Source organism: Burkholderia sp. BCC0322, assembly GCF_902833045.1.
Lineage (GTDB): Bacteria > Pseudomonadota > Gammaproteobacteria > Burkholderiales > Burkholderiaceae > Burkholderia.
Window position 1 is genome coordinate 114,733 of the sequence record NZ_CADFDU010000003.1, and the last position, 455,733, is coordinate 570,465.

Annotated in this window: 403 protein-coding genes, 1 tRNA gene and 4 pseudogenes (1 of these 408 only partly in view); 217 read left to right on the forward strand and 191 right to left on the reverse strand. The window is 67.7% G+C overall.

Translation table 11 applies throughout. The features are described 5' to 3' along the window. Positions 1–860, forward strand: the 3' portion of a protein-coding gene (locus HWX39_RS10890) for a flippase (RefSeq protein ID WP_175967889.1). 607 nt of this gene lie to the left of the window's left edge; 860 of the gene's 1,467 nt are visible here — the last part of the coding sequence; its start codon lies off the left edge, out of view; it ends in the stop codon at positions 858–860. Beyond that, positions 857–3,319 (forward strand): glycosyltransferase family 4 protein, encoded by a 2,463-nt coding sequence (locus HWX39_RS10895; RefSeq protein ID WP_175967891.1) that lies wholly within the window; start codon positions 857–859, stop codon positions 3,317–3,319. Before HWX39_RS10890 ends, HWX39_RS10895 begins: the two co-directional genes overlap by 4 nt. A 349-nt stretch (positions 3,320–3,668) precedes the next feature. Here the strand turns inward: HWX39_RS10895 and HWX39_RS10900 are convergent, their stop codons facing one another. Then, positions 3,669–4,850 (reverse strand): acyltransferase, encoded by a 1,182-nt coding sequence (locus HWX39_RS10900; RefSeq protein WP_175967893.1) that lies wholly within the window; start codon positions 4,848–4,850, stop codon positions 3,669–3,671. Positions 4,851–5,067: 217 nt separating this feature from the next. Here HWX39_RS10900 and HWX39_RS10905 point away from each other — a divergent pair, with 217 nt between their 5' ends. Together HWX39_RS10905 and galU are read left to right on the forward strand one after the other, a co-directional pair. Then, entirely contained in the window at positions 5,068–5,211 is a 144-nt protein-coding gene (locus HWX39_RS10905) for a hypothetical protein (protein ID WP_175967895.1), read from the forward strand. 230 nt (positions 5,212–5,441) lie between these two features. Next, positions 5,442–6,329 (forward strand): UTP--glucose-1-phosphate uridylyltransferase GalU, encoded by an 888-nt coding sequence (galU, locus tag HWX39_RS10910; protein ID WP_175967897.1) that lies wholly within the window; start codon positions 5,442–5,444, stop codon positions 6,327–6,329. A 402-nt stretch (positions 6,330–6,731) separates the two neighbouring features. On the opposite strand, the gene HWX39_RS10915 is transcribed toward galU, so the two are convergent. Further along, positions 6,732–7,850 carry an acyltransferase gene (locus HWX39_RS10915; protein ID WP_175967900.1) on the reverse strand — a complete coding sequence of 373 codons (1,119 nt, stop codon included), beginning with the start codon at positions 7,848–7,850 and terminating at the stop codon, positions 6,732–6,734. 257 nt (positions 7,851–8,107) lie between these two features. Between HWX39_RS10915 and HWX39_RS10920 the strand changes: the two genes are divergently transcribed. After that, complete coding sequence (locus HWX39_RS10920) at positions 8,108–8,557, forward strand: HU family DNA-binding protein (protein WP_011355701.1); 450 nt, start codon at positions 8,108–8,110, stop codon at positions 8,555–8,557. A gap of 270 nt (positions 8,558–8,827) precedes the next feature. On the opposite strand, the gene HWX39_RS36195 is transcribed toward HWX39_RS10920, so the two are convergent. Beyond that, positions 8,828–9,001 (reverse strand): hypothetical protein, encoded by a 174-nt coding sequence (locus tag HWX39_RS36195; RefSeq protein WP_244134965.1) that lies wholly within the window; start codon positions 8,999–9,001, stop codon positions 8,828–8,830. A 31-nt stretch (positions 9,002–9,032) separates the two neighbouring features. Between HWX39_RS36195 and HWX39_RS36200 the strand changes: the two genes are divergently transcribed. After that, positions 9,033–9,179: a hypothetical protein gene (locus tag HWX39_RS36200; protein WP_244134966.1), complete on the forward strand. Its 147-nt coding sequence runs from the start codon at positions 9,033–9,035 to the stop codon at positions 9,177–9,179. A 91-nt stretch (positions 9,180–9,270) separates the two neighbouring features. Here HWX39_RS36200 and HWX39_RS10930 read toward each other — a convergent pair whose 3' ends face one another. The 3 genes from HWX39_RS10930 to HWX39_RS10940 all read right to left on the reverse strand — a co-directional run bounded on the left by HWX39_RS10930 (position 9,271) and on the right by HWX39_RS10940 (position 12,646). Next, complete coding sequence (locus tag HWX39_RS10930; RefSeq protein ID WP_175967902.1) at positions 9,271–9,744, reverse strand: VOC family protein; 474 nt, start codon at positions 9,742–9,744, stop codon at positions 9,271–9,273. 390 nt (positions 9,745–10,134) lie between these two features. After that, complete coding sequence (locus HWX39_RS10935) at positions 10,135–11,295, reverse strand: porin (protein ID WP_175967905.1); 1,161 nt, start codon at positions 11,293–11,295, stop codon at positions 10,135–10,137. A 430-nt stretch (positions 11,296–11,725) separates the two neighbouring features. Beyond that, complete coding sequence (locus HWX39_RS10940) at positions 11,726–12,646, reverse strand: YihY/virulence factor BrkB family protein (RefSeq protein WP_175967907.1); 921 nt, start codon at positions 12,644–12,646, stop codon at positions 11,726–11,728. A 143-nt stretch (positions 12,647–12,789) separates the two neighbouring features. Between HWX39_RS10940 and fdnG the strand changes: the two genes are divergently transcribed. From fdnG to HWX39_RS10975, 7 genes are all read left to right on the forward strand, one after another. Continuing rightward, positions 12,790–15,861: a formate dehydrogenase-N subunit alpha gene (gene fdnG / locus HWX39_RS10945; protein WP_175967909.1), complete on the forward strand. Its 3,072-nt coding sequence runs from the start codon at positions 12,790–12,792 to the stop codon at positions 15,859–15,861. Positions 15,862–15,871: 10 nt separating this feature from the next. Next, positions 15,872–16,786 (forward strand): formate dehydrogenase subunit beta, encoded by a 915-nt coding sequence (gene fdxH, locus HWX39_RS10950; RefSeq protein WP_043177545.1) that lies wholly within the window; start codon positions 15,872–15,874, stop codon positions 16,784–16,786. Then, positions 16,783–17,409, forward strand: a complete 627-nt coding sequence (locus tag HWX39_RS10955) for a formate dehydrogenase subunit gamma (protein ID WP_175967912.1) — start codon at positions 16,783–16,785, stop codon at positions 17,407–17,409. The genes fdxH and HWX39_RS10955 overlap by 4 nt, the downstream gene beginning before the upstream one ends. 108 nt (positions 17,410–17,517) lie before the next feature. Continuing rightward, positions 17,518–18,453: a formate dehydrogenase accessory protein FdhE gene (gene fdhE / locus HWX39_RS10960; protein ID WP_175967914.1), complete on the forward strand. Its 936-nt coding sequence runs from the start codon at positions 17,518–17,520 to the stop codon at positions 18,451–18,453. 72 nt (positions 18,454–18,525) lie between these two features. Beyond that, complete coding sequence (gene selA / locus HWX39_RS10965) at positions 18,526–19,965, forward strand: L-seryl-tRNA(Sec) selenium transferase (protein ID WP_175967916.1); 1,440 nt, start codon at positions 18,526–18,528, stop codon at positions 19,963–19,965. After that, a complete protein-coding gene (selB, locus tag HWX39_RS10970; protein WP_175967918.1) occupies positions 19,962–21,887 on the forward strand; it encodes a selenocysteine-specific translation elongation factor in 1,926 nt (641 codons plus the stop codon). The genes selA and selB overlap by 4 nt, the downstream gene beginning before the upstream one ends. Before the next feature lie 32 nt (positions 21,888–21,919). Continuing rightward, positions 21,920–22,015, forward strand: a tRNA-Sec gene (locus tag HWX39_RS10975). Positions 22,016–22,491: 476 nt separating this feature from the next. Here HWX39_RS10975 and HWX39_RS10980 read toward each other — a convergent pair. The 9 genes from HWX39_RS10980 to HWX39_RS11020 all read right to left on the reverse strand — a co-directional run bounded on the left by HWX39_RS10980 (position 22,492) and on the right by HWX39_RS11020 (position 32,189). Next, on the reverse strand, positions 22,492–23,901 hold the full coding sequence (locus tag HWX39_RS10980) for a 3-deoxy-7-phosphoheptulonate synthase class II (RefSeq protein WP_175967921.1): 1,410 nt from the start codon (positions 23,899–23,901) through the stop codon (positions 22,492–22,494). A 78-nt stretch (positions 23,902–23,979) separates the two neighbouring features. Next, positions 23,980–25,023, reverse strand: a complete 1,044-nt coding sequence (locus HWX39_RS10985; protein WP_175967923.1) for an NADP-dependent oxidoreductase — start codon at positions 25,021–25,023, stop codon at positions 23,980–23,982. Then, positions 25,020–25,913: an SAM-dependent methyltransferase gene (locus HWX39_RS10990; RefSeq protein ID WP_244134967.1), complete on the reverse strand. Its 894-nt coding sequence runs from the start codon at positions 25,911–25,913 to the stop codon at positions 25,020–25,022. The genes HWX39_RS10985 and HWX39_RS10990 overlap by 4 nt, the downstream gene beginning before the upstream one ends. After that, positions 25,886–26,596: a phenazine biosynthesis FMN-dependent oxidase PhzG gene (gene phzG / locus HWX39_RS10995; protein ID WP_244134968.1), complete on the reverse strand. Its 711-nt coding sequence runs from the start codon at positions 26,594–26,596 to the stop codon at positions 25,886–25,888. Before phzG ends, HWX39_RS10990 begins: the two co-directional genes overlap by 28 nt. Further along, positions 26,562–27,770 (reverse strand): PhzF family phenazine biosynthesis protein, encoded by a 1,209-nt coding sequence (locus tag HWX39_RS11000; protein WP_175967925.1) that lies wholly within the window; start codon positions 27,768–27,770, stop codon positions 26,562–26,564. The genes phzG and HWX39_RS11000 overlap by 35 nt, the downstream gene beginning before the upstream one ends. Before the next feature lie 44 nt (positions 27,771–27,814). Continuing rightward, positions 27,815–29,746, reverse strand: coding sequence for an anthranilate synthase family protein (locus HWX39_RS11005; protein ID WP_175967927.1), 1,932 nt, complete (start codon positions 29,744–29,746; stop codon positions 27,815–27,817). Then, a complete protein-coding gene (locus HWX39_RS11010; protein WP_279613075.1) occupies positions 29,743–30,336 on the reverse strand; it encodes an isochorismatase family protein in 594 nt (197 codons plus the stop codon). The genes HWX39_RS11005 and HWX39_RS11010 overlap by 4 nt, the downstream gene beginning before the upstream one ends. Before the next feature lie 53 nt (positions 30,337–30,389). Continuing rightward, complete coding sequence (locus HWX39_RS11015; protein ID WP_175967931.1) at positions 30,390–30,887, reverse strand: PhzA/PhzB family protein; 498 nt, start codon at positions 30,885–30,887, stop codon at positions 30,390–30,392. Between the two features lie 57 nt (positions 30,888–30,944). Next, positions 30,945–32,189, reverse strand: a complete 1,245-nt coding sequence (locus HWX39_RS11020; RefSeq protein ID WP_244134969.1) for an acyl-CoA dehydrogenase family protein — start codon at positions 32,187–32,189, stop codon at positions 30,945–30,947. Between the two features lie 675 nt (positions 32,190–32,864). Between HWX39_RS11020 and HWX39_RS11025 the strand changes: the two genes are divergently transcribed. Next, on the forward strand, positions 32,865–33,812 hold the full coding sequence (locus tag HWX39_RS11025) for a hypothetical protein (protein ID WP_175967935.1): 948 nt from the start codon (positions 32,865–32,867) through the stop codon (positions 33,810–33,812). Positions 33,813–34,281: 469 nt separating this feature from the next. Further along, positions 34,282–34,494, forward strand: coding sequence for a hypothetical protein (locus tag HWX39_RS11030; RefSeq protein ID WP_175967938.1), 213 nt, complete (start codon positions 34,282–34,284; stop codon positions 34,492–34,494). 76 nt (positions 34,495–34,570) lie between these two features. Here the strand turns inward: HWX39_RS11030 and HWX39_RS11035 are convergent, their stop codons facing one another. The 3 genes from HWX39_RS11035 to HWX39_RS11045 form a co-directional block, all read right to left on the reverse strand. After that, entirely contained in the window at positions 34,571–34,996 is a 426-nt protein-coding gene (locus HWX39_RS11035) for an NUDIX hydrolase (protein ID WP_175967940.1), read from the reverse strand. A gap of 279 nt (positions 34,997–35,275) precedes the next feature. After that, positions 35,276–36,664 (reverse strand): nucleobase:cation symporter-2 family protein, encoded by a 1,389-nt coding sequence (locus tag HWX39_RS11040; RefSeq protein WP_175967942.1) that lies wholly within the window; start codon positions 36,662–36,664, stop codon positions 35,276–35,278. 142 nt (positions 36,665–36,806) lie between these two features. Continuing rightward, on the reverse strand, positions 36,807–37,787 hold the full coding sequence (locus tag HWX39_RS11045) for a LysR family transcriptional regulator (protein WP_244134970.1): 981 nt from the start codon (positions 37,785–37,787) through the stop codon (positions 36,807–36,809). A gap of 103 nt (positions 37,788–37,890) precedes the next feature. On the opposite strand from HWX39_RS11045, the gene HWX39_RS11050 reads away from it, so the two are divergent. Further along, complete coding sequence (locus HWX39_RS11050) at positions 37,891–38,628, forward strand: SDR family oxidoreductase (RefSeq protein WP_175967944.1); 738 nt, start codon at positions 37,891–37,893, stop codon at positions 38,626–38,628. A gap of 8 nt (positions 38,629–38,636) precedes the next feature. Here HWX39_RS11050 and HWX39_RS11055 read toward each other — a convergent pair whose 3' ends face one another. Continuing rightward, entirely contained in the window at positions 38,637–39,614 is a 978-nt protein-coding gene (locus tag HWX39_RS11055; RefSeq protein ID WP_175968515.1) for a LysR family transcriptional regulator, read from the reverse strand. A gap of 133 nt (positions 39,615–39,747) precedes the next feature. On the opposite strand from HWX39_RS11055, the gene HWX39_RS11060 reads away from it, so the two are divergent. From HWX39_RS11060 to HWX39_RS11070, 3 genes are all read left to right on the forward strand, one after another. Beyond that, positions 39,748–40,449 (forward strand): SDR family oxidoreductase, encoded by a 702-nt coding sequence (locus HWX39_RS11060; RefSeq protein WP_175967946.1) that lies wholly within the window; start codon positions 39,748–39,750, stop codon positions 40,447–40,449. Between the two features lie 207 nt (positions 40,450–40,656). Further along, positions 40,657–40,992 carry a putative quinol monooxygenase gene (locus tag HWX39_RS11065; RefSeq protein WP_175967948.1) on the forward strand — a complete coding sequence of 112 codons (336 nt, stop codon included), beginning with the start codon at positions 40,657–40,659 and terminating at the stop codon, positions 40,990–40,992. After that, positions 40,989–42,146: an iron-containing alcohol dehydrogenase gene (locus HWX39_RS11070; protein WP_175967950.1), complete on the forward strand. Its 1,158-nt coding sequence runs from the start codon at positions 40,989–40,991 to the stop codon at positions 42,144–42,146. The genes HWX39_RS11065 and HWX39_RS11070 overlap by 4 nt, the downstream gene beginning before the upstream one ends. A 118-nt stretch (positions 42,147–42,264) precedes the next feature. Here the strand turns inward: HWX39_RS11070 and HWX39_RS11075 are convergent, their stop codons facing one another. Then, positions 42,265–44,445: an ornithine decarboxylase gene (locus HWX39_RS11075; protein WP_175967952.1), complete on the reverse strand. Its 2,181-nt coding sequence runs from the start codon at positions 44,443–44,445 to the stop codon at positions 42,265–42,267. A gap of 509 nt (positions 44,446–44,954) precedes the next feature. Between HWX39_RS11075 and HWX39_RS11080 the strand changes: the two genes are divergently transcribed. Both HWX39_RS11080 and potE read left to right on the forward strand, forming a co-directional pair. After that, positions 44,955–47,255: an Orn/Lys/Arg decarboxylase N-terminal domain-containing protein gene (locus HWX39_RS11080; RefSeq protein ID WP_175967954.1), complete on the forward strand. Its 2,301-nt coding sequence runs from the start codon at positions 44,955–44,957 to the stop codon at positions 47,253–47,255. 46 nt (positions 47,256–47,301) lie between these two features. Continuing rightward, positions 47,302–48,687 carry a putrescine-ornithine antiporter gene (potE, locus tag HWX39_RS11085; RefSeq protein ID WP_175967956.1) on the forward strand — a complete coding sequence of 462 codons (1,386 nt, stop codon included), beginning with the start codon at positions 47,302–47,304 and terminating at the stop codon, positions 48,685–48,687. Between the two features lie 20 nt (positions 48,688–48,707). On the opposite strand, the gene HWX39_RS11090 is transcribed toward potE, so the two are convergent. After that, on the reverse strand, positions 48,708–49,616 hold the full coding sequence (locus HWX39_RS11090; protein WP_175967958.1) for a LysR family transcriptional regulator: 909 nt from the start codon (positions 49,614–49,616) through the stop codon (positions 48,708–48,710). A gap of 174 nt (positions 49,617–49,790) precedes the next feature. On the opposite strand from HWX39_RS11090, the gene HWX39_RS11095 reads away from it, so the two are divergent. Beyond that, on the forward strand, positions 49,791–50,375 hold the full coding sequence (locus tag HWX39_RS11095; protein WP_175967960.1) for a putative glycolipid-binding domain-containing protein: 585 nt from the start codon (positions 49,791–49,793) through the stop codon (positions 50,373–50,375). A gap of 39 nt (positions 50,376–50,414) precedes the next feature. On the opposite strand, the gene HWX39_RS11100 is transcribed toward HWX39_RS11095, so the two are convergent. Continuing rightward, on the reverse strand, positions 50,415–51,407 hold the full coding sequence (locus HWX39_RS11100; protein ID WP_175967963.1) for a sulfonate ABC transporter substrate-binding protein: 993 nt from the start codon (positions 51,405–51,407) through the stop codon (positions 50,415–50,417). A 265-nt stretch (positions 51,408–51,672) separates the two neighbouring features. Further along, positions 51,673–52,080 (reverse strand): DUF427 domain-containing protein, encoded by a 408-nt coding sequence (locus HWX39_RS11105; protein ID WP_175967965.1) that lies wholly within the window; start codon positions 52,078–52,080, stop codon positions 51,673–51,675. Positions 52,081–52,369: 289 nt separating this feature from the next. Here HWX39_RS11105 and HWX39_RS11110 point away from each other — a divergent pair, with 289 nt between their 5' ends. After that, positions 52,370–54,031 (forward strand): ABC transporter substrate-binding protein, encoded by a 1,662-nt coding sequence (locus HWX39_RS11110; protein ID WP_175967967.1) that lies wholly within the window; start codon positions 52,370–52,372, stop codon positions 54,029–54,031. A gap of 95 nt (positions 54,032–54,126) precedes the next feature. Here the strand turns inward: HWX39_RS11110 and HWX39_RS11115 are convergent, their stop codons facing one another. The 6 genes from HWX39_RS11115 to HWX39_RS11140 form a co-directional block, all read right to left on the reverse strand. Beyond that, positions 54,127–55,074, reverse strand: coding sequence for a TauD/TfdA family dioxygenase (locus HWX39_RS11115; RefSeq protein ID WP_175967978.1), 948 nt, complete (start codon positions 55,072–55,074; stop codon positions 54,127–54,129). A 159-nt stretch (positions 55,075–55,233) separates the two neighbouring features. Beyond that, a complete protein-coding gene (locus HWX39_RS11120) occupies positions 55,234–56,187 on the reverse strand; it encodes a TauD/TfdA family dioxygenase (protein ID WP_175967981.1) in 954 nt (317 codons plus the stop codon). Positions 56,188–56,335: 148 nt separating this feature from the next. Continuing rightward, the gene (locus HWX39_RS11125) at positions 56,336–57,181 is read right to left on the reverse strand and encodes an ABC transporter ATP-binding protein (protein WP_175967997.1); all 846 of its coding nucleotides are present in this window, start codon (positions 57,179–57,181) and stop codon (positions 56,336–56,338) included. 37 nt (positions 57,182–57,218) lie between these two features. Then, positions 57,219–58,037 carry an ABC transporter permease gene (locus tag HWX39_RS11130; protein WP_175967999.1) on the reverse strand — a complete coding sequence of 273 codons (819 nt, stop codon included), beginning with the start codon at positions 58,035–58,037 and terminating at the stop codon, positions 57,219–57,221. A gap of 39 nt (positions 58,038–58,076) precedes the next feature. Further along, positions 58,077–58,919 carry an ABC transporter permease gene (locus HWX39_RS11135; protein WP_175968001.1) on the reverse strand — a complete coding sequence of 281 codons (843 nt, stop codon included), beginning with the start codon at positions 58,917–58,919 and terminating at the stop codon, positions 58,077–58,079. Between the two features lie 15 nt (positions 58,920–58,934). Further along, complete coding sequence (locus HWX39_RS11140) at positions 58,935–60,002, reverse strand: ABC transporter substrate-binding protein (RefSeq protein ID WP_175968003.1); 1,068 nt, start codon at positions 60,000–60,002, stop codon at positions 58,935–58,937. A gap of 100 nt (positions 60,003–60,102) precedes the next feature. On the opposite strand from HWX39_RS11140, the gene HWX39_RS11145 reads away from it, so the two are divergent. The 13 genes and pseudogenes from HWX39_RS11145 to HWX39_RS36205 all read left to right on the forward strand — a co-directional run. After that, positions 60,103–60,513, forward strand: a complete 411-nt coding sequence (locus HWX39_RS11145) for a hypothetical protein (protein WP_175968005.1) — start codon at positions 60,103–60,105, stop codon at positions 60,511–60,513. Positions 60,514–60,866: 353 nt separating this feature from the next. Further along, positions 60,867–61,049 carry a Flp family type IVb pilin gene (locus tag HWX39_RS11150; protein ID WP_175968007.1) on the forward strand — a complete coding sequence of 61 codons (183 nt, stop codon included), beginning with the start codon at positions 60,867–60,869 and terminating at the stop codon, positions 61,047–61,049. An 88-nt stretch (positions 61,050–61,137) separates the two neighbouring features. After that, positions 61,138–61,608, forward strand: coding sequence for a prepilin peptidase (locus HWX39_RS11155; RefSeq protein WP_175968009.1), 471 nt, complete (start codon positions 61,138–61,140; stop codon positions 61,606–61,608). 19 nt (positions 61,609–61,627) lie between these two features. Then, positions 61,628–62,656, forward strand: coding sequence for a Flp pilus assembly protein CpaB (gene cpaB / locus HWX39_RS11160; RefSeq protein ID WP_175968012.1), 1,029 nt, complete (start codon positions 61,628–61,630; stop codon positions 62,654–62,656). 54 nt (positions 62,657–62,710) lie between these two features. Beyond that, complete coding sequence (locus HWX39_RS11165; protein WP_175968014.1) at positions 62,711–64,093, forward strand: type II and III secretion system protein family protein; 1,383 nt, start codon at positions 62,711–62,713, stop codon at positions 64,091–64,093. A 15-nt stretch (positions 64,094–64,108) separates the two neighbouring features. Then, positions 64,109–64,489: a CpaD family pilus assembly lipoprotein gene (locus tag HWX39_RS11170; RefSeq protein WP_175968016.1), complete on the forward strand. Its 381-nt coding sequence runs from the start codon at positions 64,109–64,111 to the stop codon at positions 64,487–64,489. A gap of 21 nt (positions 64,490–64,510) precedes the next feature. Continuing rightward, complete coding sequence (locus HWX39_RS11175; protein ID WP_175968018.1) at positions 64,511–65,734, forward strand: AAA family ATPase; 1,224 nt, start codon at positions 64,511–64,513, stop codon at positions 65,732–65,734. Then, on the forward strand, positions 65,731–67,179 hold the full coding sequence (locus tag HWX39_RS11180) for a CpaF family protein (RefSeq protein ID WP_175968020.1): 1,449 nt from the start codon (positions 65,731–65,733) through the stop codon (positions 67,177–67,179). The genes HWX39_RS11175 and HWX39_RS11180 overlap by 4 nt, the downstream gene beginning before the upstream one ends. After that, a complete protein-coding gene (locus HWX39_RS11185) occupies positions 67,176–68,153 on the forward strand; it encodes a type II secretion system F family protein (protein WP_175968030.1) in 978 nt (325 codons plus the stop codon). The genes HWX39_RS11180 and HWX39_RS11185 overlap by 4 nt, the downstream gene beginning before the upstream one ends. Continuing rightward, complete coding sequence (locus HWX39_RS11190) at positions 68,150–69,094, forward strand: type II secretion system F family protein (RefSeq protein WP_175968032.1); 945 nt, start codon at positions 68,150–68,152, stop codon at positions 69,092–69,094. The genes HWX39_RS11185 and HWX39_RS11190 overlap by 4 nt, the downstream gene beginning before the upstream one ends. Then, on the forward strand, positions 69,091–69,957 hold the full coding sequence (locus HWX39_RS11195; RefSeq protein ID WP_175968034.1) for a tetratricopeptide repeat protein: 867 nt from the start codon (positions 69,091–69,093) through the stop codon (positions 69,955–69,957). The genes HWX39_RS11190 and HWX39_RS11195 overlap by 4 nt, the downstream gene beginning before the upstream one ends. Beyond that, entirely contained in the window at positions 69,954–70,382 is a 429-nt protein-coding gene (locus HWX39_RS11200; protein WP_175968036.1) for a TadE/TadG family type IV pilus assembly protein, read from the forward strand. The genes HWX39_RS11195 and HWX39_RS11200 overlap by 4 nt, the downstream gene beginning before the upstream one ends. Then, positions 70,375–70,554 (forward strand): annotated as a pseudogene (locus HWX39_RS36205) (pilus assembly protein TadG-related protein); the annotation flags it as partial. The gene HWX39_RS11200 and the pseudogene HWX39_RS36205, both read left to right, overlap by 8 nt. 110 nt (positions 70,555–70,664) lie before the next feature. Here HWX39_RS36205 and HWX39_RS11210 read toward each other — a convergent pair. Together HWX39_RS11210 and HWX39_RS11215 are read right to left on the reverse strand one after the other, a co-directional pair. Beyond that, a complete protein-coding gene (locus HWX39_RS11210; RefSeq protein ID WP_175968038.1) occupies positions 70,665–71,927 on the reverse strand; it encodes a glycosyltransferase family 87 protein in 1,263 nt (420 codons plus the stop codon). Positions 71,928–71,942: 15 nt separating this feature from the next. Continuing rightward, a complete protein-coding gene (locus tag HWX39_RS11215) occupies positions 71,943–73,022 on the reverse strand; it encodes a glycosyltransferase family 2 protein (RefSeq protein ID WP_175968040.1) in 1,080 nt (359 codons plus the stop codon). Here HWX39_RS11215 and HWX39_RS36800 point away from each other — a divergent pair. After that, a pseudogene (locus HWX39_RS36800) lies at positions 73,011–73,373 on the forward strand (hypothetical protein). The gene HWX39_RS11215 and the pseudogene HWX39_RS36800 sit on opposite strands and share 12 nt — an antisense overlap. 22 nt (positions 73,374–73,395) lie before the next feature. Here HWX39_RS36800 and HWX39_RS11225 read toward each other — a convergent pair. After that, positions 73,396–74,382, reverse strand: a complete 987-nt coding sequence (locus HWX39_RS11225; protein WP_175968042.1) for an ABC transporter substrate-binding protein — start codon at positions 74,380–74,382, stop codon at positions 73,396–73,398. 148 nt (positions 74,383–74,530) lie between these two features. Next, positions 74,531–75,421 (reverse strand): LysR family transcriptional regulator, encoded by an 891-nt coding sequence (locus HWX39_RS11230; protein ID WP_175968044.1) that lies wholly within the window; start codon positions 75,419–75,421, stop codon positions 74,531–74,533. Positions 75,422–75,521: 100 nt separating this feature from the next. Here HWX39_RS11230 and HWX39_RS11235 point away from each other — a divergent pair, with 100 nt between their 5' ends. Continuing rightward, positions 75,522–77,090, forward strand: a complete 1,569-nt coding sequence (locus HWX39_RS11235; RefSeq protein WP_175968047.1) for an MFS transporter — start codon at positions 75,522–75,524, stop codon at positions 77,088–77,090. Between the two features lie 19 nt (positions 77,091–77,109). On the opposite strand, the gene HWX39_RS11240 is transcribed toward HWX39_RS11235, so the two are convergent. The 3 genes from HWX39_RS11240 to HWX39_RS11250 form a co-directional block, all read right to left on the reverse strand. After that, entirely contained in the window at positions 77,110–77,547 is a 438-nt protein-coding gene (locus HWX39_RS11240) for a DUF1090 family protein (RefSeq protein WP_244134971.1), read from the reverse strand. Between the two features lie 103 nt (positions 77,548–77,650). Then, positions 77,651–78,808, reverse strand: a complete 1,158-nt coding sequence (locus HWX39_RS11245) for a LysR family transcriptional regulator (RefSeq protein WP_175968049.1) — start codon at positions 78,806–78,808, stop codon at positions 77,651–77,653. Between the two features lie 61 nt (positions 78,809–78,869). Next, on the reverse strand, positions 78,870–79,061 hold the full coding sequence (locus HWX39_RS11250; protein ID WP_175967685.1) for a hypothetical protein: 192 nt from the start codon (positions 79,059–79,061) through the stop codon (positions 78,870–78,872). Positions 79,062–79,296: 235 nt separating this feature from the next. On the opposite strand from HWX39_RS11250, the gene HWX39_RS11255 reads away from it, so the two are divergent. Together HWX39_RS11255 and HWX39_RS11260 are read left to right on the forward strand one after the other, a co-directional pair. Continuing rightward, positions 79,297–79,548 (forward strand): hypothetical protein, encoded by a 252-nt coding sequence (locus HWX39_RS11255; protein ID WP_175968051.1) that lies wholly within the window; start codon positions 79,297–79,299, stop codon positions 79,546–79,548. 222 nt (positions 79,549–79,770) lie between these two features. Further along, positions 79,771–80,289, forward strand: a complete 519-nt coding sequence (locus HWX39_RS11260) for a DUF3005 domain-containing protein (RefSeq protein WP_175968053.1) — start codon at positions 79,771–79,773, stop codon at positions 80,287–80,289. A gap of 64 nt (positions 80,290–80,353) precedes the next feature. Here HWX39_RS11260 and HWX39_RS11265 read toward each other — a convergent pair whose 3' ends face one another. Together HWX39_RS11265 and HWX39_RS11270 are read right to left on the reverse strand one after the other, a co-directional pair. After that, complete coding sequence (locus HWX39_RS11265; protein ID WP_175968055.1) at positions 80,354–81,118, reverse strand: DUF4397 domain-containing protein; 765 nt, start codon at positions 81,116–81,118, stop codon at positions 80,354–80,356. 294 nt (positions 81,119–81,412) lie between these two features. Continuing rightward, positions 81,413–82,720 (reverse strand): MFS transporter, encoded by a 1,308-nt coding sequence (locus HWX39_RS11270; RefSeq protein ID WP_175968057.1) that lies wholly within the window; start codon positions 82,718–82,720, stop codon positions 81,413–81,415. Between the two features lie 251 nt (positions 82,721–82,971). Here HWX39_RS11270 and HWX39_RS11275 point away from each other — a divergent pair, with 251 nt between their 5' ends. Both HWX39_RS11275 and HWX39_RS11280 read left to right on the forward strand, forming a co-directional pair. Then, a complete protein-coding gene (locus HWX39_RS11275) occupies positions 82,972–83,169 on the forward strand; it encodes a hypothetical protein (RefSeq protein ID WP_175968059.1) in 198 nt (65 codons plus the stop codon). Between the two features lie 85 nt (positions 83,170–83,254). Further along, positions 83,255–83,701 carry a MarR family winged helix-turn-helix transcriptional regulator gene (locus tag HWX39_RS11280; RefSeq protein WP_085043161.1) on the forward strand — a complete coding sequence of 149 codons (447 nt, stop codon included), beginning with the start codon at positions 83,255–83,257 and terminating at the stop codon, positions 83,699–83,701. An 87-nt stretch (positions 83,702–83,788) separates the two neighbouring features. Here HWX39_RS11280 and HWX39_RS11285 read toward each other — a convergent pair whose 3' ends face one another. The 5 genes from HWX39_RS11285 to HWX39_RS11305 form a co-directional block, all read right to left on the reverse strand. After that, positions 83,789–86,074 (reverse strand): molybdopterin cofactor-binding domain-containing protein, encoded by a 2,286-nt coding sequence (locus HWX39_RS11285; RefSeq protein ID WP_175968061.1) that lies wholly within the window; start codon positions 86,072–86,074, stop codon positions 83,789–83,791. Positions 86,075–86,296: 222 nt separating this feature from the next. Then, positions 86,297–86,950, reverse strand: coding sequence for an isochorismatase family protein (locus HWX39_RS11290; protein ID WP_175968063.1), 654 nt, complete (start codon positions 86,948–86,950; stop codon positions 86,297–86,299). 19 nt (positions 86,951–86,969) lie between these two features. Further along, complete coding sequence (locus HWX39_RS11295) at positions 86,970–88,010, reverse strand: 2,5-dihydroxypyridine 5,6-dioxygenase (RefSeq protein WP_175968065.1); 1,041 nt, start codon at positions 88,008–88,010, stop codon at positions 86,970–86,972. 47 nt (positions 88,011–88,057) lie between these two features. Further along, positions 88,058–88,888 carry an alpha/beta hydrolase gene (locus HWX39_RS11300; protein WP_175968067.1) on the reverse strand — a complete coding sequence of 277 codons (831 nt, stop codon included), beginning with the start codon at positions 88,886–88,888 and terminating at the stop codon, positions 88,058–88,060. A gap of 25 nt (positions 88,889–88,913) precedes the next feature. Continuing rightward, positions 88,914–89,666 carry an Asp/Glu racemase gene (locus HWX39_RS11305; RefSeq protein ID WP_060212471.1) on the reverse strand — a complete coding sequence of 251 codons (753 nt, stop codon included), beginning with the start codon at positions 89,664–89,666 and terminating at the stop codon, positions 88,914–88,916. Positions 89,667–89,965: 299 nt separating this feature from the next. On the opposite strand from HWX39_RS11305, the gene HWX39_RS11310 reads away from it, so the two are divergent. From HWX39_RS11310 to HWX39_RS11325, 4 genes are all read left to right on the forward strand, one after another. Next, positions 89,966–91,123 carry an FAD-dependent monooxygenase gene (locus HWX39_RS11310; RefSeq protein ID WP_175968069.1) on the forward strand — a complete coding sequence of 386 codons (1,158 nt, stop codon included), beginning with the start codon at positions 89,966–89,968 and terminating at the stop codon, positions 91,121–91,123. A gap of 169 nt (positions 91,124–91,292) precedes the next feature. Continuing rightward, on the forward strand, positions 91,293–91,796 hold the full coding sequence (locus HWX39_RS11315) for a (2Fe-2S)-binding protein (RefSeq protein WP_175968071.1): 504 nt from the start codon (positions 91,293–91,295) through the stop codon (positions 91,794–91,796). Continuing rightward, complete coding sequence (locus HWX39_RS11320) at positions 91,786–94,200, forward strand: c-type cytochrome (protein ID WP_175968073.1); 2,415 nt, start codon at positions 91,786–91,788, stop codon at positions 94,198–94,200. Before HWX39_RS11315 ends, HWX39_RS11320 begins: the two co-directional genes overlap by 11 nt. A 219-nt stretch (positions 94,201–94,419) precedes the next feature. Continuing rightward, positions 94,420–94,752, forward strand: coding sequence for a hypothetical protein (locus HWX39_RS11325; RefSeq protein WP_175968075.1), 333 nt, complete (start codon positions 94,420–94,422; stop codon positions 94,750–94,752). A 113-nt stretch (positions 94,753–94,865) separates the two neighbouring features. On the opposite strand, the gene mmsB is transcribed toward HWX39_RS11325, so the two are convergent. The 3 genes from mmsB to HWX39_RS11340 all read right to left on the reverse strand — a co-directional run bounded on the left by mmsB (position 94,866) and on the right by HWX39_RS11340 (position 98,783). Further along, complete coding sequence (mmsB, locus tag HWX39_RS11330; RefSeq protein WP_175968077.1) at positions 94,866–95,756, reverse strand: 3-hydroxyisobutyrate dehydrogenase; 891 nt, start codon at positions 95,754–95,756, stop codon at positions 94,866–94,868. Positions 95,757–95,820: 64 nt separating this feature from the next. Next, complete coding sequence (locus tag HWX39_RS11335) at positions 95,821–97,347, reverse strand: CoA-acylating methylmalonate-semialdehyde dehydrogenase (RefSeq protein WP_175968079.1); 1,527 nt, start codon at positions 97,345–97,347, stop codon at positions 95,821–95,823. Positions 97,348–97,463: 116 nt separating this feature from the next. Next, positions 97,464–98,783 carry an MFS transporter gene (locus HWX39_RS11340; protein WP_175968082.1) on the reverse strand — a complete coding sequence of 440 codons (1,320 nt, stop codon included), beginning with the start codon at positions 98,781–98,783 and terminating at the stop codon, positions 97,464–97,466. A gap of 153 nt (positions 98,784–98,936) precedes the next feature. Between HWX39_RS11340 and HWX39_RS11345 the strand changes: the two genes are divergently transcribed. Next, entirely contained in the window at positions 98,937–99,896 is a 960-nt protein-coding gene (locus tag HWX39_RS11345; RefSeq protein WP_175968084.1) for a LysR family transcriptional regulator, read from the forward strand. Between the two features lie 109 nt (positions 99,897–100,005). Continuing rightward, the gene (locus tag HWX39_RS11350) at positions 100,006–100,503 is read left to right on the forward strand and encodes a hypothetical protein (protein ID WP_175968086.1); all 498 of its coding nucleotides are present in this window, start codon (positions 100,006–100,008) and stop codon (positions 100,501–100,503) included. 64 nt (positions 100,504–100,567) lie between these two features. Here the strand turns inward: HWX39_RS11350 and HWX39_RS11355 are convergent, their stop codons facing one another. After that, entirely contained in the window at positions 100,568–101,290 is a 723-nt protein-coding gene (locus HWX39_RS11355; protein ID WP_175968098.1) for a haloacid dehalogenase type II, read from the reverse strand. Between the two features lie 562 nt (positions 101,291–101,852). On the opposite strand from HWX39_RS11355, the gene HWX39_RS11360 reads away from it, so the two are divergent. Beyond that, the gene (locus tag HWX39_RS11360; RefSeq protein ID WP_175968100.1) at positions 101,853–104,102 is read left to right on the forward strand and encodes an EAL domain-containing protein; all 2,250 of its coding nucleotides are present in this window, start codon (positions 101,853–101,855) and stop codon (positions 104,100–104,102) included. Between the two features lie 20 nt (positions 104,103–104,122). Here the strand turns inward: HWX39_RS11360 and HWX39_RS11365 are convergent, their stop codons facing one another. Continuing rightward, the gene (locus HWX39_RS11365; protein ID WP_175968112.1) at positions 104,123–105,190 is read right to left on the reverse strand and encodes a diguanylate cyclase; all 1,068 of its coding nucleotides are present in this window, start codon (positions 105,188–105,190) and stop codon (positions 104,123–104,125) included. A 76-nt stretch (positions 105,191–105,266) separates the two neighbouring features. Continuing rightward, entirely contained in the window at positions 105,267–106,271 is a 1,005-nt protein-coding gene (locus tag HWX39_RS11370) for a chemotaxis response regulator protein-glutamate methylesterase (RefSeq protein WP_175968114.1), read from the reverse strand. A gap of 467 nt (positions 106,272–106,738) precedes the next feature. Between HWX39_RS11370 and HWX39_RS11375 the strand changes: the two genes are divergently transcribed. Then, positions 106,739–107,167: a hypothetical protein gene (locus tag HWX39_RS11375; protein WP_175968116.1), complete on the forward strand. Its 429-nt coding sequence runs from the start codon at positions 106,739–106,741 to the stop codon at positions 107,165–107,167. 46 nt (positions 107,168–107,213) lie between these two features. Here HWX39_RS11375 and HWX39_RS11380 read toward each other — a convergent pair whose 3' ends face one another. After that, positions 107,214–107,438, reverse strand: coding sequence for a hypothetical protein (locus HWX39_RS11380; RefSeq protein WP_175968119.1), 225 nt, complete (start codon positions 107,436–107,438; stop codon positions 107,214–107,216). A gap of 336 nt (positions 107,439–107,774) precedes the next feature. Here HWX39_RS11380 and HWX39_RS11385 point away from each other — a divergent pair, with 336 nt between their 5' ends. From HWX39_RS11385 to HWX39_RS11400, 4 genes are all read left to right on the forward strand, one after another. Further along, entirely contained in the window at positions 107,775–108,464 is a 690-nt protein-coding gene (locus HWX39_RS11385; RefSeq protein WP_175968121.1) for a DUF969 domain-containing protein, read from the forward strand. Continuing rightward, the gene (locus HWX39_RS11390) at positions 108,461–109,411 is read left to right on the forward strand and encodes a DUF979 domain-containing protein (RefSeq protein WP_175968123.1); all 951 of its coding nucleotides are present in this window, start codon (positions 108,461–108,463) and stop codon (positions 109,409–109,411) included. Before HWX39_RS11385 ends, HWX39_RS11390 begins: the two co-directional genes overlap by 4 nt. A gap of 19 nt (positions 109,412–109,430) precedes the next feature. Next, positions 109,431–110,453 carry a DUF2891 domain-containing protein gene (locus HWX39_RS11395; protein WP_175968126.1) on the forward strand — a complete coding sequence of 341 codons (1,023 nt, stop codon included), beginning with the start codon at positions 109,431–109,433 and terminating at the stop codon, positions 110,451–110,453. Positions 110,454–110,568: 115 nt separating this feature from the next. Continuing rightward, a complete protein-coding gene (locus tag HWX39_RS11400) occupies positions 110,569–110,892 on the forward strand; it encodes a hypothetical protein (RefSeq protein ID WP_175968128.1) in 324 nt (107 codons plus the stop codon). Positions 110,893–110,915: 23 nt separating this feature from the next. Here HWX39_RS11400 and HWX39_RS11405 read toward each other — a convergent pair. After that, a pseudogene (locus HWX39_RS11405) lies at positions 110,916–111,140 on the reverse strand (IclR family transcriptional regulator); the annotation flags it as partial. On the opposite strand from HWX39_RS11405, the gene HWX39_RS11410 reads away from it, so the two are divergent. Continuing rightward, positions 111,120–111,314, forward strand: coding sequence for a hypothetical protein (locus tag HWX39_RS11410; protein ID WP_175967687.1), 195 nt, complete (start codon positions 111,120–111,122; stop codon positions 111,312–111,314). The pseudogene HWX39_RS11405 and the gene HWX39_RS11410 overlap by 21 nt on opposite strands. Here the strand turns inward: HWX39_RS11410 and HWX39_RS11415 are convergent. Further along, on the reverse strand, positions 111,308–113,548 hold the full coding sequence (locus HWX39_RS11415) for a TonB-dependent receptor (RefSeq protein ID WP_175968130.1): 2,241 nt from the start codon (positions 113,546–113,548) through the stop codon (positions 111,308–111,310). The two genes, HWX39_RS11410 and HWX39_RS11415, sit on opposite strands and share 7 nt — an antisense overlap. Before the next feature lie 323 nt (positions 113,549–113,871). On the opposite strand from HWX39_RS11415, the gene HWX39_RS11420 reads away from it, so the two are divergent. Further along, positions 113,872–114,936: an asparaginase gene (locus HWX39_RS11420; protein ID WP_175968132.1), complete on the forward strand. Its 1,065-nt coding sequence runs from the start codon at positions 113,872–113,874 to the stop codon at positions 114,934–114,936. A 66-nt stretch (positions 114,937–115,002) separates the two neighbouring features. Here the strand turns inward: HWX39_RS11420 and HWX39_RS11425 are convergent, their stop codons facing one another. Then, positions 115,003–115,977 carry a LysR family transcriptional regulator gene (locus HWX39_RS11425; RefSeq protein WP_175968134.1) on the reverse strand — a complete coding sequence of 325 codons (975 nt, stop codon included), beginning with the start codon at positions 115,975–115,977 and terminating at the stop codon, positions 115,003–115,005. Positions 115,978–116,118: 141 nt separating this feature from the next. On the opposite strand from HWX39_RS11425, the gene HWX39_RS11430 reads away from it, so the two are divergent. Then, positions 116,119–117,525, forward strand: coding sequence for an aspartate ammonia-lyase (locus HWX39_RS11430; protein WP_175968136.1), 1,407 nt, complete (start codon positions 116,119–116,121; stop codon positions 117,523–117,525). Between the two features lie 107 nt (positions 117,526–117,632). Further along, positions 117,633–119,144: an amino acid permease gene (locus tag HWX39_RS11435; protein WP_175968138.1), complete on the forward strand. Its 1,512-nt coding sequence runs from the start codon at positions 117,633–117,635 to the stop codon at positions 119,142–119,144. A 62-nt stretch (positions 119,145–119,206) separates the two neighbouring features. Here the strand turns inward: HWX39_RS11435 and HWX39_RS11440 are convergent, their stop codons facing one another. Next, positions 119,207–119,890, reverse strand: coding sequence for a phospholipase (locus tag HWX39_RS11440; protein WP_175968140.1), 684 nt, complete (start codon positions 119,888–119,890; stop codon positions 119,207–119,209). Between the two features lie 446 nt (positions 119,891–120,336). On the opposite strand from HWX39_RS11440, the gene HWX39_RS11445 reads away from it, so the two are divergent. Together HWX39_RS11445 and HWX39_RS11450 are read left to right on the forward strand one after the other, a co-directional pair. Continuing rightward, a complete protein-coding gene (locus HWX39_RS11445) occupies positions 120,337–120,645 on the forward strand; it encodes a DUF485 domain-containing protein (RefSeq protein ID WP_175968142.1) in 309 nt (102 codons plus the stop codon). Then, a complete protein-coding gene (locus HWX39_RS11450) occupies positions 120,642–122,372 on the forward strand; it encodes a cation acetate symporter (RefSeq protein ID WP_175968144.1) in 1,731 nt (576 codons plus the stop codon). Before HWX39_RS11445 ends, HWX39_RS11450 begins: the two co-directional genes overlap by 4 nt. Before the next feature lie 86 nt (positions 122,373–122,458). On the opposite strand, the gene HWX39_RS11455 is transcribed toward HWX39_RS11450, so the two are convergent. Then, positions 122,459–122,737 carry a hypothetical protein gene (locus HWX39_RS11455; protein WP_175968146.1) on the reverse strand — a complete coding sequence of 93 codons (279 nt, stop codon included), beginning with the start codon at positions 122,735–122,737 and terminating at the stop codon, positions 122,459–122,461. Positions 122,738–122,833: 96 nt separating this feature from the next. Here HWX39_RS11455 and HWX39_RS11460 point away from each other — a divergent pair, with 96 nt between their 5' ends. The 5 genes from HWX39_RS11460 to HWX39_RS11480 are packed head-to-tail and all read left to right on the forward strand — an operon-like array spanning position 122,834 to position 127,954. Beyond that, the gene (locus HWX39_RS11460) at positions 122,834–125,227 is read left to right on the forward strand and encodes an MCP four helix bundle domain-containing protein (RefSeq protein ID WP_175968148.1); all 2,394 of its coding nucleotides are present in this window, start codon (positions 122,834–122,836) and stop codon (positions 125,225–125,227) included. Positions 125,228–125,249: 22 nt separating this feature from the next. Continuing rightward, positions 125,250–125,978, forward strand: coding sequence for a methyl-accepting chemotaxis protein (locus tag HWX39_RS11465; protein WP_175968518.1), 729 nt, complete (start codon positions 125,250–125,252; stop codon positions 125,976–125,978). Next, positions 125,975–126,556: a hypothetical protein gene (locus HWX39_RS11470; RefSeq protein WP_175968149.1), complete on the forward strand. Its 582-nt coding sequence runs from the start codon at positions 125,975–125,977 to the stop codon at positions 126,554–126,556. Before HWX39_RS11465 ends, HWX39_RS11470 begins: the two co-directional genes overlap by 4 nt. Positions 126,557–126,588: 32 nt before the next feature. Next, positions 126,589–127,548 carry a chemotaxis protein CheX gene (locus HWX39_RS11475; RefSeq protein WP_175968151.1) on the forward strand — a complete coding sequence of 320 codons (960 nt, stop codon included), beginning with the start codon at positions 126,589–126,591 and terminating at the stop codon, positions 127,546–127,548. Between the two features lie 40 nt (positions 127,549–127,588). Then, positions 127,589–127,954, forward strand: a complete 366-nt coding sequence (locus tag HWX39_RS11480) for a response regulator (protein WP_089432500.1) — start codon at positions 127,589–127,591, stop codon at positions 127,952–127,954. 40 nt (positions 127,955–127,994) lie between these two features. Here the strand turns inward: HWX39_RS11480 and HWX39_RS11485 are convergent, their stop codons facing one another. Next, positions 127,995–128,294 carry a hypothetical protein gene (locus HWX39_RS11485; protein WP_175968153.1) on the reverse strand — a complete coding sequence of 100 codons (300 nt, stop codon included), beginning with the start codon at positions 128,292–128,294 and terminating at the stop codon, positions 127,995–127,997. A 39-nt stretch (positions 128,295–128,333) separates the two neighbouring features. Here HWX39_RS11485 and HWX39_RS11490 point away from each other — a divergent pair, with 39 nt between their 5' ends. The 3 genes from HWX39_RS11490 (at position 128,334) to HWX39_RS11500 (ending at position 130,422) form a co-directional block, all read left to right on the forward strand. Then, positions 128,334–128,921 (forward strand): hypothetical protein, encoded by a 588-nt coding sequence (locus HWX39_RS11490; RefSeq protein WP_175968163.1) that lies wholly within the window; start codon positions 128,334–128,336, stop codon positions 128,919–128,921. Positions 128,922–128,931: 10 nt separating this feature from the next. Further along, positions 128,932–129,384, forward strand: a complete 453-nt coding sequence (locus HWX39_RS11495) for a DUF3592 domain-containing protein (RefSeq protein ID WP_175968165.1) — start codon at positions 128,932–128,934, stop codon at positions 129,382–129,384. A gap of 243 nt (positions 129,385–129,627) precedes the next feature. Further along, on the forward strand, positions 129,628–130,422 hold the full coding sequence (locus tag HWX39_RS11500) for an enoyl-CoA hydratase (RefSeq protein ID WP_175968168.1): 795 nt from the start codon (positions 129,628–129,630) through the stop codon (positions 130,420–130,422). A gap of 148 nt (positions 130,423–130,570) precedes the next feature. Here HWX39_RS11500 and alr read toward each other — a convergent pair whose 3' ends face one another. Beyond that, the gene (alr, locus tag HWX39_RS11505) at positions 130,571–131,692 is read right to left on the reverse strand and encodes an alanine racemase (protein ID WP_175968170.1); all 1,122 of its coding nucleotides are present in this window, start codon (positions 131,690–131,692) and stop codon (positions 130,571–130,573) included. A 287-nt stretch (positions 131,693–131,979) separates the two neighbouring features. On the opposite strand from alr, the gene HWX39_RS11510 reads away from it, so the two are divergent. Further along, complete coding sequence (locus HWX39_RS11510) at positions 131,980–132,351, forward strand: MAPEG family protein (RefSeq protein ID WP_175968172.1); 372 nt, start codon at positions 131,980–131,982, stop codon at positions 132,349–132,351. A gap of 27 nt (positions 132,352–132,378) precedes the next feature. Here HWX39_RS11510 and HWX39_RS11515 read toward each other — a convergent pair whose 3' ends face one another. Next, complete coding sequence (locus HWX39_RS11515) at positions 132,379–133,335, reverse strand: LysR family transcriptional regulator (protein WP_175968174.1); 957 nt, start codon at positions 133,333–133,335, stop codon at positions 132,379–132,381. Between the two features lie 119 nt (positions 133,336–133,454). Between HWX39_RS11515 and HWX39_RS11520 the strand changes: the two genes are divergently transcribed. The 8 genes from HWX39_RS11520 to HWX39_RS11555 all read left to right on the forward strand — a co-directional run bounded on the left by HWX39_RS11520 (position 133,455) and on the right by HWX39_RS11555 (position 143,652). Continuing rightward, positions 133,455–136,994: an ABC transporter ATP-binding protein gene (locus tag HWX39_RS11520; RefSeq protein WP_175968176.1), complete on the forward strand. Its 3,540-nt coding sequence runs from the start codon at positions 133,455–133,457 to the stop codon at positions 136,992–136,994. 557 nt (positions 136,995–137,551) lie between these two features. Then, positions 137,552–138,304, forward strand: coding sequence for a glutamine ABC transporter substrate-binding protein GlnH (glnH, locus tag HWX39_RS11525; RefSeq protein WP_175968178.1), 753 nt, complete (start codon positions 137,552–137,554; stop codon positions 138,302–138,304). 66 nt (positions 138,305–138,370) lie between these two features. Next, complete coding sequence (glnP, locus tag HWX39_RS11530) at positions 138,371–139,027, forward strand: glutamine ABC transporter permease GlnP (protein WP_175968180.1); 657 nt, start codon at positions 138,371–138,373, stop codon at positions 139,025–139,027. Further along, on the forward strand, positions 139,024–139,752 hold the full coding sequence (gene glnQ, locus HWX39_RS11535; protein WP_059237091.1) for a glutamine ABC transporter ATP-binding protein GlnQ: 729 nt from the start codon (positions 139,024–139,026) through the stop codon (positions 139,750–139,752). Before glnP ends, glnQ begins: the two co-directional genes overlap by 4 nt. A 19-nt stretch (positions 139,753–139,771) precedes the next feature. Next, the gene (locus HWX39_RS11540) at positions 139,772–140,821 is read left to right on the forward strand and encodes a C45 family peptidase (protein WP_175968182.1); all 1,050 of its coding nucleotides are present in this window, start codon (positions 139,772–139,774) and stop codon (positions 140,819–140,821) included. Positions 140,822–140,836: 15 nt separating this feature from the next. Continuing rightward, complete coding sequence (locus tag HWX39_RS11545; protein ID WP_175968184.1) at positions 140,837–142,171, forward strand: aspartate aminotransferase family protein; 1,335 nt, start codon at positions 140,837–140,839, stop codon at positions 142,169–142,171. 32 nt (positions 142,172–142,203) lie between these two features. Continuing rightward, the gene (locus tag HWX39_RS11550) at positions 142,204–142,758 is read left to right on the forward strand and encodes a carboxymuconolactone decarboxylase family protein (protein WP_175968186.1); all 555 of its coding nucleotides are present in this window, start codon (positions 142,204–142,206) and stop codon (positions 142,756–142,758) included. Between the two features lie 159 nt (positions 142,759–142,917). After that, a complete protein-coding gene (locus HWX39_RS11555) occupies positions 142,918–143,652 on the forward strand; it encodes an extensin (RefSeq protein WP_175968188.1) in 735 nt (244 codons plus the stop codon). A gap of 95 nt (positions 143,653–143,747) precedes the next feature. Here the strand turns inward: HWX39_RS11555 and ahpF are convergent, their stop codons facing one another. The 5 genes from ahpF to HWX39_RS11580 form a co-directional block, all read right to left on the reverse strand. Then, positions 143,748–145,346, reverse strand: a complete 1,599-nt coding sequence (gene ahpF, locus HWX39_RS11560; RefSeq protein ID WP_175968190.1) for an alkyl hydroperoxide reductase subunit F — start codon at positions 145,344–145,346, stop codon at positions 143,748–143,750. 128 nt (positions 145,347–145,474) lie between these two features. Then, positions 145,475–146,038 (reverse strand): alkyl hydroperoxide reductase subunit C, encoded by a 564-nt coding sequence (gene ahpC / locus HWX39_RS11565; RefSeq protein ID WP_175968192.1) that lies wholly within the window; start codon positions 146,036–146,038, stop codon positions 145,475–145,477. A gap of 387 nt (positions 146,039–146,425) precedes the next feature. After that, positions 146,426–146,791, reverse strand: coding sequence for a type II toxin-antitoxin system VapC family toxin (locus tag HWX39_RS11570; protein ID WP_175968194.1), 366 nt, complete (start codon positions 146,789–146,791; stop codon positions 146,426–146,428). Further along, on the reverse strand, positions 146,785–147,003 hold the full coding sequence (locus tag HWX39_RS11575) for a ribbon-helix-helix protein, CopG family (RefSeq protein ID WP_175968196.1): 219 nt from the start codon (positions 147,001–147,003) through the stop codon (positions 146,785–146,787). The genes HWX39_RS11570 and HWX39_RS11575 overlap by 7 nt, the downstream gene beginning before the upstream one ends. Positions 147,004–147,120: 117 nt before the next feature. Next, complete coding sequence (locus HWX39_RS11580) at positions 147,121–148,017, reverse strand: LysR substrate-binding domain-containing protein (protein ID WP_175968198.1); 897 nt, start codon at positions 148,015–148,017, stop codon at positions 147,121–147,123. 178 nt (positions 148,018–148,195) lie between these two features. On the opposite strand from HWX39_RS11580, the gene HWX39_RS11585 reads away from it, so the two are divergent. The 3 genes from HWX39_RS11585 to HWX39_RS11595 are packed head-to-tail and all read left to right on the forward strand — an operon-like array spanning position 148,196 to position 151,196. After that, complete coding sequence (locus tag HWX39_RS11585; protein ID WP_175968200.1) at positions 148,196–149,362, forward strand: branched-chain amino acid ABC transporter substrate-binding protein; 1,167 nt, start codon at positions 148,196–148,198, stop codon at positions 149,360–149,362. 54 nt (positions 149,363–149,416) lie between these two features. Then, on the forward strand, positions 149,417–149,938 hold the full coding sequence (locus tag HWX39_RS11590) for an L-2-amino-thiazoline-4-carboxylic acid hydrolase (RefSeq protein ID WP_175968202.1): 522 nt from the start codon (positions 149,417–149,419) through the stop codon (positions 149,936–149,938). Beyond that, positions 149,931–151,196, forward strand: coding sequence for a Zn-dependent hydrolase (locus HWX39_RS11595; protein ID WP_175968204.1), 1,266 nt, complete (start codon positions 149,931–149,933; stop codon positions 151,194–151,196). Before HWX39_RS11590 ends, HWX39_RS11595 begins: the two co-directional genes overlap by 8 nt. Before the next feature lie 91 nt (positions 151,197–151,287). Here HWX39_RS11595 and HWX39_RS11600 read toward each other — a convergent pair whose 3' ends face one another. From HWX39_RS11600 to HWX39_RS11610, 3 genes are all read right to left on the reverse strand, one after another. Continuing rightward, positions 151,288–151,767: a GNAT family N-acetyltransferase gene (locus tag HWX39_RS11600; RefSeq protein WP_175968206.1), complete on the reverse strand. Its 480-nt coding sequence runs from the start codon at positions 151,765–151,767 to the stop codon at positions 151,288–151,290. A 34-nt stretch (positions 151,768–151,801) separates the two neighbouring features. Next, positions 151,802–152,638, reverse strand: coding sequence for a cytochrome c (locus HWX39_RS11605; protein ID WP_175968208.1), 837 nt, complete (start codon positions 152,636–152,638; stop codon positions 151,802–151,804). Between the two features lie 531 nt (positions 152,639–153,169). Beyond that, positions 153,170–154,168, reverse strand: coding sequence for a LysR substrate-binding domain-containing protein (locus HWX39_RS11610; RefSeq protein ID WP_175968210.1), 999 nt, complete (start codon positions 154,166–154,168; stop codon positions 153,170–153,172). A gap of 600 nt (positions 154,169–154,768) precedes the next feature. On the opposite strand from HWX39_RS11610, the gene HWX39_RS11615 reads away from it, so the two are divergent. The 7 genes from HWX39_RS11615 (at position 154,769) to HWX39_RS11645 (ending at position 165,992) form a co-directional block, all read left to right on the forward strand. Beyond that, positions 154,769–156,184 carry a circularly permuted type 2 ATP-grasp protein gene (locus HWX39_RS11615; protein ID WP_175968212.1) on the forward strand — a complete coding sequence of 472 codons (1,416 nt, stop codon included), beginning with the start codon at positions 154,769–154,771 and terminating at the stop codon, positions 156,182–156,184. A gap of 64 nt (positions 156,185–156,248) precedes the next feature. Further along, on the forward strand, positions 156,249–157,190 hold the full coding sequence (locus HWX39_RS11620) for an alpha-E domain-containing protein (protein ID WP_175950574.1): 942 nt from the start codon (positions 156,249–156,251) through the stop codon (positions 157,188–157,190). Positions 157,191–157,198: 8 nt separating this feature from the next. Further along, positions 157,199–158,176: a transglutaminase family protein gene (locus HWX39_RS11625; protein ID WP_175968214.1), complete on the forward strand. Its 978-nt coding sequence runs from the start codon at positions 157,199–157,201 to the stop codon at positions 158,174–158,176. A 96-nt stretch (positions 158,177–158,272) separates the two neighbouring features. Then, entirely contained in the window at positions 158,273–161,704 is a 3,432-nt protein-coding gene (locus HWX39_RS11630; RefSeq protein WP_175968216.1) for a transglutaminase family protein, read from the forward strand. A 211-nt stretch (positions 161,705–161,915) separates the two neighbouring features. Further along, a complete protein-coding gene (locus tag HWX39_RS11635; protein ID WP_175968227.1) occupies positions 161,916–164,522 on the forward strand; it encodes a circularly permuted type 2 ATP-grasp protein in 2,607 nt (868 codons plus the stop codon). Further along, positions 164,516–165,541 (forward strand): transglutaminase family protein, encoded by a 1,026-nt coding sequence (locus tag HWX39_RS11640; RefSeq protein ID WP_175968229.1) that lies wholly within the window; start codon positions 164,516–164,518, stop codon positions 165,539–165,541. Before HWX39_RS11635 ends, HWX39_RS11640 begins: the two co-directional genes overlap by 7 nt. A 178-nt stretch (positions 165,542–165,719) precedes the next feature. After that, complete coding sequence (locus HWX39_RS11645; RefSeq protein WP_069259665.1) at positions 165,720–165,992, forward strand: hypothetical protein; 273 nt, start codon at positions 165,720–165,722, stop codon at positions 165,990–165,992. Between the two features lie 72 nt (positions 165,993–166,064). On the opposite strand, the gene pip is transcribed toward HWX39_RS11645, so the two are convergent. Then, positions 166,065–166,997 carry a prolyl aminopeptidase gene (pip, locus tag HWX39_RS11650; RefSeq protein ID WP_175968230.1) on the reverse strand — a complete coding sequence of 311 codons (933 nt, stop codon included), beginning with the start codon at positions 166,995–166,997 and terminating at the stop codon, positions 166,065–166,067. 317 nt (positions 166,998–167,314) lie between these two features. On the opposite strand from pip, the gene HWX39_RS11655 reads away from it, so the two are divergent. Next, positions 167,315–168,466 (forward strand): acyltransferase, encoded by a 1,152-nt coding sequence (locus HWX39_RS11655; RefSeq protein WP_175968231.1) that lies wholly within the window; start codon positions 167,315–167,317, stop codon positions 168,464–168,466. Positions 168,467–168,507: 41 nt separating this feature from the next. Here HWX39_RS11655 and HWX39_RS11660 read toward each other — a convergent pair whose 3' ends face one another. Continuing rightward, the gene (locus HWX39_RS11660; RefSeq protein ID WP_175968519.1) at positions 168,508–169,332 is read right to left on the reverse strand and encodes a multidrug ABC transporter ATPase; all 825 of its coding nucleotides are present in this window, start codon (positions 169,330–169,332) and stop codon (positions 168,508–168,510) included. Positions 169,333–169,592: 260 nt separating this feature from the next. Then, positions 169,593–170,861, reverse strand: coding sequence for a beta-ketoacyl-ACP synthase II (gene fabF / locus HWX39_RS11665; RefSeq protein ID WP_175968232.1), 1,269 nt, complete (start codon positions 170,859–170,861; stop codon positions 169,593–169,595). Between the two features lie 179 nt (positions 170,862–171,040). On the opposite strand from fabF, the gene HWX39_RS11670 reads away from it, so the two are divergent. Further along, positions 171,041–172,072 (forward strand): AraC family transcriptional regulator, encoded by a 1,032-nt coding sequence (locus HWX39_RS11670; RefSeq protein WP_175968233.1) that lies wholly within the window; start codon positions 171,041–171,043, stop codon positions 172,070–172,072. Positions 172,073–172,222: 150 nt separating this feature from the next. Here the strand turns inward: HWX39_RS11670 and HWX39_RS11675 are convergent, their stop codons facing one another. The 7 genes from HWX39_RS11675 to HWX39_RS11705 are packed head-to-tail and all read right to left on the reverse strand — an operon-like array spanning position 172,223 to position 179,435. Then, positions 172,223–173,287: a 2-aminoethylphosphonate aminotransferase gene (locus HWX39_RS11675; protein ID WP_175968234.1), complete on the reverse strand. Its 1,065-nt coding sequence runs from the start codon at positions 173,285–173,287 to the stop codon at positions 172,223–172,225. Beyond that, positions 173,287–174,468: a phosphonopyruvate decarboxylase gene (aepY, locus tag HWX39_RS11680; RefSeq protein ID WP_175968235.1), complete on the reverse strand. Its 1,182-nt coding sequence runs from the start codon at positions 174,466–174,468 to the stop codon at positions 173,287–173,289. The genes HWX39_RS11675 and aepY overlap by 1 nt, the downstream gene beginning before the upstream one ends. Continuing rightward, the gene (gene aepX, locus HWX39_RS11685; protein WP_175968236.1) at positions 174,465–176,153 is read right to left on the reverse strand and encodes a phosphoenolpyruvate mutase; all 1,689 of its coding nucleotides are present in this window, start codon (positions 176,151–176,153) and stop codon (positions 174,465–174,467) included. The genes aepY and aepX overlap by 4 nt, the downstream gene beginning before the upstream one ends. Then, positions 176,150–176,917: a phosphocholine cytidylyltransferase family protein gene (locus HWX39_RS11690; RefSeq protein ID WP_175968237.1), complete on the reverse strand. Its 768-nt coding sequence runs from the start codon at positions 176,915–176,917 to the stop codon at positions 176,150–176,152. The genes aepX and HWX39_RS11690 overlap by 4 nt, the downstream gene beginning before the upstream one ends. A 36-nt stretch (positions 176,918–176,953) precedes the next feature. Beyond that, positions 176,954–177,955, reverse strand: coding sequence for an HpnL family protein (locus HWX39_RS11695; protein ID WP_175968238.1), 1,002 nt, complete (start codon positions 177,953–177,955; stop codon positions 176,954–176,956). Next, positions 177,952–178,758, reverse strand: a complete 807-nt coding sequence (locus HWX39_RS11700) for a 2OG-Fe(II) oxygenase (RefSeq protein WP_175968239.1) — start codon at positions 178,756–178,758, stop codon at positions 177,952–177,954. The genes HWX39_RS11695 and HWX39_RS11700 overlap by 4 nt, the downstream gene beginning before the upstream one ends. Continuing rightward, positions 178,755–179,435, reverse strand: coding sequence for a CDP-alcohol phosphatidyltransferase family protein (locus HWX39_RS11705; protein WP_174910694.1), 681 nt, complete (start codon positions 179,433–179,435; stop codon positions 178,755–178,757). Before HWX39_RS11705 ends, HWX39_RS11700 begins: the two co-directional genes overlap by 4 nt. 653 nt (positions 179,436–180,088) lie before the next feature. Here HWX39_RS11705 and HWX39_RS11710 point away from each other — a divergent pair. Further along, positions 180,089–181,603, forward strand: coding sequence for an acetyl-CoA hydrolase/transferase family protein (locus HWX39_RS11710; RefSeq protein WP_175968240.1), 1,515 nt, complete (start codon positions 180,089–180,091; stop codon positions 181,601–181,603). Positions 181,604–181,682: 79 nt separating this feature from the next. Here the strand turns inward: HWX39_RS11710 and HWX39_RS11715 are convergent, their stop codons facing one another. Further along, positions 181,683–183,212 carry a DHA2 family efflux MFS transporter permease subunit gene (locus HWX39_RS11715; protein WP_175968241.1) on the reverse strand — a complete coding sequence of 510 codons (1,530 nt, stop codon included), beginning with the start codon at positions 183,210–183,212 and terminating at the stop codon, positions 181,683–181,685. A 135-nt stretch (positions 183,213–183,347) separates the two neighbouring features. Between HWX39_RS11715 and HWX39_RS11720 the strand changes: the two genes are divergently transcribed. Further along, entirely contained in the window at positions 183,348–183,788 is a 441-nt protein-coding gene (locus HWX39_RS11720) for a MarR family transcriptional regulator (protein WP_069621794.1), read from the forward strand. Between the two features lie 99 nt (positions 183,789–183,887). Beyond that, positions 183,888–184,034, forward strand: a complete 147-nt coding sequence (locus tag HWX39_RS11725; RefSeq protein ID WP_175968242.1) for a hypothetical protein — start codon at positions 183,888–183,890, stop codon at positions 184,032–184,034. 13 nt (positions 184,035–184,047) lie between these two features. Here the strand turns inward: HWX39_RS11725 and HWX39_RS11730 are convergent, their stop codons facing one another. Continuing rightward, the gene (locus HWX39_RS11730) at positions 184,048–184,545 is read right to left on the reverse strand and encodes a DUF2938 domain-containing protein (RefSeq protein ID WP_175968243.1); all 498 of its coding nucleotides are present in this window, start codon (positions 184,543–184,545) and stop codon (positions 184,048–184,050) included. A gap of 140 nt (positions 184,546–184,685) precedes the next feature. On the opposite strand from HWX39_RS11730, the gene HWX39_RS11735 reads away from it, so the two are divergent. After that, positions 184,686–185,111, forward strand: a complete 426-nt coding sequence (locus HWX39_RS11735) for a helix-turn-helix domain-containing protein (RefSeq protein ID WP_175968244.1) — start codon at positions 184,686–184,688, stop codon at positions 185,109–185,111. Positions 185,112–185,299: 188 nt separating this feature from the next. Next, complete coding sequence (locus HWX39_RS11740) at positions 185,300–186,004, forward strand: hypothetical protein (protein ID WP_175968245.1); 705 nt, start codon at positions 185,300–185,302, stop codon at positions 186,002–186,004. A 1-nt stretch (position 186,005) separates the two neighbouring features. On the opposite strand, the gene HWX39_RS11745 is transcribed toward HWX39_RS11740, so the two are convergent. Together HWX39_RS11745 and HWX39_RS11750 are read right to left on the reverse strand one after the other, a co-directional pair. Then, entirely contained in the window at positions 186,006–186,908 is a 903-nt protein-coding gene (locus HWX39_RS11745) for a helix-hairpin-helix domain-containing protein (protein ID WP_175968246.1), read from the reverse strand. A gap of 181 nt (positions 186,909–187,089) precedes the next feature. Next, positions 187,090–188,625: a sigma-70 family RNA polymerase sigma factor gene (locus HWX39_RS11750; RefSeq protein ID WP_175968247.1), complete on the reverse strand. Its 1,536-nt coding sequence runs from the start codon at positions 188,623–188,625 to the stop codon at positions 187,090–187,092. Between the two features lie 297 nt (positions 188,626–188,922). On the opposite strand from HWX39_RS11750, the gene HWX39_RS11755 reads away from it, so the two are divergent. After that, positions 188,923–189,360: a hypothetical protein gene (locus HWX39_RS11755; RefSeq protein ID WP_175968248.1), complete on the forward strand. Its 438-nt coding sequence runs from the start codon at positions 188,923–188,925 to the stop codon at positions 189,358–189,360. Positions 189,361–189,399: 39 nt separating this feature from the next. Continuing rightward, complete coding sequence (locus HWX39_RS11760; RefSeq protein WP_175968520.1) at positions 189,400–190,182, forward strand: SH3 domain-containing protein; 783 nt, start codon at positions 189,400–189,402, stop codon at positions 190,180–190,182. A 138-nt stretch (positions 190,183–190,320) separates the two neighbouring features. Here HWX39_RS11760 and ilvD read toward each other — a convergent pair whose 3' ends face one another. The 5 genes from ilvD to HWX39_RS11785 all read right to left on the reverse strand — a co-directional run bounded on the left by ilvD (position 190,321) and on the right by HWX39_RS11785 (position 197,926). Next, complete coding sequence (gene ilvD, locus HWX39_RS11765) at positions 190,321–192,180, reverse strand: dihydroxy-acid dehydratase (RefSeq protein WP_175968249.1); 1,860 nt, start codon at positions 192,178–192,180, stop codon at positions 190,321–190,323. 284 nt (positions 192,181–192,464) lie between these two features. Continuing rightward, a complete protein-coding gene (locus HWX39_RS11770; RefSeq protein ID WP_175968250.1) occupies positions 192,465–193,487 on the reverse strand; it encodes an Ldh family oxidoreductase in 1,023 nt (340 codons plus the stop codon). After that, positions 193,480–195,072, reverse strand: a complete 1,593-nt coding sequence (locus HWX39_RS11775) for an aldehyde dehydrogenase (NADP(+)) (protein ID WP_175968251.1) — start codon at positions 195,070–195,072, stop codon at positions 193,480–193,482. The genes HWX39_RS11770 and HWX39_RS11775 overlap by 8 nt, the downstream gene beginning before the upstream one ends. Before the next feature lie 74 nt (positions 195,073–195,146). Further along, complete coding sequence (locus HWX39_RS11780) at positions 195,147–196,772, reverse strand: APC family permease (protein ID WP_175968252.1); 1,626 nt, start codon at positions 196,770–196,772, stop codon at positions 195,147–195,149. Positions 196,773–197,005: 233 nt separating this feature from the next. Beyond that, complete coding sequence (locus HWX39_RS11785) at positions 197,006–197,926, reverse strand: dihydrodipicolinate synthase family protein (RefSeq protein WP_105798217.1); 921 nt, start codon at positions 197,924–197,926, stop codon at positions 197,006–197,008. A 251-nt stretch (positions 197,927–198,177) separates the two neighbouring features. Here HWX39_RS11785 and HWX39_RS11790 point away from each other — a divergent pair, with 251 nt between their 5' ends. From HWX39_RS11790 to HWX39_RS11805, 4 genes are read left to right on the forward strand one after another with little or no spacing between them, the layout of a single operon-like run. Next, entirely contained in the window at positions 198,178–199,110 is a 933-nt protein-coding gene (locus HWX39_RS11790) for a 4-hydroxyproline epimerase (protein WP_175968521.1), read from the forward strand. Then, positions 199,107–200,234 carry an FAD-dependent oxidoreductase gene (locus tag HWX39_RS11795; protein ID WP_175968253.1) on the forward strand — a complete coding sequence of 376 codons (1,128 nt, stop codon included), beginning with the start codon at positions 199,107–199,109 and terminating at the stop codon, positions 200,232–200,234. Before HWX39_RS11790 ends, HWX39_RS11795 begins: the two co-directional genes overlap by 4 nt. After that, positions 200,231–200,464: a 2Fe-2S iron-sulfur cluster-binding protein gene (locus HWX39_RS11800; RefSeq protein ID WP_011355492.1), complete on the forward strand. Its 234-nt coding sequence runs from the start codon at positions 200,231–200,233 to the stop codon at positions 200,462–200,464. Before HWX39_RS11795 ends, HWX39_RS11800 begins: the two co-directional genes overlap by 4 nt. After that, entirely contained in the window at positions 200,461–201,729 is a 1,269-nt protein-coding gene (locus tag HWX39_RS11805; protein ID WP_175968254.1) for an FAD/NAD(P)-binding oxidoreductase, read from the forward strand. The genes HWX39_RS11800 and HWX39_RS11805 overlap by 4 nt, the downstream gene beginning before the upstream one ends. A 66-nt stretch (positions 201,730–201,795) precedes the next feature. On the opposite strand, the gene HWX39_RS11810 is transcribed toward HWX39_RS11805, so the two are convergent. Continuing rightward, a complete protein-coding gene (locus HWX39_RS11810; protein ID WP_175968255.1) occupies positions 201,796–202,740 on the reverse strand; it encodes a LysR substrate-binding domain-containing protein in 945 nt (314 codons plus the stop codon). A gap of 168 nt (positions 202,741–202,908) precedes the next feature. Between HWX39_RS11810 and gtdA the strand changes: the two genes are divergently transcribed. The 8 genes from gtdA (at position 202,909) to HWX39_RS11850 (ending at position 209,373) form a co-directional block, all read left to right on the forward strand. Next, positions 202,909–203,955, forward strand: coding sequence for a gentisate 1,2-dioxygenase (gtdA, locus tag HWX39_RS11815; RefSeq protein WP_175968256.1), 1,047 nt, complete (start codon positions 202,909–202,911; stop codon positions 203,953–203,955). An 88-nt stretch (positions 203,956–204,043) separates the two neighbouring features. Next, positions 204,044–204,742 carry a fumarylacetoacetate hydrolase family protein gene (locus HWX39_RS11820; RefSeq protein WP_175968257.1) on the forward strand — a complete coding sequence of 233 codons (699 nt, stop codon included), beginning with the start codon at positions 204,044–204,046 and terminating at the stop codon, positions 204,740–204,742. Positions 204,743–204,767: 25 nt separating this feature from the next. Continuing rightward, positions 204,768–205,409, forward strand: coding sequence for a maleylacetoacetate isomerase (maiA, locus tag HWX39_RS11825; RefSeq protein WP_175968258.1), 642 nt, complete (start codon positions 204,768–204,770; stop codon positions 205,407–205,409). A 19-nt stretch (positions 205,410–205,428) separates the two neighbouring features. Beyond that, entirely contained in the window at positions 205,429–206,637 is a 1,209-nt protein-coding gene (locus tag HWX39_RS11830; RefSeq protein WP_175968259.1) for a 3-hydroxybenzoate 6-monooxygenase, read from the forward strand. Between the two features lie 79 nt (positions 206,638–206,716). Further along, positions 206,717–208,078 carry an aromatic acid/H+ symport family MFS transporter gene (locus HWX39_RS11835; protein WP_175968260.1) on the forward strand — a complete coding sequence of 454 codons (1,362 nt, stop codon included), beginning with the start codon at positions 206,717–206,719 and terminating at the stop codon, positions 208,076–208,078. Between the two features lie 96 nt (positions 208,079–208,174). Next, positions 208,175–208,525 (forward strand): metalloregulator ArsR/SmtB family transcription factor, encoded by a 351-nt coding sequence (locus HWX39_RS11840; RefSeq protein WP_175968261.1) that lies wholly within the window; start codon positions 208,175–208,177, stop codon positions 208,523–208,525. Then, the gene (locus tag HWX39_RS11845; protein ID WP_175968262.1) at positions 208,515–208,949 is read left to right on the forward strand and encodes a YeeE/YedE family protein; all 435 of its coding nucleotides are present in this window, start codon (positions 208,515–208,517) and stop codon (positions 208,947–208,949) included. The genes HWX39_RS11840 and HWX39_RS11845 overlap by 11 nt, the downstream gene beginning before the upstream one ends. Position 208,950: 1 nt before the next feature. After that, positions 208,951–209,373 carry a DUF6691 family protein gene (locus tag HWX39_RS11850; RefSeq protein ID WP_175968263.1) on the forward strand — a complete coding sequence of 141 codons (423 nt, stop codon included), beginning with the start codon at positions 208,951–208,953 and terminating at the stop codon, positions 209,371–209,373. Between the two features lie 150 nt (positions 209,374–209,523). On the opposite strand, the gene HWX39_RS11855 is transcribed toward HWX39_RS11850, so the two are convergent. Further along, on the reverse strand, positions 209,524–209,874 hold the full coding sequence (locus HWX39_RS11855; protein ID WP_175968264.1) for a hypothetical protein: 351 nt from the start codon (positions 209,872–209,874) through the stop codon (positions 209,524–209,526). A gap of 203 nt (positions 209,875–210,077) precedes the next feature. Between HWX39_RS11855 and HWX39_RS11860 the strand changes: the two genes are divergently transcribed. Beyond that, positions 210,078–211,562 (forward strand): PLP-dependent aminotransferase family protein, encoded by a 1,485-nt coding sequence (locus tag HWX39_RS11860; protein ID WP_175968265.1) that lies wholly within the window; start codon positions 210,078–210,080, stop codon positions 211,560–211,562. An 81-nt stretch (positions 211,563–211,643) separates the two neighbouring features. Here the strand turns inward: HWX39_RS11860 and HWX39_RS11865 are convergent, their stop codons facing one another. The 4 genes from HWX39_RS11865 to HWX39_RS11880 all read right to left on the reverse strand — a co-directional run bounded on the left by HWX39_RS11865 (position 211,644) and on the right by HWX39_RS11880 (position 217,045). Next, complete coding sequence (locus HWX39_RS11865) at positions 211,644–211,919, reverse strand: hypothetical protein (protein WP_175968266.1); 276 nt, start codon at positions 211,917–211,919, stop codon at positions 211,644–211,646. A 97-nt stretch (positions 211,920–212,016) separates the two neighbouring features. Next, complete coding sequence (locus HWX39_RS11870) at positions 212,017–213,360, reverse strand: cytochrome c peroxidase (protein WP_244134983.1); 1,344 nt, start codon at positions 213,358–213,360, stop codon at positions 212,017–212,019. A gap of 47 nt (positions 213,361–213,407) precedes the next feature. Further along, positions 213,408–214,871 (reverse strand): metallophosphoesterase, encoded by a 1,464-nt coding sequence (locus HWX39_RS11875; protein WP_175968268.1) that lies wholly within the window; start codon positions 214,869–214,871, stop codon positions 213,408–213,410. Positions 214,872–214,978: 107 nt separating this feature from the next. Further along, on the reverse strand, positions 214,979–217,045 hold the full coding sequence (locus tag HWX39_RS11880) for a lipoxygenase family protein (RefSeq protein ID WP_175968269.1): 2,067 nt from the start codon (positions 217,043–217,045) through the stop codon (positions 214,979–214,981). Positions 217,046–217,510: 465 nt separating this feature from the next. On the opposite strand from HWX39_RS11880, the gene HWX39_RS11885 reads away from it, so the two are divergent. Continuing rightward, a complete protein-coding gene (locus HWX39_RS11885) occupies positions 217,511–218,362 on the forward strand; it encodes a class I SAM-dependent methyltransferase (RefSeq protein WP_175968270.1) in 852 nt (283 codons plus the stop codon). A gap of 109 nt (positions 218,363–218,471) precedes the next feature. On the opposite strand, the gene HWX39_RS11890 is transcribed toward HWX39_RS11885, so the two are convergent. The 5 genes from HWX39_RS11890 to HWX39_RS11910 all read right to left on the reverse strand — a co-directional run bounded on the left by HWX39_RS11890 (position 218,472) and on the right by HWX39_RS11910 (position 226,203). Further along, positions 218,472–218,783: a hypothetical protein gene (locus HWX39_RS11890; RefSeq protein WP_175968271.1), complete on the reverse strand. Its 312-nt coding sequence runs from the start codon at positions 218,781–218,783 to the stop codon at positions 218,472–218,474. A gap of 61 nt (positions 218,784–218,844) precedes the next feature. Continuing rightward, on the reverse strand, positions 218,845–220,866 hold the full coding sequence (locus tag HWX39_RS11895; RefSeq protein ID WP_175968272.1) for a BCCT family transporter: 2,022 nt from the start codon (positions 220,864–220,866) through the stop codon (positions 218,845–218,847). A gap of 317 nt (positions 220,867–221,183) precedes the next feature. Continuing rightward, positions 221,184–222,371 carry a porin gene (locus HWX39_RS11900; protein WP_175968273.1) on the reverse strand — a complete coding sequence of 396 codons (1,188 nt, stop codon included), beginning with the start codon at positions 222,369–222,371 and terminating at the stop codon, positions 221,184–221,186. A 103-nt stretch (positions 222,372–222,474) separates the two neighbouring features. Continuing rightward, positions 222,475–224,904 (reverse strand): glycoside hydrolase family 31 protein, encoded by a 2,430-nt coding sequence (locus tag HWX39_RS11905; RefSeq protein ID WP_175968274.1) that lies wholly within the window; start codon positions 224,902–224,904, stop codon positions 222,475–222,477. Positions 224,905–224,931: 27 nt separating this feature from the next. Next, on the reverse strand, positions 224,932–226,203 hold the full coding sequence (locus HWX39_RS11910; protein WP_175968275.1) for an MFS transporter: 1,272 nt from the start codon (positions 226,201–226,203) through the stop codon (positions 224,932–224,934). Between the two features lie 213 nt (positions 226,204–226,416). Between HWX39_RS11910 and HWX39_RS11915 the strand changes: the two genes are divergently transcribed. The 9 genes from HWX39_RS11915 to HWX39_RS11955 all read left to right on the forward strand — a co-directional run bounded on the left by HWX39_RS11915 (position 226,417) and on the right by HWX39_RS11955 (position 236,004). Beyond that, positions 226,417–226,632, forward strand: a complete 216-nt coding sequence (locus HWX39_RS11915) for a hypothetical protein (RefSeq protein WP_175968276.1) — start codon at positions 226,417–226,419, stop codon at positions 226,630–226,632. A gap of 42 nt (positions 226,633–226,674) precedes the next feature. Next, entirely contained in the window at positions 226,675–227,619 is a 945-nt protein-coding gene (locus tag HWX39_RS11920; protein WP_175968277.1) for a MurR/RpiR family transcriptional regulator, read from the forward strand. Beyond that, positions 227,616–228,611, forward strand: a complete 996-nt coding sequence (locus HWX39_RS11925; protein WP_175968278.1) for an isoaspartyl peptidase/L-asparaginase — start codon at positions 227,616–227,618, stop codon at positions 228,609–228,611. The genes HWX39_RS11920 and HWX39_RS11925 overlap by 4 nt, the downstream gene beginning before the upstream one ends. Positions 228,612–228,640: 29 nt before the next feature. Beyond that, positions 228,641–230,548: a dipeptide ABC transporter ATP-binding protein gene (locus HWX39_RS11930; protein WP_175968279.1), complete on the forward strand. Its 1,908-nt coding sequence runs from the start codon at positions 228,641–228,643 to the stop codon at positions 230,546–230,548. Positions 230,549–230,643: 95 nt separating this feature from the next. Then, entirely contained in the window at positions 230,644–232,206 is a 1,563-nt protein-coding gene (gene gsiB, locus HWX39_RS11935) for a glutathione ABC transporter substrate-binding protein GsiB (protein ID WP_175968280.1), read from the forward strand. Positions 232,207–232,285: 79 nt separating this feature from the next. Further along, positions 232,286–233,206, forward strand: coding sequence for a glutathione ABC transporter permease GsiC (gene gsiC, locus HWX39_RS11940; protein WP_175968281.1), 921 nt, complete (start codon positions 232,286–232,288; stop codon positions 233,204–233,206). Between the two features lie 7 nt (positions 233,207–233,213). Then, positions 233,214–234,107 carry a glutathione ABC transporter permease GsiD gene (gene gsiD / locus HWX39_RS11945; protein WP_175968282.1) on the forward strand — a complete coding sequence of 298 codons (894 nt, stop codon included), beginning with the start codon at positions 233,214–233,216 and terminating at the stop codon, positions 234,105–234,107. After that, a complete protein-coding gene (locus HWX39_RS11950; protein WP_175968283.1) occupies positions 234,107–235,180 on the forward strand; it encodes a P1 family peptidase in 1,074 nt (357 codons plus the stop codon). Before gsiD ends, HWX39_RS11950 begins: the two co-directional genes overlap by 1 nt. Beyond that, positions 235,177–236,004: a M55 family metallopeptidase gene (locus tag HWX39_RS11955; RefSeq protein ID WP_175968284.1), complete on the forward strand. Its 828-nt coding sequence runs from the start codon at positions 235,177–235,179 to the stop codon at positions 236,002–236,004. The genes HWX39_RS11950 and HWX39_RS11955 overlap by 4 nt, the downstream gene beginning before the upstream one ends. A gap of 38 nt (positions 236,005–236,042) precedes the next feature. On the opposite strand, the gene HWX39_RS11960 is transcribed toward HWX39_RS11955, so the two are convergent. Further along, positions 236,043–236,822, reverse strand: coding sequence for an alpha/beta hydrolase (locus HWX39_RS11960; RefSeq protein ID WP_175968285.1), 780 nt, complete (start codon positions 236,820–236,822; stop codon positions 236,043–236,045). A gap of 139 nt (positions 236,823–236,961) precedes the next feature. On the opposite strand from HWX39_RS11960, the gene HWX39_RS11965 reads away from it, so the two are divergent. Next, on the forward strand, positions 236,962–237,741 hold the full coding sequence (locus HWX39_RS11965; protein WP_175968286.1) for a helix-turn-helix transcriptional regulator: 780 nt from the start codon (positions 236,962–236,964) through the stop codon (positions 237,739–237,741). Between the two features lie 451 nt (positions 237,742–238,192). Here the strand turns inward: HWX39_RS11965 and pcaG are convergent, their stop codons facing one another. The 3 genes from pcaG to HWX39_RS11980 form a co-directional block, all read right to left on the reverse strand. After that, positions 238,193–238,786, reverse strand: a complete 594-nt coding sequence (gene pcaG, locus HWX39_RS11970; RefSeq protein ID WP_085037803.1) for a protocatechuate 3,4-dioxygenase subunit alpha — start codon at positions 238,784–238,786, stop codon at positions 238,193–238,195. Positions 238,787–238,789: 3 nt separating this feature from the next. After that, positions 238,790–239,497, reverse strand: a complete 708-nt coding sequence (gene pcaH, locus HWX39_RS11975; RefSeq protein WP_175968287.1) for a protocatechuate 3,4-dioxygenase subunit beta — start codon at positions 239,495–239,497, stop codon at positions 238,790–238,792. Positions 239,498–239,770: 273 nt separating this feature from the next. Continuing rightward, positions 239,771–240,337, reverse strand: coding sequence for a YiiX/YebB-like N1pC/P60 family cysteine hydrolase (locus HWX39_RS11980; RefSeq protein ID WP_175968288.1), 567 nt, complete (start codon positions 240,335–240,337; stop codon positions 239,771–239,773). A 120-nt stretch (positions 240,338–240,457) separates the two neighbouring features. Here HWX39_RS11980 and HWX39_RS11985 point away from each other — a divergent pair, with 120 nt between their 5' ends. The 4 genes from HWX39_RS11985 (at position 240,458) to HWX39_RS12000 (ending at position 243,115) form a co-directional block, all read left to right on the forward strand. Beyond that, positions 240,458–241,195 carry a helix-turn-helix transcriptional regulator gene (locus HWX39_RS11985; protein WP_175968289.1) on the forward strand — a complete coding sequence of 246 codons (738 nt, stop codon included), beginning with the start codon at positions 240,458–240,460 and terminating at the stop codon, positions 241,193–241,195. Between the two features lie 77 nt (positions 241,196–241,272). Beyond that, positions 241,273–242,259: a pca operon transcription factor PcaQ gene (gene pcaQ, locus HWX39_RS11990; protein ID WP_175968290.1), complete on the forward strand. Its 987-nt coding sequence runs from the start codon at positions 241,273–241,275 to the stop codon at positions 242,257–242,259. A 127-nt stretch (positions 242,260–242,386) separates the two neighbouring features. Beyond that, positions 242,387–242,746 (forward strand): type II toxin-antitoxin system RelE/ParE family toxin, encoded by a 360-nt coding sequence (locus HWX39_RS11995; RefSeq protein WP_175968291.1) that lies wholly within the window; start codon positions 242,387–242,389, stop codon positions 242,744–242,746. A gap of 72 nt (positions 242,747–242,818) precedes the next feature. Beyond that, positions 242,819–243,115, forward strand: coding sequence for an XRE family transcriptional regulator (locus HWX39_RS12000; RefSeq protein ID WP_011658604.1), 297 nt, complete (start codon positions 242,819–242,821; stop codon positions 243,113–243,115). Between the two features lie 162 nt (positions 243,116–243,277). On the opposite strand, the gene HWX39_RS12005 is transcribed toward HWX39_RS12000, so the two are convergent. From HWX39_RS12005 to HWX39_RS12015, 3 genes are all read right to left on the reverse strand, one after another. Beyond that, positions 243,278–244,552, reverse strand: a complete 1,275-nt coding sequence (locus tag HWX39_RS12005; RefSeq protein WP_175968292.1) for an amino acid permease — start codon at positions 244,550–244,552, stop codon at positions 243,278–243,280. A 135-nt stretch (positions 244,553–244,687) separates the two neighbouring features. Continuing rightward, complete coding sequence (locus HWX39_RS12010) at positions 244,688–249,211, reverse strand: DEAD/DEAH box helicase (protein ID WP_175968293.1); 4,524 nt, start codon at positions 249,209–249,211, stop codon at positions 244,688–244,690. Between the two features lie 212 nt (positions 249,212–249,423). After that, positions 249,424–249,948, reverse strand: coding sequence for a metal-dependent hydrolase (locus HWX39_RS12015; RefSeq protein WP_175968294.1), 525 nt, complete (start codon positions 249,946–249,948; stop codon positions 249,424–249,426). A 396-nt stretch (positions 249,949–250,344) separates the two neighbouring features. Here HWX39_RS12015 and ggt point away from each other — a divergent pair, with 396 nt between their 5' ends. After that, positions 250,345–252,066 carry a gamma-glutamyltransferase gene (gene ggt, locus HWX39_RS12020; RefSeq protein WP_175968295.1) on the forward strand — a complete coding sequence of 574 codons (1,722 nt, stop codon included), beginning with the start codon at positions 250,345–250,347 and terminating at the stop codon, positions 252,064–252,066. An 86-nt stretch (positions 252,067–252,152) separates the two neighbouring features. Here the strand turns inward: ggt and HWX39_RS12025 are convergent, their stop codons facing one another. Further along, positions 252,153–253,076 carry an alpha/beta fold hydrolase gene (locus tag HWX39_RS12025; protein WP_175968296.1) on the reverse strand — a complete coding sequence of 308 codons (924 nt, stop codon included), beginning with the start codon at positions 253,074–253,076 and terminating at the stop codon, positions 252,153–252,155. Between the two features lie 353 nt (positions 253,077–253,429). On the opposite strand from HWX39_RS12025, the gene HWX39_RS12030 reads away from it, so the two are divergent. Further along, complete coding sequence (locus HWX39_RS12030) at positions 253,430–253,879, forward strand: helix-turn-helix domain-containing protein (RefSeq protein WP_069251376.1); 450 nt, start codon at positions 253,430–253,432, stop codon at positions 253,877–253,879. 21 nt (positions 253,880–253,900) lie between these two features. Here HWX39_RS12030 and HWX39_RS36640 read toward each other — a convergent pair whose 3' ends face one another. Further along, a complete protein-coding gene (locus tag HWX39_RS36640) occupies positions 253,901–254,011 on the reverse strand; it encodes an ANTAR domain-containing protein (RefSeq protein WP_279613082.1) in 111 nt (36 codons plus the stop codon). A 72-nt stretch (positions 254,012–254,083) separates the two neighbouring features. After that, complete coding sequence (locus HWX39_RS12040) at positions 254,084–255,499, reverse strand: TolC family protein (RefSeq protein ID WP_175968297.1); 1,416 nt, start codon at positions 255,497–255,499, stop codon at positions 254,084–254,086. A 278-nt stretch (positions 255,500–255,777) separates the two neighbouring features. Between HWX39_RS12040 and HWX39_RS12045 the strand changes: the two genes are divergently transcribed. The 7 genes from HWX39_RS12045 (at position 255,778) to ppk2 (ending at position 263,384) form a co-directional block, all read left to right on the forward strand. After that, on the forward strand, positions 255,778–255,954 hold the full coding sequence (locus HWX39_RS12045; protein WP_006479216.1) for a hypothetical protein: 177 nt from the start codon (positions 255,778–255,780) through the stop codon (positions 255,952–255,954). 233 nt (positions 255,955–256,187) lie between these two features. Continuing rightward, on the forward strand, positions 256,188–256,373 hold the full coding sequence (locus tag HWX39_RS12050; protein WP_027791386.1) for a hypothetical protein: 186 nt from the start codon (positions 256,188–256,190) through the stop codon (positions 256,371–256,373). 145 nt (positions 256,374–256,518) lie between these two features. Further along, positions 256,519–258,639, forward strand: a complete 2,121-nt coding sequence (locus HWX39_RS12055) for a peptidase domain-containing ABC transporter (RefSeq protein ID WP_175968298.1) — start codon at positions 256,519–256,521, stop codon at positions 258,637–258,639. Further along, a complete protein-coding gene (locus HWX39_RS12060) occupies positions 258,636–259,640 on the forward strand; it encodes a hypothetical protein (protein ID WP_175968299.1) in 1,005 nt (334 codons plus the stop codon). The genes HWX39_RS12055 and HWX39_RS12060 overlap by 4 nt, the downstream gene beginning before the upstream one ends. A gap of 12 nt (positions 259,641–259,652) precedes the next feature. After that, complete coding sequence (locus tag HWX39_RS12065) at positions 259,653–260,948, forward strand: HlyD family efflux transporter periplasmic adaptor subunit (RefSeq protein ID WP_175968300.1); 1,296 nt, start codon at positions 259,653–259,655, stop codon at positions 260,946–260,948. A gap of 4 nt (positions 260,949–260,952) precedes the next feature. Beyond that, positions 260,953–262,344: an OmpW family protein gene (locus HWX39_RS12070; RefSeq protein ID WP_175968301.1), complete on the forward strand. Its 1,392-nt coding sequence runs from the start codon at positions 260,953–260,955 to the stop codon at positions 262,342–262,344. 89 nt (positions 262,345–262,433) lie between these two features. Then, positions 262,434–263,384, forward strand: a complete 951-nt coding sequence (gene ppk2 / locus HWX39_RS12075) for a polyphosphate kinase 2 (RefSeq protein WP_175968302.1) — start codon at positions 262,434–262,436, stop codon at positions 263,382–263,384. A gap of 55 nt (positions 263,385–263,439) precedes the next feature. On the opposite strand, the gene HWX39_RS12080 is transcribed toward ppk2, so the two are convergent. From HWX39_RS12080 to HWX39_RS12095, 4 genes are all read right to left on the reverse strand, one after another. Beyond that, the gene (locus tag HWX39_RS12080) at positions 263,440–263,730 is read right to left on the reverse strand and encodes an H-NS histone family protein (protein ID WP_175968303.1); all 291 of its coding nucleotides are present in this window, start codon (positions 263,728–263,730) and stop codon (positions 263,440–263,442) included. 260 nt (positions 263,731–263,990) lie between these two features. Then, a complete protein-coding gene (locus tag HWX39_RS12085) occupies positions 263,991–264,578 on the reverse strand; it encodes a YigZ family protein (RefSeq protein WP_175968304.1) in 588 nt (195 codons plus the stop codon). Positions 264,579–264,940: 362 nt separating this feature from the next. Beyond that, entirely contained in the window at positions 264,941–267,142 is a 2,202-nt protein-coding gene (locus tag HWX39_RS12090) for a glycoside hydrolase family 3 C-terminal domain-containing protein (RefSeq protein WP_175968305.1), read from the reverse strand. Between the two features lie 484 nt (positions 267,143–267,626). Beyond that, positions 267,627–268,805, reverse strand: coding sequence for a polysaccharide biosynthesis/export family protein (locus tag HWX39_RS12095; protein WP_175968306.1), 1,179 nt, complete (start codon positions 268,803–268,805; stop codon positions 267,627–267,629). A gap of 653 nt (positions 268,806–269,458) precedes the next feature. Here HWX39_RS12095 and HWX39_RS12100 point away from each other — a divergent pair. The 13 genes from HWX39_RS12100 (at position 269,459) to HWX39_RS12160 (ending at position 286,073) form a co-directional block, all read left to right on the forward strand. After that, positions 269,459–270,505 (forward strand): dehydrogenase, encoded by a 1,047-nt coding sequence (locus HWX39_RS12100; protein ID WP_175968307.1) that lies wholly within the window; start codon positions 269,459–269,461, stop codon positions 270,503–270,505. After that, positions 270,502–271,083, forward strand: coding sequence for a D-sedoheptulose 7-phosphate isomerase (locus HWX39_RS12105; RefSeq protein WP_175968308.1), 582 nt, complete (start codon positions 270,502–270,504; stop codon positions 271,081–271,083). Before HWX39_RS12100 ends, HWX39_RS12105 begins: the two co-directional genes overlap by 4 nt. Next, entirely contained in the window at positions 271,080–271,811 is a 732-nt protein-coding gene (locus HWX39_RS12110) for a nucleotidyltransferase family protein (protein WP_244134973.1), read from the forward strand. The genes HWX39_RS12105 and HWX39_RS12110 overlap by 4 nt, the downstream gene beginning before the upstream one ends. Then, positions 271,801–272,373, forward strand: coding sequence for a D-glycero-beta-D-manno-heptose 1,7-bisphosphate 7-phosphatase (gene gmhB / locus HWX39_RS12115; RefSeq protein WP_175968310.1), 573 nt, complete (start codon positions 271,801–271,803; stop codon positions 272,371–272,373). Before HWX39_RS12110 ends, gmhB begins: the two co-directional genes overlap by 11 nt. 235 nt (positions 272,374–272,608) lie before the next feature. Continuing rightward, on the forward strand, positions 272,609–274,831 hold the full coding sequence (locus HWX39_RS12120; protein WP_175968311.1) for a GNVR domain-containing protein: 2,223 nt from the start codon (positions 272,609–272,611) through the stop codon (positions 274,829–274,831). Positions 274,832–274,855: 24 nt separating this feature from the next. After that, positions 274,856–276,037, forward strand: a complete 1,182-nt coding sequence (locus HWX39_RS12125; RefSeq protein WP_175968312.1) for a glycosyltransferase — start codon at positions 274,856–274,858, stop codon at positions 276,035–276,037. A gap of 11 nt (positions 276,038–276,048) precedes the next feature. Then, positions 276,049–277,482 (forward strand): DUF6418 domain-containing protein, encoded by a 1,434-nt coding sequence (locus HWX39_RS12130; RefSeq protein WP_175968313.1) that lies wholly within the window; start codon positions 276,049–276,051, stop codon positions 277,480–277,482. After that, on the forward strand, positions 277,479–278,717 hold the full coding sequence (locus HWX39_RS12135; RefSeq protein WP_175968314.1) for a hypothetical protein: 1,239 nt from the start codon (positions 277,479–277,481) through the stop codon (positions 278,715–278,717). Before HWX39_RS12130 ends, HWX39_RS12135 begins: the two co-directional genes overlap by 4 nt. Positions 278,718–278,835: 118 nt before the next feature. Then, positions 278,836–280,044, forward strand: coding sequence for a glycosyltransferase (locus HWX39_RS12140; RefSeq protein ID WP_175968315.1), 1,209 nt, complete (start codon positions 278,836–278,838; stop codon positions 280,042–280,044). Positions 280,045–280,283: 239 nt separating this feature from the next. Beyond that, positions 280,284–282,074 (forward strand): alpha/beta fold hydrolase, encoded by a 1,791-nt coding sequence (locus tag HWX39_RS12145; RefSeq protein ID WP_175968316.1) that lies wholly within the window; start codon positions 280,284–280,286, stop codon positions 282,072–282,074. A gap of 170 nt (positions 282,075–282,244) precedes the next feature. Then, the gene (locus tag HWX39_RS12150) at positions 282,245–283,411 is read left to right on the forward strand and encodes an acyltransferase (protein ID WP_175968522.1); all 1,167 of its coding nucleotides are present in this window, start codon (positions 282,245–282,247) and stop codon (positions 283,409–283,411) included. A 150-nt stretch (positions 283,412–283,561) separates the two neighbouring features. Beyond that, positions 283,562–284,776 carry a glycosyltransferase gene (locus tag HWX39_RS12155; RefSeq protein WP_175968317.1) on the forward strand — a complete coding sequence of 405 codons (1,215 nt, stop codon included), beginning with the start codon at positions 283,562–283,564 and terminating at the stop codon, positions 284,774–284,776. A 13-nt stretch (positions 284,777–284,789) separates the two neighbouring features. Then, positions 284,790–286,073 (forward strand): hypothetical protein, encoded by a 1,284-nt coding sequence (locus HWX39_RS12160; RefSeq protein WP_175968318.1) that lies wholly within the window; start codon positions 284,790–284,792, stop codon positions 286,071–286,073. Positions 286,074–286,097: 24 nt separating this feature from the next. Here HWX39_RS12160 and HWX39_RS12165 read toward each other — a convergent pair whose 3' ends face one another. Together HWX39_RS12165 and HWX39_RS12170 are read right to left on the reverse strand one after the other, a co-directional pair. Then, the gene (locus tag HWX39_RS12165; protein ID WP_244134975.1) at positions 286,098–287,654 is read right to left on the reverse strand and encodes a mannose-1-phosphate guanylyltransferase/mannose-6-phosphate isomerase; all 1,557 of its coding nucleotides are present in this window, start codon (positions 287,652–287,654) and stop codon (positions 286,098–286,100) included. Continuing rightward, on the reverse strand, positions 287,651–288,235 hold the full coding sequence (locus tag HWX39_RS12170; protein WP_244134976.1) for a drug:proton antiporter: 585 nt from the start codon (positions 288,233–288,235) through the stop codon (positions 287,651–287,653). Before HWX39_RS12170 ends, HWX39_RS12165 begins: the two co-directional genes overlap by 4 nt. Before the next feature lie 1,428 nt (positions 288,236–289,663). On the opposite strand from HWX39_RS12170, the gene HWX39_RS12175 reads away from it, so the two are divergent. Further along, positions 289,664–291,055: a sigma-54 dependent transcriptional regulator gene (locus tag HWX39_RS12175; protein ID WP_175968319.1), complete on the forward strand. Its 1,392-nt coding sequence runs from the start codon at positions 289,664–289,666 to the stop codon at positions 291,053–291,055. A gap of 46 nt (positions 291,056–291,101) precedes the next feature. On the opposite strand, the gene HWX39_RS12180 is transcribed toward HWX39_RS12175, so the two are convergent. From HWX39_RS12180 to HWX39_RS12205, 6 genes are all read right to left on the reverse strand, one after another. Further along, positions 291,102–293,579, reverse strand: coding sequence for a glycoside hydrolase family 2 protein (locus tag HWX39_RS12180; RefSeq protein WP_175968320.1), 2,478 nt, complete (start codon positions 293,577–293,579; stop codon positions 291,102–291,104). Then, positions 293,576–294,634 carry a DUF1839 family protein gene (locus HWX39_RS12185; protein ID WP_175968321.1) on the reverse strand — a complete coding sequence of 353 codons (1,059 nt, stop codon included), beginning with the start codon at positions 294,632–294,634 and terminating at the stop codon, positions 293,576–293,578. The genes HWX39_RS12180 and HWX39_RS12185 overlap by 4 nt, the downstream gene beginning before the upstream one ends. Continuing rightward, positions 294,631–295,605 carry an amino acid--[acyl-carrier-protein] ligase gene (locus HWX39_RS12190; RefSeq protein WP_175968322.1) on the reverse strand — a complete coding sequence of 325 codons (975 nt, stop codon included), beginning with the start codon at positions 295,603–295,605 and terminating at the stop codon, positions 294,631–294,633. The genes HWX39_RS12185 and HWX39_RS12190 overlap by 4 nt, the downstream gene beginning before the upstream one ends. After that, positions 295,602–296,798, reverse strand: a complete 1,197-nt coding sequence (locus HWX39_RS12195) for an acyl-CoA dehydrogenase family protein (RefSeq protein ID WP_175968323.1) — start codon at positions 296,796–296,798, stop codon at positions 295,602–295,604. Before HWX39_RS12195 ends, HWX39_RS12190 begins: the two co-directional genes overlap by 4 nt. Beyond that, positions 296,795–297,046, reverse strand: coding sequence for an acyl carrier protein (locus tag HWX39_RS12200; RefSeq protein ID WP_006490451.1), 252 nt, complete (start codon positions 297,044–297,046; stop codon positions 296,795–296,797). Before HWX39_RS12200 ends, HWX39_RS12195 begins: the two co-directional genes overlap by 4 nt. Before the next feature lie 180 nt (positions 297,047–297,226). Further along, positions 297,227–298,009, reverse strand: coding sequence for a Crp/Fnr family transcriptional regulator (locus tag HWX39_RS12205; protein ID WP_175968324.1), 783 nt, complete (start codon positions 298,007–298,009; stop codon positions 297,227–297,229). A 922-nt stretch (positions 298,010–298,931) separates the two neighbouring features. On the opposite strand from HWX39_RS12205, the gene HWX39_RS12210 reads away from it, so the two are divergent. The 4 genes from HWX39_RS12210 to polX all read left to right on the forward strand — a co-directional run bounded on the left by HWX39_RS12210 (position 298,932) and on the right by polX (position 303,800). Beyond that, positions 298,932–299,714 (forward strand): Crp/Fnr family transcriptional regulator, encoded by a 783-nt coding sequence (locus tag HWX39_RS12210; protein WP_175968325.1) that lies wholly within the window; start codon positions 298,932–298,934, stop codon positions 299,712–299,714. Between the two features lie 2 nt (positions 299,715–299,716). Further along, a complete protein-coding gene (locus HWX39_RS12215; protein ID WP_244134977.1) occupies positions 299,717–301,132 on the forward strand; it encodes an undecaprenyl-phosphate glucose phosphotransferase in 1,416 nt (471 codons plus the stop codon). Positions 301,133–301,482: 350 nt separating this feature from the next. After that, positions 301,483–301,875, forward strand: coding sequence for a TraR/DksA family transcriptional regulator (locus HWX39_RS12220; protein ID WP_175968326.1), 393 nt, complete (start codon positions 301,483–301,485; stop codon positions 301,873–301,875). 155 nt (positions 301,876–302,030) lie between these two features. Then, complete coding sequence (gene polX / locus HWX39_RS12225) at positions 302,031–303,800, forward strand: DNA polymerase/3'-5' exonuclease PolX (protein WP_175968327.1); 1,770 nt, start codon at positions 302,031–302,033, stop codon at positions 303,798–303,800. A gap of 54 nt (positions 303,801–303,854) precedes the next feature. Here the strand turns inward: polX and ald are convergent, their stop codons facing one another. Next, on the reverse strand, positions 303,855–304,970 hold the full coding sequence (ald, locus tag HWX39_RS12230; RefSeq protein ID WP_175968328.1) for an alanine dehydrogenase: 1,116 nt from the start codon (positions 304,968–304,970) through the stop codon (positions 303,855–303,857). 338 nt (positions 304,971–305,308) lie between these two features. Between ald and HWX39_RS12235 the strand changes: the two genes are divergently transcribed. Beyond that, on the forward strand, positions 305,309–305,725 hold the full coding sequence (locus tag HWX39_RS12235) for a DUF3995 domain-containing protein (RefSeq protein WP_175968329.1): 417 nt from the start codon (positions 305,309–305,311) through the stop codon (positions 305,723–305,725). Positions 305,726–305,734: 9 nt separating this feature from the next. Here the strand turns inward: HWX39_RS12235 and HWX39_RS12240 are convergent, their stop codons facing one another. Then, complete coding sequence (locus tag HWX39_RS12240) at positions 305,735–306,319, reverse strand: RNA 2'-phosphotransferase (RefSeq protein WP_175968330.1); 585 nt, start codon at positions 306,317–306,319, stop codon at positions 305,735–305,737. Positions 306,320–306,919: 600 nt separating this feature from the next. Between HWX39_RS12240 and HWX39_RS12245 the strand changes: the two genes are divergently transcribed. The 4 genes from HWX39_RS12245 (at position 306,920) to HWX39_RS12260 (ending at position 312,773) form a co-directional block, all read left to right on the forward strand. Then, positions 306,920–307,657: a gluconate 2-dehydrogenase subunit 3 family protein gene (locus HWX39_RS12245; protein WP_175968331.1), complete on the forward strand. Its 738-nt coding sequence runs from the start codon at positions 306,920–306,922 to the stop codon at positions 307,655–307,657. Further along, positions 307,657–309,435 (forward strand): GMC family oxidoreductase, encoded by a 1,779-nt coding sequence (locus HWX39_RS12250; RefSeq protein ID WP_175968332.1) that lies wholly within the window; start codon positions 307,657–307,659, stop codon positions 309,433–309,435. Before HWX39_RS12245 ends, HWX39_RS12250 begins: the two co-directional genes overlap by 1 nt. Continuing rightward, positions 309,432–310,847: a cytochrome c gene (locus HWX39_RS12255; RefSeq protein ID WP_175968333.1), complete on the forward strand. Its 1,416-nt coding sequence runs from the start codon at positions 309,432–309,434 to the stop codon at positions 310,845–310,847. Before HWX39_RS12250 ends, HWX39_RS12255 begins: the two co-directional genes overlap by 4 nt. A gap of 207 nt (positions 310,848–311,054) precedes the next feature. Next, positions 311,055–312,773, forward strand: a complete 1,719-nt coding sequence (locus tag HWX39_RS12260) for a cation:proton antiporter (protein ID WP_175968334.1) — start codon at positions 311,055–311,057, stop codon at positions 312,771–312,773. Between the two features lie 78 nt (positions 312,774–312,851). On the opposite strand, the gene HWX39_RS12265 is transcribed toward HWX39_RS12260, so the two are convergent. The 4 genes from HWX39_RS12265 to HWX39_RS12280 form a co-directional block, all read right to left on the reverse strand. Continuing rightward, positions 312,852–313,616, reverse strand: a complete 765-nt coding sequence (locus tag HWX39_RS12265; RefSeq protein ID WP_175968335.1) for an SDR family oxidoreductase — start codon at positions 313,614–313,616, stop codon at positions 312,852–312,854. Between the two features lie 19 nt (positions 313,617–313,635). After that, a complete protein-coding gene (locus HWX39_RS12270) occupies positions 313,636–314,598 on the reverse strand; it encodes an arabinose ABC transporter substrate-binding protein (protein ID WP_244134984.1) in 963 nt (320 codons plus the stop codon). Between the two features lie 249 nt (positions 314,599–314,847). Continuing rightward, positions 314,848–316,707 carry a penicillin-binding protein 2 gene (locus HWX39_RS12275; protein ID WP_175968337.1) on the reverse strand — a complete coding sequence of 620 codons (1,860 nt, stop codon included), beginning with the start codon at positions 316,705–316,707 and terminating at the stop codon, positions 314,848–314,850. A gap of 421 nt (positions 316,708–317,128) precedes the next feature. After that, complete coding sequence (locus tag HWX39_RS12280) at positions 317,129–317,473, reverse strand: DUF3564 family protein (RefSeq protein ID WP_175968338.1); 345 nt, start codon at positions 317,471–317,473, stop codon at positions 317,129–317,131. Positions 317,474–318,113: 640 nt separating this feature from the next. Between HWX39_RS12280 and HWX39_RS12285 the strand changes: the two genes are divergently transcribed. Further along, positions 318,114–319,325, forward strand: a complete 1,212-nt coding sequence (locus HWX39_RS12285) for an SDR family oxidoreductase (RefSeq protein ID WP_175968339.1) — start codon at positions 318,114–318,116, stop codon at positions 319,323–319,325. A 55-nt stretch (positions 319,326–319,380) separates the two neighbouring features. On the opposite strand, the gene hpaR is transcribed toward HWX39_RS12285, so the two are convergent. Continuing rightward, positions 319,381–319,821 carry a homoprotocatechuate degradation operon regulator HpaR gene (gene hpaR / locus HWX39_RS12290; protein WP_175968340.1) on the reverse strand — a complete coding sequence of 147 codons (441 nt, stop codon included), beginning with the start codon at positions 319,819–319,821 and terminating at the stop codon, positions 319,381–319,383. 152 nt (positions 319,822–319,973) lie between these two features. Between hpaR and HWX39_RS12295 the strand changes: the two genes are divergently transcribed. Genes HWX39_RS12295 through hpaI form a run of 7 tightly spaced genes read left to right on the forward strand, consistent with a single transcriptional unit; the run spans position 319,974 to position 325,878 of the window. Then, on the forward strand, positions 319,974–320,663 hold the full coding sequence (locus HWX39_RS12295) for a fumarylacetoacetate hydrolase family protein (protein ID WP_175968341.1): 690 nt from the start codon (positions 319,974–319,976) through the stop codon (positions 320,661–320,663). After that, entirely contained in the window at positions 320,660–321,424 is a 765-nt protein-coding gene (locus tag HWX39_RS12300) for a fumarylacetoacetate hydrolase family protein (RefSeq protein ID WP_175968342.1), read from the forward strand. Before HWX39_RS12295 ends, HWX39_RS12300 begins: the two co-directional genes overlap by 4 nt. 22 nt (positions 321,425–321,446) lie before the next feature. Next, positions 321,447–322,910, forward strand: coding sequence for a 5-carboxymethyl-2-hydroxymuconate semialdehyde dehydrogenase (gene hpaE / locus HWX39_RS12305; RefSeq protein WP_175968343.1), 1,464 nt, complete (start codon positions 321,447–321,449; stop codon positions 322,908–322,910). A 50-nt stretch (positions 322,911–322,960) separates the two neighbouring features. Further along, the gene (gene hpaD, locus HWX39_RS12310) at positions 322,961–323,809 is read left to right on the forward strand and encodes a 3,4-dihydroxyphenylacetate 2,3-dioxygenase (protein ID WP_175968344.1); all 849 of its coding nucleotides are present in this window, start codon (positions 322,961–322,963) and stop codon (positions 323,807–323,809) included. A 33-nt stretch (positions 323,810–323,842) separates the two neighbouring features. Further along, positions 323,843–324,235, forward strand: a complete 393-nt coding sequence (locus HWX39_RS12315) for a 5-carboxymethyl-2-hydroxymuconate Delta-isomerase (protein ID WP_175968345.1) — start codon at positions 323,843–323,845, stop codon at positions 324,233–324,235. Positions 324,236–324,255: 20 nt separating this feature from the next. Beyond that, on the forward strand, positions 324,256–325,059 hold the full coding sequence (gene hpaH / locus HWX39_RS12320) for a 2-oxo-hept-4-ene-1,7-dioate hydratase (protein WP_175968346.1): 804 nt from the start codon (positions 324,256–324,258) through the stop codon (positions 325,057–325,059). 12 nt (positions 325,060–325,071) lie between these two features. Beyond that, positions 325,072–325,878, forward strand: a complete 807-nt coding sequence (gene hpaI, locus HWX39_RS12325) for a 4-hydroxy-2-oxoheptanedioate aldolase (protein WP_175968347.1) — start codon at positions 325,072–325,074, stop codon at positions 325,876–325,878. Between the two features lie 81 nt (positions 325,879–325,959). Here the strand turns inward: hpaI and HWX39_RS12330 are convergent, their stop codons facing one another. Next, positions 325,960–326,751, reverse strand: coding sequence for a helix-turn-helix transcriptional regulator (locus HWX39_RS12330; RefSeq protein WP_175968348.1), 792 nt, complete (start codon positions 326,749–326,751; stop codon positions 325,960–325,962). Positions 326,752–326,846: 95 nt separating this feature from the next. On the opposite strand from HWX39_RS12330, the gene HWX39_RS12335 reads away from it, so the two are divergent. Together HWX39_RS12335 and HWX39_RS12340 are read left to right on the forward strand one after the other, a co-directional pair. Then, the gene (locus HWX39_RS12335) at positions 326,847–327,098 is read left to right on the forward strand and encodes a hypothetical protein (protein WP_175950445.1); all 252 of its coding nucleotides are present in this window, start codon (positions 326,847–326,849) and stop codon (positions 327,096–327,098) included. A 46-nt stretch (positions 327,099–327,144) separates the two neighbouring features. Next, positions 327,145–328,110 carry a zinc-binding alcohol dehydrogenase family protein gene (locus tag HWX39_RS12340; protein ID WP_175968349.1) on the forward strand — a complete coding sequence of 322 codons (966 nt, stop codon included), beginning with the start codon at positions 327,145–327,147 and terminating at the stop codon, positions 328,108–328,110. A 175-nt stretch (positions 328,111–328,285) separates the two neighbouring features. Here the strand turns inward: HWX39_RS12340 and HWX39_RS12345 are convergent, their stop codons facing one another. The 5 genes from HWX39_RS12345 to HWX39_RS12365 all read right to left on the reverse strand — a co-directional run bounded on the left by HWX39_RS12345 (position 328,286) and on the right by HWX39_RS12365 (position 335,274). Further along, positions 328,286–329,377 carry a porin gene (locus tag HWX39_RS12345; protein ID WP_175968350.1) on the reverse strand — a complete coding sequence of 364 codons (1,092 nt, stop codon included), beginning with the start codon at positions 329,375–329,377 and terminating at the stop codon, positions 328,286–328,288. Positions 329,378–329,535: 158 nt separating this feature from the next. Next, the gene (locus HWX39_RS12350; protein ID WP_175968351.1) at positions 329,536–330,603 is read right to left on the reverse strand and encodes an ABC transporter ATP-binding protein; all 1,068 of its coding nucleotides are present in this window, start codon (positions 330,601–330,603) and stop codon (positions 329,536–329,538) included. Further along, positions 330,596–332,368: an iron ABC transporter permease gene (locus tag HWX39_RS12355; protein ID WP_175968352.1), complete on the reverse strand. Its 1,773-nt coding sequence runs from the start codon at positions 332,366–332,368 to the stop codon at positions 330,596–330,598. The genes HWX39_RS12350 and HWX39_RS12355 overlap by 8 nt, the downstream gene beginning before the upstream one ends. Positions 332,369–332,468: 100 nt before the next feature. Further along, positions 332,469–333,569 (reverse strand): ABC transporter substrate-binding protein, encoded by a 1,101-nt coding sequence (locus tag HWX39_RS12360; protein WP_175968353.1) that lies wholly within the window; start codon positions 333,567–333,569, stop codon positions 332,469–332,471. A 217-nt stretch (positions 333,570–333,786) separates the two neighbouring features. Beyond that, complete coding sequence (locus HWX39_RS12365) at positions 333,787–335,274, reverse strand: PLP-dependent aminotransferase family protein (RefSeq protein WP_175968354.1); 1,488 nt, start codon at positions 335,272–335,274, stop codon at positions 333,787–333,789. Positions 335,275–335,376: 102 nt separating this feature from the next. Here HWX39_RS12365 and HWX39_RS12370 point away from each other — a divergent pair, with 102 nt between their 5' ends. The 3 genes from HWX39_RS12370 to HWX39_RS12380 all read left to right on the forward strand — a co-directional run bounded on the left by HWX39_RS12370 (position 335,377) and on the right by HWX39_RS12380 (position 339,020). Further along, positions 335,377–336,615 carry a multidrug effflux MFS transporter gene (locus HWX39_RS12370; protein WP_175968355.1) on the forward strand — a complete coding sequence of 413 codons (1,239 nt, stop codon included), beginning with the start codon at positions 335,377–335,379 and terminating at the stop codon, positions 336,613–336,615. Positions 336,616–336,739: 124 nt separating this feature from the next. Next, positions 336,740–337,420: a response regulator gene (locus tag HWX39_RS12375; RefSeq protein WP_069251438.1), complete on the forward strand. Its 681-nt coding sequence runs from the start codon at positions 336,740–336,742 to the stop codon at positions 337,418–337,420. A 181-nt stretch (positions 337,421–337,601) separates the two neighbouring features. Continuing rightward, positions 337,602–339,020 (forward strand): sensor histidine kinase, encoded by a 1,419-nt coding sequence (locus tag HWX39_RS12380; protein ID WP_175968356.1) that lies wholly within the window; start codon positions 337,602–337,604, stop codon positions 339,018–339,020. A gap of 94 nt (positions 339,021–339,114) precedes the next feature. Here HWX39_RS12380 and HWX39_RS12385 read toward each other — a convergent pair whose 3' ends face one another. The 8 genes from HWX39_RS12385 to HWX39_RS12420 form a co-directional block, all read right to left on the reverse strand. Beyond that, on the reverse strand, positions 339,115–339,981 hold the full coding sequence (locus HWX39_RS12385; protein WP_175968357.1) for an MOSC N-terminal beta barrel domain-containing protein: 867 nt from the start codon (positions 339,979–339,981) through the stop codon (positions 339,115–339,117). 88 nt (positions 339,982–340,069) lie between these two features. Beyond that, complete coding sequence (locus tag HWX39_RS12390; RefSeq protein ID WP_175968358.1) at positions 340,070–341,023, reverse strand: ABC transporter substrate-binding protein; 954 nt, start codon at positions 341,021–341,023, stop codon at positions 340,070–340,072. A 37-nt stretch (positions 341,024–341,060) separates the two neighbouring features. Continuing rightward, positions 341,061–342,245 carry a cytochrome c gene (locus tag HWX39_RS12395; RefSeq protein WP_175968359.1) on the reverse strand — a complete coding sequence of 395 codons (1,185 nt, stop codon included), beginning with the start codon at positions 342,243–342,245 and terminating at the stop codon, positions 341,061–341,063. Positions 342,246–342,295: 50 nt separating this feature from the next. Beyond that, entirely contained in the window at positions 342,296–343,123 is an 828-nt protein-coding gene (locus HWX39_RS12400; protein WP_175968360.1) for an ABC transporter ATP-binding protein, read from the reverse strand. Next, the gene (locus HWX39_RS12405; protein ID WP_175968361.1) at positions 343,117–344,211 is read right to left on the reverse strand and encodes an ABC transporter permease subunit; all 1,095 of its coding nucleotides are present in this window, start codon (positions 344,209–344,211) and stop codon (positions 343,117–343,119) included. Before HWX39_RS12405 ends, HWX39_RS12400 begins: the two co-directional genes overlap by 7 nt. Before the next feature lie 4 nt (positions 344,212–344,215). After that, positions 344,216–345,256 (reverse strand): ABC transporter substrate-binding protein, encoded by a 1,041-nt coding sequence (locus HWX39_RS12410; protein ID WP_175968362.1) that lies wholly within the window; start codon positions 345,254–345,256, stop codon positions 344,216–344,218. A gap of 33 nt (positions 345,257–345,289) precedes the next feature. Beyond that, complete coding sequence (locus HWX39_RS12415; RefSeq protein ID WP_175968363.1) at positions 345,290–346,129, reverse strand: class II aldolase/adducin family protein; 840 nt, start codon at positions 346,127–346,129, stop codon at positions 345,290–345,292. Between the two features lie 23 nt (positions 346,130–346,152). Beyond that, complete coding sequence (locus tag HWX39_RS12420; protein WP_175968364.1) at positions 346,153–347,238, reverse strand: LLM class flavin-dependent oxidoreductase; 1,086 nt, start codon at positions 347,236–347,238, stop codon at positions 346,153–346,155. 294 nt (positions 347,239–347,532) lie between these two features. Between HWX39_RS12420 and HWX39_RS12425 the strand changes: the two genes are divergently transcribed. Next, positions 347,533–348,933 (forward strand): acyl-CoA dehydrogenase family protein, encoded by a 1,401-nt coding sequence (locus HWX39_RS12425; RefSeq protein WP_175968365.1) that lies wholly within the window; start codon positions 347,533–347,535, stop codon positions 348,931–348,933. Positions 348,934–348,994: 61 nt separating this feature from the next. On the opposite strand, the gene HWX39_RS12430 is transcribed toward HWX39_RS12425, so the two are convergent. After that, complete coding sequence (locus HWX39_RS12430) at positions 348,995–349,969, reverse strand: LysR family transcriptional regulator (protein WP_175968366.1); 975 nt, start codon at positions 349,967–349,969, stop codon at positions 348,995–348,997. 17 nt (positions 349,970–349,986) lie between these two features. On the opposite strand from HWX39_RS12430, the gene HWX39_RS12435 reads away from it, so the two are divergent. Continuing rightward, complete coding sequence (locus tag HWX39_RS12435) at positions 349,987–350,553, forward strand: cysteine dioxygenase (protein ID WP_175968367.1); 567 nt, start codon at positions 349,987–349,989, stop codon at positions 350,551–350,553. A gap of 90 nt (positions 350,554–350,643) precedes the next feature. After that, a complete protein-coding gene (locus tag HWX39_RS12440; protein WP_175968368.1) occupies positions 350,644–352,272 on the forward strand; it encodes a rhodanese-related sulfurtransferase in 1,629 nt (542 codons plus the stop codon). 95 nt (positions 352,273–352,367) lie between these two features. On the opposite strand, the gene HWX39_RS12445 is transcribed toward HWX39_RS12440, so the two are convergent. After that, positions 352,368–353,510, reverse strand: a complete 1,143-nt coding sequence (locus tag HWX39_RS12445) for a glycerophosphodiester phosphodiesterase (RefSeq protein ID WP_175968369.1) — start codon at positions 353,508–353,510, stop codon at positions 352,368–352,370. Positions 353,511–353,884: 374 nt separating this feature from the next. On the opposite strand from HWX39_RS12445, the gene HWX39_RS12450 reads away from it, so the two are divergent. Next, entirely contained in the window at positions 353,885–354,949 is a 1,065-nt protein-coding gene (locus tag HWX39_RS12450; RefSeq protein WP_175968370.1) for a phytoene/squalene synthase family protein, read from the forward strand. Positions 354,950–355,439: 490 nt separating this feature from the next. After that, positions 355,440–356,657: a porin gene (locus HWX39_RS12455; RefSeq protein WP_175968371.1), complete on the forward strand. Its 1,218-nt coding sequence runs from the start codon at positions 355,440–355,442 to the stop codon at positions 356,655–356,657. 238 nt (positions 356,658–356,895) lie between these two features. Here the strand turns inward: HWX39_RS12455 and HWX39_RS12460 are convergent, their stop codons facing one another. The 8 genes from HWX39_RS12460 to HWX39_RS12495 form a co-directional block, all read right to left on the reverse strand. Further along, on the reverse strand, positions 356,896–358,392 hold the full coding sequence (locus tag HWX39_RS12460; RefSeq protein ID WP_175968372.1) for an efflux transporter outer membrane subunit: 1,497 nt from the start codon (positions 358,390–358,392) through the stop codon (positions 356,896–356,898). Between the two features lie 10 nt (positions 358,393–358,402). Next, positions 358,403–359,557 (reverse strand): ABC transporter permease, encoded by a 1,155-nt coding sequence (locus HWX39_RS12465; RefSeq protein ID WP_175968373.1) that lies wholly within the window; start codon positions 359,555–359,557, stop codon positions 358,403–358,405. Next, positions 359,554–360,513, reverse strand: coding sequence for an ABC transporter ATP-binding protein (locus HWX39_RS12470; protein ID WP_175968374.1), 960 nt, complete (start codon positions 360,511–360,513; stop codon positions 359,554–359,556). Before HWX39_RS12470 ends, HWX39_RS12465 begins: the two co-directional genes overlap by 4 nt. Beyond that, positions 360,510–361,475 (reverse strand): HlyD family efflux transporter periplasmic adaptor subunit, encoded by a 966-nt coding sequence (locus HWX39_RS12475; RefSeq protein WP_175968375.1) that lies wholly within the window; start codon positions 361,473–361,475, stop codon positions 360,510–360,512. Before HWX39_RS12475 ends, HWX39_RS12470 begins: the two co-directional genes overlap by 4 nt. Continuing rightward, on the reverse strand, positions 361,472–362,170 hold the full coding sequence (locus HWX39_RS12480) for a TetR/AcrR family transcriptional regulator (protein ID WP_175968376.1): 699 nt from the start codon (positions 362,168–362,170) through the stop codon (positions 361,472–361,474). Before HWX39_RS12480 ends, HWX39_RS12475 begins: the two co-directional genes overlap by 4 nt. A 272-nt stretch (positions 362,171–362,442) precedes the next feature. Then, positions 362,443–362,868 (reverse strand): cupin domain-containing protein, encoded by a 426-nt coding sequence (locus HWX39_RS12485; RefSeq protein ID WP_175968377.1) that lies wholly within the window; start codon positions 362,866–362,868, stop codon positions 362,443–362,445. 10 nt (positions 362,869–362,878) lie between these two features. Continuing rightward, positions 362,879–363,316 (reverse strand): carboxymuconolactone decarboxylase family protein, encoded by a 438-nt coding sequence (locus HWX39_RS12490; RefSeq protein ID WP_175968378.1) that lies wholly within the window; start codon positions 363,314–363,316, stop codon positions 362,879–362,881. A 94-nt stretch (positions 363,317–363,410) separates the two neighbouring features. Next, positions 363,411–364,895, reverse strand: a complete 1,485-nt coding sequence (locus tag HWX39_RS12495) for a PLP-dependent aminotransferase family protein (protein WP_175968379.1) — start codon at positions 364,893–364,895, stop codon at positions 363,411–363,413. 232 nt (positions 364,896–365,127) lie between these two features. Between HWX39_RS12495 and HWX39_RS12500 the strand changes: the two genes are divergently transcribed. The 6 genes from HWX39_RS12500 to HWX39_RS12525 all read left to right on the forward strand — a co-directional run bounded on the left by HWX39_RS12500 (position 365,128) and on the right by HWX39_RS12525 (position 371,152). Next, positions 365,128–366,045: a LysR family transcriptional regulator gene (locus HWX39_RS12500; RefSeq protein WP_175968380.1), complete on the forward strand. Its 918-nt coding sequence runs from the start codon at positions 365,128–365,130 to the stop codon at positions 366,043–366,045. Positions 366,046–366,196: 151 nt separating this feature from the next. Further along, the gene (locus HWX39_RS12505) at positions 366,197–366,946 is read left to right on the forward strand and encodes an SDR family oxidoreductase (protein WP_175968381.1); all 750 of its coding nucleotides are present in this window, start codon (positions 366,197–366,199) and stop codon (positions 366,944–366,946) included. A 479-nt stretch (positions 366,947–367,425) separates the two neighbouring features. Beyond that, positions 367,426–368,112: a type 1 glutamine amidotransferase domain-containing protein gene (locus HWX39_RS12510; protein ID WP_175968382.1), complete on the forward strand. Its 687-nt coding sequence runs from the start codon at positions 367,426–367,428 to the stop codon at positions 368,110–368,112. A 141-nt stretch (positions 368,113–368,253) separates the two neighbouring features. After that, the gene (locus HWX39_RS12515; protein ID WP_175968383.1) at positions 368,254–369,363 is read left to right on the forward strand and encodes an NADH:flavin oxidoreductase/NADH oxidase; all 1,110 of its coding nucleotides are present in this window, start codon (positions 368,254–368,256) and stop codon (positions 369,361–369,363) included. A 129-nt stretch (positions 369,364–369,492) separates the two neighbouring features. Further along, positions 369,493–370,563: an AI-2E family transporter gene (locus HWX39_RS12520; RefSeq protein ID WP_175968384.1), complete on the forward strand. Its 1,071-nt coding sequence runs from the start codon at positions 369,493–369,495 to the stop codon at positions 370,561–370,563. A 214-nt stretch (positions 370,564–370,777) separates the two neighbouring features. Next, a complete protein-coding gene (locus tag HWX39_RS12525) occupies positions 370,778–371,152 on the forward strand; it encodes a hypothetical protein (RefSeq protein WP_175968385.1) in 375 nt (124 codons plus the stop codon). Positions 371,153–371,176: 24 nt separating this feature from the next. On the opposite strand, the gene HWX39_RS12530 is transcribed toward HWX39_RS12525, so the two are convergent. After that, positions 371,177–371,971, reverse strand: coding sequence for an SDR family NAD(P)-dependent oxidoreductase (locus tag HWX39_RS12530; protein ID WP_175968386.1), 795 nt, complete (start codon positions 371,969–371,971; stop codon positions 371,177–371,179). A gap of 169 nt (positions 371,972–372,140) precedes the next feature. On the opposite strand from HWX39_RS12530, the gene HWX39_RS12535 reads away from it, so the two are divergent. Further along, positions 372,141–372,986: an AraC family transcriptional regulator gene (locus HWX39_RS12535; protein ID WP_175968387.1), complete on the forward strand. Its 846-nt coding sequence runs from the start codon at positions 372,141–372,143 to the stop codon at positions 372,984–372,986. A 10-nt stretch (positions 372,987–372,996) separates the two neighbouring features. Here the strand turns inward: HWX39_RS12535 and HWX39_RS12540 are convergent, their stop codons facing one another. The 4 genes from HWX39_RS12540 to nthA form a co-directional block, all read right to left on the reverse strand. Then, positions 372,997–373,584 (reverse strand): LysE family translocator, encoded by a 588-nt coding sequence (locus HWX39_RS12540; protein ID WP_175968388.1) that lies wholly within the window; start codon positions 373,582–373,584, stop codon positions 372,997–372,999. 183 nt (positions 373,585–373,767) lie between these two features. Continuing rightward, on the reverse strand, positions 373,768–375,030 hold the full coding sequence (locus HWX39_RS12545; protein WP_175968389.1) for a GTP-binding protein: 1,263 nt from the start codon (positions 375,028–375,030) through the stop codon (positions 373,768–373,770). Further along, a complete protein-coding gene (gene nthB, locus HWX39_RS12550; protein WP_175968390.1) occupies positions 375,027–375,680 on the reverse strand; it encodes a nitrile hydratase subunit beta in 654 nt (217 codons plus the stop codon). The genes HWX39_RS12545 and nthB overlap by 4 nt, the downstream gene beginning before the upstream one ends. A 43-nt stretch (positions 375,681–375,723) precedes the next feature. After that, entirely contained in the window at positions 375,724–376,323 is a 600-nt protein-coding gene (gene nthA, locus HWX39_RS12555) for a nitrile hydratase subunit alpha (protein ID WP_175968391.1), read from the reverse strand. Positions 376,324–376,834: 511 nt separating this feature from the next. Here nthA and HWX39_RS12560 point away from each other — a divergent pair. From HWX39_RS12560 to HWX39_RS12575, 4 genes are all read left to right on the forward strand, one after another. Then, positions 376,835–377,731: a transporter gene (locus tag HWX39_RS12560; protein ID WP_175968392.1), complete on the forward strand. Its 897-nt coding sequence runs from the start codon at positions 376,835–376,837 to the stop codon at positions 377,729–377,731. 95 nt (positions 377,732–377,826) lie between these two features. Beyond that, positions 377,827–378,879: a phenylacetaldoxime dehydratase family protein gene (locus HWX39_RS12565; RefSeq protein WP_175968393.1), complete on the forward strand. Its 1,053-nt coding sequence runs from the start codon at positions 377,827–377,829 to the stop codon at positions 378,877–378,879. Positions 378,880–378,925: 46 nt separating this feature from the next. After that, positions 378,926–380,452 carry an amidase gene (locus HWX39_RS12570; protein ID WP_175968394.1) on the forward strand — a complete coding sequence of 509 codons (1,527 nt, stop codon included), beginning with the start codon at positions 378,926–378,928 and terminating at the stop codon, positions 380,450–380,452. 144 nt (positions 380,453–380,596) lie between these two features. Next, positions 380,597–381,637, forward strand: a complete 1,041-nt coding sequence (locus HWX39_RS12575) for a helix-turn-helix domain-containing protein (RefSeq protein ID WP_175968395.1) — start codon at positions 380,597–380,599, stop codon at positions 381,635–381,637. Between the two features lie 73 nt (positions 381,638–381,710). Here HWX39_RS12575 and HWX39_RS12580 read toward each other — a convergent pair whose 3' ends face one another. The 6 genes from HWX39_RS12580 to HWX39_RS12605 all read right to left on the reverse strand — a co-directional run bounded on the left by HWX39_RS12580 (position 381,711) and on the right by HWX39_RS12605 (position 390,814). Next, the gene (locus tag HWX39_RS12580) at positions 381,711–383,168 is read right to left on the reverse strand and encodes a heavy metal sensor histidine kinase (protein WP_175968396.1); all 1,458 of its coding nucleotides are present in this window, start codon (positions 383,166–383,168) and stop codon (positions 381,711–381,713) included. Then, positions 383,165–383,860, reverse strand: coding sequence for a heavy metal response regulator transcription factor (locus HWX39_RS12585; RefSeq protein ID WP_175968397.1), 696 nt, complete (start codon positions 383,858–383,860; stop codon positions 383,165–383,167). Before HWX39_RS12585 ends, HWX39_RS12580 begins: the two co-directional genes overlap by 4 nt. Positions 383,861–383,888: 28 nt before the next feature. After that, the gene (locus HWX39_RS12590) at positions 383,889–385,391 is read right to left on the reverse strand and encodes an efflux transporter outer membrane subunit (protein ID WP_175968398.1); all 1,503 of its coding nucleotides are present in this window, start codon (positions 385,389–385,391) and stop codon (positions 383,889–383,891) included. A gap of 5 nt (positions 385,392–385,396) precedes the next feature. Beyond that, the gene (locus HWX39_RS12595; RefSeq protein WP_175968399.1) at positions 385,397–386,626 is read right to left on the reverse strand and encodes an efflux RND transporter periplasmic adaptor subunit; all 1,230 of its coding nucleotides are present in this window, start codon (positions 386,624–386,626) and stop codon (positions 385,397–385,399) included. A gap of 36 nt (positions 386,627–386,662) precedes the next feature. Further along, positions 386,663–389,830, reverse strand: coding sequence for an efflux RND transporter permease subunit (locus tag HWX39_RS12600; RefSeq protein WP_175968400.1), 3,168 nt, complete (start codon positions 389,828–389,830; stop codon positions 386,663–386,665). Between the two features lie 228 nt (positions 389,831–390,058). Further along, complete coding sequence (locus HWX39_RS12605) at positions 390,059–390,814, reverse strand: Crp/Fnr family transcriptional regulator (RefSeq protein WP_175968401.1); 756 nt, start codon at positions 390,812–390,814, stop codon at positions 390,059–390,061. 168 nt (positions 390,815–390,982) lie between these two features. Here HWX39_RS12605 and HWX39_RS12610 point away from each other — a divergent pair, with 168 nt between their 5' ends. Then, positions 390,983–392,638: an acyl-CoA synthetase gene (locus tag HWX39_RS12610; protein WP_175968402.1), complete on the forward strand. Its 1,656-nt coding sequence runs from the start codon at positions 390,983–390,985 to the stop codon at positions 392,636–392,638. A 39-nt stretch (positions 392,639–392,677) separates the two neighbouring features. Here HWX39_RS12610 and HWX39_RS12615 read toward each other — a convergent pair whose 3' ends face one another. The 4 genes from HWX39_RS12615 to HWX39_RS12630 all read right to left on the reverse strand — a co-directional run bounded on the left by HWX39_RS12615 (position 392,678) and on the right by HWX39_RS12630 (position 397,249). After that, positions 392,678–394,660, reverse strand: coding sequence for a methyl-accepting chemotaxis protein (locus HWX39_RS12615; protein ID WP_175968403.1), 1,983 nt, complete (start codon positions 394,658–394,660; stop codon positions 392,678–392,680). A gap of 158 nt (positions 394,661–394,818) precedes the next feature. Then, positions 394,819–395,250: a YqaA family protein gene (locus tag HWX39_RS12620; RefSeq protein ID WP_175968404.1), complete on the reverse strand. Its 432-nt coding sequence runs from the start codon at positions 395,248–395,250 to the stop codon at positions 394,819–394,821. Positions 395,251–395,303: 53 nt separating this feature from the next. Beyond that, positions 395,304–396,479 carry a voltage-gated potassium channel protein gene (gene kch / locus HWX39_RS12625; protein WP_175968405.1) on the reverse strand — a complete coding sequence of 392 codons (1,176 nt, stop codon included), beginning with the start codon at positions 396,477–396,479 and terminating at the stop codon, positions 395,304–395,306. 122 nt (positions 396,480–396,601) lie between these two features. Then, entirely contained in the window at positions 396,602–397,249 is a 648-nt protein-coding gene (locus HWX39_RS12630) for a LysE family translocator (protein WP_175968406.1), read from the reverse strand. A gap of 285 nt (positions 397,250–397,534) precedes the next feature. Here HWX39_RS12630 and HWX39_RS12635 point away from each other — a divergent pair, with 285 nt between their 5' ends. Continuing rightward, entirely contained in the window at positions 397,535–398,020 is a 486-nt protein-coding gene (locus tag HWX39_RS12635) for an Lrp/AsnC family transcriptional regulator (RefSeq protein ID WP_175968407.1), read from the forward strand. 448 nt (positions 398,021–398,468) lie between these two features. Here the strand turns inward: HWX39_RS12635 and HWX39_RS12640 are convergent, their stop codons facing one another. Both HWX39_RS12640 and HWX39_RS12645 read right to left on the reverse strand, forming a co-directional pair. Continuing rightward, positions 398,469–398,612, reverse strand: a complete 144-nt coding sequence (locus tag HWX39_RS12640; RefSeq protein WP_244134979.1) for a hypothetical protein — start codon at positions 398,610–398,612, stop codon at positions 398,469–398,471. A gap of 243 nt (positions 398,613–398,855) precedes the next feature. Further along, on the reverse strand, positions 398,856–400,505 hold the full coding sequence (locus tag HWX39_RS12645) for an IclR family transcriptional regulator C-terminal domain-containing protein (protein ID WP_175968409.1): 1,650 nt from the start codon (positions 400,503–400,505) through the stop codon (positions 398,856–398,858). A 177-nt stretch (positions 400,506–400,682) separates the two neighbouring features. On the opposite strand from HWX39_RS12645, the gene HWX39_RS12650 reads away from it, so the two are divergent. From HWX39_RS12650 to HWX39_RS12660, 3 genes are all read left to right on the forward strand, one after another. Next, the gene (locus tag HWX39_RS12650) at positions 400,683–401,642 is read left to right on the forward strand and encodes an MBL fold metallo-hydrolase (RefSeq protein ID WP_175968410.1); all 960 of its coding nucleotides are present in this window, start codon (positions 400,683–400,685) and stop codon (positions 401,640–401,642) included. A gap of 179 nt (positions 401,643–401,821) precedes the next feature. Further along, the gene (locus HWX39_RS12655; RefSeq protein ID WP_175968411.1) at positions 401,822–403,165 is read left to right on the forward strand and encodes an MFS transporter; all 1,344 of its coding nucleotides are present in this window, start codon (positions 401,822–401,824) and stop codon (positions 403,163–403,165) included. 87 nt (positions 403,166–403,252) lie between these two features. After that, positions 403,253–404,593, forward strand: coding sequence for an MFS transporter (locus HWX39_RS12660; protein ID WP_175968412.1), 1,341 nt, complete (start codon positions 403,253–403,255; stop codon positions 404,591–404,593). 21 nt (positions 404,594–404,614) lie between these two features. Here the strand turns inward: HWX39_RS12660 and HWX39_RS12665 are convergent, their stop codons facing one another. The 3 genes from HWX39_RS12665 to HWX39_RS12675 all read right to left on the reverse strand — a co-directional run bounded on the left by HWX39_RS12665 (position 404,615) and on the right by HWX39_RS12675 (position 407,975). Then, entirely contained in the window at positions 404,615–404,911 is a 297-nt protein-coding gene (locus HWX39_RS12665; protein ID WP_175968413.1) for a hypothetical protein, read from the reverse strand. A gap of 115 nt (positions 404,912–405,026) precedes the next feature. Continuing rightward, positions 405,027–406,847 carry a sensor domain-containing diguanylate cyclase gene (locus HWX39_RS12670; RefSeq protein ID WP_244134980.1) on the reverse strand — a complete coding sequence of 607 codons (1,821 nt, stop codon included), beginning with the start codon at positions 406,845–406,847 and terminating at the stop codon, positions 405,027–405,029. Positions 406,848–407,174: 327 nt separating this feature from the next. Continuing rightward, positions 407,175–407,975, reverse strand: coding sequence for an SDR family oxidoreductase (locus HWX39_RS12675; protein ID WP_175968414.1), 801 nt, complete (start codon positions 407,973–407,975; stop codon positions 407,175–407,177). A 136-nt stretch (positions 407,976–408,111) separates the two neighbouring features. On the opposite strand from HWX39_RS12675, the gene HWX39_RS12680 reads away from it, so the two are divergent. Beyond that, on the forward strand, positions 408,112–409,071 hold the full coding sequence (locus HWX39_RS12680) for a GlxA family transcriptional regulator (protein WP_175968415.1): 960 nt from the start codon (positions 408,112–408,114) through the stop codon (positions 409,069–409,071). 76 nt (positions 409,072–409,147) lie between these two features. After that, positions 409,148–410,296 (forward strand): epoxide hydrolase family protein, encoded by a 1,149-nt coding sequence (locus HWX39_RS12685; RefSeq protein ID WP_175968416.1) that lies wholly within the window; start codon positions 409,148–409,150, stop codon positions 410,294–410,296. Positions 410,297–410,389: 93 nt separating this feature from the next. Here HWX39_RS12685 and HWX39_RS12690 read toward each other — a convergent pair whose 3' ends face one another. Then, complete coding sequence (locus HWX39_RS12690) at positions 410,390–410,881, reverse strand: 2,4'-dihydroxyacetophenone dioxygenase family protein (RefSeq protein ID WP_175968417.1); 492 nt, start codon at positions 410,879–410,881, stop codon at positions 410,390–410,392. Positions 410,882–411,049: 168 nt separating this feature from the next. On the opposite strand from HWX39_RS12690, the gene HWX39_RS12695 reads away from it, so the two are divergent. The 3 genes from HWX39_RS12695 to HWX39_RS12705 are packed head-to-tail and all read left to right on the forward strand — an operon-like array spanning position 411,050 to position 413,128. Then, positions 411,050–411,520, forward strand: coding sequence for a MarR family transcriptional regulator (locus tag HWX39_RS12695; protein ID WP_175968418.1), 471 nt, complete (start codon positions 411,050–411,052; stop codon positions 411,518–411,520). 37 nt (positions 411,521–411,557) lie between these two features. Further along, positions 411,558–411,893, forward strand: a complete 336-nt coding sequence (locus HWX39_RS12700) for a hypothetical protein (RefSeq protein WP_175968419.1) — start codon at positions 411,558–411,560, stop codon at positions 411,891–411,893. Next, complete coding sequence (locus HWX39_RS12705) at positions 411,890–413,128, forward strand: MFS transporter (RefSeq protein ID WP_175968420.1); 1,239 nt, start codon at positions 411,890–411,892, stop codon at positions 413,126–413,128. Before HWX39_RS12700 ends, HWX39_RS12705 begins: the two co-directional genes overlap by 4 nt. An 89-nt stretch (positions 413,129–413,217) precedes the next feature. On the opposite strand, the gene HWX39_RS12710 is transcribed toward HWX39_RS12705, so the two are convergent. Then, on the reverse strand, positions 413,218–414,168 hold the full coding sequence (locus HWX39_RS12710) for a LysR family transcriptional regulator (RefSeq protein WP_175968421.1): 951 nt from the start codon (positions 414,166–414,168) through the stop codon (positions 413,218–413,220). A 105-nt stretch (positions 414,169–414,273) separates the two neighbouring features. Here HWX39_RS12710 and HWX39_RS12715 point away from each other — a divergent pair, with 105 nt between their 5' ends. Next, complete coding sequence (locus HWX39_RS12715) at positions 414,274–415,629, forward strand: aspartate aminotransferase family protein (RefSeq protein WP_175968422.1); 1,356 nt, start codon at positions 414,274–414,276, stop codon at positions 415,627–415,629. Positions 415,630–415,678: 49 nt separating this feature from the next. Next, entirely contained in the window at positions 415,679–417,196 is a 1,518-nt protein-coding gene (locus tag HWX39_RS12720; RefSeq protein ID WP_175968423.1) for a CoA-acylating methylmalonate-semialdehyde dehydrogenase, read from the forward strand. A gap of 150 nt (positions 417,197–417,346) precedes the next feature. On the opposite strand, the gene HWX39_RS12725 is transcribed toward HWX39_RS12720, so the two are convergent. The 5 genes from HWX39_RS12725 to HWX39_RS12745 form a co-directional block, all read right to left on the reverse strand. Further along, positions 417,347–417,721, reverse strand: a complete 375-nt coding sequence (locus HWX39_RS12725) for a hypothetical protein (RefSeq protein ID WP_021159211.1) — start codon at positions 417,719–417,721, stop codon at positions 417,347–417,349. A 295-nt stretch (positions 417,722–418,016) separates the two neighbouring features. Beyond that, positions 418,017–418,952 carry a DMT family transporter gene (locus HWX39_RS12730; RefSeq protein WP_175968424.1) on the reverse strand — a complete coding sequence of 312 codons (936 nt, stop codon included), beginning with the start codon at positions 418,950–418,952 and terminating at the stop codon, positions 418,017–418,019. Positions 418,953–419,075: 123 nt separating this feature from the next. Further along, a complete protein-coding gene (locus HWX39_RS12735) occupies positions 419,076–420,008 on the reverse strand; it encodes an AEC family transporter (protein ID WP_175968425.1) in 933 nt (310 codons plus the stop codon). Positions 420,009–420,190: 182 nt separating this feature from the next. Then, a complete protein-coding gene (locus HWX39_RS12740; RefSeq protein WP_175968426.1) occupies positions 420,191–421,075 on the reverse strand; it encodes a LysR family transcriptional regulator in 885 nt (294 codons plus the stop codon). Positions 421,076–421,303: 228 nt separating this feature from the next. Then, positions 421,304–422,239: an AraC family transcriptional regulator gene (locus tag HWX39_RS12745; RefSeq protein ID WP_175968427.1), complete on the reverse strand. Its 936-nt coding sequence runs from the start codon at positions 422,237–422,239 to the stop codon at positions 421,304–421,306. Positions 422,240–422,326: 87 nt separating this feature from the next. On the opposite strand from HWX39_RS12745, the gene HWX39_RS12750 reads away from it, so the two are divergent. Next, a complete protein-coding gene (locus HWX39_RS12750) occupies positions 422,327–423,757 on the forward strand; it encodes a cytochrome P450 (RefSeq protein ID WP_175968428.1) in 1,431 nt (476 codons plus the stop codon). 230 nt (positions 423,758–423,987) lie between these two features. Further along, positions 423,988–424,293 carry a panthothenate synthetase gene (locus HWX39_RS12755; RefSeq protein ID WP_175968429.1) on the forward strand — a complete coding sequence of 102 codons (306 nt, stop codon included), beginning with the start codon at positions 423,988–423,990 and terminating at the stop codon, positions 424,291–424,293. 90 nt (positions 424,294–424,383) lie between these two features. Here the strand turns inward: HWX39_RS12755 and HWX39_RS12760 are convergent, their stop codons facing one another. After that, on the reverse strand, positions 424,384–424,767 hold the full coding sequence (locus HWX39_RS12760) for a hypothetical protein (RefSeq protein ID WP_175968430.1): 384 nt from the start codon (positions 424,765–424,767) through the stop codon (positions 424,384–424,386). A gap of 146 nt (positions 424,768–424,913) precedes the next feature. After that, positions 424,914–425,714 carry a LuxR C-terminal-related transcriptional regulator gene (locus HWX39_RS12765; RefSeq protein WP_175968431.1) on the reverse strand — a complete coding sequence of 267 codons (801 nt, stop codon included), beginning with the start codon at positions 425,712–425,714 and terminating at the stop codon, positions 424,914–424,916. Between the two features lie 132 nt (positions 425,715–425,846). On the opposite strand from HWX39_RS12765, the gene HWX39_RS12770 reads away from it, so the two are divergent. Together HWX39_RS12770 and HWX39_RS12775 are read left to right on the forward strand one after the other, a co-directional pair. Then, the gene (locus HWX39_RS12770; protein ID WP_175968432.1) at positions 425,847–427,253 is read left to right on the forward strand and encodes an APC family permease; all 1,407 of its coding nucleotides are present in this window, start codon (positions 425,847–425,849) and stop codon (positions 427,251–427,253) included. A gap of 60 nt (positions 427,254–427,313) precedes the next feature. Then, the gene (locus HWX39_RS12775; protein WP_175968433.1) at positions 427,314–428,423 is read left to right on the forward strand and encodes a P1 family peptidase; all 1,110 of its coding nucleotides are present in this window, start codon (positions 427,314–427,316) and stop codon (positions 428,421–428,423) included. Positions 428,424–428,515: 92 nt separating this feature from the next. Here HWX39_RS12775 and HWX39_RS12780 read toward each other — a convergent pair whose 3' ends face one another. Continuing rightward, positions 428,516–428,728, reverse strand: a complete 213-nt coding sequence (locus HWX39_RS12780) for a hypothetical protein (RefSeq protein WP_175968434.1) — start codon at positions 428,726–428,728, stop codon at positions 428,516–428,518. Between the two features lie 137 nt (positions 428,729–428,865). After that, entirely contained in the window at positions 428,866–431,049 is a 2,184-nt protein-coding gene (locus HWX39_RS12785; protein ID WP_175968435.1) for an FUSC family protein, read from the reverse strand. A gap of 200 nt (positions 431,050–431,249) precedes the next feature. Between HWX39_RS12785 and HWX39_RS12790 the strand changes: the two genes are divergently transcribed. After that, on the forward strand, positions 431,250–432,197 hold the full coding sequence (locus HWX39_RS12790; RefSeq protein WP_175968436.1) for a LysR family transcriptional regulator: 948 nt from the start codon (positions 431,250–431,252) through the stop codon (positions 432,195–432,197). 126 nt (positions 432,198–432,323) lie between these two features. Here HWX39_RS12790 and HWX39_RS12795 read toward each other — a convergent pair whose 3' ends face one another. Together HWX39_RS12795 and HWX39_RS12800 are read right to left on the reverse strand one after the other, a co-directional pair. Continuing rightward, positions 432,324–432,626, reverse strand: coding sequence for a DUF4148 domain-containing protein (locus tag HWX39_RS12795; protein WP_175968437.1), 303 nt, complete (start codon positions 432,624–432,626; stop codon positions 432,324–432,326). A 214-nt stretch (positions 432,627–432,840) separates the two neighbouring features. After that, the gene (locus HWX39_RS12800; RefSeq protein ID WP_175968438.1) at positions 432,841–433,983 is read right to left on the reverse strand and encodes a porin; all 1,143 of its coding nucleotides are present in this window, start codon (positions 433,981–433,983) and stop codon (positions 432,841–432,843) included. Between the two features lie 428 nt (positions 433,984–434,411). Here HWX39_RS12800 and codA point away from each other — a divergent pair, with 428 nt between their 5' ends. The 4 genes and pseudogenes from codA (at position 434,412) to HWX39_RS12820 (ending at position 438,169) form a co-directional block, all read left to right on the forward strand. After that, the gene (gene codA, locus HWX39_RS12805; RefSeq protein WP_175968439.1) at positions 434,412–435,653 is read left to right on the forward strand and encodes a cytosine deaminase; all 1,242 of its coding nucleotides are present in this window, start codon (positions 434,412–434,414) and stop codon (positions 435,651–435,653) included. Between the two features lie 164 nt (positions 435,654–435,817). Then, the gene (locus tag HWX39_RS12810) at positions 435,818–437,152 is read left to right on the forward strand and encodes a chloride channel protein (RefSeq protein WP_175968440.1); all 1,335 of its coding nucleotides are present in this window, start codon (positions 435,818–435,820) and stop codon (positions 437,150–437,152) included. Positions 437,153–437,226: 74 nt separating this feature from the next. Further along, positions 437,227–437,328 (forward strand): annotated as a pseudogene (locus HWX39_RS12815) (TIGR00366 family protein); the annotation flags it as partial. Between the two features lie 109 nt (positions 437,329–437,437). Then, the gene (locus HWX39_RS12820) at positions 437,438–438,169 is read left to right on the forward strand and encodes a class I SAM-dependent methyltransferase (protein ID WP_175968441.1); all 732 of its coding nucleotides are present in this window, start codon (positions 437,438–437,440) and stop codon (positions 438,167–438,169) included. Positions 438,170–438,197: 28 nt separating this feature from the next. Here the strand turns inward: HWX39_RS12820 and HWX39_RS12825 are convergent, their stop codons facing one another. Then, the gene (locus HWX39_RS12825) at positions 438,198–439,619 is read right to left on the reverse strand and encodes a cytochrome c peroxidase (RefSeq protein WP_175968442.1); all 1,422 of its coding nucleotides are present in this window, start codon (positions 439,617–439,619) and stop codon (positions 438,198–438,200) included. A gap of 94 nt (positions 439,620–439,713) precedes the next feature. Further along, positions 439,714–441,393, reverse strand: coding sequence for an alkaline phosphatase family protein (locus HWX39_RS12830; RefSeq protein ID WP_175968443.1), 1,680 nt, complete (start codon positions 441,391–441,393; stop codon positions 439,714–439,716). A 349-nt stretch (positions 441,394–441,742) separates the two neighbouring features. On the opposite strand from HWX39_RS12830, the gene HWX39_RS12835 reads away from it, so the two are divergent. Continuing rightward, the gene (locus HWX39_RS12835; protein ID WP_175968444.1) at positions 441,743–442,654 is read left to right on the forward strand and encodes an EamA family transporter; all 912 of its coding nucleotides are present in this window, start codon (positions 441,743–441,745) and stop codon (positions 442,652–442,654) included. Positions 442,655–442,843: 189 nt separating this feature from the next. Here HWX39_RS12835 and HWX39_RS12840 read toward each other — a convergent pair whose 3' ends face one another. From HWX39_RS12840 to HWX39_RS12850, 3 genes are read right to left on the reverse strand one after another with little or no spacing between them, the layout of a single operon-like run. Beyond that, positions 442,844–443,179 (reverse strand): hypothetical protein, encoded by a 336-nt coding sequence (locus HWX39_RS12840; RefSeq protein WP_175968445.1) that lies wholly within the window; start codon positions 443,177–443,179, stop codon positions 442,844–442,846. Continuing rightward, entirely contained in the window at positions 443,176–443,808 is a 633-nt protein-coding gene (locus HWX39_RS12845) for a type VI secretion system amidase effector protein Tae4 (protein ID WP_175968446.1), read from the reverse strand. Before HWX39_RS12845 ends, HWX39_RS12840 begins: the two co-directional genes overlap by 4 nt. 3 nt (positions 443,809–443,811) lie before the next feature. Further along, positions 443,812–444,324 (reverse strand): PAAR domain-containing protein, encoded by a 513-nt coding sequence (locus HWX39_RS12850; protein WP_175968447.1) that lies wholly within the window; start codon positions 444,322–444,324, stop codon positions 443,812–443,814. Positions 444,325–444,532: 208 nt separating this feature from the next. Here HWX39_RS12850 and HWX39_RS12855 point away from each other — a divergent pair, with 208 nt between their 5' ends. After that, a complete protein-coding gene (locus HWX39_RS12855) occupies positions 444,533–444,673 on the forward strand; it encodes a hypothetical protein (RefSeq protein ID WP_175968448.1) in 141 nt (46 codons plus the stop codon). An 18-nt stretch (positions 444,674–444,691) separates the two neighbouring features. On the opposite strand, the gene HWX39_RS12860 is transcribed toward HWX39_RS12855, so the two are convergent. Further along, the gene (locus HWX39_RS12860; RefSeq protein WP_039367332.1) at positions 444,692–445,165 is read right to left on the reverse strand and encodes an Lrp/AsnC family transcriptional regulator; all 474 of its coding nucleotides are present in this window, start codon (positions 445,163–445,165) and stop codon (positions 444,692–444,694) included. A 318-nt stretch (positions 445,166–445,483) separates the two neighbouring features. On the opposite strand from HWX39_RS12860, the gene HWX39_RS12865 reads away from it, so the two are divergent. The 6 genes from HWX39_RS12865 (at position 445,484) to HWX39_RS12890 (ending at position 449,892) form a co-directional block, all read left to right on the forward strand. Continuing rightward, positions 445,484–446,869 carry an amino acid permease gene (locus tag HWX39_RS12865; RefSeq protein WP_175968449.1) on the forward strand — a complete coding sequence of 462 codons (1,386 nt, stop codon included), beginning with the start codon at positions 445,484–445,486 and terminating at the stop codon, positions 446,867–446,869. A 46-nt stretch (positions 446,870–446,915) separates the two neighbouring features. Next, positions 446,916–448,118: an amino acid aminotransferase gene (locus HWX39_RS12870; protein WP_175968450.1), complete on the forward strand. Its 1,203-nt coding sequence runs from the start codon at positions 446,916–446,918 to the stop codon at positions 448,116–448,118. A gap of 163 nt (positions 448,119–448,281) precedes the next feature. Beyond that, complete coding sequence (locus HWX39_RS12875; RefSeq protein ID WP_175968451.1) at positions 448,282–448,680, forward strand: DUF488 family protein; 399 nt, start codon at positions 448,282–448,284, stop codon at positions 448,678–448,680. Between the two features lie 159 nt (positions 448,681–448,839). Next, positions 448,840–449,130 carry a DUF1488 domain-containing protein gene (locus tag HWX39_RS12880; protein WP_175968452.1) on the forward strand — a complete coding sequence of 97 codons (291 nt, stop codon included), beginning with the start codon at positions 448,840–448,842 and terminating at the stop codon, positions 449,128–449,130. 16 nt (positions 449,131–449,146) lie between these two features. Further along, positions 449,147–449,386 carry a UDP-glucose 4-epimerase gene (locus tag HWX39_RS12885; protein ID WP_089453021.1) on the forward strand — a complete coding sequence of 80 codons (240 nt, stop codon included), beginning with the start codon at positions 449,147–449,149 and terminating at the stop codon, positions 449,384–449,386. 155 nt (positions 449,387–449,541) lie between these two features. After that, entirely contained in the window at positions 449,542–449,892 is a 351-nt protein-coding gene (locus HWX39_RS12890; protein ID WP_175968453.1) for a metal ABC transporter ATPase, read from the forward strand. A gap of 54 nt (positions 449,893–449,946) precedes the next feature. Here HWX39_RS12890 and HWX39_RS12895 read toward each other — a convergent pair whose 3' ends face one another. The 3 genes from HWX39_RS12895 to lhpI form a co-directional block, all read right to left on the reverse strand. Beyond that, positions 449,947–450,726, reverse strand: coding sequence for a helix-turn-helix domain-containing protein (locus HWX39_RS12895; protein WP_175968454.1), 780 nt, complete (start codon positions 450,724–450,726; stop codon positions 449,947–449,949). A gap of 16 nt (positions 450,727–450,742) precedes the next feature. Then, on the reverse strand, positions 450,743–451,147 hold the full coding sequence (locus HWX39_RS12900) for a response regulator transcription factor (RefSeq protein WP_175968455.1): 405 nt from the start codon (positions 451,145–451,147) through the stop codon (positions 450,743–450,745). A gap of 161 nt (positions 451,148–451,308) precedes the next feature. Further along, positions 451,309–452,244, reverse strand: a complete 936-nt coding sequence (lhpI, locus tag HWX39_RS12905; protein ID WP_175968456.1) for a bifunctional Delta(1)-pyrroline-2-carboxylate/Delta(1)-piperideine-2-carboxylate reductase — start codon at positions 452,242–452,244, stop codon at positions 451,309–451,311. A gap of 263 nt (positions 452,245–452,507) precedes the next feature. Here lhpI and HWX39_RS12910 point away from each other — a divergent pair, with 263 nt between their 5' ends. The 3 genes from HWX39_RS12910 to lhpH all read left to right on the forward strand — a co-directional run bounded on the left by HWX39_RS12910 (position 452,508) and on the right by lhpH (position 455,560). Continuing rightward, on the forward strand, positions 452,508–453,245 hold the full coding sequence (locus HWX39_RS12910; RefSeq protein ID WP_175968457.1) for a GntR family transcriptional regulator: 738 nt from the start codon (positions 452,508–452,510) through the stop codon (positions 453,243–453,245). A gap of 120 nt (positions 453,246–453,365) precedes the next feature. Further along, entirely contained in the window at positions 453,366–454,487 is a 1,122-nt protein-coding gene (locus HWX39_RS12915) for a branched-chain amino acid ABC transporter substrate-binding protein (RefSeq protein ID WP_175968458.1), read from the forward strand. A 65-nt stretch (positions 454,488–454,552) separates the two neighbouring features. Next, positions 454,553–455,560, forward strand: a complete 1,008-nt coding sequence (gene lhpH, locus HWX39_RS12920) for a trans-3-hydroxy-L-proline dehydratase (RefSeq protein WP_175968459.1) — start codon at positions 454,553–454,555, stop codon at positions 455,558–455,560. Positions 455,561–455,733: the final 173 nt, after the last annotated feature.

Genomic DNA, 455,733 nt, shown 5'->3' on the forward strand with positions numbered 1-455,733 from the left:
CCAGCATCAAGGTGCTCGGCATCCGGCGCATCGATCCGCCGCAGTGGGGCACCGCGAAAGGGCTGTTCAACTTCGGCGGCTGGATGCTGATCGCGAGCACGACGAGCATGATCGCCGACACGCTCGACCGCGTGATGCTCGGTGCGGGGATGGGGGCAAAGTTCGTCACTTACTACACGGTGCCGCAGAACCTCGTCACGCGCCTGAACATGCTGCCCAACGCGCTCGTGCGCACGCTGTTCCCGCGCCTGTCGGCGGTGGGCCGCGACCATGCGGACACGCTCGCGCGCCAGTCGCTCGAATTCCTGAACGGCGTGTTCACGCCGGTCGGCATCGTCGCGATCTTCGCGCTCGCGCCGTTCCTCACGCTGTGGGTCGGCGCAGATCTCGCCGCGCATTCGGCGCCGGTCGGCCGCGTGCTGGTGATCAGCGTGTGGCTCGTCGGCCAGGCGAGCGTCACGCGAATCCTGATCCAGTCGCAGGTCAACCCGGCCCGCGCGGCGTTCGCCGGGCTCGTCGAGATGCCGTTCTTCGTCGGTGGCCTGTGGTTCGGCATTCATCACTTCGGGCTGATCGGTGCGGCGGTGGTGGTTGCCGCGCGTGCGCTCGTCGACTACGGCGTGCTGCTGTACCTGTCGGCGATCCGGATGCGCGCGATCGTGCTCGACATGCTCGCGCACCTGGCCTTCCTGCTCGCGAGCCTGTTTCTGGCGCAGGCGTGGCCGGGGCTCGTCGAGTCGATCGGCCTGTGCGCGGCCGTGCTGCTGCTGAATCTTGCGTGGTCGTTCACGATGACGCCGGGGTTGCGTGCGCTCGTGCGCGACCTGTTCGTCCGTCTCAATGCGAGGAGAACCGTATGAATCGCGATCTGGCGGAACACGCCGTGTTGAATCTCGCCACCGCCGATGCGGCCGTGGCCGAAGCGGGCGATGCCGCCGTGCTGCGCCGGTCCGCGCCGGCCGAACGCGCCGGCGCGCGCCATGCGTCGCGCGCGCTGCGCGTGGCGATTGTCCACGACTGGCTCGTCACCTATGCAGGCGCCGAGCGCGTGCTCGAGCAGATCGTCGCGTGTTTTCCGGACGCGGACCTGTTCAGCCTCGTCGACTTCCTCGACGATCGGGCGTTCGTGCGCGGCAAGCCGGTGACGACGACGTTCATCCAGAAGCTGCCGTTCGCGCGCACCAAGTACCGCAGCTACCTGCCGCTGATGCCGCTCGCGATCGAGCAGCTCGACGTGTCCGAGTACGACCTCGTGATTTCGAGCAGCCACGCGGTCGCGAAGGGCGTGCTGACGGGGCCGGACCAGGTGCACATCAGCTACGTGCATTCGCCGATCCGCTATGCGTGGGATCTGCAGCACCAGTACCTGGAACAGTCGAACCTCACGCACGGGCCGAAATCGCTGCTCGCACGGATGATCCTGCATTACATCCGCAACTGGGACACGCGCACCGCGAACGCGGTGGACGGCTTCGTCGCGAACTCCGCGTTCATCGCGCGGCGCATCAAGAAGGTCTACCACCGCGACGCGGCGGTGATCTTCCCGCCGGTCGATGTCGACGCGTTTTCGCTGAACGCGCAGAAGGAGGATTTCTACCTGACCGCGTCGCGGATGGTGCCGTACAAGAAGATCGACCTGATCGTCGACGCGTTCTCGCGGACGCCCGAGCGCAAGCTCGTCGTGATCGGCGACGGCCCCGAGATGCAGAAGATCCGGGCGAAGGCCGGCCCGAACGTCGAGATCATGGGCTACCAGCCGTTCGCGGTGCTGCACGACCGGATGCGCCGCGCGAAGGCGTTCGTGTTCGCTGCCGAGGAGGATTTCGGGATCTCGGTGGTCGAGGCGCAGGCGTGCGGCACGCCGGTGATCGCGTACGGCAAGGGCGGCGCGCTCGAAACCGTGCTCGACCCGCAATCGAGCCTGAATCCGACCGGGCTCTTTTTCGACGAACAGACGCCGCACGCGATCGTCGCGGCCGTCGACGATTTCGAGCGTGCGCCGCAGCGCTTCACGCCGGACGCCTGCCGCGCGAACGCGGAGCGATTCTCCGCCGATACGTTCCGGCGGCGCTTTCTCGACTATGTCGAAGCCGCGCTGCCTGGCTCGACCGCGCAGCGTGGTACGGCCATCGCGCCGATGCCGGCCCCGCGCGGCCCGGCGACGCTCGTGCTCGACCAGAGCGGCGTGCTGGGCGGCGCCGAGCTGTCGCTGCTCGAGATCATGAAGCACACGCGCGCGAACGCCGATGTCCTGCTGTTCGACGACGGCCCGTTCCGTGCGGCGCTCGACGAGATCGGCGCGCGCGTCGACGTGGTCGACCAGGGGGCGCTCGCGGGTGTGCGCAAGCAGGGCGGCGTGTCGGTCGGCGCGGTGAAACAGCTCGTGCGGCTGGTGCGCGACGTCGCGCGCCGCGCACGCCGTGCCGAGGTGATCTACGCGAACACGCAGCGCGCGATGGTGGTCGCCGCGCTGGCCGGGCGGCTTGCGCGCAAGCCGGTGGTGTGGCACCTGCGCGACATCGTCAGCACCGACCATTTCGGCAGCAAGCAACTGCTGGCGATCAAGTACTGCGCGCGGCTCGGCGTCACGCGCGTGATCGCGAATTCGGATGCGTCTGCGCAGGCGTTCCGTAAGCTGACGGGCTTCACGCCGCAGCACGTCGACGTCGTGTTCAACGGTATTTCGGCCGAGCCGTTCGATGCGCTGGAAGGCGTCAGCCAGGCCGCGCTGCGCGCGCGGCTGGGGTTGCCCGAGCACGCATGGCTCGTCGGCTCGTTCAGCCGCCTCGCGCACTGGAAGGGGCAGCACGTGCTGCTGGAGGCCGCTGCGCGGCATCCCGACATGCACGTGGTGCTGGTCGGCGCACCGCTGTTCGGCGAGGACGAATACGCCGCGCAGCTGCATGAATACGTTGCCCGGCACGGGATGGACGCGCGCGTGCATTTCCTCGGGTTCCAGCGCGACGTGGCCGCGTGCATGACGGCGGTCGATGTCGTTGCGCACACGTCGATCACGCCCGAGCCGTTCGGGCGCGTGATCGTCGAGGGGATGCTCGCGCGGCGGCCGGTCGTCGCGGCTCGCGCGGGCGGTGTCGTCGAGATCATCGAGGACGGCGACAACGGGCTGCTCTGCGCGCCGGGCGACGCGACCGCACTGGCCGATGCGCTGGATACGCTGAAGCGCGACGGTGCGCTGCGCGAGCGGCTCGTCGCGAGCGGGCGTGCGACGGCGGTGCGCCGGTTCGGCACCGAAACGTATGTGGAGCGGGTGGAGAAGATCCTCGCGGATACGGCGAAGGCCGCGAGGGCGAAGCAATAGTAATCGGCGCGAGCCGGCGGGAAACGAGCCCTCATGCGGCGGTGTGCTGCGTGGGGGCTTTGTTTGTCAGCGTCGGGGGCCTTTGCCGGGCGGGTTGTTATGCGCTGTGTACGGTGCGCGTTTGGCCGCTCGTCTATCGGGAGGGAGTGGTGGGTGACGCCAGAAGGCTGCGCCCAGACAGTCCCGGTGATGAAAGTCGGTCGAGGACGGCTCATGCGGGCCGTAGCGCGGCCCGACGCCGAGAGGCTGGCCCACCCTGCCAACGCGCCGTGCCAACCCGCTCAAGCCGTGAAAAAGCCCCCGCGCAGCGGGACGCCGCGCAGGGGCTCGGGAAAGCGGACCTTCCGGGTCAGACTGCTCGTTCGGGCGCCGGCGTGACGACCCGGGCGGGGCGGGCCGGCCTGAAGCTGGCCGACCACGTCATCGCGGGCCGTTCGAACGTCCGGTAGAACACGTACGCGACTGGGATCGCGGCAGCCATGAACGCGAACGACGGCCAGATCGACAACTGCAGCTCGGAATGGAACAGCACCGAGCCGAGGCAGACGAACAGCGGCAAGTGGATCAGGTACAGCGAGTAACTGAAGTCGCCGAACCAGCTCAGCACGCGCAGCGGCGGCGTCGGGTGCGGCGGGCGGGCGAGCGCACGGTACAGGAAGCATGCGAAGCCGGCCGACCACAGCTGGAACGCGCCGTACTGGCCGTAATGGAACGCGCCGCAGCCGGCGGCCAGCAGCACCGCTGCCGCGCCGTACCACGCACGCGACGGCACGGTGGCCGCGCCGCCGCCGCGCGCCTGCTGCGCACGCACGTCGGCGATCCACGCGCCGATCGTCCAGGACAGCCAGTACGACGTGAAGAACTGCAGATCGTGCCGTTCGAGCAACCACGCCGACGCGACGTTGACGAGCGCGACCGCGGCCACGACCGCTGGCATGCCGATGCGCCGGCGCAGCGCGAACAGCAGCGGGTAGATCGCGTAGAACTGCACTTCGAGCGACAGCGTCCACAGCGCGCCGTTCGACCCGTACGTGTAGCCGGCGACGCCCTGCACCGAGCACAGGTTCACGAGGAACGCGACGAGGCCGACGTCACGGATCTTGTGGCTGACAGGTTCGATCTGCAGGCTGAGCGAGTCGAGCGCGAGCGTGAACAGCAGCGCGGCGAGCAGCACCGGGTAGATGCGCGCGAACCGGCGCACCCAGAAGTTCGGCGCGTCGAGCCGGTACGCGGGATCGGCCGCGAGCTTGAGCGCCGCGTTGCGGTGGATGCAGTAGCCGCTGATCACGAAGAAGATCGGCACGCCGGCGGAGCCCCACGCGAACGGGAAGGTCAGGTAGCCGGCGATCGCGCTCGGGCTGAGCGCATGGCCGTAAGCGTGATGGAAGCTTTGCATGCCGACCCAGACGACCTGCCGGCAGTGGAAATAGGCGACGAGCAGCGCCGCGAAGCCGCGCATCGCGTCGATCACGTGTTCCTTGTGATCGGCGACGGGCGGCGCGGCCAGAGACGATCCGCTGAAAGCTTGCATGCGATTCGATTCCTTGCGACGGATGGACGGGAAGTTTCATCCAATCGTAATGCGCAAGAATTCGATCAATGAATAAAAAAATCTCGCCGGGAAATATCGGAATTCCACATCATGGTCTCATCGCGTTCGGAAAACGGTCCCACGAGGCAGGTCAATTATTTACCGATTTTTTTCTGATAATTTGAAGCTCCAGTTGATTGATGCAAGGAGCGGCAAGATGGACATGCATTGGATCGCAAGCGCTGCAGTACTGCTGGTCATGGCCATGCTGTCGGCGTACCGCGAGGCGCTGAAGAACGAGCCGATTCGCCCGGGGCTCGAACGGGGCGGCGTGCCCTATATCGAGGAATTCGAGTCGTAAGAATTTGTATCTGGAAAATCGGTAATTTGTTTCTGCTTCGGCACTCGGTTCGGCAATATCGACCGGGTTGAAAGGATTATATTTTTTCCGGAATCATTGGGCAATCAGTCCATATCGAAAATGAGCGGAGTCGAATTGGCAGTGCCGTCGATTGTCGATATGCCGTTCGGAACACAATCGCGCCGGGTCCCGGGTCGACGCGGCGCAGTCAACGCAATCAGGATGCGAACATGTTGAAAGTCACCAAGGCCGTGTTCCCCGTTGCCGGTCTCGGCACGCGGTTCCTCCCGGCAACGAAGGCGAGCCCGAAGGAAATGCTGCCCGTCGTCGACAAGCCGTTGATCCAGTACGCGGTCGAGGAAGCGATCAACGCAGGTATCACCGAGATGATCTTCGTCACCGGGCGCAGCAAGCGCGCGATCGAGGATCACTTCGACAAGTCGTACGAGATCGAGGCCGAGCTCGAGGCGCGCGGCAAGGAAAAGCTGCTCGAACTCGTGCGCGGCATCAAGCCGAGCCACGTCAACTGCTTCTACGTGCGCCAGCCGGAAGCGCTCGGTCTCGGCCATGCGGTGCTGTGCGCGGAAAAACTCGTGCACGGCGAGCCGTTCGCGGTGATCCTCGCCGACGACCTGCTGCACGGCGAGCAGCCGGTGCTCAAGCAGCTCGTCGACGTGTTCGACCACTATCACAGCTCGGTGATCGGGGTCGAGACGATCGCACGCGACGACAGCCGCTCGTACGGCGTCGTCGAAGGCCGCGAATGGGAAGAGGACATCATCAAGCTGTCGGGCATCATCGAGAAGCCGGCTCCCGAAGATGCGCCGTCGAATCTCGGCGTGGTCGGGCGCTACGTGTTCATGCCGACGATCTTCGATCACCTGCGCAAGCTCAAGCCGGGCGCAGGCGGCGAACTGCAACTGACCGATGCCGTGCAGACGCTGCTCGCGAACGAGCAGGTGCTCGCATATCGCTACTACGGCACGCGCTTCGACTGCGGCAGCAAGATCGGCTATCTCAAGGCAACCGTCGAGCTCGCGCTCCAGCATCCGGAAGTGAGCCGCGAATTCGAGGCGTACCTGCGTACCTGCTTGCCCGCGCTGGCTGCTGTCGCGTAAGCAGCCCCGCGCTCCGTTGTTTCAGGTGGTGGTTGTTCCGTTGGCCCCGGCCGCTCAGGCGCCGGGGCTTTTTTGCATGGACAGGCACGCGGTTGCGCGATCGTGGTGCGTGCCGTCGGCGTGTGTGTCGTGGCGGACCGGCTTCGAGAGTGGTGCCGCGTGCGGAGCGGGGCGCTTCGACACGAACGGGCGTCACGCTTGAAACCGGTGCCGCAGCGGGCGTCTGGGCGACCGGATCGGCGATTCGGTAGCGCGACGTACATCGACGTTTGTGACCGTACCGGTTCTGCCGGCGCCGGTCGCCGAAGCGACGCGGCGACGCCTCGCTCATCGAGTGTCAGCTCCCGGTTGTGGCCTGAATCGCGGCTTCTACGTTCGATCGTCGCCGCATCCGTACTGCGTTCAACGTGCCGACGTGCCCGGCCGCGCGACGAAATGCCGGGCCAGCATCACGGCGACCGGCTTCTTGAAATCGAGCAGCCGTTTTTCGAGATAGCGCCAGGACAGGTGCGCGAGCAGCACGGCGAGCGCGAACTGCAGCATCTCGGGTAGCGTGTCGCGGACGATTTCCGGTATGGCCACCTGCGCGACGTGCGCAGGCAGCACGCCGAAACGCGCCGGAATCAGGTTGTGGAACAGGTAGAAGCCGTAGCTGATCGTGCCGAGATAGGCGAGCGGCGCCCAGTCGAGCCGCGCCACGACCGGATGCTCGGGTTTGCTGACGATCCACAGCAGCAGCGCGCCGAGCGAGGCGGACAGGCCGAGATCCGCGAGCCCCGCGATCGCGCCGGGCAAGGTCGTGCAAGCCGGCAGCACGACGAAGAACAGGACGCCTGCGGCGCCGAGCCAGCCGGGCGCAACGCGGCGCACGGCGGCCGCACCGCGATCGGCGAGCACGATCGCGCCGACGCCGCCAAGCGCAATCAGCGCGAAATTCCACGGCGAAAATGCGTAGATCAGCACCGGCGACGCGTCGCACAGGTAGAGCGCGAGATGCGTGAGCGCGCACAGCACGACGGCCGCGATGCCGAGCGCGACGTGTCGCGCGGCCGGCACCGCGAGCAGCGCGAGCGGCGCAATCAGATAGAACTGCTGTTCAACTGCGAGGCTCCAGAAGTGCGACGTGGAGCCCGGCCAGCCGTCCTTGACGACGCCGATCCAGTAATTCGACAGGAACACCGCGTGCCACGCGAGTCCGAGATTGACGCCGCGCTGGTAGAACAGCGCGTGCGCGATCGCGAGCGCGGCGAGCAGCAGGTAATAGACGGGAAAGATCCGCAGCGCGCGTTTCGCGAGGAACAGCGCGAGCGCATGGCGGCGCGTCATGGCGCCGCGCTCGACCGCCTGGCGGTTGCGATGCAGCTCGCCGACGATCAGGAATCCGCTGATGAGGAAAAACGTCCACACGCCCAGCTTGCCGAGGTCGACGGCAAGGACGTGGCCCTTGTGGGACAGGAAAACGAGGATGACGGCGAGGGCTCGCAGGCCGTCGAGTCCTTTGACGTATCTGGCTTCGCGCATGGCGGCATCCGGGCATTGAGCGAGCCCAGTATAGGTGCGCAAATATCGAACGTAATTCGCGTTCGGCTGCCTACGTGAAGGCGTTTTTCGATGCTGGAGCGTCGATGCAATCGGCCGCATGCAAAAAAACCTGCGGGAAACCCCGCGAAAACGCATAAAAGTACTGCACGAAGCGTCAAGGCGCTTGTAGAATCCGGCGTTGAAGCGCGCGCGTTGCACGCTTCGTGTATCCAACGACCACACCTGGTAGGAGAAACATGGCGACTTCCGCTAAAAAGGTGGCCAAAAAGGCTGCCGCACCGGCCACCAAGAAAGTGGCTGCCAAAAAGGCTGCGCCCGCGAAGAAAGTAGTGGCCAAGAAGGTTGTCGCGAAGGCGGCACCGGCCGCTCCGACGCCGCTGAAGGACAAGTTCACGAAGGCATCGCTCGCAACGCACATCGCTGAGCGCGCAGCTGTCGAAGTGAAGGCGGTCAAGGCAGTGCTCGTCGCACTCGAGAACGTCGTGCTGGGCTCGGTCCACAAGAAGGGCGCGGGCGAGTTCACGCTGCCGGGTCTGCTGAAGATCACGGCACAAGTCGTGCCGGCGAAGAAGAAGCGCTTCGGCAAGGATCCGTTCACGGGCGAAGAGCGTTGGTTCCCGGCGAAGCCGGCCAGCGTGCGCGTGAAGGCACGTGCGCTGAAGAAGCTGAAGGACGCGGCGGCGTAATGCCGCGCGACGGCTGCCGAATGCATGTCGGCAGCCGTCGCGATGTCCGACGATCCCCGTACGCGAAAGCGTGCGGGGATTTTTATTGCGCTGCGCAAATCGCGCGGCAGCGAAGCAGCGATATGGCGGAAGGGCCGGCTCGACGCGTGACGTACTCCGGAAGACGCGCCGCGCACGCGCGATGACGAGCGGCAATCCGCTTGCGCGTTTGCAGCGGATCCGCCGCTGACCGTCGCGCTCGCTGCGCCGGTTGCGTGCGCAGCGCGAGGGTCACGCATCGCGACCGAAGCCATTCCCGACGAAATCGCAGCCCAGGTCCGCCGCGGCGTGCGACGCGATCGCGCGGCATCTCGGCGCGACGCTGAAGGCGATCCACCTGTTCGAATCGGCGCTCGACGGCGGGCTGAAACCGTGCAGCGCCGCGACCGGCAGGATCGCATCCAAGGACGTCGCCGCGACATGGATACTGGAACGCTTGCCGGAAACATATCGGCCGGTTGTCGCGGCGGTGCGCGCCGCTTGTCTCGGCGGCGAGGACGATGTGGCGATCCTGTCGGGTGACCCCCTTGCCGCATTCATCGGCTACACGCGGCGAACGGTCGAATCGATGCTGTCGCCGTAGCGGCAGATGCCGCGCACGCATGCGGTCGAGCCGGATGCCTGCCGGCGATCCGGCGCGTCATCGCGCACGCGCTGTGCGGCGGGCTGCTTCGTCAGCCCGCCGTGCCGGCATAGGCGGCTTTCAGCGCGGCGTCGTCGAGCTTGACCATCTGCATCATCGCGGCGGCCACGCGCGTGGCCTTGACGGTGTCCCGGTCGGACATCATCGGGATCAGCGCTTCCGGAACGATCTGCCACGAGACGCCGTAGCGGTCTCTCAGCCAGCCGCAGGCGTCGGCCGTGCCGCCGTTGTCGAGCAGGGCGTTCCAGTAGCGGTCGAGCTCCGCCTGGTCGGCGCAGCTGACCAGCAGCGAGATCGCATGGTTGAACGTGTCGGTGCGCGGGTGGCTCATCGCGAAGAACGGTTGCCCGAACAGCTCGAACTCGACCATCCGCGTGCCGTCGGTGCCGGGCACCGCGGTGACGCGCACGATGCGCGAATCCGGAAAGATGCCCGCATAGAAGGCTGCGGCTTCTTCGGCTTCCGCCGCGTACCAGAGGAAGGGCGTGATCTTCTGAATCGTCATGGCGTATCTCCTGTCTGCATTGGCCGGGGCGCAAATCGCGTGCCGACCTCGATACGACGGATGAAGACCGCCGAAATCGACACGCCGGGGCAAGCGGCCGTTGCACCGGATCCGTGGCGCCGATAGTGCGGATCGTCGTCGTCCGGCGTGCACACGGCGAGACGCTCTTGCGTCAGGAAATCGCGTTTCCGGCGTATTGCAGCCGCCAGGCGCCGCTGCCGGCCGGCTGAAGTGCCTCGGGGTGCCCGGGTATCGGCCGTCGGCGGGAGCGGGCCGTGCCGGGCCGCCGGCGACGGACGAAAAAAAGCCAGCCATGGCCGAAACCGATGACTGGCTTTCCAGTTCGGCGGCAAGGCGTCGGAGACGCCATGCACGCCGGGTACGTCGTTTTTAGAACTTGTGGCGCAGGCCGAGGGCGACCAGCTCTTGCGAGCTCTTGCCGGCGATACCGTACGAGCCGATCGATGCTTGCGCATCGCTGCCGTCCGCGTTCTTGCCGCTTGCGTGCTGGTACGCGCCAACCAGGTAGACGTCCGTGCGCTTCGACAGCGAGTAATCCGCGCCGAGCGAAACCTGATGGTACTTGGCGTTGTTGTCGCCGCTACCCTTCGTGTAGATGTAGCCGAGGCCCAGCAGCAGCGGTGCCGATGCCTGGTACGTGACGAATCCGCGACCCGTGTTGTACTTCTGGTTCGTGCCGAACGTCGACGCGCCGTCAGCCTTGTACTGGGCGTTGCTGTAGCCGGCACCGACCGTCACCGGGCCGAATGCGTACTGGGCGGCCACTTGCGCGATGCCGATCGACGTCGACGACGTGAACGCGTTGTTGATGAAGGTCGTGCCGGTGTCGCCGTCGAAGATTGCGTCCGACGTACCGGTCCAGCCGCCGCGCTTGCCAGCCGTGAGCGCCGATGCGTTGTTCGCGTGGAAGTAACCTGCAGCCACGCCGAGCGGGCCGTTGTTGTAGGCTGCTGCGGCGGCCCACGTCTGACCCTTGCCGGTCGAGCCGGCGACGCCGCCGAGAGCGTACATGCCTTCGAACTGGAGGCCGGCGAACACCGGCGACGTGTACTTGATTGCGTTGCTGACGCGCAGGCTGTTGTCGTTGTTGTCGACGTCGCCCGGCGTGGCGAACACGCTGCCGAAGTAGTTGTCAGCCGTGACTGCCTGAACCAGGTCGACGAGCGGGTCATACTGACGACCCAGCGTCAGCGTGCCGTACTGGCTGCTTTCCAGGCCGACGAATGCCTGGCGGCCGAACATGCGACCACCCTGACCCAGTGCGCCCGATGCCGAGTTGAAGCCGTTTTCCAACTGGAAGATCGCCTTCAGGCCACCACCGAGGTCTTCGGAACCCTTCAGGCCGAAACGGCTGCCTTGCAGGTTGCCGCTACCCATCGACCACGAATTGTTGCCTTGACCTGCGTTACCGTGAACATAGGTGATCGACGTGTCGATCACGCCGTACAGCGTCACGCTCGACTGTGCCTGAGCAGCGCCGGCGGCGCCCAGCAGGGCGAGCGAGAGGGTCGAGAGAGCAAGTTTCTTCATCGTTGAGTTTCTCCACGCAAGTGATTCATCGTTATTTGTTGCGGATTGGAGAATAGCTCAGTGCCATCGACGCAAGAAAGCTTAAAAAATAAAGTGTCTCGAAAAGGTAACAGCACCAAAAAGTCCATATATATCAAGCACATCAACAACTGTTCCTGTTTTTGAAATAGTTGACAATTGATACCGGGCGATTGTTTCAGTGTGTGATGCACACCGAGGTGGACGCCCCGTTTCGGCTGGTTGGAGCACCGAAATGAGCGCTTGCAAACGTTTGCCGTTGCAGCCGCGAACGTGCCGGCGTGCAACGGACGCGCCCGCGCCGCGCGAATGCGCGGCGGACAGCGGGGTTGCGGGAGTCGCGCGGGCGTGCAGGAGGCAATTTCGCTGCGCGCGAGGCGCTGCGCGCGCCGCATTTCGGAGACGTGGCGGATCAGTCGCCGCGCGCGCGTTCGGTTTGAGCGGATTCGGCCGATGCGATGCCGGCAAGCCGATGCGCGTCGCCGCGGGCTGCCGCGAATTCCGCGCCGAGCAGCAGCACGATCGCGGAGAAGTACAACCACATCAACAGGACCGCGAACGATCCGGCTGCGCCGAATGCACTGGCTGTGCCCGCATGCGCGAGGTACAGCGCGAACAGCTTCTTGCCGCCGGAGAACAGGATCGCGGACACGACGCCGCCGACCGCGGCGTCGCGCCACGCGACGCGCGCGTCGGGCAGGAACTTCATCAGCGCGGCGAATGCGGCCGCGAGCACCGCGATGCCGACGAAGAATTGCACGACGTTCGTGACGACGACATACGGCGAATCGCCCAGCAGCCAGGTGCCGACGAACGTGATCGCGGTGTCGAGCACGAGCGACACGATCAGGAGGAACGCGACGCCAAGCACGAGCCCGAACGAAATCAGCCGCACGCGCACCAGCCCAAGCATGCTCGACCAGCGGTTTTCGGTGGCCGGCCAGATCACGCTGAGCGCGGCGCTGAGCGACGCGAAGGTGGCCGACGCACCGATCGCGAGCGCGGCGAACGAGATCAGTGTCGCGAGGCCGCCGCGCTCGCCTGCGCGATGCGCGTTCTGCACGATCGTCTGGATGCTGGCCGCCGCGTCGTCCCCGATCAACTGGTGCGCCTGTTCGAATACCTGGCCGCGCGCGGCGTCGTCGCCGTAGAACCAGCCGGCGACCGCGATCACCATCACGAGCATCGGCGCAAGCGAGAATGCGGAGAAGAACGCGATGCCCGCGGCCATCGCGGAGCAGCGGTCGGACGAGAAGCGCTTGAACGCGGTGAGGGCCCAGTTGGCCTGCTGTTGGGCGAGACGGGTCGCCTCGGTGGTGAGCTGTCGTTTCATGAAATATCGGTCGAGATGCCGTGCGGCGGTCACCGTTGGTAATCGGACAATTCTGAATTGATCCGAAGAATCGAACATAGTTGCGTGGACTGTCTATAATTCCTTACAGTTTCCCCACCCCCACAATAACGCCGAGACCTGCCATGCTACAAATGTCCCGGCGCCAGTTCCTGAAGGTGACGGCTACGTCGCTTGCCGGATCGAGTCTAGCCCTGATGGGCTTCTCGCCGTCCGAAGCGCTCGCCGAAGTCCGACAGTACAAGCTGGCGCGCACAGTCGAAACACGCAATACCTGTCCTTACTGTTCAGTGGGTTGCGGCATCCTGATGTACAGCCTTGGAGACGGCGCGAAGAACGCCCGGCCGAGCATCATCCATATCGAAGGCGATCCCGACCATCCCGTCAATCGCGGCACGCTGTGCCCGAAGGGCGCGAGCCTGATCGACTTCATCCACAGCCCGAGCCGCCTGACGCACCCCGATTATCGTGCGCCCGGTTCGGACAAGTGGGAACCGATCTCGTGGAATGACGCGCTCGACCGCATCGCGAAGCTGATGAAGGCCGACCGCGACGCGAACTTCGTCGAGACGGCGGAAGACGGTGCGAAGGTCAACCGCTGGCTGACCACCGGCATGCTGGCCGCATCGGCCGGCAGCAACGAAGTCGGCTACCTGACGCACAAGACCATCCGTAGTCTCGGGATGCTCGCATTCGACAATCAGGCGCGTGTCTGACATGGCCCGACGGTGGCAGGTCTTGCCCCGACGTTTGGCCGTGGAGCGATGACGAACCATTGGGTCGACATCAAGAACGCGGACGTGATTCTCGTGATGGGCGGCAATGCAGCCGAGGCCCATCCGTGCGGTTTCAAGTGGGTAACGGAGGCGAAGGCGCACCGCAAGGCGCGGCTGATCGTCGTCGACCCGCGCTTCACGCGTACGGCCTCGGTGGCCGACTACTACGCGCCGATCCGCACCGGCACCGACATCGTCTTCCTGGGCGGCGTCATCAACTATCTGCTGACGAACGACAAGATCCAGCATGAGTACGTGAAGAACTACACGGACTTCTCGTTCATCGTGCGCGAGGATTTCGCGTTCAACGACGGCATCTATTCCGGCTACGACGCCCAGAAGCACGCGTACCCGGACAAATCGAGCTGGGACTACGAGCGCGGCGACGACGGCTTCGTGAAGGTCGACCCGACGCTGCAGCATCCGCGTTGCGTGTACAACCTGCTGAAGCAGCACTACGCGCGCTATACGCCGGACATGGTCCAGCAGGTCTGCGGCACGCCGAAGGAGAAGTTCCTGAAGGTGTGCGAGATGCTCGCGACCACCGCCGTTCCCGGCCGCGCCGGCACGGTGCTGTACGCGCTCGGCTGGACGCACCACTCGATCGGCGCGCAGATCATCCGCACCGGCGCGATGGTGCAGTTGCTGCTCGGCAACATCGGCATCGCCGGCGGCGGGATGAACGCGCTGCGCGGCCACTCGAACATCCAGGGGTTGACCGACCTCGGGCTGATGTCGAACCTGCTGCCGGGCTACATGACGCTGCCGATGCAGGCCGAGCAGGATTTCGACGGCTACATCAAGAAGCGCGTGCAGGAGCCGCTGCGGCCGAACCAGTTGAGCTACTGGAAGAACTACAAGGCGTTCCACGTCAGCTTCATGAAGTCGTGGTGGGGCGATGCCGCCACGGCCGAGAACAACTGGGCCTACGACTACCTGCCGAAGCTGGACAAGCAGTACGACCTGTTGCAGGCGATCGAGCTGATGAATGCCGGCAAGATGAACGGCTACATCTGCCAGGGCTTCAACCCGCTCGCGGCGGCGCCGTCGAAGGTGAAGACGGCCGCGGGGCTCGCGAAGCTCAAGTGGCTCGTGATCATGGATCCGCTCGCGACCGAAACCTCCGAGTTCTGGAAGCATCACGGCGATTACAACGACGTCGATGCGTCGAAGATCCAGACCGAGGTGTTCCGTCTGCCGACCACGTGCTTCGCGGAGGAAAACGGCTCGCTCGTGAGTTCGAGCCGCGTGCTGCAATGGCACTGGAAGGGCGCGGAGCCGCCGGGCGACGCGAAGAGCGACCTCGAGATCATGTCGGGGCTGTTCCTGCGCATGCGCAAGATGTACCAGGCGGACGGCGGCAAGTATCCGGACCCGATCGTCAACCTGACCTGGCCGTACGCGAACCCGGAAAGCCCGACACCCGAAGAGCTCGCGATGGAGTTCAACGGCCGTGCGCTCGCCGATCTGCCCGATCCGAAGGATCCGACGAAGACGCTCGTGAAGAAGGGCGAGCAGCTCGCCGGCTTCGCGCAACTGAAGGACGACGGCACGACCGCGAGCGGCTGCTGGATCTTCTGCGGTGCATGGACCCAGGCCGGCAACCAGATGGGGCGGCGCGACAACTCGGATCCGACCGGTCTCGGCCAGACGCTGAACTGGGCGTGGGCGTGGCCGGCGAACCGGCGGATCCTGTACAACCGCGCGTCGTGCGACGTGAACGGCAAGCCGTTCGACCCGACCCGCAAGCTGATCGGCTGGAACGGCAAGGCGTGGGCGGGCCCCGATATCCCCGACTTCAAGGCGGACGAACCGCCCGAAAACGGGATGGGGCCGTTCATCATGAACCCGGAGGGCGTCGCGCGCTTCTTCGCACGGGCGGGGATGAACGAAGGCCCGTTCCCCGAGCATTACGAGCCGTTCGAGACGCCGCTCGACGCGAACCCGCTGCACCCGAACAACCCGCAGGCGCTGAACAACCCGGCTGCCCGCGTGTTCCCGGACGACCGCGCGTCGTTCGGCAAGGTGGCGGACTTCCCGCACGTGGCGACGACGTACCGGCTGACCGAGCACTTCCACTACTGGACCAAGCATGCGCGGCTGAACTCGATCATCCAGCCCGAGCAATTCGTCGAGATCGGCGAAGACCTCGCGAAGGAAGTCGGCGTCGCGCATGGCGAGCGCGTGAAGGTGTCGTCCAAGCGCGGCTACATCATCGCGGTTGCCCTCGTCACGAAGCGGATCAAGCCGCTGACGGTCGACGGCAAGAAGGTCCAGACGGTCGGCGTCCCGTTGCACTGGGGCTTCAAGGGTCTGACGAAGCCTGGCTATCTCGCCAATACCCTGACTCCGTCCGTGGGTGACGGCAACTCCTATACACCGGAATTCAAGTCGTTCCTGGTGAAGGTCGAAAAGGCGTAAGGGGGAAGAGATGGCATTGCAATCGCTGGATATCAAGCGCGTCTCGGCCACCACGACGCCACCGCCCACGGTGCGCGAACCGGTGACCGGGAGTGTCGCGAAGCTGATCGACGTATCGAAGTGCATCGGCTGCAAGGCATGCCAGACCGCATGCATGGAGTGGAACGACCTGCGCGACGAAGTCGGCACCAACGTCGGCGTGTATGACAACCCGGCCGACCTGACCGAGCATTCGTGGACGGTCATGCGGTTCTCCGAATACGAGAACCCGGCGGGCGACCTCGAGTGGCTGATCCGCAAGGACGGCTGCATGCACTGCGAGGATCCGGGCTGCCTGAAGGCGTGTCCGTCGCCGGGCGCGATCGTGCAGTACAACAACGGGATCGTCGATTTCCACGAGGAGAACTGCATCGGTTGCGGCTATTGCGTGACCGGCTGCCCGTTCAACGTTCCGCGGATCTCGAAGAAGGATCATCGCGCATACAAGTGCACGCTCTGTTCCGACCGCGTCGCGGTCGGCCAGGAACCGGCCTGCGTGAAGACCTGCCCGACCGGCGCGATCGTGTTCGGCACCAAGGAGGACATGAAGCAGCACGCGGCCGAGCGGATCGAGGACCTGAAGGAGCGCGGCTTCGAGCATGCGGGGCTGTACGATCCGCAGGGCGTCGGCGGCACGCACGTGATGTACGTGCTGCACCATGCCGATAAACCGTCGCTGTACCACGGGCTGCCCGACAACCCGTCGATCAGCCCGATGGTGAAGCTGTGGAAGGGCATCGCGAAGCCGCTCGCGGTCGCGGGCATCGCGCTGACCGCGCTCGCCGGGTTCTTCCACTATGTCCGGGTCGGTCCGAACGAGGTGAGCGACGAAGAGGAATCGGCCGCGCGCGACGAGGCGCGACGCATCAAGGAGGACGCGAAATGAAGCACGACGACCCCAACCTGATCGTCCGCTACTCGGCGAACGAGCGCACGAACCACTGGATCACCGCGATCACGTTCGTGCTGCTCGCGTTGTCCGGGCTCGCGCTGTTCCATCCGTCGATGTTCTGGCTGACCGCGCTGTTCGGCGGCGGCCAGTGGACGCGGATCCTGCATCCGTTCGTCGGCCTCGTGATGTTCGTGTCGTTCGCGATCCTGGTGGTGCGCTTCTGGCACCATAACGCGCTCGACGCGGATGACCGGCAGTGGCTCAGGCAGATCGGCGACGTGCTGACCAACCAGGAAGACAAGCTGCCGCCTGTCGGGCGCTATAACGCCGGACAGAAGCTGCTATTCTTTACGCTGGTGGCGTGCCTGTTGCTGCTCCTGCTGTCGGGAGTCGTGATCTGGCGGCGCTACTTCTCGTTCTACTTCCCGATCGGGGTGATCCGCGCGGCCGCTGTCGTGCATGCCGTGGCGGCCTTCGTGCTGATCGCGAGCATCATCGTGCACATTTACGCGGCGTTGTGGGTGAAGGGCTCGATCGGTGCGATGGTGCGCGGCACCGTCACGCTGGGCTGGGCCCGCAAGCATCACCCGAAGTGGTTCCGTGAAAGCGTGAAATAACGCATCGGAGCGGGGCGGTTCGCCGGTCGCGGCGGGCCGTTCCGCCTGCTGCCGGAACTGCACCAAAGCGCCGATGCGTCGGCGCTTGTTTTTTTGGAAGAGACTTCTGTGACACAACGTATTCTCGAACCGACCGAGATTTCGGCACTCGATCATTCGGCCATTCCGCGTTTTCGCCTGCCGGAGCGCGCCACCGCGTTCTCGGCGCGTGCCGCGCGGCTGCGCAAGCTGGCCGACCTGAACCCGATCAGCGGCTACCTGCGGCTGATGGCCACCGTCGCCGACGCGCAGCACGCGACACTGCAAACGCTCGAGCTGCCGCTGCCGTCGAAGGAAGCGATCGCGCGTGCGCAGCAGCATTCGATGCCGCTCGTGCCGGCGCTCGACGGCGAGCGCGATCCGCGCTGGCGTGCCGTGCTGTACGAACTGCTCGACCGCGTCGAAGGCGCCGGGCTCGTCAATCCGCAGCTCGCGAAGCTGCTCGACCGGCTGCGCCTGATGGCGCCCGCCGAACTCGACGCGCAGGCCGACGCGATCCTCGCACTGCGCTTCGCCGAGGTCGACCCGGCCACCGCGCCGTTCCTGATGGCCGCGCTGCAGGTCGTGTGGACCGATCTCGCCAGCCGCGTGAGCCCGGCCGACGTCCCGTATCTCGACCAGCCGGGCCTGTGCCCCGTGTGCGGCACGCATCCGGTCGCGAGCGTCGTGCGGGTCGGCGGCCAGTTCCAGGGCTACCGTTTCCTGCAATGCGGGCTGTGCACGACCGAGTGGCACATGGTGCGCACGAAGTGCTCGCACTGCGATTCGACGAAGGGCATCGCGTATCACGGGATCGAGGGCGGCAGCGAAGCCGTCAAGGCCGAATCGTGCGACGAGTGCAAGACCTATCGCAAGATCGGCTATCAGGAGAAGGATTACGAGTTCGAGCCGCTGGCGGACGATCTCGCGAGTCTCACGCTCGACCTGCTGATGAACGAGGCCGGCTACCAGCGCAGTTCGCCGAACCCGCTGCTGTGGCCGGACGTCTCGCGGGACGCGAATTGACGGCCGGGCCGAGGCGGTGCGCGAACACCGGCGCCGGCCCACTGCGAAGCATGAGACTGGAGCCACAACGACGTGACCGAACCGGGTGTGAATGAACTGAATGCGGTGCTGGCGCGCGTGCCGTCTGTCGAGCGTGTGCTGTCGTCGGCGCCGCTGCAACCGCTCATCACGGACTACGGCCGCACGCGCGTGCTGAACGCCGTGCGTGCCGAACTCGAACGCTGGCGTACCGCCGCGCAGCACGATCCGGCGGCGGCCGAGCCGCTCGACGAGCCGCGCATCGCCGCGGCGGTCGAGCGCACGCTGGCCGCGCAGAGCGCGGGCGCGGTGCGTGCCGTGTTCAACCTGACCGGCACCGTGCTGCACACGAACCTCGGGCGCGCGCTGTTGCCCGACGACGCGGTGCGCGCGGTGGTCGACGTGCTGACGCGGCCGGTCAACCTCGAATTCGACCTCGCCACGGGCCGCCGCGGCGATCGCGACGACCTGATCGACGATCTGCTGTGCGAACTGACGGGCGCGGAAGCGGCGACCGTCGTCAACAACAACGCGGCGGCCGTGTTGCTTGCGCTGTCGGCGCTCGCGACGAAGCGCGAAGTCGTCGTGTCACGCGGCGAGCTGGTCGAGATCGGCGGCGCATTCCGCATTCCCGACATCATGAGCCGCGCGGGCGCCAAGCTGCGCGAAGTCGGCACGACCAACCGCACCCATCTGCACGACTACGCGGACGCAATCGGCCCGCGCACCGCGCTGCTGATGAAGGTGCACTGCAGCAACTACGCGATCAGCGGTTTCACGAAGGAAGCGACACTCGCCGAACTCGCGCCGCTCGCGCGCGAGCACGGGCTGCCGGTTGCCGTCGATCTCGGTAGCGGCACGCTCGCCGACCTGTCGCAATGGGGCCTGCCGCACGAGACGACCGTGCAGGAAACCGTCGCCGCCGGCGCAAACGTTGTCACGTTCAGCGGCGACAAGCTGCTCGGGGGGCCGCAGGCCGGCCTGATCGTCGGCGATCGCGCGTTGATCGCGAAGATCAAGAAACATCCGCTCAAGCGCGCGTTGCGCGTCGGCAAGCTGACGCTTGCGGCGCTCGAGCCCGTGCTGCGCCTCTACCAGTCACCCGAGTTCCTGCGTGACCGGCTCACGACGCTGCGGCTGCTGACGCGCCCGCAGCGCGAGATCGCCGAGGCTGCCGAACGTGTGCGTCCGGCGCTGCAGGCCGCGCTCGGCAGCGGTTTCGACGTGACGGTCGAACCGATGTTCAGCCAGATCGGCAGCGGCGCGCTGCCGGTCGACCAGCTACCGAGCGCTGGGCTCGTCGTACGCACGGCGGACGGCAAGCGCAGCGGCCGCGCGCTTGCTCAGCTCGAGAAACGGCTGCGCGAATGGCCGCGCCCGGTGATCGGCCGCGTCGCCGACCATGCACTGCGGCTCGACCTGCGCTGCCTCGAAGCCACCGACGAGGCGGCGTTCGTCGCGCAATGCGTGCGGCTCGCGGGGGCCGCTGCATGATCGTCGGTACCGCCGGACACATCGATCACGGCAAGACGACGCTGGCGCGCGCGCTGACGGGTGTCGACACCGATCGCCTGAAAGAAGAGAAGGCGCGTGGCATCTCGATCGAACTCGGTTATGCGTATACGCCGCTTGACAATGGCGACGTGCTCGGCCTGATCGATGTGCCGGGCCACGAGAAGCTGATTCATACGATGGCGGCCGGCGCCTGCGGGATCGACTTCGCGCTGCTCGTGATCGCCGCCGACGACGGCGTGATGCCGCAAACGCGTGAGCATCTCGCGATCCTGCAGCTGCTTGGCGTCACGCATGGTGCCGTCGCGCTGACGAAGTGCGATCGCGTCGACGCTGCGCGCGTGGCCGAAGTGCGCGACGAGATCGCCGCGTGGTTGAACGACTCGACGCTGGCCGGCGTGCCGATTTTCGAAACGCGTGCGACGGCTGTGGACGATCCGGGCGTCGCCGCGTTGAAGCGTTATCTGGCGGACGCGGCGATCGCGTGGCGCGCCCGACGCGACGACGGGCTGTTCCGGCTCGCGGTCGATCGCGTGTTTACGCTCGCGGGGCAGGGCACCGTCGTGACGGGCACGGCGTTCTCGGGCCGCGTCGTGACCGGCGACACGCTCGCGATCGTGCGAACGGGCGGCGCGGCGCGCGTGCGCAGCATCCACGCGCAGAACCGGCCGGTCGAGGCCGGCCGCGCGGGCGAGCGTTGCGCGCTGAATCTGGCCGGCGTCGACAAGGCCGATGTCGAGCGCGGCGATACCGTCGCCGATGCGCGGCTCGTCGCGACGTCGCCGCGCCTCGACGTCGACCTGACGCTGCTCGCGGATGCGGGGCTCACGCTGACGCATTGGGCGCCGCTGCACGTGCATCTCGGCACGCTGCATCGCGTCGCGCATGTCGCGCTGCTCGACGGCGATACGCTCGCGGCCGGCCAGCGGATGCGCGTGCAACTGGTATTCGACGAGCCGGTGTTTGCGCTGCCGGGCGACCGGTTCATCGTCCGCAATCCGCAGGCGACGCGCACGATCGGCGGCGGCCGCGTGCTCGACCCGTTCGGGCCGGCGCGCAAGCGTCGGACGCCTCAGCGCCGCGCGTGGCTCGACGCGCTGGCGGAATGGCTCGACGCAGGCTGTCTCGTTGCGCTGCTCGCGCAGGCGCCGCTCGGCATCCCGCGCGCGATGCTCACGCATCTCACGGGTTTCGCGCCGAATGCGCTGGCGCTGCCGGAAGACGCGCTGGCGATCGGGCAGCGCGATGCCGCGTCGAACGACGGCGCGGTGATTGCCCAGGCGCACTGGCGTGCGCTGCAGACGCGGGCGATCGATACGCTGCGTGTGTATCACGAGCGCATGCCCGACGAGCAGGGGCTCGACGCCGCACGCTTGCGGCGGATGGCCGCGCCGCTCGCCGGCGATGCGCTGTGGCGTGCGCTCGTCGAGGCGCTGGTGGCCGGCGGCGAAGTCGTGCGAAGCGGACCGTGGTTGCATCTGCCGTCGCATTCGGTGAGCCTCGATTCGCGCGAGGAAGCGCTGGCGCGGCAACTGCTGCCGCTGATCCACGCGGGGCGCTTCGACCCGCCGTGGGTGCGCGATCTGGCCCGCGACACGGGCGCGGCCGAGGACGCGGTGCGGACCTTGCTGCGCAAGCTCGCGCGGCGTGGCGACGTGCACCAGGTCGTGCGCGACCTGTTCTATCACGCGGACGTCGTGCGTGAGCTCGCGTATCTGGTCGCGCATCTCGCACCGTCGCGCGACGGCGGGCTCGATGCCGCGACGTTCCGCGACGCGACGGGGCTCGGCCGCAAGCGCGCGATCCAGATTCTCGAGTTCTTCGACCGGGTTGGGTATACTCGCTTCCACCGCGATCTTCACTTCCTGCGGCCTGACAGCGGTTGGGCGGGTATTCAGGCGTAGGCGCTCGCTGTTCTTTTGATTCTTTTCCCCACGGAAGGCATTCGTATCCGGTGGTACGGCCAGGCTTCAAACCTGGTTGGGGGTGTCAGACACTCCCGGGTAGGTTCGACTCCTGCTGCCTTCCGCCAAACGGGCCTTCCGGCCTGTTCCGATCTCTTCCGGTTGCGTCCTCTACATCGCTGATTTTAAAGCATTTTGTGGGTGGCGACGTGCTTGCGGTTACCGTTGACGCCCCGCACAATTTCCTCACGAAGTATGGGTAGCGATGTGGGTTTGTGGGTAGGGAGGGCGACATGGGTGGACGACAGTTGCATCGACTCAGCGCTCTGCGGGTCGCAAAAGAAGTGACGCCGGGTCATGACGCGGATGGGGCTGGTCTCGACATGCAGATCGCTGACAGCGGTGCGCACTCATGGGTGTTCCGGTTCAAACTGAGCGGCGCATGCGGGAGATGGGACTTGGTCCGCTCTCGCGAGTTTCTCTGGGCGAGGCGCGGAAACTGGCCGCCGGATACCGCGATAGGGTTGGGCATCTGATCGATCCCATCCTCGCACGGCGTGCAGCAGCGAAGAAAACTGCTCGCGAATTGCTGCACGCCGCCCTGCTATGCATACGCCGCATGCCGCTTTGCGCCGATTTCGGCAACCGGCGTCGTACCCAACTTGCGCACAATCAGCATCGCGATCTCCAGCGACTGCTCATAGTTCAACCTCGGATCGACCGTCGACTTGTAAGCGCGGGCCAAATCGGCCTCAGTCAGATTGCGCGCGCCGCCCAGGCATTCGGTTACGTCTTCTCCGGTCAGCTCCAGATGCACGCCGCCCAGATGCGTGCCGCAGGCGACATGAATATCGAAGGCAGACTCAAGCTCAGCGTGGATGTTCTCGAAGCGCCGTGTCTTCACGCCGCCCGGGGTCGTTTCGCCGTTGCCGTGCATCGGATCGCAGCACCACAAGACACGCCGGCCCTCGGCCTTGACGGCATGCAGATGTTTCGGCAACTCCGCTTCGATCTTCGCCGCGCCCATGCGCGTGATGAGCGTCAAGCGGCCGGCCTCGTTCGTGGCGTTCAGCGCGTCGATCGTGCGCAGCAACTGGTCGGTGCTCACCCCTGGCCCGACTTTCAGGCCGATCGGGTTGCGGATTCCGGAGCAGTATTCGATATGCGCACCGTCCAACTGCGCGGTGCGCATACCGATCCACGGAAAATGCGTCGACAGGTTGAACCAGCCCCAATGCTGCGGCACTTGCCGCGCCATTGCCTCTTCGTAGTTCAACAGCAGGGCCTCGTGCGACGTGTAGAAATCGATTCTCGCGTCGCTGCCGGAGGGCTCGCCCGCTAGCGCCTCCATGAAGCGCAGCGATTCGCCGATCGAGCGCGTCATCTTGCGATACTCGTCATAAAGCGGTGAATGCGAGGCCCAGGCCAGATCCCAATGTTCGGGGTGGTGCAGATCGGCGAAACCGGCGTCGCTCAGCGCGCGCACGAAATTCATCGTCAGCGCAGATTTGGAATGCGCCTCGAGCAGGCGCTGCGGGTCGGGCTCGCGCGCCTCTTTCGTAAAAGCGCTGGCGTTGACAATGTCGCCGCGGTAGCAAGGCAGCGTCACGCCGTCGCGCGTTTCGGTATCCGCCGAGCGCGGCTTGGCGTACTGGCCGGCAAAGCGGCCGACCCGAACTACCGGCAGCATCAAGCCATGCATGAGCACCAGGCTCATCTGCATCAGCACTTTGAGCCGATTGGCGATGATCGGCGCCGTGCAATCGGCGAAGCTTTCCGCGCAGTCGCCACCCTGCAGCAAGAAGCATCGTCCCGCCGCAGCGTCTGCGAGCTTGCGTTTGAGCGTCAGCACTTCCCCTGCGGCGACGAGTGGCGGCAGTGCTTGCAGCTGTGTCAGGGCGCGATCGAGCGCCGCAGCATCGCGATAAGCCGGTTGTTGCAGCGCCGGCTTCGTCTTCCAGGACGCGGGCGTCCAATTCCCGGCAACACGTGCCGAAGAGAGATTGCCTTCCACAGTTCCACTCCCGTACTGAAGTGCTTTCGATCGAACGGATGTCGCCTGGCACGCAGGCGACGCCCACGCTCCGCACCGCTACAGCTTGACGAGCACCGTGCCCAGATAACGTCCGCTGGACGTGTCGCACAACGCGCTCGGCGCGTCATCGAGGCCGTCGATCACCGTATGCGGGAACACGATCTCGCCGGCGCGCAGCCACTGCGCGAAACGCTCGAACCATTCGCCCTTCGCCTCCGGATTGTCGTCGGCGCTGTAGCCCCGCATCGTGATCCGCTTGAGGAGAAATTGAACGGTATCGATTTCGGCCGGCGCGGTCCGACCCGTTCCCACCGCGGCAAGCTGGCCCGACAGCGCGCCGAGGATCAGGAAGCGCGCCCCTTCGCGCGCGGCCGTGACGGCCGCCTGCAATTGCTCGCCGCCGACCGAATCGATCAGGACGTCGATGCCGCCCTGCGCCGCATCGAGCAATTGCTCCGCGAACGGCGTGCTGCTGCCACGCGTGACGGCAGCGTCATACCCAAGCTCGGAAACCAGGCGTCGTGCCTTGTCGCGCGAACTCGTGCTGCCGATCACGCGCCCAGCTCCCAGCCGCTGCGCGATCTGTCCGGCCATCGCGCCGATCGCGCCGGCCGCGCTCGTTACGAACACGGTGTCGCCCGAACGGATCGGCACGCCGCGCGTCAGCGCCGCGTAGGCGGTCCAGCCGTGCCCCAGGTAGCCGAGATAGCCGGCGGGCTCCGGCAGCGCCTCGCCGACGCGCTGACAGCCCCATGCGGGCACCACCGCGTAGTCGCGCCAGCCGTGGAAGTGCGTGACGATGTCGCCGGCCGACAAACCGCTGTCGGCCGGCGCTTTCACCACCTCGCCGAGCGCTTCGCCCATCAGCACGTCTCCCGCCGACAAACACGGAAACGGCACACCGGGCACGTCTTCCGCGCCTTCGCTGATCATCGCGCGCAAAGAAGCCGAGACCAGGAAATAGCGATTGCGTACCAGCACGTCTCGCGGGCCGGCCGCCGGCAAGACGGCGGTGACGATTTCGAAATCGTCCGGTGTCGGCAGGCCTTTGAGCCTCGCCTTCAAGCGCACCTCGCGCCGCATTGAAATCGACAGATTCATGATCCGCTCCCGCCGGGTGCAGTGCGCGTCGATGAGGCGAACCAGCCTGCCGGGATGCGCGCGACGCTGCGGCCGTAGGTAATCGCCGGATCGTCCGAGGCATGCACGGTCGCTGTCCAGCCATATCGGTCGAGCCAGTCGCGAACGTCGTCGCGGGACGAGAGCCAACGAGCGCCCTGCGATTCGACGCGCGCACGGGCCTCCTTGCCCTCGTCGCTCATCATGCGCGTGGCGAGATGCTCGAGCATGAGCGCGCTACCCGGCGCCGACAGGTCGGCCACCTGACGGATCAGCGCATCGCAGTCCGCATCGCGCAGATACATCAGAAGCCCCTCGATGAGCCAGATCGTGGGCTTGGCGGGATCGAAGCCGGCTACGCGCAACGGGCTCGCCCAATCCGACGTCAGATCGGCGACGAACGGCCGCCAATCGCACTGCAGCGGCAACTCGGACTGCTTCATGAGCTCGCGCTTGAAGGCGATGATGTCGTCGAGATCGAGCTCGAACCAGCGCGTGCCGAACGGACAGGCCAGACGCGCCACGCGGCCGTCCATGCCGGCGGCCAGCGTGACGACCTGCCGTATCCCGCGGCTCAGGTTCGCGAGAATGGCATCGTCGAAGTAGCGTGTGCGGACAACGAAATATTGCGGAAAGTTCGCGCGCCGCGCGACTTCGGTGACGTGCGCATGCGTCGGCGTGCCGGCCAGGTGCTCGATCAGCGCGGCGGCAAACGGATCGTGAAACAAGGCATCCGGACGCTGGCTTTCGGCGTGACGTTGCCAGGCAATGAACAGTGCGGTTTGGCCGACGCCAACCGGAATATCGAGAGTAGACACAGGCAGGTTCCTTATCCGCAAAAGAATCAAGGTTGGAGTTGCGTGGTTTTCCAAACGTCGCCATCGCGTTCGTACCTGAGGCGCCGGTGAAGCCGGTCGGAGCTGGCGGCCCAGAATTCCATCTCGTGAGGCTCGAGCCGATAGCCAACGAAGCGCGGCGGCCGCGGCAACGCGACGCCGAGCGCAAGCAGCTCGGCGGCGTGCGCGAGCAGCGCTTCGCGGTCGACGAGCTCGTCGCTCTGGTGCGAGGCGCTCGACATCGCGTGCATCGGCACCGAGCGCCCGAACCAGAGCTTGTCGTTCTCGCTTTCTTCGAGCGGAACCGCCTGGCCGGAAATCATGATCTGCTGCCCGGTTTCGCGCCAATACAGCAGGCCCGAGGCCCAGCCTGTCTCCGAGAGTTCGCGTCCTTTGCGGCTCGTCGAATGCGTGCAGAAGATCACGCCGCGGTCGTCGATCGAGGAGAACGCGATGATGCGCGAAGACATGCGTCCGTCGGACTTGGCGGTTGCGAGCGCGAGCGCCTTGGGCTCGCGGACGCGGGCGACATCGGCCGCCGCGAGCCAGCGTTTGAGCAGCGTGATCGGCTCGGACGGCGGGTCGTCATATTCGGGGAACAGGACGTCGACGCGTCCCGTGAGGCTTTCGAATCGACTGGTGTTCATGGCATTGTTTTCGTAAAGGCAAAAGACGGGTGCGGCGCTAGACGCCCAGGCGGCCGCGTGCGACGACGACACCGTGACCGCTGACCTTGACCGCCTCGATGCCGTGCTCCGAGCCGTCCACCAGCGCATGCATGTGCGAGGGACGCTTGATCTCGACGCCTTGGAGAATGTGCAGCGGCTCGCCCCACGGAATCAGTCCGTAGCGGGCAAGGTGAATGGCGATGGGGCCGGCGGCGGAGCCCGTCGCCGCATCCTCCACGACACCGTAGGCCGGCGAGAACATCCGGCAGCGCCAGTGGTCGCCCGCGGGGGCCAGGCACATGGCCGACATATCCTCGAACTCAGCCAACGCGCGATGGTCCGGATGCACGTCGGAAAGCGCGGAGGCGTCGGGCAACGTGACGAACACGTGGCGCGGGCCGTTTCGATAGGCATCCACGGGCAGCGCGGACGCTTCTACGCCGAGCGCGTCGAGCAGACGCTCGGCCCGATCAAAGCGCGCCCACGTCGGGATCGGCTGCTGCATGGTGACGTAAGCCTCGCCGGGCGCATCGGAGCGCACATCGAACGGCACGAGCCCCATGCCCGTCTCGAACACGAAGCGATCCTGCGCCTTGACGTGCCTGAGCGCCACGGCCGTTCCCAGCAACGGATGGCCCGCAAACGGCAGCTCGTTGACCGGCGTGAAGATGCGCACGCGCACGTCGCCGCCCTGCATCGGCGGCATCACGAACACCACTTCCGACAGATTCATTTCGCGGGCGATCCGCTGCATGCGCTCCGCCGGCAGCGGATCGTCGATCAGGAAGACGGCAACCGGATTACCTTCGAGCGGCGTGCGCGTGAAGGCGTCAACGACGATGTAGTCGATGGGATGCGAGGCATGGACCGGCGGCGCCGCGTGCGTATTCGCGTGCGATGCTGCCGGTTCGAGCGCGCGCATGCGCGCCGCGATTTCACCGCTCGCGGCGCTTGCCTTCACCGAGAAGCGCAGCCGCTCGGCAACCGGCAGGCCGATCAGCGTCTGCGCATCGTTCGGCGGCAGCAGATGTGCGGGCGGACGCTCGCCATCCCAGAGCATGATTGCGCCCCAGCGATTCTTGTCCTCGTCGGCAATCCAATGCTTCTCGCGCATGCCCGGCACGTTCGACCAGCGCGCGAGGGTGCTGTCGTCCACACGCGCCCTCAGCGATTCGATGCTTTGCTCGGAACCGTCGAGGTTCCACCAAACGATGTCGACAATCATGAAACGCGTGTCCTATAGGGTTCTATAAAAAGCATGAAGAGCCGTCAGGCCGTCAACGCGGTCGCGCGTTTTTCGCGGCGTATCGCGTGTGTGATGGCTTCGCCGAGAATGCGCGGCCCGTCGACGGTCAAGACCGATTCGGCGTGGAATTGCATCGAGCTGAACGTTGGACCGCGCAAGGCATGCACCTCGCCCGTGCGCGGATCGCGGCTGATGGCCAGCGCGCCGACGCCGTCGATTTCCATTTCGTCCCTGACGGTCCGCGCGACATACGTGTTGTAAAAGCCCACGCGCTCACGCCGGCCGAACAGATCGATCTCGACTTGGATGCCCTGATTGGGCACCTCGCGCCGCACGAGCGGAATGCCGAGGATGGCGTTCAGGACCTGATGGCTCAGGCAGACGGCCATGAACGGCTTGCCCTCGTCGATGAGATGCCGCAGCCACGCATAGAGGCGAGCGATGCGCGGATCGCCGGCGTCGCTCGGGTCTCCCGGGCCCGGCCCCATGACGACCACGTCGTAACGCGCAAGGTCCACCGCGTCGTGAACGCCGCGCACTTCCGTGGCGAGGCCGAGCGACGACAGTTGTTGGGCGATCATCGCCGTGAAGTGATCTTCGGCGTCGATGATGAGCGCGCGGCGGCCGCTTAACTCAGCCGACTCATCGGCCATCTCGCCTTGTCGCGCGCCATATGGCCGAAACCAGAAGTCCGCGATGCCTTTGTTGCGCTCGCGCAGCGCCGCCTGCACCGATGGATGCTGTCCGAGCATCGGGCCGGCTTCCGGCGGATCGAATGCGTTCGACAGCGCGGCCACCTTGGCATGTGTCTCCATGACTTCCGATGCCGCGTCCGAATGCCGGACGAGCGTCGAGCCGACACCGATGCGAACGTGTCCGGCGCGGTCGATCTCCGCGGTGCGGATCAGGATGGCGGAGTCGAGCGTGCGCTCGCCGCGCGCATCGCGGCCGATCAGCGCTGCAATGCCGCTGTAGTAGCCGCGGCCGGCCTGCTCGTGCCGCGCGATCACGCGGGTCGCGCTTTCGATCGGACTGCCGGTGACCGTCGGCGCAAACATCGTTTCGCGCAGCAAATCGCGGACATCGGCTTCGGTGTGCCCGACGATGAAATATTCGGTGTGGGCGAGCCGCGCCATCTCGCGCAAGTGCGGCCCCGTGACCTGCCCGCCGCCCGGGCAGATGCGCGCCATCATCTTGAGTTCTTCGTCGAGCACCATGTACAGCTCGTCGGATTCCTTGCGATCGCCGAGAAAAGCGTTGATCCCGTCGATCGTCGGCCCGCTCTGCGGATATCGATAAGTCCCGCTGATCGGGTTCATCGTCGCGCGGCCTTCATGCAGCGTCAGGTGGCGCTCTGGCGTGGCGCCGACGAACGTGCGCTCCCCGGCATGAATCACGAAGATCCAATACGCGCCGACTTCCCGGCGCATCAGACGCTTGAAGACCGCCAGCGCCTTGGCGGGCGAATAGTCGTCGAGATCGCCCTCGAGCGTGCGCTTGATGACGAAGTTCGAGCCCGCGCCGGTGCCGATCTCGTCGGTGATGACGCGCTCGACGATCTGGGCGTAGGTTTCGTCGTCGATATCGAAGTGACGCTCGCCGAGCGCGGTATCGGCATCGGGAATGGCAGCGAGCGCAAGCGGCACGGACACCGTTTCGTGCTCGTCACAGGTCATGGCGATGAGTGGGGCGCCGTCGTCGTGTGTTTTGAAGCCGCGCTCGTGCAGCTGCCGGTATGGCACGAGCACAAGCAGCTCCTGACGGTCCGCACCCGCCTTTGTCGGCGCGGCCAACGGAAGCTCGGCCAGGGAGGACGGATAGGAAACCGCGCCGGCGAAGACGTCGATAGTCGCGCGCTCCCCAGCGCTACCCGTCGAACGCGCGATCAATGCGAAGCACGGCGCTTGTCCATTCAGGACGCGATCGAAAAGGTTGTGGTTCGGAGCGGCGTTCATGCCAGCGCCTCCTCGGTGCTCACCACCTTGCCGCAGCGCTGGGCTACGTATTCCAGGGCCTGGTGATGATGGTCTTCGGAAAAGTCCGCCACGCCATCGGCGACGAAGAACGGCTGAATGTCGTTCGTGAACGCATCGACGGCCGACATCATTACGCCGATGTGCGCGTAGACGCCACACAGCATCAGCTGATCGCGACCGCTCTCCTGCATGCGCTCGCGCAGCCCGGTGCGGAAAAATGCGCTGTAGCGCCACTTCGTGAGCATCCAGTCCTCTGGGGACGGGCCGACTGCCTCGGCGACGTCCCGATCGGCCGGCTTCGTCTCCATGCCCGGCCCCCAGAAATCGCGCAACAAACCGCGTTCCTTCTCGGTCATGCGCCCGGGATGGGCCGTGTACGCGACGGGAATGCCGGCCTGCTTGCACCGTTTGCGCAGCGACGCGACGTTGGTCGTCAACGTCTCACGCAGCGTCGGCGGCAACGGAGAAAGGAAATAGTTCTGCATGTCATGAATGAGCAGCAACGCGCGCGATGGATCGACACGCCATGACACGACGTTCTCGGGCAGGCTGCTCGAATCGGGCAGCACGTACGGTTGAATCGAAGGAATACCAGCCATTCGTCTCCTCCATTGGGTATGCGTTAGCTCGGTAGACCATCCCGGCGCACTTCGGGAACTTCGATACCCAAGGAACGGAATTGCTCGCAAGGGTTCATGAATTCGCGCTGCTCCTTGATCAGTCCGTTTTCGAAGCGGAACGAGTGAAGGAAGTGATTGCGGTAATGGCCTTGGGGGTAGCCGGGGAAAATGATCGCGCCTTCGCCGCGGCACTCGACCCAGAACCAGTTCGGGTCTTGCGTCTCGAAGATATGGATGTCGGTCCAGACCCAGTCGGGGAAGCATTGCAGCGACCACACGGCGTGCTCGCTGAGCTTCTCGCGGCCGCGAATCACGATCGGCTGGCCGCTGTCGGTAGTCCACAGTCCGCCGACGCCATCTTCCGTGAACAGTAGATGGCGCTTGAGCCGCGCTTCGCCACGCGTGTGCATGTACTGCTCGACGATCTTGCGGTTGTGCTGCCGGACCGCGACGTGCGAGTGAGTTTCCGACTGGTTTTCGAGGGATTCGATGTCTGACATGCAAGCTCCTGAAGTAAAAGGGGGCCGCCCCGCGGGGAGCAGGGAAGCCGCGCGGGATTACACGAGGTAGCTGATTTCGCGCGGATCGAGGCCGACGAGCGCGCGGCCGTAGACGAGTTGCGGAATGCCCATCCCGAAGCCCGCGTGGCGGCTCGCCACGTTCAGATCGCGCCAGATCAACTGCAGCGGATTGGATTCCATGAAGGCGGCGCTGCCGTAGGCTGTCATGAGGCGATCGATGGCCTCGCGGCACAGGCGCGTGACGCGCGTCGATTCCATCCGAAAGCGCGAACGCGTCACTTCGTCGGGCAGGACGCCGGCCAGTGCATGGTGTTCGACCGTTTCGACGATGCGGCGGGCGTGCAGCCGCGCGCCGTCGATCATCATCGACGCTTCGGCGAGATCGGTCTGGAACGCGGGCGAAACAGCCTGGCTCTTGAACGTGGACGAGGCGACGCGGCGCTCGTGAGCCTGCTCGCGCACGAGTTGCAGCGCGGTTACGATCGCCCCGAGCTGCGGTCCGAGCAGACCGATCGACAGCAAGCCCGAGAACGCGCCGCTATATAGACGGTGCCGTTCCGACGGCAGGCGGGACCGGCCCTGCACGATCGGCGCGTAAGGCGTCACGCGATGGCGCGGAATGAACAGCCGGTTCGCCACGACGGTGTTGCTGCCGGTGCCGCGCATGCCCGTGATATGCCAGGAGTCTCGGACTTCGAGCTCGCTCATCGGCATGAGGACCAGGTTGATCGTCTCGTCGTCGGCATCGATGCCTTTCGGGATCAGCGCGCCGATCCATTCGGCGTGCAGGCTGCCGGATGCGTAAGCCCACTCTCCCGTCACCACGACACCGCCGTCGACGCGTTCGACCTGGGCGCGCGAAGGCGCAATGATGAGCGCGGTGCGCGTGTCGCGGTTGCCGCCCCACACGTCGTCCTGCGTGCTCTCGGGGAAGTGGGCGATCATGTAGTTGCCCATGTTGAGCACGCTCGTGACCCACGACGCCGAGCAGCAGCCGCGCCCCAGCTCGTAGCAGACGTCGAACAGCGTGGCGGGACCCGCTTCGTAGCCGCCGAGCCGGCGCGGCGTGAAGAGCCGCATCAGCCCAGCCTCGGTAATAGCGGCGACGGCGCGGTCGGTCAGGCGGCGCTCGGTGTCGGCAGCGCGCGATTCTTCCGCGAGCACGCCGGCGACTTCTGCCGCCTTCGCGACCAATTGCTCATGCTCGGCCACCGATTCGTCGAGCGCAATGGCGTCATGTCCGGCCGAATTTCCTTCCTGCAATGTGCGTTCATTTGTCATTTCACGAGTCATCCGCTGGGAGGTCAGTATCGTGCTCACGGCATCTCCGCAATAAATTTATAATCTTTATTGTTGAAAAATATAAAACAATAAGGGGTGCGAAAATTTAAATGTCAATTAACCTGGAAATCGAAGCAAATAAGATCCGGCACTTTTAGTGGGTGCGCGTGTTATTGGAAAATGCCGTGCGCCAGTAGCCATGAGGCCCGTATCCAGATTTTTATGACTAGTCAAAAATACGCATTTCTTTCATAAAATATAAATATTCCTTACAGTTTCTCTAATGTGAACAGGGGTGTCGATTTTTTGCAAACCACGCCGCCTCGTCGATTTCCAGTTAAAAGCCTGGGTGATTGAGTGGCGCGGTACCTATGGGCGCAACGGGATATAACCCCCACCCATTATTTTTTTCATTCCTATGCGCACACTATATGGCGCGGTTAACTGTAGGATGAACTTGGTAAATTTCCACCTGTTAAATTTGACGGGTGGTGTCCAGCTCAGCTGAATGAGGCAGTGAATGAAATAGATTTTGAGATTATTTAAAAATGACTTCGCGGTATGTCTGAAGCAGCTCCAGCTGTATTGTCAGGTTATTCGGTAGACAGACGAAAGAGGGCAGCATGAGCACGCAGCCTTGCCGAAATTCCGCCCGGCCTCACCGTCGGACAAGCGTTGATCGACGCGCTCTTCAAGCCGATCGTGGAAAAGCTCACGCAGTTCGTCCAGACATGCCTTGACAACTGGGCCGAGCTGGATCTCGGCGAAGATATCGACGCTGCCGGCGATGCCATTGCCGATGGCGCATCGGATGCAGCGGATGCCGTCGGGGAAGAAGCGGCGGAAATTGCCGTCGACGAGGTCGCGGCGGCAGCCTTCATCGATCTGGCGGCCGTCGCGCCGCCGCTTGCAGTGCTCGGCGCGCTCGTAGCGATTCCGTTCATCGTCGGCGCGCTGGAGAAAAAGTTCATTCTTCATTTCGAGGCCGACAACTTCACCGACTACGACCTCGAATGGAAGATCGAATACATGGACGAAGGGACGATGACGTCCCAGCCCCAAAGCGACACGGTGCCGAAGCTCGGCTACGCCACCGACATCCGGGGCGATCAGACGACGGTTCAGGTTGCATACCAGGCGAATGACTCGTCCATGAACACGAGCGGCTTCAGCGGCATCGGCCTCCTGCTGCATCTGACGCTCAAGGGGGCTCCCGCCGGTTCCGATGTTGCCGCAGTGATCTCGATCCCGTGGATCGCAGACAACGTTGTCTGGCTGGGCGACGTGCCGGGCAATCCGAACTGGGGCGCGATCTACGATCGGGCCAGCGGCGCATCGAGCCAGTTGGCTGTCGAACACGGCAACCTCAAGTTCTTCATCCGGCTTGCCAGCGGCCGGATCTACATCGAGGCGAAGAACAGCGGAAGTTGCTTCTTCGAGTCCTCGCGATTCAAGCTGAAAGTGACCGACAACTCGAACGGCGCGATCATCGGCACGGTTTCGTTCGTCGATTCGAGCGCGAACTGGACGGTGGCGAGCAACACCAATCCGGATGTCCTCAACGTGAACATCGACAATTCGGGCAGTCAAGCCACTATCACCGTGACCGTGGCCGCATCCTGAGCCGGACGGCAACGGGTGCGCCGGCCAGGCGCCCGTTGCCGTCGCCTTCGCCGTGCGTACGGCAAACAACGATCCTTGTCAGCGGAATCCTTATTGCCCGAATCGGTGCTGAAATATGCTCGGAGACCCTTTGCCGACAATGCCTCGGTCGGTATTTGATTGCCGATGGAGCATTGATGGGCAGGATCGTGGGCAGGAAGCCATCTGTGATCGAGGGAGTCTTACCTGGCGGACCAGTGCGAGCGGTGGTTGGCGTCTGCTGCCTTCCGCCACCCCGTCTTTTTTCGACCCGCCACGCTTCAATCGACGCGTAATTGCGGGACTGTGCCGACGATCGCGCTCGACAAAACTTGATCGGGAAAATTACCAAAGGTATGCGAATTATTTCCCGGCTATAGTGGAACGACTGAAGGTAGATGCGGCGTCTTCTGCCGATACCGTTCAGGTAACGACTGTAGACCGGTGCCGTATGAAAAAGAAAATCGAAAAGACCGCCCGACCGATCTGGGGCGTGGCTGCAGGATTGCTTCTTGCCGTCGCGGGATTGAGTCTCGGCATTTTCCCGAAGTCCCTGCAAAGCTCGGGAAGCGCGAACGAGTTCATGGCGTCCGGTGTTGCGATGCTGGGCATCTTCCTGGTCGTCTATTCCACGCACGAGTTGCGAAGAAGGCGCTCGCACTGAGCGCCCACGCGCCGCTGATTCACGCACGACGATCCGGGCCGAGCGCCGGCTCATCACTGCGTTCGTCAGTAATGCACTACGCCTTGCTGATTTCGTGTTGATAAACGAGTTCGACGATTCGCTTCGTCGGAATGCTGGCGCGCAACCCGTCGACGCTGTCGATCGGAAACCACTTGCATTTCGCGATCTCGTTGTTCGCTTGCGGCGTATGGTCCGGGCCGACTTCCGCGAAGAACACGTGATGGATCTTGGCGAGCCCGGTGAACTGCATCGCGTAGACGAGATGCTGGCCGGTCATGCCGGTTTCTTCGCGCAACTCGCGATGTGCGGCTTCGAGCGGTGTTTCCCCGCGCTTGATCGTGCCGCCGGGAAGGGCCCAACGCGATGCCGCGCGGGCGACGAGCAGGACCTGTTCGCCGCGGTGGCAGACGATGGTCGCGCGTTCCTTGACCGGAGCGGCGCTCGCTTCGGGGGCGTTGTTGGGTGCGGGGATCTGGGGCATGGTGTGATTCTACCCAGCACAAATTGATCGGCCAAGGCGGCCTGACCGGGTTTGACGTTTGATCTCAATCGACACGCGGCCGATGGTCCGGAGACACGTCGGAAGTGCAGGGTGGCGTGCGGGACACATGGCGTGTACCGGCCCGGCCGGGCGCCCTTGCGAAGGTAGGGGGGATGCAGCGCCGCGTTGCGGCGATGCGTTACGATCGCCGGACCGTCCGTACGCGCTTTCTCTGCGAGCAAGCGTCGCACGGAGCCCGACGTCGTGCGATTCGTCCGGTTACTTCTTCTCCGGCAGGAACCAGTTCATCACGAGCGCGCAGATGCCGCCCGTCGCGACTCCCGATTCCAGCACGTTCTTCAGCGCGTGCGGCAGGCTGTTGAGGATGTCCGGCACTTGCGATACGCCGAGGCCGAGCGCGAGCGACACCGCGATGATCAGCAGCGCGCGACGATCGAGATGGACGCCCGCAAGGATGTTGATGCCCGATGCGGCCACCGCGCCGAACATCACCATCGCCGCACCGCCGAGCACGGGCTCCGGCACGGCCTGCAGCACGCCGGCGACGACCGGGAACAGCCCGAGCACCACGAGCATCCCCGCGATCCAGATGCCCACGTAGCGGCTGGCGACGCCGGTGATCTGGATCACGCCGTTGTTCTGCGCGAACACCGAGCTCGGGAACGTGTTGAACACGCCGGCCAGCAGCGAGTTCGCACCGTTCACGAGCACGCCGCCCTTGATCCGTTGCATCCACACCGGGCCTTCGACCGGTTCGTTCGAGATCTTGCTGGTGGCCGTGACGTCGCCGATCGCTTCGAGCGACGTGACGAGGTAGATGATCAGCATCGGCACGAACAGCGACCACGAGAAACCGATGCCGAAGTGCAGCGGCGTCGGGACCTGGAACAGCGCGGCCTGGTGCATGCCGGTGAAGTCGAGGCGGCCCAGGAATGCGGCCGCGAGATAGCCGATGACGAGCGCGATGACGAGCGCGGTACTGCGCACCCACACGATCGGCACACGGTTCAGCAGGATGATCGTGCCGAGCACGAGGCCGGACAGCGTCAGGTTCTCCGCGCTCGCGAACGTGCCCTTGGCCATCGCGCCGTAGCCGCCGCCCATGCTGATGAGGCCGACCTTGATCAGCGTGAGGCCGATCAGCAGCACGACGATGCCGGTGACGAGCGGCGTGATCAGGCGCTTCACGAACGGCAGGATGCGCGATACGCCCATCTCGACGAACGACCCGGCAATCACGACGCCGAAGATCGCGGCCATCACGGTCTCGACCGGCGTGCCTTGCTTGACCATCAGGCTGCCGCCGGCGATCAGCGGGCCGACGAAGTTGAAGCTCGTGCCCTGGACGATCAGCAGGCCGGCGCCGAGCGGGCCGAAGCGCTTGCACTGGACGAAGGTGGCAAGGCCGGAAATCACGAGCGACATCGACACGATCAGGGTCGTATCGCGGCTGGACACGCCGAGCGCCTGGCAAATCAGCAGGCCGGGCGTGACGATCGGCACGATGATCGCCAGCAGGTGCTGCAGCGCGGCGACGAAGGCGACCATCGGCGCCGGCCGGTCGTTCGGGCCGTAGACGAGGTCGCGGGAGGCGTGTGCGTCGTCTGCGCCGTGCGCGGCGGACTGGGCGGGGGAGGCGGGATGCATGGCGAGCGGGCCGGACAAGGTGGAAAGTGCGGCATTTTAGCCGAACGGCCCGCCGGCGCCGCTGCAGTCGCGGGGATTCGGCGGATCGGGGAAACGGCGGCGGATCGGCGCCCGGGCCGGCCGTGGCCGCGGCGCCCGTCGGTCAGCGGGCCGGCCGCGAGGCGGGCGCCGTCGGGATGCCAGTCGGGATGGCGGTCGGGATGGCGGCCGGGGCGGTGGTCGCATGGAACCCGGGCAGCGCCGGAATCCGCCGCTCCATGAACTGCAGGAACGTGCGGGTCCGAAGCGGCAGATACCGGCGCGACGCGTACACGAGGTGCAGCGCGTGCGGCGGCACCATGTCCCACTTCGGCAGCAACCGGACGAGTTGGCCGCTGTCGATCAGGTCCTGAACGAGCCACGCGGGCCCGCTGCCCACCGCGTTGCCTGCCAGGAAGCATTCCCGCAGGGCCATCGAACTGTTCACGCGATACCGGCCACGCACCGGAACGACCGCTTGCTCGTCGCCGCGGGCGAAGGTCAGTGCGTTGCCGATGTCCGCGCGCGCGTAGCCGACATACTCGTGCTGCGCGAGGTCGTCCGGCCGGCGGAGCGTCGGTGCCTGCGACACGTACCCCGGCGTGGCGACCAGCAGGCGCGGCGATGACGCGATGTGGCGGGCCACGGCATCCGGCGGCAGCAGGTGGCCGAGGCGAATGGCGACATCGACGCCTTCTTCGACCAGGTCGATCACGCGGTCGGTCAATTGCAGTTCGACCTCGATCTCCGGCCACGCGGCGAGGAATTCGAGCACGAGCGCGTTCAGTCTCAGCTCGCCCAGCCCCAGCGGCGCATTGACGACCAGCTTGCCGACCGGCCGCACCGTTTGCCCGCGCACCTCGGCCACCGCGCTCGCGTATTCGTCGATCACGCGCTTGCAGCGATCGTAGAACCGGCGGCCTTCGTCGGTGGGCGCGAGGCTCGTGGTCGAGCGTTCGAGGAGACGAACGCCCAGTTCCTGTTCGAACGCGGCGACGATCTTGCTGATCGTCGGCTGGCCGGTGCCTTCCTCGCGCGCAACCGCCGAGAAATTGCCGAGCTCGATGGCGCGGACGAACACGCGCATGGATCGCAGGGAATCCATCTCATTCCTTTATGGCATGAACCTTATTCAAGTCTCCCATGTTCCCGCGCAATTGAGAATGACCTAACGTTCGCGAACCTTCAATCCCTGATGAGGAGTCGACATGAACGAGGCAACGCAATCTTCGGCACTGGACGGAGCGCACGTCGTGGTATTCGGCGGGAGCTCCGGAATCGGCCTCGAGGCCGCGGCCGCCGCGAAGGCGAAAGGCGCCAGCCTCACGCTGGTCGGCCGGACCCGCGCGAAGCTCGAGTCCGCCGCACAGGCGATCGGCGGCGCGCGCATCGCGGTGGCCGACATCGCCGACCGGCATGCGGTGCAGGCCGTCTTCGACGGGATCGCGCGCGTCGACCATCTGGTCGTCACGGCCGGCCGGTTCATTGCCGGCAAGCTGAGCGAGACTGATCCCGATCACCTGCTCGCCGCGCTGCAGGAGCGTATCGCCGGGCCGGTCTACGCGATCCGCGCGGCGTTGCCGCGGATGCCCGCGACCGGCTCGATCGTGCTGACCGGCGGGCAACTGTCGGATCGTCCGGCCGCGCAGGGCGTGTCCGTCATTGCCGCCGCCGTGCGTGGTGTCGAGGCGCTGGCGCAGTCGCTCGCGCTGGAATTGAAACCGATTCGCGTGAACGTCGTCGCCCCGGGCTTCGTCGAGACGCCGCTTTACGACGCGTTCGGCCCGGAAGCGCGCGACACGATCCTCGCGGGCGCCGCGGCGGCATTGCCCGGCGGCCGTGTCGGGCGCGCCGACGAAGTGGGGGAAGCGATCGCGTTCCTGCTGGGCAACGGCTTCATGAACGGCGAGATCCTGCACATCGACGGCGGCGGCCGGCTGGTCTGAGCCGCGTGTCAGCCCACCGCACGCGTGCCGGTGCGGCGGGCCGGCGGGCGCGGTGCGCGGGCCTCCGGATACGCGCGCTGGCAGACGGCGATGACCACCTCGCGCAGGCGGCGGTGCACGGGATCGCCGTGCATGCGCGGATGCCACAGCGCGGACACGAGGATCTCGGGCAGGCGCGCCGGGATCTCGAAGCTGCGCAGCCCGAGGGCCTCCGTGAGCCCCGGCGCGAACGCGTTGCCGAGGCTTGAGCGCGGCACGAGCGCGATCAGGTCGGTGCTGGCCGCGACCCGCATCGCATCGGGGTAGCCCGGTACGACGACGTGCACGGTGCGGTTCGGGCCGGCCTGGTCGGTCGAGTGGTCGGCCGGCCCGCCGAAATCGCCGAGCTGCGACGCGATTACGTGCTGGCAGGCCGCATAGCGCGCGGGCGTGATCCTGCCCGATGCGAACAGCGGGTGTCCGGCGCGTGCCACCGCGACGTGCCAGTCGTGAAACAGCATGCGGGTGTGCAACTCGGGCGCATCGTCGCCGCGCTTGCCGATTTCCAGGTCAACGGCGCCGTCGCGCAGGGCTTGCGGATCGCGGTCGGGCTTCGGGACGAAGCGGATGCGCACCTGCGGCGCGATTTCGCCGAGTGCGGCGACCACGGGGCCGGACAGCATTTCCATGAACGATGCGGACGTGCGGATCGTGAACGTGGAGGCGTGCGTCGCGATGTCCACGTCGGCCGTCGCCGGCCGCAGCACCGTGCGCGCATCGCTGGCGATCGCGTGCACGCGGTCGCGCAACGCCGCTGCGTGCGGCGTCGGCACGAGCTTGCGCCCCGCGCGCACGAGCAACGGATCGCCGATGGACAGCCGCAGACGCGTGAGCGTGCGGCTCATTGCGGACGTGCTCAGGCCAAGCCGGCGCGCGGCACCGGTCACGCTGCCTTCCGACAGCAGTACGTCGAGCGCGGTGACGAGGTTCAGGTCGATGTCTTCCATGGCGACAGGATACGCCTCCACGCGGTTTGGCATGGCGTTCGCTGCAACTATGAGTTGAATCGGGTGCGTCTGGCGCCTGCCGTGATGCGTACCTATAGTGGCGGCATGACGAAACCCGGCAAAGGCGGAAACCATGCAATCAACTGTATCTGAAGGGAAGGCGCCCGCGATCCTGCTCGTCGCGGCCTCGCGCGGCCTCGGGCTCGCGATGGCGGAGGCGTTCCTCGACAAAGGCTGGCGCGTGACGGGCACCGTGCGCGCCGGATCGGGGCGCACGAAGCTGCACGACCTCGCCGACCGGTTCGCCGGCCGGCTCGACATCTGCGAGCCGGTGCAACTGGCTGCGCTGCGCGAGCGGCTGTCGGGCCGGCGCTTCGACATGCTGTTCGTGAATGCGGGAACCACGAATGAACCAACCGAAACGATCGGCGAAGTGACGACCGACGAGTTCGTGCGCGTGATGATCACGAACGCGCTGGCGCCGATGCGCGTGATCGAGACGCTGCAGGATCTCGTGACCGCGGACGGCCTGATCGGTGCGATGTCATCGGGGCAGGGCAGCGTCGCGAACAACGTCAGCGGGATGCGCGAGGTCTATCGTGGCAGCAAGGCCGCGCTGAACCAGTTCATGCGCAGCTTCGCGGCGCGTCAGGCCGATACGCGGCGTGCGATGGTGCTGATGGCGCCCGGCTGGGTCCGCACGGAACTGGGTGGGCCGGATGCGCGCCTGACGATCGAGCAAAGCGTGCCGAGTCTCGTCGACGTGCTGATCGCAAAGCGTGCGCGCCCGGGGCTCGAATATCTCGACTACCTGGGGAGGACCGTGCCGTGGTAGCCGGCGCGTTGCGCGAGTAGCGGCCAGTTGCGATCCGCCCTGTTTTTCGTTGCGCGGTAGTGCCACTGCGAAGGCCGCGCCGATTCAATACAATGCGATGGCCAGCCAGTGTCACGGCGTTGCGCCGTCGCGTTCGAATCCTTCCGGTTCGCCGCGCATCGCGTGCGTCCGCGTCGTGACGGCCCCCAGTCGAACCCGGAGCGCACCATGAACGAACCTTACCTGCAGGTCATCGCGCATTTCTACGCAAAACCCGGCAACGGCGATCGCGTGATCGAATTGCTCGCGGAGCTCGCGCTGGCGACGCGCGCCGAGCCGAAGAACCTCGACTACGCGTATTTCCGGTCGCCTGAGAACCCCGACCACGTCGTGATCCTCGAACGCTATCGCGACGCGGATGGCCTCGAAGTGCATCGGGAAACGCCGCATTTCCAGCGGATCGGGTTCGGCGCGATCATTCCGTTGCTCGATCGCCGCGAAGTGACGCACTACATGGTGCAGCCGGACACCGGCACGGCGACGCCGCCGGGAGGCACCCGATGAACCCGTTTCAATTCCGTACCGTTGCGACGCAGGTCGTCGAATTCGGCGCCGCGCGCCGGCTCGGCGCGTTGTTGCGCGAACGCTTTCCGGCGCTCGTGCGGCTGTGTGTCGTCACCGACGCGTTCCTGCATCGCAGCGGCGTGCTCGCGCCCGCGCTGGAGAGCCTCGCCGCGCACGGCTGGCAGGTCACCGTGATCGACGACGTGATCGCCGATCCGCCCGAGCACGTCGTGCTGGAAGCGACCGAACGGGCCGTCGCGGCCGATGCCGAGATCGTGCTCGGCCTGGGCGGCGGATCGTCGATGGACGTCGCGAAGCTGATCGCGGTGCTCGCGCCGGGGCGGCAGGCGCTGGCCGACATGTACGGCGTCGACCAGGTCACGAGCGCGCGACTGCCGCTCGTGCAGATGCCGACGACGGCCGGCACCGGCTCCGAAGTGACGGCCGTGTCGATCGTCACGGTCGGCGAGGCGCGCAAGATGGGCGTCGTGTCGCCGCACCTGTTCGCGGATCTCGCGATCCTCGACGCCGAATTGACGCTCGGCCTGCCGCGTGCGGCGACGGCCGCGACGGGCATCGATGCGATGGTGCATGCGATCGAGGCCTACACGTCCGCGCGGCTCAAGAACCCGGTATCCGACATGCTGGCCGTGCACGCGCTGACGCTGCTGTCGCGCAACCTGCTCGCGGCGTGCGACGACGGCCGCAACCGCCACGCGCGCGAGGCGATGCTGGTCGGCGCGATGTTCGCGGGGCAGGCGTTCGCGAATGCGCCGGTCGCGGCCGTGCATGCGCTGGCCTATCCGGTCGGCGGAATCTTCCATGTGCCGCACGGGCTGTCGAATGCGCTCGTGCTGCCGCACGTGCTGCGTTTCAACGCGCCGGCCGCCGCGCCGCTGTATGCGGAACTCGCGGCGATCGTCGCGCCGTCGGCGACGGGCAGCGATGAAGCGCGCACGCACGCGCTGATCGCCGAGATCGACCGGCTGATCGTCGCGACGGGCATCCCGCGCACGCTGCGCGAGGTCGGCATCGGCGAAGGTGACCTGCCGAGGATGGCGTCGGATGCGATGCTGCAGACGCGCCTGCTCGTGAACAATCCGCGCGAGGTGACGGAGGCCGACGCGCTGGAGATCTACCGGCAGGCGTGGTGATGCGCCGGGCGGGCACGTCGCGCCGCGCCGCCCGTCACGCATTGACGATGCGCTCGCAGCCGGTCGCGCGGGCCACGTCGCGATGCCTGCGTACCCGAGCGCGCCAGGCCGAATTCGATTACGCGCGTGACGCGTCGGTGCCGGTTGCCACCACGTATGCCGAGGCCTGCTTCGTGCCGTCCGGCTGCGTTTGCAGATAGACGCCCTGGATTTCAGGCTCGAAACCCGGCAGCGCGTTGATTCCGGCTTCGAGCGCGCGGAAGTAGTCGAGCGCCGGGCCGCCCCATGCCTCGCCCGGCACCACGCAGAAGATGCCGGGCGGATAGGGCAGCGCGCCTTCCGCCGCGATGCGGCCTTCGATGCGATCGAGCGTGACGAGCTCGACGTTGTTGCGGATCAGCTCGACGTTCGCGGCCTGCGGCAGCATCGCCTGCTTCGGGAACTGCGCACGCCGGAACATCCGTTTCTGCAGATGCTTCATGTCGTGGCTGCGGTAGAAGTCGTGCATCCGCTGGCACAGCTGCCGCAGGCGCATGTTGCCGTACAGCTCCGGATACGCTTCGCACAGCGACGGAATTGCTTCGCGCAGCGGCGTGTCCTGGTCGAGATGACGTTCGAACTGCGCGAGATGCGCAACCAGATGCTGCAGCTTGCCGAAGCTCTCCGAAGGCGTGAGCAGGAACAGGATCGTATACAGGTCGGCCTTCTCGGGCACGACGCCGTGCTCGCGCAGGTAGCGCGCGAGGATCGGTGCCGGCGCGCCGAACGGCGCGTACTCGTGCGTGTCGCGATCGATGCCGGGCGTCGTCAGCAGCAGCTTGCACGGGTCGACGAAATACTGGTTGTCCGCATAGCCTTCGAAACCGTGCCACGTGTCGGCCGGGTGGAAGCGGAAGAAGCGCAGGTCGTCGACGATCTGCTCGGTCGGGTAGTCGGCCCACGGGCGGCCGTCGATGTTCTGGGGAACGAACGGACGGATCTGGCGGCAGGTCTTGAGCAGCAGCTTGCGCGCATCGACGCCGTGCGCCACGCAGTCGCGCCACAGGCGCTTGCCTGCCGGGCCGGCGTGCATCTGCGCGTTGACGTCGAGCGCCGCGAACATCGGGTAGAACGGGCTGGTCGACGCATGGATCATGTACGCGTTGTTGAAGCGCCGGTGATCGCAGAAGCGCTTCTGGCCTTCGATGTGGCTGTCCTTCTTGTGGATTTGCGACGTCTGCGAGAAGCCGGCCTGCTGCTTGTGGACCGACTGCGTGACGAAGATGCCGGGATCGTCGGGGCCGAGCGTCAGCATCAGCGGCGAGCAGTCCTGCATCATCGGGATGAACTGCTCGTAGCCGACCCACGCCGAGTCGAACAGGATGTAGTCGCACAGGTGCCCGATCCGGTCGACGATTTGCCGCGCGTTGTAGATCGTGCCGTCGTAGGTGCCGAGCTGGATCACCGCGAGCCGGAACGGGCGCGGCCGGTCGGCGCGTTCCGGCGCGACGTCGCGGATCGCGTCGCGAATGCGCGCTTCGTCGAGCGCGGCGCTGTCGACGCCGCCGATGAGGCCCCACGCGTTGCGCGCGGTTTCGAGGTAGACCGGCCGCGCACCCGAGAGCACGAGCGCGCCGAGGTGCACCGACTTGTGGTTGTTGCGGTCGAACAGCACGAGATCGTCAGGGGCGAGCAGCGCGCTCGTGACGACCTTGTTCGACGTGGACGTGCCGTTCAGCACGAACCAGGTCTTGTCCGCGTTGTAGATCCGCGCGGCATTGCGCTGCGCTTCCAGCGCGGGGCCTTCGTGGATCAGCAGGTCGCCGAGCCGGACGTCGGCATTGCAGAGGTCGGCGCGAAAGATCGTCTCGCCGAAGAAGTCGAAGAACATCCGGCCGAGCGGGTGGTTCGAGAAGAACTGGCCGCCCTGGTGGCCGGGGCAGTCGAACTCGACGTAGCCGCGCTGCACGTATTCACGCATCACCTTGAAGAACGGCGGCAGCAGGTTCTCGCTGTAGATGTCGGCGGCGGCGGAGACCTGCCGGCCGTAGTAGTGGCGCCCGCCGTGGCGGAGCTGGATCACGCCGCTCGCGCTCGGCAGGATCGACGGCGGCACTTCCTGGCCGGGTTCGACCGCGACGAAGAACGGAATCGCGAATCCGGTTCTTTCGACGGCTTCAAGCACCTGTTGCGCCAAATCGATTCCGACGACGATTGCCGCGATATTCGTGAAATCAGTCTGGAATACGTCAACCTGTTCGTGCGTGGTGAGAAAGGCATCAATCAGCGCCGGCTCGACTGCGATTTTTAACAGGCTCACGCGAACTCTCCCGTAAATGTGCGGAAACGGGAGCCGCATTCGCACGGGCGTGTAATTCGCATCATCCGACGCGCGCCGTAGCCGATTGAAACGCTCCCGCGAATGCTGAATGCCGAATGGTGCGCCGCACGAAGAAGCCCTGCGCGGCACGGCGCAGCCGCCATCGGTGAATGCATGGCGCAGCCGATCGTAGCAACAAAACCCGGCGAATTCAATCGAGCGGAATCGACAATCCCGGTGCGGAATGAGAACGACCAGATAATCGGGAATTGACACGCTGCAATGCACATCAAAATGAACCGATCGTGAAATTCCAATTGAAAATGGCCGACAGTTTCGCCGAATCGTCTGCTTTTCACCAAAAGGCATCTATGGCATAGTCGGCACCGAATTGGATGGCGAATCAAACCGGATTTGCGAGCGTCTCACGCCGCCGCCCGTGGCCTGCCGTCCGCGTGCTCGTGAGACGCATCACCCCAACAAAGCATCGGAACAACGAGGGCAACAACATGAATATGTCCGTCGGTGGCATTCGTCGTCTCGGCATGCGTGCGCTCCTGGTCGACGACGAGATTGCGCAGGAAACCGCAACCGGGCGCGCGGTCCGCACGCTGAGCGCGGAACTCGCGCAGCGCGACATCGACGTGATCACGGCTACCTCGGCCGACGATGCAATCATGCTGATCCGCTCCGATCCGTCGATCCAGTGCGTGCTGCTCGACTGGGATCTCGGCGTGGACGGTCACGGGCCGTCCGAGGCCGTGGTCGACGCGATCCGGCATCGCAACGGCAACGTGCCGATCTTCCTGCTGGCCGACCGCAGCGTCGCATCGACGGTGCCGTCCGCGGTGATGGGCCAGGTCGACGATTTCGTGTGGCTGCTCGAGGATACGGCCGACTTCATCGGCGGGCGCATCCACGCGGCAATCGAACGCTATCGCGCAACCGTGCTGCCGCCGATGTTCGGCGCGCTCGCGAAATTCTCGCGCGTCTACGAATACTCGTGGCACACGCCCGGTCACACGGGCGGCACGGGCTTCCTGAAATCGCCGGTCGGCCGCGCGTTCTTCGAATACTTCGGCGAAGCGCTGTTCCGTTCCGACCTGTCGATCTCGGTCGGCGAGCTCGGCTCGCTGCTCGACCACTCGGGCCCGATCGGCGAAAGCGAGCGCTACGCGGCGCGCGTGTTCGGCGCGCATCGCACGTATCACGTGACGAACGGCTCGTCGACGTCGAACCGCATCATCCTGATGGCGAGCGTGAGCCGCGACCAGATCGCGCTGTGCGACCGCAACTGCCACAAGTCGGCTGAGCATGCGATGACGATGTCGGGCGCGATTCCAACCTACCTCGTGCCGACGCGCAACCGCTACGGGATCATCGGGCCGATTGCGTCGGCGCGCCTCACGCAGGCGGCGGTCCGCGAGGCGATCACGTCGAACCCGCTCACGGCCGGGCTCGCCGATCGCCAGCCGAAGCATGCGATCGTCACCAACTCGACGTACGACGGCCTGTGCTACAACGTCGCGCGTGTCGAGGAGCTGCTCGGCGCGAGCGTCGACCGCCTGCATTTCGACGAAGCCTGGTACGGCTATGCACGTTTCAATCCGATCTACCGCGATCGCCATGCGATGCACGGCGACCCGCGCGACCATCATGTGGATCGCCCGACGGTGTTCGCGACGCAATCGACGCACAAGCTGCTGACCGCGCTGTCGCAGGCGTCGTACATCCACGTGCGCGACGGCCGCAACCCGATTCCGCATGGCCAGTTCAACGAAACATTCATGATGCACGCGTCGACGTCGCCGAACTACGCGATCATCGCGTCGAACGACGTCGCGGCCGCGATGATGGACGGCCCCGGCGGCGAAGCGCTCACGCACGAGTCGATCGAGGAGGCCGTCGCGTTCCGGCAGATGATCGCGCGGATGAACGGCGAGTTTGGCGCGAAAGGCGACTGGTTCTTCGAGTGCTGGCAGCCCGACACCGTGCTCGAGACGCGCACCGGCCGCACGCTGCCGTTCCACGACGCGCCGCCGGGGCTGCTGGCGAGCGACCCGTCATGCTGGGTGCTGCGCCCCGGCGCGCAATGGCACGGCTTCGGCAATATCGAGGACGGCTACTGCATGCTCGATCCGATCAAGGTGTCGATCGTCACGCCGGGCGTCGCGCCGGCCGGCGGGCTGATGCCGGTCGGCATTCCGGCGAGCGTCGTGACCGCGTATCTCGATGCACGCGGGATCGTCGTCGAGAAAACCACCGACTTCACGATCCTGTTCCTGTTCTCGATCGGTATCACGAAGGGCAAGTGGGGCTCGCTCGTCAGCGCGCTGTGCGACTTCAAGCGCGACTACGACGCGAACCTGCCGCTCGACATGGCGATTCCGTCACTGGTAAAGGCGCATGGCTCGCGCTATGCGGGCATGGGGCTGAAGGACCTGGCCGACACGATGTTCGCGGCGATGGAGCAGCTCGGCACGACGCGGTTGATGTCGGAGGCATTCTCGATCCTGCCGAAGCCGGAGATGAGCCCGGTGCGGGCGTACGAGCATCTGGTGCAGGGCCGCGTCGAGCAGGTCACGCTCGACGCGCTGGCCGGGCGCACGGTCGCCACCGGCGTCGTGCCGTATCCGCCGGGTATTCCGCTGCTGATGCCGGGCGAGAACGCGGGGCCGGCCGGCGGCGCGGTGCTCGGCTACCTGAAGGCGCTCGAAGCGTACGACCGACGCTTCCCGGGCTTCGCGCACGACACGCACGGCGTGGAAGTCGAGGACGGTACGTACCGCGTGACCTGTCTGACGGCCTGAACGAGCGACCGGCCGTCCAACGGCCTCACATCGAAGGATCGACATCATGGAAAACGCAGCGCGCCTATCCGACGCGGCCCCGGCGGCCGCGCCGAAGAACCGGATGAACGTCTGGCAGCTGACCATCCTCACGGCGGTCAACATGATGGGCTCCGGCATCATCCTGCTGCCGTCGAAGCTCGCGCAGGTCGGCACGATCTCGCTGCTGTCGTGGATCGTCACCGCCGGCGGCTCGCTCGCGCTGGCCTATGCATTCGCGCGCTGCGGGATGCTGAGCCGCAAGCCGGGCGGGATGGGCGGCTACGCGGAATACGCGTTCGGCAAGGCCGGCAACTACATGGCGAACTACACGTACGGGCTGTCGCTCGTGATCGCCAACGTAGCGATCGGCGTCACGGCCGTCGGCTACGGCACCGTGCTGTTCGATGCGACGCTGTCGCCGGTGCAGACCGGCCTCTGGACGATCTTCCTGCTCGTGCTGACGACGGTCGCGAACTTCGGCGGTTCGCGCATCACCGGGCGGATCGGCGCGGTGACGGTGTGGGGCGTGATCATTCCGGTCGTCGTCGTGTCGCTGATCGGCTGGTTCTGGTTCAGCGGCGCGACCTGGGGCGCCGCGTGGAATCCGAACAACATGCCGTTCGGGCCCGCCGTCGGCAGCTCGATCGCGGTGACGCTGTGGGCTTTCCTCGGGCTCGAATCGGCGTGCGCGAACTCGGACGCCGTCGAGAATCCGGAGCGCAACGTGCCGATCGCCGTGCTCGGCGGCACGATCGCGTCGGCGATCTTCTACATCGTGTCGACCAACGTGATCGCGGGGATCGTGCCCAACGCGATCCTCGCGAAGTCGAATGCGCCGTTCGGCATCGCGTTTGCGACGATGTTTACGCCGACCGTCGGCACGATCGTCACCGCGCTGATGGTGATCGCATGCATCGGCTCGCTGCTCGGCTGGCAGTTCACGGTCGCGCAGGTATTCAAGAGCTCGGCGGACGTCGGTTACTTCCTGCCGGTGTTCGCGCGTGCGACGCGCACCGGCACGCCGATCGTCGGAATGGTGATCCTGCTGGTCGCGCAGGTCGCGCTGGCGCTGATGACGATCAGCCCGGAGCTGAGCAGCCAGTTCCAGAAGATCGTCGATCTCGCGGTCGTCACGAACCTCGTGCCCTACGTGATGTCGATGGCCGCGCTGATCACGATCCAGAAGGTCGCGAAGGTGCCGCCGGCGAAGGCGCTGCTGACGAACGTGATTGCGATGGTGGCCACCGCATACAGCTTCTATGCGCTGTTCAGCTCGGGCGAGCAGGCGCTGATGCTCGGCGGCCTGTGCGTGTTCCTGGGCTGGACGCTGTTCGGCTTCGTCAGCGCGCGCTTCTACCAGATGGAAGTCGACGCCCATGTGAAGGAGCCGGGGAAGTCGCTGCAGGCGTGACGGGGCGGCGGTCGCCGCCGTTATCGGGCGGGGCGGGCCAGCAGCGGCGGGAGGTCCTGCTTCAGCAGGTCGACGACGGCCTGCACGCGCGGCGGCAGCGGCCGCTGCGCGTGCACGAGCACGTTGAGCGCGAAGTCGGGAATCACGTACCGCGGCAGCAGCTCGACGAGCGTGCCGGCCGCGAGCGCGTCGGCGCAGGCCGGCTGCTGGACCACGCCGATGCCGCCGCCGGCCATGATCGTGTCGAACATCGGGCGCCAGTGGCTCGTCGTCATGATCGTGCGGATGCGCGCGTAGTCGAGCGAGCCGCCGTCGCGCTGCAGCGGCAACCGTTCGCTGGCGAAGACGCCTTTCACGCGGATGAACGGATGGTTTGCGAGATCGGCCGCCGTGTCGATCGGGCCGTGCCGCTCGAGATACGACGGCGCGGCGACGAGCCGGCGGCCGACCGCGCCGACCGGATGCGCGACGAACCCGCCGTCGCCGAGCTGTCCGACGCGGATCGAGATGTCGACGCCTTCGGTGACCGGATCGACGAGGTCGTCGTTCAGGACCAGATCGACGTGCAGATTCGGATACGCGGTGCGGACATGCATCAGCACGCCCGGCAGCACGACCTCGCCGACGCATTGCGGCGCCGCGAGCCGGATCGTGCCGTCGAGCGCGTTTTCCGTCTTCGACACCGACGCGACCGCGTCGTCGGCTGCTTCGAGCAGCGCCTTGCTGCGTTCGTAGAAGATCCGGCCTTCTTCCGTGCATGCAAGGGTGCGCGCACTGCGCAACAGGAGCCGGGTGCCGAGATGCTTCTCGAGTCGCTCGATGCGCTCGCTGACGGCCGGCTGGCCGATGTCGAGATCCCGCGCCGCGCCGGACATCGTGCCGCGCTCGACCACCCTGACGTAGATGCGCATCGTCGCCAGCAAATCCATGAAGTCGCGCCCCTTGTCCGGTTCCGGTTGATGCCGATCGACGGATGGTACCAAAGCAGGGCGGCGCGAAGGTGCGCGGCGAACCGATACTGACCATCGGTTGCCGAAGCCGCGTGTGTTCGCCGGTGCGATGCGTGACAATGTGTTTCCGTGCGATCGACTGGAGAAGAAGACATGACGCAACAGGATGACGTGGTGCGCACGCGCTGCGTCGCATGGCAGACCGTGCGGACGTGGCAGGCGGCCGAATGGTGCCGGCTCGTCGAGTCGCGAACGGGAATCGACCTGTCGGGTTCGGTGTCGGGCGCGATCGACGGCACGCCGTTTCGCATCGAATATGCGATCGCATGTGGCGCCGACTGGCTCACGCGCTCGGCACGCATCACGCAGTGGGGCGGCATGCAGCCGCCGCGGCAGTGGGATATCGCGTGCGACGCGGGGCGATGGACGATCGATGGCGTCGACGTACCGGCGCTCGCGGGCGCGACCGACGTCGATCTCGGTTTCAGCCCGTCGACGAACACGCTGCCGATCCGGCGGCTCGGGCTGGCCGTCGGCGAGTCGGCCGTGATTCGTACCGCGTGGCTGCGCTTTCCGGATTTCGAGTTCGTGCGCGGCGAGCAGCGCTATACGCGTACGGCGGAGCACGTGTATCGCTACGAAAGCGGCACGTATGCGGCCGATGTCGCGGTCGACGAAGCAGGCCTCGTCACCGACTACGACGAATGGCGGCGCATCGGCGCGACGCCCGCATGCTGATGCACGCGTACCGCGCCGTGTGCCGGTAGCGGCGCCGCGTCAGCGTGCGCTCGCGACCGACAGCTTGCCCGGAATCAGTTTCAGTGCGCTGAAGGTATCGGCGATGGTCTGCTGATAGGCGAGCGTCGCGTCGCCGATCGGCTGCACGCCGTAGCCGGCGCGCTTGAGCGCGACTTCGAGCGTCGGCGCGTCGAGGCCGACGAGCGGCGACAGTAGCGTGGCGACTTCGGGCACATGGTCGCGCGCCCAGCGGTCGACCGCGTCGACTTCGTCGAGCAGCGCGCGCAGCACCTGCGGGTGCGTGGCCGCGTATTTGCGCGCGGCGAGGTAGTACTGCGTATTGCGCACGAGCCCTTCGCCGTTCGCGATCACGCGTGCGCCGATCTGCCGCTCGGCGGCGGCCAGGTACGGATCCCAGATCACCCATGCATCGACGCTGCGCTGCACGAACGCGGCGCGGGCGTCGGCGGGCGTCAGGTAGATCGGCTGGATGTCGGCATACGTCAGGCCTGCGCGTTCGAGCGCCTTCACGAGCAGGAAGTGGACGTTCGAACCCTTGTTGAACGCGACCTTCTTGCCGCGCAGCTGCGCGACGGTGCGGATCGTCGAATCGGGCAGCACGACGATCGCCTCGCCCTGCGGCGCGGGGGGCTCGTTGCCGATATAGACGAAATCGACGCCGCCCGCCTGCGCGAAGATCGGCGGCGTCTCGCCGACCGTGCCGACGTCGATCGCGCCGGCGTTCAGGCCCTCGAGCAATTGCGGGCCGGCCGGGAATTCAAGCCACTGCACGGTGACGCCCTGGCTCGCGAGCCGCTTCTCCAGCGTGCCGCGCGCCTTGAGTACGACGAAGTTGCCGTATTTCTGGAAACCGATGCGCAGCCGCGTGCCGCTGTCTTGCGCGTGCGCGGGCAGGCCCGCGAGCGGGCCGAGCGCGAGCCCGGCCAGCCCGGCGGCCGCGCCTTGCAGCCACTGGCGGCGATGCGGGTTCGCCGGTGTCGGTTCAACGTCTGCGTGCGGTGTGTCGTTCATCGAGGCGTCCTGCGTGCGAAGGAGCGGGCCGCGCGCGAAAGGCGCGCGGTTGGCGCAGGGCGGGGCCGGGTGCGGGCGCTGTACGCCACGGGCCGGCCCGCGCCGGACTCGTGACGATACGTCCATGCGCGCCGGCGGCCAACCAACGAATGCGCATATGCAAATCAGCGGCGGACTCGTTGAAGATGTGTCGAGCCGGTGATTCGCACAAGCGCCGTCGGCACGGCGGCCCGCGCCGACGCTCGATGAACGGCTGACGCGACCCTCAATCGGAGCCGGCCGGGCTTTCCTCGATCGAATCGACGCGATCCGGATAGAACGCGAGATGCCCGCGGATCGCATCGACGGCCGGATAGGGCGCCTCGTAGGTCCAGACGGCATTGACCGCGCGCTCGCCGCCGGCCGGAATCGAGTAGTAGGCGGCGTCGCCCTTGTACGGGCAGTACGTCGCGTGGTCGGTGCGTTGCAGCAGCGTCAGGTCGGCGTCCTCGCGCGGGATGTAGAACACGGCCGGGTAAGCGGCTTCGCGCAGCGCCAGCGCGCGGCGCGTATCCGCGACCACCTTGCCGGCCGCCTTGACCACGACGCGCCGCGGGTGCGGTTCGACCGTGATCGGGTGATCGGGGCCCGGCGTCTTCACCGGGCGAGCGGGCGTATCGGAGCTGACAGGCATCGTGGGTCCTCCTGGAATCGGCGGCGCGGCGCTACCGGGCGGATCCCGGCGCGTCCGTGCCGACGTTGGCCAGCCGATACGATGCGCCATTTCGGGCGAGTCTGCAGGGGGCCGGAAGACGGCGGGGCGAGACGGCCGCCCGGCGCTCGCGTGGACGTTTTCGTGCACGGGCAGCGGGATGCATCCACGACGATAAGCAACGCGAAATTAATTGGTAAGCGATCGGCGGGCGGCGCGCGAAGATCGGCCGTCGTCATTTGCATGACAGCCCTCTGCTGTCCCCGTCACCATGAAGAACGCTTTCGTTTCGTCAGCCGCGCGTCGTACGCGTGGCGCATTTCCTGCCGCGACGGCCCTGCGCTGCATCGCGGCGTCGCTGCTGCTTGCCGGCGCGGCCACGCAGGCGCTCGCCGCGCCGGCCGGCAAGACGCTCGTGTTTTGCACCGAAGGCAGCCCTGCCGGCTTCGATCCGGGCCAGCACACGACGAGCACCGATTTCGACGCGAGCACCTACCCGGTCTACAACGGGCTCGTGCAGTTCAAGCGCGGCACGCTCGATCTCGAACCCGCGCTCGCGACGAGCTGGGACGTGTCGCCCGACCAGCGCACGATCACGTTCCACTTGCGGCGCGGCGTGAAATTCCAGACCACCGCGTGGTTCAAGCCGACGCGGCCATTCCAGGCCGACGACGTCGTTTTCACGTTCCGCCGGATGCTCGATCCCGACGATCCGTTCCGCAAGGCCTACCCGGTCAGCTTCCCGTATTTCAGCGACCTCGGTTTCGACCGCAACGTCGAGCGCATCGAGAAGGTCGACGACGACACGGTGCGCTTCGTGCTCAAGACGCCCGACGTCGTTTTCGTGCGCAATCTCGCGATGGCGTTCGCGTCGATCCTGTCGGCCGAGTATGCGTCGCAGCTCGCGGCGCGCCACCGCGAGGCCGACATCAACCAGTTCCCGGTCGGTACCGGGCCGTTCCTGCTGCGCACGTACCAGAAGGACGCGCTGATCCGCTACGACGCGAATCCCGACTACTGGAAGCCGGATGACGTGAAGCTCGCGCGCCTCGTGTTCGCGATCACGCCCGATCCGGCCGCGCGCCTGCAGAAGCTGGTGGCCGGCGAGTGCCAGGTATCGGCATTCCCGCGGCCGGCCGATCTCGACACGGTGCGGCGCGACCCGAAACTGACGTTGTTCTCGGGGATGGGCTTCAACGTCGGCTTCGTCGCGTACAACACGCAGCATGCGCCGCTCGATCGCGTCGACGTGCGGCGTGCGCTCGACATCGCGATCGACAAGGCGGCGATCGTGAAGACCGTGTTCAACGGAGACGCGAAGATCGCGACGAACCCGATGCCGCCCGCGCAATGGTCGTACAACCCGCGCCTGAAGGATGCGCCGCGCGATCCGGCGGCCGCGAAGGCGCTGCTTGCGCAGGCCGGGTTCCCGAACGGCTTCGACCTGACGCTGTGGGCGATGCCCGTGCAGCGGCCGTACAACCCGAATGCGCAGTTGATGGCGCAGCTGATCCAGCAGGACTGGGCGAGGATCGGCGTGCGCGCGAGGATCGTCAGCTACGAATGGGGCGAATACAACCGCCGCGCGAAGCACGACGGGCAGCACGACGCGATCCTGTACGGCTGGTCGGGCGACAACGGAGACCCCGACAACTGGCTCGGGACGCTGCTCGGCTGCGACGCGGTGCATGGCAGCAATCTCGCGAAGTGGTGCAACCAGGATTTCGAGAAGCTGGTGGATGCGGCGCGCGCCAATGCGGACGTCGCGAAACGCACGGCGCTGTACGAACAGGCGCAGGTCGTGTTCAAGGACCAGGTGCCGTTCACGCCGATCGCGACGTCGATCGTGTCGCTGCCCGTGTCCAAGCGCGTACACGGGCTGACGTTCTCGCCGCTGGGTGGGCACCGCTTCGACGGGGTCTGGCTGGATTGACGGGGAGAGCCGCGCGGACGGTGCTTTCGTCCGCGGGCTGTGACGACGGGAACGGCCGGCGCGATGCAGTGCGCGCCGGCCACCGTCAAGCCGGTTCAGTCGAGCGCGACCGCCGCCGCGGCTTCGACCGGCGAGCCTTCGAGCGCGACCGACGGCCGGCCGTCGGGGCCGACCGGCACGTCGCCGGTGAGCGTCGTGCGATAGAGCTGGCGATCGAAGTCGAGATCGAAGATGTCGGCAGGCGCGAGGTGGGCGGTCGCGCGGTTGTCCCAGAACGCGATGCTGCGCGGTTCCCACTTTAAGCGGATCGTGAATTCCGGCCGCGTCACGTGTTCCCACAGCAGTTCGAGCAGCGCCTGGCTTTCGCGCGGCGTCAGCCCGACGACCGATTTCAGGAAGCTCGGGCTCACGTACAGCGCGCGTTCGCCTGTCTCCGGATGCACGCGCACGAGCGGATGCTCGGTCACGAGCGGGCGGCGCTCGACCGCCTCGTCGAACGCGCCGGTGGCGCGCGCGCCGGCCGGCGGCGTGAAGCGATGAATGCCGCGCAACCCGTCGACGAAGCCGCGCAGCGGCGCGGACAGCGTTTCGTACGCCCGCACGAGGTTGGTCCAGTGCGTGTCGCCGCCGTACGGCGGGATCGTCACGCCGCGCAGGATCGACGCCCACGGCGGGTTCACGGCGGCCGTCACGTCGGTGTGCCAACCGGTCCACGGCCGGCGCACCGGTTCTCCTTCGAAGCGCGTCGCCTTGCGGTGCTTCGCGATCGAGTAGACGGCAGGGTGCCCGTCGACGTGCCCGAACACCGGGTGGCCGACCGTCGGCTCGCCGAACTGCGCGGAGAACGCGACGTGCTGCTCGTGCGTGAGGAATTGCTCGCGGAAGAAGATGACGCGCCATTTCAGCAGCGCGGCGCGGATCGCCGAGATCTGCGGCGTGGTCAGCGGTTGCGTGAGGTCGACGCCGCGTATTTCCGCACCGATATGGGCGGACAGCGGGATCACGTCGACCGGCTGGGCGGCGGGTTCGAGTAGGGCGCTCATGCGACGCTCCTGGCGGAAGTGAACGGGGCGGATGGACGACATCGTTGCGGGTGCAAGCGTCGGTCCGGTGGCGGGAGGTTCATCGTGGTGTATCCGGTGGCGAATGGCGGGGAACACGCGACGGCGCGCATGGAACGGCACCGCCGCGAGACGCGGGGGTTATTGCAGCGTCGCGCCCGGCCCCTTCAGCACGACGCTCCGGCGGCCGTCGATGCCGACCGGCACGTCGCCGTGCACGGTCGCGCGGCGCACGACGCGGCGCGCATCGCCGTAGTCGTTGATCGCGTAGTGCTGCGTCGCGCGGTTGTCCCAGATCGCGACGTCGCCTTCCTGCCAGTTCCAGCGCACGGTGTTCTCGAGACGCGTCACGTGTTCGTGGAACACCTGCAGCAGGTGCGCGGAATCCTGCGCCGACAGGCCCTTGAGTCGCTGCACGAAATGCCCGAGCACGAGGGTGCGTTCGCCGGTTTCCGGATGGACGCGCACGACCGGGTGCTCGGTTTCGTAGACGGTCGACGTGAACACTTCGCGGTAGCGCTTCAGTTGCGTATCGTCGGCATGCACGTGCGTCGACGCGTAGTCGTACGCGTTGGTATGCAGCGCCCACAGCGTGTCGGCGAGCGCGCGCAGCGGGTCGGGAAGGTGCGCGTAGGCGGCGGCCGTGTTGGCCCACACGGTATCGCCGCCGAACGGCGGAATCACGACGGCGCGCAGGATCGAGATTTTCGGGTATGCATCGACGAAGGTCACGTCGGTATGCCACGAATTGGCGCGGGCGCCGTGCGCGGAATCGAGTTCGAGCAGGTGCGCGCTGCCGTCGACGGACGGCACGGTCGGGTGCGCGACGGTATGGCCGAAGCGGCGTGCGAATGCTTCCTGCGCGGTGTCGTCGAGATGGTGCTGGCCACGGAAGAACAGCACCTTGTGGCGCAGCAGTGCGGCCTGGATCGCGTCGAACGTCGCGTCGTCGAGCGTGCCCGACAGCCGCACGCCGGCGATCTCGGCGCCGATCCGGCCGGCGACCTGGCGAAGCTGGAGCGGGACAGCGGCCGTGCGCGGCGCGGCGTGCGAAGCATGCGAGGACGGGTGAGCGGCGTGCTGGACTTCGGACATCGGGAGTCTCCTGGAGTCGGGTCGGTCGAGTCCCCATTCAAGCAGGGACCGTGCGTAATCGGAACCGATGAATCGTCACAACCTTAGCGTGTGCGCGGCGATGATCGATATGCGTCGTCATGCTGAGCAATTCGGCGAGTCACGCGTGCTACCACGCCAGCCGCCATTCGCCGATCCGGTGCGGGCGCGGCGCGTCGATACGCTTGCCGCCCGGGCCGTCGTCGCCCGGTGGTTCGCGGTCGTCGAAATCGGCGAGCACGGTGTCGCGCAACCGCGCGAATGCCGGCGAATCGCGCCGGCGCGGGCGTGGCAACGCGACGTCGACGATGCGTTCGATGCGGCCCGGGCGCGGTGCCATCGTCACGACGCGGTCGCCGAGATATACGGCTTCGTCGACGTCGTGCGTGACGAGGATCATCGTGATCCGCTCCTGTTCCCAGATGCGCAGCAGCTCGTTCTGCATCCGCGCGCGTGTCTGCGCGTCGAGCGCGCCGAACGGCTCGTCGAGCAGCAGCACGCGCGGGCGGTTCACGAGGCCGCGCGCGATCGCGACGCGCTGCGCCATCCCGCCCGACAGCTGGTTCGGATACGCGTGCTCGAAACCGTTCAGCCCGACCAGCGCGATGTGGTCGGCGACCGCGCGGCGCTTCGCGGCTGCGTCGAGCGGGGCGTTGCGCAGCGCGGCCGCGATGTTCTGCGCGACGGTCAGCCACGGGAACAGCCGGTGATCCTGGAACACGATCCCGCGCTGCAGCGACGTGTCGCGCACGCGTTCGGCGCCGGCCCGGATCTCGCCCGTGTAGTCGGCGTCGAGCCCGGCGATCAGCCGCAGCAGCGTCGACTTGCCGCAGCCGCTCGCGCCGACGATCGTGACGAATTCACCGGCGCGCACGTGCAGCGACACGTCGTCGAGTACGGCGAGTGCGGCGCCGCGTTGCGCGTAGTGCTTGCTCACGTGGAGGATGTCGAGCGAATCGGAGGCGAGGGTCGTCATGGCGGTGCGAGGAAGGGGGCGGGGAAGGAAAGGGCGATCAGCGTGTCAGGTCGCCGCGCCGGGCCAGCACCTTGCGTTCGATCGCACGCGCGATCGCGTTTAGTGCCCAGCCGGTCACGCCGACGACGATGATCCCGAACAGCACGAGATCCATCCGGAATTGCTCGCTGCCGTCGATCAGCGTGTTGCCGATCCCGCTGCCGGCGACCAGCAGGTATTCGGCGCCGAGCGTCGCGAGCCACGAGTAGATCAGGCCGAGATACAGCCCGGTGAAGATCGACGGCAGCGCGGCCGGCAGGATCACGTAGCGCACGAGCTGGAGCCGCGAGTAGCGCAGCGCGCGGGCAACGTCGACATACGCGCGCGGCACCGCATGAATGCCGTCGCAGGTGTGCGCGGCAACGGGCAGCAGCGCGGCGAGCGACAGGAACACGACCTTGGCGACGTCGCCGAGTCCGAACCATACCGAAATCAGCGGAATCCATGCGAACAGCGAGACCTGCTTGAACGTGTCGAAGCTCGGGCCGACCATTCGCGCGGCGACGCGCGACAGCCCGAGCGCGGCACCGAGCAGCAGCCCGCCCGTCGCGCCGATCGCGAAGCCGCACGCTTCACGCGCGAGCGATGCGGACAGCGCGCGGCCGAGTGCGCCGCTCGCGGCTTGCGCCCATGCGGTGCGCAACACGTCGGCCGGGCCGACGAGCAGCCCGCTGTTCACGAGGTGCGCGGAAACGATCGCCCACCACAGCGCGAATGCGACGAGCGGCAGCACGAAGCCGCGCCAGTCGGGCGCGTGCAGGCGGCGGGCGGCCGTGGCGGGCGACGATGCAGCGTCGGGCGAGGCGGGGTGCGTCACGGGTGAATCTCCTTCGGTTACGCGGGCAGGGCGGGCGGTTCAGCCGCGGAACGCGGACGGCACGCCGCGGCGCAGGCGCGCTTCGAGTGCGTCGAGCAGCCGGTTGATCAGCAGGCCGATCGCCCCGACGACGATCACGGCCGCCATCACGAGATCGAGCTGGAACAGTTGCCGCCCGTACACGATCAGGTAGCCGAGCCCTTCGGACGATGCGACCAGCTCGACGACGACGAGCGCGAGCCACGACTTCGTGAACGCGAGCCGTACGCCGGTCGCGAGCGTCGGGATCGCGGCGGGCAGCACGACGTGCACGATGCGTTGCCGGCGCGTGTAACCGAATACGCGCGCGACTTCGTCGAGCGCGGGCGGCGTCTGGCGAAACCCTTGCAACGTGCTCAGCGTGACCGGCACGAGCGCCGCATGCGCGATCAGCAGGTACTTGAGCGGTTCGCCGACGCCGACGAGCAGCAGCAGGAACGGCAGCCAGCCGAGCACCGGAATCTGCACCAGCGCGTTGAAGCTCGGCAGCACGTACGCTTCCAGCGTGCGCGACAGGCCGAGCGCGACGCCGGTCGCGAAGCCGAGCAGCGTGCCGGCGGCGAACCCGACCAGCACGCGCTGCAGGCTGATCAGCGTGTGGCGCACGAGATCGCCGCTCGTGGCGAGATCCTCGAGCGCGTCGAACACGCGTTCGGGCGGCGGCAGGATCTGCGGCGCGATCCAGCCGCGCGCGCTGCCGACGCTCCACAGTGCGAACAGCAGCGCGGGCAGCAGCCACGGCGCGAGCCGCCACGACCACCGCTGCACGGCCGCCGCACGGTGCGTCGGCGCGGCCGGCGCGTGGCGCTCGGATGACGGGATGGAGAACGCGGTGTCGCTCATCGGGACGGGTCCGGGTCAGGAAAGGGGCTTGCCGGCCGCGTCGTAGCGTTGCCAGTAGCTTTCGAGCTTCAGCGTGCGCAGCGCATTGTCGAGATACTTCGGCTCGAACCAGCCATCGACGTCAACCGGCTGGCGGATCAGCTTCAGCGCCAGCGCATCCTGCGCGACGGACTTGTAGCGCGCGACGACGAACGGGTCGATCAGCGGCGACAGGCGATCTTTCAGCCGCTGGTTCGCATAGTCGGCCTGCCACGACGAAACGGGCACGCCGCTTTTCGCCCACAGCTTGAACAGCGCATCGCGGTTCGCTTCGTCGGACGACCATTGCGCGCCCTTCACGAGCGCGTTGACGACGCGCTGCACGATGTCCGGATGCGCGCGCTCGAAATCGTCGAGCACGAGCAGGTGGGTCTGGCGCGTGAACTGCGGGCCGTCGTTCTGCGATTCGTAGATGATCTTCGCGAGCCCCGCGTCGCGCAGCTTGTACAACTGGTAATCGCCCACCGACGCATCGATGCCTTTCGACGCGAGTGCGGCGAGCGAGCTCGCGGAATCGAGATTGATCACGCGCAGGTCGCGTTCGGCGAGGCCGTTTTTCGCGAGCGCATTGTCGGCGACGAGTTGCAGGTTCGTGCCGCGGAAGATCGACACGCGGCGGTCCTTCAAGTCCTTGATCGAGCGGATGGTGGAGTCGGGCGGCACCGCGATCTTCACGCCCGAACGCACGCTCGCGGCGAGCAGCAGGCGCGTCTTGATCCCGTTCGCACGCGCGAGCACGGCGGGCAGGTCGCCCTGGTACGCGAAGTCGAGCGCCTTGTTCGCGATCGCCTCGTTGACGGCCGGCCCGGCGCCCTTGAAGAACAGCCACTGCACCTTGATGCCGTCGGCCGCGAACTCCTTTTCGACCAGCTGCTGCAGCTGCGCGGTGGCGGCGCTCGATCCGCCGAACGTCGGCGGATCGCCGGCGCCTTGCTGGGCGACACCGATGCGGATGGTGGCGGGCTTGTCGGCGTGCGCGGCGGTGGCCGGCAACGCGATGAGGGACGCGATCAGCAGCGATCGAAGCAGGCGCAGTGGAAGCATGAACGGATGGATCCGGAACGTTGGGGGAGCGAGTCCGGGCCTCAGCCCGTCGGCGCATTCTCGATGACGGGCGGGGACCGGACAAGAAACGATTTGAACTATGCTTATCGCCGCCTGGCGGGTTGCCGCGCCGGGCGTTTCGTTTCATATGAACGTGAATTGCATTCACAAGCATCTGAAATTCATTCGGAATTCAAATCATGTCGATTGGGAAAGCAAGCCGAATCAGGAAATTGCCGATTTGAAAATCGCGATGACGACGAGCATGGATTCGGGTGGGGATCGCCTGTCGAATCAGCGCGGGAAAACAGGGACGGTTAATCGCGGAAATATGATGCGAGCACGTCATGTTTGCCGGAACGGCCAATCGGGCGGGGCGCGGCGGGTGGATGCGATGCGCCCCGGCAGGTCGGTATATCGAATGGAAACGGTTCTGTTTTCGGCCGGTAAATCATGCGCCGCAACAGTCGCCATGCCTGTTCCGATAAGCGAATCATTCGATTTGACTTGAAAAAATGACCGCAAACCAACGGAATCTCTTTCGTCATTGCAGGGTGAAATCCATAAATGCATTTCGACGCCAAATAATTTGAATTCGCCTGAAAAATTGTCTATACCCTAGACGAATCAGCGCGGTTGCCGTGTGCGGGAAAGACCGCACCATGGATGCAGGCACGCACGATCGAAGTCGTCGTTGCACGCCGCGTGTTGCAGTGATCGAGAGGATTCCGGGGGATGCGAACGACCTCGTGCCAGAGGCGTGCGCATGCGTCGCAATGGGCGAATGTCCTGCGCAACCGCCGGAACAACGGAGCGTCTTTGCGTTCAACGGTCGGTCACCGACCCCGTTACACGGAGGTTGCCATGCTGCAATACGTCAAGTCCCTGCTGCGCGACGAACGTGGCGTCAGCTCGCTCGAATACGCCGTGCTGGCCGGTATCGTCGTGGTCGCGCTGGCGGCGGTCGGCGTGATTCTCAGCAGCACCAGCGGCGGCTTGCCGAGCGTGTTCACGTCGCTGATCAACAAGGTGACGAGCCTGATCTGATCCCCTGAACCCGCGCGCCACCGACGAACACCGGGATCCGCTGCGGTAGAACGTATCCGGCCGGGGCGTGTCGACGGACGGCTCTCTCATGTTTACGTTCGTGCAGTCGGTGGCCACGGTCCTGCTGGCCTCGCTCGCCGCGCAGGATCTGCGTGACCGGCGCCTGTCCAATCGCGTCGTGCTCGCATTCGCGGCGCTGTATTTCGTCGCGGCGGCGCTCGCGCGCGACGGGTTCGCGCCGCTGGCCGGCCATGTCGCGACCGGTGCGGGGATGCTGCTGCTGTGCGGCGGCATGCGCCACGCGGGCTGGATCGGCGGAGGCGACGTCAAGCTGGCGGCGGTATTCCTGTGGGCCGGCCCGGCATGGGCGTTTCCGGTGCTGACGGGCGTCGGCGCGTGCGGTGCGGTTTGCGGCCTCGCGTTGCTGGCGTCACGGCGGCGGCACGCCGCGCAGGTTCGCGCGGTCGCCGCGCGCGGCGTGCCGTACGGCGTTGCACTCGCGCTCGGCGGCACGCTGGCCGTCTGGGCGTCGTTTCCACACACGGTTTCGCTTATCTAGCCGGGGGACGCACGCCGCCATGCCCAAACCGCTGAGACTGGCCGTGCTCGTCGTTGCCGCCGGCATCGGTGCGTTCATCCTGCGCGAACTGTACGTCGCCGCGTCCACGCCATCGGTGCCGGTCGAAACGGATCAGGCGCGCGTGCGGGTCGCTGCCGCCGATCTGCCGGAAGGGCTGCTGCTGCGCGACAACGATCTTGCGTGGAAACGCATGCCGCGCGCACAGGTGCCGGCCGGCGCGTTCGTCGAGTCGCAGCCGGGCGCGGACCTGAAGGGCGCGCTGCTGCGCAACCGCGTCGGCGCCGGCGCACCGATTCGCGCCGAGAACGTGATTCCGGCCGGTGCGCCGGATTTTCTCGCGGCCGCGCTGCAGCCCGGCATGCGCGCGATCTCGGTGCCGGTCGACGACGTGTCGGGCAATGCGGGGCTGATCCAGCCGGGCGACTTCGTCGACGTGCTGCTGACGCAGCAGATCGGCGGCTCGGCGACGTCGCCCGGCACGTTCGAAGCGGAGACGGTGGTGCGGCGCGCGCGCGTGCTGGCGGTCGGTTCCGAATTCCAGCGCGCGAAGGCGCCGGCGAGCGCGCCGGACGCGACAGCCCGCGCGCGCACGGTCACGCTTGAGGTCGCGCCGCGCACTGCGCAGGTCGTGCTGGTGGCGACACGCCTCGGCTCGTTGTCGCTCGCGCTGCGCAGTTTCGCGACGAGCGACCGGCAGCAGCCGGCAGGCGGCGGCGAACAGGAACCCGACACGCAGCCCGTATGGGCCGGCGACGTGTCGCGCGCGGCCCGCGAGACCGCACGCGAGCCGTCCGCCGGACCGGATACGGGCGCGCGGCCGGCGTGGCGGAGCAACGCGGTCGTGATCTATCGCGGTTCGTCGGTCGACGACGGATCGCGTGGCGGCGGTACCGGCACGCCGGGCCTGCCGCCGCTGCCGTCCGGGCTGCCGGCCTGGCCCGCGATGCCCGCGATGGCCACGACGACGGCCGGCGCCCATGTCGCGGCGGAGGCGACTGCGCAGCCACCGGCAGTGGCGGCGCAGTGACGGATTGACGATTCGGGCCGGCTGCCCGGCGGCCGGCATTTGACGGGAACACGCATGGTGCGCATGGTTCGTTGGATCGCTTCCTGGTGCCTGGCCTGCATCGTTGCGTCCGGGAGTGCGTTCGCGCAGGTCGCACGCGCACCGGACGCGGGCGCGGCGCTGTCGATCGCGACCGGCAAGGGCGAGCTGCTGTCGCTGCCCGAGCCCGCGACCGCGATGTTCGTCGCCGATCCGGCCATCGCGGACATCCAGGTGCCGTCGCCGCGCACCGTGTTCGTGTTCGGCAAGAAGGCGGGCACGACCACGCTGATCGCGCTCGGCGCGAACCATCGACCGATCCTGCGCAAGACGGTGATCGTGCAGGTCGACACGGCGTCGCTGCAGGGCGTGCTCGACAGCCGCTTTCCGCAGCTGAAGCTGGCGGTATCCGGTGCGCCGGGCTCGCTGATGGTGTCGGGCAAGGTGCCGAGCGCGGCCGACGCGGACGCGGTGATGCAGTCGCTCACGCCGTACCTGCACGACAAGGAAAAGATCGTGAACCGGCTCACGCTGTCGCGCCCGATCCAGGTGAACCTGCGCGTGCGGGTGACCGAGGTGAGCCGCAACCTCACGCAGCAGCTGGGCATCAACTGGAGCGCGCTGGGCGGCGCCGGCAACTTCGTCGGCGGGCTGTTCAACGGGCGCACGCTGTTCGATCCGACGAACGGCCTGTTCAACCTGTCGCCGACGGGCGCCTTCTCGGTGCTCGGCGGATTTCGCGCGGGGCGCTGGTCGATCGACGTGGTGCTCGACGCACTCGACCAGGAGGGCTTGATCACGATGCTCGCGGAACCGAACCTCACCGCGATGTCCGGCGAGACCGCGAGCTTCCTTGCAGGCGGCGAGATTCCGATCCCGGTGGCGCAGGCCGGTTCGTCGACCGGCGCGATCACGGTCGAGTTCAAGCCGTTCGGCGTGTCGCTCGATTTCACGCCGACCGTGCTCGCCGACAACCGGATCAGCCTGAAGGTGCGGCCGGAAGTGAGCGAGGTCGATCCGAACAACAGCGTGACGACCGGCGGCGTCAAGGTGCCGGGGCTCACGGTGCGGCGCGTCGAGACGACGGTCGAGCTGTCGAGCGGGCAGAGCTTCGCGATCGGCGGGCTGCTGCAGAGCCAGACGGCCGACACCGTGTCGCAGATTCCGGGGCTCGGCCGGCTGCCGATCATCGGCCGGCTGTTTTCGTCGAAGAACTTCCAGGACAACAAGACCGAGGTGGTCGTGATCGTCACGCCGTACATCGTGCAACCGACCGGGCCCGGCCAGCTCGAGCAGGCGATCGACACCGTCGCGCGGCCGAGCAGCGACCTGGAGTTCGCGGTGCAGCGCGACCTCGGGCTCGACCTGCTGTCGGGCGACACGCCGCGCCTCGTCGGCGCCGCGGGCTTCGTGTACTGAACCGGAGGAGCGCGCATGCGAACCCGATCGACCGTTGCCGCACTGCTGCCGCTGGTGTTGGCGGGCTGCCTGTCGGCGCCGCCGCCGGTCAACCTGCCCGATGCGCGGTCGATCGGCTTCGACGGCGCGCACGCGGTGGCGCCCGATTGCGCGAAGCTGATGCAGCCGTCGCATCTCGTCGACGCGGGGTTCGCGCGGCCGGGCGTGCCGTTTGGCTGCGCGACCTACTCGAACCTCGCGGCGATGCTCGCGCGGCCGGAGGATCTCGTCGCGCCCGTGCCGTACGGCGGCGCGGACGCGCAGACCGCGGCCGACGCGGTGCGCCGCTACGTCGAGGATCGCGTGAAGCAGCCGACGCCCGACAAGACGCTGACGACCGGCTCGCCGAGCCATTGAACCGACCCGGATGCCATCACGATGCCGCCCATGAACCTCCTCGACCGTCAGCACACCCGGCGCGCCGCGTCCGCGGGCGCGGCCGATCTCGTCGCGGTCGTCTCCGATGCGGGCAGCGAGGACGTGATACGGCGCGTCGCGCAGGAGCTGTCGATCGCGCGTAGCCATCTGCAACTGGGCGTCTGCGACGATGCGATCCGGCTGCTGCAGCAGTCCGAGCGTTCGCCGCGCCAGCTCGTCATCGACGTGTCGGATTCGGTGCTGCCGGTGTCGGACCTGATGCGGCTCGCCGACGTGTGCGATCCGTCGGTGCGGGTCATCGCGATCGGTACGCAGAACGACGTCGGGCTGTTTCGCAACCTGCTCGGCATCGGCGTGCAGGACTACATCGTCAAGCCGCTGACCGTCGAGCTGATGCGGCGTGCGCTGACGGCGACGGAGTCGGTCGTCCAGGCGCGCACCGGCAAGGTCGTCAGCTTCGTCGGCGCGCGCGGCGGCGTCGGCACGACCACGATCACGGTGAGCCTCGCGCGCTTCCTGGCGGGCGAGAAGCGCCGCCGCGTGGCCTATGTCGACCTGAACCTGCATGGCGGCGGTGCGAACTCGATGCTCGGGCTGTCCAGCAACAACGGGCTGATCGAATTGCTGAACATGGGGCAGCGCCCCGACGACGCGTTGTTCGAGCGCATGTTCGTGACGAAGGGCGACCGGTTGCACGTGCTGTCCGCCGAGCTGGCGTACGGCGCCGACGCGCCGGTGGGCGACGAGGCCATCGCACGCCTGGTCGACATGCTGAAGGACCGCTTCCACTACGTGCTGTTCGACGTCGGGAGCGGCGCCGGCAAGCTGCTCGAGGACGCGCTCGCGGCGTCCGATCTCGTCCATGTCGTGGTCGACCGCTCGGTGCACGCCGCGTATGAGGCTGCGCGGCTCGTGCGCTTCGTGCGGGAGCTGCCCGGCGAGCGGCTGCTGTCGCTGGTGCTGAACAATCCGCTCGCGCCGGTCGCGGGCCGCGTCGAGCCGGTCGATTTCGAGGACGCGTTCGGCGGCGCGACGCTGCATGAACTGCCGCACGAGCCGCAGACGCTCGCGGTTGCCGAGAACCTCGGCGAGCCGATCGAAGGCGCGAAGCGGCACGGCTTCGTGGACCAGATCCGGCAGCTCGTGAACGGCATCACCGGCGAACCGGTGGTCGTCGCCGAGCCGTGGTATGCGCGGCTCGTCAAGTGGAGGAAGGGATCGTGACGTTCGGTACCCGCAACCGGCCGCCGGCGGACCCCGTGCCGGCAGCGACACAGGCCGCTACACAGGCCGCGACGCCCGACGTGACGCGTGAGCCCGCACCGGCGCCGGTCCCGGCCGCGGCAGACGTGCCGGCTCCGGCACCGGCTCCGGCCCGCGCGCCCGTGGCCGCGGATACCCACGAAGCGCTGATCCGGTCGAGCAAGTTCGACGCGATCCGCACCGCGGTGTTCGCGTCGATGAACATGTCGGCGGCGCTGATGAAGACGCGCGACGAAGTGCGCGCAGGCATCGAGCAGGTGGCCGCGCACACGGTCGATCGCGAGCGCCTGAAGATCTCGGCCGGCGAGCAGGTGCTGATCGTCGATGCGATCCTGAACGACATGTTCGGGGTCGGGCCGATCGAGCCGCTGCTCGCCGACGACACCGTCACCGACATCCTCGTCAACGGGCCCGACCAGGTCTACGTCGAGCGCGCGGGCCGGCTCGAGCTCACGTCGCTGAAGTTCCGCGACGACGCGCACGTGGCGAGCGTCGCGCAGCGGATCGCGGCGGCGGTGGGGCGTCGCGTCGACGAGAGCAGCCCGATGGTCGATGCGCGGCTCGCCGACGGCAGCCGCGTGAACGTCGTGCTGCCGCCGATCGCGCTGCGCGGCCCGTCGATCTCGATCCGCAAGTTCGCGAAGCGCGACATCACGCTCGCGCGGATGGCGCAGCAGGGCAACATCTCGTCGCCGATGCTGCAGGTGCTGAAGGTCGCGTGCGCGTGCCGGCTGAACATCGTGATCTCGGGCGGCACCGGCTCGGGCAAGACGACGCTGCTCAATGCGCTGTCGCAGCACATCGAGCAGCACGAACGGATCGTGACGATCGAGGATGCGGCCGAGCTGCAATTGCTGCAGCCGCACGTCGTGAGCCTCGAGACGCGGCCGGAAAATACCGAGGGGCTCGGCGGGATCTCGCAGCGCGATCTCGTGCGCAACGCGCTGCGGATGCGGCCCGATCGCATCATCCTCGGCGAGATTCGCGGCCCCGAGGCGTTCGACGTGCTGCAGGCGATGAACACGGGCCATGACGGCTCGATGACGACGATTCACGCGAATTCGCCGCGCGATGCGATCAGCCGGCTCGAGAGCATGGTCATGATGGCGAATGCGAACCTGCAACTGCTGTCGATCCGCCGCCAGATCGCGAGCGCCGTGCACCTGTTCGTGCAGATCGAGCGGATGCGCGACGGCGTGCGGCGCGTCACGCGGATCACCGAGCTCGTCGGGATGGAAGGCGAGGTGGTCATCACGCAGGACCTGTTCGCGTTCCGCCAGGAAGGCGACACGACGCGCGATGCGGTGAAAGGCGTGTTCGAGGTGTCGCCGCTGCGGCCGGGATTCGCGGCGCGCGCCCAGTATTACGGCGTCGAGGATGCGCTTGCCGAGGTGTTCCGGACATGAGGGCCGCCGACCTGTTCGCGATGGGCATGTTCGTAACGATCCTGGCGATCGGGCTCGTGCTGTCGTCGCGGTTCGATCGCGCGAGCCGCACGCCGGCCCAGCGCATCCGCGCCCGGATGCGGCGGCTGTCGCCGTCGCTGGCCGGACACGACGGGCACGCGTCCGCCGCGCCCGGTGTCGCGCTGTTCAACCTCGAGCGCCGCCAGGGCCGCCTGCGCGCGTGGCTGCAGCGCCGCGTGACGCGCGTGCGCGCGGTCGGCGGCAAGGGCGGCGTGAGGATCGTCGTCGCGAGCACGATCGCGGGCGCGATCGCGGCGATCGTCGCGGTGAAGCTGATCGGGCCGCCGGGCTTCCTGCGTCCGCTGATCTACGCCGGGTTGCCGCTGGTCGCGATGCGCGCCGGCTACCGTGCGCTGGTCGAGCGCTTCCGGATCCGCTTTCTCGAAGCGTTCCCCGACGCGATCGACGTGATCGTGCGGGCCGTGCGCGCGGGCATTCCGGTCACGCAAGCGATCAGCATGGTCGGCGACAGCGCGGCCGAGCCGGTGCGCGCGACGTTCCGCTCGATGGGCGACAGCCTGCGGGTCGGCGCGGATCTCAAGGACGTGCTGACGCACGCGGCGGACCGGCTGATGATCGCGGACTTCTCGTTCTTCACCGTCTACCTGCTGCTGCAGCGCGAGACCGGCGGCAGCCTCGGCGAGACGCTCGACGAGCTGTCGAGCATCATCCGCACGCGCCGCGACATCCGCCTGAAGACCCGCGCGCTGACCGCCGAAGGACGCATCACGACGAACATCATTTCGGCGGTGCCGTTCGTGATGATCGGCGCGCTGTTCGTCGTGAACCGCGACTACGTGATGCTGCTGTTCACGACGCACCCGGGGCACACGATGCTGACGATCGCGGCCGGGTTGCTGACGGTCGGCCTACTGGTGATCCGCAAGATCTCGAAACTGGATACCGCGCGATGACGCTGTCGATACTGGCCGCCCGCGGCCTCGAGTTGCTGTTGTTGCTCGCCTGTGTCGCGGTGGCGCTCGGCACGCCCGGCGGCGGCACCCGCCAGCGGATCGCCATACGCGTGCGGCTGGCGGCCGGCCAGCACCCGCCGGCACCGGTAGCGGGGTGGCGGCAGCCGGGCGGCGTTCGCCTGGATCTCACGCGCCGGCTCGCGCAGCTCGGCGAACGGCTGCCGGTACTCGACCCGATGCAGCGCGTGAAGCTCGGCCTGCAGTTGACGCGCGCGGGCTTTCGCGAGCGCCGCGCGGTGTCGGTGATGATCGGGATCAAGCTGAGCTGCGGCGTGCTGTTCGCGTGCGGCGCGATCGTGTTCAGCCCGCTGATTCCGCGCTTCGGCGAATACTTCGTGATCCGTGCGCTGGCGATGATCGCCGCGTTCGTGATCGGCGTGATCGTGCCGGAATACGTGCTCGGCGCGATGATCCGGCGGCGGCGGCGGATCGTCGCCGCGTGCTTTCCCGATGCGCTCGACCTGCTGGTGATCTGCACGATGGCCGGCAACAGCCTCGCGTCGGGCATCCGGCGCGTCGCGCATGAACTGTCGCGCATCTGCCCGCCGCTCGCCGACGAGCTGACCGTGTGCGCGGACGAGCTGACGCTGAGCGGCGACGTAGCCGCGACGCTTGCGCATTTCGCGACGCGCGTCGACTTCACGTCGGCACGCTCGCTCGCGACGACGCTGACGCAGTCGCAGCGGTTCGGCACGCCGATCACGCAGGCGCTGCGCACGCTGTCGCGTACGGAGCGCACCGAACAGATCGTCGCGCTCGAGGAGCGGGCCGCGAAGCTCGCGCCGAAGATCACGCTGCCGATGATGCTGTTCATCCTGCCGACGGTCTGCCTGATCGCGGCGGGCCCGGCGGCGATCCGCCTGCTCGAGGTGTTCAGATGACACGATCCGTCGTACGCGCATTCGCGCTCGCGGCCGTGCTGCCGGTGCTGGCCGGCTGCGGCACGCCGGGCATCCAGACGCGGCCGGTGCTGTCGCACAAGCGCGACGACCCGCAGGCCGAATTGCGCATCGCGGACAGCGCGCTCTCCGGCGGCAACATCGATCTCGCGGCGACGCTGTACGAGAAGGTGCTCGCGAAGCATCCCGACTCGCTCGCGGCGCGGCTGGGGCTCGGCGACGTCAACTACCGCGCGGGCGACCTGGAGCGCGCGCGGATCCTCTACGACGAAGCGCAGCGGCAGGCGCCCGCGGAGCTTGGTCCGCGGCTCGGGCTCGCGCGCGTCGCGTTGCGGCAGCGGCGTCTCGACGAAGCCGCGCAGCGCTATCGCGACCTGCTGGCCGCGCAGCCGAACCATCCGCTCGCGGCGCAAGGGCTCGGCACCGTGCTCGACCTGCAGGGGCGTCATGCGGATGCGCAGGTCGTGTATCGCGACGCGTTGCGCGCGCATCCGGACGCGCAGGGGCTGCGCGTCGACCTCGGGTTGTCGCTCGTGCTGAGCAACCGGCCGCGCGAGGGCGTGAACGTGCTGCTCGACGTCGCCGGACTGCCGTCCGCGCCGTGGCAGGCGCGCCAGAATCTCGCGTTCGCGTACGGCGTGCTCGGCAATACCGATTCGGCGAAGAAGCTGCTGTCGGCTGAATTGCCCGCGTCGGCGGTGGCCGACAACCTGCGCTTCTACGAGGCGGTGCGCGCGCGGCTTGCGTCGCGCGGGGTGTCCGGAGGCGCCGGTAGCCCGCCGCCGCAGTCCGGCGCGGCGCTGGAGCCGGGCGTCGTGCCGCCGGGCGCGGGGGCCGCAAAATGACACGCGGGGCGGCGGGCACCCGCCATGCGCGCGGCGTCGTGTCCCTCGAGTTCGTGCTGATGCTGCCGTTCCTGCTGATGGTGCTGATCGGCATCATCGACACGAGCCTGATCCTGTGCGACAAGGCCGTCATCACGAACGCGAGCCGCGAGGCGGCGCGCGCCGGCGTCGTGCTGCGCGTGCCGATGCTGACCACGACGCAGATCGCCAACATCGCGCAGAACGCCATGCAGAACAGCCTGATCACCGGCGGCACCGCGACGACACCGGCGGTGACCGTGACGCAGGCGAACGGCACGACGTCGGGCACCGCGCTGACGGTGACCGTGACCTACACGTATTCGGGGCTCGTGCTGGGGTCCGCGTTCAGTGCGCTTACCGGCCCGGTGACGGTCTCGGCGACGTCGGTGATGCTCTATGAATGACGTGACTGCGACGCAGCCCGTCGGCCCCGTGCGGCAGCGCGGTTCGGTCGCGCTGTTCTTCCTGCTGTTCCTGATTCCGCTGCTGTCGTTCGGCGCGCTGGCGATCGACATCGCGTGGGTGGTCACGGTGAACAACCCGTTGCAGAACGCGGCCGACGCGGCCGCGCTCGCGGGGGCCGATGCGATGATGTCGCCGAGCGGCGGCGCGGTTAACGGGTCGCAGGCCGCACCGGCGGCGAACGGCGTGATCGCGCAGAACTCGGCGGCCGGCGTCGGGCCGTACTATGGCGCGTACGTGCCGCCGCGGCTCGCGCTTCGAGCCCCCGGGCCGGCGCGGCGCACCAGCACGAGGAGCGCGAACAGCGTCACGACCGGCCCGATCTGCGGCCATTGCAGCCACGGGTTCAGGTATTCGACGACTGGCAGCAGCCACATGAGCGCGATCGCGGTCTGCTCGCCGCGCAGCCAGCCGTCCTGCCATCCGGCCGCCAGCATGCACGCGATCGCGATGCCGAGCCAGGCGAGCTCGTAGTGCCACACGTACGGGTTCGCGACGAGCGTTGCGACCGCCAGCACCGCCGCGCGCAAGCGGATGTCGCGCGAGCGCGTCCACACGATGCAGGCGGCGGCGATCGCCAGCGCCGCGATGCACGCTTGCGCGACATACGCGATACCCGGCGGCAGGCCCGCGAGGCGGAACGCGGCGAACGGCGCCGGCGACACGAGCCAGAACATGATGCTGTGCTCGAGGAGGAGCGAGCGTGCGACCGCCGTGCCGGCGACGAACAGCCGTAGCGACTCGACGCCGCAGATCAGGACGCTCATCACGGCGAACGCGGTGGCGGCCAGTGCGGCCCACGCGATCGTGCGCCATGCGCGCGTGGCGACCAGCACGAACGGGAACAGCAATGCCATCTGCGGCTTGGCCGACAGCAGGCCGATGCAGAGGCCTGCCCACATCGGCCGACGGTCCGCCCAGCAGACGGCCAGCGCCGCGCACGACGCGGTCAGGAACGTGTTCTGCCCGAATATCCCGGTGACGAACACGCACGGGGCGGCGACCAGCGCGAACCCGCCGACGCGCGATGCGCCCGGGATCGCGCCGAGCCGCGATACGCGCGAGGCGGCGAATCCGAACACGCCGACGCCGAACGCGACGAACAGCGGATAGCCGATCGCAAAGGGCAGCAGCGCCAGCGGCGTCACGAGCAGCAGGTTGGTGGGCGGGTACAGCCACGCGACGAGGTTTCCCCGGCGGAACTGCGGGAACAGGTCGGCCGCCAGCCGCGAGAAGGTCGGCAGATCGTACGCTTGCCATGGCGAGCCATGCAGCATCACGTACGATGCCGACCAGAACACCGCGTAGTCGGGGCCCGGGCGCGTCAGCGCGGTGGCGGGCGCGTCACGGACGACGGCTGCCCAGGTGGCGAGCAGCAGTGCGTAGCACGCAAGCGCGACCGCGCTGTACGCAACGACGCGCCGGGGTGTCAGCCACGCGCGGACGGGATGATCCGCCGATCGTATCGATTGCCGGAGGAGATCCATGCGTCGTGTGCGCGGTTACTTGACGGACGCTTTCCGCGCCGCACCGTGGCCGGCGGCCGCAGGCTGCGTCGTGCGGCGGCGGGCCGCGTGCGTGCGCTTGAGCGGGAACTGCAGCAGCTTCGACACTGGATGCGCGACGGCGTCCCGCTGCACGTGATAGCGCCGCCGCACGAGATAGACCGGACGCTGCTTCGACTCGTGATAGATGCGGCCGAGGTATTCGCCGATCACGCCGATACCGATCAGCTGAATGCCGCCGACGAACAGCATCACGGAGATCAGCGACGAATAGCCGTGCACGGGATTGCCGAACAGGAGCGTGCGCACGACGATGAACGCACCGTAGACGAACGACAGCGCGGCGAACGCGAGACCGATGTAGGTCCATACGCGCAGCGGCACGGTACTGAAGCTCGTGATGCCTTCGAGCGCGAAGTTCCAGCGCCGCCATCCGGAGAATTTGGAGCGGCCGCCGCTGCGCGGCGCACGCGTGTATTCGATGATCTCGATGCGATAGCCGACCCACGCGAACAGGCCTTTCATGAAGCGCCGGCGCTCGGGTAGCGCGCGCAGCGCGTCGACGACCTGGCGGTCCATCAGGCGGAAATCGCCGACGTTCTCGGGCATCTCGACTTCGGAGAGGCGGTTGTGCACGCGGTAGTAGAGCGCGGCGGCCACGCGCTGCAGCAGCGGGTCGCACATGCGGTCGGTACGCTTCGCGGCGACGACCTCGGCGCCGGCGAGCCAGCGTTCGACCATCGCGGGGATCAGCGCGGGCGGGTCCTGCAGGTCGGCGTCGATCAGGATCACGGCGGCACCGGCGGCTTCGTCGATGCCGGCGGTAAGCGCGGCCTCCTTGCCGAAGCGCCGGGTGAGATCGACGATGCGCACGCGCGGGTCGCCGGCGGCGACGTCGATCAGCCTGCCGAGCGTATCGTCGCGGCTGCCGTCGTTGATGCAGACGATCTCGAAACGGGCCGACTCGACCGATTCGAGGATGGGCAGCGTGGTTGCAAAGAACGCGTCGATTGCTTCGTCCTCGTCGTGGAACGGCACGACGAGCGAGACCAGTGGCCTTCTGGCATGCGCGGACATACGTCCCCCGAGAGATCCGGCCTGCGCTGCACCGTATGGATCCGGTTGTCGTCCGCGGCAGGCCGGGCGACAGGTGTTCCGATCCATTGTAGGCAGGAATCGGGGATTCGTGACACGAATTGATGCGGGTGCGGCGGCCCGATCGCCGAGCGGCTGCCGTTCGCCGCATTCGAGCGCGACGGCGGACGCGGCGCGTGGCGGGCCGCGACGCATCGGGCCGCGTCCGCCGCGGGCGAGCGCTGCACGTTCAACCGGTCGGGGCCGACGCTGCCGGTCGCCGCGATGCGCACGCTCGTCGCCTCGACGTTCGGCGACGACCTGCCGCCCCTCGACATGGCGCGCCCACGCTGAACGCAGCCCTGCGCGGCCTCGCTCAGGCGGATACGTTGCGGATCGCGATCGATCCGACATCGACCCGCCGCGGCAGGATCGCGTCGGCCGCCGCGCGGTCGGCGACACGCTGCAGCACGTCGATATCGGCGCCGCTGAGGCTGCGCTGCGCGAGCGCGGCCCGGCGCGCGATGTCGGTGGCCGCATCGGTCGGCAGGCGCGTGAGCGACGCATAGACGCCCGCATAGTCGGCCGGATGCGCAAGCGCCCATTGCCCCGCGCGGGCGAGCCGCGCCAGTACGTCCGCGAGTGCCGCGCGCTTCGCGCGATCGTCGAGCGTTTCGACCGGCGACGTCAGGAACGCCAGCCCGGAATTGATGCCGCTGCCGTCGCGGACGATGCGCGCGCCGCGCCGTACCGCATGCCCGTAGTACGGGTCGAACGTTGCCCAGATGCCGATCCGTTGCGCCTCGAACGCGGCGAATGCATCGACGGGCAGCACGAAGCGCACGTCGACATCACGCGGCGTGAGGCCGTGTTCGCGCAGCGCGCCGTACAACTGGTACTGCGAGATGCTGCCGCGCGCGGACGACACGACGACGGTTTGCCCTTTCAGGTCGGCGACGGTGCGCACGGGCGAATCGGGCGGCACGACGATGCCGAGCGACGCCGGCGAACCGACGCGCGTCGCGACGATCCGCAACGACGGGTCGCCGAGCGCGGCCGTCAGCACGGGCAGGTCGCCGGCCGGCGCGAGATCGATCGCGCCCGCGCGCTGCGCCTCGAACAGCGGCGCGGCACCCTGGAAGTTGGCCCAGCGGAACCGGTAACGCGTACCGTCGAGCACGCGTGCGGCTTCCGCGAGTGCGCGCAGGCCGCCGGCCTGGTCGCCGAGCACGAGCGTGACGCCGGACAGATCGGTGCCGACTGCGTGGGCGGGCCGTGCGATGCCGCCGGCGAGCGGTGCGGCGGCGAGGGCGGCAAGGCGCTGCAGCACACGGCGGCGCGCCGGAGCAGAGGATGGATTCATCGGCGGGGTGTCCTCGGTGATCCGCGCGCGGGCGGCGCGGCTGCCGGGCAGGTTACGGAATCGGTTTGCCGCCGACAAACATCGAATCGTGCAATGCATATTCGTGCGGCGACGGCGGGCATCGCCGCCAGCGCCGCACGCGGGTGTTTCATGCGGGGCCGCGCGTGGCCGACGGAACCGTCCGCAGGAACGCGCGTACCGCCGGCGCCTTTTCGAAGCGCCGATGCGCGAGTGCCAGTTCCGACGTGATCGGCTTGCCGGCGATCGGCCGGTACACGACGCCCGGCAGCGACGCGCAACCGGCGAGCGCATCGGGAATCACGGCAACCCAGCCATTCACGGATACGCACGCGAGCACCGCGAGCAGGCCGCCCGGGCGTGCGGCGATCAGCGGTGCGAAGCGGCCGCGGCGCGCGACCTCGAGCGTGCCGCGCTCCTGTTCGGGTACCGCGAAGCGCGCGTCGGCGAGGTCGGTGGCGCGAAGGGCCGCCATCGACGCGTAGCGCGACCCGGCCGGCACGGCCGCGACGAACACGTCGCGCTGCAGCGTGACGACCCGCAGGGCGCCGGGCAGCGGCATCGGCGGGCGCACGTAGGCGAGGTCGAGCCGGCCCGTGTCGAGCTGGTTCGCGACGTCGTCCATCGGCACTTCACGCAGGTTCAGTTCGATGCGTGGATGCGCGTCACGAAACGCGCCGACGGTGCGCTGCAGCGTGCCCGAATAGACGGCCGACGACACGTAGCCGATCTCGATCCGGCCGATTTCGCCGCGCTCGGCCAATGTCGCGAGCTCGCGGCCGCGCTGCAGGTGCTCGACCGCGGCGCTCGCCTCGGCGAGATAGGCCTCGCCGGCCGCGCTCAGCGTGACCGCGCGGCGCGACCGGTGAAAGAGGCGCACGCCGAGCACGCGTTCGGCCTCCTGGATCTGCCGCGTGAGCGCGGGCGGCGCCATGTCGAGCGCTTCGGCCGCGCGGGCGAAGTGCAGATGCCGGGCGACGCTCAGGAACGCGCGCACGTGGCGGAATTCGAGCCGGTCCATGATTGCAATTTTCGTTAATAAAACAGCTTCGGAGTATCAATGACAGGCAATACGGAGCAAGCCTAGCATACGGCTCGTCGATCTCGTTCCGGAGCAGCCGATGTCCCAGTCTTCACCGGCGTCGCGCGCAGGCGCGGCGGCCGCCCCGCGCACCGGCGCCCGCATGCCCGCCGCCGCGACGCTCGCCGTCGCGTCCGCGACCTGCTCGCTGATCGTGCTCGACACGAACGTCGTCGCCGTGTCGCTGCCGAGCATCGCGCGCAGTTTCCACGCGAGCTTCGCCGATATCGAATGGGTCGTGAGCGCGTACATGACCGCGTTCGCCGCGTGCCTGCTGCCGGCCGGCGGGCTGGCCGACCGCTTCGGCCGCAAGCGGATGCTCTTCACGGGGCTCGCGCTGTTCTTTCTCGCGTCGCTCGGCTGCGGCGTCGCGCCGACGGCCGGCTGGCTGATCGCTGCGCGGGCGGTGAAGGGCGGCGGCGCCGCGCTGCTGCTGACGGCCGCGCTCGCCGTGATCGCCAACCGTTTTCCGGACGGGTGCGAACGGGCGCGCGCGTGGGCGATCTGGGGCATGTGCATGGGGATCGCGACGGCCATCGCGCCGCTCGTCGGCGGCGCGATCACGCAATGGATCGGCTGGCGCTGGGTGTTCCTGCTGAACCTGCCCGTCTGCCTGCTGCTCGCGGCCGGCGCGCGCGTTGCGATCGACGAGTCGCGCGATCCGCACGCGAAGCGCGTGGACGCGGCGGGCAGCCTGCTGTTCGGCGCGGCGCTCGCGTGTGCGATCGCGGCGCTGATCGGTGCACCGTCGCACGGCTGGCTGTCGGCCGCGACGCTCGGCCGGCTCGCGCTCGCCGCCGCGCTGTTCGCGGCGTTCGTCGGCGCGGAGCGCTGGCAGGCGCGGCCGATGATCGATCTCGCGCTGTTCCGCCAGCCGCGCTTCGTCGGCGCCGTGCTCGCGATGTTCGGCTATGCAGCGTGCGCGCAGGTGATGATGACGTTTCTGCCGCTGTACCTGCAGAACGCGTTCGGGATGTCGGCGATCGACGCGGGGCTCGGGATGCTGCCGTTCGCGTTCGCGATGATCGCCGGGCCGTCGCTTGGTGCGGCGCTGGCCACGCGCGTGGCGTCCGGCGGCGTGCTCGCGGGCGGGCTCGCGCTGATCGGCGCGGGCAATCTCGCGACCGCGGCGCTGACGGCCAGTGGCGACTACCGGCTCGTCGCGCTCGGCATGGTCGTGACGGGCTGCGGCGCGGGCATCATGAACGGCGACACGCAGAAGGCGATCATGGCGTGCGTGCCGCCGAATCGCACCGGCATGGCATCGGGCATCAGCACGACGACGCGCTTCTCGGCGATCGTGACGGCCGTCGGCGTGCTCGGCGCGGTGCTGGCGGCGAGCACGCATGCGCGGCTCGACCGGCTGCTGTCCGCCGCGCCCGGCCTGCGCGCGTTCGCCGATGCGCCATTCATGTCGAGTCTGCTCGCCGGCGATCTCGCGCAGGCGCTCGAGCGCGTGCCGCCGTCGGCCGCGGGTGCGCTCGCGCAGGCGGCGCCCGTCGCATTCGCAAGCGGGTTTGCCCGTGCGCTGACGGTGAGCGGCGTGCTTGCGCTGGTCGCGGCCGTCGTTGCCTACCAGTTGCTCGCGCAACCGATGCGTGACGCGTGACGGCACGCCGCGCGCGCTGTCAACTCTTCAATGCGTTGCGATCGGCTTCGGCTTCGTGCAGGTCGCGCGTCGCTTCGTGCAGCTTGTCCTGTTTGTCGGCGAGCTTGCGCCGGGCCTTCTCGACCTTGTGCGCGTCGTCGTGCGCCTGGGCTTCGCATACGCGCGCCTGCGCGTCCCGCACGTCGCCTCGAGCCTGTTCGATATCGCGCTGCTTGTCCTGCACCTTGCGTTCGGCACGGGAAAGCTGGCCGGCGTCCGTGCAGTTCTCCTGGATTTGCGCGAGCGCGATCTGCTGGCGCATCAGCTGTTGCGTATGACCGAACCGCTTCGCTTGATCGATCTGCGTCTGCAGCGCGCGGATGCGCGTCGCGCAATCCCGTGTGTCGGCGAACGCGGGGGAGTGGGCCAGCAGCACGAACGGTGCGGCCACGGCGATCAGGTAGGTTTTCATCGGCATGCCCTCGGATTCCGGATGACTCTCTCGAATGCCGTCATTGTGCATGGCGCGTCTGCCGCGGGTAAATAGGACGGGGCCTACCGCGGGCGCCGCCGCATCGCATTCAATGCGGCTTCGTTGTCGCGCGGTGCGCACGCGTCGCGCGTGCGATGGGTGTCCGGTGGGTGCGGCCGCAGTGCGTGGCACGACGTCGCACCGGCGAGCGCGGCGTATCGGGCGCAGGGGCGGCGCTCGCGTCGGCCGCCTGGACGGCCGAGACGGCCGCGACAGTCGGTAGCGCGGCCTCCGCGTCGAGCCACGCACGCGTCGCTTCCGCGATCAGCCCGCGCAACCAGCGCACGCCCTCGGCGCACGCACCCGATTCGTTCCAGGTCATCCGGTACACGATGTCCGGCGGTTCAGCGGGCAACGCAACGGCGGCGAGCGGCAGCAGCTTCGCATAGTGCCGCGCGAGCCGGTACGTGGTGGTCAGGAGCATGTCGGTGCGCACCAGCGCATGCGCGGCGAGTTCGAAATGCGGCAGCGTGACGACGATCCGCCGCTGCAGGCCCACGCGTTCAAGTTGCTGGTCGATCGCGCCGGACGCTTCGAGCCACGACGGTGTCGGGCACAGCTGCGGTGCTTCGGCAAAGTCGGCAGCCGTCATCGTGCCGCGTCGCGCGAGCGGATGCGTCGCGCGCATCAGGCACACGATGCGATCGTCGAACAGGTCGTCCTGCCGGAACCGCGACGCGCGTGCCGGACGATTGTCGATCACGATGTCGAGTTCGCCGTCGGCCAGCGCGCGCTCGTCGTCGAAGCCGTCGCCGAGCGGATGGAACACGAGTTGCGCGCTCGGTGCGCGTTCGCGGAACAGCGCGACGAGCTTCGGCACGAACAGCACGTTCAGGTAGTCGGGGCAGCCGATCCGGTAGGTGCGCACCGACGTGCGCGCGTCGAACGTCGGCTGCTGGATGCGGATGAAGTCGATCACGCGCAGCGCGTTGCGCAGCGGGTCGATCAGCCGTGCGCCGAACTCGGTCGGCACCATCCCGTAGCGGCTGCGCACCAGCAGCGGATCGCCGAGCAGCGTGCGCAGGCGCTTGAGCGCGGCGCTGGTGGCCGGCTGCGACATGTTCAGGCGCACGGCCGCACGCGACACGGTGCGCTCGGTCAGCAGCACGAGCAGGATGCGCATCAACCGTGCATCGAGCAGGTCGAGCGCACCCGCGGCGTCGGACGCGTCGCCGGGCGGGGCGTTCGGGTCTAGTGTGTCCCGCATGCCGATACGCCTCCCGGCGACCCGATGCCCGGGTGCGACGCAGCAGCGGGCCGGCGGCGCGTCATCGTGCGAAGGTGTCCGGCCAGCCGACGATCCGTTTCGGGCGCGCCGGCGCGAGGTCGGGATTGTGCAGCCGCTGGCTCGGCGCGGGGTCGCGCGCGGCCGAATCGGTTCGATGCGATGCGTCGTCCGCGCCGAGCGCGAGGCCGGGACGGTGGGTGGCTTCCAGTTGCACGCCGTTGTCTCCTTCCATGTGCGGGGCGCGAAACCGGCAGCGTGGGAACGCTGCGCCGGCTGGGCCACCGTGGACGTCATGTCTCGGATTTGTTCGCGAGTATGGAAGGCCGGCACGGTGATGGGAAATTAAATATTCGGTTGGGCGTCATTTGAAAAATGAATGCAATGCGGGCGGGCGTCGGCGAAGGCCGGTGCGGTACGGGAATTGCTCGCCAGCGGGCTCCATCCACATCGACATCAGCGGAGGTGTCATGCAGCGATATTCACTTCGTCATGTGTCGCGGGCCGTCTTCGCCGGCATCCTGATTGCGGGCCTGGCGGCAGGTGCGGGCTGCCAGAAGAAGAGCGACAGCAGCGGCGCGAGCTCCGACTCGAGCGCAACGGGCGGCATGTCGGCCGCGCCGTCGGGTACGCCGGGCAGCAGCGCGGCCGGCAGCAGCGGCGACAGCGGCGCGAGCATGCCGGGCGCGGCCTCCGCGCCGGGCGGCGCGAGCGGCGGCTGACCCGCGGTTGTTCCGTGGTTCTCCCGTGCGCCGGACGTTGCCCCGGCCGTGTGCGGGTGCGACGTCCGCTTGAGGCGACGCCGTGCCGGCTTGCCACGTGCGCCGGGTGGTGCACGTGCGCGCTGCTGCGCACATGAAAGATTTGCAAGGACCGTTGTAGCGATTCCCGGACCGGCGCCGGCGGCCTGATGCCGGCGCACGCCGGCCGGACGAGGAGGTGCGATGCAGAACGTGGAATCGAACCCCGCCCCGAAAGATCGGGGAGACGAGCCAGCGAAGGGCCCGGCGGCGCACCGCATACCCGATGCGGCGCGCGGGCGCCCGTTGACGCCCGAAATGATTGCCGCAAAGACGCCGACCGGCCTGCCGCCGATCGAGCGCGGCACGCATGCGCCCGACAGCGACGACCCCGTGCGGCGAGCGGCCGCCCGGATCGCGACGCTCGACAACGCGAGCATGGCGATGACCGACAACACGGTCGATGTCGACGGCAAGGGCATGGAGGCGGCCGTGGGCGCGTCGAAATGGCACGACAACGTGATTCATTCGAACGCGTCGCTCGACGAAGCGGTCGACACGCCCGACGAAGGGCTCGGCGGGATCGAGAGCCGTCCGTCCGGCAACCTGCCGCAGATCGCGACGCGGCCGGGCTGGCACGTGCGTCATGTCGGCGCTGTCGACGTCGAGCACGGCGACGGCGCGCGCCCCGAGCATGTGATCGTCCTGGAGCGGCACAACTGACCGCGCGGCGACAAGGTGCGGCAGGCGGCACGATCGCGCCGGCCGCCACGACCGTCAGCGATCCTTATTGCGGACCGAGTTCCTGCGCGGACGTATCGGCGTCGTTGCCCTGCGCAACCAGCACGTGGATATCGTTCGGCGTCACGTCGCCGACTCCGCCCGACGGGATCGTCAGCAGCAGCCAGTCGGCGTTGTTGTTGATGGTGACCGGCGCGGTCTTGAGGATCGGCGTCTTGCTGCCGGCCGTCGTGACGATCACCTGGTAGCTGCCGCCGTTCAGGTAGATCGAATCCTGCGCCGATGCCGGCACCGCGTTCTGGTAGGCCGCGCCCGCGAGCGTCGGGCTTTGCGTCGTGATGTCGGTGCCGGGCGGGACGATGTACATGTCGACGTTCTGCGCGTTCGGCGACGCGTTGAAGCTGCGCACGCGCGCCTTGTCCGACAGCAGGCCCTTGTCGTACGGATCGTCGATCACGGAAATCAGCGACGTCGTGCTCGGCAGTGCGATCGTCGTGTAGTGATGGCCGTTTGCCGCGCTGAACGATTGCGCGGCGATGGTCGTCGTCGTGCCCGAGACGTCATAGCTGGCGTTCTGCGTACCCGAGTCGACGTCGTGATAGCGCGTCACGCCCTTGTACGCGATACCGCCCTGGTCGAGCTTTGCGTTCAGGTAGTAATCGAGGTTCGGTCCGGCCGGCACCGCGTTGATGAAGCGCGCCTGCGGCTTCGAGATGCCGAGTTCGGTGCCGACGTCGTTGCCGTCGCCGCCACATGCCGCGAGCACGGAAACGACCGAGCACAGGGCGACCAGCGTTCGTATTGATTTCATGTTGTCCTCTCGTTCAGGGAACCTGCTTGCGATGCGGGATCGCCGCGCGAAGGGTCGCGCGGTGCGCAGCGCCGGTTGTGGGAAGGATGCTGCCCGCCGGATCGGCGGGCGCGTGGATGACGCAAGCGATGTGCCTGCGTGGCGAATGGCGGCGGGAGCGAGCCGGGAAGCGGCGGCGGGACGCGCGCACGCGCCGCAGGGGCAGCGTGCGCGGGGCGGGACAGGTCGTGTGGGGCGGGCCGCGCGATCGGCGCGGTTGTAAAAATGACCGCGTCGCGCGCGGGACGGGCTGTGTCAGCGGTTCACGAGCCGGGCCGGATAGGCGAGCGCGAAGGCGCAGCCGATCACCATGCACGCGGCGAAACCGTACAGCCCCGCGCTTTGCGAATGGAACGTGTCGCGCAGCCAACCGATGAAGTAGGTGCTGCCGAACCCGCCGAGGTTGGCGATCGAGCACGCGAACGCGATCCCGCCGGCGGCGGCCGGGCCCTTCAGGAAAGTCGACGGCAACGCCCAGACGACCGGCATCGCGGCGGCCGCTCCCGCGTTGATCAGCGAGAACAGCAGCACCGTCCCGAACGTGCCGTGCGACGACGATGCCGCAATTGCCAGCGCGACGGCCGACACCATGAACGGCACGACGATATGCCAGCGGCGTTCGCGCGCGCGGTCGGAACTTGCGCCGCAATACAGCGTGGCGAGCACGGCCGCGGCATTCGGGATCACCATCAGCCAGCCGATGTGATATGCATCCTTCACGCCCGTGTCGCGCAGGATCGTCGGCAGCCAGAAGCTCACCGCATAGAGGCCGAGCAGCACGCACAGGTCGATCAGGCCGAGCGCCCATACCTTCGGATCGGAGAACGCCTTGCCGAGCGCATGGCTCTTGTTGCCGGACGGATCGGCGTCGAGGTTCGCGCGCAACGCGTGCTTCTCGTCGGCAGTCAGCCACCGCGCGGATTCGATGTTGTTGGGCAGCCAGCGCAGCACGGCGAAGCCGAGCAGCACCGACGGCAGCGCTTCGAGCAGAAACAGCCACTGCCAGCCGCCGAGCCCGTGCGCGCCGTCGAACGCGCGCATGATCCAGCCGGAGATCGGGCTGCCGATCATGCTCGACAGCGGCAGTCCAACCATGAACAGCGCGACGATCCGCGCGCGACGCGCATCGGGATACCACTGCGTCAGGTACAGCAGCACGCCGGGCAGGAAGCCGGCCTCGGCCGCGCCGAGCAGGAAACGCACGATGTAGAACTGCATCGGCGTGTGCACGAACATCGTCGCCCCCGACAGCAGGCCCCACGTGATCATGATCCGCGCGATCCACAGCTTCGCGCCGACGCGTTGCAGCACCAGGTTGCTCGGGACTTCGAACAGGATGTAGCCGGCGAAGAACAGGCCGGCGCCGAGCCCGTACACGGTATCGCTGAACTTCAGCGCGTCGAGCATCTGGAGTTTCGCGAGCCCGATGTTGATGCGGTCGAGATAGGCCGCGAAGTAGCACAGGCAGAAGAGGGTAATCAGGCGCAGCGTGACCTTGCGGTAGAGATTGCCGTGCAGCGCGTCGTCGGGGGAAACGGCGGCGCTCGGGTGTGCGGTAGACATGGGATTGCCCCTGTTCGAAGGTGACGGATGAATGGGTGGCCGATCGACGCGAGCGGACGTTCCGCTGCGCACTGGAGTCTGTATATCACGGCAATTAAATAGCGTACACACTAGAAAATACCGAATCGAACAGGCACGGTTCCGGCCACATGAAGGTAAGCATTCGTGTGAGAAAACCCGTATGTTTGACGAGGTTTTTAATGGGGTTTCATGCATTTTGAAGGAGGGCGGCGGGATGAATCGGCATGCACATGATTCGTGCGCATGCACTTGAAAGTGAAGTGTGTGCACGAAAGTTTGCCGATACACGCAAGCACGTGCGCGGCAGCAGGTTCGAACGTGCATCGCTTGCCGTCTCGGCGACGTTCCCGGCGGACGAAGCGCAGTTGTCAGGCGATCGTCAGGCGCGCCGCGCGCCGGGTGCCGCGCATGCTGATGCACCGCAATGAAGCGGCAACCCGGCTCCGGGTCGAGCCGAATTGAGGGTGTACACTGCTTGTCTTTCACTGACTTGCGGCACGAGCCTTTACTTTCATGGCGTCTTCCAAGGATTCCTACGACTTTCACGACCAGGTCGGGCACCTGCTGCGCCGCGCGTATCAGCGGCACGTGTCGATCTTCCAGGAAGCGATTCCCGATTCGGATCTCACGGCCGCGCAGTTCGTCACGCTGTGTGCGGTCAAGGAGCGCCAGGCGTGCTCGCTGAACGACATCGTCAAGGCGACCGCGATCGACCAGGCGACGATCCGCGGCGTGGTCGATCGACTGAAGGCGCGCGCGCTGATCGAGGTGCTGCCCGATCCGAACGACGGCCGCAAGCTGATCGTGCGCGCCACCGCGACCGGCCTCGCGCTGATCGACCGCACGGTGCCGTTCGCGCGGCAGGTGACGGAGCGCACGTATGGCGCGCTCAATCCGGGCGAGCGGGTCGCGTTGCAGTTTCTGCTGCGCAAGATGATGGAAGAAGACGGCGACGCGTGATGCGCGCCGCTCGCGGGGCGGTAGTCGTGCCCGCCTGGTCAGCCCGTTTGTCGGCCGGCTTTGATCCCGCGATGAAGCTGGCAGCGCTCAAGCCGCGCCGGTTGCGCTCTGCTCACCGGCTGCGTCGACCGTCATCAACCGGCCTGCGTCGCGCAACGCGGCCCGGACCGTCTCCGGCGTAAACGGCGGCGCATAGAACCGCACGCCGGTCGCATCGAACAACGCGTTCGCGACGGCGGCAGGGCCCGGCACCGACGCCGACTCTCCCGCGCCGAGCGGCGGCTCGCCTTGCCTCGGCATCAGCACGACATCGATGTCCGGTACTTCCGCGAAGGTCAGGATCGGATAGCTCGCCCATTCGCGCGACGCGACCTTGCCGTCGGCGAAGCGCACGCGCTCCTTCAGCGTGCGGCTCAATACCTGGATCACGTTGCCGTGGATCTGGTGGCGCACGCCGTCGGGGTTGATCATCGTGCCCGTGTCCTGGCCGACCGTCACGCGTTCGATGCGGATCTCGCCCGACACGCGATCGACGCTCAGGTCGACGATCCACGCCGACCACGCCGCGCCGAAGCCGGGGAAGCGGCTGTGCACGTAGCGCGCATAGGCGATCCCGCGGCCGCGCACGAGCCGCGAGGGAGCGGGTTCATGCGGCGTGCGCCGCACGCGCGGCGTCCAGCCCGCGCGCTCGGCCACCGCCTGCAGCAGTTCGGACGCGCGCGTGTCCTGCAGATGGCGCAGCCGGAATGCAAGCGGGTCGACGCCGGTCAGCGCCGCGCATTCGTCGACGAACGCATCGTGCGCGAACGAGTTCGGCAACGCCGACACGCCGCGCAGCCACGACGCGCGCACGAGCGGTGCGAGATCCTCGCAGACGAAGCGGCGATGCGGGCTCGCGTAAGGCGACACGGCCGTGCGGTCGCCCATCTCGAACACGCGCGGCTCGGGCGCGATCGTGCCGGCCAGCAGCGCCGCGAGCAGCGGCGCGTCGTTCGACGGGTAGCGCGTCGAGAAATCGTAGCCGAGCAGGCGGCCGTCACGCGTGACGGTGCCGGTCACCTGCATCAGCTGGCCCGTGCCTTTCGGTTCCCACAGATGTTCGTCCGCGCGCGACAACTGCACGCGCACCGGGCGGCCGACCGCGCGCGACAGTAGCAGCGCGTCGCCGCACACGTCGTCCGCGCCGTTGCGGCCGTAGCAGCCGGCCGCTTCCATCCGCACCACGTCGAAATCGGCTTCGTCGCGCGCGACGAGCGTCGCGAGGTCGTAGCGCAGCGATACGGGATTCTGCGTGCCGGACCACACGGTGATGCGGCCGTCGCCCGGTTCGCGGTAGTCGGCGAGCGCGCATGACGGGCCGATCGAGCCGTGCATCTGGAACGGCCACGCATAGGTGCGCGACAGCGTGATCGTGTCGGGCTGCGTACGCGCGGCGTCGACATCGCCTTCGTCGAGCAGCACGCGGCGTTTGGCCGGCGCGGCGGCGATCGCGGCGGCCGGTTCGTCGAGCGACGGCAGTGCGGGGAGCGGCCGCCACGTCACGCGCAACTGGCGCGCCGCACGGATCGCGTGTTCCTCGCGTTCGGCCACCACACCGACGAAATCGCCGATCGCAACGACGGCCACGAGCCCCGGCACGTCGGCCACCGACGCGTGGTCGACGTCGACGAGCGAGGCGCCGACGAATGCGCCGCTGTCGTGACCTGCATACGGCGGTCGCACGACACGACCGTGCAGCATGCCGGGCACGCGCATGTCGTGCACGAACGTGAGCTGGCCGGTTGCCTTCGCGGGCAGGTCGACGCGCGGCGACGACCTGCCGACGATCCGGTATTGGGTGGGGTCCTTCGTGCGGGTGTTCAGGTCCAGCGTCAGCGCGATCCGGTGCGCGGCGACGAGCGTGGCGAACGTGGCCGTTTGTCCGTTCGCCGAGATCGTCGCATCGTCGATTTGCAGTTGCGCCGCGTCGACGTCGAACCGTTCGGCGGCAAGCGCCAGCAGCGCGTGGCGCGCCTGCGCGGCCGCACAGCGTAGCGGCGTCGCGGAAATCTGGATCGTCGCGCTCGCGATGGTCGGGCCCTGGTTCGGTGTCGCGGCCGTGTCGCCGAGCACCATCGTCACGCGCGCGGCCGGCACATCGAGTTCCTCGGCGACGATCTGCGCGAGCGACGTGCGGATGCCGGTACCGAGATCGACGTGGCCGTTGAACGCGAGGATGCGGCCGTCGTCGAGAATCGCGACGAACACTTCCGGCAGCGCCGGCACGTAGGACGACAGGCTGCCCGGCTGGCCGGGCGCCGGCTTGACGGGCGGCGCGGGCGGCCGGATCACGGTCAGGCAGCCGTTGCGCGCGAGCAGTTCGGAGCGGTTCACGGATGACGGGTCCTGTCGAGGGAGAGGCGGCGCGCGGCCGGATGCAGCGTATGCGGGGCGAGGCGGCCGGCGGCCCGGGCGTCCTGTTCGCGGGGTGTGTCGAGGGCAATGACGGTGACCGTCGCGAGCTCGCGCGTGCTCAACAATCTAGGCCGCCAAAAGCGCAGCGTCAATCGGGCGGGCGCCCGCCGGCCAGTCACGCCGCCGGCCTGCCGCGACGGTTCATCGTGTGCGCGCCTGCGCCGCATCGATCGCCGCGATCGCATCGTCGAGCGGCATGACCGCCGCGTATTTCTGTTGCATGTCGAACAGGTTCGCGTCGTGCGGCGCGATCGCGCGATCCCCGACGCAATCGGCGAGCACGAGCGGGCGGAACCCGTGCGACATCGCGTCGACCACGCTCGCGCGCACGCAGCCGCTCGTCACGGCGCCCGCGACGAGCAGCGTCTGCACCGCCCGTTGCGCGAGCCACGGCGCCAGTTGCGTGCCGAAGAATGCCGACGGCACGGTCTTGCGCACGACGAGTTCGCCTGGTGCGGGCGTGAGCTCCGGCACGATCGCGCTGTTCGGATGGTGTTCGGTCAGCGTCGCCATGCCGGGCACCTTCAGCGAGAACACGTTGTCGTCGCTGCCGTCGTCCGCATACACGATGCGGCTGTGCGCGACGGGCCAGCCGCGTTCGCGCGCGAGCGTGAGCGCACGCGTCGTGCGCGCGATCGCCGGTGCGATGTTGCCGCCGCCGAACGTGGCGGGATCGGCGAAGCCGACCACGAAGTCGACGATCAGCAGGCCGATGTTGCCGTGCGGCGGCAGCGGCGTGCCGAAACCCTGCTGGCGATAGATGTTCGCTTCGGCGTGGCGGGAAAGATCGTTCATGGTGTCGGGTGCTCGTGGGTCACGCGGGTTGATCGGTCACGCGGCCGTCGCGCACGACGGTTTCACCGTCGAGTTCGACCGTGCAGCGGCGCAGCGGGATGTCGATGTGGCAGGTGGTCGTGCGGTTGCCGCCGCCTTCGTTGTTCGGGCCGAGCGAGAACAGGAAGTTGCCCTCGAAGGCGCGTGCGTCCATCCCGATCGTCGCTTCCCGGTCGTACAGCCCGAGCGTCGACCAGCGCGCCCGCGGCTGCAGCCCCCAGCCGACATGCGAGATCGCATAGCCTTCGGGGTCGGCGAAGGTCTCCATGTAGTCGCGCAGCAGGTCGGCGTCGACGCCGCCTTCGATGCGCGTTGCATAGCCGCCTTCGACGGTCAGTACGATCGGTTCGCTCACGTAGCGCTTCTGCGGCAACAGGATGTCGCCGCGATCGATCACGATCGTGCCGCGCGCGGTGCGGTCGTTCGGGTAGGTCAGCGCGAAGCCGCTCGGCCAGTGGTCCCAGCGGCCCGGCGCGTCGACGAAGCCGTATTCGGCCGTCGGCGGGAACTCGCCGAGCGGACACACGAGCGCGGTGCCGGCCGCCGACGTCACGCGCATCTCGCGGGCGGCGGCGATCCGTTTCGCTGCGGCGAGCACGCGCGTGCGGTCGGCGAGCGTCGGCACCATCCGCACGAGCACTTCGGGCGGCTCGACCGCGAGCAGGATTTTCGTGCCGGACTTCAGGATGTCGTGCTGCTCGGGCGAGAACAGCAGCGTCATCAGGTCGAGCACGAGGTCGCTCTCGCGCAGCGCGGCGATCGCGGCCTTGTTGCCCGTCAGCGGCGTCGTGCCGAGATACGCAAGCGGGTCGCGGCTGAACGCCTTGTCGCCGTTCACGGGCGGCAGGTCGAGCCGGTTGACGATCGCGCCCATCGTTTGCGTCGCGATCAGTGCGCACGACAGTGTTTGCGGGTGAGTGGCCGCGCTCGTCAGGATCGTGACGGTCTGGCCCGGTTCGAGGCGTGACAGCGCGAGCACCTGCTTCCACGCGTCGATCAGTTGGGTATCGCTGACTGGCATCGTCGGCTCCGGTAAAGGCGTGAAGGAAAGGGGCGGGCGCCGCGCGATCAGGCCGCGAGCGGCGCGCCAAGGAAGTCGCCGAATGCCGCGTAGAAGCCCGGTGCGTTGTCCCAGGGAATCATGTGGCCGGCGTCGGGCACGCGCACGTGCCGCATCGACGGCGTCGCGCGCTGCAGTTCGGCGACGTCGTCGTCGCGCACCACGTCGCCGCGTTCGGCCGTGATCAGCAGCGACGGCACGGCCAGCTGTGCGGCGTCCGCGTGGAAATCGTCGGTATGAAAGCCTTCGTACGTCGCGCGCACCGCGCGCTCGTCGCAGGTATGCAGCCATTCGGCGCGCAGCTGCAGTTCGGCGTCGGTCCAGGTCGGGCAGAACGCGCGCATGCCTTCGGCGTCGGTGCCGGCGCGCGCGAGCGCCATCGAGTCGATGTACCACGGCAGCTTGCCCGGGTAGTCGCGACGGTTCGGGCCCGACACGGGCGGATCGACGAGCACGACCGATTCGAGCCCGCGGATAGCGCGCCGCGCCGCGCGCGCGGCGATCCGCGCGCCCATCGAATGGCCGACGAGGCTCGTGCGCGGCAGGCCGAGCGCGGCGACGAGTGCCGCGATGTCGTCGGCCTGCGCATCGAGGCTGTAGTCGAGCGATGGCGACGCGTCGGACAGCCCGCGGCCGCGCACGTCGACCACGTAGGTATCGAACGCCGCGCCGAATACCTCGCCGACGAAACCCCACGTGATCGCGGGGCTCGTGATGCCGGGAATCAGCACGATTGCCGGGCGCGACGCGCGCGCGCCGGTCGCGCCGCCGTAGCGCAGGTAGTGCTGGCGGATGCCGTTCGCGCGAACATTCGCGCCGTACAGGAAAGTCGAGGGCATGTGGGCTCCGTCGAAAGTGGGGCGCTCAGTACGCGCCGGACAGCAGTGCGCCCGCGCCGGGTACGATCGGTTCGAGGTCGAGTTCGCGCAGCATCGCGTAGGTCGTCGCGATCGCGGCCGTGATCACGGGCTTGCCCGTCATCGCCTCGACCTTCGCGACGGCCGGCAGCGACGGCATCTGCACGCAGGCGGACAGCACGATCGCATCGGCGTCCTGGTAAGGCAGCGTCTTCACGATATCGGGCAGGCGCGCCGGGTCGTGGCGGCCGACGTCGAGGTTGTCGGGGATTTCCAGTGCGCGGTACGCGAGCACGTCAAAGCCTTCGTTGCGGATGTAGTCGACCACGAGTTCGGTCAGCGGCAACATGTACGGCGCGACGACGACGATCCGCTTCGCGCCGATTACCTTCAGTGCGTCGACGAGCGCGCCTGCGCTCGTCAGCACCGGCGCCTGTGCGCCGTTGTCCGCCGTGTGCTTCGTCAGGCGCGCCTGCGACACGCGGTGGTAGCCGTGCCCCATCGCCATGATCGCGACGAGGCACGCGTAGCCGAGTACGTCGACGCGCGCATCGCTCAGTTCCACCGCGCAGCGGTCGGATTCGGCATCCATCGCCGCGAGTTCTTCCTTGACGACCTTCTTCATCCGCATTCGGCTCGAGTGATACGTGAAGCGCTCGGGGCGGATCGCTTCGCGCAGCCGCAGCATCGCGGGAATCTCGGTTTCCATCGTCGTGTTGGAACTCGGCACGATCTGGCCGATGCGGTAGGTCTTGCTCATGACGGGGAGGCTCCGTGTCGGTAAGGATGGGGCGGCACGCTGGCGCGGGATCGCCGGATGTCGAGCAAAGTCTAGTGTGTACATTTGAAAATCGCAATGGATAAAAATGGCGTCGATCTTGGGTTTATCGCTTTGCGTCGCGAATATTCGTGGAATTATTGGTGTTTTCCCGAATGTGTTTGCGACCGTCGACAATCCGCTTGTCCTGAGTAAATTGAGTGTGTACGCTTTATAAACGCCATTCAATCCGCCCGTCCTCGCGCCGTGTTCGGCGACGGGCCCACGATCAGGAGATCCGCATGAGCACACCCCGTATCGCAATCATCGGCGCCGGCCTCGGCGGCACGGCCGCCGCGGCGCTGCTTCAGCGCGGCGGCTACGACGTCGCGCTGTACGAGCAGGCGCCGGCGTTCTCGCGCCTCGGCGCGGGCATCCACCTCGGCCCGAACGTGATGAAGATCATGCGGCGCATCGGCTGCGAGGACGCGCTGGAGACGATGGGTTCGCATCCGGATTGCTGGTACAGCCGCGACTGGCAGACGGCCGACGTGCTCGCTCGGATCCCGCTCGGCGACTACGCGCGCAAGGCCTACGGCGCGAGCTACCTGACCGTGCATCGCGGCGATTTCCATGCATTGATGACGCAGGCGGTGACGCCCGGCACGATCCGCTTCGGCAAGCGGCTCGCGGCCGTGGACGACACCGGCGATGCGGTGCGCCTGACGTTCGCCGACGGCAGCGTCGAGACGGCCGACATCGTGATCGGCGCGGACGGTGTGAATTCGCGGATCCGCGAGCACCTGCTCGGCGCGGAGCCGCCGCGCTACACGGGCTATGTCGCGCACCGCGCGGTGTTCCCGGCGTCGCTGCTCGGCCACAAGCCGTACGACATGTGCGTGAAGTGGTGGTCCGAGGATCGCCACATGATGGTCTACTACGTGACCGAGAAGCGCGACGAGTATTACTACGTGACCGGCGTGCCGCAGGCCGAATGGCCCGAAGGCGTGTCGATGGTCGACAGCAGCCGCGACGAAATGCGCGAGGCGTTCGCCGGTTTCCACGCCGACATCCAGCACCTGATCGATGTGTCGCCGTCGATCACCAAGTGGCCGCTGCTCGAACGCGATCCGTTGCCGTTGTGGAGCCGCGGCCGCCTCGTGCTGCTCGGCGACGCGTGCCACCCGATGAAGCCGCACATGGCACAGGGCGCGGCGATGGCGATCGAGGATGCCGCGATGCTCGCGCGTTGTCTCGACGAAGTCGGCGTCGGCGACTACGCGGGTGCATTCGCGCTGTACGAGGCGAATCGTGCGGCGCGTGCGTCGAAGGTGCAGCTCGTATCGCACAACAACACGTGGCTGCGCACGAACGAGGATCCGTCGTGGGTGTTCGGCTACGACGTGTTCGACGTGCCGCTCGTCTCGCCGTCGCGCAACAGCGTCGCGGCCGTGGCCTGACGCGCACGCAGTGCCCGCGCCGGCCGGCGCTTCGCCGTCGCGAGTGCCGATGCGCCGGTACGTGTGTTTTTCGGCGTGTTATATGTCAGGCGCGCGCCGGCGGCAGTGCCCGCCGCCGGTCGCCCGCCGCCGGCCCCCTCGGCCCGCGCGCCGCATTCCGGATCCATTCATGTCCCATCCCGCTTCTCCGTCGCGGCCGCTGGCGTTTCGCGTGAACGGCGCGCCGCACACCTTCGACGATGCCGCACCCGATGCGCCGCTGCTGCTGATCCTGCGCAACGACTGCGCGCTCAACGGCCCGAAATACGGCTGCGGGCTCGGGCAGTGCGGCGCATGCACGGTGCTGGTCGACGGGCGGGCAACGCGTTCGTGCGTCGTGCCGGCCGCCGCCGCGAGCGGGCGCGACGTCACGACGCTGGAAGGACTCGGGTCGCGCGACGCGCCGCATCCGATCCAGCGCGCGTTCATCGACGAGCAGGCCGCGCAGTGCGGCTATTGCCTGAACGGGATGATCATGAGCACGAAGGCGCTGCTCGACCGCGATCCCGCGCCGGACGATGCGGCGATCCGCGATGCGTTGCGCTTCAATCTTTGCCGCTGCGGCACGCACCTGGAGATCATCCGGGCCGTGCATCGCGCGGCTCGCTATCTGCGAGGCGGCGATGAAGCCTGACGCAGGCCTGCCCGTCGCGCCGGCGCGCGTCACGTTACCCGAGCCGCGCGATGACGTCGGCGTCGATGCATTGTGCGCGCACCACGCGCGCTACACATGGCCGATCGGAGATGCGCATGCAGGCGCGCAGGTATCGCTCGACGTCGAAACGCGGACCGCGTCCGACGGACGGATGACGACCTGGCGCTATCGCGCGCGGGCGGCCACGGACGATCTTCACGCGCCGCATGATGCGAAGAACGAGCGCGCGGATACCGGCCCTGCCGCGCCGTTCGTCTACCGGCATGCGCAGACGTCGATCGAGCTTGCCGATGCCGGCCACGCGATTCCCGGCCACGCGCACGTGTTCGCGCGCGAATCCTTCGTCGACGAACTCGCGGACGCGTTGCGGCGCGACCCGGTCGCGTTGCGCCTGCAGCATCTCGATGCGGCGCGGGATGCGGGGCCGCGCGAGATTATCCGGATGGTCAGCGAGCGCGCCGCATGGGGCGCGCCGGCCGCGGTCGACCCGGGTGCCCATGCGCACCTGAGCGGGCGCGGCTTCGCTTTCGATGGCGCCGCGGCATCTTCCGGCGACACGCCGCCGGCAGCCGACGCGATACGCGACGGCGACGCGCGCTGGTCCGCATGGGTCGTCGATCTCGATGTCGACCGCGCGACGGGCGACGTCGCGGTGCGGCGCGTCGTGGCCGGGCAGGGGGCCGGCGAACCGGGCGGCGCGTCGATGGCCGGCTTGCCCGCCTGGCAGATCGAGGCGGCGATTTCGCGCGTGATGGGGGCGCGCTTGTCCGCGCGACCCGCGCATGACGAAACCGGCATGGGCGCGCGGCGGGATGCGATCGCTCACGAACTGATCGCGTTCGACGACACCGCGCATCGCGAGCACGGTGAACTGTCCGGGCACGATGCGCGCCGGATCGAGCAAGCGGCGGCGCCCGCGGCGGCGGCGATCGCGAACGCACTGTACGACGCGACGGGCGTGCGGTTTCGCGCACCGCCGTTCGACGCCGAGCACATTCGCGCGGCGCTTGCGCGACCGGTGCCGGCCGATTCCGGCGAAGCGGGGCGCAGCGACCCGCGTCGCGCATCGCGCTGGCGCCGCTGGCTGGCCGGCGGCGGCGTGGGCGGGGTGGTCGGCGGGCTGATCGGTCTGGCCTGCGCGATCCTGCCGGGCCCCGCGTCGATCGCACCCGTTGCGCCCGGCGGCGCGGATGGCGCGATGTGGAGTGCGGCGACGCTCGAACGCGGCCGCCTGGTCGCCCTCGCCGGCGATTGCGCGGTGTGCCACACCGCGCCAGGCGGCGCGACCAACGCGGGCGGGCTCGCGCTCGATACGCCGTTCGGCACGATCTACACGACGAACCTCACGCCGGATCCCGAAACCGGCATCGGCCGATGGTCGTATCCGGCATTCGCGCGCGCGATGCGCGAAGGCATCTCGCGCGACGGCACGCACTTGTACCCGGCGTTCCCGTACACGGCGTTCGCGAAGCTGAGCGAGCCCGACCTGCTCGCGCTCTATGCGTACCTGATGTCGCAGCCGCCGGTGAAGCATGTGCCGCCGACGACCAAACTGCCGTTCCCGCTCGACCAGCGGCGCCTCGTCGCCGGCTGGAACTGGCTGTTTCACGATGCGCGGCCGTTCGCGCCGGACCCGGCACGCTCCGCGATGTGGAATCGCGGCAAGTATCTGGTCGACGGCGCCGGGCACTGCGGCGCGTGCCATACGCCGCGCAACGCGCTGGGCGCGGAGAAGGGCGGTTGGGCGTACCTGTCGGGAGGCGAGGCCGAGGGGTGGGTCGCGCCGCCGCTCGTCGCGTCGCCGGCGACGCCGGTGCCATGGACCGAAGGCGCGCTGTTCGACTACCTGAGCACGGGCTTCTCCGCGCAGCATGGCGTCGCGGCGGGGCCGATGGCGCCGGTCGTCGCGGGGCTTGCGTCGCTGCCCGAGGCCGATGTCCGGTCGATCGCGCACTATCTCGCGTCGCTGTCGCCGCCCGTCGATACCGCGGCGGCGGCCGATGCGGCGGCCCGGCGCGCGCGCGGTGCGCAAGCCGTTGCGACGCTCGGCCTCGAGAACGGTCGCCGGGCGTTCGACGCCGCGTGTGCGGTCTGTCATGCGGAATCGGGCGGCGTCGGGCATTTCGGCGTACGCCCGCTGATGGGGCTCAACACGAGCGTCAGCCAGGCCGCACCGGACAACCTGCTGCGCGTGCTGCATCACGGGATCGACCAGCCGGCCACCGGCGAGCTCGGTTACATGCCGGGCTTCGGCGACGCATTCGACGATCGGCAGATGGCCGAGCTGGCCGCGTATATCAGGGCGCGCTACGCGCCGGGACAGCCGGCGTGGCGGAACCTGGCGGAAGCGTCGGCCAGGATCCGGCAGGAAGCCGCGCACTGATCGGCCGCCGCGCAACGCGCTGCGGCGGGCCGACCGGGCAAAATGACCGGTTCGCGCGATCTGGCCCGGAAACAGGGCGGAAATATTGCCCCATTTTCATCATCGTTTAACCATTCGAAACAATGTGTTCACCGAAAGGGGCATGATCTCCGGCGATCCAGCAGGCATACTGTCGCCTATGTTGTTCAATGCGCGTCGACCGGCGCGCGCTTGCCTCCCATGTCCACTCCAGTTTCCTTTCGAACCTTGCGATGGTTGACCGTCGCGGCTGCTGCATGCTTGCTCGCCGCGTGTTCGACCGCTTCCGACGTGACCGCGACGTCGAACCCGAACGTGTATACCGTGACGACGCGCACGGTCGGCGTGTCGACGACGTGGGCCGACGCCCACACGAAGGCCGTCGACGAAGCCACCAACTACTGCACGCAGCGCGGCATGCGCGCGAGCGTGAAGCAGGAATCGCTGACCGGCGGCAGCCGTGTCGGCGCGCGCTCCGAACTCGCGTTCGAGTGCCATCCGACCTTCGAGACGGCGTCGAACCCGCGCGGTTGAACGACCGGCGGCGGCGCCGCCGCCCGCGTTTTCCTTCCCCCGCAAGCAAGACGACCCGCGATGCCGTTCACGCACATCGCGGGTCGGCGCACGTCCGGTGCAGGCTTTAGCGGTTACGCCGGCTGCGCCTCGTACAGCTTCACGCACGCGGAAAAGTCGAGCGAGCCGAGCCCCTGCTGGCTCATCAACTGATAGAGCTGCTGCGCGAGCGCGCCCATCCACACCGGCTGGCGGGCGCTGCGCGCCGCTTCGGTCGCGAGCCCGAGATCCTTCAGCATCAGGTTCGCCGCGAACCCGCCCGCGTAGCCGCGCGCGGCCGGCGCGGTGTCGCTCACGCCCGGATACGGGTTGTAGGTGTCCGAGCTCCAGCAGCGGCCGGTCGACGTATTGATGATGCCGGCCAGCACGGCCGGATCGATCCCGAGCGCCGCGCCGAGCGCCATCGCTTCCGAGACGCCCATCATCGAGATCCCGAGCAGCAGGTTGTTGCAGATCTTCGCGATCTGCCCGGTGCCCGTGCCGCCGCAATGCACGACGTTCTTGCCCATGTCGAGCAGCACGGGGCGGAGGCGCTCGAACAGCGCGGCGTCCGCGCCGACCATGAAGGTCAGCGTGCCGGCCTGCGCGCCGCCGGTGCCGCCCGACACGGGCGCGTCGGCGAGCGGGAAGCCGCGCTGCGCGGCGGTGTCGGCCACGGCGCGCACGGTGCCGGGGTCGATCGTGCTGCAGTCGATCAGCGCGGCGCCGGCGCGCGCGCCGGCCAGCACGCCGTCATCGCCGAGGTAGACCGCGCGCACGTGCTGCGCGGCCGGCAGCATCGTGATCACGACCGCGCCGCGCGCGGCCGCTTCACGCGGCGAGCCGGCGGCCGCCGCGCCGGCGCGCACGGCGACGTCCACCGCGTGCGCGTCGAGGTCGAACACCGTCAGCGTGTGACCGGCCTTGAGCAGGTTGGCGGCCATGGGGCCGCCCATGTTGCCGAGTCCGATGAATGCGATTTCCATGTACAGGTCTCCGTATCGACCGGACCTGGCGCTTTAGCGCCTGGTCCGGTCCCATGCTTCGCACTCAGCGCAGTGCGATCGTCGTGTTCACGCCGCCGGCCGTCGCATCGTCGTCGAACCAGCGAGCGGTGACCGTCTTGGTCTGCGTGTAGAACTGGACGACCTGCTTGCCGTACGGGCCGAGATCGCCGAGCTTCGAGCCGCGCGAACCCGTGAAGCTGAAGTAGGGCACCGGCACCGGGATCGGGATGTTGATGCCGACCTGGCCGATGTCGATCTCGCTCTGGAACTTGCGCGCGGCCGCGCCGCTCTGCGTGAACAGGCCCACGCCGTTGCCCATCGGGTTGCGGTTGACGAGCGCGATCGCTTCGTCGAGCGTGTCGGCTTCGAGCACGACCACCACCGGCCCGAAGATTTCTTCCGTGTAGATCGACATGTCGGTCGTCACGCCCGAGAAGATCGTCGGGCCGACGAAATTGCCTTGCTCGTAGCCGGGCACCTTCACGTTGCGGCCGTCGAGTTCGAGCTTCGCGCCGGCCTTCACGCCTGCGTCGATCAGCGACAGGATGCGTTCCTTCGCCGCCTTCGATACGACGGGGCCGACGTCCGTGCCCGCTTCCGCGCCCGCGTTGACCTTCAACAGCTTCGCCTTTTCGACGAGCTCGGGCAGCCAGTCGCGCGCCTGGCCGACCAGCACGACGACCGACGTCGCCATGCAGCGCTGGCCGGCCGCGCCGAAGCCCGCGCCGACGAGCGCGTTGATCGTCTGCTCGCGATGCGCATCGGGCAGCACGACCGCGTGGTTCTTCGCGCCCATCATCGACTGCACGCGCTTGCCGTGCTGGCTGCCGAGGTTGTACACGTGCGTGCCGACGCGCGTCGAGCCGACGAACGAGATCGCCTTGATGTCCGGATGCGTGCAGAGACGGTCGACCACCGTCTTGCCGCCATGCACGACGTTCAGCACGCCCTGCGGCACGCCGGCCTCGATCGCGAGTTCGACGAGCTGCATCGTCGACAGCGGATCCTGCTCCGACGGCTTCAGCACGAACGTGTTGCCGCACACGATCGCCATCGGGAACATCCACAGCGGAATCATCCCGGGGAAGTTGAACGGCGTGATGCCCGCGCACACGCCGATCGGCTGGCGCAGCGTGTAGGTATCCACACCACCCGCGACGTTCTCCGCGAATTCGCCTTGCTGCAGCGTGCCGATCGAGCAGGCGTGCTCGACCACCTCGAGGCCGCGGAAGATGTCGCCCTGCGCGTCGGGCAGCGTCTTGCCTTGCTCGGCCGTCAGCGTGTGCGCGATCCGTTCGAGATTGCGGCGCACGAGATCCTGGAACTTCAGCATGATGCGCAGCCGCGCGCCGATCGGTGTCGTCTTCCACGTCTGGAATGCACGCTGCGCGGAGGCGATCGCGGCATCGACCTCGTCGAGCGTCGCAAACGGCACGCGGCCGATCGTTTCCTGCGTCGCGGGGTTGACGATGTCGCCCCATTCGGCGCTTTGCGATTCGACGAACGCGCCGTCGATCAGCAGCTTGGCGGTGGGCAGGGCGAGGGTGGTCTGGGGAACTGCGGCGTTCATGGAACTCTCCGGGATGGAAGCGGTGTTGCGATGAAAAAGCAGCCTGTTTCCGCCGCCCGTGCAGGCACGGCGGACAGCAGGACGAACTGGATTCGGACGGATGCCGGCTGGCGGGCTCAGGCGCGCGGAGGCCGCATCAGCGCGGTACACATGAGCGCGAACACGCCGAAGCCGACGAGGTACGCGATCACGTAGTGCGGCTGGCCGCCGCCGGCCTTGAGCAGCGACGTCGCGATCATCGGCGCGAAGCCGCCGCCGATCACGCCGGCCAGCTGCACCGACAGCGAGATGCCGCTGTAGCGGATTTCCGCGGGGAACTGCTGCGCGAACAGCAGCGATTCCGGCGCATAGAGGATCGGGAACACGACGCCCAGGCCGAGCACGATCGCCCACCATGCGTACGACACCTGCTGCGTGCCGAGCATCATGAAGAACGGCGCGGCGAACGCGCACATCAGCACGAGGCCGATCGCGAACATCCGGCGCTGGCCGATGCGGTCGCTCAGGTGGCCGCACAGCGGCATCGTGACGAGCGACAGCGCCGCGCCGGCCGTGATCGCGTGCAGCATTTCGGCTTTCGGCAGGTGCAGCTGCTGCGTCGCGTAAGCGAGCGCGAACGTGACGACCATGTAGAACCAGGTGTTCTCGGCGGCGCGCGCGCCGACGATCGTCAGCACCTCGCGAGGATGGCGGCGCAGCGCGGCCGTCACCGGCGACTTCTCGGCCTTGCCCTGGCGCTGCATCTTCTCGAAGTCGGGCGATTCGGGCACCTTTGCGCGGATGAACCAGCCGAGGCCGACGAGCGCGATGCTCGCGAGGAACGGCACGCGCCAGCCCCACGACAGCATGTCGGCTTCCGGCAGCGCGGCCACCGCGGCCATCGCGACCGACGACAGGATCAGGCCGAGGCCGACCCCCGTTTGCGGCAGGCTGCCGAACAGCCCCTTGCGGCCCTTCGGCGCGTGTTCGACGGCCATCAGCACCGCGCCGCCCCATTCGCCGCCGACGGCCATCCCCTGCAGGAAGCGCATCGCGATCAGCAGCGCGGCGGCCCAGTAGCCGATGCGGTCGTACGACGGGATCAGCCCGATGATCATGCTCGGCACGCCCATCAGCAGCAGCGTGATCATCAGCATCGACTTGCGGCCGATGCGGTCGCCGAAGTGGCCGAACACGATGCCGCCCATCGGCCGGCCGATGAAGCCGACCGCGAACGTGCCGAATGCGGCGAGCGTGCCGACGACCGGATCCAGCGACGGGAAGAAGATGCGGTTGAACACGAGCGCGGCGGCCGTGCCGTAGAGGAAGAAGTCGTACCACTCGATCGTGGTGCCGGCCATGCTGGCCCAGCCGGCCAGCAGGTAGTGCTTCGCGGTGCGGGCGGGGGCCGGCGCCGCGACTGTCGCATGCTCATCGAGGGTGGATCGGGTCTGCATGGTGTCTCCGTGGTGGTGCCGCGGCTCGTGGTCCGCAGGTCACGGTCGAGTATAGTTATGCGCAGATTCATCATGTACCGATAAAGAAACCGGTTGGATGTGCATTTATGCATATCGAAGACCGGCCTGGAGACGCCAGCTTTTTTCTCGCCGATGCGACATGCCACCGAGCCGGTTTCCGGCAACCTGAACTGGGACGACCTGCGCTTTTTCCTCGAAGTCGCGCGCACGCAGCGCGCGAGCGGCGCCGCGAAGCGGCTCGGGGTCGACTACACGACCGTCGCGCGGCGCATTCGGGCGCTCGAGGCCGCGATGGGTACGCTGCTGTTCGACAAGTCGCGCTCCGGCGGCTTCATGCTGACGGCCGAAGGGCAGCGGCTCGTCGCGTATGCGGACGCGATGGAGACGACCGTGCAGTCCGCGTGCGACCAGGTCGCGAACACCGGCGAGGCGTTGTCGGGCCACGTGCGGATCGGGTCGACCGAGGGGTTCGGCTGCTTTTTCCTCGCGCCGCAGCTCGCGCGGTTTCGCGCCGCGCACCCGCACGTGACGGTCGACCTGCTGCCGGTGCCGCATTTCGTCAACCTGCCCAAGCGCGAGGCGGACCTGGCGATCACGCTCGAGCGGCCCGAGCGCGGGCCTTACGTGGTCACCAAGCTGTGCGACTACCAGCTGCGGCTCTATGCGACGCGCGACTATCTCGCGAACCACGCGCCGATTACCTGCACGGACGATCTCGCGCAGCACGCGTTCATCAGCTACGTCGACGATCTCGCATTCAGCAACGAACTGCTGTATCTGGACCGCGCGGTGCCGGGCGCAACGGCCGGGCTGCGCACGACGAGCGTGATCGCGCAGTACTTCGCGGCGCTGCAGGGCGGCGGGCTCGCGATCCTGCCGTGCTTCATGGCGGGCACGCAGCCGGCGCTGGTGCCGGTGCTGCCGGACGACGTGGTCGTCACGCGGTGCTTCTGGCTGACGTGCCGCGAGGATCTGCGCAAGCTGCGGCGCGTGACCGCGCTGTGGGATTACCTGCGGGCGGCGGCGGACGCGAATCGCGCGCTGCTGTCGGGCGAATCGGGGACGATGAAATTCGTCGGCGACGCCGATTAGCCGGTGACGGAAGCGGCGGCGATCGCTGCAGCGGCGTGCCTGCAGCGCAACGCGGAGGCGAGGGCTATCATCGCGCCATGTCCGTACCGGCAGTTGCCAGGAGAGTGTCGTGGAAATTCATTCGCAGTGGACGTTCGATTGCCGGCCCGAGCATGTCTGGCCGCATTTCCTCCATGCCCGGATGGACGATACGCGGCCGTTGCTGTTCCGCCTCGGCGTGCCGAAGCCGGTCAGCTGCCGCGTGCTCGAAGGCGTGCCGGCCGTCGGCAACACGCGGCAGTGCACGACCGATCGCGGCACCATCGACCAGCGGATTCTCGTGCTCGACGAGCCGCGCCGGCTGCGTTACCGGATGGTGGCGTCGACGGTGTGGTGCCGCGACTGGGTCGGCCTGCTCGAGGACGAATTCACGCTGACGCCCGTGGAAGGCGGCCGGACACGCGTCGAACGGCGCACCGTGTTCAGTGCGCGCGGTCACTTCAGGCCGATCAGGCAGATCGGGTTGTGGGTCGCGTTGCAGCAGGCGCACCGGTATGCGGCCCGCAACTGGCGGCGTCTCGCGATGGCCGCGCAGGGGCAGGCGGCCGAGATGGCGTCGGCGCGCTAGGCCTTGGGAGCCGGCGCTCGACGAGCCGCCGGCCTCCCCGCGATCGCGCACCGGAACCCGGTTTTCAACGCGGGCACGCGAGCCGGTCCGCGAGTTCGTTCAGGTTCTTGACGTCGAAGTCCCACGCATCGTCGGCTTTCAGGTCGGTCGTCTGGCCGGGCCCGTGTTCGGTCGGCCGCAGCACGAACGCGGTCGACAGCCCCTGCCGGCGCGCGGCCGCGAGGTCGCCGTTGTGCGCGGCGACCAGGCACAGCTCGGCCGGCTCGACGCCGAGAATCTCGACCGTCTCGCTGTAGACCTGCGGCGACGGCTTGTACGCGCGGACGACTTCCGCGCCCAGAATCGCATCCCACGGCAGCCCCGCGCGTTTCGCGACGTCGACCATCAGCCGGATGTTGCCGTTCGACAGCGGCGCGATGATGAAGCGTCGCTTCAGCCGGTGCAGCGCCGTGACGGCGTCGGGCCACGGATCGAGGCTGTGCCACGCGAGGTTGAGCGCGTCGATGTCGGCGTCGGGCACGTCGACGATCCCGTAGCGGTCGAGCGTGCGGACGAGGTTCTCGCGATGCAGGACGTCGAGCCGCACGTAGCGGCGGCGCCCGCTGCGGATTTCCTCCATCGACGGCGAATATTCGGCCCGCCATGCATCGGCGAATTCGAGCGGGTCGAGCGCGGGGGCGTGGCGATCGAGGAACGCGGCGGCGCCGCGTGCGACGCCGCTTCTCCAGTCGACGATCGTTCCGAAGACATCGAAAACGAGCGCCTTGATTTCGGCAGGGTTCGTCATGGTGATCCCGTGAAGGTCGTTCGATGAGGACACACATCGCCGTGCCGCCGGAATGCGCGACGCCGGTTCGATCGTCATTGAATCACGGATACGAAAACGCGGCCCGGCCGGCCCGCGATGGCGTCCGCTGGTTGCCGCAACGGATGAAACGAAATGGCTGCGCGAGCGCGAGGCGTCGCTCGGCCATCCGCTGTTCAGGGGCATGGATCCAGGGCGGACGACTGGACGCGAACGCAGCCGGGGCGCCGCCACAATCTTACGAATCGTTTGCAAACGCGGCACACGCGGGCCGTTGCGTTGCCGAGGGCCGTCGCGCCGGGCGCAAGCCTTTCGGCAAGCTGACCGGCGGTCGCAAGCGGTGCCGTGACCGCGCGTAACCCCTGATGCGAGCGGATGCGCGGGGCGTCACGGATTGGTGTTAAATAGGTTTCGGCGCGCGATGGCACGGCGCGCAATACGGGGCGCACCGGGCATCGGCGTAAACCCGGGGCGAAAAACGGCACGAAGGATCGAAAACGAATCGGGCGCATCAGACCCGATCGGACAGACGGCAGGATTCATCTTGAATACCGAACCGCAAAGTTCTCGTTACAGTCTCGGGCTCGCGGCGGAAGTGCTCGCGTCCGAGCAAAGCGTGCTGAGGCTGATCACGCGCAACACACCGCTGCCGGACCTGTTGGTCGAAGTCTGCCGGCGTGCCGAGGCGTTGCTCGGCGACGGTGCGTCGTGCACGATCCTGCTGCTCGATACCGACGGCGTGCACGTGCACGTCGGCGCCGCGCCATCGCTGCCCGCGCAGTACAGCGCGGCGATCGAAGGGGCATCCATCGGGCCCGTGGCCGGCTCGTGCGGCACGGCGATGTACCTGCGCCGGATGGTCGCCGTCGAAGACATCGAAACCGATCCCCTGTGGGCCGACTACCGTGCCTTCGCATTGCCGCTGGGCTTGCGTGCGTGCTGGTCGGTGCCGTTCCTCGACGATAGCGGCGCCGTGCTCGGCGCGTTCGCCGTCTATCACCGCACGCCGCGCCGGCCGGGCGACGAGGAAACCGCACTGTTGCGCGATATCGGCAACAGCGTCGGCCTCGCGGTGCACCAGGACCGGATCGCGCGACAGCTCGCGCGCAGCGAGGAACATCACCGGCTCGTGGTCAACAGCCTGCAGGAAGGGATCCTCGTCGTGTCGCGCGACGGCGTCGTGGTCGCGAGCAACCCGAGTGCGAACCGGATGATGCGCGTGAAAGGCGACCTCGTCGGCCGCCGGCTGTCGACGGTGATCCTGCGCAAGCTGCACGAGGACGGCACGCCGATCGCGCCCGACGAATGGCCGAGCCGGCGCGCGCTCGAGACGGCCACGCCGCTGCTCGACTACACGGTCGGCTTCGGCCTCGCGGACGGTGACATCATCTGGGTGCGTGGCAACGCGGTGCCGATCGTGAGGCCGGGCGAGAAGCAGGCCGACTCGGTGCTCGTGTCGTTCAACGACATCGGCCCCGTGCGCGAAGCGCAGCAGCAGCTGCGCTACCTGGCGACGCGCGATGCGCTGACGGGCCTCTACAACCGCCGATGGCTCGGCGACCGCATGCGCGAGCTGTTCGGCGGGCGCGATGCGGCGGGCGGGCCCGCGCGCGTCGCGATCCTGTTCATCGATCTCGTCGGCTTCAAGAAGGTCAACGACACGGCCGGCCACGACGTGGGCGATGCGCTGCTGCGCGGCGTCGCCGCGCGGCTCGCGGCCTGCGGGGGCGGCCAGTACGCCCTCACGCGCGTCGGCGGCGACGAGTTCGTGATCCTCGTCGACGACTGCAGTGATCCCGACCAGCTCGCGGCGCTCGCACGCGAGGTGATCGACGCGATCGCGAAACCGTTCGCGATCGCGAACAACGAATACTGGCTCGGCGTGTCGATCGGCATCAGCGTCGCGCCGCGCGACGGCGACGATGCCGTCACGCTGATGCGCAACGCGGATTCGGCGATGTACGACGCGAAGCAGCGCGGCCGCAATCACTTCACGTTCTTCACCGCACAGCTCAACCTGCGGCTGCAGCGCCGCTTCGCGATCGAGCAGTCGCTGCGGCGCGCGCTGTCGTCGGACATGCTGCGGCTCGCGTATCAGCCGGTCGTCGATGCACGCAGCGGCCGCACCGTCGGCGCCGAGGCGCTGCTGCGCTGGACGAGCCCGGAGCTCGGGCCGATGTCGCCGGCGGAGTTCATCCCGGTCGCGGAAGATACGGGGCAGATCGTCGCGATAGGCCAGTGGGTGCTCGAAACCGCGTGCCGGCAGGCTGCCGAATGGCGCCGCACGATCGCGCCCGATCTGATGCTGGCCGTCAACCTGTCGCCGCGGCAGTTCCACGAAGGGCTCGTCGAGTCGGTCGATCGCTGCCTCGCGCAGGCGCGACTCGATCCTTCCGCGCTCGAACTCGAGATTACCGAAGGACTGCTGATGAACGACACGGACACCGTGCTGCCGATGCTCGAGGCGCTCACGGACATGAACGTGCGGATCTCGGTCGACGATTTCGGCACCGGCTACTCGTCGCTCGCTTACCTGAAGCGCTTTCCGCTGCACAACCTGAAGGTCGACCGCTCGTTCGTGTCGGGCGTGCCCGATCATCACGACTCGGTGGCGATTACGCAGGCCGTGGTCGCGATGGCGCATTCGCTCGGGATGAAGGTCACGGCCGAAGGCGTCGAGACGCAGGCGCAGTCACGGTTTTTGCAGCAGATCGGCTGCGACATGCAGCAGGGCTATCTGTTCAGCCGCCCGCTGGACCCGACCGACTACGCGCGCCGGCTCGGCGCCGTGTGAGCGCGGCACGCGTTCGGCGTTCAGTCGACGCGCGGCCCGCCGAAATCGCCGGGGACCGGCATCGTCGGCGTCGCATCGATCTCGACGCGGTTCTTGCCCTCATGCTTCGCGCGATAGAGCGCGCGGTCGGCGGCTTCGATCAGCACGGTCGTCGGCAGGCCGGGCATCGGCACGATGCTCGCGCCGCCGATGCTGATCGTCACGGTGTTGCCCGTCGACGAATGCGCGTGGCGCAGCCGCAGCGCCTCGATCGCGAGGCGGATCTTCTCGCCGAGCAGCCGCGCGGCGCCCGGCGACGTGGCCGGCATCACGACCGCGAATTCCTCGCCGCCGAAACGCGCGGCAAGATCGCCCGACTGGCCGAGACAGCGCTCGATGGTCGACGCGATCTGCTTGAGCACGCTGTCGCCCGACACGTGGCCGTACGTGTCGTTGTACAGCTTGAAGTTGTCGACATCGATCATCAGCAGCGACAGCTCGCTGCGCTCGCGCATACCTCGCCGCCATTCGGCGGCGAGGTATTCGTCGAGATAGCGCCGGTTCGACAACCCGGTCAGGCCGTCGGAATGCGTGAGACGCCGCAGCTCGAGATTGGCTTCGAGCAGTTGCTGCTGCGATTGCCGCAGCGCGCGATAGGCCTCGTCGCGCTGCAGCAGGTTCATGTACGAACGCGAGTGGTAGCGTACCCGCGCGACGAGCTCGATGCGGTCGGGCAGCTTCACGAGGTAGTCGTTCGCGCCGGCCGCGAACGCGGCGCTCTTGATCACGGGCTCTTCCTGCGTCGACAGCACGATGATCGGCACGTCGCGCGTCGCCGGATTCGTCCGGTACGCCCTCACGAGGCTCAGCCCGTCGGTGCCGGGCATCACGAGGTCCTGCAGGATCACGGTCGGCCGCGTCTCGATCGCGGTGGCCATCGCGTCGTCCGAACGCGGGCAGTAGTGGAAATCGATGCCTTCCTCGTCGACGAGCGCGCGCCGCACGGCTTCCGCGACGATCGTCTGGTCATCGACCAGCAGCACCATCGCCGGCACGTCGGCGGGCGGCGTATAGGGGCCGCCTGGCGGGCGAGTCAGGTCAATCGTCATGGTCGATGCGGGTTGTTGCGGTCGTTGCGGATGTTGCAGGGGCAGGCATGGGTGTTGCGCGTGTTCATCGTCGGGCTCAGATTCTCGCGAGCGCCGCCAGTTCGCCCGCGATGCGCCCGAGCGGCAGGATCGCGCGCGCCGCGCCGAGTGTCGCGGCCGCCTTCGGCATGCCGTACACGGCGCTCGTCGCCTCGTCCTGCGCGATCGTATGGTAGCCCTTCATCCGCAGCGCCTTCAGGCCGATCGCACCGTCGCGTCCCATCCCCGTGAGCAGCACCCCGATCACGCGGCCGGGCCAGTGCTCGGTCAGGCTGTTGAAGAACACGTCGACCGACGGGCGATACGGCGTGGCGGCCGGCTCGCGCGTGTATTCGAGCGTGCCGGCGCGCGTGATGCGCAGGTGGTCGTCGGTCGCGGCGAGCAGCGCGACGCCCGGCTGCGGGCGGTCGCCTTCGTGCGCGACGCGCACGGCGAGCGGCGTCTGCCCGTCGAGCCATTGCGCCATGCCTTCGGCGAACGCGCGGTCGACGTGCTGGACGATCACGATCGGCGCGTTGAAATCGGCCGGTAGCGCGCCGAGGATCGACGCAAGCGCGCCGGGGCCGCCGGCGGAAGCGCCGATCGCGATCAGCGGTCCGCCGCCGGCGCGGGAGGCCATGCCGGCGAGGCGCGTGCCGCCGGGAGCGTCGAGCAGGCGTCCGATCTGGTCGATCTTCGCGAGCAGCAGCCGGGTCGTGTCGCCGGCCGCGCCTTCGCCGAGCTGTGGCGTATCGACCGCGTCGAGCGCGCCGGCGCCCATCGCCTCGAACACGCGCCATGCGTTTGCGCCGATACAGCTCGTCACGATCAGGATCGCGCACGGTCGTTCGGATCGCATGATCCGCCGCGTCGCTTCGATCCCGTCGAATTTCGGCATGATCAGGTCCATCAGCACGACATCGGGCGGCTGCGTGGCGCACAGCTCGACGGCTTGCGCGCCGTCGGTCGCGACCCACAGCACGCGGTGCTCGGGCCGGCGCGCGATCGCGCGGCGCATCGCCTCGACGGCAAGCGGGAGGTCGTTGACGATGCCGATGTTCACAAGCGGAATTCTCCGGTCGGTTCGTAATGTTGGAGGTGGGCCGGGTTCATGGAAGGGGCTGCCTGCTCGGCGCCGCCGGGCGGCATCGGCGGCCGGACGGCACGGCATTCTTTTCGGTTGGCGACGCCCGAATGCTGTCATGCGGCGCGGGCGGCGGCAATCGAAAAATTCGCGCATTGTGCCGTTTCAGTGCGTTTCCTCTATGACGACGCGTGTCGGGATGCGGCCGCCGGCCGCCGGATGGCACGTGAAAGCCGGTCGCCGCTGGCGGGCGGACGGCACGCCATGCGATCATGACGCGCCAATCGCACCCTCTCGCCGTCCGTCGCGCGAAATCCGTCGAACCCCATGAACCAGACGCCTCGTTTTCAAATGACCGCGCGCGCCATCGCGGCGTGGCTGAGCGTCGGTGCGCTGTCTGCATGGCGGCGCGGCACCGGCGGGGAGCCGGCCGCGAGGCGTTCGCGATGACCGCGCCCGACACCCTGCTTGTCAGCCGCGACCCGTACGCGCCGATCGTGATCGATCACGATGGCCGGTTGCTGTACCGGATCTACATCGAGAGCGGGCACGCGTCGTTCTACCGCGATTTTCCGGTCGATCCGGACGCGGTGCGCGTGCTGCGCGACGACGCCGAGCGCTATTACTTCCTGTTCGCGGCGCTTCACCCTCCGTACCAGCTGAGCGCGACGAACCTGTCCGACGCGGAGCGGGAACGCTACTTTTGCACGATCCTGTTTGCCGGCCGCGACGAGGTCGAAGCGTTCATGACGGAACGCGACCGCGCCAGCAACGGCGCGGTCGCGAACCTGCTGAGGATCTTCACGCAGGCCGATTACCTGCAACTGCGTGCGGGCCGATGGTTCGACACGGGCGCCGGTACACCGGCCGCGTAGCGCCCGCGACAGCCTGCCATCCGCTTCAACGGGCGCGGCCGCGCCGTCAATGACTGCGCGCGTACCCCTGGATCAGCGCACGCATCATGCCTTCGACCGTCGCGTCGAGCAGGTCGGCTTCCCGCTCGGACTCCTCGACGAGCGCGGCATACGCGGTCGCGAGCGTCACGCGATCGACTTCCTGGCGTTGCTCCATCAGCGTCACCATCCCGTCCTTCGCCAGATGAGCGGAGAACGCGCGGCTGCCGATGGTCTGGAATACGTCAATCATGGCGGCTCTCCCGTCCGTTGCCGATGCTTTCCAGTTTAGTCGGCGTACCGGGGCTTCGCCACGCGCGGCGGCCCGTCGCACGCCGCCCCCGGCGCGGGACCGCGCGCGCCGGGGCGGGTGCGTCCGCGCCGGCCGTCCGTCCGTCGATTCCTCGGATGAAATACCGCCGACACATGGCCCGGGCACGGTGTTCGCACGTTTCAACGTTTACCCGGAGCAGTAAATTGTCGACTATTTATCGATAAAGTCTCGTGCTAGATTGCGCCGTCAGAGCCCGGTCCAAACCGGGCAGGCGGCGTATGCCAAGGCGCCGCGCGTCCGACACAAGGAGGAGCAATGCTGGTGCTGATTGGGGTGCCGATCGTCGTGATCGGTTTTGCGCTGCGCTTCAATGCGCTGCTGGTGGTCACGATCGCGGGGCTCGCGACGGGGCTGGCGGGCGGGCTGAATTTCGTCGACATCGTCAGCGCGTTCGGCAAGGCGTTCACCGAAAACCGCTACATGGGGCTCATCTGGCTGACGCTGCCGGTGATCGCGCTGCTCGAGCGCAACGGGCTCAAGGAGCAGGCGAAGCACATGATCTCGCGCGTGCAGGCGGCCACCACGGGCCGCGTGCTGATGCTGTATTTCGTGCTGCGCCAGGCAACGGCCGCGCTCGGCCTCACGTCGCTCGGCGGCCATGCGCAGATGGTGCGGCCGCTGATCGCGCCGATGGCCGAGGCCGCCGCGGTCAACCGGCACGGCGAGCTGCCCGAATCGGTGCGCCAGCAGATCCGCGCGCATGCGTCGGGCGTCGACAACATCGCCGTGTTCTTCGGCGAGGACATCTTCATCGCGATCCAGTCGATCCTGCTGATCAAGGGCTTTCTCGAACAGAACGGGATCTCCATCGAGCCGCTGCACCTGTCGGTGTGGGCGATCCCGACCGCGATCGCCGCGCTCCTGATCCACTGCACGCGCCTCGCGCTGCTCGACCGCCGTCTGGCGCGCGGCTTCGGCCTGCTGGCGCAGGAGGGCGCGCGATGATCGGCCTCGAATCGCTGTACACGCTCGCGGGGCTGATGTTCGCCGCGTTCGCATACTTCAACCTGACGGATCGCACGAACCCGCGCCGCATCGTCAATTTCGCGTTCTGGGCGATCTACGCAGTCACGTTCCTGTTCGGCGCGTGGCTGCCGCATTTCGTGACGGGCTGCCTCGCGATCGCGCTCGCGGTGATCGCCGGCTCGGGCAAGCTCGGGCGCGGCAAGTCCGATGAAGCCGGGGAAGCCGCGGCCGTGCGGCGCGAGACGCTCGCGCAGCGTTTCGGCAACAGGCTGTTCCTGCCCGCGCTGCTGATTCCGGTCGTCACGCTGATCGGCACGTTCGCGCTGAAGGGGGTGCCGTTCGTCGACCAGAAGAGCGTGACGCTGATCTCGCTCGTGCTCGGCACGCTCGTCGCGTTCGCCGTCGCGCTCGCGATGCTGCGCGATTCGCCCGTGCATGCCGTGAAGGAGGCGCGCCACACGATGGATGCGGTCGGCTGGGCCGCGATCCTGCCGCAGATGCTCGCGGCGCTCGGCGCGCTGTTCGCGGTCGCGGGCGTCGGCGGTGTGGTGTCGGGGCTCGTGAAGGAGTGGGTGCCGATCGATTCGCCGTTCGCGGTGGTCGCGGCCTACACGGTCGGCATGGCGCTGTTCACGATGATCATGGGCAACGGCTTCGCCGCGTTCCCCGTGATGACGGCGGGCATCGGCCTGCCGCTGATCGTCCACCAGTTCCACGGCAACCCGGCGATCGTCGGCGCGATCGGGATGCTGAGCGGCTTCTGCGGTACGCTGATGACGCCGATGGCCGCGAACTTCAACATCGTGCCGGCCGCGCTGCTCGAGCTGAAGGACAAGAACGGCGTGATCAAGGTGCAGTGGCCGACAGCCGTGCTGCTGCTCGCCGTGAACACGCTGCTGATGTATGCGTTCGTATTCCGTTTCTGACTCGATGGACGAGATGCCCATGACCGACCGACTCACGCCCGAACTTGCCTCGAAATTCGCGTCGCTCGCGCTCGCGCACCTGACCCGCGAATATCCGAACAAGCTCACGCATTCGCTCGCCGGCCCGCAGGACGTGCAGGGGCCGCGCGCACTTCACCCGATCTTCTACGGCAGCTACGACTGGCACTCGTGCGTGCACGGCTACTGGCTCGTGCTGCGCGTGCTCGAACGCTACCCGGCATTGCCGGAGGCTGAACGCATCGTCGCGATCGTCGATGCGCACTTCACCGATGCGAATGTCGCGGGCGAGCGGGTGTATCTCGCGTTACCGCACAACGCCGGCTTCGAGCGTCCGTACGGCTGGGCGTGGCTGCTCGCGCTGTCGGCGCAGTTAGAGCGGCTCGCGCTGAAGGGGGCGATGCCGCAGGCCGCGCGTTGGGCGAAGACGATGGCGCCGCTGACCGACCTGTTCGTGTCGCGCTTCGAGACCTTCCTGCCGAAAGCGACCTATCCGCTGCGTGTCGGCACACACTTCAACACCGCGTTCGCGCTGGCGCTCACGCTCGATTTCGCGCGCGATACGCAGCGCGACGGGCTCGCGGCGCTGATCGTCGATACCGCGAAGCGCTGGCACCTGAACGATGTCGCGTGCCAGGCGTGGGAGCCGTCGGGCGACGAATTCCTGTCGCCCGCGCTGATGGAGGCGGAGCTGATGCGGCGCGTCCTGCCAGGCGCCGAATTCGACGGCTGGTTCGCGCGCTTCCTGCCCGATCTCGCGCGCGGCGAGCCGGCGACGCTGTTCGAGCCGGCGACGGTCAGCGATCGCAGCGACGGGAAGATCGCGCACCTCGACGGGCTGAACCTGAGCCGCGCGTGGTGCCAGCGTGCGCTCGCAGGCTCGCTGCCGGAAGGCGATGCGCGGCGCGCGAAGCTGCTCGAGGCGGCCGACCGGCATCTGGCGAGCGCACTCGCGCACGTGGCCGGCGACTACATGGGCGAGCACTGGCTCGCGACGTTCGCACTGCTCGCGCTGGAGGCGTAGCGCGCGAAACCCCGCCGGCGGCAAGGTCTTCGGCGCGCGGCTATACTCGCCGCTCGGGTTGCCTCGCGCCATGCAGGGTGCGCGAGGCGGCCATCCCTCCGTTTGCCGCCTCGCCATGGACAAGCTCATTTCCTACGTCGCCGCGATCCACGGGCTCGCGGGCCCGGTGTCGATCGTGTCGCACACGACGTCGCACGATCGCTGGACCGACGACGACGTCGAAGTCACGCGCGACGAAACCGAATACCGCTTCGACAACGGTGCGATCGTGCGCCGCTCGGTCGAGCAGGACCGCGCGCCGTCGGACCTGCTGTGCGCGGAATGCTGGATCGACTACGACGTGCTCCGCCATCCCGATGCGCAATCGATCGGCCCGACGCGGATGACGTTCGACAACGCATGTCGCGAGACTTTCTGGTTGCGGTATCACCTTGCGTGATGGCATGAACGTGCGCGGCCGCATCAACCAGGCGGCGCGCCGTCGGCCGCGTGTGGCAGCGGCGCGAGCCGCGCGGCCGTTTCGCGTACCTTCGGCACGTTCTCCAGCAGGTCGCTGAGCATCGCGCATGCGGTCGGCGCATGCGCGGCGAACGCCGCGAGCACGCGGCCGCTCGCGGCATCCTTCACCGGCACCGCAACGGCCATCATCCCGCGCACGAATTCCGCGTGGTCGATCCCGACGCCGCGCTCGCGAAGGTCGACAAGCGCGGCGTGCCGGTGCGTTCGATCGGCATCGTCGCGGTGGTCGGGCACGGGTGGCTCGGCGTCACGTACACGCAGTCGCAGCGCGAGGGCGTATCGCCGGGCGAGCCGGGTACGATTCCGTGGCCGTCGACGCGTCGCCGCCGCCGGCGTTACTGATAGAAGTTGAGCGTGACCATCGCCGAACGGCCCGGCGCCCACGTCGCGTAGATCGGATACGCGCTCGCGTAATACTTCTTGTCGAACAGGTTCTGCACGTTGAGCTGCACGTCCATCGTCTTGTTCACGCGCCACGTTGCGGCCGCGTCGAAGCGCGCGTAACCGGGCGTCCATTTCTTCGTCGTCGCGGATACCGACGCGTAGGTCTGGCTCATCACCGTCGCACCGGCGCCGAGCGTGAGCTTCGGCATCACGTCGTAGCCCGTCCACAGCGTGAAGTTGTGCTTCGGCACCATCACCATCGGCAGGCCCGATGCGCCCGGGCTGCCGGGGCCCGCGTCGGTCGTGATCGCGTTCAGGTACGAGTAGCCGCCGAAGATGTGCCACTTCGGCGTCAGGTTGCCCGCGAAGCCGAGTTCGACGCCGCGCACGCGCTGCTTGCCAGCGTTGACCGTGTGACCGAGGCCGTCGCTGACGCGCGCGTTGGTCTTCTCCGTTTGGAACAGCGCCGACGTCAGCGACAGCTGATCCTGCAGCACGTCCCACTTCGCGCCGATCTCGATGTTGCGCGAGCGCTCCGGTGCGAGATCCTGGTTCGTCGCGGTGATCTGGTCGGTGCCGCCGCCGAGGCCGCCGTTCGAACCGGGCGGGTTCGACGACGTGCCGTACGACGCATACAGGCTCACGTTGCTCACCGGCTTGAACACGAGGCCGAACTGGTAGCTGAACAGGTTCGACGTGTTCGACAGGTCGGCCACGCCGGCCTGCTTGCCGGTCGTGTCGTAGCGGTCGAAGCGCAGCCCGGTGTTGAACTGCCAGCGCTCGGACAGCTTCACGGTATCGAAGAGGTACGCGGACACCGTGTCGGTGCGCGTGTTCGTCGTCGCGCCGGGGAAGCCCTTGTCGCCGTTCAGCACGATGTTGCCGGTCCACGGCATGTTCGGGTTCCAGCCGCCCGCGAGCGGCGTGCAGTTGCCGGCCACCGAGCACGGGCCGCCCGAGCGGATGTTGTTGCCGGCCGAATCCGACACGAGGTAACCCTCGTAGCGCGCCTGTTCGTGGCTGAACTCGACGCCGGCCGTCATCGTGTGCTTCATGCCGAACAGGCTCGCGCTGCCGGTCACTTCGGTCTGGTTCGAGAAGCCGTTGAGCGCGTACTTGCCGCTCTTCGCCTGCAGGCTCAGCAGGTTCGGGTTCGACGCGAGGATCTGCGGGTTGGTCGCGACGTAATCGAGCGTCGAGCGGCCGAACATCGTCGTGTTCTTCAGCTTCCAGTCGTCGTTGATCTTGTGCTCGACGCGCACTTCGGCGGTGTCGGTCTGCCCGTAGCGGTAGTCGCGCGTGTTCAGCCCGAAGAACTGCCCGCGATCGGTCGGCACCGGCGTGCCGCCCGACGCGCGGAACGGCACGCTGAAGTCCGGCATGTCGTACGCGTTCATGTGGTAGTAGCTGACCGTGACGGTGGTCGGCGTATTCAGCCCGAACACGATCGACGGCGCGACGCCCCAGCGCTTGTTGTACACGTCGTTGCGGCCGGCCTGGTTCGCGTCGTGACCCATCACGTTCAGGCGCACGGCGGTCGTGTCGTTGATCCGGTGGTTCGCGTCGACCGTCGCGCGCTTGTAGCCGTCGGTGCCGAAGCCGATGCTGCTGTTGATGAAGTCGTCGTTCTTCGGCGTCTTCGTGACGATGTCGATGCTGCCGCCCACCGAGCCGCGGCCCGCATAGACCGAATCGGGGCCCTTGATCACGCTGATCTGCTCGATCGCGAACGTTTCGCGGTTCTGCAGCCCCGAGTCGCGCATCCCGTCGACGAAGATCGAATTGCGCGATTCGAAGCCGCGGATCACCGGGCGATCGGCCGACGGGTTCGCGGCCGCATCGCCGCCGAGGAACGTGATGCCCGGCACCGAACGCAGCGCGTCGGCGAACGACGTGACGTTCTTTTCCTTGATCAGTTGCTCGGGGATCACCGTGACCGAGCGCGGCGTGTCGAGCAGCGGTGCGGTGAACTTGTACGACGGCGAACGCTTCACCTGCATGTCCGACGGCGCGCTCGACTGGACCGTGATCGTCGGCAGCGTCGCCTGCACGTCGGCGGACGGGGCAGGCTGGTCGGCGGACGATGCGGGAGCGGGGGCGGTTTCGGCGGAAGCGAGCAGCGGGGTCAGGAAAACGGAGCAGGTCAGCGCCGATACGAGGGCGCGAGGCCTCGTCTTGAACTGGGCGGGCATATCGGGAAGCAGCAGAAGATTCGGTGAGCGGGTGCGTCTTCTCGATGCCGGCCAGGCGGCGCGGGACATCGGAAAACGTCAATGCAAATGCGTATGATTCGCGTTTGCGATCGCAATTGTACGGATTGGTACTAATTCTGTAAACGATTGAATGGTTCTTGTACTCATTCGGTCAGGCTTTCGTGGGGGCGCGATTGCCTTTGCGTCGCGTGCAACACCGCTTTCCATCGCCCGGCCGGCGCGTGGCGGCGCCGACTCGCTACACTGCCGTACCGGTTGGACGGGCCCCGGCAAGCAGGCCCCGAGCATGGAGACAACACAAGATGGACACCCAACGCGCAGCAGTCGTCACCTACCGAGGCGATGCGATCGAGAACACGCACGTCGCCCATGTGGCGGTGGTTGATGCACGCGGCAGGCTGCTGGCCCGGTTCGGCGATCCGTTCCGGATGACGCTCGCCCGTTCGGCGGCCAAGCCGGCGCAGGCGCTGTCGGTGATCGAGACGGGCGCGCCCGAACGCTTCGGTTTCGACGATGCGGACATTGCGCTGATGTGCGCGTCGCACAGCAGCGAGGACCGGCACATCGAACGCACGCGCGCGATGCTCGCCAAGGTCGACTCGCACGAATCGGACTTGCGTTGCGGCGGCCATCCGCCGTTGTCGGATGCGGTGTACCGGTCGTGGATCAAGCGCGACTACACGCCGACCGGCGTATGCAGCAACTGTTCGGGCAAGCACGTGGGGATGCTGGCCGGCGCGCGGGCGATCGGCGCCGCGATCGCCGATTACCATCTGCCCGACCATCCGATGCAGGTGCGTGTGAAGCACGTGGTGGCCGAAGCGTGCGGGCTGCGCGACGACGAAGTGGGCTGGGCGATCGACGGGTGCAACCTGCCGACGCCGGCATTTTCGCTGGATCGGCTCGCGCGTCTGTACGCGTCGCTCGCCGACGGTGCGGATACGGTGGAGGCGGGCGGCGGCGAAATCAGCGAGCGCGTTCGCGCGCTGGCGCGGATCCATCGTGCGATGACCGCGTATCCGGAACTGGTTGCCGGCGACGGGCGCTATTGCACGGTGCTGATGAAGGCGTTCGACGGCCAGGTGGTCGGCAAGCTCGGCGCCGACGCGTGCTACGGAATCGGCGTGCGTGCGTCGGCGCGTACGCGGCAACTGGGCGCCGACGGTGCGCTCGGCATCTCGGTGAAGATCGAGGACGGCAACCTCGACGTGCTCTACATGGTCGTCAGCGAACTTCTCGAGCGGCTGCAGATCGGCACGGCCGAGCAGCGCGCGCAACTGGCCGGCTTCCATCGGCCCCGGATGCTCAACACGCAGGGTGTCGAAATCGGGCACGCCACGTTCCCGTTCGAGTTGCAGCCGGGCTGAACGGCATGGCTGCGTTGTGACGCCGCCGGCCCGCGACCCGGGCCGCGCGTAGCGGCGCGAGCGTGACTACGCGCTCGCGCCGCGAATCTTCGTCAGTTCCAGCTCCGACAGCTCGCCGATATGCGCGAGGTGTTCCGCGAGAAAGTCCTTCAGCACGCGCAGCTTCGCCGAGCTGCGCCGGTTCGCCAGATACGCGATGTAGATGTATTCGCCCGTCAGCCGGTTCTGCAGCCGGTAGCGCGGCAGCACGGCTTCGAGCCGGCCGCTCGCGAGCAGGTCGCGCACCAGCCAGATCTCGAATTCCGCGATGCCGAGCCCCGCGCAGGTCGCTTCGAGCAGCAGCTCCGAATGGTCGGTGACGAGGTTGCCGGCCGGCAGCACGCTGTGATGCGTGTCGCGGTTCACGAGCGCCCAGCGCGGATCGCCTTCCGGATGCACGTAGCGCAGGCAGTTGTGCTGCTTGAGGTCGTCCGGCGTGGACGGGCGCCCGCAGCGGTCGAGATAGCCGGGCGTCGCGCACAGGATGCTGTCGTTGCGCGACAGGCGGTGGACGACGAGGTTGTCCAGGTAGTTCTCGCCCTCGTGAATGTCGAGATCGAAGCCGCCGGCCACGAGGTCGTTGTGGTTGTCGGTGAGCCGCACGTCGAGCTGGATCGTCGGGTAGCGCGCGAGAAACGGCGCGACCAGCGGCGCGAGATGGCGGCGGCCGAATGCCACCGGCGCGGTGAGCTTCAGCGGGCCGCTCGGCTGCGCATTCAGCTCGGCGACGACGCGTAATGTGTCGTCGAGATCGGCGATCAGCGTGACGGCGCGCTCCAGGTAGATATGGCCGGCTTCGGTGAGCGTCACGCTGTGCGTCGAGCGGTGCAGCAGCGCGACGCCGAGTGCCTCCTCGATCGCCGTGATCTTGCGCGCGACCGTGGACGTCGACACGTGCATCTCCTTCGCGACCGCCGAAAAACTCCCCGTTTCGACCACCCTGACGAACGCGCGCATCGCGCCCATGTGATCGATGCCGGTGTCTCTCGCGCCTCTTTTCATTCGATTCTCGCTGTTGCATCCCACGCAAAACTGCTTTCGATAATACAGAAGCGAGCTTGTTTTTGCAAAGGCATAGAATGCGAACCCGTCGCGTCGGGAAGCGGCGAACGACAAGCGGCACGAGACACAGAGGAGGGCACGATGGCAGAAACCGGTTTCCGCGTCGAAGCGGATCTTTTAGGTAAACGAAGCATTCCGGACGAGGCCTACTACGGCGTCCATACGCTGCGCGCGAAGGAGAATTTCGACATTTCGGGCCGCACCATTGCGTCGCTGCCGTACTTCGTGATGGCGCTCGCCGCAGTGAAGGAGGCCGCGGCTGACGCGAACTGCGAGCTCGGGCTGCTGCCGCGCCCCTACCGCGATGCGATCGCCGCCGCGTGCGTCGAGATCCGCGAAGGGCGCCTGCACGACCAGTTCGTCGTCGACATCATCCAGGGCGGCGCCGGCACGTCGACCAACATGAACGCGAACGAGGTGATCTGCAACCGCGCGCTCGAAATCATGGGGCACGCGCGAGGGCAGTACGAATACCTGCACCCGAACGAGCACGTCAATCTCGCGCAGAGCACCAACGACGTCTATCCGACCGCGATCCGGGTCGCGACCTGCTTCGCGGTCGAGCACCTGCTCGAAGCGATGGCGCGCCTGCGCGATGCGTTCGCGGAGCGCGCCGACGCGTTCGCCGGCTTGCTGAAGCTCGGCCGCACGCAGTTGCAGGACGCGGTGCCGATGACGCTCGGCCAGGAGTTCTCGACCTACGCGGTGATGATGACGGAAGACATCGCGCGCCTGCAGGAAGCCGGCTGGCTGATTCGCGAGATCAACCTCGGCGCGACCGCGATCGGTACGGGGATCACCGCGCACCCGCAGTACGCGGAGAAGGCGCTCGCGGCGCTGCGGCGCATTACCGGGCTCGACCTGAGCACCGCGCCGAACCTGATCGAAGCGACCCAGGATTGCGGCGCGTTCGTGCAGGTGTCGGGCGTGCTCAAGCGGATCGCCGTGAAGCTGTCGAAGATCTGCAACGACCTGCGGCTGCTGTCGAGCGGCCCGCGCGCGGGGTTCGGCGAGATCAACCTGCCGCCCGTGCAGGCCGGCTCGTCGATCATGCCCGGCAAGGTGAATCCGGTGATCCCGGAAGTCGTCAACCAGGTTGCGTTCGAGGTGTTCGGCAACGACCTGACCGTGACTTTTGCCGCCGAGGCCGGACAGCTTCAGCTCAACGCGTTCGAGCCGGTGATCGCCAGCGCGCTGTTCCGCAGCTTCAGCCATCTGACCGCCGCCTGCACGACGCTCGCGCAGCGGTGCGTGAGCGGGATCACCGCGAATCCCGAGCGGTTGCGCGAAACGATGGAGCGCTCGGTCGCGCTCGCGACCGCGCTGAACCCGTATATCGGCTACAAGCGCGCGACCGCCGTGGCGGCCGAAGCGCACGCGACCGGCAAGTCGATTCGCGAGATCGTGCTGGAGCGCGAGTGGATGACCGATGCGCAGGTCGACGAGGCGCTGCAGCCCGAAGCACTGATCCGGCCGCGCGTGCTTTGACGCCGGCTGCGCGGCGCCGGCACATGCCGCCGGCGGCCCGCGCGCGACAGATCCAGAAGCGCTCCCGGCGCGGGGCGCGACACATCAAGAAACTACGGAGACTCACGATGAACCACAGCAGCGAGCGCCCGGCCGATCCGGCCGGCGGCGCGGATTCCCGCCATGCGGACCCCGATGCGATGTTCGCGTCGCACGAAGCCGGCTATGCGAAGCAGTTGAAGCCGCGGCACGTGCAGATGATCGCGATGGGCGGCGCGATCGGCACCGGCCTCTTTCTCGGCGCGGGCGGGCGCCTGCAGCACGCGGGGCCCGCGCTCGCGCTCGTGTATCTCGTCTGCGGCGTGTTCGCGTTCCTGATCATGCGCGCGCTCGGCGAGCTCGTGATGCACCGGCCGACCAGCGGCAGCTTCGTGTCGTACGCACGGGAGTTCATGGGCGAACGCGCATCGTTCGTCGCGGGCTGGATGTACTACCTGAACTGGGCAATGACCGGCATCGTCGACATCACCGCGGTCGCGATCTACATGAAGTACTGGGCCGTGTTCACGGACGTGCCGCAGTGGGTGTTCGCGCTCGGCGCGCTCGGGATCGTGTCGTTGATGAACATGATCGGCGTGAAGGTGTTCGGCGAGATGGAATTCTGGTTCTCGCTCGTCAAGGTGGGCACGCTCGCGGTGTTCCTCGCGGTCGGCGCCGTGTTTCTCGCGAGCGGCCATCCCGTCGGCGGCCAGATGCCGGGGTTTCACCTGGTCGCGGATCACGGCGGGATCTTTCCGCACGGCATCCTGCCGGCCGTGCTGATCGTACAGGGTGTCGTGTTCGCTTACGCGAGCATCGAGCTCGTCGGGGTCGCGGCGGGCGAGACCGCCGATGCGCGCAAGGTCTTGCCGAAAGCCATCAACAGCGTGATGTGGCGCATTGCGCTGTTCTACGTCGGCTCGGTCGTGCTGTTGACGATGCTGCTGCCGTGGACGGCGTACAGCGCGCACGAAAGCCCGTTCGTGACGTTCTTCAGCAAGCTCGGCGTGCCGTACGTCGGCACCGTGATGAACGTCGTGGTGCTGACCGCCGCGCTGTCGAGCCTGAACTCCGGCCTCTATTCGACCGGGCGCGTGCTGCGCTCGCTCGCGATGGGCGGATCGGCGCCGCGCTTCGTGTCGCGGATGAACGCGCGCGGCGTGCCGTATGGCGGGATCCTGATCACGGTCGCGATCAACGCGATCGGCGTGCCGCTGAACTACATCGTGCCGGCCCAGGCGTTCGAGATCGTGCTGAACATGGCGTCGCTCGGGATCATCACGACGTGGGGCTTCATCGTCATGTGCCAGATCCTGTACCGCCGCGCGGTCGATCGCGGCGAGCTGAAGGCCGTGTCGTTCCGGATGCCCGGCGCGCCGTTCACGTCGTGGCTCACGCTGGCCTTCCTCGTCGGTGTGCTGGTGCTGATGGCATTCGACTACCCGGGCGGCACATGGACCGTCGCGACGATTCCGGTCGTGGTGCTCGCGCTGGTGGTCGGCTGGAAGCTGGCGAAGCGCGGTACCGCGCGAGAGCAGGCGGCGGATGCGCGTGCGTCCGCGGCCGCGCGCGTCGTCGCCGATCCGGCGCGGGGTGCCTGAAGACGGTATGCGCCGGGGCGCTCCGGCCCGTTCGCGGCCGGCGCCCCGGCGCCCCGTGACAGTCAGTTCAACCCGGTGCGCTCGCCGACCCAGCGGGCGAAATCGCCGGCCATCTCCGCGGTCAGTTCGTGGCCGGCCGCGTACAGCCGCGTATCGTGCGCGACGCCAAGCGCCGTGAGTTTCGCGTCGGCGGTGTCGGCCCACGCGACGGGCAGCTTGTCGTCGGAGCGGCCGTGCACGATCAGCGCATGGAGCGGGCGAAGCGCATCGTGCGGTGCGATCAGCGGATCGATTTCGGGCAGGATGCGCCCGCACAACACCGCGAATGCGGTGACGTCCTGCGGCGACGTGAGCCCGACGCTCGCGCTCATGATGCCGCCCTGGCTGAAGCCGGCGATCACGGTCGGCAACGCGGCGCCCGCGTCACCGCCGGCGTGGAAGGCGCGCAGCAGCGTGATCAGCTTGATCCGGCTCGCGTTCGCGCGGGCCGCATCGATTTCGGGGCCGCTCGGGCCGAAGCGCACCGGAAACCATGCGTGCTGGCCGGGCCCGAACGCAAGCGGGCCGCGCAGGAATGCGATCTCGATACGCGGATCGATGACGTCGGCCAGGTTCAGCAGGTTGGTTTCGTTGCCGCCGACGCCATGCAGCAGCAACAGGCGGGCAGCGGGGCGGCCGGTGGCCGGACGCAGCAGGTACTGGAGGCCCGACTCGGGATCGGTGGTCAGCGGCAGGACGTCGGTCATTGCATGGGTCCAGAAAGGGAAGCGATGCGACAGTCTAGAACGTGCGGGCGGCGACGTGAATCGCCCGCGTGCGATTGATTGTTTCCGCTCGGGAATGAATGTCGTGGCGCAAGCCCGGCGCGCAATCGTCTGCTGAACCGCGGCCATGTCGTTGCACAAGATGCGTTGCCGTTTCGGTGCCGGGAGCGTGCGGCATCGTTGCGTCGGCTTCGTGGTTGCCGCACGGGTGCCGACTTCCGCGTACGCGCATCCCTCTGCACGGACACGATCGATGTGAGTGACTGGCGCCGCGCTGGGTCACGCACGCGCGTCAAGCGCTCCGTCCTGTCCCGCTAGGGAAAACCATAGTGCTCGGGATGCCTCTCGCGAAAGCTCGAGTAAGCGCGCAGTCAGCTTCGCTGTTCAGAATCGCCGCACTCATTCAAGAGCAAACCAGGAGACAGGCGATGCATGATGGGTTGGTGAAAAAAATCGAAGCGCATCCGAAGTATGCGCAGCTCAAGCGGCGACGCAATACGCTCGGTGTCTGTCTGACCGTGCTGATGCTGATCGTGTACTACGGCTACATCGCGCTGATCGCGTTCGACAAGTCGTTCCTCGCGCAGCCGGTGAGCACCGGCGTGACGAGCGTCGGCATACCGGTCGGCATGGCGGTGATCGTGTTCACCGTCGTCATCACCGGCATCTACGTGCGCCGCGCGAACAACGAATACGACCAACTGACGCAGGACATCCTGCAGGACGTCGCCCAATGAAGAAGACACTTTCGATGACGCTGGTCGCGCTGCTGGCCGCGGGCGCGTGCGGCGTGGCCGCCGCGGGCGGCGGCGATGTCGGGCAGACCGCCAGGCAGGCAACCAACACCACGGCCATCGTCCTGTTCGCGCTGTTCGTGGCGGGGACGTTGTGGATCACCAAGTGGGCGGCTTCGCGCACACGTTCCGCCGCGGATTTCTACACGGCCGGCGGCGGCATCACCGGGTTTCAGAACGGCCTGGCGATCTCGGGCGACTACATGTCGGCGGCATCCTTCCTCGGCATTTCCGCCGCGGTGATGACGTCGGGCTACGACGGCCTGATCTACTCGATCGGTTTTCTGGTCGGCTGGCCGGTCATCACGTTCCTGATGGCCGAGCGGCTGCGCAATCTCGGCAAGTTCACCTTCGCCGACGTCGCGGGCTACCGCTTCGAGCAGGGGCCGATCCGCAGTTTCGCCGCGGTCGGCACGCTGGTGGTGGTGGCGTTCTACCTGATCGCGCAGATGGTGGGCGCGGGGCAGCTCATCAAGCTGCTGTTCGGTCTCGACTACTGGGTGGCGGTCGTCATCGTCGGCGCGCTGATGATGGTCTACGTGCTGTTCGGCGGCATGACGGCCACCACATGGGTGCAGATCATCAAGGCGTGCATGTTGCTCGCGGGCGTGACCTTCATGGCGATCATGGTGCTCGCGCAGTACGGCTTCAGCCCGGAGGCGCTGTTCGCCCATGCCGTGGAAGTCAAGACCGCGATCGCCGCCAATGCCGGCAAATCGCCGGACGACGCGACCCGGATCGGGCTGTCGGTGATGTCGCCGGGCGGGTTCATCAAGGATCCGATCTCGGCCATCTCGTTCGGCATGGCGCTGATGTTCGGCACCGCCGGCCTGCCGCACATCCTGATGCGCTTCTTCACGGTGCCGGATGCGAAGGAAGCGCGTAAATCCGTGTTCTGGGCAACCACCTGGATCGGCTATTTCTACGTGCTGATCTTCATCATCGGCTTCGGTGCGATCACGCTGGTGCTGACCAATCCGGAGCTGGCCGACGTGGCCAAGGGCGTGATCAAGGGCGGCGCGGGCACGGCCAACATGGCCGCGGTGCTGGTGGCCAAGACGGTGGGGGGCGACGTGTTCTACGGCTTCATCTCGGCCGTGGCCTTCGCGACGATTCTGGCGGTGGTGGCCGGGCTCACGCTGTCGGGCGCGTCCGCGGTGTCGCACGACCTCTATGCCACCGTATTCAAGAACGGCAACGCGAACAGCGCCGACGAGTTGAAGGTGTCGCGCATCACGACGCTGGTGCTCGGCGTGATCGCCGTGCTGCTGGGCATCGCGTTCGAGAAGCAGAACGTCGCGTTCATGGTGTCGCTGGCGTTTGCCGTGGCGGCCTCGGCCAATTTCCCGGTGCTGTTCCTGTCGATGATGTGGAAGGGCTGCACCACGCGTGGTGCGGTCATCGGCGGGTTCCTGGGGCTGGTCTCGTCGGTGGGGCTGACGATCGTGTCGCCGTCGGTGTGGGAAGCGACGCTCGGTTATCCGAAGGGTTCGGCGTGGTTCCCGTATACGTCGCCTGCCTTGTTCTCGATGACGATCGGCTTCGCGGGCGTGTGGCTGTTCTCGGTACTCGACACGAGCCTGCGCGCGAAGGCCGAGAAGAGTGCGTTCGCCGCGCAGCAGGTGCGCTCGGAAACGGGGCTGGGGGCGACGCGCGCCAGCAGCCACTGACCGGGAGCCGGTCACGCCCGCCCCGGGGGCGACGATGTGATGCGCTTTATTGTCACTCGTCGGCCCCGGGGCGGGCGGCATCGTTTTCATCGGTTCGCCGCATCATTCGCCGGCAATAAAAAATCGCGAATTCGACCGGATTCGCCGATAATTCGCAAACGTTTTACGAAAGCCCGATTGCGGCTGATCCGCGGATTAACTAAATAAAAAAGCAAATATCCGCATCCCGGATTTTCCGGCCGCGCCGTGATGCCATGGGAAGCCTTGAAGCAGAAGGTTAACGGCAGATTTCGCCAATACTTTAGGGCTCTTTCGTCACAATTATTCATTTCATTCCTGTCAATGAACGATTGATTTTCGGTCATCGGAGCGTCATACACCATCCCCGATAATTCGGCGCTCACATTCTTTCAATAGACCAAACGGCGATCGAAGCCGGATCGCTGCGGGGAGCTGTACTCATGACCATCCGTCATCGCATTACGCTGCTAGTCGTCCTGACGTTCTTCGCGCTGTCCGCGATCGGCATCTATGCCGTGTACCAGACGCGCAAGAGCGCGGCCGAGGTACGCCAGGTCACCCAGGGAATCGTGCCGAGCGCGCTCGCGTCCGCCGATCTCGTCGCCGATGTGAAGAACATCCAGATCGCGACGATGACGCTCGTCTACGCGCCCGACGCGAACACCGCCGCGCAGGCGCGCGACGAGCTGAAGGCGAAGCAGGGCGCGCTGCGTGCCGCGCTCGACGTGCAGGCGAAGTCGGCGGTCGGCCAGGCGCAGGTCGGGCTCGTCTCGCAGGCGAAGGACAGCGCCGCGAACTATTTCGCGGCGATCGACGACACCGTGAAGATGAAGGCCGACGGCAAGCCCGAGATGGCGCAGGCGTACCTGTTCGCGAACGTCGCGCAGTATCGCGACGAACTCGAAAGCATCGTCGATACGCTGCGCGTCGAGAAGAACCGCCAGAAGGACGACGCGATCAGCGCGCTGAACGGGATGCTCGCGACGACGGCGACCGCGATCGGGGGCGTCGCCGGCACGGTGGTCGTGCTGCTGACCGCGCTCGGCCTGCTGCTGTATCGGCAGATCACGCGCCCGCTGATCGGGATGCAGAAGGCGATGAGCGAGATCGCGACGAGCCAGGATTTCACGCGCCGCGTGCCGGTGGGCCGGATGGACGAAATCGGCCACTCGATCGTCGCGTTCAACGGGATGATCGAGAAGATCCAGGAGAACTCGGCGCAGCTCAAGCAGAAGACGGCCGACATCCAGGCGATGCTGCAGAACATGCAGCAGGGGATCCTGACCGTCGTCGAAGGCGGCGTCGTGCATGCGGAGTATTCGGCGTACCTCGAAACCATCTTCGAGACGGGCGACATCGCCGGCCGCGACCTGATGGCGCTCGTGTTCGACGACTCGAACATCGGTTCCGACGCGCGCTCGCAGGTCGACGCGGCCGTACACGCGTGCCTCGGCGAGGACAGCATGAACTTCGAGTTCAACGAGCACCTGCTGGTGAACGAAGTCGCGAAGCGGATGCCGGACGGCCGCGAGAAGTGGCTCGACCTGAGCTGGTCGGCGATCACCGACGAGACCGACACGGTCGTGCGCCTGATGCTGTGCGTGCGCGACGTGACCGAGATCCGCGAGCTGACCGCGCAGGCCGGCGAGCAGCAGCGCCGCCTCGAGATGATCGGCGAGATCCTGTCGATCAGCCAGGACAAGTTCCACGACTTCGTGCACAGCGCGAAGGGCTTCCTCAGCGAGAACGAGCGGATGATCCGCCAGCACGAGCGCGCCGATCACTCGATCGTCGCGGCGCTGTTCCGCAACATGCACACGATCAAGGGCAATGCGCGCACGTACAGCCTCCAGCACCTGACGAACATCGTCCACGAAGCGGAGCAGGCGTACGACTCGCTGCGCCGCGCGGACGGCGGCCCCGAGTGGAACCGCGACGCGCTGATGGACGACCTGGCGCGCGTGCGCGAGGCGGTCGAGCACTACGCGACGATCAATGCGGTTACGCTCGGCCGCAGCGGCGAACCGGTGCAGGGCGCCGACTTCCTGATGGTCGAACGCGCACACATCAGCGAGAGCCTGCGCGTGCTCGACGGCGCCGATCCGGCCAACGCGTCCGACTGGCACGCGGCCCGCGACGCCGTGCGCCGCATGCTGAGCCAGCTCGGCACGCAAGGCATCGGCGAAGCGCTCGGCGGCGTGATCGAGTCGCTGCCGTCGCTCGCGGCCGAACTCGGCAAGCCGGCGCCCGTCGTGCATATCGACAGCCACGGCCACCGCGTGCGCAGCGAAATCGTCGCGACACTGAAGAACGTGTTCATGCACCTGCTGCGCAATTCGATGGACCACGGGATCGAATCGTCCGACGAGCGACGCGCGGCCGGCAAGGCGGCGTCCGGCACGATCGACATCGCGGTCGGCGTGGGCGGCGGCGAGCTGTGGTTCGTGCTGAGCGACGACGGTCGCGGCCTCGCGCTCGACCGGATTCGCGGCATCGCGCGCGAGCGCGGGTGGATCGACGCCGACCACGATGCGGCGCTGTCCGATGACGAGGTGGCCGAGCTGATCTTCCGGCCGGGCTTCTCGACGGCGAGCACGGTGACGGAAGTGTCGGGGCGCGGCGTCGGCATGGACGCGGTGCGCAACTTCCTGAAGCGCGACGGCGGGGATATCGCGCTGCGCTTCACCGACGATCGCGTCGGCGCGCCGTATCGCGCGTTCGAGACGATCGTGTCGTTGCCGGCCCGCTTCGCGGCGGACGGCGCCGCTCAGGGCGCCGCTCAGGGCGTCGCGCACGAGCGTGCGCGCAGCGCGGATATCGGCGCGGCGGAGTGACGACGTGATCGTGCAGGCGTGGATGTTCCAGATGGCCGCCGCACTGGCGGGCGGCGCCGTCGTCGCGATCGTTGCGGCGGTCGTGTTTCGCTTGACGCGCAAGCGACTCGTGACGGCGCTCGAACGCGACGTGGCGCAGTTGCGCGGCGCGCTCGACGCAGCCGATGCGCGCATCGCCGACGCCAGGTCGGCGCATGCGGAGGCGGTCGATGCATGGGCGCAGCGCGAGGCGCAGCTCGAGGATGCGCTCGCGCGCGAGACGTCCGCGGCCGGCACGCAGCGCGATGCCATGCAGGCACTGTCGGCGGATCGTGCCGCGCTGGCGCAGCACGCGATGAAGATCGCCGACGAAGCCGCGCGCCTGCGCGGGCTCGCCGGCACCTTCGAGCGCTGGCACGAGCAGATGATCTCGCTGACCACGCAGAACCAGGACATGCGCGCGAAGAACCAGGAGTTGTCGGCAATCGTCGCGCACGTGTCGATCGTGTCGCTGAACGCATCGATCGAGGCCGCGCGCGCCGGCACGGCCGGGCGTGGCTTCTCGATCGTCGCCAGCGAGGTGCGCGGGCTGGCCGCGCGCTCGCAGGAACTGTCGAACAGCTATCGCGACAGCCTGAACCGCAACGACCTCGTGACGGCCGCGACGTTCCAGGACATCCAGGCCGGCGGCAAGATGATCACGGCCGCGCTCGCGACCGTCGAGTCGCTGGCCGGGCAACTTCACGCGCGGATCGAAGGAGGCGTCGCGTGATCAGCGCGCAGGCGAAAGCCGGCTTCGAGCGGATCTTCTTCGACGCGGCGCGCACGCGGCTCGCATCCGGCGGTGCGTGCGACATCCGTCCGGCCGCGGGCCCCGCACACGACGCACACGATCATGCGCACGCGAGGTCGCGTGCGAAGCCGAAGGTGACCGAGCATGTCGCGGTGCTGACGATCTCGGCGCTGCATTTCCGCCTGCTGCTCGCACTGCGCTTTAGCGACGACGAGGCGACGCGCCGCCAATTCGCCGGCGCGACGGCGGGCACGAGCAGCCAGCGGCCGCTGCCCGAAGCGTTCATGGAAGTCGCGAACCTGTGCTGCGGGGCGATCAACCAGGCGCTGACCGCACCGTTTCCCGACCTCGGGATGTCGACGCCGTATCTGCTGAGCGGATCGAGCATCGACTACTTGCCGGCGCTGGCGCCCGATCACGTGGCCGCGTACGACCTGACGCTCGACGGCGACGTGCGGGTCGGCGCGACGTTATGCGTGTGCGCGAATGCGCCGGTCGATTTCCATGTGCCGGAAACGGCCACGGTGGATACCGGCGGCGAGCTCGAACTGTTCTGATCGATCCCGACCGACCATTAGGAATTCTTGAGATGACCCTGGACAAACCCGTCAGCAAGGTGCTCGTGCTCGACGACAGTCGCGCGCACGCCGACGCGATCAAGCGTTTCTGCGACGAGCACAACCTGATTGGCCTGACCGTGCGGCGCAACCGGCTGCTGAAGGTGCTGCGCTCGAACATCGATCTCGGCGCGATCCTGCTGGCCGAGGATTACGGCGGTTCGCCGGCCGAGAGCGCGATCATCGCGACGCAGATCGATGCGCTGCGCCCCGAGCTGCCGATCATCCTGCGCCGCGAATCGCTCGCGTCGCGCGACGGGCTGCCGGCGGCGCTCGCGCGCGTCGCATGCGCGGCCTACGTCGCGGACGACATGACGCCGCTCAAGCGCGCGATCGACGAATACCTGTTCGGCCGCGAATACCCGAACGCGCTCGTGCGCGGCATCTCGGAGATCACCGAGGCGCGCATCGACAGCCTGTTCCCGGGCATGACGATCGAGCACGAGACACCGTGCATCGTGCGCGACCAGATCATCTTCGGCGAAGTGTTCAGCCTGATCGCGCTCGAAAGCGCATGGTGCCGCGGCTACATGCTGCTGCAGACGAGCGAGCAGCCGCTGCTCGACATGCTCGGCGGCACGCGCGACGCCGGCCGCGCGCCGGATTTCCGCGACGTGAACAGCGTGCTCGGCGAGCTGACCAACCTCGTGTGGGGCGCGTTCAAGAACCGCTACCTCGGCGACGCCGAGGCGCTGGCGCGCCATCCCGTGCAGGTGCCGCTCGTCGTCAATCACAAGCAGAAGTTCATCTCGTTCGGCGGCGATTGCCCGCAGCTCTGCTTCAAGTACCGGATGACCGACCCGGCATCGGGGCGCTCCGTCTGCCTCGATCAGCGCTTCGTGTTCAGCCTGAGCTGGTCGCCGGAGGACTTCCGCGAATCGGTTCAGGACGTGGGGCCGATGGTCGAATCGGGTGAACTCGAACTGTTTTGACTATTGAAGTCAGCAACAAGGAAAGGAAGGGGAATAGGACATGGCAAAGATTCTGGTGGTCGACGATTCGGGCACGGTGCGCGACGAGGTCGCGGGCTTCCTGCGCAATCACGGGCTCGACGTCGCGACGGCCGTGGACGGCAAGGACGGCCTCGCGAAGCTCAAGGCGACGCCCGGCGTGCGCCTCGTGATCAGCGACGTGAACATGCCGAACATGGACGGCCTGACGATGGTCGAGAAGATCCGCGGCGAGCTGGCGAACTCGACGGTCAACGTCGTGATGCTGACGACCGAAAGCAGCCCGGCGATGAAGGAGCGCGGCAAGGCCGCCGGCGTGAAGGGCTGGATCGTGAAGCCGTTCAAGGGCGAAGCGGTGCTCGACGCGCTGAAGAAGCTCGCGGGCTGAGGCTCGTCGGGCGGTGGCGCGGCCGCTGCCGCCCGCGCATTCAATGCTGCGGTTCGGGTGGCGCGGCCGCCGCAACGCCGGTGGTGGCCGCCATGTGTGGCGCGGGCGTCTGCCGTGGCACGACGATCATCCCCGCGAAGATCCGCGCGACACCCGCGATGCGGCCGGGTGTCGCGAGCCGCTGCGCGAGCCCCATCAGCCCGTAGCGGTCGATCAGCAGCGTCGCGAGCGGCGAGTCGCCGCGCGGCGCGGCCGGCCGCGCGCGCAATTTACAGCGTGCCGCGATGTCCGTATCCTGCCGGATGCCGAGGGCGGCGTGCCTGCGCGACCTGCGCAGCACGCACGGCATCCACGACAATCAGGAACGGGACACCTTCCCATGAAAACCGGAATCGATCGGGCGGCGCTCGTGCACGGCGCATGCGTGGCGCTGATGGCCGCGCTGGCAGGCGGATGTGCAAACCCCACCGGGCAGCCGAATGCGCAACAAGCGTCCGTTAGCGGCGGTTCGTCGTACACGTGCAACCCCACGCAGGCCGATGGACTGGTGACGGCCGGGAGCGGCGTCAACGGGTGCTATTTCGTGCTGCACGATCCCGCGACGAAGCAGCCGCTGCCGTACACGCGTTATGCGTTCGCGCTTTACACGAGCGCGGCACAGGACAACCGGGAACTCGAAGTCGAAGGCACGACCGACGCGCAGGGGCGTACGGCCTACATGCGTTCCACCGCGCCGATCGATGCGGCGCGCATGGTGCTCGTCCGCACGGTCGGCGACGGCCCGACGGGGCGCATCCCCGTGCTGGTCCGGCCGCAGGACGGCAAGCGCATTCCGTTCGCGGAGTACCGGGTCACCGGCTGCAACGGCCCGTATGAAGGGGTGACCGACGAAACGGGGCGCGGCGTGATGTATCGCTGCAAGACGCAGTCGAAGATTGACGTGTCGTTCTATCGGTCACGCCCGTAAGGTGAGCGGGATGGCATCCGGATCCGGCCGCACCGCCGCGCAGCAGGCGGAGACGCTGATCGCGAAGGGCGTCGTGTTTACCGTCGCGGGCACGTGCCTGCTGATCGCCACCGCCCTGTACGCGCAGTCGACGCGCGAATTCCTGCGGACCTCGATCGTCGTGCCGGGGCGCGTCATCAAGCTGAACGCGGGCCCGCATCATCCGGAGATCGCGTTCACGACGCTCGCGGGCGAACGGGTCGAATACGCGCAGGGCGGCGAGGTCAGCGTGCAGGACGGCGCGACCGTCGAGGTGCGCTACACGCCCGACGAGCCCAGGATGAGCGCGCGGATGAATACGTTCGGGGCGATCTGGGGTGGCGTGCTGACCATCGGTGGGATGGGGGGCGTCTTCTTCCTGGGCGGCGTCAGTCAACTGCGGCTGGGCGTGCGCGCGTGGCGCAGCGGGCGCAAGCGCGCGTGAGCGCTTGCGACGCACTGAATTCCGTCGAATCGTGTAGAGCGGAACATCATGGAACCCGGACACGAGAATCCGGCCGCCGAGATCTCGCGCGAAGCGGGCCGGCGGGAAGCTGCGCGGGTGACGCCTGGCGGTGGCGCACGATTCCGGCGGCCGATCCCCGGCAGCGCGCAGGCCGCTCCCGGTGCCCGGATTGGACTATATTGAACCGCGAGCGTAGCGTTCCTGTTCTTTGGGTGAACCATCATGGATTCGAATGCCACATCATCGGAACCCGTTTTGAAGCGTGACGACCACGACGGCGTCGTCACGCTGCGGCTGAACCGGCCGCAGCAGTTCAACGTATTGTCAGAGGCGATGCTCGCGAGCCTGCACGATGCGTTTGCGTCGCTCGCGGCCGATCCGGGCGTGCGCTGCGTCGTGCTGGCCGCCGAAGGCAAGGCGTTCTGCGCGGGCCACGACCTGCGGCAGATGCGCAGCAAGCCCGGGCTCGACTACTACCGCACGCTGTTCGCGCAATGCAGCCGCGTGATGCTCGCGATGCGCGCGTTGCCGGTGCCGGTAATCGCACGCGTGCACGGCATTGCGACGGCGGCCGGCTGCCAGCTCGTCGCCGCGTGCGACCTGGCGATCGCGGCCGATACCGCGCGCTTCGCGGTATCGGGCATCAACGTTGGGCTGTTCTGTTCGACGCCGGCCGTTGCGTTGAGCCGCAACGTCACGGCGAAGCGTGCGTTCGACATGCTGATGACCGGGCGCTTCGTCGATGCGGCGACGGCCGCCGCGTGGGGGCTCGTCAACGAGGCCGTGCCCGAGGACGCGCTCGATGCGGCCGTCGCACGCAAGGTTGCGGAGATCGTCGCGAAGAGCCCGGCCGCGGTGCGTTACGGCAAGCAGATGTTCTATCGCCAGCGCGAGTTGCCGCTCGACGAAGCCTACGCGTATGCGGGCGACGTGATGGCGCGCAACATGATGGAAGAGGACGCGGGCGAAGGCATCGATGCGTTCCTCGAGAAGCGCAAGCCGACGTGGCGCGCGTAGTGCGTCGCCGGATGGGCGCGTCGAACGGAGCGCAAGGGCAGTCATCCACGCCTGTCCTGCACGCCGGAAAGCAAACGGGCCGCCCGAGGCGGCCCGCAAATCAGGCGGCAGGCGAGGCGGTGCAACAGCGCCGCCGCATCGACGCCGGTCAGCGCCCGTAGCTTCCGGTGCGCAGCGCGGGCTGTTCGCTCGACGCACCCGGCGGCACGATCACGACCGGCACACGCTGCGCGAGCGCGCACATCAGCTCGTAGCCGATCGTGCCGCTGGCTTGCGCCACGTCATCTACCTTGACCTGGTCGCCCCACAGCTCGACGCTCGACCCGATGCCCGCGTTCGGGCACGGCGTCAGGTCGACGGTCAGCATGTCCATCGACACGCGGCCGACGACGCGCGTCATCACGCCGTCCACCGCGATCGGCGTGCCGGTCGGGGCGTGGCGCGGATAGCCATCCGCATAGCCGCATGCGACGACGCCGATCCGCATCGGCCGGTCGGCCGTGAAGCGGCGGCCGTAGCCGACGGTTTCTTCCGGCGCGAGCGTTTGCACGCCGATGATCTTGCTGGTGAGCGTCATCGCGGCCATCAGCGGCGTGTCGGCGATATCCCGCGCCGCGCCGGTCGGCGACGCGCCGTACAGGATCGTGCCGGGCCGCACCCAGTCGCGGTGTGCGCGCGGATGCCACAGCACGGCGGCCGAATTCGACGTCGAGCGCTCGCCCGGAATCCCCGCCGTGGCCGCATCGAACTGGTCGAGCTGCCAGTCGACTTCGCCTTCGTCGGCGTTCGCGAAATGCATCATCAGCGTGATCTTGCCGATCGACGGCGCGTTGGCCGCACGTTCCCACGCGGCACGGAAAGCGGCAGGCCGGTAGCCGAGCCGGTTCATCCCGGAGTTCATCTTGAGCTGGATGTCGATCGGCTGCCGCGGCTTTGCCGCGATCAGCAGGTCGAGCTGTTCGTCGCAGTGCACGGCTACCGTCAGGCGGTGGCGATCGGCGAGGTCGACGTCGGCCGGCTCGAAGATCCCCTCGAGCAGCAGCACGGGCTTGTCCCAGCCGAGCTCGCGCACGCGCACGGCTTCGTCGAGATCGAGCAGCGCGATGCCGTCGGCGGCGGCGAGGCCCGGGTAGATCCGCTCGATGCCGTGGCCATATGCGTTGGCCTTGATCACGCCCCACACGCGCGATTGCGCGGCGGTGCGGCGGATGAAATCGAGGTTGTGGCGGACAGCGTCGGGGCGGATATGGGCGACGATGGGGCGGGGCATGGCGATGTCTCGGGTCGGATGTCGTTGGGTGCGCGCGGCGGCCTGGCGCGACAATGCGCCGGGCCAGTGTTGAACGCTATCTTATTGGTGTTCGACCAGTTTTAATTAACGTTTTTGTCGATGATTTGGTGGAAATTGTGGCGCCCGACCAGGCTGGCCGCGGCGGCCGGCGAGCGCTCCAGCCGAGTCTCCCGTCTAGAAAACCGGTGCGCGAACGGCACGGCGCAATGCTAAGCTCTCGGCGATCTTGTCATTGAACAATGTAATCATAAAGGAGGAGACTTTTGATGACGACGTCCCAGCTGTGCCTGTTCATCGTGGCGCTGTTGCCGTTCTCGATGACGTTTCTCGCGAAAGCCCGCAAGGGCTACGACAACCGCGCGCCGCGCGACTACCTGGCGAAGCTCGAAGGCTGGCGCGCCCGCGCGCAGGCCGCGCACCAGAACGCGTGGGAGGCGCTCGCGCTGTTCACGGCCGCGCTGGTGGTCGCGTGGCACAACGGCGCGAACCTGCATCGCGTCGACCAGCTTGCGATGGCATTCGTCGCGATTCGCATCGTCTATATGCTGATGTACCTGCTGAACTGGGCGTCGCTGCGTTCGCTCGTGTGGTTCGGCGGGATGGCGTGCGTGGTCGCGCTGTTCTTCGCTGCGCCGTAAGCGGCGCATGCGGGCGAGGCCCGCGCGTTACTTGCCGGTCGCGCCACCCGTGCCGCGCACGAGACTGTCGTTGGATGCGGGCGCAACGATCGGGCCCGCGACCGGTGCCGCTTCCGTTTCGCGGCGCAGGAACTCGATCAGCGGATCGAGCAACCGGTGCCGCGTCGACGGGTTGCGGCGCAGCACGAAGCGCCACGACGCAGTGCGTTCGATGCCCGGCTTCAACGGCACCAGGCGCCCGCTGCGCAGCTCCGGCTCGATCAGCGGCATGCGGCCGAGCGCGATGCCCGCGCCGCCGACCGCCGCGCCGATCACCTGGCTGAAACTGCTGTAACGGACGATCTTCGTCTCGAAGTCGCCCGGCAAGCCGAATTCGGATGCCCAGTTGCGCCAGTCGATCTCGGGGCTGTCCTCGTGCATCTCCTGCAGCAGCCGCGAGCGGCACACGTGCCCCGATGCGTACGGAAACAGCTCGGGGCTGCATACCGGGAACACGGTCTCCTGCATCAGCACGTCGTCGTCGGCCCGCAGCCGGTGCGCGGGCACGTGAACGATCGCCAGATCGACGCCGCTGCGCGCGTAATCCGGTTCGTCGTCGAGCACGACGGCATGCAGCGGCGTTTCGGGATGAAGCGACGAGAATTCCGCGAGGCGGCGCGCGAGCCACATCGCCGAAAACGGCGCGTTGGCGGAGACGGTGAGCCGTTGCGCGGTGCCGCGAATCTCGGCGCAGGCATCGGTCAGCCGCGACAGCGCATCGCTGACCGCCGGCAGCAGGCGTGCGCCGGCCGGCGTGAGGCTGATGCCGCCGAGCCCCGTGCTGCGTTCGAGCAACCGCGCGCCGAGCGATTCCTCGAGCGTGCGGATCTGGTGACTGACCGCGCTCGTCGACACGTTCAGCTCGACCGCCGCGCGCGCGAACCCGCCGAGGCGGACGGCCGCCTCGAAAGCCCGCAATGCGCCGAGGGGAGGGAGGTGCGACATGCGGGGTATTGTAGTTGACTCAACACCCGTTGAAAAATCATCTTTTGCCGCGCGCGGGCCGCGCGGGTAGCCTCGATCCGGTCAAGAAAAAACGTCATCAGACACGACAGGAGGGCTTCATGTATTTCGACCGACGACTATGGGCAATGATGGCGGGACTGCGCTGGCGGGTTGCCGCGGCCGTCGCGCTCGGCCTGCTCGCGATGGGTGTCGGGATCCTGCGCTTCGTCTTTCTAGGCCGCGTGCTGGCGCTGGTCTTTTCCGGCGCGCCGGCGCGCAGCATCGGCGAAGCCGTCGTTGCAACGGCGGCCTGCGTGCTGGTGCGTGCATGGCTCGACCATCGCCGCACGGTGCTCGCGCAGCACACGGCCGGGCGCGTGCAGGCCACGCTGCGCGCGCGGCTGTTCGACCGGATCGCGGCGCTCGGCCCCGCATGGTTCAGCGGTGAACGCACGGGCGGCGTGATGCTGGCCGTCGTCGATGGCGTCGAGCAGCTGCAGACCTTTTTCGGCACCTACCTGCAGCAGCTCGTGATCGCCGCCTGCGCGCCGGTGATGATCTTCGCGGTGCTCGCGTGGTGGGACGTACCGACGGCCGCGATCCTGCTGGCCGCGGCGCTCGTTACGCTCGCGCTGCCGCAGCTCGTGCATCGCGCCGACAAGCGCGCGGCGCTCGCGCGTTCGGCCGCGTTCAAGGCTTTCGGCGAGGAGTTTCTCGACGCGGTGCAAGGCCTGCCGACACTGAAGGCGTTCGGGCAAGGCACGGCATTCGGCGCGAAGCTGGCCGCGAAGGCGCGCGCGCTGTCCGACAGCACGTTCTGGGTGCTCGCACTCGGCCTGCTGACGCGGCTCTTTACCGATCTCGGCACCGGCCTCGGCGCGGCCGCCGCGATCGCGGTCGGCGCGTGGCGCGTGCGGCACGGCGACATGAGCCTCGAGGCGCTGCTGATCGTGCTGATGGCCGGCAGCGAAATCTTCCGGCCGCTGCGCGACCTGCGTGCCGTGCTGCACCAGGGGATGATCGGCCAGTCGGCGGCGAATGCGATCCACGCGCTGCTCGACGCCGGCAGCCATGCGCCGGCCGCCGATGCGCCGCGCGTGCCGGGCCTGCGGCCGGAGATCGGGTTCGACGCCGTCAGCTTCGCGTATCCGGGGCGCCGCGCCGGCGCGCATGCGGCGTTGAGCTTCTCGGTGCGCGAGGGCGAGACGGTGGCGATCGTCGGGCCGAGCGGCGCGGGCAAGTCGACCATCGTGCGCCTGTTGCTGCGCCAGCACGATGCGCAGGGCGGCGTGATCCGCATCGGCGGTCACGACGTGCGCACGCTCGATGCCGGCCAGGTGCGCGAGATGATCGCGGTCGTCGCGCAGGATGCGACGCTGTTCGACGGCAGCGTCGCCGACAACCTGCGGCTGGGCCGCCCCGATGCGAGCGACGCGGACATGATCGCCGCGGCGCGCGCCGCCAACGCGCACGATTTCATCTCGGCGCTGCCCGATGGCTATGCGACGCGCATCGGCGAACGCGGGCTCATGCTGTCGGGCGGCCAGCGCCAGCGCCTCGCGATTGCCCGCGCGCTGCTGCGCGATGCGCCGATCCTGCTGCTCGACGAGGCGCTGTCGTCGGTCGACGCGGAGAACGAAGCGCTGATCCAGCAGGCGCTCGACCGGCTCACCCGCGGGCGGACCACGCTCGTGCTCGCGCACCGGCTGTCCAGCGTGATCGGCGCCGACCGCATCCTGGTGCTCGACCAGGGGCAGGTGGTCGACGAAGGCACGCACGCGGCGCTGATCGCGCGTGACGGCCCGTATCGCCGGCTGATGGGGCCGCAACTGGAAGCGGTCGCCGAATCGGTCGGCGTGGCGACGACGGCCGGCGCGACCGCGCGCGCGTCGTCGGGGCCGCAGGTGAGGCCGCTGAACGACGATGCGGCGGAGATCGGCTGGCCGGAAACCCTGCGGACGCTGCTGCGCTTCGTGCGGCCGTGGCCGGGCAAGGTCGTGCTGACGGTGTTGTTCGGGATCGGCCGCGTGCTCGCGTTCATCGGCGTCGGCGTGATCGGCGCGCGGGTGGTCGGCGCGGTGCCGGGCGGCCACGTGAGCCCGACGCTCGTCACCGCGCTGCTCGTGATCGCGCCGGTGGCGGCCGTGCTGCACTGGCTCGAATCGTGGCTCGCGCACGACATGGCGTACCGGCTGCTCGCGGAAATGCGCATCGCGCTGTTCGGGACGCTCGAACGCCTCGCGCCGGCCGGGCTGCTGCGCCGCCGTTCCGGCGATCTCGTGTCGCTCGCGACGCAGGATGTCGAGACCGTCGAGTATTTCTATGCGCACACGCTGGCGCCCGCGTTCGTCGCGGTGCTCGTGCCGGCCGCCGTGCTGGTGCTGCTCGCGTCGGTGGCCTGGCCGCTCGCGCTCGTGTTGCTGCCGTTCCTGTCGTGGGCCGGGCTCGCGCCGGTGCTGGCGCGGCGCGATGTCGACCGGCTCGGCGCCGGCGCACGTGAAGCGCTTGGCCAGCTCGGCGCACACCTGACCGAAACGATCCAGGGGCTCGCGGAGCTGACCGCGTTCCAGGCCATCGCGCGCCGGCGCGCAGCGTTCGTGGCCGAAGTCGATGCGTACCGCAAGCAACGCGCGACGCTGCTCGACGACCTGTCGGCGCAGAGCGCCGCGCTGGAAATCGCGAGCGGGCTCGGCGGGCTGGTCGTCGCGGCGCTCGGCGCGCTGCTGTGCGCGCGCGGCTGGTTCCCGCGCGAATCGTTGCCGCTGCTGGTGCTGGTCGCGGTGGCCGCCTTCATGCCGGTGGCCGAAATCGGCCAGGTTGCGCGCCAGCTCGCCGACACGATCGCGTCGACGCGCCGCTTGCGCGCGCTGGAGAAGGAGCCGGTGCCGGTGACGGACGGCACGCTTGCGATGCCTGCCGATCCGGCGGTGCGTTTCGAGGCCGCGTCCTTCACGTACCCGGGCCGCAGCGTGCCCGCGATCAACCGCGTGAGCTTCGAGGTGCCGCCCGGCAGCACGATCGCGCTGGTCGGTGCGTCGGGTGCCGGCAAGTCGACGGTCGCGAGCCTGCTGCTGCGCTTCTGGGATCCGCAGCAGGGCCGCGTGACGCTCGGCGGCGTCGACCTGCGCGACTTGCGGCTCGACGACCTGCGGCAGCACATTGCGCTGGTTGCGCAGGATACCTACCTGTTCAACGACACGCTCGAAGCGAACATCCGGCTCGCCGCGAACGACGCGTCCGACGCGGACGTGCAGCGCGCGATCGACCATGCGGCGCTCGGCGAATTCGTCGCGAGGCTGCCGGACGGGCTCGCGACGCGCGTCGGCGAGCGTGGTGTGCAACTGTCGGGCGGCCAGCGCCAGCGTGTCGCGATTGCGCGCGCATTCCTGAAGGATGCGCCGGTGCTGATCCTCGACGAAGCGACGTCCCATCTGGACACGATCAGCGAACAGCAGATCCGTGCGGCGCTGGAAGACCTGATGACGCAGCGCACGTCGATCATCATCGCGCACCGGCTGTCGACCGTGCGCAACGCCGACCTGATCCTCGTGATGGAGCACGGCAGCGTGATCGAAGCCGGACGGCATGCCGATCTGATCGCGCGGCAGGGCGCGTATGCGCGGCTCGTGTCGCATCAGGCGAGCGGGGTAGCGGCGTAAGCGACGCTGCATCGGCGCGCGGCCGACCGGCTGGGTCGCGCGCATTCCGCAACATTCGTTGAGCCGCATCGGCGATGGGCGGCATCGCGGGGGGCGGCCGCCCCGGCACGGCGCCGCGCGTCGAAGTACCGACGATCCGCGCTGACAGACCGGCTGACAAGCGGGCTGAGAAGCGCGCGGGCGGCGGCGATCGGCGCCGCGCGGTTGCGCCGTCATCCTCGTCTCGCGCGTGATGCCCGGCGCGGCAAACCTGCCCGCCCGGGCCAGTCACCGCCAACTGTTCGTCAGACGCCGCCAACGGCCCGCGCGGCGCGATCCGGCCCGGCCGCCTTGCTCCCGGGCCGCATTTCCTTTCCTTCGATTTATCCGCCCCGCACGTCGCGGGTTTGTCTCGATGCATTTATCCGTTGCGGACTTTTTTGTTGTCGTAGTATCGCCGTTGACAACACATGTTGCACTAAGGTCTAATTAGACATCGAATGTTGCGGTGCGGCTTGATGTCGTCGTCCCGCCGGCCGCCCGGCCGGTCACATCGCTCAACCATGCGGAGAGAAACCATGAGTCGCCGTTCCTTCCTGAAAGCCGTCGCGGTCGTTGCCGCGCTCGGCGCAAGCCTCGCGCACGCGGATACCAGGACGCTCGTCGTCGGCACCGACACGTCGTTCATGCCGTTCGAGTTCAAGCAGGGCGACAAGTACGTCGGCTTCGATCTCGACCTTTGGGCGGAGATCGCGAAGGACCAGGGCTGGAAATACTCGATCCAGCCGATGGATTTCGCAGGCCTGATCCCGGCGCTGCAGACGCAGAACATCGACGTCGCGCTGTCGGGGATGACGATCAAGGAAGAGCGCAAGAAGGCGATCGACTTCTCCGCGCCGTACTACGACAGCGGTCTCGCGGCGATGGTCCAGACCGGCAACACGACGATCCGGTCGATCGACGACCTGAACGGCAAGGTGATCGCCGCGAAAACAGGCACGGCGACGATCGACTGGATCAAGGCGCACCTGAAACCGAAGGAGATCCGCCAGTTCCCGAACATCGACCAGGCGTACCTCGCGCTCGAAGCCGGCCGCGTCGACGCGGCGATGCACGACACGCCGAACATGCTGTTCTTCGTGAACAACGAAGGCAAGGGCAAGGTGAAGGTCGCGGGCCAGCCGGTCAGCGGCGACAAGTACGGGATGGGTTTTCCGAAGGGCAGCCCGCTCGTGCCGAAGGTCAACGCGTCGCTCGTGAAGATCAAGGCCGACGGTCGCTACGCACAGATCTACAAGAAGTGGTTCGGCGCCGAGCCGCCGAAGATGTGAGCGTGACGCCGCAACAGCGCGCGGCCGTGCGGCCGCGCCGGTCTTGAATCGAACGGGGAGCGACAAGTGAATTTCGATTGGTCGGCGATCTGGGCGGCGTTGCCGGACCTGATGGACGGGGTCCGGTTGACGGTGTTCATCGCATTTTTCGGGCTGGTGGGCGGTTTCATCGTCGGGATGGTCGCGGGGATGTTCCGCGCGTACGGACCGAGGGCGATGAACGTGCTCGCACAGGTCTACATTGAACTGATTCGCGGCACGCCGATCGTCGTGCAGGTGATGTTCCTGTATTTCGCGCTGCCGTTGCTCGCGCACATCCGCATCGACGGCCTGACGGCCGCGATCATCGCGATCACGGTGAATTCCGGCGCGTATCTCGCGGAAGTGGTGCGCGGCGCGCTGCTGTCGATCCCGAAGGGGCTGACGGAAGCGGGGCTCGCGATGGGCTTGTCGATGCCGCGCGTGCTGCTGAAGGTGGTCGGGCCGCTCGCGTTCCGGCGGCTGATCCCGCCGCTCGGCAACCAGTGCATCGTGAGCCTGAAGGACACGTCGCTGTTCATCGTGATCGGCGTCGGCGAACTGACGCGCAAGGGGCAGGAAATCATCGCGGGCAATTTCCAGGCGGTCGAGATCTGGACGGCGGTGGCCGTCATCTATCTGCTGCTGACCGGCGCCATGACGCTGACGCTGCGGCTCGTCGAAAAACGGATGAGGATCCTGTGAGCATGATCGAATTCCAGAACGTGTCGAAGAGCTTCGGCCACGTGCCGGTGCTGAAGCACATCGACCTGAAGATCGATGCGGGCGAGGTGGTCGTCGTGATCGGCCCGTCGGGCTCGGGCAAGTCGACGATGCTGCGTTGTATCAACGCGCTCGAGAAAATCACCGGCGGCGAATTGCTCGTCGACGGCCAGAGCGTGCGCGGCAACGCGACGACGATCCGCAACATCCGGCTCGAAGCCGGCATGGTGTTCCAGCAGTTCAACCTGTTTCCGCAGATGACCGCGCTCGAGAACGTGATGTTCGGGCCGATCCAGGTGCGCGGCGCATCGCGTGCCGACGCGCGCGACCAGGCGATGGCGCTGCTCGACAAGGTCGGCCTCGAATCGCGCGCGAATCATTACCCGTCGGAGCTGTCGGGCGGCCAGCAGCAGCGCGTCGCGATTGCGCGCGCGCTCGCGATCCGGCCGCGGCTGATGCTGTTCGACGAGCCGACCTCTGCGCTCGATCCGGAATTGCGCCACGAAGTGCTGAAAGTGATGCAGGATCTGGCTACCGAAGGGATGACGATGATCGTCGTCACGCACGAGATCGGCTTTGCGAAACGGGTCGGCACGCGCCTGCTGTTCATGGATCAGGGCGGGATTGCCGAGGACGGCCATCCGGTCGACCTGATCGACCGGCCGCCGACGCCGCGCCTGAAGGAATTCCTGAAACACGTGTCCTGAACGAAACCGAACCCTCGACATGCCGCTTTCCCTTTCTCCCGTCATCGCCGGCGCGCCGTTCGACATCGGCGTGCGCCTCGGCGAGCTCGCCCGTCCCGTGTTCGATGCGTACATGCAGCAGAGCAGCGCGTGGCAGGCCGTGCGCCGCTGGCGCGGCCATCCGTTCGTCGCTGCGCTTCGGCAGGCGGCGCTGGCCGCGTACCCCGCTCTCGTCGCCGAACTGGACGGGATCGCGGCAGGCATCGGCTGGCCGGCCGAGGACATCTTCCTCTGGAATTGCCGCGGCGAGCTGATCCACAACGCGCCGGACGGCTGCACGACGCTCGCCGCGCGCGGCGCTGACGGCACGCGCTGGATCGCGCACAACGAGGACGGCGATCCGTTCCTGCGCGAGCGCTGCCTGCTCGTCGACGTGCAGCCGGCGGGCAAGCCGGGCTACATCAGCTTCTACTACCCCGGCTCGCTGCCGGGCCATACTTTTGCGGCGAACCGGGCGGGCATCGCGCAGGCGATCAACAACCTGCGGATTCGCACACCGGCAGCGGGCGTGCCGCGCATGATTCTCGCGCGCGCGGTGCTCGATGCGACGTCGCTCGACGCGGCAGCCGACGTGTTGCGCGGTCATGCGCGTGCAAGCGGCTTTCATCACACGCTCGGCGCGACCGGCGATGCGCGGCTGCTGAGCATCGAAGCGAGCGCCGCGCGTTGTTCGGTGATCGATGTCGCACGGCTCGCGGGCCATGCGAACCATCTCGTGCATCCCGGCTGCGCAGCAGAGGCGCAGATCGTCACGCAATCGTCGGCCGACCGCCAGCGCCGCGTCGATGCGCTGACGCCCGGCATCGACGCGATCGACGAAGCCGCGTTGCTGCGCGTGCTCGGCGATCGCGCGCCGGAGGGGCTGCCGATCTACCGCGACGACCCGGCCGACCCCGACGACGAGAACACGCTGGCCACGGCCGTGTTCGCGATCGGCGCGGCATCGATCGATTTCACCATTCACCAACCCGGCACGCCGCGTTTCGCGACGCGCATCGTACCGTCCGGACGCGCGCACGACGCATCCTGATCCATGAGACAACGCATGACGACCGTTTTCCATCGCGCCCCGCGCGCCACCTTGCCCGTCGCCGTCGCAGGCGACGGCATCGAGATCATCGACTCGACCGGCAAACGCTATATCGACGCCTGCGGCGGCGCGGCCGTTTCGTGCCTCGGCCACAGCAACCAGCGCGTGATCGACGCGATCAAGCGACAGGCGCAGCAACTGCCGTACGCGCATACGTCGTTCTTCACGACCGACGTGGCCGAGGAACTCGCCGACCGGCTCGTCGACGGCGCGCCGGCCGGCCTCGAACACGTGTATTTCGTGTCGGGCGGCTCCGAGGCGGTCGAGGCCGCGCTGAAGCTCGCGCGCCAGTATTTCGTCGAGAAGGGCGAGCCGCAGCGCCGCCATTTCATCGCGCGACGCCAGAGCTATCACGGCAACACGCTCGGCGCGCTCGCGATCGGCGGCAACGCATGGCGGCGCGAGCCGTTCCTGCCGCTGCTGATCGAGGCGCATCACGTGAGCCCGTGTTATGCGTACCGCGACCAGCAGGCGGGCGAAACCGACGACGCGTATGCGCAGCGCCTGGCGGACGAACTCGAGCAGAAGATCGTCGAGCTCGGCGCGGACAACGTCGCGGCGTTCGTCGCGGAGACGGTGGTGGGCGCAACGGCCGGCGCGGTGCCGCCGGTGCGCACGTACCTGAAGAAGATTCGCGCGGTGTGCGACAAGTACGGCGTACTGCTGATCCTCGACGAGATCATGTCGGGGATGGGCCGCACGGGTTACCTGTACGCGTGCGATGAAGACGGCGTCGCGCCCGATCTGCTGACGATCGCGAAAGGGCTCGGCGCGGGCTACCAGCCGATCGGCGCGACGCTCGTCAGCGACCGGATCTACCGGACGATCGTCGACGGCTCGGGTTTCTTCCAGCATGGCCACACGTACCTCGGCCATGCGACCGCATGCGCGGCGGCGCTCGAAGTACAGCGCGTGATCGCCGAAGAGCAACTGCTCGACAACGTGAAGGCGCGCGGCGAACAGCTGCGCGCATCGCTGCGCGACCACTACGGCGCGCATCCGCATATCGGCGACGTGCGCGGCCGCGGGCTGTTCGTCGGCGTGGAAATCGTGCGCGATCGCGACAGCAAGGCGACGTTCGATCCTGCGCTGAAGCTGCACGCGGCGGTCAAGCGCGAAGCGATGCAGCGCGGCCTGATGGTGTATCCGATGGGCGGGACGATCGATGGCGTTCACGGCGATCACATCCTGGTCGCGCCGCCTTTCATCTGCACCGCGCAGCAGATCGATACGATCGTCGAGCGGCTGTCGGGCGCGATCGGTGCGGCGCTTGCGTCGGCCGGCGCGTGACCGCATTCATCGAACCTTGTCCGGACATCGCCATGACCAACAGATTGCCTCCGTTCGATCCCGCATCGGCCACCGATGAGCAGAAGGCCGTGCTGGCCGACATTCTCAGCGGCCCGCGCGGCAACCTGAACGGGCCGTTTCTCGGCTGGATCGCAAGCCCCGAGCTGGCGCAGCACGCGCAGAAGCTCGGCGCGTTCTGCCGCTACCGCACGGGCCTGCCGCTGCGCCTGTCGGAACTCGCGATTCTCGTGACGGCCGCGCGCTGGCGCTCGCAGGCCGAGTGGCACATCCACCATCCGATCGCGCTCGACGCTGGCGTGCCGGCCGCGACTGCAGAGGCGATTCGGTGCGGGATCGAACCTGCATTCGAGTCCGACGACGATGCGCTGATCCATGCATTCGCGAGCGAACTGTACGACACGCGGCGCGTGAGCGACGCGACATTCGCGCGCGCGCAAGCGCGCTTCGGCCACGAGACCGTCGTGAATCTCGTTGCGTTGCTCGGTTACTACGCGCTCGTCGCGATGACGCTGAACACGTTCGGCATGCGTGCGGAAGGGCAGACTGAATTGCCGTTTCCGGAGTAAAGGCGGCGCATCGAAGGCGCCGAAGCAGGGCGGCGATACGTCTGACGATCGCCGCGCCGACCTGTTCCGGCACAATGCAACCAAATGTATTCGTGCGGGATCGACGGCCGATCGCCGCGTATGATGGCTTGTTCACGTCGATATGAGCGGTGAGCAAGCATGACGAGTACCCGCAAGACCTTGATGATCGCCGGTGGGCTCCTGGTCGCCGCAGCCGGCACTGCCTACGTGATGCTCCTGCGCGCGGATCACCGCGCGATCGAAGAGGCCGGCATCGGCGATTCGGCCGCGCCGGTTGCCGCGGCAACCGCGAGCAACGATCACGCGGTGCAGGGCGCCATCGCGCCGCCAGCCCCGGCAGCCCCGGCAGCCCCGGCCGATACGGCATCGAAGCAGGCAGCCGTTCCGTTGCCGCCACCCGCACCCGTCCCGGTAGCACCCGCGCGTGTCAGCGCCGCACCGGCATCGGTCCCCGCCGTTCCCGTCGTCAGCGAGAAAGCGCAGCCGAGCGCCCCGCCGCCGAGGGTCAACGTCGTGACCGTCGATGCACAGGATTCGACCCCGCCGCCCGCACCCGCGCAGGTCACGCAGCGCGCGCCGCGCAAGCGTGACGGCCTCGAACGCCACGCGGCCGCGGCACCCTCCGCAACGAAAGCCGAAACGCCGGAGACGGCCGCCCTCGTCAGGGAATCGGCGAAGCTCGATCCGTCGTTGCCGTCGCCGCCGATGTCGTCGATGCCGTCGAGCAGCGGTGCGTACCGGCAAGGCCGTTCGTCGCCGGGTGCGAATCCGGTGGCCGCTGCGATGACCGAGCAACTGGTCAGGGAGTCGAGCAGTGTCAAGTCGCCACCGTCGCCGGCGCCGGCGAACGGCGGCCCGACCACCAGCCAGTAACCGCGAGCGCTTCCGGAATAAAAAGGGCCCCGCACGCCGACCAAAGCATGCGGGGCCAAGAGAGACAAACTGTTGTGCCGACGGGCTGACGCGCGTTACGCGGCGATCGCTTCTTCGGCCTGCGGTTGCGCGGCGGCAACCGGTTCAACGTCCTGCCGGATCAGGTGATCGAACGCGCCGAGCGATGCCTTCGCGCCTTCGCCCACGGCGATCACGATCTGCTTGAACGGCACCGTCGTCACGTCGCCGGCGGCGAACACGCCGGGCACCGATGTCGCGCCGCGCGCATCGACGACGATCTCGCCGTGCTTCGACAGTTCGACCGTGCCTTTCAGCCATTCGGTGTTCGGCACGAGGCCGATCTGCACGAACACGCCTTCGAGATCGATGCGCTGCGTTTCACCCGAGCGCAGATCCTTGTAGACGAGCCCGTTCAGCTTGCTGCCGTCGCCGGTCAACTCGGTCGTCTGCGCCTGCGTGACGATCGTCACGTTCGGCAGGCTGCGCAGCTTGCGCTGCAGCACTTCGTCCGCGCGCAGTTGCGCACCGTATTCGATCAGCGTGACTGCCTTCACGATGCCGGCGAGGTCGATCGCGGCCTCGACACCCGAGTTGCCGCCGCCCACCACCGCGACGCGCTTGCCCTTGAACAGCGGGCCGTCGCAGTGCGGGCAGTACGCGACGCCACGGTTGCGGTATTCGCGCTCGCCCGGCACGTTGATTTCGCGCCAGCGTGCGCCGGTTGCGAGGACGATCGTCTTCGCCTTCAGCACCGCGCCGTTCGCGAGACGGATCTGGTGCACGTCGCCCGGAATCAGCGCGTCGGCGCGCTGCACGTCCATGATGTCGACGTCGTACTGCTTCACGTGCTGCTCGAGCGCGGTCGCGAACTTCGGCCCTTCGGTTTCCTGCACCGACACGAAGTTCTCGATGGCCATCGTGTCGAGCACCTGGCCGCCGAAACGCTCGGCGACGACGCCCGTCGCAATGCCCTTGCGCGCCGAGTAGATCGCCGCCGCCGCGCCTGCCGGGCCGCCGCCGACGATCAGCGTATCGAACACCGGCTTGTTCTCGAGCGACTTCGCGGCACGTGCGCTCGCGCCCGTGTCGAGTTTCGCGAGGATTTCCTTCACGCTGCTGCGGCCCTGGCCGAACGATGCGCCGTTCAGGAACATCGTCGGCACGGCCATGATCTGGCGCGACTCGACTTCATCCTGGAACAGCGCGCCGTCGATCGCGACGTGACGGATGCGCGGGTTGATCAGCGACATCACGTTCAGCGCCTGCACGACTTCCGGGCAGTTCTGGCACGACAGCGAGAAATACGTTTCGAACGCGTAGTCGCCGTCGAGCGCGCGAATCTGTTCGATCACGTCGTCGTCGAGCTTGATCGGATGGCCGCCCGTCTGCAGCAGCGCGAGCACGAGCGACGTGAATTCATGGCCCATCGGGATGCCGGCGAAGCGGATGCCGGCCGGCTTGCCGGGCTCGCCGATCGAGAACGACGGCTTGCGCTCGGCGTCGTCGCGGCGTTCGGTCACGGTCACACGATCCGTCAGCGACGCAATCTCGTTCAGCAGCGCCAGCAGTTCCTGCGATTTCGCGCTGTCGTCGAGCGAGGCGACGAGTTCGATCGGGCGCGTGATCTTTTCGAGGTACGCTTTGAGTTGGTTCTTGAGATTGGCGTCGAGCATGGCGTTTCGGATTCCGTATTGATGATTCTGGTCGGGCACGTCGTGCCGGAGGAGGGCGCGGGCCGCATGCCGCAGCGGCCCGGAATCGGGCGTCTCGCGCGCCTCGTGCGAGGCGCGCGGAGCGATCGTCAGATCTTGCCGATCAGGTCGAGCGACGGAGTCAGCGTTTCCGCACCCGGCGTCCACTTGGCCGGGCAGACTTCACCCGGGTGCGCCGCGATGTATTGCGCAGCCTGCACCTTGCGCAGCAGTTCGCCGGCGTCGCGGCCGATGCCGTTGTCGTGGATTTCGCACAGCTTGATCTCGCCTTCCGGGTTGATCACGAACGTGCCGCGCAGCGCCATCCCTTCTTCCTCGATCAGCACGTCGAAGTTGCGCGACAGCGTGAGCGTCGGGTCGCCGATCATCGGGTACTTGATCTTGCCGATCGTGTCCGACGTGTCGTGCCATGCCTTGTGCGTGAAGTGCGTGTCGGTCGACACGCCGTAGATTTCGACACCCAGCTTCTGGAATTCCGCGTAACGGTCGGCGAGGTCGCCCAGCTCGGTCGGGCAGACGAACGTGAAGTCGGCCGGGTAGAACATGACGACGGACCACTTGCCCTTGAAGTTCTCTTCCGAGACGGGCACGAAATCGCCATTGTGGTAAGCGGTTGCCTTGAACGGCTTGATTTGGGTGTTGATGATCGGCATCTGGAGAATTCCTTTGCTTCAGTGGTGAGTGGAGTGTTGCCAGTATCCGGGTTCACCCTGACTTTGTGAAATTGCTTGTTTCAATCCGGGGCATCGGGAATTTCTATCTGCTTCCGGCCCTTGTTTGCGTGGGGGGGCGCGGACGGCGCTCGAGAAAGTGCGCGCGCGGGCGCCCGTTCGATGCAAGCGTGAGGGGAGAGGGTGCGCGGTCGCGAGGATCGATACCTTTTCGATCCCGATGCGAAGTGGCGTGACGCGCGATTCGGTTATGCCGTGTTCGGCGAGCGGGCCGATTTGCCGGCGAGGCACACGCGATATTTCTTGCAGGAGAGGTTTAGAGCAAATGCGTTGCACCGGCGCATTTGCATAGCCGCCGCGCACATCGGCTCAGAGCTGATAGGGCACGCGAACGCCGGGTTCCGCGGCGGGAAAGTCTTTCGTGTTGCGAGATACGAGCAGCAGCCCGTTCACTTGCGCCGACGCCCAGACGATCGCGTCGGGCAGGCGTATGCGGCGTTCCTTGCGAATGATCGCGGCGCGATTCGCCACCGTGCTGTCGAGCGCAATCACCTCGAATGACGAGAGCCATGCGCGGATCGGGGCTTCGTCGCGTGCGGACGTGCCGACCAGGACTTCCATCCACGAGATCGTGCTGATCGCACGATAGTCGTAGCGGCCCAGTTCCGCGCGGGCGGATTCCACGCCGCTCAGATAGTCGATCAGGATGTTGGTGTCGAAGAGCGCTTTTACCATTCCGAACGCATTTCCTCCTGATACGCGAGCCCGTCGACCGTGCGATCTTTCCAGAGACCGAATACGTCGTCGGCGAGCGGGCGCTTGTGCAGGGCAATGTAAGCATCGATCGCGTCGCGAATGATCGCGGCGCGGGGACGATGTTCAGTCTCGACGATGGCGGCCAGCTCGTCGAGCTGGCCATCCGACAGATCGATCAGAATCCGGCTCATGGCAGCCTCAGATATATGATATGCATATCATATATATTCGATCGAGCGCATGCAACACTCGGGCGGGCGCGGCGTCTGCGCGTAAGCCGCTGTCCGGCGATGCGGGAGGCGAGCCGCTCAGATCCCCGCCATCTTCCTCAACCACGCCGCCAGCCGCCTGGCCCCGTCCGGCATGTCCGCGTCGTCGCGCGTGCAGAGGTAGTAATCGCGCCCGTCGTCGAGCGCGTGATCGAACAGCTTCACGAGCTCGCCATTCGCCAGCTCGCGCTCGACCAGCGGCGCGCGCAGCAATGCCGCGCCGAGATCCGCGCGCGCGGCGCTCAGCGTGAGCTGGCCGTCCTCGAACATCGGCCCCACCGCGTGCGACACGTGCCGCACGCCGGCGCCTTGCAGCCAGTTGACCCACGTGCTGCGATCTTCGTCGTGCACGAGCGGTGCGCGCGCGAGATCGGCCGGCGTGCGAAACGGCCCGTGGCGTTTCAGGAACGACGGGCTGCACATCGGCACCATCGCGCCCGGCAGCAGCCGCTCGCAGCGGTAGCCGGGCCAGTCGCCGGTGCCGAAGCGGATCGACAGGTCCGATGCATCGCTGCGGTAGTTGCGGTGATGCGCGTACAGCACGGTCACGTCGACGTCCGTGTTGTCGGCCAGGAACGCGTGCAGCCGCGGAATGAACCAGCCGATGCCGAGCAGCGGAATCAGGCTGACGGTGATCTGCCGCAGCGACGAGCGGTCGCGCACGAAACGCGTCGCGCTGCGCAGTACCGAGAACGCGGCGCTGATCGAGCGGTAGTAGTCGCGGCCTTCGTCGGTGAGCGCGAGCAGCCGGCCCTCGCGCACCGTCAGCGGCGTCTGGATGAACGCCTCGAGCAGCTGCAGCTGATGGCTGACCGCCGACGGCGTGATGTCGAGCTCGCCCGCCGCCGCGGTGACCGACCCGAGACGCGCGAACGCTTCGAACGCACGCACCGCGCGCAGCGGCGGATCGTGCGGTAATTGTTCGATATTTTTCATGTGTCGAATTTTATCGAAAAGTCCGGGTAAGTGGAAAAATAAAAATATCCTGTATTTACAGTGAGATACATTAATGTGACGGGAATGGCATAAGCATCCAACAATTGGGTATTTGGGGTTTTGGTGCTGAATATTTAATATTTTTCATGTTTTTGATCCGATTCACCGATCCCCGCACATGAAAATCGCATTTCTCCACGCCAGCCTCGCTTTCTCGGCGGCCGCTCTGGTCGCCCCCGTTCCCGCGTTCGCGCAAGCCGCGCCGCAGACGATCCTGATCGGTCTTGCCGCGCCGCTCACCGGCCCGTCCGCGCGGATCGGCAAGGATCTGCAGAACGGCGCGCAACTCGCGATCGACGACGCGAACGCGAAGCATCCGACCATCGGCGGCAAGCCGGTGGTCTACAAGCTCGTCGCGGCCGATGACCAGTCCGATCCGCGCACGGCCGTCGCGGTCGCGCAGCAACTCGTCGACAAGCACGTGATCGGCGTCGTCGGCCACTGGAACACGGGCTGCAGCGTGCCGGCGTCGCGCGTCTACCGCGATGCGGGCATCCCGCAGATCGCGCCGGCGTCCACCGGCCATCAATACACGCAGCAGGGCTATGCGACGGCCTTCCGGATCATGGGTCACGACGATGCGGGCGGCCATTTCACCGGCGCGTACGCGGTGAAGACGCTGAAAGCGAAGCGCATCGCGGTGATCGACGATCGCACGTCGTTCGGCTCGGGCCTGGCCGACCAGTTCATCCAGGGCGTGCAGGCGAACGGCGGCGCGATCGTCGATCGCCAGTACGTGAACGACAAGACGACCGACTTCAGCGGGGTGCTGACCGCGATCAAGGGCAAGCGCGCGGATCTCGTGTTCTTCGGCGGTCTCGATGCGCAGGCTGCGCCGATCGCGCGCCGGATGCGCCAGCTCGGCGTGAACGCACCGCTGCTCGGCGCGGGCGGCTTCGTGAGCCAGACCTTCCTGTCGCTCGCGGGCAAGGACGGCGACGGCGTGACCGCGCTCGAACCGGGCCTGCCGCTCGACCGGATGCCGGGCGGCAAGGCGTTCGACACGCAATACCAGGCGCGCTTCCGCGCCCCGATCGAACTGCATGCGCCGTTCGCGTACGACGCGGCCGCTACGTTGATCGCGGCCGCACAGAAGGCCGGCACGACGCAACCGGCGAAGCTGGTCGCGGCAGTGCGTGCGATCGACCGGCCCGGCGTGACGGGGCGGATCGCGTTCGATGCCGAAGGCAACCTGAAGGATCCGGCCTTCACGATCTACCAGGTGCGCGGCGGCAAGTGGGCCGTCGTCGACGTGCTCGGCGGCTCGCGCACCGCGACCAAGTAAACGACCCGGCGCGACACAGCGCGACACAACGATAAAGCGACCAAGGCGATCCCCATGACCGACACCACCCATCCATCCGCCGCAGCCGAGGACACGCGCCTCGGGATCCTCGCGCGGCGCCGCATCGAAGCGGAAATCATCAAGCCCATCTACGAGATCATGAAGCGCGAGTTCGGCGCCGAGCGTGCGCAGGCCGTGATCGCGGAAGCCGTGCGCGGCGCGGCGGTCGATGCCGGCCGCACGTTCGCCGCGCAGGAGCCTGGCGGCACGAGCGTGAAGTCGTTCATCGCGCTGCAGGTGTTGTGGGAGAAGGACGATGCGCTCGACGTCGAGGTGCGGCGCGCGGACGACGCGCATTACGACTATGACGTGCATCGCTGCAGCTACGCGGAGATGTATCACGCGATGGGGCTCGGCGAGATCGGGCACCTGCTGAGCTGCGCGCGTGACAGTTATTTCATCCAGGGCTATGCGCCGGACATCGCGCTCACGCGCACGAGCACGATCATGCAGGGCGGCAAGCGCTGCGATTTCCGTTACGCGTTGCAATCCGCGCCGGAGAACGGCGATGCGTGACGACAACGCAATGGCCGAGCGCGTGAGCGCGCCGCGTGTCGACGGCGACCGCCTGTGGGCGTCGCTCGACCGGATGGCGCAGATCGGTGCGACGCCGAAGGGCGGCGTCTGCCGTCTTGCGCTGACCGATCTCGATCGCGAATCGCGCGACCTGTTCGTGCAATGGGCGCAAGACGCCGGCTGCACGGTGCGCGTGGACCGGATGGGCAACGTGTTCGCGCGCCGCGCGGGGCGCGATCCCGACGCCGCGCCGGTCATGACCGGCTCGCACGCCGATTCGCAGCCGACGGGCGGCCGCTACGACGGCATCTACGGCGTGCTCGGCGGGCTCGAGGTCGTGCGCGCGTTGAACGACGCGGGCATCGAGACCGAGCGCCCGATCGACGTCGTGATCTGGACCAACGAGGAAGGCTCGCGCTTCGCGCCGGCGATGGTGTCGGCCGGCGTGTTTTCGGGCGTCTATACGCTCGAATACGGGCTGTCGCGCACCGACGGCACGGGCCGGACGATCGGCGAGGAACTGGCGCGGATCGGCTATGCGGGTGCGGAGCCCGTCGGCGGCTATCCGGTGCATGCGGCGTACGAGTTGCATATCGAACAGGGCGCGATTCTCGAACGGGCGGGCAAGACGATCGGCGTCGTGACGGCCGGGCAGGGGCAGCGCTGGTACGAAGTGACGCTCACCGGTGTCGATGCGCATGCGGGCACGACGCCGATGGCGTTCCGCCGCGATGCGCTGGTGGGCGCCGCGCGGATGATCTCGTTCGTCGAGGTGCTCGGCCGCCGTTACGCGCCGGACGCGCGCGCGACGGTCGGGATGATCGAGGCGCGGCCGAACTCCCGCAATACCGTGCCGGGCGGCTGCTTCTTCACGGTCGAATTCCGTCATCCCGATGACGCGGTGCTCGACGAACTGGACGCGGCGCTGCGCGCGGAACTCGCGCGCGTGGCCGACGAAACGGGCCTCGGCGCGCAGATCGAGCAGATCTTCACGTATGCGCCGATTCCGTTCGCGCCGCGCTGCATCGACACCGTGCGCGATGCGGCACGGGCGCTCGGGCTGTCGCACATGGATATCGTGTCCGGCGCGGGTCATGACGCGTGCTATGTGGCGCGCGTCGCGCCGACGGGGATGATCTTCGTGCCGTGCGTCGACGGGCTGAGCCACAACGAGGCCGAGGCGATTACGCCCGAGTGGGCGGCGGCAGGCGCCGACGTGCTGTTGCACGCGGTGCTGCGAAGCGCGCAGGAAACCTGAGTCAGGGCGCGACGGCGGTGGTCCGGCGGAAGTGTGATCTCCTGTCGGGCCACGCCGGTTTCCGCCTGGCGACGCGAATGCGTGGTCCGAGTCACGCCCCGGGCGATTGCCGGTCGATATAACGCCGCATCACATGGAACGCCGTATCGGCGCGCCCCGGCATCGCCACCGTCGCGCCATCCGCAGCGAAGCCGAGCTTTTCATAGAAGCGGTACGCGGTTTCGCGTGCCGTGCACCACACGAGCGCGGCCCCGCGTGCTTGCGCGTGCCGCACGCAAACCTGCACCAGCACGCGCCCGAAGCCCATTCCGCGAACGGCAGGGTGGACGGCCATCCCGCGAAGCCGCCACGCCGGCCGCGCACGGTCGTCGTCGCGCAACTCCTCACAGAGCGACGCAACGGCGACGATCCCCGACGCGTCGCGTACGCCGACATGCAGTGTCGTCGGCGCATGGTCACCGGCCAGTTCGCACGCGCCCAGATCGCCATTCAGCAGGATCATTGCCCGGAGCGGGTGCGTCTGCGCGGCGTCGATCGGTGCGATGGTGAACAGCGTATCGCTTGACGTCATCAACGTTCCTTGAGTGATTCGATTTTGCCGCGCGTTACCGGCCGGCCTTGCGCCGCGCCATATACGCGAGATACGCGACGATCTGGTCGAGTTCGCGGTCGCTCAACTGGTCGGGCGGAAACGCCGGCATGCTGCGGCCCGGCCAGTCGCGCACCGATGCCGGGTTGCGGATATAGCGGCGCAGCGCGGCGGGCTGGAAGTAGTCGACAGGGTTCATCGGTGCATTCAGGTCGGGGCCGGCATGGCTGCTGCCCGCACCGTCGAGGCGGTGGCATGCGAGGCATTGCGTGACGAACAGGTGCTGGCCCGCGCGAGCCGGATCGTTCGCGGGCAATGCGGCATCGACGGCGAGCGATGGCCAGCGCGCGAGCGGCGACGACTCGATCGTGATGCGCACGATCTGGTACGGCCACTGCTCGCCGCGCACCGACGACGCGTCCGGCCCGAGCCAGACCAGATAGAACGGCCCGGCGCTGACCTGCTTGCCCGGCAGCTTCGGCCACGGATGCGCGGGATCCTCGATCGCGAGCCACGGGACGGCGCCGGCCGGCGTGCGCCGGCGCACGAGGTCCAGCGGCAGTTGCGCGGCGAAGCCGTCGGCCGCGCGGGTTTCGAGCACACCGTCGGCCGGCAGCGGCGTGTCGCCGAGCAGTGCGGCGAACGGCACCGCGCGGAACGTCATCGGCCGGCCGTACGCGATGTCGCGCGGCACCTGGATGTCGATGGCATCGAGGCGCGCGAGCAGCGTCTGCCGGGTGAGGGCGCGGGCCGTGCCGTCCGTCTCGAGTTCAAGCGCCGACTGGGCCGACGCGCGTTGTCCGATCAGGCATACCGTCAGCAGCAAAAGCGAAAACCACCGGCGCTTCAGCATTCGTTCTCCGGGAAAGGGCGTTCCGGCAGCGACAGGAGGCGCACGCCGCGGCCGATGGAAGGAATCGGGCGACAGTCTATCCGGTACGCGCGGCGCTGGCGACTGCGGCGCGCGAAGGGAACTGCCACGGCCGGGCAGATCGACGCACTGCATGCGTGGCGATCGGGGAGCAGGAGCGGGGGCTGGGACGCGAGTGTCTGGGCTATCGCATTCGTGCAGAGCACGAAGCGGGTGGCGCTCAGGAAGGGGCGAGCATGCTGTCGAAACGAGGAAGACATTGCGACCTCCCGTCCGGAAGCAATGACGAGCGCTTATTCGGAGTCAGCTTTGCCAGCGCACCTTTTGCGACGTGCCATTAACGATTACGGGTCTGGCGTGGTAATGATTCGGGCTACGGCGGGATCGCTGCTTGCTGCGGGGAGAGGGTCGCGTTCGCCGGGAAACGGCGCGACGCGGATGCATGCGCATACCGGATTGCCGCAATCCGTGCTCGCGTTCGCGTCGTCTGCGCGAACGACGCGAACGCGAAGATCAGCGACTGCCGCCCGCGCTGCGCCGCGCGATGCGCATCGCCGGTGCGGCCGCTGGTGCGGCCGCGTCAGCCGCACCTTCGACCGCCGCGCGCGGCCGGTTCATGATGTAGGTCCACAGTTGCTCGGCCGCGAGCCCGCGCTTGCGGGCCGACCGGTACAGGCGGATCTCGAGCTCGGTGATCCAGTCGCCGGAACCCGCGCACACGAGCGTGCCTTCCGCGAGTTCCTTCGCGACGCAGCTTTCCGGCAGCCAGCCGATCCCGTGCCCGGCCACGACCATGCCCTTCAGGGCCTCGGACATGTGCGTCTCGAAGCACCGGTGCAGCACATACGGCTCGGTGGCATTCAGCAGCAGCATCTCGACGATGTTGCCGAGAAACGCGCCCGACGAATACGCGAGCAGCGGCAGCGGTGCATCGGGGGTGCCCGGCAACTGGAACACAGGCTTGCCGCGCGCATCCGGAGTCGACACGGGCAGGATCCGTTCGACGCCGAGGCTGACGAACGGGAAGTGGTTCGGGTCGAGCACGATCGGCAACTGCGGATGGTGATAGCCGAGCAGCAGGTCGCATTCGCCTTCGACGAGTTGCTGCACGCCTTCCGGGACGTTGACCGCGTTGACGCGCGCGGTCACGTGGCCGACCTCGCCGTTGAGCTGCTTCAGCCATTCGGGAAACAGCGTGAAGACGAGCGTGTGGGCAACCGCGAAACGCACGACCTGATCGCTGGCCGCGAACTGGTCGTAGCCGTTCACGAGATTGCGCGCCGCATACATGCTGCGCAGGATGTCCGCGGCAAGCCCGCGGAACATCTGGCCGGCCGGCGTCAGCGTGATCGGGTTGATGCTCCGGTCGACCAGCTTTGCGTCCATCCAGGTTTCGAGTGCGGCAATTCGTCTGCTGAATGCCGACTGCGTGAGGTGCCGGTTACGCGCGGCCCGGGAAAAGCTCTTGGTATCCGCAAGGCTCAGGAAATCTTCCAGCCACTTTGCTTCCATTTCGATCTTCGCTTTTTATAGTCGGGCGCCTGAAAGGCGGCGGCACCGTTTGCTGCACGAACTTTCTAGCGTACCGCGCCTCGCGCCGGTCGACCCGATGTTTTTTTTCGATGGGTGTCAGTCGAAATATGCATGGGCGTTGTCGGCGGGATTACGGCTGCATAGCGTTGAGGTGCCGGACCCGGCTAACCGGACAGTTCATTGCGTCGAACTGCCGGTGCGGCCGCAGACGGTACTTCCCCCAGGGCCGGTTGCGCCGTGTGCGTGCCGGCCCGCCTTCCCATCCTTTCGTTCCGGTGGTCCGGCGCCCGGGCGGCCCGTTTTTTGTGCAGTGCAGATTGCACATTCGTGACACGCGGGGGAACTATGTTCGAAAGACGCGGCGCAGCATCGGCCGTGCGCGTTCGCGGCGCACCGCGGCCGCCCGTCGCGTCCGGGGTTGCACCGTTGTGGTGCGCAATGCCGCGCGGGCGTGCCTGACGCGGCGCAAAAACGGGGGGATATCGATGGGATCGCGCAAGGCACGTTCCTTGCAAAGCATTCATTACGCCGGTCCGGCATGCGCAATGCCGGGGAAAACGATCGATGGAGAAAAGATCGATGAAGCCATTCGATGAAATGCTGCAATCCGGCGACATGGTAAGGCCGCCCTACGCGCGCCTGAAGCAGTGGCTCGACACGCAGAATCCCGCGAGCCTCGCCCAGAAAGCCCACGACGCGGAAGGCGTGTTCCGCAAGACGGGCATCACGTTCGCCGTCTACGGCGACGCGGAGGCCGCCGAGCGGCTGATTCCGTTTGATATCGTCCCGCGCATCATTTCGGGTGCCGAATGGAGCCGGCTGTCACTCGGCATCGAGCAGCGCGTGATGGCGCTCAACGCGTTCCTCGACGACATCTACCATCGCCAGGAAATCGTGCGCGCGGGCATCGTGCCGAAGCACCTGATCGCGCACAACGAAGCGTTTATTCCGGAGATGATCGATTTCCGGCCGCCCGGCAACGTTTACACGCACATCATCGGCGTGGACATCGTGCGCACCGGCGAGAACGAGTTCTACGTGCTGGAGGACAACGCGCGTACGCCGTCCGGCGTGTCGTACATGCTGGAAAACCGCGAGACGATGATGCAGCTCTTCCCGGAGCTGTTCCAGCAGGTGAAGGTGCGCCCGGTCGAGACCTATCCGCAGATGCTGCGCCAGTCGCTCGCGGCCGTGTGCCCGCCGGGCGGCAACGCCGACAACCCGACCGTCGCAGTGCTCACGCCCGGCATCCACAATTCCGCGTACTACGAACATTCGTTCCTCGCCGACCAGATGGGCGTGCACCTCGTCGAGGGCAGCGACCTGCAGGTGATCGACGGCCGCGTCGCGATGCGCACGACCGAAGGCTTCCAGCCGATCGACGTGCTGTACCGCCGCGTCGACGACGCGTTCCTCGATCCGCTCACGTTCCGCCCCGATTCGGTGCTCGGCGTCGCGGGGATCATGGACGTGTACCGCGCGGGCAACATCACGATCGCGAACGCGCCCGGCACGGGCATCGCCGATGACAAGGCGATCTACTCGTACATGCCGGAGATCGTCGAGTTCTACACGGGCCGCAAGGCGCTGCTGGAGAACGTGCCGACCTGGCGCTGCGGCGAAGCCGACAGCCTGAAATACGTGCTCGACCATCTCGACGAACTGGTCGTGAAGGAAGTGCACGGCTCGGGCGGCTACGGGATGCTGGTCGGTCCGTGCGCGTCGAAGGCCGAGCTGGAAGCCTTTGCCGCGAAGCTGCGCGCGCGCCCCGCGAACTACATCGCGCAGCCGACGCTCGCGCTGTCCACGACGCCGATCCTGACCGAAGCCGGCCTCGCGCCGCGCCACGTCGACCTGCGACCGTTCGTGCTGGTGTCGGACCGGATCCGCATCACGCCGGGCGGGCTCACGCGCGTCGCGCTGAAGGAAGGATCGCTCGTCGTCAACTCGAGCCAGGGCGGCGGCACCAAGGACACCTGGGTGCTGGCCGACTGAGCCGGACGCGACCCCGTGCGCCGGAGCCGGCGCGCGAACCGAATGAAGACGGAGTGGACACGAGATGCTTCTGGGACGTACTGCAAGCGGTCTCTACTGGATGTACCGCTATATCGAGCGCGCGGAGAACATCGCGCGCATCGTCGATGCCGGGCTGCGGATGGCGCTCACGCGCACGTCCGACGCGCCGGCCGAATGGTCGTCGGTGCTCGTCAGCTCGGGCACGGACGACGGCTACCGGCAGAAATACGACGCGTATGCGGCCGATACCGTGACCGACTACCTGCTGCGCGACCGCGACAACCCGTCGAGCGTGCTGTCGTGCATCGAGGCCGCGCGCTCGAATGCGCGGATGGTGCGCACGGCGCTCACGCGCGAGGCGTGGGAGAGCGTGAACGGCGCGTGGCTCGCGCTGCGCCGCGCGCTCGCCCAGCCGGTGCCGGAAAGCGAGGTGCCGGCCGTGCTCGACCAGGTGAAGCGCGAAACCGCGCTGATCCTCGGCAGCTTCTACAGCACGATGCTGCGCAACGAGATCTTCGATTTCGCGCAGATCGGCGCGTTCGTCGAGCGCGCGGACAACACCGCGCGGATCATCGACGTCAAATACCACCTGCTGCTGCCGTCGGTGTCGCACGTCGGCACGATCCTCGACAACTACCAGTGGGAGACGATCCTGCGCTGCGTCGCCGCGCACCGTTCGTACCGCTGGGTGTACGACGTGCAGTACAAGCCGATGAACATCGCCGACTACCTGATCCTGAACGGCCGCATGCCGCGTTCGCTGCGCTATTGCTACGGGCGCGTCGTGTCGAGCCTGAACCTGCTCGCGAAGGATTACGGCGTGACACACCCGTGTCACGACACGGCCACGAAGATCCTGCAAATGCTGTCCGATACCTCGGTCGAGCGGATCTTCAAGAGCGGCCTGCACGAGTTCCTGACCGACTTCATCGGCCGTAACAACAGCCTCGGGCTCGAAATCGCCCAGGCCTACAACTTCGACTGAGACTTGCCATGCGACTCGCCATCCGACACATCTCGCGTTATCAGTTCGACGATCAAGCCACCCATGCGCTGCAACGGCTGCGGTTGCGCCCGCAGTCGGGCCCCGGGCAGACGGTGCGCGCGTGGCAGGTCACGATCGACGGCGTCGAGCCGACGCTGTCTTATGCCGACGGGCTCGGCAACCGGATCGACCTCGTGCGGCACGACCGCGACGCGAAGGCCGAGATCGTCGTCATCGCGGCCGGCGTCGTCGAGACGCAGGACCGCTCGGGCATTATCGGCAATCCTGAAGGCTATGCGCCGCCGTGGATCTTCGAGCGCGAGACCGCGCTCACGAAGGCGGGCGACACCGTGCGTGCGCTTACGCAGGCGCTGCCGATCGAGCCGCGCAGCCTCGACGCGCTGCACTGGCTGATGACGGAAGTGCACGACCGCATTGCGTATGCGCCGAACCTGGCCGCCGACGCGCCCGTCGATGCCGAAACGGCGCTGCAAAGCGGCGAGGGCACGAGCCGCGACCATGCGCACGCGTTCATCGCGGCCGCGCGCGTGCTGAAGATTCCCGCGCGCTATATCTCGGGCTACGTGCTGGCGGACAGCGCGATGCAGCGCATCGCCGACGCGAAGCAGAACGCGGGCGACGTCGAGGAGGAAGAGGCGCTCGCGCTGCAGAGCGGCGAGGGCATGCAGCAGGCGCTCGGCGCGTCGCATGCCGCGCAGTCGCAGGGGCTGCCGCAGCCGGCGCTTGGCGCGCAGCAGCAAACGGCCGGGCTGATGCAGCAACCGGCCGGCCATGCGTGGGCCGAGGCCTATGTCGAGGGGCTTGGCTGGGTCGGGTTCGATCCGTTCATGAATCGCTGCCCGGACGAGCGCTACGTGCGCATCGCGGTCGGCCTCGACTATCGCGACGCGCAACCTGTGACGGGGCTCGGCGCGACGGCCGTCGGCGTCGAGATCAGCGTCGTGCAGACGCCCGAGCTCGTCTGACCTCGCGCACGCTTTCGCCGAATCCGCCAGGCCGGGCCGCCGCGTCGCATCGAGCGCGACGCGGCGCGCGGCCGGCCCAACCCGAACCGAGCTCCCATGTCCATCCACGTCGCGCTGCATCACACCACCCGCTATCGCTACGACCGGCTCGTCAACCTCGGCCCGCAGGTCGTGCGTCTGCGTCCCGCGCCGCACTGCCGGACGCCGATCCTCGCGTATTCGATGACGGTCGAGCCCGCGCAGCACTTCATCAACTGGCAGCAGGACCCGTTCTCGAACTATCTCGCGCGGCTCGTGTTCCCGGAGCGCACCGAGCACTTCGAGATCACGATCGACCTCGTCGCCGAGATGTCGGTGTACAACCCGTTCGACTTCTTCCTCGAAGCCAGCGCGGAGCAGTACCCGTTCCGCTATGACGACGCGCTGAAGACCGAACTCGCGCCGTATCTCGCGTGCGATCCGCAGACGAGCGCGGCGCCGCTGTTTCGCGCGTACGTCGACGGCGTCGACCGTACGCCGGCCGGCACCGTGAACTTCCTCGTCGCGCTGAACCAGCAACTGCAGCGCGACATCGGTTATCTCGTGCGGATGGAGCCGGGCGTGCAGACGCCCGAGCAGACGCTCGAACTGGCCTCGGGCTCGTGCCGCGACAGCGCATGGCTGCTCGTGCAGCTGTGCCGCCATCTCGGCATCGCCGCGCGTTTCGTGTCGGGCTACCTGATCCAGCTCACGCCCGACGTGAAGTCGCTCGACGGCCCGAGCGGCACGTCGGTCGACTTCACCGACCTGCACGCGTGGTGCGAGGTGTACCTGCCCGGCGCCGGGTGGATCGGCTTCGACCCGACCTCGGGCCTGCTCGCCGGCGAAGGCCACATCCCGCTGGCCTGCACGCCGCAGCCGACGAGCGCCGCGCCGGTCGAGGGGCTGATCGACGAGTGCGAGGTGTCGTTCGAGCACGAGATGGCCGTGACGCGCGTGTACGAATCGCCGCGCGTGACGAAGCCGTACACGGAATCGCAATGGGATGGCGTGCTGGCGCTCGGCGCGCAGGTCGACGGCGCGCTCGCGGCCGGTGACGTGCGGCTCACGCAAGGCGGCGAGCCGACCTTCGTGTCGATCGACGATCGCGACGGCGCCGAGTGGAATACCGACGCGCTCGGCCCGACCAAGCGCGGCTATGCGACCGAGCTCGTGCAGCGGCTGCGCGCCGAATACGGCGACGGCGGCTTCCTGCATTTCGGGCAGGGCAAGTGGTATCCGGGCGAGCAACTGCCGCGCTGGGCGCTGTCGATCTACTGGCGTGCCGACGGCCAGCCGGTGTGGCACGATCCGTCGCTGTTCGCCGACGAGCGCGAGCCGTCCGCCTATACGACAGACGACGCGAAGCGCTTCATCGACGCGCTGGCCGCGCGGCTGAACCTGACCGGCGAATTCATCCTGCCCGGCTACGAGGACGTCTGGTACTACCTGTGGCGCGAGCGTCGGCTGCCGGTCAACGTCGACCCGTTCGACTCGCGTCTCGACGACGAGCTCGAACGCGCGCGGCTGCGCAAGGTGTTCGAGCAGCAGCTCGACAGCGTGGTCGGCTACGTGCTGCCGGTCAAGCGCACGGAAGACGCACAGGGCCGCCATCGGCCGGAACTTGACGGGCCGCGCTGGCAGACGGGGCCGTGGTTCTTCCGCGATGAGCGGATGTACCTCGTGCCCGGCGATTCGCCGATGGGCTATCGGCTGCCGCTCGATTCGCTGCCGTGGGCGAGCCGCGCCGACTATCCGTATCTGGTCGAGCGCGATCCGTTCGCGCCGCGCACCGCGCTGCCGGACGCCGCCGCGATCCGCGCGCGCTACGCCGGCCCCGCCGATGCGCCGCGCTACCTGTCCGGCGTGCATCGCGAGGCATCCGCGCAGACCGTGATGCAGTGGCGCGACGACGGCGCGGCCGGCGGGCGGCATGCCGCGCATGCGCACGACCCGCAGCGCCGGCCCGAGCGCTTCGAATCGGCCGCGTGGATCACGCGTACGGCGCTGTGCGTCGAAGTGCGCAACGGCATCCTGTACCTGTTCATGCCGCCGCTGGCCGCGCTGGAAGATTATCTCGACCTGCTCGGCGCGATCGAGCTGACCGCGCACGCGCTCGGCGTGAAGCTGGTGCTCGAAGGCTATCCGCCGCCGCGCGACGCGCGGCTGAAGCTGCTGCAGGTGACGCCCGATCCCGGCGTGATCGAGGTGAACATCCATCCGGCGACAAACTTCGACGAGCTCGTCGACCACACCGAATTCCTGTACGACGCCGCGTGGCAGTCGCGGCTGTGCAGCGAGAAGTTCATGGTCGACGGCCGCCACGTCGGCACCGGGGGCGGCAACCACTTCGTGCTTGGCGGCGCGACGCCAGCCGACAGCCCGTTCCTGCGCCGCCCGGACCTGTTGGCGAGCCTGATCGCGTACTGGCACAACCATCCGTCGCTGTCGTACCTGTTCTCCGGGCTGTTCATCGGGCCGACGAGCCAGGCGCCGCGCGTCGACGAGGCGCGCAACGACCAGCTCTACGAACTCGACATCGCGTTCGCGGAGATCCAGCGCAACAAGCTGCTGTTCGGGCAGGACATGCCGCCGTGGCTGGTCGACCGCGTGCTGCGCAACCTGCTGATCGACGTCACCGGCAACACGCACCGCAGCGAGTTCTGCATCGACAAGCTGTATTCGCCGGATGCGTCGACCGGCCGGCTCGGCCTGCTCGAGCTGCGCGCGTTCGAGATGCCGCCGCATGCGCGGATGAGCATCGTGCAGCAATTGCTGCTGCGCGCGCTGGTCGCACGTTTCTGGGCCGCGCCGTACACGACGCCGCTCACGCGCTGGGGCACCGCGCTGCACGACCGCTACATGCTGCCCGCGTTTCTTCAGATGGATTTCGACGACGTGCTGACCGAACTGCGTGACGCCGGCTTCGCGTTCGATCCGGCGTGGTTCGCGCCGCACTTCGAATTCCGCTTCCCGCTGTTCGGCCAGATCGCGGTGAACGGCATGCAGCTGTCGCTGCGCGGCGCGCTGGAGCCGTGGCACGTGATGGGCGAGGAGGGCGCGCCCGGCGGCACGGTGCGCTATGTCGATTCGTCGGTCGAACGGCTCGAAGTGCGCGTGACGGGGCTCAACGACAACCGGCACGTCGTGACGGTCAACGGCCGCGCGCTGCCGCTGCAGCCGACCGGCACCGTCGGCGAATACGTCGCGGGCGTGTGCTACAAGGCGTGGTCGCCGCCGTCCGCGCTGCATCCGACCATCGGCGTGCACGCGCCGCTCACGTTCGACATCGTCGATACGTGGCTGCAGCGCTCGCTCGGCGGCTGCCGCTATCACGTCGCGCATCCGGGCGGGCGCAACTACGCGACGTTCCCGGTCAATGCGTACGAAGCCGAAAGCCGCCGGCTGGCACGCTTTGTCGAGATGGGGCATACGCCGGGGCGGATGGATGTCGCGGCTGCCGCGCCGAGCCGCGAATTCCCGTTCACGCTCGACCTGCGGCGGCCGTGACCGGACGATGACAGGACGGACGACGATGCGCGGTTCGCGATACCCGGCGGCTCCGGTCGCTGGCGGCCCCGCCGGAATGCTAGGATGCGGGCAGATTGCGGCCGCGCGCCGCGGCCCGCCCCCCCGGGTGGCGGCGCGCGCGGCCGGGCCCTGACGACGGAACGACACCGTGCCGCCCATAGACACAGATCATCTCGCCGCCCCCGACGCGATGCCCACGCTTTTCGATACCGGCGCGCAGCCGGATGCCGCCGAACTGGCCGCCGCGCTCGCGGCGCCGGCCGCCGCCGGCCGCTACGACGAACTGCGCGGTAGTGCGGCGGGCCTGAACGCACCTGCGCTCGCGCCCGCGTGGCGCAGCTTCTTCACGTCGATCGGCAGCGACGGCGTGGCCGACCTCGATCGCCGTGCCGACGCGCTGCACCGGCGCATGCGCGAGAACGGCCTGTTCTATCAACTGCACGAGCAGCGCGCCGGCGACGGCGCGGCCGGCCCGTGGTCGCTCGACCTGCTGCCGCTGATCGTCACGCCCGAGGACTGGGTCGCGATCGAGCGCGGCGTGCTGCAGCGCGTGCGGTTGCTGAACGCGACGCTGGCCGACTTGTACGGCCCGCAGACGATCCTCGAACGCGGGCTGCTGCCGCCCGCGCTCGTCACCGGGCATCCGGGCTACCTGCGCGCGATGCGCGGCGCACGCGTGCCGGGCGATACCTGGCTGCACGTCGTCGCGTTCGATCTCGCGCGCGGCCCTGACGGGCAGTGGCGGATCGTCGCGCAGCATACGCAGGGCGCGGCCGGCCTCGGCTACCTTCTCGAAAACCGGCTGATCGTGTCGCGGCTCTTTCCGAGCGGGTTTCGCGGGTTGCGCGTGCAGCGGCTCGCGTCCGCGTACCGCGCGCTGCTGCAGAGCATGCAGGCGCTCAGCCCGGCCCGCAAGAATTCGCGGATCGTGCTGCTCACACCGGGGCCGCACAGCGCGACGTATTTCGAACACGCCTACCTTGCGCGCTACCTCGGCCTCACGCTCGTTGAGGGCGGCGACCTGACCGCGCGCGACAACCGCGTATTCCTGAAGACGCTGCGCGGGCTCGAACCGGTGCACGGCATCCTGCGGCGCGTCGACGACGCGTGGCTCGATCCGCTCGAACTGCGGCCCGATTCGATGCTCGGCGTGCCGGGGCTGCTGCAGGCCGTGCGCGCGGGTAACGTGCTGCTCGCGAATGCGCCGGGCTCGGGCTTCCTCGAATCGCCGGCGATGCTCGGCTTCATGCCGCGCCTGGCGGAAGGGCTGCTCGGCGAAACACTGACGCTGCCGGCCGTGCATTCGTGGTGGTGCGGTGAGGCGGCCGCGTGCGACGACGCACTCCCGCAGCTCGCGCGCGGTATCTTGAAGGCGTCCTATCCACCCGACGTGCAGGCCGGCGGCCCGTTCGAGCCGGTGATCTGCGCGCGGCTCACCCAGGCGCAACTGGCCGAGTGGCGCGCGCGGATTCTCGCGCGGCCCGAGCACTACACGGTGCAGGCCGACCTGCCGCTGTCGCAGGCGCCGACCTGGCCGGGCCCGGACGCGCCCGACGGCAACGGCGGCGCGCGCATCGTGCCGAAGCCGGTGCTGCTGCGCGTCTTCGCGCTCGCCGACGGCGCGAAGCGCTGGCGGCTCCTGCCGGGCGGGCTGTCGCGGGTCGGTACACGCGACACGCTGTTCAACGCGCCGATGCCGCGCGGCGGCAGTACCGTCGATACGTGGGTGATGACCGAAGGCATCGTCGATTCGACGACGCTGCTGCAGACGCACCTCGGCCCCGACGATCTCGTCGAACGCCCGCGCGCGATCGCGAGCCGCGCGGCCGAAAACCTGTTCTGGCTCGGCCGTTATACCGAGCGCGCAACCAACCTGATGCGCCTCGCGCGCGCCGCGCTCGAACGACTGCGAGGCGAGGACGACGTCGACAGCCCCGCGCACCTGGAGCTGCTCGACACGTTGTGCCGCGATACGGGCCTGATCGCGGCCGATGCGCCGAACGCCGTCGATGCGCCGCGTGCGTTCCAGCACACGCTCGCGACGTCGCTGACGCGCGGCACGGATCGCACGTCGGGCATTGCGTCCTGCCTGTTCGGGATGCGTGGCGCGGCCGCCGCGATCCGCGAACGGCTGTCGAGCGATCAGTGGCGCTTGATCGACGACGCGACCCAGCTGTTCGCGGACAGCGCGGGCCAGCCGGAAGCCGAGGAGCAGATCGGCAACGAGGCGCTGCAATTGCTGGAGCGTCTCGGGCTGCTGCTCGGCGCGATCACGGGCGCGCAGACCGACAACATGACGCGCGACGACGGCTGGCGGTTGCTGTCGATCGGCCGGCAGATCGACCGGCTGGACTTCCTGTGCAGCGTGCTGAAGGTGGCGTTCGACGAAGGCGCGGTGCACCGGCAGGACGGCTTCGAGCTCGTGCTGGAGCTGTTCGACAGCACGATCACGTTTCGTTCGCGGTTTCAGCGCGGCTTCGACGTTGCGCCGCTGTTGTCGCTCGTCGTGCTCGATACCGACAACCCGCGTTCGCTCGGCTGGGTCGTGCAGGCGCTGCGCGGCCGGCTGACGAAGGTCGAGCGAAGCGAAGGCTACGCGCTGTCCGAGCTGGCCGAGACGATTCCCGACGTCCCCGCGTGGTCGCTGCACGAGCTGTGCGAGACCGCCGAAGGCGGCCGGCACGACAAGCTCCTCGATGCACTCGACACGACGGTGAAGGCGGTCTGGGAATTGTCGAACCGGATCGGCGAGCGCTATTTCAGCCACGTGCGCGAAGCGGGCAGGACGTTATGGTGACGACGAAAGGCGCGGGTAAAGTGCCGCCAGGCTCCGGCAATGCACGACAGGCAACGTCACCGGCCGCCGTTGCTCCCGGCCGGTTGCTGCGCGTCACGCACGACACCGAATACCGTTACGCGGCGCGCGTCGAATCGGCGCAGCACCAGGCACGCCTGCAACCGCTCGTCACGCCGCGCCAGCAGGTGCTGTCGTTCGCGCTCGACATCGATCCCGCGCCGGAGTCGGTCGGGACCGAGATCGATGCATTCGGCAACGCGCGCGCGTCGTTTGCGTTGAACCAGCCGCACGACGCGCTGCTCGTGCGCAGCCGCAGCACGGTACGCGTGACGCCGCCCGTCTGGTCGCGCGGTGCGCGCGGCGAGCCGCCGCCCGCGATCGCGAATCCCGACGGGAAACAGACGATGGCGTGGGAGGCCGTGCGCGACCGCTTGCGATTTCGTGCAGGACAACCCTACGACGCGGCGAGCGAATTCGTGTTTACGTCGCCGCATGTCGCGTGCGATCCCGAACTCGCCGCGTATGCGGCTTCGAGCTTCACGCCGCACCGGCCGCTCGTGCAGGCCGCGTGGGAGCTGATGCGGCGTGTACATGCCGATTTTGCGTATACGCCGAACAGCACCGACATCACGACGTCGGCGCTCGATGCGCTGCGCTTGCGCAAGGGCGTGTGCCAGGATTTCGCGCACGTGATGATCGGCGCGCTGCGCTCGCTCGGGCTGGCCGCGCGTTACGTGAGCGGCTACCTGCTTACGCAGCCGCCGCCCGGGCAGCCGCGATTGATCGGCGCCGACGCGTCGCATGCATGGGTCGAGGTGTACGACCCGGCGTGGCCCGAGGACAATGGCTGGCTGCAGCTCGACCCGACCAACGATCGCGCGCCGGGCGACGACTACGTGATGCTGTCGATCGGCCGCGACTATGCGGACGTGACGCCGCTGCGCGGCGTGATTCGCGGCGGCGGCGCGGATCAGGAGCTGAAGGTCGGCGTGACGGTGGAGCCGCTCGACGCGCCGTGACGCATGCCGCGTACCTGCGCGCATGCCGTTTAAGTCTTCGTTAATACTGCACGCCTAGCATGGTCATGCCGGCGAACGGATCGGGCTCGATCCGGGGCGCCGGCGGCACGCGCGGGTGCGTCGACGTCACGGCGCCGCACCGTCGCGCGTCGCCATTCCCTTGCAACGGCGGCGGATCATGATCAAGACCTTCGACTACACGCTCGGCAGCGAGACGATTCCGCTCTGCGCGAGCTTCGGCGCGGGGCCGGCGTGGCGCCGTGTGCTCGTGAGCCGCGCGGATTCGATGGAGACGCTGGTGGTGCTCGACGCGCGCGGCCTGTCTGGCTTGCTGAAGGTGGCGACCGAAGCGCCGGAAGGGCTGCTCGACGATGCGATCCGCAAGGTCGGCGACGAGCAGCTCGTCGAGCGGGCGATCAGCGGCAAGGCGATCGTCGAAGCGGCACTTTGAGCGGGCGGTGCGTGTGCGTGCCGGCAGGCACGGCCGCACGCACCGCGTTGCATTGCGTTGCGTTGACTGCGCTTACGCGGCGAACCGGTCCGTCGCCGCGATCAGCGCTTCCAGGATCCCCGGCTCGTTGTACGCATGCCCCGCGCCCGGCACGATCTCGAACGTCGCATCCGGCCATGCCTTCGACAAATCCCATGCGGTACGCGCGGGTGTCGCGACGTCATAGCGACCCTGCACGATCACGCCCGGGATGCCGGCCAGGCGATGCGCGTCGCGCAGCAGCTGGCCTTCCTCGACGAAGCCGTGGTTTACGAAGTAGTGGTTTTCGATTCGCGCGAACGCGAGTGCGTAGTGGCCGTCCGCGAAGTGCGCGGCGAGTTTGGGGTCGGGCAGCAGCGTGATCGTGCGGCCTTCCCAGATGCTCCACGCGCGCGCGGCTTCGAGCTTCGCGGCTTCGTCGTTGCCGGTCAGCCGGCGATGGTAGGCGGCCATCAGGTCGCCGCGCTCGGCTTCCGGAATCGGTGCAACGAATTCTTCCCACAGATCGGGGAACAGCCACGATGCGCCTTCCTGGTAGTACCACAGCAATTCCGCGCGACGCATCGTGAAGATGCCGCGCACGACCAGCGCGCTCACGCGCTCGGGGTGCGTTTCCGCGTACGCGATCGACAGCGCGCTGCCCCACGATCCACCGAACACGAGCCACTTTTCGGCGCCGACCATCTCGCGCAGGCGCTCGATATCGGCGACCAGATGCCACGTCGTGTTGTTCTCGAGGCTGGCGTGCGGCGTCGAGCGCCCGCAGCCGCGCTGGTCGAACAGCAGGATGTCGTAGCGCTCCGGATCGAACAGGCGGCGATGGTCGGGGCTGCAGCCGGCGCCGGGGCCGCCATGCAGGAACACGGCGGGCTTGCCGGCCGGGTTGCCGCAGCGCTCCCAGTAGATGCGGTGGCCGTCGCCGGTGTCGAGATGGCCGTGGGCGTAGCGTTCGATCGGTGGGTACACAGGCAGGCTCCGGGTAAGGGTCGACAGGAGGAGGACGCGCGGGCCGGTGTTCGAACGGGGGACGACGGATATTGCGCCGCCGCAAAAAACGTTGTGTTGGCACCGGGCCGGCCGCCGCCGGACAAGGCTTGTCATTATGCCCATTCGCCGCCCGGGACGTCGGCTCGTTACGGCGTGCGCGGCCGCCGGTGCGGGCCCGGGGATTTTTGAATTAATTTCATTTCGATATTTTTCATACAAAATCCCGGCGGCATATCGGCGTGCCGAAGCGGGGCGCCGGTCTGCTGCCCATCCACCGTGCCAACGGAAACCAGCCGATGAACCATCGCGTCACGCAATTGACCGGGTTGCGCGCCGTCGCGGTCGCGATGGTCGTGGTCGGACACGCCGAGCACGTGCTGCCCGGCGGCTATACGGGTTGGTACGCGCCGTTGCGGCTGATCGCCGACGGCCGGCTCGGCGTGCTGATCTTCTTCGTCCTCAGCGGCTTCCTGATCACCAACGTGCTGCGCGCCGAGTTCGCGCGTACGGGCGGCATCGCGCTGACGTCGTTCTACGTGCGCCGTGCGCTGCGGATCTGGCCGGCCTGCTACGTGTATCTCGCGGCGGTCGCGATCGTGGCCTTCGCGGGCTGGTTCGACGTCGACCGCCGGCAGTGGCTGTATGCGGCGATGCATCTGTGGAATTACTCGGCGTGGTTCGGGCTGACGGCAGACAACACGCTGCATCCGGACGGTGCGTGGTATCTCGGCCATTTCTGGTCGCTCGCGCTCGAGGAACAGTTCTACTGGTTCTGGCCGCTGCTGTTCGTGTATGGGATGCGTCGCGGCGGGACGCGTTGGCTGGCCGCGTTGATTTTGATCGTGCCGCTGGTGCGCGCGGTCACGTATTTCGTTGCGCCCGCGCTGCGCGGGCAGCTCGCGATGATGCTTCACACGGGCGTCGATTCGATTCTGATCGGCTGCTATGCGTCGCTCAACCGCGAACGGCTCGAAGCGTGGATTCGTACCTGGCGTGGCGAGGCGCGCATCGCCACCGCGATCATCTTGATCGTGCTGGTCGGCATGCCGCTCGCCGAACATCGGCTCGGCGGGTTCTGGAATGCGACGTACGGCGTGACGCTCGAAGCCGCGCTGATCGCGATCGTGATCGTCGTGCTGAATTTCCGTAGCGAGTTCTGGTGCGCGCGATGGTTGCGTGCCCGGCCGGTCGTGTTCGTCGGCACGATCTCGTTCAGTCTTTATCTTTGGCAGCAGCCGTTTGCAAATCCGGATCTGCAGGTTCCCCATGCGTTTCCGCTCGGCATCGTGTGGGCGTTGCTGGCCGCAACGGCCAGCTATTTCCTCGTCGAGAAGCCGTTCCTGCGGTTGAAGGATCTCTATGCGGCGCGCGAGATGCGGCGTGTGCGTGACGACGCGCGGCGGATGCCGGCGTCGGGCGAGGCGATCGGAGCGAAGGTGGCGGAGTAGGCGGGCGGAGTAGGCGGGCGGGGCGATGACCCGCCTTGGCCTCACTTGAAGCGCTTCATCGCGGCAGGCGAATACCAGAAGTTTCGGAACATATCGATCCCATACGTCTTTCCGTCGTAGCGGACGATCGTGCGCGCGGTGCGCTTGCCTGTCTCCGAGTACTCTCGGTCCTTGCGTTGCGACTTCGTGATGTGCGCCGTGATCGACAGGTCGGCAAAGCCGTGGCTCGATGTTTTCTCGACGGCGATCGTCATGCGGGCATCTTCGCTGCTCGCGTCGCCGACGCCGGGGCCGCAGGCGTCACCTTCGACGGAGACCCACCCGTAGCGGTTGGTGCCGAACACCGGACGAATGCGGTTGCCTTCGCGCACCCACAGCGTGAGCTCCTCGCTCGCGTCGGCGTCGGGGCAGCTCGGCCCGCGTGCGCTGCTCGTGAACACGACGCCGAATGCGCGTACGTCGGGCGATAGCCGGTAGGGTGCGGTGTCGATTTGATAGCTGTTCTCGCCGATCTCCGTTGCCGCATCCTCCTGGACCACCGACTTTTCGGCCGCCGCGACCGTGCCGCCTTCGACGAGCGCGACGACCTGCAGCTTGGTGCTGTCGTCCGGGTTCTGGCTGTTGGGAAGCCAATCGAATGCGACGGCCGCGATCGTCGTGCCGGGCGCATTCGGCATGACCTTGCACGCCGATGCGACGACGAGCCGGTCCGCGTCGCGTGTGGCAAGGCGGGCACTTGCGATGCCGGCCCAGCGGGCGACGGCGGTGACGGTATCGTCGCCGCAAGGCTGATTGTCGGTGGCGTGAACGGCGGGGGCGGCGGCGAGCGCCAGCAGCGGGGCGAAGCGGAGGATTCTTGTGGTCACGATGGGAACAGGTTCTTCACGGGTTGTCGTGGATGTTGCTTGCCGACCCGAAGCGTACCTCAGCACGCGGAAAGATCGTCGCAGTGCGTGACCGCCTTTGTACCGCCACCGGCATCGGACCCGCTTCACGGGAGCGACGCGGCCCCGATTTCATTCGGCAAACGCCAACGGATGCGCGCCGAACCTGCAGCCCGTCGCGTCCGTCACAGATGATGGCGCCGGGGCCGGTGTTCGAGCGTTTCCTTCGGCTCGAAGCCGGATCAAAGTCGACGGAATACCAGGCTGGCGTTGACACCGCCGAAGCCAAAGCCGTTGGAGATCGCATATTCCGTCGATATTCTGCGGGCCGATCCGGTGACAATGTCGATGCCTTCCGCTGCCGGGTCCGGCTGGGTCAGGTTCAGCGTGGGAGGCGCGAGCTGGTCGCGTAGCGCAAGGATGGTGAAAATCGCTTCCACGCCGCCGGCAGCCCCGAGCAAATGTCCTGTCGACGCCTTGGTGGCGGATACGGCAGGACCGCGACCCGTTCCAAATACAGTCTTGATGGCCGCGAGTTCGCTGATGTCGCCGACGGGCGTGGACGTCGCATGGGCGTTCAAATGCCCGATCAGCCCAGGTTCGAGATTCGCCTGCCGGAGGGCGAGTTCCATCGCGCGTCGTCCCCCGGCACCGTCCTCGGGCGGCGACGTCATATGGTATGCATCGGCGCTCGTGCCATAACCGAGTACTTCGGCGATAGGGGTGGCGCCGCGCCGCAGCGCGTGTTCCAGCTCTTCTATGACGAGCATGCCGGCGCCTTCTCCCATGACGAAGCCGTCTCGCCCGGCATCGAACGGGCGGGATGCCTGCGCCGGATGATCGTTGAAGCCCGCGGACAGGGTTCTTGCCGCGGCGAATGACCCCAGGCTGACGCGATCGATGCAGGCCTCCGCGCCGCCGCACACGGCAATGTCGGCTTCGCCCGCCCGGATCAGGCGCGCTGCGTCGCCAATTGCCTGTGCGCTGGCGGCACAGGCCGTAACCGGTGCGCCCAGGGGGCCGCGAAGGCCGTGGCGGATGGAGATGTGGCCAGCGGCCATGTTGGCCAGGAAGCTGGGTACGGTGAAGGGAGAAAGCCGTCTTGGCCCGCGCTCGTCAGTGATCCTGACGGCCTCTGCAATGGCACCGAACCCGCCCACGCCGGACGCTACGATGGTTGCGGTTCTTTCGCGAGCGTTTTCGGTTTCAGGTTGCCACCCGGATTGGTGCAAGGCCTCTTGCGCGGCGCCCAGCGCAAACAGGCTGAACCGGTCCATCTTCTTCTGGTCCTTGGGTTCCGCCGCGAGGGCAGGATCGAATCCCCATGGGCAGTCGGGCGTCAGCATGGGCACGACGCCGCCGACCTTAGACGCAATGCCGTCCGTGACGTCGTCGGGCAAGCCGACCACGCCCGAATGACCCTTCAGGAGGCGGCTCCATACGGATTCGACTCCGCATCCCAATGGCGAAACCATACCCATGCCAGTCACGACAATGCGTCTCGTATTCAAACGGTGCTCCTCTTTTGACTGATGAAGACAGGCCGCCGGAAATTGGCGCAATGCGCCATCCGACACCTCTCACGAAGTTCAGAAATCACGAAGATAGCGCGTCAGTATAGGGAGGAGGCCGGTCAGGAATTCGCACATCGCGCCAATTAATATGCAAAGTGCGCCATAATGATTCAATCATGAATCTGTCTCGCCAACGTCCTCTCACAGTGTCGGCGCACTTCCTGCACGGGATGTTGCGTGCCGTTCGCACGCGTCACGGAGAAGACGCGGCGGCACAGGTCCTCGCGAGCGCTGCCATCCCGCTGTCTCTTCTCAATCAGCCCGATGCACGAATCACTCGGCAGCAGTACGTCGCGTTGTATCGGACGGTCGCGGCGTCGCTCGATGACGAGATGCTGGGGCTATGGTCCAGGCCGATCAGGGGCGGCACGTTGAAGTACCTGATGCTCAGCCTGCTGGACGCGCCAACGGTATTGGTCGCGTTCAATCGTTTTGTTCGTTTCTGGAATTTGCTGCTGGATGACTACCGGTTGCAGATCTCGACGAAAAACGAGCGGGTGCGGCTGGCGCTGGTGGAGCGCACGCCTGGCACGCAGGTTACGCCCCTCGGACATGAGTTGATGATGAAGCTGGCTCACGGCATAGCGTCCTGGCTTCTGGGCAGGGAGCTTGCGCTGCAACGGGTCGAGTTCAGCTTCGCCAGGCCCAGGTATGTTGAAGACTATGCATTCCTGTTTCCCGGGGCGGTGCAGTTCGATGCCGGGATGACGAGCATCCATTTCTCGTACCAGGATTGCGCCGAGCCGTTCAAACGCGAAAAGCACGAACTATGGGCTTTCCTTAACGCCGCTCCTGGAGCCTGGACCTTCAGCGTATTTCATCACGGTTCGATTGTTGCCAAAACACGCGAGCATCTTGAACGGAATATCGCGCAGCCGCTGACGATACAGGCGCTCGCGCAGGCGTTGCATACGTCAGTACGCACGCTCAATCGTAGATTTGCGGAAGAAGGCACCCATTTCCAGCAGGTGAAAGACGGACTGCGGCGGGATATCGCGGTCGATCGGCTGACAAACTCGAACACCAGTGTGGCAGTGCTGGCATTTGATCTTGGTTTTTCCGACGCCACCGGTTTTTGTCGCGCATTCAAACATTGGACCGGCAGCAGTCCTACGGATTATCGCAAGGATACGCGTCGAGACGAGTGACGAGCAGGCGTCGGGACTCGACAGCGCGTGTCGCATGGCCGGAGATGGCCGAGTGCCGGCAACCGGTGTACGTGTTTTCGGGAAATCCGCGAAGGATGAAGAAAGGCCCTTGCGGGCCTTTCTCCGACTACGGAAGGGACGGGCGAACGCTTACCGCGTCAGTGCCGTGAACTCCTCCAGCAACCGATCGACGTCAGCCGCCTGGATCGCGCCCATCGTCGAGATGCGGAACAGCTCCTTCGACAACCCGCCTTGCCCCGCGTAGATCACGAAGCCACGCGCCTTCAGCCCGTCGTGCAGCGTCTCGTACGTCACGCCTTGCGGCAACCGGTACGCACGCAGCACAACCGACGATTCACCCTCCGGCAGCACCAGCGGCATCCCGCGCGCAGCCAGCCCGGCTTGCGCCTGATCGGCCAGCGCCTTGTAATGCGCATGCCGCGCACGCCAGCCACCGGCCTCGTCAAACTCCCGCAGCGCCTCGACAAGCGCGTAATAGGCATGCACGGACGGCGTAAACGGCGTATTCCGCTGATCCTGCAGCTTCGCGAGACGGCCGAGGTCGAGGTAATACGTGCGACTTGCCGCTTTCGCGAGCGCGCTGCGACGCACGATCACGAACGCTGCACCCGGCACGCCGTGCAGGCACTTGTTCGCAGTCGCGGCAACGGCATCGATATCGCCACCGGCGAAATCGATCGCTTCCGCGCCGAAGCTGCTCACACCATCAACGAGCATTTTCACGCCGCGCGAGCGGCAGACTTCCGCGATCGCGCCGAGATCGTTCAAGCGACCCGTCGTCGTTTCATGATGAATCACCGCAACATGCGAGTACCCACCCGCATCGAGCCGTGCACCGATCTGCGCGAGATCGGGCGCCTGCATCCACTCATGCTTCAGCACGTCATGCGCGATGCCATATTGCGTCGCGATCTGCGTAATCCGCTCGCCATACACGCCGTTCTCGATCACGAGCAGCTTGCCGTCCTTCGGCACGAGCGCCGCGATCATGCTCTCGACGGCTGCCGTACCCGAACCGGTCATCAGCACCGCCGCCCACTCGGCCGGATCAAGCTCGTACGCGGCGACGAGACGCGCCCGCGCCTCGTCCTGCAGATCGAAGAATTCGCTTTCGCGATGGCACAGGTCGGGTTGCAGCAGGCTGCGGCGCACGCGTTCGGTGAGCGTGACCGGGCCGGGATTCAGCAGCAGCATCAATGGGCTCCTTCAACGTGGGCTTCGGTCTGCGCGGCGCCGATGTGCCGCATCAGACGAGTCTTGACCTCGACCGGCGTGACGGTCGGGCGGGGCAGGCCGTCGGGCACGCCGGTGCGGATCGCCAGGCGCACGAATTGCGTACCGTCGGCCGGCGCGGCCAGCGCCGTATCGAGCACGTCGAGCGTGTCGCCTTCGAATGCCGACGCATACCCGCACGCGGCAGCAACACCCGCGAACGAAACGTGTTGCGACACGGTGGCCTGGCCGCCCGTCGATTCGTGCGCGCCGTTGTCGAGCAGCACGTGCGTCAGGTTCGCCGGGCCGTAGGTGCCGAGCGTCGCGAACACGCCCATGCGCATCAGCGCGGCGCCGTCGCCGTCGATCGCGACGACACGCAGGTCGGGGCGCGCGAGCGCGAGGCCGAGCGCGAGCGGCGTCACGCAGCCCATCGAGCCGACCATGTACAGCTGGTTCGGGCGATCGTCGATCGCGTAGAGTTCGCGGCCGCAGAAACCGGTCGATGCGAGCACGACCGTCGAATCGACCGGCGTGTGCGCGATCACGCGCTGCAGCGCGTCCTGGCGGGTCGGCCAGGCGTCGGCCGACGCGGCGCGCGACGACGCTTGCGCCGCGACATGCGCGCGCGGCTTCGCCGCCGGGTTCGCTTTCAGTTCATACGGCGCGACGCTGCCTTTCTGCATCACGAGCGCGTACGGGCGGCCGGTCGCGTCCATGTGCGCGATCGCGCGGTCGAGTGCCGGGCCGACCTGTTCCGGGTCGGTCGGGAACGTCTCCCACGGGATCTCCATCGTGTCGAGCATCGCGGGCGTGATCGGGCCCATCAGCGCGTGCTGCGGCTCGTCGGCCACGCCCGGCTGGCCGCGCCACGTGACGATCAGCAACTGCGGCAGGCGGAACGTCCACGTGAGCGACGTGAGCGGGCTCACCGCGTTGCCGAGCCCCGAGTTCTGCATCATCGCGATGCCGCGCTTGCCGCCGAGCGTCGCGCCCGCGATCAGCGCGACCGCGTCGCCTTCGTTCGCGGCCGACACGTAATTCAGCGTCGGGTCCTGCAGCACGTAATTGATGAACGGCGTCAGGTACGAGCAGGGCACGCCCGCGTACCAGTCGAAACCGCGCGCGCGCGCGGCCTCGACGAACTGGGCCGCTTCGATCATTGCGCGCCCCCGTTGGCGGTGCCCGGTTCGGACAGCGGCGTCTGGCCGTGCGCGAAGTCGCCCGCGCGGCGGAAGTCTTCGAGATCGTTGACGCCGCGCCAGTGGCCATGCACGTACTGCACCTCGATCTTCTCGCCGGCGGCGATCAGTTCGTTGAGCAGCGTGGGGATGTCGAGCGTATCGAAATCGTCGCGCGCCTGCAGCGTCGCGAGCATCGCCTTCAGGCGGTCGACACCGGCGCCGCGCACGTTCAGCAGGCCGATCCAGCGGCCGTGCGGCGTGCCTGCGGCAACGTCGCTCGACACACGCTGCAGATACGTTTTCTGGCCGAACAGGCCGCGATCGTCCTCGGCCGTGCAGAGCGCGAAATCGCGCACGCTCTGGTTGGTCGGCTCGGTGAGCGACGAATCGACCACCACGCTGAATTCGGCCTCGCTCTCCGCGAGGTCGCGCAGGATGTAGCTGCGGAACAGCAGGTCGCCGTACGAGATCACGGTGTCGCCGGTCAGGCGTTCGGCCGCGCATGCGAGCGACGCGAGTTCGCCCGTCTGCGCGTGACGTTCGTTGACGACGAGCTTGATGCCCGACGTGTCGATCGCGTCGGCACGATAGCCGCCGACCACGGTGATGTCGTTCACGCCGTGCTTCTTGAAGCCGTCGACGAGCCAGCGCAGCAGCGGCTTGCCGGCGACCGGCAGCATGACCTTGGGTTTGTCTTCGGTGACGGCTTCGAGGCCCTTGCCGCGGCTCGCGGCGAGCACGATCGCCGCGTTCGACGCGCGCGACGACGACGACAGGTAGATGCGCTCGGCTGCCGAGTATTCGTCGGCGTCCTGCAGGCGGAAGATCTCGTTGACCGATGCGACGCGGTCCTCGACGTTGATCAGCGTTTCGTTCTCGTGGATCTCGCGTGCGGTCGCCTGCATCGCGGATGCCGATGCACGGATCAGGTGGTTCGCCCAGATCACGGTGCTGATGCCGGCCTGACGGAATACGTCGGTCGGCGTGCTGTAGTACTTGGTCGGCACGATCACGAGCGGCGCCTTGCCGCTCCATTCGCGTGCGAACTGCAGGATCTCGTCCGGGCGCGACAGCTTGCTGTGGATCAGGATCGCGTCGGCGCCGGCTTCCGCGTACGCGTTCGCGCGGCGCAGCGCCTCGTCCATCCCCCAGCCCGCGATCAGCGCTTCGACGCGCGCGACGATCGAGAAGTCGGGATCGGTCTGCGAATCCTTGCCGGCCTTGATCTTGCCGCAGAACTCGTCGATCTCGGCGAGCGGCTGGCGTTCGCCGTCGATGAAGCTGTTCGTCTTCGGGAACTGCTTGTCCTCGATGCAGACGCCCGCGATGCCGCGCTGCTCGAGTTTCTTCACGAGGCGGCGCACGTTGTTGAAGTTGCCGTAGCCGGTGTCGCCGTCGAGCAGGATCGGCAGATCGCTCGCGTCGGCCATGAATTCCAGCACGTCGACGACCTGGGTCCAGCTGGCTTCGTTGTTGTCGCGCACGCCGAATTGCGCGGAAATCGCGAGGCCCGACGCCCAGATGCCCTTGAAGCCGGCTTCGCGGACGATCCGCGCGGACAGGCCGTTGTGCGCTTCCATCAGGAATTCGAGGTCGCTGCTGACGAGCATGCGGCGCAGGCGCGCGCTGCGCGATTCGGTGAAATTGGGTTCGCGTGCGTTCATCGTGCGACTCCTGCGGTGGTGCGTTGAATCAGGGGGAGGATTTCTTGCGTGGCGCGAGCGACGTCGTTCGGGAAGTCGATCTCGATCCACGGTGAACCGGTGACGTCGGCGACGTCGAACGAATGACCGCCTTCGAGCAGCAGGTCGCGTACGGCTTCCTCGTGCGGCATGTTCGCGCGGCCGCTGTCGACGTAGCCCGCGACGATCGCCGCGAGGCGGCGCGCGGTGCCTTCGGTGAAGCGGAAGAAGCCGACCGATTCGCCGATCGTGTCGTAGTCGAGGTCGACCGCGAGCTGCTTGCGCAGTTCGACCGGCACGCCGTTCTTCAGGCACAGCTTGACGGGTTCGTCGCCGGCCTCGAAGTCGCGGTCGATCAGCAGGCGGTCGACCGCCTTGTCGGCATCGGCCACCAGCGCGTGCAGGATGTTCTCGTCATACAGCACGTCGGCGTCCATCAGCAGCACGTCGCCGTCGCGCGTCATCGCATCGGCGACGGTATGCACGGTCAGCACGCTGCCGAGGTCGTAGCGGTCGTTGATCACGATCTCGGCCTGGCGGCCGAGGCGCTTCAATTCCTGCTCGACCTTCCCGGACTGGAAGCCCAGCCCGAGCACGATCTCGTCGACGCCCGCGGCATCGAGCACGCGCAGATGGCGCTCGAGCAGCGAAACGTCGTCGAAGCGCAGCAGGCACTTCGGGAACTGCGCCTCGGGCGGTTGTTGCAGGCGCAAGCCGAGGCCTGCCGCAAGAATGATGGCTCGCATGGGTTCTCCAACCAAAAAGCCGGCGGATCTGAACGATCAGTCGGCGAGCGGCTGCGGCGCACGGCGCCGCTGCCAGTTTCTTTCACTGAAATGCAGATAGAGCAGGCCGGGCAGGCCGAGCGCGAGTTCGCGCGCGCGTTTCGCAAGCGACAGCGCGAGCGCCGCGTCGGGCGGCAGTCCGACCAGCGGCGCGAGGAGCAGGTAGCCGCCTTCCTGCGCGCCGAGCGAGCCCGGGATCGCGAAGGCCGCGCCACGAATGGCCTGGCCGACGCTCTCGAGCAGCAGTGCGTCGAGCCAGCTCACCGGGTGCCCGAGGAAGTGCAGCGCGAGCCACACTTCCGCGGTGCCGACGATCCAGCCGACGAGACTCAATGCGAACGTCTTCGCGACCTTCGCACGATCGCGGTACAGCGTGCCGACCGCATCGTCGATCGCGTCGGCGCGGGTGGCCAGCGACGACCAGTCGCGCGGGCCGAGCAGCTTCGACGCGAGGCGCAGGCCGCGGCCGAACAGCCCGCGCCGCTGCGCCACGTAGAACAGCGCGGCGAGGGTGCCGAGCACGCCGGTGGCGATCAATGCGGGCGTGCGCAGGTGCGCGACCGATTCGTGCGTCGCATACAGGCTGAACGCGGCGATGCCGATCAGCGCGAACGCCATCTGCGCGAGCGCCTGCATCGTCGTGCTGACGGTGACGGCCGCCGCCGCGTCGGCCATCCGCGTGCCGCGCTGCGCGAGGTGGCGCACCATCAGCACGGGGCCGCCGATCTGCCCGGCGGGCAGCAGGCTGTTCACCGATTCGCCGACCCAGCGCGCGCGCAGCGCGTTGCCGAGCTCGGCGCCCGGCTGGCCGGGGCGGAACATCACGGTGATCGCCATCGCGTCGATCACGAGCGGCACGACGTGGAACGCCGCGACGAGCGCGAGCCCCCAGCCGGCCGCGAGGAATGTGGACGCGACCGCGCCGACGCCCTGCCATGCAAGGAGTGCGACGAAGAGTGCGGTCCCGAGGGACAGCAGGATGAGGCCGGCGCGCGTCATGACCCGGTCGTGCGTCGCGTCGCCAGTTGCTTGAACACCTGGCGGAAACCGAAATACGCGATCGCGTCCTTCATGTTCGAGATGAAGCGCTTCCACGGCCGCATGCCGGGGTTCGTCACGTATTCGAAGGTGAGCGACACGCGCATCTCGTTCTGGCCGAGCGGCGTGATGCGGTGGCGCAGCTTGTCGCCGTCGAACAGCACGATGCCGCCGTCGGCGATCTGGACGGAGCCCGGTTCGTCGGCCACGTCCGGATTGCGCGTGTGCAGCTCGTAGTCGAGCCGGCACGACGATTCGTCGATCACGCCGATCAGCAGCGTGTAGCGGCGGCCGTCGTAGTACGACGTGTCGTAGTGCCAGCCGATGTGGTCGCCGGGCTTCGTGTAGTAATACAGTGCGTATGCGTGCGGATCGTCGTCCGGCGACAGCATCAGCTTGTCGCCCGTGACTTTCTCGAGGAAAGAGATGAGCGCCTTCGAGCGATACAGTTCGGCGATGTACGGCGCCTGCTCGTCGATCGTATGGCGGCTCACGCTGCCGCCCTGCTTGTGGCCGGGCAGGTAATTGCGGTTCAGGCCGGCCTGCATCGCGCGGGCGGCATCGGCCAGCTTCGCGTGCGCGTCGGCCGGCAGGAATGCGTCGAGGTACAGGAACGAGCCCTGGCGCGTGTAGTCGCCGCGCAGGCGCTCGAGGTCGAGGCGGCCGACGCAGTCGGCCACGGTGCGATCGGGATCGGCCACGGCCGCGCGCACGGGCGCGGGGCGTGCCGGGCTCAGCACGGAGTCGTCGCGCGTGCTAGTCATTTGGAAGCCTGGATTTCGGTTGGATTCTGAGCAACGTTGCCGCGCCGGACGATGCGCCACCAGTCGATCACGACCCAGGCGGCGAACAGCGGGGCGCCGATCGACGCCGCGAGCAGGAACGGCTCGACGCCGTCGAACAGCGTCACGAGCGGCAGCAGGTAAAGTACGTCTTCGGTTTCGAAGCCGCCGGCGAATGCCTGCTTGGTGCCGGCCTTGCCGGCGAACGATTCGATCCGCATGCGCAGGAAGAAGATCAGCGCGACGGCCGCGCCGGCCACCGCACCGAGCAGCACCGGCGACGCGGCCATCTGGCCGCCCTGGGCGACGATACCGACGCCCATGCTGACGAACAGCGCGACCGTGACGAGCGCGTCTGCCGCGAGGTCATAAAAATGACCGATCTTGCTCGACTTGCCGCTGATGCGTGCGAGCTCGCCATCGGTGTGGTCGACGAAGTTCGACAGCACGATCAGGAACGCGCCTGCGTTGCTCCAGCCGAAGCCGCCGTGCGCGAGGCACCAGGCGCCGGCGAGGCCGATCAGCAGACGGACGGTAGTGAGGTGATTCGGGGTGACGGGCGTGTCGACCAGCGGCCGGACAAGCGAGCGCGCGAGCCGCGCATCCCAGGTGCGTGGCAGGGGCGGTTCGGAACGTGTGGCGGTTTTTCTTTGGTCCATCGGCGAAATATATACGGAATTGTAATTTGTTGCTTTTTATTCGATCAATGTCCTGACATGAGGGAGTGTTACCGCGTCTTGCGGCGATAGGCCGGCCGAAAAACGCGTACGCGAAAGGGCGGCCGAACGGGGCTGCGGGTTCCGTATTCCAGTGTGGTTCGCGCCGCGCGGCTGTCAAGGACGGACGGGCCTCGCAGGCCGGTGCGGCGGTGCCTTTCGCGTTTCCCGATGCGCGTCGCGCGGCGCGTGCGAGCTTGACATGCGTCAGGCCGGGACAATCCGCATCGGGTGACAATTGGCCGCGCCGGACGGATGTCGGTCATTGCCGGTCGACGGGCGATAAATGGCAGTGGAAATCCGTCGATTAATGCACGCAGGTTGGCGATCGGCGGCCGGACATTCTGCCCGATGCTTTCGCGCACCTTTCGTGTGCATCCGGTTCAAACGGCGCGCCTGTCACAGAACGGTCGTTCGATACCCGGCAAATCCGGCAAGGATCTTTTTCATTTGGCGGACATTTCGCGGCGATCGCCTCTGCGATACTCCGATCGTGCCTGTGGTGCCGGCCGCCCCTCGCGGCCCCAAGGGCTTCATGTCGCTCAGGAGACACCCCCCGCGACGTCAACGACAGACCCAAGCGTCAGAAACCAGCCATGTCTTCATCACGCATCCTCGCTCCCGCCCTGCGTTCGCTCGTCCGCACCGCCGACGAAGCCGCCGCGCTGATCCGTCCCGGCATGACCGTCGCCATGAGCGGCTTCACGGGCTCGGGCTATCCGAAGGCCGTACCGGCCGCGCTTGCCGCCCACATCGACGCGGCGCACTCGCGCGGCGAGGACTTCCGGATCAACGTGCTGACGGGCGCGTCGACCGCGCCGGAACTCGACGGCGCACTCGCCCGGACCAACGGCATCTCGATGCGCCTGCCGTACCAGTCGGACCCGACGTTGCGCGACAAGATCAACGGCGGCGAAGTCGACTACCAGGACGTTCACCTGAGCCACGTCGCGCAGTACGCATGGTTCGGGCTGTACGGCGATCTCGATGTCGCGATCGTCGAAGTCGCGGGCATCCGCGAGGACGGGCTGCTGATTCCGTCCGCGTCGATCGGCAACAACAAGACCTGGCTCGAACGCGCGAAGCACGTGATCCTCGAGGTCAACGTGCGCCAGCCGCTCGGCCTCGACGGGATGCACGACGTCTATTACGGCACCGCGCTGCCGCCGCACCGCAAGCCGATTCCGCTGACGAAGAGCGACGACCGGATCGGCGAGCCGTACCTGCGTTGCCCGGCCGACAAGATCGTCGCGATCGTCGAGACCGACGCGCCGGATCGCAGCAATGCGTTTGCCGCGCCGGACGCGACGTCGAAGCAGATCGCGCTGCAGCTGATCGACTTCCTGCGCCATGAAGTGAAGCGCGGCCGCCTGCCGGAAAACCTGCTGCCGCTGCAGTCGGGCGTCGGCAACATCACGAACGCGGTGCTCGCGGAGCTCAGCTCGGCCGGGTTCTCGAACCTGACCGCGTACACCGAGGTGATCCAGGACGGCATGCTCGACCTGCTCCAGGACGGCACGTTGAGCTTCGCGTCGGCCACCGCGCTGTCGCTGAGCCCGGCCGCCGTGCAGCGCTTCGCCGACGAAATCGCGACGTTCCGCGAGAAGATCGTGCTGCGCCCGCAGGAGATCAGCAACCATCCGGAACTCGTGCGCCGCCTCGGCTGCATCGCGATGAACGGGATGATCGAGGCCGACATCTACGGCAACGTGAACTCGACGCACGTGATGGGCACGAAGATCCAGAACGGCATCGGCGGCTCGGGCGACTTCGCGCGCAACGGCTACCTGTCGTGCTTCATGTCGGCGAGTACCGCGAAGGGCGGGGCGATCTCGCGGATCGTGCCGATGGCGAGCCACGTCGACCATACCGAGCACGACGTCGCGGTGGTCGTCACCGAGCAGGGCCTCGCGGACCTGCGCGGCCTGTCGCCGAAGCAGCGTGCACGCAAGGTCATCGCGACCTGTGCGCATCCCGATTACCGGCCGATGCTCGAGGACTACTTCGAGCGTGCGTCGCGCGAGAGCTTCGGCAAGCACACGCCGCATTTGCTCGCCGAGGCGCTGTCGTGGCACGAGCGCTACGTGCGAACGGGCACGATGAAGGCCTGACGCACGCGCGGCGCTCCGCGTTCCGGATGCGGGGCGGGGAGCCGCCGGCCGAGCCGGAGGCGCCGCCCGCATCGGCGCGTCAATCCATCGCCGCGTGCGCGACATCCACGCTCGCCGCTTTCTGTGGCGGGCGGATCAGCAGCAACAGCGGGATCATCAGCAGCGTCGCGACGAACATCAGCTTGAAGTCGTTCAGGTAAGCGATCATCGACGCCTGCTGGTTGATCATACGGTCGAGCAGCGCGAGGTCGAGGCGGCTGCCGGTCATTGCCTGCACGGCCGGGTTGAACGGCGTGATGTGGGTCGCGAGGTCGGCATGCGCGACCTGCGTGTTGCGCGTCATCAGCGTCTGCACGATCGAGATGCCGATACTGCTGCCGATGTTGCGCATCAGGCTGTAGGTGGCCGTGCCGTCCGCGCGCAGCTCGGGCGGCAGCGTCGAGAACGACAGCGCGCTCAGCGGCACGAACACGAGCCCCAGCCCGAAGCCCTGCACCACGCCGGGCCACACGATGTCCGCTTCCGACAGCACGACCGTGTACTGCATCATCTGCCATAGCGCCAGCGCGGAAATCGACAGCCCCGCGAGCAGCAGCATGCGCGCATCCACGTATTTCAGCAGCCTTCCGACGAACAGCATCGCGATCATCGTGCCGGCGCCGCTTGGCGCGGTGACGAGGCCCGTTGTCGCGACCGGGTAGCCCATCAGGTTCTGCAGCATCGGCGGCAGCAGCGCGCGTGTCGCGTACAGCACCGCGCCGACCACGAAGATGAACAGCGTACCCGTCGCGAAGTTCGGGTCGCGCAGCAATTCCGACTTGAAGAACGACGCCTTGCCGACGGTTGCCGTATGCACGAGGAAGAACGCGAAGCCGAGTGCCGCGACGATCGCCTCGATGCGGATCTCGTACGAGCCGAACCAGTCGAGTTGTTCGCCGCGGTCGAGCATCGCCTGGAGCGCGCCGATCGCGAGCGCGAGCGTTGCGAAGCCGAACGCGTCGAACTTCACGTGCGGGCGCGGCGCGCGCGCGGGCAGGAAGGTCATTACGCCGGCGAGCGCGAACGCGCCGATCGGCACGTTGATGAAGAACACCCAGCGCCAGTTGTAGCTGTCGGTGAGCCAGCCGCCGAGCGTCGGGCCGAGGATCGGGCCGACCATCACGCCCATCCCCCAGATCGCCATTGCCTGGCCTTGTTTCTCGCGCGGATTGATGTCGAGCAGGATCGATTGCGACAACGGCACCAGCGCGGCGCCGAACACGCCCTGCAGCAGACGCGCGCCGACGATCTGCACGAGCGTCTCGGCTAGCCCGCACAACGCCGAAGCCACCGTGAAGCCCGCGATCGACACGATCAGCAGCCGTTTCACGCTGAGCCGGTCGGACAGCCAGCCGGTGAGCGGTGTCGCGATCGCCGCGGCGACGATATAGGAAGTCAGCACCCACGTGATCTCGTCCTGGGACGCGGACAGCGTGCCCTGCATGTGCGGCAGCGCGACGTTCGCGATCGTGCTGTCGAGCGTCTGGATCAGCGTGGCGAGCATGATCGACAGGGTCAGCATCGGCCGGTTCAGGGCGGGCGAGGCGGGAGCGTCGGCGGCGGGGTTCAAGCGGGTGTCTCCGTGGGGCGGTCGCCGTGGGCGGCGATCCGGTATCGCTGGAATGATAAGCACGCTTATTATATATCTCCTTATTGCCGGGCCGCGAGCCGCGGGCCGTTCCAGGCTTGACCCTATAATCGCCGCATGGACAAGACTTACGAGAACCGGATCGGCTATCTGATCGCCGACGTCGCCCGCCTGAACGGACGGCTGTTCGACCGGCGCGCGAAGCGCATCGGGCTGACGCGCGCGCAGAGCCGCGTGCTCGCGTACCTGACGTGGAAGGGCGAGATGAATCAGGCGCGGCTCGCCGAATGGCTCGAGATCACGCCGATCTCGCTCACGCGGTTGCTCGACCGGATGGAAGGCTATGGCTGGATCGAGCGCATCGCGAACGACGACGATCGTCGTGCATTCGTGATCCGGCTGACCGACAAGTCGCGCGAGATCTTTCCGCAGATGCTCGAAGTGGGTGACACCGTCGCCGACGACGGGCTGCGCGGCTTCACGCCCGACGAGCGCGATACGCTGGTGCGGCTGCTCGGGCGCGTGCGCCGCAACCTGATCGACTGCGGCGGAGAGTGATCCGTGGCGCCGTTCGGGCGGGCAGGATGAACGACTTGAACACGCCGGGCGGCAGTGCGCGAGCACGCCGCGTTTGCCCGCCTGCCGGCATGCGGCGTCATGATCCCCGTCGTGCCGGTGCGGATGGCCGGCGGGGCGTTCGTCCGGCTGGCACAGGACGAGGCGCCCGTCATGCTCGACGAAGTGTTTGCATGGGCGTCGACGCCGGCTCGATCGAGCCGACGCTATCTTTTACGGCTTTTTTGACGAAGCCGCGTGCTCAACGCAGCAGCGCCGCGAGTGTGAGCGCCGCCAGATAAAGCCCCACGCCGTAAGACAAATGCGTGATGAGACTGCGCCTGCGCGCAACGCCCGGGTGCGGCGTGCGTGACGCAGCGATGCCGAAGCCCAATGCGGGCTGCATCACGAAGAACGGTGCGACCACGCTGGCGAGGCCGGCGACGAGTGCGGGAAGCAGCGTCGGCGTGCCGATCCATTCCGTGCCGGCGATCGCGACGGGCAGCCCCGCGAACGCGATGCCGATCGCGTAATGCGCGATCCAGCCGAGCGTGCGTTCTCCCGGCACGGGCGCGGCGGCGCCGATCGACACATGCCGGAACCGGCCGTGCATCATGTGGCCGATCCAGCGGCCCACCAGCGCGTAGTCGAGCGACGGAATGCCGAATGCACGCCGCCGGAACAGCGTCCACAGATCCATCACGAACGTGGCGCCCGCGCCGATCGGCAACAGGTTGAGCAGGACGTCGGTCGGGCTCATCGCGACCCTCCGCGAAAAAGGGAAAAGGCGGGGCGGTACGGCGCAATACAGCGTGGTTTCAGCGGTTTCATGGCAGTCCGGGCTTGTCTTTGTGAAGTCGAACGACTATCTTGCGACTTCAAGTTCACTTGAGGTCAAGCATGAGTCGGCTGGACATCGCGGATGTGGCGCGACGCTCGGGATTGCCCGCGTCGACGTTGCGCTACTACGAGGAAAAGGGGCTGATCGTCCCGACCGGCCGCCACGGGCTGCGGCGGCAATACGGCGAGTCGGTGCTGGAGCGCCTGGCGCTGATCGCGCTGGGCCGCGAGGCCGGTTTCTCGCTCGACGACATCCTCGCGATGGTCGGCACGGACGGCCCGCCCGCGATCGATCGCGCGAAGCTCGACGGCAAGGCCGACGAACTCGACCGCACGATCCGCCGTCTCGGCGCCGTGCGCGATGCGTTGCGGCATGCGGCCGTGTGCCCGGCATCGAACCATCTCGAATGTCCGTCGTTCCAGAAGCTGCTGCGCATTGCCGCGCATCGCCATCCGGCGCGCCGCGCGAAAACGGATAGCGCGTAGGCGGCGAACGTGCATCGGCGGGTTGGGGTGGCGGCAGGGCGGCGCGCCGCACCATTCCAAACGGACATCGAAAACACGAACGACGGGGTTGCCGCGTGTGGTTTGTATGGGTGCTTTACGTGCTTCCGGCCGCGTATGCGGCATCGAAGGTCGGGCCGTATTACGGGTTTTTCGCCGGGTGCGCGACGATGGCCGCCGTGCTGGCGGCGCAGACCGCGCTGCTGATGTGGGGAACCGCTTGGGTGAAACGGCGGCGTGGGGGCGTTGGGCAGCCTGACATGACCGCCCCGCCCGCCCTGGCCGATAGTCTGGATGACGAACCGGTTGACGCGTCCGATGATGTACCCGATGTGCCGCTTCGATACGGCGAGCAGGCACGATTCAAGCAACTGGTTCTGATTGCCGACGCTGCGCGGCCCGACGTCACGCGCTGTTTCTACGACAACGCGAAGCGGACGATCGAAGCCTACGTGGATGTCGAGACGGGGCGCGACGGTTCGGGGGCGGCGATGGTGTCGACGGCCGACCTGGCCCCGGCGAACGGCCTGCCGGCCGCGCCGCCGGACGACACGCTGACCGTGTTCGTGTCGAACGACGGCGCGTGGTCGGGGTTCCGCGTCGGCGACCAAAGCTTCCGGTTCCGCCACGGCGCAATCACGAGACTGCGGCTCACGCAGGTGATTCCGGTTCGCTGGAAGGGCGGCTACACGGTGACCTTCTGGTTCGACGTGCCGGACCGGAAAAGCACAGCCGGTTACGTGTCGGATTCGACCTGGTTCGATGTCTGCGTGGGCCATTCCGGTCGCCGCACACGTATGCTCACTCATGCATGTCGCGAGATCGCGTCGGTGCTCGGCGTCGCGTTCGACATCGACGAGGCCGGCGACGACTGACTCATCCGGCGTAATACACGCGGCATTCCTGCTCGCGCCCGCGCACGATGCGCTTGCCGACGAGCGAGCCATACGTTTCGGTGAAGACGGTGCGCTGGTGCTCGCGCTGCAGGGCGTCGTAGAAATAGAGCGAGACCCAGTCCGTCGGGCGGGACGCCTCCGGCGTGCGCATCGCGGCATGCAGGCACAGCGCGGTGAAGTGCCAGCCGCCCTTGGTCATGTGCATCACGGGCAGCCGCACGTAACCGTCCGCGTTCGGCCGCCGGTGCGCGGTGGTGCGATACGCAACGCCTGGCGTCGGCAATACGCCGGCGGCGGCCTTGTTGCGGTACAGGCGGTCGATGTAGAGCAGCAGTTCGACGGGCGGCTCCGTGCCGGGGCCGGCGTCCTGCACGTGGCCCTGCCAGCGCCGGCGGCGGCTCAGCACGTCGTCGAGCGCGGCGCGGATGCCGGCCGCGCGCCGCGGGCCGACGCCCGAGATCGTTTCGAGCTGGCCGTTGCGGGCCGCGCGTTCGAGCTCCTCGAGCGTATCGATGTGCAGCAGGTCGTGAATGCGCAGTGCGAGCGCGTGGCCGATGCCCGGCACGGCTTCGAACGCGGAGGTGCGTTCGGCGTCGCCGCACAGCCGGTCGAGCTGGCGCCAGCGCCCCGTCACCAGCAGCTCGGCAATCGCCTGCGCGACGCCCGTGCCGATTTCCGGCAGCGTCCCGAGCGCATCGACGCCGCCGGACTCGAACAGCACGCGGATGTCGAGGTCGAGCGCATCGACCGTCTCGGCCGACGCGCGGTACGCGGCGACCCGGTACGGATTCGCGCCCTGGTCAGCCAGCCGCTGCGCCGCCTCGCGCAGGCAGGTCGCGATATGCCGGTTTTCCTCGTACGTTTGGCTGGCGGTCGTCTGCATGCCGAGGGACCTGGGGAAGCACAAACGGAATGGACACGGCGAACGATGCGCCGGTCGGCTTTTCATCATTGTCGCGCCGCGCGATGAAGAAAACTTGACGCACGTCAATGGCAAACGTAGCACAGGTTCGAAGCGCACGGTCGTGCCGGAGCGCGGCACGACCGTGCGTCGCGTGATGCGATCACGCGTCGAGAAACGACTGCGCGTTTTCGGCCTCGGCGGCCGTGCGCAACGCGGCGAGCGCCCGTTTCTCGATCTGCCGCACGCGTTCGCGCGACATGCCCGCGTCCTGCGCGATCGCGTCGTAGGTATCGGGCTCGGTGCCGCCGAGGCCGAACCGCCGGCGCAACACGTCGGCCTCGGTCGGCGTGACCGACCGGAGCAGCGACCTCACGCACTCGCGCATGCGCGTGTCGGCCAGTTGCTCGAACGGGCTGGCCGACGCCTGGTCCTCGATCAGTTCAACCAGGCCGGTGTCCGCGTCGGGCAGCGGCGCGTCGAGCGACACGGGCTCGGCAGGGAGCGCGAGCACCGCGCGCAGCTTGTCCTCGTCGAGGCCGGTTTCGGCCGCGAGCTCGGCCGGCGTCGCCCGGCGGCCCGTGCGCTGGTGAAAACGCAGCGCATGCCGCTGCACGCGCTGGTACTGGTCGCCGACGTGCACGGGCACGCGGATCGTGCGTGCGCGATCCGCGACCGCGCGTGCGATCGCCTGGCGGATCCACCAGGTCGCATAGGTCGAGAACTTGAACCCGCGCCGGTATTCGAATTTCTCGATCGCACGCATCAGGCCGAGGCTGCCGTCCTGCACGAGATCGGGCAGGTCGACGCCGCGGTTCATGTACTTGCGCGCGATCGACAGCACGAGCCGCAGGTTCGCCTCGAGCATCGCGCGCGTGGCGTCGCGCACTTTCTGCTGGCCGTCGGTGAGCGCTGCGGCGAGTGCCCGTCGCGCGACCGCGTCGAAGCAGGCGGCTTCGCCCGCCGCGGCGCCCTGCGGCGCAGAAGCGAGCGCGCGCACGACACCGCTCGCGTCGTCGACGGCCGGCGCGACCCACGCGATCGAGCCGAGCAGGGCGGCTACGCGGTTGCGCGCGTCACGGTATTCGGCCGAACCGAAGCCGTGCGCGTGCAACGCGCCACGCAAGGCCGCGACGGCCGTCTGCAGTGCGTCGTAGCTGGCCGGCACGGGCGTGTCGCCCGCGTCGTCATCGTGCGATCCGGCGGTGCCGGCCGCAGCCGTTGCGCGATGACGCGCAAGCAGCGCGTCGACCGCCGCGGGACAGCCGGCGAGCGCGTGCAGGATCTGGTGGCGGCCCGCCTCGATCTCGCGCGCCAGCACGATTTCGCCTTCGCGCGTGAGCAGCGGCACCGCCTGCATGCGGCGCATGTAGAGCGCGAGCGGATCGGTGGACGCGCTCTTGCCGCGTGCGAGGTCGCCAAGCAGCGCGCGACCTTCGTCGAGCGCATCGCGATCGACGTCGACCGGCGCCGAACCGGCGAACGGCGCAGGCGCGGCCGGCTCGTCGAGCACGGCGATGCCGATGTCGGCGAGCGCGGCGCGCACGACGTCGAGCGCGTCGGGGCTGTCGCTTTCGGGCGGCAGAGCGTCGACGAGGTCGGCGTGGGTCAGATAGCCCTGTTCGCCGGCGAGCGCCAGCAACTGGATGATCGGATCGAGCGGCGTGTCCGCCCGGGGAGTGGGGCGTGGCGTAGTCATGTCGATGGCGGCGCGAGCCGCGCTCCTGTCTGGGCGGGCCGAAGTCCGCTGGTTTCGGGCCGCCGGTTGCTCGCGAACCCCGTCCGCGCCGGCCAGCCTGACATCGTTCAAGTTGAGGGCATTTGCGCGAACTTCAACGCGAGTGCGGCAGACGGGCCAGCACGCGGCGTGCCCGCGCGCCCGTCCGGTGCAGGAAACAAAAAGTAACCGATCATACCGAGCGGAAATCTGCAGGGGACGTAAGCTAGAGTCAGGCGCGCGCCCGACGGCGACGCGCGGATTCTGCCGGAGCAACACATGACCCCGATTCCTGCCGCGAGGTGTGCGGTATTCGCATTGACGACGCTGACCCTCGGCGGTTGTTATTACACGAGTCCGTATGGCTATGCGCCGTACTACGCGCCGGCGCCGGCCACGCTGACGCAGCGCGAGATCCCCATCACACCGGCTGCACCGGCCACCGCTGCGCCGGGCCCGACCTCGGCGGCGAGCGCGCCGCCCGTGGCCGACCCGTCTCCCGTCTACGTCGCGCCGGCCTATCCGCCGCCGTATCCCTATCCGTATCCGTACTATGCCCCTGCGTATTACCCCGGCTGGTACGGCTGGGGCGCACCGGCGATCTCGGTCGGCTTCTGGGGCGGATGGGGCGGCGGGTGGCGTGGGCGCGGCGGGTACTGGCATCGTCCGTGGGGCGGCGGCCACTGGGGTGGCGGCTGGGGCGGACATCGGCATTGACCGGCGCGCGGCGGCACCGCGCGGGAGAGCATCATGAGCATGAGGAATACGATCGTTCGCGGCCTGTGCGTCGCTTTGCTCGGCCTGGCGGCCGTGCCGGGTCTCGCGGACGCGCAGAGCACCGGCTACACGAACTCACCGGCGGAACTGTTCGCCGGGCCGGCGCCCGACTATCCGGTCGTCGCGCAGATTCCGCCGGGCACCGCGCTGGACGTGTTCGGCTGCCTGAGCGACTACACGTGGTGCGACGTCGCGCTGCCCGGCGTGCGCGGCTGGATCGACGCGCAATTGATCGACTATCCGTACCAGGGCGGTTACGCGCCGCTGCTCGACTATGGCGCGATCATCGGCGTGCCGATCACCGGATTCGCGATCGCGGCGTACTGGGATCGCTACTACCGCAACCGGCCGTGGTATCACGACCGCGATCGCTGGGCGCACCGTCCGGAGCCGAGGCTCGGCCCCGGCGGCGTACCGCCGCAACAGGGACGCCCGCAACCGGGCGGGGCGGTGCAGGTTGCACCGGGCGGTCCGCCGCCCGTGCATGACACGCGGCCGTCGGCTGCGCGCGGCGGCTGGAACGGCGCGATCCGCACGCCGCCGCCGGGTGCAGCCGGCAATGCGCGTCCGGCAGGGCCGCCACCGGCCGTCATGCGCCCGCCGCCCGCACCGGGCGGAGAGGTCCGCACGATGCCGGTGCACCCGGGCGGCGGTGGGGGTTACGGCGGCGCGCGGCCGCAAGGCGGCGGGAACGGCGGCGGAAGCCATGGTGGCGGCGGCGGCGGTAGCGGTGGCGGCGGTCCGGAAGACTTCCGTCACTGACGATGCCGGCGCTTTCGGAGGGCGCCGGACGAAAAAAAGCCGCTCCGGAGAGCGGCTTCTCGATCGGGCGAGCGGGCGGTCGCACGGCCCGCAGCCTGACCGGCTGCGCGTTGCAGGCAGCCGGTCACGCTCCCCCTGTCAGTCGTCGAGCAGCGACAGGTCGCGCACGGCACCCTTGTCGGCAGACATGACCAGCTTCGCATAGGCCTTCAGCGCAGCGGACACCTTGCGCGGACGCGGCTGCGCCGGCTTCCAGCCCTTCGCGTTCTGCGCTTCGCGGCGGCGCGCCAGTTCCTCGTCCGACACCAGCACGTTGATCGTGCGGTTCGGGATGTCGATGCGGATCTTGTCGCCGTCGCGCACGAGGCCGATCGCGCCGCCCGCTGCCGCTTCCGGCGAGCAATGGCCGATCGACAGACCCGACGTGCCGCCCGAGAAACGGCCGTCCGTCAGCAGCGCGCATGCTTTGCCGAGGCCCTTCGACTTGATGTAGCTGGTCGGGTAGAGCATTTCCTGCATGCCGGGGCCACCCTTCGGGCCTTCGTAGCGCACGATCACCACGTCGCCGGCCTTGACCTTGTCGTTCAGGATGTTTTCGACGGCTTCATCCTGCGATTCCGTCACGTGCGCCGTGCCTTCGAACACGAGGATGCTCTCGTCGACACCGGCCGTCTTCACCACGCAGCCGTCGAGCGCGATGTTGCCCGTCAGCACGGCGAGGCCGCCTTCCTTCGAGAACGCGTGCTCGTACGAGCGGATGCAGCCTTCGGCGCGATCGAGGTCGAGGCTCGGCCAGCGCGTGTTCTGGCTGAACGCGACCTGCGTCGGGATGCCGGCCGGGCCGGCCTGGTAGAACGTGCGCACCGCTTCGTCCTGCGTGCGGACGATGTCCCACTGGTCGAGGGCGTCCTTCAGCGACGGCGTGTGCACGGTCGGCACGTCGGTGTGCAGCTTGCCGGCGCGGTCGAGCTCGCCCAGGATCGCCATGATGCCGCCTGCGCGGTGTACGTCCTCGATGTGGTACTTGTTCGTGTTCGGCGCGACCTTGCACAGCTGCGGCACGACGCGCGACAGGCGGTCGATGTCCTTCATCGTGAAGTCGATGCCGGCTTCCTGCGCGATCGCCAGCAGGTGCAGGATCGTGTTGGTCGAGCCACCCATCGCGATGTCGAGCGTCATGGCATTCTCGAATGCCTTGAAGCCCACCGAGCGCGGCAGCACGCGTTCGTCGTCCTGCTCGTAGTGCTGGCGGGTGAGCTCGACGATGCGGCGGCCGGCGCGCTTGAACAGTTGCTCGCGATCGGCGTGCGTGGCCACCACCGTGCCGTTGCCGGGCAGCGACAGGCCGAGCGCTTCGGTCAGGCAGTTCATCGAGTTCGCGGTGAACATGCCCGAGCACGAGCCGCAGGTCGGGCAGGCCGAGCGTTCGACTTCGGCGACTTCGGCGTCGGAATACGACGGGTCGACCGCGATCACCATCGCGTCGACGAGGTCGAGCTTCTTCACTTCGATGGCCTTGGTGACCGGGTTCGCGAGGCGCGTCTTGCCCGCTTCCATCGGGCCGCCCGACACGAAGATCACCGGAATGTTGAGGCGCATCGCGGCCATCAGCATCCCCGGCGTGATCTTGTCGCAGTTCGAGATGCAGACCATCGCGTCCGCGCAGTGCGCGTTCACCATGTATTCGACCGAGTCCGCGATGATGTCGCGGCTCGGCAGCGAATACAGCATGCCGTCGTGGCCCATCGCGATGCCGTCGTCGACCGCGATCGTGTTGAATTCCTTCGCGACGCCGCCGGCAGCCTCGATCTCGCGCGCGACGAGCTGGCCGAGATCCTTCAGGTGCACGTGCCCCGGCACGAACTGGGTGAACGAGTTGACGACCGCGATGATCGGCTTCGAGAAATCGTCGTCTTTCATGCCGGTGGCGCGCCAGAGCGAGCGCGCACCTGCCATGTTGCGGCCGGCGGTGGAGGTTTTGGAACGGTAAGTGGGCATTGTCGTTGCTGAAGAAATATCGCGGGAAAAGGGTGGAGGCACGGGGAATAAAGGCCTCTCGCGCGCCCGTGCGAACAACCTCTTGAGCTGCGCCCAGGGCAAACCGCGCAATTATCCCACAGCCGCCGCGGGCGTGGCGCCCATGGGGCAGGCCACCGGCGCGGGCGGCGTGCCCGGCGCGGAACCCGCGCACGGCTGCGGGACGCCGGGGCGATCGTCCGGAACGGTGGCCGGCTCGTGCACGGATCGGCGGCGAACACGCGATCCGGCCCCGCGCGTCGGCGTCAGTCGAGCAGCGTCAGGATCTCGTCGTACAGCGCCTTCGGAATCCGCACGCCGTTCGCGATGCTGCGCGCGCGGGCGTCGAAGCGGCGTTGCGACGGCAGCCGCGCACCCTGCGCGACGATCGATTCGAACATCCGTTCGCCGCGCGCGAGCCCCGTGTCGAGATCGTCACCGAGGAACACCTTCGGGTCGAATGCGATCACGAGTTCGCCATGGCACGGCGTCGCGCCGACGCCTTCGTCGAAGTCCATCGACTCGCGGCTCGTCATGTCGCCGATCAGCGCGCCGCCGAGCAACTCGACCATCGCCGCGAGCGCCGAACCCTTGTGGCCGCCGAACGTGCGCATCGCGCCCTGCAGCGCGGCCTTCGGATCGGTGGTCGGCCGGCCGTCGGCGTCGATGGCCCATTCCGGCGGGATCGGCTTGCCTTGCTTCGCATGCAGCTCGATGTCGCCGCGCGCGATCGCGCTCGTCGCGAAATCGAACACGAACGGCACGCCGCCCGGGCGCGGCCATGCGAACGCGATCGGATTCGTGCCGAACACCGGCTCGCGGCCGCCTTCCGGCGCGACCCAGCTGTGGCTCGGGTTCATCGCGATGCCGACCAGCCCCTCGGCCGCGATGGCCTCGACCTCGGGCCACAGCGCGGAGAAGTGGTAGCAGCGGTTGATCGTCATCGCGGCGATGCCGTGCTGCTTCGCCATCTCGACGAGCACCGGCAGGCCTGTCTCGAAGCTCAACAGCGAGAAGCCGCGATGCGCGTCGACCGAAACGATCGACGACGACAGCCGGCGCAGCGTCGGCACGGCTTGTGGGTCGACCTTGCCCTTCTTCAGCGAACGCACGCAGACGAGCAGCCGGTACACGCCATGCGAATGGCATTCGTCGCGCTGGCCCTGCGTGATCACGTTGGCGATGGCCCGCGCATGGGCGTCGGACAGTCCGTTGTGCGTCAGCACGCGCAGCGCGAGCGCGTGGACTTCATCGAGCGACAGGACGACTTCGGCGATCGGCTCAGACATGGTTCGCCTCCCGCGGCGCCGGCACGCCGTCGATGCGTTGCGGCACGTTCAGCGGATTGCCGTCGCGGATCGCATCGGGCAACAGCGTGTCCGGCAGGTCCTGATACGACACGGGGCGCAGGAAGCGCTCGATCGCGCGCGCGCCGACGGACGTCGTGCGCGTGTCCGACGTGGCCGGGAACGGGCCGCCGTGCACCATCGCGTGGCCGACCTCGACGCCCGTGCCGAAGCCGTTGACGAGAATGCGGCCGGCCTTGCGCTCGAGCAGCGGCCGCAGCGCGGCGAACAGCGGTGCGTCGCCGTCGGCGAGATGCGCGGCGATCGTCAACTGGCCTTCGAGCGACTTCAGCACGCGCTGCAGCGTGCCGGCGTCCGGGCAACGCACGATGAGCGAAGCGGGGCCGAACACTTCGTCGCGCAATTCGGGATGCGCGATGAACGCATCGGCCGAGGTCGCGAACAGCGCCGCGCGGGCCTGCAGGCGATTGCCTTCGGCGCCTTGCGCGAGCAGCTCGACCGCAGTGTGATCGCGAAGCGCCGCGACACCTCGTTCGTAGCTGGCGTGGATGTGCGGCGTCAGCATCGTTTGCGCGGGCGCGGCACGCACCGCAGCGGCGGCCGTTTCCTCGAACGCGCGCAGCGCGGGGCCGTCGACCGCGAGCACGAGGCCCGGGTTCGTGCAGAACTGGCCGGCGCCGAGCGTGAGCGACGCGACGAACTGCGGCGCGATCGCGCCGTGGCGCGCGTCGAGCGCGGCGGGAAACAGCAGCACGGGATTGATCGAGCTCATTTCCGCATAGACGGGAATCGGCTCGGGGCGGGCGGCCGCGATGTGCATCAGCGCGACGCCGCCGCGGCGCGAACCGGTGAAGCCGACGGCCTTGATGCGCGGATCGGCGACGAGCGCCTGGCCGATTTCGCGCGACGCGTCGAACAGCAGCGAGAACACGCCGGCCGGCATCCCGCATTCGCGCGCGGCCTGCTGGATCGCGCGGCCGACGAGCTCCGACGTGCCCGGGTGCGCCGAATGCGCCTTGACGATCACCGGGCAGCCGGCCGCGAGTGCCGAGGCCGTATCGCCGCCGGCGACCGAGAACGCGAGCGGGAAATTCGATGCGCCGAACACGGCGACGGGCCCGAGCGCGACGTTGCGCAGGCGCAGGTCGACGCGCGGCAGCGGCTTGCGTTCGGGGCGCGCCGGATCGATTCGCGCGTCGAGAAAACCGCCGTCGCGCACGAGCGATGCGAACAGCGCGAGCTGGCCGACCGTGCGGCCGCGTTCGCCTTCGACGCGGGCGCGCGGCAGGCCCGTTTCGGCGACGCAGCGCTCGATCAGGTCGTCGCCGAGCGCCATGATGTGGCGGCCGATGGCGTCGAGAAACGCGGCGCGGGCGTCGAGCGACGTTTCGCGATACGTGTCGAATGCGTCGTCGGCGAGCGCGCAGGCCGTCTCCAGGTCGTGCAGGCTCGCGCCGCCGAAGGCGGGTTCGAGCGGCTCGCCGGTTGCGGCGGCGATCGCGTGGAGGGTGCCGTTCTGTCCGGCGACGGCGGACTGGCCGATCAGGAGCTGACCTGTGAGTTGCATGGTTTTCCTCGGAAAAAGCAGGGGCCGGGCATGGGCGCCCGGCCGAAGGGATCATGGGAGAAGGAACGGGGGCGTCAGTCTTCGTCGTCGTCGAGTTGCAGCTTGTCGGCGCGCACGCCGGTATTCGCGCCCCAGTAGTAGATGACGAGCGCGACGGCCGCGACGACGACCGTGTCGTACGGATGCGCAAGCCGGCCCGTGCCGCCGAAGCCGCCGAGATACGACAGCACGATCATCGCGGCATAGAACGCGATCAGCCACGCGGACGAGCGCACCTGCTCGGCGAGGCTCAGGTGCGCGGTCGGCACCCAGCGGCGGCATGCGAGATAGATGACGAACATCACGATCTGCAGGCCGAGCAGCCAGGACACCGTGCTCCAGCCCGACCAGTAGACGATCAGCGCGGCGATCACGAACGACGCGGGGCCGGTGACGCCGAACGCGCTTGCGCGGAACGGCCGCGGCAGGTCGGGCGCGGTGCGGCGCAGTGCGGCGACCGATACCGGTGCGACCGCATAGCTCAGCACCAGCGCGGCCGACACGATGTTGATCAGCGCTTCCCACGACGGGAACGGCAGCGTCCAGAAGATCGCGAGGCCGAACGTGAGCCACAGGCCCGCGCGCGGGATGCCCGACGCTTCGTCGACGCGCGTGAACACCTTGAAGAAGGTGCCCGTCTTCGCCCAGCCGTAGACGACGCGCGGCGTCGCGTTCATGTAGATGTTGCCGCAGCCGCTCGGCGAGATCATCGCGTCGGCGACGACCATCACCGCGAGCCAGCCGACGCCGAGCGCCAGCGCGATGTCGCGGTACGGCAGCGTGAATGCTTTGCTGATGTCGTGCCAGCCGCCGGCGAGCATCGCAGTCGGGATGCTGCCGATGAACGCGAGCTGCAGCAACACGTAGATCAGTGTCGACAGCAGGATCGACAGGATCAGCGCGATCGGGATCGTGCGCTGCGGATTGCGCACCTCGCTCGCGACCGACACGATCGGCGTGAGCCCGAGATACGCGAAGATGATGCCGCCCGCGGACACGGCCATCTCGATGCCCGGCATGCCGAACGGCGCGAAGCCGTGCATGGTCAGGTTCGCGGGCTTGAAGAACGTGAACAGCACCGCGATCACCGACAGCGGCACGATGAACTTGAAGATGCTGATGATGTTGTTCGCCTTCGCGAACGTCTTCACGCTCGAATAGTTCAGGTAAAAGAAGAAGCAGAGGAGCGCGGCCTGCACGAGCCAGCCGATCGTCGTCGGGTCGCTCGATCCTTCGACGGTCAGGCCCGGAAACCATGCGGCCGCATACTGGCGCGCGGCGACGACTTCGATCGCGATCAGGCTCGAAAAGGCGATCAGCGTGATGAAGCCCATCAGGTAGCCGAGCAGCGGGCCGTGCGAGAACACCGGGTAGCGGACCACGCCGCCCGCGCGCGGCAGCGCGGCGCCGAGTTCGCAGTAGACGATGCCGAGCAGCAGCACCGCGAAGCCGCCGAGCAGCCACGAGAAAACGCCGGCCGGGCCCGCGATCGTCGACACGTGACTCGCGGCGAACAGCCACCCCGAACCGAAAATGGCGCCGAGACCGATGAACGTGAGATCGGTCAGCGACAGCTGTTTCTTGAACTTGCCGTGACCCGCGTCGGGGTGCGCGGTACGGGAAAGCGGGACAGACGGGTGAGCGTTGCCTTGGCCTGGCATGGGCTTGTCTCCTGGGAGGAATATCGGCACAGGCTTGAGGTGCGCCGCGCTCCGACGGAGCAGCGGCGCATGCCTGCCGGCCGGCGTCGCCCGGTTCGAACGACCGGGGCGGGCCGCGGGCCGTTCACGCGCGGCGCGGGCAGGCGCCGGGGCGAACGGTCCCGCAGGCCATGCCGGACCGAAGACGGCGGCGCGAGGGGGGAAAGCCTTGCGCCGCCGCCGGGGGAAGTCGATCAGAGACCGACGTCGGGCAGCGCCGGGCGCGTGTCGAGCGCCTTGGCGACGATGGCCTTCACTTCCGCGAGCGTGTCGCCCTGCAGCGCGAGGCGCGGCGGACGCGTGATCGCGCTGCCGCGGCCGACCAGCTCTTCGCACAGCTTGATGCACTGCACGAGATCGGGGCGCGCGTCGAGGTGCAGCAGCGGCATGAACCAGCGATACAGCGCGAGCGCTTCGTCGAAACGCTTTTGCTTCGCGAGACGGAACAGCGTCTCGCCTTCCTTCGGGAACGCGTTCGACATGCCCGACACCCAGCCTTCGGCGCCGACGGCAATGCTTTCGACCACGACGTCGTCGAGGCCCGCGAACAGCACGAAGCGATCGCCGACCGCGTTGCGCAGGTCGATGAAGCGGCGCGTATCGCCAGACGAATCCTTGAAGCAGACGATGTTCTCGCAATCCTGCAGCGCGATCAGCACGTCGGGCGTCACGTCGTTCTTGTAGATCGGCGGGTTGTTGTAGACCATCACCGGCAGGTCGGTGCTGGTGGCGACCGCCCGGAAGTGCGCGGCGGTTTCGTGCGGCTTCGCCGAGTAGACGAGCGCGGGCATCACCATCACGCCGTCGACGCCGACGCGCTGCGCTTCACGCACCGTGTTGCGCGCGAATTCGGTCGTGAATTCGGCGATGCCGGCGATCACCGGAATCTTGCCGCCGGCCGCGTCGCGCGCAGCCTCGATCACCTGGAGCTTCTCGCTCGTCGACAGCGACGTGTTTTCGCCGACCGTGCCGCAGACCACGAGGCCCGATACGCCGTCGTTCACCAGGTTCTTCACCACGCGGTGCGTGGCGTCGATGTCGAGGGAAAAGTCCGGCTTGAACTGGGTGCTGACGGCCGGGAAAACCCCGGTCCACTGAATGGCGTTTCGGCTCACTTCAATCTCCTACGTGTTTGTATCGGTCGGCCGACAGGTGTCGGTGTGGCAACCAGTATCGCCGCGCAAATGCCCATCACGCTTGAGTCGTATCGCGGAGCAAAATGACGAAATCGGCACAGCGCCCGGACGGCGCGGGAAGGGCGCATCGCACTATGCCGATTTCGTCGTCGTCCTCATCGAAAAGCCACAAGCGGGCGGACGCGCGACGGAGGAAGCTGTGCTCCTTTCCCCACTTCGGACGGCTCATGATGAAGCGCATCCAGATCATCGATTCGCACACGGGCGGCGAACCCACTCGGCTCGTCGTGTCCGGTTTCCCCGCGCTCGGCAGCGGCACCATGGCCGAGCGCCGCGACGTGCTCGCGCGCGAGCACGACCGCTACCGCACCGCATGCATTCTCGAACCGCGCGGCAGCGACGTGCTGGTCGGCGCGCTGCTGTGCGAGCCCGTGTCGCCCGATGCGGCGGCCGGCGTGATCTTCTTCAACAATAGCGGCTATCTCGGGATGTGCGGGCACGGCACGATCGGCGTCGTGCGCACGCTGCACCATATGGGGCGCATCGCGCCCGGCGTGCACCGGATCGAAACACCGGTCGGCACCGTCGAGGCGACGCTGCACGACGACCTGTCGGTCAGCGTGCGCAACGTGCCCGCGTATCGCCATGCGAAGGACGTCGCGCTCGACGTGCCCGGTTACGGCCCCGTAAAAGGCGACATCGCGTGGGGCGGCAACTGGTTCTTCCTGATCAGCGACCACGGGCAGCGTGTCGCCGGCAACAACGTCGCGGCGCTCACCGCGTATGCGTCGGCCGTGCGCGAAGGGCTCGAACGCGCGGGCATCACCGGCGCGAGCGGCGGGGAGATCGACCATATCGAGCTGTTCGCCGACGATCCCGAGCACGACAGCCGCAGCTTCGTGCTGTGCCCGGGCCTCGCGTACGACCGTTCGCCGTGCGGCACCGGCACGAGCGCGAAGCTCGCGTGCCTCGCGGCCGACGGCAAGCTCGCGCCGGGTGCCGTCTGGCGGCAGGCGAGCGTGATCGGCAGCGTGTTCCACGCGAGCTACGAGCAGGCCGAAGGCGGCATCGTGCCGACGATCCGCGGCAGCGCGCACCTGAGCGCGGAAGCGACGCTGCTGATCGAGGAAGACGATCCATTCGGCTGGGGTATCGCGCCGTGAGCGACACGAAGGCGGATGTCGTCGTGATCGGCGCCGGCATCGTCGGCGCGGCGTGCGCGCACGAACTCGCGCAGCGCGGGCTGCGCGTGCTCGTCGTCGACGACGCGAGCGGCGGCGCGACCGGCGCGGGGATGGGCCACCTCGTCGCGATGGACGACAACGCGGCCGAACTCGCGCTCAGCCATTACTCGATCGAACTGTGGCGCGCGCTGAGCGGCGAGATGCCGGAAGGCTGCGCGTACCGCAACTGCGGCACGCTGTGGCTCGCCGCCGATGCGCACGAAATGGATCTGGCGCGAGCGAAGCAGGTGACGCTGGCCGCGCACGGCGTGGCGGGCGAGCTGATCGATGCGGCGACGCTCGCGCAACTGGAGCCGATGCTGCGTGCCGGCCTGGGCGGTGCGCTGAAGATTCCCGGCGATGCGATCCTCTATGCGCCCGTCACCGCGAACTGGCTGCTGCAACGCGCGCCGCGCATCACGTTGCGGCGCGACCGGGCCGTCGCGGTCGATGGGCCGAGCGTGACGCTCGCGAGCGGCGACACGCTGCGCGCGGAGCGGGTGGTCGTCGCGAACGGCGTTGCCGCGCGCACGCTGCTGCCCGAACTGCCGCTGCGCCCGAAAAAGGGCCATCTGCTGATTACCGACCGCTACCCGGGCCAGGTATCACACCAGCTCGTCGAGCTCGGCTATGCGGCAAGCGCGCATGCGAGCGACGGCACGTCGGTCGCGTTCAACGTGCAGCCGCGGCCGACCGGCCAGTTGCTGATCGGTTCGTCGCGCCAGTTCGACACCGAGGACGCGCAAGTCGATCCGCCCGTGCTCGCGCGCATGCTGCGCCGCGCGGTGGGTTATCTGCCCGGTCTCGCCGACCTGAACGGCATCCGCGCATGGACGGGGTTCCGTTCCGCAAGCCCCGACGGGCTGCCGCTGCTCGGCGAGCATCCGGCGCGGCCGGGCGTGTGGCTCGCGGTCGGGCACGAAGGGCTCGGCGTGACGACCGCGCCGGGTAGTGCGCGGCTCGTCGCTGCGCGGATGGCCGGTGAACGGCCGCCCATCGATATCGAACCGTATTTGCCGGGACGCTTCCTCACCGCGTCCCTTGAAGCCGGAGCGCTGACATGATCATTCATCTGGACGGCCGCGCGCTGACGGTGGCCGACGGCGCGACCGTCGCGGCCGCTGTCGCGGCGAGCGGCGACGACACGACGCGCGTGTCGTGCACGGGCGCGGCGCGTGCGCCGTTTTGCGGGATGGGCGTTTGCCAGGAGTGCAGGATGACGATCGACGGCCGGCGCCGGCTGGCCTGCCAGACGCTGTGCCGTGACGGGATGCAGGTGGAGCGCACGCGATGAAACAGGAACGACTGAGCGTCGACGTCGCGATCGTCGGCGCGGGCCCGGCCGGGCTGTCGGCCGCGCGGGCCGTCGCGCGAAGCGGTGCGACGGTTGCGATCGTCGACGACAACCCGCGCGCGGGCGGGCAGATCTGGCGGCAAGGTGCGGCGGCGACGCCGACGCCGGCCGCCGCCGAGCGGTTCGCCGTGTTGCGGCAGCCGAACGTCACGCATCTCGCGGCGACGCGCATCGTCGCCGAAACGCAGCCGGGCACGCTGCTGCTCGAAGACGACGAACGCGGGCTGCTGCTCGATTTCCGGACGCTGATTCTCTGTTGCGGCGCACGCGAGCTGCTGCTGCCGTTTCCGGGCTGGACGCTGCCGGGTGTGACCGGCGCGGGCGGCTTGCAGGCGTTGATCAAGTACGGCCTCGACGTGCGCGCGCAGCGCACGGTGATCGCGGGCAGCGGGCCACTGCTGCTGGCGAGCGCCGCGACGGCCCGTCAGGCCGGCGCACGCGTGTCGCATGTGCTCGAACAGGCCGCATGGGGCGACGTGGCCGGTTTCGGGGCGGGGCTGTGGCGCTGGCCGTCGAAGCTCGCGCAGGCCGCGAAGCTCGTCACCGCCGCCTATCGGCCCGATGCACATGTCGTCGAAGCGTTCGGCGACAAGCGGCTCGAGCGCGTGCGGATTCGTCAGGGCGATCGCGAGTTCGACGTCGACTGCGACCGGCTCGCATGCGGCTTCGGCCTCGTGCCGAATACCGTGCTGCCGAGCCATCTCGGCTGCCGGATCGACAACGGCGCGGTGGCGATCGATGCGCACCAGCACACGAGCCGCGACGGGGTCTTCGCGGCGGGCGAGTGTACGGGCGTCGGCGGCAGCGAACTGGCGATGGTCGAAGGCGAAATCGCCGGTTTGGCGGCGACCGGGCAGGCCGCGCAGTTGGCCGCGCTCGTCGCGCGACGAGCGCATTGGCAGGCGTTTGCGGATGCCGTACGCGAGCGCTTCGCGATTCGCGAACCGATCCGCCGGCTCGCGCGGGCCGACACGCTGCTGTGCCGTTGCGAGGACGTGCGCTTCGACGCGGTCGCGCAGGAGCCGGGCTGGACGGCCGCGAAACTGCAGTCGCGCTGCGGGATGGGCGCGTGCCAGGGCCGCGTGTGCGGCGCGGCCGCGCAGGCACTGTTCGGCTGGACGCCGCCGAGCCCGCGCACGCCGCTCGTGCCCGCGCGGGTCGGCACGCTGATGCTGGACGGCACGGCGTCTTGCGACGGCGCGTGACGTGATGTGATGCGGCATCGCGGCAACGCAACAACACGGCCCGGTTGACGCCGGGCCGCGCCACATTCAATCCGCCTGCACGTGCCCCCATCCGCCGACCTGCGGGGCCGCACAGGCGCGCAGGCACTCGATCGTCGCGGCCACGGCCGAGCGATTCGCGCTGTCGGGGTGCCAGTACATCGACACCGCGCCCTGGCCCTCGAGCTGCATCGGCAGGATCCGGATCGCGTTCAATTGCGCGAAGCGCTGCGCGGCACGGTGCGACGCGACACCGAGCAGGTCGGTGTTGTTCAGCAGCGTGAGGTTGAGGATCGACGAATTCGATTCGACGCAGTGCGGCGGCCGTACGCGGCCGGCGGCCGTCAGCGCGGCCTCCAGCGCGTTGTGCACGGGCGTGCCCGACGGCCACACGATCCACGAATAGGCGAGCACGTCGTCCCAGCCGACCGACGCCGCACCGGCGAGCGCGTGGCCCGGCCGCGCGACGAACACGACCGGATCGACATACAGCGCTTCGGCATGCAGCAACGGATCGACGGAGGTCGACCCGGAGCGGCCCACGACGATATCCAGTTCGCTGCGCGCGAGCTGCGGCATCAGCAGGTTCATCGTGCTTTCGGTCATCCGAACTTGCGCGCGCGGCATCCGTTTCAGCAGTTGCGACACCGCGAGCGGCACCGTGTCGGCCGCCGCCACGCCCGACGTGCCGATCGTCACGAGGCCGCTGCCGCCTTCCCGCAACGCGGCCATGTCGTCGCGCGCGATGTCGAGCTGTGCTTCGACGCGCCGCGCATGCTCGATCAGCGCTTCACCGTAGGGCGTCGGCCGCAGGCCCCGTGCATGCCGCTCGAACAGCGGCAGCCCGACATCCTCTTCCAGTTCCTTCAGCCATTTCGACAGCGCGGGCTGCGTGGTCGCGAGCGCGACCGCCGACTGGCTCAGATTGCCGGTGCCGGCAACGCTCAACAGTACCTGCAGGTGCCGCAGTCGCAGCCGGTGGGTCCAGTCCATCGCATGCCTCGTCGCGAGTAGGTATATCCAGAAATATATGGATCAGATGATTTGACCATTTTACCGGGTATGTCTGGGTCGAATATAAATCGGCTGACGGACTGCAACACGGTCCCCGACCCGACCGACACAGCGCCGACGCCGATCGGCCGACGCCAAGGAGACAACATGACGACCCGCCATCCGGACGTGCCGCGCGCCGCCTACTACGCACGGATCGCCGAGCAGCGCCTGGCGCCGCTGTGGGAATCGCTGCACAACCTCGTGCCGACATCCCCGCAGCCCGCCGCACAGGCCGCGATCTGGAAGTACGCGCAGATGCGCGACCTCGTGATGCAGGCCGGCAGCGTGATCAGCGCGGAAGAAGCCGTGCGCCGCGTGCTCGTGCTGGAGAACCCGGGGCTGCCCGGCAAGTCGAGCATGACGCCGACCCTGTACGCGGGCTTGCAGCTGATCCTGCCGGGCGAGATCGCGCCGAGCCACCGGCATACGCAGTCGGCGCTGCGCTTCATCGTCGAAGGGCGTGGCGCGTGGACGGCCGTGAACGGCGAGCGCACGACGATGCATCCGGGCGACTTCATCATCACGCCGTCGTGGGCATGGCATGACCACGGCAACCCGTCGGAGGAAGAGGGGGGCGAGCCGGTCGTGTGGCTCGACGGGCTCGACATCCCGCTCGTCGCGAACCTCGACGCGGGCTTCGCGGAGAACTACCCGGAAGCCGTGCAGCCCGTGAATTGCCCGGAAGGCGACAGCTTCGCGCGCTTCGGTCACAACATGGTGCCGGTGCGGCATCGCGTGAGCGATCCGACGTCGCCGGTATTCAGCTATCCGTATGCACGCACCCGCGAAGCGCTCGACGCGCTGTACCGGAATGGCGAGCTCGATGCGTGGGATGGGGTGAAGCTGCGCTATGTGAACCCCGCGACCGGCGGCTGGCCGATGCCGACGATCGCCACCTTCATGCAGTTCCTGCCTGCCGGTTTCGACGGCCGCACGTACCGCGGCACCGACGCGACGATCTACTGCGTCGTCGAAGGCAGCGGCACCGCGCACATCGGCGGCAACGCATTCGCATTCGAGCCGCACGACATCTTCCTCGCGCCGTCGTGGGCGCCCGTGCGGCTGTCGGCATCGTCCGACAGCGTGCTGTTCAGCTATTCCGACCGGCCCGTGCTGTCTGCGCTGAACCTGCTGCGCGAAGCGCGCGACTGACGCCGGCCGCTTTCAACGACTCGTTTCCCGTTTCCCGTGCGCCGTCGCGGCGGCGCACCGTTCGTTCGCATTTTCGCTGGAGCCACTCATGACTTTCGTTTTCCCGCCCGAAGCGCCCGTGGCGCTCCCCGTCGCTGGCAGCGACGCGCAGTTCGCGGTACGCCGCGTCTATTGCGTCGGTCGCAACTACGCGGCCCATGCGCGCGAAATGGGCTTCGATCCCGATCGCGAGCCGCCGTTCTTCTTCTGCAAGCCGGCCGATTCGATCGTGCCGGTCGCGTACGGCGAAACGCTCGATCTCGCGTATCCGTCGCAGACGCAGAACTATCACTACGAAGCCGAACTCGTCGCGGTGATCGGCAAGGGCGGTGCGGACATTCCGCTCGAGCGCGCGCTCGAACACGTGTGGGGCTATGCGGTCGGCCTCGACATGACGCGCCGCGACCTGCAGATGAAGATGCGCGAGATGGGCCGGCCGTGGGAGATCGGCAAGGCGTTCGACCGCTCGGCACCGATCGGGCCCGTGCATCCGGCAAGCGACGTCGGTCATGTCGAGCAGGGCGCCCTGTGGTTGACCGTCAATGGCACGACGAAGCAGCAGAGCGACGTGTCGCACCTGATCTGGTCGGTTGCGGAAACGGTGGCCGACCTGTCGAAGTTCTTCCGCCTCGAACCGGGCGACGTGATCTTCACGGGCACGCCCGAGGGCGTCGGCGCGGTCGTCGCGGGCGACGTGATGAGGGTCGGCGTCGAACGGCTCGGCGAGCTGACCGTGCGCGTGGTCTGACGCATCTTCCTCGAAAGGCGACATCGTGCAACTGCATAGCTTCTTCAACAGTTCGACATCCTACCGGGTGCGCATTGCGCTTGGGCTGAAAGGGCTGCCGTACGACACGCTGCCGGTGAACATCCGTATCGGCGAGCATCGCGATGCCAATTACGTCGCGCAGGTGAACCCGTCGGCGTCGGTGCCCGCGCTGGTCGACGGCGATTTCCGTCTCGGCCAGTCGCTCGCGATCCTCGATTACCTCGACCAGATCCAGCCGGAGCCTCGGCTGATTCCACTCGAACCGCACCGTCGTGCGCGCGTGCTGGAACTCGCGACGCTGATCGCATGCGACATCCATCCGGTCAACAACCTGCGCGTGCTGCGCTATCTCGACAGCGAGCTGAAGGTCACGCCGCAGCAGAAGACCGCGTGGTACCGGCACTGGGTCGCGGAAGGGATGGCCGGCGTCGAGCGGCTGCTCGCGCGCGCGGACGCGGGGCCGTGGTGCTTCGGCGACACGCCGACGCTCGCCGATCTATGCCTGGTGCCGCAGGTCGCGAATGCGTTGCGGATGGATTGCGACCTGAGCGCGTATCCGCGAAGCCTCGCGGTGTTTGAACACGCGCGGCGCGAGCCGGCGTTCGACGCGGCACAGCCGCAGCGACAACCGGATTACGTCGCATAACACGAAGCAGGAGACAGACATGAGAGAGACAAACAACAGCGGCCGGCGCGTACTCGTGATCGGCGGCGGTATCGGCGGGCTCGCGGCGGCGCTCGCGCTCGCGCGCCAGGGCATTCGCGTGAAGCTGCTCGAACAGGCAGGCCAGATCGGCGAGATCGGCGCGGGGATCCAGCTCGCGGCGAATGCATTCAACGCACTCGACGCGCTGGGTGTCGGCGAGGCTGCGCGCCGCCGGGCGGTGTTCACCGACCGGCTGCAACTGATGGATGCGGTCGACGCGCGCGAGGTGGTGCGCATCGATACGGGCGCCGCGTACCGCGAGCGCTTCGGCAATCCGTATGCGGTGATTCATCGCGCCGACATTCACCTGTCGATCTACGAGGCGGTCAAGGATCATCCGCTGATCGAATTCCGGACGAGCACGCAGGTGTGCGGCTTCGAGCAGGACGGCAACGGCGTGACCGTGACCGACCAGCACGGCGAACGTTTTCGCGCCGATGCGGTGATCGGCTGCGACGGCGTGAAATCCGCGATCCGTCATGCGCTGATCGGCGACGCCCATCGCGTGACGGGCCACGTCGTGTATCGCGCGGTGGTGGACGTCGACAACATGCCGCAGGATCTGCGGATCAATGCGCCGATCGTGTGGGCCGGCCCGCATTGCCATCTCGTCCACTATCCGCTGCGCGGCGGGCGGCAGTACAACCTCGTCGTCACGTTCCACAGCCGCGAACAGGAAACCTGGGGCGTGCGCGAGGGCAGCAAGGAGGAAGTGCTGTCGTACTTCGACGGCATCCATCCACTGCCGAAGCAGATGCTCGACCGGCCGACGTCGTGGAAGCGCTGGGCGACCGCCGATCGCGATCCGGTCGAACGCTGGAGCGAGGGCCGTGCGACGGTACTCGGCGACGCCGCGCATCCGATGACGCAATACCTCGCGCAGGGCGCGTGCCAGGCGCTCGAGGATGCCGTGACGCTCGGCGCGGCCGTGGCACGGACCGACGGCGATTTCGAAGCGGCGTTCTCGCGCTACGAGCGCGTGCGGATTCCGCGCACCGCGCGCGTGCTGTATTCGGCACGAGAAATGGGGCGGATCTATCACGCGAAGGGCGTCGAGCGGCAGGTGCGCAACGGGCTTTGGGCCGGCCGCACACAGGCGCAGTTCTACGACGCGCTCGACTGGTTGCACGGCTGGCGTGCCGAGGATTGCCTGAAACCCGTCGCGTAACGCGCGTTTTCAGCCCGATTCCGGCGGCGCGCATTTCAACGACATGACGCGCGACCGCCTTCCTGGAGGAGACCCCATCATGGCCGATACGCTGTCCATCGACGTCAGCGAATGGATCGACCGGCATCGCGTTGCGCCGTTTCAGGCCGCGATCGTCGTCCTGTGCTTTCTGATCGTCGCGATCGACGGGTTCGATACCGCATCGATCGGTTTCATTGCCCCCGTCATCCGCGCGGAATGGGGCCTGTCGCCCGCGCAGCTCGCCCCTGTGTTCGGTGCGGGGCTTGCCGGGCTGATGGCCGGTGCGCTCGTGTTCGGGCCGTTCGGCGACCGGTTCGGCCGCAAGCGCCTGCTGCTCGCCTGCGTGGCGTGCTTCGGCATCGCGAGCGCCGCGTCGGCGAGCGCCGGCGGCCTGACCGAGCTGATCGCGTGGCGCTTCGTGACCGGGCTCGGGCTCGGCGGCGCGATGCCCAATGCGATCACGCTGACGTCCGAATACTGCCCGGCGCGGCGCCGTTCGCTGCTGGTGACGACGATGTTCTGCGGCTTTACGATCGGCTCCGCGCTCGGCGGGCTCGCGGCGGCGTCGCTGATCGAGTATTGCGGCTGGCGCTCGGTGCTCGTCGTCGGCGGCGCCGCGCCGCTGCTTTTGCTGCCGGTGCTCGCGTGGCGGTTGCCGGAATCGGTGCGCTATCTCGTCAACACCGGCGCGGCTCGCGAGCGGATCGCGGCGATGCTCGGTCGTATCGCGCCTGATCCGCATCTTCCGAGCGCGTCGTTCATCGCGCCAGCCGGCAAGCCGGCCGGATCGCCGCTTGGCCGCCTGTTCAGCGCCGACCTGCTGCGCGGCACGCTGCTGCTGTGGCTCGCGTTCTTCATGAGCCTGCTCGTCATCTACCTGCTGTCGAGCTGGCTGCCGACGCTGCTGCGCACGACCGGCGCGACGCTGCAGACGGCCGCGCGCGTGACCGCGATGTTTCAGGTCGGCGGCACGTTCGGCGCGATCGTCCTCGGCGGGTTGATGGACCGTTTCGACCCGCATCGCGTACTGGCCTGCAGCTATGCAGCGGCCGGCGTGTTCGTTGCCGCGATCGGCGTGTTGGCCGCATCGCCGTGGGGCGCCGCGCTCGCCGTGTTTGCAGCCGGTTTCTGCGTGTCGGGTTCACAGGTTGGCGCGAACGCGCTGTCGGCCGCGTTCTATCCGACCGAGTGCCGCACCACCGGCGTGAGCTGGGCGAACGGGATCGGCCGTGGCGGCTCGGTGGTCGGATCGATGGCGGGCGGCGCGATGCTGGCGATGGGCGTGCCGTTGCCGACCGCGTTTGCCGTTGTCGCGGCGCCGTGCGTGATCGCGGGGATGGCGGTGCTGGCGCTCGGCGTGGTCCGTGCCGATGCGGCGCGCATCCCTGCCGCGAAAGCGATTGCGGGCGAGCAGGCCTGAGCGGAGGAGGGTACAAGACCGCCTGGTGGCAAGCGGTGGGGCGTAACAATATATTAATATATATAATATTGATTCTTTAATTGTCTCCCTCCATCGATGAAGGACGATCTTTCCACCGGGTTGCCGGAACCCGACCTGATGCGCGCGGCCGCCGAATCGGCCTGCGCGCTGCTCAAGGTGCTGTCGAATCCCGACCGGCTTCTGCTGCTCTGCGAACTGTCCCAAGGCGAGCGCTGCGTGAGCGATCTCGAGACAGCGCTGGATATCCGCCAGCCGACGCTGTCGCAGCAACTCGGCGTGTTGCGGGATAACGCGCTGGTTCGCACTCGCCGCGAGGGCAAGAACGTCCACTATTCGCTCGACAGCCCGGCCGCGATTGCGGTGATGGCCGTGCTGTACGAACAGTTCTGCGGCCCCGCCGCGAAGGGGCGGCGCGATGCAGATTGATGCCCTTCATTTCACGCCGTGGCTGTCGCTGGCCGGCGGCGTGCTGATCGGGCTCGCGGCCGCGTGGCTCGTCGCGTTCAACGGCCGGATTGCCGGCATCAGCGGCATCGTCGGCGGTCTGTTCACGGCACGCGCGGGCGAGCGCGACTGGCGCGCCGCGTTCGTCGTCGGGCTGATCGCCGCACCGCTCGTGATGCGCGTCGTCGGGCACCATCCGACGCCGCAGGTCGATGCAGGCTGGGTCGAATTGGCGGCAGCCGGCCTGCTGGTCGGAGTCGGCACGCGGTATGCGGGCGGTTGCACGAGCGGCCACGGCGTGTGCGGGATGTCACGCGGTGCGCTCCGTTCGATGGTCGCGACGGCGGTCTTCATGGCCGCCGGCTTCGTGACCGTATTCGTGCGACGGCACGTGCCGGGAGGCTGACATGCAGGCAGGATTCGCGTTTCTGGCGGGGCTGCTGTTCGGCGTCGGCCTCATCGTGTCGGGCATGGCCAATCCGCAGAAAGTGCTCGGTTTTCTCGACCTGGCGGGCCGCTGGGATCCGTCGCTTGCGTTCGTGATGGCCGGCGCGACGGGCGTGGCCGTGTTCGCGTTCGCATGGGCGAAGCGCCGGGCGCGGTCGTGGCTCGGCTTGCCGATGCAGTTGCCGGCCGTGCGGGCGATCACCGTGCGCCTGGTTGCCGGAAGTGCCGTGTTCGGCATCGGCTGGGGGATCGCCGGGTTCTGCCCCGGGCCCGCAATCGTGTCGATCGGCTTCGGGTCGGCGAAGGGGATCGTGTTCGTCGTCGCGATGCTGGCGGGGATGGGGGGATTCGAGTGGGTCGAGCGGCGCAGGAGCGTGCGGTGACGTGACCGCCGCGTGCCGAACAGGCTGCGGCGGTTGGACGGTCAAGGTTGGTCGATCCGCATGAGTGCGGTGGAACCGGATCGCTCCGGATCTCCGCCGGAGGATGCGGTGCCAGCCAGACGCCCCTGGGTGACGCGGCAAGCCGCCATTTCAGGAATGCTCGCGCACATGATGGCCGCCGCGTATCCGTCCGGACAGCCGGCGCAGGATCGCGCGCCATGCAACGATCAAGCGTCTCGGGCGTGCCGGCTCCACGACCGTCGCGCTGACCGCTCCCGTGCCGTCGGCCGACAGCGCCACGTGGCCGGCCGTCTCGAGCGTCAGGCATTCGCCCTCGTCGAGCAGGCGGCGAATGTGCTGTGGCTCGTCGGGCAGCCAGTCGAGCCTGCCGTGACGCAGCGTGACCGCAAGCGCGCCGTCCAGCGCGATCACCTGGCTGCCCTTGTCGAACCACGCAAAGTGGCTTTGCCCGGCGTCGAGCCGGATGTGATGCGTTTGCATGGCGATTCCCTTTCCCGGTTGCGCGGCCTCGCGACGGCGAGGCGACAGCGTGCGATCAGGTTAGGGAAACGGCCACCGGCGTGACAGATTCAGGGGCCGGGAATCTGTTGCGGTGCAGACGACGATTTCGCGACGCTGTATCGGTGGGTTTCCCCGGAATCTGTATCTGGCGTGCGATCGGCCGCGCGGGCACGATCGCCTGCATGACGCCTTTCACCGATTCATCCCGCCCGCCCTTGCCAATGGACGGCGAACCGCTTTACGAACGGCTCGCCGAGCATTACCGCCGCATCATCGCGGCCGGCACGCTGTCGCCCGGCGACCGGATGCCGTCGGTGCGCGCGGTCATGGCACAGCACGGCGTGAGCCTGTCGACCGCGATCCAGGCGTTCCGGCGGCTCGAGGATACCGGCTGGTGCGAGGCGAAGCCGCGCTCCGGCTACTTCGTGCGGCGCCGCGCGGCGGTCGCGCTCGAAACGCTGCCGGAAAGCGAGGGGCCACCGCTGAGCGTCGAGCCGCCGTTCGCGGGCCTGCACGAACGCGTATCGCGTGTGATCGATCGCGCGAACGCGGCGCCCGATGCGCTGAATCTCGGCGGCGCGTCCGCGCTGGCCACGCTGTATCCGGCCGAGCGCCTGCAGGCGCTCGCGATCCGGCTGTTGCGGCGCAAGCCCACCTTGCTGACCGACGCGGGGCCCGTTGGCGGTTCGCCTGAATTCCGGCAGGCGATGGCCAAGCGCGCGCTGTCGTACGGCGTGACGGTGACGCCGGACGACGTGATGTCGACGAGCGGCGGCGTCGATGCCGTGAATCTCGCATTGCGCGCGGTGGCGCGCCCCGGCGACACGATCGCGATCGAATCGCCGGCCTTTTTCGGCTTGATCCAGTTGCTCGAAAGTCTCGGCTTGCGCGCGCTCGAAATCCCGGCCAGCCCGACGACCGGCCTGTCGATCGAGGCGCTCGAAGTGGCGCTGACCGCGTATCCGGACATTCGGGCCGTGGTGGTCGTGCCGAACCTGCAGAACCCGCTCGGCTGCGTGATGCCCGACGAGCGCAAGGCCGCGCTGGTCTCGCTGTGTTCGCGCCATGGCGTGGCCGTGATCGAGGACGAGCCTTATCGCGAGCTCGTCGAGGCGCCGCAGCCGGTCAAGCCGGTGAAGGCATGGGACCGCGACGGCACGGTGATCTACTGCCCGTCGTTTAACAAGGTGCTGGCCCCCGGAATGCGGCTTGGCTGGATAAGCGCGGGGCGCTGGCACGCGCGCGTGAAGATGCTGAAGTTCGCGCACAGCCGGCACAACGCCGCGTTGCTGCAGGCCGTTGCGGCCGAATTCGTCGGCTCGGGCGCGTTCGATCGCCATCTGCGCCGGTTCCGCGAACAGTTGCGCGTGCAGCGCGACGTGACGATCGATGCGATCGCGCGGCATTTCCCGGCTGGAACCCGGATGAACCAGCCGCCGGGCGGGATGCTGCTGTGGATCGCACTGCCGGACGGCGTGCGCTCCGAAGCGCTGTTCGACGCCGCGCTGGCGCACGGGGTCAGAATCGCGCCCGGTTCGATCTTCTCGAATTCCGACCGCTTCGACGGTTATATCCGGCTCGCTTGCACGCGCGTGTTCGATGCGGCGCACGAAGCGGCATTCGAAACGCTCGGCCGCCTCGTACGGGAAGCCACGGCAGCCATGTAAGCGCGGTGTCGGCCGGCCGGGCTTGCGAATAGGCAAGCCCCGCGGCTTTTCGCGCGACCGACGCCGCCAGCCGCCGCCATTTCATCGGCTGGCCGAATGCATGGCGAGGTGCTGGCGGATCAGCGACAGGTAACGATCGCCGACCGAGAAATCACGCGCGGCGCGGGGCCGTTCGGCCTGACGCAGCGTGGCCGGTGCGCTCATGCCCAGGTAGCGGCATACGGCGGACGGGAAGGGCTTGCGCGTATGCCCGAGCTGGCGAGCCGCGCGCTCGACGCGGGCATCACCGACCTGGGCACGGAGCCACGCCAGCACTTGGCGATCGGCTTCGTTGACGATACGAACCAGATGTTCCATCGCGCACCTCACTGTTCATAAATACAGTACTGTAAATATAACCAGTGTTTGCGGCGACCGCAAGCGGGTGCGCGTGCGGCTGGCCGTTCGGCCAGGGTCAGCGAGCCGGCACGGCGGTTCGCGCGATCCGGCCAGCAGCGGCAGCGGGCGCCACGGGGGGAGCGATCTTCGTATAGCGCGCGTCCGTCAGCGTGCCGAGGAACGCGACGATGTCGTCGATTTCCGCATCGGTCAGCGCGGGCGGCGTGCCGGGCCGGCGGTTCATCGGCGTCGAGTTGACGTTGATGTTGCCGCGATAGGCAGCCGGCACGTCGTCGAACGTTCTGGCCCCGTGATACCAGAAGCCCGGGTCGGTCGAGCGCGTGTTGTAGAACGCGACCGCGTCGCGCAGCGTCGTGAACACGCCGTTGTGCATGAACGTCTGCTTGACCGCGACGTTGCGCAGCCCGGGCGTGCGCAGGTAGCCGCACCATTGTGTCGGCTCGGGCCAGCGCAGCCGCCGTGCGGTGTCGCACAAGCCGTTGTCGAAATGGCGCGGATCGCGGTTCGCCGGCAGCGCGCGGTTGCGCGGCACCGCGATTGCGTCGTAGCCGAAATCGGTGAAGAGCGAACGCTCGGGGCGGCTCGACGTCTCCGACAGCGTATGGCAGCTCATGCAGTTGCCCTTGTCCGGATTCCGGAACAGCGCGAGCCCGCGCGTCTCGGCCGGTGCGAGCGGTGTGCGCGTGCGCAGGAACGTGTCGAAGCGCGACGTGAACGGCGCCATCTCGTCGCTCTGCAGATAGGCCTCGACAGCCAGGCCCAGCGCACGCACCAGTTGCTCGGGATCGCGCCGCACCGTCGCGCCGAAGCGTGCGGCGAGATCGGGCGCGAGTTCGGTCGCGTCGACCTTGTGCAGCAGCGCGGCCGGCGACCGGTTGTTCATCTCGTTCGGGTCGAACAGCGGCCCGCGAATCTGCTCGGCGAGCGTATCCGCGCGGCCGTCGCTGAACAGGCCGCCGAACGGCGACGGCGCGGGTGCGTCGTCGTCCTGGTAGAAGTGGCGGCGTGGGACGTAGCGCACATAGAGCAGCGACGGTGCGTTGCGCTGGCTGAAACGCCCGGGCCGGCTGCCTTCCGGCACGCCTGGCCCCGCGAGCGAGGCGGCCGACAGCGTTGGCGCGAATGCGCGGCCGGGGTCGTGGCAGCCCGCGCACGACATGCCGCGTGGCTCGGACAATCTCGGATCGAAGAAGATCCGGCGGCCGAGCGCGACGAGCGTCGGGTCGGGCGCGAAGCGCGCGGTGGCTGCATCGATCTTGCCCGTTACCTGCGGCGTGCCGTTGCCGATCGTGCCGACGACTCGCGAAGGCGGAGCACCGGGAAGCAGGACCGTTTCGGCCGGCGCGGCGTGAGACGCGAGCGCCACGCCGGCGAGCACGGCAGCGGCGAGGGTGCGCAGCGTCTGCCGGCCGCGTGCACGGCGGCCGTCACATCGAGCTCCTTCACTCACGGCGCAATGAACCCCGTCTTGTCGCACGCGAGCGTCGTGCCCGACTGGTTGCACGACGCGAGCAGCTTGCCGGCCGCCGAATATGCGTGGAACACCCAGCCGGTCGCCGGGGCGGCGCGGCGTTCCATGATCAGGAACCCGAAGCTGTTGTTGTGCGACAGCCGCTCGATCACGGCGCCCGGTGCGGGCGTCAGTCCGGCCGGGAACGGGTCGGGCAGCGCGACGTCGAGATTGTCGCCGCCGTTGCCTGACACGATCGTCGCCGGATGCCCGGACGAGAAGTTGATCGCCTGGAAATCGTGCACGTGGCCGTGCAGCGCGACGTGCACGCCGGGCGGGTAGTACGCCTGCGCGTTGAGGCTCGACATCACCGACTGCAGCGCGAGATTGCCCGGCGCGGGGGTGCTGCCGGCGATCGGCGCGAACGCGAGGATCGGATGGTGGTTCGTGAAGATCGTCGTCGTCATGCCGGCCTTCGACGCGAGCGCGGCGACCGTCTGGAACTGCTTCTGGTAGATGCCGAATTGCGCGTCGGTCGTCTTGAGCGGCGTGCGGCCGACCTTCGCGGTGTCGAACACGATCACCTGCGAGCCGCCGCCGAGCGATACCGCATAGGGTTCCGAATAGTTCGCGTTGTTGTCGTTGGCCGGATCGTCGCACGAGCGCGCGGCCGAATACGGGCGCGGATCGAGGAAGCGGAACCAGCCCTGGCCCGCCCGCGCGCATTCCTCGTGGTTGCCACGCACGACGACCCACGGCGCCTTCGCGAGCAGCGGGGCGGCCGGACGGAACAGGTCGGCCTGCCACGTATCCCAGCCATAACCCCACGGGCTGTCCTTGCAGCCGGCGATGTCCGGCGGGCATGCGTTCTCGCGATAGTGGTAGTCGCCGATGTGCATCACGAGGTCGGGCGACAGTTTCGCGACGCTGGCCGCGATCGTGTCGAGCGGCCAGACAGTCGCGTCGTTGCACGCCTGCCAGGCGTTGTCGGCCTTCTTCATGCGGCAGCCGGTGTCGGCGATGATCGCGATGCGTTGCGGCTGCGCCTTCGGCAGCGGCAGCGTGCGGCCCGCGACGCTCGCCGCCTGCGCGCCGGCCGGCAGCGTCATCTCGCAGACGGACACCGGGAAGCTCGACGGCTTCGAATCGGACGGATCGCTGGCGGTCGGCCGCTGCGCGAGGGTCGCGGCGCCTGCGCGCAGCGTCATGCGCGACAGTTTGCCGTCGACGGTCAGTTGCGGGCAAAGCGGATCGCTGGCCGAAGGGGGCGTGTAGTTCGTGATGACGCGCGCGATCGCCTGGTTCGCGTCGCCGATCTCGACCCATGCGGCCTGGACGTTGACCGACGCACTCGCCGGATCGGCCGGCGAATCGATGTGGTTCGAGCACGCGGACAGCGCCGCGACGAGCGCGAGCGACGCGATGCAGGCGAACCGCGCGAGGGAAAGGAGTCGTTGCATGGGGAGCCACCGTGGAAAAACCGACACCCTACGCAATGAAGATGTAATGAATATGAAGGCAAATCATCGGCGCCGGACGCCTGCATCGGGCGTCCGGCGCCGCCGCATCAGATGTTGGTGCTGGCCGGAATCCGGCTCGGCAACAGGTACGGATACGGCGTCGGCCGCGTCTGGTTACGCGTGTTGATGGTGGCTTCCGCCTGCTGCAGCGCCTGCTGGAAGCGCGACAGCGGGCCGCCGCTTTGCGCGATGCGCGGATCGGTGAGCAGCGGTGCGTACGGGAACGCATTGCTCTTGTACTGGCCGAGCTGCCGGTAATACACGCCGCCCAGCAGTTCGTAGATGGCCACCCGCTCGACGGCCGAGACCATCGGCGGCAGCATCCGGTTCCAGTTGTTCTGCGACTGGCCGCCGGCGCTGGTCGGCGCGGGGGCCGACAGCAGCGCCGACAGTGCCGGCGCGTAGGTGCAGAGGTCCGGCTGCGAGAAGTTGACGGCCGCGTGCTGCGCGCTGGCGTTGAAGATCACGAGCGTCAGCACGTTCGCGAGCTGCGCCCTCGACGTGATCGGCACGAAGCCCTTCACATGCCCGTTGCCGGCGACGTCGTCGACCCAGGCAGTCAGTTCGTAGTCGTTCGTCACGTCGCTGTCCGACGCGTAGTAGACGTTCACGTAATCGGTCGTCCACGCGTGGATCGCGTTCCAGATCAGCAGGCCGTCGTCGCGATACGGATAGTCGGGCAGCGTGACCGGGTTGTCGACCTTCCGGTTCGCGAGATCGGTCGGCAGCATGTGCGCGTAGAAATCGAATGCCAGCCGGTCGCTCGCGATGTCCTGCGCAATGGTCGGCATCGGCGCCGCGAACAATGTGTTGATGAAGCCGAGCGGCACGTTCGGCATCAGGATCAGCGCGGCGCCTTCGTTGATGAAGAGCGTGCCTTCGAAGTGCGGGGCGAGCAGCAGATACAGCGGGTGCGTCTGCGCCAGGTTGCGCCAGGTCGCCATCGCGAACACCTCGCTCACGAAGTGCGTGCGCGACAGGTGGACGAACATCTCGTGATAGTTCTCTTCCGCACACTGCACGACCGTCTTCGCCTGCTGCCACGCCCAGTAGGCCGAGGTATCGGACGGGGCGGCAGGCAGGAAGATCGGGTTCGTCGCCGGATCCTGGCCGCACTGGATCGCGACCGGAACCAGCGACGTGCCGCCCTTCGGGATCGCGAACAGCGCGATCGGCGCGTACGAATAGCCGGTGCCCGTCAGCAGCTTCGATACCGGGCCGGCGGTCGCGATCGTGCCGAGATCCACATAGTCGAGGAGGAACAGGCGGTTTTCGATGCCGGCGGTTGCGAGGTCGTCGGCCGCGCCCATCACCTGCCGGTACTGCGTGTCCGTCAGCGGGAACTTCGTCGGCAGGCTCGCGACGCCCCGGATCAGCACGGGGTTCTGGCCCGCGACCCGCAGGCGCGCGAACACGTCGTCGCGATGAAACGTGTTGGCGATGTCGGGCAGCGGAATGGTCGCGAACAGCGCCTTGTAGTTCGACTCGTTGCGCGTGGCGTCCTGCGCGGCGAATACCGTGTTCAGCTGCGGAATGATCGACTGGATCAGCGCGTTGATCGTTTGCAGCACGCCGAGCAGCGTCGTCTGGAGCGACGGGATCGTCACAGCGGCCGAACCGAGGTTCGGGTTCGCCGTCAACGCGTCGTAGCTCGATTGCGCGGCCGCGACGCTGGCGGCGATCGCGTTCAGCTGGTTCTGCCAGAGGGACGCGGCGGTGCCCGGCAGCGCGGCGATGAAGTTGGTGAGGATCTTGACGAGCGTGCTCGCCGCCAGCAGTAGCCATTCGACGGTCGGCAGGTCGTCGGCCGTCACCGTCGCGGCCATCGGAATGCCTGGGGCATTCAGGAAATTGCCGGTCCAGACGTAGTTCAGTTTCTGGGCCTGCGTGTACCCAGCGCGGGCCAACTGGCCGGCATAGGTATCGTGCTGGGGCAGTACCGGCGAGGTCGAAGGGGCCACCGTCGCGGCCACCGCGGCGACCGGGGCCGTGACTGTACCGACCACGGAGTTGATCCAGTTGCCGAGCCCGGTCAGGCCGGCTTTGGCGGCGAAAGGAACGGTGGCAGCTCCCGCCGCAACGGCGGAAGCTTTCAGTAAGTCGCGTCGTTTCATGAGTAATCAGTCCTCGTTTGAATCGGTTTATTTACGAATATTTCGACCCGGCCTACTTTATTTTTTTAGGATGGCTTATGTTTATTATTGATGGCGATTGGCTTGAATATGATGGGTTTATGTTCGATTTGGAAATTGCCTGATCCGGCGAAAAAATTGTCACATGGTAAAAAGGGTTTTGTCTTGGGGGCTTCGCGGATCTTGCATTGTTTAAATAAGTTGCCGGTGATTTGAAGAATGATGGTTGTCGTATTGGCAGTGACGCGTGTGAAAAATCATTGAGCGGATTTAATGACTCTGCAATGGCTGCAATCTTCGAGGAATTCGTTTGGTTTGAAACGCAATTGTCGGGACGCGTCGGCATGCCGCTTCGCCGGTCGGAAACCGCTTGACCTCAAGCCGGCTTGAAGTAGCACAGTGGGGGTCTCGCCCGACACGGGCTCACGGAACGGGAGGGCTTTCGAAATGAGTGAAGCGCACGACGCAAATCGAGATCAGGCCATGCTGTGGAACGGGCCGTCGGGCCGTGCATGGGTCGACGTGCAACCGATGCTCGACGGCATGTTCGCGCCCTTCGGGGCGTGGCTGGCTGACGAGGCCGTCGCGCTATCCGCGCGACACGTGCTCGATGTCGGCTGCGGCACGGGCGCGGTGACGGTCGACATTGCGCGCCGCATCGGGGCGGGCGGAACCTGTACCGGCATCGATGTATCGGCAACGATGCTCGACGCCGCGCGGGCGCGCGCCGCGCGCGACGCCGTACCGGCGCACTTCGTCCGTGCGGATGCGCAGACCCATGGGTTCACGCCCGGAAGTTTCGACCTGATCGTGTCGCGCATGGGCGTGATGTTCTTCGACGATCCGGTCCGGGCCTTCGCGAATCTGCGGCACGCGGCGCGGCCGGATGCGCAGATGCGGTTCGTCGCATGGCGCAGCGCGGCCGACAACCCGTTCATGACGACGGCCGAGCGGGCCGCCGCGCCGTTGCTGCCGAACCTGCCCGCGCGGCGGCCCGGCGCGCCGGGGCAGTTCGCGTTCGGCGACCGGCAGCGAATTGCTGCGGCGCTGTCGGACAGCGGCTGGGCCGACGTTGCGATCGAGCCGGTCGATATGGCGTGCGCGCTGCCCGAACCCGCACTGGACGACTACATCGCCCGGCTGGGCCCGGTCGGGCTCGCGCTGCTGGAGACGGACGACGCGACGCGGCGGCGCGTGATCGGCACGGTGCGTGCCGCGTTCGAACGCTACGTGCACGGCGCGCAGGTGCGCTTCGACGCGGCGTGCTGGCTCGTGACGGCACGCGCGCCTTCCGCGTAATGCGTGGCAATCGAGGCGGATCGAGAAAGGGGCGTCTGCCGCCCCTGTACATTGCCGCTCGCGCACGACGAAACCGCGCAGCGAAACTTCGCCGCGCGCCATGCGGGAGTCAGCGTTTGCGCGCGCGCAGCATCAGCCACGCGCAACCGCCGGCGACCAGCACGAGGCCCAGCAGGACGGACTCGACGCCGAGCGCGAAACCGGGCGGCATTTCCCCGCTGTTCGGCGCGGGCGACAGATTGCCGCCCATCGCGACGGCCCCGCCGGCCAGCAGCGCCATGCAGACGATCCAGTAGACCTTGCCGCGCGGCGCCGCGGCCCGGATCCGCCACAGCGCGATGCCGGCCCCGCCGAGATAAAGCACGGCGAGCGTGCCGAGCGCGACGAGGTCGGTGGAGCGGCTTTGCAGAAACCCGCTCATCGCGTGGCTCCGTCGATCGCGCCGCAGGGGGGCCGCGCGGTCAAGGCTCCGGCGGACGTGTTCATTCAGCCTCCGTCGCGTGCCCCGGCGCGCGGCTCAGCAGATGCGTGCGTTTGTCGGCCGCGAGCGACACGTAGCGTTCGTACTGGCGCAACACGTCGGCAATCACTTCGTCGCTGCGCAGGTATTCGACGTCGTAGCCGAGCCGCCCGTCCTCGAAGAACGTGACGATCCCGTAGACGTGTGCCCGCTCCGTTTCCGGCTCCGCCGCCTCGCGCACGAGGAACGCCGCCGCGGATTTCACCGTCACGCGCACGCCATACACGAAATCGCGGTGGTCGGCGGTCGGCACGGTGAGGCGCACGGCATCGTCGCTGTCGCGTTGCACGTTCGCATCGACGCCGCTCGCGCGCAGCTCGTCGGCGACTTTGCGCAACGCGGGCTCGACCGTCTCGGCAACGAACTGGCGTGCCTCGGCTTCGGTCGTCTGCCGCAGGATGTGGGTCAGGCGGTGGCGCCAGTGCTGGCCGGTCCAGAAGCTCGTCGCGGGGGCGACGTCCTGCGAATAGTGCACGCGGTCGGCGGCGAGCCCGCGCCACAGCCCGTAGCAGAGCGCGATCATGATGATCGCGACCGGCAGCGCGGCGATCAGCGTCATTGCCTGCAATGCGCCGAGCCCGCCCGCGACCAGCAGCACCGCGGCCGTCACGCCCAGCAGTGCGGCCCAGAACAGCCGTTGCCAGACGGGCGAGTGCGCGTTGCCGCGCGTCGCGATCTGGTCGATCACGAACGCGCCCGAATCGGCGGACGTCACGAAGAACACCGCGATCAGCACGATCGCGACGATCGACAGCAGTTGCGGCATCGGCAGGAAGTCGAAGAAGCGGAACAGCAGTGCGTCGACATTGGTGGCCGTTTGCGCGAGCGCGCCGGCCGCGCCGTGCGTATCGAGCCAGATCGCGCTGTTGCCGAACACGGTCATCCACACGAGGTTGAACGCGGTCGGCACGAGCAGCACGCCGATCACGAACTGGCGGATCGTGCGGCCGCGCGAGATGCGCGCGATGAACATGCCGACGAACGGCGACCACGACACCCACCATGCCCAGTAGAGGATCGTCCAGCCGCCGAACCAGCCTTCCTCGCGCGGCGGTGCGTACGCGTACGTCCTGAAGGACAGGTCGACGAGGCTCGACAGATACTGGCCGATGTTGTCGCCAAGCGCACGCAGCAGGAACGCCGTCGGGCCTGCGACGACCACGAACGCGAGCAGCAGGAACGCCAGCAGCAGGTTCAGCTCGGACAGTCGCCGCACGCCCTTGTCGAGGCCGGTTGCGGCCGATACGCCCGCGAGGATCACGACGACCGCGACGAGCCCGATGCGAAACAGGTTGCTGCCGGTGTCCCAGCCGGCGACGGTATGCAGGCCCGCGCTCAGCTGCATCACGCCGTAGCCGAGCGTCGTCGCGATACCGGCGACCGTGCCGACCAGCGCGAACGCGTCGACCGTGTGGCCGATCCACCCGTTGATGCGCTCGCGCAGCACCGGATACAGCCCGGAGCGCAGCGTCAGCGGCAGGTTGTAGCGGAAGCCGAAGTACGCGAGCACGAGCCCCATCAGCCCGTAGATCGCCCACGCGTGGAAGCCCCAGTGGAAGAAGGTCATCAGCATCGCTTCGCGCGCGGCGGCGGGCGTGCCGGGGTCGACGGTCGGCGGCTTCAGGAAGTGCTGCATCGGCTCGCCGACGCCGAAATACATGAGGCCGATGCCCATGCCGGCTGCGAACAGCATGGCTGTCCACGATACGAAGCTGAATTCGGGCTCGGCATCATCGGGGCCGAGCCGGATGTTGCCGAAGTCGCTCGCGGCGATCAGCACGAGAAACACGAGGAAGCCGGTGACGGCGAGTACGTAGAACCAGTCGAAGCGCGCGATGACCCATTGCTGGCCGGCGGAGAACAGCGCGCCGGCTTCGCTCGGGCGCAACGCGCACACGACGAGCAGCGCGCCGATGACCGCGAGCGCGGGCAGGACGACCTGCGGCTTGAATGTCGTGCGGGGCGAGGGACGGGAATCTGGCATGGCGGGCATCCAGTTGTGGGCGCAACAAGGCGCAACGCCGCCCGGCGCGCGGGTTGCGCGTCGGACCCTGATACGGCGTGCGTCGAGTGTACCGCGGTGTCAGGACTGCAAGAAGGGGTATGCAGAAGAGATAAGCCTGACGAATTGTAAGGTATTGAGGGGATCGAGAAAACCCGCGGGGTTCGCCCGGCGGGCGAACCGGGCGCCGAAAACGCCGTGGCGGACGTGGGTCGGGCGCCCGGACGGCACGCGTGGAATGCGAGAAAAGCGTGTCGCCCGGGGCAGCGGCAGCGCGCCGATGGCGCTGCCGTGGAGGTTCAGAAGGTGACGGCGATGCCGGCCATGCCGACGAACTGGCCGCGCGTCGTCGACGGCGTGAGCTGCTGCGAATCGCCGACGATCGGTGCCGCGTCGATGACGTGGCCGGCGCCTTGCGCACCGAGCGTCTGTCCGCTCGAATGCGTGTATGCCTGCAGTGCATAGAGTGTCGTGCGCTTCGACAGGCTGTACGACTCCTTCAGCGAATACTGCTGGTAGCGGGCCGCACTGTTGATGCCGTTCGCCTTCGACGCGAGCGTGTATGCGAACGCGCCTGCCACCGAGAACACCGGTGTGAAGCGGTACGCGGCGAGCGCGCCGTAGGTGTTGAACACGGCCGTGTCCGTGAACGCGGAGCCGTTGCCGGGCAGGTACTTCACGTTCGAATAGTTGACGCCCATCGTCAGGTCGCCGAGCGTATAGTTGCCGGCCGCCGCGACCTGCTCCACGGCCTTCGCGGTCAGGTAGCCCTGGTTCAGTACGGACACCGCGAAGCTGCCCGAGGCGGCGGTCGCCGGATTCAGGAAGCCGGCCGACGAGCCCGAGCTGTTGATGCGCAGGTAGCCGGCCGCGACGCCGATCGGCCCGTTCGCATAACGCAGCGCGGCGCTGAACGTGTTGCCCTTGCCGGTCGCGCCCGCAATGCCGCCGAATGCGTACATCGCGCTTGCGGTCAGCCCCGCGAAGGTCGGCGACGTATAGGTAACCGAATTGTTCACGCGGATCGTCGTGTCGAGGCCGTCGATGTCGCCCGGATGCGCGCCCGTTGCGCCGGTCAGCCAGCTGCTCGACGCGTACGGGCCGACGAACAGGAAGTAGGGCGTGTACTGGCGGCCGGCCGTCATCGTGCCGTAATGATCGTTGCGCAGGCCGACGAATGCCTGGCGGTTGAAGATCGTGCCGGCGGCGGATTGCGCGCCGGTGTTCAGGTTGAAGCCGGACTGCAGATCGAAGATCGCATGCGTGCCGCCGCCGAGATCCTCGTCGCCGCGCAGCCCGAACTTCGACGCATACAGGTTGCCGTCGCGCATGTAGATGTTCGAGTGGCCCTGCTGGTTGTTCACGTACGCGAGCGAGTCGTCGACAACGCCGTACAGCGTCACGCTGCTCTGCGCGTGGGCGGCGGTCGTGCCGAGCGATGCGGCCGATAAAATCAGGATTGCATAGCGGTTGACGGGTGCTTTCATCGTCGAATCTCCAGATCTCTTCATCTTTTCAAGGTGGGCGGGAGGCTTGGTCGCCTCCTCTGTGACGGGCGGCGGGCCGCTTGAACGGCCCGCGTTGCCTGGGTCATGCGGTTCGGTTGTCGAATACGACGACGAGGCGGCGCCATGCGCCATCCTGCGCATCCTGCTCGACGCGCGCGCCGCGCACGGCGACCGGGCCTTGCAGCGACGCGGGCAGCAGGATCTCGACGCGATCGGCCGGGCGCGCCGGGCGGCCGTCCCAGCGCACCGCTACGCCGAGCGTGCCCGACGCCTCGCGGCCGGTCTCGATGCGCCACAGCCCGTATTCGCCGTCGCGCCATGCTTCCGTCTCGCCGTCGTCCTCGACGCATTCGCCCTGTGCGACGCCGTCCTCGATGCGCGGCGCGACGAGGAAGCCGCGCGTGTCGGCCCGCGCGCCGAAATGCTGTTCCGCGACGTTCAGCGGCAGCACGCGGCCCTCGCGCAGCAACATCACCGGCGTGTCGAACGGCGCGGGCAGCGTCACGCTCGTGCCGCCGTCGAACGACAGCGCGCTTGCGCAGCACATCCAGCGCGCGCCCGACGGCAGGTAGACGGTGCGCGCCGTCAGGCCGGGATCGACGACCGGCGCGACGAGCAGCCCGTCGCCGAGCATCATCTCGTCACATTCGTCGTAGCAGCGCGCATCGCCGGGGAAATCGGCGAAGGTCGGCCGCAGCACGGGTTCGTAGCGCGTCGTCGACAGCCACAGCAGGTGATAGAGGTAGGGCAGCAGCCGGTAGCGCTGCTTGATCAGCGACGCAATCTGCTCGGTGATCTCCGGGTACATCCACGGCTCGTTGACGGTGCCGTCGTCGTTCCACGAATGGATGCTGAAGCGCGGCATGAATATGCCGAACTGCACCCAGCGCAGCAGCAGTTCCGGCGACGGCGCGGGCCCGGAGAAGCCGCCGATGTCGTGACCGATGTTCGACACGCCCGACAGCGCGAGCCCCAGGCCCATCTTCAGGTTGTAGCGCAAGGTTTCCCACGACGTGTAGTTGTCGCCGGACCAGGTCTGCACATAGCGCTGCATGCCGGCGCCGCCGGAGCGCGACACCAGGAACGGCCGCTGCGCCGGCGCATGCGCGCGCTGCGCGTCGCGCGACGCGCGCATCATCAGCATCGTCTGCAGCACCTTCGCCTCGCGCGCGGGGAACGGCTGGCCGAAGCCGTGTGCGATCGCGTCGGGCGACCAGATCTCGTATTCGTTGTTGTCGTTCCAGGTCGACTCGATCCCGTATTCGAGCAACGCCGACGTGACCTGCTCGCGCCACCAGCGGTATGCGTCGGGCTGCGTAAAGTCGAGATATGCGCCGACTTCGTCCCAGAACTGCACCCACGCAGGCTCGCCGGACGCCGAGCGGATCAGCAGCCCGCGCTTTGCGGCGTCGTCGAATGCGGGATGGTCGCGCAGCAGGCACGGCTTGATGTTCGCGCACAGGCGAATGCCGTGGTCGCGGTAATGCTTCACGAAGCCCTTCGCGTCGGGAAACTTGTCGCGGTTCCAGTTGAACACGTAGCGCTTCGCGCCGATCGACGTATAGCCCGACGACAGGTGGAACGAATCGCACAGGATGTCGTGCGTGTCGCACTGGTCGACGAACTGGTTCATTTGCTGCTGCGCGTCCGGCGCATCGGTGTAGCTCATCGTCGAGCCCGAATAGCCGAGCCCCCATTTCGGCGTGCGCGCGGGGCGCCCGGTGAGCCACGTGAAGCGCCGGGCGGCCGCGAGCGGCGTATCGGGCGATGCGATGAAGTAGTAGTCGAGATCGCCGTGCTCGGCGACGAAATAGCGGTACGGGCCGTGATAGTTGTCGAGCTCGCGGCCCATGTCGAACGAGCAGTCCGACAGCGTGTCGTAGAACAGCCCGAACCCCTGGCATGCATCGGGCGACCACGTGATGTAAAACGGAATGTGCTTGTACAGCGGGTCGGTGTGCTTCGCGCTGTAGCCCATCGCGTCGATGTTGCGCATCTCGAAGCGCGCGCCGGTGCGGTCGAGGTCGCCCGCGCGTTCGCCGAGGCCGAACACCTTGTCGCCCCGCTCGCGGGCGACGTAGTGATACGCGCGGTTGTCCCACCAGCCGAAGTTGTACGCCTGCGTCGCGCGATCGGCGAGCACAACGCGCCACGTGCCGTCCGCGCCGCGCATCGACCACGTGCAATGGCCGCCTTGCCGGCGCACCACGACGCGAATCTGCGCGGTCTCGATACGCACGCCGTCGTCGTCTTCGACGAGCGTATAGGCGGGCAGGGCGAAGCCGTCGAGGTCGAGGCGGTCGCGCCCGTCGAGCGGCACGTCGTCGAGGCCCGGTGCGATCGACCAGGTGCGCGGGTTGCGCGCCGTCGCGTCGGGCAGCACGCGCACCCGCACGATGTCGTCCTCGAGCACGAAGATCTCGACGGTTGCGCCCGCCTCGGACGCGAGCAGCACACGGTTCGCGTGCTGATCGGCGACGCGGAACACGGGCGGATGAAGAAGCGAAGTCATGAATGCGATTTCCTATGAAAGCGAAGGTCAGGCGTGCCGTGCGAGCAGGCGTTCCTGCTTCGACTGTCCGCGGATCAGCACCGCGAGCAGCGTGACGCCGATGATGTCGAACAGGCCGAGGCATGCGAACAGCGGCGCGTAGCCGATCTTGTCCGCGAGCGCGCCGACCAGCAGCGAGAAACCGAGCCCGCCGATCCACGCGGCCATCCCGGCGAAGCCGCTCGCGGTGCCGACTTCCTCGGAATCGAACACGTCGGCCGACAGCGTGTTGACGAGCGCGGAGATCATCTGGTGCGCGAAGCCGCCGACGCAGAACAATGCGATGGCCGTGTACGGCGACGCCACGAGACCGATCATCGCGGGCCCGAGCATCAGCACCGCGCCGAGCGCGACGCCGGCGACGCGCGACCACACGAGCGGCAGTTTGAAGCGGTTGGCGAGAAACGGCGACAGGTAGCCGCCCGCGATGCCGCCGGCGTCGGCCGCGAGAAACGGCATCCACGCGAAGATCGCGATCTGCGTGAGCGGCATGTGGCGCTCGGTCGCGAGGTACAGCGGAATCCAGAAGCTGAAGGTCTGCCAAGCGGGCTCGGCGAAGAAGCGCGGCAGCGCGATGGCCCAGAAGCGCCGCGCGGTGACCACGTCGCGGATGCGGCGCTTCGACACGGGCGGCATCGTCGCCTGGCCGTCGCGGATCAGCGCGCGCTCCTGCGGCGTGATGCGCGGATGATCGGCCGGCGACCGGTACTGCGTGTACCAGAGCGCGGCCCACGCGAAGCCGAGCGCGCCGGTGACCATGAATGCCGCCTGCCAGCCGAACCGCATCGAGATGAACACGACGAGCGGCGGCGCGATCGCGGCGCCGAGCGACGTGCCCGCGTTGAAGTAGCCGACCGCGACCGATTTCTCGCGATCGGGAAACCATTCGGCAACCGCCTTCATCCCCGACGGAATCGCGGCGGCTTCGAACAGGCCGAGGAAGCCGCGCAGGATGCCGAGCGACAGCCAGCCCGACGCGAAACCGTGCGCAACGCCGACCACCGACCACAGCATCGCGAACAGCGCGAACCCGAGCCTCAGCCCGATCAGGTCGACGACGAAGCCGCACACGGGCTGCATGATCGTGTAACCGATCTGGAACGCGCCGACGATGTACGAGTACTGCTGCGTCGAGATCGCGAACACCTGCTTCAGCTCGGGGGCGAGGACCGCGAGGGAATTCCGTGCGAGGTAATTGAGGATCGTGCCGAGACACACGAGCACGATGATCCACCAGCGCAACGCCTTGACTGTCTTCACTGCTGTCTCCTGTCGGGCAGGGCCGGCGCGTGGCGCCGGCCCGATCCATGACGACCATCCGTTCGGGTGGCCTGTTTCGCTTTATTTGTACGATGTCCGATCTTGGTGGGCGCCAATTTTCCCGGTTTGAGCCGGGATAGCGTCGTTCAAGTGAACATTTCGACGTCGTCGAAGGTTGATGTTATCTGACGACTGATCATTTTCGAACATCCTATGTTCGAATTCGAATCCGGTCAACGTGAAATTGCATTCGAACGAACTTGGTCGGGGTTTTCCCCGACTCACGAGGGCGGGCAGCAGGCGCGGCGCCGCTCGGCGATCACGCGCCAACGGCCCGTGCGGCGGGGCTGTGCGGGCGTCGGGCGTTTGAAAGGCGCGGGATGGGGCGTGACAACCGGAATGAAAATTTATTTCTTTTCAGGATTGTAGTTGTGTAAATTCATTTTCATCATCCTTGCAACCACCCTTCGCATGACGCCTCTCGTTCCGCACGACGCCAGTCAAGACGAACCCGCGATTGCCGAGCGGATCGCGTCGGCGATGCCGTTGATGACGCCGATCCACCGGCGCATGGGGGAGTTCGTGCTCGCGAATCCGTTCCGCGCGGCGACGATGCGCATCGACGAACTCGCGCAGGCCGTGAACGCGTCGATCGCGACCGCGAACCGCTTCGCGAAGGCACTCGGTTTCGACGGCTATCCGGCGATGCGCGCGGCGCTGGTGCGTGGCTTCGAGGCGACGCTCGGGCCGGTCGAGCGGCTGCGTTCCGCGCAGGAGCAGGAGCCCGGCGTACGCGGCGCTGCGTGGATCGATGCGGTATTCGACCAGGCCGTCGCGAACATCGAGAACACGCGCGCGCAACTGGACGCCGCCGATGTCGAGGCCGCGGTCGAGGCGATCGTCGGCGCGCGTCGCGTGCTGATCCTCGGCGCGGGGTCGAGCGCGTTTCTCACCGGGCTGATGGAGCACGGACTGTCCGTCTGCCATGACAACGTACAGTCGCTCGCGCTGCTCGGCGGCCCGTCGCACGCGGCGCGGCGGTTGTATACGGCCGACTCGCGCGATCTCGTGATCGCGCTGGCGTTTCCGCGCTACGTGAAGGACACGATCGAACTCGCCCGTCGCGCGGCCGCACGCGGTGCACGCGTACTGGGTATTTCCGACGGCCCGCAATCGCCGCTTGCGCCGATCGCGTCGCTGAACCTGTACGTCAAGGCCGAACGGCGCTTCGCGGCCACCTCGGAAGCGGCCGTGCTCGCGATGATCGAGGCCCTGATCGACGCGGTCGCGCTGCGCACGCACCGGTCCGCGAAATCCGCGGCCGAGATGACCGAATTCCTGCTGCCGTGGCTCGTCCAGCCGCAAGCGACGCTGCCGGCCGCCAACCCTCCTTCTCACCGTCCGAAAAAAACATGACTTCATCCGCGATCGTTGCGATTCACGGCGGCGCAGGCACGATCCTGCGCGAGGCGATGGATTCCGACACCGAACGTCAATACCGTGCCGAACTGACCGCGATCCTGCGGGCCGCGCAGCAGGTGCTGGCCGACGGCGGCAGCGCGCTCGACGCCGTCACCGTCGCGGTGCGGATGCTCGAGGACTGTCCGCTGTTCAACGCCGGGCGTGGCGCCGTCTATACGGCCGAAGGCAGGCACGAACTCGACGCGGCGGTCATGGACGGCGCGACGCTCGGCGCCGGCGCGATCTGCTGCGCGACGCGCGTGCGCAATCCCGTGCTTGCCGCGCGGCGCGTGATGGAGGCGAGCGAGCACGTGCTGTTCGCGGGTGAGGGCGCCGATGCGTTCGCGGCCGCGCAGGGGCTCGAACTCGCGGAACCGGGCTACTTCGACACCGAGGCGCGTCACGCGCAGTGGGTCAAGGCGTGCGCAGCGGCGGGCACCATGCTCGACCACGACGCGGCGAGTCTCGCGTTCGGCAAATCGCGGCAGCAGCCGGCCGAACCGCTCGATCCGGACCGCAAGCACGGCACGGTCGGCGCGGTCGCGTGCGACCGGCATGGTCACATCGCGGCGGCGACGTCGACGGGCGGCATCACGAACAAGCAGCCGGGGCGTGTCGGCGATTCGCCGATCATCGGCGCGGGCTGCTATGCGGACGACGCAACGTGCGCAGTGTCGTCGACGGGCACCGGCGAGATGTTCATCCGGCTCGCGACCGCGCATGACGTGGCCGCGCAGATCGCGTATCGCGGCGCATCGCTCGCCGACGCCGCGCACGACGTCGTGATGAACAAACTGCCGCGCCTGGCGGGCCGCGGCGGGATCATCGCGGTCGACGCGCAGGGCAATGTCGCGATGCCGTTCAACACCGAAGGGATGTACCGCGGCTACGCGCGCGTCGGTGAAGCGCCGGTGGTCGGCATCTATCGCGACGACGACACGGCCTGATCCCGGACCGCACGAGGAGGAAACCCACGATGACTTCGAGCCGTAACCCGTCCGGCCTGGTGCTGCCCGAGCAGCGTGTGGTGGCCGTCGACGACCTGTCGGTCACGTTCCGCCGCGAAGGCGCGACGTTCGACGCGGTGCGCAACGTGTCGTTTCACGTCGATCGCGGCGAGACGCTCGCGATCGTCGGCGAATCGGGCTCGGGCAAGTCGGTCACGTCGCTCGCGCTGATGCGGCTCGTCGAGCATGGCGGCGGCGCGATCACGAACGGCCGGATCGCGTTCCGCCGGCGCGGCGGCGCGCTCGTCGATCTTGCGCAGGCCAGCGGCGCGACGATGCGCGGCATTCGCGGCGCGGACATTGCGATGATCTTCCAGGAGCCGATGACGTCGCTGAACCCGGTGTTTACCGTCGGTGACCAGATCAGCGAGGCGATCGCGCTGCATCAGTCGAAAAACATGTCGGAAGCGCGCGCGGAGACGCTGCGGCTGCTCGAACTCGTGCGCATCCCGGAGGCGCGCCGCGTGTTCGCGCGCTATCCGCACCAGCTGTCGGGCGGGATGCGGCAGCGCGTGATGATCGCGATGGCGTTGTCGTGCCGGCCCTCGCTGCTGATCGCCGACGAGCCGACGACCGCGCTCGACGTGACGATCCAGGCGCAGATCCTGCAACTGGTGCGCGGGCTGCAGGACGAAATGAACATGGGCGTGATCTTCATCACGCACGACATGGGCGTGGTGGCCGAAGTGGCCGACCGCGTGCTCGTGATGTATCGCGGCGAGAAGGTCGAGGAGGGCGAATCGGAGCGCATCTTCGCGGCGCCTGAGCATCGCTACACGCGCGCGCTGCTCGCGGCCGTGCCGAAGCTCGGCTCGATGCAGGGCACCGATGCGCCCGAAAAATTCCCGCTGCTGAAGGTGGAGGGCGCGTGCGCGGGAGCACCGGCGGCGTCGCCCGCGCCCGCGGCGAACGACGACGCGCAGCCGCCTGTTGATCAGGCTGCAGCGCCGATCCTGCGCGTGCGCGATCTCGTGACGCGCTTCCCGGTGAAGAGCGGCGTGTTCGGCCGTGTGGCGCAATACGTGCATGCGGTCGAGCGCGTGAGCTTCGAACTGCACGCGGGCGAGACGCTCGCGCTGGTCGGCGAATCGGGCTGCGGCAAGTCGACCACCGGCCGTTCGCTGCTGCGCCTCGTCGAATCGCAGAGCGGCTCGATCGAGTTCGACGGCCGCGACATCAGCGCGCTGAAGGGCCCGGAGCTGCAGGCGCTGCGCCGGAACATCCAGTTCATCTTCCAGGATCCGTTCGCGTCGCTGAACCCGCGCCTGACCGTCGGCTTCTCGATCATGGAGCCGTTGCTCGTGCATGGCGTCGCGAGCGGCCGCGAAGCGCAGGCGCGCGTCGACTGGCTGCTCGACAAGGTCGGCCTGCCGCCGGAGGCCGCGCGCCGCTATCCGCACGAATTCTCGGGCGGCCAGCGCCAGCGGATCGCGATCGCGCGTGCGCTCGCGCTGAACCCGAAGGTCGTGATCGCCGACGAATCGGTGTCGGCGCTCGACGTGTCGGTGCAGGCGCAGATCGTCAACCTGATGCTCGACCTGCAGCGCGAGCTCGGCGTCGCGTACCTGTTCATCTCGCACGACATGGCCGTGGTCGAGCGCATCAGCCATCGCGTCGCGGTGATGTATCTCGGCCAGATCGTCGAGATCGGCCCGCGCCGCGCGGTGTTCGAGGCGCCGCAACATCCCTATACGAAGAAGCTGATGAGCGCGGTGCCGGTGGCCGACCCCGCGCGCCGGCATGCGCCGCGCCAGCTTGCGGCGGACGAGATTCCGAGCCCGATCCGCGCGCTCGGCGACGAGCCGGTCGTCGCGCCGCTCGTCGCGGTCGGCCCCGATCATTACGTCGCGACGCACCGCGTCGGCGGCGCGTACTGAAGGCATGCATCGCGACGGCGGTGCGCGAGCCTGCAGGAAGTCGAAACCGAAACGCCCAAGAGGCGTCACCGATTCACCGATAGGAGCCCAGCAACATGACCAAGCAGCATTCGTTCCCGATGTTTCGTCCGCGCGCGTGTTTCGTCGCGCTCGCCGGCGCATTCGCGCTGCAGGCCGCAGTGCCCGCGTTCGCGCAGCAGACCGCGGTGATGGCGGTGGATTCGACGTTTACGACGATGGACCCGTACGACGCGAACGACACGGTGTCGCAGGCCGTCGTCAAGTCGTTCTACCAGGGGCTGTTCGGCTTCGACAAGGACATGAAGCTCGTCAACGTGCTGGCGACCGGCTACGACGCGAGCCCCGATGCGAAGGTCTACACGATCAAGCTGCGCCAGGGCGTGAAGTTCCACGACGGCACCGATTTCAACGCGGCGGCCGTGAAGGCGAACTTCGACCGCGTGACCGATCCCGCGAACCACCTGAAGCGCTACAACATGTTCCGCGTGATCGAGAAGACCGAAGTGGTCGATCCGTACACGGTGAAGATCACGCTGCGCGAGCCGTTCTCGGCGCTGATCAACACGCTTGCGCACCCGTCGGCCGTGATGATCTCGCCGGCTGCGCTGAAGAAGTGGGGCCGCGACATCGCGCTGCATCCGGTCGGCACGGGCCCGTTCGAGTTCGTCGAATGGAAGCAGACCGACGACCTGAAGGTGAAGAAGTTCGCCGGCTACTGGAAGAAGGGCTATCCGAAGATCGACGCGATCGACTGGAAGCCGGTGGTCGACAACAACACGCGCGCCGCGCTGATCAAGACGGGTGAAGCCGATTTCGCGTTCCGCATCCCGTTCGAGCAGGCGGTCGACCTGAAGGGCAACCCGAAGGTCGACATCGTGGAGCGGCCGTCGATCGTGCAGCGCTACGTGTCGCTGAACATGCTGCAGAAGCCGTTCGACAACCCGAAGGTGCGGCAGGCGCTGAACTACGCGGTGAACAAGGAAGCGCTCGCGAAGGTCGCGTTCTCCGGCTTCGCGACGCCGTCGACCGGCGTGGTGCCGCAGGGTGTCGACTACGCGACGAAGCTGGGCCCGTGGCCGTACGACCCGGCGAAGGCACGCGCGCTGCTGAAGGAAGCCGGCTATCCGAACGGCTTCGAGACGACGCTGTGGTCCGCCTATAACAACTCGACGTCGCAGAAGGCGATCCAGTTCGTGCAGCAGCAACTCGCGCAGGTCGGCGTGAAGGTGCAGGTGCAGGCGCTGGAAGCCGGCGAGCGCGTCGCGAAGGTCGAGAGCGCGCCGGATCCGGCTAAGGCGCCGGTGCGGATGTACTACATCGGCTGGTCGTCGTCGACGGGTGAAGCGAACTGGGCGATCACGCCGCTGCTGGCCGGCGCGTCGGCGCCGCCGAAGCTCGTCAACACCGCGTACTACAAGAACGACACGGTCGACGGCGACCTGACGAAGGCGCTCGAGACGGTCGATCGCGCGAAGAAGGCCGACCTCTACGCCGATGCGCAGAAGCAGATCTGGACCGATGCGCCGTGGATCTTCCTCGTGCAGGAGAAGATCGTGTATGCACGCAGCAAGCGGCTGCAGGGCGCGTACGTGATGCCGGACGGCTCGTTCAATTTCGACGAAATCTCGCTGAAATGACAGTGGTGATGACGGCGGTTCGTCCGCCATGCGGTGCCGGCGGCGCAAGCTGCCGGCACGCTGATTCGATCGGTGCCCCATGCTGAATTTTCTCGTCAAACGCCTGTTCGGCCTGCTGCCGACGCTCGCGATCGTCGCGGTGCTGGTGTTCCTGTTCGTCCACCTGCTGCCGGGCGATCCGGCGCGGCTCGCGGCCGGCCCCGAAGCCGACGATGCGACGGTCGCGCTCGTGCGTGCCGATCTCGGGCTCGACCGGCCGCTGCCCGCGCAGTTCATGACCTTCTTCACGAAGATCGCGCACGGCGACTTCGGCATGTCGACGCGCAGCAAGCGGCCGGTCTCGACCGAGATCGGCGAACGCTTCACGCCGACGCTGATGCTGACGCTCGTCAGCATGGTGTGGGCGACGGCGTTCGGGATGGCGATCGGGATCGCGTCGGCGGTGTGGCGCAACCGCTGGCCCGACCGCCTCGGCATGACGCTGGCGGTGTCGGGCATCTCGTTTCCCGCGTTCGCGCTCGGCATGCTGCTGATGGAAATCTTCTCGGTGAAGCTCGGCTGGCTGCCGGTCGTGCCGGACGGCTCGTGGAAAAGCTACGTGCTGCCGTCGCTGACGCTCGGCGCCGCGGTCGCGGCCGTGATGGCGCGCTTCACGCGAGCGTCGTTCGTCGAGGTGCTGAACGAGGATTTCGTGCGCACCGCGCGCGCGAAGGGCGTGCACGAGCCGATGGTGGTGCTCAAGCACTGCCTGCGCAACGCGATGATCCCGGTCGTCACGATGATGGGGCTGCAGTTCGGCTTCCTGCTCGGCGGCTCGATCGTCGTCGAGGTCGTGTTCAACTGGCCGGGGCTCGGGCGCCTGCTCGTCGACGCGGTGACGATGCGCGACTACCCCGTGATCCAGGCGATCGTGCTGCTGTTTTCGCTCGAGTTCATCCTGATCAACCTGACCGTCGACGTGCTGTACGCGGTCATCAACCCGACCATCCGGTTCAAGTGAGGCGCGCATGAACGCGACAGTCCAGACCGCGGCGCCGGCCGCACCCGCCGCGATCCGCACGCCGTGGCGCGAATTCTGGCGCAAGTTCCGCAAGCAGACCGTCGCGCTCGTCGCGGGCGGCTTCGTGCTGGCGCTCGTCGTGCTGGCGTTCGTCGGCCCGCACATCGTGCCGTTCGATCCGGAGAACTATTTCGACTACGACGCGCTGAATGCGGGGCCGTCGGCCGTGCACTGGTTCGGCGTCGATTCGCTCGGTCGCGACATCTTCAGCCGGATCGTCGCCGGCACGCGCATCTCGCTCGCGGCCGGCTTCTTCTCGGTCGCGCTCGGCGCGGTGATCGGCACGTTCTTCGGGCTGCTCGCCGGTTACTACGAAGGCTGGTGGGACCGCATCACGATGCGTGTGGCCGACGTGCTGTTCGCGTTCCCGGGCATCCTGCTCGCGATCGGCGTGGTCGCGATCCTCGGCAACGGGATGGTCAACGTGATCTGCGCGGTCGCGATCTTCAGCATCCCGGCGTTCGCACGGCTGGTGCGCGGCAACACGCTGATGCTCAAGCACATGACCTATGTCGAAGCCGCGCGCAGCATCGGCGCGTCGGACTGGACGATCATCATGCGGCACATCCTGCCGGGCACGGTGTCGTCGGTCGTCGTCTACTTCACGATGCGGATCGGCACGTCGATCATCACGGCCGCGAGCCTGTCGTTCCTCGGGCTCGGCGCGCAGCCGCCGACGCCGGAGTGGGGCGCGATGCTCAACGAGGCGCGTGCGGACATGGTGACGGCGCCGCACATCGCGATCTTCCCGAGCCTCGCGATCTTCCTGACCGTGCTCGCGTTCAACCTGCTCGGCGACGGGCTGCGCGACGCGCTCGATCCGAAGCTGGAGCGCCGTTGATGCGCACTTCACCGATGTGGACGGCGACACTGCCGGCCGGGCCGCGCGGCACGATCGCCGACGTGCCGGGCGTGACGGTCGGCCATTGCACGCTCGATGCCGGCAACGTGCAGACGGGCGTGACCGTCGTGAAGCCGCATCCGGGCGACGTGTATCGCAGCAAGGTGCCGGCGGGGGTTGCCGTGATCAACGGGTTCGGCAAGAGCGTCGGGCTCGTGCAGGTCGAGGAACTCGGCATGCTCGATACGCCGATCGCGCTGACCAATACCTTCGGCGTCGGCGCGGTCGCGCAGGCGCAGATTCGCGCGGCGATCGCGGCGAATCCGCAGATCGGCCGCGACTGGTCGACCGTCAACCCGCTGGTGTTCGAGTGCAACGACGGCTATCTGAACGATATCCAGGCGTTCGCGGTCACGGCCGCGCATTACGACGACGCGTGCCGCACGGCGTCGCGTGACGTCGCACGCGGCGCGGTGGGTGCCGGGCGCGGGATGTCGAGCTTCGACCTGAAGGGCGGGCTCGGTTCCGCATCGCGCGTCGCTGTCGCGGCCGGGCGGCCTTATACGGTCGGCGCGCTCGTGCTCGCGAATTTCGGCCGGCTGCCGATGCTGACGCTCGGCGGCGTGCCGCTCGGGCGCATCGTCGCGCAACGTCGTGCGGCCGAGGCTGCGCACGCGGCCCCGCCCGAGCAAGGCTCGATCATCCTGTTGCTGGCCACCGATGCGCCGCTCGATGCGCGGCAACTATCGCGGCTCGCGCGCCGCGCGGGCGCGGGACTGGCCCGCACGGGCTCGGTCTACGGGCACGGCAGCGGCGACATCGCGCTTGCCTTCTCCACCGCGTACACGATCGCGCACGACGCGTCGACGGTCGCGCTGCCGGCCCTCGTCGCCGATGCGGCGCTCGATCCGCTGTTCATGGCCGCGGCCGAAAGCGTCGAGCACGCCATCGCCGATGCATTGCTGCAGGCCGTGACGGTGGCCGGGCGCGACGGCCACGTGCGGCAATCGCTGCGCGACGCGGTGCCCGATCTCGACTCTCTGCTCAACGCACACCGTCCCAACTATTCATGAAGATCCTGATTTCGACCGACATCGAAGGCGTCGCCGGCGTGTTCGCCACCGAGCAGACGCGCGCCGGCAATCCGGAATACGAGCGTGCACGTCGCTGGATGACCGCCGAGGCGAACGCGGCGATCGAAGGCGCGTTCATGGGCGGTGCGCAGGCGGTGTGGGTCAACGATTCGCATGGCGGCTTCCGCAACCTGCTGCCCGACGGGCTCGATGCGCGTGCGCGTGTCGTGCTCGGCAAGCCGCGCACGCTCGGGATGATGGCGGGCCTCGAACAGCGGCCGGACCTCGTGTTCATGATCGGCTATCACGCGAAATCGCAGACCCGCGGCGTACTCGCGCACACGATCAACGGCTTCGCGTTCACGCAGGTATGGCTGAACGGCGTCGAACTCGGCGAAGCGGGGCTGTACGGCGCGCTGGCGCGGGAATACGGCGCGCACGTCGCGCTGGCCACGGGCGACGACGTATTCGCCGAGGAAACGCAGCCGCTGTTTCCGGATGCGCATTTCGAGACGGTCAAGACGGCCGGCGGCGCATCGAGCGGCGATACGCTCACGCCCGCCGCGTCGTGTGCGCGGATCGCGGCGGCTGCGCGCGAAGCGGTCGCGCACGCGCTGTCGGCAGGTGTGCGCGCCGGCGCCCATCGGCCCGCGCCGGCCGCTTGCACGCTGCGCGTGCAGACCGCGGCGCTGGCCGACCTGTTCTGCGTGCTGCCGTCGCTGGCGCGCGTCGATGCAGTGACGCTGCGCTTCGACGGGCCGTCGGTCGAGCACGTGGTGCGCACGCTGAACAGTTTGTCGGCGATGTCGTTCATGCTGCGGTGATGCGGGTCTCCGCCATGCTGCTTGCGCGCCGTGCGTCGTCAGTGGTCGCCGGTGGGGCTCGCGTTCGCGGCGAGCAGGAACGCTTCCATCGCCGCGACCAGCGCGAGCGGCGTCTCGTTCATCGGGTAGTGGCCCGCGTTGCGCAGCACGTCGACGGTGGCGAGCGGATAGCGCCGCAGGTAGGTGCGGGCCATCAGCGCCGCGTCGAACGCCGGATCGTGCTCGCCGATCAGCACTTTCACCGGATGGATGCCGGCGATCTCGTCGCTGAAATCCGTGTCGGCCCATGCGCGGAAGTACGCGCCGAACGCCGTCGGCGACGAACGGGCTGCCGAATACGCGGCTTTCCACTCGACCCAGGCGGCGGGCAGCCGGCCGCCGGTGCTGCGATCGATGATGGTCCGGCGATCGGCGACGTGGTTGGCGGCGCGTTCGAATAGCGCGCGCTTCTCCGCGTCGAACGGCAGGCCGCCGCACGGCACGGGCGTGATCGGCACCAGCGCGCGCACGCGCCCGGGCGCGATGACGGCGATTTTCTCGGCCGCCATCGCGCCCATCGAGTGCCCGACGACGCTGAAGGTCGCGAAATCGAGCGCGTCGGCCAGCGCGAGCGCGTCGGCAGCGATCTCGTCGATCGTGTAGTAGCCCGCTGAGTCGCGCATCTGGCCGTAACCTCGGTAGTCCATGAATACATAGCTGAAGTGGTCACGCGACAGCCACGCTTCGACGGGTTCGAACGCGTGGGCGTCGCCGAACCAGCCGGGCAGTACAAGAACAGGGTGGGGGCCGTTCCCCACGCGATGAAACGTATTCGGCATGTCCGCTCCGATGCAGTAAACCGGCCGATCAGGCCGACGGGTCTTGCGGCCGTCAGGTCGCGCAAGGGTGGAGCGGATCGTAAATCGCGCGAAGGAGACCCGCCTTCGATATCGGGTCATTGATGATGGAATTCGGGCCGTGAGAAATACGTTGCTAGATCCCTACGAAAACATTCCCCGGAGCGTGGTCGTGACCGCCAACGACTATGCGGCGGGCACGACGTTTCCGGCGCACGCGCATGCGCGCGGGCAATTCGCGTTCGCGTCGCGCGGCACGATCAGCGTGTCGACGCCGCACGGGCGCTGGCTGGTGCCGCCGCAGCGCGCGTGCTGGGTGCCGGCCGGCGTGCGGCACGAAATGACGATGACCGGGCCGGTCACGATGCTCAACACGTTCGTGTCCGGCGACGCCGCGCGGGAGGCGGGCCTGTCCGAACAGTGCGGTGTCTATGGCGTGTCCGCGCTGCTGCGGCAACTGATCGACGATGCGATCGACCTGCCGGCCTTGTACGACGTCGGCGGGCGCGCGGGCAAGCTGATGGCGCTGCTGGTCGCGGAAATCGCGACGATGCCGCGCCTGTCGCTGCATGCGCCGCTGCCGGCCGACGCACGGCTGGCGAAGGTGTGCCGGCATCTGTTCGCGTCGCCGTCGATCGCGGCCGATCTCGACCAGGTGGCCGCCGATGCAGGCGTGAGCCGCCGCACGTTCACGCGGCAGTTTCGCGCGCAGACGGGGGTGAGTTTTGCCGCATGGCGCCAGCAGGTGTGCATGCTCGCGGCGATCGCGCGCCTGAGCGACGGGCAGCCGGTGACGCTCGTCGCGCTCGATCTCGGGTACGCGAGCGCCAGCGCGTTCACGTCGGCGTTTCGCCGCATTCTGGGCGATACGCCGAGCCGCTATCTGGAGATTCGGCGCTAACCGGAGGGCGTCGGCGCACGCCAGGCCGGTGCGTCGGCTGCCGCCAAAAAATACGCGCCTGCCAACTTCGGTCAGACGCGTTTAAAGGCACTCGGTCAGAAAAAAATGCGCGCACAGCCTGCCGGGCGGTGTCGCGCATGACATGCGTAATTGTTGCTGATCGTGATTCAATTCCATGGTCATGTTGCGGATAACGAAGAATACGCCGCATAACGCGCAAACGATATCCTGCCGAATCGACAAGTTGTGTGCAGTCGCAGCATGCGTTTCAATCGCGCGTTCGCTACAAGGGGCGGAAGCTCGCGATAACGGGCATCGGCACTCATGGCCCAGCGCAATGCGCCGCAGCATCGAATGATGACGGCGGAACACGAAAAACGCCGCGTGGCGCGATGCCGGTTAGGTATCGCGCCACGCGGCGGTGCGGTAGCGGGCGAAGCCGGCGTGCGCGTCACACGTCGAAGAACACGGTTTCGTCCGGCCCCTGCATGCGGATGTCGAAGCGGTAGACGACCGGGCGGCCCGGCTGCGCGTCGCGTTTCGCGACGAGCGTCGCGCGGCGCTCGGCCGGCACGGCGTTCAGCACGGGGTCGGCTGCGTTCGCGGCGGCTTCGTCGTCGAAGTACACGCGCGTGAACGCGTGGGTGAGGATCCCGCGCATCATCACGGTCACGTTGATGTGCGGCGCTTCGTCGGCGGCGATGCGGCCCGGCTTCACCGTCTCGACGACGAAGCGCTGCTGCGCATCGGTGCCGGTGCCGACTCGCGCGAAGCCCGTGAAGCCGGATTTCGCGATGTCGTCGCGCGACGCGGGGTAGCGGCCCGCGCCGTCCACCTGCGTGAATTCGAGCACCGCGTCGCCGACGACGTTGCCGTCGCCGTCGAACACCTGGCCGACCAGCAGCACGTGCTCGCCTTCGGCGTGTGCCGCGGCGATCGTCGGCGTGAACAGGCTCTTCAAGTCGTAGTCGTATTGCTGCGGGCACAGGCCGTACGCGAAATACGGGCCGACCGTCTGCGAAGGGGTTTGCTTCAGCGTCGTCATGGTTCAGCGCTCCATCGGGGTGGCGTCGCGGCCGCGCAGCACGATGTCGAATTCGTAGCCGAGCGCATAGCCTTCTTCGGTGATGTCCATCGAGAAGCGCGAGATCAGGCGATCGCGCGCGGCCTCGGGCGTGCCCTGGAAGATCGGGTCGTACGCGAGCAGCGGGTCGCCGGGGAAATACATCTGCGTGACGAGACGCGAGCCGAAGTAATCGCCGAACAGCGAGAAGTGGATGTGATTCGGGCGCCACGCGTTCGGATGGTTGCCCCACGGGTACGCGCCGGGCTTGATCGTCAGGAAGCGGTAGCGGCCTTCGCTGTCGGTCAGGCAGCGGCCCGCGCCGAGGAAGTTGGGGTCGAGCGGTGCGTCGTGCTGGTCGACCTTGTGCACGTAGCGGCCGGCCGCGTTCGCCTGCCATACCTCGACGAGCGTGTTGCGCACGGGCTTGCCGCCTTCGTCGAGCACGCGGCCCGTGACGACCATGCGCTCGCCGAGCGGCTCGCCGTTTTTCACCGCGTTCTTCGTCAGGTCATGGTCGAGTGCGCCGAGATCTTCGGCGCCGTAGACGGGCGCGTACTGGTCGCGGAGCTTCTCCTTCAGCGGGATCAGCGGGCGCGTCGGGCCGCGCTTCACGGACGAACGGTACTCGGGGTGGATGTAGGCCGGATGCGACGGCCAGTCGCGCGGCGTGAGGATCGTGGGGGAATCCATCGGGCGTCTCCTGATAGGTATTTCACGAAGTGGATGGCAGGACTTTAGCTAATCCGGAAAGTTATGCAAAATGACCTTTTTTCGCAAATCGCATAACTGTTCGTTATGTTTGATGCGCCAATGAAAATTCCGCCGGACAGGATGCCTGTCCGGCGGAAAAAGCGATCGGGCTTCGCGTCGTCGGTGACGACCCCGTGCACGGCCCTCCAGCCAGCCCGTCGCTGTTTTTTTGTGTTGTCGTTCTTGTTGTTGTCGGGTCTCCCTGAGCGCCTGTTATGACTGGCGGCCGGGATCGAACACGATCCCGTCGAATTCGAGTGCCAGCGCGCCGCTGCGCAGCAGTGCGGCCAGCGTCGCATCCCGGTCGGCGCCGAGCACGTCGCTCACGTAGTTCGCGCAGAACCCGCGCCGCGTCCGCAGGTTGAAGCGGTTGCCGAGCAGCGCGTCGATCCGCCGTTCAGCCGTTGAATGAATCCGGCGCTGCGCTTCGGTGGTCGGTGCCGCGACGCGACGGGCCAGCGCGATGCGTCCGCCGTCGGTCCGGGCGACGAAGCGCGACAGCGGCGTGAGCTTCGTCCACGCAAACGCCGATTCGGCGATCACGGGCTCGTCGCCCGAGGTGTCGACGACGATGCCGAAGCGATTGGCCCACGCACCCGTCGCGCCTGCCGCGTCGCGCGGCGCATTCGCCCGCACGCGGATGAACACGAGATCCCCGACGTGCGCGCTGGCGGCCAGCGTGCGGACCGTGGCGAGCGGGATCGTGCGATCCGTGTCGCGGGCATCGCGCGGGGCGGTGTGATGCGATTCGTAGGCAGCGGTTTCGGTTCGGGTGGTCATTTCGGCTCCGTCGTTCAGTGACAGCACGGAGCGGATTATGCAGACAAGTATCTGAAAGTGTTCATCTGTACGCTCAGGTAGCCTAATATCTGACCTGGAGCATCATTTTTCGATACCAAAATGACCGAAACCGCCCAACTTATCGACATGCTGAAGCGCCAGTTGAAGGCGCAGGGCATGACCTACCGCGACGTCGCACGTGCGCTCGACGTCTCCGAGACAAGCGTGAAGCGGCTGTTCGCCAGCGGCCGCTTTACGCTGGAGCGTGTCGTGGAGATCGCGCAACTGCTCGGCTATACGCTGGCCGAGCTCGTGCAGGAGGCGTCCGCGTCGGCGCCGAGGCTGCACGTGCTGACCGAGCAGCAGGAGACGCTGCTCGTGTCGGACGACAAACTGCTGCTCGTTGCCGTGTGCGCGATCAACTACTGGACCGTGGAGGACATCGTGTCGGCCTATCAGGTGACGAAGGCCGAGTGCGTGAAATACCTGCTGATGCTCGACCGGATGAACGTCGTCGCGCTGTTGCCGGGCGACCGGATTCGCGTGCGCGTCGCGCGCGATTTCGACTGGCTGCCCGGCGGGCCGATCCGCCGTTACTTCCATGCGCACGCGCTCGGCGATTTCCTCGACAGCCGCTTCGACGGGGAGGGCGAGACGATGACGTTCTCGCAGGGGATGCTGACGGAGGCTGCGTCCGCGGAGCTCGAACTGGAGTTGCGCCGGCTGCGCAGCAAGGCCGCCGCGCTCCATGCGGAATCGTCGTCCGCACCGCTCGCGCAAAAGCACGGCACCAGCTTGCTGATCGCGAAGCGGATGTGGGAGCCGGCCGGTTTCCAGGCACTGCGGCGTCACGCGTGATGCAGCGTCGAGTGCTTGGGACTATCCGGAAAGTTATGCAAAATGGCATTTCATCGTCAATCGCATAACAACCCGTTATGAATAACCGTATCGCCGACGGCCGCGTCAAGTTCCGGCACCTGCAGTGCTTTCTCGCGGTCGCGCAACTGGGCGGCGTGCAGAAGGCGGCCGAAAGCCTGTCGATCACGCAGCCGGCCGTCTCGAAGACGATTGCCGAACTGGAGGCGATCCTCGGCGTGAAACTGTTCGAGCGTGGCCGTCAGGGGGCGCAGCCGACCCGCGAGGCGCAGCTGTTCATGCCGCACGCGAATGCGTGCGTGCTGGCGCTGCGGCAGGGCGTCGGGTTGCTCGCGCGCGAAGGCGGGGCCGCCGCGGCGACGCTGGAAATCGGCATGCTGCCGACCGTCGCGGCATCGCTCGCGCCCGCGTTGATGAAGGCGCTCGCCGAGCGCTGGCCGCGCGTCGTCGTGCGGATCGCGACGGCCGCGAACGCCGATCTGCTCGAACGCCTGAAGTCCGGTGCGATCGAGTGCGCGATCGGGCGGCTGTCGGAGCCGGAGCGGATGATCGGGCTCGCGTTCGAGCAGTTGTACAACGAGCCGCTCGTCGCCGTCGTGCGCGCCGGGCATCCGCTGCTGTCGAGCGCGGCGCCGGCGGCCGAGCTTGTGCGCTATCCGGTCGTGCTGCCGCCGTACGGCACGCTGATCCGCCAGTCGGCCGAGCAGTTGCTCGGCGCTTGCGGCGTGCCGCCGCTGGATTCGTTCGTCGAGGTGCTTTCGGTATCGGTCGCGCGTGCGCTGGCGCTCGAGAACGATGCGGTGTGGTTCGTGCCGCTCTATGCGGCCGAATACGATCTGTCGGCCGGTGCGCTGGCGCGCCTGCCGCTGCCGTCCGCGGGTACCGACGAGCCGGTCGGGCTCATTCTGCGCACCGATGCGCAGCCGTCGCCCGTCGCACGGACGCTGATCGATGCCGTGCGCGAGATCGCACGATCACGGTTCGGCGACAAGCGCCCGCACCGGACGCCACGCGCCGCGCGCAAGCCGGGGCGCGGCAATCGCTGATCCTTCGGGCCGGGCGGCAAGCCTGGCTCGGTTCCTGTCTCCGCTTCCGGACCGGCCATCCGGCCAGTAGCCGTCCTCGTGGTGCTTGGCATATCGTATCGTTTTTGGTACGCTTGGTGTCAAGACGATGACGAGACAGCAGATCCAGGTCACGCTCGGCGTGCGGTTCTTTCGCACGGCCCGAGGCAACGAGCCGGTGCGCGAATGGCTGAAGGCGCTCGGGCAAGCGGAGCGAAGGGCGATCGGCGAAGAGATCAAGACCGTTCAACTGGGCTGGCCGCTCGGTATGCCGCTGGTCCGGAAGATGGCGCGGGATCGGTGGGAGATCCGCGTGATGCTGCCGGGGCGGAGCGCCCGTGTGCTGTTTACAGTCGTCGGCGACACGATGGTCCTGCTGCATGGCTTCTTCAAGCAGTCGCGGGACACGCCGTCGGACGACCTCGACGTCACCGTCGCGCGCCTGAAGGCGCTGACGCACGCCATTTGAATTTCCGGTTGCGCCTGAACGCACCGTCTCCGACGGTCGGGCAGCCGGCAACGCCATGCACTGGAGTACGACATGACGACCACGAACAATCCGCATATCGGCAGCGACTTCGATACCTTCCTCGAAGAGGACGGCAATCTCGAAGCGGCCACCGCCACCGCGATCAAGCGCGTGATCGCGTGGCAGATCGGGCAGGAGATGAAGGCGCAGCACATCACGAAAACCGCGATGGCCGCACGGATGAAGACCAGCCGCGCCGCGCTCAACCGGCTGCTCGACGAAACCGACACGAGCCTCACGCTGGCCACGCTCGCGAGCGCGGCCACCGCACTCGGCAAACGGCTCAGCTTCGAGCTGGTGCCGGCCTGACGGGCGTGAAGGATCGGCGGCCGGCCGAGTCCGCGCCCCTGTGCGTGACGCGCGCGGCGGAGTGGACGGCACTCCGGCCAGCGGCTCGGCCATCGGTTCGGTCATGATCAGTCCGCGCGTCGCCGCAAGCAGGCGAGTGCCGGCCCGAGCACGCATGGCGGGTCACTGACGCGGCCCGGCCACCTGCAGATAGAGCAGCGCACCGCCCGCGAGCAGCAACGGGCACAGGATGTACCAGCCGGTCGTCAGGAACAGCCCGGCGACCGCGACCAGCGAAATCCATGCACAACGGTGCGCGATGCCGCCGCGTGGCAGCAGTTTCAGCGCGGCGGCCGCGCCGAGCCCGTACACCATCACGAAGCACCCGGACGTGACGAGCACGAGGGGCTTCGGCCCGACGTCCGTCAGCGTCGTCGCAGCCAGTGCGACAACAGCGAGCACGGCGATCACGCCGAGGCTGCGGCGCGGGACGCCGCCGACCTGGCTGCCTTGCGCGAGCCACGCGGGCAACGCGCCGTCGCGCCCGAGCGCCGCGCCGAGCTTGGCCGCGCCCGCGAAATACGCGTTCATCGTGCCGAGCGTGAGCAGCACCGCGGCCGCGGCGGCCAGCACCTGCGCATGACCGCCGATGCCGCCCGCGATCAGTTCGGCGAGCGGCGCCCCCGATCCGCCCGCGGACGGCCCGAGCACCGTCACGCTCGCGGCAGCAACCGACAGATACAGGAACCCGACCACCACGACGGCGATACCGGCCGAGCGCGGCATGTCGTGCGCGGGCCGGCGGAATTCGGCCGCGAGATGCGTGATCGCTTCCCAGCCGGCGAAACTCCACACGAGCAGCGCGGCCGCCTGGCCGACCGCGAGCCAGCCGTGCGGCGCGAACTGATGCAGGTTCTCGGTGCGCGCATGCGGCGCGGAGGCGAGCACCGCGGCGAGCAGCAGCGTGACGAGCAGCGCCGACAACACGAGCTGCATGCGGCCCGAGACGGTGACGCCGAATGCATTCGCGGCCGACACGGTCGCGATCAGCGCGGCCGCCGTGACGACGACGGTCGTGTGCCCGCCGCCCATGACGGCCGCGACGTATGCGCCGCCGAACATCGCGGCCGCCGGCGCACCGGCCGGGACCGCGAAGTAGAAGCACCAGCCGACGATGGCCGCGGCCTTCGGGCCGAATGCACGCCGGGCGTAAGTCGAGACGCCGCCTGCGTCGGGATAGCGCGCGCCGAGTGCGGCGAAGGTGGCGGCGAGCGGCCCGGACAGCACGACCAGCGCGGCCCATGCGAGCAGCGATGCCGGGCCCGCGACTTCCGCGGCGAGCGCGGGCAACGCGATCACGCCGGTGCCGAGCACCGCGCCGATATACAGCGCGGCGCCCTGGAAAATCGTCAGCGAGCCCGCGTGATGAGCGGTGGGCGAATCAACATGCGAGGACATGGATAGCCGTCTCCGAAAGTTTCGTTGTGTTTGGGCGCGCGCGTCCGCGCGGAAAATCGTTCGATGCTACCCGAACGACGCCGGCAGCGCGGCCCGGCGATCAGTAGTCCGTGCGGTGTCGCGTGTCAGCCAATGTCAGCAGTGCCGCGCGAGCCGCAGGCGGGCATCCTCGCGGGCAGCGGGTGACAGCTCGGGCGCGTAGTGGAACGCTCCCGAAACCAGCGATGCGACCGGCACGCCGTCGCGGAACAGCACGCGATTGCCGGCCAGCGCGGGCACCTTGTCGCCGGGCAGCAGCGTGCCGGCGAGGTTCAGCGGATCGGCGCCCGTCACGCACACGTACTGTCCGTCGCCCGGTTGCCGCCGCAGTTCGCGCAGGATCGGAATCGCTTCGGGCAGCGCGAACTGTTCGCCCGCGAGCCCGGCGACGAAGCGTCCGCCACGAATCTCGCCGCGCGCCTCGAGGCGCTGCAGGACACGCACGAGTTCGCGCCAGCTCGGCAGCCAGTCGGCTTCGCGTTCGAGCAGCCGCCAGAACACGACGCCGTAACGGCGCAGCAGCGTCCATGCGATGTGTTCGAGTGCATCGGGGTCGGTTGCGACCTGGCCGCGTTTCGGCACGGGCGCATCGTCCGGCGGCGCGTGACGTTGCACGAGCGCCCAGCGGCCCGCGTCGTCCATCCCGCCGATCAGCGCGCCGCCGCGCCGTGTGCGTGGCGCATAGGTCGCGCTGCGCTTGACGGCGGGCTTCAACAGCGCACGCAGGCCCGCGTAGCTGTCCGCATTCACGAGGCCGGCCGACACGAGTTCACCGAGCGCCTGTTCGAGTTCGACGGGCAGCATGTGCAGCTCGTCGAGCAGCGCATCGAAGAACATCGCGCCGTGCGCGGCGAGGGCATCGCGCACCTGTGCGGCGCGCGCGGACAGCGCCGGTTGCGCGTCGGGATCGCGCAGCGCCTGCCACGCGCTGAGGTGGCGGCGCGGCAGCAGCACGATCGGCGTCGTCTTCACGGGTGTGCCTGCCGCGCGCGCCGGCGCGCCGATGCGCGTCCACACGAGCTTGCCGGAGCGGCACAGCTCGTCGAGCCCGCCTGCCATGTAGTCGGTGAGCCGCGCGGGCAGCAGCGCGTCTTCCCAGGCGCTTGCCGCGGCCTCGTAGCCTTCGAGCTGTTCGACCACGGCCGCGAGTGCGTCGCGGCCCGTGCCGCGCGTGTCGGGCGTCAGGTGTTGCCAGTGGAACAGGAAGCGCATGAAATCGGCGCGCTCGACCGGCTCGATCTCGCGGCGCAGCCGCTTCACCGTATAGCGATGAATGCGCGCAAGCAGATGGCGTTCGCACCATTCGTCCGTCGTCGCGCCCGGCGTGAACCGGCCGCGCATCACATAGCCTTCGCGCTCCAGCGCCGCAAGTGCCGTCGCGATCGACGCAGGCGGCAGCCCGAGCGGTGTCGCGATCGAGTCGAGGGCAAGCGGGCCGAAGCCGGTGAGCCGCGCGCGGATCACGTCGACGAGTGCGGCATCCGCTTCCCACGGCTGCGCGCAGGCAGCCGGCACCTTGAGCGCCGGTGCGGTGTGCGCGTCGGGATGCAGCGCACGCATGCATACGAGCCGTTCGACCGGCACCCACAGGGCGGCACCGTTCGGCGCGACGAGTTTTGTTGCGCGGCGGCGTTCGGCGAGCGTCGCGAGCCGGTCGGACCAGCCTTCGTGTGCGCGTGCTTCGCTATCGGCGATGCACGCGAGCGTGAGCAGCGCGTCGTGCATTTCGTCGGCATCGCGCACGAGCGGCCATGCTTCGTCGCGCACTGCATCGATCGCGTCGGCGTCGAGCGCGCCGAGATCGTCGGCCGACTCGGGATCGCTCCAGCGGCGCGACTGCACGGCCTGCGTGCGGCGTTCCTCGAGCGGTGCATCGTCGAGGAACGCGTAGGGTTTCGCGTTCAGGATCTCGGCCGCGAGCGGCGACGGCGCGGGCAGGTCGCGCGCGACGAGCTCGATTGCGCCGCTTTCGATCCGGCGCAGCAGCGCAAGCCAGCCGTCGGAGTCCATCGCGTCGTGCAGGCAGTCGTCGAGTGTCTGGTCGACGAGCGGGTGATGCGGTATCTCGCGCTCGCCGACAATGTTCTCGAGGCACGCGACCTGATCGGGGAACACGGTCGCGAGCAGGTCCTCGCTCTTCATCCGCTGCAGTTGCGGCGCGGTGCGCTTGCCGCCGGTGAAGCGCGGCAGCGCGAGCGCGGTCGTCGCGTTCCAGCGCCAGCGCACACCGAACATCGGCGCGTCGAGCAGGGCCTGGATCAGCACGTGCTCGGCGCTCGCCGGACGCAGGTAGCGCCACACTTCGTCGAGCGCGAAGCTGTGCGCGAGCGACAGCGACAGGATGATCGCGTCGTCGGTCGCGGCCGCCTGCAGCTCGAAGTTGAAACTGCGGCAGAAGCGCTTGCGTAGCGCGAGCCCCCAGGCGCGGTTGATGCGGCTGCCGAACGGCGAATGGATGACGAGCTGCGTGCCGCCCGATTCGTCGAAGAAGCGCTCCATCACGAGCGTGTCCTGCGTCGGCAGTGCGCCGAGCGCGGCGCGCGAGCGCGCGAGATAGTCGGCGATCTGGCCGGCGGCGTCGGGCGACAGGTGAAGATCGTCGACGAGCCAGCGCAACGCCGGTGCGAGGCGGCTTTCGGCGGTGCCGGCGACAACGGTGTCGGGCCGCACGTCGACCGCGGCATCGGTGTCGGCTTTGAGCCCGGCCTTTGATTTCGCATTCGCGCCGGCTTTGGCGTTGGTTCGGGGCGAGGATTTCCCGCTCGTCCCGTCGCCGATGCGCTCATGGTCCTTGCCAAAAGCCTGACGGTCGCCGTCGGCGAACAGTGCGTCGAGCCGCGCGCGCAGCCGGCCGACCGCCGCCGACAGCTCGTCGCTGCGTCCCGGCGCCTCGCCGAGCCAGAACGGGAGGTTCGGCGACTGGCCCTGCGCGTCCTCGACGCGTACGCGGCCCGTTTCCACGCGAATGATCCGGTACGACTGGTTGCCCAGCTGGAACACGTCGCCCGCGAGACTCTCGATCGCGAAATCCTCGTTGACCGTGCCGACCTGGATGCCCTGCGGTTCGAGCAGCACCGCGTAGTCGGCCATGTCGGGGATCGTGCCGCCCGACGTGGTGGCGGTCATCATCGCGTTGCGGCGCCCGCGCACGGTGCCGCCGACAATATCGCGATGCAGGTAGGCACCGCGCACGCCGCGCCGGCTCGTGAAGCCTTCGGCGAGCATCTTCATCACTTCGTCGAAGCGCTCGCGCGTCAGCCGTGCGTACGGCGCCGCGCGTGTGAAGCTCGCATACAGCGCGTCTTCCTGCCATTCCGTGCACGCCACTTCGGCGACGATCTGTTGCGCGAGCACGTCGAGCGGCGCTTCGGGAATGCGCAGCGTGTCGAGTTCGCCGCGCTGCACGCAATCGAGCAGCGCCGCGCACTCGACGAGTTCGTCGCGCGACAGCGGGAACAGCCGGCCTTTCGGCACGCCGCCGACATGGTGCCCGGAGCGGCCGACGCGCTGCAGGAACGGCGCGATCCCGCGCGGCGAGCCGACCTGGCAGACGAGATCGACGTCGCCGATATCGATGCCGAGTTCGAGCGATGCGGTGGCGACGAGCAGCTTCAGTTCGCCTCGCTTCAGGCGCTGCTCGGCGTCGAAGCGGTGCTCCTTCGCGAGGCTGCCGTGATGGGTGGCGATCGCTTCCTTGCCCAGCCGGTCGGCGAGATGGCGCGCCATGCGCTCGGCGGTGCGCCGTGTGTTGACGAACACCAGCGTCGTGCGATGCGCGGCCGCGAGCCCGGCGATGCGGTCGTACACCTGTTCCCACACGTCGGTTGCCATCACGGGCTCGAGCGGCACGTTCGGCAGTTCGAGCGCGAGGTCGCGCTCGCGCGTGTGGCCGGTGTCGACGATCGTGCAATCGCGCGGCGCGTCAGCCGGGCCGCCTACCAGGAAGCGCGCGACCGCGTCGATCGGTTTTTGCGTGGCCGACAGCCCGATCCGCGGCAGCGCACGTCCGGCCAGCGCGTCGAGACGCTCGAGCGACAACGCGAGATGGCTGCCGCGCTTCGACGACGCGAGCGCATGGATTTCGTCGACGATGACCGAGCGCACGTTCGACAGCATCTGCCGCCCCGACGTGGACGACAGCAGCACGTACAGCGACTCGGGCGTCGTGACGAGGATGTGTGGCGCGCGCTTGCGCAACGCGGCGCGCTCGGCCTGCGTCGTGTCGCCGGTGCGCACGGCGGTGCGGATCGCCGGCACCGGCAGGCCGAGTTGCGCGAGCGATTCGGCGATGCCGGCAAGCGGCGCATCGAGGTTCACGTGGATGTCGTTCGACAGCGCTTTTAGCGGCGACACGTACACGACGAGCGTCGCGTCGGGCAGCGTGCCGTCGTGCGCCAGCGCATCGCGCACCAGATCGTCGAGCGCGCACAGGAACGCGGTGAGCGTCTTGCCGGAACCGGTCGGCGCGGCGACCAGCGTCGAGCGCCCGGCCTTGATGTGCGGCCACGCGAGCACCTGCGCGCCGGTGGGCGCGGCGAACGTGCGCCGGAACCACGCGGCGACGGCCGGGTGGAACACATCGAGCGCACTGGCGGCAGGGCGGGTAGCGGTGACGTCCATCGGAGCGTTGAAATGGGGTGCAAGCGGGGTGCAAGCGCGCGGAAGGCGCGCGCACGAATCGAATCGTCAGTGTGCCAGACGTCGCGCGCGCGTGCCGGGCACGCGTGTCGACGATTCGAATTCAGATGGGGGCCGCCACCGCACTTTCAACGAACGGAAAGTTGCATGTGCGTCGGCACGCCGATCGCGCGCCGAATTGCGTCAAATCGCCACTAAACGCGGTTCAGCCAGCCGAGCCAGTGTTCGAGCAGCGGCGCGCGCGACCACAGCGACTGCGCGAGCCACAGCGTGCCGCCCCATGCGGCGGCCACGACGATCAGGTCGCAATGCCCGCTGTTCCACAGGTTGAGCGAGTGGCGCCGCCAGATCCACGGCACGCCGAGCGGGTTCGGCCAGTCGGCGAGCAGGTGCATCAGGCCGCCGCATGCGAAGCCGAACAGCGGCGCGGCCCACAGTGGATGCGGATGATGGATGAGCCCGTGCCACCCGATCGCAAGCAGGGCGATCCAGCCGATGCCCCAGTGCGTGATGGTGCGATGCGTGATCCACAGGCGGCGCTTGCGGCTCCACCATGCGACTTCGAGCCAGTCGGGCGCGGTGCCGCCCGCGACACCGGCCGCGAATGCGGCGAACAGACCCGAGTGCCACGGGCCGGTTGCACCGGTTTGTGCGACGAGAGCGGCGGCGGCGACGCCGGCCGCGACGCCGGACGCGTGATGCGCATTGTGTGATGCCATACGAAGCGAGACGAGGAAACGTGAAGCGGAGCGTGCACGAAACATGATGCAGCGCGAAAGCGGGGCGCTATCTTCGCAGATCGGCCCGTGCCGCGGGAGGGACGTTTGCAGATTTTTTTTCGAGCGCCACGTGGCCCGCTGCGCAGTTCGCAACTTTCGGTTTTGTGCGCCGCGTGATGACGCGCATCGCGCGCCATATCGGTCGATGCGCATGCATGTTCCGAAACCGCAGCGTGACCGGGCGCACACAACGGACGTGGTTTCGTTGCACGCCCCGTGTTCGACCCTTTTTGTCCCCCTATACTACGAAACCGGATGTGGCCGTCGGCGCGCCAGCGGCCATGAGCGGAACAGAGGCTTTTACGGCCTGAAGGAGATCCACATGGGGGACATGCAATGACTACGCTGAATCGCTTCAAATCATCCGCTGTCGTGCTCGCGACGGTGGCCGGCATCGGGTTCCTGCCGAACGCGCCCGTCTATGCGAAGGGGCCGCAGCCCGCGGTCCTGACGAGCTCGGCGGTCGCGGTGGCTGACAAGTACAGCGCGGATGCCGCGGAGCGGATCTTCAAGGAAGGCGGCAACGCGATCGACGCGGCCGTCGCGATCGCATTCACGCTCGCCGTCACGTATCCGGAAGCCGGCAACATCGGTGGCGGCGGCTTCATGACGATCTACAAGGACGGCAAGCCGTACTTCATCGACTACCGCGAGCGTGCGCCGCTCGCCGCGACGAAGGACATGTACCTCGACAAGGACGGCAACGTCGTCAAGGGCATGAGCCTGTACGGCCCGCGCGCGGTCGGCGTGCCGGGCACGGTCGCGGGCATGTGGGAAGCGCAGAAGCGCTTCGGCAAGCTGAAGTGGAAGCAGGTGCTCGCGCCGGCGATCCACTACGCGCGCGATGGCTTCGTCGTCGACGAACAGCTCGCGCAGCGCGGCGTCGACGCGTCGAAGGAGTTCGGCGGCAAGACCAACTTCGACAAGTATTTCTCCGGGCTGAAGGCCGGCGTGAACTTCAAGCAGCCGGATCTCGCCGATGTGCTCACGCGCATCGCGAACGACGGCGCGGAAGGTTTCTACAAGGGCAAGACGGCCGAGCTGATCGCCGCGTCGATGAAGACCGGCGACGGCAACGGGCTGATCACCACCGAGGATCTCGCGCAATACCATGCGGTGTGGCGCCAGCCGGTGCAGGCGAAGTGGAACGGCTATGACGTGATCACCGCGCCGCCTCCGAGCTCGGGCGGCATCGGCCTCGTGCAATTGCTGAAGATGAAGGCCGACCTCAAGCAGGACTTCGAGGGCGTGAAGCTCAACTCGCCGCAGTACATCCACCTCGTCGCGGAAATCGAGAAGCGCGTGTTCGCCGATCGTGCGCAGTATCTCGGCGATCCGGATTTCTACAAGGTGCCGATCGCGCAGCTGACCGACGACGCCTACATCGCGAAGCGGGCGGGTGAAGTCAACCCGAAGGAGCCGTCGGACACGAAGAGCGTGCAGCCCGGCCTCGGCACGACGATGCCGGAGAAGGCCGAAACGACACACTTCTCGGTGGTCGACAAGTGGGGCAACGCGGTGTCGAACACGTACACGATCAATGGGTATTTCGGCTCGGGCGTGATCGCCGACGGCACGGGCATCGTGCTGAACGACGAGATGGACGACTTCTCCGCGAAGCCGGGCGTCGCGAACATGTTCGGCGTGGTCGGCAGCGACGCGAACGCGATCGAACCGAAGAAGCGCCCGCTGTCGTCGATGTCGCCGACGATCATGACCAAGGACGGCAAGGTGTCGCTCGTGATCGGCACGCCGGGCGGTTCGCGGATCTTCACGTCGATCTTCCAGGTGATCAACAACATCTACGACTTCAAGATGCCGTTGAAGGAGGCCGTCGGCGCGATGCGCTTCCATCACCAGCTGCTGCCGCCGAACACGATCTTCTGGGAGCCGTACCACCCGATCGAAGGCGAACTCGCGAAGCAGATCGAGGCGCGCGGCTACACGCTGAAGGGGCAGGATTTCAGCGGCGACATCCAGGTGATCAAGATCGACGGCAAGACGCCGGAAGCGATGGCCGACCCGCGCGGGCGGGGGGTGACGCGGATCATTCACTGACGTGAAGGCGGCGTGCGCGGTTGCGAAGGCGGCCGCGCACGCCGTGTGCCACAGCCGGGTGCCGTACCGCCGGCTGCGGAACACACTCAGCCGGTGGTCCGGATGAATCGTGCGATGCGCGCCGCGATGACGTCGGGCGCATCCTCGAGACAGTAGTGCCCGACGCCCGCCAGCCGCTCGATGGGCGCGGACGGAAACAGTGCGATGAAGAGCGGCAGGAAGTGTTCGGCGCCGAGCGTCCGGTCGGCGTCTCCCCAGATCGCGAGCGCGGGTTTTTCGCGTATCGCGCGCAGCGCCGCCGCATCGGGCTCCTCGAACCGGTGCGCGCCGGCGGCAAACCCGCGGGCCCATCCGATCGCGCCGAGACAGTCGGCCGGTTGCGCGAACGGCGCACCGTATGCGGCGATCCAGGTGTCGTTGATGATCGCGTGGTTTTCGAACCCGTTCAGCTTCAGCGTGCTCAGGATGTTGAAGCCGAGCTGACCGAGCACCGTCTCGAGCGTATCGTCCGCCGCCGCGCGCATGATCCACTGGAACCACGGCGCGTCGCGACCGTTCGCGTTCAGGCGCTCGACAAGATCGGGCTGGCCGAGCGGCGTCGGCCCGTTCACGGACACGATCCGCCGGATGCGATCCGGATGCCGCGCGGCAAGCCCCATGCCGACCGGGCCGCCGAAGTCGTGCATCACGAGCGTGATGCGATCGAGGCCGCGCGCGAGTACGAAACGTTCCAGGTTGTCGATGTGGTCCTGCAACCAGTAGCTGCGGCCCGGCGGCGTCGCGCTTTTGCCAAATCCCATGTGATCGGGGACGACGACGCGGTGCGTCGGACTGAGCGCGGCAACCAGATGGCGGAACAGGTAGCCCCACGTGGGTTCGCCATGCAGGCACAGGATGGTTTCGCCATCGTGCGGGCCTTCGTCCACGTAGTGCATCCGGAAGCCGGATGCGTCGTCGAAATGCGGGGCGAATGGAAAGGTGCCGTCGAACGTGGCATCGGACCGGATCATCGAACGCTCCTTCGGATAGTCGGATAATTTGGTTTCAAGTTGAAACCAAATTGAAGCGTAGGCTATCGGGTTTCAAGTTGCAACCGAAAAGAAGTCCGGGCCAACTGCGGAGCGACCGGGCGATGGGGGCGTGACGACCCGTCAGAAAGGAACGGCACCGTAATTTAGCGGCTGGAAGCTGGGGTTAGCGTGCCAATCAGGCCCGAATCGACCCTGCCATTCGTCGATCGCGAACAGTCGGGCTCCGAGCGATTGATCTTTCGCGTAGTGAGTTTTATATTGCAACCATTCACTTCAACGGAAACGGCCGCCGTTCCGCCCGCATTCCGGGAACGGACGCGCCCCATGCATCGATGAACAGACGAACCACGCACGAGGATTCCCCCTGCGGCGTTGCCCGCCCGCTGGACGCGATCGGCGACTGGTGGTCGCTGCTGATCGTGCGCGATGCGTTCGACGGGCTGCGCCGTTTCGGCGAATTCCAGAAGAACCTCGGGCTGGCCAAGAACATCCTGGCCGCGCGTCTGCGCAATCTGGTCGCGCACGGGATCATGGACATCGTGCCGGCCGCGGATGGCGGCGCGCATCACGAATACGTGCTGACCGAGAAAGGGCGCGGCCTGTTTCCGCTGCTCGTCGCGCTGCGGCAGTGGGGCGAGGATTTCTTCTTCGAACCGGACGAGGCGCACGTGCTGCTCGTCGACCGGAAGAGCGGGTTGCCGGTCAGGAAGCTCGAGTTGCGTTCGCAGGACGGGCGCGTGCTCGGGCCGGAGGACACGGTCGTGTTGCCACCGCCGGACTGACGTGCGGCGACGGCGCCCGCGTTACCTCAGCAGCGCGTGTGCCTGCACGATCTGATCGGCGAGCTGGTTGATGGAAATACGCCGCTCCATCGCCTGCGAGCGGATCTGCTGGCAGGCCTCTGCCTCGCTGATTGCGTATCGTCATTACCGAATAAGGTTGCGTGTACAACCTTCTGTCGAATGCCGATGCGCGTCGAGACGCGCTCAACTCCGGTCGTTCGCCGCGTTGCTTTCGAGGAAGCTGTCCACCGCGATCAGCGACTGTTCGTCGAGCGTACCCAGCACGCTTTTCAGTTTCAGCTGCAGCTTCAGCGCGTCGAGATAGCTGTCGAACAGCTTCTGCCGGATGCCCGAGATGTCGCGCCGCAGGTTCAGCGTCTCGTACGTCGTGCTGTAGCCGACCTGGTGCGCCTTCATCGACGAATCGTAGGCGAGACGCGCGGCCTGCAGCGACTGCTGCAGCGCGCGGATGCGCTTGCCGACCGATTCGAGCGCGGACAGCGCCTCGCGATGATCGGTGCCCAGTTGCTCCTCGACCTCGCGCAGCCGGTTGCGGTACTGCTCGGTCACGTGCTCGGCCTCCACCTGCCGGTAGTACACGCTGCCGCCGGAGAAGATCGGGATCGTCACCTGCACGCCGACCGCGCTCTGATGAAAGTCGGAGCGATCGGTGAGCCCGCGCAGGTTCGGGTTGAGCCCGCGCGAATACGACGCGAACAGGTCGACGGTCGGCAAGTGCTCGGCGCTGACGCGCTTCGCGGCGAGCCGCGCGACCTGGACGTCACGATACGCCTGCCGGTACGCGGGGTTGTCCTGCGGCGCGTATTCGCCCGACGGAATGCGCGGCGACGACCCGCGCAGCGCGAGCCGGGGCCAGCGCGAGAAATCGATCGTCGAACCGAGCAGTGTCTCGTAGCGGGCGCGGCGTGCGTCGACGTCGGTTTGCGCGAGCGCTTCGTCGGATTGCGCGAGGCTGCGGCGCGCCTCGATTTCGGCCGTATCGCCGATCGTCTTCATCCCGAGCTGCGCCATGCGGCGCGTATCGCTTTCGAGCCGGGTGAGCGCGTTCACTTCGTCGTCGGCCGACTGCAGTTTCTCGCGCGCGCTCAGCAGGTCGAAGCACGCGTTCGCGACGCGCAGGATCAGGTCCTGCCTCGCCACCTCGAGCTTCTGTCTTGCCGATTCCTCGTACTCGGTGGCGCGCCGCATGTCGTACAGGTAGGGCACGTTGAACAGCGCCTGGGTGACCTGCGCGGAACCGTATGCGGCATTGCTCGATCCGCTGACGTCGATGCCGAACAGGTTCGCGTGCGTACCGTAGCGTCCCCATTCGAGTTGCGCGGCGGCCTGCGGCAGCATCTGCGCGCGCGCTTCGGGGAATTTCTGGCGGGCCGCGTCGTATTCGCTGCGCGCCTGCAGGTAGCGCGGATCGTGCACGACCGCGTACTGGAAGGCGGTGTCGAGGCAGAACGCACGGGCGTTCGCAGACATGCCGGCTATCGTTACAGCGAACAATGTCACGGTTGCAAGTCGGGGATTCCACCTAGTCGTAAAACTTGATAGGGAGTTACCCGCATTCCGCGTCGTCGATCCGCGATTCGCGCGCCTCGTTTCAAACATGGCCGTCTCCGTCTCCTGCCCGTGCCGCAACGTATTGCGGCGGGATTTAAACGTGTTGAAATTGAAATTCAAACAGCGTGAATGCCTGCTACCGGTGGCGCATCGGAAAACGCGCCTGTAAGAGTGTGTCCTCCATTGAATTCCGATGCGCTCGCATGATAGCCTGATTTCGGCTCGTAATCGCAGTGATTATTAGATTAACAAGTCGCTAGGGATTAAAAGCCGTTTGTCTTTCAATGAAGGTTCTTTGCATCATCTTTATTTTTTACGAGGAGAGAATGATGAAGGTCATGACGACGGAACAGGTCAGGAATGTGCATGGCGGCGGTGCGATCAGCTCGCTGGGTAGCCTCGCCGTTGACGCCGCGCCGGTGGTCACCGCGCTCGGCCAGTTCCTGCCGAGCCTCGGCAATTACCTGCAGAACCCGAAGACGTTCAATAACACCGGCAAGTAACCGCCGTGCGCGGGGAGGCGCCCCCCGCGCGAAATGCTGCGAAACAGAAGGAAAAGAATCGATCGCCGCAGTGGAAATAAAGCGAATCCGAAATGTATTGCTTTCGGTTCGGGCGATTATCAGGAGGCAGGAGTGCCGGATTATATCCGTAATAAAGTAAAGGCCATTGAGATTGCAATTGTTGCAATTGGCTGACGGTGGCGGGCATTCCGACAATATAAAGGCCACAGCAAATGCGAGACATCACGGAAGAACAGGCCCGCCAGATTCGCGGCGGCGCGTCGCTTTACTCCAATTCGGCCGCCTATACGGTCGATCTCGTCAACCAGTCGATCGGGACCACGCTCCAGGGCCTGATGACCCAGTACCAGACCCGCGCCGTCGAGCAGTTCCGGATGTCGCTCGGCTCGTCGCGCTGAGCGGCCCGCCCAACAGCCGGTAACACCGATCTACCGTCGCAGCCGGCAGCGTGCCGGCTGCGCCCATGCGTATCGCGTACGACCCGTCGCGGGCCTGCTACCGGCAGGCCCGGGCGGCGCGTCGTCGCGCCCCGGGTGCCCGACCATGCTCTTCAATACGCGTAAAGTCCGTCCGGTCCTGCAGGACGAGGTGACGGAGTGCGGCCTGGCCTGCCTCGCGATGATCGCGTCGTGGCACGGGCGCGAAACGACGTTGCGCACGCTGCGCAATCGCTATCCGGTCCGGATCGATTCCGGGCTGTCGTTCTTCGACCTGATGGAGATCGCGAACGATCTCGGCCTGCGCGCACGCGGGCTGCAGTTCGACGCGGGCGAGCTCGATGCGTTGAAGACGCCGTGCATCCTGCACTGGGGGATGAACCACTATGTCGTGCTGACGAAGGTCGGCTACGGCAGCGTGCACATCGTCGATCCCGCGCTCGGCGAAACGAAGCTGCCGCTCGCGCAGGCGCTCACGCACATCACCGGCTATGCGCTCGAACTGAATCCGGACATCGGCTTCACGCGCGCGGGGCAGGCCGACCGGATCCGGCTGCGCGACTACCTCGAAGGGCTCACCGGCATTCGCAAGAGCCTCGCGATCGGCATCGCGGGCGGCGTCGCCGCGCAGCTCCTGCTGCTGCTCGGCCCGTCGTACGTGCAGCTGACGATCGACGAGGCGCTGAAGAAGACCGACGTCGACATCCTGTACCTGCTGACGATCCTGTTCGCGATCGTGTTCCTGTTCGACACGCTGTACGCGAACCTCGTCGGCAACATCAAGAGCTACCTGCGCAACATCGTGTCGCAGCAGTTGTCGGCGAACATGGTCGGGCATCTCGCGCGGCTGCCGATCGGCTATTTCCTGTTCCACAACACCGGCGATTCGATCTCGCGCGTGTCGTCGGTGTCGGAGGTCGGGCGCTTTCTGGTCGATGGCCTCGTCGGCGGGCTGCTCAATATCGTCACCTGCACGCTGACGCTCGTGCTGATGCTGTACTACAGCCCGGTGCTGGCCGGCATCAGCCTGGCCGGGATGGTGCTGTTCGCGCTCAGCCGGCTCGCGATCCAGCCGCAACTGCAGGACGCGATGTCGCAGATCCTCACGCGCGGCGCCGAAGCCGACGCGCTGCTGATCGAGAACATCCGCTCCGCGCACTCGATCAAGCTGCTGTCGGCCGAGACCGCGCGCAGCAGCCTGTGGGTGAACGCGTTCACGCAGAAGCTGCAGGCGATGCGCCAGCAGGAGCGGCTGCAACTGCTGTTCGACGCGATCTCGAAAGGCATCGTGCACGTCGAGCAGCTCGTGATCGTCACGTATGGCGCGTGGCTCGTGATGCACGGCCAGAGCACGATCGGCGTGATCTACGCGTTCATCCAGTACAAGAACCTGTTTGCCGACAAGTTCATCGATTCGATCCAGCTCTACGTGCGCCGCAAGGTGCTGCAGGTGCACATGGATCGCGTCGCCGACGTGCTGCAGACCGAGACCGAGGAGCCCGCGCCGGACGCGGTCGTGCGTCCGGTCGACGGTTTCGACGGCGCGCTGTCGATTCGCGCGCTGTCGTATACGCCGAAAGGCGGCCACCGCCCGATCCTGCGCGACATCGCGCTCGATGTGCCGGCGGGCGGCAAGGTCGCGATCGTCGGCCGCACCGGCAGCGGCAAGACGACGCTGCTGAACCTGATCTGCGGGCTCGTGCGGCCCGAGCCCGGCACGCTGTTCGTCGGCGGCGTCGATCTCGCGGAAGTGAACCTGCGGCAGTACCGCAAGCATCTCGCGGCCGTCACGCAGTCCGACCAGCTGTTTCGCGGGACGATCCGCGACAACATCACGAACTTCGCGCCCGCGCCGCGGATCGGCGCGATGTTCGACGCGGCGAGGCTCGCGTGCATCCACGACGAGATCGAGCGGCTCGACCATCGCTACGACACGCCGCTCGGCGATACGCAGAAATTCCTGTCGGCCGGCCAGATGCAGCGGCTGCTGATCGCGCGGGCGCTGTATTGCGAGCCGCGCCTGCTGATTCTCGACGAATTCTCGTCGAACCTCGACCAGGCGACGACGCACGAGATCTGCCGCAACGTGCTGACGCTGCCGTGCACGATCGTGCTCGTCACGCACGATGCGTCGATCCTGTCGATGGTCGACCGGATCTACGAGATGCAGGACGGCGTGTTGACCGACGCGACCGACGCATGGCGTTCGGCCGAGGAGGCGCGGTGATGCTCGGACGGCTCTTTCTGCTCAACCCGTTTTCGTATGCGTTCCTGGTGCGGCGCGCGGTGCGCGCCGTCGCGCTGCGCACGTCCCCCGCGCGCGGGCTGCGGCTGATGCGCTGGTGCTCGGGCGCATGCCTGCGCTGCTTTCCGTGCATTCGCGAGTCGATCGAGCGCGCGGTCGCATACATGCTGAGCGCGCACCTGAACGACGATCCGCGACGGGTGCGGGAGGTGTCGGCGGCGATCGTGCGCGAGCTGTTCGAGGCCGAGTTCGCGGGGCTCAAGCTGCGCACGCACAGCCTCGAATCGATGAAGTCGATGATCGACGGCATGGCGTGCGAAGGCGACGAGCAGTTGCGCACGGCGCTCGCGCGCGGCGGCCCGCTGATGCTCGCGGGGCTGCACTTCGGCAACCTGATGCTGTTCGTCACGAAGCTGCGCTTCATGATTCCCGACGACCGCAAGCTGATGGTGATCCTGCACCGCGATGCGCCGGGCGCATTCTTCGACGATGCGCTGCGGCTCGTCGCCGAATACGGCGCCGGCGAAGTGGAGTTCATCGACATCGAGGAGCGCGTGCACCTGCGGCGGCTGATCACGAGCCTGCGGCGCGAGGCGCCCGTCTTCCTGCTGTTCTCCGATCTGCACGGCAAGTTCGGCAAGACCAATCGCTGCCGGCTCGGCGGCCGCTGGGTGCGGATGGCCGGCGGCGGCGTGAAGCTCGCGGTCGAGCAGGGGATTCCGCTGCTCGTCGCGTATGCGACGGGCGTGCCGTTCCGCGATCGCTGTGCGGTGCATTTCACCGAGCTCGCGGCCAGCCCGCTCGCGCCGATGCTCGGCGCGGACGACGACGCGTCGCCCGTGCGCGCGACGCACCAGCGCATCGTCGACCGGCTCGAGCAGGCGCTGGTACGCCAGCCCGAGCAGTGGCATTTCTGGGAACACTTCACGCCTTACCTAATGCCGACGCCGCTGCTCGATGCGGCCGCGCGGCGTCGCTCCTGACGAGCCCGCCCCATGCCGACCTGGAACGCCACCCTCCGAGAACAGAAGCCGTCGCGCAAGCTTGCGCGCGGCACGACCTTCGGCACCGTGATCCACGGCGTCGTCGACGTGCCGGTGTCGCTGCGGTTCTTCTGCTACCTGTCACTTGCGATGTTCGCGATGTTCGTGACCGCGCTCGTCGAACTGAGCTACGCGAATACCGAGAGCGTGTCGGGGATGCTGACGCCGCGCTCGGGGCTGATCGGCGTCAGCGCGCCGCCGGGCTGGGCCGTGCGCGACGTCTACGTCGGCAAGGACCAGCACGTGAAGGCCGGCCAGCGGCTGCTGGCGGTGACGCGCGACACGAGCTTCGTGAGCCAGGCCAACAACGTGCAGGGGATGCGCGCGGCGCTCGACCGGCAGCGTGTCGAGGTGACGCAGCAGATCGATGCCGCGCGGCTCGAATACAAGTCGTCGGTGCAGCAGATCAACCAGCAGATCGCCGCGCAGGGCGAGAGCCGCGGGCTGATCGACCGGCAGATCCAGGACCAGAAGCGCATCGTCGACGAGTACGGCGAGCGGCGTGCGCGCGTGAAGCAGTTGCTCGACGAACAGGTCGTGACGCTCGAGCAGTACAACCAGGTCAACACGCAGTACCTGCAGGCCGGGCAGGCGTACCAGGACCTGCTGCTGCGCCGCGCCGAGCTCGTGAAGAATGCGATGAAGCTGCGCGGCGACCTCGACACGATGCAGAGCAAGTACGACGGCGCGAACGCGGAACTGAAGATCAAGCAGGAGGAACTGAACGCGAAGGAATACAACATCGACGAGAACGTGAACCAGGTGCTGTACGCGCCCGCCGACGGGCAGATCGTACGGCTCGACGTCGTGCAGGGCGGCGTGATCGACCCGCCGGGCACGCGCGTCGTCGAGATCCTGCCCGCGAAGGCCGACGGGCTGATCGCCGAGGTCTACATTCCGTCGTCGAAGGCCGGCTTCGTGAAGAAAGGGCAGGAAGTGAAGGTGGCGTACGCCAGCTATCCGGTCGAGAAGTTCGGCACCTATCGCGGCAAGGTGCTGTCGATTTCGCCCGTCGCGTTTTCCGCGAAGGAGTTGAACCTGCCGGGCGATGCCGCCACGCCGCAAACCTACTTCAAGACCTGGGTCGAGCTGGCCGACCGCACGCCGGCATTCGAAGGACGGGCACTGTCGCTGCGGGCCGGGATGATGCTGAAGGCCGATATCGTGCTGGAGCGGCGCAGCCTGCTCGAATGGCTGTTCGAGCCGTTGTATCGCATCCGTCAACGCCTGTTCGGCGTGCCGGCCTGAGCCGATGGCGAGCCGGGACAAGGACCGCCGCCGCGCGCGGCCGGGCGCCGTGCGCCCGCTGTCGCGCTGGCTCGGTGCGGCACTGTGCGCTTGCGCGGCCGCCGCGCATGGCGCGCCGCAGCCGGACGGCGACGCCGCGCCGCGCTGGCAGGCCGGCGCCGACGGAATCGGCTTCTGGCCGGGCGGCGACGCGGACGGATTCGATGCGAGCGCGTGGGCGACCGATGCAGGGCCGGCCCGCCGCGGGCGTGACGACCCGGGCGACGTGCCGCAACCCGACACCATACCGTTGACGGCACGCAAGATCACGCTCGGCCAGCGAACCAGCGGGGCCGGGCGCGCATGCGTGGCCACGCGCGACGATGGCGCGGACGGTATCGGCTTCGACGACAACGGCGCAGCTGGCGGCTGCGAGCCGGCCGCGCCCCGCGATGCGACGGCGGATCGCGCACCAGCCGGCGGTGTCGTCCACGCCGACCGGATGCCGTACGAACTGCATCCGATCGACCCGTCTCGGCTGCCCGATCTGCCGGCCGCCCAGGCGCCGCCGCTGCTGACGCAGTTGATGGGCGACGACCGCAACATGGTCGGCCTCGGCTGGCACTTCATCGGCACGACCGGCCGATCGACACCCGTGACGACGCGCACGGACGCCCTCGGGCTGAACAGCTTTCAGAACCAGGGTTCGAGCCTGTCGCTCAGCGATACGAACACGCTGGCGTTCACGTTGACCCACTTCTTCTCGGAGAACTGGGCGGCCGAACTCGGCGCGGGCATTCCGCCGGTGCTGACCCTGCGCGGGCACGGCAGCATCGCGCTGCCGCTCGACCGGATTTTTTCCGGCGTCCAGGGGCGCTTTCCGCTGATCGATCTCGCGAACACGCAAAGCAATCCGCTCGCGACCACGCGCGCGTGGCTCGGCTCCGTCGTGTTCAAGTATTACCTCGGCGAGCGCGACGATCGTTTCCGCCCGTTCGCGGGCATCGGCATCAGCTATACGCGCTTCACGAACACGAACCTGAATCCGGTGTTCCAGCGCAAGCTCGCGTCGCTCGGCGGGCTGCTCGCGGCGGGCGCGGACATCGGCAGCCTGCAGTCGCTGCTGCTCGACCCGTCGCTGTTCCAGCGTATCTGGGATGCCGGCGGCGACCTGCTGCTGTCGGGCAAGACCAACGTGTCGGCCAAGGTGAAGAGCGTGTGGGAGCCGGTGTTCACCGTCGGCGCGAGCTACCAGATCACGCGCCAGTTCTGGGTCACCGGCATGGTGACCTATATCCCGTTACGTACGAAGATTACGCTGGACATCGACCAGCCGAACCGGCAGCTCGCGTCGAACACGTTCGATATCTCCGCGAACCCCGTGCTGGCGAGCGTACTGCTCGCATTCCGCTTCTGACCGGCGCGCCGGCCCCTTTTTCATGATTTTGACGCGCGACACTGGGATAATGTCGGAGTTTGGCTGCGTCAATGATGGAAGGAGGCCCCATGGGCGACAACGATACCCGTAACGAGACCGACGACCGCACCGATGTCGAATCGATGGAGGTGCGCCAGCGCCGTTTCGAGGAAGACCTGGTCGACGCCTACGACGAAGAGCTCGAGATGGAGCTCGACGATCGCCGCTTCGACGACAGCGACGACCTGCTGTTTTCGCAGGAGCGTCGCGAAGCGCGCAAGCAGTATTTCCGCGAACTGTTCCGGCTGCAGGGCGAACTCGTGAAGCTGCAGGACTGGGTCGTGAGCACGGGGCACCGGCTCGTCGTCATTTTCGAGGGGCGCGACGCGGCCGGCAAGGGGGGGGCGATCAAGCGCATCACGCAGCGGCTGAACCCGCGCGTATGCCGCGTGGCGGCGCTGCCGGCGCCGAACAACCGCGAACGCACGCAATGGTATTTCCAGCGCTATGTCGCGCATCTGCCGGCCGGTGGCGAGATCGTGCTGTTCGACCGCAGCTGGTACAACCGCGCGGGCGTCGAGCGTGTGATGAACTTCTGCACCGACGAGGAATACGAGGAGTTTTTCCGTTCGGTGCCCGAGTTCGAGAAGATGCTGGTGCGTAGCGGGATCCAGATCGTCAAGTACTGGTTTTCGATCACCGATCACGAGCAGGAAGTGCGATTCCAGAGCCGGATCCAGGATCCGCTCAAGCAGTGGAAGCTGAGCCCGATGGATCTCGAGAGCCGCCGCCGCTGGGAAGCCTACACGGCCGCGAAGGAAGAGATGCTGCTGCGTACGCACATTCCGGAAGCGCCGTGGTGGGTCGTGCAGGCCGTCGACAAGAAGCGCGCGCGGCTGAACTGCATTCACCACCTGCTGCAGCAGGTGCCGTATCACGAGGTGCCGCACGCATCGATCGACCTGCCGCCGCGCGAGCATCACGAGGATTACATCCGCCGGCCGGTGCCGGACAACATGATCGTGCCGGATATTTACTGAGTGAGCGTGGCGGGTTCGATGCGATGAAGGGGCGCGCCGTGCAACGCGGCGCGCGTTACTCCCGGATCAGGAACGCGGTGCGGTCGCGCCCGACGATCCATGCGGGTGCGCGGCCGCGCCCGCTCCATGTCGCGCCGGTTGCCGGGTCGCGATACTTTATGCCGACGGTGAACAGCTTCGCGCGATCGCTGTAACCCTGCCCGAAGATTTCCCGTGCGGTCAGCGCGTAGTTCGTGACGAGTTCGCGTACCTGCGCCAGCACCGCGTTGCGTTCGCGGCTTCGCGCCGCCTTGATGCGCCGATCGAGTTCCGCAAGCTGGGCTTGCAGTGCCTTCACTTGATGCATGCGTCCGTTATCCCGTAGTCGAGTTTTGATTATTGGCGACGCGTGGTGAACCGTACGTCGGCGCGCCTGGCCCAGGCGCGCCGCCTCGGCCGGTGGCGGTTGCGTGCTGCTTGCGCCGGCCTGCGGGAAACGTATGCGGCGCGAGTCGCCGGGAACCCGGTGAGATTAAGTGGCGGCGTGTGGTTTTTCTATCGGACGTATCTGATTTTTCGGCGGAATTTGCCGGCAGCGGAGGCGACGGGGCGCGCGGTTGCCACGCGTCACAGATCGGGAAAGCCTGATCGCCCTTGCGTCAGGTCGAACAACTCGGCCCGCGCGTTCGCGTCGGCGGTCTCGGGCAGCTTGATCACGAGCCTGACCGTCATCCCGTACGCGCTGTCCACCAGTTCATAACCCGCCTGTTCGATCCAGCGGCGCACGCGCGCTTCCTCGGGATAGCCGATCTCGATCGCGAGCCGCGTGTAGCGGATGCGCTCGACGCGTTCGGCATCGAGCAGTGCCGACGCGATTGCATCGGTGTACGCGCGTACCAATCCGCCCGCGCCGAGCTTCACGCCACCGTAGTAACGCACGACCGCACCCAGTACGCCGTCGAGATCGTGATGGCGCAGCACTTCCAGGATCGGGCGGCCCGCGGTGCCCGATGGCTCGCCGTCGTCCGACATCCCGGATTGGCCGCCCGCCAGCAGTGCCCAGCACACATGCGTGGCCGTCGGGTGTTCTTCGCGCAGGCGTTGCAGTGCCTGCATCGCGGCGTCGCGGTCGTCGACGGGAATCGCGTACGCGATGAAGCGGCTCTTGCGGATCTCGAGTTCGCGGATGTAAGTGGTGGCGAGCGAGTACATCATGCGTCGCGACGGGGAAAGTGTAGGGAAATCAAGGTGATGATGGCGTGTCGACTCTTTCGATGCTGACCCGGGCAGGCATTGGCCAGTTGCATGGGCGGGATGAAAACCGAATTTTACCGTGGTGCGCATCGAATCAACTCGATGCCGTCAGGGCCCGGTCTGGTTGATCTACCGGAAATGGAATGGCGAAGCGCGCCGATGCGAATGGTGCGGCAACGGCCATTCACATGTTGCGGCTTGATCGAGATTGCCGCGTTCGCGACCTTGCTGGCGCTGTTGCTCCGGTAAGGCCCGTCATCGGATGGGTGAATACGGAAGAGCCGGGCACGACATGCGCGGCTCTTCCGTCGGGTTATCGCCGCTCAGTGCCCCTGCAGCCGGATATCCCGCGACGACGCACCGACATACACCGTCCCGCCCGGCACCACGCGCCAGCCGTTACGCGACGTATCCCACACGCTCTGCATGCGCGGCGACACGGTAACGCGCACACGCCGTGTCTCGCCCGGGTTCAGCCAGATCTTCTCCCAGCCGACCAACCGCTTCGGCGGTTCGTCCTTATACGGCACGCCGAGATAGACCTGCGGCGTCTCCGCGCCCGCAACGCGCCCGTCGTTGCGTACCGTGAACGCGACGCTCAGCGACCCGTCCCATTGCTTCGACACCGACAGCCCCGAATACGCGAAGTGCGTGTACGACAGCCCGTAGCCGAACTCGAACATCGGCTTGATGTTGTGCGCGTCATACCAGCGATAGCCCATGTTCAGCTTTTCCGCATACACGGGATCGTTGTCGAACGCACCGTTTTGCCCCCAGGTCGGCGAATCCTGATCGCGCGCGGGGAACGTGACAGGCAGCTTGCCGGACGGATTGACCGCGCCGAACAGCACGTTCGCGATCGCCTTGCCGCCGGCTTCGCCCGGATACCACGCCTCGACGATCGCGGATACCTGGTCCTTCCACGGCATCAGCACCGGGTTGCCGCTCTGGACGACGACGATCGTGTGCGGATTCGCGCGCGCGACGGCTTCGACGAGCGCATCCTGGTTCGACGGGTTCGCGAGGCTCAGGCTCTGGAGATCACCGAAATCCTCGCCGGCCGGCTGAGCGACCACGACGATCGCGACGTCCGAACGGCCCGCGAGTGCCGCGGCCTGGTCGATCTCCTGCTGCGTGTACGCGCGGAACGGCGACTGCTGATCGCTGTTGCCGGCGTACGTGACCTGCGCGGCCGGCGCGAGCGCGCGGATCGCGGCGACGATCGGCACGTCGACCTTCAGCCACGGATTGCGCCACCAGCTGCATCCCGTCGACGACCCGAACGTGAGGCCGCCGCAGCCCGCGAACGATCCCGATACGGGGTCGCGCGTGTTGCCCGAGCCGCCGCCGGACAGCACCGCCGCATCGGCATCGCCGCCGATCACGGCGATATGCGACAGTGCCGACGCGGCAAGCGGCAACTGGTTGCCGTCGTTCTTCAGCAGCACGATCGACTGCTCGGAAGCGGCCTGCGCGAATCGGCTCGCGGCCGCGAAATCGATCGTGCCGCCGCCCTTGGCCGGATCGTCCATCACGCCGACGCGGATCATCACCGCGAGCTTGCGTCGCACCATGTCGTCGAGCCGTGCGGTCGAAACCGAGCCGTTCGCAATGGCCTGCTTGACGGCCGCCGGCGTCAGGTACACGGTCGATCCGACGTCTTCTTCCTCGTCGAGCCCGGCGTTGATCGCGGCGACGGTGCTGTGCGTCGCCCCCCAGTCGGACTGCACCTGGCCCTGGAAGCCCCATTCGTTCTTGAGCACGTCGTTCAGCAGGTGAGGGTTCTCGCATGCATACGCGCCGTTCAGGCGGTTGTAGCTGCACATCACGCTGCCGGGCCGAGCGCGCTTCGCGGCGATCTCGAACGGCAGCAGGTAGAGTTCGCGCAGCGTGCGCTCGTCGATCTGCGTGTTGCCGCCCATCCGGCCGTGCTCCTGCTCGTTGCCCGCGTAGTGCTTGATGGTCGCGATGACCTTCTGCCGCTGCGTGGCGAGCGTGCGTTCGGCGAGCAGGTCGCCGGCGAGCAGCGGATCCTCGCCGAGATACTCGAACAGGCGGCCGCCGCGCGGTTCGCGCGCGAGATTGGTGCCGCCGCCGAGACCCATGCCGAACCCTTGCGCGCGCAACTGGATCGCGACCTGCTTGCCGTAGTCGTACGACAGGCGGCGATCCCAGCTCGCGGCGACCGCGATCGTCGCGGGGAACGTCGTGCTGGCCTGCGACGTGCTGCCGGAACCCGTCGCCGAGTCGACCATGTTCAGGTCGGGAATGCCCAGCCGCGGCACGCCCTGGATGTAGCCGGCACCGCCGCCCGGCACCTTTGACATTTCGTATTGCGAATGAATGAGTTGAAGTTTTTCGTCGAGTGTCATCTTGCGCACGAGCAGGTCGGCGCGCCGTTGCGCGGCGGCCGACGCGAACGCATCGGTGGCGTCGCCCTGCGCGTTGAAATCGGCGTCGCCTGCGTAGGCGGTGGTGCAGAGGGTCGCTGCCAGCACGACGGCCGGCCAGAGTGTGTCCCGCATGTTGCTCTCCATGATCGTATTGCCGGTTGTTCGAATGATGTCTGGAGCTGCGCACGTCCGGTGGATTCGCACCGGACGCATTCGGCTGGCAATGCTGGGTGGTTGCGCGTCGCATGCCAGGCCAGGCGGGGAATCGTTACGGCCGGTTGGGCTCGACCGGCGCACGCGGGCGGCGACGCACGGGCCGCCCGACGCTGCGAAATCGGATGTAGCGATTCTCTGCAGCGACTAATGGTATGAATGTAGTTTGACTACAGCATCGGTGTTTCTACCGATACGTACGATCTTTATTCGACACGGCCGTGAGACGCGATGAAAAGACGGTCATCGTTCCCGATTGCGGTGGCGGCGCGGAGTAAGAAGTACCTGCGAACGGGCGTTTGCGCGGGGAAATGCGCCGATGAAGGCGGTACGGTTCGTTGCGTGCGCATCGAGCCTGGCCGGGTGCGCGGAGACCTGCGCGACCCGGCCGGCATGTGGAGCGTTACTTGGTGACGAGTGCGCCGGTCAAGCCGGCGCTGATCGCCGGCAGCAGCAGGTTCAGCACGCGGCTCGCGCGGACGAGCCCGGTGTTGTCGACATAGACGATGTCCTTCGACGCCAGCGGGAACTGGTTCGCGAGCAGCATCGAAACCGGCGACGCCATGTCGAGGTGATAGATGACGGGCGCGCTGTCGGCGTCCTTGCGCAGCACGAACACCTGCTTCGCATTCGAGGTCTGCTGGTTGAGCTGGCCGGCCTGCGTGAGCGCCTCGCTCAGCGTGAGCGAACCGTCGCGAAGCGGGGCAACGGCTTGCGGCCTGACCACTTCGCCCATCACGTACACGGGATTGTCGTCGCGCGCGCCGACATGCACGATGTCGCCAGGCTTCAGCATGATGTCCGCCGGATTCTTCCCCGTCTTCATCATCCGCGCGACGTTCAGCGGATAGATCGTGCCATTGCGGGAGATCGTGACGCGGCTTTGATCCGCGGTCGGCGCAAAGCCGCCCGCACGGCTGACGGCTTCGATCAGCGTCATCGGAATGTCGTTGATCGCCTGTGCGCCCGGGTTGCGCACTTCGCCGTCGATATAGACCTGCGTGGCGCGGAACGACGCCACGCGCACGGTGACCTGCGGCTTGACGAATACCTTGCTGAGTTCGGTCGTGACCTCGTGCTGAATCTGCGCGGCGGTTTTCCCGACTGCATGGATCGGGCGCGGCACGTACGGAAACTGCACGTTGCCGTTGTTGTCGACGACGAAACCAGGCGCGGCGTCCGCGGCCTTCGTGTTCTGCACCGGTTGCCCAGCGGCCGTGGCGAATTCCGGGTGATCCCATACCGTGATCTGCAGCACGTCGCCGGCGCCGATCCGGTAGATGTCCGGCTTCGCGAACAGGTTCGGCGAGAGGGAGGTGGCGGGCGCATTTTTCTGTTCGGCCCGGATCCGCTCGATCTGCGTCAGGTCGATCTGCTTGACCGGTACCTGCATGTCGCTGGTCACGTCGCCGTTGTCGGCGGTCGTGACCGGCAACGCGGTCGAGCTCATGTGCTGCCCCGGCACCACCGTGCAAGCGGAAAGCATCGCGACGGTCGCGAAGGAGAGGGCCATGCACACGCGGCGCACGGCAGTGCGATGGTGATCCGGCGTCACGGCATCGAACGGTCGATCGTTGTTCATTTTTTTATCCAGCATCGTTGAATCAGGAAATTCGGGGCAGTCATGTCGATGTCGGGGTATCGGGCTGCCGGCCGGCAGATTGCGAAGCAACGACTGCCCGGCGCAGTCGTTGCCGCAACGCGTCGGCGGCCGTTCATTTGATACGGTATCCGGATCGAATTCGGGCCTGCTGTCGCGAGCCCGCTTCGCTCTGCACATCGCCGTGACGCTCCTCAATGGCATTCGAATCCACGGCAATCGGTCCGTTCTTCATGGCGACGTCGCTTCCGGAATCGATTGTCAAAAATTGGCAATGACGGATTGACGTTTGCATGCCCGGCCGGGGGACGTGGCGGCGATTTCGATACCGATTCGCACGTCGCGATTGCCGATCGTGAACAGAGCGTAACGCAGGTTGGCTGCTTCGATTTCGCGGAGGCGGCTTAATGTAAGCCATCGCACGCAGCGTGTTGCGCATCTATCGCATAGTTGCGCCAACGAACATGGTCGCGCATTCCCGGCGGCAAGGCAGCAGCTTCCTGGTCATGCGCATTCGTGGTCCGGCACCGGTGCCCGGCGCGATGCGTCAGGCGAGCGGCCCGGCATGTACGACGGACGCGCGGGTCGGGCACGGCATCGCGCCGGCTTCCGACTCATTGCCTGCGAGAAATTTCATGACACGCTTCATTGCCCGTTCGAGGGCTCCTTTGCGGTTGGGTTTGGGCGGCGGCGGAACCGATGTGCCGCCTTATTCGGACCGGTTCGGCGGTCTGGCGCTCAATGTGACGATCGAAAAATTCGCGTATGCATCGATCGCGCCGCGCGACGACGCGAAGGTCGAACTGGTGGCGGCCGATACCGACACACGGTGGATCGGTCCCGTCTCGCCGGTGCTCGAGGTGCAGAACGGACTCGGCTTGCACGTCGGTGTCTACAACCGGATCGTCAGGGATTTTCATGGCGGCCACCCGTTGGCCGTCACGATCACGACGTGCTCCGAAGCACCGCCGGGATCGGGGCTTGGATCGTCGTCGACGATCGTCGTCGCGCTGGTCAGGGCGTTCTGCGAACTGCTGTCGTTGCCGCTCGGCGAATACGACATCGCACACCTTGCGCACGACATCGAACGAGAGGATCTCGGGCTTGCCGGCGGCAAGCAGGATCAGTATGCGGCGACCTTCGGCGGGCTGAACTTCATGGAGTTCTACGGCGACCGCGTGATCGTCAATCCGTTGCGGATCAAGCAGGAAATCAAGGCCGAGATGGAGGCGTCGCTGGTGCTGTATTACACCGGCGTCTCGCGCGAGTCGGCCAACATCATCAAGGAACAGAGCAGCAACGTGACGGAAGGCGTCGTCGATTCGCTGGCCGCGCTGCACGAAGTGAAGGATGAAGCCGTCCGGATGAAAGAGGCCGTGCTGCGCGCCGATTTCGACGCGTTCGCCGCGTCGATGCGCGACGCATGGGAATCGAAGAAGCGGATGGCGAAAAACATCTCGAACTCGATGATCGACGACCTGTACAAGGTCGCGGTCCGCGCCGGCGCGAAGGCCGGCAAGGTGTCCGGCGCCGGCGGCGGCGGTTTCATGATGTTCTTCGTCGATCCGGTCGAACGGTCGGCCGTGATGCGTGCGCTGGATACATACAAAGGAATCAACGGCCAGGTGCTCAACTGCACGTTCACGGATATCGGCGCGCAGTCGTGGAGAAAGAATCAATGACGATCGGAGTAGAGAGCGAAATTCGCCAGACGCTGTCGGTTTTGACGGCGCTCGTGTCCGACCGCGAGCAACTGGCGCGGATCGAACAGGTGGCGGATCGGGTGACGGAGGCGCTGCGCAGGGGCAACAAGATCCTGCTCGCGGGCAATGGCGGCAGCGCGGCGGATGCACAGCATATCGCCGGCGAATTCGTCAGCCGTTTCAACTTCGACCGACCGGGGCTCGCGGCCTTTGCACTGACCGTGGACAGCTCGGTCATGACCGCGATCGGCAACGACTACGGATACGAGAAGCTGTTCGAGCGCCAGATTCAGGCGACGGGGCGTCCCGGCGACATCTTCTGGGCCTATTCGACGTCCGGGCGTTCGCCGAACATTCTCCGTGCGCTGGAAGTGGCCAAGGCGGCCGGCATGTTCTCGGTCGGGTTCACCGGCAACGGGCCCGGTGCGGCCGAGATGCGTCAGCGTGCGGACATCAGCATCGAGATTCCGTGCGCGTCGACCCCGAAGATCCAGGAAGGGCATCTCGTGTGCGGCCACATCATTTGCGGCATCGTCGAAGAGCGGATCTTCGGATGAGCACGATGTTGCCATGCCTGATCCTGGCGGGTGGCCTCGGCACGCGGCTGCGCCCGGTGTTGGGCGACACGATGCCGAAGGCACTCGCCTCGATCGATGGCGAGCCGTTTCTGTGCTGGATGCTACGCGGGCTCCAGCAGCAAGGCGTGACGGACGTGGTGCTGTCGCTCGGCTACGGCAGCGGCCCGATCAAGGAACTCGTGACGTCCCGCGACTTCGGGCTCGCGATTTCCGTGGTCGAGGAAGACGAACCGCTCGGCACCGGCGGCGCGATCGTTCACGCGATGAAGGCCCACGGTGCGCCCGACATGATCGTGATGAACGGCGACACGTTGTCGAATCTGGATCTGAAGTCGTTGTCGGCGTTCTATCGCGCGACGGGTCCCGACCTCGTCGTGGCGGCGGCGCAGGTCGATGACGCTTCGCGCTACGGCACGCTCGATTTCGATGCGGCGTCGCGCCGGTTGGCGGCGTTCCGCGAGAAGCGTCCGGGACAGGGCTACATCAACGCTGGCACGTATGTCGTCAATGCGGGCAAGCTGCTTGGCTTCGATCACCCGGCGAAATTCTCGTTCGAACAGGATTTCCTGGGCGAGCGGGTCGCCGCGCTCGACATCCGCGTGTTCCCCGAGGTCACGGAGTTCATCGATATCGGGGTGCCGGCGGATTATGCGCGTGCGCAAACCGTCATTCCGCTGATGCTGGAGACCGGGACCAGTGAAGCGTAAAGCCCTTTTCCTGGATCGCGACGGCGTGATCAACGTCGACTACGGCTACGTCCATCGGCAGCAGGACTGCGTGTTCGTCGACGGGATCTTCGATCTCGTGCAGCTGGCCAATGCGACCGGCCACCGGGTGGTCGTCGTGACGAATCAGGCCGGAATCGGCCGCGGGTATTTTTCCGAGTTGCAGTTCGTCGCGTTCATGAACTGGATGCGCCGGAGTTTCGAGGAGCGCGGCGCGAGAATCGACCGCGTCTATTTCTGCCCGCATCACCCGGAGGCCGGTATCGGTCGCTACCGGCAGGCATGCGCGTGCAGGAAACCGCAGCCCGGGATGCTGAACGACGCACGGCGCGATCTCGACCTGGATATGTCCACCTCGATCCTGGTCGGCGACAAGCGATCCGATCTCGATGCCGGCGCACGCGCCGGCGTGGGGCGCCGCTTCCTGTTCGTCGGCGACCGGCCCGGCCGCGCGGAAACCGAATCGGGCATCGACGTCGTGACGCGGCTGTCCGACATCGGCGCGGCGCTGGAAGAGACCGGAATCGCTGCCGCGCGTGTTTAGGCGTGGCGGCAGGATCGACGGCTGCATGCCGGAATGAAACGAACGAGGCCGCGATAACGGCTTGCCGGCCGTTGTGCCGATTCGAGCGGAAACATCCGGGGAATTCAGGTTTCCGGCACGGTGGATCCCCGGTCGGCACTGAAGGGTTTTCAGCCGGATTTTCAAAGAAATGAATGTGAACAACAACGCGCGCAAAGCGGCGAAGCCAGCCGGATCTTCGATTCTGGAGTTCAGCATGAAGATGGACCGACCTGCATTGACCGGGCACCCAAACGAAACGAAACCTGTTTCCCGGCATGTGACGCGGTTGTCGCCGATCGACTTGCTGGAGAACGTGCTCGACAACGGGCGCCTCTTCGCAGCCGTCTTCGCGACATGCCTGCTGCTGGCGATCGTCTATTCGATCGCGGCAACGCCGGTGTATTCGGCCGACACGCTGATCCAGATCGAGGAAAACAAGGCCAGCGCGCTGGGTTCGCTGTCGTCGATCTCGAAGGCGCTGGATATTCAGAATTCGGCCGTGGTCGGCGAAATCGACATCGTCCGCTCGCGCTCGGTCGTGATGGAAGCGATCAACGCGACGGGTGCCCAGGCCGAGGTGTCGGTCGAGAACCGCTTCCCGCTCGTCGGCGGCCTCATCGGCGCGTTCCTGTCGAAGGACGCCGATGGTCTCGCCGAGCCGCCGCTCGGGATGTCGTCGTGGGCGTGGGGCGGCGAGCGTCTTGAATTCAGGACGTTCGAGGTTCCGTCCGCGCAGATCGGCAAGGCACTGACGTTCGATTATCTCGACGACAACCGGTTTCGGCTGAAGGATCGTAGCGGCAGGGAAGTGCTGAGCGGCGTGGTCGGCGTGCCGAGCGCGAGCAACGGTTATCAGGTCGACGTGGCGCGGATCGTCGCGCGCCCCGGTACCGAATTCCGCGTGCGGTGCGTGGCCGCCGACGTTCGCCTTGACGCGATCCTGAAGAAACTGGGCGTGACCGAGACGAAACGGCAGTCGGGCATCATGCAGCTGAATTTCGAGGATGCGGATCCGATCTTCGCTGCCCGCATGCTCAATGCGATCGCCGCGGCCTATCTGAGCTTCAACGCACGACGCCGTGCCGACGATGCCGAGCGCAGCCTCACGTTCCTCAACGCACAGATGCCGATCGTCAGGGCCCGGCTGCAAAAGGCCGAGCAGGCGTTGAACGCGTTCCGCAATCAGCAGGGTTCGATCGACGCGCAGGGCGACGTCAGCCTGCTGGTCGATCAGCTCGCGTTCGTCGACAAATCGCGGCTCGAGACCAAGCTCGAATACCAGGACCTGTTGTCGAAATACGTTCCGGGGCAACCGCAGGTCGTCGCGGCGTCCAACAAGCTGAAGGAGCTCGACAAGCAGGCCGCCGCGCTGAAGGACAAGGCGGCGCGCCTGCCGTCGCAACAACAGACGTACCTGCGCCTCGCGCGCGACGTCGAGGTCAACAATCAGCTGTATGTCGGGCTGCTGAACAACGCGCAGCAGTTGCAGATCGCGGAAGCCGGGACGGTCGGCAACGCATCGATCGTCGACAAGGCGGTCGTCAGCGACAAGCCGGTCCGGCCGAAGCGCCTGATCGCGATCCTGGCCGGCGCCCTGATCGGGCTGATGCTGGGCTTCCTGGCCGCGCAGGGCCGTGCATTGCTGTCCGGGCGCATTCGCGATCCGCACGACCTGGAAGCGGCGTTCGGTATTCCGATGCTCGGCATCCTGCCGAATTCGCGACGCCAGGCCGACGCGGATGCGAACCGCACGCCGGCCTTCATCGCGACGAAGGAGCCCGCCGACGTGCCGCTGGCCGATGCGATGGACAGCCTCGCGCTGACGTTGCGGCACCGGCTGGCCGCCTATGGCGGCGACGCGAAGGTCGTGCTGGTGTCGTCCGCGGCGCCCGCGCAGGGCAAGTCGATGATCGCCGCCAATCTCGCCTACCTGTTTTCCGAGAGCGGGCTCAAGACGGTGATCGTGGACGCCAACGTGCGCGCACCGGGGCTGCATCGCTACTTTCCGGTGACCGCGACGAAGGGTCTGTCCGAGGTGTTGAAGGGGGCGCTGCCGGCCGAGGAGGCGATCACCCGCGCGACCGAACGCCTCGATGCGCTGTCTGCCGGAAAGCCGAGCGCGTCGACGCGCAATCTGTTCGACGTGGGCCGCCTCGACAAGCTGGCCGCGTCGTTGCGAGGCCGGTACGACATGATCGTCGTGGATGCGCCGTCGGCGCTTCCGGTGGGCGATATCGCGGCATTGTCGCGCATCTCCGACATGACACTGCTGGTGGCGCGGCAGGGTTCGGCCAGTTCGGCCGGCATGACGGATGCGCTCGAGAGCCTGCGCAAGGTCGGCGTGCGCGTCGACGGGCTGGTGTTCAACGGCTTCGAGCCGTCGCCGTTGCATGGCGTTCGCCGAATCGGCGCCGGCTTCGCCGCGGCACGCACGTGATCGCGCGGGCGAGGAGCGCATCGCATGAGTGAATCGATGGCAAGCAAGGATGGACTGCGACGCGCGTCGCAAGCGGTGCGGGTCGTGTGGTTTCTCGGGCCGCGGCCGGTGAGCTGGAACGGCGTGATGCGGTACAGCCTCAAATGCATCGACTTCATCCCGGCATTTGCGGGGTTCGAGGTCGAGCCGATCGACATTCCGGCCGAGCCGCGTTCGCTGCGGCGCTACTGGACGCAGTTCGTGCTGTATCCGCTGCGTGCGATGTCGGCTGCACGCGCGGGGCACTTCGTGATGCTCTATCAGGAGGACCTGGCCTTCATGATTCCGCTGATCCAGTGGGTCGGCGGACGGGTCGGCATCGTGCTTCATCACGTGCAGCGTCCCGGCCAGGTGCGCGGCGTGGTCGAGAAGCTGAAGAACGCGTATATGCGGTTGACGCAGTCGCTGATCGCGACGGCGGACGTGGTGCTCGCGCCGTCGGAGGTGACGGCGCAAGAGGCGCTGGCGGAGCTTCGTATCCAGGCCGACCGGATGCAGGTCGTACCCAATGCGTTCGACGATCGTTATGCGCCGATCGACGCCGGCGTACGCGAACAGGCGCGCGCGGCGCTGCTGGCACGCTTCGGCATCCGGATCGGCGAAGCGCTGGTCGTGCTGAACGTCGGCTCGGATGAAACGCGCAAGAACAACGCGACGCTGTTTCGCGCGCTGGCGTCGCTCGGGCGCAAGGACGTCGTGGTGCTGCGCGTGGGCAGTGCGCAAAACCAGGCCAACCGCGACGAGTGCCGGGCCATCGCCGCGCAGGCAGGCATTGTCGCCCATTTCGTCGAGAACGTCGGCGACGACGATCTCGGTCATTTCTTCCAGGCGTCGGACCTGTACGTGTCGCCGACGCTGCACGAAGGTTTCGGCCGCACGGTGATCGAGGCGCAGTTCGTCGGCGTGCCGGTCGTCGCATCGGATCTGCCGGTGTATCGCTACACGATGGGGGATTCGTTCGTGGCCGTTGCCGATCCGATGGATGCGGCCGAATGGGGCCGGCAGATCGAGCGCGTCGCGGGCGACCCGACCCTCCGCGCGAGACTGGTGAGCGACGGGCGGGCGAACGCACGGCGTTTTTCGTCTCGCGCGGTCAGCGCGCAGCTGCACGACGTGCTGGACCGGGTCGTGCACGACGGTTCGCGCGCACGCCGGGCCGAAGCGTGAAAGAGGCGGTGATGCGAACGATTCGAGCCGACGGCAGGGTCGAAGCGGCATTGGGGCTGACCGTCTCGACGCTGTTCGTGCTCGCGTTGACGGTCAACGCGATGCTGCCGGCGCTCGGCCTGATGGAACCGAGCGCGACCTGTACGTTGCTGTTGGCGGTGACGGGGGTGATCGCGCTGATCGTCGCGCTTCCGGTGTTCGCCGTGTCGATGCTTTACCCGCTGGTGATCGGGTTGACCGCTTTCGTGGCCGGCGTGGGGATCGAATCCGGCGGGTTTCTCCGGGAAACGGACATCTTCGGCGTCGCGAACGGCGCGTTCAGCCGGTTGCTGTCGTTCTACGTGATTTTCGTTGCGTGTGCGCGGTTCGGATTCGGCCGGTTTCTGAAGGTGCGTACCGCGCACGAGCCGATCCGCGCGCGGATGACGCTCCAGCCGATCAGCGTCGCACTCGGCCTGGGGCTGGTCGCCGCGATCCTTGCCACGGGCGTGCTGGCGGGCTTGTCGGGCGGCTTTGCGGTGCTGAGCGGCATCAACCGCTACGCGCTGCGCAACGATGCGTCGAACAGTACGCTGTTCAACCTGTTCCTGAACAACCAGACCTTCGTTGCCGTGCTGCTCAGTACCTTCGGCACGAGTTCGAACAAGACCGTGCGATGGGTGTCCGTCTTCATGATGGTCGCCGATCTGGTGCTCGAGGCGTTGCACGGCGAGCAGTTCATGGCCGTATTGCATGTGTGCCTGACCTTCCTGACCCCGCTCGTCGCGATTCAGGCGATGAACGGCAAGCCGGTGATGCGCTATCTGGGAATCGGCTCGGCCATCGCGCTCGTGATCGGCGGCGTGTCCGTGTTCTACGCGTACAAGGGGCAGGGGCTGGACATCGCCGAGACGATGATGTCGCGTTTTCTCGAGCAGGGGCAGGCGTGGTACGTGGTGGACGGCGACGCGCATCTGTTCGGCGCGCCGCCGCTCGGCGGGATGGCGGCGTTCGGGCGTTTCGTGGCATCGCTCGGCTCGTTCACGGAACCGACGTTCTTCAGCGATGCGCCGGTGAGCGGCTTGCGCGACCTGATGCTGTCGTACGGCACGCCGGAGATCCTGAAGGCCTACGTGTTCGACGACGTCACGTTCACGATGGGAAACATGGCGGTGCCGGTCTACTGGTTCGGCTATGCGGGCGGTGCGCTCTTCGTTGCCTTGACCGGCGCGATATACGGTGCGGTGAGCGCGATGCTGATTCAGGTCGCGATGCGCGGCGGTGTCGTGATGCTGTGGTTGACCACGAAGATCTTTGCCTACGCAACCTACTCGATCCAGCAAGGCGACTACTGGACGCTGTTCGGGGCGCGCACGCTCTTCTACCTGCTGATCGCGCTGATCTGGTGGGTGTGCATCGACGCGAGGCGCTCGAACGCCGATGCGACGCGGACGGGGATATCTTGAACGCGTTCGTCAGGCTCCTGTTTTCGTCGTTCGCGGGCGTGGTGTGCGAGAAGATCATCGGGGCGCTCGCCGCGATCGCGAGCAATCACTTGTTCGCGAACATCTACGGCGCGCGCCTGTTCGGCGAACTGCAGTTCGCGCTGTCGCTCGCCTATGTGATCGGCAGCGTCGCGCTGATCTTCGGCGCGCAGGTGATCCAGCCGATCCTCGGCAAGCACCCGCGTTTGCGGCACATGGTCGTCTACCGCGCGTTTCGTCTTCGGCTGGCACTGACGCTGGCCGTCATGCTGCTGTTCATGGGCATCGTGCTGATCGTCATGCGCCCGTCGAGCGTGTCCGAGCTTACGTTGATCGCGGCCTTCGCGTTGATCGTGGAGCCGATCGCGCTCGGCTCGCTGATGGCCTATGCCGAATCCAAGCCGTGGGTCATCACACGGGCGCGAGCCTATGCGAGCTGTGTCCGGGTGCTGTGGCTGTACGTCGCGGCACATGCGTCGATGGGCGTGATCGTGGCCGCGTTCGCGTGGCCGCTCGAGGCGTGCGTGGCCGCCGCAGCGCCGTTCAGTCGTTATCGCTCGCTGGCGCTGAAGTCGCCCAGACCGTTTCGCGGCGATGCAGCCGTGACGAAAGCGCTGGTCGTGCGCGGGCTGAGGATCTGGCCGGCCATCGCGGCCAGTGTCCTGGTATTGCGGATGGACCGGCTGCTGCTCGGCGTGCTGGTCTCGAAGGCGGATCTCGGCATCTACGCGTCGGCAGCGTCGCTGGTCGAGCAGTGGAATTCGGTCGGAACGACGCTGGCACTGGCGTTGGCGCCGAGCATGGTCTTTGCGGCGCGGACCGAGTCGCTCGTGCGCGCCAAGGCGTTCAAGCTCGGCCTGTATCTCGGCCTGGTCGGCTGTGCCGCATGGGTGGGCAGCTATTTCATCGGCCAGAAAGTGTTCCTGATGATCTACGGGCCCGCGTTCGTCCACGGCGTGCCGATCATGATCTACGCGACCGGATGCTCGATCGCCACGTTCGTCGATGCGGGGTTGAGCACGTGGCTGCTGGCCGTGCGCCGTTACCGGCTCGTCATGATCAAGCAGGTGCTGATCGTCGCAGCCATCGTCGCCGCGCCGTTCGTCATGCCGCGCTCGCTGGTGATGTATGCGCCGTCGACGGGCATCGCCGTATCGCTGCTCGTCTTCTGGAGCATCGTTCTCGGGAATCTCGCGTACAACCGGGAGCGCGCATGAACAGCCGCTTTCGTGCAGCCGGTGGTTCGCCGCGTCGGCGGCCGGCCGAACGCGCGTGCCGCGATTCGCGTGCGGTGAATGCAATGAAAAGGGTTGTGGATCGATGGAGGGGCCGCTCGTGAAGAATCGGGTGCTGATGGTGATGACGCGGGACATTCCGCAGGAAGTGACGAACGGGCGGGAGCGTACGCTGAGCTTCATCCGGAAGGCGCTTGGCGACCAGACGGAAGTGGCCGAATTCAAGATTCGCTCCGTGTTCGAGGATGGAGGCTTGCGCGCGAAGATCGGCGCGGCGGTGCGCGTCGGATGGAGCGTGTTGCGCGGCGCGCCGTGCGCGCTTCAGGTGGCGATGTTCTCGCACCCGAGCAAGCGGACCGCGCTGTTGCACGCCGTCGATGCGTTCAAGCCGGATGTGATCTATTTCGACGGCATCCGGCTGGTGGATTACGCGATCCTGGTTCGGCGCAACGTGCCCGCATGCCGGATCGTCGTGGATTTCGACGATCTCATGTCGCGCCGCGCGACCATCCTGCGCGAGCAGGATTTTCCGCTGTCGGCCGGGTATCTGGAGAAATCGATTCCGGGGCCGTTCGTCAGGCTCGCCAACGCGAAGATGATCCGCAACGCATTCCTGGGTTATGAAGCGTTCGCGCTCAAGCGGCAGGAGCGCGCGGCGATCGGGTCGTCGAATGCGGTCACGCTCGTTTCCGCGGAAGATGCGCATTCGTTGCGGATGTCGCTCACCGACGACGAAGCGATCAAGACGCATGTGATTGCCCCGCCGATGAATTCGCTGAAACCGGTGCGTTATCCGGCGGCACCGTTGCGGTTCGTGTTTATCGGTTCGGACCGCCAGTTGCAGAACCGGCTCGCAATCGAGTACCTGGTGGCGTTATGGGCGCGCGTCAGGCCGGCCACGCCGCTGGTGATTTTCGGGCGCATGACCGGTCGATACGATCCCGTTACGAATGTCGAATTCGCCGGATTTGCGCCGACGCAGGCGGACGTCTATACCGGCTCCTCCATCGCGCTGTGTCCCGCGTTCCTTCGCGGCGGCATCAAATCGAAGGTGCTGGAGGCCATTTCGTACGGGTGCGTGCCGGTCGGAAACGAAGCCGCGTACGAAGGACTCGGATTCCACGACGACGCGCTTGCGATGAGCGAAGCGCGGCTGGAGCGGTTCGTCGCCGAACCGTCCGCGGATCTGGGTGATGTCGTCGAAGCGGCGACGCGATTCGCGGCCTATTGCGAGCAGCACTTCAGCATGTCGGTATTCGATCGGCGTTGGCGCGACCTGATCGCGCCTGCGCCGGGCAGCCCGTCGTGACGGGCCGGGCAGTGCGCCGCGCCCGATCCAACCGGAATGTCGGCGCAATGGAACGGAGGGCCTAGATGTCGTGATCTGAACGGTTCGCGGATGGCCGGTTTCCGGATCCTTGCATGGGGATGTCTGACTACCGGAAAGGGGAAAGCCTTCCGCGAGCGACTTGCCGTCCTTCGGCCGATCGATTCGGCACCTCGGCCGAAGGATGCGATATCTCATTCTTCACCGATACCTAATTAAAAATGAGACCGATCATATTTGGCGGGCGGTTCGGATGGCTGCATCCGGGCGAAGGGACGAGGGGTGTCGTCCTGTGCAACGCTTACGGGCACGAATCCGTCTGGAGTCACGGCGGCATGCGGAGCCTGGCGGACCGTCTGTCCGCCAGCGGGATTCCGGTGCTGCGTTTCGATTACCGTGGAACGGGCGATTCCGACGGGGCCGATGGCGCGAGCGACCAGTTCGAGACGGCCGTCGACGATGTGCGCGCGGCCATCGCGCGGCTTCGCGAAGAAACGGGCATTACGCGGGTGACACTGTGCGGCCTGCGGCTGGGCGCGGCATTCGCGCTGCTCGCGGCGAGCCAATGCGACGTGGATGCGCTCGTGCTGCTGGCTCCGGTGGCGAGCGGGCGCAGCTACGTGCGCGAGTTGTCGATCATGCGCAACATCTGGCTCGACCAGTTGCCGGCGCCATTGCGTGAGGCCCAACCGAAAGACGCGCCATTCAACGTGCTCGGGCAGGTCTACAGTCCGGTGTTCCGTGCGCGGCTCAATGCGTTCGACGCGGTCGATGCGTTGAAGGATTACGTACGCGCGCCGGCACCGGACACGCTGATCGTCGACGTGAATGTCGGCGGCAGCGAACCGCTGAAAAAGAAGCTGGAAGCGCTGGGCAGTGAAGTCGAGTCGAGGTCGTTCGAAGGCTACGCCGCGTTCATGCAGGAAACGACGTTCTCGAGCATGCCGACGCGTGTATTCGACGCCGTGGTCGATTGGATCGCGGCCAGGGAGGCCGGGCAGGCGCCGTCGCCCGGCGTCGCGTTGAAAGCGGATTGGGATTCCGGCCTGATGCTCCGGACGCCGGAAGCCTGCGAACAACCGGTCAGGTTCGGCGTTGCCGGCTTGTTCGGCATCCTGTGCATGCCGCCGGCCATGCGCGATCGTGGCCCGGTTCTGCTGATCACGAACACGTCGGCCAGCGCGCATGTCGGCGACAGCCGGCTATCGGTACGCATCGCCCGGGAACTGGCGCGTCGCGGCATCGCGTCGCTGCGGTTCGACGGACGCGGGATCGGCGACAGTGTATCCGGGTGTGGTGCTCGCGCGCCGGTCTATTCGAGTGCCGTCGTCGAGGATGTCGCGACGGCTGCCCATTGGTTGAAGGAACAAGGCTATCGCCACGTCGTGTCCTTCGGCATCTGCTCGGGCGCATACAGCGCGTTGCGTGCGGCCCTCTTGGGGGGCGCGCTGTCGGGTGTCATATCGGTGAACCTGCAGAGTTTCCATATGCCCGACGACATGCCGACTGACGCGTTGCGCAGGCATCGACCCAATTCGATCGCCGGTTACCGGTCGTCGTTCTTCGAGCTGAAGAAATGGAAGCAGGTGCTGAGCGGCGATCGAAAGATCATGCCGTTCGTGCGGCTCGTCATGAAGCGCATGGCGACGTTTGCGGCGGTCCGGATCGGCGCGTGGCGACGCCGGATCGCCGGATGGTCGTGCGCGGAGACGATACCGGTCGATCCTCATGAAATCCTGCGTACGTTGCAGCGCAAGGAGGTGAGCACCCTGTTCATATGCGGCGCATACGACAGCAGTCTGGACCTGATGACGATGTATTTCGGCCCGCGCGGAAAGCGGCTGTCGCGCTACTCGGGCGCGCGCACGGTCGTGCTCGACGATCTCGATCACAGTCTGTTCGGTTCGCATGCGGTCGAACGGGTGGTCGGGTTGTGCAGCGAATTCGTCAAGGGTCTCGATTCCCGCCGCGCGTCGCTCGGCAGGATCGTCAAGGCTGAATCCCCCGCGTGATACGAGGCCGGCGCCGGTTTTTGCCACGTGCGCCGGCCTCGTCGTTGCCCGGCGGAACGCGATATCGCCACGGGGCTATGTCAGATGTCGCACAGTTGGCGAGCGGGTGCGGTGATACGGTAACTCGCCTGTCCCTGGCCACGCTGCCTGCCCACTATACGACCCCAACGATGAACTCCAAAGGCTCCGGACGTCTGGATCATATCGACGCGATGCGCGCCGTCGCGGTCCTGCTCGTCATCTGGACGCACTTCGCCGAGCGGTTCGTCGCGCTGGCGGGCGCCCAACAATGGCTCGACACTCTGCAACGCTCCCTCAATTTCGGGCGGATCGGCGTCGTGGTGTTCTTCGGCATCAGCGGCCTGCTGATTCCGAGCAGCCTGCGCGGCGCGCTTGGACAAGGCACGCGGCGCTTCCTGATCCGCCGCTTCCTGCGGTTGTATCCGGCGTTCTGGTTGTCCATTCCGGTCGGCTGCCTCGTCTTCTGGACGTTGTTCGGAAAACCGGTAAGCGCGTCGCTTCTCGTTGCCAACGCAACGATGATTCCGACCGCGTTCGGGCAGGAGCCGGTCATGGGACATTACTGGACGCTCGAAACGGAGCTGTATTTCTACGCGCTGTGTCTCGTGTTGTTCTGGTGGGGCGGGCTGCACCGGATGCGCGATCTCGCGCTCGTCTGCATCGCGCTGTGCACGGTATTCGTGATCACCCTCGGGTTGCGCATCATTCCCGAGAATGCGCTGGGCCAGTACAAGGCCATGCTGTATCACCTCGCGATCATGTTCTGGGGCGCCTGTTTTCGTCAGGCGTACGACCATCCGCTCGACGTGTTGCGTGTGAGATGGGGGCGCGGCGAGCATGCCGGAATCACGCTGACCTACCGGTCCGTGGTTGGCCTGCTGGCGGCGATGATCGTGGGCGTCGCACTGCTTGGAGCCGCCAACGATTGGCGGCATCACAACCTGGTTCATCTGCCGTCGTCGCTCGCTTACGTGATCGGCATCGTGATATTCGCGGCAATGGCGACGGTATTGAAGATCCGCGCGCGGTCTTTCGCGAAGCTGGGCGAAGTCAGCTACTCGATTTACCTGTTTCATGCGATCCCGCTGTTCGGGTTTTACTGGCTGTGCGAGCGCTATCAATGGACCGGGTGGCCGCTGGGCGTCTACATGATCGTGCCCGTTGCGCCGTTGATCGCGTTGTCGTACGCAAGCTACCGGTATTGCGAGGCGCCATGTGTCCGGCTTGCGCACCGTCTGACCACGTCGCGGCAACGCGGCGATCTGCCGGTCGGCAATCGTCAGGTCAACGCAGCGCAGGATCCGGTTCGAAACTGACCGGGCGCGGGAGCGTCGCGGCTGAAAGGAGCGACCCCGTGTCGCCTACGTGAATGGAATGGACTGCATGGAGTGGGAGATGAGGGTGGCGAGTGATGAAGGCGGCGTGCCGCGATATCGAATGTTTCAACCGATGTCCGGGAAGCCCAATTGAATAGCTTCCCGTCGGTTGACTCCCGCGCGGAAACGACGCGCATTGTCGTGATCAATGACTACGCGCGAAAGGGCGGCGCGGAAGAGGTCTACCGGACCTCCATCGAGATGCTGCGAAAGATTCCGGGCGTCTGCGTGTACTCGTTCGACGAGACGAATTTCCCGCCGGGCGAAGGCTCGCTGGCGCGCGGCTGGAACCGTGCCGCGGCGAGCGCCCTTGCGGCGCTGCTCGACGAGGTGCGCCCGCATCGCGTGCTCGTGCACAACTATCACAATCTGCTGACGCAATCGATCCTGCCGGTACTCGCGCGTTACCGCCGCGAACAGGGATTCCGCACGTATCTCACGTGCCACGACTACCACCTGGTCTTTTACAACCCGAATCTGCTGGCCTATCGCAACGGGCGCCCGGTGCCGGTGCCGGTCGATGCGCTGTCGAAGCCGGCGCGCCTGTTCAGGCTCGCGAGCCCTCGGGGCCGTATTCACGACACGGTGAAGAAACTGCACTGGCATGCGGTGTACGCCTATTGCAATCCGCAACACGTATTTGACCTGTTCCTGTGCCCGAGCCCGTATATGCGCACCGCGCTGGCACAGCGCGGCATCACGCGAAGCGCATTGCTGCCGAACCCGGTGAGCACGCTGGCGGAGCCGTTCCCGCCGCGCGTGTGTCATCGTGATCGGTTCGATCTCGCCTATGTGGGACGCCTCGATGCCGAGAAGGGCATTCACGAGTTCATCGAACTGGCGCGCCAGACCGGTTTTCATCGTATCGGCAGCCTGACGCTTTACGGCGACGGGGCGATGCGCGCGCAGCTCGAAGAGCGCCACCAGGATCTGGTTCAGGCGCAGCGGCTGCGCTTTGCCGGGCGGCTTGACCACGGCGAGCTGTTTCACGCACTGCGCGCACATGACGCGCTGGTGCTGCCGTCCGTCTGGGCCGAGAACGCGCCGCTCGTGCTGGTCGAGGCGGCCACGCTCGGCTTGCCGGTGCTCGCGCACGAGATCGGCAGTCTGTCGACGTTCGGCAGCGAGATCGGCAACAAGATCCTGTACCGGAATTCGCCGGCCGGCCTGACGAGCGCACTCGATGAGTTGAACCGTCATTTGCGCACCGACGATCGACACTACGATTGCTCGGCATACACGCCGTCGCGCTACGCGGCGCAGCTTGCGTCGTGGATGGAAATCGGCGGGCGACAGAACGTCTAGGAAGGAGAACATCATGCGGGCACTTCGACGCAACGCGGCGGCCGTGCTCGGCGCATTGGCCTTGTCGGCGGGGCACGGTTACGGCGACGAGCGGGTGGCGACGATCGCGCCCGCCAATACATCCGGCAGCCGCGATTTCAAGGGTTCATCGAATGGGCTGCTCGCCGGCACGTCTTCGATATCGAAAATCGATGTGCATACGTTGCTGTATCCGGGCAGCACGACCCGAGTGCTGGCCCACTACCTGCCGTGGTGGGGCCCCGACCCGCGCGGCGTGGACGTCGGCTATCGATCCGACGATCCTAGCCAGGCCTATCGTACCTTCGCCGACATGCAGTCGCGCGGTATCGACGGCGTGATCGTCGACTGGTACGGCCAGGGCCATTTCGTCGACACGGCGTGGCAGGCATCCATGCCCGAGCTGGCGAAGTTTCCCGGGATGACGTTCTCGATCATGATCGACAGCGGCAGCTTCAAGTTCAATGCATGTCACGGGTGCGACCTGACCGAAACGATCCTGAACAACCTCGCGTATATCAGCCGCGAATACTTCACGTCGACTCAGTATCTGCGTTACGACGGCCATCCGATCGTGTCCGAGTTCGGGATGGATGCGGTCGGGAAGGCGGACTGGGCGCGTATTCATGCCGCATACCCGGACGTCTACTGGATCCATACGCTTGCGCCGGGTTTCGATCTGCCGTACAGCAAGGGGGCGTATGTCTGGGAGCAGCCGTCGTCGTGGTCCGCGCCGCAACCGGCCGGCACGCGGCACGACCTGCTGTATCGCGATCGCTTCTACAACATCGCCCGGAACCAGCCGCCGGGGATGATCGCGGTCGGTGGCGTGTGGAGCGGGTTCGACGACAGGAAGGCGTCGTGGGGCGCCGCCGCGCCGCGCTTTCTTGCGCCTGCGTGCGGCCGCACCTGGCTCGACACGTTCAAGAGCATCAACGAGCGCTACAACGCGCGCCAGCAGCTCCCGTTCGTTCAACTGATTACGTGGAACGACTACGAGGAGGGGAGCGCGCTCGAAACCGGCATCGCCAGTTGCACGGAGATCGACGCGCAGCCGTTGGGCGCGAGCGTGACCGTCCGGATCACCCATCCGGACACCGTCGATCATCTGGAGCTCTACGAGCAGCTTGGTCCGTCGTCGTTCAGGCTGGTCGGACGCTATCCGGCCGATGCGACGAGCATGTCGCTGCCTGATACGCGGGCGGGCACGTATTTCGTCAAGGCGGTCGGCAAGCCGTTCATCCAGAACGTCGTTTCGGCGGCCATCGTCGTGCGCTGACGTGCGGGGATGCCGGCTGCGCCGCTATTCTGCCGTCGATCGAGCGAGCGGCGCCGCCATCGCCGCTTCGAGTTCCGCCGGCGGGCACGTCGGCCGGCCATATTGATCGTCGAAGCGGACGATGTCGTCCTCGCCGAGATAGTTGCCTGACTGCACCTCGATGATTTCGAGCGGGATCCGGCCGGGATTCTCGAGTCGATGCACTTCGCCGACCGCGATGTATGTGGACTCGTTCTCGCACAGCAGGAACGTCTCGTTGCCGCGCGTCACCTTCGCGGTGCCGCGCACGACGATCCAGTGCTCGGCGCGGTGATAGTGCATTTGCAACGACAGCTGCTTGCCGGGCTCGACCACGATCCGTTTCACCTGGAAGCGCTCGCCGAGATCGATCGAATCGTAATGGCCCCACGGCCGCTGCACCTTGCGGTGCTCGCTTGCCTGCGGGCGCCGGTCGGTCTTCAGGCGCGCGACGACGTTCTTCACGCGCTGCACGTCGTGCTTGTTCGCGACCAGCACCGCATCGGGCGTCTCGATCACGACGACGTCCTTCATCCCGACGCAGGCGATGAGGCGCCCCTCCGAGCGCACGAAGCTGTCCTGCGTATCCTCGAACACGATCGGGCCGCGCGCGACGTTGCCGTGATCGTCCTTCGGCATGATTTCCCAGATCGCATCCCAGGTGCCGACGTCCGACCAGCCGGCCGCGAGCGGCACCACGATGCCTTCGATACCGAGTTCGCCGTGTTCCGCGAGGCGCTCCATCACCGCGTAGTCGATCGAGTCCGACGGGCACGCGTCGAAGGCCGCCGCATCGATCCGGAAGAACGGATCCTCGGCGATGCCCGCACGCCATGCGGTTTCGCAGGCCGCGTGGATGTCAGGCGCGAGCGCGGCGATCGCCTTTAGCCAGACCGATGCGCGCGTGACGTAAATCCCGCTGTTCCACCAGTAGTCGCCCGATTGCAGATAGCGCTCGGCGAGCGCCGCGTCGGGCTTTTCGACGAAGCGACCGATCGCGTAGCCGCCCTGGCCGCCGTGGGGGCCCGTGCGCGGCTCGCCGACCTGGATGTAGCCGTAGCCCGTTTCGGCGCGGCGCGGCAGCACGCCGAGCGTGACGATTGCGCCTTCCTGTGCGTAACGGGCCGCACGCGCGATCGCATCCTGGAAGGCGCCGATGTCGGCGATCACATGATCGGCCGGCATCACCGCGAGCACGGGATCGTCCGCGAGCTGGCTTGCGTCGAGTGCCGCAAGCGTCAGCGCAGGCGCGGTATTGCGTGCGGCCGGCTCGAGCAGGATGCGGGCGGGTGCCGCGCGGCCGAGCACCTGTGCGGCACTCATGACACGATGCTGCTCGCCGCAGACCAGCAGCAGCGTGTCGCCCAGCGATGCATTCGCGATGCCGTTCAGGCGGCGCGCCGTCGCCGACAACGGCGATTCGTTCGAGGTCAGCTCGATCAACTGCTTGGGATACTGCTCGCGCGACAGCGGCCACAGCCGCGTGCCGGAGCCGCCCGCGAGAATCACCGGCAGGATGCACGGCAGGTCGGGCTCGGGAACCGGACGAAGGGTGCGGGTCATCGATTGGCTCCGGTGTCGGCGGGCTGCCGGTTGAGTGTGCGGCTGTCGGCTCGCGTGTCGTCGTTGCGCGACCGGTGTGCCGACACGGCTCGCGACAGCAGGTTGCGCAACGCGCCTGCAGCGCGGTCGGACGATCGCACCAGGCCGACGAATGGCGCCCCCTGTTCGAGATACGGGCCATAGGCCTTGCGGAATCCGAAACGCTTGTAGAACGCCTGACGCGGCGCCGGGACGTGCGTGCGCACCGCGGCCGCGGGCCACGCGGCCTGCGCGGCGGTGAGGGCGCGCTCGATCAGCCGCTCGAGCGTATCGTCGTCGCGGCGGCTCTCGCTCGTGAGCACCTTGTCGATCACGACGTCCGGGTCGATGTCGTCGCCGGGCAGGATGCGTGCGTAGGCCGCGACTTCCATGGTGTCGCCGTCGCGCGTGGTCGCATAGACATGCAGCGCGCCCGCGTCCTTGCCGTCGATGTCGAGATGCGTGTGCGCGTCCTCGACCACCAGCACGGCGTTGCGGGCGCGCAGGATTGCGTAGAGGTCGACGGCGCCCAGATGTTCGAATTCACAACAATGCCATTCCATGATGCTGTCCTCGCGTGATGCCTTCGGCATGCCTTGCCGCATGGACGCGATCGTCCCGTGCAGCGCGGCGATCCTCATCATCCGGGTACGCGCTGCGCCGGTCTGTTCGAAAGCGTACTCACGATCCGGATTCGCCTCGCCGGTGCGGCTTGCGCAGCCAGGAAGCGCCGCGCGAGCGCCGCAAGGTGCGGTAGCACACACCGGGATGGCCGGTGCTTTTTCATAATTGCCCCATCCTGGCTGCCCGCCTCGATGCGAGGCCAGTCAACATCGAATGTCAATAAAGAACCGGGGGCCGGACTTGAAGATTGCGAGCGTTCACGACGGGCCGGTCGTGCATGGCGGCGCCGGGCACACACTCACGCACGTGGTCGGCTGTACCGCGCAGGCCGACCGTGTGCCGCCTCGTCGGATCCCTGCAGGGCAGTGCGTGCCCGTGCGGCGTACACGTCCTCCATCCGCATGCCGTTGTTGCGACTTGGGATCAGGCGACGCGGCCTGGCCGATGGCGACAACGGGCGGCCCGCATCCGAGCCGACGAAACGCCGGATCCGGTCGCGACGATCCTGAGCGGCACGTGGCGGATCGCCATGCTGCATTGCGGGGGGCCTGCGTCGGCGCGACCGATTTCACACGTGGTCGCAACGACTCGCCGGAGAGCGATCGGCGTGCGCCGCACGCGTTTCGCCGCGCGTCGACGCCGCGAACCGGGATACGTGACGTGGTGCGGTTGATTACGGTATGTAACGGACGAGCGGAGCGCGAGCGGGCCGGGCGTCGCCGCGATACGATTCGGCCGTCCGGCGGCGCGCGCGATTATGTGGCAAGTGGAATGCGGTATCGGCCATTCCCGGGGATTTCGGTAAAAATCACTAGCAATCCACCGTGCCCATCTTGGGGAAAAGTAGTATTTGCCACTGATTGACTGGAATGCTCGTAGATAATCAAATCTCAGTGGTCAAACGCGCGTGGTGCGGGGCAACCGGTTGCATTATCGGTCGCGTAACCGGTTGATTCAGGTTTATCGTTTGGTAACAAGACCATCTCGAAACGGGGTGTAAATTCAAGTGCGGGTGAAATGCGGCGGTCATTCCGGAAGCGGGTTGGCGGCCATCCGGTTCAGCATCGGGCGCAACGGTCCTGTACGACGTGACGCACATGCCGACGGCATTCCCGTCTGCCGACGCGTTCCGCCTGGATGGCGGGTCGCGTCAAAGCGGGGACGTCGTGGCTCCCTCAGCCGCGCGTTCCCTTCGAGTTCGATGACAACGAGGCCGGATGACATCCGGCTCGACCTCCCGGGGCTCTCGCCGTGTGCAGTTTCGATCTTCGCCAAAGCTGCGGAAACGCAGCGCGGAAAGGTGGCCATGCGCCGCCGGCCGCAGCGCACGCGAACGGTTCGCGGAGTGGAGAAAGTGATGGTTCGTTATGAATATGCCAATAACGCGCGATAAGAGCGCCGGCGCGGGGAGTGGTAACGGGCAGCGTCCGCTGATTTACTGGACGCAGTCGCCGTCCGTCATGCTGCGAAAGGAACTGGCGCGACGCGACTGGAAAGTGTCGATCGTTGCGCAGGCGAGCGAACTGCGCGACACGTCCGGTGAAATCACCTGCGGCATCCTCGACCTGAGCGGCGGTCATGCCGACGCGATCGGAAGCATTGCGTCGACCTGCGCGTCGATGCGCGACGTCGTCTGGGTCGCACTCGTCGACGTCGGCCAGACCGCTTCGCCGAACGTGCGCGCGCTGTTGCGCGACTATTGCTTCGACTACGTCACGTTGCCCGCCTCGCATCAGCGGATCGCCGATACGGTCGGCCATGCGTACGGCATGGAGTGCCTGTTCGCGCGCGATCGCGAACGGCTCGAATCGGAGGAGAAAGGCATCGTCGGCACCTGCAGCGCGATGCTGCGGCTGTTCGATACGGTGCGGCGCTTCGCGCGCACGGACGCACCGGTGTTCGTGTTCGGCGAAACGGGGACCGGCAAGGAGTTGACGGCGGTCGCGATCCATCGCCATTCGGAGCGCCGCAACGGCCCGTTCGTCGCGGTCAACTGCGGCGCCATTCCGCCGCATCTGCTGCAATCCGAGCTGTTCGGCTATGAACGCGGCGCGTTTACCGGCGCGAACGCACGCAAGATCGGCTATGTGGAAGCGGCGAGCGGCGGCACGCTACTGCTCGACGAGATCGGCGACCTGCCGCACGAGAGTCAGGCGAGCCTGCTGCGTTTCCTGCAGGAGCGCGCAATTCATCGCCTGGGCGGCAGCGATCCGGTGCCGGTCGATGTCCGGATCGTGTCGGCGACGCACGTGGACCTGCGGGAGGCGATGGAGGAAGGGCGCTTCCGGCCGGACCTGTTCCACCGTCTGTGCGTGATGCGCATCGACCAGCCGCCGCTGCGCGCGCGCGGCAAGGACATCGAGCTGCTCGCGCATCACATGCTCGAACGTTTCCGTGGCGACGCGCGCCATCGCGTGCGCGGCTTCTCGACGGATGCGATCACGGCACTTTACAAGCACGACTGGCCCGGCAATGTCCGCGAGTTGATCAACCGCGTACGCCGCGCGGTCGTGATGACGGAAGGGCGCCTGATTACCGCGCAGGATCTCGAACTCGAATACTGCCTCGATGCCGCGTCGCCGTCGGTGGCCGACATCCGCAAGTCGATCGAGCGCGAGGCGATCGAAACCGCCTTGCTGCGCACGCGCGGGCGCGTCGCGGCGTCGGCCCGCGAGCTCGGCGTGTCGCGCGCCACGCTGTATCGCTGGATGGAGGCATACGGGATCGAGCGGCCGCGCGGCACGGGCTCGTCCGACTGAGATTCGACAGGGGCGCTCGCGGCTTTCAGACGCCGCGAGCGCCGCGTCAACCGGCCTGCGTGGCGCGCACCGTGCGCGCGGCGTTGACAGCCCGGACCTCCACGGCCGGCGGCACATCGGCCGCGGCGCCATGCTTCCCGGTCAGGTCAAGCGGAACGAGGGTGACGCGCGCCGGCGTATCGGGCGCGAGATGGAACCAGTCGTCGCGCGGCAGGTAGCCCGGCGCATCGATCTGCACGTGACGCGCAACGTGCCGTGTGTCGATGTCGACATGCCACGTGTCACCGGTGCGCGACACGCACGCTTCCAGCCCGAGTTCACGGCGCGCCAGGGCGGCCGGATGCGAGCGGGACGGGAAATGGAACGCCTGCGACAGCAGCGTGCCGTCGTCCGCGCGGAGTGTCGCGACGACGGTGTCGTGTTCGCAGGGCCCGAACCGGTACGCGTAAGTCCAGTCGAAGAACCGGCCGAGCAGCTCGGCCGAGCCGATCCGCACGGCGTCGTGCGCCGCGACTCGCACCGGGCAGCCGGCCCGCGCGACCGGCGTGCGGCCGTCGCGCAGCGCGACCAGCTCGAGCGCGGCCGACAGCGGCGCGGGGCGCTCGTTGACGACATGCACGTCGAGCCCGTTCAAGCCTTCGTCGACGAGCAGCAGCTGCACCGGCTGCAGGACCTGGCGCAACGCATACCACGCCGATTTCGGCCGGTGCGCGGCGTCGATCACTCCCCAGCCGGCGCCGGGCATCACGTCCTGGAACTGCCAGACGAGCGCGCCGGCGCAGCGCGAGCCGGTGCGCCGCCATTCGGAAAACGTTTCGCGCATCAGGTCCGCAATGACCGCGCGCGACAGCTCGAAGTAGCGCGCCGGATCCTCGCGCCGCAGCCGGTCGGGCACGACGTCGTAGAGCGTCTGCAGATAGTGGTCGCGTACGTCCTCGAAATCCCACGACGTGCCGGGATCGCGCGGTACGGCTGCCTTCCAGCGCGGCTCGTGCACGCCGGGCCAGCCGAGCTCGGCGAGCGTCGCGTCGCACGGCACGTTCGAGAACGCGAGGCATTCGCTCGCGAAGCGCACGTCCGCGCGGCGCGCGTCGTCGAGCGGGCGCAGGTAGGCACCGACGCCGTAGTAGTGCGACACGCGTTCGCGCGGTGCGAACGGCAGCACGCCGCCATCGGGCGAATCGGGCACGTACGGGACGTCGGGCCGGCACGCGGCCGCGTGGCCGGCCAGCCGGTCGGCGGTCAGCTCGACGAAGCGCTGCTTCGGGCCGAGCCCGGACATCGCGGCCTGTTGCGCGATCTCGCTGCCGCCGCACAGTACGGCGAGAGACGGCGATGCGCCGTGACGCGAGAGGAACTGCCGGGCTTCGCGATCGACGTTGTCCGCGAACGCGGGATCGTCGAACGCATAGTCGAAGTTCGCGAACATGAAATCCTGCCAGACCAGCAGCCCGAGCCGGTCGCACCACGCGTGAAAGGCATCGGCCTCGTAGGTCATCGTGCCGCCGACGCGGATCATGTTGAAGCCGGCGTCGCGCGCGAGCCCGAGCAGGCGGGCGTAGGTCGCGTCGTCCGCGTGCAGCGCGAGCGGCGCGGCGCTACTCCAGCATGCGCCGCGCGCGAACACGGGCACGCCGTTGATGCGCAGCCCGAAGCCCTTGCCGTCGGCGCCGGCGTCGACTTCGATCGTGCGGAAACCCGTTGCACCGAGCGGCCGCACCTCGTCGCAGAGATGCAGCGCAACGTCGTACAGCACCGGCTCGCCGTGCGTATGCGGCCACCAGCGGCATACGTTGGGTACCGCGACGCTGGCGCGCAGACGGTCGGCACCGGCACGTTCGAGCGTGGCGTGGTGCTGGCCGCACGACAGCCGCGCCGCGATCGCGTCGGGCAGCGGCGCGGCGAACGTCAGTTCCGCATCGAGCCAGCCCGTGTCGCCTTCGATGCGCGCGTGCAGGTCGCAATCGACGAGAACGGGCCCGTCGGCCGGATCGAGCACATCCACGGGCCGCCACGGGCCCGTCGGCACATACGGCGGAAACCAGCCCGGCATGTGGCCGAACAGCGATGTGCGGATCGTGCGCAGCGCCGCCGGCTCGGCGAGCCGCGTGCGCCAGCGTGCCCGGCGCGGCGCGCGCGTGTCGCGCAGGTGCGGGGCGAGCGCCCGGAAACACAGGGTCAGCCGGTGCGCACCGTCGAGCGACACGGATACGTCGTGTGCGACGAACATGCTGTCGGAGCGGAGGATCGGCGTGTCGTCGAGCCACGCTTGCGCGAGCGTCGCGAGGCCGTGAAAGCGCAGCACGCGCGGCCCGTGTCCGCGCAGTTCGATCCGGTACCAGTGGTCGCGCTCGTCGAGCGATTCGGCTTCGTCGAGCCGGCCCGCCAGCGCGAGCGACTGCGCGACCGTGCCGGGCACGGTCGCCGGGATCCAGCCGGCGGCCGGGAGGTCGCGCGGTTCCCGTGCGACCCCCGCGGCCGTCGCCAGCATCGACCACGCGGGCAGGGCGCGCGTGCGCGTCACCGCATGACCGGCACGGCTGCCGCGGTGTCGCTGCGCACGGGCGTCATGTGCCGCAGCGGCAACGCGATTTGCCGCGCGCAGGCAACCACATCCGCGTACGCGGCCCCGATCGCTTCGAGCGTCGACTCGCCGCGCTCCTCCTTGCCGCGCGCGCAGGCGCGCGCGAGCCGGAATTCGAGCACCATCGCTTCGGACGCGATGCGGTCGCACGCGGCGCGGATCTCGGCGAACGGCCCGACGCAGCCGCTGGCCTGCAGCCAGCGCGCGTAATGGCCGAACAGCTCGAAATTCGCGCCGAGCTGCCGTACCGAGTTGAACGAGTACGCATGGAAATGCTCGAGCGGCGAATCGGCGAGCGTCCGTGCATCGGTCTGCAACTGCCGCCGGAATGCGGCGATCGGGTCGACGACCGGCAGGCGCCGCAGGTGGCGCTGCAGCGCGGCGAGCGACGTTTCGCACAGCGCACGCTCGTCGAGCGGCGCAAACCGCCGCTTTGCGCATTCGACGTACGGCGGCAGCGTCATCGGCGAGTTGCCGCCGACGAGCCCGTCGTAGTCGAAGTCCTCGGCCACGTAATAGCCGCTGTTGTGGAAGTAGCCGATCTGGCGCTTTGCGCGGTCGATCGCATCGATGCCGATCGTCGTCTTCGTGTGCTGCGTGCGGTAGCTGCTGCCGCGCGTATCGGGCAGGAACCACGCGTCGACCTCGACGATCATCAGGTGGCCGCGCGCAACCTGCGTCTCGATGTGCTGGTCCAGCGGCTCGTAGATCGAGTGCTCCTGCACGACGATGCCGTACAGCCGCTCCAGTTCGTCGTGCGGAAACTTGAAGAACGTGAACTGGTCGCCTTCGAAATCGAGTGCGATCGTAAACGGCAGCGCCGCGTACGGATTGAAGCCCCACCACCGGAGCACCTCGAGCCACATGTCGACGTAGCAGTTGGTCTGTTTCCAGACCATCTCCTGGCCGTGCAGCGGATGCGGCCGGTAGTGGCGCGCGCGGTGGCGCACATCCTCGAACGACGCGTCGTCGCCGTCGCGGGACACGAATCTCATGGCGTGCCCCACAGCACGTCGCGCACTGCGCGCGGCCATGCATCGATGTCGAGGCCGTGATGGCGGAACAGCGCGAGCGTGAGCCGTTCGAGGCCGAAGCCGACGCAGCCCGTGTGCGCGACGTCGCCCGTGGCGGTGCGGATGTCCCACAGCAGCCCGAAATGGTCCATGTGGTAGTTGAAGCTCAGGCAGGCGGTCTGGCGACCATCGTGCTCGATCGGGATCAGCAGCTCGAACTTCAGGTTCTGCTCGCGCTGGCTGTTCGCGACGATCTTGCCGCCGCGCCCGAAGAACGGATCGTTCGCGAGGTCGATCGCGTTGGGCAGGCGCAGCATCTCGATCATCCGCGTGCCGCGTTCGATCCAGGTCTCGCGGAACGCGACGATCTGCTCGGGCGTGCCGATCCGCACGTACTCGCGCATCCGGAACAGCTGCATGCGGGTCGGATCGAGCGACGGCTCGTGGCGGAAGCAGTACGAGAAGACGTCGACGATCCGGCCGTCGGCCGGCAGCGCGCCTGCGCGTGCGACGACCGGGTAGACCGGGTAGCACGCGGCCGGCGTCATCACGACGTAGGTCGGCTTCTGGCTTTCCGTCCAGTCGTCGCCGCGATCGAGGCACTGCAATACGCGCTGGTGCTGGTGTTCGTCGCCACAGAACGCATGCACGCTGCCCGCGAGCTGCGGGAAGCTCTTCATGTATTCGCTGCGCTCGAACTCGGTGCGGCTCATCGCCGGCGGGAAGCGCAGCACTTCGGCCTGCTGGTCGGTGCCGATGCGCGTGACGAACGCGTCGAGCGCTTCCACGACGCGCTCGAACCGTTCGCTGCGGCCGAACAGGCCCTGGATGCCGGTGGAGACCAGCAGGCCCGCGTCGATCAGTTCGTCGCGCAGCGGGTTGACGCCCGCGCGGTCGATTGGTGCATCGGCGGGAGCGGAGGCGGCGGAGGGCACGGCAAGGCGATCGTTCACGTATGTTTCTCCAGCGTCGCAGGACGCAGCGCGAGCAGCAGGTTCGAGGTGTTGACGGCAATGCGGTCGTTGCTGATCATCAGCGCCGCCGCATACAGGTCACGAATGTGGCGGCCGATGCTGAACGGCGTGCCTTGCTTGTAGCCGGCCATCCCGCAGATCATCATGGCCTGGTGCGCGACTTCCAGCGCGGTCGTCGACACGTAGGTCTTCAGCGTGTTGATTTCGGCGGCCCGGGCCATGCCGGCCGACCACGAGCGGGACGCCGGATTCGCGTGAAGGCGCAGCACGTTGTCGACGCGGGCCTGCATCGCCTGCATCAGCGCGAGCGATTCGGCGATGCGCCGCGACGCGGGCGACGGCGCGCCATCGGTCTGGCGTGCCTGTGCGCGGAAGAACTGGTGCGCGCGGTGGAATGCGTCGCCGGCCACGCCGATCCATACCGCGGCCCACAGGATGTGCGACACCGGCACCATCGTTTCCTCGGCGATCTTCGCGAACGGCACCGGCAGGCACTGGACGGCAGCGCCTTGCGCATCGAGCTCGAAACCGTTGCTGCAGGTGCCGCGCATCCCGAGCGTGTCCCATTCGCCGCGGCGCGTGAGCGTGTAGCCGTCGCGCAACAGCGTGACGAGCACCTGCTCGGAAGCCGGCGCGTCCGCATCGCGTCGTGCGGTCGCGAGGATGCCGTCCGCATAGTCGCCATACGAGATCGTCGGCGCGGATTTGCGCAGCCGGAACTCGCCGCCGTTGATTTCGAGCGCACACTGGCTCGCACGCAGGTTGCCGCCGACGCCGTCTTCCGACGTGGCCGATGCAAGCAGCCACTGGTGACGCACGAGCTGCTGCAGGAACAGCTTGTGCCAGCCCTGGTCGAGCGCGTGGTCGACGATGCAGGCGACCTGGATCTGGTGCATCGCGAACACCATCGCCGACGACGCACAGGCCTGGCCGAGAATCGAGCAGGCCGACGCGATATCTTCCAGCGACGCGCCAGCGCCGCCGAGATGGGGCGGCACCATCGCGCCGAGCAGGCGGCGCGCGCGCATGGCCTCGATCGCCTCGACGGGGCAGCGCGCGTCGCGGTCGACCGCGTCCGCGTGCTGCGCGGCGATCTGGGCGACGGCATGCGCGGCCTCGTCGAGCCGACGCGAATCGCTGTCGGCCGCGAGTTCGGGAAGCAGCGCGCTCATGCCGAATGCTCGGTGCGTTGCAGCGTGGCGATCGTGTCCGCGAGCGCGTCGATGCTGCGGAACAGGTTGCGGTTCAGCATCTCGTCGGGAATCTCGATGTTGAATTGCTTCTCGATCGCGAGCATCAGCTGGATCGTGTCGAGCGACGAAAGGCCCGCTTCGTAGAGATCGTCCCCGTCGCCGATCGAGTCGATCGCGGCTTCGAGATGGGCGACGTGCTTCAGGATGGTTCTGATTTCGTTTTTCACGTGCTGCTCCGGCGTGCGTGGTGTCGTCCGCTCGGGCAGACGCGCGCTACGCGCTGACGTCCCCCCGGCAGTCCGGCATCAGTAGACCATTGGCAGACGCGGCGTTCTGTTCGCCACCCTACAAACAGCTAACCCGGCAGGCAGGCGGCGCGCCGGCGCCGTCCCGCTGCGGCCCGCCAATCAGGCGCGCGCCGCGGCCGGCACGCCCGAATCGGCCGACAGGATGCGCTTCATCTCGTCGCGCACGATCGCGCGGCAGCCGCACGACATTTTTTCGAGGCCGGCGAGGTCGGCGAGCTCGATCGAGCTCCGGTATTGCCGGATCAGGCCCAGCTTCTGGATTTCGCCGGCGGCATCGGTGACCGTTTCGCGCCGCACGCCGAGCATCTGCGCCAGCATGCTGTGCGTCACCTGGATCTCGATGCTGCGCGTCCGGTCGTACGCGAGCAGGAACCATCTGCATAACTGATGTTTGAGCACGTGGTGACGGCTGCAGAACGTGATCTGGGAGACCTGCGCCATCAGCAGCCGCACGCACAGGAACACGAGATGGCGGATCACCGGCGATGCGTCGAACGCCGCGGCGAACACGCGCCGGTCGAGCCGATAGACGAAGCCGTCGCGGCAGGCCACGGCACGGCAGGGCATCCGGCCGCTGCCGCCGATCACGTCGTCGCACACCACGCTTTCGCTGCCGATCTCCGCGACTTCCAGCGTCATGCCGCCGGACGACACGTATTGCAACGAAATCGCGGTCGTGACGGGCAGGTAGACCGCGGCGAGCATTTCGCCGGGCTCGCAGAGCACTTGCCCGGATTTCAGGTGGACGAGTTGAAGGTGGGGGGCCAGGGTCGCGAGCTCTTCGCGGTCGACGGCCGCGAGAAAGCGGTTCGCATCGAAGCTGTGGGAAAGCTCGATCATGCCGTTCGCATACGCGACGGTGTCAGGGGCCTGATGAGTCACGGCGCATCCTCGTAGGGTGGCGGTCACGCGTCGTCGCGGCGATACCCCGAAAATGGGGAATTCGCACGATCGTGCAGACTTGTGTTCGTCAAAAATGGAGTGACGATACTGGCGAAAAGGCTAGCACGGCATTGAAACCGAACAATTGCATATTGCGTCATTTCACAAAGTTTGACGATTTTTGCCGAGTGAAAACGTCATCCGGATTTAATGATTCATTTCGGCGAAATTAATCATCCTGAATCCGAATGTGACTTCGGACATTCATTCCATGTCGGCAGGGAGTCAATCGGTCAGGCGGGTGCATCGCACGGGGAAAGTGCCCGGAGGGCATTGAACATTATTTGACAAATAAATGGATGCCGATAAAAAACATATAAAAATCAAAGGCTTGTTGTTGAATTGTGCGGTGGGTTACAGAGTCGAAAATTAGTGTGCCGATTCAAATTTGAGACAGTTTCAAACAGCCGTGTGAGGCGCGGCGCGGCGGCGGAGTGCTACCCGGCACATCATGGAAACAATTGAAAATCGACAGTAAGTATATGAACGACAAGCCTCGCGGCGCCGGTGCGGCTGCCTCGGTTGGATGCACGCGAAATGATCAGTCAAATGCCGCGCAGTGTCCATCACTCGGAAGAGTGTCCGGAAATGAGACGCTTTTTTTGTTTTTCAACGAGTTATTCGGGTGATCTAAATCCGGCGTGATTCACATATTAAGGATAGGCATGTATTGGCACGTAAATCGCTTATTCGGGATGGCGTGTCGAAACGGAACGGCCGACTCGATCCGGCGGCGAACAAGCCGAGGGTCAGTCGGAATCAGGGTTGTGGCCGCAACCCCTGCAACGTCCGGGCGCGCATCGCGATAACGAGTTCCATGCACGCGGCAGCAGGCGGCACGGACGATAAAAGGGATACAGACATGCTTCATCTTCACTCGAGCTACTCGGCGAATGCCATCCTCGATGCCCTCCCCGAGGACAGCATCCGCACCATCGCACCGCATCTCGAACTGGTCAGGGTCAAGGCCGGGATGCTCGACCGGGTCGGCGAGCCGATGCGTCACGTGCATTTCCCGACGACGTCGATGATGTCGGTGCAGCACCTGATGGAGGACGGTGCGATGGTCGAGGTGGCGCAGGTCGGCCGCGAAGGGGTGGTCGGGCTGGCGACGATGGTCGGTGGCGCCGCGGCGTCGCACCGGGTCGAGGTCCGCATCGGCGGGATGGCCTATCGTGTGCCGAGCTGCGTGATGCGCGCCGAATTCGAGCGCTCGCCGCAGACCTACCGGCTGTTGCTCAACTACTGCCAGGCGGCGATGGCGCAGATCTCGCGCAGCGCGCTGTGCAACCGGCATCACTCGGTCAGCGAGCAGCTCAGCCGCTGGCTGCTGCTGGCGCATGACCGCATTGACGGCGACGAACTGGCTGTCACGCAACAGACGATCGCGAACATGCTCGGCGTGCGGCGCGAAGGCGTGACGGAGGCGGCGGGCAACCTGCAGGAAGCCGGGTTGATCCGGCAGCGCCGCGGCCGCATCACGGTGCTCGACCGCGACGGCCTCGAACATCACGCGTGCGAATGCTACGACCTGATTCGCGCGGACTATCGCAGGCTGCTCGGCACGCGCGGGACGGCGCGGCCGACACCGGTTCGGCCCCGCATGCCGGAGGCGCATCGCGGGTTCCCGGCACATGGTGCGTGACGATGCAGTCGAAGCCCGGTGGAACGAATGCGATGCGGCGCGCCGCGATCGCGGCGACCGACGTCGTGCTCGTGCTGGCAGGCGCGCTCGCCGCGCAGGCGGCGTCGGGCCTCGCGTGGCGCGAGCTGTCCGACGCGCAGCGCGGCGCGATCGCGCTGCTGTGCGTGCTGACCGTGGCATTGCTGCCGCGCTACCTGCGCACCGTACGCGGCAGCATGGCGCCGCACGGCGGCACGCATGCGCTGACGCAAACGCTCGTGGGGCTCGTCTGCGCGAGCGTGCTGACGGTGGCCGCCGCGCTGTGGATCATGAACCGCGGCGGCACGATCACGACACGCTGGATCGTGCGCACGGTGCTGGCCGGCGACGCGGCGTTGCTGCTCGGCCGTACCGCGCTGCTGGCGCTCGCGCTGACGCGTGACGATCCGCGCGCGCGGCAGCGCCGCGTCGCAGTGGTCGGCGCAACGGCCTACGGGCGTGTCGCGGTCGAGCGGATGCAGCTCGCGCCGCAGGGCCCGTTCGTGGCGGCGTGCGTTTTCGATGACGACGCACAGGCTGCGTCCGGCGGGATTGGCGGCGTGCCGGTGATCGACGACTGGAATGCATTGCGCGACCTGATTCGCGGCGGCGAGATCGACGAGGTATGGCTCACGCTGCCGATGTCGCACGAGTGGCGGATCCAGCGCATCGTCCGCGAGTTGCGCGACGAGTTCGTGGAATTGCGGCTGCTGCCCGACGTGCGGCAGATGGCGGTGGTCGATCGCTCGGCGACCGACGTGCTCGGCATGCCGGCCATCAACCTCGCGACCACGCCACGCTCGGCGCCGGAGCTGTGGGCGAAGTTCGCGTTCGACCGGTTGTTCGCCTTCGGCGTGCTGATTCCGTTGCTGCCGCTGCTGTCGCTGCTGGCGATCGCGGTCAAGCTGTCGTCGCCGGGGCCCGTGCTGTTCAGGCAGCGCCGCAAGGGCGTCGATGGCCGGGAGTTCGACATTCTGAAGTTCCGGACGATGCGCGTGCATCGTGCACAGCCGGGAGTCGTGCGGCAGGCGTCGCGCAACGATACGCGCATCACGCGCGTCGGCGCGTTCCTGCGGCGCACATCCCTCGACGAGCTGCCGCAGTTCTTCAACGTGCTGTTCGGGCAGATGTCGGTCGTCGGCCCGCGTCCCCATGCGATCGAACATGACGACTTCTACCGGCAACTGATCGACTGTTACATGTATCGCTACCGCGTGCGGCCCGGCATCACCGGATGGGCACAGGTGAACGGCTATCGCGGTGAGACCCGCAAGGTCGAGGCGATGGAAGCGCGTGTGAAGTTCGATCTGTTCTACATGCAGAACTGGAGCTTCTGGTTCGACATGAAGATCATCCTGTTGACGGTCGTGCGGGGATTCGTCGGGCGCAACGCGTTCTGACGAAGCCTGGCCCGGAAACGTGTGCGTCCGGCCGGGGCTGCCGACGGCGGCGCGCGCGGCGCTCGAATCGACGCCCGCCATCGGAGATGCCGCTTCGCTTTGCGATCGTGTCGCGATTTCGCGTCCGTCCCCAGTTTGGCAGCGCGTATCGCGAGCGCTGCAGTGCACGCTGATTCCGGTCAACACATGCGTGTTCAATGGGTTTATCCTGCGTCGAATGCGTCCGGCCCTTCGTGTCTCCGGGCGCACATCCGGACACGGTGGCAGGCGGTAACGCCTGTCCGCCGCGCACCGGCGCGACACCGCGCGCCGCAACGCCCAGCGCGGAACCCGGAACAGGAGAGACGGCCATGTCGCTCGACCCACAACAACGGCAGACGCTGAAACAGCGGCTGAACGAGAGCGAGCAGACTTTGCGCGCGGAGATCCGCGCCAGCGAAGACCAGCGCGCGTCGGAATCCTACGCAGATCTTGCCGGCGCGGCGCCGGACGAGGGCGACGAGGCCAATGCGGATCTCTTCGTCGACGTCGATCATGCGTTGATCGGCATGAAACTGACCGAGCTGCGCGCGATCGGCCGCGCCCAGCAGCGGATGCGCGACGGCAGCTACGGCGAGTGCATCGACTGCGACGGCTCGGTGGGCTACGAGCGGCTGCTGGCACGCCCGGCCGCCGAGCGCTGCACGCATTGCCAGTCGATCTACGAGCGGCACTACGCCACGACGCCGCGCGCCACCCTCTGACGCCGGCGTCCCGGCCATATCGGCGCTGCACGCGTGGCACGGCCGGCGTACGATGACGAACGGATGCCCGGCGGCGTCAGCATGCGGCGCCGGGCGGGCAGACGCCGTCGCGCACGCGCGCGGCGCCATCCACGTGGAAGGGAGCCACGCCGATCATGCCGATCCACAATGCCGAGTGTGCGGCCGTGTTCGCCGAGATTGCCGACATGCTCGAGATCCAGGGCGCCAATCCGTTCCGGGTGCGCGCCTATCGCAATGCCGCACGGACGATTGCGGACTACGGGCGCGATATCCCGACGATGATCGCGAACGGCGACGATCTCGGGACGATTCCGTCGATCGGGCCCGATCTCGCGTCGAAGCTGCGCGAGATCGCCGCGACCGGCACCTGCGAATTGCAGCAAACGCTGCGTCACGCGTTGCCGGGCGCGATCGTCGAGCTGCTCGACGTGCCGGGGCTCGGCGCGAAGCGCGTGAAGGCGCTCCATGACGCGCTGCACGTCGATTCGCTCGAGCAGCTTCGCGCGCAAGCAAAGAGCGGGCACGTGCGCGAGCTGCCGGGCTTTGGCGCGAAAACCGAAGCGCATCTGCTCGAAGCGATCGACGACCGGCTCAAGCGCGAACCGCAACGTTTCCTGCTGCCGGATGCGGCGCACGCGCTGCGGCCGTTGCTCGAACGCCTGCGCGCGATTGCCGGCGTCGGCAAGGCCGTGCCGGCCGGCAGTTTCCGCCGCCGCCGCGAGACGGTCGGCGATCTCGACATCCTCGTCACCGCACGCGACCCGGCGGCCGTCGCCGACGCGTTCGTCGGCTATGGCGAGGTGGTGCGCGTGCTGGCGCACGGCAAGACGAAGTCGAGCGTGGTGCTCGCCAGCGGGTTGCAGGTCGACCTGCGCGTCGTCGATGCCGACGCGTTCGGCGCGGCGCTCGTCTACTTCACGGGATCGAAGGCGCACAACATCGCGTTGCGCAGGATCGCGCAGGCCGGCGGGCTGAAGATCAACGAGTATGGCGTGTTTCGCGGCGACGAGCGGATTGCCGGCGCGACCGAGGCGTCGATCTATGCCGCGATTGGCCTGCACGAGGTGCCGCCCGAATTGCGCGAGGATCGCGGCGAGATCGACGCAGCGCGCGCGGGCACGCTGCCGGCGCTGGTCGAGCGCAAGCACGTCCACGGCGACCTGCATGCGCATACCGACGCATCGACCGGTCGCGACAGCCTGCGGGCGATGGCCGATGCGGCGCGCGCACGCGGGTTCGCGTACCTGGCCATCACCGACCGGGCGCCGCATGCCGGCGGCGGCCGCCACCCCTTCGACTGGCTTGCCGGGCAGCTCGACGAGATCGATCGCCTCAACGCGTCGTTCGACGATTTCGTGCTGCTCAAGGGCGTGGAGGCCGGCATTCGCGAGGACGGCAGCCTCGACGTGCCCGATGCAATGCTCGGCCGGCTCGATCTCGTGGTCGGTGCGGTACGCGACGGCTTCGAACTGTCGCGCGACGCACAGACCGCGCGCATGCTGCGTGCGTTGGATCATCCGTATTTCACGATTCTCGCGCACCCGACGGGCCGCGTGCTCGGCGAGCGAGACGCATGCGAACTCGACGTGCCGCGCTTGATCGAGCATGCCGCGGCGCGCGGCTGCTTCGTCGAACTCGATGCGCAGCCGCGGCGGCTCGACCTGCCGGACATCTGGTGCCGCGCGGCCGCGCAGGCCGGCGTGCCGGTGGCGATCGGCTCGGATGCGTGCAGTGTGGACGAGCTCGACAATCTTGCGTACGGCGTCGATCAGGCGCGTCGTGGCTGGCTCACGCGGCCCGACGTGCTGAACACGCGCACGCTCGCGCAATTGAGGCCGCTGCTTGCGCGCACGATGGGCGCGGGCGGCGCGTCGAAACGCAGCGGCGGTGCGAAGGGCGCGTGAGCGCGGCTGACGGCGTGTGCCGCCAGTTGCCGGCCATGCGTGAACGCGGTCACGTCATGCCAGTACGCCGGCCGCAGGCACATAAGGCCGGCCGAGCGCCAGCGCGACCGCTTCGTACGTGATGTGTCCGTCGCACACGTTCAGGCCCGCGCGCAGATGCGGATCGTCGGTCATCGCTTGCTTCCAGCCCTTGTCGGCGAGCGCGAGCGCATGGGTGAGCGTTGCATTGTTCAGCGCGAAGGTCGACGTGCGCGCGACTGCACCGGGCATGTTCGCGACGCAGTAGTGCACGACGCCGTCAACGACGAAGGTCGGGGCCGCGTGCGTCGTCGCATGCGAGGTCTCGAAGCAGCCGCCCTGGTCGATCGCGACGTCGACGACGACGGACCCCGCGCGCATCGTCGCGATCATGTCGCGCGTGACGAGCCGCGGCGCAGATGCGCCCGGTACGAGCACCGCGCCGATCACGACGTCGGCATCGCGCACGGCTTCGTCGATCGTGTGCGCGTTCGAGCAGACGGTCGTGATCCGGTTGGCGAAGACGAGGTCGAGCTGGCGCAGCCGGTTCACGTTGGTGTCGAGCACGGTGACGCGTGCGCCGAGGCCGACCGCCATCTGCAGCGCGCCGGTGCCCACCACGCCCGCGCCGAGCACGACGACATGCGCGGCCGGCACGCCGGGCACACCGGCCATCAGCAAGCCACGCCCGCCGCGCGGGCTCTCGAGGTGGGTCGCCGCGACCTGGATCGACATGCGCCCGGCCACCTCGCTCATCGGTGCGAGCAGCGGAAGGCCGCCGCCGGGGCCCGTCACGGTTTCGTATGCGATGCAGACGGCGCCGGACTTCAAGAGCGCGGCCGCCTGGTCGGGATCGGGCGCGAGATGCAGGTACGTGTAGAGAATCTGGCCGCGTCGCAACATGGCGCATTCCGCCGGTTGCGGCTCCTTGACCTTGATGATCATGTCGGCCCGCGCGAAGACTTCGTCGGCGCCGTCGCAAAGCGATGCGCCCGCGGCCGTGTAGTCGCTGTCGAGCAGGCCGATCGCCGTACCCGCGCCGCGCTGCACCAGTACGCGATGGCCGTGCCGCGTCAGTTCGAGCGCGCCGGCCGGCGTGAGGCCGACACGGTATTCGTGGTTCTTGATCTCTTTCGGCACACCGATCAGCATGAGTCGCCTCCATGGCCTTCGTTATCGTTGTCGTGCAGGTGCGCAATGCGCCGAACGATGCACGTGCGGCCGATCGCGCGGGGGCGTATCGACCGCAGTACTGGAATAACAGGGTAGTGGCGCGCGGAGGGATGTCAAGCGGCCGGCCCGCGTGCGCCTGCTTGCGTACTGCATCGCAACAGGCGCTGTCACGGGCGGCGGGTTGCGACCGGGCGTCGCAATGCAGGTGGCGCCGGGTTTCGGTATCGTCACGTGTGTCGCGGACCGAGGCCGCATGCCGGAACCTTGCCGGCAACACATCGAGATCACGAGACGACGAGACGAGGACATTGACCGACATGACCGGAGCGTATTTCAGCGTGCCGACGCTTTGCGCGATCGCGCTCATTCACGTCTACTGGGCGTTGGGCGGGCGGCGCGGCAAGGGGGCGGCCATTCCGGAGCAGGACGGCGAGCCGCTGCTGCGGCCGACCGCCATCGGCACGCTCGCGGTCGCGGCGGCATTGCTGGGCGGCGCGGGCGTGGTTGCCGCGCGTGCCGGGTGGCTGGGGCAGAACGCGAATCACGGCACGATCTCGTTCGCGGTCGTTGCGCTCGCACTCATCTTCGCGGTGCGGGCCGTCGGCGATTTCCGTTACGTCGGCTTCTTCAAGCGGATTCGCGGGTCGCGTTTCGCACGCATGGACACGCTGTACTACTCGCCGCTTTGCGCGGCGCTGGCGCTTGCCATCGCGTCGATGTACTGGCCGTGGTGAGCGCGCGTCTCAGCGCGCGGGCCTCTCCATCTCCTTAAGGAATTCCGCCGGCACGGTGTCGGTCAGCCATACGCCGTTTTCCGCGACGAAGAACGCGTGGCCTTGCCGATGCATGCGCTGCGCATCGACCTCGAGGATCACCGGCACGCCGTAGCGCTTGCCGACGGCCAGCGCCGTTTGGATCTCCGGCGACAGATGCACGTGATGACGGGCGCCCGGTTTCAGCCCTTGCGCCCGAATCGAATCCAGGAAGCGCGTCGCGGTGCCGTGATAGAGGCGCTCGGGCGGCTGCGCGGCCGGATAGCGGCGCTGCACGGCGGGCGTCGAATGGCCTTGTACTGCCCGGATGCGACGGCCGTCGTCGGAGAGGGCGAAGCGTTGCTTGTCGCTGGTCGCACAGACGGTTTCGATCGTCGCGCGATCGAGAGGGTGCCCCTGGCGGACGGCACCGGTGATCAGTTCGTCGATGTCGGCCCAGCCTTCCGGGTCAAGTTGCAGCCCGATCGTCTCCGGCGCGTGGCGCAGCAGGTAGCTGAGGGTTCGGCTGATGCGGGTCGCGTCGGGCGCCGGCAGTTCTTTCTTCGATGTATTCATGCGTCGCGGAGGCTACCAGAACGCGACGCAAATCGGCCCCTTCGGGTGCTGTGCGTGGCTGGAAAGAGACAGCCTTCGGCGCAGCTCGCCACACAACAATCCTCTCCCTGACGCCCGCATCAGCCGGTAATCACACGATCCTTGCGGGTTCCAGCTTCCGGATTTTTCAATTGTTGCAATTTTCGATGCATTGAATTGCACTGGCGCGATTCCGAATGGAACCGGTTCCATTTATAATCCGCGGCACGTGTCGCCGGACCCGAAAGAGCGCCGCGCACGTCGTGCTTGCTGTCGGCAAACGCGGCGTCTAAGTTGAATGAGGGTCATGAGCGATGAGGGGCAGATGCAGGCAGATGCCTGTATTTGTCGGACGATACGGCTCATAAAGAAGCCGATCCGTGCAGCGCAGCCTGAATGGGCGCGGTGCACGGCTGCATGAAGGCGCAGCCGCGCATTGCGCGGACGGCGCCTGCATCGTGGTTGTTCGCAACAGACAAAGAACAGGGCGGCCAGCCGCGTGCGGCATGGCTGCCGTGCCGGACATGCCGCATGCGGAGTGCGCGCGTCCGGGCCCCGATCCCCAACGATCAACATCCGACCATGTCCACGCCACCAGACAAACCCAACTCGCGCCGCCGTTTCCTGCGCACGTCGGTCGCGCTCGTGCCGATCGCGTCGGTCGCCGGCTGCGACCTGCGCTCGTCGTCGCCTTCCGCGACGACCGGCAATGCGCCCGGTGCATCGGCCAGCGCCGAGCGCGCCCCGTACAAGCCGACCTTTTTCGATGCAAAGGAATGGGCGTTCGTCCAGGCCGCCGTCGACCGGCTGATTCCGGCCGACGCCGAAGGCCCCGGCGCCCTCGAATCGGGCGTGCCCGAATTCATCGACCGCCAGATGGAGACGCCGTATGCGCACGGCGCCACCTGGTACATGCAGGGGCCGTTCCAGCAAGGCGTGCCCGAGCTCGGCTATCAGCTGAAGCTGGTGCCGCGCGACATCTACCGGCTCGGCATCGCGGCGGTCAACCGCTATTGCGAGAAGACCCACGGCAAGGCGTTCGCGGATCTCGACGCACCGACGCGCGACACCGTGCTCGGCGCGCTGGAGAAGGGCGGCGCGCAGATCGACGACGTGCCGCCGGGCGTGTTCTTCGGTCAGTTGCTGCAGAACACGCGCGAAGGCTACTTCTGCGATCCGGTGCATGGCGGCAATCACGACATGGCTGCGTGGAAGATGATCGGCTTTCCGGGCGCGCGCGCGGACTTCATGGATTTCGTCAACCAGAACGGCAAGCCGTATCCGTACGGCCCCGTCTCGATCAACGGGGAGCGCAGCTGATGGCCGCAGAGAAAAAACCGCATGTCGATGCGGTGATCGTCGGCTTCGGCTGGACCGGTGCGATTCTCGCGAAGGAACTGACCGAAGCGGGCCTGAACGTCGTCGCGCTCGAGCGCGGCGAGTATCGCGACACCTACCCGGACGGCGCGTATCCGAACACGATCGACGAGCTGACCTACAACGTCCGCAAGAAGCTGTTCCTCGACCTGTCGAAGACGACCGTGTCGATCCGCCACGGCCTGCAGGACACCGCGCTGCCGTACCGGCAGCTCGCCGCATTCCTGCCGGGCGAGGGCGTGGGCGGCGCGGGGCTGCACTGGTCGGGCGTGCACTTCCGGATCACGCCGGAAGAGCTGCGCCTGCGCAGCCACTATGAAGAGCGCTACGGCAAGAAGTTCATCCCCGAAGGGATGACGATCCAGGACACGGGCGTGACCTACGACGAGCTTGAGCCGCATTTCGACTTCGCCGAGAAGGTGTTCGGCACGTCGGGGCAGGCGTACAAGGTCGGCGGCAAGGTGGTCGGTGACGGCAACGTGTTCGACGCGAATCGCAGCGACCACTTCCCGCTGCCCGCGCAGCTCAACACCTATTCGGCACAGCGCTTCTTCGACGCGGCCAAATCGCTCGGCCTGCATCCGTACCGGCTGCCGTCGGCGAACACGTCGGGCCCGTACACGAACCCGTACGGCGTGCAGATGGGCCCGTGCAACTTCTGCGGCTACTGCAGCGGCTACGCGTGCTACATGTACTCGAAGGCGTCGCCGAACCTGAACATCCTGCCCGCGCTGAAACAGGCGCCGAACTTCGAGCTGCGCTCGAAGTGCCACGTGCTGCGCGTCGACCTCGACGATACGAAGAAGCGCGCGACGGGCGTGACCTACGTCGACCCGGCCGGACGTGAAGTACACCAGCCGGCCGATCTCGTGATCGTGGCCGCGTTCCAGTACCACAACGTGCACCTGCTGCTGCTGTCGGGTATCGGCAAGCCGTACGATCCGATCTCGGGCGAAGGCGTCGTGGGCCGCAATTTCGCGTACCAGAACCTGTCGACGATCAAGGCGTTCTTCGACAAGGACACCTACACGAATCCGTTCATCGGCGCGGGCGGCAACGGCGTCGCGGTGGACGATTTCAACGCGGACAACTTCGACCACGGCCCGCTCGGCTTCGTCGGCGGCTCGCCGCTGTGGGTGAACCAGGCCGGCGTGAAGCCGATCAGCGGCATCGCGACGCCGCCCGGTACGCCGCAGTGGGGCTCGGCGTGGAAGAAGGCGGTCAAGGACAACTACGCGCACACGATCTCGATGGACGCGCACGGCACCAACATGTCGTACCGCGACGTCTATCTCGACCTCGATCCGACCTATCGCGATTCGTACGGCCAGCCGCTGTTGCGGATGACCTTCGACTGGAAGGACAACGACATCAAGATGGCGCAGTACGTGACCGGGCAGATGAAGAAGATCGCGGAGGCGATGGGGCCGAAGGCGATCGGCGTGTCGACGCGCGAGTTCGGCAAGCACTTCGATTCGCGTGCGTACCAGACGACTCACCTCGTCGGCGGCGCGATCATGGGCACCGACCCGAAGACGAGCGTGCTGAACCGCTACCTGCAGTGCTGGGACGTGCACAACGTGTTCGTGATGGGCGCATCGGCGCTCCCGCAGGGCATCGGCTACAACCCGACCGGGATCATCGCGGCGCTGGCCTACTGGTCGGCCCGTGCGATCCGCGAGCAATACCTGAAAAATCCCGCCCCGCTGGTGACTGCATGAAGAGGACGATGAACCACAACATGGCGCGCCGGATGTCGCGCGCGCTGGCGGCCGGTGCGGCCTGGGCCGCGTTCGGCTTCGCCGGCTCGACGGCGTTCGCGCAACCGGCCGCGGCGCCCGCGGCGGCTTCCGGCGCGGCGGCCGCACCCGCGGCGCAGTCCGCCGACGCGGCCCTGATCAAGCGCGGCGAATACCTCGCGCGTGCAGGCGACTGCATCGCATGCCACACGGCGAGCGGCGGTAAGCCGTTCGCGGGCGGGCTGAAATTCGACACGCCGATCGGCGGGATCTATTCGACCAACATCACGCCGGACCCGAAAACGGGCCTGGGCGGCTGGACGGTCGAGGACTTCACGCGGGCGGTGCGCGAAGGCGTGCGCAAGAACGGCGACACGATGTATCCGGCCATGCCGTTCCCGTCCTACGCGCGCCTGAGCGACGACGACATGAAGGCGCTGTACGCGTACTTCATGCATGGTGTCGCGCCGGTCGAGCACGCGAACCGCGCGGTCGACATCGTGTGGCCGCTGTCGATGCGCTGGCCGCTCGGGGTCTGGCGCAAGATGTTCGCGCCGACACCGAAGCCGTTCGACGCGGCGCCGTACAGCGATCCGGTGGTCGCGCGCGGTGCGTATCTCGTGCAGGGTCTCGGCCACTGCGGCGCGTGCCATACGCCCCGCGCGCCGACGATGCAGGAGCGCGGGCTGACCGACGCGGACGGCCCGGATTTCCTGGCCGGCGGCGCGGCAATCGACGGCTGGGTGCCGACGAGCCTGCGCGGCGAGCCGCGCACGGGCCTCGGCACGTGGACGGAGACCGAGATCGTGCAGTTCCTGAAGACGGGCCGCACGCTGCGCACGGCCGCGTTCGGCGGGATGACGGACGTGGTCGGCCACAGCATGCAGCACATGACCGACGACGACCTGAACGCGATCGCGCGCTACCTGAAGACGCTGCCGCCGCGCGTGCAGGGCGAGCAGCCCCACGTGTACGACGTGGCTGCCGCGAAGGCGCTGCAGACCGGCGATGCGAGCAAGCCGGGGGCCGCCGTCTATCGCGACAACTGCATGGCCTGCCACCGCAGCGACGGCCACGGCTACACGCGGGTGTTCCCGGCGCTCGCCGGCAACCCGGTCGTGCAGGGTGACGATCCGACCTCGCTGATCCACGTCGTGCTGGAAGGCAGCGCCCTGCAGGGCACGCGCACCGCGCCGTCGACGTTCACGATGCCGCCGTTCGGGTGGCGTCTGTCGGACCAGGAAGTCGCGGACGTGTCCAACTTCGTGCGCACGAGCTGGGGCAACACGGGGGCGCCGGTGACGGCTGCTCAGGTCGCGAAGGTGCGCAAGAGCGTGCCGTCGACCCGACCCGAACCGCCGCCGGGCGCGCGGTTCCCGCAAGCGTCGCGCTGATGGGGCGGCGGGGCGCCCGCCCCGCCTGTCCGAGGTGTTTCAGGGCGCCGCCGCACCCGCGCGGCGCCTTTCGTTTCGCCGGGGTTGCACCCCGCAGAGGCGCGCCGCCGCGTGAATTTTTCGCGGGGGCACGCCATTTGTCCGCCTCATCCCTTATCCTTTCATTCTTGAACCTTACTAAATAGTTACAAGAACTTGGGAGGGGGGATGCCTCATGACGTCAGCCTGATTGCATTGCTCGCGGCCGGTTTCGGTCTCGCGATGGTCTTCGGTTATTTCGCGTCGCTGTTGAAAATGCCGCCGCTCGTCGGCTATCTGCTCGCCGGGATCGTGATCGGCCCCGGCACGCCCGGCTTCGTCGGCGACCTGTCGCTCGCGCAGCAGCTCGCCGAAGTCGGCGTGATGCTGCTGATGTTCGGCGTCGGCCTGCATTTCTCGCTCGGCGACCTGCTCGCGGTGCGCAAGATCGCGCTGCCGGGCGCAATCGTCCAGATTACGGTGGCCACGCTGCTCGGCGGCGGGCTCGCGCTCACCTGGGGCTGGAGTGTCGGGGCGGCGCTCGTGTTCGGGCTCGCGCTGTCGGTCGCGAGTACCGTCGTGCTGCTGCGTGCGCTCGAAGGGCGCGGGCTGGTCGAGACGGTCAACGGGCGCATCGCGGTCGGTTGGCTCGTCGTCGAGGATCTCGTGATGGTGCTCGTGCTGGTGCTGCTGCCGCCCGTCGCGGGGTTGCTCGGCGGCACGCCGCCCGGCGACGCGCAGGCGGCCGGCGGCAGCGTGTGGGGCACGCTCGGCGTCACGATGCTGAAGGTCGCGGCGTTCATCGCGCTGATGCTGGTGGTCGGCAAGCGTGTGTTTCCGCGCATTCTGTGGCTCGTCGCGCGCACGGGCTCGCGCGAGCTGTTCACGCTGTGCATGATCGCGGCCGCGGTGGGCATCGCGTTCGGTGCGGCGAAGCTGTTCGACGTCTCGTTCGCGCTCGGCGCGTTCTTTGCCGGCATGATGATGCGCGAGTCGGAGTTCAGCCGGCGCGCAGCCGACGAGACTTTGCCGCTGCGCGACGCGTTCTCGGTGCTGTTCTTCATCTCGGTCGGGATGCTGTTCGACCCGAAGATCCTGCTCGCCGAGCCGCTGCACGTGATCGAGGTCGCGGCGATCGTGGTGATCGGCAAGACGCTGGCGGCGGTCGCGCTCGTGATCGCGTTCCGCTATCCGCTGAATACAGCGCTGACGGTCGGCGCGGGTCTCGCGCAGATCGGCGAGTTCTCGTTCATTCTTGCAGGGCTCGGCCGCGCGCTCGGGCTGCTGTCGGCCGAGGGGCAGAGCCTGATTCTGGCGGTCGCGCTGATCTCGATCGCGATGAACACGCTGCTGTTCGCGATGATCGATCCGGCGCTCGCGTGGATCCGCAAGCATTCGGCGTTCGCGCGCAAGCTCGAGGCGCGCGACGATCCGCTCGCCGCGCTGCCGATGTCGACGCCGCAGACGCACCTCACCGGGCAGGTCGTGATCGTCGGCTACGGCAAGGTCGGCACGCGGATCGCGCATGCGCTGGACGAGCGCGGCATCGCGTATGTCGTCGTCGAGCAGAATCGCGAGCTCGTCGAGAAGCTGCGCGCGGAGGGTGTTGCCGCCGTGTCGGGCGACGCGATCGAGCCGATCGTGCTCGTGCAGGCGCATATCGCGCGCGCCGGGATGCTGGTCGTCACGCTGCCCGACGTGTTCGACGTGCGGCAGATCGTCGAGATCTCGCGCACGCTGAACCCCACGCTCGAGGTCGTGCTGTGCACGAACAGCGGCGACGAGGCCGCGCTGTTGTCGCACGAGGGCATCGGCACCGTGTTCATGGGCGAGACCGAACTCGCGCGCGGAATGACCGAGCACGTGCTCGGCAGGATGACGAAGCCGGCTGCGGCCGCTGCGCATTGACGGCGCGCGGCGTCGCGCCGCGCACCGGATGGGGCGCGACGGCCCGGGCGGCCGCCGGCCCCGCGCACCGCTTCACGATCAGTAGAACGTCTCGAGCGTCAGTTCCTGCGCCATCACGCGGTTGCCGGCCAGCAGGCCGCCATCGACGGGCAGCGCGACACCGGTGATGATCCGCGCGGCCGGCGAGCACAGGAACAGCGCAGCCTGCGCGACGTCGTCGGGCGTCGCGAAATCGTCGAGCGGATACCACTTCCTCAATGCCTCGAACACCTGCGGGTTGCGCACCACGCGCGCTTCCCAGGCAGGTGTCTTCACGGTGCCCGGCAGCACGATGTTCGCGCGCACGCCGTCGCGGCCGAACTCGATCGCGAGCGATTTCGTGTAGCTGACCAGCCCGGCCTTCGCCGCGCTGTACGCCGGATGCCCGAGCGCATGCACGCCGTTGACCGAACCGATGATCGCGATCGCGCCGCGCCCGCGTGCGCGCATGCCGGGCAGCACGGCTTCGACGCTCATGTAGGTGGCCGTCAGGTTCGCGTCGAGATCCGTGCGCCAGGTGGCGGGCGTCGTGTCGCGCAGCGTGGTCGACGCCGCCGTGCCCGCGTTCGCGACGAGCACGTCGACCGGCGGCTGCGATTCGAGCAGGGAACGCAGCCGCTCGGCGTCGGTGAGATCGTCGACGACCGGTGCCGCGTGCGCGTCGCCGAGCGTATCGAGGAAGCGGTCGAGCGCCGCGCGGTCGCGATCGAGCGCGAGCACGCGGTCGCCGGCCGCGAGGAAGGTGCGGCACAGCGCCTGGCCGATGCCGCCGGCGGCGCCCGTGACGAGCGTGGTGCGTGTCATGTCGGCTCCTTGGACGGGCTCACAGCCCGAGCGCGGCGCGCGCCTGCTTTTCGTTGTCGCGCGTGATCAGCGTGCCGGAGGTCAGCACGAGCGGCGGCGGCGCCTGGTTCTTCGTGATCCAGTCATACATGTTGACGCCCGTCTGGTAGCCGTGCTGGCGCGGATTCAGGAGGATCGAGCCGTAGAAGCCCGTCGGCTTCGGCTTCGCGAATTCGTTGAGCGCGACCTGGCTGCCGTTGATGCCGACCGCGACCATCGCGTCGGCGCCGATGCCGCGCCCCTCGGCGGCGCGTACCGCGCCGACCGTCGTGTCGTCGTTCGAGCCGAACGCCACCCAGCGCTTGAAATTCGCATGCTTGGTGAGCGCGATGTTCGCCGCATTGAACGCGCCTTCGGTGTCGGCGGTCATTTCGGGGGCGTCGATCACGTTCGCGGCCGGGAAACCGGCGGCCTTGAGCGCGTCCACCGCGCCGGTCGTGCGTTCCTTCGCGGTCGGCAACTGGTCGTACGCGATCCGGATGATGCCGACCTCGGCCGGATTCCAGCCGCGCCGCTTCGTCTCGTCCGCGATCGCCTGGCCGACCTGCTGGCCGATCTTGTACGCGGAGATGCCCATGTGCGGCACGCCCTGGAGCGGCGCGCCGCGGCCGTCGACGAGCTGGTCGTCGACCGACATCAGCTTGATCCCCGCGCGCTTCGCTTTCGCCGCGATGCCGGGGCCGAGCTTCACGTCGGGGGCGCAGATGATCACGCCCTGTGCCTTTTGCGCGGCGAGGCTGTCGAGCGCGGTCGATACCTTTTCACCGCTCGGCGTCGCGATCTTGATCAGCGTGAAGTGCTTTTCCTTCGCCGCCTGGTCGGCGAAGCGCCATTCGTCCTGGAACCACGGATCGTCCGGCTGTTTGACGAGGAAGCCGATTTTCACGTCGGCCGGGTCGGCGGCATGGGCGGGCACCCCGCCGACCAGCGCCGCGCTCGCCATGGCCAGTGCGAGCGTCTTCCAGTGGAATCGCATGCGTCTCTCTCCTTTGTCTTCGTCGCGCATGCGGGCCGGGCTGCCCGACGCACGGAAAAATTGTAGGAGGAGGCAGCGGGAACGCTCAAATGATGCGCGGCGTTCCTAGAAAGTGGGACGGTGCCCGATGGCGGGGAGGGGTGAGGAGGCGACTAGGCGGTCGGGGCGGGACGCGCGCGCCGGGGGCGGGGCGGCGCATCGCGCGGGCTGCGTCGATCACCCCGCGGCCGTGTTGGTCTGCGCCGGCGCTCTCGACGGCGCGGCGGTATTCAGCGGCGCCGCCGCTTTCGGCGCGGCCACCGTCTTCTGCGGCGCAATGGCCTTCGCCGGCGGCGCCTTCTCGGGCTCGACCGGTGCATCAGGCGGCACGCCGAGCAACTGCAGCGAACCGCTCGTGACCGATGCGAACACCGGGCCGGCCACCGTGCCGCCGTAATAGCCCTTGCCGCGCGGCTCGTCGATCATCACCGCGACGATCAGGCGCGGGTTGCTCATCGGCGCCATCCCCGCGAACAGCGCGCGGTACTTGCCCTTCGCATAGGTCGCGCCGACCTGCTTGCGCGCGGTGCCCGTCTTGCCGCCGATCCGGTAGCCGTCGACGCGCGCGCGGCGCCCCGTGCCGCCTTCGCCGACCGCCATCTCGAGCATCGAGCGGATCGCCGCCGCCGTCTGCGGCGACGTCACGCGGTGGCCGCGATGCGCGTCGATCGTCTGCGGGTCGGTGCCGTTCTTCAGCAGCGACACCGGGTGCAGCGTGCCGTCGCCCGCATAGGCCGTGTAGGTTTGCGCGATCTGCAGCAGCGACATCGACAGGCCGTAGCCGTATGCCATCGTCGCCTGCTCGATCGGCCGCCAGCGCTTGTAGCCGCGCAGCCGGCCCGACGCGACGCCCGGGAACGTCAGTTCCGGCGCGCGGCCGATCCCGTATTCCTGGTACTTGTTCCAGATCGTTTCAGCGGGCAGGTTCAGCGCGAGCTTCGCGAGCGCGACGTTGCTCGACTTCTGCAGCGCCTGCGCGACCGTCAGCGAGCCATGGTTCGACGTGTCGTGGATCACGGCCGGCCCGATCTTGTAGCTGCCCGGCGACGTGTTGATGATCGTGTTCGGCGTGACCTTGCGCTCGTCGATCGACAGCGCGACGACGAGCGGCTTGATCGTCGAGCCCGGTTCGAACGTGTCGATCACCGCACGGTTGCGCAACTGCTGGCCGGTGAGGCGCGCGCGGTCGTTCGGGTCGAAGGTCGGGTAGTTCGCCAGCGCGAGGATCTCGCCGTTCTGCGCATCGAGCACCACGACGCTGCCGGCCACCGCGTTGTTTTCGATCACGGCCGCCTTGAGCTGGCTGAACGCGAGCTGCTGGATGCGGCGATCGATCGTCAGTTCGATCGTCGCGCCGTGCTGCGCCGGGACGAGCGGGCGCGTGTCCGACACGATGCGGCCGAGCCGGTCGCGGATCACCTCGCGCTGCCCGGACGTACCCACCAGGCGAGCATTTGCCGCGAGTTCGACGCCTTCCTGGCCCTTGTCCTCGACGTTCGTGAAGCCGACCACGTGCGCGGCCGATTCGCCTTCCGGGTAGAAGCGCTTCGAATCGGCGATCTGCGTGATGCCGTCGATCGCGAGCTTGTCGAGCTTGCCCGCGGTGTCCGCGTCGACCTGCCGCTTGAGCAGCACGAACGTCTTGTCGTTGCCGAGGCGCCGCTTGACCTCGACGAGCGGCATGTCGAGCAGCTTCGAGATCTGCGGGTAGTCGGTGTCGGCGACCTGTTTCGGGTTCGCCCAGATTTCATAGGTCAACAGGCTGACGGCGAGCATCGCGCCGTTGCGATCGACGATGCGCCCACGCGTCGCGTCGAGCTCGATCGTGCGCTGGTAGCGTTTCTGGCCCTGGCCGACGTAGAACGCTTTGTTCGCGACCTGCACCCAGAAGGCGCGGCCGATCAGCGCGGCGAACGCGACGAACACGACGATCACGATCAGCTTCGAGCGCCACATCGGCAGGCGCGATGCAAGCATCGGATTCTTGGTCGCGGCCGCGTACGGATCGGCGGGGTGGGTCTTCTTTTTCACGCTCATGCAATGGCCGGGTCGGGCCGCCGAAAGGCGGCTGGTCAGTCTGGATATGCGATTGTAATAAATGAGTAAACCCCGTGTGGGGAAACTGTGTTCCGGCCCCGAGAAATAACGGGCATTGGCCCGCCGGCTCGGGGCAAAAAGGTGGGAAGGGAAGGCGGGGCGAAAGCGGAACCTCGCCGGTGCGACAGGCGATGAAGAGCGGGGCGATTCGCTGCGTGTCGATCCGGGGGGGCGCAATATTCCGTGCGGTCGATGCCGACCATCGCCGGTGTGCGATCAATTGACCGGCGCGCGATTATTTCTTTAAGCCGGAAAATGGAAAACGCCCCGAAACGGGGCGCCGTTAATGCTGAATATCGAAATGAATATCACCGAACCCGAAATAAACCCGAAAACCGCAGACGAATTACATCGATTATTTCTATCGGGCGACAGAAATGAATTCCCGGTATTCCGGCTCGCTCGTGCAGCGATCGACGGCCTGCAGCCGCCACGCGCCGGCGTGATTGCCGGCGAGCACCGCGGGACCCTGTTCGCGCTGCGTCGCATCGAACGACAGTCCCTTCAACTGGCACAAGGCATTCCCGCCGTCGGCCGCGCAGAGCGCCATTGCGCCCTCGACGTCGCGGACCTTGCCCCAGGTCGGCAGATCCATGCCCTGATGTGCCTCGCGCGACCACAGCCCCTCGTCGGTATCGACCCACAGTACCGCGAAAGCGTGCCGGGTTGCCGATTCGCTGCCGTTAATCCGAATGGTGAGGCGCATTGTGATCGTCTCCTGAAAAATGACACATTCGACCGTTTTGACTTGAATAGTCTAGATAGACTGGTGTGAAACGCAAGTGATAAACCGCAATAAATCCGTAACGAGTTCATTGCGGTTTCAGATGGAACGACGTCTGATGATTCGTGATGATTCCGGCGGCGCGCGCGAACACCCGCGTACCGGCGATCGCGGTGCCGATGGGGGCCGGGCCGATCATCACGACATGGGATGACATGGCCGCGAGGCGCGTCGATCTGTCGCGTGTGTCCTGCTGCGGAAACCGGGTCGATCCGGGACGGCACCGCACTGTCGGAAGGCGGCCCGACCGGATGTGGCGGCGATTTGACGGCACACCCGGTACGACAGACTCAGACAATCCCGTACAAATCGGCACACTTTCACGAAACTTTCGGGACAGACTTGCCTGCGGTCGGGCCCCACACTGGGATCTTTCCGATCCAGTGCCGCGGACGCCCGTCCTCGGCGGCTGCCGCCGCCTCGTGCCAGAGACGCGATCGCGGGCCGCACGCCCGATCGGGACTGCCGGAGCGCGCGTCAAGCCCCGGCCCGGCCGGTGAGCCGTGCGCAGCCTGCAACCGCGGGGGCGCGACGCCCGGCCGATTCTTCGAAGGAGACTATCGTGCTGATCTGGAAAACCGCGCTGTCGCTCAACTGGCGGACGAGCCTCGTGTCGCCGGCCAGCGCACCGGTCGCGGCGGCGAACGTCGGGCGCCTGGTGCTGACCGGCGCCACCGGCTTCATCGGCAGTACCGTACTGACGGCGCTGGTCAACGCGGGGCTGCTCGACCGCGTCGTCTGCGTCGTACGGGCGCAGGACCGCGGCCACGCCGTCGCGCGGCTGCGCGAAGCGGCGCTGCGCGCGGGGCTGGCGCCGTACTGGGCGTCGCGCCTGACCGATGCGAACGTGATCGTCGGTGCGCTCGGCGACGTGTGGCAGGGCGCCGACGCGTCGCGCCTCGCCGCCGCGACGCACGTGATTCATTGCGCGGGCCATGCGTCACCGGCTGACGGCGCGCACCTGCGGGCCGACATCGCCGATGCGGTGCGCTTCGCCGAACGCTTCGCTCGGGCCCCGCGACTGCAGCGCTTCGTGTATGTCGGCACGGCCTACGCGCATGCGGGCCGCGGCGGGATCGTGCAGGAAGCGGCCGCGGGCGGCGTGACGAGCGACGTCGCGAGCGACGAGGAAGGCTTGCCGGGTGCCGTGCTGGCGGCGGACTACCTGCACGCGAAGGCGGAGACCGAGCATCGTCTGCGCGCGCTCGGGCTGCCGCTCGTCGTGGTGCGGCCGTCGCATGTGGTCGGCCACACGGTGCTCGGTACGCGGCCCGCGCCGAACTCGTTCTGGATGTTCCGGCTGGCGCATGCCGCGCGCCGCTTCACTGCGCGGCCGATGACGCGCATCGACATCGTGTCGGTGGACGACGTGGCGCGTGCGACGATGCTGCTGGCCGTCAAGCCGACGCTCGCGCACGACCTGTATCACGTGTCGGCCGGCGACGAGGCGCCTCAGGTCGCACAGATCGTGCGCGCGATGGACGAGGCGGCGGGGATGACGGGCGCGCCGCGCTACGCGGCGTGCGCACCAGCCGAGTTGCCGCTCGTGGTGCGTGATGTGCTCGGGCGGACCGATCCGGCACTCGAACGCGTGATCGGTCGCGCACTGAAGCGCTGCGGGGAATTCGCGACGGTCGATCGCGTGTTCGACAACCGCCGCGTGCGCGACGAAATCGATTTCGAACCGTTGCCGTTCATCGATTACGTCGAGGAGTGCATGCGCACGTCGCGCGGCATGGCCGTGACCGACCTGATGCGCGGCGCGGTGCACTGATTGCCCGCACTGCATCGGCTCCCGTTCCCGCGTCTGGCGGGAGCGGGAGCCGTCATCACGTGTTGCCGCCGAGCTCGATGAGCCGGTCGAGCGCGCGATAGATGTCTTCGAGGCCGTCCCGGCCGAACCGCGATTCGAGCTGCCGGTACTGCTCGTCGATCCGCGGGCCGATTTCCGTGACCAGTTTCCTGCTTTGCGGCGTCAGGCTGACCAGCAGCCGGCGCTGATCTTCCTGCGCGCGCGTGCGCGTGATCAGCCCGTCGCGCTCCATGCGTTCCAGCACGCCCGTGAGGCTCGGGCTCAGGATGCAGCAGCGCCGCGCGATCTGTCCCGCTTCGAGCGCTTGCGCCGGTTCGCCGTCGAGCACGCGGATGATCCGCCATTGCTGTTCGGTCAGCGCGAATTCCTTGAGAATGGGGCGGAACAGACCCATCAGCGTTTCGCGAGCCTCGAGCAGGAGCATGGCCAGGTTGCGATGGTCGAGCGTACGGTTCATCGGGGTGGGCAGTGGACGGGGACGCATCAATCTTAACAGCCGCGGGGAGTGAATTTCGCGTATCAGGGTAATCGAGGTTGCCCGCGCGAGATTGTTTACTTAAGATATTAACTATTGACGATGCGCCGCGACGCGCGGCAGGGGAATGACGCATGGAGCTGTCTTGCACGACCGCCGCGGCGCCGCCGTTGCCGGTCGCCATCGGTACCGTCTACGGTGCGCTGCTCAACGAGCGCGCGGCGCTCGACGCGCTCGGCGAAGCCGTGAACGCGCCGCCATACGGCCGCCTGCCGCAGGCGCCGATCCTGTACATCAAGCCCGCCAACACGCATGCGAGCGACGGCGCGGCCGTCGTCGTGCCGGCCGGCATCGACGCGCTGGAGATCGGCGCGTCGGTGGCCGTCGTGTTCGCCCGCCGCGCGACGCGCGTGCCGGCCGCGCAGGCGCTCGACTACCTTCACGGCTTCACGCTCGCGAGCGACGTGTCGGTGCCGCATCCCGATTACTACCGTCCGGCCGTGCGCTTCAAGTGCCGCGATGGGTTCTGCCCGCTGGGCCCGGCCATCGTGCCGGCCGCCGCGCTGGGCGAGGTCGACGCGATCGGCCTGACCGTGCGGATCGACGGCGAGGTAGTCGTGTCCGCGTCGACGGCCACGCTGATTCGCTCCGTGCGCGAGTTGATCGCCGACGTGACGGCCTTCATGTCGTTCGACGCGGGCGATGTCCTGATGCTCGGCGTCGCGGGCGGCGCACCGCATGCCCGCGCGGGCAGCACGATCGAGATCGCCGCCGCCGGCATCGGCACGTTGCGGCACACGCTGATTGCGGAGGAAACACGATGAAGACGGCGCGCGTGATCTACAACGGCGCACTGCATGCGGCCGAACCGGCCGGCGACGGCGCGATCCGTCTCGATACGGGGCGAGTCGTCGCCGAGGACGGGGTGGAGTGGCTGCCGCCCGTCGCGCCGCGCACGACGTTCGCGCTCGGCCTCAACTATGCCGACCACGCGAAGGAACTCGCGTTCAAGGCGCCGAGCGAGCCGCTGATCTTCCTGAAGGGGCCGAACACGTTCATCGGCCACCGGTCGCACACCGTGCGCCCGGCGGATGCCACCTACATGCACTACGAGTGCGAGCTGGCCGTCGTGATCGGCCGGCCCGCGCGCAACGTGGGCCGCGCGCAGGCGCTCGACTACGTGGCCGGCTATACGGTCGCGAACGACTACGCGATCCGCGACTATCTCGAGAACTACTACCGCCCGAACCTGCGCGTGAAGAACCGCGACACCTGTACGCCGCTCGGGCCGTGGTTCGTCAGCCGCGACGAGATCGGCGATGCCGGCGACCTGACGCTGCGCACGACGGTAAACGGCCGGGAGACGCAGCGCGGCAGCACGCGCGACCTGATCTTCGACGTGCCGGCGTTGATCGAGCACATCAGCGGCTTCATGACGCTCTCGCCGGGCGACCTGATCCTCACCGGCACGCCCGAGGGGTTGGCGGACACGCAGCCAGGCGACGAGGTCGTGACCGAGATCGAAGGAATTGGCCGGCTCGTGAACACGATCTTCGGCGAAGCAGACTACTATCGCGCCGGCTGAGCCCGTCGCCCAAGGAGAGAGCATGACCATCAAGCACTGGATCGACGGCCGCGAAGTCGAAAGCCGCGAGACGTTCACGACGCTGAATCCCGCGACGGGCGATGTCATCACCGACGTCGCATCGGGCGGCGAGGCCGAAGTCGACGCGGCCGTGCGCGCCGCGAAGGCAGCGTTCCCGAAATGGGCGAACACGCCCGCCAACGAGCGCGCGAAGCTGATGCGCAAGCTCGGCGAGCTGATCGAGAAGAACGTGCCGATGCTCGCGGCGCTGGAGACGCAGGACACCGGCCTGCCGATCGCACAGACGAGCAAGCAGCTGATTCCGCGTGCGTCCGAGAACTTCAACTTCTTCGCGGAAGTGTGCGTGCAGATGAACGGCCGCACCTATCCGGTCGACGACCAGATGCTGAACTACACGCTGTACCAGCCGGTCGGCGTGTGCGCGCTGGTGTCGCCGTGGAACGTGCCGTTCATGACCGCGACGTGGAAGACGGCGCCGTGCCTGGCGCTCGGCAACACGGCTGTGCTGAAGATGTCGGAACTGTCGCCGCTGACGGCCGACCAGCTCGGCCGCCTCGCGCTCGAAGCCGGCATTCCGCCGGGCGTGCTCAACGTCGTGCAGGGCTATGGCGCGACGGCCGGCGATGCGCTGGTGCGCCATCCGGATGTGCGCGCGGTGTCGTTCACCGGCGGCACCGTCACCGGCAAGCGGATCATGGAGCGTGCCGGTCTCAAGAAGTATTCGATGGAGTTGGGCGGCAAGTCGCCGGTGCTGATCTTCGACGACGCCGATTTCGACCGCGCGCTCGATGCCTCGCTGTTCACGATCTTCTCGATCAACGGCGAACGCTGCACGGCCGGCTCGCGGATCTTCGTGCAGCGCACGATCTACGACCGTTTCGTGCGGGAATTCGCGCGCCGCGCGAACAACCTGGTGGTCGGCGATCCGTCCGATCCGGCCACGAACCTCGGCGCGATGATCACGCGCCAGCACTGGGAGAAGGTGACGGGCTATATCCGCATCGGCGAGCAGGAAGGCGCGCGCGTGGTCGCGGGCGGCGCGGACAAGCCGGCGGGCCTGCCCGACCATCTGCGCAACGGCAACTTCGTGCGGCCGACCGTGTTGGCCGACGTCGACAACCGGATGCGCGTCGCGCAGGAAGAGATCTTCGGGCCGGTCGCGTGCCTGATTCCGTTCGAGGACGAGGAAGAAGGGCTGCGGCTCGCGAACGACACGTCGTACGGCCTTGCTTCGTACATCTGGACGCAGGACGTCGGCAAGGTGCATCGCCTCGCGCGCGGCATCGAGGCCGGGATGGTGTTCGTGAACAGCCAGAACGTGCGCGACCTGCGCCAGCCGTTCGGCGGCGTGAAGGAATCGGGCACCGGACGCGAAGGCGGCGAGTACAGTTTCGAGGTGTTCGCGGAGATCAAGAACGTGTGCATCTCGATGGGTTCGCATCACATTCCGCGCTGGGGCTTGTAACGGGTGCGGGTCGTTTCGCCGCAAGAACGAACGATACGGAGACTTGAACGATGGGCAAACTGTCCCTCGCCGCGAAAATCACGCACGTGCCTTCGATGTACCTGTCGGAATTGCCCGGCAGGCATCACGGCTGCCGCGAGGCGGCGATCCGCGGCCATCAGCTGATCGGCGAGCGCTGCCGCGCACTCGGCGTCGACACGATCGTCGTGTCGGACGTGCACTGGCTTGTCAACGCCGGCTATCACGTGAACTGCAATGCCCGGTTCTCCGGCACGTACACGAGCAACGAGCTGCCGCATTTCATCCGCGACATGCAGTACGCGTATCCGGGCAACCCGGCGCTCGGCCGGCTGATCGCCGAGACGGCCACCGCGCGCGGGATCGCGACCCGCGCGCACGAGATCGACAGCCTCGAACTCGAATACGGCACGCTCGTGCCGATGCGCTACATGAACGCCGACCAGCACTTCAAGGTCGTGTCGATCGCCGGCTGGTGCATGTGGCACACGCTCGACGAAAGCCGGCGCTTCGGCGAGGCGCTGCTCGAAGCGATCGGGAAGAGCGATGCGAACGTCGCGTTTCTCGCGAGCGGTTCGCTGTCGCACCGCTTCAACGACAACGGCAGCGCCGAGGAATCGATCCACGAGATCAGCCGCGAATTCTTCCGGCAGGTCGACCTGCGCGTGGTCGAGCTGTGGAAGCAGGGCGATTTCAAGACCTTCTGCGCGATGCTGCCCGAGTACAACACGCATTGCCACGGCGAAGGCGGGATGCACGATACGGCGATGCTGCTCGGCTTGCTCGGCTGGGATCGCTACGACACGCCCGTCGAGATCGTCACCGACTATTTCGCGAGTTCCGGAACCGGGCAGATCAATGCGATCTTTCCGTTGTCCTGAGTACTGCGCCACGCATTCGACAGGAGACTGGCCATGCCCCATATCGTCGTCGAGTACACCGCGAACATTCGCGACGACGCACGCATTCCCGCGCTGCTGCGCACGATCAACGCCACGCTGATCGCGCAGGGCGGCGTGTTCCCGACGGGCGGCATCCGCTCGCGCGCGATCGAACTGCAGGACTATTGCGTGGCCGATGGCACGGAAGACGACGCGTTCGTCCACGTGACGCTCAAGATCGGCTCGGGCCGCACCGACGAGCAGAAAAGGGCCGCGTGCGACGCGCTGTTCGGTGCAATCAAGTCGCATTTCGCGGAGCTGTACGCGAAGCGCTACCTTGCGCTGTCAATGGAACTGACCGAGTTCAGCGAAAGCGGCTCGTACAAGCACAACAACATTCACGCCCGCTACAAGCGGGCCGGCTGAACCCCATTCCCGTTCCGACCATGCTCGAACCCGCCCTCATCGACCAGCTCGCCCGGCGTCTGCACGACGCGGAGCGCGAGCGCACGCAGATCCGCCAGATCTCGCTCGACCATCCCGACATCACGATCGACGACGCGTATGCGATCCAGCGCGCGTGGGTCGCCCTGAAGCTCGCGGAAGGCCGCACGCTGAAGGGCCACAAGATCGGCCTCACGTCGAAGGCGATGCAGAACACGTCGCAGATCGACGAGCCCGACTACGGCGCGCTGCTCGACGACATGTTCTTCGACGACGGTGGCACGATCCCGACCGCGCGCTTTATCGTGCCACGCGTCGAGGTCGAGCTCGCATTCGTGCTCGGCAAGCGGCTCACGGGCCCGCACTGCACGATTTTCGACGTGTATGACGCGGTCGACTACGTGGTGCCGGCGCTCGAGATCATCGATGCGCGCAGCCAGTCGATCGACCCCGACACGAAGCGGCCGCGCAAGGTGTTCGACACGATCGCCGACAACGCGGCGAACGCCGGCGTCGTGATCGGCGGGCGGCCCGTGAAGCCGCAGGATGTCGACCTGCGCTGGGTCGCGGCGATCATGTCGCGCAACGGCGTGGTCGAGGAAACGGGCGTCGCGGCCGGCGTGCTGAACCATCCGGCGAACGGGGTCGCGTGGCTCGCGAACCGGCTGGCGCGCTTCGACGTCGCGCTGGAGCCAGGGCAGATCGTGCTCGGCGGCTCGTTCACGCGGCCGTGCGCGGCGCGTCCGGGCGACACGTTCAGCGTCGACTACGGTCCGCTCGGGACGATCCAGTGCTACTTCGAATGAGGTGAGCGGACGATGCAGATTCCTTCGAATGTCTTCAAGGCCGCGCTTGCACGTGCAGACGCGCAGGTCGGGCTGTGGCTCGGGCTCGCGAATCCGTACAGCGCCGAAGTGGTTGCGGGTGCCGGTTTCGACTGGCTGCTGATCGACGGCGAGCATGCGCCGAACACGGTGCCGACGATCCTCGCGCAGTTGCAGGCGATCGCGCCGTATCCGTCGCATCCGGTCGTGCGCGTGCCGTGGAACGATCCGGTGATCGTCAAGCAGGTGCTCGACCTTGGCGCGCAGACGTTGCTCGTGCCGATGGTGCAAAGCGCGGATGAAGCGCGCGCGGCGGTGGCTGCAACGCGTTATCCGCCGCATGGGATTCGCGGCGTGGGCAGTGCGCTGGCGCGTGCGTCGCGCTGGAATCGCGTCGGTGACTACCTGCATCGCGCGAACGACGAGATGGCCGTGCTCGTGCAGGTCGAGACGCGGGCAGGGCTCGATGCGATCGATGCGATTGCGCGGGTGGAGGGCGTCGATGGCGTGTTCATCGGGCCGGCGGATCTGGCCGCCGATCTCGGGCATCTCGGCAATCCGGGGCATCCGGATGTGCAGGCGGCAATCGACGGCGCGATCCGGACGATCAAGGCGGCCGGCAAGGCGCCGGGCATTCTGAGCGCGGATGAGGCGGCCGCGCGGCGCTATCTGGAGGCGGGGGCGTTGTTCGTTGCGGTCGGTGTGGACACGACGCTGCTGGCGAGAAGTGCGGAGCGGTTGGCTGCGCAGTTCAAGGGGAAGGGGGGCGAGGCCGTGAAGAAGGGGGACGGGACGTATTGAGCCAATGGCGGCGACTGGCGCCTGCTGTCTGCCGGACGCCTGCCTTCCGCGTGGCGGTTTCACGTCTGCCGATCGCCACGCTTATTCCTCTCCACGCCGCCCCGTTTCCATATACCTCCCCGGCGTCGTCCCCAACGCACGCCGGAACATGTCGATGAACGCGCTCACATTGTCGTACCCGAGATCGAGCGCGATCGTCGTGACCGGTACCCCGTCGGCAATTCTTTCGAGCGCGCGCAGCAGCCTGGCCTGCTGACGCCACTGCGCGAACGTCAGCCCCGTCTCCGCGACGAAGCGGCGGCTCATCGTCCGGGCGCCGATGCCGGCCCATTCGGCCCACTCCTCCAGCCGCCGGTTGTCCGCGAGATCCGCGGCAAGCGCATCGGTGATCCTCATCAGCCGCGGGTCCTGCGGCCGCACCAGCCCCAGCGCCTCGACTTCCGATGACGCGATTTCATCGAGGATCACATCGGCGATCCGCGTCCGGGCGGCATCCAGCGCCGCATCACCCCAACTGGCCGCGCGCTGCACGGCCTCGCGCAGCAGCGGCGTCGTGCGGATCGCACGTGGCGTATCCGGCAGCGCCGCGCAGCGCGCTTCGGCAACGAACGCCGACCAGCCGGAAATCGGCCCGAACGAGCGCAGCGAATGCCGGCAATGCGGCGGAATCCAGATCGCGTGGATCGCTGGCACGACCCAGTCCTGGTCGTCGAGCCCGATCGTCAGCAGTCCGCTCAGCGCGCCGACGAGCTGGCCGCGCGCATGCGAATGGGGTGGCGTCACGCGCGGGTCGCGTTGCGACAGGACGGCAGCGACGACGAACGGGCCGTCGTCGGACGTGACGAATCGGGCGGGCAGGAGTGGATCGGACATGGCCGGATATCGGTATCGAATGGCCGTTATACCGGAGATCGGCCGAATTGGCACGCCTACACTGGGTCCATCGATGACAACCGGAGTACGACACGATGCGAGCCGAACAGATGCTTCCCGACCATGCCGACCGGATCGAGGCCGACGGAACGACGATCCGCAAGGGCACCGTCGGCGCGTTCCTGGTCAACGCGCGGGTGCTGACCGACACGAACGCCGCGCCGGCCGACCGGGCGCGCGCGGAAGCCGACACGATCGACGCGTTGCCCGCGTTGCGCGCACTTGGCCTGTTCGACGTGCTGGAAGTGCGCGACCCCGCACTGCGCGCGTGGCTCGATGCGCGATGACGCGCATCGGCACCGTCGACCGAGATCCCTGATTCAAGGAGCAACCATGAAGGCAGCAGTCGTGACGGGCGCCGGCAAGCGTCCCGTCCAGATGGCATTCGAAGCACCGCGTGAGATGCCGGGGCACCGCCTGATCGACGTGACGGCGTCCGCGCTGAGCCGGATCGCGCAGGGGCGTGCGTCCGGTACGCATTACTCGTCGGACGGGCGTTATCCGTTCGTCGTCGGGGTCGACGGCGTGGGCCGTCGCGACGACGGGCAACGCGTCTATTTCTTCGGCCCGCCCGCACCGTTCGGCGCGATGGCCGAGCGCACGGTCGTACCCGATACGCGATGCGTGCCGTTGCCCGACGCGCTCGACGACGTGACGGCCGCGGCGATCGCGATTCCCGGCATGTCGTCGTGGGCCGCGTTGACCGAGCGTGCGCGGCTCGTCGCGGGCGAGACGGTGCTCGTCAACGGTGCGACCGGTACGTCGGGGCGGCTGGCGGTGCGGATCGCGAAGTATCTCGGCGCCGCGCAGGTGATCGCGACCGGCCGCAACGCGGCCGCGCTGCAGGCCTTGCTCGGCGCGGGCGCGGATGCCGTCGTGTCGCTGCAACAGGACGACGCACATCTGGCGCGGGTGCTCGAGCCGCATTTCCGAGCGGGCGTGGATGTCGTGCTCGACTATCTGTGGGGGAGCAGCGCGCAGGCATTGCTGGTGGCTGCGGCGAAGGCGACGCCCGATGGGCGCCGGCTGCGCTTCGTGCAGATCGGCTCGATCGGCGGCGCGGACGTGCTGTTGCCGGGCGCGGTGCTGCGGGCGACGGCCATCGAGCTGATGGGCAGCGGCCTCGGCAGTGTGCCGCTGCCGCGCCTGCTGGCCTCGGTGCGTGGTGTATTCGACGCGGCCGGGCCGGCGGGCCTGGCAATCGAGACGCGGGCCGTGCCGCTGGCGGACGTCGGCACGCATTGGGACGACACGAGCAGCCTGGTGCGGCCGGTGTTCACGATGCGCGAGGACGGATGATGAAGCGGCGGCGCGCCGCCTCGCCGCATGCGCGGCCGGCGCGGTTTGGGCACGCGATCTCTTCAGGATGCCGATTGGTCCGGTGAACCGCTTCGTGCAGCCACCGAGGGCAGGGCGGCGAGCCGCGAGCCGGTGACGCGGCGCACGGCGCGCGCGCCGCTACCCGCCGTGACGCTTAGAACCGCTGCTGAATCCCCGCCGTCACCCCGACCTGGGTCGTGCCGTAGCCGTTGACATCGCGCGATACGCCGACCTTCTGCCCGTGCTGCCCGATCGCGAATGCGCCGGCCGCGTACAGTACCGTGCGCTTCGACAGCGCGTATTGCGCGCGCATCGACACGAGCGTCGGATCGGCATCCGTGCCGCCCTTGATGTTCTGGTGATATACGGCGCCGATCAACGAGAACGTCGGCGTGAACTGGTATGAGCCGCCGACCCAAACCATGTCGCTCAACTGGTTCGCGGCGCTCGTGCGATACGCGCGCTTGTAGTTGCGGTAGCCGGCCATCGTCTTCAGGTTGCCGAAGTCGTAGCTCAGGCCCGCATGAATCCCCTGGATGTAGTTGACCGGATCGGCGGGCGTCACGCTGTCGGCTGCGCCGTTCTGCCGGTCGAACGCGACCACCGCGGCGAACGGGCCGCCCTCGTAGCCGATCGCCGCGTCGTACTTCGAGCTGGTTTTCACACTGCCCGGCGCGTTGCCGAAGCCGTACATCGCGCCGAACTTGAAGCCGCTGAATTCGCCGTCGTAGCGCACGGCATTCGACGAACGCGTGAACATGCCGTCCTTGCGGCCGCCGGTCGCCATCGACGCCGACGCCCACGAATAGTTCTGCGCATACCCCATCGGGTCGAACGGCAGCATGTAGTCGTAGGTGACGGTGAAGTTGCGGCCGAGCGAGATCTCGCCCCACTTGCCCTTCAGGCCGACGGTTGCGCGGCGCCCGAAGATCGCGTCGGGACCGTCGTCGGACGCGCCGTTTGCAAGATCGATCCCGCTTTCGAGACGGAACACGGCCTTCAGCCCGCCGCCGAGATCCTCGACGCCGCGCAGCCCCCAGCGCGAGGTGTTCTTGTTGCCGGACTTGAGCTTGTACGAATTGCCGCCTTCCGGCGCGGCGTGGTTGGCGAATTCGATGCCGGCATCCATGATCCCGTACATCGTGACCGACGACTGCGCGTGCACGGCGCCGGCGGTGAGGCCGGCGACGGCGGCCGATCCGGTCAGCACGGCGGCGCGAAGGGAACGTTCTGCGCGTGACTTCATTGACGGTGTCTCCTTGGTTCTTGTGAGTGGGTGTAGCGGGATAAGGCGAACGCGGCGCGCGGCACGCCGCGGCGGACGCCCGAAGACGTCCGCCGGACCTGCCTGTCATGACACGACGGAACGCGCGCAAGTGGCGGGCGGAGCGCCCGCCGCGTGGGTCAGCCCGCTTTCGCGAACGCCCAGCAGTCGTTGGTCGGGAATTCGATCCAGTGCTTGCCGGCCGCGCGCGGTACGTGGCCGAACGCGCGCAGGCGCATGTCGCCGCAATGGAACAGGTATTCCCAGCGGTCGCCGAGATACATCGACGTAACGAGGTCGGCCTGCAGCCGGTTCGCGCCCGGGCCGTCGGCGACCTGCACGCGCTCGAGGCGGATCACGGCCTGCGCGTCCTGGCCCGGCGCGAGCGTGTCGCGGGCGAGCGCCTGCAGTTCCCAGCCGTCGCCGGCGAGCGTCACGCGTTCGCCGTCGATCGACGCGACGCGCGCGTCGATCCGGTTGTTGCTGCCCATGAACTCGGCCGTGTACAGCGAACGAGGCGAGCCGTACAGCTCGGCCGGCGTGCCTTCCTGCTCGATGCGGCCATTGCGCAGCAGCAGGATGCGGTCGGACATCGCCATCGCTTCGGTCTGGTCGTGCGTCACGCACAGGGCCGACAGCCCGAGCGACACGATCAGCTCGCGCAGCCATGCGCGCGCTTCCTCGCGCAGCTTGGCGTCGAGGTTCGACAGCGGTTCGTCGAGCAGGATCACCGGCGGGTTGTAGACGAGCGCGCGCGCGATCGCGACGCGCTGCTGCTGGCCGCCCGAGAGTTGATGCGGGAAGCGTTCCGCGAGATGGCCAAGGCCAAGCTGGTCGAGCGCGCTCTGCACGCGGCGTTTCTGTTCGGCCGGTGCGACGCGGCGCAGCTTCAGCCCGTAGCCGACGTTGTCGGCGACGGTGCGGTGCGGCCACAGCGCGTACGACTGGAACACGAGGCCGAGCGAGCGCTGCTCGACGGGCAGGTCGACGCGCTGCGCGCCGTCGAAGAACACGCGGTCGTCGAGCTGGATGCGGCCGCCGGACGGCTGTTCGAGGCCGGCCACCGCGCGCAGCAGCGTGGTCTTGCCGCTGCCCGATGCGCCGAGCAGGCAGACGACTTCGCCGGCCTTCAGTTCGAACGACACGCCCTTGAGGATCGGATTGGCGCCGTAGCTGAGATGCAGGTCGTCGACGATGAGCTTATCCATGAAGTTTCACTCCGAAACGCAGGGCCACGCCGAGACCGGCACCGACCATCGCGATGTTGATGACAGAAAGCGCGGCGACCTGGTCGACGGCGCCGGTCGCCCACAGCGACACGAGCAGCGCGCCGATCACTTCGGTGCCGGGTGACAGCAGGTAGACGGCCGTCGAGTATTCGCGCTCGAAGATCATGAAGATCAGCAGCCACGCGGCGAGCAGGCCGAAGCGCACGAGCGGCAGCGTCACGTCGAGCGACACGCGGCTGCGCGTCGCGCCGACGCTGCGGCCGGCTTCCTCGAGCTCGGGCCCGACCTGCAGCAGCGCGCTCTGGATGAGCCGCATCCCGTACGCGAGCCACACGACCGTGTACGCGATCCAGATGCTCCACATCGAGTTCTTCAACTCGCGCAGGCCGGGCACGAACAGGAAGATCCACAGGAATGCGAGGCCGGCGAGCAGGCCGGGCACCGCGCGCGGCAGCAGCACGAGGTAGTCGAGCAGCTTGGTGGCCCAGTCGGGGCGGCGATGGCCGGCGAACGCGACGAGCGAGTAGAAGCCGACCGCGAGCGCACCGCCGATCACGCCGATGCCGAGCGTGTTGACGATCGCGCGCACCAGGTTGTCCTGCTCGAACAGCTCGATGAAGTTCGCCAGCGTCAGCACTTCGGCGAGCGCGACACCTTCGCCCCAGTTGGTCACGAACGCGCGCAGCACGATGCCCGAGAGCGGTACGATCACCGTCAGCATCAGCCACAGCGCGACGATCGCGAGCGCGACCCAGCGCCACACGCCGAGCGGCAGCACCGTCGCGCGGCCAGCCTTGCCCTTCACGGTGACGAAGCGGTTCGCCGTTTTCAGCAGGCGGCGCTGCAGCAGCACGAGCGGAAACGTGATCGCGACGATGCACACCGCGACCGCGGCCATCAGGTGATACGACGGCACGCCGAGCTTGTTGGTCAGCTTGTACAGGTAGGTTGCGAGCACGAGGTGGCCTTCCGGATCGCCGAGCACGAGCGGCAGCCCGAACACCTCGAAGCCGAGGAAGAACACCAGCACGCCGGCGAACAGCAGCGCGGGCATCGTCATCGGCAGGCTCACGTCGAGCGCGACGCGGAACGGGCGGGCGCCCGTCACGCGGGCGGCTTCCTCGACGTCCGAGCCGAGGTTGCGCAGCGCGGCCGACGAGTACAGGTACACGTGCGGCACGTGCGTGAGGCCGACGATCACCGTGATCGCGAAGATCGAATACACGTTCCAGGGGACGTTCTGCACCCCGAACAGTTCCTTGAACCACACCGAGTAGAAGCCGACCGGGCCGGCCGCCACCACGTAGCCGAACGCGAGCACCATCGGCGACACGAACACGGGCGTGAGCAGCAGCGGTTCGAGCCAGCGGCGCCCGGGCAGGTCGGTGCGCACCATCAGGAACGCGAGGATGCCGCCGAGCGGAATCGAGATGAACAGCATCCCGCCGGCGATGACGAACGAGTTCTTCACGGCCGACCAGAAATCGGGATCGCTGAAGATGAAGCGGAAGCCTTCGATGCCGAGTGTCTTGTTCGCATCGAAGAACGGCGCGGACAGCAGGCTCTGGAACAGGATGAAGCCGAGCGGCAGCGCGACCGCGATGGTCAGCACCGCGACGACGATCCAGCGCAGCATGCCGGCGAGCGGCTGCAGGCGGTTGACCGGCAGCGCGGGAATCGCATCGCGCGGGCCGGTGGTGGGCGGAACGGCCGGCGCCGTTCCGGGTGTGCTGGTTGAAAGCATGAGTTCGCCCCTGCGGCCATCCGGATGGCCGCCTCCAGGAAATCGGTGACGGAAAGGGGCCGCCCGCGCGATGCGCGGCGGGCGGCAGTCAGTCAGCGGATCAGCGCTTGATCGCCTGCTGCCATTGCTTCAGGAACGCGAGGCGCTTCGACTGGTCGAGATAGACGAGCAGGCCGGTGCCGATCTGGATCGGCTTCAGCGAATCGCCGAGTTCCTTCGTGAGGCTCGCGGCCGACGTTTCGCCGGTCACGTCCGCGCGGATCGCGTACAGGTTCGCCTGGTTCGCGATCAGCGTCTGGCCGCGCTTCGACAGCAGGTAGTCGACCCACAGCTTCGCGGCGTTCGGGTTCTTCGACTTCTTCGACACCGTGGCGAGGCGGCTCACGATCTGCGTGTAGTCCTTCGGAAACACGTAGCCGATCGACTTGTCCTTCTTCGCCTTCGCGTATGCGTACGAACCGATGATGTTGTAGCCGATCAGGTTCTCGCCCGACGAGATCCGCTCCATCATCGCGCCCGTGCTCGACTGCAGCTTCGGGCCGGTCGCGCCGATCGCCTTCACGAGCTCCCACGTGACCTTCTCGTTCAGGTGCGCGTCCTGCGTCAGCGCGTTGAAGCCGACGCCCGATTTCTCGACGTCGTAGGTCGTGACCTTGCCCTTGAACTTGTCGCCTTGCGTGGTGAGCAGCTTGATCAGGTCGGCGCGCGTGGTCGGCACTTCGTTCTCGGGGATCAGGCGCTTGTTGTAGACGATCGCGAGCGGCTCGAACGTCGTGCCGTATGCCTGCTTCTGGTATTGCGCCCACTGCGGCACGTTTGCGCTTTCGGGCGAATCGTAGGACGCCATCAGGCCGTCGTTGACGAGCTTGACCTGCAGGTCCATCGCCGAGCTCCATAGCACGTCGGCGCTGGTGCTGCTCGCCGCGTTCTCGCTGATGTAGCGGTTGTACAGCTCGGTGCTGTTCATGTCGTTGTACTCGACCTTCACGCCGTACAGGCTTTCGAAATCCTTGATCAGCGGGCGCACGAGGCCCGTGTCGGTCGTCGAGTAGACGATCAGCTTGCCTTCCTTCTTCGCGGCGTCGATCACGCCCTGGTAACTCCCCGGATACCCGGCCGGAACCTGCGCGGCGGCGCCGCCGGCGGCAGTGCCCAGAACCACCGCCAGCGTGGCGGCGAGGTGCTTCGGTGCAAACGGCATGTCTTCCTCCAGTTACGTCTAGGTGTTGTTCGAGTGGAGCGGATGTTAATTGCGGCGCACTTTCAGCCTGCTTTCATTTCCGTTCACAATCGTGTCCTTTGTGTCATGGATTTCCCGAGGTCGAAGCGGCGGCGGCCGCACGTTTTGCGGCGCGCGGCACGGTCAGACACGGGCGGGAAGCGGTTGCCGCGGGGCGCGGCAACGATGACAGGGGCGGCTATGCGGGTTGCGCGAGCAGTTTGCCGAGCAGCCGGCCGCCGTGCCGCGCATGCGCGGCCGTCAGCGCGGAGTACCCGACGACGACACCCGCTTCGCACCGGGCGCTCCGACAGAATCCGCGGATCGGCTGCAATTCGATACCGTCCGCATGGGCTTGCGCGACATACGTGGCGTCGTCCATCCCGGGCGGCAGCCACAGCACGAAATGAAAGCCCGCGTGTTCGCCGGACACCGCGTACCGCCCGCCGGCGTGTTTCGCCAGCTGGTCGAGCACGATGTCGCGACGCTGGCGGTACGCGTGGCGCGCGGCGCGCAGGTGCTTCGCAAAATCGCCGTGCGCGATGAAACGGGCCAGCGCCAGCTGGGGCGCCACGCCGACCGAGCGTGCGGTCGCATGCCACACGGCCGACAGGGCCTGCCGTAGTTCCGCCGGCACGACCATGAAGCCGATGCGCAGCCCGGAGAACAGCGTCTTGTTGAACGAGCCGCAGTAGATCACGCGATCACTGGCGTCGAGCGATTTCAGCGCGGGCAGCGGGGCGGTCTGGTAGCTGAATTCCCCGTCGTAGTCGTCCTCGATGATCCACGCGCGGTTGCGCTGCGCCCAGTCGAGCAGTTCGAGCCGGCGCGACACCGACATCGTGATGCCGAGCGGCGCCTGATGGGCCGGCGTCACGTAGGCCGCGCGCGCATCGGGATGCCGTTCCAGCGATGCCGTGTCGATGCCTTCCCGATCGACCGGCACGTCGATCACGGTCGCACCCGCGATCGTGAAGATCTGCCACGCCGACGCATAGCCGGGGTCCTCCATCAGCACCGTCGAGCCGCGCGTGAGCAGCGTGCGCGCGACGAGATCGATCGAATGCCGGATGCCGGTCGTGATGAAAATGTCGCCGGCGCTGCACGGGATGCCGCGGTATTCCCGCAGGTATGCGGCGATTTCATTGCGCAGGCCCTCGACGCCTTGCGCGGGCGTCGCCCCGAGGTCGTTCGCCGTCGCGGCCAGCAGGCTGGCGCCGAGCGCCTTCTTCCATTGCTGCATCGGCAGCAGGCCGGGATCGGCAAGCCGCGCGACGAACGGGACGCCCGGCCGCACGCCTTGTTCCGGCACGGTGGCGTCGGTCGTGCGCGCTGCCGCGGGGTGGGCGTCGGCGGGGGGAAGGCCGGTGTCGCGCGACTGCGCGGCCGCGCGCAGATAGCTGTCCGGCACCACCGCGCAGACCCGCGACCCGGATCCTCGCGTGCGGGCGATATAGCCCTCGGAGCACAGCCGGTCGTACGCCGCTTCGACGGTGCCCCGGGCGACGCCCCAGCGCGCGGCGAGGGTGCGGCTGGACGGCAGCGGGCTGTCGCCGGGCAGCAGGCGCTTCAGGATCGCGTCGCGCAATGCGTCGGCAATGCACTCCTGCTTCGACTGCGGACTGCCCGCGGACAGCCCGGCAGGGCACGGCAGATCAAGCGGAATCGCGGCTTTGCCTCGCGGCATAGTGGTCCAGTGATTGGCGAGTTTAATGGCCCTTCAGCTTATATCACTTTGACCTTAGATTGCTGTCGACCACAGCAATCCGACCGGAGACGGGCTCACCCCATGAAAACGCGTTCATTACCCCAGTGGGGCTGGCTGTTCCTGTTGATGCTCGTCGTGTGCCTGCCGCGCGTCACGATCGATGCGTACCTGCCGTCGCTGCCGGCGATGGCGGACGCGCTGCACGGCACCGACGCGCAGTTGCAGCTCACGCTGACCCTCTACATGGTCGGCTATGCGCTGTCGATGCTGGTGTCGGGGCCGTTGTCCGACCGTTACGGCCGCCGTCCCGTTTTGCTCGGCGGCCTGTGTCTCTACGTGGTCGCGAGCGTCGCCTGCGCGTGGTCGGCCAGCATCACGGCGATCGTCGCCGCCCGCATCTTCCAGGCGCTGGGCGGCTGCAGCGGAACGGTGATCGGCAGGGTGATCGTGCGCGAGCGCTTCCCGACCGCGATGCAGGCCACGATGCTGGGCCGGATTTCGGCCGGCATGGCGCTGTCGCCGGTGATTGCGCCGCTGGCCGGCAGCGCAGTGGCCGAGTGGCTCGGCTGGCGCGGCGTGTTCGGCTTGCTGGCGGCAGGCGGGCTCGTCGCGACGGCGATGGTGCTGCGCTACCTGCCGGAGACCCGCGAACGCGACGCGCGGCCGGCGCCGGGCAAGGGGCTCCTGCGGACGTACGCGGGCCTGCTCGGCGAGCGCCGTTTCCTGCGCTACTCGCTCGCCATCAGTTTCGCGTACTGCACGTACTACCCGTTCATCGCGGAATCGTCGACGCTGTTCCAGCGGCAACGGGGCGTATCCGGCCCGGTGTATGCCGCGATCTTCGGCGTAACCGTGCTCGGCTACCTGATCGGCTCGAATGTGTTTGCGCGGACCGGCACCCGCTGGAAGGCCGATTCCGTCATCGCGGCGGCGGCGGGCGTCAATCTGGCCAGCGCCGCCGCGTTGTGGATCGGCGGTGCGATCGCGCCGACGGCGGTGGCGGCGCTGGTCGTCCCGATGTTCTTCGTGATGATCGCCGTCGGAATCGCGATCCCGGCCTGCCAGTTCGCGGTGATGCAGCCGTACACGACGATCGCCGGGACGGCGTCCGGGTTGTTCTTCTTTATCCAGATGGCGATGACGGCCGCGTGCGGCGGCGTGCTGGCGTGGCTGTCGGATGGAACCGCGCGCCCGATGATCGTCGTCACGGTGGGTGCGAGCGTCGCGTTCCTGGCGGTGGCCGTCGGCCTGCGCGAGCGGCGGCGGGCAAACGACGGTTCGCACGTCGCGACGCGGAACCGGCCCGCCGCCGAGCGCTGACGGACGGTCGGCGGGAGGGCCGACGTGCGCCCCAGCCGGTGGCGCAACCCGTGTTTGCGCGAGGCGTCGCCGTGGAAAGGATCATGTAATGTAGCGGCCTGTCGCTGACCTTACCGGAACCCCCATGCGTGTGCTGCTCGTCGAAGACAATCCGAACCTCGCCCAGTCGTTGAACGACGCGCTGAGCGCGGCGCGCTTCGCGGTCGATCACATGGCGGACGGCGAGGCGGCCGACCACGTGCTGCGCACGCAGGATTACGCGCTGGTGATTCTCGATCTCGGGCTGCCGAAGCTCGACGGGCTGGAAGTGCTGCGACGGTTGCGTGCACGGCGCAATCCGGTGCCGGTGCTGATCCTGACCGCGCACGGGTCGGTCGAGGATCGCGTGAAGGGGCTCGATCTCGGCGCCGACGACTACCTGGCGAAGCCGTTCGAACTGACCGAACTGGAGGCGCGCGCCCGCGCACTGATCCGCCGCAGCCTCGGTCATGAGCATTCGCGGGTCGAATGCGGGCCGCTTTCGTATGACAGTATCGACCGCAGCTTTCATCTCGCGGGCGAGCCGCTGTCGCTCACGCCGCGCGAGCGTTCGGTGCTCGAGGTGCTGATCCTGCGCAACGGCCGCGCGATCAACAAGGAAACGCTGTCGGAGAAGATTTTCGGGCTGGACGAGTCGGTCAACGCCGATGCGATCGAGATCTACGTGTACCGGCTGCGCAAGAAGCTCGAGAACACGGGCGTCGCGATCGTCACGCTGCGCGGGCTCGGTTATCTGCTGGAAGCGAAGGCGGAGACGGCTGAATGAACTGCCGCCGCGCTCACGACCTTTGCACGGAGCCGGTGTACGCGTTGACGCGCGACGCAGGATCGACACGTTCGCGGCCTGCCAACCACACGCACGCCATTCACGGCCGGCCGCGCGGGCGCGGAGTGGTGCGCGATGGATGCTCTGCGACGTCCCATGCGGCGGCCACGCGGGGGGGCGCGTGACCCGCCCGAACCTGCGCACCCAGGTCGCGCTGTGGCTGCTGCTGCCGCTGCTCGGCCTGCTCGCGCTCGACTCTTGGCTCACGTACCAGCGCGCGATGAGCGCCGCGCACGTCGCGTTCGACCGCACGCTGTCGTCGTCGCTGAAGTCGATCCGCGAAGGCGTGCGGCTCAACGACGGCGAGATCGAGGTCGACCTGCCGTATCTCGCGCTGGAAATGCTCGAATCGAGCGACGGCGGCAAGATCTACTACCTGATCCGCGAGGACAACGGCCACACGATCACCGGCTACCCGGACCTGCCGCTGCCACAGGGGCGCGACGCAGGCGACGGCGCGCTGTTCGTCACGCGTCACTACGACGTCGTCTATCGCGGCGAGCCGTTGCGGATGGCCGCGCTGCGCATCCCGGTGCACGACGTGCCGACCGCGCAGTCGCGCATCGTGTGGGTGATGGTCGGCGAGACGATCGAGGCGCGCCAGGCGCTTGCGCGCGAAATCCTGGTGGGGTCGCTGCTGCAGGAAGGGTTGCTCGTCGTGCTGGCGCTCGGCATCGTGTGGCTCGGCGTCGGGCGCGGGCTGCGGCCGCTGAACCGGCTGTCGGCGACGGTGGCCGCGCGCAGCGAGGACGATACGACGCCGCTCGATACCGGCGCGATGCCGAGCGAACTCGCGCCGCTCGTCGAGTCGATCAACCAGTACATCGGCCGCACGCAGCGGATGCAGGTCGCGCGGCGCCGTTTCTTCGCGGACGCGGCCCATCAACTGAAGACACCGCTCGCGGCCGTGCAGGCCGGCGTCGAGCTCGCGCTGCGGCCCGACGAGCAGCCGCGCGTGACCGGGCACCTGCGGCGCGCGAACGGCGCGGTGCGGCAGGCCGCGAAGATCGTGCAGCAACTGCTGTCGCTGTCGCGGCTCGATTCCGACAGCGGCCATGCGGTCGCGCACAAGCCGGTCGCGCTGCACCGGCTCGCGCGCAGCGTGACGCTCGACTGGTCGCCGGTCGCGCGCGCGCGCGACATCGATCTGGGTTTCGAGCACGAGGCCGATATCGACGTGCTCGGTCAGTCCGACCTGCTCGGCGAGATGGTCGGCAACCTGATCGACAACGCGATCCGTTACGCGGGCGACCGCGCGGTGATTACGGTGCGCGTATCGCGCGATGGCGAGCACGCGCGGCTCGACGTCATCGACAGCGGCCCGGGCATTCCGGCGGACGAGCGCGATGCGGTGTTCGAGCGCTTCCATCGCGGCAGCAAGACGCAGACGGTCGAAGGGACGGGGCTCGGGCTGTCGATCGTGCGCGAGATCGCGCGCGTGCATCAGGGCAGGGTGACGCTTGCCGATGCGGCCGGCGGCGGGCTGGTCGTGACGATCCGGTTGCCGGCGGCGAACGACGCGGCGCCGCGCGCGGCGTGATGGCGATCAGCGATGCGGGAAGCGGCTCGCCGTGTGCGGCGGCCTCCCGGCTGCGCGGAGGATCGGGTGTTGCAAGGGGTTGCGTGCGTCCGGCTCAATCGCCGAACCCGATCTCCGCTTCCAGCGACTGGCCGACTTCGAGCCACGTGCCCGCGCCATCGACGACGATCGCATTGATGCCGAACGTCAGCTCGCCGTTGAAGTTCGGGTTCGCGCGATAGGTCTGCATCGTGTCGGTCGGCTCGTGCGGCCACGCGGGATCGGGCACGCCGGTGGCCTGGTCGATCGTCGGCATCGGGCAGCGCGTGCACGGCTTCACGAGGCGCAGCCGCACGGGCGTCGCGCCTTCCGTGTCGAGATGTTCGACGAAATCCTCTTCGTAGGCATCGAGATCCGACACGACGATGTTCGGGCGGAAACGGTTCATCGGAATCGCCGGTGCGCCCTTCGCGGCGAGCCGTGCGTTCAGGTCGTCGAGCGACGCCTGGCCGATCACGAGCAGCGGGTAGCCGTCCGCGAATTGCGTGTGCGTATCGATCTCGCCGGTCCATTTGCGGTTGCAGCCGCGGCGCGCGTCGGGGCCGAAGCGCGCGAGCTTCGTCGGCACGCCGAGGAATTCGCTGAGCCACGCGGCCGTTTCGGCACCCGTGTCGATCGCGTCGACGGTGTCGCGCCACACGGTTGCGGCCATTTTCGGCGTGGCGGGCGAACCGTTGCCGTCGAGCGGCGTGCGGATCTCGCGCATGCCCGGCGCGTTCAGCACGAGCGCATCGCTGTCGAGCGCGGTGTGGATCAGCGCGAGGCGCGGGTGCGTGCGCTGCGTGATCATCTGCCCGGCGGGGTCGGTGATCAGCCAGTGGCGGTCGTACGCCAGGCCCGTTTCGAGCAGTTGCGCGCGCGACAGCGCGATGCCGGCGCAGGATTTGATCGGGTAGACGAAGAGTTCGGCGATGGCTGGCATGACGCTGGCTGAAGGCGGATGGCGAGACTGCGATTGTGCCAGATCGTGCCGACGCCGGTTGGGCGGCTGCACACCGTCGCGCGGCCGGTCATGCGAGCGGGAAGCCGGGGTCGAACGTCGCGCGCACGTCGAGCGGCTGGCGCAGCAGCCCGGCCTTCAGGTAGAAGTCGGCCGTGCGTTGTTGTTCGGCGATGATCGTCGCGTCGATCGGCAGCCAGCGCGTGCTTCGCCGTTCGAACTGCAGCCTCGCGGCCGCCGGCGGGATGCCGATGATGCGCGCGAGCGCGGCGGAATACGCGTCGACATGCCGGTACGACCACGCCTGCGCGCGCACGACGCGCCGCAGGAAATCGTGCAGCACGTCGCGCTTCGACCCGATCGCCGCGTCGGTCGCCGCGATGTAGCTGAGGCCCGACCACAGCCCGCGGCCATTGACGAGGACGCGCGCGCGACCGCTCGTTTCGGCGAGTGCGGTATAGGGTTCCCAGGTCGCCCAGGCGTCGATTGAACCGGTTGCAAGCGCAAGCATCGTATCGGCGGGCGGCAGGAAGCGGAACGAGACGGCGTCGGGCGGCAGGCCGGCCGCGTCGAGCGCCTTCAGCGTGACGAAATGGCCGATCGAGCCGCGCGTGGTGCCGATACGCTTGCCCTTCAGGTCGGCCGCGCCTTTCAGCGCCGCATCGGGCCGCACGAGAACGGCCGTGCCGTACGGGTCGGAGCGGTTTGCGCCGATCACCTTGATGCGTGCACCCGACGCGAGGGCGAAGATCACCGGCGCATCGCCGATCGGCCCGCAATCGACGGCGGCCGCGTTCAGCGCCTCGGCGAGCGGCGCGGCGGCCGGGAACTCGGTCCACGCGATGTCGTACGCAAGGCCGTTCAGTTCGCCGGCGGCTTCGAGCAGTGCGCGCAGCCCGCCTTTCTGGTCGCCGGCGCGCAGCAGCGGCCGTGCGCCCGATTGCGCGCGCAGCGCGGCCGGTGCCGCGGCGATCGTGGCGAGGGCGCTCGCCTGTGCGAGGAAATGGCGTCGGGTCGGATTCATCTTGATGCTCGGTCGGAAGAGACGTTCAGGGATTCAATCAATGCGGAAGTCCGGCCTGCACATCGCGCACGGGCTCCGCGTCGACGCGCAGCAGCAGTGCGGTCAGCGGATCGCCGGTCGCTGCCGGTACGGCCGGTCGTGCGGCGCTGTCCGAGCGGCACAGCAGGTCGGCATCCGACCAGCCGGCACTGCCGGGCAGCGCGCGCGCCCGCAGCCAGCCGCGGCGATCGGCGAGGAGCTGCGTGCCGCCGAGCGCGTCGGGCGCCACGCCGGCGATCGTCGCGAATGCGAGCCACGCACCGGGCGTCGACGCGACGCAATCGGCTTGCGCGGTGCCGGCCGCCTGCGCGACGGGCGCGCCGCGGGCCGTGACGAGCAGCGTTTGCCAGCGCGCGTCTTCCGGCGGGGGCGTCGCGCCCGGCGCGAGCGCGACGACGCGCACGCGCTGGCCAGCGCGCCAGCGCTCGAGCGGTTGCGGCGCGGCGGCGCCGCAGCGCACGTCGAGCGCCGGCAGCGGGACCGGTACGGGCCACGCGCCTTGCGCCTGCGCGCCGCTGCCCGCGGCGAGCGCTTTCAGGTAGTCGAGCACGGCCCAGGTGTCCTGCGGGCCGAGCGTCGCGGCGAAGCCGGGCATCGTCGACGCGCCGTGTTCGTCGCGCGTGCCGTGGCGCACGCGCCAGAACAGCTCGCCGTCGAGACGGCGGGCGAGCAGCGCGCCGGCGAAGGTCGGCGGCCAGTGCGGGAGCGTGGCCGCGAGCGGCCCTTCGCCGCGTCCGTCCGTGCCGTGGCAGGCCGCGCAGTGTCGTGTATACAGGTGCGCGCCGCGCATCACGTTCGATACCGAAAACGGCGCGGGATCGCGCTGGAAGCTCGTCGGCACGGCGGGCGAGAGCCACAGCGAAGACGGCGGCCACGGCGCGAACCACGCCGCGGCCAGCGCGGCGAGCGCCGCGGCGACCCGCCACGTGCGTGAAGCGAGCGCGATGCCCGCGAGCACGACGGCCAGCGCCGTCGCCGCCGCGGCGAGCGCGAGTTGCCGCGTGAGCCCCGCGTCGATGCGCAGCGTTTCGAGCGCGATGCGATGGGCCCACGGCCAGGCGGCTTGACCGTCGGCGTCGCCCGTCAGCCCGATCGCATGCAGCACGCGCGCCAGCGCGAATTGCGCGCGATACAGCCCTTGCAGAAACGTGAGCGCCCAGTCGGCGAACGTCGGCGCGTTCATCGGCGCCACTCCCGCCGCGCGGCGGCCCAGCGTCGAACGGCTCCGCGCATCTACCAGCTCGCATCGAGCCCGAGATGCCGCAACGCGTCGTGGCGCAGTTCGGCGAGGCGCGGGTCGCCGCGATGGCGCGGGTAGGGCAGGTCGACGTGCAATTCGGCGACGATGCGTGCCGGACGCGGCCCGAACACGATCACGCGCTGCGCAAGGAACAGCGCTTCCTCGACATCGTGCGTGACGAGCAGCGCGGAGAAGCCGTCGCGTTGCCACAGCGCGGCGAGCTCGGCCTGCATCGTCAGCCGCGTGAGCGAATCGAGCTTGCCGAGCGGCTCGTCGAGAATGAGCAGGCGCGGATCGTTGACGAGCGCGCGGGCCAGTGCGACCCGCTGCGCCATCCCGCCGGACAACTGATGCGGGAATGCATTCGAGAACGCCTGCAGCCCGACGCGGGCGAGCGCATCGTCGACACGATGCCGCGACACGCGCGCCACGCCGCGTGCCTCGAGACCGAGCGCAACGTTGGCGCGCACGCGCCGCCACGGGTACAGCGTCGGGTCCTGGAACACGACGATGCGCGATGGGTCGGGTTGTTCGATCGGCACGCCGTCCTGTGCGATCGTGCCTTGCCGCGCGGCATCGAGGCCCGCGACGAGGCGCAGCAGCGTCGACTTCCCGCAGCCGCTCGGGCCGAGCAGCGCGACGAATTCGCCGGCCGCGACCGACAGCGTGACGTCGTCGAGCACCGGCAGCGCGCCGTCGGGGCCGTCGAACGCATGGCTCACGCGGCGGATGTCGATGCGCGCACCGCGCGGCGCCGTGACGGCGGGCGCAGCGGCAACGAAAGAGGCAACGGACGATTCGAGACCGGCGGCGCTCACCATTTGACGGTTCCTTTCTGCCACGCGAGCGCGCGATCGCGCACCGCGAACAGCAGCGCGATCAGCCCGGAAAACAGCAGCGCCATCACGATCAGCGCCGCATACATGTTCACGTACGATGCCCAGCCCTGCGCCCAGCTCAGGTACCAGCCGAGCCCCGACTTGACGCCCATCATCTCGGCGACGACCAGCACCGTGAACGACGCGCTGAGCCCCATGAAGATGCCGACGAACACGTGCGGCAGCGCGGCCGGAATCGCGACGCGCAGCACGAGGAAGCGCGCATTCGCACCGAGCGTGCGCGCGACGTCGTAATACTGCTTGTTGACGCTCGCGACGCCCGACCACGTGAGCACGGCCACCGGGAAACCGGTTGCGAGCGCAATCAGGAACGCGGCCGCCGAATAGCTCGACGGGAAGAAGTAGAACGTGAGCGGCAGCAGCGCGGTGGCCGGCACGGGGCCGAGCACGCGCAACACCGGATGTACCCAATAGCCGATCCGGCGCGACCAGCCGATCAAGACGCCGACCGCGAAACCGACCGCGACGCCGTACGCGAAGCCGAGCGCGAGCAGCTTCAGCGTGTTGCCTGCGCTGCCGAGCAGGCGCGGCCAGTCGTCGACGTAGACCTCGATCAGCGCCTGCGGCGGCGCGAAGAACGGGGTCGGCAGCCAGCCGGTTTTCGCGGTGACGATTTCCCACGCGGCGAGCACGAGCGGCAGCGCGACGAGCCACGGGCCGGCCGGGCGCACGCGCACGAGCCGCGTGCGCGTCACGGATGCGAGATGGCCGAGCGTCGCGGCGACGAGCAACAGCGCGGCGATCGTCCACGCGCCGACGGCAAATTCGTCGGTGTACGCCCAGTCGGTGAAGCCGACGACACGGTTCGGCCACAGCTGCGTGAGTGCGCCGAGCCCGGCCCACGCGAGCGCGGCGGCGATGCCGGTCGGCCAGGTGCGCGCACCGCGGGCTTCGGCGGCCAGCGTGGCTTCGCACGCCGTGCAGGCGACGCGCGCCGCGGCCGCTGTGGCACTGCCGCCGGAGGGGGCGGACGCGGGGTGCGCGGAGGGCGCGCGTTCGATCGTCGACATCGCGTCACCCTAGCACGTTCGCATAGACCTGCTGCGCGAAGCGCTGCGGGTCGGTGCTCTTCTTCAGCACGCTGATGCGGCGGAAGTCGTCCGCGTAGAACGCGATTTCCTGCTGCAGGTCGACGTTGGTCGGGTGGTGATCGTAGGTGAGCGTCGCGTAGAGCTTGCGCAGGTCCTCGGGGCTGATCTTCGGCGAATACTTCGCGAACACCTTCGCGGCTTCGTTCGGGTTGTCGTGCGTGAACTCGGTGGCCTGCACGATCGAGCGTGCGAGTGCGGCGGCCGACGGCCGGTCGTTGCGCACGAGGTCGCCGCGCGCGCCGATCACGCAGCACACCTTGTGCGCGTATTCGCCGGACAGGTTCGTCGCCAGTTCGGTGTACGCACCGTTGCTGCGCTTCTCGAGCAGATAGAGATTCGGGTCGCCGTCGGCGATCGCGTGGATCTCGCCCTTGTCCACCGCCACGCCGAGCAGGTCGGCCGGATACTGCCGCCACGTGATGTCGCGCTCGGGATCGATCCCGTTCTTCGCGAGCAGGATCGAGAAGAAATGCTTGCCGGGTGCGGCCAGATCGCTGACGCCGACCGTCTTGCCCTTCAGCGCCTGCAGCGTCGTCACGCCGGCCGCCTTCGCGCCGAGCAGCCGCACGCAGCCGCCATGCGAGCTGCCGATGATCTTCACGTCGAAACCGGCTTCGAGCGGCTTGAGCCAACGATGGATCATCCCGACCGCCGCATCGGCCTTGCCGGTCGCAATCGATTCGAGCAGTTGGTCGGTCGACCCGCTGTAGTTGATCAGCTCGACCTTCAGGCCGTTCTTCTCGAAGAAGCCACGCTCCTGCGCGACGACGATCGGCGTCAGGCAGAACGCGTTCTGGTTCCACGCGAACGTGAGCTTCTTCAGCGGCGGCGCGGACCAGGCCTTGCGGCCCAGCGTGATCGCGGGCGCGGCGAGCGCGACGGCGCCGGCGGCGCGCAGCAGCGTGCGGCGTTTGCCGTCGTGCGCGTCGGCGAGCGCGGGTGCAGGTGCGGTGGTTCGGGTCATGTTGGTCTGGTCTCCGGTCGTGCGACAAGGCGCTCAGTCGAGCAGGTCGGGTTCGTCGGCGACGACGCGCGCGAACAGGCTGTCGAATGCATGCAGCGCGCCCTCGGGGCCGCCGATCTGGCCGTGCGTGTGGCGTGCGGTCGCGTGATCGATCGGTTGCGGCGTGCCGGCTGCCTCGGCGAGCAACTGCGTGTGCGCGGCGTTGTCGAGCGCGATGTACCACCATGCGGCGGCCTCGACGGACGGGCCGGCGGTCAGGATGCCGTGGTTCTTCAGGATCACGCCCTTGTGCGTGGTACGGTCCGGCTTCACGAGCGCCGCCGCGATCCGCGCCCCTTCGCTCGTGTCGACGACCATCCCCGTGAAGTCGTCGAACAGCGCGTGGTCTTCATGGAACACGCAGGCGTCCTGCGTGAGCGGGTCGAGCAGGCGGCCGAGCGTCGACCACGCCTTGCCGTACGTCGAATGCGTATGCGCGGCGGCGACGATATGCGGATGCGCGTCGTGGATCGCCGCATGGATCGCGAACGCGGCCTTGTTCAGCGGCCGCGTGCCGATCGCGGTTTCGCCGCGTGCGTTGACGAGCAGCAGGTCGGACACCTTGATCTGCGAGAAATGCACGCCGAGCGGATTCACCCAGAAGTGGTCGGGCAGCTCGGGGTCGCGTGCGGTGATGTGGCCGGCGAGCCCTTGTGCGAAGCCGAAGCGTGCGAACAGGCGGAACGCGGCCGCGAGCCGTTCCTGGCGGTGACGGCGCTCGGCGGCGATGTCGATGCGCGGCGCGGGTGGATCGAACCAGAAATGCTGGCGCGGCGCTTCGGCGAGTTCGAGGCCCGATGCGGTACGGACGGGCGAGGAAAGGACGGCGGACATGGTGGCGTATGGCTCCGTTGGGCTCAGGCCGCGCGGCGCGCCGCGTCGCGTGCGGCGACGGCGCCGCGCACGCGCGGAATCAGTTCGCGGCCGTAGTCGATCGCGTCGTCCAGCGGATCGAAGCCGCGGATCAGGAACGTGGTCACGCCGAGGTCGTAGTAGTCGAGCAGCGCGTCGGCGACCTGTTCGGGTGTGCCGACGAGCGCCGTCGAATTCGAGCGTGCGCCGGTGAGCTTCGCGATCTCGGTCCACAGCCGCTTGTCGACCCGCGAGCCGCGTTCGGCCGCGGCGAGCAGGCGCCGCGCGCCTTCGCTCTGCTGCGGGCCGCCGGCGCCGAGGCCGGCCGCTTCGCGCAGCCGGCGCGTTTCGTCGAGGATGCGATGCGCGCGCGCCCATGCTTCGTCCTCGGTCGCGGCGAGGATCGGGCGGAACGATACGGAGAAGCGTACCTGCCGGCCGTGCTGCGCGGCTTCGGCGCGCACGCGCGTCGTCAGGTCGCGCACCTGGTCGAGCGATTCGCCCCACAGCGCGTAGACGTCCGCGTGCTTGCCGGCTACCGCGAGCGCAGCGTCCGATGCGCCGCCGAAATAGATCGGCACATGCGGCTGCTGGAACGGCTTCACTTCCGAAAAACCCTGCTTGAACCGGTAATGCGCGCCGTCGTGATCGAACGGCTGCGCCTCGGTCCAGATCCGCCGCAGGATGCCGAGGTATTCGTCGGTGCGCGCATAGCGCGCGTCGTGGTCGAGGAAATCGCCGTCGCGCTGCTGCTCGCTGTCCGAGCCGCCGGAGATGAAGTGCACGGCGAGCCGGCCTCGGCTGAACTGGTCGAGCGTCGCGATCTGCCGCGCGGCGAGCGTCGGCGCGGTAAAGCCCGGGCGATGCGCGAGCATGAAATGGATGCGCTCGGTCGCGGCCGCGGCGAACGCGATCGTCAGCGTCGCCGACGGGCCGGTCGAGTGGTGCGGCACGAGGATCCGGTCGAAGCCGGCCGTCTCGTGGGCGCGTGCAAAGTCGCGCACGTAATCGGGATCGACGACAGGGCCGGACGGCGGGTGGATTTCCGACTGCTTCTGGCTCTGGATCATGCCGATGAATTCGACGCTCATCTGGGTCTCCGGTGCAGGGACGTCCCGGCACGTGGCCGGGCAGGAATGGAGCGCAGGTTAACGCCGGGATCATGCGAAACGGAAATAATCAATCCCGATTTGAATATCAGATTTGCATGGTTTGGGCGAGGGTGCGCTGCGCATACGCTGTGGGCTCACGAACGATCGGGCGCGCGGGCGCCGGCGAATCCGGCACGGTGCGTTCCAGACCGCCGGCTTCATGAGAAACCGCGCCGCGTGGCGATCGATTGCCGCTGTTGCCGCCTGTCCGTCTTACCCAGGGAATCCGTCTCGATGTCCGCCAGCCTTGCCGCTTCCTCGCCGTCGCCGCAGCCGCGTTCGCTGCGCCTCCTGTCGACCGAAGATGCCGACGCCCACGACGCACGTGTCGCCGCGCTGCTCGACCGCCTCGCGCCGGAACTGGCCGCCGACGCGGCCCGCAACGACGTCGACGGCCGCTTTCCGCACGAGAACGTCGCGCGGTTGCATCGCGCGGGGCTGATCGCGCAAGTCGTGCCGCCCGAGCATGGCGGCGCCGGTGCGACGCTCGCGCAGGCGAGCCGGATCGTGGCCGCCGTTGCCCGGGCCGATCCGGCGACCGCGCTGGTGCTGACGATGACGTACCTGCAGCATCGCGCGCTCGGCCATGCCGACAACCGCTGGCCGGCGCGGCTCCGGCGGGCGGTGTTCGACAGCGCGGTGACCCAGGGCGCGTTGATCAACGCGCTGCGCGTCGAGCCTTCGCTCGGTTCGCCGTCGCGCGGCGGCTTGCCGGAAACCATTGCACGTCGCGACGGCGACGGCTGGCGGTTGTCCGGTCACAAGCTGTACAGCACCGGGATTCCGGCGCTGCGCTGGCTGGCCGTTTGGGCGCGCACCGATGAACCGGCGCCGCGGGTCGGCGTGTTTCTCGTGCCGCGCGACCGCGACGCGGATGGCGATCGCATCCGCGTGATCGAAAGCTGGAATCACCTCGGCCTGCGTGCGTCAGGCAGCCATGAGGTCGTGTTCGACGACGTTCGGCTGCCGGCCGATCACGCGGTCGACGTACGCGCACCGGACGCATGGGCGGTGTCGGCCGCGACCCATGCGGATGCCGACGCGCAGGCCGACCAGCAGGCGTGGATGGTCGCGCTGCTCGGCGGCCTGTACGACGCGGTGGCGCGTGCGTCGCGCGACTGGCTGGTCGGTTTCGCGACGACGCGTGCGCCGAGCGGGCTGGGCGCGCCGCTCGCGACGCTGCCGCGCGTGCAGGAGGCGGTCGGCGAAATCGAGGGCTGGCTGCATGCGAACCGCGTGCTGCTCGACGATCACATCGCGCGCACCGACGCGGGCGACGCCCCGCCGGTCACGACGAGCGGCCTCGTCAAGCGGACCGTGACCGAGCACGCGATCCGCGTGGTCGAGCAGGCGTTGAAACTGTCGGGCAATCACGGGCTGAGCCGCGCCAATCCGCTCGAACGCCATTATCGCGACGTGCTGTGCAGCCGCGTGCATACGCCGCAGGACGATGCGATCGCGGTGGCGGCGGGGCGTGCGGTACTCGAAGCGGTGAGCCGGGGCGAAACGAAGGACGAAACGAAGGGCGAAGCGAAGGACGAAGCGAAGGACGAAGCGAAGGACGAAGCGAAGGACGAAGCGGAGACGCCCCGGGCGCCGGTCAACGAGACCGGACGCGGCCGCGCCGATGCGTGAGCGGAGCAGGGCGGGTGCGTACCTCGATCGGGCCGCACGATGCGGTCGCCGCCCGGTCCGGTCACGCAGCCTTGCCGTGCGCCTGCTCGGGCAAGGCGAACGCCATGCGCGCATGCGCGGCAATGGCGGCGAGCGGCGCGTCGAAGCGGGCCGCATCGTGCCGGCGCAGCAACCACAGATCGATCTGGGGCTTGAAATCGGTGAGCGGCACGATGTCGAGCGCATCCCGCAGCGGGCTGCCTTCGACGAGCGGCAATGGCATCAGCCCGACGCCGAAACCGTTCGCGACGCTCTGCAGCTGCAGGTCACGGCCGTAGGTGTCGAGCGTGACCGGCATCGGCAGGCCCTGCGCATCGAGCGCGCGCCGCAAGCCCGCGCGAAAACCGCAGCCGTCCGGATTGAGCACCCAGCCACGCGCATGGCAATCGGCGAGCCGATAGCTGCGGCGCGGCCAGTCACCCTTGCGGCCGACCGCGACGAGCCGCGTGGCCAGCAGCCGTTCGCCCTCGACCTGCGCGGGCAGCACCATTTCGCGCGCGAGGAAGACGAGCGCCGCATCGAGTTCGCGACGGGCGACGCGCTCGACCAGCATGCCGCCCCAAGCGGTCGTGACCTGCGTCGCGAGCGCGGGCCACTGCGCGGCGAGTTCGACGATCAACGCGGGCAACATCAGCTCGCCGAGGCCCTGCGTGAGTCCGATCCGGAATTCGCCGGCGGGCGGCTGCTTGCCGGCCGTCAGGTCCCGCAGCGCATCGACTTCGCGCAGGATCGCGCGACACTGCTCGAAGACCTGCCGGCCGATGTCGGTCGGGCGCGGCGGCTTCGTGTTGCGATCGAGCAGGATCACGCCGAGCGCTTCCTCGAGATTCTGGACGCGCCGCGTGATCGCGGGCTGCGTCATCCCGAGCTCGGCCGCGGCCTGGCTCAGGGTCTGGCAGCGGACGACCGCTGCAAAAGCGTCGATATCGCTAATTTTCATGTTTGTTCTGCATGGTCTTTCAGGTGCATCATGACGATCCATCATATTCGGCATCATATTCGAGGAGTCAGCCGATGAGTACGCTTTCGTTGCATCAGACGCCGCTGCGGCCGTTCGTCGACGGTCTGGGCGCGCTGCTTGCGTCCGGCGCGAACGAGGCGCGCATCCTCGACGAGGGCGGGGTGCTGCTCGCCGCCCTCGTCGGACACGACGACTGGCTGCCCGACGCATTCGCGCAGCCCGACCCCGTACGCTATCGGCAGTACCTGCTGCATCTCGACCCGGACGAGCGGTTCTCGGTCGTCAGCTTCGTGTGGGGGCCCGGCCAGACGACGCCGATCCACAACCACACGGTGTGGGGGCTGATCGGGATGCTGCGCGGCGGCGAGTTCTCGCAGCCGTACCGGTTCGACGCAACGGGCAAGCCCGTGCCGGCAGGTGACGCCGTGCGGCTGCAGCCGGGCGAGATCGAGGCCGTGTCGCCGCGCATTGGCGACGTCCATCGCGTGACCAACGCGTTCGCGGATCAGGTATCGATCAGCATCCACGTGTATGGCGCGAACATCGGCAAGGTCGAGCGCGCGGTGTTCCTGGACGACGGCACCGTGAAGCCTTTCGTGTCCGGCTATTCGAACGCCTGATGCAGTTGCCCGCCGGCACGCGCCGGCGGGCCCGAGATTCATCCGTACCGTTTTCTTCACCGACTTCAACGCATTCGAGACAGAGACACCGTGACGCAATCCGCCGATTCCACCTTCCGCTTTCCCGTCGCGTCGTACCAGGACGTGCGCGCGCGCCTGCTGGCCCGCGACGAGATCGCGCTGATCGACGTACGCGAGGAAGATCCGTACGCGCAGGGCCACCCGCTGTGGGCCGCCAACTTTCCGCTGTCGAAACTCGAACTCGACGCGTGGACGCGGATTCCGCGCCGCGACACGCCGATCGTCGTGTTCGGCGAAGCGGGCGGCGAGGATCTCGCGCCGCGCGCGGCGGCCAAACTCGCGCAACTCGGCTACTCCGACGTGCGGCTGCTCGACGGCGGCCTCGCGGGCTGGCTCGCCGCGGGCGGCGAACTGTTCATCGACGTGAACGTGCCGAGCAAGTCGTTCGGCGAATGGGTCGAGGCCGAGCGGCACACGCCGTCGCTGTCCGCGCAGGAGGTGCAGGCGCTGATCGACGCGAAGGCCGACGTCGTGATCGTCGACGCGCGCCGTTTCGACGAATATCAGACGATGAACATCCCGACGTCGACGAGCGTGCCGGGCGCGGAACTCGTGCTGCGCGTGCGCGCGCTCGCGCCGAACCCGGCGACGCAGGTGATCGTCAACTGCGCGGGCCGCACGCGCAGCATCATCGGCACGCAGTCGCTCGTGAACGCGGGGCTGCCGAATCCGGTCGCCGCGCTGCGCAACGGCACGATCGGCTGGACGCTCGCGGGCCAGACGCTCGAACGCGGCGCCGCGCGACGCTTTCCGGACGAGATCGACGCGACGCAGCGTGCCGACGCACGTCGGGCGGCGCGTGCGGTGGCCGAACGCGCGGGCGTGCCGCGCATTGCGCTCGCGGACGTCGCCGCGCTCGGCGAGCCGGGCCGCACGCTGTATCGCTTCGACGTGCGCACTCCGGAGGAATACGAAGCCGGCCACCTGCCGGGTTTCTTGAGCGCGCCGGGCGGCCAGCTCGTGCAGGAGACCGACCATCACGCGGCCGTGCGCGGCGCGCGGATCGTACTCGCCGACGATGACGGCGTGCGCGCCGACATGACCGCGTCGTGGCTCGCGCAGATGGGCTGGGACGTGCGTGTCGTCGAACCGGAGGACGGTACGGCGAAGTTCGGCGAGCGCGGCCAGCCGCCGCGCGACGTGCCGGCGGCGCCGACCGTGACGGATGTGTCGCCCGCGACGCTCGCGGGCTGGCTGAAGGAAGCGGCACCCGGCGAGCTGGCGATCGTCGACGTGACGGCCAGCGCGAACTACGTGAAGCGCCATATCCCGGGTGCGTGGTTCGCCGTGCGTGCGCAGTTGCGTGATGCGTTCGCGGTGATTCCGCCCGCCAGGCGCTATGTGTTCACGTGCGGATCGAGCCTGCTGGCGCGGTTCGCGGCGGACGATGCCCGCGCGCTGCTGCCGGCTTCGGCTGAAATCGCGGTGCTCGCCGGTGGCACGGCAGCGTGGATCGAGGCCGGGTTGCCGCTCGAAAGCGGCGAGACGCATCTGGCGTCACCGCGCGTCGACCGCTACCGGCGCCCGTACGAAGGCACCGACAACGCGGCGGCCGCGATGCAGGCCTATCTTGACTGGGAGTACGGGCTGGTCGATCAGTTGAAGCGGGACGGCACACATCACTTCAACGTGATCTGACCGGTGCGGTACCGCCGGGCGCGGCGGCGCGTCGTACGCCGCGCCCGGTTAACGCACGTTGGGCACGTCGAGCACGCCGGGCACGTTCCGCGCGATCAGCGCTTGAACGTATCGACGGCCGTGCGGCCGACGGCCGGATCGTCGGTGAAGAAGCCGTCGATGCCCGCGCGCAGGTAAGCCTGGATCTCCCGCACCGAGCCGGCGGTGTTGCGCGTGGCGGGCGTGCCGCCATCCTTCAGCGAGGCGGGCAGGAAGTTGTTCTCCGGGCGGAACGTGTACGGATGCACGACGAGGCCGGCCTCGTGCGCATAGCGCACGTACGGCGTCGGCTGCTGCAGCGTGCCGTCCGCGGCGACCGCGATGATCGACGTCTTGTACGGGCCGACGCCGTTCGCATAGGTCGCGATCTCGCGCATGCCGTCGCGCGTCGACAGGTCGCCGTAGGTGCGCTTGTCGTTCGCCTTCACGAAGTCGTACGGGCGCTGGCCGGCTTCGTCCATCAGCTGCACGAGCTTCCAGTTCGGCTGGCTCGACTTGATCCGGTTGCGGATCGTCTTCAGGTTCGCGACCTCGAACGACTGAATGTAGACGGTCGCCGTGCGCGCCGTGTACGAATCCTTCAGCAGTGCATCGACGAGACGGTCTTCGAGCGGCAGGCCGATCGACTGGAAGTAGGTCGGGTGCTTGGTTTCCGGATACAGGTGGATCGTGCGGCCGGTCTGCGCGGACATCTGCTTCGCGAGCGCGACGATCTCGTCGAACGTCGGAATCTCGAACTGGTCGTTGTATGCGGTGTTCGCGGGGCGGACCTGCGGAATGCGCTCGCGGGCGCGTAGCGTCTTCAGCTCGGCGAGCGTGAAATCCTCGGTGAACCAGCCGGTCAGCTCCGCGCCGTCGATCGTCTTGGTCGCCTTGCGGCTCGCGAACTGCGGCAGCGTCGATACGTTCGTCGTACCCGAGATCTCGTTCTCGTGACGCGCGACGAGCACGCCGTCGCGGGTCGACACGAGGTCGGGCTCGATCACGTCCGCGCCGTCCTCGACCGCCTTGCGGTACGACGCGAGCGTGTGTTCGGGGCGCAGCGCGCTCGCGCCGCGATGGCCGACCACCTGGACCTTCGCGGAAATCGGCTGGGTGGGATCGGACGCGACGTCGTCGCCGCCACATGCGGCGAGCAGGAACGCGGCGGCACAGGCGACCGGGACGTAGCGCAGGGAGGTCGGGCGCTTGAAGAGCATGTCGATGAACCTTCGAAACGAGAGTCGGAAAGGGGCGATCGCTCCGGCGTGCGGCCGTCGTGGCGTGTCGCACGGAGTCGAATGGGACGCGATCGTCGCATCGAATAATTACATATGTATTACTTACGCCTTTCTTTTGAATGTTTTTAGGGCGCGATACCGGCGGCAGAGCAGTTGACTGCGGCCCGATGTGGGGCGCATTCCGGCCGTCTCGGGCAGGCCGCGCGCCGGATGCACTAAACTTGCGGGAATTTTGCATCGCCGCGTCGGGGCCGACGCCCGCCTGGCGCGACGATGCGGCGACTCGCGGGCCGGCGCGGGCGCCCGGCGCCCGTGTGCGTCCGGGGCCCGCGCCGGCCGATTTTCCCCGACCCATGACGACTCGAACCGATTCCGCATTCCTGCTCGGCGACCTGCTGAAGAACGTTTCCCGCTCCTTCTACCTGACGCTGCGCGTGCTGCCCGACGGCATGCGCGACCCGGTCGGCCTCGCGTACCTGCTCGCGCGCGCAGCCGACACGATCGCCGACACGGCGCTCGTCGCACCCGATCGCCGCGCGGCGTTGCTGACCGACCTGCGCGACGAGGTCGAACGGCTCGGCGACGGCGTTGCGCTGTCGCGTGCGCTCGAGGACGTGACGCGCATGCAGACCGATTCGCACGAACACGTGCTGCTCGGCTCGATGGCGCCGATGCTCGCGCTGCTGCGCGCGCAGCCGGACGCCGATCGCGCCTCGATCCGCAAGGTCGTCGCGACGCTGACGGCGGGGATGGTATTCGACCTGCGCACGTTCCCCGACGAGCAATCGGGGCGGGTCGCGTCGTTGCCGACGCGTGACGAACTCGACCGCTACACGTATCTCGTCGCCGGCTGCGTGGGCGAGTTCTGGACCGACATGACGGGCATGCACACGCCGGCCGCACGCGGCTGGAACCTGCCGGACATGTGCGAGAAGGGCATCCGTTTCGGCAAGGCGCTGCAGATGACCAACATCCTGCGCGACTGCGGAAAGGACCTGCGCATCGGCCGCTGCTACCTGCCCGACGACGTGCTGCGCGCACACGGGCTCGGCGTCGCCGACCTGATGGCGCCCGATGCGTCGGCGCGCGCGCGCGGCGTACTCGTCGACCTGCTGCGCGTGACGCTCGACCAGTATCGTGACGCGTGCCTGTACACGCTCGCGATCCCGCGCCGCTTCGTGCGACTGCGGCTCGCGTGCCTGTGGCCGATCATGATCGGCCTCGAGACGCTCGAGTTGCTGGCCGGCCACGCAGCGTGGCTCGATCCGGCGAAGCCGGCCAAGGTGCCGAGAAAGCGCATCTACCGGATCATGGCGTCGTCGCTCGCGCTGGTCGGCTCGAACACCGCGATTCGCGCGCGCATGACCGCGCTCGCCGATGCCGTGAGCGCGCATCTCGTGCCGCCGGCCACGCGCTGAATCGCACTGAACGATGCCGGCACGACGGGTGCCGGTGTCGCCCCTCGGCCCGCGTTCGCCGGGCCGCTCCCGCCGATCTCCCGCGCCTCGACTAAAAACGTTTTCATTATTTCGTTTCGCGAAACGTGGGTGTCATGAACGTCAGCGATCCTTCGCGGCGGCGTGAATCGTGGCATCGACCACGGTCGCGCATTTGTAAGATGTATGTTGCCGAAGGCATCTGACGACATCCGTCGGTCGCGTTGCACCTGTAAAAATGTAAAGCTAGGGTTTTCACCGGGAAATGCCGGAGAGGCCCGCCGCGTAAGCGTTTTCAGGTGTTATGTAACCGCTTGGTGAACCCGCGCGTTGCGTCGATCATACGATGACCGACTGCGCGTGTTGGGAAATAATCGGTAATCCGTCAGAATTGCGCCGGCATGTACTCGCACATGTGTCAGGTCATAAAACCACACCACAAAAGAAATCATTCTTTGAGGACGGAGAATCAATGAAAAAGCGCGTCGCTTTCGCCATGACGGCAGCTGGCCTTGCAGCCGCTACCGTCGCCCACGCTCAAAGCAGCGTGACCCTGTACGGTATCGTCGATAACGGTCTGGCTTACCAGAACAACTCGTCGGCGACTGGCGCGACCACGGGTGGTCACTCGAAGGTGCAGATGTCCACCGGCGTGTGGGCAGGCAGCCGCTTCGGCCTGAAGGGCAGCGAAGATCTCGGCGGCGGCACGAAGGCGATTTTCCAGTTGGAAGCCGGCGTCAACACGGCTAACGGCTCGTCGCAGTGGACCAACGGCATCTTCACGCGTCAGGCGTGGGTTGGCCTGACCAACAGCACGTACGGTACGCTGACGGCCGGCCGCCAGTACACCGCGTACTACACGCTGCTGTCGCCGTACAGCCCGACGACCTGGCTGACCGGCTATTACGGCGCGCACCCGGGCGATATCGACTCGCTGGATACCAGCTACCGCGCGAACAACTCGCTCGTCTACATGTCGCCGAAGTTCTATGGCTTCACGGTCGGCGGTTCGTACTCGTTCGGCGGCGTTGCAGGCGCAACGAACCGCGGCTCGACTTGGAGCGCCGCGATCCAGTACCTGAACGGCCCGGCAGGCATCGCGGTCGGCTACCAGAAGGTCAACAACGCGACGCTCGGCGGCGGCGTGTGGGGCGCGAACTCGACGGTCCAGAACGGCCTCGATTCGAGCGGCAACGGCGCACAGCCGGCAGTTTCGTCGATCAACAACGGCTACGCGACCGCGCAATCGCAGCAGCGTATCGCTGTGACGGCTGGCTACCAGTTCACGCCGGCATGGGACATTTCGGCATCGTACTCGAACGTCCAGTACACGCCGGGCGTCGGTTCGTCGTTCCGCAACACGGCCATCTTCAACACGGCAGGCGCTGTGCTGCACTGGAAGGCAGCCGCTCAGTGGGACTTCGCAGCAGGCTACTCGTACACGGCGGCAACGCAGTCGAACGGCATCACGAGCGCAGCGAAGTACCATCAGGTCACGCTGTCGCAGTACTACAGCCTGTCGAAGCGCACGGGCCTGTACGCGGTTGAGGCTTACCAGCACGCAAGCGGCAACACGTTCAACGCCAAGACCGGCATCATCGCAGCAACGACGTCGATCGGCGACGGCGTGGGCGCGGGTTCGAAGCAGAACCAGATCGGCGTCGGCGTCGGCATGATCCACCGCTTCTGATGTCGCGCGGCGCGCGAGCGCCGCTTGCGGCATGCGGTATGAAAACCGGCCTTCGGGCCGGTTTTTTTATTGGCGGCCGGCCCCATTGCCGCAACGCCGGCGCGCGGCGGTTTCCGGCATCGGACGGAAATGGGCAAGGCTTGGAGCGCCGCATCCGGCATCCGGCATGCGCGGCGCTGTTGCACCCCGGTCTGCACGGTCCGCGCGCGTCACGCTCGCACCGAACCCGTCCCGCCGGTCACTTGGCCGCGTCATCCGTCCAGCTCCCCGCCAGCGCCTGAAACAGCGCCGCCGTATCGGCGAGCCGGTCCGCTTGCGCCCGCGTACGGTCGAGCGCCGTCTGCAGCGTCTGCCGCTGCGCATCGAGCAGGTCGAACATGCTGATCCCGCCTGCCGCATAACGGTCGCCGGCAATCCTGTTGCTTGCCGCCGCTTCCTGCGCGGCGGTGTCTCTCGCCTGCAGCGCAGCCGCGTCGTGCTCGACCGCGCGCATTGCATCGGCCACCTGCTGCAGCGCCTCGAGCACGGTTTCCCGGTAACTCGCGAACGCGGCGTCGTACGCCGCTTCGGCCGCACGTTTCTTCGCGCGCAGTTCGCCGCCATGAAAGATCGGTTGCGTCAGGCCAAGGCCGACATTCCACACATTGAGCCCGCTCACGAGATCCGCGATGCGCGTGCGCTCAGAACCGATCCCCGCCGAAATCGACACGCGCGGATACAGGTTCGCGGTGGCCACGCCGACGTTCGCGCTCGCCTGGTGCAGCACGGCTTCGGCCGCGCGGATGTCGGGTCGTTCGCGCGCGAGCGTCGACGGCAACGCGACGGGCAGCGTGCGCGGCAGCGCGAGCGCATCGAGCGTGAGGTCGGGCAGCACGGCATCGGACGGCGGCACGCCGAGCAGGATCGCGAGCCGGTGGCCGGCCTGCGCGAGGCGGGCGTCGAGCGGCGGCAGCGACGCCTGCGTCTGCGCGAGCAGTGCGCGTTGCGCATGCACGTCGGCCTGCGAAACACCCCCCGCCGCGAAGCGCGCTTCGACGATGCGCAACTGTTGCGCTTGCGCATCGATCAACTTCCGCGTGAGCGTGACCTGCTGCGCGAGCGACGCACGCAGGATCGCGGTCGCGACGACGTTGCCCGCGAGCGTCAGGCGCGCGGCGTCGAGCGTGTACGACTGGTAGTCGACCTGCGCGCGTAGCGCTTCGAGCGCACGCCGGTTGCCGCCGAACACGTCGAGTACATACGACACGCTCACCGACGCGTCATAAAGCGTGAACGGCCCCGGGCCGGGCAGGTTGGCGGGCAGGCCGAACGCGGTCGTGTCGACTTGCTCGCGTGTGGCGGACAGGCTCGCATCGACTTTCGGCAACATCGTCGCGCCGGCTTCGGCCGCATGGTTCTGCCGTGCTTCGTCGAGTCGCGCGCGCGCCGCGGCAAGCGTCGGGCTGTTGTGCCACGCGGTATCGACGAGCCGGTTCAGCGGTTCGGAGCCGAACTGCGTCCACCAGCGTTGCGCCGTGTGCGCGGCCGATGCGAACGTCTGCGGGTCGCCGGCCGCGCCGGTGGCGGCGGCCGTCGTCGCGGGCGGCTCGCCGCGCGTGTAGTGCTGCGTGGCCGGCGCGTCAGGTGCGTGGAAATCCGGCCCGACCGCACATCCGGCGACGAGCAGCGCGGCGGCCAGCGCACAGCCGTGAGCAGCGCGGTCAACGTGGAGGGGGCGACGCGAAGCCGGTTTCATGGTGCCGTGCCTAGTCGAGCGTCCGCCGGTAGAAGCGCAGCGCGACGCCCATCACGACGATGGTGAACAGCGTGACCGGCCACATGGACGGCCACAGGTCGCTCCAGCCGTTGCCTTTCAGCAGGATGCCGCGCACGAGGCGGTTGAAGTAGGTGAGCGGCAGCAGGTTGCCGATGAATTGCGCCCACTTCGGCATCCCGGCGAACGGGAACATGAAGCCCGACAGCAGGATGTTCGGCAGGAAGTAGAACACCGCGAGCTGCATCGCCTGCAACTGGTTCTGCGCGAGCGACGACAGCGTGATGCCGACGGTCAGGTTCGCGGCGATGAACAGCAGCGCGGACAGGTAGATCGCGAACACGCCACCGACGAACGGCACGTCGAACACGAACCGCGCCGCGGCGACGATGATCGACACCTGGATCAGCCCGATCAGCACGTACGGGACGATCTTGCCCGTCATCACCTCGAGCGGCCGCACCGGTGTCGCGAGCAGGTTCTCCATCGTGCCGCGCTCGCGTTCGCGGGTGATCGCGAGGCCCGTCATCATCACCATCGTCATCGTCAGGATCACGCCCATCAGGCCCGGCACGACGTTGTACTGCGTGATGCCCTCGGGGTTGTACAGCCGGTGCAGCACGATGTCGAATGCGGCCGGGCGGCCGTTCAGGTAGGCGAGCGGGCCCGTCAGGTCCTTGTCCGCGACGGGCTGCACGAGGCCCGGCAGCGCGCCGATCGCCGACGCGGTCGCGACGGGATCGGTCGCGTCCGCCTCGACGAGCAGCGACGGACGCTCGCCGCGCAGCAGCCGCCGCGAAAAATCGGCCGGCACGGTCAGCACGAACTGCACGTCGCCGCGTGCAAGCGCATGCCGGCCGGCCGCCTCGTCGGGCAGCGTCTCGACGATGTCGAAGTACGCGGAGTTGCGCATCGCGGCGACGAAGCTGCGCGCGAACGGGCTCGCATCGGCGACGATCACGGCCGTGGGCAGGTGCTTCGGATCGGTGTTGATCGCGAAGCCGAACAGCGTGAGCTGGATGATCGGCACGCCGACGATCATCGCGAACGTCACGCGGTCGCGCCGCAGCTGCAGGAATTCCTTCAGCACGATGCTCCACCAGCGGGCGACCGAGAACGCGTCGCGCAGGCGCGCCCACGCGTTCATGACGACGCTCCGCCGCGCGGCCCGGACGCGCGGCCCATCATGTAGATGAAGACGTCCTCGAGCCCGGTGTCGATCGGCGCGACCTGCAGCGCGGCAGGCCCGTCGGCTTGCGCCGCGACCTGCGCGAGCGTCGCGTCGAGCCGCGCGCGATCGCGGCCGCTCACATGCAGCGCCGAGCCGAATACGACCGTCTGGTCGACGCCCGGCATCGTGCGCAGCCGCGCGGACAGTTCGCTCAGGTGCGCACCGGTGATCGCGCGGGTCGCGAGCCCCTGCGACGCGACGATCTCCGCCGACGTGCCCTGCGCGAGCAGTTCGCCGTACGCGATGTACGCGAGCTTGTGACAGCGCTCGGCCTCGTCCATGTAGTGCGTGCTGACGAGCACCGAGATCCCTTGTGCGGCCAGCCGGTGCAGTTCTTCCCAGAAGTCGCGGCGCGCGGCCGGATCGACGCCGGCCGTCGGTTCGTCGAGCAATAGCAGCGCCGGCTCGTGCAGCATGCAGGCGGCCAGCGCGAGGCGCTGCTTCCAGCCGCCCGACAGTGCGCCCGTGAGCTGGTCCGCGCGGCTCGCGAGGCCGAGCCCGTCGAGTGCGCGCGCGACGGCCGCCTTGCGGTCGGGCATCCCGTACACGCGCGCGACGAAGTCGAGGTTCTCGCGGATCGACAGGTCTTCCCAGTACGAGAAGCGCTGCGTCATGTAGCCGACGCGCCGCTTGATCTGCGCGCTGTCGCGCACGATGTCGTAGCCGAGGCAGGTGCCGCTGCCCGAGTCGGGCGTGAGCAGCCCGCACATCATCCGGATCGACGTGGTCTTACCGCTGCCGTTCGGCCCGAGAAAGCCGAAGATCTCGCCGCGCGCGACGCGCAGCGACACGTCCTTCACGACGTGCTTGTCGCCGAAATGCTTGTTCAGGCGATCGACGTCGATCGCATACGGTGCGGGCGGCACGTTCATGGCACCCTCACGGCGACGGGCTGGCCCGGGTGCAGCTTCGGCGCGTCGGCGACGGCCGGGCGCGCCTCGATCATGAACACGAGCTTGGTCCGGCTCTCGTTGCTGTAGATCACGGGCGGCGTGTATTCGGCCTCGCTCGACACATAGGTGATGCGCGCGGGCACGTCGGCCGCGCAGCCGTCGCAACGGATCGCGACCGTGCGCCCCGGCGCGAGCGAGGCGATGGCGGCTTCCGGCACGAAGAAGCGCACCTTCAGGTTTTGCGGCGGCAGCATCTGCACGACCGGATTGCCGGCCTGCACCCATTCGCCGACGCGGTACAGCGTGTCGTGCACGCGTCCGGCGGCGGGCGCGGCGACGCGCTTCTGGTCGAGCTTCCATTGCGCCTCCGCGACCGCCGCCTGCGCGGCGTCGACCTGGGCGGCCTGCGCGGCGACCTGCTGCGCGCGGCCGGGCAGGCGCGCGACGTCGACCTGTTTCTGCAGTTCGCGCATTTGCGCGGCGGTCGTTTGCGCGGCCGTGCGCGAATCGTCGAGCTGCTGTTTCGACAGGCCGCCGGCAGCGTACTGGCTTTCATCGCGCGCGCGTTGCGCGGCGGCCCGCGCGGCCTGCGCGGCGGCTTGTGCGAGCTGCGCCTGCGTGACCGCGATTTCGGGCGGGCGCTTGCCGGTCTGCAGGTCGGCAAGCTGCGCGCGGGCGGCCGTGAGCTGGTGCTGCGCCTGCTGCAGCGCGGCGGTTTCGCTGACGGCTTCGAGCGAGAAGGCCGGTGCGCCGGCGGCGAGGGTCTGGCCGCGCGCGACCGACAACTGCGCAAGCGTGCCCGACTGCGACGACGACAGGTACACGAATTCGCCTTCGACGTAGCCCTGGTAGGTCGTGCCGTTGCTGGCCTGCCGTTCGCAACCGGCGAGGAGCGCGACGGCGGCGGCCACGGCGATCGGCAGCGCGCGGGCCGTGTTCACGACGGGCTCCGTGGCGAGCGGGCCGGCGCGCGGGGCGCGGCGGCCGGCGGCTGCAGGCCCGAACCGAGCAGCGCGCGGACGTGGCGGTGCAGCACGTCACGGTCGATCGGCGGCAGGCCGCGCGCGCTTTGCCACAGTTTCGCGGTCGCGAGCGGCAGCATCACCAGCGCGATGATCGAATGGAACAGGAACGCCGGTTCGAGCGCGGGGTTCAGCGTGCCGGCCTGCTGCGCGCCACGGATGCGCTCGGCGAAGCGCCCGATATGTTCGAGCGGAATGCGGCGGACCATCCGCTCGCGCAGCAACCCGCCTTCGTGGACGATCTCGCGCAGCCAGATCGACGGCAGCCACGGCATGCGGTGCGTGACGTCGAAGAAGCGGTCGACGAGTTCGGCGACGAGCGCGAACGGGTCGTTTTCGATCTGCGGCTCGGTTGGCCGCCACACGAACGCGATGACCTGCGCGAGCCGTTCCTCGACGATCGCGTCGAGCAGTTGCTCGCGATTCGTGAAGTAGTAGTGGACCATCGCCGACGTGACGCCGGCCGCGGCGGCGATCTGCGCGACCGTGGTCGCGGCGATGCCGCGCTCGGCGAACAACTGCATCGCGACGTCGAGCATGTGGTCGCGCAGGTCGAAATCGTCGACCGACGGGCGGCGCCCGCGCGGCCTGGCGACGGTGGATTTCGCGTTCATGAAATCGACGCTAATTGATGAGTTAGTTAATTTCAAGGAAGGGTTTTCGCCCGGATTGATCGAGATCAGGCGAGCGTCGAATCGGGACGCGGGCAGGCGAGGCGGTGACGTGACGCCGCACGGTGCAGCCAGTCGGCGGAGGAATGTAGGGAACAGCTAATGGAGAATCGGCGGGGGAAACGAGCGGGGCGGCGGCATGGCGCCGGCGGCATGGACCCGGTCGCGAAGCGAGGGCGCGTGCCTGGGCAATGGCGCGCGCCCCCGAAAGGCGGCTACTGGTCGATCGGCGACGTCAGCGGCACGTGATCGCCGGTCAGCCCGAACACGACGAGTTGCGCAGGCTCGGTCGCACTCGCGTTGCGCGACACCTGGTGGCGCGAGCCGGGCGCCTCGTACCAGCCTTCGCCGGCCCGGTAGCGGTGCAGCGGGCCGCCGTTCACCTGCGACAGCACTTCGCCTTTCGACACGACCGCGAACACCGAGCCGAGGTGCCGGTGGGCTTCGGAAGCCTGGCCGGGCGCATAGTCGACGGTCGCGACGACGGCGAGCTTGCCGGGCGCTTCGGGCACGGCCTGCTGCATGATCGTATGCACGTTGCCGCCGGCGTCGTGCGCCCCGGCGGCGGCCGGCAGCAGCGCGGCGCCGGCCGCGAGCCACGCGTACAGGGCGGCGCGACGCGGGCGCGTTGCGTGAATCATCGTCGTCTCCTTACTCGGGCATCTTGCGGAACGCGATCGCGAGGCGGTTCCACGAGTTGATCGTCGCGATCAGCATCGACAGGTCGAACAGTTCCTCGTCGGTGAAGTGCGGCTTCACGGCCTCCCACACGGCGTCGGGCACGTGGTTGCTGGCGACCAGCGTCAGCGCCTCGGTCCATTCCAGCGCCGCGCGTTCGCGCTCGGTAAAGAACGGCGTTTCGCGCCAGGAGACGACGGTGGCCAGGCGGCGCTCGGTTTCGCCGCCCTTGCGCGCATCGGTCGTGTGCATGTCGACGCAGAACGCGCAGCCGTTGATCTGCGACGCGCGCAGGCGGACGAGTTCGGCGAGCGGCTTCTCGATCGAGCTCTTCGCGAGGAATTCCTCGGCGTTGCGCATCACCTTGATCGCATTCGGGCTGGCGGCGTAGAAGTTCAGGCGCGGTTGCATGGCAGGTCCTTTCTCGGTTGGAGCGCACGGTGGCGCGACAGGACCTACTTTAGGGCGCATGCTGGCCTGCTTGAATGGCCAATTTCGAGGAAATTCAGGTAACCAGTGCCGCGCCGCCGACGGTGTCCGAACCGAGCAGGCCGGCCAGCTTCGCAAGCGCCGTGTCGATGCGCAGCGTGTCGATCCCGCCATAGCCGAACAGCAGCCCCGCGCGCACCGGCACGCCGACGTGGAACGCCGAGATGCCGTACAGGCCGATGTCGTGCGCGCGGGCCGCGCGGACCAGCGCCGCTTCGTCGTGCCCCGGCTTCAGGTAGGCGGCGAGGTGGATGCCGGCGGTTGGAACGATCGCATCGAACCACGGCGCGAGTTCGCCGCGCAGGTGGGCGATCAGCATCTTGCGGCGGGCATCGTAGTGCTTCTGCACGCGCTTCAGGTGCCGCGCGAAATCGCCTTCGAGCATGAAGCGGGCAAGCGCCGCCTGCGTCAGCGTGCAGGTGTGCCAGTCGACGATCTGCTTCGCCTTGGCCAGCGCGCCGCGCAGCGCGCGCGGCGGAATCGCGTAGCCGATCCGCAGTTCCGGAAAGATCGTCTTCGAGAACGTGCCGACATAGGCGACGAGGCCCGTGCGATCCAGGCTCTTCAGCGACTCCACCGGCCGGCCTTCGAAGCGGAACTCGCCGTCGTAGTCGTCCTCGATGATCACCGCGCGGCGGCGCTGCGCCCATTCGAGCAGCGCGACGCGCCGGTCCAGCGTCATCGGCATGCCGAGCGGGAACTGATGCGATGGCGTCACGTAGACGAGGCGTGCGTCGTCGGGCAGCCGTTCGGTCAGCAGCCCGTGCGCGTCGACCGGCACGCCGATCACCGTCGCGCCGAGCGACGCGAACGCGGCGCGCGCGGGCGGATAGCCGGGATCCTCGACGGCGACCACGTCGCCCGGCCGCACGACGACGCGGGCGATCAGGTCAAGCGCCTGTTGCGCGCCTTGCGTGACGAGCACGTCGTCCCAGCCGCACGCCACCGCGCGGCTGAACGCGACATAGCGCGCGATCGCGCCGCGCAACTGCGGATCGCCGGCCGGGTCGTGGTACCGGGCGGGGCCGCGCATCTGCTGGCGCAGCGCGTGATGCAGGCAGCGCCGCCACGCGTCGAACGGGAACAGCGCCTTGTCGGTCACGCCGCCACGGAAGTCGAAGCCGGGCGAATCGTGCGGCATCGGCATCGCGAGCGCATCGGGCAGGTCGTTCCACAGCGCGCGCGCATCGACCGCGTCGATGCGCGGGGTATCCTCGACGAGCGACGGCGCCGACATGGCGGCAGCGTGCGGCACGCGCGCGAGGCCGTCGGCGACGAACGTGCCGTCGCCCGCGCGGGTAGTCAGGTAGCCCTCGGCGACGAGGCGCTCGAACGCGTCGAGCGTCGTCTTGCGCGATACGCCGAGCTGTTTCGCAAGGTCGCGCGTCGACGGCAGCCGCGCGCCGCCGGCGAGCCTCCCGTCGACGATCGCGGTGCGCAGTTGCCGGAAGATCTGCCCCGTCAGGTCGTGACGGCCTTCGATGCGGATGGCGATGTCCATCGCAGTGGTTACCTCGAATGTCGTGATTTTGTGCCGGTCAGCATACCGGAAGTCCGCCGCGGAGGTCGCTTGGCGGGGCGCTTTCACGGGTCGCCAGGCCGCAAGCAATCGGGGGCGCGGGCCGAACCGGCCGGGTGGCCCCGCAACTCGCGTCCGCTGCCCGTACCCGCCGATTGGACCTCGGCCCGCCTCTGCCTTACGATCCACGACAACCCCAAACCGGAGCAAGCCCATGCTGTCCGAAGACGAACTTGCGCTGCTCGACGCGATCCGTGCCACCGGCAGCCTGTCGCGCGCGGCCGCGCGGCTCGGCAAGGCGCCGTCGACGGTGTCGCACGCGGCGCGTCAGCTCGAAACCCGCTTCGACGCGCTGCTGTTCGACCGACGCGGCTACCGGCTGCAGCTCACGCCGGCCGGCCAGTTGCTGACCGACGAGGCGGCGCGGCTGGCGCTGGACGTCGCACGGCTGACGCAGCGCGTGCGGCAGATTGCGAGCGGCTGGGAAGACCGGCTGTCGATCGTCAGCGACGAGGTGCTGGAGTTCGACACGCTGCTGCCGGTCGTCCGCGCATTCGATGCGCTCGACTCGGGCGTGTCGTTGCGTTTCACGCACGAAGTGCTCGGCGGGACCTGGGAAGCGCTGCGCGACGGCCGCGCGGACCTGGTGGTCGGCGCGACCAACGAGCCGCCCGCGATTCCCGGCTTCAAATGGTTCGAACTGGGCGCGATGGAGTGGGTGTTCGCGGTGTCGCCACGCCACCCGCTGGCCGCCGCGGCCGGCGCGCTGACGCGGGACGTGATCGGCGCGCACCGGGCGGTCGTCGTGGCCGATTCGTCGCGGCGCGCGGCCGGCCGCGCGTATGGCCTGCTCGGCGGACAGGCCGTGCTCGCGGTGCCGTCGATGCGCGCGAAGATCCTCGCGCAGCGCGACGGGCTCGGTGTCGGCTGGGTGCCGCGCCGGCGCGTGGCGTCGCTGCTCGCGCGCGGCGAACTCGTCGAAAAACAGACAGCCGATCCGCGCGAGCCGAACCGGCTGTATGTCGCGTGGCACGGCGACCGGGACGGCCGCGCGCTGCAGTGGTGGCTCGAGCAATTGCGCGAGCCGCGGCTCGCGCAGCGCCTGCTCGACGGCATCGACGTGGCCGGCTGACGCGGCGCGGAGCAGGGCAGGACAAGCGAACCTGCCCGCTCAAACACGTTCGACGATTTCGAACATGTTCGTCGCGCACGTCGTACGGCAGGGCCGGGCGCCGCGCGCATCCTTTGTTCACGGTCAACTTACCGGTTCACAGGAGAACATCATGCAACGCTTCGAAGGAAAGACGGTCCTCGTCACGGGCGGTAACAGCGGCATCGGCCTGGCGGCCGCCAACGCATTCGCGGCAGAAGGTGCGCGCGTCATCATCACCGGGCGCGATGCGCAGACGCTCGAGGCCGCGCGGCAAACGCTCGGCGCCGGCGCGCTCGCGATTCGCAACGAGGCCGGCAGCGTCGCATCGGCCCGCGCGCTGGCCGATGCGATCGCGTCGGCGGGAGCGCGGCTCGACGCCGTGTTCATCAACGCGGGCGTCGCGAAACTCGCGCCGTTCGCCGACAGTGACGAGGCCATGTGGGATCTCGTGTTCAACACCAACGTGAAGGGCGCGTATTTCCAGATCCAGTCGCTGGTGCCGCTGCTGAACCGCGGCGCGTCGATCGTGATCAACGGCTCGATCAACGCGCACATCGGGATGCCCGGCTCGTCGGTGTACGCGGCGAGCAAGGCGGCCGTCAATTCGTTCGCGAAGACGCTGTCGACGGAGTTGCTGCCGCAGGGTGTGCGCGTGAACGTCGTGAGCCCCGGGCCCGTGCAGACGCCGCTCTACGGCAAGCTCGGGCTCGACGCGGCGACGCTCGATGAAACCGCCGACAAGATCAAGGGCCTCGTGCCGGTCGGCCGGTTCGGCACGCCGGAGGAGATCGCGTCGACGGTGCTGCACCTCAGCGCGCCGGAATCCGCGTTCATTGTCGGCGCGGAGATCATCGCGTCGGGCGGGATGGGGTTGCTCTGACCCGGTCGTGTCACAGGCGGGGCCGCACCCGCCCGGCGCAATGCCGGGCGGGCGGTTCCCACGAACCGGTTCTGCCGTGCTGCCAGCGCCGAGTGACTGCTTGCGCCGGCGGATCGCGCCCCTGCGAAAAGGCCATGACGGCGGCAGGGGCGATTATCCGTTCACTAGACGACCGGTCTAATCCAGGGCTATCATCCGTCCTCATGAATGCGACGACGTCCGCGGCGCATGCAACGAAGGCGCGAAATGCCATCTGAATGCCATTCCGCGCTGCGATGCTGGTGGTGCAGCGAGACGCCGTCGTTTTATTTCGAATTGTTCTAGACGACTGGTCTAATAGGCGAGTGTCGCATTCGGATATGCGGGGCGCACGTTGACGCGTCTCAGCTGACTAACCGACAGGCGCGCCGCGCCGACCGGCCGGATTGCCCGGTTGCGCGGCCCCGTTCCCCTCATCCCTTTCGAAGGAGTATCCGATCATGAAGATTCTGGTTGTCCTGACCTCGCACGACACGCTCGGCGACACCGGCAAGAAGACCGGCTTCTGGCTCGAGGAACTGGCCGCGCCGTACTACACGTTCAAGGATGCGGGCGTCGAGCTGACGCTTGCGTCGCCGAAGGGCGGCCAGCCGCCGCTCGATCCGAAAAGCAGTGATCCGACGGCCCAGACCGACGCGACGCGCCGCTTCGACGCCGATCCGGCGGCCAAGGCCGAACTCGCGTCGACGCGCAAGCTGGCCGACGTGTCCGTGGACGACTACGACGCCGTGTTCTACCCGGGCGGCCATGGCCCGCTGTGGGATCTCGCCGAGGATCTGCATTCGATCGGCCTGATCGAGCGCGCGCTGGCGGCCGGCAAGCCGGTCGCGGCCGTGTGCCACGCGCCGGGCGTGCTGCGTCACGTGAAGAACCCGCAGACCGGCGAATCGGTCGTGCGCGGCAAGCGTGCCACGGGCTTCACCAACAGCGAGGAAGCGGCCGTCGAACTGACGGAAGTCGTGCCGTTCCTCGTCGAGGACATGTTGAAGACCAACGGCGCGCAATTCGAGCGCAGCGCCGACTGGGCGCCGCACGTCGTCACCGACGGGCTGCTGATCACGGGGCAGAACCCCGCGTCGTCGGAGCCCGTCGCCGAGGCGCTGCTCGCGCAGCTCGGCCACCGTTGAGCCAAGGGCGCCGGCCGGGCCGGCGCCGTAGCGTATCCGTCGCCGGGCGCGGGCCGGCCCGTCGACGGCCCGATCGTTCCGTCGTGCGTACTGCGCGACGCGTTTGCAGTCGTTTTGCAGAACCAAGCAAAGGAGCCGTGGATGTCTGCCTTGTTCGAACCGTTCAAACTCAAGGATGTCACGTTGCGCAACCGCATCGCGGTGCCGCCGATGTGCCAGTACGTCGCCGAGGACGGCGTCGTCAACGATTGGCATCACGTGCATCTGGCCGGCATCGCGCGTGGCGGCGCGGGCCTCGTGATCGCCGAGGCGACGGCCGTGGCGCCGGAAGGGCGCATCACGCCGGGCTGCGCGGGGCTGTGGAACGATGCGCAGGCCGAAGCGTTCGCCCCATCGGTCGCGGCGATCAAGGCGGCCGGCGCGGTACCCGGCATCCAGATCGCGCACGCGGGCCGCAAGGCGAGCGCGAACCGTCCGTGGGAAGGTGACGACCATATCGCCGAAGGCGATCCGCGCGGCTGGCAGACCATCGCGCCGTCGGCCGTGCCGTTCGGCGCGCATCTGCCGAAGACGCCGCGCGCGATGACGCGCGACGACATCGCACGCGTGCAGGCCGACTTCGTTGCGTCGGCGAAGCGTGCGCGCGACCTGGGCTTCGAATGGCTCGAACTGCACTTCGCGCACGGCTATCTCGCCCAGAGCTTCTTCTCCGTGCATGCGAACCAGCGTGACGACGAATACGGCGGCTCGGCCGAGAACCGCGGTCGCTTCCTCGTCGAGACGCTCGCGGCCGTGCGCAAGGTGTGGCCGGAGCATCTGCCGCTGACCGCGCGCTTCGGCGTGATCGAGTACGACGGGCGCGACGAGGAGACGCTCGCCGAGTCGATCGCGCTCACGCAGCGGCTGAAGCGGGAAGGGCTCGACATGCTGAGCGTGTCGGTCGGTTTCTCGACGCCCGACGCGCAGATCCCGTGGGGTCCGGCGTTCCTCGCGCCGATCGCCGAGCGCGTGCGCCGCGAGGCCGGGCTGCCGGTGTCGTCCGCGTGGGGGATCGACACGCCGCAACTCGCGAACCGCGTGGTGGCGGAGGAACAGCTCGATCTCGTGATGGTCGGCCGCGCGCATCTGGCCGACCCGCACTGGCCGTACTACGCGGCCAAGCAACTCGGCGTCGAGCGTCCGTCGTGGACGCTGCCCGCGCCGTACGCGCACTGGCTCGAGCGCTACCGGAGCGCCGACAAGGTGGCCTGAGCGGGCGGGGCGCCGGGGCGGCGCGCGCATGACATGCGCCGCCGATCCGGCGCCGATGGATAGAATGGCGGTTCGCGCAGGCCGGTTGCCTGCGCGAACCGCCATTTTCTCATTCTCGACAGAGGTGCCATGAGCGCACATGTCCCGTCGTCTCCCGATCCTGCCGCACGGCCGCGTACGCAGCAGGTCTCCCGTGCCGTGCTGTATGCGGCGCTGCTCGTCATCGCGCTGTGGGTGATCCGCGATTTCATTCCCGCCATCGCCTGGGCCTGCGTGATCGCCATCGCGATGTGGCCGATGCTGAGGCGCTTCGAGTCGCACCGGCTGTTCCGTAATCGCCCGACGCTCATTGCGCTCGTCATCACGGCGGCGATCTCGTTGCTGGTCGTGCTGCCGGTGGCCGTCGCGGCAACCCAGGCGATCGGGCAGGCGCATGACCTGCGCGAGTGGCTGCGCACGATCCAGGACAACGGCATCCCGGTGCCCGACGTGGTCGGCCGGCTGCCTTACGGCGCGGCGCAGGTCACCGAATGGTGGCAGGCCAACCTCGGCCATCCGCTGCATGCGGCCAGCGCGATGCATGCCGTCAACGGCGAAAAATTCCTCGCGTTCGGGCGGCAGTTCGGCACGAAGCTCGCGCACTGGCTGCTCGAATTCGGCTTCATGCTCGTCACGCTGTTCGTGATCCTGCGCGCCGGCCACAAGCTGTCGGGGGCGTTGCTGCAGGGCGCGCGGCGCGCGTTCGGGCGCAGCGGCGCGGCGCTGATCGAGCGGATGGTCTCGGCCGTGTTCGGCACGGTGACGGGGCTCGTCGTCGTCGGGCTCGGCGAGGGCGCGCTGCTCGGCATCGCGTATGCGCTGGCCGGCGTCCCGCATGCGGCGCTGCTCGGCCTCGTCACGGCGATCGCCGCGATGCTGCCGTTCTGCGCGCCCGTCGTGTTCTGCGGGGCGGCGCTCTGGCTGTTCGTGCAGGGCGCGACCGTGTGGGCCATCGTGGTGGCGGTGCTCGGGTTCGTCGTCGTGTTCGTCGCCGAGCACTTCGTGCGGCCGGTGCTGATCGGCAGTTCCGCGCGGCTGCCGTTCCTGCTCGTGCTGTTCGGCATCCTCGGCGGCGCCGAGACGTTCGGCCTGATCGGGCTGTTCGTCGGCCCCGCGCTGATGACGGTGCTGACGATGCTGTGGGCCGAATGGATTGCATGACGATGCGTGCCGAGTCGGCGGCATGACGCGGCGGTGCGGATGCGCGTCCGGGCGCGCATCGCCCGCCGCGACCGGCGACGATCCGGCTTGTGCCGAGGCTCGCAATGCGAGGATTCGGATAAAGATCTCTACATTTCTTTTCGATCCGGACCCAAAGGTCGAGTAGCATGGGGCTTTCGATCGCGCCGGCGCGGCGCAGCAGATTTTCCCAAGCATGCGATTGATTCCGATGGCCCGTCCCGCAGCGACGCTCTCCCTGGCAGCCAGTTGCCTGATGTTGCACGGCTGCGCGTGGTTCGACGCGTGGCTGCCATTCTCGTATTCGCGTACGCCGCTCGCGAGAGCCGCGTCGCGGCATGGCGCGACGCGCGCCGATGTCGTCCGCGCCGGCGGCAATCCGCGCAGCGTATGGATGGTCCGCAACGGCAACGGCGTCTGCTACAACTACTTCATCGAGCACGGCAACGATCACCGCGAATACTTCGTCGTGTTCGACAAGGCCGGCGTCGTCACGCAACACGGCTTCGATTCCTGCATGAACGCCGACCGCAAGGGCACGCTCCAGCCGGGCAAGGCTGCGTCGCGCTAGCGCGACGGCCTTGCCCGTTCGCCGTCACGCGATCGTGTCGACCACGCCGCCGTCCACCCGCAATGCGGCGCCCGTCGTCGCCGAAGCGAGCGGCGAGCACACGTAGACCACCAGGTTCGCGACTTCCTCGGGCGTCGCGGGCCGCTGGATGATCGAGCTCGAACGGTGGTTGCGCACGAAATCCACGGCCACGTCCTCGACGCTGCGGCCGGTTTCGTCGGCCGTTTCCTTCAGCAGCGCCCGCACGCCGTCCGACATCGTCGGCCCCGGCAGTACCGAGTTGACGGTCACGTGGGTGCCGGCCGCGAGCTTCGCGAGCCCGCGTGCGATCGACAACTGCGCGGTTTTCGTGAATCCGTAATGAATCATGTCGACCGGGATGTTCAGGCCGGATTCCGACGAAATGAACACGATGCGCCCGGCATTGCGTTCGATCATCCCCTTCAGGTAATGCCGCGCGAGGCGCACGCCGGACATCACGTTGGTCTGGAAGTAATGCTCCCATTCGGCGTCGTCGATCTCGAAGAACGCCTTCAGGCCGTAGATGCCCGCGTTGTTGACGAGGATGTCGGCCGCGGGTGTGTGCTGCGTGACGCGCGCAACGCCGGCGGCGTCGGACAGGTCGGCCGCGACGCCGTCGAAGTTCGCATCGGGGACGGCCGCGCGCAGGTGCGTGAGCGCGGACTGCACCGACGCATCGCTGCGGCCGTTGACGATGACGCGCGCGCCGGCGCGCGCGAGCCCTTCGGCGATTGCGCGCCCGATACCGGCGGTGGAGGCGGTGACGACCGCGGTCTTGCCTTTCAGATCGATATGCATGTGCGTGACGGGAGAGGAGTGAACGGGATCCGCCGCGGGTGTCGCAGCGGACGGAATTCAAAGCTTAGGCGAAATGGCGCGATCCGGCGTCGAAGCCGCCGATCCGGTTGCGCGGCGCCGCACAGTCTTGTACGGTGAGCGTTCGCCGTCCGAACCGGGAGCCCGCCGCGTGAGCCGTACCGCCAACCGATCCGTCGTCCCGTCGCCGTTCTGGCGTGATGCCGCGCTGCCGTTCATCGAGGCGCGCACCGTCGACGACGGCCGCGCGATCTGCTATGCGAAGCACACGCACGACACGTTTTCGGTGGGGGCGATCGTCGGCGGCACGAGCACCTACGTGAACGGCGCGACGAACGAGCATGTCGGGCGCGGCGTGCTCGTGATCATCGATCCGGAACAGGTGCACGCGTGCAATCCGTACGGCCCCGACGCATGGGCGTACCGGATGGTCTACGTCGACGTGCCGTGGCTCGCGCGGCTTCAGCATTCGCTGGGTCACGATCCGAACAGCGATTTTCAAGGGTTTTCGGCGAAGTTGACGGAGCGGCGCGACCTGTTCGCGCAATTTGGCGGCTTTTACCGCACGCTCGTCGCGCCCGGCATCGATCCGCTCGGCAAGGCGAGCGCGGCGGTCGAGTTCTTCACGGCGCTGCACGGCGCGCTCGATCGGGAACTGCCCGGCCCGCGCGCCGGGGACGACAACGCCCGGCTCGCGCGCGCGGCCGACTACATCGCCGCGCATTGCCGCGAGGGCATCACGCTCGATGCGATCTGCGCCGCGGCCGATCTGTCGCCGTCGTACCTGATCCGCGCGTTCAACGCCCGCTACGGGATGACGCCGCATGCCTTCCTGATCGATCGCCGCGTGCAGTACGGCCGCACGGAGCTGCGCCGCGGGCGGCCGATCGCCGAAGTCGCGCTGGACGCGGGCTTTGCCGACCAGGCGCATTTCCAGCGCGCGTTCCGGCGGATCGCAGCCGCGACGCCCGGCCAGTACCGCAGCGCGACGAACTGAACGGCAAGCCCTACGCGTCGAGCAGGAACAGTGCGCTGCCCGCGAGCAGCAGCGCCATCAGCCGGTTGAACATGCGCATGTGCCGCGCGTTCGCCAGCCGGTGCCGCAGCGACGCGCCCGCATACGACCAGCATGCGATCGACGCAAAGCAGATCACCAGATACAGCGCGGCGAACTGCCAGACCTGCGTGCGGTCCCCGTCGGCCGCATAGGCGCCCATCGCGGCCACGCACGCGAGCCACGCCTTCGGATTCAGCCACTGCATCGCCGCGCCGGCCGCCGCTGACGGGCCGGCCACGTCCGGGTCCGCAGACAGCCGGCCGTCATCGAGCGCGAGCCGCAACGCCATGTACAGCAGGAACGCGATTCCCGACCACTGCGTGGCGGTCGTCAGCACGGGCCAGCGCGCGAGCGCCGCGTGCAGCCCGAGGCCGATCAGCAGGAACAGCGCGACGAAGCCGAGCGTCGCGCCGGCCGCATAGCGCAGGCTCGCGCCGAGGCCGTGCCGTGCGCCGGCACTGAGCGCGACGATGTTGACGGGACCGGGGGTGATCGACGAGGCGAGCGCGAACGCGGCCATCGAAACCAGCATGCTCATTGATTGTCTCCATGCGAATGTCAAAGTCGCATCGAGACTAAAGAAGCCGCGCGTGTCGGTATTGAAGAAAACTGCCCTCGGCGTCGCTGTCGGGATTCACGTGACGCTGAACCGGTCGCCGCGCGCACCGGCGACCGAAAGTCGTTGGAAGCACCGTTGCAGCCGCAGTCGTCGAGTCTCACGTCACGGACGGGCGGGAGTCGCGAGCGCGTCGAACACGTCGGCTTCCGGAAACTGCAGCCACGACGCCGGGCCTGCATCGATTTCTTCGACCGTCAGCAGACATGCATCGAGTTCGCGACGCAACCGGACGTGATCGATCGACTGCCCGATGAACACGATCTCCTGCCGGCAATCGCCGGTCGGCTCCTCCCACTTTTTCAGCACGCCGTCGCGACGATAGTCGTCGTGCGGCCAGTCCGATCGAGGAACGAATCGCCACCATCGCCCGACGTAACCCCACTGGAACGCGCCGCCCGTTTGCACGAGCATGGCGATGTCGGCATACCGGTGCGCAGCCCAGGCATATCCCTTGCAGCGAAGCAGCCGGCCGTTGGCCCAGGGGCGACGCAGCCACGCGAGCAGGCGCGCCGGATGAAACGGCGCACGTTCGTGATAAGTCCACGATGCGATCCCGTACGCGTCCGATTCCGAGGGGCGTTCGTCGGCCTGCATGCGTTGCATCCATCCCGGCGATTCGACGAGCGCCGGGAGATCGAAACGCCGCGTATCGAGGACGTCTGACGGATCGATCTCGCCGTGCCGCATCGGCAGGATTCGCGCGGACGGATTCAGCGATGCAAGGAGGGCGCGCAGCCGGTCGAAACCTGCGTCGCCGATCCGGTCGAGTCGGCTCACGAGGATCACGTTCGCGTATTCGACTTGTTCGATCAGCAGGTCCGACAGCTTGCGCGGCGGACCGGAATCGCTGCCGCTCGCGAGCGTGGCGTCGTGCGTGACCGGTTCAGCCGACGCGATCATGTCCTCGAACGTCTCGCCGTTGACCACCGTGACGAGCGTGTCCAGCCGCGCGAGTTCGCTGAGGCTGAAACCGTCGCGGTCGAGGAACGCGAACGTCTCCGCAACCGGCATCGGCTCCGAGATACCGGTCGACTCGATCAGCAGATAGTCGAAGCAACGCTGCCGCGCGAGCGTGCTGATCTGCTCGAGCAGATCGGCGCGCAGCGTGCAGCAGATGCAGCCGTTGCTCATTTCGACGAGTTCGTCCTCGCCTCGACGCAGCTCGACGTTGCGCCGCACGTCGTCGGCATCGACGTTCACTTCGCTCATGTCGTTGACGATCACGGCAACCTTCAGGCCGGCGCGGTTGCGCAGGATGTGGTTCAGCAACGTCGTCTTCCCGGCGCCGAGGAAGCCGGACAGCACGGTGACCGGAATCCTCGGCGGCGCGGCGGCCGCCGCTTGTCGATGCTCCGGCGTCGTCATGCGCTCTGCCCGGACGCGCGATCCAGGTAGCCTTCGAACAGGTCGACCACAACGTAACCGTCGTCGGCGGCGGCGCCCCACAGATCCTTCACGCGGAACTCGACATGATAGGTCGGCTGATGCGCGGCTCCGGTGTCGCCGTGGCCGATCGCGTCCGGGAAGGGCCACGATTCGGTCGTCCGGTGCAGCACGATGCCTTCCTTGCCGCGAACGTAGCCCGGCGCGCGGATGTGTCCGCTGACGTATTCGTCGCGAACGACGATGCGATCGCCGACCTCGAACCGCGTCGAGTCGGGCGGTGCCGCCCGGCCGCCGGATTTCGGCGGGTTTGCGAGCCGGAAATGCGAACCGAGCGCGCGGTCGAGCTCGTCCTGCGTGAGCACGCCGGTTTCGACGAGCAAGGTGGCCGTCGCGATCACGTAGCGCTCGTAGTAGCGCGTGCCGACGTGCTGGCGCACGTCGATGCGTTCGACTGCGTGACGTACCTCGTCGACGCTGAATTTTTTCAGTGGGTCCACGCCGACGAACATCAGGCTGTACGCGAGATGCTCCCAGTCTTCCTTGAAGACCGGCTTGTAGCCGAGACTGTTGATCGTGTGCGGCACCGGGCCGAAACCCTGGAATCCGCCGAGGTCGTGAAAGCCGTCCATATGTGACTCCGAGATGAAGGTCGAAAGCGAAACGTGGTGCGAGTCAGTGCACGCGCGGCAGCGCCACGCCGATCAGCACGTCCTTCGTGACGAGCGTGCGCAGTTGTTCCTCGGTCATGTGCTCACTGCCGGCCGGCCGCACCGGCAGCACGAGATAGCGGCTTTCGGCGGTCGTATCCCAGACCTTCACGACGACGTCGTCGGGCAGGTCGGTGCCGAGTTCGCGCAGCACCGTGCGCCCTTCGCGGACGAGTCGCGCACGATATTCGAAGCCCTTGTACCACTCGGGCGGCAGCCCGAGCACCGGCCAGTTCGTGCATGAGCACAGGCTGCAGACGATCACGTTCTTCAGCGTCGGCGTGTCTTCGAGCGCGACGATGTATTCGCCCTGCGGCCCGGTGTGGCCGAACTGCGCGCACGCGGCCGTGCCGTCCTTCAGCAGCAGTTCGCGAAACGCCGGGTCGACCCACGCGCGCGCGACGATGCGTGCGCCGTTGGCCGGATCCCAGGTCGTGGACATCAGCTCGGTCAGGCCTTCGATATAGCCGTCGGGGATCAGGTTCTTCTCTTTCATCACGCGAAACAGCGCCCAGGCACGTTCGCCGGGCGTCGAGGCTGTTTCCGCGGAAGGGATCGCGCTCATCGTGGGGTTCCTTGTGGTGGTTCGGGTCGACCGCCGCCATCGCGTTGGTACTGCCGTGGCGGGGCGGGGAAGCGTGGTGTCGGTCACGCTCGACGAGCAGGGTAAGAAGAGAAAAAGCGCGGTTCTTTGCCGGCACGGATCGGAAACTATGCTGAGACGGCCCCGTGGCGCGGCAGGGGCCGACGCGCAACGGAGGCCCGGCGATTCGTGGCATCGACAGGGCGCCCGGCACGCAACGGCGGCCGCCGGTGCACGTTGTGCGACCGCCGTATGGCACGGGTCGCGGAGGTCCGCCACAGCCAATTTCTTGTTCCGCCGGAAAACAGAAATGCGGATTTTGCCTTTCTATTCTCACCCTCAAGCGACGGCCGTTCGATGTCGCGAATCGCCGGTACTCCCGCAGTAACGGCGGAACAACAGTCAGCCAACACCCCGCGATTCCACCGTCCGGCAACGATTTCCGTTCGTCGTACGTCGAGCGTGGCGGTGTCTGCGCATCCAGGTGAGGAGCATGATGGGCAACGTCAACAGAATGAAACTGAAGCGATTCGCGCGCTGGATCGGCTTGTCGCTGATGGCCGTCGCATCGCATTACGCGGGCGCGGTCGAGGTCGATCCCGGCGATTACGAGCAGTATCCGGCCGGCGCGACGATCGGCGTGCTGTACTACAACTACTCCGCGACGAACGCCTACTACGCGAACGGCCACCGGACGTCGGATTTCGACCTGCAGTCCAATATCGGCATCGCCCGCCTGCTGCATGTGTTCCAGCTCACCGACAGGCTCACGATCGATCCGCAGGTGTTGCTGCCGTTCGGTCACGTCAGCAGCTTCGGCAACGCCGGTGCGCTTGGCAGTACGAATGGTGTCGGCGACGTGATCCTGACCGCACCGTTGAAATTCCGCCTGAACGACGCGAAGGACGTCGTCGCCGCGACGATCTACGTCTACGCGCCGACAGGGAGCTACGACCAGAACCGCGGTCTCAATCTCGGCGCCAACCGCTGGTCGCTCGATTTCCAGGCGGCCTACATCAAGCACTTTTCGCCGCAGTGGGCGCTCGATCTCGTCGGCGACGCGATCTGGTACGGCAACAACACGTCGTACGGCGCGAGCGGCACGACGCTGCATCAGCGGATGAGCTACAGCGCACAGGCGATGGTGCGTTACATGCCCGATCCGGGCACGTCGCTCGGGATCGGCATCACGCAGCTCTGGGGCGGTGAAACGAGCGTGGACGGCGCGGACAACAACGACGCGCTTCGCACGACGCACATGCGGATCACCGCGGCGAAATTCGTGACGCAGTCCGATCAGGTGCAAATCCAGCTCGGCACCGATCTGAGCGTGCGCAACGGCCCGAAGAACAGTCTGCTCGCCGGCCTGCGTTACGCACACATCTTCTGACGACCCGCGTGCGCCGGGATACGCCCGGTGCATCTCGCTCCGTGTCCCCAACGTCGATACCTCGACATCCGATTCCCTTTCCAGAGAGGTCACGCATGGAATCCGCCATCGACAAACACCTGATCTGCCCGCGGACGCTGTCGCGCCGCGTCGCCGACGATTACCAGCCACCGTTCCCGATGTATGTCGCCCGGGCCGCCGAAGACCTGAGCCAGGTCGTGATGGGCTATTTCGGCGTGCAGTATCGCGGCGCCGACAAGCGCGCCACGGCGCTGGCCGCGTTGCGCCGGATCGTCGCCGATTTCGGTGCGCAGGACGGCCCGAACAACTTCGATCTGACACAACACACCGACGACCAAGGCTACGAGAACCTGATCGCCGTCGGCTACTGGCGCGATCCGGCCGCGTATGCGCGCTGGATTGCGTTGCCGGCACTCGCCGACTGGTGGGCCTCCGACGCGCGTCTCGCGGACGGGATCGGCTACTTCCGGGAAATCGTCGCGCCGCGCGCCGAGCAGTTCGAGACGCTCTACGCATTCACGAGCGATTTCCCCGGCGTCGGCGCGATCATGGACGGCGTCAGCGGCGAGATCGAGGAGCACGGCTACTGGGGATCGATGCGCGACCGGTTCCCGATCTCGCAGACGGACTGGATGCGCGCGGACGGCGAGTTGCGCGTCGTCGAGGGCGATCCGGCCCGTGGCGGCCGCGTGGTCGTACTGGCACACGACAACATCGCGCTGATTCGCTCCGGCCAGGACTGGCGCGCGGCCGAGCGCGACGAGCGCCGACTGTATCTCGAGGAGATCGAGCCGACGCTGCGCAGCGGGATGGAATTTCTGCGCGACAACGGCGCGGACGTCGGCTGCTACAGCAATCGCTACGTGCGCTCGATCGATCTCGACGGCAACGTGCTCGACGAGAGCTACAACATCGGCCACTGGCGCTCGCTCGACCGCCTCGAGCGCTGGGCCGAATCCCATCCGACGCACCTGCGGATCTTCGTCACGTTCTTCCGCGTCGTGACCGGGCTGTCGAAACTGCGGCTGTATCACGAGGTGTCCGTCTTCGACGCCAAGCATCAGGTTTACGAATACGTGAACTGCCATCCGCGCACCGGACTGATGCGCGACGCCGTCACCCGCTGAATCCCGCCGGCGCCGGCGGCGCCGCTTACCGAACTGGAGAACGTCGATGGCCATCAAACGCCCGACTCGCGAACAACTGTCCGACATTGCAGCCGGTTTCGGCTTTCATGTCGATTCCCGCCAACTCGCCGAATACGACGATGCCCTGCAGGCGAACTTCGATGCGTACGACGCCATCGACGCGCTGCCCGACTATCTGCCAATCGTCGCGTATCCGCGCACGCCCGGCTACCGCCCGGAAGGCGACGAGAACCGTTACGGCGCGTGGGCGCGCAAGAGCACGATCCACGGTGCCGCGGAGGGCAAGCTGCGCGGCAAGACGGTGGTCGTGAAAGACAACATCTGCGTTGCCGGCGTGCCGATGCGCAACGGCGCGAGCACGTTCGAGGGCTACGTGCCCGACGTCGATGCGACCGTCGTCACCCGGGTGCTCGACGCAGGCGGCACGATCGCCGGCAAGTCGACCTGCGAGTACTACTGCTTTTCCGGCGGCTCGCACACGAGCGCGTCGGGGCCGGTGCACAATCCGCGCAAGGCAGGGCACTCGTCCGGCGGCTCGTCGTCAGGCAGCGGCGCGCTGGTCGCGAGCGGCGAGGTCGACATGGCGCTCGGCGGCGACCAGGGCGGCTCGGTCAGGATCCCGTCCGCCTATTGCGGCATCTACGGGATGAAGCCGACGCACGGGCTCGTGCCGTACACCGGCGCGATGCCGATCGAGGCAACCGTCGATCATCTGGGGCCGATGACGAGCAACGTGCTCGACAACGCGCTGCTGCTCGATGTCATCGCGGGCGACGACGGACTCGATCCGCGCCAACGGGCGTTGCCGCCGCGCGCCGATTATCTCGGCGCGATCCGCGACGGCATCGCGGGACTGCGGATCGGCATCCTGCGCGAGGCGTTCGGGCTCGCGAATGCGGAGCAAGTGGTCGACGAGGCGGTGCTGGCCGCCACGCACCGGTTGCGCAAGCTGGGCGCGAGCGTCGACGAAGTGTCGGTGCCGCTGCATGCCGCCGGCACCGCGATCTGGCTGCCGATTGCGGCCGAGGGAGCGACGCAGCAGATGATGAAGGGCAACAGCCACGGTTTCAACTGGGGCGGCCTGTACGTGACCGGCATGATCGATCATCACGCGGGCTGGCGCGAGCGGGCCGATGAGTTGCCGGATACCGTGAAGGTGACGATGCTGCTCGGCGAATATTTCACGAGCCGGTATCGCGGGCGCTACTACGCGAAGTGCCAGAACCTCGCGCGGCGCTTGCGATCGGCTTACGACGCGGCGCTGCAGTCGTATGACGTATTGGTGATGCCGACCGTACCGATGCGCGCGTCGAAGCTGCCGGAGCCCGGTTGTGCGATGTCCGAGTCGCTGACGAGGGCGTTCGAGATGCTCGCGAATACCGCGCCGTTCGACGTGTCCGGGCATCCGGCGATGTCGCTGCCGTGCGGGGTAGCCGACGACCTGCCGATCGGGCTGCAACTGGTCGGGCGCCGTTTCGACGAGGCGACGCTATATCGCGTTGCGTATGCGTATGAACAGTCTTCCGACTGGCGTCGGACGACATGCTCATGACGTGCCCGGCGCGGTAGCGCGTCGCCGCTGCGCCGCGTGTCGGTCCGACCGGCCACGCGGCGGACGCGGCCATCGATTGGACAATGCGCTTTTGAACGGGCACGCTACCGGCTGCGTGTTTGCTAACCCATGTGGGGCACGACCATGACGATGCGTCCTTTCCCGCGCGCCGCAAGCGGCGACGCGACCGGTCTGGCGTCCGACAGCCCGCTGGACGAACGGACGAACGCGGCCATCGAGGTGCCGCCCGACGGCTCGGTCAGCCAGCGTATCGAATTCTGGCGCGAGACGATTCTGCGCCTGTTCGCGGACGTGCAGATCGCGGCCGTGCAGAAAGCCGATTTCTTCGGTCGAGTGCGGCAGCGCAAGTGCGAAAAGATGCGAATCTCCGAAATCCACGCGAGCGAGCAGGCCGTGATTCGGCGTTATCGCCAGGCGCGCAGCGAGTATGAGGACAAGTATTTCGGAGTATTGATGCTCGAGGGCAGCCAGTCGGTCGAGCAGGACGGCAAGATCGTCACGCTGCACCCCGGGGATTTTGCGATCTACGACGCGACACGGCCTCACCACCTGCAGTTCGGCCAGTCGTGGCGCGAGATCGTCGTGAGCATTCCCCGCGCGACGCTGAACCAGCTCGTCATCGGGATGGAGCACCGCACGGCGTGCCCGACGCAAACCGGGGAGGGCGTCGGCAGCGTCATGCGTGCGTTTCTCGAGCAGATGTCGTCGCAGATCCGTAGCGTGACCGAGGACGAGATGCGTCAGTTGTCGGATACCGCGATCACGCTGATCGCGATGACGCTGGGGGGCATGCAGCGCAACGACCTCGCGCAATCGAGGATGAAGGCGTTGACGCTGACGCGTGTGAAGCGGCATGTGCTCGAGCACCTGCACGATCCGGAGCTGAACCCGATGATGATCGAACGGTCGATCGGGATTTCGTCGCGGTACATCAACAAGCTCTTCGAGGCCGAGGAGACGTCGCTGATGCGTTACGTATGGAACCTGCGACTCGAACGGTGCGCGCAGGATCTCGCGAATCCGCAATGCGTGGCGCTGCGCGTGTCCGACGTCGCATTGCGCTGGGGATTCAACGACATGTCGCATTTCAGCCGCGTGTTTCGCGAGCGGTTTGCGATGTCGCCGCGGGCGTGGCGCGAGCAGGGTGGCAAGCCACGCGCGTAATGCGTCCCGGGCCGCGTTCGAGGCTGGCAAGCGCCGATCGGAGGCGGCCGGACGTCGACAGGCGCGGCCGCCGTCAATGCAGCGCGCGTGGTGCGTGGGCCGGATGCGAATCGGCCGGCGCGGCCGACTCGGCCGCGTCGCCAGCGCGTAGCGGCCCGCCCGCGCAGGGTTGCGTCGATACCGAGAACCCGAACGTGTTGATGCCGCCCGAGCAGGCGACGAATACGCTGCCGCCGTGCATCTCGGCGACGGCCTTGACGATCGACAGCCCGAGCCCGTGATTCTCCTTGCTGTTCGCGCGGGCTTCCTCGAGCCGGTAGAAGCGCTCGAACACGTGCGAGCGCCGTGCGGGATCGATCGGCTCACCCGGGTTCGCGACCGACACTTCGACGAGCGTGTCGCGGCGCACGATCGTCACGCTGACCGTCGCGCCGGGCGCCGAATGCTGGATCGCGTTGATCAGCAGGTTCGTCATCGCGCGGCGGAACAGCGACGGATCGACGGCCGCGCGCGCATCGCCGTGCAGCTCGGCGCGCAACTGCGCCTCGTCGAGCGGGATTTCGAGGAAGTCGAGCATGCGCCGCACCTCGTCGGCGAGCGACACGTCCTTCAGGTCGGTCGCACGTTCGCCGCGGTCGCTGCGCGACAGGAACAGCATGTCGTTGATGATCACGCGCAGCCGCTCGAATTCCTCGAGGTTCGACTGCAGCGTCTGCTGCATCCGGTCGACCGTGCGGTCGCGGCTGGTCAGCGCGACCTGGGTCTGGCCGATCAGGATGCTGATCGGCGTGCGCAGTTCGTGCGCGACGTCCGCGTTGAACGCCTCGAGCCGCGCGTAGGTTTGCTGGATGCGGTCGAGCGCACCGTTGAACGATGTGGCGAGATCGCGCAGCTCGGCCGGCAGCGCGTCGGTCTGCAGCCGCTGGCGGCGGTTCGCGAGGCTGATCGCCGATGCGTCCTGCGATAGCCGGTCGAGCGGCGCGAGCCCGAAGCGGGCCACCGCGCGGCTCAGCAGCAGCGTAATGACCGTCGCGATCGTGATCAGCCCGGCGAGCGTCCAGCCGAAGCGGCGCAGCATCCGCTGCGTGCGCTCGCACGAGCTGGCGACGACCAGCTTCAGCGTCGGCCGCTCGCCGTTACCGGCCACCGTGACGGTCTTCGTCATCACGTCGTAGGTGCTGTGGTTCAGCGCATAGCGCTGGAACGCGCCGACCGGCGCGCCGACCGGCACGCCGTCGACGGGCGTGCCGAAGCGGAAGTCCGGATTCGCGCTGTCGACCTGGTAGCGCGTGGAGCCGTCGGGCGGTTCGAGATCGGCGAGTTTTTCCTGCATGAGACGCCCGCGCATGGCCGTGGTCGCATGCGACACGATCATCTGGGCGACCTTGGTGCGCGTGTCGAGCGTCGCGCGCAGCTCGGCGAACAGCTGGCGCTCCATCATCACGAACAGCCCGCAGCCCACCAGCGTGAACACGAGCAGCGACACGATGCCGAACATCGCCGAAAGCCGCCGGACGATCGAGCGTTTCATGCGGGCCTCTCGGTGTCGCCGTCCTCGCGCGCCTCGAGGACGTAGCCCATCCCGCGGATCGTGTGCAGCAGCTTGTCCGTAAACCGGCCGTCGAGTTTCGCGCGCAGGCGCTTGATCGCCGTCTCGACGACGTTCGCGTTGCTGTCGAAGTTCACGTCCCACACGAGTTCGGCGATGGTCGTCTTCGACAATACTTCGCCGCTGCGCCGCGCGAGCACGCCGAGTAGCTGGAATTCCTGCGCGGTCAGGTCGAGGCGGGTGCCGTCGCGCGTGGCGCGTCGGCCGATCAGGTCGACGCGCAGGTCGCCGATCGAGATCAGCGTCGATTCCTGCACGCGTGCGCGGCGCGTCAGCGCGCGCAGCCGCTCGATCAGCTCGAGGAACGAGAACGGCTTGGTGAGGTAATCGTCGGCGCCGCCGCGCAGCCCGCGCACGCGGTCATCGACGCGGTCGCGCGCGGTCAGCATGATGACGGGCGTCTGCTTCTGCGCACGCAACGCGCGCAGCACGCCGAAGCCGTCCAGCTTCGGCAGCATCACGTCGAGCACGACCACGTCGTACTCGAATTCGACGGCTTTCCACGCGCCGTCCTCGCCGTCGAGCGCGGTGTCGACGACCCAGCCTTCCTCGGTCAGGCCGCTCTTCAGGTATTCAACGACTTTCGGTTCGTCTTCGACGATCAGGACTTTCATGTTCGAATCCGTTGTCCGGTCAATCCGGTTAAGGGCTCGGGCGCGCCGGGGCTGCGGTGGCGACCTCGGCCGGCGCGGGGCCGCCCGCGGCATGGCCATCCCAGCCGCCGCCCAGCGCCTTCGCGAGAAACACGACGAGCGCCGCGCGCTGGCCCTGGATCTGCACGGCCTGCCGCTCGCTGGTCAGCAACTGCTGCTCGGCCGTCAGCACGTCGATGAACGGCGTCAGGCCGCCCGCGTAGCGATCCTGCGCGAGCGACACGAGCTTGCGCGCGTCGTCGACGGCCGCGGCGGCCTGCTGCGCGGCGTCGGCGAGCACCGACAATCCCGTGACCGCATTCTGCACCTCCTGGAAGGCGGTGAGCACGGTCTGCCGGTAGCTGGCCTGCGCGGCGACGTAACCGGCCTGCGCGAAATCGACGCCGGCCTTCAGCTTGCCGCCTTCGAACAGCGGCTGGCTGAGCGACCCGCCGACCGACCACAGCAACGCCGGCACGGTGAACAGGCCCGCAAAGCGTGTCGCATCCCAGCCGATATCGGGCGACAGCACGATGCGCGGGAAATAGGCGGCGCGCGCGACGCCGATCTGCGCATTCGCGGCGGCCATCGCGCGCTCGGCCGACGCGACGTCGGGGCGCCGCTGCAGCACGTCGCTCGGCAGGCCGGCCGGCAGCGCCGGCGCGTTGATCGGCACGACGCGCGGCGCGATCGAGAAGGCGGGGGCCGGCGTGCCGACCAGCGTCGCGATCGCGGTTTCGACCTGCACGCGCTGCTGCAGCAGCAACTGCGCCTGCGTGCGTGTCGCGTCGAGCTGTGCGCGCTGCTGCAGCAGGTCGAGGCCCGACACCGCGCCGAGGTCGTGGCGCGCGCTCACGTAGTCGAGCGCCTTCTGCTGCAAGTCGATCGAGCGCCTGACGACGTCGATCTCGGTATCGAATTCACGCAGCGCGAAATAGCTCGATGCGAGATCGGCGGTCAGCACCAGGCGTGCGTTCGCGAAATCGTCACCGGCCTGCTCGGTGGTCGCCTGCGCGGACTCGACGCTGCGGCGTACCCGGCCGAACAGGTCGAGCTCGTAGCTGACGGCCGCGCCGACCTGGACGTCGTTCTGCACGGTCGACATGCTCTGCGTCGCGTAGTTGGTCTGCGGCCGGTCGGCCGAGATCTTGAAGCGCTGGCCGCTCGCGGTCAGGCCGACGGCCGGATACTGCGCCGAGGCGACCGACGCGAGCGTCGCCTTCGCCTGGTCGTAGCGCGCGGCGACGGCCTTCAGGTTCTGGTTGTTGCGCAGCGCTTCGGTTTCCAGCGCATCGAGCTGCGGATCGCCGAACGCGGTCCACCATGCCGGATCGAGCGGCGCGCGGGCTGGCGCGGCCGGATGCCAGTAGGAATCCGCCGGGTCGAGCCGCCACGCGGCCGGCGTGTCGACGTCGGGCCGCTTGTAATCGGGGCCGACCGTACAGCCGGCGAGGGCCGCCGCAAGCGCAACGGCGGTGGCGGAGACGGCGGCAGGCCGCCGACGGATGCGCATCGCGATCACGACTTCGCCTCCGCGGCGCCGGATGCCGGTTTCGCGGCCGGCGTCGCGACGATCACCGGGTCGCCGTTGGCGAGCGCGTCGCTCGGGTTCGTGACGAGGCGGTCATTCGGCGTGAGCGGGCCGTCGACTTCGAGCGTCTGCCCGATGGTGCGCACGACCGTCACCTGTTTCAGGCGCACCTGGCCATTCGCGTCGACGGTCGCGACCGTCGGGCCTTCGGCGCGGAACAGCAACGTATTGGCCGGCACCTGAAGGCGGCCGACCGGCGTCATCGGCAGCGTGGACTGCACATACGCGCCGGGCAGCAGCTTGCCGTCCGGGTTCGGCAGCGTGATCTCGATCTGCAGCGAGCGCGTCGCGACGTCGATCGCCTCCGACGTGCGCGTGATCGTGCCGTCGAAGGTCCGGCCCGGCAGCTCGGCCTGCGCGACGCTCACGTGCTGGCCGACCTTGACCTGCTGCGCATACGCCTGCGGCACCTGCACGTAGAGGCGCAGCCGGTCGGCCTGCACGACCGTGAACAGCGAGCGTCCGGCGTTGCCGGAGCTGACGAGATCGCCCACGTCGACGTTGCGCTGCGTGACGATCCCGTCGATCGGCGAGACGATCCGCTGGAAGCCTTTCAGCTCGGTGAGGCGGCGCATGTTCGCATCGGCCGCGGCGAGGTTCGCGGTGCCCTGGTTGAACGCGCCTTGCCGGTCGTCGAGTTCCTGCTGCGAGACGGCATCGCGCTGGCGCAACTGCTGCGCACGGTCGAACGATGTCTTCGCGAGTGCGAGCGCGGCTTGCGCCTGCTGGCGCTGGGCGGTGGCCTGCGCGAGTTCCTGGTTCAGCTCGGGCGTGTCGAGTTCGGCGAGCAATTGCCCCTGCTTCACGTGCGCGCCGATGTCGGCCTGCCAGCGCAGCACGTAGCCGCTCGCGCGGGCATAGATCGGCGCCTCGACGAAGCCGCGCAGCGTGCCGGGCAGCGTCAGCTTGCCGCCGGTGGCCGCATCGACCGGATGCGCGACGCTCACGTACTGGCGCGTGTTCTGTTCGGCAACCGCGTCGAGCCGGTTGCGGTTCAGCACGTTGACGACCACCGTGCGCGCGGCGCCGGCGGCCAGCAGCACGCCGATCACGATCAGGACGATCTTCCCGCGTCGCGACACCGACGTGCGCGTCGGCAGGTGCATGCCGCGTTCGTCCACCTGGATGCCGACGGAGCTGTGATGTTTCTCTTCCATGAATTCAACCAAATCAACCGGGTAGTGGAACGAAAGTCAGTGTCCGGCCTGGCGCGCACGCCGGCGGGCCAGCCGCGCATGCACGCCGCCGAACACGAGCGGCACGAACAGCAAGGTCGAAACGGTCGCGAACAGCAGCCCGCCGATCACCGCGCGGCCGAGTGGCGCATTCTGCTCGGCGCCTTCGCCGAGACCGAGCGCCATCGGCACCATCCCGATGATCATCGCGAGCGCCGTCATCAGCACCGGCCGGATCCGCGTCGCGCCTGCTTCCAGCGCGGCCGTGAGCGGCGGCGCGCCGGCCTCGAGGCGCTGCCGCGCGAACGACACGACCAGAATGCTGTTCGCGGTCGCGACACCCACCGTCATGATCGCGCCCGTCAGGGCCGGTACGCTCAGGTGCGTGCCGGTGATGAACAGCATCCACACGATGCCGGCGAGCGCGGCCGGCATCGCGCTGATGATGATCAGCGGGTCGAGCCACGACTGGAAATTGACGACGATCAGCAGGTAGACGAGCACGATCGCCATCGCGACGCCCGCGCCGAGGCCGAGATACGACGTGCGCATCGTCTCGACCTGGCCGCGCATCGTCAGCTCGGTGCCGCGCGGCAGCGTCGCGCGCGCGTCGGACACGATGCGGTCGATCTCGCCCGCGACCGCGCCGAGATCGCGGCCTTCGACGCTGACGTACACGTCGATCGCCGGGCGGATGTTGTAGTGCGTGATCGCGGCCGGGTTCGCGGTGCTGCGCACCTGCACGAGGTTGCCGAGCAGTTGCAGCGGCATGCCCGTGCGGCCGCTTGCCGAGATCGGCGTGCCGAGCAGGTCGTCGACCGACGAGATGCTGTATTGCGGGGTCTGGATCTGCAGCGGGTACTGGACACCGGTGCGCGGGTTGATCCAGAACGACGGCGTCGTCTGCGAACTGCCGGACAGCGAAATCAGCATGTTCTGCGCGACGTTCTGCGCGGAGAGGTTGAGCTGCTGCATGCGCGTACGGTCCATGTCGGCCAGCAGGGTCGGCTCGTCGTTGCGTTGCAGCACGTGCACGTCGACGGCGCCGGGGATTTGCCTGAACTTTTTCATCAGGCTGCTCGCGATAGTCATGTTACTCGCGAGATCGTTGCCGAGCACCTGCAGGTCGATCGCGGCCGGTTGGCCGAAGTTGAGGATCTGCGTGATGATGTCCGACGGCTGGAAGAAGAACTCGACGCCCGGGAAACGCTCGGGCAGCACCGTGCGCAGCGCCTGCACGTAGTGCTGGGTCGGGCGGTGGCCGGGCTTCAGCGCGATCAGCAGCTCGCCGTCGAGCGTGCCGATCGTGCCCGCGTTGCTGTACGACAGGTTGATGCCGCTCACCGGCAGGCCGAGGTTGTCGACGATTGCGCCGAGTTCGTCGGGCGGCACGGTTTCGCGGATCACGCGCTCGACCTGGTCGGCGAGGCGCGCGGTTTCCTCGATCCGGTAGCCGGTCGGCGCGCGCATGTGCAGCCGGATGTTGCCCGAATCCGCATTCGGGAAGAAATCGCGGCCGAGCACGAACACGAGGCCTGTCGACAGCACGCAGAAGCCGAGGAAGCACATCGCGTAGAAGCGGCGGCGCACCAGCAGGATGCTGAGCAGCACGATGTACCACGCGCGCAGCCGCTCGAACGCGTCGTTGAACGCGTGATGGATGCGCGCGAAACGCGACGTCGCGTGATCGGGGCCGGTGCTCGCCTGCTGCGGGCGGAACAGCAGCATCGCGAGCGTCGGCACCAGCGTGCGCGACAGCACGTACGACGCGAGCATCGCGAACACGACGGCTTCAGCGAGCGGCACGAACAGGTAGCGCGCGACGCCCGTCAGGAAGAACATCGGCACGAACACGATGCAGATGCACAGCGTCGACACAAATGCGGGCACCGCGATCTCGCCCGCGCCCTCGAGGATCGCGTCGTGCAGGTCGGTACCGAGATGCAGGTGCCGCTCGATGTTCTCGATCGTGACGGTCGCGTCGTCCACCAGAATCCCGACCGCGAGCGCGAGCCCGCCGAGCGTCATGATGTTGATGGTCTCGCCGAGCGCGGACAGCGCGATCAGCGACGTGAAGATCGACAGCGGGATCGAGATCGCGATGATCAGCGTGCTGCGCCAGTTGCCGAGGAACAGCAGGATCATCATCGCGGTCAGCACGGCGGCGATCAGTGCCTCGTGAATCACGCCCTGGACGGCCGCGTTGACGAACACCGACTGGTCGAACAGCGGCGTGATCGTGAGCCCTTCGGGCAGCGTCGGGATCACCTTCGGCAGCAGCGCCTTCAGGTCCGACACGACCTTGAGCGTCGACGCATCGCCGCTTTTCAGGATCGAGATGAGCACGCCGCGCTGGCCGTTCTGGCGCACGACGTTGGTCTGCGGCGCGAAGCCGTCGCGGACCGAAGCCACCTCGCGCAGGTAGGTCGTCGCGCCGTTGACGGTCTGGACCGGCAGGTTGTTGATGTCGGCGACGGTGTCGGCCGACGCGTTCGTGTCGATCCGGTATTCGGTCTGGCCCATCTTCGCGGTGCCGGTCGGCAGCACGAGGTTCTGCGCGTTCACCGCGTTGACGATGTCGGCGGGCGTGAGCCCCTTCGAGAGCAGCGCCTGCGGATCGAGGTCGATCGCGACCACGCGTGTGCGGCCGCCGTACGGGAACGGAATCTGCGCGCCCGGCACCGTGATCAGCTGCGGGCGCAGGAAGTTGAGCGCGATGTCGGCGAGCGACTGTTCGCTGAGCGTCTGGCTCGACAGCCCGAGCTGGATCACCGGAATGCTCGACGCCGAATAGGTGATCACGAGCGGCGGCGTCGCGCCTTGCGGCATCTGCCGCACGATCGCCTGCGCGGACGAGACCGTCTGCGCGATCGCCGTCTGCACGTTCGCGCCCGGTTGCAGGAACACCTTCACGACCGCGATGCCGGGCAGCGACGTCGATTCGACGTGCTGGATGTTGTTGACGGTCGTCGTCAGGATCCGCTCGTGCACGGACGTGATGCGGTTCGTCATCTCGGTCGCGGAGAAGCCGCTGTAATTCCAGATGACGCTGATCACGGGAATGTTGATCGCGGGCAGCACGTCGACCGGCGTGCGCATCAGCGCAAGCGGGGTGGCCAGCACGATCATGATGGCCATGACGATGAACGTGTAGGGGCGCCTGAGCGCGAGATTGACGATCCACATGGAGGCGGCGGGACAGGCGGTGATCAGGCGTGGGTAAATGGAACCCGAATGATAGGCGTCGGCGTGGAACGGGTTACTGTCGCGAAACTGGCGGAATTGTCAGGTTGGGGCGCGGCGGCCGATTGCCGATTCGGCAGAGGAAACGCCGCGCGGCGCAGCGGCCGGAAAACGGCCGCGATACCGGACGGGCGTGCTGCGTCGGCGGCGATTCCGTTCATCGGTCCGCGCTCAGATCTGCTCCATCCCGACGCGCGCGAGCGCACCGAGATCGACGACGTCGATCTGGTTGTACGCGAGCCGTAGCGCGCCGAGCTTCTCGAGCTGCTGCAGCGCCTGGTTGATCCGTTGCCGCGATACGCCGACGAGCATCCCCAGTTCCTCCTGCGAGATCGACAGCGACGGGCCGGTGTCCGGGTACAGGTCGGGGTTGAAAAGCTGCGCGAGCGACTGCGCGACGCGTGCGTCGACGTCCAGCAGCCGGCTGTTCTGGATCGACGCGATGAATTCGCCCATCCGGTTGTTCAACTGGTGGATCACGAAGCGCGTGAACGGCAGGCTCGTGTCGAGCAGCGCATGGAACGTGTCGACCGGCACGAACAGCACGGTCGAGCGCTGGATCGCGACGACCTCGTACTTGCGCAGCTCGCGCTTGATCACGCTGCCTTCGCCGAACCAGCCGCCCGACGGCACGCCGGAGAACGTGCAGCCGCGCCCCGACGCATTGAAGATGGCGAGCTTCAGCAGCCCGCGGTGCACGCCGATCCAGTATTCGGATGGCGCGAGCCGATGGGCGATCACGGCGCCGGCCTCGCACTGCTCGACGTGCGACTGCGCGAGCACGAGCGCCTGGTGCTCGGGCGCGAGCGTGCGGAACCACGCGCACTGGCCGAACAGCGTGGCGAGCGCCGGCAGCCGGCCCGGTTCGGCAAGGGCATCGGCCGGGTCGGCGGGCGCGTCGGGCGGTGTGGCGAGTGGGTCGTGCATGGGTGCGGGTTTGCGAGGATAGGGATAACGCGCAGCGCGTGACGGGCACTCTGTCGTTTCGATGACAGACGGCTCACAATAGCGCCCGTTAGGCTGTCGGCAATTGAACCACATCAAAACGATTCGGGGTGGATGCGCCCCGGTCGACAGGACACGGGAGACAGGATCATGACGCAGATGTTCGAGGCCGGACTCGGCCGCCGCGACGCGAATTACGTGCCGCTCACCCCGATCGACTTCCTGGTCAGGACGGCCGAAGTCTACGGCGAGCGCCTCGCGATCGTGCATGGCGACGTGCGGCGCACCTGGGGCGAGACTTACACGCGCGCGAAGCAACTGGCGAGCGCGCTCGCGCGGCTCGGCGTCGAACGCGGCGACACGGTCGCGGCGATGCTGCCGAACATCCCGGCGATGGTCGAGGCGCACTTCGGCGTGCCGATGGCCGGCGCCGTGCTGAACACGATCAACACGCGGCTCGACGTGTCGTCGGTGCTGTTCATGCTGCGGCATGGCGAGGCGAAGGTGCTGATCGTCGACACCGAATACGCGGAGTTCGCCCATCGCGCGGCGCTCGAGGTGCCGGGCCTGAAGATCGTCAGCGTGGCCGACGCGATGCCGGCCGATCCCGCGCGCTTCGCGGGCGCGACCGACTACGAGGCGCTCGTCGCAAGCGGCGACGCCGACTACGCATGGACGCCGCCCGCCGACGAATGGGATGCGATCGCGCTGAACTACACGTCCGGCACGACCGGCGACCCGAAAGGCGTGGTCTACCACCATCGCGGCGCGTATCTCGCGGCGATCAGCAACATCCTCGAATGGGACATGCCGAAGCATGCCGTCTACCTGTGGACGCTGCCGATGTTCCACTGCAACGGCTGGTGTTTCCCGTGGGCCGTCGCGGCGCGCGCGGGCGTGAACGTCTGCCTGCGCAAGTTCGACGCGAAGACGGTGTTCGACCTAATCCGCCGCGAACGCATCACGCACTATTGCGGCGCGCCGATCGTACAGAGCGCGATCGCGAACGCGCCGGCCGAGTTCCGCGAAGGGATCGACCACACGGTGCACGCGATGGTCGCGGGCGCCGCGCCCGCGCCGGCCGTGATCGCGAAGATGAAGGAAATCGGCTTCGACTTGCTGCACGTGTACGGGCTGACCGAGGTCTACGGGCCGGCGACCGTGTGTGCGAAGCAGTCGCGTTGGGAGGCGTTGGGCGACGAGGAGCGCGCGCGGCTCAATGCACGCCAGGGCGTGCGCTATCACCTGGAAGCGGGCGCGACGGTGCTCGATCCCGACACGATGGCGCCGGTGCCGGCCGACGGCGAGACGCTCGGCGAGATCATGTTCCGCGGCAACATCTGCATGAAGGGCTACCTGAAGAACCCGAAGGCGACCGACGAGGCGTTTCACGGCGGGTGGTTCCATACCGGCGATCTCGCCGTGCTGATGCCGGACGGCTACATCCGGATCAAGGATCGCAAGAAGGACATCATCATCTCGGGCGGCGAGAACATCTCGAGCATCGAGGTCGAGGATGCGCTGTACCGGCACCCGGCGGTGGCGGTCGCGGCCGTCGTCGCGATGCCCGACCCGAAGTGGGGCGAGGTGCCGTGCGCGTTCGTCGAGCTGCGTGAAGGCGCAAGCGCGACCGAGGAGGAGATCGTCGCGCATTGCAAGGCGCTGCTCGCGGGCTTCAAGGTGCCGAAGGCCGTGCGGTTCGGCGAGCTGCCGAAGACGTCGACCGGGAAGATCCAGAAGTTCCAGCTGCGCAATGCGGTGGGATCGGACAAGGCGATCGACCTGGCGGGCGGCGACAAGAAGTAGGCGATGCACCGGCCGTCGCCGGCCATCATCCGTACTCCGTCACGCATTCCGCTCGAGCCGGAACACGCTGACCGCGTCCGACAGGTGCGCGGCCTGGTCGCGCAGCGCGACGGCCGCGCGTTCGGCGTCCGAGATCAGCAACGCGTTCTGCTGCGTCGCGTCGCCGATCTGCGTGACGGCCAGGTTCACCTGCTCGATACCGGTCGATTGTTCGCGCGACGCGGCGCTGATCTCGCCGATCAGCGTGCGGACCTGGTCGACTCGCGCGACAATGTCGCGCATCGTGCCGCGTGCGGCCTCCGCGATCCGGTAGCCCTGCTCGACGGTCGTCGACGATTCGCTGCTCAGCGCGTCGATCTCCTTGACCGCGGCCGCGCTGCGCTGCGCGAGCGCGCGCACTTCGGCCGCGACCACCGCGAAGCCCTTGCCGTGTTCGCCGGCACGGGCGGCCTCGACGGCCGCGTTCAGCGCCAGGATGTTGGTCTGGAACGCGATGCCTTCGATCGCGCCCGTGATCTCGGCGATCCGGCGGGTCGCGCGGCCGATGTCGTCCATCGTCGCGACCACGCGCTGCACCGCGGCGTCGCCGTTCGTCGCGGCAGCCGATGCGTCCGCGACCAGCGCGTTGGCTTGCGCCGCATGCTCGGCGCTCTGCTGCACGGCGGCGGTGATCTGTTCCATGCTGGCTGCCGTCTGTTCGACGCTGCTCGCTTGCGTCGCGATCCGAGCGGCGATGTCGCTGCTGCCGGCCGCGATATCGACCGTGCCGCGCGCGATGTCGGCGGAGCTGTTGCGCACCTGCGCGACGATCCGCGCGAGGCCGTCGCCGATCCCGTCGACCGCCTGCACGAGCCGGCCGATCTCGTCGTCGCCCGGCTTGCCGCGCGTGGCCGCGCCATCACGGATGCGCACGCTGAGATCGCCCGCCGCATAGCGCTCGGAGGCCCGTGCCGCCGCATCGAGCGGCCGGCTCACGACGCGGCGTACCACGATGACGAACAGCGTCGCGAACGCCGCGACGAGCACGGCGCCGATCATCAGGAAGCGGTTGCGGGTGGCGCGCATGGTGGCCAGCAGTTCGTCGTCGAGCGCGATGCCGCCGACGAGCCACTGCCACTGCGGAATCGTCGTGAACGACACGAATTTTGCGGTCGACCCGCCGTCGTGCGCGGCCGGGTCGGTCGACGTGTACGCGAGCCGCCCCTGGCCGGCCGCGAGCATCTGTGCGTACGGCGCGCGGGTCTCGTCGGCAGGCTGGCCGTCGGCATCCGGATGCACGACGAAGGTGCCGCGCGACGGGCCCTGTGATGCATCGAGCACGAAGTAGTAGCCGTTGTCGCCGATCTTCAGCGACCGGATGCCGTCCTCGACGAGCTTGAGCTCGGCGCCGATGTCGAGGCCGACGAACAGCGCGCCGATCACGCGGCCGGTCGCATCGGTCACCGGCTTGTACTGCGTGATGTACGGCCGGCCGAACAGCTTCGCGAGGCCCGTGTAGCTGCGTCCGGCGACGAGCGGTGCGTACGCGGGGCCGGCGCGGTCGAGCCTGGTGCCGACGGCGCGCGCGCCGTCCTGCTTCTTCAGCGACGTCGTGATGCGCACGAAATCGTCGCCGTCGCGCGCGAAGATCGTCGCGATCGCACCGCTTTTCTCCAGGAACTGGTCGGGTATCGAATAGTCGAGGTCGAGCGGCTGGCCGCCCGCGTAGAGGGTGGGCGCGGCGACGCCGCCGATGTCGACGGTGCGCGCCGGGTCGAGCGAGAAATCGGGCGGCAGGAAGCTCGCGAACAGCGACATCGAGCGGTTGGCTTCGGCCGACAGCGCCTTGTCGAACAGGTCGACCATCGCGCGGATCGACTGTTCCTTGTCGACGATCCGCATGTGGGCTTCTTCAGCCAGCTGCCGGCCGGCGAAATGCGCGAGCGTCCACGCGAAAACGGTAAACAGCAGGGCGACGAGCGCGCACGCCAGCGCCGCAAGACGCGCGCCGACGCTCACCCGGCCCAATTGGGTCAATCTCATGCAACATCCTGAGTGGGGAGGGAGAGGAGGCGGAACGCACGCGTCACCGCTGGTCAACCGGTTAATACGGCAACTTCGGCGAAATCTTTAGCGGCGCGCCGTCGATGGTGGCGCCGGCAGGTGCGGGTGTCGCGCGGGGCTGCGGCGAGACGCGGGTGTCAATGCGTCACGAGCCACGCGACGGCCAGATAACGGCCGACTTTCGCGATCGTCACGATGACGAGAAAGGTCGGCAGCGGCTCACGCAGTACGCCCGCGATCATCGTCAGCGGATCGCCGATCACGGGCGCCCAGCTCAGCAGCAGTGACCAGCGGCCGTAGCGCGCATACCAGCGTTCGGCGCGCGCGAGCGCGGCGGGCTTGACGGGGAACCAGCGGCGCTCGCGGAAGTGCTCGATGCCGCGCCCGAGCGCCCAGTTGATCACGGAGCCGGCGACGTTGCCGATGCTCGCGACGAGCACCAGCGCCCACACGGGTTCGCGCCCGGCGAGCAGCAGGCCGGCGAGCACGGCTTCGGACTGGAGCGGCAACAGGGTCGCGGCAACCATCGACACGGCGAACAGGCAGCCGTAAGTGAACAATTCGGACATCGCGCGATTGTAGCCGGCGTGCGCCGGCCTGACCGGGGCGCAGGGTCACACGGTCATGCGGCGTCGGCCGTGCCGAACAGCAGGTGCGAGATCACCGACTTGTCGACGGGTTCGTCGTTGAGCGTGCTGGCCAGCAGTTCGCCGGCGAGCTGCTGCGGCGAAAACACCATGTCGGGTTTCAGCAGGCGCAGCCGTTCGAGGTTGCGCTGGTGGTTCACGAGCGCGACGGTGCGCACCGATGCTGCGATCTCGCGGATCGCGAGGATGATGAAGGCGTTCTCGGCGTCGTCGGAGCGCAGCGCGAGCACCGCACGCGCGGTTGCCGCGCCGGCGCTTTCCAGTACCGCGTGGTCGGTCGCATCGCCGACGATCAGGTCGGTCGTTGCCGGATAGTTGTGCTCGACGCCGGCCGGCACGACGACGGTCACCGCGTAGCCGCGCTTGCGCAGCCCGTCGTGCACCGCATGCGCGACGGGGGTCGCGCCGACGATCAGGTAATGATGCTTGCGGATCACGTTCGAAATGCCTCCCTTGACGATCCGTTTCAGATTGCCGCCGATCACGGGGCCGACGACCGCGCTGATCGACGTCGCGAACACCGTGATGCCGAGCACGATCACCGACGCGGTGAACAGGCGCGCGGTCGGCGCGTGCGGAACGATGTCGCCGTAACCCACCGTCGACATCGATACGATCGAGAAATAGACGGCCGTGGCGAGATCGTGGACGGGCGGCGTGAATTGGTCGCCGAGATACAGCACGCCGAAGGTCGCGTAGATCAGCAGCGATACGATGCTCAGCAACGCGAACAAGCTGCTCGCGGCAACGCTCGCGCGGTCGAAGTGCCGCCAGTAGTACAGCAGTGTGACGGCCAGCACGGCCGTATAGACGAACACGGCGTGGCTGCGATAGCCGCCGAGCACGCTGATCGCGGCGGCCGCGACCAGCAGCAGGATCGACAGCACCCACGCGACGCGGGCGCGCAGCACGATGCCGATGGCCATCGTCGCGAGGCCGGCCGCAACGACCACTTGCGGCAACACGACGAGCCCGGCGTTGTCGACGAGGTTCAGCGCATCGGCGAGCCACGCGTGATGCGCGCCGAGCTTTGCGTGCTCGACGACGGGAAGCAGCACCATGAGCGCGTCGAGCGCGAGGAGGAGAGCGAGATACCAGTGCAGGCCGATGGGCGCGAACACGCGCCGCAGGCGGGTAGTGAGGGGCTTCATCCAGTCGCCCGGCTGGCCGGGCATGTCCAACGAACCAGCCGCTACCCTAAAGCATTCGGCAATCGGCTGCTTTTTCGAGGGGCGTTGACGGCGGCCGCCAGGAAGCCGCCGCCCGGTCGCTTTCAGTTCCAGCCGACCATGATCGCGCCCATCCCGACGAGCAGCCCGCCCGTGACGCGGTTCATCGCGCGCATCCGCGCAGGCCGCTGCAGCGCGCGGCTCAGCCGGTGCGAGAACAGCGCCATCGACGCGACGCCGCCGGCGAACAGCACCGCGAACGTCGCCGCGAGCAGCAGGTACTGCTGGTTCAGGCTCCAGTCGGCGCTCGGGCTGATGAATTGCGGAAAGAACGACGGGAAGAACAGCAGCGTCTTCGGATTCAGGCCGGAGGTTGCCAGGCCGCGCCAGAACAGCGCGCGGTGCGAGTCGGTGTCCGGCGGGGTTGCCCCGGCCGGCCCGGTCGAGGCGGCGGGCGCGCCGGCCGGCGCACGGCTGAGCCATTGCTTGCAGCCGAGCCAGACGAGGTAGGCCGCGCCGGCCCAGCGCAGCACGGTCAGCGCGCGCTCGTCGAGATGCACGAGCGAATTCAGGCACAGCGCGGTCAGCGCGAGTTGCAGCAGCACGGCGAGCGTGCCACCCCAGACGCACGGCAGCGCGCGGCGCCAGCCGGCGCGTAGCGCCTGGTTCATGGTGAGGAGGTTGACGGGGCCGGGAGCGTAGACGAGAACGGCGGAGGCAGCGAGAAACGACAGGTAAAGCCTGAACGACATGACGGGTAGCGCGGGAACAGGAACATGGGCGCCGATGCCGCGCGGCCGGATAGGCGCGCGGGCGGCGGGGAGTTGCATGCCTGCTGGCCGGCGCCGCAACTCGTGATTGCGGCCTTGCGTCCCGTTGCGAAGGGGTTGTCGCGGGGAGCGTGCCGGACAGCAGGCATGGGTAAAAATATATCAAGGGGCCGGATTAAAAGGCTTCCGCTTTTCCACACAAACCGACACAAATCCGGAATGTCGTTCAGATAGAATCCGGCTTTTCAGTAGAAGATTCTTTCCGCCATGGCCACACGTGAACGCTCGCCGAAAACGCTCGACAGCCAGGATCGCAAAATCCTGGGTGCACTGCAGAAAAATGCGCGTCTGTCGAACGCCGAACTGGCCGAACAGATCGGGATGTCGACCACCGCGTGCTGGAACCGCACGCGGCAGCTCGAGATGGACGGCTACATCGACGGTTATGTTGCGCTCGTCAACCAGCGGAAGCTGGGCTACGCGGACATCGTGATCCTTGAAGTCACGCTCGATCGCCACGAGGACGACGCGCTCGCGCGCTTCGGCGAGGAACTCGCCGCACTGCCCGAGGTGCTCGAGGCCTATCTCGTGTCGGGCGAGTACGACTACTGGATCAAGGTCGCGGTGGACGGCACGGCCGGCTACGAGCGTTTCCTGCGCGAAAAGCTGTACAAGATTTCGAGCATCCGTCACAGCCGCTCGATGTTCGCGCTGCGCTGCATGAAGGACGTGCCGTCGATTCAGGTGTTTTGAGAAAGGGGACGAGCATGCGGCCGTGGGTTAAACGACGGCGCATGGGGTTGCGCGTTTGCGCGGAGAAAGCCGGCAAGCGGGCGAGGAGACAAGGCGTACGGCGCGATTCGGTACCTGGGCCGGCGACGCGGATGAATCTTCCGTCCGCGGCGATCCGGTGTACCCGCGTACAGGCTGGATAACGGCTGCGGGCCTGGGTAGCCGATAGACAAAAAACCACACCGGTGCCAATCGGCACCGGTATCGGCTTCAAAGCAACTTCAGAGCGACTTCAGAGCACCTTCAACGCGCCCTGGATACGAAACGCGTTCACCAGCGCTATCCGGCCTGTTTCCAGTGACTGGCCTTGCACCCCGTTGCCCGACGCCGCGACCTCGTGGCGCGCGTCCGGGCAAGCTGATCAGGCAAGGCGACGTGCGGACGGCCCGCAGCCGGCCGGTCGTTCCGCTCAGCGCGGCAGGCGTGCGTGTGCTTCGGCGATGACTTCGCAGTTCTCGAGGTGGAGTGCCCATGCTTCTGCAATCAGCTCGCCCATGCGTGCGAGCCAGCCAGCGGATTGGGTGGAACGGTCGGAGAGGTTAGACGTTTGCATGACGAAGCCCCGTATAGGTGGCGAGTTAGGGATAACCCTAATCATAGCGAAACGCCTCCGCTTTGTGAAATGTGATTTCGTTATATGAGAATTACTGACATTTTGTGTTGCGACTTCGCAACATGAATATCGGCTGCCTGCGCGTGGCCCACCGGCGCGACAAGGCCGCGCCGGCACGGCCTCGCATGGGGCAACAGAGGGGATTCGAGCGGTGGGCGTCGGTCGGTCGCGGCGGGCGGCGGCTTACCCGCCGATCCACCCGAACCGCCACGACAGCCGCCGCGTCGCGGCGAGCAACGCCTGCGCGAGGTCGCTGTCGGGCCCGCGCGGGAAGCCGCGTGACGAGCCGATGATCGCGATCACGAGCCGGATGCTGCCGGTGTGATCGAACACGGGTGCGGCGACTGTCCCGATGCCCGGCACCGGCGCGTCGAATGCGAAATCGAGTTCGGTCGCGCGGATCGTCGCGAGCCGAGCGCGGAAGGCATCGTCGACCGGCGCGGCGGCGTTGCCCGCGAGGCGCACGGGTTCGTCCGCGAGCAGGTCGGCCAGCACGTCGTCAGGCATGCCGGCCGCGAAGACCCGTCCGATCGCCGTATTAACGAGCGACATCACCGTGCCGACCTGCAGGCTCACGTGCTGCGGCCGCGCCGACTCCTCGAGTCGGATCACGGTCGGGCCGAGCGGCCCGAGCGTCGCGGCCGCGACGCTCATGTCGGTCGCGCCGGCCAGCGCGACGATCTCGGCTTCCGCGTCGCGCGTCGGCGACACGCGCTGCATCGCGATCAGGCCGAGCGCCTGCCCGAGCGGGCCGCCGCCGAAGCAGCCGGCGTCGTCGCGGCTCAGCAGGCCGATCTTCTGCAGGCTGACGAGATGCGGAAAGGCCTTCGCGGCCGGCATGCCGGCCGCCGCCGCGAGATCGCGCAGCGGCAGCGCGCGGCCCGCCGACACCAGCGCAAGCAGCAGCTCGCCGGTGCTGTCGAGCGCATGGATGCCGCGCTGTGCCTTCGCATCGTCAGCCAGGGCAGGCGGCACGCGCGGGGCGGCCGGGGCCGGGCCGGAAACCGGCGGGGGCGCGTCGTGCGCCGCGCCGAGCAAGGCGGTGGCCTGCCGTGCCGCGTCGCGCAATGCCGCCGCGATCGGGCCGTCCCAGTCGACGTCGATCGAGCCTGTCGAACCGATCACCGTCAACGCGAGCTGCAGCGTGCCCGTCGCGTCGAACACCGGCACGCACATCGCGCTGACGCCGGGGCTCGGCAGGTCGACGCCGCGCTCGATACCGCGGGTGCGGATTGCATCGAGTTCGGCCCGCGGCACGCCGGCGTCCGGCGCGGGCTGCTCCGCGCCCGCGAGCGTGGCGCCCGCGCCGGCCTGGCTGGCCGCCATCGCGTCGAGTTGCGCGGGATCGCCGAACGCGCGGAATACGCGGCCGGTGGCCGTGGTGTCGAGCGACATCACCGAACCGACGTGCAGGTTCACGTGCAGCGGATAGCCGCCGTGCTCGATACGCACGATCGTGGGCCCGAGCACGCCCGGCACCGACAGCGCGACGCTCAGGCCGACCGCTTCCGCGAGTCGCGCCGCGTGCGGCAGCGCCGCCCGATAGGCCGGCTGGCGCTCGATCGACATCAGCCCGAGACGCAGCGACAACGGCCCCGGCTCGTAATTGCCGGTGATCGCATCGCGCTTCACGAGCGCAAGCCGCGTCAGGCTGACGAGATAGGTGTGCGCCTGCGCGGTCGACAGGTCGGCCGCCGCGGCCAGCTCGGACAGGCCGAGCGGCTTGCGCCGGCGCGCGAGCGCGTCGAGCAGCCGGCCGCCGACCTCGACACTCTGGATCCCGCGCTGCGCCTTGGGCGGCGCGTCGTCTGCGCTGACTTCGTGGTTCTGCACGCGATGAATCTTCCGTTGACGAAACCCCGCATGGTATCCGACGCCATTTATCGCGCCAGCCCGCAGGTTTACCCGTATTAAACAATAGCAAGCGACTTTGTCATTGACAAATATCCGACGCGGGAAGATGATCCGCTCACTCCCCTCAACACATGGCTCGCAGCCACGGAACGCAACATGGCCAAAGCATTCGCCTCCCAAGCCGATCTGGAAGAGAAGAAAGTCACCTGGACGAAGCTGTCCGAGAACGCCTACGCGTACACCGCCGAAGGCGACCCGAACTCGGGTGTGATCATCGGCGACGACAGCGTGCTGATCGTCGACACGACCGCGACGCCGGCGATGGCCCAGGACCTGATCGCGAAGATCCGCAGCGTGACCGACAAGCCGATCAAGCACGTCGTGCTGTCGCACTACCACGCGGTGCGCGTGCTCGGCGCGTCCGCGTATTTCGCCGAAGGCGCGCAGCACGTGATCGCGAGCCGCGGCACCTACGAGATGATCGTCGAGCGCGGCGAGGCGGACATGAAGTCGGAGATCGAACGCTTCCCGCGCCTGTTCGCCGGCGTCGAGACGGTGCCGGGCCTGACCTGGCCGACGCTCGTGTTCGAGCGCGAGATCACGCTGTTCCTCGGCAAGCTCGAAGTGAAGATCATGCACGTCGGCTCGGGCCACACGAAGGGCGACACGATCGTCTGGATCCCGTCGCAGAAGGTGCTGTTCTCGGGCGACCTCGTCGAATACGACGCCGCATGCTATTGCGGCGACGCTCAGCTCGAGCAATGGCCGGCCACGCTCGAGGCGCTGCGCGCGCTCGGCGCCGAGAAGCTCGTGCCGGGCCGCGGCCCCGCGCTGCTGAACCCGGCCGACGTGAACAAGGGCCTCGACTACACGAAGGATTTCGTCACGACGCTGCTCGCACAGGGCCGCAAGGCCGTCGAGCAGAAGCTCGACCTGAAGGCGTCGATGGCGCTCACCCGCGAAGCGATGGACCCGAAGTTCGGCCACGTGTTCATCTACGAGCACTGTCTGCCGTTCGACGTGTCGCGTGCGTTCGACGAAGCGAGCGGCATCACGCATCCGCGCATCTGGACGGCGCAGCGCGACAAGGAAATGTGGGCCGCGCTGCAGGATTGAGCGGCTTGCACAGGCGGGGTGTCCGACAGGGCACTCCGCCTTTTTTCTGACGCGGCGACTGGCCACGGCTTCCTGCCGCCTTTCCGTCCACCGTATCCGTTCTCACAAGAAAGCAGGGCGCACGTACGCCCCGGGAGACGGCTGCGCGCTCGAATCGCGCCGCCTGTTTGGAGAGAGACATGCCTCGATCGCTTCCCGCCGAAGCGACGCTCGCGCACGCGAGCGCTTCGGCTTCCGCCGCCACGAACGACGCGCTGCTGTTCCGCAAGATCGCGTGGCGAATCGTGCCGTTCCTGTTCCTCTGTTACGTCATCTCGTTCCTCGACCGTATCAACATCGGCTTCGCGCAGTTGCAGATGAAGCACGATCTCGGCTTCAGCGATGCGATGTACGGCCTCGGCGCCGCGGTGTTCTACGTCGGCTATGTGTGCTGCGAAGTGCCGAGCAACCTGCTGCTCGCGCGCTTCGGCGCGCGCCGCACCTTCACGCGGATCATGCTGCTGTGGGGCATCGCGTCGACCGGGATGATGTTCGTGTCGCAGCCGTCGCATTTCTACGTGCTGCGCTTCCTGCTCGGCGTATTCGAAGCGGGGTTCTTTCCCGGCATCGTGCTGTACTTGACCTACTGGTTCCCCGCGAACCGGCGGGCGGCCGCGATCTCGGTGTTCTTCGCGGGCGTCGCGGTGGCCGGCGTGCTCGGCGGCCTGATGTCGGGCTGGATCATGCGCGACATGAGCGGCGTGCTCGGGATGCACGGCTGGCAGTGGATGTTCGCGATCGAAGGCGCGCCGGCGATCCTGCTCGCATTCGCCGCGTTCACGCTGCTGGTCGACCGGCCGCAGGACGCCACGTGGCTCACGTCCGATGAAAAGGCGCGGGTTGCCGCGCTGTGCGCCGACGGCCGCGGCCGCGGCCACGCGCACGACGGGCGCAGCCTCGTGGCGGCACTCGCGAACCCGCGCGTGTATCTGTTCGCGTTCATCTATTTCTCGCTGACCTGCGCGTCGCTGACGCTCAACTTCTGGATGCCGCTGATGATTCGCGACTTCGGCGTGACCGACGTCGTGGCCGTGAGCCTGTATACGGTCGTGCCGAATGCGGTCGGCGCGGTGGGGCTGATCCTGATCGCGCGCCGTTCGGACCGCACCGGCGAGCGCCGCAAGCACTTCGCGTGCTGCACGATCGGCGGCGGGCTCGCGCTCGCGGCGCTGACGCTGCACCTGCACAGCTTCGCGGCGATGCTCGCGTGCCTGTCGGTCGCGGCGACGTTGATCTTCGCCGCGTTGCCGATCTTCTGGGCCGTGCCGACCCGCTACCTGTCGGGCAACGCGGCCGCGGCCGGGATTGCGCTGATCAGCAGCATCGGGATCACGAGCGGCATCGTCAGCCCGTGGGTGATCGGGATGATCCGCACGCGCACCGGCAGCATGGACCTCGCCGTGTATCTGCTGGCCGCGCTGCTGGTGGCGAGCGGCGTCGCGCTGATGCTCGGCGTGAAAGGCGAAGGCGCGCCGCGCGACTAGGCAGGCAACGGCCGGTCGCTGCTGGCGGGCGGCGGTGACCGGCACCCCGTGTGGGCCCCGCACCCGAATCCATCGAGGAGACGATCGATGTCAGCCCCTCTTCAAGCGGACGCCGCGCGTGCCGTCGCGCCAGGTGTCGCATCAACGGACGACGACGCGCTGTACCGCCGCATCGGCGCGCGGATCGTGCCGTTCCTGTTCATCTGCTACATCGTGTCGATTCTCGATCGCAGCAATATCGGCTTCGCGCAGTTGCAGATGCGGCAGGACCTCGGCCTGACCGACGCGATGTACAGCCTCGGCGCGGTGCTGTTCTTCGTCGGCTACGTGCTGTTCGAGGTGCCGAGCAACGCACTGCTGCGCCGCTTCGGTGCGCGCCGCACGTTTGCGCGGATCATGTTCCTGTGGGGCGCGGTGTCGGTCGCGATGATCACCGTCGACAGCGCGAAGCATTTCTACGTGCTGCGCTTCCTGCTCGGGCTGTTCGAGGCCGGGTTCTTTCCGGGCGTGGTGTTCTATCTGACGTACTGGTATCCGGCGCGGCGGCGCGCGTCGGTGCTGTCGATTTTCTACGCGGGCGTCGCGGTGGCCGGGATGGTCGGCGGGCTGCTGTCGGGCTGGCTGATGCGCGGGATGTCGGGCGTGCTCGGGTTGCACGGCTGGCAATGGATGTTCGCGATCGAAGGCGCGCCCGCGATCGTGCTCGGCGTGATCGCGTGGTTCTGGCTGTGCGATCGTCCGGAGCACGCGCGCTGGTTGTCCGACGCCGACCGCCGGCGGCTCGCGGCCGACCTGGCCGCCGACCGCGCCGGTGTCGATACGCCGGCGCCGCACTCGCTGCGCCAGGTGCTGGCCGAACCACGCACGTACCTGTTCGCTTTCATCTATTTCTCGCTGACCACCGCGCTCCTGATGCTGTTGTTCTGGATGCCGCTGATGATTCGCGAATTCGGCATCCACGATGTCGTGCAGATCAGCCTGTTGTCCGTCGTCCCGAACGCGATCGGCGCGGCCGGCCTGATCGCGATCGCGCGGCGCTCCGATCGCAAGCGCGAACGGCGCCGGCACTTCGCGGCATGCGCGTTCGGGGGGGCGGTGGCGCTCGCGCTGCTGACGCTGCACCTGCCGAGCATCGTCGCGATGATGGCGCTGCTGTCGGTCGCGGCGATGCTGATCTTTGCCGCGCATCCGGTGTTCTGGGCCGTGCCGTCCGCGTATTTCTCCGGTGCGGGCGCGGCGGGCGGGATCGCGCTGATCAGCAGCATCGGCGTATCGAGCGGCATGATCACGCCGTGGCTCGTCGGGCTGATCCGCACGAGAACCGGCAGCATGGATCCGGCGATGCTGATGATCGCGGCGCTGCTGGCCGCGTGCGCGGTCGCGATGCTGCTGGGCGTGCGGGCGGTGGCGCGTGAAGGGTCGGCGTGACGCGGGCGGCGCCGGTGCGCTTCAGTGGAGGGACAGAAACAGCCCGGGCAGGACGAGCAGGCCGTGCAGCACCAGCGCTCCGTAGAGCGTGCCGCCGCGCGCCTGCAGGTCGATCGACAGGCAGGCGACGGCCGCGACGACCCCGATGGCCGAAAGGCCCGCCGCCCAGAAGAGCGCGGTGATCAGCACGCGCACGCCGGTGTACGGATCGTCCAGCGAACTGGCGAACACATAGCCGATCAGAAGCGCCAGCAGCTCGATGAGCGCGACGACGAGAAGACCTGACGCGATTCGCGCGGTGCGTTTGGCATTGTCCATGGCAAGTCGGAGTGGGCAGGGTCAGGGGCGCCAGCCTACACGATCGGTTCCGAATCGGTCGCGCAACGGGGGTGGCGGCACGCCCGGCGAGGAGCGAGCGTCGCCTGGCCGAAATCTACGCCCGATACACCTCGATCCGGTTGCGGCCGCGCTCCTTCGCGAGATAGAGCGCCTTGTCGGCGCGCGACAGCGGCTGGTATGCGCCGAAGTCCGACGCCCGCATCGCGTCGATGCCGATGCTGACGGTCAGCGTGACCTGCTGATCCTCGTGCGTGAGCCGCGCCTGGCTCGCGCGTTGTTGCACGCGCTGTGCGAATGCCAGCGCGCGGTCGAGATCCGCGCCCGGCAGCACGATCGCGAATTCCTCGCCGCCGACCCGCCCGACGATGCCGTCCGGCCCGGTTTCCGCGAGCAGCAGCCGCGCAAAATGCCGCAGCGCGCGGTCGCCGACCGGGTGACCCCAGCGATCGTTCAGCGCCTTGAAGTGATCAAGATCGAGCATCAGCACCGCGGCGGCCTGGCCGGTCGTGCGCACGGCGCGCAGCGCGGCTTCGCTTTGCCGCATGAATGCATGGCGGTTCGACAACTGCGTCAGGTGGTCGGTGGTCGCCATCCGGTGCAGTTCGGCCTCGATGTGCTTGCGGTCGGTCGCGTCGGTGATGAAGCCGTGCCACACGGTGCCGCCGTCGGCCGTGCGCTGCGGGCGCGCGTCGCCTTCGCGCCAGCGCAGGCCCTGGCCGGGCAGCAGCACGCGATATTCGAGCCGCCACGGCGTCAGTCGCACCGACGAGTCGTGCAGCGACTGCCGATAGGCGACCAGATCGGCCGGATGGATGCGCGTCTCGACCGCCTCGGCGCTGCGGGCGATCTGTTCGGGCGTCAGTTCGTAGATGTCGCCGACACCCGCGCTCGCGTAGGAAAAGAAGCGGCGCCCGTCGGGCGCCTGCCGCAGCTGGAACACCAGCCCGGGAACCTGGTCGGTGAGATCCGTGACGAGCGCGGCCGAGTCGCGCAATCGCACGGCGAGCTCGCGCAGCGCGGTGATGTCCGTGGTCGTTCCGACCATCCGGAGCGCGCGGCCGTTGCTGTCGCGGGCAATCACCTTGCCGCGGCTGCAGATCCATTTGTACGAGCCGTCCTTGCAGCGGATGCGGTGCTCGACCGCGTAGTAGTCGGTGCGCCGCTCGAAGTGCGCGAGCATCGCGGCCTTCACGTCGGCGACGTCGTCCGGATGCAGCCGTTCGTACGCGTCCTCGATCCGGGTGCTGAGCTCGTGCGGCGCGTAGCCGAGCATGGCCTTCCAGGCCGGCGAGTAATGGATCTCGCCGGTTTCCACGTTGCGATCCCACACGCCGGTGCCGCTTTCGGTCAGCGCGAGCGTGGTCAGCGTGCTGTGTTCCTCGACGACGCCGAGCCGTTCACGCAACGCGGCTGCTTCGGTCGCGCGGGCAAGCGTGCCGGCGGCGAGCGTGGCGAGGTCGCACAGCAGCGCATATTGCGTGGCGTCGAGCGCCGGGCGTTTATCGTCAACGACGCACAGCGTGCCCAGGGTCGCGCCATCGGGGGCGGCCAGCTTGCAGGCCGCGATGATCCGCGGCGCGTGAGGCGCGCCTTCGTTGCGTTGCCCGTTGGCGTTCGCGCCGTGCACGGCGAACCGGGCTTCGGCAGCGGGGGGCGGCTCGGCTTGGGGCGGCAAGCCGTCGGCGGAAAGTGAATCGGCAAGCCGGTCGGTCAGTTCGCCGTCGGCGGCCAGCACGCGTTGCGCACCGGCGTCGGCGCGCACGATGAACGCGCCTGTGGCGCTGAAATGCGCACGCGCGACACGGCAGACGGTGTCCAGTTCCGGCAGGGGTGGGAGCGTGGGCTGACGGTTGGCCGAACCGCGTGCGGAGGCCGGCGCGTCACCCGTCTCGGTGATGAACATACGGACCCGCATGGTCGAATTCCGCAACGGACGATGGCCCTCGTGATCGGACGAATGCCGGTCGAACGAGGTCGCTTGGGGACTGCAATCGCAGAGCTTACTGTTGCGCGGAATGCGTGGCAAGCGAACCGGAATCGTCTGTCGGTTCGCGACATTTGTGCCGGCCAGGAAAGAATCCGATGCGTGTTTCCGTAGACGAATCCCCCGATCGGCATACGCCCGGAAACGTGCCGCGGAACCTCGGACGATGACGGACGATTCGTCACGCATCACCGTGTTCCGCAGCACCTCCCGGGGTTCGACATGTTCGCTGCTTTCGACCTGCGGGATGCCGCGTGCTCAGCTTGCCGTCGCGTAGCGCGGCGCGGGCGTGTCGGCCGACAGGTGCGGCGCCATCGTGCGGCGCGCGGCCTCGTACGCGGCCCATTCGTCGCCCGCGTGCAGCGACGGGATCGTCACGAGTTCGCCACGATCGAAACCGACCAGCGCCGCGTCGACCATGTCCGGCGCCGGCATCACGATTTCCTTCGGCAGATGTTCGAGCGGCAGGCCGCCCGTCTGCCAGAAATCGGTGGCGGTCGCGCCGGGCAGCACGGCCTGCACCTGCACGCCCTTGTCGGCGAGCTCGTGATGCAGCGACTGGCTGAACGCGAGCACGAACGCCTTGCTGCCGCCGTACACGCCGTTCAGCGTTTCCGGGGAGATCGCGACGATCGACGAAATGTTGATCACCGCACCGTGGCCACGGGCGACGAAGCCGGGCACCGCCGCATAGGTGAGGCGTGTGAGCGCGGTCACGTTGAGGTCGATCATCCGCGTCATCGCGTCGACGTCGCTGTCGAGCAGCGGCGCGTGCGTGCCGACGCCCGCGTTGTTCACGAGCAGCGTGATGCTCGCATCCTGCTTCAGCTTCGCCTCGACGGCGGCGAGTGCGGCGCGGTCGTTGAGGTCGGCGCCGATGATCTCGACGCTGCGCTGCGTGTCGTTCGTGATGCGCTCGGCGAGGGCGGCCAGCCGCTCACGGCTGCGCGCGACCAGGATCAGGTCGTAGCCGCGGCGCGCGAGGCGGTCCGCGTAGACGGCGCCGATGCCCGACGAGGCGCCGGTAATGAGGGCGGTACCGAGATGTGCTTGCGTCATGATGTGCTCCGTTTCGATGGGAATGGCCGGATGGCGTGAAGCCATTCTGGTCTCGAATCGCCGCGACACAAATGACGTAGATAGGTATGATTCAGGACATCGGGCCGACCCTCTTGCCCGGGACGGGAGAACGCACATGCACCGCATCGGTTTTCTGATCAGCGACGGTTTCCAGATCATGGCGCTCGCCGCGCAATCGGTGTTCGAGTACGCGAACATGGGCATGAGCGAGCCGTTCTACGTGATGGACAACTATTCGGTCGACGGCGGCGACGTGCGCTCGTCGCTCGGGCTGTCGGTCGCCACGCGCGCGCTGCGCGGGCGGATCGCCGTCGATACGTGGCTCGTCGCGGGCGTCAACGATCCGATCGCTTCGCCGGCGCCGGCCGATATCGTCGCGTTCCTGCGCCGCGCCAACGCACGTGCGCAGCGGATCGCCGGCATCTGCACGGGCGCGTTCGTGCTGGCCGAGGCCGGGCTGCTCGCGCGGCGCCGCGCGACGACGCACTGGGCGTTCGGCCGCGACATGCAGCGGTGCCATCCGGAGATACGCGTCGAGGAAGACCGGATCTACATCGTCGACGGCCCGATCTGGACATCGGCCGGGATGACGGCCGGCCTCGACCTCGCGCTTGCAATGGTGGAAAAGGATCTCGGCGCCGATGCCGCCCGATCGGTCGCGCACAAGCTCGTGATGCACCAGCTGCGGGCCGGCGGCCAGTCGCAGCATTCGGAAATGCTGAAGCTCGCGCCGAAATCCGACCGGATCCAGAACGCGCTGAACTACGCGCGGCAGCATCTCGGCCGCGCGCTGACCGTCGAGGATCTCGCCGAAGCCGTGCACCTGAGCCCGCGCCAGTTCAGCCGCGTGTTCACGCTCGAAACGGGGCAGTCGCCGGCGAAGGCGATCGAGCGGCTGCGGCTGGAGAATGCGCGGCTGATGATCGAGCAGAGCCGCCACCCGCTCGACGTGATTGCGAAGGAAAACGGCTTTCGCGACCGCCGCCACATGCGCGAGGCGTTCGTGCGCGGGTTCGGCGTCCCGCCGCAGGCGATACGGCGCGAGGCGCGGGCGGGCGAGCGGGAAACGGGCTGACACCCGTGGGCGCGAGACGCCGGCAGCCAGCGGAAAAATCACGCAGAATCTCCGGCACGTTTCGAGAGGAGACATCATGCACGCCGAGCCGTTCGACATTGCGATACCCGATCAAGCGCTGGATGACCTGCGTCGGCGCCTGCGCACCCGTCGCCCGCCGGTGCTCACGCCCGCCGAGCCGTGGCAGCAGGGTGTGGACGGCGCGTGGCTGAGTGAACTGACCGAGTACTGGGCCGAGCGCTTCGACTGGCGCGCGGTGGAGCGCGCGCTGAACCGGTTGCCGCAGTTCGTCGCGGATGCAGGCGGGCAGCGCGTGCATTTCATCCATCGGCGTGGGGCGGGACCGAAACCTTATCCGCTCGTCATCACGCACGGCTGGCCGGGCTCCGTATTCGAATTCGACGCGCTGATCGATCGCCTGTGCGATCCGGCGGCATTCGGCGGTGATCCTGACGACGCGTTCGATGTGGTCGTACCGTCGCTGCCCGGTTTCCTGTTCTCGCCCGCGCCAACGGCGCCCGGCATGTCGGCATTGCAGGTCGCCGACCGCTGGGCGGCATTGATGTCCGGCCTCGGCTATCGACGCTTCGGCGCACAAGGCGGCGATCTCGGCGCAGGCGTGTCGATCGCGCTCGGCGCGCGGCATGCCGACAGGGTGGACGGCATTCATCTGAACTACTTGCCCGGCAGCTACGAACCGCCGACCGACGCGGCTGCGCCGCTGACCGACGACGAACGGGCCTTCGTGACGCAGCGCGGCGAATGGGCCGCGCTGGAAGGCGGATACGCGCATATGCACATGACGAAGCCGCAGACGCTGGCCGTCGCGCTCAACGATTCGCCGGCCGGACTGGCCGCCTGGATCGCCGAGAAATTCCGTGCATGGAGCGATTGCGACGGCGACGTCGCACGGCGGTTTTCGCACGATGCGCTGCTGACCGGCATCTCGCTCTACTGGTTCACCGGCTGCATCGGCTCGTCAATGCAGATGTATTGGGAAAACCGCCTGCAGCCCATGCGCTTCGCAGCCGGGCAACGTGTGACGGTGCCTGTCGCGTTCGCGCGCTTTCCGAAGGAAATCAGCCGTCCGCCGCGCAGCTTGCTCGAACGCGTGTTCGACGTCGTGCAATGGACCGACATGCCGAGCGGCGGCCATTTCGCGGCGATGGAAGAGCCGGATCGGCTGGCCGACGATATTCGGACATTTTTCCGGCGCTTTCGGTGATGATCGGGTCGGCCGGCGAAGCGCACCGGCGGCCATCCGGCCGACAGGAAGCGCGAGCGCCACGCGGATCGTGACGCGACGGTGGCGCCTGCGTTACCGCGTGACGAACGGCGCGGCGTCGTCCGGCGCCGTACGCGCATGCTTGCGCTGGCGCAGCAGCGCGACGCGGCAGTTCTCGCGCGCGGTCTCGCGGCCGTCGTCGCCGAGCAGCACGAGATCGCCGCGCATCACGTTGAGCGTGATCACGTCCTCGCCCGGCGCGCCGAGCGTTTCCGGCGTATGCACCGAGCCGGCCGGTTCGAGCACCGTCGAGCCGGCGTGCGCCACCCAGTCGTATTCGCGGTAGCGCCACGCCCCCTGCAACGTATGGACGAACACCTCGCCTTCATGACGGTGGCGCGGCAGCGTGCCGCCGGCCGGCATCTTCAGCAGCGCGGTGAGGGTGTCCTCGGCCGCATTGATGTGCAGGTACTTGATCGCCAGCCCCCGCAGGTCGGCGCTCATCGGCAGCCACGGCAGCGCGTCGCCGGGCAGGCACGAGATCGGCGGCAGGTCGGTGGAGAGCGGGGCGGACGGCTGCGTCATGGCGGGCGGCGGAGCGGAAATGGGGAGCCCGCATTATCGCAGAGCCGGCTCGTGCGGCCGAACGGGACGCTTCGCATCGGCTCGAGCGCATGCGACGACGCGATCCTTACAGCCTGAAATACACAGCTAAACTGTACAGTTTTTCTGTATATCGGCTATCCTGACTACATGAACACGCCATCGCCTCCCTCCGAAGCGCTCCCGCTGGCCGGCCTTGCCGGCGAACTCCGCATCTCGGTCGGCAAGCTGATGCGGCGGATGCGGGAGCAGGTTCACCCGAACGATCTCACGTCATCGCAGAAGTCGGTGCTGTTGCGGCTCGACCGCGACGGCCCCGCGACCGTGTCGGCGCTCGCGCGTGCCGAAAGCGTGCGGCCGCAGTCGATGCGCGTGACGGTCGCAACGCTCGAGACGCTGGGCGCCGTCAGCGGGGAGCCCGATCCCAACGACGGCCGGCAGACGCTGATCGCGCTCACGCCCGGTTTCCGCAAGGTGCTGCAAGCGAACCGCGCGGCCAAGGACGACTGGCTGTTCCGCGCGCTGCACGCGCAACTGTCGGAGGCAGAGCAGGCCGAGCTCGCGTCGGCCGTGAAGCTGCTGCAGCGGCTCGCCGAATTCCAGGAACCGCCGCGTTCGTAAATCGCCTCGCCCCGCTCGCAGAAAGGACAACCCGAACATGAACCTCCCGCATCTCGTGTCGTACTTCTTCGGCGGCGCGTTTCTCGCGAACGTCGTGCCGCATCTCGTCAGCGGGTTGCGCGGCGAGCCATTCCAGACCCCGTTCGCGAATCCGCCCGGGCGCGGTTTGTCGTCGTCCACCGTGAATGTCGTGTGGGGCGTCGCGAACCTCGTGATGGCGTATGGGCTGGTGTGCCGGGTCGGCGATTTCGACCTCCGGGTCACGGCCGACGCGGCGGCGTTCGGTCTCGGCATCCTCCTGCTCGGCCTGTTCCTCGCGCGGTGCTTCGGCGAGCTGCACGGCGGCAACGCGCCCGACAGGGAGCGGCCATGAGCGTGCCGGCGGCGGGCGTCTTCCGCTCGCTTCGCGGCTTCAACTATCGCGTGTGGGCGATCGGCGCGCTGGTGTCGAACATCGGCACGTGGATCCAGCGCACCGCGCAGGACTGGCTCGTCCTTACGCAGCTCACGCATCACGACGCGTCGGCTGTCGGCATCGTGATGTCGCTGCAGTTCGGCCCGCAGCTTCTGCTGCTGCCGTGGACGGGGTACGCGGCCGACCGTTTCGACCAGCGCAAGCTGCTGATGGCGACGCAGGCGCTGATGGGCGGGCTCGCGTTATTGCTGGGGCTGCTGACGGTGACCGGCGTCGCGCAGCTGTGGCACGTGTATCTGTTCGCGTTCCTGTTCGGCTGCGCGTCGGCGTTCGATGCGCCGGTGCGGCAGACATTCGTCGCGGAACTGGTCGCCGACCGGGAGCTGGCGAACGCCGTCGCGCTCAACTCGACGTCGTTCAACGCGGCGCGGATGATCGGGCCGGCGGCGGCCGGCTTCATCATCGCGTCGGTCGGCACCGGCTGGGCGTTCCTGCTCAACGGGCTCAGCTTCGTCGCGGTGCTGGCGTCGCTGTCGATGCTGCGTGCCGACGAGCTGCGCGCGCACGCGCGGGCCGGCCGCACGCGCGGCAGCCTGCTCGACGGGTTCCGTTACGTGTGGCAGCGCCCGGACCTGAAGGCGATTCTCGTGATGCTGTTCCTGATCGGCACGTTCGGGCTCAATTTCCAGCTGTTCATCTCGACGATGGCGGCCAGCGTGTTTCACGTCGACGCGCGCGGTTTCGGCGTGCTGTCGTCGATGATGGCCGTCGGCACGATTACCGGTGCGCTGCTCGCGGCGCGCCGTGACCGGCCGCGCTTCCGGCATCTGTGGATCGGCGCGGCGCTGTTCGGGCTCGGTTGCACGCTGGCCGCGCTGGCGCCGGGCTACTGGCTGTTCGGCGCCGCGCTCGTGCTGACCGGCGTCGCCGCGATCACCTTCATGAACTCGACCAACAGCCTGGTGCAATTGTCGACTGAGCCGGCGATGCGCGGCCGCGTGATGGCGCTGCGTCTCGCGGTGGCGCTCGGCGGCACGCCGATCGGCGCGCCGGTGGCGGGCTGGGTCGCGAACCATCTGGGCCCGCGCTGGGCGCTCGGCGTTGGCGCGATGTCGGGTTTTGCGGCGGCGCTCGTCGCGACGCATTTCATGAAGCGGATGCACGCGCAGGCGGGTACGGGCGAGGGGGGGTGAGCGGCCGCGAAACCGGCGCAGACTGATTTGCCGTTCAGCCGTTCAGCCGTTCAGCCGTTCAGCCACTCAGCCACTCAGCCGCGACATCGTCATGCCGCCGGACGCGCGGCCGCATGCGCGGCTTCGAGACACGACTGAAACAGCAGCGCGGCCCGCGACGGCCGCGGCGAGCGGCGCAGCAGGCTCACGAACCGGCACCGGTAGTTGAACCGGTGCGGCGCGATCGGCTGCATCAGCCCCTTGTTTTCGAAGCTTTCCGCGTAATGGTCGGGGAGGAAGCCGAGATAGCGGCCGGACAGGATCAGCGTCGCGATCGACTCCTGGTCCGACGCGGTCGCGCTCCGTGTGAGCTTCGCGCGATGGCTCAGCTCCATGTTCGGCGAATGGAAGCCGAGGCCCGCGAACGCATGGTTGCCGATCGTCGTCCACGTGAGCTTGCCGTGCGGCGCATCGTAGAGCGGATGCTGGCGGCCGCAGTAGAGCAGCATCCGCTCGTCGAACAGTTCCGAATACACGAGGCTGCCCGAGCTGCGGTGCGCGGGAATGATCCCGACCTGATAGCTGCCGTCGATGATTCCGCGCTCGACCTCGTTGATCGACGCGACGTGCAGGTTCAGCGCGACGTCGGGCGCTTCGTCGGCGAACTGGCGGATCGCGTCGCCGAGCCGCGCGTTCGCGTTGGTGGCCGTCTTGTCGAATACCGCGATGTGCAGTTCGCCGCCCATCCGGTCGTGAATGCCGTCGATCCTGCTGCGAAATGCTTCCATCGACGCGAGCAGCCGCAGCGTCTCCTCGTACACCGTCTGGCCTTCGGGCGTCAGCGTGAAGCCGGCACGGCCGCGCCGGCACAGCACGAGGCCGAGGCGCGTTTCCAGATCCTTCACGTGCCGGCTGATGGTCGAGATGCCGATATTCAGTTCCAGTTCGGCCGCCGCCATCCCGCCGCACTGCACGACGCCCTTGAAGACCCGCAGCAGGCGCAGATCCATGTCGCTGAGCTGCCCGAGCAGCGCGCGACTCTTCGGTTTCTTTGCTTGCATAATTGTGCAAGTGAACATTGATATTGCGATATTCAAAAGACTAATTGGCCTCCCGACAATGCGCAATATCAACATAAGGACGAGGGGCGCCACGCGCCGACCGACATGACCGACATCACCACCGCCCAGCAGGACGAAACCAACCTCCGTACCGACGCCGCGTGGCTTGACGCGCACTGGATGCCGTTCACCGCCAACCGCCAGTTCAAGGCCGATCCGCGCATGATCGTGTCGGGCCAGGGCGCGTATTACACGGACGCCGAAGGCCGCAAGATCTTCGACGGCCTGTCGGGTCTGTGGTGCACGGGCCTCGGTCACGGCCGCACGGAAATCGTCGAAGCCGTGAGCCGCCAGGTCGCGCAGCTCGACTACGCGCCGGCGTTCCAGTTCGGTCATCCGAAATCGTTCGAGCTTGCGAACAAGATCAAGGACCTGACGCCGGCCGGCCTCGACTACGTGTTCTTCACGGGGTCGGGCTCGGAAGCGGCCGATACCTCGCTGAAGCTGGCCCGCGCCTACTGGCGCGCGAAGGGCAAGGGCACGAAGACGCGCCTGATCGGCCGCGAGAAGGGCTACCACGGCGTGAACTTCGGCGGTATCTCGGTCGGCGGGATCGGGCCGAACCGCAAGCTGTTCGGCCAGGGCCTCGACGCCGACTTCCTGCCGCACACGCAACTCGCCGAGAACAAGTTTTCGCGCGGGATGCCCGAGCACGGCGCCGAACTGGCCGACCGCCTGCTCGAACTGATCGCGCTGCACGACGCATCGAACATCGCCGCCGTGATCGTCGAGCCGTTTTCCGGTTCGGCGGGCGTGGTCGTGCCGCCGAAGGGCTATCTGAAGCGCCTGCGCGACATCTGTACCGCGCACGACATCCTGCTGATTTTCGACGAGGTCATCACGGGCTTCGGCCGTGCCGGCGCAATGACGGGCGCCGACGCGTTCGGCGTGGTGCCGGACATCATGAACTTCGCGAAGCAGGTGACGAACGGCGCGCAGCCGCTCGGCGGCGTGATCGCGACGAAGGAAATCTACGACACGTTCATGGCCGCAGGCGGCCCCGAGTACATGCTCGAGTTCCCGCACGGCTACACGTACTCGGCGCACCCGGTCGCGTGCGCGGCCGGCGTCGCGGCGCTCGACCTGCTGGTGAAGGAAGACGCGGTGGCCCGCGTGCGCGATCTCGCGCCGCATTTCGAGGCGGCCGTGCACGGGCTGAAGGGCCAGCGCCACATCGCGGACATCCGCAACTACGGGCTCGCGGCCGGCCTGACGATCGCGGCGCTGCCGGGCGAGCCGGCACGGCGCCCGTACGAGATCGCGATGCGCTGCTGGGCGAAGGGCTTCTACGTGCGCTACGGCGGCGACACGATCCAGCTGGCGCCCCCGTTCATCTCGGAGAAGCGCGAGATCGACAACCTGGTCAACGCGCTGTCCGACGCATTGAACGAAGTGGACTGAGCCGCGGCTTGCCCCGAGCGACAACCGAATTCACGAACGAGCCTGAACGATGAAACACGACAGCAATGTGACCTCCACCGTCGGCCACCTGATCGACGGCAAGCGCGTCGACGGCGGCAGCCGCGTCCAGCCGGTGTTCGACCCGGCCACCGGCGAATCGCACAAGAGCGTCGCGCTCGCCGACAAGCTGACCGTCGAAGCGGCGATCGCGTCCGCGCAGGCCGCGTTTCCGGCCTGGCGCAACACACCGCCGCTGAAGCGCGCCCGTGTGATGAGCCGCTTCAAGACGCTGCTCGAGGAGCATGCCGACGAGCTGTGCGCGCTGATCACGGCCGAGCACGGCAAGGTGCTCGCCGATGCGATGGGCGAACTGCAGCGCGGGATCGAGAACGTCGAATACGCAACCTACGTGCCGGAGTTGCTGAAGGGCGAGCACAGCAAGAACGTCGGCCCCGCGATCGATTCGTGGAGCGAGTTCCAGGCGCTCGGCGTCGCCGCCGGCATCACGCCGTTCAACTTCCCGGTGATGGTGCCGCTGTGGATGTGGCCGATGGCCGTCGCGTGCGGCAACACGTTCGTGCTGAAGCCGTCGGAGCGCACGCCGTCGTCTACGTTGCGCATGGCCGAGCTCGCGCTCGAAGCCGGCCTGCCGCCGGGCGTGCTGAACGTCGTGAACGGCGACAAGGAAGCGGTCGACACGCTGCTGACCGACTCGCGCGTGAAGGCCGTGAGCTTCGTCGGCTCGACGCCGATCGCCGAATACATCTACTCGACCGGCTGCGCGCACGGCAAGCGCGTGCAGGCGCTCGGCGGCGCGAAGAATTTCGCGGTCGTGATGCCGGACGCCGACATCGGCAACGCGGTGAACGCGCTGATGGGCGCCGCGTACGGCTCGTGCGGCGAACGCTGCATGGCGATTCCGCTGGTCGTCGCGATCGGCGACGAGACGGGCGACCAGGTCGTCGCAGGCCTGAAGGCCGAGATCGAAAAGATGAAGGTCGGCCCGGGCAACGGCGCGGGCGTCGACATGGGCCCGCTCGTCACGCAGCAGCATTTCGACAAGGTGACGGGTTTCGTCGACGCCGGGGTGGAAGCGGGCGCGACGCTCGTCGTCGACGGCCGCGGCGTGAAGGTCGACGGCCACGACGGCGGCTATTATCTCGGCCCGTGCCTGTTCGACAACGTGAAGCCCGGCATGCCGATCTACCAGCACGAGATCTTCGGGCCCGTGCTCGGCGTGATCCGGCTGAAGTCGCTCGACGAGGCGATGGCGCTGATCGACGCGCACGAGTACGGCAACGGCACGTGCCTGTTCACGCGCGACGGCGAGGCCGCGCGCTACTTCAGCGACAACATCCAGATCGGCATGGTCGGCATCAACGTGCCGCTGCCGGTGCCGGTTGCGTACCACTCGTTCGGCGGCTGGAAGCGTTCGCTGTTCGGCGACCTGCACGCGTACGGCCCGGACGCCGTGCGCTTCTATACGAAGCGCAAGACGATCACGCAGCGCTGGCCGTCGGCCGGCGTGCGCGAAGGGACGGTGTTCAGCTTCCCGTCGAGCCGCTGACGCGCCACCCGGCGGCATGCGTCGCCCGCCCGCTTGACGGCGGACGACGCAGCGCGGCCGGCGCGATCGCGAGAAGGCCCGCCCGGATCGACGATCCGCGCGGGCTTTCTTGCGCAGGCGCAGCGTGCGCGGAAGACGGCGGACAGGCGCTTACGGCGCAACCACGTGCCACATGTCCTTGAAGTTGTCGCCGTTGCGGTCGCCCTGTTTCATGTCCTTCGAGAAGAAGTACAGCGGCTTGCCCTTGTATGCCCATTGCGGGCTGCCGTCGTCGCGCTTGACGATCGTGTAGGGTCCGACCGGAACGTCGGTCGCGCTGGCCTTGTACGGCGGCCAGAAGGATTCGCACTGGCCCGTGCACGCGCTGGTGCCGGCGTTGGCCTTGTCCTTGTCGAACGTATAGACGGTCATCCCGTTCGCGGCGACGAGCGAACCGTTTTCGACTTTGGTGATCGAGCCTTGGGCCGACGCCGAAGCGGATGCAATGGCGAGCAGGGCGGAGCTGACGAGCAGCGCGGCTTTCATGAGGGCCTCCTGTAATCCGGTGGGCGGCCGCGATCGTGCACGGGCGAGCGTGCGCGGGGATCGCGATGAATGGTGCCGGAACGCGGTGCCGTTGCCGCCGGTGCGGGCGACGCAGGGTCGAATGGCGGCAAACGGGGCGCTCCATTCACGATAGGCGGTTTTTGGCAGGGCTGCGAGAACATTGGGGGCGTATCGGCCGCGCGTAGGCGTTGCACGACGGCATCGCGATCGTTGCCATTCGCCGGCGCCGGTATTTGACATCCGTCCCCGAGTGCGCGCTGCGCCTACCCGTGCGTCAGCGTCTCGCGCGATTGGTTTGCGCGACGCCCGCGATCACGAGCGCACCGCCGGCCAGCATCGACGGCGACAACGGCTCGCCGAGCAGCGCGACCGACAGCAGCACGCCGAATACGGGCACCAGGTTGGTAAACACGGCCGCGCGGGCCGGCCCGAGTGCGCGGATCCCCTGCGAATACCAGACGAAAGCGACCACCGTGCCGACAGCACCGAGGTAGAGCATCGACGCGACGGCCTGCCACGTCAGTGGCGCGCCGCTGCTGGCGGGCGAGCCGAACAGGTGCGCGACGATCAGCAGCGCGAGGCCCCACAGCGCAGCATACGTCGTGGCCGCCAGCGGCGACAGCCCGTCGAGCGCGCGCCGGCCGATCACGGTGTAGGCGGCCCAGCTCAGCACCGCGCACAGCATCGTGCGTTCGCCGGTGCCGAACGTGGTGCCGAGATCGGTGAGCACCCGCAGCAATTCGCCGCGGCTGATCACGACCAGCGCGCCGAACAGCGCGACCGCAATGCCGGCCCAGCGCGACGGCGACAGGCGTTCCCCGCGCACGACGATCGACAGCAGCACGGCGGTGGCCACCGGATTCAGCGCGACGAACAGTGCGGTGCGCCCCGCCGGCATCCGCGCGAGCGCCGCGAAAAAACACATGTTGTACACGAAGATGCCGGTCGCGCCGAGCCCGAAGGTCGTCACGATCTGGCGGCCGCTCAGCTTCGGCAGCCCGCCTTCGATCTTCCACGTCAGCATGACCAGCAGCAGCGCGGCGATCGCGAAGCGGCCGGTGGCCGCGGCTGTCGCGGACATCGACGCGGCCAGGATCCGGCCCGCGATGAACGTCCCGCCCCAGAACAGCGCGACGAGCGTGAGCTTCACGTAGGTGGCCGCGTGCGGCCGGGTGGCAACGAGGGCGGCGGACGGGGCGGGAGCGTTCATGTGACGGGGTTTCTCGGTGAGCACCTGCGGCAGCGCATGCGCGACCGCGCGCGGCAGACGATGCCGCATCACGCGATGGCCGGCTGGCGGGCTGGATTCAGGGGAATGGGGGGCGTTGCGTCGTCAGCGAAACACCGGCGCCGACGCGAGCGCGGTCAGCACGACGGGCATCGCGAACGCCGCGGCGATCGTCTGGAACGCGGTGATGCCGGCCATCAGCGGCGCGTCGCCGCCGAGCTGGCGCGCCATGATGTAGGACGCCGACGACGTCGGCAGCGCCTGGAACAGCAGCGCGACCGTCAGCGCCGCGTCGCCGAGCCCGCATAGGCGGCCGGCGGCGAGCGTGATGAGCGGCGTCGCCATGAACTTGAATGCCGATGCGACACAGACCGGCTGCAGCCACGCACGCGCCGCATCGAATTTCAGCGCCGCGCCCACGCACAGGAGGCCGAGCGGCATCGACGCGACGCCGAGCGCGCGCACGGCCGGCTCGACGGCCGCCGGGAACGTCAGGCCACCGGCCTGCATCGCGACGCCGAGCGCGCACGCGACGACGAGCGGATTCGACAGGATCTGGCGCGCGAGCGCCGCCGCGCCGAGCCGCGTGTCGCCGTAGCGCGCGAACACGAGCACGCACATCAGGTTGACGGTTGGCACGATCGCCGCGACGCACACGGCCGCGAGCGCGATGCCTTTTGCGCCGAACAGGCCGGCCGCGAGTGATGTGCCGACGTAGTTGTTGAAGCGCACGGCGCCCTGGAACACCGACGTGAAGCCGGCGCCGTCGACCCGCACGAACGGGCGGACCAGCAGGAGAAGCGTCGCGGCGAGCGCGGTCGAACCGACCAGCGCCGCCGCGAGCGGTAACACGGGCAGGGCCTGCAGCCGCGCGTTCGCGAGGCTGTCCGCGAACAGCGCGGGCAGCAGCACGTAGTAGCACAGTCGCTCGGCCTGCGGCCAGAACGGGGCGGCGATGAAGCCCGTGCGCCGCAGGCCGTGGCCGAGCGCGACCAGCAGCGCAACCGGCGCCAGCGCGAGCAGGATCGGGCCGATCATCGGCGCGCCTTCACGCGGGCCGTGCCGGCGGTGCGGGCCGCCGCGAGCGGCTGGCACGCAAAGCGGCGGAACGAGGCGGGAATCCAATCGGCGGGCAACATGACGACACGCAATCGAGAGAATGACGATGCCGCCAAGTTAACACGCGCAAGCAACAGGAATAATTGTTAATTATCGGGCATTCAATGAGAAATTCTCATTGATGAGGCGGTGACTTCGGCGGCCAGCGCACGCGCGAAACGTTCGGCCGGACGCGACTGGTGTTCGAGCAGGACGACCGCGCGCCCCATCTGCGGCTGGCCGAACGGCAAGCGCGTGACGGGTGGCAGGCGCGCGAGCGTCGCATCGGGGAGCGCGACGATTGCCGCGCCGAGCCCTCTCGCGACCATGCGCACGATCGTTTCCGCGCTGTCCAGCACCATCTCCTCGCGCACGCGCACGCCGATGCGGCGCAGCTCGGCGGCGATCATGCGGCCCGCCCATGCCTGCGCATCGAAGCGGATGAACGGCAGCGCGTCGAGCAGCGTGACCGCGTCGCGTTCCGCATGGTCGGGCGGCGCGAGCAGCCAGAAGCGATCCTCGTACAGCGTGGTCCACGTCAGTTCCGCCGGATGCGGGCGCACGGGGCGCGTCGTGATTGCCGCATCGAGTTCGCCGGCCGCGACGCGGTTCGCCAGTTCGGCCGACATCCCGGCCGACACGTGCACGCGCAGCCCCGGGTGTGCCGCGCGCAGCGCGAGCAGCGCGTCCGGCAGCGGGCCGGACAGCGCAGTCTGGATCGCGCCGATCCGCAGGCGGCCGACCAGCTTCTTCTCGTCGCTGAGCGCATCGGGAATCCGGTCGACCATCGCGAGCACCTGCTCGGCCTGCGCCAGCAGGATGTTGCCGGCCTCGGTGAGCACCGGCTGCCGGCGGGAGCGATCGAACAACTGCACGTTGTATTCGCTTTCCAGCGTCTTGATCTGCAGGCTGACCGCCGATTGCGTGAGGCCGATGGCTTCGCCGGCGCGTGCGAACGTCCGGTATCGGGCGATGGCGACCAGCGTTCTGAATGCGCGTAATGACATGGGTGAGATGAGGGCAGAGGAGGGATCGACCGCGGACGGCAGGCCTGCGGATGGCCCGCGCCCATCATGCCCGCGCGGGTCGGAACGGGCAATCGGGGCGAGTACACGTCACGGCGGGGAATGTTCCGCGAGACGGCAGGCGCTGTGCCGATCCGCGTTCGCTTCGACTATCGACGACGACTATCGATGAAGGTCAGGACGATGTTTCGGAACCCGGCCGCCGCCGTGTCACACCCACAGCCGATACAGCCAGAACGATTCGTCCTCGATGAAGCGTTGCGTGAATTCGCTCGGCGAGAAACCGGTTATGCGCTTGACCTCGCGGCTCAGGTGCGCCTGGTCGGCAAACCCTTCGTCCAGCGCCAGCGTGGCCCAGTTGAACGCGGCGCCGGCGTCGTACCGGTCGCGCGCCGCGAAGAACGCGCTTTCCGTCCTGACGAGCGCCTGCCATTCGCGCAGCGATCGGCCGCTGTAGGTCTTGATGCGCCGTTCGACCTGGCGCGGGCTGTGCGTGCCTCGCCATTCGCGCGCCTGCAGCGCAAGGCGCCCGACCCAGCTACGTCCCGCGTTGCGCAGTGATGACAGCTGTGTCGCAGGGCGAAGCGCCTGCCAGCGGGGCGCGAGGTGGCGATCGATCGCCGCCAGTGCGTCGGCGTCGCGATCCGCGCCGATCAATGCATCGAGGAGCGGGTGCCAGTCGCGGCCGAGGCACGCGTGCGCGTCGAGCACGCGGTCGTGAATGTCCGGCAGCGCGATGCCGAACAGCGTCCGCGCCGCATCGGCGGTGAAACAGATCATGCCGATCCTTCCACCCGTCGGGGCCCAGGCCACGGTAGGGGCCGAATGGCTGCCCGAGAGCGTCGCCGCGGCCCCGAAGGGGCGCCACCGGGGCCCGTCGGCCGCGGGTTCGACGAAGCCCACGTCGAGATCCCGATACCACGACACGCACACCAGCGGCGTGGCCGGAAAATGCGAGAGCCGCTGCGCGTCGCTCAACGCGAACCCGCGCGTGTCGTGCAACACGATCGCGACCACCGCGCCCTGCAGGGCAGCCGGCGCGGGGTACAGCCGCCCGTGCGGCGACCGCCCGTCCCTCGGCACGCGAGGCGCGCGTGCCAGCGGATCGGGGCATGACGGCGAGATCGATAACGGATCGGAGAACATGACGCCGGAGTATAGGGACAGGCCAGACGCGTGTCGATGTCGTTTGCGTTCAAGACCGCCGGCACGCCGATGCGGACAATCCGGCCCATGAATACGCGATCCACTTCCCAATGTCCATTCCATGCGGGCGCCCCGGCTTCGGCGCCCGTGCTTCACCCGCCCGGCGTGTGGCCGCCGGGGCCGCGTGCCGGCCTGACGGGTTGGGGGCTGCTGCGCACGATGTCGCGCGACCTGCTCGGCACGCTGGCCGGCTGGCAGCGCGCATACGGTGACGTCGTGCACTTGCGAATGTGGCCCGAGCATGCGGTGGTCGTGACCGATCCCGCGCTCGTGCGCGAACTCCTGGTGACGCATCACGATGCGCTCGGGCGCTGGGAGCGCGCCGTCCGGGTGTTTGAGGAGGTTCACGGCCATAGTGTGCTGATCGCGGAAGGCGACGCGTGGCGCGACAAGCGGCACGCGTTGCAGCCGAATTTCATGCCGAAGCCGGTTCAGGCGTTCGTCCCGTCGATCGCGGCGACGGCCGGACACGCGCTTGCGCAGTGGCCGGCGCGCGATCCGGACTGGCCGATCGAAAGCGCGCTGACGTCGCTGGCGATGGACGTGATCATGCGCACGATGTTCTCCGATGCGATCGGCGACGATGCGCGTGCGGCCGAGGAAGCCGTGCGCGCGGTGAGCGCGGCGGCCAACGCCGATTTCTACTGGCCGGCAAGCACGCCGGACTGGATGCCGTGGAAGCGCGGCAAGGCGCGGGCGATAGCCGTGCTGAACGGGCTGATCGACCGGCATCTGCAGGCGCGTCTCGACCTGCCGATGCACGCATGGCCCGACGATCTGCTGTCGCGCCTGCTGCGGCTGCATCGGGACGACGCGCGGCGATGGCCGGTGCGGGCCGTGCGCGACGAATGCATGACGGCGTTTCTCGCGGGCCATGAGACGACGGCCGGGGCGCTGACCTGGTGGGCCTGGTGCATGGCGGCGCATCCGGCGGCGCAGGCCGCCGCGCGCGACGAAGTGGCGCGCGTGCTGGGCGGTCGCGCGCCGTCCGCCGAGGCGCGATCGTCGTTGAGCTACCTGACGCACACGCTCGAGGAAACGCTGCGCCTGTATCCGTCCGCGCCGATCCTGATCAGCCGCCGGGCGTCCCGGCCGATCGTGCTGGGCCCGTGGCAGTTTCCCGCACGGACGCTGTTCATGCTGCCGCTGCAACTCATGCAGCGCGATGCGCGATGGTTTGCGCAGCCCGACGTGTTTCGTCCCGAGCGTTTTGCGGACGACGCGCCGGCCGCGCCGCGCGGAAGCTACATGCCGTTCGGCACGGGCCCGCGCGTGTGTCTCGGGCAGCATCTGGCGATGACGGAAATGACGATCGTCGCCGCGATGATCCTGCAGCGCTACGAATTGTCGGTGCCGCCGGGCATGACCCCGCCGCGGCCGGTGCTGAACGTGACGCTGCGGCCGGAGCGGCCGCTGCATCTCGCGATCGCGCCCGCCGCGGCCGGCCGTGCCGAGTGATGCGTGCGGCGCGGCCGGGCGAGCGGGGAGCCGATGCGACGGGGCATCGATCGCGACGGCATGCTCGCCGGACTCGCGTATCGTGGACGATTGCCGTGCGCGCAATGCGGCGTCATCGAATCGTCGGAATGTGAGTGCGCGCCGGCCGCTGCTTTTGGCGCGGCTGGCGCGGCATCGCGCAGCACCTATGCTTGAAGGGCCCACGCCGGGCGGAGCCCAAGGAGACGGTCATGCGCATGCTTCTCAACATACGAATCCCTCACGAGCCGTTCAATACGCTGGTGCGCAACGGCAGCGTCGGCGACGTGATCTCGCGAATACTCGAAGCGGTCAAACCGGAGGCCGTGTATTTCACGGAGCAGAACGGCGGGCGCGGGGCGGTCGTGATCGTCGACGTGAATGACCCGTCGCAGATCCCGGCGCTCGCGGAGCCGTGGTTCCTGATGTTGAATGCGGACTGCGAGTTCCGCGTGGTGATGTTGCCGGACGATCTCCGGAATGCCGGGCTCGCGCAGATCGGCGCGAAGTGGAAGTAGCGGACGTAGCCGAAGTAGCAGGACACTGCACATGACCGTGCCCCTGCTCGAGAGCCGGGCAGGCGGCATGGCGCGGCTCTCGCGTGCCGGCTATCGCGCGGGTCGCGACGATTCGGGGTTCGCTGCTTTCCCGTCTTTCGGCCGCAAGAGCAACAGCAGGCCGCACAGCGCCGCCGCGGCGACGAACGCGAAAAAGAACTGTTCGTTCCATCGGCGCAGGCTGTCCGACGCCACACCGCCGGCACTCCCGGCCGCGGCACCGGCTTCCAGCAGGAACGTGAAGACCGCCGGCACCGGCGCGGAACCCAGGTAGGCCAGGAACGCGGACTGCAGCCGGCCACGCGTCAGAATCGACCAGACATCTTTTCCCATCAGGTAAGCGACCAGCAGCAGCGGTGGCACGAGCACGATCGACGCGGCGCTGATGGCGCACAGAAGCAACCAGCCAAGTCCGACGAGCGGAATGAGCGACATGAATCGGGATTCCTGTTTCGAGGCAGTCTCGTTGTCGACGGATCATCCGCAGGTGCTTCAACGGATAACCAGGGAATGCGGCGATTCACGGATATTGCACGATTCCACGCCCGCTGCCATCCGCCTTGGTCGATGTGTCGACGGGTTCATCCCGCCGCATCTTCCCCCAACGCCTGGATGAAGCGCGAAAACAGTTCGGGCTGCGACGAGATTCCAAGCTTCGCGTAAAGATGCCGCCGGTGCACCTTCACCGTTTCGGGTGATATCGCCAGCCGCTCGGCGATCGCCTTCGACGAATTGCCGCGCAGCACCATTCTCGCGATCGACATCTCGCGATCGGTCAGCACGCCCGCGCCGAAGCGCGCGAGCGCCTGCTCGACCCGCGCACCGAGATCGGCATCGGGCGGCGTGCGTGCCGCATCACCCACCAGCCGCCAGTGCTGCCGGATCGTTGCGAGCACCCACGGCATCGCGGCCGTCAGCTTGCCGAGCGGCTCGACGTCGAAGCGCGCGGCCGCGCCGAGCGACAGCGACAGCAGCGTGTCGGCGTTCGGCCGCACGAGGATCTGGATCTCGTCGTCGCCAACGGCATCGCGGAAGTAGCTCAGAAAATATTCACTCTGCCGGAACAGGTCGGGCGCGACTTCCTCGAGCCGGTAGCAGCCGTCGGCGAGCCCGTCGTGCGCGGCCTGCAGGAACGGATCGAGCAGATATAACCCATTCAGGTAAAGCGGCACCGGCGACGCGGCATCGGTGCCGCCCGTGTCGTATTCGTCGAGCACGAGCGGCACGCCGTCGCGGCCGATCGCGGTCGCGAGCGCGTTGTCGAACGGCGCCATCTCATTGAGCAATAGCACCAGAAACCGCCAGAAGCGCGGCTGGCCGAGATGATCGATTGCGCGGCCGAGCGCCTGGTGCATCGCGATTTCGGAAAAGAGACGATCCATACCACCACCGGAAGGGCGTAACACGAAGGGGGAATAGCGGTCCTGAAATTGGCTTCCTAGACTGCCACGCAATCAGTCGGGCCCGAGTATGGGCGTTCAAAAAACGTTGGCAAAGCAGCACAGGAGAACGAAATGGCGATGATGTCGGAATCGACGGGCACGCTGCAAGCGGCGCCTGCAACGGAAGACGCGCCGCGTGCGCTGTCGCAGACGCTCAGCGTGCGCGATGCGGTGATGATCACCGTATCCGGCGTGACGCCCGCGAGCTCGATCTTCGTGATCGCGCCGTTCGCAATCCAGCAGGCCGGCAGCGGCGCGGTGCTGTCGTTCCTGCTCGGCGGCGTGCTCGCGCTGGCGTTCGCGCTCTGTTACGCGGAGCTCAGCGCCGCGCACCGCAGTGCGGGCGGCGAATACGTGATGGCCAAGCGCGTGTTCGGCACGCTGCCCGGCTACCTGACCTTCATCACGGTGCTGTCCGTCAGCGTGTTCATCCCGGCCGTGCTCGCGAGCGGCGCCGCGCCCTACCTGAACAACGCGCTCGGCACGCACTTCGGCAACCAGTCGGTCGCGCTGACGATCGTGCTGCTCAGCTACCTGCTCGGCATGCTGAACATCAAGACGAACGCGTGGATCACGGGCGCGTTCCTGGTCGTCGAGATCGGCGTGCTGATGCTGATCGCGGGCCTCGGCTTCGGTTCGCCGCATCGCGGCGCCGACGCGCTGATCGCGCCGGTCGTCGCGAGCGGCAACGCGCTCGTGCCGGCGACGCTCGCCGCGATCGTGCCCGCGATCGGCACGGCGATCTTCTGCTACAACGGCTTCGGCTCGGCCGCCTATCTCGCGGAAGACTTGCGCGGCGGCAACCGCAATGTCGCGAAGGCGGTGATCTACTCGCTGCTCGTGATCCTCGTCGTCGAACTGGTGCCGCTCACCGCGATCGTGCTCGGCGCGCCGTCGCTGACCGAGCTGACGAAGAGCGCCGACCCGATCGGCTATGTCGTGCGTTCGCTGAGCAGCCCGGCGGTGTCGCGCGTGGTCAGCGGCGGGATCTTCCTGTCGGTGTTCAACGCGATCATCGCGATCGTGATCACGATGGGCCGGCTGCTGTACAGCAGCGGTCGGCACGCGCTCTGGTCGCGTACCTGCAACCGTGCATTCTCGACGATCCATCCGCGCCTCGAATCGCCGTGGCTCGCCACTCTCGCGCTCGCGGTGCCGTCGGCCGGGCTCGTGTTCGTGTCGAGCCTCGACGAACTGACCGCGTTCACGGTCGACCTGTTGCTGCTGATCTATCTGGTCGTCGGGCTGGCCGCGCTCGCGAGCCGCTTCGTGCGCCGTGACGTCGAACATCATTACCGGATGCCGTTGTGGCCCGTGACGCCGCTCGTCGCGGTAGCCGGCGCGGCCTATACGCTCTACACGACGCTGGCGACGGCCACGAAACCGACCGACCTGATCATCATCGCGGGGCTGCTGATCGCCGCGCTCGTGATGTATGCGGTCTGGGCGCGCCACAGCGAAGCGTTCCGCACGCTCTGAGCGCCAGCCTTGCCGAAGCACTGAAACACCGAACCATTGAGAGACTGGAGGAATTGCATCATGCGCACGAGGGATCTCGGCATCCGCATCGGACTCGGCACACCGGGCCGCTTCAACGCGATCACGGACGTACCCGGTGTGCGGGTCGGGCATTGCGCGCTGAACGTCGAGAACGGCGACGCATCGATTCGCACCGGCGTCACCGTCATCGAGCCGCGCGCGGGCGCCGCGCACGATTCGCCGTGTTTCGCGGGCGTGCACGTGCTGAACGGCAACGGCGACGCGACGGGGCTCGAATGGATCCGCGAGGCCGGCCTGCTGACCACGCCGATCGCCTATACGAACACGCACAGCGTCGGCGCGGTGCGCGACGCACTCGTCGCGAACGAGCGCGAAGCGGCGGCCGGCCGCGTGTACTGGTGCATGCCGGTCGTGATGGAAACCTACGATGGCTTGCTGAACGACATCTGGGGGCAGCACGTGAGCGCCGCGCATGTGCAGCGCGCGCTGGCCGCCGCGCAGCCGGGGCCGGTTGCCGAAGGCGGTGTGGGCGGCGGCACGGGGATGATCTGCCACGAGTTCAAGGGCGGCATCGGCACCGCGTCGCGCGTGCTCGCGGCCGAGGCGGGCGGCTGGACCGTCGGCGCGCTCGTGCAGGCGAACTACGGCGTGCGCGAGATGCTGCGCGTGGCCGGCTACCCGGTCGGCGAAGTGCTGCGGCACGTGCCTTCGCCGTTCCGCGCGCCGGACGCGCAAGGCGAGGCCGGGATGGGATCGATCGTTGTGACGATCGCGACCGATGCGCCGTTGCTGCCGCATCAATGCACGCGCCTCGCGCAGCGTGCGAGCGTCGGGCTGGCGCGCGTCGGCGGCGGCACCGAGGATTCGAGCGGCGACATCTTCCTTGCGTTCGCAACGGGCAACGACGGCCTGCCGGCGGCGAACTACGGCAGCAAGGGCGCGCCGACCACCGGCGTGAAGATGGTCAACAACGACCATATTTCCGCGCTGTTCGTCGCGGCGGCGGAAGCGGTGGAGGAAGCGATCGTGAACGCGCTCGTCGCGGGCGGCGACGTCGAGTCGCGCGGTGCGCGGGTCGAAGGGCTGGGGCAGGCGCGCTTGCTGGATGCGTTGCGCGAGGTGGGCTGGCGGCCGGGGCGCGGCGTCTGAAACGGCATGCGCCGCTTCAATCGAAGCGGCGTGGGCGGGAGCGTCGATGCGGCGAGCGGTGCGGGCGTGGCCGTGACGACGCGGCGTCATGCTCAGCTGCCGAAGTAGATGTTGCAGAAGCTGACGGGGCCGACACAGGCGTTCGGGTCTTCCGGCTTCGATTGCGAACGATCGACGCGGCCTGCGGTTGCGACGGCTTCAGCGCGGTTCGCCTGCTGCTGTGCGACGTCTGCCGGAGCCGGCTGCGCGTGAGCAACGGCAGCGGTGAGCGACAGGGCAACGAGGGCGAGGTGCAGCGGCTTCATGTTGGTTTCTCCTGGGTGAGTGCCAGTCTCGCTGGCAGTGAGGAAACTATAGGCTCGCACTGCTTAAAGATTAATCACCGCGGCTGTAGAGCTTATTTCCATCCGGAACAAGGATCGGGTTGCGCGCGCACCGATCCTCAATGGCGGAGCCGGTTGAACGGCGCGTCCTTGTCCAGCAGTGCGCTGCGCATGAAGTGCAGGCAGCCGACGATCCGCTGCATGCGGTGCCGCTCGTCGGGCACCGCGTACCACGCCTGCAGCGTGTGCTGCGCGGCGCGGATCGCGAGATTCACCGATTTCAGCGTGCGCGCGTGATGGCCGGGTGTCGGGTCGTCGAAGAAGCGCGGCAGCTCGCGCAGCACCGCGTCGATCGAACCGGTCCAGCGCAGCATGTGCGGCGGCTTCGATGCGCGGAACGTGTTCAACTCGTCGCGCAGGTCGATCACCGCGTGGCCGACCTCGAGCGTCGACAGCATCCAGCGCAGCGCGTCACGATGCTGTCGCGTGCGCCGCACGAGCAGCGTGCGCAGTTGCGCCATCAGGTCGTGCGTACTCGACTGGAAGCGCTGGGCGAGGCCATCCGGTGCGCCTTCGCACGCCAGCGTGACCTGGCGGCGCAGGTCGTGCGCGATGCGGCCCGTGAGCCACGGCATGTGCGTCGGGAACACGACGGCGAACACGAGCGCGCACGCGAGCATCGCGACGACGATCGCCAGGCCGTTGTTGATCAGCACCTCGGGGGTATACGCGATCACGTTGTCGGGCCCCGCGAGCAGGCAGAAAAATACCGCGAAACCGATCCCGTAGCCGGACAGCCCCGGCCGCATCGCGAGAAACGCGCCGAGGCCGAGCACCGGCGCGAGCGCGGCGCACAGCAGCGGGAAGCCGTCGATGTTCGGATACACGTAGCACAGGAACAGGTAGCCGACGACGGTCGCGAACGCCGCGCCGACGCTCATCTGCGCGACGAACTTCGGCGCGCGCGGCGACGTCGAGCTGAGCGCGCACGCGATCGCGGTGGCGATCACGGCAAGCGGGCCGCTCGGCCATTCGGAGGCAAGCCAGAACGCACTCATTGCACCGACGGCGACGATCGTGCGCAGGAACGCGAACCCGACGAAGAACGCGTTGGTCTTCACCGCGTAATGCGTGACCGAGCGCTCGAATGCGTGATCGTCCTGGTCGAGCGACGCATAGGTGTCGGCGTAGCCGAGATATTCGCCGATGAAGCGGTACAGCAGCTCGATCGCGGTATCGAAGTCGAGCAGGCCGCCGGCCGCATGCGCCTCGATGTTTCGCCGCGACGCGCGCGCGGCTTTCGGCAGCGCGCCGTGGAAGCGGCGCAGTTCGAGCAGCGCGCCGGTGGCCGGCGAGACGCCGCGCGGCCGCTCGTCGCGCAGCGCGGCGAAACGCTGCGCGAGCGCGTCGACGTGCGGCGCCAGCGCATCGAGCACCGCGTCCGAGCCATTCGCGCGCAGCCGCTTGACGAGCTGGTGCAGCGCATGCAGCCGCGTGCACGCATTCATGAACTCGCTGTTCAGCCGCGCGAGGCGGCGGCTGCGCGCGCGAATGTGCGGATCCTCGAACGACGCGAAGGCGCGATTGGCCTCGAAGCCGACGATGTCGTCGACGAAATCGGCGAAGCGCCGCTCGAAATCGCCGCGGGCGACGTCGCCCGCGAGCGCGCCGGCCGTGAACGCCGCGAACGTCGCATGGCGCGTGCCCAGCGAGCGCATCAGCGCCTTCGCGGAGCTGAGCGGCAGGATCAGTGCGCTGACCGCACCGGAGCACGCGATGCCGAGCGCGACTTCCGCGGCGCGCGTGAGTGCGGACTGGAACAGTGTCTGCGGGGTCGTCACGGCCGGCAGGCCGATCAGCGCGGCCGTGTAGCCGGCGAGCACGAAGCCGTACCAGCGGAAGTGGCGGTTGCGCACCGCGAGCGCGATGCAGGTGCCGATCCACAGCGTGATGCCGGCCATGTACAGCTCGGGCTGCTGCGCGAACAGCCCGCCGAGCGCGAGTGCGGCGACGAGGCCGGCCGCCGTGCCGAGCACGCGGTAGAAACTCTTCGCGAACACCATCCCCGACAGCGGCTGCATCAGCACGAACACGGTCGTCATCGCCGTGCGCGGCTGCGACATCTCCAGGCGCATCGCGATGCCCATCGCAAGGAGCGCCGCGAACACCGTTTTCGCGAGGTGCAGCCAGATCAGCCCGTCGCTCGCGGCCCAGTCGCGTGCCGCGTCGCCGAGTGGATCGAGCCATGTCCTCCATCGTGCCGGTTCGATGGAAGGTCGCTCGATCGCAGGTTGTGGCTTCATGAAAAGAGGGGGCCGGTACGGGGCCAGGCGAGATGCGCGGCGCGTCCGAACGGGTCCGTTCGACTGTTGAGGCGCCGATTGTAGGAGTGCGGCGCCCGCGCATTAACGCAGCTGCGGGGAAACGATAGTTGCAGCCGGAGTAACAATCTGTCGCATCCCGTGGAGGAAAATGGCGGCTCCGCTACAGGTTGCTCACAGGAATGGATACCCTACAAAACATGCGGGTGTTTTCGCGCGTCGTCGAGACGGGCAGTTTCACCGCCGCCGCGCAATCGCTGAATTCGACGACGGGCGCGATGTCGCGCGCGGTGTCGGAACTCGAGGCGCGCCTGCGCACCCGTCTGATGAATCGTTCGACGCGCCGTCTCGCGCTCACGTCGGCCGGCGAAAACTATCTGCGGCGTTGCCGCCAGATCCTCGCCGACGTCGACCGCGCGGAAGAAGAGGCGAGCTGCGCGCACGAACGGCCGGCCGGCGTGCTGCGCATGCACAGCTTCGCGAGCGTCGGCCATCACTATGTACTGCCCGCGCTGACGCGCTATCACGCGCAGTTCCCTGACGTATCGATCGAGCTGTCGCTGTCGCAGCGCATGCCCGACCTGTTCGACGGCACGAGCGACATGGCCGTCGTGACCGCGTCGTCGCTGCCCGATTCGGAACTCGTATCGCACCTGCTCGGCTCGACCTTCAGCATCCTGTGCGCGTCGCCCGACTATGTGAAACGGCACGGCGCTCCGGCTCGCCCGCAGGATCTCTCTTCGCACGCGTGCCTGACGCTGTGCACGCCGGCGTTCCCGACGCACGAATGGGTGCTCGAGGGGCCGGAAGGCGTCGAACAGATCCACGTCACCGGGCCGGTGCAGACCAATACGGCCGAATCGCTCGCCCTCGCGATCCGCGACGGCATCGGGATCGGCATGCTGCCGCTGTACTCGGCGATCGACGCACTGCGCGACGGCACGCTCGTCCGCGTGCTGCCCGCGCATATCCTGCAGAAGATGAACGTCTACGCGCTGTATCCGTCGCGCCGCTTCATCGATGCGAAGGTGCGGACCTGGGTCGAGATGCTGCGTGCCCAGGTGCCGGGGATGATCGCGCGCGACGTCGAGATGCTGAGCGCGATCGATCGCGAACCGCAGGCCGCCTGAGCGGCGCACGCGCGTCGGCGCATTGCCCGCACGGCCGGGGTCTTCCCGTCAAGCCGACCACGCGAACGTACTTCGCGCCAGGCCCGCGGTACGTGGTTCACGCGGGCGGGGCGCTTCGTCGTGCCGTTACCGCGCGGGCCTGGCGGCCGCACCCGATTCCGTTGCCGGTTCGCCGGCCGGGCCGTATGCGGCGTGTGCCGCCTTCTGTTCCGCGAGACGCTTTTCGTGGAGTCGTTCCTGCGCCGCCATGATGTCGTCCGGATAGTTGTTGACTTCGCCGCGCGCCGGGTTGTAGCCGACCGACTCGAGATCGATCAGCTCCTGCAGCACTTGCGCGCGCGTGACGGGCGATTGGGCCGACTGGGCGAAAGACAGGGCCGGTGCAGCAAGCAGGACGGCAGCGGCGGCGGTAACGACGAGCGATTTCACGAGGTTCTCCTGGGTACGGGGTGGGCGGCCGGATCGACGCGATGCGTGACCCTGACCTTTGCTGGCAGTCTACGCAGCGCCCTCGCGCGTAAAAACCCCGATTCCAGGCAGGCTGCGTTCCAGATGGAACAACATTGGTGCAAGCCGCCCGCGGGCAGCGAACCCGTGTGCGAACGCAGGTTCGTGGCCGTCGGGCGGCAATGCATCGCGCCGGTCAGAAACGCGTGCGCATGCCGATCGTGCCGACGATCTGGTTCGCCGTGCTCGATGCACCGCCCGAACCGTTGATGAACGCCTGGTAGCCGCGGCCCGCTGCGTGCTGATACATCGCTTCCGCATAGACGTCCGTGCGGCGCGACAGCTTGTAGACGGCCTGCAGGTCGACCTGGTGCCACTTCGGATCGGTGCCGTGCTTGCTGTCGGGGTTCGACACGCTGGCGTCCGTATACACGTAGGCCGCGCCGAGGCTGACGGCCGGCGTCACCGCATAGCGCACGTTCACGTCGTAGTTGTTGAACGCGACCTGGCCGGTCGAGCCGAACGAGCCCGTGTTGTCGTACTGCGAACGCGTATAGACGAAGCCGACGGTGGCCGGGCCGAACCCGTAGCTGATGCCGCCGCCGTAAGAACGCATGCGGTCCGAGCCGATCGACCAGCCGCCCTGGTTCAGGCTCTTCGCTTCGGCCGCATCGGTCGCGCCCGGGCTCGCGCTCGTCGAGCCCTTCGTGCCGTTCATCTGCAGGTACGCGCCGGCCAGCTTCAGCGGGCCGTTCGTGTAGCTCGCCGCGACGCTGTACGCGCGGTTCGCGCCGAAGCTGGTCGCGTTCGAGAACGCATACATCGCGCCGACCTTGAAGCCCGCATAGGTCTCGCTCGTGTACTTGACCGCGTTGTTGATGCGCAGCGAGTGGTTCAGGTTGTCGTTGTCGAACGGATGCGCGAAGCTCGCGTCGCCGAAGTCGCCGGCGGTGGCCGACAGCGGCGCGACGAAGTCGACCATCGTGTCGTACTGGCGGCCGAGCGTCAGCGTGCCATAGCCGTTCTGGCTCAGGCCGACGTATGCATGACGGCCGAACAGCTTGCCGTCCTGCCCGAGCCCGCCGTTGTTCACGTTGAAGCCGTTCTCGAGCACGAACAGCGCCTTCAGTCCGCCGCCGAGATCCTCGGTGCCGCGAAACCCGATGCGGCTGCCGTTGACGGTGCCGCTGTTCAGGCGCCACAGCGACGCACCGTTGGCGTTGTTGGTGTAGACGATGCCGGCGTCGATCAGGCCATACAGCGTGACCGAGCTCTGCGCGTGAGCGAGCGGGGCGAACAGCGCGGCGGTGCATGCGCCGGCGACGAGGGTTTTTTTCATGTCAAGACTCCTGCGTGTGGGACTGGGAACGAAAGTTCGGCGCAAGTATAGGAACGCATCGCGCGCGCAAGGCCGCCGGGGCCGCGAGCGCACCTTTCCGGATCCGGCAAGAGTCCTTCACAAAACTGACATGACGTGCCGCGTGCGCCTGACGCCGGCGGTTTTTGCGCGATCGCGTGCGCGTGGCATCCGCGCCTCGGTGGCCGGCTGTCGCATCGTTGCAACACGCGCGGCGCGCGCCACGGCGGTTGATCGTCGCGACCGGTGCGCGGAGAATGGGGCGTTCGCGCCGACGCCGGGCGCTACACGCGTGAGAAGACGAAGACGCGCGCGCATCGACGGGTTTCGTCGATACGCGCCAACTGGATCGCACGGCCGCCCGCGCCACGCGCGCGGCCGTTTTCATGGATGCCACGGGGAGACTTCACATGAATCTGTTCAACGTACGCCTGCGCGGCCGCGACGGCCTGTTCACGATCGGCATCGACGGCGGCATGATCGCGCGGGTCGACGCCCAGTCGGCGCCGGTCGCACCCGCGGGCGCGGGGGATGTCGACGCGGGCGGCCGCCTTGCGATTCCGCCGCTCGTCGAGCCGCATATTCACCTCGACGCGGTGCTGACGGCCGGCGAGCCCGCATGGAACATGAGCGGCACGCTGTTCGAGGGCATCGAGCGCTGGGCTGAACGCAAGGCGACGATCACGCACGAGGACACGAAGACGCGCGCCCATGCGGCGATCGGCATGCTGCGCGATCACGGGATTCAGCACGTGCGCACGCACGTCGACGTCACGGATCCGACGCTTGCCGCGCTGAAGGCGATGCTGGAAGTGAAGGACGAAGCACGCGGGCTGATCGACCTGCAGATCGTCGCGTTTCCGCAGGAAGGTATCGAATCGTTCGACGGCGGCCGCGCGCTGATGGAGCAGGCGATCGAACTCGGCGCGGACGTCGTCGGCGGGATACCGCATTTCGAGAACACGCGCGAGCAGGGCGTCAGCTCGATTCGCTTCCTGATGGATCTCGCGGAGCGCACCGGCTGCCTCGTCGACGTACATTGCGACGAGACCGACGATCCGCATTCGCGTTTTCTCGAAGTGCTCGCGGAAGAAGCGCGCGTGCGCGGGATGGGCGCGCGCGTGACGGCGAGCCACACGACCGCGATGGGCTCGTACGACAACGCGTACTGCTCGAAGCTGTTCCGCCTGCTGAAGCGCGCAGGCCTGAACTTCATCTCGTGCCCGACCGAGAGCATCCACCTGCAAGGGCGCTTCGACACGTTTCCGAAGCGGCGCGGCGTCACGCGTGTCGCGGAACTCGATCGCGCGGGCATCAACGTGTGCTTCGGTCAGGATTCGATCAAGGATCCGTGGTACCCGCTCGGCAACGGCAACATCCTGCGCGTGCTGGATGCGGGCCTCCATATCTGCCACATGATGGGCTACCAGGACTTGCAGCGCTGCCTCGACTTCGTGACCGACCACAGCGCGACGACGATGCATCTCGGCGACCGCTACGGCATCGCGGTCGGGCGCCCGGCGAATCTGGTCGTGCTCGACGCGGACGGCGATTACGAAGCGGTGCGCCGGCAGGCCAAGGCCGTGCTGTCGATCCGACACGGGAAGGTGATCCTGCGGCGCGAACCGGAGCGCGTCACGTATCCGGATTGACGCGCGCGGCGGGCGGTCAAGGCCCGCCAGGCTTCATGTATTCGCCAGATGCATGAGTCGATTCGAAAAATACGTTTGTCTCATGATTGGCGCGGGCCTACGATGCGGTCCTGACAACGGCGTGCGGGTTGCGCGCCGTCTTTTCGATCCCATTCGCCGACCCCATGCGCCTCGATCTCCCGTCCGCTCCCGCATCCTCTTCGCCGGCCGCCAGCCCGTTCGCGCGCGTGGCCGTCGTCACGATCCTGACCGGCGTCGGCGCGGGCCTCGGCGGCATGCTGCTCGCGCTGCTGCTGCATGCGATCCAGCACGTCGCGTACGGGTACGGCATCGCGCACGTGATCGGCACCGAGAGCTTCCTCAGCGGCGTGACCGGCGCCGATCCGCTGCGCCGGCTCGCGGTGCTGATCGTCTGCGGGATCGTCGCCGGCGGCGGCTGGTGGGCGCTGTACCGGTATGGCCGGCCGCTCGTCAGCATCCGCCGCGCGGTGCGTGCGGCCGATCCGCGGATGCCGTTCGTCAGCACGACCGTTCACGCGCTGCTTCAGATCGTCACCGTCGCGCTCGGCTCGCCGCTCGGCCGCGAAGTCGCGCCGCGCGAGATCGGCTCGCTGCTTGCCGGGCGGCTTGCGCATGCGGCGGGGCTCACGCCCGACGATTGCCGGCTGATGGTCGCGTGCGGTGCGGGCGCGGGCCTCGCGGCCGTCTATAACGTGCCGCTCGGCGGGGCGATCTTCGTGCTCGAAGTGCTGCTCGGCACGTTCGAGCTGCGTGCGCTGGTCGTGGCGGTCGCGACGTCGGCGATCGCCGCGGCCGTTGCGTGGATCGGCCTCGGCAACGAACACCAGTACACGGCGCCGCCGTTCGTGCTGAGCACGCCGCTGGTGGTGTGGTCGATCGTCTGCGGGCCGCTGTTCGGCTTCGCCGCCTACGGCTTCGTGCGGCTCACGGCGCGTGCGCGGGCAGACGCGCCCAAGGATTGGCGGTTGCCCGTGCTCGCGTTGCTCAACTTCGCGGTGATCGGCGTGCTTGCGATGGGGTTCCCCCAATTGCTCGGCAACGGCAAGGGCCCGGCGTCGCTGGGTTTCGACGGCACGCTGACGATCGGCCTCGCCGCGACGCTGCTCGTGCTGAAGGTGCTGATCGAGGCCGGCAGCCTGCGCGTCGGCGCGGAAGGTGGCCTGCTGACGCCGGGCCTCGCGAACGGCGCGCTGCTCGGCGTCGTGCTCGGCGGGCTGTGGAGCCTCGTGTGGCCGGGCGCGTCGATCGGCGGGTGTGCGCTCATCGGCGCGACCGCGTTTCTCGCCGCGTCGATGCAGATGCCGATCACGGCGGTCGTGCTGCTGCTCGAGTTCACGCGCGCGGATCACGACAGCCTCGTGCCGATGCTGCTTGCCGTGGCCGGCTCGCTGGTCGCGTACCGGTTCGCGCAGCGGCTGGCCGAGCAGCGGGCGAATCCGGTTGCAACCGTGAGCACGCCTGCGACCGCCGGTCGATAACGCATACGCATCCGGCCTTTTCACCGGCGGCGCCGATCGCACCGCCGGTCGCCGTTTTTCTTCCCGTTTCCACGATCGCGATTGCCGGGCTCGGCGTGCGCGACATGATGGGATAGTGCGTGACGACGCTGCTGTTCTCGGGCGTCGTGTTCGTCGCGGGGATGTATCTGTTCTGACGCGGCTGGGCGCGAGGCGGGCGGTATGGCCCGAGATCGGCGGCCGGGGCGCAGATCGCCATTCGCCGGTGGATAATCGGCTCACCCTGTTTCCGCCGATGGAGGCTGCATGACCGATCCGAACGAACCGCCCGGCCGCCGGGCGTACGCGAGCTTCGCGCAACGTTATGCCGACATCGCGCCGACGAAGGCGCACAACGCGCTCTACGAACGTCCGGCAACGATGGCGCTGCTGGGCGACGTCGACGGCCTGACGGTGCTCGACGCCGCCTGCGGGCCCGGCATCTGCAGCGCGCACCTCGCACGCCACGGCGCGACGGTGCATGCGTTCGACGTCACGCCGGAGATGGTCGCGCTGGCGAGAACGCGCTGCGCGGGCCTCCCGGTCGACATCGTGGAGGGCGATCTGGAGGGGCCGCTCGCCTGGTTGCCCGACGATGCGTTCGACAAGGTCGTCTGTTCGCTCGCGTTCGACTACGTGCGCGATCTTGCGCCGACGCTGCGCGAATTCCGGCGCGTCGCGCGGCCGGGCGCCACGCTCGTGTTTTCGATGGCGCATCCGATGCGGGACTGGATGGACGAACGCACGCGCGGCGAGGGTACCTATTTCGATACATCCCGCTTCGGCTTTCACTGGTCGGGTTTCGGTGAACCGAAACCCTATGTCGAAGCGTGGCGGCGGCCGCTCGCCGACATCCTGAACGCGGTCGCCGACGGCGGCTGGCGGCTCGACCGGTTCGTCGAGCCGAAGCCGCTGCCCGAGATGAAGGCCGCGTCGGAGCGGCTCCATGCGGAGCTGTCGCTGGCCCCGGCCTTCCTTTGCATCCGCGCGCGCTGCTGACACGACGCGGCGCGGCGGTCGTCCTGACTCAGTGCTGCGCCGGCTCGTCGTTCAGCGTACCCAGGAACGCTTCGATATCCTTGATGTCCTGCGCCGTCATCGCGGGCTTGTCGCCCGGCTTGCGATCGAACGGCGCATCGGTCACGTCGACGTTCGCGCGAAATTTCGGCGGGATGTCGTCGTACTCGTCGACCTTGCCGTCCGCGCCGTGCGAATAGAACTTTTGCGGCGAGATGCTGCGCTCGTTGTAGAACGCCATCACCTGGTCGAGCGTGTGGAACACGCCGTTGTGGAAGAACACGTGGCGCGTCGCCGAGTTGCGCAGCGTCGGCGTGAGGAACATTCCGCAATACTGCGTCTGGTCCTTCAGGTCGTCGCGGAACGGCCCGCACACGCCGAGATCGTAGAACGCCGGGTTGCGGTTCTGTGCCAGTTCCTTGTTGCGCGGCGCGCCGAGCGCCTCGTACTGGTAGTCGGTAAACATCGGCGGCAGCCCGTCCTTGCCGGGCTTCGACAGGTGGCAGCCCGCGCAATTCGCCTTGTCCGGATCGTTGAACAGGCGCAGCCCGCGCAGTTCGGCCTGCGTGAGCCGCGCACGGCCTTCGAGCCAGCGGTCGTACTTGCTGTTGTACGGGTGGAACGACGGATCCTCCACCTGGTAGCGCGCGATCGCGAACATCGCCTCCGACACCGCGAGCTGCGGGCTGTCGAACACGCGTGCGCCGAACAGTTGCTCGAGTTGCGCGCGGTGCGACGACTGCGCGAGCTTGCGCGCGACGTCGTCGATGCTCGCGTTCGCCATCTCGACCGGATTCAGCAGCGGGCCGAACGCCTGCTGCTGCAGCGTATCGGCGCGGCCATCCCAGAACATCCCGCCCTGCGGCACGAGCTGCGGCGCGGCCGACGTGCCGGCCACCTTCTGGGCCTTGACGACGCCGGCCGCCGACGCGGCCTGCTGCGCGACGGTCGGCGCGGCGTCGTTTTCACCGGCATCGGGGCCGATGCTGAAGTTCGGCTGGCGATACAGGTACATCAGCGACGGCGGCGGGCGATAGCCCTGCTGCGTCATCGCGAGGCCGCCCGGCTGCACGTCGAGCGCGTTCGGCGGCCCGTACGCATGATCGGGGCTGTGGCACGACGCGCACGACTGCTTGCCCGACGCGGACAGCGACGGATCGGCGAACAGTGCGCGGCCGAGTTGCGCGACGGCCGACAGCGGCTGCGCGGCGGGCCGCTGCAGCACGACCGGATGCGGGTTCGCCCCCGTCCAGTCGGCGACGACGGTGCCGATCGCCGCGGGCACCTGCGACGGAAATGCGATCGCGAACGCGCCGTAGCCGAGCACGGCGGCGCCGATCGCGAATGCCGCGCGGCGCAGGAGGCGGGACGGCGTGCGCGGCGCGCGGGTGCCGGTGGTGTCGGGAGACGGGAACGCAGGGCGAGCGGTCATGCTATCGGTCGGAAATCGGGCACCGCACGAAGCGGCGCGTTAAACGGAAACGGCCGGCGCATCATGCGCCGGCCATGCGGTCAGGCAGTACCGGTCAGATCGCCGGTGCCGAGCTCAATGCGGTGCCGAGCGTCGGGTCGAGATACAGCGGCGTCGTGTTCGGCTTCGACGTGAAGTCGAACAGGTTGCGCAGGTCGCCCGCCGTCGCATCGAACGAGCCGCCGCCGATGCGCTGGCCGCCGAGCCAGTTGTCCTCGATGAAGCGCACGACGGACGACTGGTCGAGCATCGTGTGATCGACGTAGTTCTGCTTCGCGTACGGCGAGATCACGATCAGCGGAATGCGCACGCCCGGGCCGCAGCGGCCGTTCACGGTGCCGCCGTTCACGCCGGTCGTGCCGCCCGAGCCGCACTTGCCGTTGCCGCTCACCTGGTCGACCGGGTCCGACGAACCGCGGGTCGGCGGCGTGTACACGTGGTCGTACCAGCCGTCCGAGTCGTCATAGGTGACGATCACGGCCGTGTTCTGCCAGTCGGGCTGCTGCTGCAGGAAGTTGACGACCTTCGTCACGAACGCCTGCTCGTCGAGCGGATCCGAATAGCCCGCGTGCGCATCCTGTGCGGCCGGCGCCTTCAGGTAGCTGACCGACGGGAAGTTGCCGGCCTTCACGGCCGCGAAGAAGTCGTCCGTGTCGTATTGGTGGTTCGCCGGTTCGGCGGTCTTGCCGTCGGTCTGGAAGCTCGAACCGATCGCCGCGACCGAGCTCGGGCGCGTGTGCTGCGGGTTCGCGGTCGACGCGTAGTACTGGAACCAGTTGTGGTGCGGGATGTAGTCGGACGTTGCGGCGTTTACGGCGGTGGCGACCGTGCTGCGGGCGCAGCCCGTGGTGCCGTTGCCGTTCGTCGTCGACAGGTTGAAGCCGCCCATGAAGCCGCCCCACGTGATCTTCGCGCTGTTCAGCAGGTCGCCGATGTTCTTGCCCGTCATCATCGCCTGGTCGGTCGTGCTCGAGCACACGTCATAGCCCGGGTCGACGTCGTTGATCATCGTGTAGCCGGTCTGGCCGTCGTTGATGTAGTACGAGCTCTTCGCGAGCGTCGACGGTTGCGCCGACGTCTTGACGATCTGCATCCCGTTGGTCTGGCCCGACACGACGTTCAGCGCGCCCGGCGTCGACGGGCCGTACGTCGTCGTGTACGTGTTGTCGCTCATCGCGAAGCGCTGCGCGTAGTTCCACAGCGCGGTCACGGTGTTGCCGTCGAAGTAGCCCATCACCTGGCCCTTCGTGCCGAACGCGCCGGCGCCGCCGGACGAGCCCCTGCCGGTGTATTTCGGGAACAGGTCGGCCGCGCCGAGGTCTTCCGCTTGCTGCTCGGCCGTGTACGCGTGGTTCTGGTCGGCGGTCGCGGCCTGCGTGCGGTCGAGGCGGAACGGGTTCGCCGCGTCGGTGCCGTTGGCCGTGTTCGTGAAGTTCGGGTTCGCGGTGAGCAGCGTGCCCGTCAGGCCGTTCGGCGTCGGCGTGCCGGCCTTGGCGGTGAACGCCGGTTCGCCCGACGGGTTCGTCGCGTTCGGGTAGGTGCCGAAGTAGTGGTCGAACGAAATGTTTTCACCGTAGATCACGACGACGTGCTTGATCGGCGTGGCGGTCTGCAGCGCGTCCTGCGACGACACGACGGGTGCCGGCGGCGTCGACGTCGGATCGCTGCCGCCGCAGGCGAACAGCGCAAGCGCCGCGGCAGCGCAGGCGGTGACAAGCAAGGCTTGACGGAACATCGGGAAACTCCAGGTAAGGTCTTCGATGGTGGAGAGCGGCCCCGTCGTCGTGTGGGTTCGGCGCGGAGCTCGTGAGAGAGCACGCGCATTGAAACAGTCCCGTATGAAGATATGGGGACGGAGTGATTTCGCGACGGTTGCGCTGCGGTATCGATTTCATTACGGCGGGATGCGACGCGAAAGAAAACGGAAAGGGGCGGACCGCCTGCCACCTTTGCGTCACATTCCGCGGCGGGGGGAGCCATTGCCGCGGAGGCCTCGCGGGGCGGGCGAGAGGACGTTGCTGCCCGGTTTGCGGAGGGGGCCGCGCGGCGCAGGGATTTTGACAATCGGATGACGTATTCATACGATGAACGCCCTGCGGCGACGATATCGCGTGGCCGACCGTCAGCGAGTATTCATCGTGCCGATCCCCGTTTTGTTTGCCGTTCTGTGTGCGGCGTTCCTGCATGCATCATGGAACGCGCTCGTCCGCAGCAGCGGCGACCGGCTGCGGTCGGCCACGGTGCTGCAGATCGCGATCGGGCTGTTCGCGCTGCTGTTCCTGCCGGCCGCGGCGCCGATCACGCCGGCGAGTTGGCTCTGTGTCGTCGCGTCGGCCGTGCTGCACGTCGTCTATACGCTGCTGCTGGTGCGCGCGTACGAGCACGGCGACCTGACCGTCGCCTATCCGGTCGCGCGCGGCACCGCGCCGCTGCTCGTCACGCTCGGCGCGGCGGCGTTCGCGGGCGAGCACCTGAATGTCGGCGCGCAATGCGGGCTCGTGCTGATCTGCGCGGGCATCCTGGCGATCGGGCTGGAGCGTGGGCGCGGTGCGAAGCACCGGATGATGCAGGTGCTGCCGATCGCGTTCGCAACCGGCGTGTCGATCGCGGCCTACAGCGTGGTAGACGGAATCGGCGTGCGGGAAAGCGGCAACATGGTCGGCTATACCGCGTGGATGTTCGTGCTGACGGGGGCGATGATGGCCGCGTACTACCGCCTGCGGGCGGGGCCGCTGCGGCTGACGCAGGATGTCGGCGAAACGGCGAAGGCCGCCTGCGGCGGCGTGTTCGCGGCGCTCGCGTACGGCATCGTGATCTGGGCGATGGATCGCGCGCCGATGGGGCCGGTGTCGGCGCTGCGGGAAACGAGCGTGGTGTTCGCGGCCCTGATCGCGCGGGTGTACCTCGGCGAGCGGCTGACGCCGCGCCGGGCGGCCGGTTGCGTGGTGATCGCGGCGGGGGCGTTGCTGATCAGTGCGTTCGAGGCGGCGCGCTGAAGGCGTCCCAGGATGCGCGGTGCGAATATGGCTGGGCGCTGATTTTCAGAGCCGAATTCCGAAAGCCGGCGTGGGCGCTTAATCGTTGCTTGCGCAACAAATCAAACTGTATTTGCAGAGGCCCTTGGAGGGAAGGGAAGGGAAGCGACGCGGCGCACAAACTCCATCAGGCCGCTTCGGAAGGCCGATTTAGCCGAAAAAACCTAACGCGGGGAGTGCGTAGGTCGCAAGATGAAAGAGAACAACAAATAGCGTGGCTGCAATGAACGTGATACCCCACTTGCGCGACGACCAACGTCGGTAAGCGAAGGCATTGAGCGCGGCAAAGACGACCGAAGGCCACAAGGTCAGGGCGAACAGGCCGACGATGAATACTGCGTGTGGAGCGCAGTGTTCCATGTCGTTGCAGCCGGTCGAATGCGACCGCGGAGCAGGCCAATGAATCCGGCTGAACGTATAAAGGGACGCCCATGTGATGAGCAAACCCCATAGGATCCCGGGAACTGCAACCGCCAGTCGTTTCATTTGACTTCCCAGAAAAGGATTTCTTTCGAGTCGCCCAGATTCGAATACCAATTCCCGCGTCGGCCCCGAAGGTAATCAAGTGGGTTAATCATGCTCGGCACGCCTATGCGAAACCTCCAGAACGAAGCAGTAGATGGCGTAAGGGTGTCCTTGTTCCACAAGTCAATATGGCCGCCGCTCAACGTGTCGCCAGAATCCCCTTCTTGCCGCCAGTAGCCAAAAAAATAGATGATACCGGTTCGACCTTTAATCTTGCGCTGCCAGTCCTGGCCGGTGATGTTCTCCGGCTTGCCCAGGCCGAGGAACGGCTGAAGCTTCAACCATTCGGCCAACTCGTAGGCACGCGTCGCTGCCGCTTTCCCGTCGAGTATCAGACGACCTAAGGACTTCTTCCCCGGCATCGGTTTCAACACCTTCTGCGAAAACGACTTCATGTCGCTCCCGACGTGGTGAAACGTAACGCTCATGCGAATAGCGCACTGATTCTCATACTGGCCGGTGGGATCGTCGTATGGATCCTTCTTTGGATAGGCGCTCCAAAGTTCCCGAAATGACAACGTCTGAAGCGTTACCGGTTTGATGGACCCTTTAGTGTCGTTCGAGCGAACCTTCGTAGGCTTGTTTGGCATCAGTCAACTCTCGTATTGTTTTTCAATGGCCTCGTCGCCCCAATAAACCGTGTACTCATCGGGTTTGTTGCCGGTATCGATGCGGGGCAACTCTCCGCTTGGGTCGAGTCGGCCGTTGTAAGTGCGGCCATCCGCCGTTTCGATGTGGTACGGATATCCGACAAGTACCGACTCGCGTGTCGTACACACCAGCTTTTCGTCGTAGCCGGAAGGTGCGGCGGATTGGGTTGGCGATGTAGATGACCAAGTTTCACGGGTGGCGGCTACTTGCCTGGACATGCTGCTGTCAGCTTCGTAGAAAATTCGGCTGTCGCCGCCCGCGATGACCTTGTTTTGTCCACACGGACAGAGCACGGGGTCTCCATTCAAAACGACTCTACGACCGTGGCAACTCATGCGCGTGGCGCTGCCTAAAATCTTGAATGCCCCTTTGCAATTGCCACAGGTTGCTTCGTCGCCATCCAGCGCAACGCGTTTACCGTTATCGAATATCGTTGACGTGACGGCAATGACCAATCCGCCGGTGTTGTCGAGTCCCTGTCTCTTGCTGCTGTTCTGCGCATCGTCGTTTCCTTTTGCATTAAGGAATCAAAGACAGTCATCGATAAGGGGAAAATTGTCTATGGGACTGATTCGAATTTGCGTGTGACTGATTCGACGATTTGTATGCGTTAACGCATCGTCGATGTGGCGTGAGGCAAGCAGCAACGCGCTCGAGTTGCCGATGTTCGCAGCCCGCATATTGCTGATCAACCGTCTGAAGTCGTGCGCCGAACGTCGGTTGAGAGAGGGTGGCGTGGTCGACGCCGACCGCCACGCGGCGGTTACGCCGCCGTCGATCGCACAGGCGCCTGTCTGCGAATGACCGCCTGCACGGCGGCTGTCACGCTTCCACCGGCATCGCACTCGTGCACTTGATCTCGTCGAGGCACACGCTCGAATGCACGCCGCTCACGCCGGGAATGCGCATCAGCGTCTCGAGCAGGAACCGCGACAAGCCTTTCAGATCGTGTGCGACGACCTTCAACACGTAGTCGATGTCGCCCGTCACCGAGAAACACTCCTGGATCTGCGCGAGATCGGACACCAGTTTCTGGAACTTCGACAGGTCGCGGATATGCCCGCGCTCCATCGTCACGTGCACGAATGCGGTGACGCCGAAACCGAGCGTGTCGGGGCACAGCCGGGTTTCGTAGCGGCGGATCGCGCCGATTTCTTCGAGCCGCCGGTGGCGGCGCAGCGTCTGCGCGGGCGACAGGCCGACGGCCTTCGCCAGATCGAGGTTCGACGCGCGGCCGTTCTCCTGCAGGATCGCGAGCAAGTGCCGATCGAGGCGATCCAGAACCGGTTCATGCATTTTTGTTTCCTCATTCGTCTCCTGGATGCAATCTTATCTCATAATGTAGGGTTTGCATGAACGGGTTACGAAACCCGATTTCGCCGTCGCGACGCTAAACTGACGCCGGATTTTCGTGTGCGAACGCAGCCATGCGGGCGCGGCGACAGTCGGCGGCCGGTCTGGCGGGCCCGCCGACGCGAATCGGGCGCCGCCACGCGAAGATTGCAGTCCCCAACCCGGCGGCTCCACGAACGGCCCCGGCACAGCAAAAACAGCGCCCGGCACACCGAGGCGCGCCGCACCGCTTCAGGCGGAGGCGGACAGAGTGGAGAAGACATGGTTTCTGGAAACGAGAGCGACGGCCTGAAGCGCGGGCTGAAGAACCGGCACATCCAGCTGATTGCGCTCGGCGGCGCGCTCGGCACGGGGCTGTTCCTCGGCATCGCGCAGACGATCAAGATGGCAGGCCCGTCCGTGCTGCTCGGTTACGCGGTGGCGGGCATCGTCGCGTTCTTCATCATGCGCCAGCTCGGCGAGATGGTCGTCGACGAGCCCGTCGCCGGCTCGTTCAGCTACTTCGCCAACAAGTACGTCGGCCACTTCACCGGCTTCCTGTCGGGCTGGAACTACTGGGTGCTGTACATCCTCGTCAGCATGGCCGAGCTGTCCGCCGTCGGGATCTACGTGCAGTACTGGTGGCCCGGCGTGCCGACCTGGGTGTCGGCGCTGGTGTTCTTCGTCGCGATCAACCTGCTCAACCTGGCAAGCGTGAAGTCGTATGGCGAGACGGAATTCTGGTTCTCGATCATCAAGGTCGCCGCGATCATCGGGATGATCGGCTTCGGCGGCTGGCTGCTCGCGAGCGGCCATGCGGGGCCGGAGGCGAGTGTCCGGAACCTGTGGCAGCACGGCGGCTTCTTCCCGAACGGCGTGTCGGGGCTCGTGATGTCGATGGCCGCGATCATGTTCTCGTTCGGCGGGCTGGAGCTGATCGGTATTACCGCGGCCGAGGCCGACGATCCGAAGCGCAGCATTCCGCGTGCGACCAACCAGGTGATCTACCGCATCCTGATTTTCTACATCGGCGCGCTGGCCGTGCTGCTGTCGCTGTATCCGTGGGAAAAGGTCGTCACCGGCGGCAGCCCGTTCGTGCTGATCTTCCATGCGCTGAGCAGCAACGTGGTGGCCAACGTGCTGAACGTGGTCGTGCTGACGGCCGCGCTGTCGGTCTACAACAGCGGCGTGTACAGCAACAGCCGGATGCTGTTCGGCCTCGCGAAACAGGGCAACGCGCCGAAGGTGCTGTGCTCGGTGAACAAGCGCGGCATTCCGCTCGCCGCGCTCGGCGCGTCGGCGCTCGCGACCGGCGTGTGCGTGCTGGTCAACTACTTCATGCCGGGCAAGGCGTTCGAGGTGCTGATGGGCCTCGTCGTGTCGGCGCTGATCATCAACTGGGCGATGATCACGCTGATCCATCTGAAGTTCCGCCAGGCGAAGCGCGCAGCCGGGGAAGAGACTTCCTTCCGCAGTCTGGGCTATCCTTTCACGAATTACCTGTGCCTGGCATTCATGGCCGGCATTCTCGTCGTGATGTACCTGACGCCGGATCTCCGCCTGTCGGTGTACCTGATCCCGGTATGGCTCGCGGTGCTCGCGGTCGGGTATCGCTTCCGTCAGAAGAATGCGGGCTATGCGGTGCACGACGGTGCATCCGCACGCTGACGCAGGCCACGACCGATCATTCTTCCAAACGAGACCGACTCAAGCCATGTTCGAACACATCGACGCGTACCCGGGCGACCCGATCCTGACGCTCAACGAGAACTTCCAGAAAGATCCGCGCGACCAGAAGGTCAACCTGAGCATCGGCATCTACTTCGATGCCGAAGGCCGGATTCCGGTGATGGGCGCCGTGCGCGAAGCCGAAGCCGCGCTGCAGCGCGACAGCGGCCCGAAGCCGTACCTGCCGATGGTCGGCCTGCCGGCGTATCGCGACGCCGTGCAGGCGCTCGTGTTCGGCGCCGATCACCCGGCCCGCGCGGCCGGCCGCATCGCGACCGTGCAGACGCTCGGCGGTTCCGGCGCGCTGAAGGTGGGCGCCGATTTCCTGAAGCGCTACTTCCCGGATGCGCAGGTGTGGCTCAGCGATCCGAGCTGGGAAAACCACCGCTTCATCTTCGAGCGCGCCGGCTTCACGGTGAACACGTATCCGTACTACGACGAAGCGACGGGCGGCCTGAAGTTCGACGCGATGCTCGCGGCGATCGACGCGCTGCCGGCGCGCAGCATCGTGCTGCTGCACGCGTGCTGCCATAACCCGACCGGTGTCGACCTCGACGAAGGCCAGTGGGAGAAGCTGATCGACGTGATCGAGGCGCACGGGCTGCTGCCGTTCGTCGACATGGCGTACCAGGGCTTCGGCGCGGGCCTCGACGCGGACGCCTTCGCGGTGCGCGAACTCGCCCGCCGCGGCGTGCCGGCGCTGGTTGCGAACTCGTTCTCGAAGAACTTCTCGCTGTACGGCGAGCGCGTGGGCGGCCTGAGCGTCGTCTGCGAGGATGCCGCCGCGGCCGACCGCGTGCTCGGCCAGCTGGCCGGCGCCGTGCGCTCGAACTACAGCAACCCGCAAACCTACGGCGCGAAGGTCGTGGCGGCCGTGCTCGGCACGCCTGCGCTGCGCAAGCAGTGGGAAGAGGAGCTGGCGGCGATGTGCCGCCGCATCGCGCGGATGCGCCAGTCGATCCATGACGGCCTGCGCGACCACGTCAGCGGCGAGGCGCTCACACGCTATGTGAAGCAGCGCGGGATGTTCACGTACACGGGCCTGACCGAGTCGCAGGTTGACGCGCTGCGCGAAGTGCACGGCGTGTACATCCTGCGTTCGGGCCGGATGTGCGTGGCGGGCCTGAACGACTCGAACGTCGCGATCGTCGCCGACGCCATCGGCAAGGTGCTGAAGAGCGGCGTCTGAGCGCGGCGCGCTCCGGCGCGCCACGCGGCTGGCCGAACCGGCTGTCTCCCGCACGGGGGCAGCCGGTTTTTTGTTGTGCGGCCGCAATGTGTGCCACCGGGCTGACGCGGGCGCAGGCGCGGCGGTACGATCACGGAATCGAACGCAACTCGGAAGGAGCGACATGGGCATCCGGATCATCCAGATCGGCACGCCGCGCGCGGCCGGCGAGGGCCTGCGGATCGGAACGGTGCGGCGGCCGCCGCGCGGCGTGCCGAAGGCGGAATTCGCGTCGCGCAACTACTATGATGTATGGTTGCCGACGCTGTCGCCGAGCCCGGAACTCGTCGCGCAGGCGCAGGCCGCCGAAACCGATGCCGAATGGAACGCGTTCCGGCGTCATTTCCGCGCGGAAATGGCGCAGGGCGATGCGGCGAAGGTGCTGGACCTGCTGGCGGCGCTGTCGGCGACCACCGCGTTCTCGATTGGCTGCTACTGCGACGACGAACGCCATTGCCACCGCAGCGTGCTGCGCGAACTGCTCGCGGAGCGTGGCGCGGCGATCGAGCCGGACGCGGGCTGACAGCGGACTGAAACCGGCTCAAACGGGCATCAGCGGCGTCGCGCAGCCGTGCCGGCCAAGCCGCCGCGCCGTGATCGTGCGGCGCAGCGAACCGGTTGACGTGGGTCAAGCGTGCGGGCGCGCGCGCCACTATGCTCTTGCCATGGAGCCATCACGACGATGACAGGCGGACAGATGCAGATTGCCTTCCCGCCGGAACCACCCGAATACTGCGCACGCGACCTGGTCGTGGCGTTTTCGGCGCTGGTCGACGGGCGTTGCGTACAGTGCGCGGTCACGGCCGAGGCGCTGGAGGATCATTTCGGGGCGCCGTCGCTGCTCGAACGCGACCTGCTGGCGGCATTCGACGCGCACCGGCCGGCGATCGAGGCGATGGCGCGACGCATGCTCGAGGAAATCGGCGGCCGGCCGGTGCTGCTGCACAGCGGCCACTTCCGGCTCGAAGACTGATACCGCAGGAGGGCGCATGACATTGCAGGGCAACATTCACGAACGCGACTGGTCCGTCGAGGTCGAGACGCGCCCGTGCGAATCGGGCGAATTCCGCTGCCGCGTGTCGGTCGAGCATGGCACCGGCGCCGCGCGTTTTCATCACACGTTCGAGCACAGCCATGCGTATCCGACCGAACGCGAGGCGATGATCGAAGGGCTGCGGGCCGGCATGACGTGGATCGAGATGAAGGCGTCGCAGACCTTCAACGTATGAACGGTCCCGCGCCGGCGAAGGCGCGGGCAGACTATCGGCCGGGCAGCGATCGAAGAAATCGCGCCGTGCCTCGGGTAACACGTGCCGCCGCCTTTCGGTGCGGGCGGCACTTGCAAGGCGGTCGACGAGCGGGCGGCCCCGTCAGGAGACATGACATGGGCGTGGGCATGCAGATCGCCTGCCACGGATTCGCGGGTTCCGCCGCGGTCGAAGCCGAAGCCGGCGCGCAGCTGGTGCGGCTCGAACGGTTTCGCGCGCTGATCGGCGGTTGCCATCTCGCCATCGAATCGCGTGCTGCCGCCGACGGCGCACGCCGGTACGACGTGCGGCTCGACCTCGTGATGCGCGATACGTCGCTCTGGCCGCTTCCGCCGTGCGTCGGCGACAACATGGACGACGTGCTGCGCCGCGCATTCACGCAGGCCGAGCAGGCGCTGATCGCGTGCCAGGCGGGCGGTGCAAGGGTGGAGCTGCGCAACGTGGCGGGCGGCGGCGCGGTGCAATGACGCATCGCGCGCGCAACCGCGCCGGCGGCCGGGCGTCGTCCCGGCCTTGTTCCATCAGACCCGTGCGAGCGCTTGCGAGTCGATGATGCGCACGCGCTTGCCGCGCGTTTCGACCAGCGCTTCGCGATGGAACCGCGAGAACATCCGGCTCACGGTTTCGAGCTTCATCCCGAGATAGCAGCCGATTTCCTCGCGCGTCATCCGCAGGTTGAATTCCGTTGCCGAATAGCCGCGCGCCTCGAAGCGCGACGACAGGTTCAGCAGGAAGTGCGCGACGCGCTGCTCGGCCGACATCGTGCCGAGCAGCAGCATCTGGCTCGATTCGCGGACGATCTCGCTGCTCAGCATCTGGTAGAGGAAGTGCTGCATCGGCTTGATCTCGCGGCACGCCGCTTCGAGCGCGCCGAACGGGATGATGCACACGACACTGTCCTCGAGCGCGATCGCGTCGCAGCAGTGCTGTCCGCTGCCGATGCCATCCATCCCGAGCGTTTCACCGGCAATCTGGAAGCCCGTCACGTGCTCCCGGCCGTCGCGGTGCATCATCACCGTCTTGAACGAACCCGCGCGCACCGCATAGATGCTCTGGAACGGATCGTCGGTGCGGAACAGCGCGTCGCCCTGGCGAACCTGCCGGGTCGTGCAGATGATCGCGTCGAGGCGGCCGTATTCGGCCGCGGTCAGGTGTGGCGGCAGGCACATCGAACGCATCGCGCATACCGAGCAGCCCGCTGCGGGATGTTTGGCGGCGTCGGCGCGCGTGACCGCGCGAAGCGGAATCACCGGCCGAGGCGTGATGGATCCGGCGGAGGCGCAGGGGGTGGCTGTGGACATGAGTCACTCCGGCTCGTCAGGGGCGGTGCGCGCGAGCGTGCACCAGGGATTCGATAGCACGGCATGCGGCGTCGAATTCGACGGTCTTGTCGAAAAAGTAGTCGGCTCCGGCCGACGCGCATGCCTCTCTGAATGCCGGCGCCGAGTGATTCGTCAGCACGATCGTGACGATGCGCGGCGCGGCCTTCGACAGCGTCCCGATCAGGTCGAGACCGCTGCCGTCCGCCAGCCGCAGGTCGACGATCACCACATCCGCCTGGCTGCTGCGGATATGCGTCCACGCGTCCTGGCTGTCTTCCGCCTCGCCGACGACGGCGACACCGCGGATCGCGCCGACGAGCAGCGCGATCCGCTGCCGGACGGCGACGGCGTGATCGACGAGAAACACCCGGAGCGCGGGGGGGAACTGGCTGGCATTCATGCCGGCAGTATCGTGTTGCGCCGCCGAAAATGAAATCGGCCGAATTGGAAGTTGCTGTAGGCCGCGGCGACGCGTTGTAGGGCAATTCCTACAACGCGTACGGGAAACCGCCGGTGCGGCCGCTTCGTGACGTACCGCGTGTGCGGCCCCGGCGGGCCGGATCAGCCGGCCTGGCGCGCCGCCAGCGTATCGCGCGCCGTGCGGCACGCGGCGAGATCCCACGCGGCACAGCCGACACTCTTGAACAGCAGCGGCCCCGTGCGGTCGAAGGTGCCGCCCAGCACGTCGGCGAGCGACGCGACGTGCTGCCAGTCGACCTGCGCGACGATCAGGTCGCCGGCTTCGTGGCGCGCGCCGGCCGGGTCGTCGACGACCAGCCGGCTGGCGCGCACCGTGTTCGCGTCGATCTCGGCCGCGTCCGCGGTGAACGCGCCGACGCCGACCACGAGCCGGCCTTCGCGCGCGGCTTCGCGATAGACGGGGGTACGGCTCGTCGTCAGCGTGACGACGACGTCGATCGCATCGGGAATCGCGTCGCCGTCGAGCGGCACGAGACGCGGTGCGTGCGCGCGGTGCGCGGCACAGAATGCAGCCGCGCTGGCGGCGCTCGTGCCGCGCACGTGGAGGCGCGCTTCGGGAAAGATCGCGGCGAACGCTTCCGCGTGATTGGCCGCCTGTTTCCCGGTGCCGATCAGCAGGATGTCGCGCGGCGCCGCGCCATGCAGCGCCTGGATGCCGAGTGCGGTGATGGCCGCCGTGCGGCGTCCGGTGACCGTCGGGCCATCGAGCGCGAAGCGCATTTCGCCGGTGGTCGCGTCGTATGCCGTGACCTGGCCGAGGATCGTCGGCAGCCCGCGCGCGCCGTTGCCCGGGCACACGTTCACGAGCTTGTGGGTCGCGAGGTCGCGCGCGCTCGACGGCATCGACAGCATCACGCCGCCGGCCTGCAGCGGCACGACCAGCCGTTCGGGGCTGACGATCTCGCCCGCCGCATAGTCGGCGACGGCCTGCCTGAGCGTGGCGAGCAGCGCCGGATAGTCGAGCAGCGCGGCCGTGTCGGCTGCATCGAGAACGGGAATCGGGGAAAGAGCGGTCATCGTGTACGTCGTATGCGTCGGTGAGCGTGGACGACGGGCGCATGCCGCACCCGCCACGGGGCTGCCGGATACCGTGACACAGGGCAGTGTGGATCGAATCTATACCACTTGCTGGCCCATCCGCAACCCAGAAAATAAAGCGGCTCGCCTGTTTTGGTTCTAATATCTATCCAGAAAGGCCGCCATGGCCCGACTGCCGGCGCGCTCCGGTATAGTGCGAACCCATTCCAGATTCACGCCCGCGACCGGGCAGGAGCTACACGATGATGTCCGCGCGTCCCGACACACTCGAAGGCGGTTTCAGGCCGCTGCAGATCTACGAGCAGGTGGCCGAGAAGATCCGCGACGAGATCCGCGCGGGGCGCTATGCCGCCGAATCGCGGCTGCCGTCCGAGCGCGAGCTCGCGGGGCTGTTCCAGGTTGGCCGGCCGGCCGTGCGCGAGGCGCTCGGCGCGCTGCAGAACGAAGGGCTCGTGTTCACGAAGCGCAATTCGGGCACCTACGTCGTGGCGTCGCCGCTCGACGTGCTCGCGCAGCGCGGCGACATGCACCGGGCATCCGAAGCCGATTTCAGCCCGACGTCGACGCTCGACGTGCGGCTGATCCTGGAGCCCGCGATCGCACGCCTCGCGGCCGCGCACGGCCGCGCCGACCCCGGCGCGGAGCGCTACCTGGCCCAGATGGAGACCGTTACCGACATCGACGATCCGCATCAGCGCGCACTGTGGAACGAGAGCGACCGGCTGTTCCACCGGCAACTCGCGTTGATGACCGGCGACGCGCTGATCGTGAAGATCGCGGACGAAGTCGCGAAGACGATGGACCAGCCGCTGTGGAAACGGCTGAAGGACGACGGCATCTACGATGCGGGCCGGATCCGGCTCTACGTGTCCGAACACCGGCTGATCTACGAGGCGATCGTGTCCGGCGACGCCGATGCGGCGGCGTTCTATGTCGAGCAGCACATCCTGCGCGTGCGGCGCGACATCGCGCCGAAGTGACCGCGCCGGCTCGTTCTGGTCTGAAAAATGACCAGAATCGAAGTTTTTATTTTTGAATTGCTTGCATGGTAACCACGCGTGTCCTACATTGGTTTCACACAAAACCAATCAGGAGACATCATGCGACACCTCGTTACCGCGCTCTCGGTGGCCATCGCCGCCGGCGCGCTGACTTCCGCGCATGCGCAGGAAGTCGTGATGATCGGCCATTCGGCGCCGCTGACGGGCCCGCAGGCCGCAAACGGCAAGGACAATGAAAACGGCGCGCGCCTGGCCGTCGACGAACTCAACAAGGCCGGCATCAAGGTCGCCGGCAAGGCCGTCACCTTCAAACTGGTTTCCGACGACGACCAGGCCGATCCGAAAGCCGGCGTGCAGGTTGCACAGAATCTCGTCGACAAGGGCGTCGTCGCGGTGCTCGGGCCATACAATTCGGGCGTCGCGATTCCCGCATCGCGCGTGTACTCGACTGCCGGCGTGCCGATGCTGCCGGTGGCGTCGAACCCGGCGCTGACCAAGCAGGGCTTCAAGAACATCTTCCGGATCGGCGCGAGCGACGAACAGCTCGGCGGCACGATGGCCACCTTCGCCGCGAAGACGCTGAACGCGAAGACCGCAGCCGTGATCGACGATCGCACCGCGTACGGGCAGGGCGTTGCCGAGCAGTTCATGAACGTCGCGAAGGCGAACGGGATCAAGATCGTCGACCAGGAATTCACGAATTCGTCGGCCACCGATTTCCTTGGCATTCTCACCAAGATCAAGGCCAGCAACCCCGACGTGATCTTCTTCGGCGGCTATGCCGCACAGGGCGCGCCGATGGCCAAGCAGATGAAGCAGCGCGGTCTGCGCGCGAAACTGCTCGGCGGCGACGGCATCTGCTCGGCGGACATGGGCAAGGTCGCGGGCGACGCGTCGTCGATCGTCTACTGCGCGCAGGGCGGTGTCGCGCTCGAGAAGACGGCGGCCGGCCGCGAATTCCTGAAGAAGTACCACGACACGTATCACACCGATACGCAGGTCTACGGCGTGAACTACTACGACGGGATGAAGCTGCTCGCCGACGCGATGGTCAAGGCCGGCACCACCACCGACAAGGCGAAGCTGATCGCGCAGCTCGCGAAGTCGAACTATGCGGGCGTCGCGGGCACCTATTCGTTCGACGCGAACGGCGACCTGAAAGGCGCGCCGACCACCGTCTACGTGATCCGCAACGGCTTGCCCGAACCGTACGCGAAGTAACCGGCCAGCCTGCCATCGGACGGCGGCGCGGCCGCCGTCTTTCATTTCAACGCATTCGATCGACCATGAAAATTTCCCGATCCCTTTCCACCGTCGAAGTCCATACCGGCGGCGAAGCGTTCCGTATCGTCACGAGCGGGCTGCCGCGCCTGCCGGGCGATACGATCGTCCAGCGCCGCGCATGGCTCAAGGAGAACGCCGACGAGATCCGCCGCGCGCTGATGTTCGAGCCGCGCGGCCACGCCGACATGTACGGCGGCTACCTGACCGAGCCCGTGTCGCCGAACGCCGATTTCGGCGTGATCTTCGTGCACAACGAAGGCTACAGCGACCATTGCGGGCACGGCGTGATCGCGCTGTCGACCGCGGCCGTCGAGTTCGGCTGGGTGCAGCGCACGGTGCCGGAAACGCGGGTCGGCATCGACGCGCCGTGCGGCTTCATCGAGGCGTTCGTCAAGTGGGACGGCGAGCACGCGGGGCCGGTGCGCTTCGTCAACGTGCCGTCGTTCATCTGGCAACGCGACGTGTCGGTCCAGACGCCGTCGTTCGGCACGGTGACGGGCGACGTCGCATACGGCGGCGCGTTCTACTTCTACGTCGACGGCGCGCCGTTCGACCTGCCGGTGCGCGAGGCGGCGGTGGAAAGGCTGATCCGCTTCGGCGCGGAAGTGAAGGCCGCCGCGAACGCGAAGTACCCGGTCGTGCATCCGGAGATTCCGGAAATCAACCACATCTACGGCACGATCATCGCGAACGCGCCGCGCCACCCGGGCTCGACTCAGGCGAACTGCTGCGTGTTCGCGGATCGCGAGGTCGACCGCTCGCCGACCGGCTCCGGCACCGGCGGCCGGGTCGCGCAGCTCTACCAGCGCGGGCTGCTCGCGGCCGGCGACACGCTCGTCAACGAATCGATCGTCGGCACGATCTTCAAGGGGCGCGTGCTGCGCGAGACGACGGTCGGCGCCATCCCGGCCGTGATTCCGGAAGTGGAAGGCAGCGCGCATATCTGCGGGTTCGCGAACTGGATCGTCGATGAACGCGATCCGCTGACCTACGGTTTTCTCGTGCGCTGAGGTGCCGCGCCGATTCGCCGCGCCTGGCGCGGCCGCCCGTTTGTAGTACCAGGCTTGGCGCGTCGTTCCCGTTGCGGGGCGCGCGCCTTTTTTGCGTGTGAACCGCCGCGCAGCCGCCCGTGTGCGCCGCCGCCACGCCATTGCGGCCCGGCGGGCCGCGCGAGTTTGGTACG

Excerpts from the sequence above, each read along its gene's own strand:
- HWX39_RS11155 (WP_175968009.1), top strand. The coding sequence starts at position 61,138 with ATGTTTACGTTCGTGCAGTCGGTGGCCACGGTCCTGCTGGCCTCGCTC.
- HWX39_RS11730 (WP_175968243.1), bottom strand. The coding sequence starts at position 184,545 with ATGAGCCCGACCGACGTCCTGCTCAACCTGTTGCCGATCGGCGCGGGC.
- HWX39_RS11595 (WP_175968204.1), top strand. The coding sequence starts at position 149,931 with ATGCGTGACGACAACGCAATGGCCGAGCGCGTGAGCGCGCCGCGTGTC.
- HWX39_RS11340 (WP_175968082.1), bottom strand. The coding sequence starts at position 98,783 with ATGCAGACCCGATCCACCCTCGATGAGCATGCGACAGTCGCGGCGCCG.
- cpaB (WP_175968012.1), top strand. The coding sequence starts at position 61,628 with ATGCCCAAACCGCTGAGACTGGCCGTGCTCGTCGTTGCCGCCGGCATC.
- HWX39_RS12630 (WP_175968406.1), bottom strand. The coding sequence starts at position 397,249 with ATGTCGTTCAGGCTTTACCTGTCGTTTCTCGCTGCCTCCGCCGTTCTC.
- HWX39_RS10985 (WP_175967923.1), bottom strand. The coding sequence starts at position 25,023 with ATGAATCTGTCGATTTCAATGCGGCGCGAGGTGCGCTTGAAGGCGAGG.
- gsiB (WP_175968280.1), top strand. The coding sequence starts at position 230,644 with ATGACCAAGCAGCATTCGTTCCCGATGTTTCGTCCGCGCGCGTGTTTC.
- HWX39_RS12245 (WP_175968331.1), top strand. The coding sequence starts at position 306,920 with ATGTCCACGCCACCAGACAAACCCAACTCGCGCCGCCGTTTCCTGCGC.
- HWX39_RS12150 (WP_175968522.1), top strand. The coding sequence starts at position 282,245 with ATGAACTCCAAAGGCTCCGGACGTCTGGATCATATCGACGCGATGCGC.
- hpaR (WP_175968340.1), bottom strand. The coding sequence starts at position 319,821 with ATGAACCGTACGCTCGACCATCGCAACCTGGCCATGCTCCTGCTCGAG.
- HWX39_RS12465 (WP_175968373.1), bottom strand. The coding sequence starts at position 359,557 with ATGAACGCGTGGGCGCGCCTGCGCGACGCGTTCTCGGTCGCCCGCTGG.
- HWX39_RS12070 (WP_175968301.1), top strand. The coding sequence starts at position 260,953 with ATGGCGAGCCGGGACAAGGACCGCCGCCGCGCGCGGCCGGGCGCCGTG.
- gsiD (WP_175968282.1), top strand. The coding sequence starts at position 233,214 with ATGAACGCGACAGTCCAGACCGCGGCGCCGGCCGCACCCGCCGCGATC.
- HWX39_RS11830 (WP_175968259.1), top strand. The coding sequence starts at position 205,429 with ATGAGAGAGACAAACAACAGCGGCCGGCGCGTACTCGTGATCGGCGGC.
- HWX39_RS12810 (WP_175968440.1), top strand. The coding sequence starts at position 435,818 with ATGCGCCTCGATCTCCCGTCCGCTCCCGCATCCTCTTCGCCGGCCGCC.
- HWX39_RS12895 (WP_175968454.1), bottom strand. The coding sequence starts at position 450,726 with ATGTCCACAGCCACCCCCTGCGCCTCCGCCGGATCCATCACGCCTCGG.
- HWX39_RS12460 (WP_175968372.1), bottom strand. The coding sequence starts at position 358,392 with ATGAAACCGGCTTCGCGTCGCCCCCTCCACGTTGACCGCGCTGCTCAC.
- HWX39_RS11875 (WP_175968268.1), bottom strand. The coding sequence starts at position 214,871 with ATGCAACGACTCCTTTCCCTCGCGCGGTTCGCCTGCATCGCGTCGCTC.
- HWX39_RS12375 (WP_069251438.1), top strand. The coding sequence starts at position 336,740 with ATGCGTGTGCTGCTCGTCGAAGACAATCCGAACCTCGCCCAGTCGTTG.
- HWX39_RS12700 (WP_175968419.1), top strand. The coding sequence starts at position 411,558 with ATGAACCTCCCGCATCTCGTGTCGTACTTCTTCGGCGGCGCGTTTCTC.
- HWX39_RS11425 (WP_175968134.1), bottom strand. The coding sequence starts at position 115,977 with ATGAAAAGAGGCGCGAGAGACACCGGCATCGATCACATGGGCGCGATG.
- HWX39_RS11475 (WP_175968151.1), top strand. The coding sequence starts at position 126,589 with ATGACCCTGGACAAACCCGTCAGCAAGGTGCTCGTGCTCGACGACAGT.
- HWX39_RS12715 (WP_175968422.1), top strand. The coding sequence starts at position 414,274 with ATGACCGACATCACCACCGCCCAGCAGGACGAAACCAACCTCCGTACC.
- HWX39_RS12570 (WP_175968394.1), top strand. The coding sequence starts at position 378,926 with ATGGCCATCAAACGCCCGACTCGCGAACAACTGTCCGACATTGCAGCC.
- HWX39_RS12025 (WP_175968296.1), bottom strand. The coding sequence starts at position 253,076 with ATGATCCGGTCCGATGCCACGTTCGACGGCACCTTTCCATTCGCCCCG.
- ahpC (WP_175968192.1), bottom strand. The coding sequence starts at position 146,038 with ATGCCGATCATCAACACCCAAATCAAGCCGTTCAAGGCAACCGCTTAC.
- HWX39_RS12545 (WP_175968389.1), bottom strand. The coding sequence starts at position 375,030 with ATGACGACGCCGGAGCATCGACAAGCGGCGGCCGCCGCGCCGCCGAGG.
- HWX39_RS12610 (WP_175968402.1), top strand. The coding sequence starts at position 390,983 with ATGACGCAGATGTTCGAGGCCGGACTCGGCCGCCGCGACGCGAATTAC.
- HWX39_RS10900 (WP_175967893.1), bottom strand. The coding sequence starts at position 4,850 with ATGCAAGCTTTCAGCGGATCGTCTCTGGCCGCGCCGCCCGTCGCCGAT.
- potE (WP_175967956.1), top strand. The coding sequence starts at position 47,302 with ATGGAAAACGCAGCGCGCCTATCCGACGCGGCCCCGGCGGCCGCGCCG.
- HWX39_RS11780 (WP_175968252.1), bottom strand. The coding sequence starts at position 196,772 with ATGCCAGGCCAAGGCAACGCTCACCCGTCTGTCCCGCTTTCCCGTACC.
- ald (WP_175968328.1), bottom strand. The coding sequence starts at position 304,970 with ATGCTGATCGGTGTGCCGAAAGAGATCAAGAACCACGAATACCGTGTC.
- HWX39_RS12110 (WP_244134973.1), top strand. The coding sequence starts at position 271,080 with ATGAGCACGATGTTGCCATGCCTGATCCTGGCGGGTGGCCTCGGCACG.
- HWX39_RS11920 (WP_175968277.1), top strand. The coding sequence starts at position 226,675 with ATGACGCCTCTCGTTCCGCACGACGCCAGTCAAGACGAACCCGCGATT.
- HWX39_RS12470 (WP_175968374.1), bottom strand. The coding sequence starts at position 360,513 with ATGAACGTGCCGCCCGCACCGTATGCGATCGACGTCGATCGCCTGAAC.
- HWX39_RS11950 (WP_175968283.1), top strand. The coding sequence starts at position 234,107 with ATGCGCACTTCACCGATGTGGACGGCGACACTGCCGGCCGGGCCGCGC.
- HWX39_RS11835 (WP_175968260.1), top strand. The coding sequence starts at position 206,717 with ATGGCCGATACGCTGTCCATCGACGTCAGCGAATGGATCGACCGGCAT.
- HWX39_RS12295 (WP_175968341.1), top strand. The coding sequence starts at position 319,974 with ATGGAGCTGTCTTGCACGACCGCCGCGGCGCCGCCGTTGCCGGTCGCC.
- HWX39_RS12170 (WP_244134976.1), bottom strand. The coding sequence starts at position 288,235 with ATGGAATGGCATTGTTGTGAATTCGAACATCTGGGCGCCGTCGACCTC.
- HWX39_RS12500 (WP_175968380.1), top strand. The coding sequence starts at position 365,128 with ATGCTGTCCGAAGACGAACTTGCGCTGCTCGACGCGATCCGTGCCACC.
- HWX39_RS12405 (WP_175968361.1), bottom strand. The coding sequence starts at position 344,211 with ATGTCGACGATCGAACGCGCGCCCTCCGCGCACCCCGCGTCCGCCCCC.
- HWX39_RS11400 (WP_175968128.1), top strand. The coding sequence starts at position 110,569 with ATGGACAAGCTCATTTCCTACGTCGCCGCGATCCACGGGCTCGCGGGC.
- HWX39_RS11005 (WP_175967927.1), bottom strand. The coding sequence starts at position 29,746 with ATGAACGCCGCTCCGAACCACAACCTTTTCGATCGCGTCCTGAATGGA.
- HWX39_RS11080 (WP_175967954.1), top strand. The coding sequence starts at position 44,955 with ATGAATATGTCCGTCGGTGGCATTCGTCGTCTCGGCATGCGTGCGCTC.
- HWX39_RS12385 (WP_175968357.1), bottom strand. The coding sequence starts at position 339,981 with ATGCCAGCCATCGCCGAACTCTTCGTCTACCCGATCAAATCCTGCGCC.
- HWX39_RS11275 (WP_175968059.1), top strand. The coding sequence starts at position 82,972 with ATGATTCGTGCGCATGCACTTGAAAGTGAAGTGTGTGCACGAAAGTTT.
- HWX39_RS11100 (WP_175967963.1), bottom strand. The coding sequence starts at position 51,407 with ATGAACGACACACCGCACGCAGACGTTGAACCGACACCGGCGAACCCG.
- HWX39_RS12840 (WP_175968445.1), bottom strand. The coding sequence starts at position 443,179 with ATGAAACGACTGGCGGTTGCAGTTCCCGGGATCCTATGGGGTTTGCTC.
- nthB (WP_175968390.1), bottom strand. The coding sequence starts at position 375,680 with ATGGACGGCTTTCACGACCTCGGCGGATTCCAGGGTTTCGGCCCGGTG.
- HWX39_RS11895 (WP_175968272.1), bottom strand. The coding sequence starts at position 220,866 with ATGCCAGATTCCCGTCCCTCGCCCCGCACGACATTCAAGCCGCAGGTC.
- HWX39_RS12210 (WP_175968325.1), top strand. The coding sequence starts at position 298,932 with ATGCTTCATCTTCACTCGAGCTACTCGGCGAATGCCATCCTCGATGCC.
- HWX39_RS12360 (WP_175968353.1), bottom strand. The coding sequence starts at position 333,569 with ATGCCGTTTGCACCGAAGCACCTCGCCGCCACGCTGGCGGTGGTTCTG.
- HWX39_RS12670 (WP_244134980.1), bottom strand. The coding sequence starts at position 406,847 with ATGCGGGTCCGTATGTTCATCACCGAGACGGGTGACGCGCCGGCCTCC.
- HWX39_RS11900 (WP_175968273.1), bottom strand. The coding sequence starts at position 222,371 with ATGAAAGCACCCGTCAACCGCTATGCAATCCTGATTTTATCGGCCGCA.
- HWX39_RS11215 (WP_175968040.1), bottom strand. The coding sequence starts at position 73,022 with ATGTCCGCGCATGCCAGAAGGCCACTGGTCTCGCTCGTCGTGCCGTTC.
- HWX39_RS12100 (WP_175968307.1), top strand. The coding sequence starts at position 269,459 with ATGACACGCTTCATTGCCCGTTCGAGGGCTCCTTTGCGGTTGGGTTTG.
- HWX39_RS12540 (WP_175968388.1), bottom strand. The coding sequence starts at position 373,584 with ATGAGCATGCTGGTTTCGATGGCCGCGTTCGCGCTCGCCTCGTCGATC.
- HWX39_RS11820 (WP_175968257.1), top strand. The coding sequence starts at position 204,044 with ATGACTTTCGTTTTCCCGCCCGAAGCGCCCGTGGCGCTCCCCGTCGCT.
- HWX39_RS11185 (WP_175968030.1), top strand. The coding sequence starts at position 67,176 with ATGAGGGCCGCCGACCTGTTCGCGATGGGCATGTTCGTAACGATCCTG.
- HWX39_RS11135 (WP_175968001.1), bottom strand. The coding sequence starts at position 58,919 with ATGAGCGACACCGCGTTCTCCATCCCGTCATCCGAGCGCCACGCGCCG.
- HWX39_RS12485 (WP_175968377.1), bottom strand. The coding sequence starts at position 362,868 with ATGATTCACGCAACGCGCCCGCGTCGCGCCGCCCTGTACGCGTGGCTC.
- HWX39_RS11630 (WP_175968216.1), top strand. The coding sequence starts at position 158,273 with ATGTCCATCCACGTCGCGCTGCATCACACCACCCGCTATCGCTACGAC.
- HWX39_RS12750 (WP_175968428.1), top strand. The coding sequence starts at position 422,327 with ATGAATACGCGATCCACTTCCCAATGTCCATTCCATGCGGGCGCCCCG.
- HWX39_RS11250 (WP_175967685.1), bottom strand. The coding sequence starts at position 79,061 with ATGGAAGGAGACAACGGCGTGCAACTGGAAGCCACCCACCGTCCCGGC.
- HWX39_RS11790 (WP_175968521.1), top strand. The coding sequence starts at position 198,178 with ATGAAGCGCATCCAGATCATCGATTCGCACACGGGCGGCGAACCCACT.
- HWX39_RS12695 (WP_175968418.1), top strand. The coding sequence starts at position 411,050 with ATGAACACGCCATCGCCTCCCTCCGAAGCGCTCCCGCTGGCCGGCCTT.
- HWX39_RS12600 (WP_175968400.1), bottom strand. The coding sequence starts at position 389,830 with ATGTGGATCGTCAATCTCGCGCTCAGGCGCCCCTACACGTTCATCGTC.
- HWX39_RS11605 (WP_175968208.1), bottom strand. The coding sequence starts at position 152,638 with ATGCTGAAGCGCCGGTGGTTTTCGCTTTTGCTGCTGACGGTATGCCTG.
- HWX39_RS11460 (WP_175968148.1), top strand. The coding sequence starts at position 122,834 with ATGACCATCCGTCATCGCATTACGCTGCTAGTCGTCCTGACGTTCTTC.
- gtdA (WP_175968256.1), top strand. The coding sequence starts at position 202,909 with ATGACGACCCGCCATCCGGACGTGCCGCGCGCCGCCTACTACGCACGG.
- HWX39_RS12575 (WP_175968395.1), top strand. The coding sequence starts at position 380,597 with ATGACGATGCGTCCTTTCCCGCGCGCCGCAAGCGGCGACGCGACCGGT.
- HWX39_RS11690 (WP_175968237.1), bottom strand. The coding sequence starts at position 176,917 with ATGCGAGCCATCATTCTTGCGGCAGGCCTCGGCTTGCGCCTGCAACAA.
- HWX39_RS12620 (WP_175968404.1), bottom strand. The coding sequence starts at position 395,250 with ATGTCCGAATTGTTCACTTACGGCTGCCTGTTCGCCGTGTCGATGGTT.
- HWX39_RS11955 (WP_175968284.1), top strand. The coding sequence starts at position 235,177 with ATGAAGATCCTGATTTCGACCGACATCGAAGGCGTCGCCGGCGTGTTC.
- HWX39_RS11585 (WP_175968200.1), top strand. The coding sequence starts at position 148,196 with ATGAAAATCGCATTTCTCCACGCCAGCCTCGCTTTCTCGGCGGCCGCT.
- HWX39_RS12415 (WP_175968363.1), bottom strand. The coding sequence starts at position 346,129 with ATGTCCGCCGTCCTTTCCTCGCCCGTCCGTACCGCATCGGGCCTCGAA.
- HWX39_RS12355 (WP_175968352.1), bottom strand. The coding sequence starts at position 332,368 with ATGCTTTCAACCAGCACACCCGGAACGGCGCCGGCCGTTCCGCCCACC.
- HWX39_RS11295 (WP_175968065.1), bottom strand. The coding sequence starts at position 88,010 with ATGCCAGTCAGCGATACCCAACTGATCGACGCGTGGAAGCAGGTGCTC.
- HWX39_RS12315 (WP_175968345.1), top strand. The coding sequence starts at position 323,843 with ATGCCCCATATCGTCGTCGAGTACACCGCGAACATTCGCGACGACGCA.
- HWX39_RS12835 (WP_175968444.1), top strand. The coding sequence starts at position 441,743 with ATGAACGCCCTGCGGCGACGATATCGCGTGGCCGACCGTCAGCGAGTA.
- HWX39_RS12345 (WP_175968350.1), bottom strand. The coding sequence starts at position 329,377 with ATGAAGTCACGCGCAGAACGTTCCCTTCGCGCCGCCGTGCTGACCGGA.
- HWX39_RS12885 (WP_089453021.1), top strand. The coding sequence starts at position 449,147 with ATGACATTGCAGGGCAACATTCACGAACGCGACTGGTCCGTCGAGGTC.
- HWX39_RS12255 (WP_175968333.1), top strand. The coding sequence starts at position 309,432 with ATGAAGAGGACGATGAACCACAACATGGCGCGCCGGATGTCGCGCGCG.
- HWX39_RS11175 (WP_175968018.1), top strand. The coding sequence starts at position 64,511 with ATGCCGCCCATGAACCTCCTCGACCGTCAGCACACCCGGCGCGCCGCG.
- HWX39_RS12430 (WP_175968366.1), bottom strand. The coding sequence starts at position 349,969 with ATGATGCCGAATATGATGGATCGTCATGATGCACCTGAAAGACCATGC.
- glnH (WP_175968178.1), top strand. The coding sequence starts at position 137,552 with ATGAGTCGCCGTTCCTTCCTGAAAGCCGTCGCGGTCGTTGCCGCGCTC.
- HWX39_RS11335 (WP_175968079.1), bottom strand. The coding sequence starts at position 97,347 with ATGAACGCCGCAGTTCCCCAGACCACCCTCGCCCTGCCCACCGCCAAG.
- HWX39_RS11580 (WP_175968198.1), bottom strand. The coding sequence starts at position 148,017 with ATGAAAAATATCGAACAATTACCGCACGATCCGCCGCTGCGCGCGGTG.
- HWX39_RS11440 (WP_175968140.1), bottom strand. The coding sequence starts at position 119,890 with ATGACCGACGTCCTGCCGCTGACCACCGATCCCGAGTCGGGCCTCCAG.
- pcaG (WP_085037803.1), bottom strand. The coding sequence starts at position 238,786 with ATGACGACGCTGAAGCAAACCCCTTCGCAGACGGTCGGCCCGTATTTC.
- HWX39_RS12605 (WP_175968401.1), bottom strand. The coding sequence starts at position 390,814 with ATGCACGACCCACTCGCCACACCGCCCGACGCGCCCGCCGACCCGGCC.
- HWX39_RS11500 (WP_175968168.1), top strand. The coding sequence starts at position 129,628 with ATGGATTCGAATGCCACATCATCGGAACCCGTTTTGAAGCGTGACGAC.
- HWX39_RS11880 (WP_175968269.1), bottom strand. The coding sequence starts at position 217,045 with ATGAAACGACGCGACTTACTGAAAGCTTCCGCCGTTGCGGCGGGAGCT.
- HWX39_RS12045 (WP_006479216.1), top strand. The coding sequence starts at position 255,778 with ATGATGAAGGTCATGACGACGGAACAGGTCAGGAATGTGCATGGCGGC.
- HWX39_RS12790 (WP_175968436.1), top strand. The coding sequence starts at position 431,250 with ATGGATACCCTACAAAACATGCGGGTGTTTTCGCGCGTCGTCGAGACG.
- HWX39_RS12915 (WP_175968458.1), top strand. The coding sequence starts at position 453,366 with ATGCGACACCTCGTTACCGCGCTCTCGGTGGCCATCGCCGCCGGCGCG.
- HWX39_RS11140 (WP_175968003.1), bottom strand. The coding sequence starts at position 60,002 with ATGCTTCCACTGCGCCTGCTTCGATCGCTGCTGATCGCGTCCCTCATC.
- HWX39_RS12880 (WP_175968452.1), top strand. The coding sequence starts at position 448,840 with ATGACAGGCGGACAGATGCAGATTGCCTTCCCGCCGGAACCACCCGAA.
- HWX39_RS11570 (WP_175968194.1), bottom strand. The coding sequence starts at position 146,791 with ATGGTAAAAGCGCTCTTCGACACCAACATCCTGATCGACTATCTGAGC.
- HWX39_RS11115 (WP_175967978.1), bottom strand. The coding sequence starts at position 55,074 with ATGAGCGCCCTACTCGAACCCGCCGCCCAGCCGGTCGACGTGATCCCG.
- HWX39_RS12690 (WP_175968417.1), bottom strand. The coding sequence starts at position 410,881 with ATGACGCAGCCGTCCGCCCCGCTCTCCACCGACCTGCCGCCGATCTCG.
- HWX39_RS12160 (WP_175968318.1), top strand. The coding sequence starts at position 284,790 with ATGCGGGCACTTCGACGCAACGCGGCGGCCGTGCTCGGCGCATTGGCC.
- HWX39_RS12040 (WP_175968297.1), bottom strand. The coding sequence starts at position 255,499 with ATGTTTGAAACGAGGCGCGCGAATCGCGGATCGACGACGCGGAATGCG.
- HWX39_RS11545 (WP_175968184.1), top strand. The coding sequence starts at position 140,837 with ATGACGACCGTTTTCCATCGCGCCCCGCGCGCCACCTTGCCCGTCGCC.
- HWX39_RS10915 (WP_175967900.1), bottom strand. The coding sequence starts at position 7,850 with ATGCGCGAAGCCAGATACGTCAAAGGACTCGACGGCCTGCGAGCCCTC.
- HWX39_RS11380 (WP_175968119.1), bottom strand. The coding sequence starts at position 107,438 with ATGATTGACGTATTCCAGACCATCGGCAGCCGCGCGTTCTCCGCTCAT.
- HWX39_RS11465 (WP_175968518.1), top strand. The coding sequence starts at position 125,250 with ATGTTCCAGATGGCCGCCGCACTGGCGGGCGGCGCCGTCGTCGCGATC.
- HWX39_RS11930 (WP_175968279.1), top strand. The coding sequence starts at position 228,641 with ATGACTTCGAGCCGTAACCCGTCCGGCCTGGTGCTGCCCGAGCAGCGT.
- HWX39_RS11495 (WP_175968165.1), top strand. The coding sequence starts at position 128,932 with ATGGCATCCGGATCCGGCCGCACCGCCGCGCAGCAGGCGGAGACGCTG.
- HWX39_RS12095 (WP_175968306.1), bottom strand. The coding sequence starts at position 268,805 with ATGAACAACGATCGACCGTTCGATGCCGTGACGCCGGATCACCATCGC.
- HWX39_RS11310 (WP_175968069.1), top strand. The coding sequence starts at position 89,966 with ATGAGCACACCCCGTATCGCAATCATCGGCGCCGGCCTCGGCGGCACG.
- HWX39_RS12165 (WP_244134975.1), bottom strand. The coding sequence starts at position 287,654 with ATGACCCGCACCCTTCGTCCGGTTCCCGAGCCCGACCTGCCGTGCATC.
- HWX39_RS11065 (WP_175967948.1), top strand. The coding sequence starts at position 40,657 with ATGAACGAACCTTACCTGCAGGTCATCGCGCATTTCTACGCAAAACCC.
- HWX39_RS11615 (WP_175968212.1), top strand. The coding sequence starts at position 154,769 with ATGAAGCCATTCGATGAAATGCTGCAATCCGGCGACATGGTAAGGCCG.
- HWX39_RS11255 (WP_175968051.1), top strand. The coding sequence starts at position 79,297 with ATGCAGCGATATTCACTTCGTCATGTGTCGCGGGCCGTCTTCGCCGGC.
- HWX39_RS11720 (WP_069621794.1), top strand. The coding sequence starts at position 183,348 with ATGGACAAGACTTACGAGAACCGGATCGGCTATCTGATCGCCGACGTC.
- HWX39_RS12825 (WP_175968442.1), bottom strand. The coding sequence starts at position 439,619 with ATGACCGCTCGCCCTGCGTTCCCGTCTCCCGACACCACCGGCACCCGC.
- HWX39_RS12130 (WP_175968313.1), top strand. The coding sequence starts at position 276,049 with ATGCGAACGATTCGAGCCGACGGCAGGGTCGAAGCGGCATTGGGGCTG.
- HWX39_RS11325 (WP_175968075.1), top strand. The coding sequence starts at position 94,420 with ATGTCCACTCCAGTTTCCTTTCGAACCTTGCGATGGTTGACCGTCGCG.
- HWX39_RS11740 (WP_175968245.1), top strand. The coding sequence starts at position 185,300 with ATGGCCGCCGTGCTGGCGGCGCAGACCGCGCTGCTGATGTGGGGAACC.
- HWX39_RS12030 (WP_069251376.1), top strand. The coding sequence starts at position 253,430 with ATGAACAGACGAACCACGCACGAGGATTCCCCCTGCGGCGTTGCCCGC.
- HWX39_RS11200 (WP_175968036.1), top strand. The coding sequence starts at position 69,954 with ATGACACGCGGGGCGGCGGGCACCCGCCATGCGCGCGGCGTCGTGTCC.
- HWX39_RS12595 (WP_175968399.1), bottom strand. The coding sequence starts at position 386,626 with ATGGAAGAGAAACATCACAGCTCCGTCGGCATCCAGGTGGACGAACGC.
- HWX39_RS11575 (WP_175968196.1), bottom strand. The coding sequence starts at position 147,003 with ATGAGCCGGATTCTGATCGATCTGTCGGATGGCCAGCTCGACGAGCTG.
- HWX39_RS12520 (WP_175968384.1), top strand. The coding sequence starts at position 369,493 with ATGAGCGCACATGTCCCGTCGTCTCCCGATCCTGCCGCACGGCCGCGT.
- HWX39_RS12335 (WP_175950445.1), top strand. The coding sequence starts at position 326,847 with ATGCGAGCCGAACAGATGCTTCCCGACCATGCCGACCGGATCGAGGCC.
- HWX39_RS11905 (WP_175968274.1), bottom strand. The coding sequence starts at position 224,904 with ATGACTTCGCTTCTTCATCCGCCCGTGTTCCGCGTCGCCGATCAGCAC.
- HWX39_RS12530 (WP_175968386.1), bottom strand. The coding sequence starts at position 371,971 with ATGCATATCGATCTGAAAGGCAAGACCGCGGTCGTCACCGCCTCCACC.
- HWX39_RS12480 (WP_175968376.1), bottom strand. The coding sequence starts at position 362,170 with ATGAACGCGAAATCCACCGTCGCCAGGCCGCGCGGGCGCCGCCCGTCG.
- HWX39_RS11450 (WP_175968144.1), top strand. The coding sequence starts at position 120,642 with ATGAAGAAGACACTTTCGATGACGCTGGTCGCGCTGCTGGCCGCGGGC.
- HWX39_RS12260 (WP_175968334.1), top strand. The coding sequence starts at position 311,055 with ATGCCTCATGACGTCAGCCTGATTGCATTGCTCGCGGCCGGTTTCGGT.
- HWX39_RS12705 (WP_175968420.1), top strand. The coding sequence starts at position 411,890 with ATGAGCGTGCCGGCGGCGGGCGTCTTCCGCTCGCTTCGCGGCTTCAAC.
- HWX39_RS10940 (WP_175967907.1), bottom strand. The coding sequence starts at position 12,646 with ATGAAACGACAGCTCACCACCGAGGCGACCCGTCTCGCCCAACAGCAG.
- HWX39_RS11810 (WP_175968255.1), bottom strand. The coding sequence starts at position 202,740 with ATGGACTGGACCCACCGGCTGCGACTGCGGCACCTGCAGGTACTGTTG.
- ggt (WP_175968295.1), top strand. The coding sequence starts at position 250,345 with ATGACTACGCTGAATCGCTTCAAATCATCCGCTGTCGTGCTCGCGACG.
- HWX39_RS11490 (WP_175968163.1), top strand. The coding sequence starts at position 128,334 with ATGAAAACCGGAATCGATCGGGCGGCGCTCGTGCACGGCGCATGCGTG.
- HWX39_RS12270 (WP_244134984.1), bottom strand. The coding sequence starts at position 314,598 with ATGGCGAGCGCGGCGCTGGTCGGCGGGGTGCCCGCCCATGCCGCCGAC.
- HWX39_RS12050 (WP_027791386.1), top strand. The coding sequence starts at position 256,188 with ATGCGAGACATCACGGAAGAACAGGCCCGCCAGATTCGCGGCGGCGCG.
- HWX39_RS11260 (WP_175968053.1), top strand. The coding sequence starts at position 79,771 with ATGCAGAACGTGGAATCGAACCCCGCCCCGAAAGATCGGGGAGACGAG.
- HWX39_RS11040 (WP_175967942.1), bottom strand. The coding sequence starts at position 36,664 with ATGCATCCCGCCTCCCCCGCCCAGTCCGCCGCGCACGGCGCAGACGAC.
- HWX39_RS12735 (WP_175968425.1), bottom strand. The coding sequence starts at position 420,008 with ATGATCGGCCCGATCCTGCTCGCGCTGGCGCCGGTTGCGCTGCTGGTC.
- fdxH (WP_043177545.1), top strand. The coding sequence starts at position 15,872 with ATGGCATTGCAATCGCTGGATATCAAGCGCGTCTCGGCCACCACGACG.
- HWX39_RS12560 (WP_175968392.1), top strand. The coding sequence starts at position 376,835 with ATGATGGGCAACGTCAACAGAATGAAACTGAAGCGATTCGCGCGCTGG.
- HWX39_RS11050 (WP_175967944.1), top strand. The coding sequence starts at position 37,891 with ATGAACGAGGCAACGCAATCTTCGGCACTGGACGGAGCGCACGTCGTG.
- HWX39_RS12400 (WP_175968360.1), bottom strand. The coding sequence starts at position 343,123 with ATGGTGAGCGCCGCCGGTCTCGAATCGTCCGTTGCCTCTTTCGTTGCC.
- HWX39_RS11235 (WP_175968047.1), top strand. The coding sequence starts at position 75,522 with ATGTCCCAGTCTTCACCGGCGTCGCGCGCAGGCGCGGCGGCCGCCCCG.
- HWX39_RS12685 (WP_175968416.1), top strand. The coding sequence starts at position 409,148 with ATGCACGCCGAGCCGTTCGACATTGCGATACCCGATCAAGCGCTGGAT.
- polX (WP_175968327.1), top strand. The coding sequence starts at position 302,031 with ATGCCGATCCACAATGCCGAGTGTGCGGCCGTGTTCGCCGAGATTGCC.
- HWX39_RS12330 (WP_175968348.1), bottom strand. The coding sequence starts at position 326,751 with ATGTCCGATCCACTCCTGCCCGCCCGATTCGTCACGTCCGACGACGGC.
- HWX39_RS12590 (WP_175968398.1), bottom strand. The coding sequence starts at position 385,391 with ATGCGCATCCGTCGGCGGCCTGCCGCCGTCTCCGCCACCGCCGTTGCG.
- selB (WP_175967918.1), top strand. The coding sequence starts at position 19,962 with ATGATCGTCGGTACCGCCGGACACATCGATCACGGCAAGACGACGCTG.
- HWX39_RS11800 (WP_011355492.1), top strand. The coding sequence starts at position 200,231 with ATGATCATTCATCTGGACGGCCGCGCGCTGACGGTGGCCGACGGCGCG.
- HWX39_RS12655 (WP_175968411.1), top strand. The coding sequence starts at position 401,822 with ATGCCTCGATCGCTTCCCGCCGAAGCGACGCTCGCGCACGCGAGCGCT.
- HWX39_RS11170 (WP_175968016.1), top strand. The coding sequence starts at position 64,109 with ATGCGAACCCGATCGACCGTTGCCGCACTGCTGCCGCTGGTGTTGGCG.
- HWX39_RS12220 (WP_175968326.1), top strand. The coding sequence starts at position 301,483 with ATGTCGCTCGACCCACAACAACGGCAGACGCTGAAACAGCGGCTGAAC.
- HWX39_RS11060 (WP_175967946.1), top strand. The coding sequence starts at position 39,748 with ATGCAATCAACTGTATCTGAAGGGAAGGCGCCCGCGATCCTGCTCGTC.
- HWX39_RS12105 (WP_175968308.1), top strand. The coding sequence starts at position 270,502 with ATGACGATCGGAGTAGAGAGCGAAATTCGCCAGACGCTGTCGGTTTTG.
- HWX39_RS11430 (WP_175968136.1), top strand. The coding sequence starts at position 116,119 with ATGGCAGAAACCGGTTTCCGCGTCGAAGCGGATCTTTTAGGTAAACGA.
- HWX39_RS11280 (WP_085043161.1), top strand. The coding sequence starts at position 83,255 with ATGGCGTCTTCCAAGGATTCCTACGACTTTCACGACCAGGTCGGGCAC.
- alr (WP_175968170.1), bottom strand. The coding sequence starts at position 131,692 with ATGCCCCGCCCCATCGTCGCCCATATCCGCCCCGACGCTGTCCGCCAC.
- HWX39_RS12250 (WP_175968332.1), top strand. The coding sequence starts at position 307,657 with ATGGCCGCAGAGAAAAAACCGCATGTCGATGCGGTGATCGTCGGCTTC.
- HWX39_RS11890 (WP_175968271.1), bottom strand. The coding sequence starts at position 218,783 with ATGAGCGGGTTTCTGCAAAGCCGCTCCACCGACCTCGTCGCGCTCGGC.
- HWX39_RS12650 (WP_175968410.1), top strand. The coding sequence starts at position 400,683 with ATGGCCAAAGCATTCGCCTCCCAAGCCGATCTGGAAGAGAAGAAAGTC.
- HWX39_RS12015 (WP_175968294.1), bottom strand. The coding sequence starts at position 249,948 with ATGGCATCACACAATGCGCATCACGCGTCCGGCGTCGCGGCCGGCGTC.
- HWX39_RS10895 (WP_175967891.1), top strand. The coding sequence starts at position 857 with ATGAATCGCGATCTGGCGGAACACGCCGTGTTGAATCTCGCCACCGCC.
- HWX39_RS10955 (WP_175967912.1), top strand. The coding sequence starts at position 16,783 with ATGAAGCACGACGACCCCAACCTGATCGTCCGCTACTCGGCGAACGAG.
- HWX39_RS12770 (WP_175968432.1), top strand. The coding sequence starts at position 425,847 with ATGGCGATGATGTCGGAATCGACGGGCACGCTGCAAGCGGCGCCTGCA.
- HWX39_RS11725 (WP_175968242.1), top strand. The coding sequence starts at position 183,888 with ATGATCCCCGTCGTGCCGGTGCGGATGGCCGGCGGGGCGTTCGTCCGG.
- HWX39_RS12235 (WP_175968329.1), top strand. The coding sequence starts at position 305,309 with ATGACCGGAGCGTATTTCAGCGTGCCGACGCTTTGCGCGATCGCGCTC.
- HWX39_RS11240 (WP_244134971.1), bottom strand. The coding sequence starts at position 77,547 with ATGCCGATGAAAACCTACCTGATCGCCGTGGCCGCACCGTTCGTGCTG.
- HWX39_RS12300 (WP_175968342.1), top strand. The coding sequence starts at position 320,660 with ATGAAGACGGCGCGCGTGATCTACAACGGCGCACTGCATGCGGCCGAA.
- HWX39_RS11020 (WP_244134969.1), bottom strand. The coding sequence starts at position 32,189 with ATGACAAATGAACGCACATTGCAGGAAGGAAATTCGGCCGGACATGAC.
- HWX39_RS12680 (WP_175968415.1), top strand. The coding sequence starts at position 408,112 with ATGCACCGCATCGGTTTTCTGATCAGCGACGGTTTCCAGATCATGGCG.
- HWX39_RS11670 (WP_175968233.1), top strand. The coding sequence starts at position 171,041 with ATGAATCTGTCTCGCCAACGTCCTCTCACAGTGTCGGCGCACTTCCTG.
- HWX39_RS12265 (WP_175968335.1), bottom strand. The coding sequence starts at position 313,616 with ATGACACGCACCACGCTCGTCACGGGCGCCGCCGGCGGCATCGGCCAG.
- kch (WP_175968405.1), bottom strand. The coding sequence starts at position 396,479 with ATGAAGCCCCTCACTACCCGCCTGCGGCGCGTGTTCGCGCCCATCGGC.
- HWX39_RS11515 (WP_175968174.1), bottom strand. The coding sequence starts at position 133,335 with ATGTCGCACCTCCCTCCCCTCGGCGCATTGCGGGCTTTCGAGGCGGCC.
- HWX39_RS12765 (WP_175968431.1), bottom strand. The coding sequence starts at position 425,714 with ATGGATCGTCTCTTTTCCGAAATCGCGATGCACCAGGCGCTCGGCCGC.
- HWX39_RS11055 (WP_175968515.1), bottom strand. The coding sequence starts at position 39,614 with ATGGAAGACATCGACCTGAACCTCGTCACCGCGCTCGACGTACTGCTG.
- pcaH (WP_175968287.1), bottom strand. The coding sequence starts at position 239,497 with ATGGATTCCCCCACGATCCTCACGCCGCGCGACTGGCCGTCGCATCCG.
- HWX39_RS12730 (WP_175968424.1), bottom strand. The coding sequence starts at position 418,952 with ATGAACGCTCCCGCCCCGTCCGCCGCCCTCGTTGCCACCCGGCCGCAC.
- galU (WP_175967897.1), top strand. The coding sequence starts at position 5,442 with ATGTTGAAAGTCACCAAGGCCGTGTTCCCCGTTGCCGGTCTCGGCACG.
- HWX39_RS12580 (WP_175968396.1), bottom strand. The coding sequence starts at position 383,168 with ATGAAACGCTCGATCGTCCGGCGGCTTTCGGCGATGTTCGGCATCGTG.
- HWX39_RS11840 (WP_175968261.1), top strand. The coding sequence starts at position 208,175 with ATGAAGGACGATCTTTCCACCGGGTTGCCGGAACCCGACCTGATGCGC.
- lhpH (WP_175968459.1), top strand. The coding sequence starts at position 454,553 with ATGAAAATTTCCCGATCCCTTTCCACCGTCGAAGTCCATACCGGCGGC.
- HWX39_RS11345 (WP_175968084.1), top strand. The coding sequence starts at position 98,937 with ATGCGACATGCCACCGAGCCGGTTTCCGGCAACCTGAACTGGGACGAC.
- HWX39_RS12185 (WP_175968321.1), bottom strand. The coding sequence starts at position 294,634 with ATGAGATTCGTGTCCCGCGACGGCGACGACGCGTCGTTCGAGGATGTG.
- HWX39_RS11590 (WP_175968202.1), top strand. The coding sequence starts at position 149,417 with ATGACCGACACCACCCATCCATCCGCCGCAGCCGAGGACACGCGCCTC.
- HWX39_RS11145 (WP_175968005.1), top strand. The coding sequence starts at position 60,103 with ATGCTTATCGCCGCCTGGCGGGTTGCCGCGCCGGGCGTTTCGTTTCAT.
- hpaE (WP_175968343.1), top strand. The coding sequence starts at position 321,447 with ATGACCATCAAGCACTGGATCGACGGCCGCGAAGTCGAAAGCCGCGAG.
- HWX39_RS11755 (WP_175968248.1), top strand. The coding sequence starts at position 188,923 with ATGACCCCGATTCCTGCCGCGAGGTGTGCGGTATTCGCATTGACGACG.
- HWX39_RS12830 (WP_175968443.1), bottom strand. The coding sequence starts at position 441,393 with ATGTTCCGTCAAGCCTTGCTTGTCACCGCCTGCGCTGCCGCGGCGCTT.
- HWX39_RS11550 (WP_175968186.1), top strand. The coding sequence starts at position 142,204 with ATGACCAACAGATTGCCTCCGTTCGATCCCGCATCGGCCACCGATGAG.
- HWX39_RS11850 (WP_175968263.1), top strand. The coding sequence starts at position 208,951 with ATGCAGGCAGGATTCGCGTTTCTGGCGGGGCTGCTGTTCGGCGTCGGC.
- HWX39_RS11315 (WP_175968071.1), top strand. The coding sequence starts at position 91,293 with ATGTCCCATCCCGCTTCTCCGTCGCGGCCGCTGGCGTTTCGCGTGAAC.
- HWX39_RS11995 (WP_175968291.1), top strand. The coding sequence starts at position 242,387 with ATGACGAGACAGCAGATCCAGGTCACGCTCGGCGTGCGGTTCTTTCGC.
- HWX39_RS11105 (WP_175967965.1), bottom strand. The coding sequence starts at position 52,080 with ATGCCTGTCAGCTCCGATACGCCCGCTCGCCCGGTGAAGACGCCGGGC.
- HWX39_RS11390 (WP_175968123.1), top strand. The coding sequence starts at position 108,461 with ATGATCGGCCTCGAATCGCTGTACACGCTCGCGGGGCTGATGTTCGCC.
- HWX39_RS11125 (WP_175967997.1), bottom strand. The coding sequence starts at position 57,181 with ATGACGACCCTCGCCTCCGATTCGCTCGACATCCTCCACGTGAGCAAG.
- HWX39_RS12195 (WP_175968323.1), bottom strand. The coding sequence starts at position 296,798 with ATGAGCGCGCTGCTTCCCGAACTCGCGGCCGACAGCGATTCGCGTCGG.
- HWX39_RS12455 (WP_175968371.1), top strand. The coding sequence starts at position 355,440 with ATGAAAAAGCGCGTCGCTTTCGCCATGACGGCAGCTGGCCTTGCAGCC.
- HWX39_RS11000 (WP_175967925.1), bottom strand. The coding sequence starts at position 27,770 with ATGATTGTCGACATCGTTTGGTGGAACCTCGACGGTTCCGAGCAAAGC.
- HWX39_RS12845 (WP_175968446.1), bottom strand. The coding sequence starts at position 443,808 with ATGCCAAACAAGCCTACGAAGGTTCGCTCGAACGACACTAAAGGGTCC.
- HWX39_RS12080 (WP_175968303.1), bottom strand. The coding sequence starts at position 263,730 with ATGCATCAAGTGAAGGCACTGCAAGCCCAGCTTGCGGAACTCGATCGG.
- HWX39_RS12495 (WP_175968379.1), bottom strand. The coding sequence starts at position 364,895 with ATGGACATCGCCATCCGCATCGAAGGCCGTCACGACCTGACGGGGCAG.
- HWX39_RS11510 (WP_175968172.1), top strand. The coding sequence starts at position 131,980 with ATGACGACGTCCCAGCTGTGCCTGTTCATCGTGGCGCTGTTGCCGTTC.
- HWX39_RS12175 (WP_175968319.1), top strand. The coding sequence starts at position 289,664 with ATGAATATGCCAATAACGCGCGATAAGAGCGCCGGCGCGGGGAGTGGT.
- HWX39_RS11120 (WP_175967981.1), bottom strand. The coding sequence starts at position 56,187 with ATGTCCGAAGTCCAGCACGCCGCTCACCCGTCCTCGCATGCTTCGCAC.
- HWX39_RS11770 (WP_175968250.1), bottom strand. The coding sequence starts at position 193,487 with ATGTCTGAGCCGATCGCCGAAGTCGTCCTGTCGCTCGATGAAGTCCAC.
- HWX39_RS12745 (WP_175968427.1), bottom strand. The coding sequence starts at position 422,239 with ATGTTCTCCGATCCGTTATCGATCTCGCCGTCATGCCCCGATCCGCTG.
- HWX39_RS11395 (WP_175968126.1), top strand. The coding sequence starts at position 109,431 with ATGACCGACCGACTCACGCCCGAACTTGCCTCGAAATTCGCGTCGCTC.
- HWX39_RS11150 (WP_175968007.1), top strand. The coding sequence starts at position 60,867 with ATGCTGCAATACGTCAAGTCCCTGCTGCGCGACGAACGTGGCGTCAGC.
- HWX39_RS12410 (WP_175968362.1), bottom strand. The coding sequence starts at position 345,256 with ATGACCCGAACCACCGCACCTGCACCCGCGCTCGCCGACGCGCACGAC.
- HWX39_RS12800 (WP_175968438.1), bottom strand. The coding sequence starts at position 433,983 with ATGAAAAAAACCCTCGTCGCCGGCGCATGCACCGCCGCGCTGTTCGCC.
- HWX39_RS12855 (WP_175968448.1), top strand. The coding sequence starts at position 444,533 with ATGTTCGCAGCCCGCATATTGCTGATCAACCGTCTGAAGTCGTGCGCC.
- HWX39_RS11015 (WP_175967931.1), bottom strand. The coding sequence starts at position 30,887 with ATGTCAGACATCGAATCCCTCGAAAACCAGTCGGAAACTCACTCGCAC.
- HWX39_RS11445 (WP_175968142.1), top strand. The coding sequence starts at position 120,337 with ATGCATGATGGGTTGGTGAAAAAAATCGAAGCGCATCCGAAGTATGCG.
- HWX39_RS12760 (WP_175968430.1), bottom strand. The coding sequence starts at position 424,767 with ATGTCGCTCATTCCGCTCGTCGGACTTGGCTGGTTGCTTCTGTGCGCC.
- hpaH (WP_175968346.1), top strand. The coding sequence starts at position 324,256 with ATGCTCGAACCCGCCCTCATCGACCAGCTCGCCCGGCGTCTGCACGAC.
- ppk2 (WP_175968302.1), top strand. The coding sequence starts at position 262,434 with ATGGGCGACAACGATACCCGTAACGAGACCGACGACCGCACCGATGTC.
- HWX39_RS12870 (WP_175968450.1), top strand. The coding sequence starts at position 446,916 with ATGTTCGAACACATCGACGCGTACCCGGGCGACCCGATCCTGACGCTC.
- HWX39_RS12215 (WP_244134977.1), top strand. The coding sequence starts at position 299,717 with ATGCAGTCGAAGCCCGGTGGAACGAATGCGATGCGGCGCGCCGCGATC.
- HWX39_RS11415 (WP_175968130.1), bottom strand. The coding sequence starts at position 113,548 with ATGCCCGCCCAGTTCAAGACGAGGCCTCGCGCCCTCGTATCGGCGCTG.
- HWX39_RS12820 (WP_175968441.1), top strand. The coding sequence starts at position 437,438 with ATGACCGATCCGAACGAACCGCCCGGCCGCCGGGCGTACGCGAGCTTC.
- HWX39_RS11195 (WP_175968034.1), top strand. The coding sequence starts at position 69,091 with ATGACACGATCCGTCGTACGCGCATTCGCGCTCGCGGCCGTGCTGCCG.
- HWX39_RS11520 (WP_175968176.1), top strand. The coding sequence starts at position 133,455 with ATGTATTTCGACCGACGACTATGGGCAATGATGGCGGGACTGCGCTGG.
- HWX39_RS11635 (WP_175968227.1), top strand. The coding sequence starts at position 161,916 with ATGCCCACGCTTTTCGATACCGGCGCGCAGCCGGATGCCGCCGAACTG.
- gsiC (WP_175968281.1), top strand. The coding sequence starts at position 232,286 with ATGCTGAATTTTCTCGTCAAACGCCTGTTCGGCCTGCTGCCGACGCTC.
- HWX39_RS11640 (WP_175968229.1), top strand. The coding sequence starts at position 164,516 with ATGGTGACGACGAAAGGCGCGGGTAAAGTGCCGCCAGGCTCCGGCAAT.
- HWX39_RS12055 (WP_175968298.1), top strand. The coding sequence starts at position 256,519 with ATGCTCTTCAATACGCGTAAAGTCCGTCCGGTCCTGCAGGACGAGGTG.
- HWX39_RS11980 (WP_175968288.1), bottom strand. The coding sequence starts at position 240,337 with ATGACCACCCGAACCGAAACCGCTGCCTACGAATCGCATCACACCGCC.
- HWX39_RS11695 (WP_175968238.1), bottom strand. The coding sequence starts at position 177,955 with ATGACGCGCGCCGGCCTCATCCTGCTGTCCCTCGGGACCGCACTCTTC.
- HWX39_RS12240 (WP_175968330.1), bottom strand. The coding sequence starts at position 306,319 with ATGAATACATCGAAGAAAGAACTGCCGGCGCCCGACGCGACCCGCATC.
- HWX39_RS11675 (WP_175968234.1), bottom strand. The coding sequence starts at position 173,287 with ATGCTGCTGCTGAATCCCGGCCCGGTCACGCTCACCGAACGCGTGCGC.
- aepY (WP_175968235.1), bottom strand. The coding sequence starts at position 174,468 with ATGATCGAAGCGGCCCAGTTCGTCGAGGCCGCGCGCGCGCGCGGTTTC.
- HWX39_RS12085 (WP_175968304.1), bottom strand. The coding sequence starts at position 264,578 with ATGATGTACTCGCTCGCCACCACTTACATCCGCGAACTCGAGATCCGC.
- HWX39_RS12675 (WP_175968414.1), bottom strand. The coding sequence starts at position 407,975 with ATGACGCAAGCACATCTCGGTACCGCCCTCATTACCGGCGCCTCGTCG.
- HWX39_RS12910 (WP_175968457.1), top strand. The coding sequence starts at position 452,508 with ATGATGTCCGCGCGTCCCGACACACTCGAAGGCGGTTTCAGGCCGCTG.
- nthA (WP_175968391.1), bottom strand. The coding sequence starts at position 376,323 with ATGAGCGCGATCCCTTCCGCGGAAACAGCCTCGACGCCCGGCGAACGT.
- HWX39_RS11265 (WP_175968055.1), bottom strand. The coding sequence starts at position 81,118 with ATGAAATCAATACGAACGCTGGTCGCCCTGTGCTCGGTCGTTTCCGTG.
- HWX39_RS12010 (WP_175968293.1), bottom strand. The coding sequence starts at position 249,211 with ATGGACGTCACCGCTACCCGCCCTGCCGCCAGTGCGCTCGATGTGTTC.
- HWX39_RS12875 (WP_175968451.1), top strand. The coding sequence starts at position 448,282 with ATGGGCATCCGGATCATCCAGATCGGCACGCCGCGCGCGGCCGGCGAG.
- HWX39_RS11030 (WP_175967938.1), top strand. The coding sequence starts at position 34,282 with ATGAAAAAGAAAATCGAAAAGACCGCCCGACCGATCTGGGGCGTGGCT.
- HWX39_RS12350 (WP_175968351.1), bottom strand. The coding sequence starts at position 330,603 with ATGGATAAGCTCATCGTCGACGACCTGCATCTCAGCTACGGCGCCAAT.
- HWX39_RS11805 (WP_175968254.1), top strand. The coding sequence starts at position 200,461 with ATGAAACAGGAACGACTGAGCGTCGACGTCGCGATCGTCGGCGCGGGC.
- HWX39_RS12145 (WP_175968316.1), top strand. The coding sequence starts at position 280,284 with ATGAGACCGATCATATTTGGCGGGCGGTTCGGATGGCTGCATCCGGGC.
- HWX39_RS12890 (WP_175968453.1), top strand. The coding sequence starts at position 449,542 with ATGGGCGTGGGCATGCAGATCGCCTGCCACGGATTCGCGGGTTCCGCC.
- HWX39_RS12435 (WP_175968367.1), top strand. The coding sequence starts at position 349,987 with ATGAGTACGCTTTCGTTGCATCAGACGCCGCTGCGGCCGTTCGTCGAC.
- HWX39_RS12450 (WP_175968370.1), top strand. The coding sequence starts at position 353,885 with ATGACGACTCGAACCGATTCCGCATTCCTGCTCGGCGACCTGCTGAAG.
- HWX39_RS10930 (WP_175967902.1), bottom strand. The coding sequence starts at position 9,744 with ATGACGATTCAGAAGATCACGCCCTTCCTCTGGTACGCGGCGGAAGCC.
- HWX39_RS11190 (WP_175968032.1), top strand. The coding sequence starts at position 68,150 with ATGACGCTGTCGATACTGGCCGCCCGCGGCCTCGAGTTGCTGTTGTTG.
- HWX39_RS11225 (WP_175968042.1), bottom strand. The coding sequence starts at position 74,382 with ATGAATCCATCCTCTGCTCCGGCGCGCCGCCGTGTGCTGCAGCGCCTT.
- HWX39_RS12420 (WP_175968364.1), bottom strand. The coding sequence starts at position 347,238 with ATGAGCGTCGAATTCATCGGCATGATCCAGAGCCAGAAGCAGTCGGAA.
- HWX39_RS10935 (WP_175967905.1), bottom strand. The coding sequence starts at position 11,295 with ATGAAGAAACTTGCTCTCTCGACCCTCTCGCTCGCCCTGCTGGGCGCC.
- HWX39_RS11775 (WP_175968251.1), bottom strand. The coding sequence starts at position 195,072 with ATGCAACTCACAGGTCAGCTCCTGATCGGCCAGTCCGCCGTCGCCGGA.
- aepX (WP_175968236.1), bottom strand. The coding sequence starts at position 176,153 with ATGAACGCACGCGAACCCAATTTCACCGAATCGCGCAGCGCGCGCCTG.
- HWX39_RS12065 (WP_175968300.1), top strand. The coding sequence starts at position 259,653 with ATGCCGACCTGGAACGCCACCCTCCGAGAACAGAAGCCGTCGCGCAAG.
- HWX39_RS12660 (WP_175968412.1), top strand. The coding sequence starts at position 403,253 with ATGTCAGCCCCTCTTCAAGCGGACGCCGCGCGTGCCGTCGCGCCAGGT.
- HWX39_RS12785 (WP_175968435.1), bottom strand. The coding sequence starts at position 431,049 with ATGAAGCCACAACCTGCGATCGAGCGACCTTCCATCGAACCGGCACGA.
- HWX39_RS12370 (WP_175968355.1), top strand. The coding sequence starts at position 335,377 with ATGAAAACGCGTTCATTACCCCAGTGGGGCTGGCTGTTCCTGTTGATG.
- HWX39_RS12525 (WP_175968385.1), top strand. The coding sequence starts at position 370,778 with ATGCGATTGATTCCGATGGCCCGTCCCGCAGCGACGCTCTCCCTGGCA.
- HWX39_RS11165 (WP_175968014.1), top strand. The coding sequence starts at position 62,711 with ATGGTGCGCATGGTTCGTTGGATCGCTTCCTGGTGCCTGGCCTGCATC.
- HWX39_RS12585 (WP_175968397.1), bottom strand. The coding sequence starts at position 383,860 with ATGAAAGTCCTGATCGTCGAAGACGAACCGAAAGTCGTTGAATACCTG.
- HWX39_RS11305 (WP_060212471.1), bottom strand. The coding sequence starts at position 89,666 with ATGAGCAAGACCTACCGCATCGGCCAGATCGTGCCGAGTTCCAACACG.
- HWX39_RS11855 (WP_175968264.1), bottom strand. The coding sequence starts at position 209,874 with ATGCAAACGCATCACATCCGGCTCGACGCCGGGCAAAGCCACTTTGCG.
- HWX39_RS11095 (WP_175967960.1), top strand. The coding sequence starts at position 49,791 with ATGACGCAACAGGATGACGTGGTGCGCACGCGCTGCGTCGCATGGCAG.
- HWX39_RS11655 (WP_175968231.1), top strand. The coding sequence starts at position 167,315 with ATGAACCATCGCGTCACGCAATTGACCGGGTTGCGCGCCGTCGCGGTC.
- HWX39_RS11600 (WP_175968206.1), bottom strand. The coding sequence starts at position 151,767 with ATGACGTCAAGCGATACGCTGTTCACCATCGCACCGATCGACGCCGCG.
- HWX39_RS10905 (WP_175967895.1), top strand. The coding sequence starts at position 5,068 with ATGGACATGCATTGGATCGCAAGCGCTGCAGTACTGCTGGTCATGGCC.
- HWX39_RS12615 (WP_175968403.1), bottom strand. The coding sequence starts at position 394,660 with ATGAGATTGACCCAATTGGGCCGGGTGAGCGTCGGCGCGCGTCTTGCG.
- HWX39_RS12505 (WP_175968381.1), top strand. The coding sequence starts at position 366,197 with ATGCAACGCTTCGAAGGAAAGACGGTCCTCGTCACGGGCGGTAACAGC.
- HWX39_RS11925 (WP_175968278.1), top strand. The coding sequence starts at position 227,616 with ATGACTTCATCCGCGATCGTTGCGATTCACGGCGGCGCAGGCACGATC.
- HWX39_RS12005 (WP_175968292.1), bottom strand. The coding sequence starts at position 244,552 with ATGTCCTCGCATGTTGATTCGCCCACCGCTCATCACGCGGGCTCGCTG.
- HWX39_RS12510 (WP_175968382.1), top strand. The coding sequence starts at position 367,426 with ATGAAGATTCTGGTTGTCCTGACCTCGCACGACACGCTCGGCGACACC.
- HWX39_RS12720 (WP_175968423.1), top strand. The coding sequence starts at position 415,679 with ATGAAACACGACAGCAATGTGACCTCCACCGTCGGCCACCTGATCGAC.
- HWX39_RS11735 (WP_175968244.1), top strand. The coding sequence starts at position 184,686 with ATGAGTCGGCTGGACATCGCGGATGTGGCGCGACGCTCGGGATTGCCC.
- HWX39_RS12090 (WP_175968305.1), bottom strand. The coding sequence starts at position 267,142 with ATGCGGGACACACTCTGGCCGGCCGTCGTGCTGGCAGCGACCCTCTGC.
- HWX39_RS11845 (WP_175968262.1), top strand. The coding sequence starts at position 208,515 with ATGCAGATTGATGCCCTTCATTTCACGCCGTGGCTGTCGCTGGCCGGC.
- HWX39_RS11270 (WP_175968057.1), bottom strand. The coding sequence starts at position 82,720 with ATGTCTACCGCACACCCGAGCGCCGCCGTTTCCCCCGACGACGCGCTG.
- HWX39_RS12900 (WP_175968455.1), bottom strand. The coding sequence starts at position 451,147 with ATGAATGCCAGCCAGTTCCCCCCCGCGCTCCGGGTGTTTCTCGTCGAT.
- HWX39_RS12275 (WP_175968337.1), bottom strand. The coding sequence starts at position 316,707 with ATGAGCGTGAAAAAGAAGACCCACCCCGCCGATCCGTACGCGGCCGCG.
- HWX39_RS12515 (WP_175968383.1), top strand. The coding sequence starts at position 368,254 with ATGTCTGCCTTGTTCGAACCGTTCAAACTCAAGGATGTCACGTTGCGC.
- pcaQ (WP_175968290.1), top strand. The coding sequence starts at position 241,273 with ATGAATAACCGTATCGCCGACGGCCGCGTCAAGTTCCGGCACCTGCAG.
- HWX39_RS11885 (WP_175968270.1), top strand. The coding sequence starts at position 217,511 with ATGAGTGAAGCGCACGACGCAAATCGAGATCAGGCCATGCTGTGGAAC.
- HWX39_RS11745 (WP_175968246.1), bottom strand. The coding sequence starts at position 186,908 with ATGCAGACGACCGCCAGCCAAACGTACGAGGAAAACCGGCATATCGCG.
- ahpF (WP_175968190.1), bottom strand. The coding sequence starts at position 145,346 with ATGCTCGACGCCAATCTCAAGAACCAACTCAAAGCGTACCTCGAAAAG.
- HWX39_RS12395 (WP_175968359.1), bottom strand. The coding sequence starts at position 342,245 with ATGAACGCGCCGACGTTCGCCGACTGGGCGCTCACGTTTCTGCAAGGG.
- ilvD (WP_175968249.1), bottom strand. The coding sequence starts at position 192,180 with ATGCCCACTTACCGTTCCAAAACCTCCACCGCCGGCCGCAACATGGCA.
- HWX39_RS11420 (WP_175968132.1), top strand. The coding sequence starts at position 113,872 with ATGGACACCCAACGCGCAGCAGTCGTCACCTACCGAGGCGATGCGATC.
- HWX39_RS12000 (WP_011658604.1), top strand. The coding sequence starts at position 242,819 with ATGACGACCACGAACAATCCGCATATCGGCAGCGACTTCGATACCTTC.
- HWX39_RS12860 (WP_039367332.1), bottom strand. The coding sequence starts at position 445,165 with ATGCATGAACCGGTTCTGGATCGCCTCGATCGGCACTTGCTCGCGATC.
- HWX39_RS11320 (WP_175968073.1), top strand. The coding sequence starts at position 91,786 with ATGAAGCCTGACGCAGGCCTGCCCGTCGCGCCGGCGCGCGTCACGTTA.
- HWX39_RS11300 (WP_175968067.1), bottom strand. The coding sequence starts at position 88,888 with ATGCCCTCGACTTTCCTGTACGGCGCGAATGTTCGCGCGAACGGCATC.
- HWX39_RS11610 (WP_175968210.1), bottom strand. The coding sequence starts at position 154,168 with ATGGAAGCAAAGTGGCTGGAAGATTTCCTGAGCCTTGCGGATACCAAG.
- HWX39_RS12640 (WP_244134979.1), bottom strand. The coding sequence starts at position 398,612 with ATGCAAACGTCTAACCTCTCCGACCGTTCCACCCAATCCGCTGGCTGG.
- HWX39_RS11645 (WP_069259665.1), top strand. The coding sequence starts at position 165,720 with ATGATCAAGACCTTCGACTACACGCTCGGCAGCGAGACGATTCCGCTC.
- HWX39_RS12365 (WP_175968354.1), bottom strand. The coding sequence starts at position 335,274 with ATGCCGCGAGGCAAAGCCGCGATTCCGCTTGATCTGCCGTGCCCTGCC.
- HWX39_RS12665 (WP_175968413.1), bottom strand. The coding sequence starts at position 404,911 with ATGGACAATGCCAAACGCACCGCGCGAATCGCGTCAGGTCTTCTCGTC.
- HWX39_RS11860 (WP_175968265.1), top strand. The coding sequence starts at position 210,078 with ATGACGCCTTTCACCGATTCATCCCGCCCGCCCTTGCCAATGGACGGC.
- HWX39_RS11750 (WP_175968247.1), bottom strand. The coding sequence starts at position 188,625 with ATGACTACGCCACGCCCCACTCCCCGGGCGGACACGCCGCTCGATCCG.
- HWX39_RS12340 (WP_175968349.1), top strand. The coding sequence starts at position 327,145 with ATGAAGGCAGCAGTCGTGACGGGCGCCGGCAAGCGTCCCGTCCAGATG.
- HWX39_RS11985 (WP_175968289.1), top strand. The coding sequence starts at position 240,458 with ATGACCGAAACCGCCCAACTTATCGACATGCTGAAGCGCCAGTTGAAG.
- HWX39_RS11090 (WP_175967958.1), bottom strand. The coding sequence starts at position 49,616 with ATGGATTTGCTGGCGACGATGCGCATCTACGTCAGGGTGGTCGAGCGC.
- HWX39_RS11455 (WP_175968146.1), bottom strand. The coding sequence starts at position 122,737 with ATGACCGAAAATCAATCGTTCATTGACAGGAATGAAATGAATAATTGT.
- HWX39_RS11480 (WP_089432500.1), top strand. The coding sequence starts at position 127,589 with ATGGCAAAGATTCTGGTGGTCGACGATTCGGGCACGGTGCGCGACGAG.
- codA (WP_175968439.1), top strand. The coding sequence starts at position 434,412 with ATGAATCTGTTCAACGTACGCCTGCGCGGCCGCGACGGCCTGTTCACG.
- HWX39_RS12780 (WP_175968434.1), bottom strand. The coding sequence starts at position 428,728 with ATGAAGCCGCTGCACCTCGCCCTCGTTGCCCTGTCGCTCACCGCTGCC.
- HWX39_RS12280 (WP_175968338.1), bottom strand. The coding sequence starts at position 317,473 with ATGCGCCTCACCATTCGGATTAACGGCAGCGAATCGGCAACCCGGCAC.
- HWX39_RS12125 (WP_175968312.1), top strand. The coding sequence starts at position 274,856 with ATGAGTGAATCGATGGCAAGCAAGGATGGACTGCGACGCGCGTCGCAA.
- HWX39_RS11245 (WP_175968049.1), bottom strand. The coding sequence starts at position 78,808 with ATGCGGGACACACTAGACCCGAACGCCCCGCCCGGCGACGCGTCCGAC.
- mmsB (WP_175968077.1), bottom strand. The coding sequence starts at position 95,756 with ATGGAAATCGCATTCATCGGACTCGGCAACATGGGCGGCCCCATGGCC.
- HWX39_RS11435 (WP_175968138.1), top strand. The coding sequence starts at position 117,633 with ATGAACCACAGCAGCGAGCGCCCGGCCGATCCGGCCGGCGGCGCGGAT.
- HWX39_RS11210 (WP_175968038.1), bottom strand. The coding sequence starts at position 71,927 with ATGGATCTCCTCCGGCAATCGATACGATCGGCGGATCATCCCGTCCGC.
- HWX39_RS12865 (WP_175968449.1), top strand. The coding sequence starts at position 445,484 with ATGGTTTCTGGAAACGAGAGCGACGGCCTGAAGCGCGGGCTGAAGAAC.
- HWX39_RS11700 (WP_175968239.1), bottom strand. The coding sequence starts at position 178,758 with ATGACTAGCACGCGCGACGACTCCGTGCTGAGCCCGGCACGCCCCGCG.
- HWX39_RS12740 (WP_175968426.1), bottom strand. The coding sequence starts at position 421,075 with ATGTCATTACGCGCATTCAGAACGCTGGTCGCCATCGCCCGATACCGG.
- HWX39_RS11760 (WP_175968520.1), top strand. The coding sequence starts at position 189,400 with ATGAGGAATACGATCGTTCGCGGCCTGTGCGTCGCTTTGCTCGGCCTG.
- HWX39_RS11290 (WP_175968063.1), bottom strand. The coding sequence starts at position 86,950 with ATGAACGATCTTTCCCGCCACGCCGAAGCGAACATCTATCGCCAGCAG.
- HWX39_RS12445 (WP_175968369.1), bottom strand. The coding sequence starts at position 353,510 with ATGCTCTTCAAGCGCCCGACCTCCCTGCGCTACGTCCCGGTCGCCTGT.
- HWX39_RS12425 (WP_175968365.1), top strand. The coding sequence starts at position 347,533 with ATGTCCGCCAGCCTTGCCGCTTCCTCGCCGTCGCCGCAGCCGCGTTCG.
- HWX39_RS12565 (WP_175968393.1), top strand. The coding sequence starts at position 377,827 with ATGGAATCCGCCATCGACAAACACCTGATCTGCCCGCGGACGCTGTCG.
- hpaD (WP_175968344.1), top strand. The coding sequence starts at position 322,961 with ATGGGCAAACTGTCCCTCGCCGCGAAAATCACGCACGTGCCTTCGATG.
- HWX39_RS11385 (WP_175968121.1), top strand. The coding sequence starts at position 107,775 with ATGCTGGTGCTGATTGGGGTGCCGATCGTCGTGATCGGTTTTGCGCTG.
- HWX39_RS12120 (WP_175968311.1), top strand. The coding sequence starts at position 272,609 with ATGAAGATGGACCGACCTGCATTGACCGGGCACCCAAACGAAACGAAA.
- HWX39_RS11540 (WP_175968182.1), top strand. The coding sequence starts at position 139,772 with ATGCCGCTTTCCCTTTCTCCCGTCATCGCCGGCGCGCCGTTCGACATC.
- HWX39_RS11110 (WP_175967967.1), top strand. The coding sequence starts at position 52,370 with ATGAAGAACGCTTTCGTTTCGTCAGCCGCGCGTCGTACGCGTGGCGCA.
- HWX39_RS12755 (WP_175968429.1), top strand. The coding sequence starts at position 423,988 with ATGCGCATGCTTCTCAACATACGAATCCCTCACGAGCCGTTCAATACG.
- HWX39_RS11620 (WP_175950574.1), top strand. The coding sequence starts at position 156,249 with ATGCTTCTGGGACGTACTGCAAGCGGTCTCTACTGGATGTACCGCTAT.
- lhpI (WP_175968456.1), bottom strand. The coding sequence starts at position 452,244 with ATGACCGCTCTTTCCCCGATTCCCGTTCTCGATGCAGCCGACACGGCC.
- hpaI (WP_175968347.1), top strand. The coding sequence starts at position 325,072 with ATGCAGATTCCTTCGAATGTCTTCAAGGCCGCGCTTGCACGTGCAGAC.
- HWX39_RS11705 (WP_174910694.1), bottom strand. The coding sequence starts at position 179,435 with ATGGACCAAAGAAAAACCGCCACACGTTCCGAACCGCCCCTGCCACGC.
- HWX39_RS11960 (WP_175968285.1), bottom strand. The coding sequence starts at position 236,822 with ATGCCGAATACGTTTCATCGCGTGGGGAACGGCCCCCACCCTGTTCTT.
- HWX39_RS11045 (WP_244134970.1), bottom strand. The coding sequence starts at position 37,787 with ATGGATTCCCTGCGATCCATGCGCGTGTTCGTCCGCGCCATCGAGCTC.
- HWX39_RS12710 (WP_175968421.1), bottom strand. The coding sequence starts at position 414,168 with ATGCAAGCAAAGAAACCGAAGAGTCGCGCGCTGCTCGGGCAGCTCAGC.
- HWX39_RS11355 (WP_175968098.1), bottom strand. The coding sequence starts at position 101,290 with ATGACGAACCCTGCCGAAATCAAGGCGCTCGTTTTCGATGTCTTCGGA.
- HWX39_RS12390 (WP_175968358.1), bottom strand. The coding sequence starts at position 341,023 with ATGAATCCGACCCGACGCCATTTCCTCGCACAGGCGAGCGCCCTCGCC.
- HWX39_RS11555 (WP_175968188.1), top strand. The coding sequence starts at position 142,918 with ATGACGAGTACCCGCAAGACCTTGATGATCGCCGGTGGGCTCCTGGTC.
- HWX39_RS12490 (WP_175968378.1), bottom strand. The coding sequence starts at position 363,316 with ATGCAACCGCGCCTGAACTTCTACGCCGCCAGCCCGAATGCGATCAAG.
- HWX39_RS11710 (WP_175968240.1), top strand. The coding sequence starts at position 180,089 with ATGTCTTCATCACGCATCCTCGCTCCCGCCCTGCGTTCGCTCGTCCGC.
- HWX39_RS12775 (WP_175968433.1), top strand. The coding sequence starts at position 427,314 with ATGCGCACGAGGGATCTCGGCATCCGCATCGGACTCGGCACACCGGGC.
- HWX39_RS11035 (WP_175967940.1), bottom strand. The coding sequence starts at position 34,996 with ATGCCCCAGATCCCCGCACCCAACAACGCCCCCGAAGCGAGCGCCGCT.
- HWX39_RS11365 (WP_175968112.1), bottom strand. The coding sequence starts at position 105,190 with ATGACGATTGACCTGACTCGCCCGCCAGGCGGCCCCTATACGCCGCCC.
- HWX39_RS11070 (WP_175967950.1), top strand. The coding sequence starts at position 40,989 with ATGAACCCGTTTCAATTCCGTACCGTTGCGACGCAGGTCGTCGAATTC.
- HWX39_RS11230 (WP_175968044.1), bottom strand. The coding sequence starts at position 75,421 with ATGGACCGGCTCGAATTCCGCCACGTGCGCGCGTTCCTGAGCGTCGCC.
- HWX39_RS11375 (WP_175968116.1), top strand. The coding sequence starts at position 106,739 with ATGACCGCGCCCGACACCCTGCTTGTCAGCCGCGACCCGTACGCGCCG.
- HWX39_RS11865 (WP_175968266.1), bottom strand. The coding sequence starts at position 211,919 with ATGGAACATCTGGTTCGTATCGTCAACGAAGCCGATCGCCAAGTGCTG.
- HWX39_RS12635 (WP_175968407.1), top strand. The coding sequence starts at position 397,535 with ATGGCCACACGTGAACGCTCGCCGAAAACGCTCGACAGCCAGGATCGC.
- HWX39_RS12725 (WP_021159211.1), bottom strand. The coding sequence starts at position 417,721 with ATGAAAGCCGCGCTGCTCGTCAGCTCCGCCCTGCTCGCCATTGCATCC.
- HWX39_RS11625 (WP_175968214.1), top strand. The coding sequence starts at position 157,199 with ATGCGACTCGCCATCCGACACATCTCGCGTTATCAGTTCGACGATCAA.
- HWX39_RS11915 (WP_175968276.1), top strand. The coding sequence starts at position 226,417 with ATGTTCGAATTCGAATCCGGTCAACGTGAAATTGCATTCGAACGAACT.
- HWX39_RS10920 (WP_011355701.1), top strand. The coding sequence starts at position 8,108 with ATGGCGACTTCCGCTAAAAAGGTGGCCAAAAAGGCTGCCGCACCGGCC.